The sequence below is a fragment of the Prochlorococcus sp. MIT2309 genome, assembly GCF_059772305.1.
Genome location: NZ_CM186282.1, coordinates 972,324 through 1,433,696, shown reverse-complemented (window position 1 = coordinate 1,433,696; position 461,373 = coordinate 972,324). Strand labels below are relative to the sequence as shown.

Here is a 461,373-nt window from a genome sequence, read left to right as displayed (position 1 = left end):
TCTCTTCATTAGAGTTCTAACTGCAGATTTGTAAGATTTGTTCTCAAGCCGATTGCGCTCAGAAATCTGTATTCGCTTCTTGGCTGATTTGTTATTTGCCACTGATGGTCGTTGATTTTTCGTTAGGACTATTACCTTAGCTTAATGCGCCAACATTAGATATTCATGAGACAATACAAGAAGATCTAAAATCATCAAACTAAAACTTAAATTTAAATCCCTCAGGCTTTTTAGGTTTATCAACAAGTTGAAAAGGTATGAGCACCAAAATTCGAAAAATTAATAATTTTCATGAGGCTTCCCAATCTCTAGAAAGCATTACAAATAGGACAAGCTCAGGTTCTCAAGAAACAGTAACAAAGATAGTCGAAGAGATTCTCGGCGAGATCCAAAAATCTGGAGATGAAGCATTATTCAAATTTACTGAAAAATATGATGGATTTCGTCCAGATCCTCTTGAAGTTCCTCAAGAAAAACTCAAAAAAGCCTGGGAAGAAACTCCATTCAATCTGCAAGACGCTTTAAAAACAGCGAAAGAGCGTATTGAAAAATTTCACTATTTACAAATCCCGAAGGATATCTCTTTCACCGGTGACACAGGAGAAAAATTGGGAAGAAGATGGGGACCAGTAGAAAAAGCAGGTATTTATATACCTGGGGGGAGAGCCTCATATCCCAGCACGGTAATAATGAATGCTATCCCTGCAAAGGTTGCTGGTGTTAAGGAATTAATAATGGTAACCCCTGCGGGGAAAGATGGGGAAATAAATTCAACAGTTATGGCTGCCGCCTACCTTCTTGGAATAGAGAGGGTTTTTCGCATTGGAGGTGCCCAGGCTATTGCAGCTTTAGCTTTTGGAACAGAAACTATCCCCAAAGTTGATGTTATTAGTGGGCCAGGAAATATTTTTGTAACTTTAGCCAAGAAATCTGTTTACGGTAAAGTTGGAATTGACTCCCTTGCTGGTCCAAGCGAGGTACTAATAATTGCAGACAAATCGGCAAAAATTGAGCAAATAGCTTCTGATTTATTGGCTCAAGCAGAGCACGATCCTCTAGCAGCAGCAATCCTAATAACAACAGAATTAAAAATAATTGATTCGTTACCAGAGGAAATAGACAAACAACTTAAGAATCATCCCCGGGCAGAAATATGCAAAAAATCTCTTGAGGATTGGGGCGTTTTAATTCATTGCGAAAGCCTTGATGAATGCATAAAACTTTCTGATGAGTTTGCTCCTGAACATCTAGAAATTCTCACGGAAGATCCTTGTGAAGTTTCCAAGAAAATAAACAATGCAGGAGCAATATTCATTGGTCCATGGACACCAGAGGCTGTTGGAGATTATTTGGCAGGACCTAATCACACACTCCCGACCTCCGGAACTGCAAGGTTTAGTGGCGCTTTAAGTGTTGAAACTTTCATGAAGAACACTTCAATAATTCAATTCAACTCAAAAGCTCTTACACGCAACAAAGAAGCAATTGTGGAGCTGGCCAAAAGCGAGGGCCTTTTTAGCCATGCGCAATCAATCAGAATCAGATCTGATTAGTTTTTTTACAGCAGCTTTTCCATTAATAATTTCGCCAACCAAAACATCATCAGTAAGGTTTACAAAAAGTCCATTTTCAAGTACCCCAGGGATATTATTAATTTCTTTTTCAAGCTTTTCTGGGGATTTTATTCCATTTTCGAATTGAATATCAATAATTAAATTACCTTGATCAGAAACCACTGGGCCTGCCTTCTTTGCTGCCATTCGCAAAGTTGTTTTTGCTCCCATTGTTTTGAGATTGTTCTGTACATGAATCCATGAGGAGGGAATAACCTCTACAGGGAGGAGAAATTCCTTATTGAGGCAATCAACCAATTTAGTTGAATCAACAACAACGATAAATTGACTGGCAAGGGTTGCAACAAGTTTCTCTTGTACATGACAGGCTCCTCCACCCTTAATTAACTGAAAGGAAGGATCCACCTCATCGGCGCCATCTATAGCTAAATCAATTTTTGAAACAGCTGAAAGTTGTTTCAAATTTATCCCGAGGCTAGAAGCTAAGACCTCTCCCTGAAATGAAGTGGTTACGCCAATGATTTTTTTTAGCTTACCCTCAGCAATCTTTTTACCTAGGGCTTCGATCATCAAAGCAGCAGTAGAACCGGATCCCAGTCCAACAACCATCCCATCATCAATTAAATCCACAGCTGCGTCTGCAACTGCTTGTTTCATTTGTTTTTGCAAATCAGACATCTCAAACAAAATTATTAGTAATTAGCCGAGACAGTAGCAGGTCCTAACTCAGTCCAGGAAGTGGGTCCGGTTTTATGGAAAGCTTAATTTCTCTACTTTCGCGCAGGATCTTTAAATCAAAAGGTCTACCAATCTCAGATTGCTCAACTTTTTCAAGAAGTGACTGCGGATCATCAATTTCATTACCTTGTGCATAAATGACTAAATCACCTCTCCTGAGCCCTGCTCGTTCTGCAGGACTATCAGGAATTACAGTTTGAACCAACGCACCTGATCTCTCAGGCAATTCCAGAAGAGAATTTGGGTCTTTATTGTGCTCTCTTGCAATCCTTGCAGTAAGTGATATCAATTGCACTCCCAAGTAAGGATGTATTACCTCACCATTTGACAACAGCTCATCCGAAACTCTACTGGCAAGGTTTATAGGTATTGCAAATCCCAAACCAGCCCCAGGACCAGATCTAACAAGAGTGTTTATTCCAATTACCTCGCCCCTTGCATTAACCAATGGCCCCCCAGAATTGCCAGGATTGATCGCTGCATCAGTTTGAATTAAATCTAGTCTTTTATCTGAGAAGCCAAGACTATTTATATCCCTATGCAGACTGCTAACTATTCCAAGAGTCACAGTACGCTCTAGACCAAAGGGGGTCCCAAGAGCTATGGCCCAATCACCAACCTCCAAATCTTCAGAGTCACCTAAGGGCGCTGATTTTAAATCAGGAAAATCTAGTAACTGAACTAGAGCAATATCAGTAACAGGATCACTACCAACAACTTTGCCATCACACTCTTGACCACTTGCAAGAGTCACATTAACTTCATCTACCTTCTCAACCACATGTGCATTAGTAAGAACTAGGCCCTCTGAGTTAATTAACACTCCTGAACCTTGTCCTCTCTCCCTTTCAGGACCCATTCCACCCTCTCCAAGAAGGTCCCTAAGTAGCGGATCGATCAAAGTGGGGTCATAAGGCTGTCTTTCAACTGTTCTTTCCGTATCGATACGAACAACAGCAGGCGCAACTCCTCTAACAGCGTCGGCAACGAAACTGTGATTTGATCTACTGGCTCCAAATTCTTCAAGAGCTAAGACAGGGTTTGAAAAAGTAAAAAGCCAGAGAAATACGAGACTAAAAATTTTTGCAATCGATTTATTTGCCTTACTTGTCTGATTTTTTTTTTCTTCGTTCATGCAATTTATGAATCTTTTGAGATCCTACTTAGTTTGAAATCGAAAGAGTAGCTTACAAAGCTCTATGTGAATCGGTTAGCCGATCAAGTATCATTGTCAGTAGCCTAACGGTACCCCTTTTATTGGGGCAGGTTAAATCTGACACCGATTGGGTCACTTCCCAATCTAAATCTTGGATTTTTCTTGAATTCACTAAACATTGAGCTTAGAGAGATTGCCTGCAAAACGGCTTCGGATGAAGGTTTTGAGGTGATTGGAATTGATTTTCATACACACTTAAACCCAATGACAATTAAGTTAGATATCCGTCCAAAAGGAGGAGGTTTTGTCTCTTTAGACGATTGTGCAAAGTTAAGCCCTTTTATAGGTGATGCCTTTGATAACTCCAAGCTCCTGAAAAATTCTTATCTTCTTGAGATAAGTAGTCCTGGTCTCTCTGATTTCTTAGAGACAGATAAAGAATTCAATACTTTCAAAGGTTTTCCCGTAGAAGTTCAATTCAAGGACAAAAATAAATGTGAAAACAAACAAAAAGGGCTACTTCATGAGAGAACAAAACAAGAATTGAAGCTTAATTGCAAAGGAAGGATTATCATCATTCCAACGACAAGTGTTATTAACGTTCGTCTTGTTAATTCAGAAGAATAGTTAAACCACCAAATCTGCTTTTCTCCCCCAACCACCTTTACTTAATCCATCATCGATGGCACTTGTTCTTCTTCCCGGACTAAATAATTTAATCGAAGACATAAGTGAGGAGAAGAAACTCCCCACTCAAGTCGTTGAAGCTGCTTTGCGAGAAGCCCTATTAAAGGGGTACGAAAGATATCGTCGGACTCTTTACCTTGGGATTAGCCAAGATCCATTCGAAGAAGAATATTTTAGTAATTTCGATGTTGGTCTAGACCTTGAGGAAGAAGGATATCGAGTTTTGGCAAGTAAAATCATTGTTGAAGAAATAGAAAGTGAAGATCATCAAATTTCCCTTTCAGAGGTTATGCAAGTCGCCGATGATGCACAAATTGGAGACACAGTTGTTCTAGATGTAACTCCTGAAAAAGAGGAGTTTGGAAGGATGGCTGCTACAACCACCAAACAAGTGTTGGCTCAAAAATTAAGGGATCAGCAAAGAAGAATGATCCAAGAAGAATTTGCTGATTTAGAGGACCCTGTACTTACTGCCAGAGTTATAAGATTTGAGAGGCAATCAGTAATTATGGCTGTAAGTTCAGGATTGGGAAGACCTGAAGTTGAAGCTGAATTACCAAGAAAAGATCAATTACCTAATGATAATTATCGGGCTAACGCAACTTTTAAAGTTTATCTCAAAGAAGTTAGTGAGGTCCCACGTAGAGGTCCTCAACTATTTGTTAGCAGATCAAACGCTGGGTTAGTTGTCTACTTATTCGAAAACGAAGTCCCTGAGATACAGGAAGGTTCAGTAAAAATAGTTGCAGTTGCTAGAGAGGCAAACCCACCCTCAAGGTCAGTTGGTCCAAGAACAAAAGTTGCAGTTGACAGCATCGAGAGAGAAGTCGACCCTGTTGGAGCATGCATAGGAGCCAGAGGTTCACGGATTCAGCAAGTTGTTAATGAACTTAGAGGCGAAAAGATTGATGTAATCCGATGGTCACCAGATCCTGTCGAATACATTTGCAACTCATTGAGTCCATCCAGAGTTGAAATGGTTAGGTTGGTTGATCCCGAGGGACAACACGCACATGTTCTTGTCCCGCCAGACCAGCTTAGTCTTGCAATTGGAAGAGAAGGGCAAAATGTTCGACTGGCAGCCAGACTTACTGGTTGGAAAATTGACATTAAAAATTCACAAGAATACGATCAAGCCGCTGAAGATTCAGTTGTTGCAGAATTGATCTCTCAAAGAGAAGAAGAAGAAGCACTTCAAAAACAAGCTGAGGATAGGTTTGCTGCGGAACAAGCTGCAAGAGCTGAAGAAGATGCAAGACTAAGAGAACTTTATCCCCTCCCAGAGGACGATGAGGACTTCAAAGAAGATTCCGAAGGAGTAAATGAAGAGGATATTTCAGGATCAGAAAGCATTGATAGTAAGCAAATTATTGATCAAGAGCCAAATAAAACAAATACAGAATCCCAAGGTATAGATGAACCCGAAGTAGAGTCGAAATACTCAGAGGATGGAACCCGGTGAACCAACAACCCGTCCTTCGTCGCTGCGTTGCATGTAGAGGAGTCTTTGATAGAAGAAGGCTTATCAAAGTAACAAGGGACTTCAAGGATGGTGTAGTCCTCGAAGGGGGAATGGGCAGATCTGCCTATATCTGTCTCAATCAATCTTGCCTAGATGAATCTTGGCGGCGAAAACGTCTTCAAAAAGCTTTGAGATGCAAGGTAGAGCAAAACATTATAGAAATTCTCAAAGATCGACTAAATCAGTGCAATGATCCATCAACTAGGGCAAGATAAATAATAAGCTGATAAATAGGCTAAAAATCAACAAATTGGACTAATCGGAAAACTTAATGACAAGCAGCGGCAAAATCAGGATCTATGAACTCTCCAAGGTTTTAAACCTTGAAAATAGAGATGTGCTTGAGGCCGCAAAAAAACTAAAAATTTCTGTAAAAAGTCACAGCAGTTCAATAAGTGATGAAGATGCAAAGCAAATAAGAAATTTTCTTAGACAAAACAAATCCCCTCTAATCGAACAAAAATCCAAGCAATCAAATTCAAAACAAATACTTTCTCTAAAAAAAGCAACCCCGCTACCATCAAAAAGCATTTCTCCCAAACAAGAAAAATCTCCCGATAAAGAAAAAACGCTCACAGCAAAACCTTCTATTCCCAAGAAACTGCATCCAAAAACAAAAGCAAGTGAAGAGATTTCCAAAAGTAACTCAGAAAATGATTCAAAAAATTTATCCAAAAAGGTCGATAAATCTCCATCCAAACCTGTTAGACAACTAATCAATAAAAAACCCACAGCGCCAAAACCTCTAGCTCCTAAACCCCGCGAAATTGGTAAACCTGCTTTAGATAGTAAAAACAATCTTCGTTCTCAAAAGCCACCCTTAGTACCAAAAAAAGATCAAAATATTAATCAAAAGCCAGTAATAAAATCAGCTAAATCACCCGACTTATCAAAGTCCTCATTATTGAGGAAATCCGACAGTCGAGATAAACCACTAACAAAGCCACAATTAATTAGTCCACCACAACCTAAACGGCCATCAGCCAATATTGTCAGTGACTTTAGGAAAAACCGTCCACTTAAGCCTCTTCAAAACGATGGCAATAGGCCAAGGGTTGATCAGGATCAGAAAAAGTTTGGTTCTCAAAGAGGTCCTGTAAGACTCGAAAAAAGGAATAATGACCAGAACAGGCCTCCTCAGAGGGCAGGTAGTAGTCAGTCTCCAAAGAAAAGCAACCCTCCCGAGCTTGTTGGAGCACCTATTCGCCGGGAAAGGCCCATAAGCAATAAAAATCAATCTCCAAAAAATCAGGGATCTCGACCAAATGCCCCTTTAAGGCCCTCAAATTCTTCTAGGAATTCAGTATCACCTCGTCCAAATAGACCTGGTGGACAAAATCGACAAGGCTCTCAATTAAGACAAGGCAATCCATCAAGACCTGGCGGATATCAACAACAAGGCAGACAAGGAGCTCCAAACAGAGCCAATCCACCCACAAGATCAGGTTCAGCTCAAGGCAGGCAAGGCATACCTACCGGCATGAGAAAACCGGTTGCACCTGGCGAATTGATGCAACTTCAAAAACCCTCTGGGCGTCCTGGCACTCCTCCTCCGAGGAAACCCAGTGGAAATACAACTGGAAATAAATCTCGCAAAGATTCTTCAGATTCAAACAAAGCAAAACCCCCAACAAATAGACCAACTCCTCCATCTGCACCAAAGAAGCCTTTCCATAGGCCAGGAGGTAATACTGGCGCTCCTAGAAAATCAAGACCTGATTGGGATGACAGTGCAAAATTAGAGGCATTAAGAAATAAATCCAATCAAAAGCAAAGGCAAAAGGTTCATATTATCGGTGAAAATGATGATGCATTAACCGCGGAAACAAGCGGTTTTGCTGGAGAACAGCAGACAACCCTTGCTTCTGCCAGTTTAGCCAGACCATCAAAGCCTAAATCTTCAAAGAAAAGTTCCAATAAGCCAACAGTTGCAATTCGAAAACGCAAGAAAGAAACAACTCGTCAGCGGCAAAGAAGAAGAGCCATGGAATTACGTGCATCTCGAGAAGCAAAACAGGTAAGACCGGAGATGATTATTGTGCCCGACGAAAATCTTACGGTTCAAGAACTTGCTGACATGCTAAGTGTTGAGAGTTCAGAAATAATCAAATCTCTTTTCTTCAAAGGAATTACAGCTACTGTCACTCAATCATTAGATTTACCAACTATTGAGACCGTTGCTGATGAGTTTGGTGTGCCAGTTTTACAAGATGATGTGGAAGAGGCTGCTAAAAAAACAGTCGAAATGATCGAAGACGCCGATCTTGCTCATCTGATAAGAAGACCTCCGGTTGTGACAGTGATGGGACATGTTGATCATGGCAAAACTAGTCTTTTAGATGCCATAAGAAAAGCCCGAGTTGCTGCAGGCGAAGCTGGCGGAATTACACAACATATTGGTGCCTATCAAATAGAAACTAAACATGAGAACCAACTCAAAAAACTAACTTTTCTAGATACGCCCGGCCATGAAGCATTTACTGCGATGAGAGCACGTGGCACAAAAGTTACAGACGTCGCAGTCTTAGTTGTTGCTGCAGATGATGGAGTTAGGCCTCAAACACTTGAAGCGATTAGTCATGCAAGAGCTGCTGAAGTGCCAATTGTTGTTGCAATCAATAAAATTGACAAAGAAGGTTCTTCTGCTGACAGAGTAAAACAAGAACTTTCTGAGCAGAACCTCATAGCTGAGGAATGGGGTGGCGATGTGGTGATGGTCCCTGTAAGTGCAATTAAGGGTGAAAATATTGACAAACTTCTCGAGATGATACATTTAGTAACCGACGTTGAAGATTTACAAGCCAATCCGGAACGTTTGGCAAAAGGAACAGTAATTGAAGCACATCTAGACAAAGCTAAAGGTCCAGTTGCCACTCTTCTAGTTCAGAACGGAACCCTTAAAGCTGGAGATGTAATTGCAGCAGGTCCTGTTCTTGGAAAAGTAAGAGCAATGGTTGATGAAAATGGGTTAAGACTCAAAAATGCGGGTCCTTCCTGTCCAGTGGAGGCTCTTGGTTTTAATGAAGTGCCTACAGCTGGTGATGAGTTTGAGGTTTATCCTGATGAAAAATCAGCCCGAGCTGTTGTTGGAGACAGAGCTTCAGACGCAAGAGCAACGCGACTTGCTCAGCAGATGGCAACTAGAAGAGTATCTTTATCAGGTTTGTCTAATCAAGCCAATGAGGGGGATCTCAAAGAACTTAATGTCATCCTTAAAGCAGATGTACAGGGAAGCATAGAAGCCATTCTTGGTTCACTTGAACAATTACCTAAAAATGAAGTTCAGGTAAGAGTTTTATTATCCGCTCCTGGAGAAATAACTGAAACTGATGTTGATTTAGCTGCCGCATCAGGAGCAGTAATAGTCGGATTCAATACGTCTATGGCCTCAGGAGCAAAAAGAGCAGCTGACTCAGCGGGAGTCGATGTAAGAGATTACGAGGTCATTTACAAACTGCTTGAAGATATTCAATTCGCAATGGAAGGACTGCTTGAACCAGAGTTAGTCGAAGAGTCACTTGGGCAAGCTGAAGTAAGAGCGATTTTCACAATTGGGCGAAGTGCAGTAGCAGGCTGTTACATAACTAACGGAAAACTACAAAGAAACTGCAAAATTAGAGTCAATCGTTCTGGGCAAATAATTTATACTGGAGATTTAGATTCATTGAGAAGAAATAAGGATGATGTAAAAGAAGTTGCCACGGGCTTCGAATGTGGAGTTGGGAGTGATCGTTTTTCAAATTGGAAAGAGGGAGATTTAATTGAAGGATTTAAAATGGTTACTCAAAAACGTAAGTTAAGTAGCTAGCTAGTAGTTGACCTTAAAGTTATTTTTGGGGGATTAAGGATCAATTAATCTTCAATATTTTCTTTTTTGCGATCAAACCAAATCAATGAAGCGAATAATAAAAATGCGCCTCCTTGAATTCCAAAATCATTTAACGACACAACATCTCCTCCCACTAAGCGGGAAATCATTATGAGTAGCCCCATCAAAGCAGCTCCACAAAACACAAACCAAAGAGCTCTCCGTGGGCCATAAAAAGGATTTTTAGTTTCCTTAAGTAATTTTTCGCGTAGTTGAGGATCTATTTTGGGATCTGGTTTTAGTGGTTGGTTCACGTTTTTCGTAAATACTTGTAAATAGTTAATGTTATCTTCAAATACACGCCGGTGTAGCTCAGTGGCAGAGCAACTGATTCGTAACCAGTAGGTCGTTGGTTCAACTCCAATCACCGGCATGTATTCGCAAGCCAAGCAATAACCTGATATTACTGGGCTTATTCAAGATTTAAAATTGGCAAATAAAAATTTTTGTACTTCAATTTTTGAGAAAATCGTTCATCAAAGTCTTAGACCTGATAATTTAATTAATACATTCTGCTCTGAAACTTTCTAGGGGGCTTTAATTGACGAATACTTCATACTTGCCAGTTTTAGGACTGATACTTATCTTGCTGGGTTTTGTAGTGAAATTTGAAATTAAAGTAATAAACGCTGAGGAGCAGCAAGAATTTGGAGATGGAAAGACTAAAAATTAAAATCCAATCTTCTTTCAGAAGGTAACTGAACTTGTTAGATTACCGTAACTTTATAAAAAACTTTTAAAGTCGTTTATCAAAACGCCGAGAGTTACTTGAAATATGGGATCTTCCTTCCAAGGAAAAAATGAAGAACGTGTCCTATTTATTAGGCTACCTTGTAATCCCATTTTCCCAATAGGACCAATATATCTGGCAGATTACTTACATAAATGTTTCCCCGAGATACCTCAAAAAATTCTTGATTTAGCCGCCCTCCCAAGCCTTGATGTTAAAAAAACACTTCTTCAAACAATTGGTCTGTTCAAGCCAACACTCTTAGTTTTCTCTTGGAGGGACATACAAATTTATGCTCCTGTCGATGGTAGGCAAGGTAACCCTCTTCAAAGTTCATTTGAGGTTTTCTATTCTCGAAACCCACTCAAAAGGATTCACGGGGCTTTGGGTGGATTAAGACTGATGAGCAGTCACTATGGTGAATTATGGCGAAATCAAAAGTTGATCAAAAAAGGATTAAAAAAAGCTAAATGTTTCCATAAAAAAGCAAGGGCTGTTGTGGGTGGTGGTGCAGTAAGCGTTTTTTACGAACAACTAGGAAAATCTCTCCCTAAAGACACTCTCATATCTGTTGGTGAGGGTGAACTTTTACTAGAAAAATTAATAAAAGGTGAATCCATAAATGATGAAAGAAGTTTTAACGCCGGCGAAGAACCACGAAATAATTTAATCCATGAAAAACCTAACAATTTAATTAAAACTGCATGCAACTATGAATATATAAGATCAATTTGGCCGCAATTAAATTGGTATCTTGAAGGTGGTGATTTTTATGTAGGTGTTCAAACTAAAAGGGGTTGCCCACACAATTGCTGTTATTGCATATACACAGTTATTGAAGGTAAGAAAGTTCGTATAAATCCAGTTGATGAGGTAGTTGCAGAAATGAGGCAACTTTATGATATGGGTGTTAGAGGTTTCTGGTTCACTGATGCACAATTTATTCCTGCAAGGGGTCATATTCAAAATGCAAAAGAACTTCTTAGAGCGATCATTAATGAAGGTTTAATCAATATAAAATGGGCTGCCTACATTCGGGCCGATAACATAGATGAAGAACTTGCAGAACTCATGGTAGAAACAGGCATGAGTTACTTTGAAATTGGAATAACTTCAGGATCTCAGGAGTTAGTTAGAAAAATGAATATGGGTTACAATTTAAGAACTGTTTTAAAAAACTGCGAATTACTATCAAAGGCGGGATTTAAAGACCATGTTTCAGTTAACTATTCATTTAATGTTATTGATGAACGTCCTGAAACAATAAGTCAAACTGTTGCTTACCATCGAGAACTTGAACGTATTTTTGGTGAAAAGAACGTAGAGCCTGCAATATTTTTTATTGGATTACAACCACACACACTTCTTGAGAAATATGGCTTTGAAAAAGGGCTGATAAAAAAAGGTTATAACCCAATGAGCATGATGCCATGGACTGCGAGAAAGTTACTCTGGAATCCCGAACCAATGGGTAAAACTTTTGGACGAATTTGTTTAGAGGCTTTTGATACCCATCCAAATGACTTTGGAAGAACTGTAATGAAACTCCTTGAGAGAGATTATGGATTAACTTCTTTAGAAGAATCACTAACAGTAAATTCTGGTAATCGCAAAAATCTCACTAAAGTTCTTCGCTGAGTAAAAATAAGTATCAAAAATGAAATTATCCCAACAGCACCGCCAATAGGATTTGGTGATACATTTGGCCCAATAATCACTTCAGGAGCTTTTGAAGAGAATTCAAAGATCGCCTGACTAACTAGGAACCAAAAGCCAACTAAACCACCATGCAACGAGATGGCTCCCCAAAGAGATCCATTATCTCTTAATCTTATTAAAGTCAAAGAAAATCCTAATAAAAACAATCCAAACAATAGAAATAGCATTTCCCAAAAAGACAAATCAAATCGAATATGAACTAAGCTAAAAATTAGTGGTTGAATAAATAACCCTTTTCTCGCGCCAAATAAATATTGAAACTCATTCATTAACCAGCCCCTAAAAATCAATTCCTCCGCAAACCCAACAAACAAACCAAGGAAAATTGCATTAATTAATTTCCCAAAATTAAAATCATTTACGTCCGTAACATACCCACCAAAAAACAAAAGGGAAAATGTTAAAAATACTAATATCAATGAGATAAGTAAGCCTTTGAATATTTTTATTATTTCCTGATTTAATATTGGATTGAATAGCCCTAATGAGTTTAGAGTTTTATTTTTGTTCCATCGTATAATAGACCATGATTTTAATGAAAAAATAAATAAAATAAAAGTTAAAATGGTTCCCAGCAAAGATATATTTACTTTCGATACTTCCCATACGAAAATATTATATAAATTTGCAATAACCCAACCCAAACAGTAAAGAATTGGTATGTGAGTTAATGTTGGAAGCCATTTTTTATCCTGGCTTAGCCAACATTGCCATTGATTAAGAAAAAAATAAATCAGTTTTCTTTCTCGATTGTGCTTGTTAAGCCTTTGGCTTTTAAAGATTCTGAATAAAATTCTGCTGGTTCTAAATCACACACTATTACCAATCCGATACCAGTATTGTGGGCTTCAAGCATTATGGCCAAGGCATCTTGCTCGCTTAAATGAGGAACCACCTGCCGAAGAGTATTCACAACAAATTCCATTGAATTTACTGGATCATTGTGAAGTAAAACCTTGTACCTAGGAGAGGTTTTTCTAACTTTTTCAGTTTGTTTCTCTAGAACAGCGGAACCTGCGGAATTTTTTCCAGGCATCTCAACCATTGGTCCTCCTCTTTCATCCAATTTATAAAACTGTAAAAGCTATTTTGAATAATTGGCGCTAAAGACTGGATATCCTTTGCATTGCCTCTTCAACATTACTCCTACTGTTAAAGGCAGAAAGCCTGAAATAGCCCTCACCAGCTGAACCAAATCCACTCCCTGGTGTCCCAACAACATTTGCTTTAGTTAATAAATAATCAAAAAATCCCCATGAATCTCTACCACTTGGAACTTTCAGCCAAACATAAGGTGCATGTTCACCACCAAAAACTTTGTAACCACATTTCATGAGTGTATTTCGAATAATCTCTGCATTTGCCATGTAGAAGCTTATTAATTTTTTTATTTGGGCTTGCCCCTGCTCCGAATAAACCGCCTCTGCACCTCTTTGAACAACATAATTTACACCGTTAAATTTAGTGCTCTGCCTTCTATTCCATAATTTCCATAACTCTATTTTTTCTCCGCTTGAAGATTGTCCTTTCAATGATTTTGGAATTACACAATATGCACAGCGGGTACCTGTAAAACCAGCATTTTTTGAAAAAGATCTAAATTCAATTGCACAATCTTTTGCCCCTTCTATCTCATAAATTGAATGTGGCAGATCATTATTTTGAATAAACGCCTCGTATGCTGCATCAAAAAGAATTAAGGATTGATGATCAAGTGCATAATCGACCCATTTTGCAAGTTGCTCTTTAGTCGCAACCGCTCCTGTTGGATTGTTTGGAAAACACAAATAAATCAAATCAACCTTTTCCTTAGGGATTTCCGCTTGAAAATTGTTGTATTCGGTTAAGGGAATGTATTTCAAACCTTCATACAACCCACTCTCATCGGCCAAACCAGTCTGACCAGCCATAACATTACTATCAACGTAAACAGGATAGACAGGGTCAGTTACGGCTATTTGGTTACCATCTCCGATGATGTCAAGAATATTACTGCTGTCACATTTTGAGCCGTCTGATACAAAAATTTCCTCGGGACTTATTTCGCAACCTCTTTTTAAATATTCCCAAGTGGCTATTTTTTCTCTAAGCCACAAATATCCCTGCTCAGGTCCGTAGCCATGAAATCCATCGTGAGTGGACATTTCATCAATAGCAAATTTCATTGCTTCACAACAAGCCGCTGGCAAAGGCTCAGTAACATCTCCAATTCCAAGTTTAATTAGGCTTACACCAGGGTTATTACTTACAAAGTTACCCACCCTCCTTGAAATTTCAGGGAATAAATAGCCAGCTTTTAATTTCAAATAATTAGCGTTTACTTTGACCACAGTGAGTTAAAAAGACAATTCAGTTAATTCTATTAAAGTCTTTGATTTGTTTTGAAATCCTCGAAAAGCATTTAGTTAAAAAACGTTCATTCTCAAATGTATGACTAAATGACAAAAATATTAGAAAAGGTTTCGCCACTACTCTCAAAAATTTAAAAAATAACAATGCATGGAGTGCTAATATAATCATGGAGCTCAAGGTTACCTAAAAGAGGTCTTGACTTAACCCAAGTTTTAAATGGAAAAGCCTTAAATTCAGGCAATTTCCCTCCAGTATCTTCTCTTCAGGCTCGATTAAAAGAAGAGCAATTAGTGACAAAATCTCCACCGTGAGGCCTAAGTAACCACAACACGCTGATTGAATCTTCTAGATAAATTTTTTGATTTTTTTCGAGTCAAGTTGAGTTAACAATTTTTTCAGATGCGCCAGCAAATCATCATCGCTGAGCAGATGCGCATAGCGGCACTGCTCAAAGAGGAAAATATCGAAGAACTTATAGTCGCAAAGGGTCGCTACCAAATTGGGGATGTTTACCTTGGCACCGTAGAGAATGTTCTTCCTGGTATCGATGCAGCTTTTGTAAATATCGGCGAAAGCGAGAAGAATGGTTTTATTCATGTAAGCGATCTTGGACCACTAAGACTAAAGAAAACATCTGCTGGCATTACGGAGTTACTTGAACCTAGGCAAAAAGTTTTAGTGCAAGTTATAAAAGAACCTACTGGAAATAAAGGTGCAAGATTAAGTGGAAACCTTGCTTTACCAGGAAGATATTTAGTACTTCAACCACATGGTCAAGGTGTAAATATATCCAGAAGAATTAACTCAGAGTCCGAGCGCAATAGACTCAAAGCAGTAGGTATTCTTATAAAACCACCCGGTACAGGATTATTGATAAGAACTGAAGCTGAAAAAGTTGATGAAGAGTTATTAATAGAAGACCTTGAATACCTGCTAAAGCAGTGGGAGATAATTCAACAAACCTCTGAACATTATTCACCACCAAGCTTAATTAAGAGAGATGAGGATTTTATTCAAAAGGTTCTAAGAGATCACATAAGTTCAGAAGTATCAAAAATAATTGTTGACAGTCAACAAGCCGTTGAGCGTGTTCAAGATTTTTTAAATAATCAAGTTTCAAATTTGTCCATAGAAGCCCACCAAGGGCCCTCTGATATTTTCCAACATTACAAAATTAATCTCGCGATTCAGAATGCCCTTCAACCCAGAGTTGATCTACCGTCTGGGGGATATATAATTATTGAACCAACAGAGGCACTAACAGTTATTGATGTAAATTCCGGATCATTTACTAGATCAGCAAATGCAAGAGAAACTGTGCTTTGGACAAATTGCGAGGCGGCAAAGGAAATTGCTCGCCAATTAAGGCTTAGGAATATTGGAGGAGTGATAATAATTGATTTTATTGATATGGACTCCAGGAAAGATCAATTGCAATTATTAGAGGATTTCTCATCTGCCATAAAAAATGATTCAGCAAGGCCTCAAATTGCTCAACTTACAGAATTAGGACTTGTGGAACTTACAAGAAAAAGACAAGGTCAAAATATTTATGAACTCTTTGGAAAAGTTTGTCCAGATTGTTTTGGTTTGGGGAATATACCAGAACTGCCTGATAGTGAGAATTATTTAGAAACCACATCTAAAGTGAATTCAGCATCTGATAAAACTGACCAAAATATAAAAATTACAAATGAGCCACAAATTAATTTAGATTTTTCAAATAAGAATAATGAAAAGATAAATTTAAATCATGATGATAATATTACTGATAACAATATACAAAATAATATAGTTTCAAGTGGCACAATTGATACAACTTCCGATTTACAAAAAAATAAACTAAAAACAGAATTAATAACAGTTAAACTTAATGAAGTAGAAGAAGAAGTTTATAGAAATCTGGGATTTAGTCCAAAACTTTTATTAGATGAAAGTCAAAGCAATGAAAATTCTATTATCTGCATTTTAAGGGAAGGTGATGATTCAGAAGAAGTTATAAAGCAAGCAAAGCAACTTATAAGTTCTAATACAAATAGGCATCGCAAAAAAAATCGATTTTCCATCAAAAATTCAAGTAAATCTAATCTTGCTACATCAACTTTAGATAATGAACAAATTGAAATTGAAGAAATAGATACTGAGCAAGAAATCAAGCCATTGGTTGAAAATATACCAATAAACGATGATAAAGAAGATTTAAAAAATGAAGAGGTTAGTTCTAGCATTGAAGATCAAGATGATCCAAGAAGAAAAAGGCGACGTTCATCAGCTGTTAATTAAATATTCCTATGAAAAACAGCAATTCCAAAATTGTCGGAGTTGATGAAGTTGGAAGGGGATGTCTTTTTGGTCCTGTATTTGCTGGTGCAGTTGTCTTAAACAAAGATAATGAAGAAATACTATTAAATGCTGGTCTAAAAGATAGTAAAACATTATCCAAAAAAAAAATTTCTGCGTTATCAGTGCTAATAAAGAATAATTGCTTGGATTGGTCTATTGGGGAGGCGACTGCTGAAGAAATAGATAACCAAGGCATCAGGGAAGCAACTGAATTTGCAATGATTAGAGCATTAAAAAAATTAAGGGAAAACCCAACTCTTATTTATGTAGACGGCTCATTACCAATAAGAGGCTGGGAGGGGCCTCAAAAGACTTTCATAAGAGGAGATAGCCGATATCCTGCTATTTCAGCAGCCAGCATTATTGCAAAAAAGTCTCGAGATATTTTCATTCAATGTCTTGCAGAAAATTACCCTAAATATGGGTTACATAGCAATGTTGGTTATGGAACAAAAGAACACATTGATGCAATAAAAAAATATGGAATAAGCGATTTACATCGAAAGACTTTTTTAAAAAAAATTAGTAATATTTAGGCATCTATTGCTAATAATTTACTCATTGCACCACTTATTGAAGTCCTCAATAAGCTGCTTCCCAACTCTCGCCTTGATGCCCAGAAGTATCCCATTAAGTACTGAATGCCCAGTTGACTCGAGTATTTTGGGTGGGATCAACCTTAAAAGGGGTGGCTGACTTACTGTAACTCCCAGTATGGCTTCTCCTTCCAGGCCTCTAGAGGTAGCTTCTAAAGTTGATTGTAGAGTTAGCTCAAAGTCATCAATAAAACCCAAGCCATCAAGCTGACTATCAGTAACATGCATACTTAATTTCCCAGGCGAGCTTACCACTCCAATAGTTACAACTGGGTTTACCTGCAATTGAAATACATTGAAACTAGTTACAACATATCTAAATTTTCCTGGTTCCAATGGAGTCAGCTTTCTAGAATCAAGCATTGCGCCAACAACTCTCTCCTCTTGTAAGAGATAATCAGGAAGGCGCTCAGAATTGCTTTTTACAGGCAGATCTAGTTTTTGTCGTGCGTCAAAGGCCAGAGGCATAGTCAATTGCTTGTGCGGCATGATTTTATCTTCCCTTACTCTTTTTTTTTACTAATGCGAACACGTGTAGCTTATTTAGGACCAAAAGGAACATATGCTGAGCAAGCAGCTTGTCTGCTTTCAAATCTTGAAAAGCTTGATGCACCTGAGTTCTTACCATGTAAAGGCCTCCGCAATGTCATCGAGCATATTGCCAATAAAGATTGTGAAGCTGCTGTAGTACCAATCGAAAATTCTGTAGAAGGTGGAGTGACTACAACTCTTGATTCTTTATGGGCACATCCACAATTATTTATTAGAAGAGCCATAGTGATGCCTATTCGCCACGCACTTTATAGCTGTGGGCAATTATCGAACATATCTGAGGTACTCTCTCACCCGCAAGCCTTAGCCCAATGCAGTGAATGGTTAAATCAGAATATTCCAAATGCGTTGCTACTTCCTACTAATTCAACTTCTGAAGCAATACGTATGGTTAAAGGTAGCAAGTTCAGAGCTGCTATTGGTTCAAATAATATTGAGGACCTAAATGATCTAATAAAATTAGCCTACCCAATTAATGACATTCAGGGTAACTGTACTAGATTTGTTTTACTACATAACCAGGAAGTTATAAGAGATAGTGAATATGCAAGTCTTGCATTTTCACTCAAATCAAATACTCCAGGAGCATTATTAGCAGCACTTAATTGTATTGCTAACTTTGGATTAAATATGAGTCGGATTGAATCCCGGCCATCAAAAAGAGAATTAGGTGAATATATATTTTTTATTGATATTGAACTTAACCAAAAAACATTTAATATCAAAGATGAACTTGAAAAGATACTATTTCCACTTTGCGAACATATTGTTTTCTTTGGCTCTTATCCTAACCATGAAATCAAGGAAATTTAAATTTTAGCCTCGGGTTTTAAATACGCCAAATTGCATAAGGCCTTTTGAAAAAGCCCATCTCATCATCAAAATTGTAGGTATTTCTCTAATACCCTTAAAAATACTTTGTATACCCAAAGATAAAATAGAACTTGGTCTTCTAAAACCCTCAATAATTGAATCATTCCAGGAAGGCAGGGTGAATTGAGTCCAATCATCAACTTCTACTTGACCTGCTGAATATGGGCTACTTAACATATTTTTTTTAAAACCATTAATACTCGAGAATTCTGGGTGAGCCCACTGATTTAATAGTTGTCGCAAAATAAACTTCTCAAAAATCGTTGTTTTACATGCCAGCGGATCTCTCCGGTTCCAATCAGCTACAACCAATACTCCTCCTGGCCTGAGGACTCTTAACATCTCATCCGCGTAACGTTGTTTATCTGGCATGTGAGGACCTGCTTCAACACTCCAAATCCCATCAAAAGATCCATTCTGGAAACTCAGATTTAGAGCATCCATAACCTCAAAACGACAGGTAACTTCATCACCGGTTAAATTTCTTGCCCTATCAACTTGCGCTGGACTAATAGTTACACCCACAACTTCGAAACCATACTCCTCAGCCAATATTCTCGAGCTACCACCAATGCCACATCCCACATCGAGAATTCTTGAACCTCTTGGCAAAAGATTTAATCCACTCCACTTAACAAGTTCATGAACAAAATCAACTTTTGCTTTCCTAAAATCTGGTTTTCTCTCACCCAATTTATAAAACCCCAAGTGAATATGTTCACCCCATAGCTTTTCCAATAAAGCATCCTTAGTCCAAGAATCATATGCCAGTGCAACACTCTCAGATGAGCTGTATGCACGAGCACGTTTAAACCAATAAATACTACCCAGGCAAAAAACTATACAAATTAAACTTAAAAGAAAAATCCAGCTAGGCATTAATTATTTCTCTGATCTGCATTGGAAAAAGTATCTTTTAAAGCTGTTCTGGCAGCAAGTTGTCTTCTTGTATGATCAAGCATTTCAAATTCTCGTTCCAACCGAATTGTAGTATCTCTCATTTCTAAGAGTTTTTGTTGCTCATCAGCTGCTGGGCCACCAAGATGAGCCGCGATCCAAAAGGATAGCTCCCTGGGAATTTCCGGTAATCCCTCGGGAAGTGTAGTTTCGGAATCAGTTAGTTTCCCACTAAGCGATACAACGTCTCTGAGTGCTCCTAAAACGGATTGAGAGAGTTTATTCAAACTATCCTGATTAATTGGTGGTTCATCATCTATCCAACTAACAAGAGCAGTGCAAAAAGGGGCCTCGCGAGTTATGTCCAATACTCTGAATCTTTGCTGACCCATGGTTACGATATTGCTTCTTCCATCATCAGAGGTCTGATGTTTAATAATTTGAGCACAACATCCAACTTCAGCAACTTTTTTTGTTTTTGTATCTAATCTAACTACCCCAAATTTACTATCTGATTCCAGAACGCTTTTAAGCATGATCCGATATCTAGATTCAAAGATATGCAAAGGGAGTACCTCTTGAGGGAAAAGGACAACCTCAGGCAATGGGAAAAGCGGTAACTCCCTGACTGATAGTTCGGTCACGGGACGCAAAAAAAACTTATCTTAATCCTAGATACATGATCAGGGATTTGAGGAAAAAAAAGCTTCAAAGTTTAACTTCTATATCAACACCGCTGGGTAAATCAAGTTTCATAAGAGCATCAATAGTTTTTGCTGAAGGGCTGTAAATGTCAATAATTCTTCTATGTGTTCTGGTTTCAAAATGCTCTCGTGAATCTTTATCTACATGAGGAGATCTCAAAACGCAATAAATTTTACGTTTAGTGGGCAATGGTATTGGTCCAATTGCACTTGCAGATGTATTGTCTGCTGTCTCAATTATTTTTTCACAGGAGAGATCGAGCATTCTTCTGTCAAAAGCTTTCAGTCGAATACGAATCTTTTGCTGTGCAATTACTGTTGACATAAGAAATACCCTGAAATTCCTTGGAAAGTGATAAACAAGTTGTCTAGATGCAAAAAAAACCTTTTTAGGCTTAGCTTGGAGACTATATGAGAATAATAGTTGATGGCCGGGATCAATTCCCAGCCATCAAGTTTTAATTATTCGATAATCTTAGATACAACACCAGCCCCTATTGTTCTGCCGCCCTCTCTAATAGCAAATCTCATACCTTGTTCAATAGCAACTGGACAGATGAGTTCACCAGTCATTTTAATGCGGTCACCAGGCATAACCATTTCAACATTACTTCCATCATCTGAGGTGAAAGCAGTAATTTGACCAGTCACATCAGTTGTTCTGATGTAAAACTGTGGCCTATAACCAGCAAAAAATGGTGTATGTCTGCCACCTTCTTCTTTTTTGAGTACGTAAACTTCTCCTTCAAATTTTGTATGAGGTGTAATTGAACCCTTCTTAACAAGAACCATTCCACGTTCGATGTCTTCTTTTTGAATCCCTCTAAGTAATAGGCCAACATTATCTCCCGCCATTCCTTCGTCAAGAAGTTTTCGGAACATTTCAACACCAGTAACGGTTGTTAAACGGGTATCTTTAATACCCACGATTTCAACTTCCTCTCCAACTGTTACTTTTCCTCTTTCGATTCTTCCGGTTGCAACTGTTCCTCTACCTGTTATGGAGAAAACATCTTCAATTGCCATCAAAAATGGTTTATCAACTTCTCTCTCTGGCTCTGGTATGGAATCATCGACAGCAGTCATAAGCTCTTCGATTTTTGTTTCCCATTCAGCACTTCCTTCCAGAGCCTTTAATCCAGAAACCTTAACGATAGGTACATCATTGAAACCATATCCCTCGAGAAGTTCACTGATCTCCATCTCAACAAGCTCGATGATTTCATCATCATCAACCATGTCACATTTGTTTAGAGCAACAACAAGAGCAGGAACACCAACCTGTTTCGCAAGGAGAATGTGCTCTTTTGTTTGAGCCATGGGTCCATCAGTAGCCGCGCAAACAAGAATTGCACCATCCATTTGTGCTGCTCCTGTGATCATGTTCTTCACATAATCAGCATGTCCAGGGCAATCAACATGAGCATAGTGACGGCCCTCCGTTTCATATTCAACATGAGCGGTATTGATGGTAATACCTCTCTCACGTTCCTCAGGGGCACCATCAATGTCCCCATAATCTTGGGCTTGTGCCTGTCCCTTTTTAGCCAGCACATTAGTTATTGCTGCAGTGAGGGTTGTTTTGCCATGGTCAACGTGGCCAATTGTTCCAATGTTGACGTGAGGCTTGTTTCTCTCGAACTTCTCGCGAGCCATTTTTTTTAAAGAATCGGGGTTTAGTTAGTTGTGGAGTTGAGTTTACAGATCAGGAATTGCCCTGATTCTTAGAGATGATGGCTTCAGCAACATTTCGAGGAACTTCCTCATAATTGCTGAACTCCATTGAGAATATACCTCGGCCTTGTGTCATTGAACGGAGTTGAGTGGCATAACCGAACATTTCAGCCAAGGGTACCTTGGATTGCACTTTAGATTGTCCATCATCAATCGACTGACCTTCAACCTGTCCTCTACGAGAAGACAGGTCTCCAATTATAGAACCTAGGAAATCCTCAGGGACTTCTACCTCAACTTTCATCATTGGCTCAAGAAGAACAGGGTTGCACTTCTTTACACCATCTTTGAAAGCCATCGATCCTGCAATCTTGAAGGCCATCTCAGAAGAATCCACATCGTGGAAGGAACCATCAATCATAGTGACTTTTACATCAATCAATGGGTACCCTGCAAGAACACCTGAATCACATGTCTCTTTCATTCCATTTGAGGCAGGACCAATATATTCTTTGGGTACGACTCCGCCAACAATTTTGTTTACGAATTCAAAACCTGATCCTGGTTCTCCAGGCTCCATTTCAATAACAACATGACCATATTGTCCCTTACCTCCTGTTTGACGAGCATATTTTCCTTCTCCTCTAGAACTTGAACGAATAGTTTCTCTATATGAAACTTGCGGGGCGCCTATATTTGCTTCAACCTTAAACTCTCTGAGCATCCTGTCTACAAGAATTTCTAAGTGAAGTTCACCCATCCCAGCTATGACTGTCTGATTAGTTTCTTGGTCTGTACTTACTCTAAAAGTAGGATCCTCTTCTGAGAGAGATAGAAGAGCCTTAGAAAGTTTCTCCATGTCACCCTTTGTTTTTGGCTCGACAGCAACAGAAATAACAGGCTCTGGAATGAAAAGAGTTTCTAAAACAATTGGCTCATCAGTTGTGCACAATGTATCTCCAGTAGAGGTACTTTTCAGTCCTAAAACCGCTCCCAGGTCTCCTGCTCTGAGTTGATCAACTTCTTCTCTTTCATCAGCTTTCAACACAACAAGTCTGGATATTCTTTCTTTAGAATCCTTTGTTGAGTTCATAACATAACTGCCCTTCTCAAGAACTCCTGAATACATTCGCACGAAAGTTAATTTGCCGTAAGGATCAGCCATAACCTTAAAAGCCAATGCACTGAAAGGTGCATTGTCATCAGATGGTCTAACTGCCTCCTTACCGTTTGGAAGTATGCCTTGAATAGGGGGTACATCAACTGGTGCAGGAAGATAGTCAACAACTGCATCTAATACCAACTGCACACCTTTATTCTTGAAAGCAGATCCGCAAAGCAAGGGCACCAAGCCATGCTTGAGAACTCCTTCCCTAATTCCTTTTTTCAACTGATCCTCATTTAATTCACCTGTGTCAAGGAATTGCTCGATAAGTTCTTCGTCAGTTTCAGCAATACTTTCCATGAGCTTTGCTCTCCATTCAGCTGCTTCATCAGCCATTTCCTCAGGGATTTCAGTCTCCTGAATATCAGTCCCAAGATCATTTTTGTATATGTAAGCTTTATTGCCTACAAGGTCGATTATTCCCTTCAGTTCTCCCTCAGCCCCTATGGGAAGCTGAATAGGAACAGCATTGGCTTTAAGCCTATCCTTTATTTGCTCATAAACTTTTAGAAAATCTGCACCAGTTCGATCCATTTTATTTACAAAAACCATCCTGGGGACGCTATACCGATCGGCCTGTCGCCAGACTGTCTCAGATTGAGGTTGAACTCCTCCAACCGCGCAGAAAACTGCTATTACTCCGTCAAGCACTCTCATTGAGCGCTCAACTTCGATCGTGAAATCAACGTGACCAGGAGTATCGATAATGTTTATTCGGTGGTCCTGCCAGCTTGTTGATATGGCTGCAGCAGTGATTGTGATGCCCCTTTCTCTCTCTTGGGCCATCCAATCTGTTACTGCTGCACCATCATGAACTTCACCGATTTTGTGAACAACACCGGAATAAAAAAGGATTCTTTCAGTTGTAGTGGTCTTACCTGCATCAATATGAGCAGCAATACCAATATTTCTGACCCGTTCCAGGGGAAAGTCGCGAGGCACAGGAAACTCTCCTTTAAATGGCTTAAAATTAAGTATGAGACTCTACAGGTCTGCAGGTAAAAAAGAAAGTATTTTAAAAAATTAATTATTCAATATCGATAATGAGCAAATGCTTTGTTTGCTTCAGCCATTTTATGCGTTTCTTCTCTTTTGCGAACCGCACTGCCAGCCTCGTTTGCTGCATCCATGAGTTCACCGGCAAGTTTGTGAGCCATGCTCCTGCCATTTCTGGCACGAGAAAAGTTAACTAGCCATCTAAGCGCCATTGCAGTGCCTCTCTCTTGGCGAACTTCCATTGGGACTTGATAAGTTGCACCACCAACTCTTCGAGCTCGGACTTCTACCAAAGGGGTAACATTTTTAATTGCCGTTTCAAAAAGTTCTATTGGGTTAGATCCCGTTCTTTCATTAATTAATCCAAAGGCATCAGAGAGGATTCTCTGAGCAGTTGATTTTTTTCCATGCTTCATAAGCCTGTGGACCATCATCGTTGCAAGACGGTTATTAAACTGAGGGTCCGGAAGTACCGGACGCTTTTCTGCTGCGTTGCGTCGTGACATAACTAATTTGAAAAATGCGATTTAGAGATTTTTAATCTTTGGGTGATTTGGCACCATATTTTGATCGACCTTGCTTGCGGTCTTTAACACCGGCAGTATCAAGAGTCCCTCTAATTATGTGATACCGAACACCTGGTAAATCCTTAACTCTTCCTCCTCTTAAAAGGACAACCGAGTGTTCTTGGAGATTGTGACCAATACCTGGAATGTAAGCAGTAACTTCAAAACCTGAAGTTAATCTAACCCTGGCAACTTTTCTAAGAGCAGAATTAGGCTTCTTAGGAGTTGAGGTATAGACACGAGTGCACACTCCTCTCCTTTCAGGGCAAGCTTTCAGAGCAGGGGACTTAGTCTTTCTCGTTAGACTATATCTCCCGGTTCTAATTAGTTGTTGAATGGTTGGCATTGAAATTGAGCTTTGGTTTCGGATTAGGACTAACTAGTAATTAATAGATTACTTGGTCATAAGGCATATTATGAATTCGAAGCTTCTAAATTCGCGAAGTAACAAGATTTGTGGAAATTTCTATGAAGCCTATTTCAATTGGATTAAAAAATTCAACTAGTAGCCTAATTGCATAAATTAGAGCTATAGAGGTATTAAGGCAATCACAAATTTCGATGGATTTCCAAAACATACGGCTTGGTTTTCCAGAATTATTAGCCTTTTTAAAGATCCTCAAATGCCCTTCGCACTGAATTCCTCTCGATTTGGCAGAAGAACCAGTACGGTTGAAGATCAATTATGCATGAACTGAAAGTTAAACCAAATTGGCCGTACTGCGATAGCAGCTCCCCAGGTGCATTATCTGGAGAGAGAGATGCTTGCGGAGTTGGATTCTTAGCGAACATTAAAGGTCAAAAAAGCAACTGGGTCCTTAAACAAGCATTAAGAGGTCTCAGCTGCATGGAACATCGTGGTGGTTGTGGTGGTGATAGTGACTCAGGCGATGGTGCAGGTATTTTGTGTGAAATACCTTGGGATTATCTAAAGACCATCTGGGAGAAATCAAAGAACATAGATCAGAAATCAACTGGGCTGGGAATGCTTTTCCTTCCTCAAGATTCTGAGATCAGGAAGAAAATTCAAACAATTTGTGTAGCTGAAGCTGAAAAACTCGGCCTCAAATCAATTGGATGGAGAGATGTACCAGTAAACCGCTCAGTTCTTGGACCTTTGGCCAAAGCAAATGTTCCTTTCATCTCTCAGTGGTTAGTTGCAAGTGAACAAAGTGAGCAGGATGTTGATGTAATTTTATTTCGTCTTAGAAGACTAATAATTAAAAAAGCCAAAGATTCAATTGGCAAAAAAGCTGAGGAATTATATTTCGCTTCCCTTAGCACAAAGACAGTTGTTTACAAAGGTATGGTCAGGTCTGAAGTACTTTCTGCCTTTTATTTAGACCTTCTCGATCCTAGATTCTCAATTTCCTATGCTGTCTACCATAGAAGATTCAGCACAAATACTCTTCCAAGATGGCCGTTAGCTCAACCAATGAGATTACTTGGGCACAATGGTGAAATTAACACTCTTCTTGGCAACCTTAATTGGGCTAAGGCATCCCAAGGGAATTTAGAAAATGTTTGGGGAGAATTTTCTGACGACATCAAACCCATTGTTAACGAGAACTTCAGTGACTCAGCAAATCTTGATGCCACTCTCGAACTTCTTGTTCGAAGCGGTCGCCCCATTACAGATAGTCTTTTAACTTTGGTCCCAGAAGCTTTCAGGGACCAACCTGAGTTATCTGACAAACCAGAAATTACTGCCTTTTATGAATATTCCGCTGGGATTCAAGAACCATGGGATGGTCCTGCGCTGTTGGTTTTTACAGATGGTCATAGTATTGGTGCAACGCTAGATAGGAATGGACTTCGTCCTGCAAGGTATTGCATAACAGATAATGATTTTGTAGTTATGGGTTCAGAAACCGGCGTTGTTGAATTAGATGAATCACAAATAATAGAAAAGGGAAGGCTTGGGCCAGGGCAGATGCTTGCAGTTGATCTTGAGAGGGGGAAACTTCTAAGGAATTGGGAAGTAAAAAAAGAAACAGCAAAAAGGCATCCCTATCAAAATTTATTAAAAAATAAACATACGTTTCTTTTGCCTAATATCTGGGAAGAGGAGACTTTACTTGAAAAAATTGATCTCCTTAAACAACAGACAGCATTTGGGTTCTCCGCAGAAGATTTTGATTTTATCATCGAATCTATGGCAGGTGTCGCAAAAGAACCAACCTACTGCATGGGAGATGATATTCCTCTCGCCATCCTCTCCGAGAAGCCTCACTTACTATACGACTACTTCAAACAAAGATTCGCTCAGGTTACCAACCCACCAATTGACCCCCTTAGAGAAAAATTAGTCATGAGCCTAGAAATGCATCTAGGCAAGAGAAGTTCACCACTGGCAATCGAACATAACTCAAATAAAATCATACATCTGCCAAGTCCCATACTCAATGAGTCGGAACTTGTACAAATTTCAAAAAAAGGATTAAACACAACTACACTTTCTACCTTGTTGAACATCTCAGATGGAGTAGATGGTTTAGAAAATAGCCTATACAAATTGTGTAATCAAGCAGAAGAACTTGTTAGACAAGGCAGTGAAGTACTAATTCTCTCAGATCGTGGAATAAACCCTCAGACAACTTACATTCCCCCTTTGCTTGCAGTAGGTGCAGTTCACCACCATTTATTAGCAAAAGGATTAAGACTCAATGCATCAATAATTGCTGATACTGCTCAATGCTGGAGCACTCATCATTTTGCTTGCCTAATTGGTTACGGAGCAAGCGCTGTATGCCCCTGGTTAACCTGGGAGACAACAAGACATTGGTGGAAACTACCAAAAACTCAAAAACTTTTTGAAACAGGAAAACTTTCCAACCTGAGCATTAAAGAAGCGCAAAGTAATTTAAAAAAAGCCCTTGAGGATGGCCTTAGAAAAATTCTCTCAAAAATAGGGATATCTCTTTTAGCGAGTTATCACGGTGCTCAAATATTTGAAGCAATTGGGATAGGAGCCGATTTAATTGACTTGGCTTTTAAAGGCACAACTAGCCGCATTGCAGGTCTAAGCATTAAGGAATTATCAAGTGAAACACTTACATTTCATTCAAAAGCCTATCCAGAACTTGATAGAAACAAATTGGAGTTTCTTGGCTTTGTTCAATACAGAAGTAGTGGAGAATATCATCTGAATAATCCCGAGATGTCTAAGCTATTACATTCAGCTGTAAAGGAAGGCCCTGGGTATGATCATTTCTCAACCTATCAAAACCTTTTAGAAAATAGACCGGCGACTGCGTTGCGTGATTTATTGACTTTTCAAAAAGCTGACTCACCCATACCTCTCGAAGACGTTGAAAGCGTTGAGAGTATCTGCAAAAGATTCTGCACTGGTGGAATGAGTCTTGGAGCTCTCTCTAGAGAAGCTCATGAAGTTCTTGCAGTAGCCATGAACCGAATTGGGGGCAAAAGTAATAGTGGAGAAGGGGGAGAAGATCCTGCACGCTTCAAGATTATCAATGACGTAGATGCTGATCACCGTTCGACAACATTCCCAAGTATCGGCGGTTTGAGGAATGGAGATACAGCTTGCTCTGCAATAAAACAAATTGCCTCAGGACGCTTTGGTGTTACCCCTGAATATCTTCGAAGTGGGAAGCAGCTTGAAATTAAAGTTGCTCAGGGAGCTAAACCCGGCGAAGGTGGTCAATTACCTGGACCAAAAGTAGATCCATACATTGCAAAACTCAGGAACAGTAAACCAGGAGTAGCTTTAATATCTCCCCCCCCTCATCACGATATTTACTCAATAGAAGATTTAGCACAACTTATTCATGATTTACATCAAATTCATCCCGTAGCCAAAGTAAGCGTGAAACTTGTTGCTGAAATAGGTATCGGCACAATTGCGGCTGGTGTGGCTAAAGCAAATGCAGATGTCATACAAATCTCAGGACATGATGGAGGTACTGGAGCATCCCCATTGAGTTCTATCAAACACGCAGGTTTACCTTGGGAATTAGGCCTAACAGAAGTACATAAATCGCTACTTCAAAACGGTCTACGTAATCGTGTCCTTCTACGAGCTGATGGAGGTTTGAAAACTGGTTGGGACGTATTAATTGCAGCATTACTTGGTGCTGAAGAATATGGATTCGGAACTATTGCCATGATTGCTGAGGGGTGCATCATGGCTAGGATTTGCCATACAAACAAATGTCCTGTGGGCGTTGCAACTCAACAAGAGGGATTGAGAAAAAGATTCCCAGGTCTACCAGAACATGTCGTCAATTTCTTCATTTTTATTGCAGAAGAGATCAGGCAGTTAATGAGTGTTATGGGTGTATACAAATTAGAGGACATTATAGGTCGGACAGAGCTTCTTAAAACACGAAATGTAAATCTTGCAAAAACAAACAAAATCGATATGTCTAGCCTGCTTAATATTCCTGAAAATTCTAAAGATAGATCATGGTTGAAACATGAACTTGATGCTCATAGTAACGGAGATGTTTTAGAGAATGAGCTATTAGAAAATCCCAAACTGATTGAGGCAATAAATTTTCAGAAAAAAATAAATTTAACCATACCAATAGTTAATACCGATAGAAGTGTCTGCGCAAGATTATCAGGAGAGATTGCAAGACTATATGGCAACAAAGGGTTTAAAGGTCAACTTAATCTTAAATTTTTAGGATCTGCTGGGCAAAGTTTCGGTGCCTTTCTAATCAAAGGTATGAATGTTCTTTTGATTGGCGAGGCTAATGACTATGTTGGGAAAGGCATAAATGGTGGGTGCATAACTGTAATTCCTAATCAACGAAAAATTAATTCCTCTTCGCAAGTAATACTCGGTAATACCTGTCTATATGGTGCTACTGGAGGACATCTTTTTGCATTGGGTAGAGCAGGAGAACGTTTTGCTGTTAGGAACAGTGGTGCTTGCGCAGTTATTGAAGGCACTGGAGATCATTGTTGCGAATATATGACCGGAGGAGTTGTTGTTGTAACTGGTCTCACGGGTAGAAACGTAGGAGCAGGAATGACTGGTGGCGTGGCCTTTTTATTAGACGAACATGAATTTATCGAAGAAAAAATCAATACAGAGATAGTAGATATTTATACGTTATCGACTCCGGAACAAGAATTGATAATTAAACCTCTTCTTGAGAAACACCTTGAGCAGACAGAAAGTCTAAAAACGAAAGAAATACTCTCTGACTGGGTGCGATGGAAAAAACTCTTTAAAGTGATTGTACCTCCAAGTGAAAAAAAGAAACTTGGCTTGGAGGTAATAGAAGAGGTATTAGTTTGAGATGGCTTTGTATGTAAAAATCGAAAATTTTATTGAACAAATTATTATTCAAAATCCAGAAAAACTTAAGGTCTCCATCTCTCAACACAAAAGATGGGTAAAGGAATTATCAATGAAAGGAGTTAAGATATGTAGCGGCTACATGGTTGACGACAACAAAAAACCTGGTGGTGGTGGGCTTCTCATTCTCGAGGTTAATAGTTATGAAGAGGCTCTGAAAATTATAAAAAAGGATCCAATGATTAAAAGTGAGCTTGTAAATTGGCGTCTTCAAGAATGGATACCTGTTTTTGGGAAGTTAGATATTGACAAACAAAATCATCTCGGATAATTAGCCATCAAACGCTGAACTTCACCAGCGTGATAACTACTTCTAGTTAAAGGTGAGCTAACAACTTGTAGAAAACCAAGTTTTTTTTCCCCCACAGATCTATATGCTTCAAACTGCTCAGGAGTTACAAATCGATGGACAGGAAGATGTTTTGGCCCAGGAGATAAATATTGACCGATAGTAACTATGTCAACTTTATTATGACGTAGATCGAACATCACCTCCTTTACTTCACGATCTTCTTCCCCAAGACCAACCATAAGACCTGATTTAGTATAAACTTTTGGCCAGCCATCTCGCACTCGTTGAAGAAGTTCGAGAGATCGTTCATATTTCCCCTGTGGTCTGACTCTCCGATAAAGCCTAGGTACAGTCTCTATGTTGTGGTTTAGGACATTTGGTGCACCATCAAGAACAACTTTCAATGCATCCCAATTACCGCAAAGATCAGGAATCAATAGCTCAATAGTTGTAAAAGGCGAAAGTTTTCGTATCGAATTAATGCACTCTCTAAATTGACTGGCCCCACCATCTTCAAGATCATCTCTATTCACCGAAGTAATAACTACATGCCTTAGACCCATTCTTGCGACTGCTTGGCCAAGACGAATTGGCTCTGTGGGATCAAGTGCTCTTTTACTCCTATCAAAAGCTATATCGCAATATGGACAAGCTCTCGTACAAGCTGGTCCCATAATTAAAAAAGTTGCGGTGCCTCCAGCAAAACATTCCCCAATATTTGGACAACTTGCTTCCTGACATACAGTATTAAGTTTCAAATCCACCAAAAGATCCGCTACTGCACCAATACGCTCGTGCTGTGGAGCCTTGACTCTCAACCATTCAGGCTTAAGCAATGCTTATAGTTCGTATTAAATAAATTCTAGGAAGTAAGAGTAAAAGATTTTTTTTTTTGCTATTTCTTAAAAATTCAAGTCGTTAAATATCCTCGAGGCGTGACAAAAAAGCCATCCTTCACATAACTCTGGCTGTTACCAACAATAAGAATACTTAGCATGTCAACATCTTTAATTGGAACTTCTCCAAGAGAAAAAATTTGCACTTTTTCTCCAGGTCTTCCCAATTGCCTCGATAAAACCACAGGCGTTGACTTGGACCTGTCTTGGAGCAAGGTACTAATAACTTCCTCAAGTTGCCAGTCTCTATCTTTTGACTTGGGATTGTAGATGGCAATTATAAAATCAGCCTTTGAGGCATGTTTTATTCGATCAATGATTTTTTGCCATGGAGTTAGAAGGTCACTTAGGCTCACTGCACAAAAATCACTCATTAATGGGGAGCCTGCTTTGGCTGCGGCCATTTGAAGAGCACTTATTCCTGGATGAACCTCAAATAAAGGCCTATTAGATTCATCAAATTCAAGCAAAAGTTCCAGAGCGAGACCTGCCATTCCATAAATACCGCTGTCACCTGATGAAATTAATGAAACTTTTATCCCTTGCATGGCTAGGTTAATAGCCTCCTGACAGCGCTCTTTCTCTTTTTTAATTTGACTATTAATCCTCACTTGATCTTTTCTGCGAAAAGGCTCCAAAAGATCAAGATACATCTCATAGCCTATCCAAACAGGACAATTTGATAGAGCTTGTCTTGATGCAAATGTGAGATAATTGATATTTCCTGGTCCCGCACCAATTAGATGAAGTTCTCCTAACTTGGGTGCATAAGGAGTTTTTGAGTTTGCAATTGCAACTGTTACTCCACCAGTCTCGTTTTCACCTGCAACAAAAATCTTTTTTTCTACCAATAATTTGCCTGACATTCCAGCAGCTAAAATTGCAGATGCTTCGGCCACTGAATTAGCCCCAATTTCTCTCTTGACAATCTCAGATGGATTTGGGGCAACAACTGAATTCAATTTATCTACGGGGAAAAATTTGACTTGATAATTATTTTCCTGAGCGAAAGCTATCAGACCCTTTTCATCAGATTTCAAACTAATCGAGCAAATACCAGCTATTGCCCCCATAGCCAAACCATTGCTCGAGAATGTTTCAAAAATTGCTCTCTCTATGAGGCTTTTGCTGGTATTCCTTTCGCAACCCACACCTACCCAGAGAGTATGAGGATGCCAATTACAGCCTCTTTCTGCTTTAAATCCAACATTTAATAAAGAGCTGGTTTGAAATGCTCCACCACTGTTTTGCTGAATGAACTCAAAGCCAGCATTAGATTTTTGCCAGAGTTTTGAACCTGAAGCTTGAAAAAATTTAATACTCTTGTTATTTGCATTTAATTTGACTAAATCGCTCCATTCAGAAATATTTCCAGACTTGGTCCACCCCCATGAAGTACCAAAATTGTCCAAAGACAATCGATTTTGAGTTTTACTCTCTGAAGTGAAAATTGCCTCACTATCAAGTTTCATTGCCAATTCGAGTGCTATTTCCTCCCCTCCTGCATTGTGCAATCCAACAATTGGGACAATGTGTTGAGCGAAAGAGTCCATTGCGATAACAGCAGGGTCTCTATCTTTTCCTTCCAAAAAAGGTGCTATCAAACGAACTACTGCACCAATCGCACCTATGAAAATCAAACAATTATTAGAAGACCAAAATAACCGGATAATTTCGATCGGAGATTCAACTACTTCAAGGAAGTCTGGAACATCAATTTCCGATGCAGCACAGCTAGTCAAAGCTATTTGATCAACTAAATCAAAATCTTTGAGTTTTTGCAGTAGAGGCCAACTACCAGATGACAGACCAATTGCAAGTCTGTTGGATGCGGAAGACGTAAATCCTTTTTTCAGCGAAGCTAAACATTAAGAGAAATTTAATTTTATCTCTGTTTGAGAAAATTGCTCGATGGTAATGCTTAAAACCAAACATTAATTAGTAACAAATTTACTTGAGAAAAAAAAACGAATTGTTTGAGGATGATCCATTGAAAAAAAAAATAGAAGTATAGAAATCCTCTCAGCGGCAATTAGAGAGAAATACTCAATAAGAACAAAGCTTTACAGGATTTATTTATTTGCATCTTATTGGCACTCAATTGTTTATCATAATTACAACAACTTTTTCAATTACTCTCTGTAATTCAACTAGGTAAAAATCCCAAGATGGACAATTTATTGCGAAAATCTAAAGATTTTTGCCTATCCAACATGAATTTCAAGTGTAGAACATTTGTTACATGCTCCCGTAGTAACTGCTTCTCGGCTTTATGCTTGCACCTACGGATCTATTAGTGGTGGCACCCCACCTCGATCACATTCCTCAAGGAATCACTCGATGACAATCAGCCCACCTGAAAGTGGAGAAAAAAGAAAGCCAGTCCTCGACAAAACTGTCGAGACTGACCCGAGGCCTATTGACTTCGGGAAACTAGATAAACCAGGTTTCTGGTCTAGCAAGCTTTCAAAAGGACCCAAAACCACAACCTGGATTTGGAACCTCCACGCAGACGCACATGACTTCGACACACATGTCGGAGATTTAGAAGAAACAAGCCGAAAGGTTTTTTCAGCACATTTCGGCCACCTGGCTGTAATTTTTATTTGGATGAGCGCGGCATTTTTTCATGGCGCACGATTTTCAAATTATTCTGGATGGCTTGCCGATCCAACCCACGTAAAACCAGGAGCACAAGTTGTTTGGCCAATTGTTGGTCAAGAAATGCTCAACGCAGATCTCGGAGGTAATTATCACGGGATTCAAATAACTTCTGGAATTTTTCAGATGTGGAGGGGTTGGGGAGTAACCAATGAAACGGAGCTTATGGCTCTTGCTATTGGAGCTCTGTTGATGGCGGCAATCATGCTTCATGGTGGTATTTATCACTACCACAAAGCTGCGCCAAAATTAGATTGGTTCAGGAATCTAGAGTCAATGCTTAATCACCACATAGCAGGCCTAGTTGGACTTGGATCAATAGCTTGGGCAGGCCACTGCATCCATATAGGAGCGCCTACTGCTGCACTTCTTGATGGGATTGATTCTGGAAATCCATTGATATTAAATGGAGTTCCAATTGCGTCTGTTGCGGATTTGCCATTACCTCATGAGCTATGTAACCCAGCTCTAGTAAGCCAAATTTTCCCAGGACTAGCAGGTAGAACTGTCGAGAATTTCTTCAGCCTTAATTGGTGGGCTTTTACAGATTTTCTCACTTTCAAAGGAGGATTAAGTCCAGTTACTGGAAGCTTATGGATGACAGATATTTCTCATCATCATCTTGCATTTGGGGTGTTAGCTGTTATTGGTGGTCATTTATATAGAACTAGTTACGGAATCGGGAGTACTTTAAAAGAGATTCTTGATAGTCATAACGGAGACCCAATTTTGTTTCCGGCTCCCAAAGGACACGAGGGTATTTATGAATTTCTTGCAAATAGTTGGCATGCTCAGTTAGGAATAAACCTTGCAATGATTGGCTCCTTGAGCATCATCATTTCGCATCATATGTATGCAATGCCTCCATATCCTTATTTAGGAATTGACTATCCAACTGTTCTTGGGCTATTCACTCATCACATGTGGATTGGTGGTTTATTCATTTGCGGAGCTGCAGCTCATTCAGCAATAGCCATGATCAGGGATTACGACCCTGCTAAACATATAGATAATGTTCTTGACAGAATTTTAAAGGCCAGAGATGCGCTGATTAGTCATTTAAATTGGGCATGTATGTTCCTAGGCTTTCATAGCTTCGGGTTATATATTCACAATGACACCATGCGGGCTTTAGGCAGACCGCAAGACATGTTCAGCGATAAAGCTATCCAACTTCAGCCTGTTTTTGCTCAGTGGATCCAAAATATCCATGCCTCAGCTGCTGGTGCTACAACACTCGCAGGTACTAAGGTTCAATTGCAGAGTGGAGCGGTAAGCGAAGTTTTCAATGGAAGCGTCGTTGAGATAGGTGGGAAAGTGGCAATCTCCCCAATACCTCTTGGTACTGCTGATTTTATGATTCACCATATTCACGCATTTTGTATTCATGTAACTCTTCTAATACTTCTTAAGGGAGTTTTATTTTCAAGAAGTTCTAGATTAATCCCAGATAAAGCTCAGTTAGGTTTTAGGTTCCCATGTGATGGACCAGGTAGGGGGGGGACTTGCCAAGTTTCATCTTGGGATCATGTCTTCTTGGGTCTATTTTGGATGTATAACGGTCTATCAATAGTAATTTTCCACTTCTCTTGGAAAATGCAAAGTGATGTTTGGGGACTTACTGGAGGTAACTTTGCTCAAAGTTCCATAACTATCAACGGATGGCTCCGGGACTTCTTGTGGGCTCAGGCATCGCAAGTCCTAACTAGCTACGGACAGCCAATAAGTATGTATGGACTAATGTTCTTAGGTGCACACTTTATTTGGGCATTCAGTCTCATGTTCCTATTTAGTGGCAGAGGATATTGGCAGGAGTTGTTTGAATCAATCATTTGGGCGCATAATAAGTTAAAGCTTGCGCCTACTATCCAGCCTAGAGCTCTTTCTATTACTCAAGGACGAGCAGTCGGCGTAACTCACTTCCTTGTTGGTGGTATAGCCACTACTTGGGCCTTCTTCCACGCCCGCCTAATCGGTCTGGGCTAACTCTAACTGACCTTTTTAATCAAAAATGGCAACGAAATTTCCCTCGTTCAGTCAGGGTCTAGCTCAGGACCCGACAACACGCAGAATCTGGTACGGAATAGCTACAGCTCATGACTTTGAAAGTCATGATGGGATGACAGAGGAAAGGCTTTATCAAAAGCTTTTTGCTACTCATTTCGGTCATCTGGCGATTATTGGCCTATGGGTTGCAGGCAACTTATTCCATATCGCTTGGCAAGGTAACTACCAACAATGGGTAACTGACCCAACACATGTAAGACCTATTGCTCATGCAATCTGGGATCCACATTTTGGACAAGGGCTTACAGATGCTTTAACTCAAGCTGGAGCTACTGGACCAGTTAACGTTGCTTATTCTGGCCTTTATCACTGGTGGTACACCATTGGTATGAGAACAAATGAGCAACTTTTTCAAGGTTCGATCTTTATGATCACTTTGTCATGCTGGATGCTTTTTGCAGGATGGCTTCATTTACAGCCTAAATTCCGTCCATCCCTGGCATGGTTTAAAAATGCTGAGGCCCAACTAAACCATCATTTAGCAGTTTTATTTGGTTTCAGCAGCATTGCTTGGACTGGTCACTTGGTTCATGTTGCAATTCCAGAATCCAGAGGACAACATGTTGGCTGGGATAATTGGTTAACAATCCTTCCTCATCCAGCAGGTTTAGCTCCATTTTTCACAGGTAACTGGGGTGCATATGCTCAGAATCCAGATTCAGTAGATGCTGTTTTTGGAACATCACAAGGTGCAGGAACTGCAATTTTTACTTTCTTGGGGGGTTTGCATCCTCAAAGTGAATCACTTTGGCTGACTGATATTGCTCATCATCACATTGCAATTGGAGTGGTTTTCATAATTGCAGGTCATATGTATAGAAATACATTTGGTATCGGCCATACTCTTAAAGAAATTACGGAAGCGCACAACACACGACATCCCAAAGATCCCCACAAAGGATATTTTGGAATTAACCATGATGGAATTTATGAAACAGTCAATAATTCTCTTCATTTTCAATTAGGTCTTGCTCTAGCCGCTTTGGGAGTTGCATGCAGCCTTGTTGCCCAACACATGGATGCTCTTCCAGCCTATGCGTTCTTATCTAGAGATTATTCAACACAGGCAGCTCTTTACACTCATCATCAATATATAGCTATGTTCTTGATGGTTGGAGCTTTCTCTCATGGTGCAATATTTTTTGTACGTGATTACGATCCTGAATTGAATAGAGATAATGTTCTTGCAAGAGTTCTTGGAACTAAGGAAGCTTTAATAAGCCACTTGAGTTGGGTAACAATGCTTTTGGGATTCCATACCCTAGGTATCTATGTTCACAATGATGTTGTAGTAGCTTTTGGTAACCCAGAGAAACAAATTCTTGTTGAGCCAGTATTTGCTCAATTTGCTCAAGCAGCAAGTGGAAAAGTGATGTATGGATTTAATGCGCTTCTTGCAAATTCTGCTAGCTCTGCAACTTTGGCATCTCAATCAATGCCTGGTAACCATTATTGGATGGATATGATAAATCGGCCAGATGTTCTGACTAATTTCTTACCCATTGGTCCTGCAGATTTCCTAGTGCATCATGCAATTGCTCTAGGTCTTCACACAACAGCCTTGATTCTCATCAAAGGCGCACTTGATGCAAGGGGCTCCAAACTAATTCCTGATAAAAAAGATTTTGGATATGCCTATCCATGTGATGGACCTGGAAGAGGAGGTACCTGTGACAGTTCTGCCTGGGATGCTACTTACCTAGCCATGTTTTGGGCTTTAAATACAATTGCATGGATAACCTTTTATTGGCATTGGAAACACTTAGCCATTTGGCAAGGTAACGTAGCTCAGTTCAATGAATCAGCAACTTATCTAATGGGATGGTTCAGAGATTATTTGTGGCTAAATAGTGCCCAACTAATAAATGGATATAACCCATTTGGAGTGAATGCTCTTTCTCCATGGGCTTGGATGTTCCTTTTTGGCCATCTAATCTGGGCAACTGGGTTTATGTTCTTAATCTCATGGAGAGGTTACTGGCAAGAGTTAATAGAAACACTTGTTTGGGCACATCAACGTACTCCAATTGCAAACTTAGTAGGATGGCGTGATAAGCCAGTTGCTCTATCAATTGTTCAAGCAAGGCTTGTTGGTTTATCTCATTTTACAGTTGGAAACTTCATAACTTTTGGTGCTTTCGTTGTTGCTTCTACCTCTGGTAAATTTGGATAAAATATTCAAATTAATTTAAAAAAAACCCGTCTCTAGAAGACGGGTTTTTTTTTGATAAAAAAGGTGCTAAAAATGACAATAAGATTAACTTGATTGTTTTCTTCAACTGATTAATTTTCAAACTATTGGACATTGCCTAAAAAAAATATTAATTATAATTCCTATCTATGAGACCTTGAAAAATAATATTATAAATAAGAAAATTGTTCTCTTACGAAGAACAACTTATCCAAGCGATGACTCAAAATAATTAAAGTAATTTATTCTAAATTCTATTATTGTTGAGGCAAAGAGGTATGATTTAACTTCTATAAAAAATAAATGCTTGTTAATTAAGCATTTATTTAAAAGATATTAAAGTCAATTTTTAAGGATTTTATTATTAGTATGCTGAGCAAGTTTTTATGCACCGAAAAGATGATATTCCCTTACGAGAGGAAGGAGCATATCAAGATGTAATGTCCCCATTAAAAGCCAAGCGAAAACTGCACCTCCGCAGCCACCTAACCAAAATCCACTTAGAAACTCTGACCACCCCTTTTTGGTAAATAAATCTTTAGGTGGATTATCAACCGTACAGTCAGGAGGCTGTACATTTGGATCTCTACCGGGGGAATTATATAAAACAAATAATGCCGTCATTATATGAACTGCACCAACAGACCCCAATAATCCTGCTGTAAGAGCAAAATCTGTACTTCTTAAAGGTCCAGTCATAAAGAATGGTCCATAGAGTAAATAACCAAAAGCTGCACCAACCTCAAGGCCTCGAAAGTTTGGAGAGATACCCTCTCTGTAAAAAGGTAAATTATTAATAAACCATTTGGTAAACCAACCTGAGTTAACTGGAGTGGCAAGATTTCCAACAAAAGGATCAGAAACTGTCTTTACCGCCCATTCCTCAGACATGGTTTTTTCTGTAGTTTCAGTCATTGAAATAAAAATTTTGTGAGAAAAAATGGTGAGAGAACTATTCAGCAGAGGCAGTTATGTACCTACCAATTAGGACAATAAAAACTGCAGGGCCCATTATCCCGATTAATGGAACAAAAATTTGTGGAAGAAAACTTGCCGCAAAATCACTAGTCATAAAACTTCTCACGGTATGGGAACCATCATAGGATTTAAAATCTAAAATTTTCATCTGTGACATAAAAGTTCAATCCTTTCTTAACTGGTAAGTTGAAATAATACCGATATTCATTAAAACTTTATGAATCAAATCATTTTTGGAGGATTGGCTTTCTGTCTGGCACTATTTCTGTGGGCCCTTGGGAAAAAGCCAAAACAAACATTTAGAGAATTTCAGAGCAAGGACTATGTTTCAGAAATTGCTCAAAGCCAAATATCGCTTGTTAATGACAAAAAAATAAACTCGCAATTTAGTGAAAATAACTTAGACAAATTCGAATGGACTTTGCCCTCATCAGAAAGAGAAAGGGTGAAATTAAGAAACAAGCTTTTTCAATTAATCTCTTCTAATCCTGGGGACAGATTATTGGCCGTATCTATTGCAAGTAGATGGGGACATTCTTCAATCCGCCCAATAATTAGGAGAGGGTTAAAAGACAGTGAAAGTAAAGTAATCAAAGCTGCAGCGGCAGGGATAAGAAAATTCAACTACACGTCAAAAAAAATAGATAAAAATCACTCCAAAGCACGTTTGCCTTTAAATGTATTTCTTATGCGATAGATCGGTCTATTTTGACTTTCATGATAAGTTCTTATTTGAAGTTCACCGAGAAGACCAAAGCAAAACAGCTGAACACCGGCTATTCCAAGAACTAATGAAAACGTTAGCAATGGTCTACTTCCAATATCTTCTCCTGAGATTTTAATAATAAGTAAATAAACACTGGCCAATAAACTAGCAAAGATTGCACAAATGCCCCCAAAGCCAAAAACATACATAGGCCTTGTCAAGAAGCGATTCATAAACCAAACAGTTAAAAGATCCATTAATACACGAAAAGTTCGGTCAATTCCATATTTACTTTTACCATGAATTCTAGGTCTATGATTTACTCTTATTTCCGTTATTTTTGCACCCTCTATATTTGCTAAGACTGGTAAGAATCTATGTAATTCCCCATATGGCCTAATATCATTTAGCACCTCTCTTCTGTATGCTTTCAGCGAGCATCCATAATCATTTAAATGCACACCAGTAACAGTACCGATTAATAAATTAGCTATTTTTGATGGTAATTTCCTAGAAATTTTTGAATCTTTTCTATCAAAACGCCATCCACTAACAAGATCAAAACCATCTCTTATTTTTTTAATTAAATTAGGAATATCACTTGGATCATTCTGCAAATCTCCATCAAGTGTTACTATAATTTCACCCTTTGCAGTATCAAATCCCGCTGCCATAGCGGCAGTTTGCCCGTAATTTTTTCTAAGTAATACACAAACTAGCTCTGGGATTTTCAAGCAAGATTGATATAAAACATCAGCGCTTTTATCGGTCGATCCATCATTAATAATAATTACCTCAAAAATTTCCCCTGTAGCATTCATAACTTCCAAAATTTGATCAATCAAGAAAGGGAGACTTTTCTCTTCATTATAAATTGGTACAACTATTGATATATCAAGAGTAAGATTCCTAGACATTGTATTATTTGAAAAAAAGTTTTTGGTAGGTTTCACTAAAAATAATTGGTTGATAAGAGTGAAACACTCTGCCTACAGACCTAAATATAGACCGATAATAGGAGGAAATTGAATCATCATCAAAAAGAGAGTTTATACCAATCCCATTTTTTCCATTAAGTTTCCCAGAGCTGTGATAGTAAAAACCATCATTTATATGAACTGCTACGTGACTACAGCAATTTTTTGTACCAAAAAAAAGTAAATCTCCCTTAAGTAATTGAAATTTTTTCTCGAAAGAATATTCGACCTTTTCACAAAATATCTCTTGTTGATATGAATCCCTTGGTAACCAAATGCCTTGACTTGCGAATGCACTCTGCACAAGCCCAGAACAATCAAAATGGGGTCCCACTGTCCCACCCCATAGATAATGATTAATGTTATTTTGCGCATGATCAATCCATTTCAATATATTTGGAATACTTTTGGATATTTCTTCTCTTTCGAAAGAAATATTGGTTGTTTTTTTTGAGGCTACAGCTTTAAAAATTAAATCTTTAATATCGAACCAACACTCATAACCATCTTCTAATAGACAAACTTTAATTCTTTCATTGAGTAAATATGATTTTGACAATTCCGATTCAGAGTTGATAACTATAAATCGTCTCCCAATATTTGCTTGAGTAGAAAGTTCTTTTTTATAATGATTTTTATATCCATTGACTGCAGCCTCGAGTTTCCATAAGCTTCCAGGAAAAAGCATTTCTTTTTTAATTAGGGCTTCATTCTTCATATCAAACAAAATATGAGTTTCTATAGATCAAATCAGGCCATGCATTTCTATTTAAAGGAGGTGATTGCAAAATTTTCTCTTGGAAATCACTATGACTTGGATTCAAATCTTTCATTAACTTGGGTATATTACGGTAAAAATGTTCCGAAATTTGGAAGCGGTTTGGGAGCAGGTATTAATGAAAATAAACTTTTTTATCCAGCAAGCGTGGTAAAACTTATATATGGCATAGCTGCAGAAATTTGGATCCAAAACGATTTTTTAGTTGAATCTGAAGAACTGCGAAGAGCTCTTAATGACATGATCACGTATTCGTCTAATGATGCAACAAGTTATGTTGTTGATCTTTTAACTGGTACCAATAGCGGTCCCTCACTGGATGGAGAAAATTTAAAAGCTTGGGAGAAACAACGTTATTTTATAAATAATTGGCTTAGAAGTTTAAATTGGATAGAATTAAATAACATTAATTGCTGCCAAAAAACATGGAGTGAAGGTCCATATGGAAGAGAAAAAGATTTTTATGGAGAAAATAATAAAAATAGAAATGCACTAACAAGCAAATCAGTTGCAAAATTAATGGAAGGCCTAATGACAGATTTTTTGATGCCTAATCAATCATCAAAAGATTTAAAAAAATATCTTTCAAGAACATTAAATAAAGAATTTAGAAAGAATGACCCCGAAAATCAAATTGATGGCTTTCTTGGCGAAGGATTATTGGAAAATACGAAATTTTGGAGTAAAGCAGGATGGATGAGTTCAGCAAGAAATGATGCTGCATGGTGGACTAATAAAGATAACATCACGATGCTTGTTGTAATCTTTACATCTGGAAAGGATCTGTCTAAAGACATAAATCTTTTACCAAGCATTGCTCATGAATTAAATAATTTCTATTTATAAATAAACAACTCTCGCTATCAAACCTGTTGCAAGCAAGTTGATAATTAATTTAAAAAGGGCACCCTGCTCACTAGGTGCCCTAAATATCAGAACTAATTGTGTGAGGAGCGTTCTGATTACTCTTTTCTAGTCACGGAAGCGGGAGCATGTCAATGGGGGTGGAAAAAGATTCTCGAAAATTACGTTTTTGCTTAATCCCATTAACGCACTACCAGCATAATTCCAGCAAAAAGGATTGCTCCCACAATGAATCCAACACCCAAAAGCACTGCTGCAATGGGAGTATTCAAATAAACGGATATGGTTGCCAACTCATTACCTTGTTTTTCAGCCACGACTAAATCCTTTAAAGAAACCACCATATTCAAGCATTGAAAGTTGCCATAAAGAGCTCTCATAAATTTCCTTGAAAAATTTGTACAAATTATGAAAAACCGCATGTTTTCCAAAAAGAGCAGATCAGCTACCTCTTAATTTCGGCGCAAGCATATTTCCTGAATTAATGATGGGGGATTTTGTATCAATCCAATCATCAGCTGATAACAGCTCTTGCTCACTCCCTTGAACCGGCTCCGACTCGATGAGCTCCTCCTCTAATTGATATCTTTGATTTTGATCTTGACTAAGTGAATCCTGATCAAAATTTTCAATATCTTCCATAATAATATCGGGATTTTTATTTATCTGGCTAATTATGTCAAAAGAGAATAATTTTTGATCAAAATTATTCTCTTTAAAAGATATGCTCATAAAAATGAAAAGGAAAGAGATTGCTATAGTTATAAATATAATTAATATGAGTTTTTGTAGTGGTTCTATGTATAAATTAATATCTAGTATATGCTCTTTTTCTGGGTTTTTATCATTACTTTCATTACCCCATTGCAAATAAATATCATCATTAATCCATCCTTTATTTGCATTTTGATAAGGAGATTTAGTCTGTGCAAAATCTATTAATTCTTTAAATCTATCTTTAACCACAATAAAAAAAACTCCTAAGTTTGATAATTTAAGCATTCAATGGGCTAAAAAAAAAGGGGTGAAAATCTTTTGAAAAATTCGTTAAGATTTAGAGGATTAGTTCGCTATCAAAGTAATAAGAGAAACTAAAAGAGCTGCAGCAAAAACTCCGGCGCCGACTATTAAGCCTATTTTTCCTGTATTCAAAGAAACTGAAATACTTAACAATTCATTTTTTGAAGCTTTTTTCTTTTGAGAGGCTGTCAACTTTTGATTTTTCGATTCTTGATTCCCCTTATTAGTAGAGATTCGCCTCACTTCTGATGCTTTCTTTGCCTCTGCAGCTCTCTTTGCCTCTGCTGCTTTCTTTGCCTCTGCTGCTCTCTTTACCTCTGCTGCTTTCTTTGCCTCTGCAGCTCTCTTTGCCTCTGCTGCTTTCTTTGCCTCTGCTGCTCTCTTTACCTCTGCTGCTTTCTTTGCCTCTGCAGCTCTCTTTGCCTCTGCTGCTTTCTTTGCCTCTGCTGCTTTCTTTGCCTCTGTAGCTCTCTTTACCTCTGCTGCTTTCTTTGCCTCTGCAGCTCTCTTTGCCTCTGCTGCTCTCTTTACCTCTGCTGCTTTCTTTGCCTCTGCAGCTCTCTTTGCCTCTGCTGCTTTCTTTGCCTCTGCTGCTTTCTTTGCCTCTGCTGCTTTCTTTGCCTCTGCTGCTTTCTTTGCCTCTGCTGCTCTCTTTGCCTCTGCTGCTTTCTTTGCCTCTGCTGCTCTCTTTGCCTCTGCAGCTTTCTTTGCCTCTGCTGCTCTCTTTGCCTCTGCTGCTTTCTTTGCCTCTGCTGCTTTCTTTACCTCTGCTGCTTTCTTTGCCTCTGCTGCTTTCTTTACCTCTGCTGCTTTCTTTGCCTCTGCTGCTTTCTTTGCCTCTGCTGCTCTCTTTGCCTCTGCTGCTCTCTTTGCCTCTGCTGCTCTCTTTGCCTCTGCTGCTCTCTTTGCCTCTGCTGCTCTCTTTGCCTCTGCTGCTTTCTTTGCCTCTGCTGCTTTCTTTGCCTCTGCTGCTTTCTTTGCCTCTGCTGCTCTCTTTGCCTCAGCAGCTTTCTTTGCCTCTGCTGCTTTCTTTGCCTCTGCTGCTTTCTTTGCCTCTGCTGCTCTCTTTGCCTCAGCAGCTTTCTTTGCCTCTGCTGCTTTCTTTGCCTCTGCTGCTTTCTTTACTTCTGCTGCTTGAATGGCTGACACGGATCTATTCAAAAAAAACAACTTATTCAAGCATCCCCTCGACGCATAAACTGGACAAAGAAATGCCTTGAAATCATGTTGGCCAGTTTGAAAATTGATACACTTAATCGAATACGTCTTAAAGGTAAGTATTCATTTATTAGTAAAAGACTTAAATATTGAAATTATGATTAAATTTTTTTCGTATTCAAATAAGTTTAAAGTTAAATAAGCAGAGCAAAAAATATAGATAAATCTTTTAAACAATAAAAGCACTATAAAGTTATTTCAGCTTTAGGATCAAGCAATGGGTTATATGTTAATTTATATATTTAACATTACTAACAAGATAAAACTATTTATCCAAATTAAAATAAATAAAATATATTAGTTAATCAAAGGTATACTTACAGAAAATCAACCTAAAGAATTATTAATGAAAATAGCAGTAATTGGCAGTGGCATAATTGGTTACATTGCAAGCTCGTACTTAGCAGATCAAGGACACGAAGTAGATTGCATTGCTCCTAAAATAACTCGCCTGAATAGAGCTACTAATAAAAAAATTAAAATTAGTGCAAAATATAAAAATCCAGTATCACTAAAATTCAAAATACCAGAATTCATTGAGCAAAAAAATATTAGTGATGAGTTCTACCCCAAGGAATTAAAGAATTTTGTGGGCCTTGAATTAGTTGATGAAATAGGGCTGGCAAGATTTTGGGGGGCTAATCTTGGATTGGGGGGTCTCAATCTAGATATTGAACAACTTGGATTGGATGAAGAAGAAAAAAAATTTATTGAAAGAAAAATACCTATTCTAGACGTCTATGATTTTTATGAAAAGAATTCATTAATTCAACATAAAACTAATCATTTTAGTAATTATAGTAATCAAACTGATGGAATATATTCCTCAAAGTTAGCCATCAACGCGGATCAATGCGACCTACAAAATCTTCCTGATGATAGATCTAATCCAGCTATATTTGGTAACAACTTTAAGAAACCAGACTCGTACACAAGAATTGACTCCAAAGTTAAAAGAATATTATTTAATGAAACTGGTGAAAATCCAATTTTGCTTCTAGAGAATAATCAACAAAAAGAATATGAATATATAATAGTTGCTTGCGGAGCAATAGGTTCTTATAGATTAATTTTAGATTCAATAAATAAAGACAACGAATCCCATGATTTTTCAAGAATCAAGCATCATCCACTGTTGACAACTATTTGTTTAGCTAAAAAACTTAAATATCCAAATAATTTTATTAGCATGAGTAATTTTGAGGCCTTAATTAAAACAAATGATGGAAATATTTTTTTAAATTTCTTCCCCATAATAGGGGCATTTAAGGCATCTTATAGGCATAAAAATAGTTTATTATGGAGATTTTTAAAATTCTCAATTTTTAAAATTTATAAAATAACTAATAGATTTCCAGACTTTCCTTTATTCCCAGGGTGGTGGCTTCATAGACTGTATGTTATCAATATCTACTATCCTTCTGAATTCTCATCGTCTTTTATTGGGAAAGAAAATGATAAGATTAAAATAATAGGTGGATTTAGATTTGATTTTGAAAAGACATGCTTTAGAAGGCTATATAAAGTTATTCGTAAAACATTAAAAAAACATAATATAAATATAATTTTAAATTCCCCTATAAGAGTAGAAACAGGTGGGGATTTACACTATTCAGGTACTTTAAATAACTATACAGATTCTAATGGAAAGCTCAAAGAATCTTACAAGCTAAGTAAAAAAATAAAGATAATAGATTCTTCAACAGCCACATACATACCAGTCCAGAATCCAACGTACTATTTTATATTACGAGCTATAAAATTAATAAGGGAATTTAAAAAATAAAATATGTTTTTACAACAATAAATTATCACTATCAGCTGGACAATTTTTTACAGATAGCTAGTATCAATAAAAAACTGCTAGGGTATTTAAATGTCTCAGGATAATTTAATTGAGACCTCATTTGTCATCCCGTGCCTAAATGAAGCCAGAACACTTAAAAGTGTATTAGATGTTTGTCACAATGCTGGCAAGTATTCATCTTCTTATGAAATCATTGTTGCAGACAACGGTAGCGATGATGGTTCGATAGAAATAGCTAAGTCCAATGACGCTAAGGTTATTAACGTAGAGACGCGTGGGTACGGAGCAGCATTAAAGGCTGGAATTGCAAACGCAAGAGGTAGGTTTGTTGTAATGGGAGATGCTGACTCAACATATGACTTTAGTGATTCTATTAAAATGATTGAAAATCTAAGAACTGATCAATACAGTTTAGTCATGGGTAATAGGTTTGGACGAATTGAAAAAAATGCGATGCCATTCCTCCATCGTTATTTAGGTAATCCAATTCTCACAGCTATTGGAAATACTCTTTTCGAAGCGAATGTCAATGACTTTTATTGTGGAATAAGAGCTTTCAAAAGAGAAGATATATTGAAGCTAAATCTTAAATCTAATGGAATGGAATATGCATGTGAAATGGTATTGAGATCATGCCTAGCTGGTTATAATATCTCTGAAGTTCCTGCAAAATTGAGAAAAGATCATCCAGATAGAAGCCCACACTTAAGAACATGGAGAGATGGATGGAGAACTGTCAAGTTTATGTTCTCATTTAGTCCCAAATACTCATACTTCCCACTTTCTCTTTTCTTTTGGTTTTCTTCTCTCCTACTTTTAGTTATTAACCTTTTACAAAAAGATCCATTCTCGGGAAGTAATACATTATCACTAAGTATTGTTTTATACGCCTGTGGACTTTGGACTTCATCGGAATATATAAGCTCTAGACTTTTATTAGCAACCAAAATAAGACATAGACATTCATTCTTCTCGGAACTCTTATTTCGATTTGTAAAATCTCGTTCATTTCTAGATAAGGCATTTCAACTATTTTTTATACTTTTAGTCATATCAATAAGCATAGTTATAATACTTCTCTCACAATCAGATGGTAACTTTGGTTTCTTAAATGAAAGGCCGTCTCAATTGAGCTTTTATTTTTCTATGTTTCTTGCAACTACCTCATTGTATATTTACTTAGTTGCCTCAAAAATATCTACTTTCTCATGGCTTCATGATTAATATGTTTTTGTCCAAAAATATGAATTAATCAATCAAAAGAAGATTTAAAAGCAATTTTTGGGGAATCACACAAAGAATTACCGCCAACATATGCTTCTAATCGTTTAGAAAAAATAGATAAAAATTTTAATAGAAAAAATGAAAGTACTGGAATTCTAAAGTGTTTTTTTAATGCAATATTTTGTAATTCGAAGAAGGTATGTCTTTTAATCCCGATATTAATAACCTGTCCTGAATATCTATCAATATTGCAAGCTATTTTAAATATTGATTTATAAATATCCTCAATTGTACAAGCCGTTGTCTTTGGAATATCCATAAAGAAAGTAAAAAGACTTTTAGAAGACTTATCCATTGAAGCGAGTGTATATCTAGATTTTTTTTGATCATAAATCATTCCTAGTCTTAAAATTGTATAGTTATTCGTATTGCTAGAAATTATTTTTTCTACCATAGCCTTAGCCTGACTGTAAAATGTTACGTTGGTAAGTTCGACAGTAATAGATGATATATAAATAAGATGCTCATTTGATTTAATACTCTTAGATAATTTATCATAATAATCAATTTCTTTAAGATAGCTCTCTTTAGAATCATCTCTCAAAGTCGGGCAATATGTAGCAACTTTATAAGAATTTATTTCTTCTTTGAATTGATTGCCTGAAAATATTTCCCCATCAAATTCAATTATATTATTTTGATTTTGCATTTCCATCAACCCCTTAGACAAGCCACCATACTTGCCAAGAAGTATTATCTTTTCATTTATTTTATGTAAATCTATGCTCATAAATGATTGATTTTTTGATGCCATAGATAAGCATGCCTAACAATGTCATCAATATGTTTAAATTTAGGTTCCCATCCCAAAACTTCTTGTGCTTTAGCAGAAGATGCTATTAAGACATCAGGGTCCCCTTGTCTTCTCCCACAACTTTTTGTAGATACTGATAGATTAGTAACTTTCTCAACTGATTCAATAATTTGTTTAACGGAAATTCCTGTGCCATTTCCTAAATTAAAATCTGAGCATATCTTTTTTCCGTCAATATTCTTTTCTTGTAAGTATTCCAAAGATAGAACATGTGCATCAGCGAGATCACATACATGTATATAGTCTCGAATACATGTTCCATCAGATGTATTATAGTCATTCCCAAATACATTTAATGTTTGCTTGTTATCTATTGCAGCCTTAATTGCTAAAGGAATTAAATGTGTTTCAGGTTGATGTATTTCACCTAATTTGGAATCTGGGGATGCACCTGCTGCATTGAAATAACGAAGAATAATACTTTCTAAACCATAAGCATTAGCTAAATCTCTTAGTACATTTTCAATGATCAATTTACTTTTGCCATATGGGTTTATAGGATTTTGAGGCGTGGATTCTGTAATTGGATTATCATTCGGTATTCCATAAGTAGCACAGGTACTCGAAAAAACAATTGGTATATTTATCTTTTTTTGTTTTGAATTAACAAGGTATTCATTACATAAAGTATCCAACATTTCTACAGTCTGATTAACATTATTCTTATAATATTTTAATGGGTTTCTGACCGACTCTCCAACATATGCATATGCCGCAAAATGCAAAATTCCTTCAATATAATTAGCTTCATGTATAGTTCCTTTTAAACAATTATGTGTCCCGTTAATAATACTTTTAAAAAGATCTGCATCTCCAACAGAACCAATTATCAAAGGTACTTTCAAAACATCTCTAACTATCCACTCATGTCCATAAACTAAGTTATCCAGAACTATTGGGGAGTGTCCCGCGATAAGAAGTGACCTTACAGCATGAGAGCCTATGTAACCAGCTCCCCCAGTAACTAAAACCCTCATTGCATTGATGCAGAACCAAGCACCCACACTTTCATACCTGCAGCGATAGCTGACTGAACATCAACACAACGCCGTGTATCAAAAACCCAACTTGGTTTTCTCATAACTTGAGATAATTGAATCCAATCTAAATCTTGGAATTCCGACCATTCAGTAAGAACAAGAATTGCATCCGCACCCTTTGCAGCCTCAAGGCATGATTCCGGAAAAAATATTTCCTCTCCACTTGAAGAATTCTCTTGATCATTATTGATATTATCTCGTTTCAAATCTTTTTTTATTTGAGTAGCACTTACTTTTGGATCATAAATAGCAAGCAAAGCCCCCTCATCCAAAAGGTCTTTGCAAATTCTAATTGAAGGAGACTCTCTAGTATCGTTTGTATTTGCTTTGAATGCAAAGCCAAAAATTGCTAATCGTTTCCCGTTAACTGTGCCAAACAAATTTTGCAAAACAGATCCCGCTATTCGATCTTGTTGCCAAGTATTGAGTTCAATTACTTGTTGCCAATAGTTAGCTATTTGATGCAATCCATAATGACCACAAAGATAAACTAAGTTGAGTATGTCTTTTTGGAAACAACTACCTCCAAAACCAGGTCCAGCATTCAAAAATTTGTTCCCAATACGAGAATCAGTTCCTATTGCAATTGAAACTTCTCCTATGTCAGCACCAGTGGCTTCACATATTGCCGCTATTGAATTAATTGAGGAAATTCTTTGAGCAAGAAATGCATTTGCAGTTAATTTTGATAACTCTGAACTCCATAAATTTGTGCGAATTATTTTTTCAGGTGCAACCCAGATTTCATATAAATCGGTTAAAGCTTGAATTGCTTCTGGATCATCTCCTCCGATTAGAACTCTATCTGGATTTTCTAAATCCTTTATGGCAGTTCCCTCCGATAAGAATTCTGGATTTGAAATGACTGAAAAAGTTTTTGGAGAATTTATACCTGGCAATTCTCCTTGTGAAGCAGAAAGTATTGTTTTAATAGTTTGAGCAGTTCGAACGGGTAATGTACTTTTTTCAATAACAATGGTGTGAGCCTTAGAGCATGCTGCTACTTGCCGAGCCGATGCTTCTATCCATTTCAGATCACTGGCTTGTCCAGCACCAAGTCCTTTGGTTTTAGTAGGTGTATTAACAGACAAAAATACAGCATCTGCATTAGCTATGCATTCATCTACCTTTATAGAAAAATGAAGATTTCTTCCCCTGCATCGCTGAATCACATGATCGAGACCTGGTTCATAAACTGGTAATTTTGAAAGGTCACTATCATTCCATGCAGCTATTTTTGCATTATCTAAATCAACAACATTGACTTGGATATTGGGGCACCTATCAGCTATCACTGCCATTGTTGGCCCCCCCACGTAACCCGCTCCTATGCAACAGATATTTCGTATTTGAATAGACATTACTTAATTAAAATCCCCTTAAAATAATTGATTGTAGAATCTAAACCTTTATCTAAATTAACCAGCGGTGACCAACCTAATTCTTTTTGGGCTAAATCAATCACTGGCTTACGTTGTAATGGATCGTCTTCGGGGAGAGGTCTAAAGATTAAATCAACTTGTTCATTGATTTTTGTACGAATCATTTCTGCTAATTCAACGATAGTAAACTCACCTGGATTACCTAAATTGATAGGCCCAGAATGATTACCATTCATTGCTAACATCATTCCTCGAACAAGATCATCAACGTAGCAAAAGGATCGAGTTTGAGATCCATCCCCAAAGATAGTTAAAGGTTCATTGCGTAATGCCTGAACAATAAAATTACTCACGACTCGGCCATCATCAGGGAGCATACGAGGACCATAGGTATTGAAAATTCTTATTACTCTGATATCGACATTATGCATTCTTTGATAGTCAAAACATAGGGTTTCAGCCACGCGCTTACCTTCGTCGTAACAACTTCTAATTCCCGTAGGATTTACGCACCCTCTATATGTCTCTGGCTGAGGATGAACTTGAGGATCGCCATAAACCTCACTTGTGCTAGCCAATAAAAGCCTAGCCTTAACTCTTCGGGCTAATCCCAACATATTGTACGTACCTATAAAACTTGTTTTGGCCGTTTTTATAGGGTTATTTTGATAATGAATAGGTGAAGCAGGACAAGCTAAATGCCAAATCCTATCTACTTCAAGAAGAATAGGCTGAGTTACATCATGACGAATAACCTCAAATCCAGGATGCCCAATCCATTTATTTATATTCGTTTTTCTGCCAGTGAAATAGTTATCTAGACAGATAACCTCCTCATTATTGTTTATTAATCTGTCAATTAGGTGTGAGCCTAAAAAACCTGCTCCACCAGTTACCAAGTTTCTTATAGGTTTTTTATGCATAATCTAATATTTATATAAACAGAATGGATAATATACATAGAATAATAGCACTAGATGTTTTTATTCAGTTAACTTAATAAGAATAATTTTTTAGAAAAGGTTAGCAATTAGTAAAAAGTGGCTTTTGAGATGAATTTCATGCACTTTCTTCATAAAGATCAATCAAAGAGCCCAAAGCCATTCTCAAATATTTCAATAGATAAAAATTATATATAAATTCTATTTATCCTTCATTAACTTGAATCCGACTAACTTTTGAGAGTTTCTTTTGTTATGTTTAGTAAAAAATCTTACATAAGTTTTTTTATTCAAAACAAAGCTATCTGAACTAAAATTATTTTTCTCCCAATCTGTCATTGCAGGCATACTATCGTGATTAAAATTACTGAGCAAAAAATAATCTATATCTCCATTGCATGATTTATTTGTAACTGTAATTGCTGGATAGATGGTATTTGTATTTTCTATTTCTTCGATTGCATTACAAAATACAAAATTAGTATTAATCAGAGAGCCAGACAAATCTCTTGACCATATTATTTGATTAGAGTCAGTTTTTTTGGATACTCTTGAAATTTGATCTAATCCTTTATAGTAAAAACTGGGACTGTTAGCCATAAAGTTCGAATAAAATAAAGGAACAGAAAGATTGAATAAAGAACAAAAGAGGATAACCAGAAAAATGGGAGAAAGATTTATGTTTTTAATCGAACCTAAAGTTATTTTTCTACTGTAATTAAAATATTTTCCATAGACTTCTGAGAGTAATATTAAAGTTAAAATTATCGAGGGAATAAAGCAATAGATAGAACGACTGTAAGGATCATTTTTTATATAAGCATATATTGCAAATGGTAATGGTCCTGAAAAAATAAATATATCTCTTAGATATTTCTGAATATAGGTTGTTTTAATTTGTAAGTTTTCAGTGAACAAGCCCAATAAGACAAAAGAAAATACAAGAAAAAACGAAATACCCAGGAAAAAAGGTGAAGTAAATACAATATCAAACAAGCTAATACTATTATTAAGATATCTTAGATAATTTATTGATGTTTTTATAGAATCTAGTTCTTCCCAATTAAGGCTCTTACCAGTTAAAGTAAATTTCCCTAATTCCTTATATAAAAAGAATATATATGGAGCTATTAATAGAAAAATTGGAATTATAAACGATGCTATTAATGCTATTAATTCACTTATCTTTTCTGCATAGGTTTTACTGAATCTTGAGTAAATTCGCTTTAGATGCAATAATGAAATAAAAATTGTAGAAGTATAAAATAATATTCCCTCAGGCCTTATTAAATAAGAAAAAGAGAAAAGTAAATTTGCTATTAGTAAAAATATAAATTTAAAATTTCTTGAATAAAAAAAACAAAAAAGTAAGCCTAAAAGAGAGACTGTGACAAACCAATTCTCAGATCCTATAGTAATAGTAGCAACACCAAAAATTAAAACAGGAGATAGAAAAGATAAAATAGCGGCAATATATTTTCGACTTCTAACAAGCTTGCATGATATAAATGTCAATAAAATACTATTAAAGCCTGACAAAAATATCCATTCAAATGATCTAATAATTTTAGGATATTTAAATATCAAAGATTCTAAACCAATTATCAAGGGATAGCCCGGTGGGAAATGAACATGAATTCCATCATGGACATTTTTCATTTGTGGCACTAAAACTCTAAAATCATAAATAAATCCTTTCCCAGAAAATAGATTTTGGGATAATTGAAAATAAACTATGTCATCATTATTAAAGAAGCCAAAATTAACAATGCTATATATTCTAAATAAAGTTGCAATGAAAAGCATCAAGCAGCAAAAATAAATAAATTTCTTATCGAATTTTTTATTTAAAGCCGATGACAATGCTTCCATCTTTTAAATAGATGATTTAATTTGCTTAGTATATAGTTGATTGTAATTTCAAAAAAGTAACGGGGTGTGGTTTTCCTATTATTTGAGTCAATTACTTAATATTTATGGAGAACTTTGAAATATAAATACTTCCTATCATATCAATAAATCCTATGAAAGAAAGGCAAAAAACGAGACTCACTTTTTTCATAGTGCTTAGATTTTCTAATGAAAGATAGAGATTTATCTACATGCTTTTGAAGTGATAAGGCTTTTAATTTGGTTTTGTTTCTGGTAGCAAAACCATCTACAAAAGATTTTTCCTAAGAAGCCTCCGGACACCACCCAGTTTCCAAAACTCTCTTCTTCATCCACTTCGCACACCTTTTTTTAAGATGGTTCCCTTGTGGGATTAAGCGTCTGTGGATTGATCATGAAAGCAATGTGATGCACTCAGTTGAAACATAATAATGAAAGTGCTCATAGGTCATACATACAGCGCTTCCTCTTGACCGGCTAAGTTCATCTTCGCTGAAAATTGACCATTTTTTATGGTTCTTCTGAAACTTTAGATTGGCAGTGCTTGCTTAAGATTCGCGACACAGTCAAACCCTTTACTATTAATACGATTGCACTATTAAGCTGTGCGTCCTCGCTTAGTAGGCTCGTGTCAAGCCTGTGAGCTTTATGCTCGTAAAATAAGCACCTTATCCCATGTGCTGACTTTGAGCTAACTAGTGCATTCAGACCTACAATAATGACGACATTGACTGCCATCATTATTGAGTTCATAAGATTTGAAAGATTATTGTTACTCTCGACAGACGACTTATAACTTTCACTTATTACCAACAAATTTCATGAAAAAATTATTTTCAAATGAGCGTTCAAAATGGATTTTTGCTATTGGTTTAATCGCAATAAGTACAGGTTTTATAGCTCGAAATGTGGTCTCATATCCATCGGAATGCAATACGCAAACAATGTCCTTTTTAAATCAATAGGAAACGGAGAGGGAGGGATTCGAACCCTCGACAGGAGTTACCTCCTGTAACTCCTTAGCAGGGAGCCGCTTTCAACCACTCAGCCACCTCTCCTTGGTTAGCCATTTACATACCTTATCAAGGTCTGATTTAATCCTCAAAAAAAATAATGCTTTATCAGTATCCTCAAACCACTAATCTAGGAAGCCTATTTTTAAATCCACAAAGAACTTCCCATGGTATGGAGCCTAAAAGATCACTCCAGTGCTTAGCGTTTATTGACTCTGTGCCACTTTCACCAATAAGAGTAACAGTGCTTCCAATAGAAATATTTTTGCAATCTGTTACGTCAATCACTAATTGATCCATAGCGATAGATCCCACTTGCGGAAAACGCTTGCCATCAAATAAAACTGAGATTTTGCCTGAGAGAGCTCTTGAGACACCATCGGCATAACCAATTCCTACTACCGCCAATCTTCTGTTAGTTGTAGTTCTATAAAAATGACCATATCCAACTCCTACATTTGATGGAACATCTCTGATGAGGGTAACTTTCGCCTTAACAGACATTGCCGGTTGTAGAGCATGAAAAGAATCATGGCTTCTGAAAGGGTCATAGCCATACAAACTAAGACCAACTCTGACCATGTCAAAGTGAAAATTTTCTCCCAACAAAGTGCCTGCGGAATTTGCTAAATGAAAAATCAGGGATTTACGGTCTTTAGATATTGTTCTCACAATAGTTTCGAATTTTTCACGCTGTGATTTGTTTGTAAATCCCAAAGGAGAAGAAGGATCACAATCAGCACATGCAAGATGACTATAAATTCCCTCCATGGATACATTTGGAAGCTCATCTACTCTCCCAACAAGATTCATAACCTCATTAAAATCACATCCCAATCTGGTCATGCCAGTGTCAACTTTAATATGAACAGAGAATTGTTTGTTCTCGGCTGCCGCAATATTTTGACAAAAGAGAGCTTCTCTAAACCCACTCAATGTAGGCATGAGGTCCCAATTCAGGCATATTTGTAGATCTTTTTGCTCAATTAAATTTCCTAAAACAAGAATTGGACAACTGATATTCAACGTCCGTAATTGGATACCCTCCCTAAGAGTCGCCACACCTAAACTTGTTGCGCCTCCTGATAGAGCAGCACGCGCAACAGCCTCAACTCCATGCCCGTAGCCATCAGCTTTAACGACTGCCATTAACAAACAGTCTTTCCCGATTAATTTTGTGATTATTTCTGTATTACTTTTAATTTTTTTTGAATCAACTTCAAGCCAAGCTCTTTGTTTTGGATTTATTACCTCTAACACAGGAATATCCTCTGTCAAGAAATTTTCAGCTGATCTTTCCATAGCAAATCTAATACAAGTTAATTAAAGCTCTAATTAAGAGAAGTGCACCCCCGACGAATCTCAATTAACATTGATTAGTTGAACGCGCTGGCATGGTCCAGGTTCTTGTTTTAAATGCATCATATGAACCTTTAAATATCACCAGTTGGCGTCGAGCAACTGTACTGATGTTAAAAGGAAAGGCTGTAAGTTTGGAAGAAAATCCCAACTGTAAAATCAGACCTGATACAAATTTGCCCACCGTCATTCGTTTACGGCAATTCATAAAAGTCCCATATCGAGATATTCCGTTAACTCGCAAAAACATCCTTCAACGCGACAATAATCGTTGTCAATATTGTGGATATGAAGGATCAAAGCTATCAATAGACCACGTGATGCCAAGAAGCAGAGGAGGGCCTGACTCTTGGGAAAATGTCACTACAGCTTGTCTAGCTTGTAATGTTCAAAAAGGCAATAGAACTCCTAAAGAGGCCAATATGCCCATAAAGAGAAAACCTCACAAGCCTCTTAGTAATTTGAGTTTTGAAGCAACAAAAATGATTAGTTCAGGAAAAAATAAAGAATGGGGAAAATACGTAATTGGATGGATAGCCTAATATTTAATCACTTTTCTCGGCCATTTCTTCCATTTTTTGGCTTTGTTCTTTAGCAACACAAGCATCTATCAAAAATTCCAATTGTCCAGACAAAATTGTTTCTAGCGGAAAGTTCGCACCCAACCTGTGGTCAGTCGCTCTATTGTCTTTATAGTTATAAGTTCGTATTTTTTCGCTTCTATCACCAGTACCAACTTGAGCTAATCGGGCATCCCTCTCTTTGGCATTAGCTTCAGCAATCTCTATCTCGAGTAATTTTGCTCTCAAAATCTCAAATGCTCTCTCTCGATTTTGGAGTTGTGATCTTTCTTGGGTACAAAAAACCCTAATACCAGTAGGCTTATGAAATAAATCAATTGCAGTCTCAACCTTATTTACATTTTGCCCTCCAGCTCCACCGGAACGTGCGGAACTGATTTCAATATCCGTAGGGTCAATTTGTATTTCCACTGGATCAGCTTCTGGCATAACTGCTACCGTAGCCGTGGAAGTATGAACTCTTCCTTGCGATTCAGTGGCTGGTACTCTTTGAACTCTATGAACTCCAGCTTCAAATTTCAGTTTACTGAAAACAGAATCTCCCTTAATAGAAATAATTAATTCACGAAATCCTCCTAAGTCGGCCTCAGTACAACTTATGGGTTTAACATTCCAACCAACTTTTTGCCCATAACGTTCATACATTCTGGCAAGATCACCAGCCCAAATGCATGCTTCATCTCCACCTGCTCCTGCTCGAATTTCAAGCATGACACTTTTTTGATCCCTGGGATCTTTTGGTAAAAGAGCAATTGTAATCCTATTGATTAATTCACATTTTAATTTTTCTAATCTGGCAACTTCTTCTTGGGCAAGTATCTCCATATCTTTATCATCTCTACTATCTTTACAAAGAATTTTTGCTTCATTTAGTTCCTTTTCAGAATTTTTTAAAGCTTCATAATCAAGTACCAATGGTTCAAGTCTAGAACGTTCTCTGGCAATATTTTCAAGTTTTTTCGGATCAGAAGCAACATCAGGATCTGCTAATTGCAATTCCAAATTTTTGAAACTTCTCTCTGCTGTTTCAAGTCTTGTATTGAGGGTCGAGGAATCAATACCCATCAAAATCGCTCATCATGAGTTTTGTGGTCTTTCGTATTTTATATATTCTATGATTCAGAGTCTTTAGATTTTTCAGGAGCATTCTTCTTAGTATTTTTTGAATTATCAGAACTAGATGACATGCCATATTTGCGCATGAATCTATCAACTCGCCCTTCTGTATCAAGAATTTTCTGGGTTCCTGTAAAGAAAGGATGGTTACCACTCCAGACATCAACATGTAGTTCCTTCTGAGTAGAACCGGTAGTCATTACGACTTCACCATTGCAAATAACTTTTGCATCGGGGAACCATTCAGGATGAATATTTGATTTAGGCATGTGAGTAAAAAATTAACTGAGGGTTAACGCTTGGAGAACTGAGGCGCCTTACGAGCCTTTTTCAATCCGTATTTACGGCGTTCTTTTGCTCTGGGATCTCTACTAAGATGACCTTCGATTTTTAGTGGTTTACGATTGTCAATTGAAAGTTCACACAGAGCTCGAGCAGCGCCTTGCTTAATAGCATCAGATTGTCCAGTTAATCCACCTCCATAAACATTGACCAAGAGATCGTAAGAATCAGCTAATCCAAGTGTTTCTAAAGGAGATTTTACAGCTGACAAATATGCAGGATTGAAATTTAGATAATGGTCACCGGGTCTACCATTTATAGTTATTGATCCTTTTCCAGGAACCAATCTTACTCTTGCCACTGAAGTTTTCCTTCTTCCAGTGCCCCAGTAGACGACTTGTTTTGTGAGAGAACTGTTCATTGATCGGATGCGGTATTAGCGAATTCAATAACCTGAGGTTGTTGAGCTGAGTGGGGATGGTCAGAACCCCTATATACCTTAAGTTTTCTAAACAACTGCCTACCAAGTGCGTTGTGAGGCAACATACCCTTGATGGCTGTCTCTAAAATTCTTTCAGGGATGCGTTTCTGAAGTGCATTAAACTTTTCTACTTTCATGCCACCTGGACGCCCTGAATGACGTCGATAAAGCTTCTGTTCGGATTTGTTGCCACTAACGTGTACTTTCTCCGCATTTATTATGACCACAAAATCACCCGTATCCATATGTGGAGTGAAGCTTGGTTTGTTTTTACCACGCAAAATGGAAGCGACCTCAGTGGCTAATCTGCCAAGTGTCTGATTCTCTGCATCAACAAGAAACCATTGTCGATCGATTGAATCTATTTTTGGAATTGTTGTCTTGTTCATCGTCCCCGGCAACCCGGTTATGTATCCCCACTATTAAATGTAGGGCTTGAATAGAAACTCCCAGACTCAATACTATCTGAAGAGACTCGAAATACTATTTTACACAAAGAATGACCAAATGAATAAATTTCCCTAAGGCATTTCAGGTGAATCAATTCCAGAAAGCTTGAATTTAGGGAAAGTATCAAACCAAGATGATTCTGAAAAAACAAAGTCACTGTAGCCAGCACGAATTAAACAAAGACCATGAGCTGGAGCAGACTCGCGAACTTGTGAACGAAGACAATTTCTCCAGCGATTTTCAAATTCATCTAAATCAAGCCTATGTTCCCCTATTGCTACTAATTGACCAACTAGGAGTCTTACCATCCCATAGAGAAATCCACTTGCTTGAACATCGATGCTTATTAAATCTCCTGTTCTCTCCAATTCAACCTCTTGAATAGTTGTCCAAGAATGAGACCTGTTACTTCCAGCTTTTTGAAAAGCAGCAAAATCATGAAATCCATGTAACTGACTCAATCCTATCTTCATAAGTTTTTCATCCAAACGATAACTATATCTGTGCCAACTCCATTTTTCCAGGAAAAGATTTGGTGACCTCCCATTAAAAATTGTGTATCTATACCTTCTATAAATTGCGGAATGGCATGCATGCCAATCTTGGGGCATTAAAACTGACTCCCTAACCCTTATGGAACTTGGCAACCTCCCATTAAGAGCTTTCGCCCACCTTTTTGGTGGGATATGTCCTGTGCTATCGAAATGGATCACTTGACCAGCGGCATGCACACCAGCATCAGTCCTGCCAGCTGCTATGGCTTTTACTGGCCTATGTGGATCAAGTTCAGCAATTACTCTTTCGATTATTTCTTGAACACTCTTTGATGATTTTTGTTTTTGCCAACCACTGTATTCACTTCCATCGTATTGAACACAAATAGCTATTCTTCTAAGTAGATTATTTTTCTTTTCTCCTGACAAAACAGACATTTTTTGACTGGAGAAAATTATTCAAAAATTTTATTTTTCTAAACGAGTTCAATAATTGCCATTTCTGCATTATCTCCGCGTCTGGGAACAGTACGAACAATTCTCGTATAGCCACCATTCCTTTCTCCATATCTCTCCTGAGCTTTATCAAAAAGAGCATGGACAAGTTGCTTGTCATATATGAAGCCAATTGCTTTTCTCCTTGCTGACAAACTTCCATCTTTGGCAAGGGTAATCATTTTCTCAGCTTCATCCCTTATGGCCTTAGCCTTGGCCTTTGTTGTTGTAACACGACCTTCTCTAATGAGTTGTGTAGTCAAACCACGCAGAAGAGCTTTTCTCTGATCTGCCGGCCTACCTAATTTTGGAACTCGAAGTTGATGTCTCATCGTTTTTAATATTCTTGAACTAAAAAGTAATTTAACCGGAGGTTCTGCTTTGAGGAATAGTAATGCCTATTCTCTCAAGAGCTTCAATTACTTCATCAGCAGACTTAGAGCCAAAGTTTTTAATCTCTAGCAAGTCTTCGTAACTAAAGCCCATCAAATCAGAAACAGAGTTGACTTGGGCTCTCTTCAAGCAATTGTATGCCCTGACAGAGAGGTTGAGCTCCTCTAGTGGAATTTGAGCTTCTGCCGAGGGCTCAGGCTCTTGGGGAACTTCCTCAACCATGGTAACTGTTGCCAATGGTTGAAATAGCTCAATCAACTGATTGGCAGCCTCTGCAAGTGCATCATCAGGAGTGGTTGATCCATCCGTAACAATTTCCATTCGCAACCTTTCTCTTGTTGATCCGCCCTCAGCAACAGCAGTTTCGTCAATTGTAAAATTCACTCTTTGTATTGGCATAAAAACTGCGTCGATCTGCAAAAGATCAATTGCGGTTGTTTCTTCATTAAATCTGTCTACGGGTCTATAACCAACTCCTCTCTCAACATGCAATTCAAGCTCTAAATTGTGCCCTTCATTAACAGTGGCTATTGGCCTTTCTCCATCGACAATATCAACTTGAGATGAGAATTGTATGTCCTGTGCTTTTACTTCAGCAGGACCTGAAACAACCAAACGTCCAATTTCAAGTTCCTCACTGCGACTATTCACAGAAAGTTGTTTGCAATTTAAGAGTATGTCGAGAACATCTTCTCTTACTCCTGGGATTGTTGCATATTCGTGATTTATGCCGGCAATGCGTACGGCAGTGACGGCACTACCTTCAAGTCCTCCCATAAGAACCCTTCTCAAAGAGTTTCCAAGGGTTGTGGCTTGACCTCTTTCAAGAGGTCCTATTAAAAAAACACCTGTCTGAGAGCGGTCATTTGAGACTTGGTGCTCGATTCGATCAATCTGGTATGGCAACGGTCTAAGAAGTAGAGAAAAAAAGAATAAGGATCCACAAAATGTGAATTAGTTCAAACGCGTCTGCGCTTAGGCCTCCTACAACCATTGTGTGGCAGTGGAGTGACATCACGAATTAAGGTGATTTCAAGTCCGGCTACTTGCAAAGCTCTAATAGCAGTTTCTCTGCCAGAGCCAGGTCCCCTTACGAGAACTTCTATCTGACGCATCCCCTGCTCAAGAGCCTTGCGCGCCGCCGCTTCTGCAGCCGTTTGGGCAGCGAACGGGGTACCTTTTCTAGCGCCTTTGAAACCACTTGCACCGGCTGAAGACCAAGAAATGACTTGCCCTGAAGTATCAGTGATGGAGACGATTGTGTTATTAAAGGTACTTTGAATATGCACTACGCCATTGGGGACGTTGCGCTTTACCTTTTTAGAACCAGTTTTCTTTGTTGTTGTGGCCATATTTTTGGGCCTTTTTTGTAAAGATCAGTAATGAATAGATAAGCAATTTATTTTGCTATTTCTTTCTGCCAGCGACAGTTTTGCGAGAGCCTCGACGAGTACGAGCATTAGTTCGTGTTCGTTGTCCACGAACAGGCAAGCTCATTCTGTGACGTCGGCCTCTAACGCAACCGATGTCCTGCAATCGCTTTAAAGCCATACCTTCCTGACGCCGAAGATCACCTTCAAGTGTGAAATCTTCGGTTGCCATTCTGAGCTTTTGCACATCACCATCATCAAGATCTTTCACACGGGTATCAGGATTTACTCCTGTATTCCCAAGGATGGTTTTGGCTCTTGTTAAGCCGATACCATAGATATATGTGAGGGCGACTTCAACTCGCTTGTCGCGAGGTATGTCGATGCCTGCAATCCGTGCCACTGAGCTATTAAAAAAAAGAATGAGAGTTTGATAACCACCTTTGTTGGATGTGGGTGGTGCTTAAACCTCATATATATTAGGGAACCCTGATATGTATGAGGTTTAGATTTGCATCTTGGGGAGTTAGCCCTGACGCTGTTTGTGCTTCTGAGTCGCAGTACAAATGACCATGACCTTGCCGTGGCGTCGAATAACCCGGCACTTTTCACACATTTTCTTGACTGATGCTCGCACCTTCATAATGGTGTGGCTCTAATAAATACCAAACATAAATACTACTACATCGTTCAATTTAAGACTTCTTTGATTTTTTGAGAAACTAATTTGATCTCTTGATCTCCATTAACAGACAATAGAAGATCCTTATCGTTGTAATAATCAATCAGGGGGGCCGTTTGGTTCCTATAAACTTTTAACCTATTTCTAATTGTTTCTTCAGTATCGTCATCTCTTCCTCGATCTAAGAGCCTACTAACAAGAATTTCATCATCAATTTCAATAAGAAGAACAGCTTCGATATCTTGATTAATATCACTAAGAAGAGGTTCTAATGATATTGCTTGATTCAAATTCCTTGGGAAGCCATCAAGAAGCCATCCACATGATTTACCTGTCAAATTTTTTTTGACCAGTTCCAAAACGATATCGTCACCAACTAATTCTCCTTTGTTCATTATTTTTTCTGCTTTTTGCCCAAGAGAGGTACCCGAAGAAACTTCTTTCCTTAAAAGGTCGCCTGTTGAAAGATGAAGAAAATTATTCTCATCACAAAGTATTGTCGCCTGAGTCCCTTTACCAGCGCCGGGAGGGCCAAGAAAAAGTATTCGATCTTTCATATCTCAAATTCAAAATTTCTTGAACTTTAGAATCCTCACTGTCTAACAAGACCCTCATATCTTTGGGAGATGACATAAGTTTGAACCTGTTTAGCTGTGTCTATAGCCACACCAACAAGTATTAACAGAGAAGTTGCTCCAAGCCCTTGAAAAGTTTGAACATTTGTAGCTCTCTCAACCGCAGCGGGAATGATTGCGACAGATCCCAAAAAAAGTCCTCCAAGAAGTGTCAATCTATTTTGAACACCTGATAAATAGTTAGCTGTAGCACTGCCAGGTCGAACACCAGGTATCGCAACTCCTCCTCTTTTGAGATTGGCTGAGATATCGACTGGATTAATGGTTAATGATGCATAAAAATAAGCAAATCCCAATATCAAAGCGAAAAAGGTTAGGGCATATGGCCAAGGATTAGAAGCACTTGGATTAAGAGATCCAGCAAAATTTATTAGTATTGGATTCTTAGTAATGTTGGCGATAGTAATTGGAAGAAATATAAGTGCAGAGGCAAAAATTATTGGCATAACACCACCAGCATTGAGTTTTAGGGGCAAGTAACTTTGTCTGCTTGGTAGCAATGCTGTTCCACCAATCTGTCTTTTAGCGCTAACTATGGGGATTCTTCGAGCACCCTCTTGTACAAAAATTATTCCAACAATTGTCAATAGAAAAACAACCAATAAAACAATAATTCCAACGACATCACCTCTATCGCCAGTCTGCGCTTTTTCAATTGTTGAACTTAAAGCCTTTGGAAGAGTTGCAACTATGTTTAAAAAAATAACCAAGGAAGCTCCTTGTCCAATCCCTTTATCAGTAATAATTTCACTAAGCCACATAACGACCATAGATCCTGTGACAAGAGCAAGAGAAGTTTGGATTACAAAAGTTGATTCACTCAAGCTTTCAATTGCATAATTTTTTAGAACAAGAGAAAAAACAATACTTTGAGCAAACCCCCATCCCAATGCAACATATCTAGTTATTTGAGAAATTTTTCTTCTTCCTGCTTCCCCTTCGTTTTTTTGTAAATCTTCAAGCTGAGGCAGTGCCGCAGTTAGTAACTGGATAATTATCGATGCATTGATAAAAGGGAGAATACCCAATGCAAAGACACCTAATGTTGATATTCCTCCACCAGTGAAAATATCCAAAAAACCAATTAATTGACCACCTTGCTCAATAAATGATTTGAATGCCTCTCTATCAATTCCCGGGAGAGGAATATATATTCCGAGCCTTACAAGAAGTAAAAGTGCAAGTGTTGTTAAGACTCTGCCTCTGAGTTCTTTATTTACTAAAAGCTGAGTAACAACCTCCCCAGCGCTTGGATTGCGGCCTCGACTTACTAGCATAAAGGGAGAATTGGGAAGGTTTAATTTTTAGCTAAAGAGCAGTGAATAAACACACAGCATGTCTATATAAAAGATATTAGTAAATTTCACAAGTTCCACCAGCAGATTCAATTTTATTTTTAGCTGATTGTGTAAAAGCTGCCGCTTGAACTGTTAATTTTACTTTTAAATCTCCTTCCCCAAGAACCTTTAATTGATGCTTAGGGTTGTTTAAGATTTTTTCTTTAACTAAATAATCCAAATTAACAACTGTACCTTCTTCAATTTCAGCTAATTGGGAGACGTTGATTATTGAAAAAAACTTTTGATTGATTATTTCAAAATGCTTTTGCTTAGGCACCCTTCTATAAAGAGGCATTTGCCCACCTTCAAAACCAGGTCTTGTAGGTCTTCCTGAACGTGATTTTTGACCTCTCATACCAAAACCACAGCTTGCTCCTTGGCCAGCAGCAATTCCTCTCCCTTTTCTTAATTTGCGTTTTCGTGCCCCTTTATTGGGCGCGAGAGATTCGAGTGTTGGTTTCATTGATTTCAGGAGTAAATCTGTTCAAGAGAAATTCCTCTCTCTTTGGCAGTTGCCTTGTGGGTTCTTAATTCTGATAAAGCTACCATTGCAGCCCTTGCATTATTCAAGGGAGTTTTACTCCCAAGGCGTTTTGCCAAGACATTTTTAATACCGGCTAATTCTAAAACAGTACGTATTGAACCACCAGCAATTACACCTGTTCCAGGCGCAGCAGGACGAATTAATACGCTTGCAGCACCATCACGCCCATTAGAGATCGTAGGTATTGAACTGTTTCTGGTCAGTGGAACTCTTACAAGGTGCTTTTTACCATCTGCGACTCCCTTTCTTACTGCACCTATAACATCACCAGCTTTACCGACACCAACACCAACTTGACCTCGTTCATTCCCAACAACAATAATTGCCCTGAAACTCATTTTTTTACCGCCTTTAACAGTTTTTGAGACTCTTCTTATTTGAACAACTCTCTCCTGCCACTCGGAGTCTCTTTCCTGCCCACGCCTATCGCCACGTCGGCCTCTTCGTTCACCTCCGCGTCCACCTCGGCGTTGCTCTTTTTGCCCCTCGGAGGAACCTTTGTTATTCCCTCCACCAGAGGTGTCACTATTCTTTGGTTGTGTTTTTGTTTCAGTCATAGTTTTTGTAAAAGAGTCAGAACTCGAGACCAGCTCCTCGGGCGGCTTCCGCTAGAGCTTTAACTCTACCGTGGTAAATGTTACCTCCTCGATCAAAAACGACTTGTTGAATCCCTTTTGCCAAGGCTCTCTGAGCTACTAATTCGCCAACAGCAGTTGATGCATCGCAATTACTGCCATTGGTTTTTTTTGATTTTATATCTTTATCAAGCGTAGATGCTGAACAAAGAGTGCTCTGTGATTCATCATCTATGACTTGAGCATAAATGTGGTTATTGGATCTAAAGACAGCCAAGCGAGGGCGAGCATTTGAACCTGCAAGATTTTTGCGGAGTCTTCTGTGTCTTTTTTGTGTTTGTTGTTTTCTGGAAAGATTTGTCATTTTTTAATATTGGAAGAGATTTGATTTATTATTATTTCTTGCCAGATTTACCGGCTTTTCTGATTATTCTCTCGCCCTCGAATTTTATACCCTTGCCCTTATATGGTTCGGGTGGGCGAATCGCTCTAATCTTTGCGGCTTCATTACCAACAAGTTCTTTGTCAACTCCCGAAACAGTAACGTTCGTGTTGTTTTCAACTTTAAAAGTTATTCCCTCAGGGGGAATAACTTCTACAGGATGACTATAGCCAGCACTAACTACAAGATTTTTCCCTTTAACTTGCGCTCTTGATCCGACTCCAACTATCTCTAATTTTCTTGAGTAACCATTGGTAACACCTTCCACCATATTTGAAACAAGACTTCTGCAAAGTCCATGTCTTTCTCTAGATGTTCTTTTGTCGTTTGATGGTGATATGAGGATTTGATTTTTCTCATGAGTGACAATCACTCCCTGAGGAAGAGTGCGGCTCAACTCCCCTTTAGGGCCCTTAACGGTCAAGGACAAGCCCTCAAGAGTCACAGCAACTTTGTCTGGAACAAGAATAGGTTTTTTACCAATGCGAGACATAATTAGAAATTGTTATTAATAGACGTAACAGAGGACTTCTCCTCCGACACCTTGTTTTCGAGCATCACGATCACTCATGACACCTTTTGAGGTGGAGACAATTGCAACACCTAAACCACCTAAAATTTTAGGAAGGCCTCTGGTATTTTTATATATTCTCAGACCTGGCTTACTAACCCTTTGCATTGATCTGATGATTGGGTGGCGATGTTTTCCACTGTATTTCAATTCAAGTATTAATTGTTTTTTAATACCTTCTCCTTCCTCACTTATATCTGCAATGAACCCCTCTTTTTGAAGGACCTTAGCGATACTATGAGACATCCTTGAAGCAGGAATACGAGTTTTTTGATGTCTTTTCTCACTTGCATTACGAATGCGGGTGAGCATGTCTGAGATTGGATCGTGATTAGCCATGTTTTACATTTATGGGTCAATTACTACGGAAGGGCATTCCCATCTCACTTAAGAGAGCTTTACCTTCTGCATCGGAGCGAGCACTGGTAACAATTGTTATGTCCATGCCTCTAATTGAGTCAACCTTATCGAAGGAAACTTCAGGGAAAATAAGCTGTTCCTTGACGCCTATGGTGTAATTACCTCGACCATCAAAACTTTTAGGACTGACCCCTCGGAAATCTCTTATCCGAGGCAAAGCTAAATTAATGAATCTCTCAAGGAAGGCATACATCCTGTCCCCCCTCAAAGTTACGGCGCAACCAATGGGCATTCCTTGTCGTATTTTAAATCCTGCAATTGCTTTCTTTGCTCTAGTGACAAGAGCTTTTTGTCCTGTGATTGTAGCCATCTCAGCCAAAGATGCCTCAAGCGCTTTTGAATTAGAAGCGGCTTCCCCAAGACCTCTATTGACGGTGACTTTGGTTACTTGAGGGACTTGATGAACATTTTTTAAACCAAGATCTTTTTGAAGCTTTGGTCTAATGGTTTCTCTAAAACGCTTTTTGAGGGACATAGTTTTGAGTGGAAGGCGGCTGAGATAGATCTAACAGGAATAAAATCGACGTTTTTTTCAGCAATGTGACCATTACTGATAGAACAGGGGAATTAATCAATCAATTCTCCTGTTCGTTTAAGTCGTCGTTTCTTGGTTCCATCTTTTTCAACAAAAATTTCTACCCGACTAGCTACTTTTTTAGCTGTTGAGTACACCATTACATTGGAAGCATGCAAAGAGGCTTCAACAGTCTCGATTTTTCCACTCTCTCCTTCTTGCTGAGGCTTAATGTGTTTTGTCCGAAGATTGATACCCTGAACTACAACTCGATTTTCAGTGGGAATTGTTTTTAGCACTTCCCCTGTTTTACCTTTATCTTTACCATTAATCACTTGTACGGTATCTCCCTTGCGGATCTTCATTTTGATCCGTTGGGATGATTTATTGGAATTGTATTTTTGAGGTGTATTTAACATCTAGATAACCTCCGGAGCAAGTGAGACAATTTTAGTGAAATTTTTATCTCTTAGTTCACGGGCAACAGGTCCAAAAACTCTTGTTCCCCTGGGATTTTTATCATCATTAATTAAAACCGCTGCGTTATCGTCGAATCGAATTGAATTACCAGTTTCACGTCGCATAGTTGCTTTTGTTCTAACAACTACGGCTCTTACTACATCGGATTTTTTGACTCCCATATTAGGCATTGCATCTTTAACAGCAGCTACTATGACATCCCCAACATGAGCATATCTTCGGTTAGAGCCCAGTACTCTTATACATTGAAGTCTTTTTGCACCACTGTTGTCTGCAACGGTCAAGTACGTTTCTTGTTGAATCATTTTGCTGCCTCCCTAGATTTCATCCCTTTTGAGAGAACGTCTGCAACTGCCCACCTTTTATGAGCACTCATTGGTCGAGTCTCCTTAATGCGAACTCGATCACCGACCATGCAGTTATTCTCTGCATCATGGGCTTTATATCGTGTTGTGCGACTAACAGTTTTCTGGTAAAGCGGGTGAGGGAAACGGTTCTCAACAGCCACTACAACTGTTTTATCCATCTTGTCGCTCACAACAGTGCCAATTCGTTCCTTTAGTGCCATTTTTTTAATTTAATCAAGATGAGGTTGAACTTTTTCGCTCTGACATAACAGTCAGAAGCTGCGCTAATTCAACGCGAGCTTCTTTAAAGCGATGGGTATTGTTGAGTTGTCGAGTTGCTTGCTTAAAACGAAGGTCAAAAAGCTCTCTACGGATCTCATCAATTTTTGTTGTGATGTCGGAATCGGTGAGTTTACGCACCTCTTCAGTTTTGGATTTAGCCATGGTCAAGACTCCTGGGTGGCTTTGGAGGCATCAGAAGCATCATTTCCCCTTGGGAGTTCAGGAGGATCCTCCAATGCGAGGAATGTGGTTTTTATTGGAAGCTTGTATTGAGCAAGTCGCATAGCCTCCCTCGCGATTGTTTCTGTAATCTCCTCTCCGCCCATCTCGAAAAGAATTCTTCCAGGCTTGACTACTGCCACCCAGAATTCAGGGTTACCTTTACCAGAACCCATCCTGGTCTCAGCTGCTCTCATAGTGACAGGCTTGTCAGGAAAAATTCTTATCCAGATTTGACCACCACGTTTTACATAGCGTGTCATAGCTCTTCTACTAGCCTCAATTTGCCTGGATGTGATCCACCCGCACTCTTGTGCTTGTAGAGCGAATTGGCCGAAAGCAATTTTATTGCCTCGTGTAGCAACGCCACGCATGCGGCCTCTTTGTTGCTTTCTGAACTTTGTGCGTTTTGGACTAAGCATGATTAGATCTCCTTATTTACCTTCATTGGAACGATCCTCAAATTGTTGAGGTCTTCGGTTGCCTCTTCGTCTGGGAGTAGAGCCAACCGGAAGAGGTTGTTCTTCTTTTGGAAGGACCTCTCCCTTAAAAACCCAAACTTTGATACCGAGAACTCCATAAGTTGTACTTGCAACTTTTGTGGCGTAATCGATTTCCGCTCGAAGAGTATGAAGAGGGACTCGACCTTCCCTTGTCCACTCTGAACGAGCGATCTCAGCCCCGTTCAATCTTCCCCCGACTTGTATTTTTAGCCCTAAAACACCTGCTCGCTGGGCTCTTTGTACCGCCATACGAATAGTTCTTCTGAAAGCAACTCTCTTTTCAAGTTGCTGAGCTATGTATTCAGCTAGAAGATGTGCATCCGCATCTACTCTGTCAACTTCAACTACATTGATTCTTACTTGTCTATTGCTGTCTCCTATTGTCTTTTGAATTCCTGCTCTAAGATCTTCGATGCCGCTACCCTGCCTACCAACAATCACACCAGGGCGAGCTGTTTTTAATTCAACTTCTAATTGATGAGCTTTCCTAGCGATTAATACTTCACTGATTCCTGCAGTTGAGTATTTTTTATTGATGAAACGCCTAATTCGATCATCTTCCTGTAAAAGAATTGGGTAAGTTTTACTTGGGGCGTACCACCTTGAGCGATGTTCCTGTGTTATTCCTAGCCTGATACCAGTGGGATGAATTTTATGGCCCATTAGTTTTTCTCCTCTTCTGGTGATGAGTTTGATGGTGAAGTTACAGCAATGCTTATATGACATGTCTGCTTCTTAATCGCAAAAGCTCGACCCTGCGCTCTTGGTCTAAATCTCTTCATAGTGGGTCCCATATCTGCATTTGCGCTGGTAATTATCAAACTGGAAGGATCGAGTCCTAAGTTATGTTCAGCATTTGCTACCGCAGATCTGAGAACCTTCGTAATTGGACCCGTTGATCGGTAAGGCATGAATTCAAGCATGATGAGAGCATCTCTATATGTTCTTCCCCTAATTTGATCTAATACTCTTCGTACTTTGGAAGCTGAACCCCTTACAAAACGTCCATGAGCTTTAGCAGAAGTTTGCGATGAAGTTGGAATTGTCATCTATCTACCCCCCTTTTTATCTCTTATGTGACCTTTGTAAGTTCTCGTAGGAGCAAATTCCCCTAACTTATGGCCAACCATTTGCTCAGTTATAAAGATTGGAATATGACTCCTCCCATTATGAACAGCGATTGTATGACCGATCATGATTGGCAAAATAGTTGAGGATCTTGACCATGTTTTGATGACGGATTTATCATCGTTTTCATTTTGTTTTTCAAGCTTTTTAAGCAAGCTGTCGGCTATGAAAGGGCCTTTTTTTAGTGAACGTCCCATAAGAAATTAGGTGAAAGTCTGTGAAATGATGTTCATTAGGAATCTCGTCCTCCTCGACTACGTTTAGAAATCCGTCGACGTTTTCTAAGAACAAATCGGTTACTTGGTTTGTTCTTCTTTCTTGTCTTGAGACCCAAGGCAGCCTTACCCCAAGGAGTCACAGGACCTGCTCTACCAATTGGTGCGCGGCCTTCTCCACCTCCATGTGGGTGATCACATGGATTCATAACACTTCCTCTTACTTGTGGTCTTCTTCCAAGCCATCTCCTTCTACCAGCTTTACCCAAACTTGTATTCCTTATTTCTGAGTTACCCACTTCACCAAGAGTAGCGAAGCACTCTTGACGAATTAATCGAACTTCTGTTGAGGGCAGCTTTACTGCAACATATTCGCCTTCTTTTGCAACAACTTGTGCACTTGCTCCTGCCGTCCTAACCATTTGCCCACCTCTACCAGGATATAGCTCTACGCAATGGACATTTGAACCAAGGGGAATAGAGGATAAAGGCAATGCATTCCCAGTTTCTATTGGTGCATCTGCCCCGGATACAACCTCTTGGCCGATTGTGATACCAGCGGGAGCAAGTATGTATCTTTTTTCTCCATCTGAATAGAAAAGAAGAGCCAATCGTGCATTGCGATGTGGGTCGTAATGAATAGCAGCTACTTTTGCGGTAACTCCATGCTTATTTCTACGAAAATCAACAATCCTGTAAAGCTTTTTATGCCCGCCTCCTCTGTGTCTACAAGTGATTACACCTCTGTTATTTCTTCCTTTCCTTCGATGTTTAGATACTACTAAAGATCTTTCAGGTTTACGAGAGGTGATCTCATTGAAATCTGTGACGACACGAGTTCTAGTGCCAGGAGTGTAGGGACGAAAAGTTCTGATAGCCATTGATTAATATCTCCTCATGATTCAGGGAAAAGTTGAATTGTGTCACCCTCAGCCAAGCGAACAACAGCTTTTTTTACTTGCGTTCGCTTACCTGCAAAGCGACCGACTCTGCGGCTCTTGCGAGGCGGATTCATAGTACTGATACCAATCACCTTTACATTAAACATAGATTCAACGGCAGCTTTGATGTCTGGTTTTGCCGCACGATGATCAACCTCAAAAGAATACTGATTAATCTCAATACCTCTTGTAGCTTTTTCGGTTATTAATGGGCGACGAATTACATCAGCCAATCTGTTTTTAAAATTTTCAGTCATTACCGTATACCTCCTGAATTGTTTTTAATGCATCTTGGCTAACGATGAGGTGATTAGCGTTCAACAAATCAAAAACATTAAGTTGATTAGCGTTGATTAACTTAACTCTCTCAAGATTTTTGATTGATTTGCTTATGACATCTGATGGACTATTCAAAACAATCAAAACTTTCTTGTCATTGGTAAATCCAAACCTTGCGAGAGCATCAACGATTTCCTTTGTTTTGGGGGTTTTGAGTTTAGAACCAAAATCTTTAACAATTAAAACATCACTAATTCGCGACATTAGTGCAGTTCTGAGGGCTAAACGACGTTCCTTCCGATTCATCGAAAGATTGTAAGTACGAGGTTTTGGGCCAAAAACAATACCGCCACCTGGTCTTAATGGTGTGCGAATTGAACCTTGGCGAGCTCGGCCAGTACCTTTTTGTTTGTAGGGTTTCCTACCTCCACCTCTAACTTCTGCTCTTGTAAGGGTGCTAGCAGTGCCTTGTCTTGAATGTGCCTGTTGGCGAAGTACAGCTCTATGAAGTAAATCCAACGCTGTGTTTTCCTTAGCTGCTTTTAAATCGAGAGTGGCATTTCCTGCTTCATTACCCTCCCAATCTTTTATGAGACAGTTGACCATTTATTTACCCCCTTGGTTTTGATAACCAACTCGATTAGCCGGCTTAATATTTAAGAGAGAACCTGGTTTACCAGGGACAGAACCCTTAACAACTAAGAGATTTTTATCACCATCAACTTTTATGATAGTTAGACCTTTTGTAGTGATTTTTTTCCCGCCATATCTCCCAGCCATCCTCTTGCCTGGATAAATTCGACCGGGAGTTGTACCTGCTCCGGTAGAACCTGGTAAGCGATGATTTTTAGATCCATGGCTCATTGGGCCACGACTAAAACCATGCCTTTTTTGATAACCAGCAAAACCACGCCCCATTGTGTCACCACTAACGTCGATTTTCTGACCAGCCTCAAAATTGATGACTGTTATTGCATCACCAAGCTGATAATTAGATAAATCTGGGACACGATACTCCTTGATGTGCCTCAGCAAGGATTCACCTGACTTTGCCAGATGACCTTTTTTGGGTTTGTTAACAAGTTTTTCTCGCACATCAGAAAAACCTATCTGAACAGCTGAGTAGCCGTCAGTTTCATCACTTTTAAGTTGAGTGATTCGACAGGGACCTGCCTCAATCAGTGTGACTGGGATAGCCTTGCCAGTGTCGTCAAAAAATTGGGACATGCCCAATTTTTTTCCAAGAATGCCAATTGACATGAGTTTAAATAACGCCAGCGAACTAATCTCAAAAAGAGACTTTAAGGGCTGATAACTCAAAATGCTGTTGAACCGAATAATCGCGATCCGTATTTAGAATCTGAAAATCAGTAGAGCTAGCGGGAATCAGCTGGCTGAGACTTAAAAAAAATCTTCGCGATTTTAGATAGTTTCTCGGCAAATAAATTCCTCAGAATTCATTGCTCGGGCCATTTTGATTTAACGCAAACGTTAAACCAGCCTTACTTTCTGGAGGCCCTGCTAGCGGGAGGGCACAGATAGCTTCAGCGAATAAATATTTTACACCACAGTGGCGACTTTGGTTATTCTCTATAGAGTTAAACCTGACTCTTATTGAGTTCATTGGATGCCTCTTTTACTTTCAGGTCAAAAATTTAAAAAAGATCTTGAATCATCTGGATGTCTTGCAATCTTCACTCCTCTTGAAGGTGGAGCTGAAACACGACTGTTACGCCGTCTAAGAAGTTCTGGATATAAAACCCAACTCATTTCAGCCAGAGGATTAGGAGACCCAGAGGTTTTTCTCTTCAACTTGCATGGGATAAGACCACCTCATCTTGGTCATCAAAACATAGGGAGAAACGGTGCGGTGGGAGAAGTCCAACAAGTAATTCCCCAGCTAAATGAATTTCTAGATAGCAACTGCAATTTAGTTCTGTGGCTTTTGGAAGGCCAGGTTTTATCAAACTCAGAACTTTTGAATTTAAATAATCTTTGTCAAAGAGAAACAAGATTAAAAATTGTCATTGAGATGGGAGGTTCAAGAAGCATTAAATGGCAATCTATTAAAAGTTTAATTGAAAGTTAAATATCAAATAAATCCCTTCCTGAAGAGAAATTCTCTGTTTAACGAGAATGCCCTTGAAAGTGGAAATTGGGTGAAACTTATTTGTGGAGCCAGTAATCAGGATTTATTGTCCATAACAGATTTGTGTTCAGTTTATGCAGCTGCTGGAGTGAACTGTATTGATGTGGCAGCTGATGTTGCTGTAGTGCAAGCCGCAAAAAAGGGATTAGACCAAATAGAAAAGAAATTTGACATCAGACCATGGCTAATGGTCAGCGTGAGTGATGGCAAAGATGTTCACTTTCGGAAAGCTTTTTTTGATCCAACTCACTGTCCTGAAGACTGTTCTCGCCCATGTGAGAGGGTATGTCCAGCAGATGCGATAAATAAAAATGATGGAATACTTAAAAATCTCTGCTATGGATGTGGACGCTGCTTACCTATTTGCCCTTTGGGGATTATTGAAGAAAAAGATCAATCTTTAAAGATTGAGGAATTCGGGGATTTAATTTCAACTGTTAAGCCAGATGCTGTGGAAATTCACACCGCACCCGGAAGAGATCAAGAATTTGAAAAAACAGTAGAAGCAATACTTACTTCAAACGTAAAACTAAATCGAATTGCAGTGAGTTGTGGATTACAAGGTCACTCAATAGATGAGTCGATACTCTCCAAAGAACTTTGGAAGCGCTATGAGTGCCTTAGAAAACACAACCAAAAACCAATCTGGCAACTTGACGGGCGTCCCATGAGTGGTGATCTAGGTAAAGGTACTGGAAAATTCGCTGTATCTCTATGGCAAAAAATAAAGCCTTTAGCTCCTCCTGGACCTCTTCAACTTGCTGGAGGGACAAACGCGGAGACCATAAACTATCTCTCTGGAGAAACTAGACCCTCAGGTATTGCATTTGGGGGTATGGCTCGTAAATTAATTCATCCTTTTTTAGTCGAGGCTCAGAAAAGAAATGTCAAACTTATTGATTGGCCCTACGGATGGGATCAAGCACTTAAGCTTGCAAAAGGACTCATAGACCCCTGGTCTACCAAATGAGAAATTCAAGAAAGCCTCACAAACGCAAACATGTAATGACGAAGTGATCATCTTGAAACTAATATGTTTACCCGTATGATTGAGAGAAGGAGAATTATTCTCTCTCTTTCCAATGGGGCGTCGCCAAGTGGTAAGGCAGCGGGTTTTGGTCTCGCCATTCGTGGGTTCGAATCCTACCGCCCCAGTTTTTGAAAATGTCGATTGCAAAAAATACCTTTATTAGTTTTAGATTTTGATGGAGTCGTTATTGATGGCATAAATGAATATTGGGAAAGTTCAAAAAAAGCTTGTTCAACAATCTTAAGATCTAACCCAACCTTCACTGAACACGATTTTGGAATATTTAAATCATTGAGACCTTGGGTTCACTATGGATGGGAAATGGTTCTTATATGTGCAGAGCTCTCAAAATCTGATAGTAATTTATCTTTAATAGGAGTTGAAAATTATAAAAAAAATTACAATGAAAACATAATTCAGGGACTTAATTTACTTAGTCTTAGCCCTCAACTTCTTCAAGCTTCACTTGATGATGCTAGAAAAAGGACTATTGATAAGGATATAAATTCATGGCTTGATAGTCACAAGACTTATCCAAATATTGCTGATCGACTCAATAAATTCAAAAATGAAAAAATTGAACTAGCAATCTTAACAACTAAACGAGCCGATTTCACTGCAAAGATTCTCCAATCACTGAGCATAAAAGTTAACTCTATCTATGGCCATAAGTCGGGATCAAAAACTGACTGTCTATTGAAAATATCCAAAGAATATGAACTAAAAGGTTTCGTCGAAGATAGGAGAACCACATTAGAAACAGTCATCAGAACACCTGGACTAGAGTCCCTACGATGTTTTCTTGCTAGTTGGGGATACCTGAAACCAGATGACAAAAATAATTTAAATTCAAAAATCCATCTTTTAGAAGCAGAAACTTTCTTAAACCCCTTGGCGAATTGGGTTTAATTAGCTAGCGTACGCTTGTACTAATCCAGGTTCAACAGTTGTCTGCTAGTAGCAACAAAGCTCGTTGAAAATTCCTTTAATTTCGAATATCACCATGGGAACTGAATCTAAAACAAATTTATCAACACATTCTGGCTATTCACAAAATACCGAAAAAGACAAGGCACTTAACCTAGTTCTTGGTCAAATAGAGCGCAATTTTGGGAAAGGCTCAATCATGCGCTTAGGTGATGCTTCGAAAATGAAAGTAGAAACTATTTCAACAGGAGCACTTACCTTAGATCTTGCTCTTGGAGGTGGTTATCCAAAAGGAAGAGTAGTTGAAGTTTACGGCCCAGAAAGTTCCGGAAAAACAACATTAACTTTGCATGCGATAGCAGAAGTACAAAGGAATGGGGGGATTGCAGCTTTTGTAGATGCAGAACATGCCTTAGACCCCGTTTATGCAGCTGCTCTTGGCGTAGATGTCGAAAACCTTCTGGTTTCTCAACCAGATACAGGAGAAATGGCACTAGAGATTGTTGATCAACTTGTACGTTCAGCAGCAGTCGACTTAGTAGTGGTTGATTCAGTTGCAGCACTAACTCCCAGGTCAGAGATTGAAGGAGAGATGGGAGATCATTCAGTCGGTAGTCAAGCCAGATTAATGAGTCAAGCTATGAGAAAAATTACTGGAAATATTGGAAAATCTGGATGCACAGTGATTTTTCTGAATCAATTACGTCTAAAAATTGGAATCACTTACGGTAATCCAGAAACCACAACAGGCGGAAATGCCTTGAAATTTTATGCATCGGTAAGACTCGATATACGGCGCATTCAAACTCTGAAACGAGGAACTGAAGAATATGGCATTCGGGCCAAAGTGAAAGTAGCAAAGAACAAAGTTGCGCCACCATTCCGAATTGCAGAATTCGACATACTTTTCGGGAAAGGGATTAGCACAACAGGTTGTTTACTTGATTTAGCAGAAGAGACAAATATTGTTTGTAGAAAGGGAGCCTGGTATAGCTATAAAGGTGACAATATTGGTCAAGGCCGTGATAATACGATTACATGGCTAGAAGATAATCTTGAAGCAAAGACTGAAATCGAAGCATTAGTGAGAACAAAGCTTACAGAAGGAACAGAAGTTAGCTCAAATTCAATGAAAGGAATAGGAACTACATCTAGAAGTTCACCTACACAAACAACAACTACAGATAGAGTCGTAAAGGCAGCATAGATTTATAAGTATTTATTTTATTTCAAATCAGCAGGGACCCACCAACCTGCCGCAGGGCCAATAACACGAACAATTACCCATAAAAGAATTAAAAATCCAATGCCAAACCATGCTCCTTTATTGGTGATCCGAATAAACAGCTCTTCTTGTTCTTCCGTGATGGGTAACCAAGTAAAGATTCTTTTTGATTCATCTTTTTTAATTGATTTGGATGATTTTTTCTGTTTAGACAAGCCTTTTTTTGCACGACGACGAGCTTCCCCCATGAATCTGCCAATGAGTGCTTCAATATTAAATCGGTAACAAGCGATCTAACGGAATCCACGGTTCAAGACTTCTTAAAACATGAGCGCCCCAACTTCTAGATCTTAAACGACCATCAAGTATTGCTATTCGACCTTGGTCGCATCGAATAGGTTCAATCAAATAAGGCAAAAAACCAAGAAGGTCTGGCAAAATTAATTCACGGAACCAATCGCGACCATGCATCTTGAATTGAGAAACACGAGCAGCAAGTAGAGGAGATTCAAGACTTGCAAGAGGTAGTACCCCCAAGATTAATTGTTTTGGGATGGGCAGTTTCTGATAATTTTCTAACCACCAACTACAACTACAACAAATTACACCGTTCTCTTTTATGGGAGGAGTTTCTTGAGTAACTCGATTACCAAATTGAGATGCTAGTTGGGCAGTCAACTTCTTTCTCATCTGTGCATCATCAAGCAAAACAATTGTGAGGCCCTGTTGTAGAAAAATTAATCTCAGGCATTGCTCTACAAGATATGTTTGAAAATATTTGGTATTAGGTAATGGTTGGCGTAAAGGTAAAAAAAGCTCAATAGGATTTTGATTGGGTATGGACCCCAGTTTGCATTTGAAATTGAATGAGCAATCAATTTCCCTCATTTCAGAGCAAAGCATCTCGTTTTCCCATGATCCAGAAAGCATTAAAAATGGGAACTTTTTTAATGTTTTCCCTAAATGATTAAGTGGCTCAAGGGGTTGAAGGTGCCAAATCCAATCAAGTTTCTCGTGATGTAAATGAGCCCAACTTGCCCAATTTCGGTCCAAGGCTTGCGCCACATCTACCCAAGGCTGAGGGTATTCCTTTAGTAATTTGAGAATATTATGAACCCCCAAAATATCTCGATCCTCCAGGGAAACCAGGGAGTTTTTGCTTGTGGATTGAACAAAAATTCTTTTTGTTATTCGTGAATGGGTTTCTAAAATTGAAGCAGAGAAAAGAGGAAATTGCAGCCTCAAGCTTTCCCATTCAGAGTAATCAATTTCGATCGCAAGAGCGGATCTTAATCTCTTCGAAAAAAGGTCAGCCTCGGGAATGATTAATTGTCTAGGCGAAATGTTATGACTTTTTAATGCGTATAAAAAATGTTTATAAGAAGTGATCCATATTTTGTTTTCCTGAGATGATGGGGGAATTATTGTATCTGCGATAGGCATCTCATAACCAGCATTTCTTAGTCTTGGTAATTCATACTTTAATAACCACAATCTTTGTGTCTCCGAGAGAATTAAAACAGCATTCGAATTTTTCAAACACAGTGGTATCAATAGACCTGGCCACCAAAAATTTTGGCTTCCAGATGGCAATTGAATTAATGAATTTTCAGCTCTTCTTAAACTTCTTGCAACAAGACGACTTAGCGTTAAATCATGTGGCCATACTGAATTCCCCTTGAGAAGGTTTTTTAGATGATGATGAGAGTGAGCCTCTAGCATCAAATTTGCCTAAAGTGAGAATGTTTCACTTTCATATTGATCGATAAAAAAATTTGGACAAAATCACAGCATGACTCAAGAACCAACCAAAAGAGAAAAAATTGGAATTGTTGGACTTGGGTTAATAGGAGGATCGCTTGGCTTAGCACTCCAATCAATAGGATATGAGGTTCATGGTTTAACTCATAAGAGAAATAGCGCAACCAAAGCAAAAAAAGGCAAACTTGCAAGCATAGTGAGTACTGAAGCTGACATTTTGAGAGACTGTGATTTAATTTTTCTAGCATTACCTATTAATCAATTACTTGATCCCAGTAAAAAATTGATAGCCTCTTTGCCCAAAGACTGTATTGTGACAGATGTAGGTTCCGTAAAAGTTCCAATAGTTAAAGTATGGGAAAAAATCCATCCTCTTTTTGTAGGTAGTCATCCAATGGCTGGATCAAATAATTCAGGAGTAGAGGCGGGAGATAAAAACCTTTTTAGACATAAAATATGGGTTACTACTCCCACACAAAATACAAGCACAGAAGCTTTAGGTTTTGTCAATCAATTAGTTTCATCTATTGGTTGTAAATTGTTATGCACTGATGCCAAAACCCATGATCAAGCCGTTTCACTTATTTCTCACTTACCTGTTTTGGTAAGCGCGGCTCTTCTTAAAACTGCTATGAGGGAAAAAAACTCGAGAGTTCTTGATTTAGCAAAGAAACTCGCATCTACTGGTTTTTCTGACACCAGTAGAGTCGGTGGTGGCAATCCAGAACTAGGGGTATCAATGGCAGCTAACAATACAACTGAAATACTTAAATCCCTTATTGGATATAGAGACTCTCTAAATCTGATAATTGACACTGTCTCTAAAAAAGATTGGATTAATCTAAAAAAAGAATTAGAATCAACCCAACAATCAAGAAATGATTTTATAGATGATTAATTTGGTAGCCGAATAGTTTCCATACCTCTATTTTTCATTAGCTGTTTGCAAACCATTAGTGCTGATTGACTTACTCCTGCCGTTCCCTCGCCTGGATAGATCGAATCTCCACAAAGCCATAAACCAGCCAAAGGAGTTCTACTTGGCAATCCAAAAGGTCCAAAATTTCTCAAATCTTGGCCTAATCCACCAACAATTCCTTTTGGACGATTAGTCCATTTTTGAAAGCTTTTTGGTGTAGCTAATTCATGGTGCAGCCAATCGTTTTTCGTTAACTTTAGATACTCATTTAGTTCGCTAATAATAAGTTTGGCAATATCCCGCTTTTGTTGATAATAATCAGAAGAACTAAGATCAAACCACTGATCAACATCGGTAAACACGCTCGCGATAATTGTAGCTTTTCCCACAGGAGCTCTTCCATCTCCTTCTCGACTGATTGAAATAAAAAGCGATTCAAAATTTTTGGAAGTTATTTGGACATGTCCGGGCAAGTTTTGGGGAAGACAAGAGCGAGTAATCCCCCCATAAAGAACTATTGCGCCTGAAGGCTTCGATAGACTAGTTAAACGACTTTCAAACCCAGGGTGGCTAATTGATAAATCGGAAACCAAACCTAAAAGAGATTGTGGTGGTGGAGTAAAAATCACATCTTTTGCCCTCAAATAATTGAGTTCACCAGAGCTATTTTTTAGTTCTAAAGTCCAAGAATCATCTGAGTCAATTTTTTTTAAATTAGTAAGTTTATTATTCAATAAAACTTTCCCACCTTTTTGAGTAAAGCATGAAACTAATTTTTTGCTCAAATTTTGCATGGATCCATCAATATGAAATAACCCCAAGGGATATTGAGCCATTTGCAAAACAGTCGCCCCGTAAAGTGCTGCAGTTCTGTCAGATTTCTCCTGCGAATATAGTTTTAGTTGCATGTCCAAAAATTTTTTAAGCCTAAGATCCCTCTGACAGCCGGTCAAAAATAGAAGATCTTTAATAGTTAACAAGGCAAAAAGCGTTGAGGGAATATTGTTAATTCTAAAAGATTTGATTAACTCGCTAAGATCCCAATGAGATCTAACTGGCATTATTGGATCTCTATTAGCTAAAGACCAATTACTTTGGTGTAAGTAGGAGCAAAGAGACCAAAATCTCTCACTCCCAGGAAACTGAGCTTCTCTTTCTTCTTTCCATTTAACTGGATCATGCCAAAGTGAAATTGGCTCAGATCCATCGCCAATATCAACTAAACATCCTGGGTCAAGAATTGAGGAAACTGGTTGGGAAGCATTTAGATATCTAAAAATCCTCTCGTGAATACCACCAAATTCAAGTCCAGCGACTTGGGTGGCACCAACATCAAAAATAAAATCACCACGTTTAAAGGTACCCGCGCATCCACCAATTTGAGAGTGTGATTCAACTAGAACAGCAGGGATTCCTTCTTTTACAAGAATTGATGCTGCTGTTAAACCAGCTATACCTCCACCAATAACGATGACTGTTTTAAATTCGTCCATTAATCTTGAATATAAATTAAAAAAATCAGAAATGCGAATAAAGACTTTTCGGGATTTAATTGTCGAATCTAATATTTTCCAAAAATCTGAATTAAAAAATATCTTTTCAGTTAGTGGTGGCTCAATACATAATTGTTGGAAAATCGAACTGATAAATAATGAATCTTATTTTCTTAAAACAACAACAAGTGAAAATCATTCGATGCTTCTTTTTGAAAGGGATTGCCTAATCGAAATTAATAATTACGTAAACCCTAACTATTTAACTTGCCCAAAACCAATCTCTATTGTTAATAAAGAAGGTCTTTCTTTATTAATACTGCCATGGTTGGACCTTAATAGTGGCAATCAAAGAAAGCTTGGTATTGGTTTAGCAAAACTTCACCAAAAATCTAGTAAAAAATATAAAGGTGAATTTGGATGGGCAAATGATGGTTTTATCGGAAGTAATATTCAAAAAGGAGGATTTGACTCAAGATGGGGAGATTTCTTTGTCAAATTTAGATTGATTCCGCAACTAGAAATGGCATTGAAAAATAGGTTAATAACTACAGATCAAAATGATTTATTAGAAGATATCAGGCAATTCTTAAATGAAGAATTTACAGAAGCCTCATTAGTTCATGGTGACTTATGGAGCGGTAATGCATCAACAAACAAGAACGAAATTGGTTTGATATTTGATCCTGCCTGTTATTGGGCTGATAAAGGCGTGGACATAGCGATGACAAAACTATTTGGTGGATACACAAAAAGTTTTTATGATGGCTATGAGGAAATATCCTCTCTAGGTCAATTGAGCCCATTAAAAGAGGACATTTACAATCTTTACCACATGCTTAACCATGCAAATTTGTTTCAAGGGCATTACATACAGCAAACATCTGATTTAATTACCAAAATCAGATGTTTACTTAATGGTTAACCTAAGTATTCTTGTCTTAAATTCTGGACTTTCTCAAGAACAGCTGAACGTTTCTCACTGGTGGTCAAATTCTGCCAACTCCACTGGCAAAGAACTATTACACCTAAAAGTTCTAAAAGACCAGGTAGTAATGGGAAGAAATTGATAGTGTCAATAACTATCTTGATAAGAACTTGAGCAAGAATGACAACTGCAATGATGCCAGCGGCCTTTCCGTATTTACCCATTTGAGTCCAATCAATTTTACTCAAAGTTTCATTAACCTTATTCATGAGCTCACTTGTGCGCTCAGAGAAACCAGCCGTTTCTGAATTATTTGAGCCTTCTTTAGACTCTGGGGGAGCATCAGACATGAACACAAGCTGCAAAGCAATTTCTTTTCTGACATTATCGAACTAATCTTTTAATTGCCAGGGTGAAAATACAGATACTTCCGAACCCAAATAGAGAGAATCCCGAACTTCGACAATTTATCGACCAAAAATTACCTGTTGAATTTTTTCACAACACAGAAAATTTACTCCAAAACCATTTTTCACAAAATCTACCCAATGAAAGTTGCGGACTATTAATCGGGAAAAAACAAATATCTGTTGAGAAAACAATAAAAATTCAAATTTTTTCTATCTGGCTTTGCAAAAACATTTGGGAGCCAGGAATATTTGAAGAAGTTGCGCACCCTAGAAAATGCAGTCCCAAGAGTGAAGGACTTTCCAAAAAAAATCGTTTTGCGATTGACCCCAAAGCAAAAATACTTGCACAAAAGTGGTCAAGATCATATGGATGGGAGATTATTGGAAGCGCGCACTCTCATCCTTACTCAAAGGCAATACCCTCACAAACCGATCTGTCTCTTGTAACTGAACCTAGCTTAATGGTTATCGGAGCTGCTTCAAGAGGTTTGTATGCGTGGTGGGTAGACCAAAAGAAAAATTTTATAGAATTGCCAATATCGATAAAATGAATTCAAATTAGAACATAGGGTTACCAAAGCTCTATTCTTTGTAATTAATGAACAAAAGAGTGAGTCAAATTAAGTTTAATGAAGAGGAGCTATCTAGGTACGAACGCCAAATCTGCCTTAATGAAATCGGTATTGAGGGGCAAAGGAAAATTAAAAGCAGTTCAGTGTTATGCGTTGGGAGTGGCGGACTTGGTTCACCAGTCCTTCAATATTTAGCCGCCGCAGGGATTGGGAGGCTGGGAGTAGTTGATTACGATAAGGTTGAAAGTTCAAATTTACATCGGCAATTAATTCATAAAAATAGTTCATTAGGTAAATTAAAAACTGATTCGGCAAAATCATCAATTCTTGATATTAATCCCTATTGTTCAGTCACAACCTTTGATGAAATTTTAAATAAAAAAAATATAATCAATATTATTAAATCTTTTGACATTATTTGTGATTGCTCTGATAACTTTCCAACAAAATTCTTAATTAATGATGCATGTGTTATACTTAAAAAAACTAATGTTTATGCTTCAATTGCATCATTTGAGGGTCAAGTATCTGTGTTTAATCAATTTGAAAATAGCCCTAATTTAAGAGATATAATTCCTGAACCTCCTCCAATAGAAATCGTTCCAAACTGTTCTGATACTGGTGTAATGGGAATATTACCTGGAATTATAGGTACTATTCAAGCTAGTGAAGTCATTAAAATAGTGACTGAAATAGGGGATTCACTCAATGGCAGGTTACTTGTCTTTAATGCACTTCAGATGAAATTTAAAGAACTCAAAGTAAATAAGATAAGCAAACATGAATTTAGAGAATTAAAGGAATATGAGGGTTTTTGTTTTGATAAGGAAAAATATAAGGAGATTGAATCAGTAGAGGAGATCTCAGTAAAAGAATTAAAAGGGATAATAACAAAAGGTGAAGCAAACTACATACTAATTGATGTTAGAAGCAAGAATGAGTACAGAGATTATTCTATTTCTTATTCAATTAATTATCCTAAGGAAGAAATTGAAAATAAAAAGATAGTGGAAGAAATAAAAACATTATCTGCTGGGAAGAAAATCTTTTTTCATTGTAAAAGGGGTAAAAGTTCAGTCAAAACGATTCTAAAATTAAAAAAATACGGGATCAATGGTATTAATGTAAAGGGTGGTATTGAAGCCTGGAAATTAATTGAATTAATAAATTAATAATCAACTCCTCGTTTTAAATCAACGCCTCTTTCAGCGTAATGTTTATGACAAACCATTTCTGAATGCACACTAGCCAAATCGAAATATGCGGGTTGATTTTTACACCTGCCTGTGATGATTACTTCGGTTTCAGTGGGCTTCCTTAATAGAGTTTGCACTATTGGCTCAACAGGTAAAAGCTCTAGATCGATAGTTGGATTCAATTCGTCAAGAATTACAGTTTTATAGAGTCCACTTGATATGGCAGCGCTTGCAATTTCCCAAGCTCTCTCAGCTTCAACATAATCAATAGCCTGCTGTTGGCCACGCCAAACAATTGCATCTCGCCCTGAACGCAAATGATCAACCAAATGTGGGTAAATCTCCCTTAGGGCAGCAATAGCTGCATCCTCTGTATACCCTTGCCCCCCCTTCAACCACTGAAGAATAAGAACTCTATGGCTTTTATCTTGGCTAATACCACGACCAATTGCCTGAAGTGCTTTACCAAGAGCACTTGTAGATTTACCTTTACCTTCACCAGTGTAAATTTCAATACCACTTAAATTCTGCGAAATGAAATTATTTTCATTAATTCCTGGAGCCCGATGAGCTTTCATTTCTGAATGCAGTTGAGCAATTTTTATTAATTCATCAGGCGCTGCTCTCCCAGTAACAATAATTTCCATGCCATCAGGTCTAGATTTGAGAGTTTTTACAACCTCCTTAACTTCAAGTAAGCCCAAATCTAGTACGGGATTCAACTCGTCAAGAACCACAACGGAATATAAAGAACTTGCTATTGCTCCTTTTGCAATATCCCAACCCCTCTCAGCTTCCTTGATATCTGATTTTGTGACCTCTGAAGCAGAGAAAAATTCTGCTCTACCAGTTCTGACTTGATCAATTAAATGAGGAAAACCCTGCTGTAGAGCATCTATTGCTGGATCCTCGTCATAGGATCTCTCAGGACCTTTTAGAAAACGAAGTAATAAAACCCTTGTTTGCTTCTTCTCACAAATTCCAAGACCAATTGTTCTTAAGACAACCCCTAAGGCGGCTTGGCTTTTCCCTTTACCATCACCATCATATATATGTAATTGACCTTGATTTCTCTCCTGACTATCACTTGCAGTAACAATACCAATACCCCTACTTGATGACGAGCGTTTTGTTTCGTCTCTACTTTGGGACTTATTATCTTCTTTTTTTAACTGCATGAAATACGCATTTACCTCTAAAGCTTAACCAGATCTTCAAAAGAGGATAGTCTTCTAATGAAAAACCCTACAAAAGTGGAATTCTCCCCCCTCGAAGAACTTAACGAGGATGATTCAAAAAAACTCACAAACCTTAGGAATTTCATAAAAGAAATTCAGGCTGCTCACATAGCTTATTCCGGAGGAGTTGATAGCACACTAATCGCAGCAATTTCATATGAGCAACTAGGGGAGCGTGCAGTAGCAGTTACTGGGATTTCTCCTGCACTGGCACCTCACCTACTAGATGAAGCAAGGCTGCAAGCTTCCTGGATTGGTATCAAACATGAAGAATATGAAACTAATGAATTAAAAAATAGTGCTTACACAAAAAATCCAGAGAATCGATGCTATGCATGCAAAAGTGAATTACATGCAACTTTGAGAAAAATTGCCTCTATTTCTCACAAAGGAGCAATATTAGACGGAGTTAACCATGATGATGAAAAAGATTTCAGGCCTGGTATTCAAGCTGCGAGAGAAGCTGGGGTCATATCACCACTTGCGGAACTTAAAATTTCAAAATCAACTGTTCGATCAATATCAAAATCTTTGGGATTTCCTTGGTGGGATAAACCAGCGCAGCCGTGTCTCGCCTCAAGATTTCCCTATGGAGAGCCAATTAGCTCAAAAAGATTGAAACAAACTGCACTTGCAGAGAAATGGATTATCGACAAAGGTTTTAGTCAGGTTAGAGTTAGAATTCATGGGCTATCTGCAAGGATTGAAATCCTCAATGAAGAAATAGATCAATTTCACTCACGCATTGAGAGAAAAGAAATCGTAAAGTATTTTCTATCAATAGGCTTCACTTCAGTAAGTCTTGATCTTGAGGGACTTTTAAGTGGGAAATTAAATCGAGATAGATTTATAAATTAGCGATTCTTCATTTAAGAATCTTAGATTGAAGTTTTTCTTGGGATCGATCTTTCCAAAGTCTTTAAAGATGAGTGCCCCGCATTAAATTCTCTGATCAAAACATCGCAAGCTCTCTCCGGCATTGCCTGATCTCCACAAGTAAAAACATCAACAGCTCCATAACCAATTTCTGGCCAAGTATGAATTGACATATGCGATTCAGCCAACAGAGCAAGAGCTGTTACTCCTTGAGGTGCAAATCGATGAGTAATAAGATTCACCAAAGTTGCTCCAGCCAGTTTTGCAGATAAAGCCATCGTAGTACTTATAAAGGACTCATCATTGAGCTTGATTTTATTGCAGTTATAAAGTTCAAGGATGCAATGCTTTCCTGTATTTATTTGACTTTTTGGCATGATCAAATTTTTTGTGGTACCTATTTTTGATTTAGATAAATCATTTTTGGCACACAAATAAGATTGAATATTTTCCATAATTTATAAATTTAGTTTATTACCTCAGCCAAGGTCTAGCTTTTACTTGAAAGATTTAAGCTCCATCACCTGGGAGTTCTTTTTCCACTCACCCTCAAAACCATCAAGATGAGTTGCACTTATGAGACATTGATAATTTTGCCCCACCATGTCCAAAAGCATTAGTTGTCTATGCGGATCCAACTCAGCCAAAACGTCATCAAGTAACAACAAAGGAGATTGATCAAAAATCTGACCAATCAATTCCAACTCAGCCATCTTCAAAGCGAGAACCAGTGTTCTCTGTTGACCAGCAGAACCAAAGCGCCTAGCAGGCAAACCATTAAGAAGTAAATTTATTTCATCTCTGTGTGGTCCAATTTTACAAGTACCCGTTTTCTCTTCAACTTCTCGCTGGGATAACAATTGTTTTTCTATAAGCATCATCAAAGTTCGCTCATCTTCATCGTCAGATAGCTGCGCACCAGGAAGATAATCAAGTTTCAAAATCTCAGTGTTACTACTTAAATTTTGCTGCCATTTGTTGGCCAGAGGTTGTAATCGACTCAAAGCTCTTTTTCTTCTTCTATGAATGCGTGTACTGACAAGAGCCATTTGAGTATCAAATGCATCTAATAAAGCCCCCATCTCATTTGGCGAAAAATATCTAAATTTTTGCCAAATCCTTGAACGCTGTTTGAGAAGTTTATTGAATCTCTGGATTAGCTCGGAATAAACAGGTTCAAGTTGCTGTACGACACGGTCAAGCCAAAATCGCCTCATCGCTGGTTCTCCCCTCACTAAAGTTAAATCAAGTGCACTAAAACAAACACACCTAAGAGGACCAATAAGATCGTTCTGCTTGGGGAGAAACTTATCGTTTCGAAAAACTCTCCGCCCCCCCTTACTTCTAAATTCGATCATTAGCTCATCTTGCTCCTCAGTAATTGCCTTAGCTCTTGCCTTCGATTGCCCCCAAAATACTAAATCTTGGTCTTTACTAGAGCGATGAGATCTCAATGAACCTATCAATTCAACAGCTTCAAGTAAATTAGATTTTCCTGTGCCATTACGACCAACAATTAAAAGCCTATTCTCTTCCAACCTGAGTTGAAAATTCTTGTAGTTCCTAAACCACATCAATTCCAGTTGTTGAAGTCTAATTTTCTTTCAGTTACTCTTTAGCTAGAGTTACTTTAGTGAGGTATTCAAAAAATAACCTCCCCCTCACTGTTTTAAAATTTGGGGCATGTAGCTCAGTTGGATAGAGCATCAGATTCCGGTTCTGAGAGTCGGGGGTTCGAGTCCCTCCATGCTCGTAAATGATTGTCTCCTAAAGTTTGAGGCCCATAGTTCTTATTCCACCTGGATCAAGAATAAATCCGCTCCTTTTAAGTGCTTTAAGTGAAATAGCCGGAGCTGCAACAGAAATACTGCAACCTGGCATATCTCTCCTAATGGTTTGCAAAATACGGTTTACGAGGACTGAAATAAATGCCTCCTGAAAATCACCAGGCTCAGCACAAAGATCCCAAATATTTGCGTTGAGACCTTTATCGCTAGTTACACGAACAAAACCAAAAAGTCTACCTGTTTTTTTTTCAATAATAGAAAGATGACAATCGCATTTTCTTAAAGCCTTTTCAAGAAGTCGTGGTGGATGTGTCTCTAAGTTACATCTCGCAAGCAGCCTATTAAGAGCTTGAGAAGATGGCAACTCTTTCGCGTTCAATAAAAATCCATCGGGGATTTTGGGGGATTTTGAATATTGATGAGGAAAACTTAGCAAAATTCAACCTGTATTACGCATACCTGCTGCGATGCCATTGATGGTCAACAGTGCTCCTCTAAGTAATTCACTTCTGCTGTAGGTCCTTTTGACTTCTCCATTTTGATAATCTAATTCACTTATGGGGGGCTGACGATTCTGATCTCTTAATCGCCTCAACAAAGCGACTTGTAAAAAGCCTAGGGGGATAATTGTTCTATTTCGTAAATCCACAGATAATTGAAGAGCTGGGTCAGCACTGAGTAGGCGTTTTTTACCAGTGATATCGAGAATAAGTGTTTTAGTAAGTTTATATTCTGTTGAAATAATCTCAAAAATATCGTCAAAGGCTTTTCTATTATCGTCACTGCCTAGACTTCTTACATAATGATAAGCTACCTCTAGGTCAACCTTAGAAAGTGTCATCTCAACTTTTGAAACCAACATCCTAAAGAAAGGCCATCTTTGATGAAGAAGTCTAAGAAGAGTTATTGCTTGTGGATCAGCTTTGAGTTCATGAGATAAAGCTGTACCTACTCCAAACCAACTCGGCAATAAAAAACGACTTTGAGTCCAACCAAAAACCCATGGAATAGCTCTTAAACTTGAGAGATCTTTTGCACCAGATTTTCTTCTAGCAGGACGACTTGAGATTTGTAACTTACTAATTTCCTCAATAGGTGTTACCTCTTGAAAAAACTGGACTAGATCCGGATTCTCATGCACTAATGCCCGATAGTGCTCTCTAGATCTTGCAGCAAGTCTTGTCATTAACTCATTCCAACTGGGAGTTGCATCTAATTCATTTGTAACCAAACTATTTTGTAACACAGCAGTTGTGACTGTTTCTAAGTTATAAAGAGCCAATTCAGGTAGGCTATATTTTGAAGCAAGAACCTCTCCTTGCTCTGTAATTTTTATCCTTCCTTGTAATGTTCCACTAGGTTGAGCAAGTATAGCTTGATAAGCAGGCCCCCCTCCTCTGCCAACAGAGCCTCCACGACCATGGAATAATCTAAACGCAACTCCTTGTTGGCTTGCAAGATTTTGAAGTGCTATTTGAGCTTTGTGTATTTCCCAGTTACTAGATAAAAAGCCAGAATCTTTATTACTATCTGAATAACCAAGCATGACCTCTTGAAGTGGCTGATCTTTCTCTCCAACAGTAGGTAAAAGCTTTCTATAGAGATCTGATGAAAGTATCTTCTCCATTACTGATGGTGCATGCTGCAAATCCTCAACCGTCTCAAACAGCGGGACAACTAATATATTTGCACTTCCTGTAGATGGCTCAACTAGGCCAGCTTCTTTTGCAAGAAGAAGGACTTCAAGTAAATCTGAAACAGTATGACTCATAGAAATGACATATGAGCGGCAAATACGACTACCAAATTCTTGCTGTAAACGATGAAGCATTCTAAATACAGAAAAAGTCTCTTCAGTAGTTTGGGACCATTGTACTGAAGGAGGGATTAGAGGGCGCCTAGTCTTCAATTCACCCATTAACCAATTCACTTTCTCCTCTTCATCCATATTTCCATAGGATTTTTCAAGCTTTAGATAATGTGTTAATTCATCCAAAGAATCACTATGTCGATTACTTTCTTGTCTAATATCTAAACTTGCCAGAGAAAAACCAAAGATATGCACCTGAGTAAGAAGAATATCTAATGATTCACAACTTAGATTTGTACTAACAAGACTATTTCTTATTAGTTCAAGATCGCTTTTAAACTCTGTAAAGGATTCATAGTGCAAGATCTCAGTTGGACTATTGATTGCTTTACTTGAGCTTTCTACATCAGAAGTAGTTTTCCATCCAGCATCAGCTAATTGATTATTTCTCTCATGGGTTAAACGAAGTTTTTCAATTGTATAACTAAGCTTTAATCGATAAGGTTCCAATCTATATCTAGCAGCTCTCTCCTCATATATTTCAGGAAATCGAACTCTATCAATTTCAAGTGACTCCAACAGAGGTGGGCTAACTTGGCTCCACTGCATTGAAATACTTAATTGATCTCTTAAATTTTGAACAGATTTTATGTATCTCTCAAGCATAAGTTTTCGTTGATAACATGCAGTCCTCCAGGTTATTTCAGGAGTCACAGATGGATTACCATCACGATCAGAACCCACCCAAGATCCAAAAGTACAGAATGCTTCTTGAGGAATCTCTACATCGGGGTAGTTAGTAGAAAGAGCAGAAAGTAAACGTCTACGTAACTGCGGCATTGCATCGAAAAGCACTTGCTGAAAATAATGCAATGCATAATCCACTTCATCTAAAACTGATGGTTTAAATTGATGGAGTTCATCAGTACGCCACCAAAGTCTAATTTCCTCCTCTAATTGAAGTCTTATACTTGCCTTCTCTGATGACGAAGAATTCACTTCGGATTGAATTTGCTGTAATAATGTTGCTACTTTTGTTTGTTTATGACGAACCGTATGCCGCACTATTTCTGTTGGATGAGCTGTAAAAACCAGTCGAATATCCATTTCTCTCAAAAGAGCCTCTAGCTTTCCTGGCGGGACATTAAGAGATCTGAGTCTCTGAAACAATTCACTAAAAGTTATCGGGGCTGTTTGGCTAGCAAGAGGTGGCGCAAATGGATCTAAATCTTCAGAAGAGCTGCTTTTAATTTTACTAATCGTTTCTAAGTAGCTATCTTCTTCAATCCTTTGTTCAAGAATATTAACCAACTGAAAATACAAAGAAAAAGCCCTGGCAGCAGAAATAGCCTCAGCTAAATCCATTTCACTGATGAGTTTGGCTATTTCATCACTGCAATTAGTTGAGTTCTCAACTTGTAACTCGAGCGGGTCACTCAATCTTTTGAGTCGTAATAATTTTTCAGTTTGATCAGCTGGACACTCACTACGAAGAACTGTTTGCCAAAGATCCTCAACAAGTTCAAGTCTTTGCTGCAAGAGACGGCCTGGATCGGAAATATTTTTTTTTATTATCTCCTTCATATGATTTTGATTTGAACTGGAGGACCTTGGAGAAGATTCTGATTTAAATTCATGTTTTATCATGTCAGAATAACGCTTTATGTGATGGGACATGTGCAATTTCTTCGGCTTCCATTGTCTTGATGCCTCTCTGAATTAGAGTTTTGATTGGTAAACCTTGCCTGTAATCATCAAGCCATTTTATAGCCTGATTACCATTAATCAAAACATCCTCAATCGGCCGAAGAATCTCTTTAAGTCCTAACTCTTGCGCCAAAGGTGAAACTTCATCTAAAAGCCTATAAATCCAATCTTTGCAATTAATAAAACTTCCATCTTTCCAATGTTTCAAATTAGCATTAAGACTATACTTGGCTGCCTGAATATCATTGGCATCACTCAATTCAGCAAGTTCTTTTGGTTCTAATTCACTTGCTTGGATTGGGTCGAATAAGTCGATTTTTCTCGATAGAAGAATTATTCGAAGCTCAATAAGGGCAGTAATAGCTAAAAGCAAATCGCAATCAGTGATCAAATCGCAAACACGTATTTCCAATCTATTAAGTTCATATGGTCTTTTGGGGCCATTGGGTCTTACTGAAGTCCAAAAATGCCTCTCGTTCCACATTTCACCGCTCGCCAACTGCTTCTCAACCCAAATTACATATTGTTCATGGCTCTCAAACATAGGTACATTTTTCGGTGTAATGGGGAATTGCAACCACCTTTGAGAATGTGAACCAGTAATCGAGCCATCCAAAAAAGGTGAGCTAGCGCTTAAAGAGAGAAATAAAGCTGTTTCGCATCTAACAAGTCTTAATGCAGAAAAAAGAGTTCTCAAATTATCTATGCCAATATTGATGTGAACACTTGTTGTTACGACATTTGTCCCATAATTTTTTTCAATTAATTCATGATAGGGATTGTGAGGGTCTGAGCGTTCAAATTTGTCACTGCTACCTAAACTCAGAGTACTTCCAGGCAATATTGTGAGATTTCTCTGCGTCAGCCATTTACGCAACTTAATACGCGGAGCAAGCAAAGCCTCTCGCAATTTTGAATATTTTTTTTCTGGGGATGTTATGAATTCAAGGTTTCTTTGATCAGGTTCTTTGACAAATTCTGGCAAATCTCTAGTAGCAGATCTGGCTATCCCGACATGCTCACCTGTTGACAACCCTGTAAAAAGCTCAACCTCAAAACCCTTTAAGAGTAAACCCATACTCATTTGTTCAGAGAATTCAAACAAGCCACGGCAGAAAGCATACCCCTGGCCTTATTAATTGTTTCTTGATATTCATTGGCGGGGATGGAATCAGCGACAATACCTGCCCCAGCTTGTACTTCAACTTTCCATTTTCCAGTTCCACCAGATGTGACGACCATAGTTCTGATTGTGATTGCAGTATTTAATGCTCCATTTAAATCCATGGAACCATAAACCCCGGAATAGGGTCCTCTTCTCTGAGTCTCAAGTTTATTAATCAATTGCATAGCTCGGATCTTAGGAGCTCCACTTACCGTCCCTGCAGGAAATGCTGCCATGAGTAAATCCCAAACATCATTACGCTCGTTGAGAAGTCCCTTAACTGAACTAACGATGTGCATGACATGTGAATACTTTTCAATAACCATTAACTCTTTTACTGAAACACTCCCTGATTTGCAGACCCGTCCAAGGTCATTCCTTCCAAGATCAACAAGCATGACATGCTCAGCTCTCTCCTTGGGATCGCATAAGAGCTCCTCGGCTAAAGAATGATCCTGATCACTGTCAGCACCCCTTGGGCGAGTCCCAGCTATCGGCCTAAGGCTCACAGAAACACCCTTAGAGCTAGGTTCTGCTTTAACCATTACTTCTGGACTTGATCCAATTAGATACCAATCACCAAAGTCAAAAAAGGCCATAAATGGTGAAGGGTTTACCATCCGTAAACTCCTGTAAAGATCGAAGGGATTGTGAGGAACTTTTGTTGAAAATTTTTGACTTAGGACTAATTGAAAAATATCTCCCTTTTCAATTCTTCTTTTTGCTTCAAGGACGGCATTTTCAAATCCAACTTTTGACCAATTTTTAGATATGTCTTTAATGTTTGGTTTTTCTGGATTCCATTGAAGTCTATTAACGCCATTCATGGGTTCAGACATGACTTTTTTAAAATCCTGTATGCCCTGCAAGGCAATTTCATAAGCCTTTTCCGGCACTGAATTACTTGTTAAATCTCCATAAGAGACAGCTATTATAAATCTTTTAACTTGATCAAATATCAATAGTTTGTCCATAAACATCCAAGTTGCATCAGGCAAATCATTACTCTCGACATCATGAATAGGTACTTTCGGCTCTATCCAATTGATAAGTTCATATCCCCAAGTACCAAATAATTGCCCAAGAGGTGGTAATCCATCAATTGGAATTGATTTATAAACAGAAAGCCAACCGCGAAGAATTTCAAAAGGATTGCCCTCGAAATTCTCTGAAATACCATTTCTCCATTCTCTTTGTAGTTTTTTCCCTCTCACTGTTGCAGACCAAACTGGATCAACAGCGACAACACTCCACCTACCAATGGTTTCTCCTCCTTCAACTGATTCGAGTAAAACCCCTTTGGATTTATTACTTTGCGAAATTTTCAACCAAGTTGAAAGTGGGGTCTCTAAGTCGGCAGGCCAACTCTCAACAAGAGGTATAAATGTAGCGCCATTGGCAGCTAACTCAAAAAACTTTTTTTTATTTAAAAGTTCCATGACTGCATCATCGCAGCCCAACAGATAAAAAGAGAAACTGCAGAAAAATTAAGTGTTTAAGTATCGTATGTTTTTTTTCCACTAAATTTGAGACTTGAGGGGTTTGGGTTCTCTCCAATCCTTCGGGGATTGTGATTTACTGAAACTCTCCCTTCTTTTACCTTCTCTGGAAAAACTCCATCTTTGGGATGAAGAAACTCAATATTTCCACCAGGAAATATCCTGTATATTTTGAAGTCCTCAATTCTTGGTTTGAAATTTCTTAGCTGAGTACCCAAAGCTAGACACTGCTCTTTACGGGCGAAATACATTAAATTCTCACCCTCGTTCATAATTGCAGCTCCGCCAGTCGGTAATTCAAAAGGTTGGTCTTTTTTACTTGACCATGTAATTGCATATTTTTCCTCTGTCTCTGCAGCATTTAAAAGACCACCAGTACTTCCGATGTTTTGGGGGAATTTCCCTTGGAGAATCTCAGACATAATTTTTGAAATGCGACTTCATCATTTATTACGTTGAAAGTAGCACTTGAATTTGTGACTTTTGACACTCAAGGGCAATAACCTTCACATGAGTCAACATTATTTATCCTAATCTACTTTGCCTCTGCAACCGGGAAAAAAATAATTAATCCCCTTTCCCTCCGATGAGTAAGTCTTCCTCCTAGGCTTGCTAAGAATCTTTGTGTTGCTGCTTGACTAAGTTGCAAGCTTCCAGTTACTGGATTCCAACTTAAAACATTCCCGAATTGAGCTTTTTGTTCGTCCTCAAAATCATTATTACTGAATTCATTTTGGCTATTGCTAAAAATTTGTAGTTTTAACCTTTGACCAGCAGGATTCAACTCCAAAACAAGAGTGCTCCCAGCTTGCAGTCCTCGTGTGTTTCTATCAATTAATCCTCCTAACATCAATTCAAGTTGCTCTGGATCGCTTAGAACTTGAGGAAGATCCTTAGCTATTATTAGTTTCAAAAGTAATCCTCGTCTATCAAGTTGCTGTTGCCACACTGGAAACATAGTTTCTAGCATGTTTCCCAAATCAGTTCTTGCTAATCCTGACTTACTTGACTGTTTTCTCTCAAATTCTGCAGCTTTAAAAATTAAACCAAATCTATCAATTTGTTCAGTGCATTCTGAATCAATTTGCCGTAGTCTTTTATTCACTGTCTCTGTAATATCATTTCTTTTGAGCAAGGAGCGAATTAAAGTCCTTATTGTTGCTAATGGAGTCCTAACCTCATGAGTTATCGCCTCCAGTAAAGATATTTGTATATTTCTTTCATCAAAAGAATCACTATTTTTAGCAACAGTGTTATGAGTCTGAATATTTAACGATGTGGAAAATCCAGCAAGCTTTTCTGATAATAATGGCCAAAAAATATTAGCAATATCGATAGTTTGGAAATTATTTTCATAAAAATATTTTATGGAATTCTGAAGTTTCTCAGATTCTGATATCTCTTGAAAGTTAAGTCTTTCTTGAATCATCAACAATACATCCTTTATTGATTCTTTATCACTTCGCATCAATAAGGTACGCTCTCCAGCCCTTCCATGCAGCGAAAGGGCGATTTGAATTTCTGAGGTAAGAATAATCAGAAGAGGATCATTACCATCCTCGGGGTAAAGAGGTAATCTATGAAATTCTTTTAATTCACTGTTTTCAATTGATCTTGCTTTTGAAGGGGGAAGTAAACCTGCCTTTGGAAGTTTTAGATTTTCTAATCCCTCAGGTGCCCAGACCCAGCCCCTCAAAGCATTAAGAATGTAAGGTTCATATAAAGCGGGTAGTGGGGAAGATAACCAAATGCCCCCTGAGAGATTTTGATTCAGCAAAATTTCATCTTGCAAGGTATCTAATGCAGCCCACCAAAGTTTCCTAGCAGTAGTCTCACTAACTCTTCCCAGAGGAACCCCTTTAGCCAATCGATTTTGAATGGAATTGATAGTGATGAAATTTTTCACAAATTCTTACTCAGAGACTTACTTCTTTTGGAAACTGAAATACATAATCCAATAGAAATAAAATTAACCATTAGAGCAGTTCTTCCATAACTTAAAAAAGGTAAGGGAATTCCTGTTACGGGACCAAGTCCAATCGTCATGAATATATTCACAATAACTTGGAATATAAACATGGATGCTATCCCAATTACAACAAGAGATTCAAAGTCAGTGCGAGCTTTTTGAGCAAGTTTAATTAATCTGATTATCAAGAAAAAAAACGCGCATACAACACAAACAGAACCTAAAAAGCCAGTTTCTTCTCCTAAAGCACTAAAAATAAAATCAGTGTGTTGTTCTGGTATGAAATTCAATTTTGTAAGTTGCCCGTTCAATAAACCCGTTCCAAAAAGTCCACCAGAGCCAATACCAATTGTGCTTTGTATTAAATGATAGCCACCCCCAAATGGATCTTGACCTGGATTAATAAAGAGCGTCAGTCTTTGTCTTTGATAGTCCTGAAGAACATTTAGCCAAAGCCAGGGAGTGAGGAAAGCTATTGCAATTTGTGATGCAATAACACCTAGGCTTATTATTTTTGTCTTTTTCCAAGGCAATGATTTATGTGAAACATAGCCCAAAAAAGGAATCCATACTAATAAAAACCATTTAAAAATACCTGCAAAAATTGCTGTAATAACACAAGAAATAACTATAAAAGCCCATTCAAATGGCATTCCAGCCCAATAGAGCATTGCAAATAATATAGCTCCAAATACCAAAGAAGTTCCCAAGTCAGGCTGAAGAAAAATTAAATACCATGGGACTAAAATTAAACTCAAAGGTTTAACAATTTGACTTGGAGTTGTAATGCTATTAGCTGACAATATTTCAGCTAAAATAAAGATTGAAGATAGCTTTGCGATTTCTGAAGGTTGAATGTTTAGTCCAGCAAAAGTGAGCCATCGCTGCGCTCCAAAAGCAGTTGTACCAAACAACAGAACTGAAATCAAACTAACAACTGTAAAGATATAAATTGGAATCAAGTAATTTCTAATTCTTTCAAGTGGAGATTGTGCAATGAATAGTGCACAAAAAAGTCCAATTAAACCTGTTGAAGCATGAGATACCCAAGAAGCATCAGTTAAATTTCTTTGAGTACTTGCAATCAAACAAGAACCCAATATTACTAAAAGGCTAGGGATAATCCAAAGTACTAAATCTAAATCTTTTAGTTTTTTTAATTTTCTGTTATGACTAGAAAAAAAGTCTTTTCTTCTGAGTAAATTATTCATTCAAATTATTAATTAGAATTCAATGCATAATTGATAACTTTATTCGCAAGCTCTATGAAAACATTTGCTGTTAGGGATTTAGGGGCAATTTTAACAATTGGCATCGATTTATTTTCCTGTGTTTGAGTTGTTATTTCAAGAGGAATTTGAGCAAGCAAAGGAACATTATTTTCATTTGCAAGTTGTGCTCCTCCTCCACATCCGAACAATTCATACTTTTTATCGGGTTGATCAGGAGGAGTGAAATAAGTCATATTTTCTACAACACCCAAAACAGGTACATTCATTTTTTTAAACATAGCTAACCCTCGACGAGAATCCTGGAGAGATACCTTTTGTGGTGTAGTAACAATTATGACTCCTGTCATTGGCACGGCTTGCGCTAAAGAAAGTTGTGCATCGCCAGTTCCTGGGGGAAGATCAACGACTAAAAAATCTTTTTGTCCCCAATTTGTTTGATAAAGAAACTGTCTAATAATCCCATTTAACATGGGCCCACGCCATATCACTGGTTGATCTTCATCAATCAAAAGTCCCATCGAAACCATTGATATTCCATAACTTTCTAATGGGGATATTTTTTGCTCAGCACCTTCACCTGAAACATCTGGCGAGATATTTTCCAGTCCAAGCATAGTCGGAGTGTTAGGGCCATATATGTCCGCGTCGAGCAATCCAACACTAAAACCCTTGCTTGCAAGGGAGCATGCAAGATTGACTGCCACAGTGCTCTTACCTACTCCACCTTTACCACTACTAACCGCAATGATTTTTCGTACACCCTGCACGGACTGGAGAGAATTGACATCACCATGACCGGCCTGTCCTATTGGAGCACTCTCATTGGTTTTATTTGCCAATTCAATTTGAACATCTTCAATATCATCAAAATCATTCACTAACCCTCTAAGTTGACTTGCAATTCTCTCTCTTTGTTTTTGAGCATAATCTGGGAGACTTAATCGAACAATTACCCTTGGCGGGCTAACTCGTACCTCTCCAAGCCATCCAAGTTCAAGAATTGATTTATCGCTAGATAAATCCTTAATGGCATTGAGGCTATTGATTACATCGTCTTTATTAGTCATAGTTATCAAAAGTTGGTCAAGATTCTAAGCAAGGAATGCATTGAGATAGCCTTATGGAAGTAATTATTCCATTTTGTCTAAAATAGCTGAAGGGATTGCAGCACCCCCAAAAAACTCAAGAGAAAGAGCCAAAGCTTTGGTTATCTCTCTTCAAGATGAAATTTGCTCTGGATTGGAAGCAATTGATGGTGAGGGCAGATTTGTGGAAGAGAGCTGGGATAGACCAGAGGGTGGTGGAGGTAAATCGAGAGTTATGCAAGCGGGAAAAATATTTGAACAAGGAGGTGTTAATTTCTCTGAAGTCCATGGAAGTGAATTACCCCCTTCGATTCTCAATCAAAGACCTGAAGCTAAGGGACATTCTTGGTTTGCCACAGGCACATCTATGGTTTTGCATCCGCGAAACCCATATTTGCCGACAGTGCACCTCAATTATCGTTACTTCGAGGCTGGTCCTGTCTGGTGGTTTGGTGGAGGAGCAGATTTAACTCCTTATTACCCATATTTAAAAGATGCAATTCACTTCCACAAAACTCATCAGAATGCCTGTAATTCCATTGATCCCTCTCTTCATTTAGTACTAAAACCTTGGTGCGATGAATACTTTTTCTTAAAACATCGAAATGAAACAAGAGGTATTGGAGGTATTTTTTATGATTATCAAGATGGCTCTGGAACAATTTATAAAGGACAGAATCCAGAGGGAATAGCTGCAAAAAAATCAAATGAGATTGGAAAAGTTAATCTATCTTGGGAAAACTTATTTTCACTAGCAGAAGTTTGCGGCAAATCATTTTTACCAGCTTATCAACCAATCATAGAAAAAAGAAAAAATAATACTTATGGCGAAAATGAGAGAAACTTTCAACTCTATAGAAGAGGAAGATACGTAGAGTTTAATTTAGTTTGGGACAGAGGCACAATTTTCGGATTACAAACAAATGGAAGAACCGAATCAATATTAATGTCACTACCTCCTCTTGCTAAATGGCAATATGGTTTCAAACCTCCAGAAAATTCAAGGGAAGAGTTACTTACACAGGTATTTACAAAACCTCAAGATTGGCTTAAAAATAAATCGCTGGAAGAAAAGTGTTATCCTTATGGGGCAGTGGATTAAATTCATCAGATCTATTTAATGTCCTTAAAAAAGAATAAATAAATCTTCTAGATATAATATTTAATGTCATATTTCTTGTTTCTGGATCCCTAAGATTATTCTCCAAGATTCCTTCGAGTTTACCAATTTCTAAAACTCTAATTCCTCTTTTTGGAGCACCTAACCCCCCCCTGTATAAAACGGGAAATCGACCAAAAGAAATTCCTAATTGTTCATCAATTTCATTTTTTAAAGAAGTTATTGGAGGGATAATACCAGACCCAATTCCATACATTCCATAAGCATCAAAATGTATTTCAATCACATACCAACCAAGAGAGGAATAAATTTCTCCTACCGACCAATTACTGTCTGGATGATTGGGGTTTACTATATTTCTATGTTGAGGAATATATGAGGAAATATTTAGACCCTTTCTTTTCCCAAGGCTTACAATTCTCTCCAATACTTTTAAATTCCAAAAAAGTTCATCAGAAATATCTAAGTTCATAGGATTAGAACCAAATAAACCAACTGCCTCTCCAGAAGTCCCTCTACCTTGACTATTCTGAGAATCAGCATGACCAGCCAAAATTAAAATTGGCAAATTTCTATAAACACTTTTTTGACCAAGCCACTTTGCATCAAGATTTACTTTAGGTCCAGTTAAGGAATGAAAGTCCTGAAGATATTCATAACCAAAAAGTAGTTTCGTTTCAGAAATTATTCTTATAAAAACAACAAAACTAGCAATCAATATTACATATAAATATATAAATTTGATATTCATTACTATCAAATAGGAGAGGATAATAATTTCCCATCACTCTTTAATTTCAAACTTTCAGAAAGATCTAATTCCATTGCTATTAACTCATCACGATGTGCTCTCAGCCTCAAGACACTTCCTGAGGCTTCACTAAAACTTACTAAACGTAGTTCTAATTGTTCCATTCGACTTGATTTAGCTTTATAAAGGATTCCCGCCAAGGGCCCACAAACAACTGAAAGTAAAAAAGGCCAGAAACCAAGCTTTGGATATATTTGAGAGAGAACTAAACCTAGGCATGAAGCACCCAATCCCCCCAAAATTGATAAGAAAAGTGCTAGCGAGTTGCTTGAGGATACACTCCCATTAAATCTAAGAACCTGTCTATCAGCGTCACCACCATTACTTTGCCAACCTCTATCCTCTAACCAGATAGTAATTCCTTTTAAAACTTGCAAAGGAGGCATTGGGGAGGTGACATCAACAATTGTTGTTCTATCTTTACTAGCAGCCCTGAGAAAAAACACCAACCCAATGGCCAGCAAAATAGTCAAAACTAAAACTGAAGGATAAGTATATTTCATCTCAATGAAATTTTTCATAATTCTAATTGATGAAGAAGTGGAAATAATCTTGTTATGAAATTTTTTATTATCCACAACCATTGATCAATTTCATAAAAGTTGCGGATGATAAAATTTAAAGATTATTTATTTAAATTCAAATTACAAATCAGAAGATACTATGAAAGAAACATCTATCAACCCTAAAACATTTGTCATTTTAGACAAAGACCTTGATGAAACAATATTTTTAAAACTTATAGGAAAATCAGAGTTAGCCATAGATACAGAAGCTATGGGTTTAATCCATGGCAGAGATCGTCTTTGTCTAGTACAAATTTGTGATCCAGATGATAATGTTATATGCATTAAAATTGAGTTGGGACAGAAATCTGCACCTCTCCTTAAAAAATTACTTGAAGAGAAAAAAATATTGAAGATATTTCATTTTGCTCGTTTTGATGTAGCAGCATTATTGGTTAATTTAGGTATAAAAACCAATCCTATTTTTTGTACAAAAATTGCAAGTAAACTTGCCAGGACTTATAGTCCCAAGCATGGGTTAAAAGAGGTCATATTTGAATTGTTAGGAATCGAATTAGATAAGCAAGCACAAAGTAGCGATTGGGGGAACACAAATAAACTATCTAAGAAACAATTAATTTATGCCGCTAATGATGTTAGATATCTAATAGCTGCGAAACAAAAACTTAAGGATATGCTTGTTAGAGAGGGCCGGTGGGAAATAGCGAATGACTGCTTTAATTGTATACAAACAATTTCTGATTTAGATATTAATAGATTTAATCATATCTTCGAACACTGATCAAAATAGAAAATCAATCTTCTGTCATAAAATTCTCCTCTTCTGCTAAAGCTTTTAATAAATCATCTAATTGACTTGTCGACTTACCATTTTTGTTAACATCGTCTAGGAGTTTTTGCGCTGCCGAAATATGCTCATCAACTCCTTTCTTTCCTCTTTTTGCAAGCACTAACTCTACTTTTCTCCTCGCTGAGGCTAAACTTATGCTTTCACATGATGCTATTTGAGCACAAATCTTCATATAGGCGTGATCATTAATTTTAGGCATTTCCAATAAACACTTTAACCAGTGGGAGAGTTTTTCAGACTCTAAATGAATTCCTAGGATTTATTTACAATCTCATCAATCAAAGACGCAATCCTATAACTAGCTCCAGGCAATCCCATTCTTCGTTGCCCTTGTAAAGCCAATTTATGTCGTTGGGATTTATGCAAAAGAAAGTATTCGACTTTTTTAGCCAAAATCTCAGGACATGAGCACGGGACTGCAGCCCCCCCCAGCAATCTACTTTGCCTATGCGCAAAGTCAAAAGTAAATTGAGGCCCACTCCCGGGTAACGAAAAACAAGGAATTCCCAGTCCAACTAATTGTTCAGTTGCAGTTCCTGCATTAGCAAGACCGATTTCTCCCCAAGTAGCCCATTTGTGGAACGCACCCACTCCAATAAAAAAAATTTTCGAACCGCTCTTCCAACAACTTTTGGCGTCAAAATTTGCATTAGAAACATTTGACTCTACATACCCATTCCGTTTCAAAAACACCTCAAGCAAGTGCATTGAAATTCCAGGACTTATTGGCACAAAAAAAATCATAGGGTCGTCGCTATCGATTCTTTCTGCAGCATTTACTAAACGTTTGAAATTGATATAAGCTTCAGGCATACGACTACCACACAGTAATATCAATCTCCTAGATTTAATAAATCGATCAGGACAGGGCTCTCTGTTAAAGCCATCCATCATTGGATTACCTAAAAAACAAGCATTGACTCCAAGCCTTTTAAGAGATCTTGCGGATAATTTATCTCTAACGGCTACCAAACGGCATAATGAAGAACGCATCAATAGGCACTCCCAAGGTTCCCATTCAGTTCCTTTCAAACGATGATAGGCATCATGAAGTAATCGTCTATTAGGAAATTGTGTTGTCCATGTGTAATCACTTTTTGGTGCTCCAAAAAAAACAAATGGAACACCACTTGACCAAGCAAAAAATAATGGGAGAAGATCTCCAACCGCAACAATTAATTTTTTATTCCTAGCTGCTTTACGCAGAACTAACCAATTCAACCAAGTTTGGCTTATAACTCCTGCGAACAAATCGGCAATTAATCCTCTGAGGCTTTGATTACTAAAACCACCACTTGGAAGAGTTTTATGAACACCGACCTTGATTAGCCAATTTTCCTTAGTCGCTCTATTAAAGGCATTTCCACTCCCAACAAGTGGCAGAACGTCAAAGACTGATTCAGGATAAATCTCATGAAATTCTTCCAACACTCTCATTGCAATCAAATCCTCACCATGTCCATTAGACAAAAAAAGAATTTCTGGACCTATCGAACTGATACGATCAATGAATAACGGTAGATCAGTTTCTACGGCGGCATGGCCAAGTGGTAAGGCAGAGGATTGCAAATCCTTTATCCCCAGTTCGAATCTGGGTGCCGCCTTCTTAAAAAAACGTTTAATTTTCTTTGCAAACCGTTCTAGGGCGAAAGACCAAGAGTAGCGAGTTGCAAGTCTCAAGCGTTCAAATCGGAAGGGTAGCGGTAGGCTAGTCAGTCTTTATCTGACTTATCCCATTATCGCAATTATTCCCTGCTAAGACTTTTTTTTAGGTAAACGCAATATCAAGATAAGTGTAGGCAAATCTATTCTTTAACCATTCAATCATTAATAGCTGAATATCTTCAGAACGAAAATAAAAAAGGCGCCCTCATCGAGCAGCGCCTATTGGACAAAACTTGTGTGAGGAGTGTCCATATATTTTATAGTTCAATTATGGCCATCACGTCACTGAGCAAAATCACTCACCTCAGTTGAGCTGAGAATGGCTTTCTTGAATAAGGCTTCCTTTATCCTGATGGAAATTAAATATTATCAAGAAAAAATATTGCTTTTTGCTAGTAAATTTGATTTAAAGTAAAATGATTAATGATTTTCTTAATAAGTTTTCGTGTCAGAAACCATTGAATTTAGTGGCTTTTTTAGGCTTCTTAATGAAATAAAAGAAGAAAAAGTAGAGCAAGACTCTATATTCGAGGAGAAATTATCTCAATTCAATAATGGTAATGAAGCAAAAAATTTTTTAGATGAGCTTGGGCAAAAGTTTATCAATATAGGCTTGAATAAACTTTTTGAATATACTGGCAACAAAAATCTTAAGGAGATTAGCCTAATTGAGAAAGAGCAATGGGATAACCTAGCAATTGAAAAAGAAGATAAATTACCTCAGTACCTAGCCAATAATATGATCACATATGCTAAAGATAATGATCTAGTTAAAACATTGTCAAATAAATGGAATGTGAATCCAAGGGAAATAAATAAACATTTGCGGCCAATGTCTCAATACATTACCGAGGGAATTATTGATTTCCTTGAGTAGTTTGTGAAATGATTACCTATTGTTAATTAATATTCAATAATCGTTGTCTGCCACGCAAATACCCATGCATCTAATTCCATTAGAGGCAGTTCTCTTACAATGAACACACAAGATTTTATTTTTAATATTTGATTGCTCATTGGTTGAAACAAGCAACGTATCCTGATCTTTCATAATTAATTACCTTTAAATAAAATAAAAAACGAAATTATTGATCTGGGCTGACAACTACAGGCATACCACTTTGAGATGATGACGGTAAATCAATAATTTTCTTTGGTATCGAACTCTTAGTTTGTTTCTCATTGACCATATCTTTTTCTATTTCCTTTTCATCTTTCGCACAAGCCTCTAAAGCTTCACGTAACAAGGAATCAAAAGTCGCCCCTGGCAATCTATGTCTTGCTACCTCGAGAAAAGTCAACGGCAATGATTCAGAGGCAGCATCTTTAAGGGCAGGATTATTTCTTCTGTGCTCTTGTTCGTCCTGAATTGCACTAATAAACCTTTGAGTTACCTCATGCTTTGTTGTTGCCTTGATAAGTGTATCGTTATCTCTATTTCCGTTACCGGCTTCTTGCTGAAGATCATTAATTCGTCTTTCTAGGCTGGATAAAACCTCTTCAACCTCTTTTGAGATGTGTGCAAGTTGTCCGTCAGAAAGATTGGGTAATTCAGCTACATAAACCTTTCCATGATCCCGTAATGTAAGAAAAGTAGGTCTAGGCCCTTGTCTCATCTGATCCATATCACCACCACCTAATGGCCTTCTAGGTGGTGTTGGGCCTGCAGAACTTCTCCTGCGGGTTAGCCGCTGTTGGTTTTCAAAAGGCATCGAAATAAATAAGATCTAACTTCGCAGCGTCCGAAAATTTATTCGGTTTGCTTTTGGGTTAATTTTAATATATTGATTGAATAATAAATGAATTTTTTGAATCTTGACTCACTCCGATGCAAAAATACAGATTCCCTAGTCTTCTAAGACTCAATATGCAGGAAGTCCAAGTAATTGACTTTGCTCTCCAGAGGATTGCTCAATATGTCCTATTTGCCAAGATTTGTAATTAAGTTTTTGACAAGTTTTAATTACAGAGTCAACAGCATCTCTTGGGACAATCAAACAAAAACCAATACCTAAATTGAATGTGTTCCATAAATCTTTTTCTGGTATTTTTCCTTCAATTTCAAGCCATTTAAAAACTGAAGGAATTTCCCATGCATTTGGATCAACCTCAGCAAGTACACCCTTGTGCAAACATCTTGGGAGATTTTCTGGAAGCCCACCCCCTGTAATATGAGACATCCCATTGATGGGGATACCTGTGCCTAATAATTGATCAACAACATCAGCATAGATAAAAGTAGGCCTTAAAAAGTCATCAATCAGATTTTTTTCATCATGATTTAGAAAAATTTCTTCAGGATTATTTTGAATAGATAAAACTTCTCGAACTAAACTAAATCCATTGCTATGGACTCCATTACTCTCAATACCAACAATACAATCTCCAGGTTTTATGCCAGAGCCATCAATTAATTTGGATTCCTCAACCACTGCAACACAAAAGCCTGCAAGATCATATTTTTCTTTTCCATAAAATCCGGGCATCTCAGCTGTTTCTCCTCCTAAAAGTGAGCAGTTTGATCTTTTACAGCCATCCGCAATACCAGAAACCACTTCAACTAAAGAAGCTGGTGACAATAAACCTGTTGCTATGTAATCAAGAAAAAATAACGGTTTTGCGCCACTAGTAATTACGTCATTGACACACATAGCCACAAGATCAATCCCAACACCGTGATGATGCTGATATTTCTGCGCCAACTCTAGTTTTGTACCAACACCATCAGTTCCTGCAACCAATATTGGGCTTTTATAGCCTTCCGGTATTTTAATAAAACCACCAAAACCTCCTATGCCTCCAATTACATCCCTTTGATGAGTTCCCTCGACTGTCGATTTTATTTGTTTGACAAAATCTCTCCCAGCTTCAACATCAACTCCTGAGGTTTTGTAATCCATTGCTTTAAACATCCAATAAATTCGATTCTTAAAACATTCGAAAATGAAGAGTTTTAAGCCAATATATAAATAAGCATATTTGTTTTCGAGAAAATCTCTACAGAAAAACCACTTATAAAATTTGTTTTGCAAACATGATCGATCAACCAATTTTAAAATCAAAATTAAATCTAGATTTATGGATTCAAGAGCAGAAATTTCCCATACATTTTGTTCCCACCATGGGAGCATTACATTCTGGACATAAAAGACTTATTGAAGCTGCGGCAACAATAGATAAATCAGGATCTTGCGTCGTGCTAGTGAGTATTTTTATAAATCCGTTGCAATTTAAAGAGGATGAGGACTTTAATCAATACCCTCGTGATTTGAGGAAAGATGCTCAAATTGCGTTCGAGTGTGGGGCTAATGCAATTTGGGCTCCTGCCTGTGAAGATGTTTTCCCTGATAGTAATAAAGCAAATTTTAAGATTAAAGCGCCACTGGATTTAAAATTTCAGTTGTGTGGGGCTTTCAGACCAAATCATTTTGATGGGGTTGCAACAGTTGTGACGCGCTTTTTAAAAATTATAAAACCGGACTTACTTGTCCTTGGTGAGAAAGATTGGCAACAATTAGTCATCATCAAAAGATTAATTAAAGATTTTAATTTTCATGTTAAAGTCCTGAATGTTCCAACTATTAGGGAAGAAGATGGTCTTGCATGTAGTTCAAGAAATAACTATCTAAGTAAATCAGAACGATCAAAAGCATTACTTTTAAATAGAGAACTTAAAAAAGCAAAGAATATTTTTAATAAGAGCAAAAAATTAGAACTTAAATTAATAAAAAAAGTTCTTGAGGATAATGACATAATAGTTGAGTATCTTGAAATTGTAAATCCTGAATCGCTTCAGCCAGTTGATAAAAAAACAAACATTTGTTTACTCGCAGCAGCAATTCGTATAGGTAAAACTCGTCTAATTGACCACACATTTCTTATGAATCGTTCTCCAATAGTAGCTATTGATGGGCCAGCCGGTGCAGGGAAAAGCACGGTAACAAAAACATTTGCGAAAAAAATGAACCTAATGTATCTCGATACAGGAGCAATGTATCGAGCGGTTACATGGCTTATTCAAAAAAATCAAATAGACCCAAATGATGAAAAAAATATATCGTCTTTACTTAAGATGATGAATCTCGAAATAATTACAACAAAAAACGATTCTCAGAAAATTTTTATCAATGAAATAGAAATAACCGAGGCAATTAGATCACCGGAAGTAACAAATGATGTATCAATTGTCGCCTCAAAAGGATGTGTAAGAGATGCTTTAACTTTACAGCAAAAAAAGTTTGGTGCTAGAGGAGGCCTGGTCGCAGAGGGCAGAGACATAGGAACAAGTGTTTTCCCAGACGCAGATATTAAAATCTTCCTAACTGCCTCTGCTAAAGAGAGAGCTATAAGAAGAGCAAAAGATCTTGCTGATAAAGGATTTAAAGTCCCTGAAATAACTTCTTTAGAGAAACAAATAGAATCACGAGATCATCTAGATCAAACTAGAGAATTATCACCTTTGAAGAAAGCAGCAGATGCCATAGAAATATGCACAGATGGACTAAATATAGAGGAAGTTGTCAATAAAATTTCAATTATATTTAGAGAGAAAGTTTCAGAAGAATTATGGCCTTAAAATGTGTTTACTCTATTGATAAAATAAGTTCCTCTACTGCATCCTCAATTAGGTCAAGTACTTCATCAAAACCATTTTCACCCCCATAATATGGATCAGGAACCTCAAGCAGTTGACTATTTTTAGAGTAACTTAGTAGAGGAATTATTTCTGAGATTCCATTTTCACCAACCTCCTCTAAAAGTGACTTTACATCTTTTAAGTTTGAATTATCCATAGTCAAAATCAAATCAAATATCTGAAAATCTTGTAAGTTTATTTGTCTAGCAATGCTTTTTATTTCTATACCTCTTTTATTAGCGGCTTCTCGCATTCTTGAATCAGCTTTATTCCCTATATGCCATCCTCCTGTCCCAGCAGAATCAACCCTAAATCTACCCTCTAATTTTTTTTCTTTCAACTTTTGTAAAAAAACAGCCTCTGCTGCAGGAGACCTACATATATTACCAAGACAAACAAACAATATACTTTTAACCATTTTTTCTTAAATAAGAATCTCAATTATAATATATTTAATTGGATTCTGTTAAATATAATTAAAAATTGAATGCTAAGAATAATGAACTTTACTAATTACTGAAAAGTACTTTTCTTATGTAGTCTTCTGTCCATTCCTGCCCAAAGAACTGACAAAGCATTTTTCTTGCGGGGTCCTTTTCAGTCCTGTAATCCATATAAGCTTGTTGGCCAATCTTAAGAGCCATTGATCTATCTTTAGTAACTAAATTAGCATTAGATAATAATTCAATATACAATTTAAGATATTCACAAAAAGCAGGTTTAATTATATTTCCTATGATTTGATCACTTCTATCAGTAAGAGATAATTTAGTCCAAAGAAAACCTGGCGAAAAAAATCTTTTTGCATCCTTTGGAATCTCCCCGCCATAAGGTAATTTAGCTTGCCATTTTTGATGCAAAGGAATAAGTTTTTTCCAAACTTTTCTTGTATGCAAATCATCTTTTTGAAGGGCTGGTTGCAAGTCCAAAGCAATAAGATGATAAGCAGGTAAGGTTACAAAATCTGCCCCAAAAAATGGTAAATCAAAATTAGAATTAGGTACAATAATAAAGTTTAACACTGATATATTATCAACATGTAAACATGCTGCTCTGGCATATTTTATTTTATCAGTTTTACATCCCCAAGTTTTTAAGAGACCATTTTTACGATTATTATTTCCTCCAAGAGAAATATCTTTTTGTAAAAATTTCTTAGGGAATAAATATGGTTCTAGAGGAAAACTGGCCAATTGAATTTCCAATTCATCAAAAAATGGTTGCCATCTCCAATTTGATATTTCTGGTTTGTTTAGACTATTTTCATACATAATTCTTATCTTAAAGCAAATATATATTTAGGCTTAAAATCAAGATAGTGGAAACAAAAATTCTTTAAGAAATTTATCAGACCATTCCTTCCCAAAGAAACTTGAGAATAAACCATGGGCGGGATCTCTTTCAGCACTATATTTATCATACTCAATTTGTAAATTTTTTACAATTTGAGAATCAATTAAATTAGGTAAATTATTTTTTTGAATTTTCCAATACGAATTTAAAAAAGAATTAAAAATTTCAGGCAATAAATCATTGAATTCATTTGATTTACTCTTACAAAAAATCACCCAAGGAGAGAAATATTTATTGGGATCATACTTACTCATCTTAGAATGATTATTAAACCCAGAAAAAGTATTATTCAATTTTTTTAATTCAGCATAATGGCGTTCAAAATATTTTTTTTCTTGTAACAGAGGTTGAAAATCCATTACTGAAACCAATTTTTTTCTCCCTCCAAACCACAGGAGATCAACACCCAAGATTGGCTGATCTTTAGTAAATTCAGGATATGCGACAGAATTTAGAACTTGTAATTTTTCTCCGGCATCCAATCGAGTAATTCTCCATCTACGGAATCCGGGAACATCCCAAAGCCAATTTCTAATAACAGAACCATTATTTAGAGAATATTCTTTAAAATCCTTGGATAAATCAATCTTAATGCCATCATGAGAAATGATGTTTGCATGCAAATTATCCAACAGAGCATCAAACATGAAATTTTCCCTTTAAATGCTCATACTCATACTCGGTGATATTTTATACAAAATAAATGATATAGATAAGTTAAGTAAAGTTAATTCAAAAAATTAATAGGATTCAGAGATTATTCTGTACTACCTCTCCGAACTTTTTTGGTTATATAATTAAATAAAACCTTGCCAATAGCAGATATCAAATTCCCCTCTAATTCTTTAAACATATCCATATTGTATTTGAATGCCATATTGGCTTCTTCAACTATTAAGTCAATCATTTCTTGATTCATCTCCAAAGAATCAAGCTCTTTACGATAAAAATCTTTAAACGCCTTTTCATCTTTTATATCATCGAAAATATAAAATTGAAGCCCATCATCTGAATTGAGATTCATAGCTTTTTGTGTAATTTTCTTTAACATCTGCCCGCCCGAAAGATCTCCTATGTATCTGCTGTAATGATGTCCAATTAATAACTCAGGAGTTTTGTCAGCAACTTCATTAATTCGATTTACATAGGCTTTCGCAGATGCAGAAATTTCAAGCCCATCACTCCAATTTGGCCCAAAATAAAATGCCAAATCTTTTTCCAGTGAATTTCGTCGATTAAGTTCCTTAAAATTTATTTTTTTTATTATCGGGTGGTCTTGACTGGACAGTCTCTCAATATGATTTTCCATTGCCGAATAAACAAAATATAAATCTTCCAACAATCTTCGATAAGAGTTTTTTTCCACAACTCCTTTTAAGAAACAACTTATAAATCCAGTATTTTCAGCCATTGTGTGGGATTTTTTAGTCCCTTCCCTAAGTTGGATAGCTAGATCTGTAGACATTAGCTTTAATTCATTCACCTGAAACTTACCACTAAGTCATAAGCTCATCTTGTGACTTATTAATCGTGAGAAAGAACTTTATGACTCAATTTACGAAACTCAAGCTCCCAAAACAAGGCGCTGCAATAGCTTTTAAGAATGGAAAGCCCATTGTTCCAGATAATCCCATTGTTCCTTTTATTAGGGGAGACGGAACTGGAATAGATATCTGGCCTGCAACACAAAAAGTAATTGACGCTGCTGTAAAAAAAGCTTATGGCCACTCAAAAAAAATTGAGTGGTTAAAAATTTACGCTGGCGATGAAGCCTGCGATCTTTATGGAACTTATGAATACCTACCAAATGACACAATCGAAGCGATAAAAAAATATGGTATTGCTATAAAAGGTCCTCTCACAACTCCAGTTGGCGGGGGTATCAGATCTCTCAATGTTGCACTAAGGCAAATTTTTGACCTCTATTCCTGTGTGAGGCCATGTCGATATTTTTCTGGCACTCCAAGCCCTCACAAAAACCCAGAAAATCTTGATGTAATCGTCTACAGAGAAAACACTGAGGATATTTATATGGGAATTGAGTGGGAGGATAATGATTCTATTGGGATTGAACTGATAGATCACATCAATTCGAGAGTTATTCCAGCAAGTAAAAAATTAAAGAACAGACAAATTTCCAAAGGTTCAGCAATTGGAATCAAACCAGTGAGTAAAAAAGGAAGCCAAAGACATATAAGACGAGCCATTGAACACGCATTGCGTCTTGAGGGAGACAAAAGACACGTAACGCTTGTTCATAAGGGGAACATAATGAAATTCACTGAAGGAGCATTTAGAGACTGGGGCTACGAACTTGCAACTTCAGAATTTAGAGATTGTTGCATTACGGAAAGAGAGAGTTGGATTATTGAAAATATTGATAAAAATCCAAGTTTAAGTATTGAAGACAATGCAAAAAAAATTGAGCCTGGTTATTCCTGCTTAACCGAAGAGAAAAAACAACAAATATGTTCTGAAGTGAAAGCTGTTATTGAATCGATAAAGGATACCCATGGTTCAAATAAGTGGAAGAAGATGGTCATGATTGACGACCGAATAGCGGATAGCATTTTTCAACAAATTCAAACCCGCCCCCAAGAATATTCAATATTGGCGACACTCAATTTAAATGGTGATTACATTTCTGACGCTGCTGCTGCAATTGTTGGGGGGCTAGGAATGGCACCTGGGGCAAATATTGGCGATAAAGCCGCAATATTTGAAGCAACCCACGGCACAGCCCCAAAACATGCTGGATTAGATCGAATTAACCCGGGATCAGTCATCCTAAGTGGAGTAATGATGTTGGATTTTTTAGGATGGGAAAAAGCGGGCGAGTTAATTACGCATGGATTGAGTCTCTCAATAAAAGACAAGCGAGTAACATATGACTTAGCAAGATTGCTCACCCCACCTGTGGAACCATTGAGCTGCAGCGGTTTTGCAGATGCAATTATTGAAAGATTTTAAAAAATATTTTTAATTATCCTCTATTAATTTCCAGGCATCATAAAGTGTTTTTTCATTCCCAAGATTGCCTGGGAAAGTAATAATGGGGATTGGCTTAATCTTATTGGATTGCGGACAAACAACGGAAAGGCCCGGCAAAATTTGGCCTTTGAGTTTTACGGACCCTAAATTCAATCCCGAGTTCAGCAGCATTTGGGTTGTTGTACCACCTTTACTTATAATATAACCAAGCTCTGGTAAAATTTTGGCAACAATATTAGCCATAATAATTGCTAAAAACTGGCCAAATCTGAGACTATTTTGAATAGACATAAATGTTATTTCCTTCCTACTTGTATAGAGAACGGGTGTTTTTAGATTTACAATAGCTTCTTTTATTTTTTTTACTATTAAATCCTGAAAATATTGAATATCATCTTTTAAGTAATCATTATTATAAAATCTAAGGATTGAATCAACTGGCAACTCTATACCTTCAAGTTTTGAATTTTTCAAAAGAAATCTTAACTGTTGATCAGCAAGATCAACATGAGAACCTACACTTATTAAACCGCTCTTATATGTATTATGGCAATCTTTTAATCTTAGAGAAATTAAATCTTTCTTATCATAACTATCCTTTGGAAGATCAGATAATGAACCGATAAGACTAGCTGCTGATCTAAAAATAAACTTCTTTGAGAGAAAAGCTTCTTTTATTATTTCAGCAAATAAATCTAATTGGGATTTATTAATTGAATCAACCACAACATTTTTATTTTCTTTTAAAGAAAGTAAATTCTGAAGTAATATCTTCTTTTCTTCCTCTGATTGAATTGCTAAATCCAGTTGATCATCATTTATTCTCATAACATCTTTAGAAAGTATTTCTCCTTGACTTTTCTCTTGAAGCCAGTCAGGGAGAAAGCTAGTTGAGTAAGGGAAATTCCTATCTTTGGCAAAATTTGTAAGGTGAACAGGAACACCATTTATTTGATGAACCCCTTTTGATGTGGTTCTATTACCCTCAATAAAAGCTGGAACATGAAAAGTTGCATCGAACGGTCCTAACTCTTCATTTAGAATTTTTGGTTCAAGAACACCGTGGCCGCGCAAAGTTGAATCTCCTCTACTAACAATTAAAAATTCACTACTTTTTAACCTCTCTTCGAGAACTATATCTTTTAAAATTTTACAAACTTTTCTAATCGTTCGTTCCGCTTTTAAAGCAGTCATCGCTCTTGTATTTACCAAAATAAAAAGAAGAGGGGAAGAATCTTTCAGAGAGTCTAAAATTATTTTTTTTTCTAACTTCAAAATTAAATTACAACCATAAACAGTTTGTGAGCCTGTTGGATCGTCATCCAAAACTATAATTTTCATTATTTTTAATTACATTAATATCTCTTAAAAGTTGTTGATCCTAATCCCATGACTTAGGAATTTTAACAAAAGAACTATTTAGTTTATCTATTGAATCGCATCCTAACAATTTCATTGTTCTAACAATATCTGATCGAAGAATGTCAATAGCTTTTGCAACACCTTCTCCGCCCGCTGCTGCCAACCCATATGCATATGCTCTTCCAATTAATACACCTTTAGCGCCTAGGCATAAAGCTTTCACTACATCACTTCCTCTTCGGATTCCACCATCAAGAAGAACATCTATTTCTGAATTTGCGGCTTTTATGATTTCTGGCAGAACACGAATTGTTGGAGAAACACTATCAAGTTGTCTTGCTCCATGATTTGAGACAACCACCGCATCAGCTCCGCATTCAATTGCTTTCCTTACATCTTCACCAACATGAACCCCCTTAATAATTATTTTCCCGCCCCAAGCTTCTTTGATCCACTCAAGGTCACTCCAAGTGACAACAGACTCCTCCAAAGCTGGGCCAATTTCGGTGTAGCCCATTGGCCCATCTTCAAGCTCAACATTTGGAAAATTCATTAATCCACCATCACCAAACCATTGAGTTAACCAGCAAGGCTTGATGAGCATTTGCGAAATGTAAGGGAGCATCGATATTGGATTCATTGAGAGCAACTGCTTGGTTCCGTTACGAACATCACGCTCCCGAAGCCCAGAAACAGGTGTATCTATAGTTACGACAAGTGCAGTAAATCCTGCTTTTTTTGCTCTTTCAATTGTCTTTAGAGCAACCTTTTTACCTCCAAGCAAATAAAGTTGATACCAAGCTGGTCCAATGGTTGCTTGTTTGACGTCCTCTAATCTGCACCCAGATAAAGTGGAAAGTGTGTAACCAGTTCCTGCTTTACCTGCTTCTCTAGCCGCAACCATCTCACCTTTTGGATAGAACATTCTACTGCTTCCAACTGGAGCAAGAATGAAAGGAAGATCAAATTTTTGATCCAAAACAGATATGGACAAATCGCAGGATGGGATAGATACAGCACACTTAGGCCTAAAGAATATCTCGTTGTAGGCACTACAGTTTTGAGAAAGAGTTTGCTCCCTATCAGCACCACTGTCTATATAGTCAAAAACCATTCGAGGTAATCTCCTCTCAGCCAGAACTCGCAAATCAGCTACATTAACAACATTTGTTGATGAAACATTAGCTTTCATATGAATAAAACTGCTTGGTTTATTTAGAGCAAAATACAATATCAGAAAGCTTCAACTCAACTATTTGAAGCAATCAATTAGAAACAAACTTACATTTGAGTTTGAGTTCATCTCCTGAATTTAAGTTTATTATTCTTTTGCCAGTATTTAATGCCCCTCGAGGGCTTGTCCATGGTTCCAGGCATAACATTTTTCGATGTGGTTCAGTCCAAATAACTGTCAAATCAAGAGGTGAATAATTTTGCATTTCCAACTTATGTCCAGATAACATGTCAGTAAAAGAGACAAAACCATTGGGGTGGCAAAGAAAATCAACACCCGTTGATAATTTACTTAGTTGCTTATTTGTTTTAATTGTAGAATTGTCAATTTGATTCTGACAGAAATCAGGTAATCCTTCAAAAATTAAATTATTTAAATCAGTTATTTTAAAGTAAGGATGAAGACCAAAGCAGAATTGCATTTTTTTCTTATCTAAGTTTTTTACATTTGCATTTATAGCAAGAGCATTTTCTAAAAGTTGAATTTGGATTTTTATTAAAAATTTAAAAGGATATATTCTCTCTGTTTGCAAGCTATTTTCAAGAGTTAAAGTTATAAATTTATCTATATTAATCGTCTCTAAGCTCCAGGGAGTATTTCGTGCAAAACCATGCTGTTTCATGGAAAATTGTTGATTTTGAAAATTAAAAGTATTATCAGGAAGGTCGCCACAGATAGGAAAAAGGATTGGTATGCCGCCTCTTACACTTAAATCTTTATTTTTAAACCTTTCTAAATCTAAATAAAGAATGTCTCTGTTATTGCAACACCATCCAGTAATAAGTCCACCTCTCTCTGGAACTATTCTTATAAAATTTCCATTTTCAAGATTCTTATATTCCCAGTGATCGTAAGGCGACGCTTTTTTAAGCAGCGAAAATAACATTAGCTATTGACTTGCTGCTAATTAAATTTTTGTAAGCCAAGAGAGCAAAGCCTCATTGACCTTTTCAGGTACTTCATCATGTGGGCAATGTCCTGCATCTAGAACAACCTCAGTAGTTTCTTTGGGTACATATTTTTGAAATACTGACCGTTTCCCAGGAGCATTCATCCATGGATCTCTATTTCCCCAAAGTAATAGAAGGGGTGATTGAAGTTCAGCGAACAATTCATCGAGTGGTTTCCCAGGGGGGCCACCAGGTTCAAAAACACTTCTAAAAACAGCAAAAGCCCCTGGATCCAGCGAAGGTCTTCTAATAGATTCAATTAAATCATCGTCAACATTTTTTTTATCAATGTAAACCTGATTTAATGTCTTTCTAATTGTTCCAGGTCTTCTAAGATTTTCAAATATCAACCTTTGAACTAATGGATCCTTAAGAAGTCTTCCACCCAAAAATCTAATCATTTTTGTTATTGAGCCTTGTTCTTTTTGCTTATCCTCACTAAAACGACCCGCTGCGTTTAATAAAACCACTCCAGCGGCTTCTTTGCCAAGTGATGATCCTGCTGCTAGAGCTGCGTAACCTCCAAGAGAATTACCAACAAGGACAGTTGGTTTTTTAATTTTTTCTTTAACGTAAGCTACTACTTGATCTCTCCAGAGATTGCCACCGTAATTAAGACCAGCTGGTTTGGAACTTCTTCCGAAACCTAGTAGGTCAATGGCATGAACCTCATGAGATTGACTGATTATGGGAATGTTATATCTCCAATGATCGGTAGACGCACCAAAACCATGTATCAGTAATATTGCAGGAGAATTGGCATTTTCACCCATTTGATTGGAATGATTTGGTTGAGAGCTTAATGAATGCACATCATGTCCCAAATATTTCCAAGCTTTAATTGATTGATGCGTGCTATTTATCATTCAATTTTTAATTTTATAAAACGATGATAATAAACTGAGTTGTTTTTTTGATTTCAATCAGGAAGGGATTCCCCCACACAAATCAACAATTAAATCAACCCAACAGGATTGGCTGCAATCTCATCGGGGATTTTATTACCCCCACTAGGTGGTTTATCTTTGAGAACCACTCGAAGCAGTATTGGTGCGAGAAAAGTTGTCCCTATAACCATTAAAAGAATTGCTGCCTCAAGCGATGGAGTCAATAATCCTGCACTTGTACCTAAGCCCAAGAAGATTAATCCCACTTCACCTCGAGGCATCATTCCAAGTCCTACAACTAACCTATCTGTCGGCTTATCACTTATGAATGACCACCCTGCAGCAATTTTTCCAATAATGGCAACTACAAGTAAGAATCCTGCAACGATTAAAGCCGATCTACTTGATGGGTCTAATGGATTTATCACTGACAAATCCATTCCCGCCCCAACCAGTACAAAGAAAATTGTCGCGAATAAAGACACCAAAGGAAGAACAGATTGTTGTATTGCATGATTGTTCTTCGAACTACTAAGAATCAATCCCGCTGCAAAAGCCCCTAAAGCAGCTTCGAGACCAATTGCAGTTGCAACAAAACAACTAAGAACCAAGATTACAAAAGATGCAACCACAACTGCACCAGGGGCCTTTAATTTTTCAAGGAGAGCATCAAATGCAGGAGCCGCTGTCCGACTTAAAGCAATAGCAGCAATTACAAAAACTGTCGCGGCAACAACTAATTTCACAATTGGTGCTATTTGCAAAGAACCACCTGCGGCAAGCGCCACAACAACTGCCAAAATTACAATTCCTAAAATGTCATCCAAAACAGCTGCACCAATTACGATTTGTCCCTCTCTAGTTTTTAAATATCCAAGCTCTCCAAAAACACTAGCTGTAATACCAATGCTTGTTGCAGTCATTGATGCTCCTGCAAAAACTGCGGGTATTACATCCACGTGAAAGATAAACATCAGCCCGATAGTTCCAAATGCAAATGGTAAAACAACTCCTGCCATTGCCACAGTGAAGGCTTGAGCTCCAACTGCAACTAACTCTTCAAGCTCACTCTCTAGACCAGTAAGAAATAAGAGAGCATATAAACCAAGCGTGGCAACGGCTTGCAAGGATGGGAAAGTCTCAAAATAAAGATCTGGGACAGCATCTGATGGGATAGAGGCAAGAGAACTTATTAAAGTCACAAAGCCTTCGTTTAATTCCGCATGAGCCGAGGGCGGTAAAAGTAAATGAAGTCCTGATGCGCCTATCAAAACCCCGGCCAAAAGTTCTCCAACTATTGTTGGCAAACTCAATCTGACCAAAATTTCAGCCAGAGTTCTAGCTGCAACAAAAATCAGTAGGAAATTAATAACTCCTATTAGGGTCTCAGCAACTTCAACATCATGAGTGCTGAGCACAGAAAAAAACAATTCCAAAACTACTTAAAGGCCATTTATATAGAAAAACATAAATTACCAACAACCCTCAAATATCATTTTGCAATCAATACGAAAACTTCCTTGACAGGTGTGGATCTGAAGTTACTGCGTTATTTATGCAAAAAGGGCGATTAACGTACAAGCCTCTAAAACTTCCCATATGAGCAGCTCACAGCCATTAGATCTGCGTCTGCCCACTCCAGGCTGCTATGCAGATCCTGAGAGGGCTGGCATAGATGCTGATGCCGTATTTGATGGCATGACAGAGCATCTATTTTTTACTTTGGGAAAACTCGCTACCACAGCAAGTCTTAGGGATTTATACATGGCACTTAGTTATGCAGTCAGAGACCGACTGATGACTAGGTATCTTGCAAGTCAAGAAGCAATAAGAGAGAGACCACAAAAAACAGTCGCTTACTTATCTGCTGAATTTTTAATCGGTCCTCAGCTAAACAATAACCTTTTAAACCTGGGAATTAGAAAAGAAGCAGAGGAAGCCTTAAAGCGTTTTGGTATTGAATCACTCTCACATATTCTTGAAGTTGAAGAAGAGCCTGGGTTAGGCAATGGTGGGCTAGGCAGACTAGCTGCCTGCTATATGGAATCTTTAGCAAGTCTTCAAATACCTGCTATTGGCTACGGGATTAGATATGAGTTTGGTATTTTCAATCAATTAATCAGAGATGGTTGGCAAGTAGAGGTTACAGATAAATGGTTGAAAGGAGGCTGGCCATGGGAGTTACCCCAACCGGATGAGTCCTGTTTTGTTGGATTTGGTGGTCATACAGACAACTATATTGATGAGAAAGGAAATTACCGTTCAAGATGGATTCCTTCAGAGCATGCCATAGGTGTGCCTCATGATGTTCCTGTTCTTGGTTATAAAGTAAATACATGCGACCGACTTCGTTTATGGAGAGCTGATGCTACTGAAAGTTTTGATTTTTATGCTTTCAACATTGGTGATTACTATGGCGCAGTAGAAGAAAAAGTAGCTTCAGAGACACTATCTAAAGTCCTTTATCCAAATGACGGAACCGATGAAGGTAGAAGATTAAGACTGAAACAGCAACATTTTTTCGTTAGCTGCTCCTTACAGGATATGTTGCGAAGTCTAGAAAAAAGAGGCATCCAAATTGAACACTTTTCTGATCATTGGACGGTCCAATTAAACGATACACATCCCGCAATTGCAGTGGCGGAGTTAATGAGGCTTTTAATTGACCATCATAATTTTGAATGGGAAAAGGCTTGGAGCATCACTACAAGAAGTGTTGCCTATACCAACCACACTTTGCTACCAGAAGCCCTAGAAAAATGGGACTTGAATTTATTTAAGGATTTACTTCCAAGACATTTAGAAATTATCTACGAAATCAACAAGAGATTTTTACAACAAGTACGACTGAAATACCCAGGTAATGATTTGATACTTAGAAAATTATCAATCATTGACGAAGATGGATGTAAAGCAGTCAGGATGGCTCATTTAGCGACTATTGGTGCTCACCATGTCAATGGTGTAGCCGCCTTGCACTCGGACCTAATAAAGCGTCAACTTCTTCCTGAATTTGCTGAGCTATGGCCTGAAAAGTTTACAAACGTCACTAACGGAGTAACTCCTCGTAGATGGGTTGCTCTGGCTAATCCTGAATTATCTTCTTTGCTTGAAAAAGAAATTGGTTCTAATTGGGTAACTAATATGGAACTTTTAAATAAACTTGAAGATAAAGTAAATGATGCAAATTTTATTGATCAATTCGCAGAAACAAAGCTATCAGCAAAAAGACAATTATCTGGATTTATCCATAGGCAAACAGGTGTTTTAGTCGATCCTGCAAGCTTATTTGATGTACAAGTAAAGCGAATCCATCAATATAAAAGGCAGCATCTTAATGCACTACAAATAATTGCTCAATACATCAGGATTAAAAATGGAAAAGCAAAAGACTTAGCTCCGAGAACAGTTATTTTTGGAGGGAAAGCTGCGCCGGGATATTTTATGGCAAAACTTATGATTCGCTTTATTAATGGAATAGCTGAAGTTGTCAACGCTGATCCAGATATGGAAGGTGCCCTCAGAGTAATATTTTTACCTGACTTCAATGTTAAATTAGGAGAACAAGTTTATCCAGCAACTGATCTATCTGAACAAATATCTACTGCAGGAAAAGAAGCATCTGGCACGGGAAATATGAAATTTGCGATGAATGGGGCATTAACTATTGGAACTTTAGATGGAGCAAACATAGAAATTAGAGAAAAAGTTGGTAAAGATAATTTCTTCCTCTTTGGAAATACTGAGAGTGAAATAATGGAACTTAGAAATAATGGCTACAACCCCCGCCAGTACATAAATGAATGCCCTGAATTGGCTGAGTCAATAAAATTAATAGAAGTTGGACATTTTAGTAACGGAGACAGTGAACTTTTCAAGCCAATACTTGATTCACTTACAGGTCAGGATCCATTTTTTGTAATGGCAGATTTTGCGGCTTACCTTGAAGAGCAGAGTAATGTCAATAAAGCATGGCACAATAAAAATCAATGGAATAAAATGGCCCTATTGAACACTGCCAGATCAGGTTTTTTCTCATCAGACAGATCAATTAAAGAATATTGTTCTTCAATTTGGAATGTCAGCCCACTCCCAGTTGAGATAACTTGTGACTCTAGTAATCGTGATTAAAATTAATTTTTGTCAGGCAAATCCGGAGTTTGATGGAGCAATCTATTCAATCTCAACCTATCTGCATTAAGCGGATCTGGTGCAAGTTCACCTGCAATTTCTCTAAATTTTGCTTCTACTGAATCTGGAACTTTTACGTCAAATATTCTTTCCATTAAAACTTCAATAGAAAACAAATGAGCATTTATATTGTCAAGATCTGAAATAGCCTGAGATATAGATTCGAGTTTTTCGTCGGGTACTGAACCTTTTTCTTTATCAATATTCTTCTCAGAAATTTTTGTCCCTTGTTGTTTCTGTAAATCTTCCAAAACTCGACTACACAAAGTTCTGAATGCTTGTAGAGCAGCCCAATTTAACTCTTGTTGCTGCCTTAAGGTCGGGCACTCACGAATTAATCGATCATGCTCTTTGTAAAACCTTAAACAATCAGGACATTGACAGGGCTCTTGTGGCACTGGCGTCCTTACGAATACTTACTAACTTACATCTTCTTATGCCACCATAGGTGGTTCACCAGTGAAATTACTGTCACCTTGATCGGTCTCATTATTGTCAGGGCCATCAGGCAAAGGGATTTCTACACTAGAGACAACTTTTATAACATCCCTCAATCGCATTGAATCAGCAAACCAACCCATAGCTTGTTCAGTATCACCTCTTTTTTCCGCATCTGTAGCTTGATCCTCATGAGCCTCTGCTAAAAGAGCAAGCCAACAAAGGCATCTAGCCTGAACAATGGAAAGATCAAGATCAGTGGGTTGTGTTTTTGAGATCTGTTCGCTCTCTTGCTGAACAAGTAAACGAAGACGTAGATCGTGAAGCTGTGTCATTCAGACTGATTCACTAAAACAACACTAGCGAGAGAGGGGCTGTTTTGCCCACCCACTATATGTAGAATTTCAGCTTTGCTTAAGCTAGAAATTTTGATCTTCAAATAACTGTCAAAATTATGATTGAACATCTTCGCTGCTTGGGCAAAAATCTTAGTAATGATGAACTTACTAAAGGTTGGAAGTAATTCGCTCCACAACTCGAGAGAGTTTTTAATTTTTACTAAAAAAATTAGTTTAAATTGACATTTCTTAATCTATGGATCAAAAAAAGCATTATTGATCAATTATTCAATCAGAAGGGGGGGGGGGAGAGAAGTAGCCACAATAACTTAAAAGAATTATCGATAAATCTCTCTGAGAGTCATGTCTATTTTTGGGATTAAACGGGGCTGGCGGGACTCGAACCCACGACCTACGGTTTAGGAAACCGTCGCTCTATCCTGCTGAGCTACAGCCCCACTGGAAGAAATCAACTCTTCAAGGCATTATGGTCAAAGGAAGCAGGAGAGGCGATCGCAATTGACCAGTGCTTAAGCATTATCAATTGAGGAAAGTCCGGGCTCCCCGATGGTCAGGCTTGCTGGGTAACTCCCAGTGCGGGTGACCGTGAGGATAGTGCCACAGAAACACACCGCCGATGTCATTTTGTTGGCAAAACATTATGCACAGGTAAGGGTGCAATGGTGCGGTAAGAGCGCACCAGCAGCATCGAGAGGTGCTGGCTAGGTAAACCCCGGCCAGGAGCAAGGCTGATGAACTTAATGGCTGACCATCTTGCCAAGTTCAGATTTAAACGCCGCTTGAGGTTGTTGGAAACAACAATCCCAGATAGATGATCACCCGTCTTTTTAATAAAGGCGAACAGAACCCGGCTTATGACCTGCTTTCTCTTTAATTTATCTCCACAGAGATATTTATGATAAACAAAAAACAGTTAACAGATTTAAGAATTAAAAATTTATATCTATTACTGGATAAATTAAAGATCACAGAGATGGCTCTGGAGATAATAAAGAAGAAACAAAAAGAGAACCTTGAGACAATTAATGAAGCCTTGACGCATACCTCACATGATGCAAATAAAAATCATGAACGACTTGAATTTTTAGGTGATGCTGTCCTGAGACTTGCAGCAACAGAATTTATCGAGAGAAATTTCCCAAAGATGCAAGTTGGTGAAAGATCTGAACTTAGATCTCAATTAGTCAGTGATGAATGGCTAATGAGAGTGGGAAAGGCAATTGAAATAGAAAAATATTGTTTAGTAGGGAAAAAAACCTTTAAAGATAGCTCTGCATTAGACACAATCCTTGCGGAAACAACAGAAGCACTCATTGGAGCTCTATTTGAATGTTTTAGAGATCTTGTCGCCATTGACCATTGGCTTTGTCCGTATTGGTTAGAGGAGAGTAAATCAGTTTTGCAAGATCCACACAAAAAAAATCCAAAGTCCGCTCTTCAGGAATGGACGCAAAGTAAGAGACTTCCTCTGCCCAATTATGAAACGCAAGAAATTTCAAAAGAACATGGAAGTATGAAAAGGTTTTGCTGCCATATCAAATTATCCGGAGAAATAATTTCTAAGGGTTGGGGCAAGTCAATAAAAGCTGCTGAAAAATCCGCCGCAAAATTTGCACTTGCTTCAATTACAAAATAAATATCAAGCCCAACTAACAGGATTCAATATCCTTTATGGGTATGGTTATTAATTTGTCCCAGTTACCTCCCTCAAAAAGAACAGCAGCCTTATCACCACTGATTCTTTGAACAAAACCCTTGTAACCCCTATAAATTGATCCAACATCTTTAACAACGACAGTACTTCCAGGTAAAATAGGCGTGGTTGAATTATTCACTTTGAATATAGTTTAGAAATTAAAGGCCAAACTCATTATCGCTCAAAATAAAATGTTTAGCACCGAAGAATGGTTAGAGGTTGGCAAAATTGTCTCTGCTCAAGGACTCAAAGGTGAACTAAGAGTTAACCCAGCAAGCGACTTTGCAGAGAGATTCACAAAACCAGGGAAACGTTGGTTGCAAAAATCTACTGAGCAACCAAAAGAGGTAAATCTAATTAGAGGGAGACAAATCCCTGGGAAGTCCCTTTTTGTGATTGCAATAGAAGGAATAAACAATAGAACAATGGCTAATACTTTGATTGGATATAAATTTTTAGTTCAATCAACTGACATTCCTAAGTTAAATTCAAATGAATTTCATTTCTTAGATTTATTAGATCTTCAGGTGAAATTGAATAAAGAAAGTAAACCAATAGGAAAAATTACCAATTTAATAAATGCAGGGAATGATCTTCTCGTAATGGAATCTAATGAGGGGAAGAAGATATTAATTCCTTTTGTAAAAACTATCGTGCCAACAATCGATCTTAAAAATCACTGGATAATAGTCAATCCCCCAAGTGGTTTACTTGACCTTGAAAATGTTGACTAGAAAATACTTTTTTACTCCCATATGAAACAAATAAACAAACCAAAAATAATTAACGTTATTCCAGTAATTCTTTGTGGCGGAACTGGTACAAGACTTTGGCCCCTTTCAAGAGCATCTTTCCCAAAGCAATATTTAAATCTAATTGGAGAATCCAACCAAAGTTTGCTTCAACAAACTCAACTAAGACTAAAAGGTCTTAAAAATTTATCTAAACCAATTTTAGTATGTAGCGAAAATCATAGGTTTCTTGTTGCTGAGCAAATGCGGCAAATTGATATCGAACCAAAATCAATAATTCTTGAACCTGTAGAAAAAAATACTGCGCCTGCAATAGCAATCTCAGCACTTGAAGCATTAAAGGTTCAGACAGATCCTATCTTGCTAATTCTTGCAGCAGATCACGCTATCAAAAATATTAAAAATTTTCATAAAACTATTGAAGCAGCAATCCCCATAGCTGAATCCGAAAGGCTTGTAACTTTTGGAATAGTTCCTACTTCTGCTGAAACAGGTTTTGGTTATATAAAAGCCTCTAAAAAACTTGATTTCGAAAAACAATCAGGGGAAACAATAGAAGAATTTATTGAAAAACCAGACATAATTTCTGCTAAAGAATTTATTAATGACAATCGATTTACCTGGAATAGTGGGATGTTTCTATTTAAAGCTACAACAATATTAAAAGAAATTGAAAAACTTGAGCCAAAGATAATTGCATGTTGCAAAGATGCAATTTCGAATGGAAAAAATGATCTTGATTTTTTCAGACTTGATAAGGAATCCTTTTCAAAATGTCCAAAATTAGCTGTAGATACTGCGGTGATGGAAAAAACAAAACTAGGGACTGTGCTTCCATTAAAAGCTGGATGGAGCGATGTTGGGAGTTGGAAATCATTATGGGAAATAAACCAAAAAGATAAAAATGGTAATTTTTTGCAAGGGAATATATTTATCGATGACACAAAAAATTGTTATTTACGAAGTGAAAATAGGTTAACAGTGGGGCTAGGAATAAAAGATCTCGTTGTAATTGAGACTGATGATGCTGTATTAATTTCTCATATAAGTAAGACACAAGAAGTTAAAAAAATTGTAAATATTCTTGATAAAAAAAATATTTATGAAGGGAAGAATCATAGAAAAGTTTATCGGCCTTGGGGCAATTACACATCAATTGAAGCTGGAGAAAATTGGCAAGTTAAAAAAATAGTCGTTAATCCTGGAGGAAGCTTATCACTTCAAAAGCATAATCATCGATCTGAGCATTGGATAGTTGTCAAAGGAAAAGCCTTAATTCAAAAAGATGGTCTAAAAGAATATCTTGATGTAAATGAAAGTACTTATATTCCTCAAGGTTGCATTCATAGATTATCAAATCCTTTCAAAAATAAAGTTGAGTTAATTGAAGTTCAAACTGGGGAATATCTAGGTGAGGATGATATCATTAGATATGAGGATATTTATGGAAGAATAGAAATTAAATAAATTGTTATTCTATTATTCAACTGTTACGCTTTTAGCTAAGTTTCTTGGCTGGTCTATATCCAAACCTCGATGGGAAGCAATGTGATAACTCAAAAGTTGTGTTGGTAGAACATTAATAATTGGACTTATCCATTCACTTACCTGTGGTGTAACAAATAAATTTTCAAAAATATCCATCTGTTGATCTTTAGGCCCTATTCCTATTAAGCGAGCATCTCTGGCTTTAGCTTCTTGTGCATTACTTATTACTTTTTCAAAAACAATTCCTTTCGAAGCAATTGCAATAACTGGTACTTGCTTATCTATTAGGGCAATTGGTCCATGTTTCATTTCTCCAGCAGGATATCCTTCAGCATGAATGTAACTTATCTCTTTCAATTTCAACGCTCCCTCAAGCGCAATTGGATAATTTATTCCTCTACCTAAAAAAATAGCATCATTTACATTTGAGAATTGATGCGCCAACAGTTTTGCTACTTCAGAGTGAGATTTTAAAAGTTCTTTAAGGTGTTCTGGAATCTTCTTTAACTCATCAATAAGTAGCAAAATTTCATTCAAAGAACGAGATTTTCGTTTAGAAGCAAAGCCAATGGTTAATGCATAAAAACTAAGCAATTGTGCCAAGAAAGTTTTTGTTGCAGCCACTCCCACCTCTATTCCAGCATCTATGTCCAAAATGAAATCCACTTGCCTTGACAATGAACTCTCTGGACGATTGGTTATACCCAGCTGCCTTGGTAAATAATCAAATTCCTTACTTTGTTTTCTTCTTTGAGCATCCATTGAAAGTGCTGCAAGTGTATCTGCAGTTTCTCCAGATTGAGTTACTCCAATAGTCAATGTTCTTGGTTTTAAAGGAGGTGGTGCATATCTAAACTCACTTGCATAAAAAACAGATGTAGGCACTCCCGCGAATTGCTCAAGAAGATATGCGCCAACCATTGAGGCGTGCCTACTAGTGCCACATGCAAGTATTTGGATATTGTCAGTTGATTTATAAAAAGAATCTTCGAAAGGAAGATCAATAGGATTTGTTTCTTCTAAACCATTCGGAAAATATCTATGAATCCAACATTCAGCAGTATATGGCTGCTCATGAATCTCCTTGAGCATGAAATGACGAAAGTTGGATTTACTTATCTCAACTTCATTTGATTTTATCAATGAAGGAGATCGTTTCTGTCGATTATTTTTTGAATCATATAGTTCAATACCAAGTGGACTGAGTAAAGCAATTTCTCCATCCTCCATTGGGAGAATAGTCCTTGTAAAACCTTCAAAGGCCGGGGTATCACTAGCACATATAAATTCACCTTCTCCAAAACCGATAATTAATGGGGCTTGATTCTTTGCAATAACTAATGCCTCAGGAGCTCTGGCCCAAATCACAGCAAGTGCATAAGAACCTTCTACTTGCAGTAAAACTTTTTGAACTGCTTTGAGCAAAACTTCAGATAAAACATCATTTTTCGTAGGTTTTCTCAAAGCTATTTCTCGAGCAATCAAATGAGGGATTACTTCCGTATCAGTCTCTGAAGAAAATTTAATACCATCGGCAGTTAACTGTTTCCTCAAAGAAGTGTGATTTTCAATTATGCCGTTTTGAACCACTGCGATTTCCCCTAAAGAATCGGTATGTGGATGTGCATTATTTTCGTTAGGTTTGCCATGGGTTGCCCATCTTGTATGGCCAATCCCAACTTTTCCTTTGGGGCGATCAAAATCAACCAATTTGGATAAGTTATTCAATTTTCCCTGTGATTTTTTGCAACATATTTCTCCATTTTCTCCATTTAAATTCTTGATGACTGCAAGACCAGCAGAATCATATCCTCGATATTCCAGTTTTCTTAATCCATGAAGAATCTGAGAAGCCGCCTCTCTATGACCAATAAGGGCAACAATTCCGCACATGATGGATTTTTATTAAAGCTATCAAAGACTAAATAATCTTATGAATCGAACAAGTCAAAGTTTTGGGCAAAACTTAATACGCGAGACCCATACTTCTAGTTGTCTCATCCCCGAGATATACACGAATACTTAAGAAATCAGTTGGGCAGGCCGTTTCACAACGTTTACAGCCGACACAATCTTCAGTTCTTGGAGATGAAGCTATTTGACCAGCTTTACAACCGTCCCATGGGACCATCTCAAGAACATCGAGAGGACATGCCCTTACGCACTGGGTACAGCCAATGCAGGTGTCGTAGATTTTGACAGCGTGTGACAAATTGCGTCGAAGAATCTTGGTGTATAAAACTATACCTCTTCTAGAGAAACATCTGAAGAATAATTTACTTTGCCTTCACTTTTGTTAACTCGACACATCAGCTCGTAAGATAAATGGTCTGGTACTAAGGGCTATGTCTCAGGAAGCAATTCTCGAAAAAGTTCGTTCTATCGTTTCAGAACAACTAAGTGTCGATTCTGGGGAAGTAAAACCCGAATCGAATTTTCAAAATGACCTCGGAGCCGACTCGCTCGACACAGTCGAACTTGTTATGGCTTTAGAAGAGGCTTTTGATATTGAAATCCCCGACGAGGCAGCTGAGGGCATTGCCACCGTTGGCGATGCTGTCAAATACATCGAAGACAAAAAATCTTGAGGACCCATGATGGATAACCTCCATCGAGTTGTTATCACTGGCTTGGGTGCAATCACTCCGATTGGTAACAATGTCGATCAGTACTTGACGGGACTTAAATCAGGTTCCAATGGTGTTGATTACATAACACTTTTTGACGCTTCAAAACACGCATGTTCTTTTGGAGCAGAAGTCAAAAGCTTCGATCCTCAAGGAATTCTTGAACCCAAGGAAACCAAACGTTGGGATAGATTCTCAAAATTTGGAGTCGTGGCAGCCAAAGAAGCACTTACCGATTCAGGGCTTGTAATTGATGAGTCAAACTCATCAAAAATAGGCGTGATAATCGGTTCAGGTGTTGGTGGTCTCTTAACAATGGAAACCCAAGCAGGTGTTCTTAATGCAAAAGGGCCTGGTCGAGTGAGTCCATTCACGGTTCCAATGATGATTCCCAACATGGCATCAGGCCTTGTTGCAATTGCCCTGGGAGCCAAAGGGCCAAGCTCTGCAGTAGCCACGGCATGTGCAGCTGGTTCGAATGCTATTGGCGACGCATTCAGACTCATCCAACTTGGCAAAGCTGATGCCATGATTTGTGGTGGAGCTGAGGCGAGTATTACGCCTTTAGGAGTCGCGGGCTTCGCAAGTGCTAAAGCCCTTTCGTTTAGGAACGATGATCCCAAAACTGCAAGCAGACCATTTGATGCAGATCGAAATGGCTTTGTTATTGGTGAAGGCTCTGGAGTTCTTATACTTGAGTCCCTCGATCATGCAAAAAAAAGGAATGCAAACATATACGCAGAATTATGCGGATATGGCACAACTTGTGATGCTCATCACATAACTTCCCCAATCCCAGGGGGTTTGGGAGGAGCTGAAGCGATTAAGTTGGCTCTAATCGATGGAAAAATTAATCCCGAAAATGTTGATTATGTGAATGCTCATGGAACTAGCACTCAAGCTAATGACAGTAACGAAAGTTCTGCAATCAAGCTCTCCTTAGGTGATAGAGCTAAGCACATTCCTGTAAGCTCCACAAAGTCCATGACTGGACACTTGCTTGGAGGATCTGGAGGTATCGAGGCAGTTGCATGCATTCTCGCAATGAAACATGGAATTGTCCCTCCTACAATCAACTATTCCACTCCAGACCCTGATTGTGATTTGGACTATGTCCCTAACACAGCCAGAGAAGGAAAACTTGGGGTTGTACTATCCAATTCATTTGGCTTTGGAGGGCACAATGTGTGCCTGGCTTTTAGCCAAATAAGATAAGGTCCCAATCAAACAGAATCTTCAAATCTAAAAAAAATGGTAGCTGCGCCTGCATCTCTTGATACTCTCTGCATTAACAGCATTAGAATGCTTGCAGTTGATGCTGTTAATAAGTCCAAAAGTGGTCACCCAGGACTCCCAATGGGATGTGCTCCGATGGGATATGCCTTATGGGATAAATTTCTCAATCACAATCCAAGAAATCCAAAATGGTTCAACAGAGATCGTTTTGTTTTATCTGCAGGCCACGGCTGCATGCTTTTGTATGCACTTTTGCACCTAACTGGTTACGACTCGGTGAGTATCGATGACATAAAAGAATTCAGACAATGGGGATCAAAAACACCTGGCCATCCAGAAACTTTTGAAACACCTGGAGTTGAGGTGACTGCAGGTCCTTTAGGGGCTGGCATATCAAATGCTGTAGGTCTAGCAATATCGGAGGCTCATCTAGCAGCAAAATTCAACAAACCTGATTCAAAAATTGTTGATCATTTTACCTATGTGATCATGGGTGATGGCTGTAATCAAGAGGGTATAGCTTCTGAGGCTTGCTCTCTGGCTGGGCACTTAAAACTTGGTAAACTTATCGCCCTTTACGATGATAATCACATCACAATTGACGGTAGGACTGATGTTTCTTTTACAGAGGACGTCTTAAAAAGATATGAAGCCTATGGATGGCATGTTCTTCATGTGAAGGAGGGAAATACAGATATAGAAAGTATTTCGAAAGCCATTGCTCAAGCGAAATCAGTTACTGATAAACCATCAATCATCAAAATAACAACAACCATCGGCTTCGGCTCTCCTAACAAAAGCGACACTGCCGGAGTGCATGGAGCTCCCCTTGGAGAGGAAGAGGCAGATCTAACCAGGAAAGAATTAGATTGGAACTTTGAACCTTTTGAAATACCAAACGAAGTCTACGACCACTATAGAAAAGCTATCGAAAGAGGCTCAAACATTGAATCTCGATGGAACGAGGAACTCGCAAAATACAGAACTAAATACCCAAATGAGGCAAATGAATTTGAAAGAATGCTTAGAGGAGAGCTTCCTCAAGGCTGGGATAAGGATTTACCTGTCTACACAACACAAGATAAAGGTTTGGCAACTCGAAAACATTCACAAATTTGCTTAGGATCTTTGGGCCCAAATCTTCCAGAACTAATAGGTGGATCAGCTGATCTAACCCACTCAAATTACACTGACATAAAAGGCGAGACTGGATCTTTTCAAGCTGATTCACGAGAAAAGAGATATCTCCATTTTGGAGTTAGAGAACATGCAATGGCCGCAATTCTCAACGGCATTGCATATCACGACAGTGGCTTAATACCCTATGGCGGAACTTTCCTTGTTTTTGCCGACTACATGAGAGGTTCAATGAGACTCTCTGCTTTGAGCGAACTTGGAGTTATCTATGTATTAACCCATGATTCAATCGGAGTGGGAGAAGATGGCCCTACTCACCAACCTGTAGAAACAATCCCTTCGCTCAGAGCAATGCCAAACATGTTGGTATTTAGACCTGGCGATGGCAATGAAACAAGTGGAGCATACAAAGTAGCCATACAAAATAGGAAGCGTCCAAGCTCTCTTTGCTTGAGTAGACAAGGAATGGTTAATCAAGCAAATTCTTCGGTTGAGAAAGTAGCGCTTGGTGGATACGTACTTGAGGATTGCAATGGTGATCCAGATCTTATTTTAATTGGCACTGGCACAGAGCTAGATCTTTGCGTAAAAGCGGCTGTGACGTTAACGCAAGATGGACATAAAGTTAGAGTTGTTTCAATGCCATGTGTCGAGCTTTTTGAAGAGCAAAGTGATTCTTACAAAGAAGAAGTTTTGCCTTCAAATATCAGAAAAAGAATCGTTGTAGAAGCTGCTGAGAGTTTTGGTTGGCATAAGTATGTTGGCCTAGATGGAGCTACCGTTACCATGAACAGCTTTGGAGCATCAGCGCCAGGAGGAACTTGTATGGAAAAATTTGGATTCACCGTTGAAAATGTTATATCCCAAGCAAAACAACTACTCGCCTAAATAGAACTCATTTGAAAAAAATCAATAAATTAACCAACTAATCCTTATCAGACTTCTTTATTAAGTTTGATAGGGCTTAGTTCAGAACAACCACTTTTTGATATTGCTTTATCGAGCTCATCAAGATCTTCATCAGTAATTTTATTATTCATTGGACAATGCTTGGGTCCACACATTGAGCAAAACTCTGCTTTTTTAAATATCTCCTCTGGCAATGTCTCATCGTGAAACTGACGGGCTCTTTCTGGATCAAGTGATAATTCAAATTGCTTATTCCAATCAAAAGCATATCTTGCCCTACTCAGCTCATCATCTCTATTTCTAGCTCCTGAGCGATGCCGGGCAATATCGGCCGCATGAGCTGCAATTTTATATGCTATGAGTCCCTCTCTTACGTCCTCAGGATTTGGTAAACCAAGGTGCTCTTTGGGTGTTACGTAACACAGCATGGCAGTTCCATACCAACCTGCCATTGCTGCTCCTATGGCACTTGATATGTGGTCATAACCTGGCGAAATATCTGTGACTAATGGACCTAAAACATAAAATGGGGCCTCAGAACACTCTTCCATTTGCTTCCTAACATTAAATTCAATTTGATCCATAGGCACATGACCAGGGCCCTCTACCATTACTTGAACATCGTGCTCCCAAGCACGCTTTGTTAATTCCCCAAGCGTTTTTAATTCCGCTAATTGAGCTTCATCAGAAGCATCATGCAGACAACCAGGCCGCAACGAATCACCTAAAGAAAATGTACAGTCGTAACGTTTGAAGATCTCACAAATATCATCAAAACGAGTATATAAAGGATTTTGTTTGTAGTGATGCAGCATCCACTGGGCAAGAATTCCTCCACCTCTACTCACAATTCCTGTAATTCTGCCTTTAACTTTTGGCAAATGCTCTATTAAAAGACCGGCATGAATTGTTTGATAATCTACCCCTTGCTGACATTGTTTCTCTATAATATGCAAAAAATCATCTTCAGATAACTTAGCAATTGATCCATTGACGCTTTCTAAAGCCTGATAGACAGGAACAGTTCCAATTGGAATAGGTGATGCATTAATAATTGCTGTTCTGACCTCATCAAGATTGACCCCCCCTGTGGAGAGATCCATAAGGGTGTCAGCTCCATATTTAACTGCAAGATCGAGTTTCTTAATTTCCTCATTAATATCACTAGCGTTTGGGGATGCACCAATGTTTGCATTTACCTTGCATTTTGATGCAATTCCTATTGCCATAGGTTCGAGATTCAAATGATTAATATTCGCAGGAATAATCATCCTTCCTCGAGCAACTTCCTCCATGACAAGTGATTGAGGAAGATTTTCTCTTTCCGCCACATAAGCCATTTCTTCAGTGACCAAACCTTGGCGGGCAAAATGCAATTGAGTTAAGTTCTGTCTTCCTCTGCGAGGAGCAACCCAAGCATTTCTCATATCAAAAACCTAAGAAAAATTTAGGGGTACCTATGGCAGTTGATCACACCTTTTCACTTCCCTACACCGGTACTAACCAGATCAGGTTCAGAGGGTGTGATCTCAGCTTTACAGCTTTAGCCATAAAGCACCCCTAGTGATATTTGCAAAGTAGCTTTTTTTTTTGATATTGGCTTTGATTGTGCAATTAAAAACAATTTTTTATTTTAGAAAATTCAACTTTTAAAGTTTTTTTTACTTTTAATTTCTCTTAGCAACATTCCTCTGCGACGTTGTCTTCTTAAAAAACTTTGAGATATCAAGCCAAGAGATACACAAACAGCTGGTATTACTTGAACTTTTTCAAAACCTTGTCTATGAAATAAACCAAGCATAGCTATCAGAATCAAAAAAGGAGCTGCAAAAGATAAAAAAGGGTATCCAGCTTTTTTCATAAACAACATCAAGAGGCTTGTTGGTCCATCCAGGCAAAAATGGTTGCAATGATAATTTGAACACCAATTTCAATACTCTTTTCCTCGGGGCAAAATTCACCATTATGAAGAGGAGCACAACCCTCAGTTCCTGCTACTCCCAGCCGAAACATTGCTCCAGGAACCTCTTGAAGAAAAACGGCAAAATCCTCTGCACCTAATGAAGGCTTAGGAAGTCTGTGAACATTATTTCTCCCTAACAAAGCAACACCCGCCTCTTCAATCAATGCATTTAACTTTGGATCATTTTGTACTGGTGGTGCAATACATCGATATTTAAAAAGTATATTTCCTCCAAAGGTAGTAGCAATTGATTTAGAAATATCTTCCAGCCAAGAGATGAGTTTTTTGTGAACCATATCATCCAAGCATCTAACTGTCCCAAGTAATTTCACTCGATCTGGCAAAACATTGAAAGCATTTCCTCCAGAAATTTTTCCAAAACTTATGACAATGGGATCAAGGGCATCAAAGCATCTAGTGACTCCTTCTTGGATGCCCGTCACAATTTTTGATGCAATGAATATTGAATCAACTGTTTCATGAGGTCTTGCACCATGACCACCATTACCTATTATCTCAATTTCCAACTCACCTGCTGCTGCAGTCAGGCTGCCGTCACGTAAGCCTATATGGCCAACGGAAAGTTCAGGAAAAGCATGGACTCCAAAAAGTGCGTCTAAATCTTTCGTGGCACCATCTTTCATCATCCAACTTGCTCCTTTGGCAATCTCCTCAGCAGGCTGAAAAATAAGCCGAACCCCCGTTTTCAAATTCGAAATAGAACTTAAATATTGCCCAACTCCTAGACCAATAGTTGTATGTACATCATGTCCACATGCATGCATAATACCTTGTGTTACTGAAGAGAATGGAAGATTAGTTCTCTCTTCAACTGGAAGAGCATCCATGTCTACTCTAATTCCTACAATTGGGCCATTTGTAGGACCCAAACTTGCAACAATTCCCGTACGGCCTACTCCCTCACTCACAATCCACCCACATTTTCTAAGTTCTCCAGAAACAAGTGCTGCAGTTTGAATTTCATGTCCACTTAACTCCGGGTGAGCATGCAAATGTCTACGAAAATCAATCAGTTCTGGTAGGAGATTATTAATCTCGATTTTTGTTTGCATATGATTTTTCATGAATTCTGCGATCTCAGAAAAATCATCAAGTCATCAGTAGGTAATGGAGGCCATCTGCGAATATCCAACAACCAATCTTTGTCTGAGTAACGCTTATCAAGTCCCTCTGCTGCAACCCAATTACTTTTAGCTTCGCCTACTAATTTATTACGAGATAGTATCGCACTCAAAGCTGCTCGAGAATCTGGGAACATTGGATATTTTCTAGTTAATGAGCGTAAATCTGCTTCAGCTTGTTTAAATTCTCCTAATTGATATTCAACTAGTGCCTTACTTGATTTAGCCATAGCAAAACCTGGCCTGATTCTAATTGCCTGGTCTAAAAGATCTTTTGCTTTTTTCCACTCTCCTTTAGTCCCCATTACATTAGAAAGATTGTAAAGAGCTGAAGTATCTTGGGGATTTTTGTTAAGTATCCACTTGTAATCATTTTCAGCCTGATCCCACATTTGAAGAGCTTCTTCAGCAATTCCTTTGTTTAAGTGAACCTCAATACTTAATGGATCTAATTGAAGGGCTCTTTTCTGCTCTTCAAGTGCTTCATCGAGGTTACCGAGAATTAAAAAACAATTTGCTCGATTACTTATTGCAGAAACTTCATTTGGTGAGAAGCTAAGAAATTCATCCCAATACTTAAGAGCATTTTCACAATCTCCGTTATTACTTTTTTCAAGAGCATTCTGAAAAATTACTTGTAGATTATTATCAGCGTAAGTGACAATAGGTTTAACAATGATAATTGTTAAACAAACAAAGATTAAACAATATGTAAGAAAAATTTTGGTTAAGTATTTTATCATGAACATTTGATATGCCTTAATCCTTGCTCAGTAATTACTCTTCCTCTATTTGTTCTTTTTAAAAAACCTTTTTGCATTAGGTAGGGCTCAATAACTGACTCAACAGTACCTGCATCTTCGCCAAGCGCAGCTGAAAGTGTCTCAAGACCAACTGGACCCCCTGAGAAAGATAAATAAAGTAAATTCAATAATTTTCTATCTACTTGATCAAGACCACAATTATCAACCAAATGAAGTTTCAATGCTTCATTAACTAAGTTCAAATTAATATTTCCCAATTGATTCTTAACGGTTGCAAAATCTCTTACACGCCGTAAAAGTCTGTTAGCAATTCGTGGAGTACCCCTACACCTCTTTGCAATTTCGAGGCTTGCATCATTAGCTAATTCAATATCCAACAATTGAGCACCTCTCATAACAATTTCAGTTAGATCTTGATCATTATAAAAATCTAATCTTTGACAGATTCCAAAGCGATCTCTTAATGGAGAGCTAACTGAGGCTGGTTTGGTAGTTGCTCCCAGCAATGTGAAATGAGACAAATTAATTTGTCTCATTCTGGATGTAGTCCCTTTACCTACAGTTAGATCAAGTCTTAAATCCTCCATTGCGGGATAAAGTAATTCCTCTGAGACTCTTGTCAGTCGGTGTATTTCATCAATAAACAAAATATCTTTTGGTTTTAAGCTTACAAGAAGACCAATTATGTCTCTTGGACGCTCTAACGCTGGCGCACTCGTAACCCTACATTGCACTCCTAGTTCTTCTGCCAAAACTAAAGCCATCGTGGTTTTGCCTAAGCCCGGTGGGCCATATAACAAGACATGATCAAGAGCTTCATTCCTTAAAAGAGCTGCCTTCACAGAAATAGAAAGGGCCTCTTTTAAATGAGTTTGACCAATAAAATCATGAAACTTTTGTGGCCTAAGTGAGTTACGCTCTAAACATCTAATATCCTCACGGCATTGCTCAGGGTTAACCAATCTGTTTTTTTCGATCAAATGCTTGGGAGCAGATTGATCAATATTTGAAGAAACGATTGCCATGATGCAAGGCTAACGTCGTGAAGATAAAGTTGAAACATTAATCAAAGGAGATGACTAAAAAAAGTAAAAAAAAATCAGCAAAAGCAGACCGACTTGCAGCTAATAGGCGTTTGGCAGAAAATAGACAGGCTAAACACAACTATCAAATCTTAGAAACTATTGAAACAGGAGTTGAACTAGTTGGTACAGAAGTTAAATCTATAAGAGCCGGCAAAGCAAATCTCAAAGATGGATTTTGTATGGTTAAAGATGGCGAACTTCAACTTCATAATGTTCATATATCTCCGCACAGTTATGCAAGTAATTTTTTCAATCATGATCCCCTGCGTGTCAAAAAACTTTTGGCCCATCGTAGAGAAATTAACAAATTAAAATCGCAAATAGAAAAAAAAGGGCTTGCACTAATACCCTTAAGTATTCAACTTAAGGGATCTTGGATAAAAATTACCGTAGGACTAGGTAAAGGTAGAAAGTTGCATGACAAAAGACAGTTAGAGAGAGACAAACAAAGCAATAAAGAGGCTAAAGCAGAACTTAAGAAATTTTGACTGATCCAAAATAATTTTTTTTTAATAGGTAACTATCAGGATTTTTAAAAATAATTTCTCATTCTCCCTCAGGAGAAAGGCTTACATTCTCTGGCGGAGCACTTGGATCTGGATCAGCAATCAACATATGTTGCAGAACAATTTCAGGTCGCTCACTATCACGCCACCTAATTCGATATGCAGGCATCTTTGTGCCTCGACTTGTTGTTTGCTCAACAGGTTCCATCACCCACCCCCGTCTAGAGCGACCCTGAGGGTTTCGCTTGACCACAGCATCTGCATGCTTGAAACGGAACCCAACTCTCTCTCCACTCATCTGAACATAAACTTACTACTCGCTCAATTATCCACTTTGATGGTTCAATTTGCAGATTAATGTTTTCATTATTCCGGCTTCAGTAGCGGAAAAGCTATTACATCACGTATCGAAGGGCTATTTGTTAAAAGCATGACAAGTCGATCAATACCTATCCCTAGTCCCCCAGTTGGAGGCATTCCCACCTCCAAAGCATTTAAAAAATCTTCATCAAGACTTTGAGCCTCTTGGTCACCAGAATCTCTTAGAGATTGTTGTATTAGTAATCTTTCTCGCTGATCAATTGGATCAATCAGCTCGCTAAAAGCATTTGCAGTTTCTCTACCAACAATGAAAAGTTCAAACCTCTCCACCATCCCTTTTTTATTTCTATGTTTTCTTGCTAAGGGTGAAATTTCAATTGGATAATCAGTAATAAAGGTTGGTTGAATCAAAGTTTCTTCAACTTCCTGCTCAAAAACACTATTAAGCAGCTTCCCAATTGTTACATCTTTTAAAGAAACTTCTAAACCTGCATCTTTTATTGAATCCAAAGCCTGGGAAGAATCTTTAAATTCAGAAAAATCTAGCCCTGTTTTTTCTTTGACAATATCTGTCATAGTTACTCGCCTCCATGGTGGTTTCAGGTCAACATCCATATCAAGATATTTAATCTTCAAAGAACCACAAATCTTTAAACATATCGTCGACAACAACTCCTCAGTCATATCCATCATGTCATGGTAATCCGCATAAGCTTGATAAATCTCTACTGAGGTAAATTCTGGGTTGTGTTTTGTACTAATTCCTTCATTCCTGAAGATTCTGCCTAATTCGTATACCTTTTCAAAGCCACCAACAACAAGCCTTTTAAGATGTAACTCAGTGGCTATTCTTAAGTACAAAGGGATATCAAGAGTGTTGTGATGTGTGATGAAGGGGCGAGCATCAGCTCCTCCAGGTGATGATTGCAAAACGGGTGTTTCAATCTCTAGGAATCCTTTTTCATCTAACCAACGTCTGATCGAACTTACTGTTAGGGCTCTATTTCTAAAGGTTTGTCTTGATTGAGGATTCACAACCAAATCAAGATATCTCTGCCTATAGCGCTTCTCAACATCGGACAAACCATGCCATTTATCCGGAAGAGGCTGTAAAGATTTTGAAAGCATTTGCCAATGTTTAACTTTTATAGAAAGTTCCCCTCTATCAGTTCTTTTGAGGCTTCCTTTTACGCCAATCCAGTCTCCAGAATCCACAAGTTCAGTAATTTGCTTGAAAGATCCACCTAAATCTTGATTTTTTGAAGATTGATCCAAAATTGCTTTTTCAAGATAGAGCTGAATTGTTGAAGACTCATCGGCAATTTTAAAAAAAGCTAATTTACCCATTACTCTTCTGGCAATAACCCTTCCAGCTAAAGAAACTTCTATATTTTTTTCCTCACCATTGGGTAAATCATAATGGTCACGTTTCAAATCTTCAGCAGTATGCGATTTAACAAAACGAATTGCATACGGCTGTTGGCCTATTGATTTTAATTTTTGACTCTTTTCAAGACGAGTCGCTTTGAGATCTGACAATTAACTAATCAAAAAAATCTATTCAATTCATACTTTAAAAACTTTTATTTTTAACGCTATGTTAGGAATAAATGTTTTTAAACTGCTACTGGAGCTGGGAAATCTCCCGTACGCTGCGAGGCATATCCTATTCCTCTTACAGTGAGAATTAGTTCAGGATTTCTTGGATCTGGCTCAAGCTTCCCTCGTAATCTTGCAACGTAAACATCTACAACTCTTAAGTCAGCAGCTCTTCTTGGTGGATAGCCCCAAAGTTGCTCCAATATCTCAGCTCTTGGTACAACTTTACCTGGATCCCTGAAGAGCAATTCAAGAAGACTGAACTCTGTATACGTAAGACAAATCCTCTGCCCGCCGCGACTAACCTGACGTCGATTGGTATCAACTACCAAATCACCAAGTTTCATGACACCTTGACCAGCAGGAACTTCCCTAGGCTCGGCAACAGTTGCAGTTGGGCCAACTCTTCTTAAGATCGTGGCAATTCTGGCTTCTAGCTCCTTTGGGCTAAATGGTTTAGACAAATAATCGTCAGCACCTAAATCTAGCCCTGCTACCCTCTCTGAGATGGCTTCTAGGGCCGTTAGGAATATTATTGGGACTACGGACTCAGCACGAATTCTTCTGCAAACCGCAAAACCATCAATCTTAGGAAGCATCACGTCTAAGACGACCAGATCCGGGGATTCCCTATGAAAAATTTCTAGAGCTTCCTCTCCGTCTTTTGCTTCAAGAACTTGATATCCAGCAAGCTTTAGTCGAGTAACTAAAACCTTCAGAACTGCTGGTTCATCATCAACAACCAAAATACTGGTCATATGATTTAGTGAGGCCTGATTAAATGGGCCTTCACCATGCTGTTGCAAAGATAGACCTCTTTCAACCATTAGCATTCAGACATTAAATGTAACGATAACCTTCCAACCCCTTCTAAAGAAAACGGAAATAGCTAGTAATCAATTTTTTTTTCATTTTTAAGTATAAATGCTCAAGTAAAATTACTTATTATTAGCCGTTCTTGCGCTAATCAGGTAAAACCAGGAGGTCGTAAGAGGTGCAATTAATCCAGTAAGAACTGATTGAGACAAAAGAGTTTGGAACGCCCAAGAATTAAGCCAGAAATCCGACTGATTCCATTTGAAAATTAAAATTTGCCCCCATGCAAATAGCCCAAAAATAAGTGACCCCAAAAGAGCCAATAATCCTAAATTAAAAATAAGCTCAATTGAGCCATCTTTCTCATCGAAAGCCCCCCACCATATCCCCAAAACAATTAATGCTGGAAGAACAGAGATATGGGTATCAATTCTCAAACCATCAGTTAATAAACCTAGGCAAATCCCAACAAAAGACCCCCACATAATTCCTTTTCCAAGAGAAAGGGGTAACAAAAAGAGGACATTCCAACAAGGGCCAACCGAACGAATATGGACCCATTCCAATGGAAATATTAACAAGAATGATATCAAAAGTGTAATCAAAAAATATTTTTTTAATAGATAATTAATTCTCATTATTTAAATAGACTTGGACCCAATCAATTGCCTCAAGTTTGGCCTTTAAATCAACAATTGCAAAGGGGGAAGCTGACTTATTGTCCTTAATTTCATAAATAATACCAACTGGTATATTTGGTGCCACAAGTGTGCTTGCGGGCGAAGTGCTAACTATATCGCCCTTCTTAGCCGATGAATTCTTATTAAAAAATTTTAATTTTACTTTATTAGTCCCCATACCTAATAAAATTCCATGATGTTCAAGTCTAGGTAACCAAACTCCAATTTTGCTACTTGGTGAAGTTAACAATTTAACTCTAGATGTTGTTGGTGTTACACTATTAATTAGACCTACTAAACCATTTTCTGATACAACTGAATCTCCAACTCTTATGCCTTTATTTTTTCCTTGACTTATATCAAATTGATGCCACCAACCTCCTAGTTTTCTTGAAATAACAATTGCATTTATTTTATCACTACTATTAAAAGAATTTAATGATAAAATATTGCGCAAGCGATTATTATCTTTTTGAAGCAATTTAATTTTAATGTCTTGATCTATTATTTTCCTATTATCACTTATCTCTTCTGAGATAGTTTCAGAGAAGATTGGTGTAATAATTTGAGAATAAAGATCAAGAATTAAAGAACCCTTAGAGATACGTATTAAAATAAAAAATATTAAAAAGCAAAATGATATCCAAAATCTTTTTTTATAGATAAACTTTTTAGTATATCTAGCTCTAAACTCAGACATTTAAACTAATCTCTCAAAGCATTTCTGACAAAATCAGGTGTATCCAAAACTCGTCTTAACCTTTTAAAATCATCTAAGACCAGTCCACAACCATTTACTACACATAAAAGTGGATCCTCGGCAACATGAGTAAAGATACCGGTCTCATGACTTAGTAAATCACTGATTCCACGAACAAGCGCGCCGCCACCAGCCAACATAATTCCTCTGTCAACAATATCAGCAGCTAACTCAGGTGGCGTACGCTCAAGAGTTCTTTTGACTGCATCGACAATTTTATTTAAAGGCTCTGCCATAGCCTCTCTTAAATCCCCAGCTTTAAGATTAATTGATCTTGGTAAACCAGAAAGTAAATGTAAACCTCGCACATCCATTGAATTCATATCAAAATCATCAATAGGGAATGCTGAGCCAATTCTTATTTTAATTTCCTCTGCTGTGCGCTCTCCAACCACCAAATTATGCACTTTTTTTAAATAGGTTGCTATTGAGTCATTCATCTCATCACCAGCGACTCTCACAGACTCACTAAGAACTGTTCCACCCAAGCTCAAAACAGCAACCTCTGTTGTTCCTCCACCGATATCAACAATCATTGTTCCAATTGGCTCAGTAACAGGTAAAGATGCTCCTATCGCAGCTGCAACTGGTTCATCAATTAAATGTACTTCTCTTGCACCTGCTAAACCTGCTTCTCGCACAGCTCTTCGTTCGACTCCAGTAACCCCGCTTGGTATCCCAATAACCAATCTGGGGGCAATTATACCCCTCCCCTCATTACATTTTTGAATAAAAGTTTTCAGCATCTGCTCCGCTGCATCAAAATCTGCGATTACTCCATCTCGCAGAGGCCTAACAGCACGAATATTTCCAGGGGTTCTTCCTAACATCAATTTGGCATCATCGCCCACAGCCAAAGGAGTACCTTCCTCGAAATCCAAAGCCACAACTGAAGGTTCTTGAAGAACAATTCCCTTGCCAGATACATATATCAAAGTATTAGCAGTACCTAAATCGATACCAATATCGCGAGAAAGTTTGAAGCGACTTAAAAACACTTAAAAAATTACATTTTGACGAATAATAGTTGGTTATCTCAAAACACAAAAAAACTTCTATAGAAGTATCTGGAACACCTTGCAATTCAGTACCCAAAAATCTGCTAGAGAATTAATGTATGAAAATCCACGATGAGATTTCATGGGCATTAATTCAGTAACCCTTGTAGGAAGAGCAGGAAGGGATCCTGACGTTCGTTATTTCGAATCAGGAAGCATGGTCGCTAATCTAACAATGGCAGTTAATCGAAGAAGTAAAAATGATGAGCCAGATTGGTTCAATCTAGAAATTTGGGGGAAACAAGCCCAAGTGGCTGCTGACTATGTAAAGAAAGGATCTCTAATTGGAATCACTGGGAGCTTTAAATTAGACAGCTGGAAAGATAAAAATACTGGCGAAGAAAAAACAAAACCAGTTGTTAGAGTTGATCGATTGGAACTACTAGGATCAAAAAGAGATTCAGAATCAATGAATAACAATTCCTCTAATAACTCCTTTAATAGCCCCTCTAATGATGAAATTCCATTCTAGAGCTTTAACTTTTTGTATTTTGGCGATTTATATTTCGGATATTTTTTAAAGATCTTTTCCCTAAAACAAACCCTAAAATTAGTACTATTAGAATTAATAAAATTTTTATAGCTTTCGAAAAAGGTTCTATCCAAATTTCAACATTGCTATAACTTTCACCAAGAAGATACCCCGCAGTAGTTAATAGTATTGTCCAAATTAAACTACCTGCTGTTGTCCAAATAATGAAAGGTAAAATGGGCATTAGTTCAATACCCGCAGGAACCGAAATAAGAGTTCTAATTCCTGGAACTAATCGGCCCCAAAAGACCAAGGAAGATCCATATTGATTGAACCATTTTCTGCTTCTTTGCAGATCTTTGGCACCAATTCCGATCCATCTCCCATGATTTTTTAACCAATTTTCTAGGCGCCTTTCATTTACTAGTCTTCCAAGTCCATACCAAGGGAAAGCACCTAATACGGTACCAATCAATCCAGACAAAACTACAGGTATAAGCTGCAATTGTCCTTGTTGCACATAAAACCCCCCCAAGGGCATTATCAATTCAGATGGAATTGGGGGAAATAAGTTTTCCAAAAACATCGAAAACATTATTGCCCCATAACCTATCCACTGGTTTGTCTCTACTGCATTGCCGATGAGATGAGGTATGGCAGTTACAAAATCTTGGAAGTTCATCTTCCTAAATTATTTCTAAAAAATTTATTAAGTGACTGTTGGAACTAATCTTAATAGCGATAGTGTTCAGACTTATACGGACCTTCAACTGGTACATTGATATATTTTGCTTGTTCACTTGTTAATTCAGTCAGATTTGCACCAATTTTTTCAAGATGAAGCCTTGCAACCATTTCATCAAGATTTTTTGGTAAAACATAAACTTCATTAGAATATTTTTCCTGATGATTAAAAAGTTCTATTTGAGCCAAGACCTGATTAGTAAATGAATTGCTCATGACAAAACTAGGATGACCAGTAGCACAACCTAGGTTCACTAATCTTCCTTCGGCCAAGAGGATTATCTTATTACCACTTGGAAGAGTTATGTGATCAACTTGGGGTTTAATATTTTCCCAGGGGTAATTTTTCAATGAGGCTACATCTATTTCATTATCGAAATGGCCAATATTGCAGACTATGGATTCATCTTTCATTCTAATTAAGTGCTCATGACTGATTACTTTAAAGTTTCCAGTAGCAGTGACAAAAATATCGACATCCTCAACTACATCATTTAGACGAACTACTCTAAAACCTTCCATGGCGGCTTGAAGCGCACAGATTGGATCAACTTCAGAAATCATAACTGTAGCTCCTAAACCCCTCAGTGATTGAGCGGACCCTTTACCTACGTCGCCATAGCCAATGACCAAAGCAACTTTTCCAGCAACCATTACATCAGTAGCTCTCTTGATACCATCTACAAGCGACTCTCTGCATCCATAGAGATTATCGAATTTACTCTTAGTTACTGAATCATTTACGTTAATAGCTGGGAATGGTAACTCCCCACTATTTTGCATCTGATAAAGTCTCGCTACACCTGTTGTTGTCTCCTCAGTAACGCCTTGTATGCACAATTTTGCTTTGCTGTAAAAGTCAGGACTTTCTTTTAATTTCAGACGAATTGATTCAAATAGGGCTTTCTCTTCTTCATTAGTTGGATGATCCAAAACAGAAATATCATTTTCTGCTTTACTTCCAAGCATTACTAGACCAGTAGCATCTCCACCATCATCAAGAATCATATTTGGCCCATCGTGATTTTCCCACTCAAGAATTTTGTGGGTATAAGCCCAATATTCATCAAGTGTTTCTCCCTTGATAGCAAAAACTGGTATGCCTTTTGCTGCAATCGCTGCCGCGGCATGATCTTGCGTTGAAAAAATGTTGCAAGAAGCCCATCTAACTTCCGCACCAAGCGCGACCAATGTTTCAATTAATACCGCGGTTTGTATAGTCATGTGGAGACTACCTGCTATGCGAGCACCTTTGAGAGGCTGTTCCGAATGATATTTCTTACGAAGTGCTACCAATCCTGGCATCTCTTTCTCCGCAATAGCAATTTCTTTTCTTCCAAAATCTGCCAAACTTATGTCGGCTATGAGAAAGTCACTATTGGAAACTTCTATATCTAAGTTCGCGGTGGATGCTACAACCATGAGTAAAATTTAATTGAGGATAAGGGAGGTAACCAAGAAAAGAATTTCGTGGATTTTGATTTATCAGACATTCAATCTAACAAGTATTCCCTTGAACTTAGGAACCTAGAGGAAACAATTTTATTTGGTGAAAAATTTATTACACAAATTCCTGAATTGAATTTGGTTTTTTTAAAAGGAAAATTGGGAGCTGGGAAAACCTCTCTTGTCAAAGGGATTGCACTTGGGCTGGAGATATATGAACCAATAACAAGTCCAACATTCCCTTTAGCGCAACATTATGAGAGCAACAAGAGACACTTAATTCATTTGGATCTTTACAGATTGGATAACCCGATGGAAGCGAATGAACTTTTCTTGCAGGAAGAAGAAGAAGCAATCGCAATTGATGCTGTGTTAGTAGTCGAATGGCCTGAGAGATTAAATCTTCTCATCAATGAGGCTTGGGAAATCAAATTCAATCACACCTCAAGGAACACAAGAATTGTCAAAATTCAAACTCCAGACTTGCATTTAAGAAACTCTCTCACTTGATTTAAATTTGGCTGAGGCTCAATTGCCCCCTTGCCTGAAGTAACTATCGCTCCACAAGCGGCAGCAAATAAACAAGCTTCTTTAGCTGATGATATGGATTCTCTCTTATCTAAAAGCTTGAAAATCAACCCTGCCATAAAAGCATCGCCGGCCCCAGTGGTATCTACGACTTCTTTGTAATTCATCGGATTAGTTTGACCCTTTAACCCACCTAAGAACCAGTTGATTGGCGATGGACCATCGGTAACTACAACATCAGGCTTTTGAGGTAAAGATAATGAAATTAAACTGGATTCAGTTTGCTCAAAAAACCAAATGGCCTCTTCTCTAGAGAGTTTTATGAGTGATGCCATTTCCAGCAGAGGCTTTATTAAATCTCTTTGTTTATTCGAAGGACCAATGTTGGGAGAAGAGTTAGCATCCCAAAAAGTTGGTCTCCAATTGACATCTAAGGCTATTTGGATTTTTTTGCGCAGAATCAGGTCGAGACATGAATATAGACTTTTTGCAGATTTTTTTGATGCTAAAGGAATCGTACCTAGGACAAACCAATTTAAATTACTTAAAAGCTTTGAAAAATCTTTGACTAATAATTCCATATCAATAGCTTGATCTGCGAAACCTTCTCCATTACCTCCCATAAAGCCTCCAAATGATCTCTCGCCAGTGATATCTCGATCTACTCGTACTATCCTTGTCGGAAAAGATTTATCTTTTTGAAGACAAAATACATTAATACCTTTTTCAATCATTAGATCTCGAAAACTTTTTCCTTTTTCATCACTACCTAATCTTCCAATAAAAGCCACATCTACTCCTAACATTGCAAGTGCACAGGCAACATTTGCTGGCGCACCACCAAAGTAATCATGATAATTATTTAAACTTTGATTGTTATTTATAGAGAAAAGCCTATCTATTATGGCTTCACCAAAACAAATAACTTTAGGATCATTTGTCGCTGCTGATTGAATAAATGACATTTTAATAAAGCAGAATACTAAAAAATATACAATCAAAGAATTTCATTATTTGTTTATATATTGAATCAGTGCCTCAATCATAAACTTATTTGCACTGGGGAATGGATATTGATTTAAATCATTAGGGGAGACCCAGAGTGTTTCTTGGCTTTCTAAAGGCTTTGCTGTTCCTCCTGTGTGATCACATATATAAACAACAAAATGTAATTTTTTATGGGTATATGAATGATCTATTTCAATAAGTTTCTTCTTAACAAAAACATCAATACTTGTTTCTTCCTTAATTTCTCTTGAAATCGTTGTAGTAATTAATTCATTTTCTTTTTGCTTCCCTCCTGGAAACTCCCACATTCCTCCCATTGATTTACCGAAAAGCCTCTGCGCAATTAAAACTTGATTATGCTGATTAAAAACTATTCCGATGCCAATACTTTCTTGGGGGAGGGTCTTTACCACAGGTTTTACAGGAAAATTCTTAGGGTCAAATGAAATATAGGCTGAGCAATAATGATTAATGGGGCAAATTAAACAATTAGGCTTTTTGGGTAAACAAATAGTTGCACCTAAGTCCATCAAGGCTTGATTAAATTTTCTAGGGGATTGATCATCAAGCAGTTGAGAACTTAGATCCCACAATTTTTTTGCGTTCTTATTGGGGTGAATTTCGCTGGCCAATAATCTCGTAAAAATTCTTTTTACATTTCCGTCCAGAAGAGGAGCAGGTAAATCAAAAGCCGAAGAAACTATACTCCCAGCAGTACTTCTTCCAATTCCAGGTAATTTAATCCAACTTTCTAAATCTCTTGGCCAAATAAATTCATCACCATTTTGACCTAGCTGTTTGGCATTAAATAATATTTTTGCAGTTTTATGCATGCGATTTGCTCGGCTGTAGTAACCCAATCCCTGCCAAATCATTAAGACGTCTTTTTGTGTTGCATTTACAAGATCTAAAAGAGTTGGGAAAACCTTCATCCACCTCTCCCAATAGGGCAAAACTACTTTGAGTTGAGTTTGTTGGAGCATAATTTCAGCAATCCAAATTCCATAAACAGAAATAGATTCTCCATTCTTGGGGATTTCATTATTAACATTCAATTTCCAAGGTATCCAGTGTCTTCCGTTATTTTCAAACCAAACAAGTAGTCTATTTTGGAAATCTGGTACATCATTGGGTGCGGAATTAATTTTTATGGAGTCAGCAAATTGACTAGATCTAGCTCGCATATTTGGAAGTGGAAAAATTTAGAAGTTTCATGGAATGTAGAAAAATCAAATCAAAAAAGTTCAATCTCCACTGTCTTAATTCATGGTTTTGGCGCCAGTAAAGGGCATTGGCGCTTCAATCAATCAACTATTGCCACTCTCTCAACTTGCTATGCCATTGATTTAATAGGATTTGGTGAAAGTAGCCAACCAAGATCAAGAATAAAATATGAGAGATTTAACGACAATGAATTTCAATATTGTTTTGATAATTGGGGAGAACAAATAGAAAAATTTTGCATTGAAAACATAAATGAACCGGTGGTTCTAATTGGGAATTCAATTGGTGGTGTTATTGCATTACGAGCAGCTCAATTGTTAGGTGAAAAATGTAGAAAAATAATATTAATTGATTGTGCGCAAAGAACAATGGATGATAAGAGATTGATGGAGCAGCCCTTAAGTATGCGTTTGTTAAGACCAGTAATAAAAACTCTGGTTAGGCAAAGATGGTTTAGTAAAAATATTTTCTCAACTGTGGCAAAACCCAATTTTATTGAAAAAATACTAAAAATAGCTTATCCATCTGGTAACAATGTTGATAAAAACCTTATAGATATTCTTTACCAACCAACTCAAAGGTCAGGATCTGCAGAAGCTTTTAGAGGATTTATCAATCTTTTTGATGATTATTTAGCTCCCGATTTAATTGCAGATCTAAATACTAATATCGATTTAATTTGGGGGGAAAAAGATCCCTGGGAGCCTATAAATGAAGCCGAGAAATGGCTTCAGGAATTTGATTGCGTTAAATCATTAGCGATTATTAAAAATGCTGGTCATTGTCCTCATGATGAAAATCCAGAAGAGATCAACAAAATAATTCTGGATAAAATTCAACAGGCAATATAAGCCTCTACAGTATCTCCCCCTCTGCGAAGACCCCTCAATCCATCGCGTTCAAGATTTCTCACTCTATCTCTACTAATTCCTAAAACTCTACCTATGCCAGTTAATGTCATTGGTTCGTCCCCATTCATTCCGTAGCGCATTCTCAATACTCTGTTCTGCAAATCAGGAAGTTTTGAAAGCAGCGTTTCTATATCTGATTTCATGCAATCCATTTCTATTTGCTCTCCGGGTAAATCACTTCCACCAGCAAGCAAATCTATTAAAGCAGTGTCTTCTCCGTCGCCTACTTTGGACTCTAGAGATAGTGGCTGACTCGCTCTTGAGATTAAGTCCTTTACCTCGGCTTCTGGGAGTTCTAAATGCTGCGACAATTCTTTTATGGAAGGTGTTCTAGAAAGTTGTTGGCTTAACTCTCTTTGGCCTTTTTTTAATTTATTCAACATCTCAGTGATATGAATGGGAAGCCTTATTGCTCGGCTTTTTTCGGCGATTGCTCTAGTAATTCCTTGTCTTATCCACCAATAAGCATATGTAGAAAATTTGTATCCTCTCTTTGGATCAAATTTCTCAACACCTCTAACAAGTCCAATAGTTCCTTCTTGAATTAAATCCAACAATTCCATATTTCTTTTTGTGTATTTCTTCGCAACACTTACTACCAGCCTTAGGTTTGCTGCAACCATTCGTTCTTTTGCTCTATGGCCATTTTTTAACCTTTTTTTGACTTGCGGCACTGTGAGTTCGGCTTTTGATGAAAGCAACTCGATAGAGGGCTTTTCCCCATTAACTTGCTCAAGTTCTTTCTCTAATCTCTCCAGAGACATAAGTTCCTGAACCTGCCTACCAAAGGTGATTTCTTGCTCATGTGAAAGAAGAGGAACCCTTCCAATGTCTCTTAAGTAAGAGCGAACCAAATCAACATCACCTGTTGACTTGCCAGGAGCCGTAACTGTTTTATTTGCTGATCCCACAGTCGCCACAACCATTTGAAAAAGTTTGTTGAGTTTTGTGAAGAATACTACTAAGAATTGTAAAGATCAAATAACAGGTCCTTTTTTGACCAAAATTGAGTAAAAATACTTATCAAAAAGATAGCGCTGTATTTGCGAAAAGCCAGGAAGCTGTTTTGAGGTAGATCAAAACACCCGCAACATCTGTTGCTGTAGTGATAAACGGGGCAGACATAAGTGCGGGGTCTAAGCCCATACGATCAAAAAGCAAAGGCAAAGAAGCGCCTGCCGTAGCAGCCAAAGTTGTTATTGCCAATAGACTTATCCCGACTGCTGTACCTACAAGAAGCCCATCCCCCTTCCACCAAGCGAATGGAACTACAACCAAAAGCATTATTAAACCAAGCAAAGCTCCTGCGATCGCCTCTCTAAAGACCACCTTTAATAAACCTAAAGCTTGAATACGTTGAGTACTTAACCCTCTAATGACAACAGTTGAACTCTGAGCACCAACATTTCCGCCTGCACCAATGAGAAGAGGAATGAACGCAGCAAGTAAAACAACTTTTTGAAGTACCTCATCATTTTGTGCAATCACCTGAGTAGTTAAACCATTTGCTAGAACAAGAACTGCTAACCAAACAACTCGCCTCCTAGCAACGGCGAATAAGCCACTCTGGAAATAATCATCCTCGTCACCAGCTTGAACTGCTCCAACTGCATAAATATCTCTCGTTGCCTCTTGTTCTATTACATCAATAACATCATCAACAGTGACAATCCCAACTAATCTTTTTTCAAGATCGACTACTGGTAAAGCCAAAAAATCATATCTTTGAATTGCTCTTGCCACCTCCTCCTGGTCAGTATCAGTGGCAACATTTACAACATCACGTGTCATAACATCCCCAACCAAAGCATCTGGATCTGCCGTCACCAAATCTCTTAATGACAAGATACCCGTGAGATGTCTCTCTTTATCAGTAACGTAAAGGCTATAAATAGTCTCGGTGAAGGCAGCTCTTCTTCTAACAATTGTTAATGCATCAGCTGCATTATAAAACTCTTTTAGATCAATAAATTCCGTTGTCATAAGCCTTCCAGCTGTTTCGGATTCGTAACCAAGCAATTGTGCTGTAATTCGTCTCTCAGATGGGCTTAATTCGGCAAGCAATCTCCTAACAACTTTCGCTGGCAATTCATCAAAAAGACGAACTCTTTCGTCCGGTGACATTTTTTCTACAATTTCAAGAACTTCTCCTGAACGAAGGCGGTCCAATAAGCTTTGCTGAACTTCAGTTTCTAAGTATTCATAAACTTCAATAGCTTCATTTTTATTGAGCAACCTAAAAGCAAGTGCCTGGAGAACCAATGGAAGGTTTCCAATTGCATCGGCAATATCAACTGGCTGAACCGGTTCAAGAAGTTTTTTTACCTCATCGTAGTTTCCTGCGGAAAGCATCTCCTCTAATTGATGTGAAACCTTCTCAGCCACAAATGAGCCAGCCAATAAGGAAGCAGATTTCAAAGTTCCCTCAGACGCCTCATTCATAAGAAATTCCCATGAGCAAAAATATTTTATGGCCTTATGATTAAATTTATGTGATTTCGTTTTATAAACTTGAATAATTTATGTCTTGAGATGTTTAATTTTCAAACCTATAAAAAAACCAAAGCAAACAAAACCCAAGCTCCAAATAATTGTTGTAAACAATAAAACAAAGGCTTTTATCAAATAGCCATCAATAATATATTGATAAACGCTGAATAACCAACTACTGAATGTTGTTAAAGAAGCACAAAATCCACTGCAAAAAAATATTTGTTGTTTTTTCTTTAAATCACTTGCTCCTAAAATTCCAACAAGAAAGGATCCAATAAAATTGCTTGCAAGTGTGCTTTCTATTTGAACTCGTAAAAAAGCTCCTAATAAGGAGGCAATAGAAAAAATAATAACTAAGTTATTTCTGGTTTTAGAATTCAATTTGAAAAATGATGTTTCCCAGCTTGAGGCCCAAATGAGCAAAAGCAATTCCAAGAAAAAGAGTAATAAGCAAAAGTAATAAAAAATCAACAATACTTTTAGTTTTTAGTAATTTGAATAGATCAAAAATAAAAGTCGAAAAAGTGCTCATACTTCCGAATACTCCTACGAAAAAAAATAATTTAAATCCTTGAAAATCTATAATTTTATTTGAATAAATTGAAAGGAAAAGACCAAACAAAAAAGTTGAAATTATATTGATCGTAGCCACTCCATAACTAGATCTGTTAATTCTTTTAGACCAAATTTCTAAAAATCTAAACCTAATATTCGCTCCAATAATTGCACCAATTGATATATTAAAAATACCTATAAAATTTTCAATTATATTAGACACTTATCCAACCTTTTCTTACCGTATCAATATCATCCAATAATTCAGAGGAAGTTATTCCTACTTGCATCCAGTTTTGATGATTATCACCAATCCATATTCTTAAAATTTTAAGAGGAGTTCCCACTTTTATAACTTTCAATAAGTGGGAATTTGATGATGGAAATCCTCTCAACTCGCACTTTTTACCCGCGTAAACAATATTTTGAAGTCTTGATCTGCGCGTTTGAAGTTCTTTTAGATTGACCCCAGCACCAGCTGGAAGGGTAATTGGGGCCAATAGAGCAAAAGATAAAAGGATAGACCAGCCAAGGATAGAATTAGTTGATCTCATTAGATATCTAGTGATGCCATATCCAGCTCAACGCTATGAGTTTCAATAAATTCTCTCCTTGGAGCGACTTTATCTCCCATGAGGATTGTAAAAATTCTATCTGCCTCTAAAGCATCTTCAATTTCAACTCTTTTCATGGTTCTTGTTGATGGATCCATAGTCGTTTCCCAGAGTTGTTTTGGCATCATTTCACCCAAACCTTTAAACCTTTGGATTGTATAGTTTGCTTTTTCACCAAAGCCAGCCAGAGTCTTTTGTAAATCTGACTCGTTGTAGCAATATTTATGTTTTTTGCCTCTTTCAACTTTGTAAAGAGGAGGACAGGCAATGTATATGTAACCACCTTCAACCAATTGCTTTTGATACCGATAAAAGAAAGTAAGAAGGAGAGTTCTAATATGAGCTCCGTCAACATCAGCATCAGTCATAATCACAACACGGTGATATCTAAGATTTTTTAATTCGAAATCCTCACCTTTAATTCCCAAGCCCAATGCAGTTATCAAAGCCTGTATTTCAGTATTTTTATATATTTTGGAATCATCTGTTTTTTCAATATTAAGTATTTTTCCCCTTAAAGGAAGAATTGCTTGAAAGCGTCTATCACGTCCTTGCTTAGCAGAACCTCCTGCTGAATCCCCCTCAACAATATAAATTTCAGATTCAGAGGGGTCTCTAGAGCTACAGTCAGCTAGCTTGCCAGGAAGAGTTGAGCTTTCTAATACACTTTTTCTTCTAACAAGTTCTCTTGCTCGTCTAGCTGCCTCTGCTGCATTAAAAGCTTGTATTGCCTTGTCAAGTATTAAATCAATCACAGCTGGATTGAATTCAAGATATTTACTTAAAGCTTCTCCCACTAAGCTGTCGACAATACCCCTAACCTCTGTGTTCCCTAATTTAGTTTTCGTTTGACCTTCAAATTCTGGATCGGGAACTTTAACTGACAAAACAACAGTCAATCCCTCTCTTATATTTTCCCCTGCTAAGTTATTGTCTCCGTCTTTTCTCTTACCTCTCTTGCGAGCAAAGGCATTCAGTGTTCGAGTTAATACTGTTTTGAGCCCCTCAATATGAGTTCCTCCATCAACAGTTCTTATATTATTTGCAAACCCCAAAATACTATCTGAGTAAGCATCGACGCACCATTGAAGTGCCGCTTCAACTTGAACTGAATCTTTTTCTGAATTTACATAAATAATCTCAGGGTGAAGAGAATCTTTTTCAGAATTCATATATTCGACATATTCTTTAATGCCCCCTTCATAAAAATAAATCTCCTCATGGAAAACATCTTCAGACTTATTCTCTAAGTTTCTTTCATCTCTAAATATAATTTTTACTCCACCATTTAAGTAAGCTAATTCTCTTAGTCTTGAAGATAAAGTTGCATAATCAAAAACAATCCCTCCAGTGAAGATCTCTTGATCTGGCTTAAAACAAACAGTAGTTCCTGTAGTTTGACCATCTTCTTTTGACTGACTTGTAGATTTAAGCTTCCCAATAGCATTACCTCTCTCGAATCTTTGAAAATGTAATTTCCCCTCTCTTTTTACAGTTACATCTACCCATTCACTCAATGCGTTCACCACGGATACACCAACACCATGAAGACCGCCAGAAACTTTGTATCCGCCGCTTCCGAATTTCCCCCCTGCATGAAGAACAGTCAGTACAGTTTCTAATGCGCTCTTACCTGTTCTTGGATGTACATCAGTTGGTATGCCTCGTCCATTATCGGTAATAGAAGCAGAGCCATCTTTACCTAAAATCACGATTATTTGATCACAATGACCAGCTAAAGCTTCATCTACAGCATTATCAACAACCTCATAAACAAGATGATGCAATCCCCTTGGCCCAGTCGAGCCTATATACATACCTGGACGTTTTCTTACAGGTTCCAAGCCTTCAAGAACCTGAATCTGCTCAGCACCATAAGCAGCATCTATTTTTGTGGCACCAGAATCCTTACTCATATGGGTAAGCAAAAGCCAAAATCAGTAGTTCTCCGAATACATGTAGAAGCTACCTTGAGAGCTCAACTTACCACCAGTGCTCCATAAAGTCTCGGATAAATCCTAAAACTAAATTAATAAAATTTTTATTGAGCAGAATTTTCAAAAAAAACCAAAATAAAATCATGGATCATAAAAAACCTCTAGTTATTTCAATTCTTGGACCAACAGCCAGTGGAAAAACAAACCTTGCAATTGAATTAGCTGAGTTTTTTGAATTAAACATCAATAACGTAGATTCCAGGCAAATGTATTTTGGAATGGATATTGGTACGGCAAAGCCAACAAAAGCCCAACAAAAAAGAATTAGGCATCATCTAGTTGATATTGCATATCCAAATAACCCGCTAACGATTCATGAATTTAGAGAAAAAGCAACCCAATCACTTTCACAAAGCTTTAGATCAAAAAACATGGGTTTGTTAGTTGGTGGAAGCGGACTTTATATAAAATCAATAACCCATGGCTTACAGCCGCCAGCAGTATCAGCACAAAATTTTTTAAGAAATCAATTTGAAAAAATTGAGCAATTTGAACGGCATCAAATCCTTTCATGTTGTGACCCAATTTCAGCTAAAAAAATTTCTCAATCTGACTCATCCAGAACTATAAGAGCTTTGGAGGTATTTTATACAACAGGATTACCAATCAGCTCGCAACAAACTCTTAAACCACCAAAATGGCATCTACTTGAACTTGGTTTAAATCCGAGTGATCTTGATCAAAGAATAATCAGTAGAACAAAAGATATGTATAAAAATGGTTTAGTAAAAGAAACAAAGAAATTGATCAATCGCTACGGAGAGTGTCTGCCTCTATTAAAAACTATCGGCTATGAAGAAGCATTGTGTATTATCAAAGGTACAATGAAAACGCCTGAAGCAATTGCCATAACAACACAGCGAACCAAGAAATTCGCTAAAAGACAACGCACTTGGTTCAAAAACCAACATTCGCCAATATGGTTGAATGACCAAAATCCTTTTGATGAATCAAAAAATTTGATTCAAAAAGCGATAAGGTTAATTAAATAGATTAATTTTTATTCTTTTTTCTCCCAAGGTTCTTAAACAAACTGAATGCCACCACGTCCTCGTTTTGATCGCCGCGCCCCTGAAAGGGAACTTCCAAACATAAACGATCGCATCAAGTATCCAAAACTTCGAGTGGTTGATGCTGATGGGTCACAACTCGGAGTAATTACTCGAGATGAAGCTCTTGAAGTTGCCATAGACAGAGAACTTGATCTTGTATTAGTTAGCGAAAAAGCAAATCCTCCAGTTTGTAGGATTATGAACTATGGCAAATTTAAATTTGAACAAGAAAAGAAAGCAAAAGAAGCAAAGAAAAAGTCGCACCAGACAGAAGTTAAGGAAGTAAAAATGAGATACAAAATTGACCAACATGATTATGAGGTCAGAATTGGTCAAGCAACTCGTTTTTTAAAGTCTGGAGATAAAGTTAAATGCACAGTTATATTCAGAGGCCGAGAAATTCAACACACAAACTTAGCTGAGACCCTACTAAAAAGAATGGCAAATGATCTTGAAGAACAAGCAGAGGTTCAGCAGTCACCAAAACGAGAAGGCAGAAATATGATTATGTTCCTATCTCCAAGAAAAACCCCATTGGTCAAAAAAGAAAATAAAGATCAAAGTCAATCTCGAGCAGTTAGAACAATTGACTAGCGAGATAATATTTTAAAAGATTTTTCTTTAGGACAAAGATCGAATTGTCACTTTTCAAAATTTAAATTATTGTAGCCTCAAGAAAGTGAAGCCTATTGAATTGAGATTCCATATACAACAAGAGAGCGAAATACCAGCGTCTAGTCAGCTGTATAACCAAATCTGTTTTGCAATAGCAGCTAGACATTATCCCCCTGGGCACAGACTTCCGAGTACGAGACAACTCGCTATGCAAACTGGTTTACACAGAAATACAGTCAGCAAGGTATATCGGCAACTGGAGACAGATGGAGTAGTTGAAGCAATTGCAGGATCAGGTATTTACGTAAGGGATCAACAAAAACAAAGAGATCTTAGAGCCTCAGGCGTAAATTTTAAGAATAGAGAGGTTAAAGATATTGACCAAGAGGTTAGAAAATATGTTGATTCACTTTTAAATGCAGGATGTACTCTTCAGCAAACAAGAGACCTTTTCATTCAGGAAATTAATTGGAGGTTAAGATGTGGCGCCAGAGTATTAGTTAGCACTCCCAGAGAGGATATTGGAGCATCAATGCTAATAGCGGAAGAATTGGCACCTCACTTGGAGGTACCAGTGGAAGTTGTCCCAATGGAGGAACTGGAAAATATTCTTGAAAATTCAAATAATGGCACTGTCGTAACTAGCCGTTACTTTCTTCAACCTCTTGAGGAACTTGCAAAAAGGTACAGTGTCAGAGCAATTGCGGTTGATTTAAGCGATTTTAAAAAAGAACTTACAATGCTTAAAGAACTTCGAGCCGGCAGTTGTGTAGGAATAGTAAGCATAAGCCCAGGAATTCTTAGAGCTGCACAAATAATTCTCCACAGCATGAGAGGGAATGATTTACTTCTTATGACAGCCAATCCAGATGTAGGAAGTAGACTAATTGCTTTATTAAGAGCAGCAAGTCACGTGCTTTGTGACAGTCCCAGTCTACCAGTAGTTGAACATACGCTTAGACAGAATCGATCTCAACTAATAAGAATGCCTCAAATTCATTGTGCTGAAAATTATCTAAGTGAATCAACTATTCAACATTTAAAGAAAGAAATTGGTCTTACAAATTAATCTCTTTTAAAAATGCTTAAATCTATTTCTTCCTACCTTGAAATTATTAAAGAAAGAGATCCTGCCGCAAGAGGTTTTTTTGAAATACTTTTATGTTACCCCGGCTTTCATGCATTAGTCATACACAGGATAAGTCATAAACTATGGAGATTAAAAGTTCCATTACTACCTCGTTTAATAAGTCAATTAACTAGAGCATTTACTGGAATCGAAATTCATCCAGGTGCCAAAATTGGTCGCGGAGTATTTATAGATCATGGAATGGGAGTAGTTATTGGAGAAACAACAGAAATTGGAAATAGATGCTTACTTTATCAAGGGGTGACACTTGGTGGAACTGGTAAAGAGCTTGGGAAAAGACATCCCACATTAGAAGAAAACGTGGTAATTGGAGCTGGTGCAAAAGTACTTGGTGCAATACAGATTGGACAAAATACTAGAATAGGAGCCGGTTCAGTGGTAGTAAAAGATGTTGAAGCCGAAAGCACTGTAGTAGGAATCCCTGGAAGAGTTGTTCATAAAAGTGGAGTGAGAATTAACCCATTGGCGCATTCTGCATTACCGGATACTGAAGCAGATGTGATACTTAACTTGATGGAGAGGATAGATTACCTGGAGAATCAACTTAATTCTTATCAAGAATATCTAGATGATGTTAAAGAAGGGAAAATACCAAAAGGTATTTCACCAGGCAAAGCGCAAAATCTCAAAGATAAAGAGATCATTGAGTTTTTTGGAGAAAATGATTACTCTATATAGATAAAATGGAATCTAGGATTTGGATTCTTTTGACACTGGCTGGAACATAAACATTGAATAGATAACATTTCTTCTCATGTTTGTCATCATATCAAGGAACATATCATAGCCTTCATTTTTATATTCAATTAAGGGATCTTTTTGTCCATAACCTCTTAGTCCTACAGACTCTCTAAGTGCATCCATCGCCTGAAGATGTTCACGCCACAAAGTATCAACTTGTTGTAGAACAAAGAATCTCTCTGCTTCTCTCATCATGCCAGGGTTTGTCTGCTCAATTTGTGCCTCTTTAAGGTCATAAGCATTGCGAAGTTGTTCTTGTAAAAATGCTTTCAACTCCTCAATATTCAGGCCAGTTAGTTGCTCAGGTCTTAAATCCTCAAGCAAATATACAAATTCTTTTGCCTTACTTAGAAGTTGATCAACATCCCATTCTTCCGGGGGAAGATCAGGATTAACATATGCTTCAACAACTTCGTCCATAGTCTTTTCTCCATAACCAATAACCTGTTTCTTTAACTCACTCCCTTTGAGAACTCTTCGTCTTTCAGAGTAAACAGCTTTTCTTTGATTATTCATAACCTCGTCATACTCGAAGACTTGCTTTCTTATGTCGTAATAATAAGTCTCAACCTTTTTTTGAGCACCTTCAAGTGAACGGGTAAGCATTCCAGATTCAATAGGCATATCTTCCTCTACTCGGAAGGCATTCATTAATGAGGCAACTCTCTCACCTCCAAAAATTCTCAAAAGATTATCTTCCAAAGATAAGAAAAATCTAGTACTACCTAGATCACCCTGCCTTCCAGACCTACCTCTCAATTGATTATCTACTCGTCTAGATTCATGTCGCTCGGTTCCAATTACATGAAGCCCTCCTGCTTCTCGAACTCTTGTATCCTCTTGCTTAACAACAACATCATATTCGCTTTTCACTTTCTCTATTGCTTCCCTTAAAGCCATTATTTCTAAATCATCTGTGGGGGCTTTCTCTCCAGCCGTTGCAATCCTATCTTCAAGTTCAATAACAGTTAAGGTTCTGTCGCCCCAACTTTTCACAAGCCTTTTTGCCAAATCTCTAAGGTGATCATCTGTTTCAGCTGTTAACTGACATGGGTAAAGGCTTTTTTGTGATTTGGGTTTTGTCTTTTTAGGAGTTTCTCTAATATCCCCAATTGAATTTTCAAAACCCTCCTTTTGTTCATTAATTCTTTGAAGAGGCTTGGGAGGTTGGTGTCCTTCCTCAGGTCTCACAAGTCGAGGGATGAGAACCTCCCTCAATTTAAGCCTAGCCATGTAGTCACTATTCCCACCAAGAATGATGTCAGTTCCTCTACCAGCCATATTTGTCGCAATAGTTACAGCACCAGCTCGGCCAGCTTGCGCAACTATTTCAGCTTCTCTCTCGACATTTTCTGGCTTAGCATTCAAAAGATTGTGGGGAATATTTTCCTCGGAGAGAAGTGAACTCAGTAATTCACTTTTTTCAACACTTGTTGTTCCAACAAGTACTGGTCGGCCCTCTCTATGGATACCAGCAGTCTCTTTGGCAACTGCCTTCCATTTACCAACTTCTGTTTTGTAAACCTGATCAACCCAATCTTGCCTTGCGACAACTCTGTTAGTTGGGATGACAGTAGTTTCTAGTTTATATGTTTTCTCAAATTCAACCTCCTCTGTTTTGGCAGTACCTGTCATGCCTGACAAACGTGGATATAACAAGAAAAAATTTTGATAGGTGATTGATGCCAGTGTCTGTGTCTCAGGTTGAATAGCAAGTGCCTCTTTGGCCTCAATGGCTTGATGCTGGCCATCACTCCATCTTCTCCCAGGCATTACTCGACCAGTAAATTCATCAACAATCACTGCCTCACCATCCCTTACGATGTAGTTGACATCCCTTGTAAAGAGTTCTTTTGCTTTTAGTGCATTTGTAATGTAATGAGCCCAAGGATCTTTTGGATCAAATAAATCATTGACCTTCAGGAGGTCTTCCGTTTTCGCAAAACCTTCATCAGTAAGGGTGCAACTTCGTTGTTTTTCATCAACTTCATAATCTCCTTCAGGATCAATCCCATCTTTTCCAATTTCTGCTGCTCTAGATAAAGCTGAAACTATTTCTGCAGCTTTTTCATATTTTTCCTGAGGCCTCTCAACTTGTCCTGAGATAATAAGCGGAGTTCTAGCCTCATCAATCAAAATTGAATCGACTTCATCAATTACGCAAAAATGAAAATCCTTTTGTACGACTTCCGAAATATCCGCTGCCATATTATCTCGTAAGTAATCAAAACCTAATTCAGAATTAGTTGCATAAGTTATGTCACATCCGTAATTACTCTTTCTTTGCTGGGGGCTCATCTCTTGTTGAATTAATCCAACAGTTAGTCCTAGAAAACGATGAACCTGGCCCATCCATTCAGCGTCTCTTCTAGCTAGATAATCATTAACAGTTACTACATGAACTCCCCTTCCTGTTAAAGCATTAAGGAAGCTTGGAAGTGTTGCAACTAAAGTTTTTCCCTCTCCGGTTTTCATCTCGGCGATTTGGCCTTCATGAAGAACCATTCCTCCTATTAACTGAACATCAAAATGTCTCATCCCTAGGACACGTTTTGAGGCCTCTCTGACTATTGCGAATGCCTCTGGCAAAAGCTTATCTAGAAGTTCTTGCTGCTCTCCGAAGGAATTGGTCTTCTCCAGACGCTGTCTAAAGTCTGCAGTTCTCATCCTCAATTCATCATCACTCAATGGTGAAATGTCATCCTCAAGGATATTTATGTCTGTTACCAAAGGAGAAAACCGCTTCAGCTTGCGGGCATTAGGGTCACCCAGCAGTTGCTTGAGCATCTAACAATTTATAAACGTTTGTACTTATAAGAATAACTTTTAATTAGCACGAAACTCTACCGAATTATCCGCCAAAACTGATCTAGGTTACTTAATTTAAAAAACCAAACCGCAAAACCCATTCCATTAAGAATTAATCTATTTCAAAAACTTGCCAAATTAGATCAAATGGCTGATATCTCTATTATCAAACATGCTCGAGGTGCTCCTGGGTTAAGACTTTTTGGTTTGGGGCCCTCTTTAATTCCATCAAGAGGCCTCAATCAACTACAGCAACTTTTAACTGAGCACACCTTTTGGGCGGCCGATAGAAAAAAAAATTCACTCAGATTAATGATAAAAAACAGTACAGTTGTTGTAAGTTTATGGGAAAACAAAAGACTGATTGGATTTGGTAGAGCTACTAGCGATAAGATTTTTAGAGCAGTCTTATGGGACGTAGTCATTGCTGATGATTGTCAAGGGATTGGGCTGGGTAAAATTCTCATAGAGGCTATTTTAAAAACTCCTGCAATTAAAAAGGCGGAGAGAGTATACTTAATGACTACTAATTGCTCAGATTTCTATAAGCAAATGGGCTTTAGAGTATCTAAAAATCAACAATTACTGGTAACATTAAATCCAAATAAATAAATTTAATCTACAAATGATCCTCAGATATTCAAAAAGTTGAAGTTAATAAATCAAGTTGAGTATTACTCTAAATTAGATAAACTATAAACGATAAACTTAATAGATTAATACAAATATAATTATCTAATTGATAAATCTACAAATTTTGAGAAAAGCGGATGAAGAGATTCGAACTCTCGACATTCTCCTTGGCAAGGAGATGCTCTACCACTGAGCTACATCCGCAAAAACTAACTTCAATGATCTACAGGATTAGCATGCCCTAGAACAGGTACAAAGGTCAATTACTTTTTAGATACAGTATCAACTGATTTCCCCCATCAACGATCCCATCTCAATAGCTTGAAGGGCATAACTCCAACCTAAATTATTTTTAATTCCTGCTCTTTCAAGAGCTTGTTGCATATTGTCGGTTGTTAGAACTCCAAAAACGATAGGTATCTCCGTCTCTCGAGCAACATTCGAAATTCCTTTACTGGCTTCAGCTACAACTACGTCAAAATGAGGAGTGTCACCTCTTATGACGGCACCCAAAGTGATTAAAACGTCATAACGATTTGTTTTTGCTAACTTTTGAGCAACTATTGGAAGTTCAAATGAGCCTGGGACCCAAGCGATATCGAGCTGAGAACTTTCTTCTGAGATATCAATGCCATGCCTTGAAAGGCAATCAAGACATCCTGAAAGCAGTTTACTTGTAACTAAATCATTAAATCGAGCAACTACAATACCCACCTTCAGAGCAGATGAGTTAGTGAAACGGCCTTCAAACTTAACCATATTTCGAAACTACTGATAGCTGACTAATACAACCTTCGCACAAGGTTTGCCTAAGTTCAAACTAAAGCAGCAATAGCTCCATTTGCTAGAACCAAATGGAACCAAACTCCTCCAATGATTTCAATTTTTCTAATCTCTCCATTTCTCCTATCAGATGGATCTGTCTGAGTCATGTAAAGAACTGGTACGCCCACTACCAATATTAGAGATGCGAAAAGGAGGGCATTTGCGAGGATGAAGCTAATGGCTTGCATGGCAATCGTGAATTTGGAGCTAAAACTCTGAATATCAGATATTTTCACATGTTACATGCATCTTTTGTTCTGGAAATCAAGAGTTGTCGCGAGGCTTCACATGCAAAATTAATTTTTGCCCTTACTATGCCTTAAATACTTTGGTAGAAAATTTAAATGGCTGCCCAGAATTCAATTCAAGGCAGCTTGTTTGGTGAACCTGTAGAAGAGTCATCTCAAAAGAGTTCTTGGAAGGGAAAAACGAATTCTCCAAGTGAAGAAATTTCTAATGAGGAGCTCCAGCTAGATGCTCTAAATAGACCAAGAGAATCAAAAAAATCAAAAAATAGCCTTAATTGGCAAATAAATGGTTTTGAAAGTCAAGATGCAAATCAAAAAGAAAACGATTGGTCTCATCATTCTCTTGTCAATATTGATGAGTTAACCCCGGTATTACGGCATTACGTTGAACTAAAAAAAAATGATCCTGAGAGAATTCTGCTTTACCGATTGGGTGATTTTTTCGAGTGCTTTTTTGAGGATGCTATTAAACTCTCAAAAAATCTTGAGATCACACTCACTGGAAAAGAAGCTGGAAAGAAAATTGGGAGAGTGCCAATGGCAGGTATTCCTCATCATGCAGCTGAAAAATATTGTGCAGAACTTGTTCAAAAAGGATTTTCAATCACAATTTGCGATCAACTTGAAAACGCCTTAAACAAAAGCTCATCACATATTAAAAGAGGCATAACAAGAATTATTACCCCAGGAACCATAATTGAAGAGGGGATGCTTCAAGCAAGAAAAAACAACTGGTTGAGCGCTGTATTAATTGAAAAATCAGTAAATGAGACTAATTTGCTTTGGGCAATAGCAAGCGTAGACGTCAGCACAGGAGAATTTATCGTTCAAGAGGGCAATAATAATGAATCACTTTTTCAAGAATTGATGAAAACAGAAGCATCAGAAATAATTTGTGCAGAAACTAAAGGCAAAGAAAATTTTCAATGGTGTCCAAAAAATATAAATTTAACCGAAGTTGAGAAAACACCTTTTAGTACTTTAGAAGCAGAATCATCGTTAAAAAAGCATTACAAATTAAGTACTCTAAATGGATTGGGTCTTCATGAATATCCCAGAGCTTTACGGGTTTCTGGTGGTTTAGTAAATTATATCAATCAAACAAATCCCTCTTTTGAAGATAATGCAGAGGAGAAACATATCCCACTTGAACCTCCTAAAATCCTCTCCAACAACGAAGTATTAATTATTGATGCACAAACAAGAAGGAATTTGGAAATTACATGTACTCAACGAGATGGGCAATTTCAAGGCTCATTATTATGGGCCATTGATAGAACACTTACATCAATGGGTGGGAGATGTCTCAGGAGATGGTTAGAGGCACCCTTAACAAATAAAAGCCAAATAATTTCTAGACAAAATATTGTCACAAAACTAGTTCAGGCAAGTTCGTTGAAAAATGACATTCGAAAATCATTAAGATCAATGGGCGACTTAGAGAGATTGGCGGGGCGAGCGGGAGCAGGCCATGCCAGTGGAAGAGATTTAGCTGCAATTTCAGATGGACTTCTTAGATTACCAAGCCTATCAAAACTGATAAAAAATATTTCGAATAATTCACCTAAATGGTTGATTTCTATTCAACAAATCAATCCAAAATTAATAAAAATTGGTGAAAAAATAGATAATTATTTGATTGATAATCAACCTTTAGGTTTAACAGAAGGGGGTATTATTAATGATGGAATAGATTCATTACTTGATGGGTTAAGAAATCAACTTGATGATCAAGATGATTGGCTGAAAAACCAAGAAATACTTGAAAGAAAACGAAGTAATATAAACAATCTAAAGATTCAGTATCACAGAACATTTGGTTACTTCTTATCAGTAACCAAATCTAAAGCCAATTCAGTACCAGATCACTGGATAAGAAGGCAAACATTGGCAAATGAGGAGCGTTTTATAACCCCGGATTTAAAAGCAAGAGAGGGTAAAATATTTCAACTTAAAGCTAGAGCAGCTCAAAGAGAATACGAGATATTTTGCGAATTAAGGCTAGAAGTTGGCAAACATGCCTTTGAAATACGCAAAGCAGCAAAAGCCATTGCAGGTATTGATTGTTTGGCTAGCTTGGCAGAAATCGCTGCCACTAATTCTTATTCAATGCCAGAAATACTTGAAGCAAATAAAAATGATACCAAAATAAATAATATCTCTAAATGTCGGCATCCAGTCGTCGAACAAATACTTTCCGAGAAAAAATTTCAACCAAACAACATTAATATCGGTCAAACATTTGATCTAATCGTTCTTACAGGACCAAATGCAAGTGGCAAAAGTTGCTATCTCAGACAAATAGGTTTAGTGCAATTACTTGCTCAAATTGGTAGTTGGATCCCCGCAGAAAAAGCCTCAATAACTATCGCAGATCGAATTTTTACAAGAGTGGGTGCTGTAGACGATCTTTCGGCCGGTCAATCAACTTTCATTGTTGAAATGTCTGAAACCGCATTTATTCTAAATCAAGCAACCGAACATTCTATTGTTTTGCTAGATGAGATAGGTAGGGGAACATCAACTTTTGATGGACTATCAATTGCCTGGGCGGTTAGTGAATACCTTGCGAAAACAATAAGAAGTAGAACAATATTTGCAACTCATTACCATGAGCTAAATCAATTATCAAAGACATTGTCTAACGTGAAAAATTTCCAAGTGCTGGTAGAAGAAACAGGAGATGAATTAATTTTCTTACATGAAGTTATTCCTGGCGGTTCCAACAAAAGCTATGGAATAGAGGCGGCAAGACTGGCAGGAGTCCCTATAAAAGTTGTAAATAGAGCAAAGAGTATTCTTGAAAACCTTCAAAAGAATGGATCAATGAAATAGTTTTATTTCCACTTATCTTTTGTAAACTGACGCTCTTAAAAGAGCATTCAAAGTAGCTCCTGCCAATGCAGACCCACCACGATTACCATCAATTCGAATTTGATTCAAATTAGTTTTAGCTAATCTCTCTTTACTTTGAATAACACCAACAAAACCCACAGGCATACCAATAATTAGACTTGGAACATTACAACCTGCCGAAACCAAATCAAGAAGGGTCTCCAATCCAGTTGGTGCACTTCCAATCAAGACAATTGGTGATTGGCTGCCGGAAAATTTACTTGAGAGCTCTATCCATGCATTTTTCATCCCATGTGAAGTCCTTGTTTCAGAAGCATTTAGAGTTTCTGGCGCCCAATCCAACACACAATTCACTTGAGAGCTAATTGTCCTGCTTGCCATTTGAGCAATCGAAGCCTTAGCCATATTTGTATCAGTCAGTATTGGTGCACCAGCTTTAATAGCCTTAAGAGCTGATTGACATGATCCAGGACTAAATTTCAAAAGAGATTGGATGGAAAAATCACCTGTTGTATGAATCAATCTCTCCAAAACATCTTGCTGCAATGGATTCAGCCCTGTCTCACCCAGTTTACCTTTGATAATTTCAATACTTTTAGTAAAAATTGGATGATCTAATGTCATTTATTTTGCGAATTGAATAAATTAGGTTGTCTAATGGTTCCAAAAGGTAGTTTTTTGTAAATGCCAATACATTTATTTTGGGGTGATAATTTGGCATCCAAAAATAGATCAATCGAGAATTTAATTAAAGATATTATTGATCCAAATTGGAGCAATATCAATCTTAGTAAATTCGATGGTAAAGAGATGCAGGAAATTAACCAAATTTTTTCTGAGGTAAGAACCCCCCCATTTGGAAGTGGTGGAAGAGTTGTATTTGTAAATAACAGCTCTTTTTGCAATGGGTGTTCTAACGAAATTGGGAAAAAATTTGAAGAAGTTCTAGATTTAATTCCTGAAAATACTCACCTTATTTTAAGCAATAGAAATAAACCGGATGGTCGATTAAAAACTACCAAAGCCCTTCAAAAATTAAAATCTAAAAAAATTGTTTATGAGAAAAGTTTCTCTCTTCCTGCTTTTTGGGATGAACGTGGAAAAATAAACCTCATTTACAACATCGCAAAAACTTTAGACGTTGAATTAGAGGAAAAAGCAGCAATTGCCATAGTAGAGGCTATAGGAATAGACACTGAGAGAATTGAATCAGAAATTGAAAAACTTCGATTATTTGAAGAAGCAAAAGAAAAAAAAGATTCACAAAAGAAAACGAAAGTAATTAAATTGGAAACTATAAAAACGTTAATCAGATCGACATCAACAAATTCACTTGAAGTTGGTACACATCTGATTGAAAACAATATTGGCGAAGCATTATCAAAAATAAGTGCTTTAATTGATTCTGGAGAACCACCACTAAAAATAGTTGCCTCACTAACCACCCAAATAAGAGCTTTTTTATGGGTCAGCCTATTAACCAAGCAAAATCAAAATGACATTGGATTTATCGCTAAAGCAGCAGGAATTGCGAATCCAAAAAGAATTTATTTTATGCAGAAGCAAATTAAAGATATACCGTCAAAGAATTTTTTGAATTTATTGAGTCAACTTCTTGAAATTGAAGTCTCATTAAAAAGAGGAACAAACCCTATGCATGCATTTCAAGACGGTCTTCTGACACATTTTTGATTTTTTTTCCTAGTAAATGAAATAATTAATATCATAAAAATAAAAAATTAATGAGTTTGTTAATACAAAAATTTGGTGGTACATCAGTAGGCTCAGTCGAGAGAATTCAATCAATCGCTAGAAAAATCTGTGCCACGAAAGAACTTGGTAATGATCTAGTAGTTGTTGTATCGGCCATGGGAAAAACAACAGACGACTTAAATAATATTGCTCTCTCAATTAATCAGAACCCACCCCCAAGAGAGATGGATATGCTCCTTGCTACTGGAGAGCAAGTAACAATTGCACTCCTAAGTATGGCACTGAATCATTTAGGAATTCCTGCAATATCAATGACTGGTAGCCAAGTTGGAATAATTACCGAATCGTCTCATGGGAAAGCGAGGATTCTAGAAATCAAAAAAGATCGCATCAAATCACTTTTAAATAAAGGCCTAATAGTGATTGTGGCAGGATTTCAAGGGACAAGCTTAAGTAGTGAAGGTACTCAAGAAATCACAACACTTGGGAGAGGTGGATCAGATACTTCCGCAGTCGCATTAGCAGCAGCTTTAGGAGCTGAAGTCTGTGAAATTTACACCGACGTCCCAGGTGTCCTTACTAGTGATCCGCGAAAAGTATCTAATGCACAACTGATGGCACAGATAAGTTGTGATGAAATGCTTGAACTTGCAAGCTTAGGAGCTGAGGTATTACATCCGAGAGCAGTTGAAATAGCGCGAAATTATGGGGTTAAGCTTAAGGTGAAGTCCAGTTGGGAGGATCTTCCAGGGACTACTCTCACAAGCAGAAAGAACCTATTTACTTCAAATAGCTTAGGTTTAGAGCACATTAAATCTGTTGATGGACTTGAGCTTGTTGATGGGCAAACAGTAATAGGACTTTCTCACATACCTGATAAGCCTGGTGTTGCAGCAAATTTATTTGAAGCTTTATCTGATGGAGGAGTAAATGTTGACTTAATTATTCAATCTCTTCCTGAAGAAAAAAGTAATGATATTACATTTACCGTGGCAAACAAAGAATCAAAAAAAGCTAAGGAAATATGTAACTTATTAGTGAATGAGCTTGGTGGAATACTTTCATTACAAACAAATATGTCAAAGATCAGCATTAGTGGGGCTGGAATTATGGGTAGGCCGGGAGTCGCTGCAAACTTATTTGAAACATTATCGAAAGTTGGAATCAATGTAAGAGTAATTGCAACAAGTGAAGTAAAAGTAAGCTGCGTAATTGATGCTGAATTTGGCAAAAAAGCGATAAGAGCTGTTAGTGAAACTTTTGAACTTAATGATAAACAAATAAAGATAAATCCTTCAATATTAGCAAATAATGACCCCGAAGTAAGAGGCGTTGCAATAGATCCAGATCAAGCACAAGTAAGTGTCAGAAAAGTTCCAGATAATCCAGGAAGTGCAGCAGCAATTTTTTCAGCATTAGCTGAATCTGGAATTACTCTTGATACTATTGTTCAATCAGAAAGAAAGCATCAAGACGGAAGTAAAGATATTAGTTTCACGCTAAAAAAACAAGATAGGAAAAAAGCTGGGGAAGCTTTAGAGTTTTTATTAAAAAAATGGGGTAATTCCGAAATTAAAGATGGTCCATCCATTGCAAAAGTTAGCGCCGTTGGATCTGGAATGCCACATACAGTTGGCACAGCAGGAAGAATGTTCAGGGCTTTAGCAGAATCAAAAATAAATATTGAAATGATAGCTACCAGTGAAATAAGAACCACATGCTTAGTAAAAGAAAGTGATGGTGTAGTTGCATTAAATGTTGTTCATGAATGTTTCAGGTTAGGAAAAAATGAAAGTCAATAGTTAATTCCCATTTAATAATTTTTTTCTTATTTTTTTTATTCGATCTCTTAGATTAGCAGCTTTTTCAAAGTCTAATTCTTCTGCTGCTAGTTTCATCTTTTTTTCTAAAGATACAATAATATCGGGCAATTCATCTAAACTTAGATTTGAGTTATCATTCTCATTGAGTTCATCAATTGTTTGATCTGCTATTTGTAAAATCTGATCATTTGAATTTTCGCTTTGTAATCTTCTTGATAATTCTAAAAAGGATAAAATTGAATTTTTAGGTTTTTTACCAGCAGGTTTAGGTGTAATAGAGTGATCTTGATTATATTTAATCTGAATTTCTCTTCTTCGTTGAGTTTCATCGATAGCAAATATCATAGATTCAGTCATATTATCTGCATATAAAATAGCCACTCCATTTACATGTCTTGCTGCTCTCCCTATGGTTTGTATTAAAGATCTTTTTGCACGCAAAAAACCTTCTTTATCAGCGTCAAGGATTATAACTAATGATACTTCCGGCAAATCCAATCCTTCTCTAAGAAGATTAACTCCAACCAATACATCATATTCTCCCACTCTTAAATCTTGTATGATTTCGATTCTTTCTATTGAATGAATTTCTGAATGAAGATATCGCACTCTTATGCCATTATCTGATAAAAAATCAGTAAGATCTTCGGCCATTCTTTTCGTCAAAGTTGTTATTAAAATTCTCTCTTGCTTCTTAACTCTCTTATTTATCTCGCCAAGGAGATCATCAATTTGACCTTTTGTGGGTCTAACTTCCACACGAGGGTCAAGAACTCCAGTTGGGCGAATCACTTGCTCCGCAATTGCTCCAGAACTTTTAGATAATTCCCAATCACCTGGAGTAGCGCTGATAAAAAGAGTTTGCTTTGCTTTTTCCCAAAACTCTTCACTTTTAAGAGGACGGTTATCTGCAGCGCTGGGTAATCTAAATCCATGATCAATTAAAACTTTTTTTCGCGACTGATCACCGTTATACATTGCTAAAAGTTGTGGGCAAGTTACATGACTCTCATCAACTACTAAAAGCCAATCATCGGGGAAATAATCAATTAAACATTCAGGAGGTGACCCTTGATTTCTGCCTGATAAATGTCGTGCATAATTCTCAACTCCATTACAATAGCCAACTTCTTGCAGCATTTCTAAATCATACTTTGTTCTCTGTTCTAATCTTTGCGCCTCAAGCAATTTTCCCTCTTCATTAAAAAAAGATAGCCTATCTTTAAGTTCTTTTTTTATATTTGAAAGAGCTAAATCAAGCCTCTCTTTGGGTGTAACAAAATGTTTGGCTGGATAAATATTTATCGTTTCAAGACTTTCTAAAATTTCACCTGTAGTTGGATCAACATATCTTATTGCCTCAATTTCATCACCGAAAAGTTCTATTCGAACTAACCTATCATCATATGCTGGGCCTATTTCCAAAACATCTCCTTTTAATCTAAATTTTCCGCGTGAAATCTCTATATCATTACGGCTATATTGATTATTAACCAAAGATCTCAAAGTGGATCTAATTTCAATTGTTTTTCCTAGGGCGAATTTTACAGATGCTTTAAGATACTCACTCGGTATCCCTAAACCATAAATACAACTTATTGAAGCAACAACAATAACATCCCTACGCTCAAATAATGATCTAGTGGCAGAGTGTCTCAGCATATCAATCTCTTCATTAATTGAAGATGTTTTTGCTATGTAGGTATCACTTACAGGTACGTAAGCCTCAGGCTGATAATAATCGTAGTAGGAGATAAAATATTCAACTGCATTTTTCGGAAAAAACTCCCTCAATTCATTACATAGTTGTGCAGCAAGAGTCTTATTGTGCGCTAGAACTAGTGCTGGCCGTCCAGTTTGAGCAATTACATTTGCTATTGTAAAGGTCTTACCAGTTCCGGTAGCTCCCAAAAGAGTTTGATACTGCTCTCCAGCATTAACGCCATTAACTAATTGTGTTATGGCTTTGGGTTGATCGCCTTTTGGACTATAAGGAGAGTGAAGTTTATAAAAAGACATTTAACTAATATCGCAGATTTCTCAGCCAATCGAGGATTCAATGCTAAAAACAAATCTTATGGAATTTTCTTGATTTTTGTACGTCTTAAGCTCTAATTGTTGTTTGTAAGGTTGATTCTTTCAAAGCTCTAACTGCCGCTATCATTTCAATTTCAGTACTTAATTTATTAACGGCAGAACCAACTCCAACGCCAGATGCACCCACGGCAAAAGCCATGGGGATAGTCACTGAGGACAATCCAGATGCACAAATAATTGGGACAAAACTATTACTTTTAGCAATTGCCTTTGAAATCACATGCGCTGCTGCCAAAGTTGGTGCAGCTTTTTGTATTAAACCTAATGATCCAGCTGTGTCGGGGATTGCACTAGTTCCACCCTCAGTCTGAATAATATCTGCACCTCTCTCAACAAGATTTATGGCTAATTGCTCTTGAACATCCAATGGGAGTGTATGAGGGACTGTTACGGACAATACGACGTCCGGCAGTAAAGAGCGTGACTGCTCAGTCAGAGCTAAAACTTCCTTCTGATCAAAATATCTTCCTTTTTTATAAAAAGAATCAAAATTACCAATTTCTATCATTGTTGCGCCAGCTTGTACTGCGGGAACAAAAGAATGTGGATCAACAGAGCTCACACATATGGGAAGTTCAGAACTTTTAATTGCTAGTCGCACTAAATCAGGATCGCATGCAACGTCCAACAAATTCGCTCCACCTATCGAGGAGGCTTTTGCAACCTTTTCAACCTTGGTTTTTTCAAAATTATCCAAACCTGAAATAACCTTTAGAAGTGAGCTTTGGCGAAGACTTCTTTCAAGTGAAATTGGCAAATTGGTTAAACGAGACATCAAATTACGAATCAATAATCTAATTTTGGCACTCTTTAAGGAGAAAAACTAACAAAATAAGAAAAGGGTCTCTACCTCAAGAAAAACAACTCAATATCTATCAATGAAATGTCCTTAAGTTCATGGCATCAACGTTTACAAAAGAAACTTACGAGATCTAGGCAATTTTTACCAAACAATTCGGGATTACTTGTCGCTGTATCAGGCGGACAAGATTCAATGGCGCTCATCAAACTTTTGATAGATCTTCAAAAAGTCCATCAATGGAAACTCTATGTTTGGCATGGCGATCACAAATGGCATGACCAGTCCAGTCAAATTGCAGATGAATTGAGAATATGGTTTTCAGATAAAAATCTAGAATTTTTTGTGAGCGAATCATCGAAGGGAGAAATCAAGACTGAAAACTCAGCTAGAAATTGGAGATATGAGAAACTAGTTGCTAAAGCCAGCTTAATCAGTAATCAAAACAGGGATATTGCATGCCTTAAAATACTTACAGCTCATACTGCTACTGACAAAGCAGAAACATTATTACTTAATCTTGCAAGAGGCTCCGATTTAAAGGGATTGGGAAGTTTGAAAGAGGAAAGACATCTTGAACAGAAATTTGACTTAGTAAGGCCTATGCTGTTGTTCAATAGAGAGGAGACTAAGCAAATTTGTGAAGATTTCAATATCCCTGTTTGGATAGATCCCACAAACTCAAATCTAGACCTTAAGAGAAACAAAATACGTCATGAGGTTTTACCCATACTTGAAAACCTGCATAAAGGCTGCACTAAAAGAATTTCTGATTTGTCTGAACGTATTTCCATTTATGACAAGGACATTAGAACCCTTGCAAAGATGGTTCTTGAGAGCATCTCAGACAAGAAAGGATTAAAACGAGAAAAATTCAACAATCTAAATTATTCATTAAAACTATTATTAGCGGCAAATTGGTTAAATAAACATCAAATAAAAAATTACACTACAGACTCTCTTAATGAGATGATTCATGACATTTCCAAACCAACAAAGAACGGGGAAAGAAATTTGAAAAATGATTTCTTTGTTGAATGGACCAAAGAATATATAAATATCAAAAAGAGGATATAACTTTAAGAGGTAACTGCCGATCTACGACGACGAGTTCTACCAGTAGGTGCTTCTGAGTCAGATTCTTTTTTAAGATTATCCGAATCTGTACCTGTTTTGATTGTCTGTGACGTTGCAGCAGCGCTGACAGATTGATCTTTAGTTGTGATTTGATTCTTTCTCTGTTCATTTACGCTACTTCTAGTTGTTGTCTTTGGACCATCAGTTGTCTTTTTACTTACAGGGATATCCTCTAGCGAAGGCTTATATGCCCGAGTACCTGCAGGAGCCGGTTGGACTAAGCACAAGATCAATGGTTCAACTTGTAGCTCACGCCTCATCCTACGTGCCAATCCAGATTCAATTTCTCTTTGAAGGCCTATCCAATCAACCTCTATTGATTTGGAGGCGCTCTGTACCGTTAGCTGTTTCCATCTGTTTTCAAGTACCCAATTAATTTCTCTTTCTGTCCAGAGAGACATTGTTTTTGCATCTAAATTAGTGATAATGCCTCGAAGATTTACTCTAGGAGGAGCAACCATGACACCATCAGTACTAACTGCTGCCAAAACTGTTGCCAATCCCTCCTCAGCCAGTTTTTGTCTTTCACCAAGGACTCTATCGTCGACAATCCCTGTTCTGGATCCATCAAGAAGTTCAACTCCTGATTTAACAGGTTGAGCCTGGATTAGAGAATCTGGCCTTAACTCAGCAACATCTCCATTCTGCATGACATGGACATTTTCAGGTGGGACTCCCATAGAAACAGCAGTTTTTCCATGCAATACTTGCATTCTGTACTCACCGTGAACAGGTATGAAAAATTTTGGTTTAATAAGGCCGAGCATCCACTTTTGATCTTCTTGGCAACCATGCCCTGAAACATGAATACCATGTTCTTTTCCATACACCACTTTTGCTCCAAGGCGAATTAACCTATCAATCGTATGACTTACTGAAATTGTGTTCCCAGGAATTGGGCTTGCAGAGAAAATTACAGTATCAGTTGTTTTTAATTGAACATGTTGATGCTCTCCTCGAGAAATCCTACTCAAAGCCGCCATATGCTCACCTTGACTTCCTGTCATTAATAATAGTGTTTCGCGATCGGGAAGATCTCTGATATGGCGAATTGGGAAGAAAAGATCATCTGGGCAACGCATGTAACCTAATTCTCTACATTTGCCTACAACATTGAGCATAGAGCGTCCAAGTAATCCAACCTTACGCCCATTTTTCATCGCCAATTCAATAATCATTGCTACGCGGTGAGTCGAACTTGCAAAAGTTGTAAGCATTACTCTCCCTTGTGCCGTTGCAATATATCTATCTAGATTTGGAAACACCGAGTACTCAGAGGGAGTAAAACCTGGTACCTCGGAGTTAGTAGAATCTGACAGTAGACATAAGACACCTTTATCTCCGTAATAAGCCATTCTCGACAAATCACTTGGCTCTCCATCAGGAGGCGTATGATCGAATTTAAAGTCGCCAGTAAAGAAGACAACCCCAACAGGAGTGGTAATTGCGAATGAGAAGCTATCAGATATTGAATGGGTATTTCGAACAAATTCAACAGAAAAGTGTTGGCCAACTTTAACAACGTCTCTTGGTCCCATAGCTTGAATGGTTGATCTATCAGCAACACCAGCTTCCTCCATTTTTCCTTTCAGCATTGCCATTGCTAAGGGAGGTCCATAAATAATTGGGATATTAAAGTTTTTGAGATGATGCGAGATGCCTCCTATATGATCCTCATGACCGTGAGTAACAACCATACCTCTAATTTTTTTTTGGTTTTCTCTTAGATAAGTGGTATCAGGCATTACTACATTGACGCCATGCATGCCATCTGTTGGGAAGGCCAGTCCAGCGTCGACAATCATGATGTCATCTCCATACTCAAAAACACAGGTGTTTTTCCCAATCTCTCCCAAGCCGCCAAGGGGGATAATTCTTAAGCAAGGCTTATTATTTTTGCCAGTTCCAGTTGATGAAACTTTTATGTTGGTTGAATTCATTGAACTTGATGTCATGAGAAAAATTACGCGAAAAACTAAATTTGGTTGAGAGGAAAGAGAAAGAAAATGAGAAAATTCAAAAGAACTTTTAAATCAAATTAAAGAGAGGGAAGCAAGAACTTTTTTTAAGTCTTTTTTCATTTCAAAGCTGAGTGGAGGTAAGGGACTTCGTGGAGAACCCACTGGCCAACCAGTTAATTCAAGAGCTGCTTTAACAGGTATTGGATTAGTAGTTGCAAATAAAGCCGAAAAAAGGGGCTGTAATTGCTCGTGATAACTAATAGCTAGCTTACATTGCCCGCTGAGATAAGCCTGAATCATTTGTTTTATTTTGGGTCCAACGATGTGACTGGCAACACTTACAACACCCTCAGCTCCTACTGAAAGCATGGGCAAAAGAAGTGCATCGTCACCGCTATAGATTGAAAGTTGTTGCCCACACTGCAATCTTAGATCTGTTATTTCAAGAACAGATCCACTTGCCGCTTTGAAAGCAACAATATTGGGACAATCCATCAATAACTTCATCGTATCGGGCTTTAGTGAACAACCTGTTCGTCCAGGGATGTTGTAAAGCATCAAAGGAAATTCTGGAGTAGATTCTGCAATTGCGCGAAAATGAGCTTCCAAACCCTCTTGAGGTGGCTTGTTGTAGTAGGGCACTACAACAAGGGCACCATCAGCACCTGCCGCATAAGCCTCCTTAGTAGCCTTTATTGCTTCAGCCGTACTGTTACTCCCTGTACCAGCCAAAACTTTCACATCAGAGGAAACCGCATCTTTTACAGTCTCCAGGATTAACAGTTGTTCTTTCCAACTTAGAGTGGGAGATTCACCCGTGGTTCCACATACCACAATCGAATCAGATCCCTCAAGAACAAGATGAGAAGCGAGCTTGGCAGTAAGCCTTAGGTCAACTTCACCATTAGCCCCAAAGGGGGTCACCATAGCGGTCAATAATCTACCAAAAAGTATCTCAGAAGAATTATTTAAATCAGTCATAATTTGGGAATTAAAAGTTCAGCAATTTGGATTGCGTTTAAAGCCGCTCCTTTTCGGATTTGATCTCCACACAACCAAAGTTCCATAGCATTTTGATTACTCAAGTCTTTTCTAATTCTTCCAACAGCAATATCGTCTTGACCAGTAACGTCAATTGGCATAGGAAATCTATTATCTTCGCTATCTTCAATTATTCGAACTCCAGGTGCATTATTTAATATTTTAATAGCTTCATTAATATCAAATTCATCTTCAAATTCAATATTAACAGACTCAGAATGGGCTCTAAGTACTGGTACTCGAACGCATGTAGCTGTTAACATTAATTCAGGATTATTAAGTATTTTCCTGGATTCATTAATCATTTTCATTTCTTCCTGACAATATTTATTCTTATCAATTGGAGAATTATGAAGGAACAAATTAAACGCAAGCGAATACGGGAGGACTTTGCTTGGGGTAATTTTTTCATTTAAAAGGTCTTGACTTAACGATTTCAATTCCTCCATTGCTCGTGCTCCTGCGCCACTAGCAGACTGATAGGTTGAGACAACAATTCGTTTTAAAGGAAATTTTTTTCCTAGTGGGCCTAAAACCAGAGAAAGCAAAATAGTTGTGCAATTAGGATTTGAGATCAGACCTTTGTGATTAAAAGCATCCTTTGGATTAATCTCCGGCACTACCAATGGAACATCGGGTGCCATTCTGAAGGCATTTGAATTGTCAATTATCAGAGCGCCTTTGTTATTTATTATGTTTCTCCAAAATTTTGAGACTGAACCACCTGCTGATGCAAAAACTAAGTCAATACCATCAAACTCACTCTCAGTAACTTCTCGGACAACAAGATCTTTTCCCATAAAAGATTGGATATTCCCTGCAGAACGAGAGGACGCCAATAGACGCAATTCATCAATTGGAAATGATCTTTCCTGAATTAAATCAAGCAATTCTTGTCCAACTGCACCACTTGAGCCAAGAACTGCAACTTTAAGAGGTCGATTTGGTAAGAAAGGTAGTTTTTCCAAGCTTTTTTGGCAAAAATTGTTTTAGGAAAATCCTCTTTGAACGGTGAGGGATCGTGATTCTTATGCTGATTTAAATTAATAAATAAAGACTTTAAAGTTTTTTTGATCACATTACCTTTATAAAGTTTAACTGACAGCTAGTTAGAGTAAAAGACTAGAAAATTAAATTATGACCATCTCAAAATTAAAAGTAACCACAAGTTCACTTCCCTCAAGTCGTATTGCTGTGGCTCTAGAAATCCCTGCAGACCAATGCAAAACAAGTTTCGATGACGCCCTTAAAAACCTTTGCAAGACAGCAAATTTGCCAGGTTTCAGGAAAGGGAAGGTTCCCAAAGCTGTCATATTGCAGCAAATTGGAGCTACGAGGATCCAAGCTTCAGCGCTTGAAAAATTATTGCAAAAGTCTTGGGAAGAGGCATTAGATCAAGAATCCATCGAGCCTCTTTGCGAACCTGAGTTAAAAGATGGTTTTGAGAAATTACTTGAAAATTTCGACCCAAATAAATCCCTCAAAATCACCTTAGAGACCGATATCGCTCCAGAACCAAAACTAAAAACAACGCATGGTTTGAAGGCCGAAGTTGAAAAAATAGTTTTCAACCCAGAAAAAGTTGATAAATTAATTGAACAATCAAGAAAGCAATTAGCAACATTAGTTCCTGTTGAAAATCGTCCGGCTGCAATGGGTGATATTGCAGTAGTTAGTTTTGAAGGGAAATTCAGTGACGATAATGAACCCATCAAAGGTGGAAAAGCAGAATCAATGGATCTTGAACTCGAAAAAGGGAAAATGATTCCTGGATTTATAGAGGGTATTGTTGGTATGTCTGTGGATGACGAAAAATCAGTAAATTGTGAGTTCCCAAAGGATTACCATGATGAAACCGCAAAAGGGAGAAAAGCAAACTTTTCAATTAAATTAAATGATTTAAAGTCTAGAGAGTTACCTGATTTAGATGATTCTTTCGCAAAACAGACAAGTGATAAGAATACAATGAAAGAATTGAGAGAGGAACTAGAAACTCGGCTAAAGGAAGAATGCAAACAAAATCAAAAAAAAGCAAGGCAAGAATCTCTTTTGAAAGAATTGGTTAAAGAACTTGAAGTTGAATTACCAAAAACTTTAATAGACATAGAAGTTAGAAATATAGTTGAACAAACAGCTAGAAATTTTGCTCAGCAAGGTATTGATGTTAAGTCAATATTTACCCCCGAACTTGTAGATTCTTTAATGCAATCATCAAGGCAGGAAGCTGAAGATAATTTACGAAAAAGTCTTGCACTTAATGCGCTTTCGAAAGCTGAAAAAATAGAAATCACAGAAAATGAAATTGATTCAAGATTCAAGGAAATTGAAAATGAGTTTAAATCACAGAAAAATTTTGATGCAGTGAAACTCAAACAAGCAATTGGAGACGACTTACTTCAAGAGAAACTAATAAATTGGCTGGAAGAAAACAATTCTGTAATCGAAAAGACTCCTAACAAAAATCAAAGCGAGCCTGATATAAAAAATTCACCCAAAAAAGTCAAAGAAAAATCAAAAACCTCAGAAAAAAAGACCAAAAAAATCACTAAAGAGAACTAAATTTTATTAATTTATAAATAGATAATCATTATGAACGTGCTCAACACAAGTCGAAATCATCCTATACAAAGCTTTTTTCGTAGTCCTCAGCTAGCTTCTCCAGGGATCTTGCCAACTGTTGTTGAGCAATCAGGTAGAGGAGATCGATCATTTGATATTTACTCTCGACTGCTAAGAGAGAGGATAATTTTTCTTGGTAGTGAAGTTAATGATCAAGTTGCGGATTCATTGGTAGCGCAGATGCTTTTCCTAGAAGCGGACGACCCAGAAAAAGATATTCAACTTTACATAAATTCTCCTGGTGGATCTGTTACTGCCGGACTTGCTATATACGACACAATTCAACAAGTAGAGCCAAATGTTGTAACTATCTGCTTCGGACTAGCCGCAAGCATGGGTGCCTTTCTTCTATCCGGCGGCACAAAAGGGAAGCGATTAGCTCTTCCTAATTCAAGAATTATGATTCACCAACCACTTGGTGGGGCTCAAGGTCAAGCTGTAGAAATTGAAATCCAAGCAAAAGAAATTCTTTTTTTGAAAGAAACTTTAAACTCATTGCTATCAGAGCATACTGGGCAACCGTTAGATAAAATTACCGAAGATACAGAAAGAGACCACTTTCTTTCTCCTCAAGAAGCGGTTGAATATGGCCTGATAGACAAAGTGGTTAATGCTCAACTGACATGAAATCATTAAGTATGGATGACTTAATCATCCATATCGGCGATCCTGTTAATTGAGGCTAAATACCTTAAGTCAATCCTTTACTAATCAATTGCTGAGAGCTCGATGGCAAAATTCGACGCCCATCTAAAGTGCTCCTTTTGTGGGAAAGCTCAAGATCAGGTAAGAAAATTAATTGCAGGACCAGGGGTATACATTTGTGATGAATGTATAGACCTCTGCAATGAAATCCTTGAAGATGAACTTATTGAAGCTCAGGGTAATAATCGTCAAAGCAAAGAGTTAATTAAAAAAAGTGCATCAAATGCTCAGGAGGGCCACAAAAAACCTGCTCCAACATTAGCTAGTATTCCAAAGCCAATTGAAATTAAAAAAGTACTTGATAATCAAGTTGTGGGCCAGGAGTCTGCAAAAAAAACTTTATCTGTTGCTGTTTACAATCATTACAAGAGACTTGCATGGTCCGGAGATGGAAACGGCGAAACTGAATTAACTGCAACTAAGCTCCACAAGTCGAATATTTTGTTAATTGGACCAACTGGCTGCGGGAAAACATTATTAGCACAATCACTTGCTGAGTTACTTGATGTCCCTTTTGCTGTCGCCGATGCAACCACGCTCACAGAAGCGGGATATGTAGGAGAGGATGTTGAGAATATCCTTCTAAGACTTCTCCAAAAAGCTGATATGGACGTTGACCTAGCTCAAAGAGGGATTATTTATATCGACGAAATCGATAAAATAGCCCGCAAAAGTGAAAACCCATCAATAACACGTGATGTCTCTGGAGAAGGAGTTCAGCAAGCACTTTTAAAAATGCTTGAGGGCACAGTCGCAAATGTTCCTCCACAAGGAGGGCGAAAACATCCTTACAGCGAATGTATTCAAATTGATACGAGTCAAATTCTTTTTATTTGTGGTGGTGCTTTTGTTGGACTACAAGAGGTTGTTCAAAAGCGATTAGGTAGAAACTCTATTGGTTTTATGCCAACAACTTCAGAAGGTGTTCAAAGACTTAATAGAGATTTAAAAGACCATGAGGTCCTAAACCAGCTTGAACCAGATGATTTAGTTAAGTATGGTCTCATACCAGAATTTATCGGGCGAATGCCCGTAGCAGCAGTTCTTGAACCGCTTGATATAGATGCACTTAAATCCATTCTGACAGAACCAAGAGATGCCATCGTGAAGCAATTTAAAACACTTCTAAGTATGGATAATGTAAAACTCGATTTCGATGACGAAGCAGTTAATGAAATTGCAAAAGAGGCCCACAAACGAAAAACAGGCGCAAGAGCATTACGTGGAATTGTCGAGGAACTAATGCTTGATCTCATGTATAAGCTTCCATCACAAACAAGTATTAATGAATTTATAGTCACTAAGAAGATGGTAAAGGAGCTTACAAAAGCGAAAATATTATCTCTACCTTCAAATGATGAAAGACAGAAAAAAGAATCCGCTTAAAAAATTTTTTAATCATGCATGAGTGAACAATACGAACCACTTCACCACAAATATCGCCCACAAAGCTTCGATAGCCTTGTAGGGCAAGATTGCATTTCTGAGACGCTCAAACAAGCAATTCGAACCAAGCGAATCGCACCAGCCTATATTTTTTGTGGTCCTAGGGGAACAGGAAAAACCTCTAGTGCAAGAATTCTTGCACGATCTTTAAACTGCACAAAAAATATTCAAGAAACAATCACACCTTGTGGTGAATGCGAATTATGTAAGTCAATCATTCAAGGCTCGGCTCTCGACGTTATAGAGATAGATGCAGCATCTAATACTGGGGTAGATAATATCCGTGAATTAATCGAAAAATCAAGATTTGCCCCGGTCATAGCAAAATGGAAAGTATATGTAATAGACGAATGTCATATGTTATCAACAGCGGCGTTCAACGCATTATTAAAGACTCTTGAGGAACCTCCTGAGAGAGTAGTATTCATTTTGGCTACAACTGATCCTCAAAGAGTCTTACCAACAATATTAAGTAGATGCCAAAGATTTGATTTTAGAAGAATACCTTTAAGAGAACTTTCAAAGCATCTGAAAATGATCTCGGCGAAAGAAGGCATCTCCATTGAGGATGAAGCTATTGAAGGCATAGCAAAACATTCTCAGGGTGGTCTTAGAGATGCCGAAAGCATGCTTGACCAATTAAGTCTTTTACCAAGTCCGATTAAATTAAATACAGTTTTAAATTTAATTGGTGTCATTCCTGACAATGAATTAATTGGATTAGTTGAATCGATAGCAGACTCTAACCCATTGGAAACGCTGAAAAGTTGCAATAATCTTCTTGAAAGTGGAAAAGAACCAATAGCAATTCTTCAGGGTTTTGCATCAGTTTTAAGAGACTTAATCATTAAAATTCTTGCCCCTGAACATGAAAACCTATGCAACTTATCTAATGAGTCATTAGATAAGATTGATAAATTAAAACAAAAATTAGATATTCAAGTTGTACTCAAGTGGCAATCTCAATTAAAAGGTACTGAATATCAATTAAGGCAGAGTCTTCAACCAAGACTTTGGCTTGAAGTTTTACTATTGGGATTAATAGATAAACCAAATAATAAGGGATTGCAAGAGAACATAGCAAAAGAAGATATAAAAGGGTTTAGTGATTCATCAACTGAAAATTTAATAGTTACAGACACACAAAAAATATTTAATAAAAAAGAGAGCTCTCCTAATTCTAAAATTAAAAAAATTGACTCTAATGAAGAAAATTCAAATGATCTCAGACAGATATGGGAACGAATTCTCTCTTCGCTAACTCTTCCCTCTACAAAAATGCTTTTATCTCAACAAGCTCAATTAACAAAGATAACTCAAGAGACTGCTGAGATATCAGTTGCATCAAACTGGATAGGTATGATACAAAGCAGAAGTTCATTGATAGAGGATGCAATCAAAAATACCTTAGGTAGTCCACGAAAGATTATTCTTAACAAAACTATAGAAAATAAAGATAGTCTGGGGAAACAAAAGATTGAAAAAAATATTGGAGAGAAATCAACTAAAAAAGTTTATGATTCCGAGCAAAATGCATATTTGAAATCTGAAATTAGAGTGGATAAGATAGAAAAAAATATTCCCAATGAATCATCAACTCCAAAAGAAACTGGTAGTAATGAAGCTGAGAAATTAGCAGAATTCTTTAATGGAGAAATTATTAATCTTGATTGATTGATTGACTATTTTCATGGCCTTTATGAATCGTTTTTACCCAAACAAGTCTTTTTGTAAATAATGCCATCTTTAAAGCCACATAGGGAATAACTACAAACCAGTGTAATAAATATAATAAAGCTAAAAAAATCCTTATAGGTGAAGGATTAGGGACTTCAGGCCCCTCACTGACTCTTGAACACCCCTTCCAATATGCTAAGCCTGATACTGCCAAAGCAATGAATGATAATGGCCAGTAAAGAGGTATTGATTTTGTGAGAAGAGAGATAAGTAAATCCCAAAAAGATACTAATGGAATAACATATTGAAGAATAAAAAAACATATTAAATCTGTTTTTAAATTAATTCTAATCGTGGAAGAAATAAATTTTTCGTAGTAATCAAAAAATCTCTGCAAACCTCCTTCAGCCCATCTTTGGCGTTGCTTAAAAAGATCAAGAAAATTAGATACTGCTTCTTCATGAATTGGTGGATCCCATAAAATTCCTACTGATGCTCTAGAAAAAAGTAATCGAAAGCTTAAATCCAGATCGTCAGTTACTGTTTCTTCATTAAAGCCGCCACATTCTTCTAGAACTTTACGTTTTATTAACTGACCATTACCTCTAAGTTCAACAACGCCCCCACCACGCAATCTTCCTCTCTGAATAACAGCGTCCATAGCCATTTCCATAGATTGAAAAACAGTTAAAATATTTTGATTGTTATTTACAACTGCTTTTCTTAATTGAAGTGCTGACCAATTTTTTCTTTTTGCTTGACGTATGACTCTTACAAGAATATCTGAATTAAATTGTGCATCTGCATCCAAAATAAAGACCCAATCTCCATTTAATTTACTTAAGGCAAAATTTAATGCTCCTGACTTTCCACCACCTGCTGACCTTGGTCTCTGAAGCAAATTAAAGTTTTCTTTTTTCTCTATCAAGCTTTTAATCAAAATATTTGTATTGTCTTGACTACCATCATCGATAATCCAAAAAGAGATTCGATCAGTTGGATAATTTATTTTCGAAAGTCTTTGAATTAATCCTTCAACAACATTCTCCTCGTCCCTAGCAGAAACCAAAACATCAATATTTGGAAAATAATTTTCATCAGATTTTTCTTCTATTTCAGATGAATCACTGAGCCTGTCGCGATCTCGTAAAACAACTCTTAGTCCGTATCCCCCCAATACTAATGCGAGAGAAAAAGCAGGTAAAAGATTCTTTGAAGGATCTATCCAGTGAGGAATAGATCCTATAATTCCGCAAAAAATGAAAAATATAGCCGCTTTTCGGCGTCTGTGATTTCCATTCGGACTCTCAAAGATCATTCTGTTTCCGAATTTAGATCTTAACTCTAGGGCAAAGATTCATATTCAGTACCCGGATAGTAATGGCTGAGAATTTTATCAACATTCCAACCTCTCTTAGAAAGTTCAATTGCGCCAGCCTGAGATAATCCAACTCCGTGGCCAAATCCCCCTCCTGAAAATTCCCATGAATTATCGCCTTTTTTACTTACCACAAAAAGAGTACTTGGCAATTCTATTAGGATCTTTCTAATTTCATCAGCCTTAAGTATTAAGGACTCTTTGCTATTTTTTGCGATTATTTTTAGCTGTAGAACCCTTCCACTTGCTCCTCTTCTCATAACTTTAATATCAGAAATTGAATCAAAATTAATACTATTATCCAATAACATATTAATTATATTTGTGTTTGTTATTAGTCGTTTCCATCTAAATCTTTTATGAAAACTACCGTAAATATTATCGGTTGTTGTTAAAAATAATGAAACTTGTGAATCTTCAACAAAAGGAAGCTTAAACCGTTCCTTTAGCTGGTAATTTGCATCTATTTTAGCGGTTAAATATGGAACAGGCGAAACAAGCCAAGCTTCATCTAAGCCAGCCATAACTCCACCATTTGTCGCATGATAAACAGCATTAATAGGTTTTCCTTCATAGACCAAATACTTCCCTGAAGTTGAATTGATCGCTCCTATGACAGATTCATGAGATTTTTCAGGGTCCTTATAAACCTGACATTGTGTATCACTGCAGAGATGGTAACCATCGACATTAAATCTTGAAATATTTGCTAGAGCCCATGTCCTTGCTAAAACAGCCTGTGCTTCCTTTGCGCTTTTTGGAGCGCTGGAACCTATTTCATGCTGGACTACGCCGCCAAGATATTTCTTTAATTTTACTTTCTCAATTAAAGTCCAAGTCCCATAAGCATCCTTCTGAAGAAGAAAAGGACCAAAATACAATCCGCCTTTCCAAAGTAGACCCGATGGTGCCTTGATTTCTATGGGTCCCTTCATTAGAAAACCAGATTCACCAATTTTTAGTAATGGTTGAACTTCAAATTTATTAATTTTTTCGATTACCTTAAATTTAAAATTTTTAGGAATTCTCTCTTTTTTTGAAACCCAGACCTCCCAGTCCCCTGGCCTAGCTATTAAAGAAGAAATATTTTTTTCACTAAGCTTTAATGCAATTTCTTTGGCTGATTCATAACTTGCAAAAGGACCTAACACCTTTCTGAAAATTTTAATTGGATTCTCTTTTGGAAGTAATTCCCAATCGATTTGAATTTGGGAGGATTTATGCAGAATCCCATTCATGTCTCTTAGGATTAATTTATCGCGATTACTAGAAAGAGTAAGAGTATCTCTAATTTTTGGATTACCACCAATATTTTTACCAAGATAGGTCTCCAGACTTACAAAAATATGGTCACTCTTGTTTTTTACAACTGGTGGGAGAGGAATAGTTTCGTGAGTTGGTATTGATTCTGAATTTGCGGGAAAATTATTTTCAGCCTTTAGCACCTGGTGAAAACTCCACAGCAAAAAGCAATAGATATAGAAAAAACAAAAATTTCTTTTCAATTGTGTTTTTACCATTTATTTTTTTAAAAGAATTCAGCTGCCTTTTGCTATTTCAGCATTTTTAATTTGCTTAAAAGGAGACAAGGCTCTATGCTCATTTGATTAAGCAGTTCGACAATAGAATGCCGAAACTAAAAACTCGTAAAGCCGCTGCTAAGCGTTTTAAAGCAACTAGTACTGGGAAGTTTATGCGCAGGAGAGCGTTTAGAAACCATCTTCTTGACCACAAAAGTCCTAAACTGAAACGACATCTTGCAACTAAGGCTGTTGTCAATGAGAGAGATGCTGACAATGTGAGTTTGATGCTTCCTTATTCATAAACTACCTATTTTCAAGTACAATTTCTCCCAGTAGAAAAAAATTTCTAACCAAGTAACTTATGGCAAGGGTAAAAAGAGGAAATGTCGCTAGAAAGCGTCGAAACAAGATACTTCACTTAGCTCGTGGATTTAGAGGAGGGAATGGGAAACTCTTCAGAACCGCCAATCAAAGAGTTATGAAGGCCCTATGCAATGCCTACAGGGATAGACGTAGACGCAAGCGTGATTTCAGACGTCTTTGGATTGCAAGAATTAATGCTGCTGCAAGAATCAACGGATGGACTTACAGCTCATTAATGGGAACTTTAAAAAAAGAAGATATAAAATTGAATAGAAAAATGCTCTCTCAACTTGCAGTTGTAGATCCTTCAAACTTTGAGAAAGTCGTTTCTTCAATTAAACGATAAAAAAGCAAGCCCTAATATTTAAAAAAAAATATACTGGTTGAGCTATAAGAATTTTAGATAAGTTTTCTTTTGTATTACTATAATATATATATAATAGAGTGAAGTATTTATAATTTTTATCCTGCCTTTTCTACATTTCGATTGAGCTTTACAAGGAAAAATCATTAAAAACTTTCATTTCTATTGAGTCTTTTGGATTTTTTGAATTATGAATTTATCTCTGCCTGAAACCTACCTAACTGGGCTAAGCATCCTTCTATTGTTTATTGCGATATTAGTCGGAAGGCAATTACTAAAAACCCGTGCGGATGAAAGCAAATTAATTCAACTAGAAAAAGGAAACGTAGACTCCTCTAATGATGCTGGTGAACTCTACGAACTTGCTTCAGTTCAAATCAAAAAAAGACTTTATCCTCAAGCAACTGCTACTTTAAAAAAAGCAATTAAAAAGCTTAAAGAGGAGCCTAATGAGGCCAGAGCGGTAATCGAAAATGCACTTGGATTCTCCTTAGCTGCTCAAAACGATTTTAAATCTGCAATTACTCATTACAAAACTGCAATCAAAGCCAAATCTGATTATCCAGTTGCATTGAATAATTTAGCTTTTGCGAAAAAAAAACTGCTTGAAACGGAAGAAGCTTGTGAAATCTATGAAGAAGTTTTGAAAATTGATCCCAAGAACAAAACAGCAAAAAAAGGATATGAAAGACTTCAAAAAAGAACTGGATCTAAAATAAAAAATAACAATTCCCTAGAAAAAGGCTTCTAAAATAAACATATAACTACTTACACAATCATGGAAGATTCACAAGACAATTTAAGGATAGGTAATAAACTTTTCAATAGCAGATTATTGACTGGAACAGGAAAATATCCTGATATTCGAACCATGCAAAAATGTCTTATAAACTCAAAATGTGAAATTATAACTGTGGCAATTAGGAGAGTACAAGCAGCTGAAAAGGGTCACAAAGGCTTAATAGAATCAATTGATTGGAAAAAGTTTTGGATGCTACCAAACACTGCTGGTTGCACTAATTCAGAGGATGCAATAAGGGTTGCCAAGTTGGGAAGAGAATTAGCAAAAGTAGTAGGTCAAGAAGACAACAATTTCGTGAAGTTAGAAGTAATACCTGATAAAAAATATTTATTGCCAGATCCAATTGGAACCCTAAAAGCTGCTGAGAAACTTGTTGAAGATAACTTTGTTGTCCTTCCTTATGTGAATGCTGATCCTTTATTAGCTAAGAAACTTGAGGAAGTTGGTTGTGCCACCGTAATGCCATTGGGGTCGCCAATAGGATCCGCACAAGGAATTAAAAATTCTGCAAATATTTCCATCATTATTGAAAATGCCACAATCCCAGTAATAGTTGATGCTGGAATAGGTGTGCCCAGTCAAGCATCATGTGCAATGGAAATGGGTGCAGATGCAGTTCTAATTAACAGCGCAATAGCGCTTGCAGGTAATCCTCCAAGAATGGCAAGGGCCATGGCAAAAGCCACCGAGGCAGGTAGAGATTCTTATCTTTCTGGCAGGCTGCTTGAGAGACTTCAGGCAAGCCCAAGCTCGCCAGAAAGCGGTGTCATCGCTAAGTAAATATACCTATTCAATAAGTAACGGTACGTAACGGAAAGATAAAGAAGGCAAATTTTATCCATAAGGTCAGCCAAATACACAGAAAAAATGATTGTTACAAAGGAGTCTGAGGGACGTCTTAATGCATTTGCTAAAGAACCCGAAATAGAAGTACTCTCAACCCAAGCAAGTGATAGCAACGGATCTCGGATATTCTTATCTTTTGGGATTTTACTTTTCATCGGACTTATTGCTTTTACATTCACAATCAGGTGAAACCTTCATAGGCTCTTGCGTATGATCAGTAGAAAGCTTTTTTCTGCTGGAGTTTGGGGTGAAAGTTCTTGTTCTTGGTGGTGATGGGTTCTGCGGATGGCCCTGTGCAGTGAACTTGGCAGACCAAGGTCACGATGTGATTATTATCGACAATTTAAGTCGAAGAAAAATTGATGTGGATCTAGAAGTAGATTCACTAACTCCAATATCAAGTATCGGAGATCGACTTAACGCTTGGAAAGAAATTGGTGGGAAACCAATCCGTTTTATCAATTTGGATATTTCCAAAGAATTTCAAAAGATGGTTGATCTTCTACTTGAAGAAAAACCTAATTCAGTAGTGCACTTTGCAGAGCAACGAGCTGCCCCTTACTCAATGAAATCAAGTGCCACTAAAAGATACACTGTTGATAACAATGTCAATGGCACTCACAACCTTTTAGCGGCGATTGTTGAAAGCGAATTAGATATTCATATCGTTCATCTTGGAACAATGGGAGTATATGGGTATGGATCCCACCGAGGAGCAACTATTCCAGAGGGTTATTTAAAAGTCGAGGTACCCCAACCTGATGGCAGTCGTTTTGAGGAGGAAATCCTTCATCCTGCGAGCCCTGGGAGTGTCTATCACATGACCAAAACACTCGACCAGTTGTTATTTTTGTACTACAACAAAAATGATCTAATAAGAATCACCGATCTCCATCAAGGAATAGTCTGGGGAACAAATACTGACGCATTAAATAGAGATCCGCGGCTAACAAATAGATTCGATTATGACGGTGATTATGGAACTGTACTAAATAGATTTCTTATGCAAGCAGCAATCGGATACCCACTAACAGTTCATGGGACTGGCGGTCAAACTCGCGCTTTCATTCACATAAGAGACTCAGTTAAGTGTGTGCAATTAGCGCTCGAAAATCCACCAGAGAAAGGAGAAAGGGTCAAGATATTTAATCAAATGACTGAAAGTCACCAAGTAGGCGAATTAGCCAAAAAAGTTGCTTCTCTTACAGGCGCCGAAATAAATTATTTACCTAATCCTAGAAATGAGGCAGTTGAGAACGATTTGATCGTTGATAACAGATGCTTTATTGAACTTGGGCTTAATCCCACTACACTTGATAATGGTTTATTAGAGGAGGTAGTTGATATAGCTAAACGTTGGTCAGAGCGCTGTGACAAGAATCGAATTCCATGCGTCTCTGCTTGGACAAATACCCAAGCCAAGGCAATCAAAGAGAGTAATTAATCCCTTAGCCAATTTTTCAGCAAAGTGAAAATAGCTTTTTTTACAGAAACTTTTCTACCAAAGGTTGATGGCATAGTCACAAGACTTACTAAAACCATTGAATATCTTGTTAAAGGTGGGGATGAAGTTGTTGTTTTTTGTCCCGAGGGTTGTCCAGAAAGTTATAAAGGTGCTCGAGTGATAGGGGTAGCAGCTATGCCTCTACCTTTGTACCCAGAATTAAAACTTGGCCTCCCAGGACCGGCAGTCTCAGAAGCGCTAGAGAGTTTTCAACCAGACATAGTTCATGTAGTCAATCCAGCCGTTCTTGGTCTTGGGGGTATTTGGTTGGCAAAAACAAATAACATTAGATTAGTAGCCAGCTATCACACTCATCTTCCGAAATATCTTGAACATTATGGGATGGGAATGCTTGAGCCCCTCCTTTGGGAACTTCTAAAGGCTGCCCATAATCAGGCTGTTCTTAATCTTTGCACTTCAACAGCTATGGTTCGAGAACTTAGTGATAAGGGGATACAACATACGGAACTCTGGCAAAGAGGAGTTGATACTGAAACTTTTAGACCAGAATTAAGAAATGAAAATATGCGTAAAAGACTGATAGGCAACTTTACTGATGAGGGTTCTTTATTGATTTATGTAGGAAGACTATCAGCAGAAAAACAAATTGAGCGTATAAAACCAGTGCTCGAATCTTTGCCAACTGCCAGATTGGCATTAGTTGGAGATGGTCCTCACCGGAATCAACTTGAAAAAACATTTCAAGGAACCGCAACTACGTTTGTGGGATATTTAGCAGGAGAAGAACTCGCAAGTGCATACGCGTGCGGAGATGCGTTTTTATTCCCTTCAAGCACAGAAACTCTGGGATTGGTTTTACTTGAAGCTATGGCCGCTGGATGCCCAGTGGTTGGAGCAAATCGAGGAGGTATCCCTGACATAATTTCTCATGGCGTGAATGGATGTCTTTACGATCCTGATGGCGAAAATGATGGATCTGAAAGTTTAATTAAAGCCACTAAAAAAATTCTAGGCAACGAGGCAGATCGCCAAACCATGAGACACTCTGCCAGAGAGGAGGCAGAAAAATGGGGTTGGGAAAGTGCTACTAAACAACTAAAAAAATATTATGTGAATGTTATGAATGAAGAATTAAAAAATTAAAAGACATTGGTGGTTGACACTAAGCTGCGTGAGGTGGAGGAGTTGGTGAACTAGATGAATGAAGAGGGATAACCAAAGTCGCCCAATTAGATTGCCTTGCTGGACGTTTTCTAACTGGGTGACGAATTCCAAAGGGTACTCTAATTACATTTGTACCATCAACTCTAAGAAGATCCCCATTGCTGAGAACTGACTCCAAACTATTAGAAAATTTTGGTAATTTTAAATCCTTCGGTGGATTTGCATTACTCAAAGTTTTAGCGGTGCTTGATCTCTCCATATTTCCCCATAAATTAAAGAGACAGTGAGAAGTGAAAATTTATTTGAAAAATTTGCCATTTTGGCAAATCGAAATAAAGATTTCTCATTCTTATAGAAAGATAACTATAAATGATCAATAACGCTAGGGGTAGTGTTTGATCAATCATCGTAATCATTAATACTTGTACATGTACAAATAAGATTTCTATCTCCGAAAGCGTTATCAATTCTTGAAACAGAAGGCCAGAACTTATTTTTGATCAGATCTGAAACAGGGAAAACTGCCTCAGCTCGAGAATAAGGCCTATCCCACTTATCTGCAGTGACACTAAATAAGGTATGGGGAGCTCTTTTGAGGGGGTTATTTTCCTTATCACTTTTACCTATCTCAATATTTTGAATCTCCTTGCGAATCGAAATCATTGCATCACAAAATCGATTGATCTCTTCCAGGCTTTCACTTTCAGTGGGTTCTACCATTAATGTCCCCGCAACTGGCCAGCTCACAGTTGGTGCGTGGAATCCATAGTCCATTAATCGCTTAGCAATATCGTCTACCTCTATGCCAGTATTCTTTTTAATATCTCTAACATCTAATATGCATTCATGAGCAACCATTCCATTAGGACCTTTAAATAAAATCGGATAGTAATCTTTAAGTCGATTAGCTATGTAATTTGCAGATAACATTGCCAAAGTTGAAGCATTCCTTAGTTCATCACCACCCATCATTCTTATATACATCCAGCTAATAGGAAGTATTGAAGCACTCCCAAAGGGTGCGGCAGATATGGCACCTACTTTATTTTTAAAATCTGCACAGAATTCAAAAGGGTGACTAGGCAAGAAAGGCTCTAAATGATCGGCCACTGCAATTGGCCCCACGCCAGGTCCACCACCCCCATGAGGAATGCAAAAGGTTTTGTGTAAATTAAGATGGCAAACATCTGCTCCGTAAACTCCAGGCCTACACAACCCAACTTGAGCATTTAAATTTGCTCCATCAAGATAAACCTGTCCACCATGAGAATGAATTATTTCACAAATTTTTCTTATTTTAGGTTCAAAAACACCATGAGTTGAAGGATAAGTAACCATCAATGAAGAAAGTTCATTGCTGTAATGTTGTGATTTTTTCTCCAAATCTGAAATATCAATATTTCCCGACTCATCACATAACACAGGAACAACTTTCATTCCAGCCATCACTGCACTCGCAGGATTAGTCCCATGGGCACTGGTGGGTATTAAGCAAATATTTCTCTGATTTTGCCCCTTGGACTTATGCCATTGCTGAATAACCAATAATCCTGCAAATTCCCCTTGAGAACCAGCATTTGGTTGCAGAGAAACTCCTTTAAATCCAGTTAATTCTGCAATCCATATTTCCAGATCTTTTATCAGATGTTTAAAACCTTGTGATTGCTCAATTGGAGAGAATGGGTGTATTGAGGAAAATTTCTTCCAGCTGATTGGTATTAATTCAGAAGTTGCATTTAACTTCATAGTGCAACTACCCAGTGGAATCATTCCATTAACTAGGGAAAAATCTTTAATGACTAAACTATTTATATAACGCAATAAATCAGTTTCACTTCTATATTTTTTAAATACATTTTGTTGCAACCATTGCTCATTTCTTAGCGGAATATCATCAGAAAAAGTTAATGTTTCTAAATTAGATATTTGAGTTTTTTCAAAGATTTTATTTTTTGCTTTTGAAATAATATCAATGAGATCGTTCAATTCTTTTTCATTACTTAACTCATCAAAAGTCACTCCGAATCCTTTCGCATTAGAGACTGATTCTCCAAAGGGTAATATTCTTAAATTAATATTTTTTTGTTCTGCAAGTTTAATTACTAAATCAGCTTCCTTACAAAAAACCTCAACCGTGTCAAAGCGATCATAAGAGTCAAGTTCATATCCCAGATTGATCAAGGCATATTCAAATTGTTTCCGTAGAGCTATGATTTTTTTTGCGATCGATTCAAGTCCCTCTGGACCATGATAAATCGCGTAAAAGACAGCTATGACAGCCAAAAGTACTTGTGCAGTACAAATATTACTTGTGGCTTTATCTCTTCGAATGTGTTGTTCTCTTGTCTGTAAAGCAAGTCTCAAAGCATGATTACCTTCATTATCAACAGATTGACCAACCAATCTTCCAGGAATTTGTCGTTTAAAACTTTCTTTGGTTGCAAAAAAAGCAGCATGTGGTCCACCAAATCCAATAGGCACTCCAAATCTTTGTGCACTACCAATTGCAATATCCGCTCCAAAAGTGGCTACAGGGGCCAAAAGAACCTGCGCTAATGGATCGATCGCGACTGTAACCAAAGCATTTACCTTGTGAGCTGAACTAATTACATCGGTTGGATTCCAAAGGCGGCCATCACTTCCGGGGAGTTGGAGCAACAGCCCAAAAACATCATCATCAAATGAAATTTGCTGAGGTTTAACCAATTCAATAATTATTCCCAAGGGATTTGCACGTGTTATCAGAACTGAAAGGGTTTGAGGGAGAACTTTTTCATCAACTAAAAATCGTTTTGATTGGATATTTTTATTAGCAGCAAAGCTCATGCTCATAGCTTCTGCAGCAGCTGTAGCCTCATCTAGCAGGGATGCATTTGCTATTTGCAAACCTGTAAGTTCTGATATGAGAGTCTGGAAATTAAATAGTGCCTCTAACCGACCTTGTGATATTTCCGCTTGATATGGGGTGTAAGCTGTGTACCATCCTGGGTTCTCAAGGATATGTCTCTGAATAGGAGCAGGTAATGTTGTTCGATGGTAACCAAGCCCAATAAATGATTTAAAAAGTTGATTTTTCTCTGCAATTAATTCAATTTCTTCAAGAGCTTCCCTTTCACCACAACCTCTTTTTACAGAAGGAAAAACTGGCTCAGTATCCAATATGTCTTTTGGCACAACTGAAGAGATAAAATCATCAAAATTGTCATGCCCAATTACTTTGAGCATATAGCTTTGATCTTCTTCATTTAGGCCAAAATGCCTGATAGCAAAACTCGATAAATCCATGCCGGGTGTTGTCAGTGCCGAACGAGGAAACTGACTTTTTTAATTTTTAAAGGCTAGTAAGTCTCTCGCAAAAGTGAGAAAATAATCAATAATAAAAATTTTTATTTAACAGCTACTTTATTTTTATAAGAATCTGCATCCATTAATTCATCAATCTGATCAGGATTCGTTGGGGCAATTCTTAATAGCCAACCATCACCATGCGGATCATTCTGAAGAGCTTCTGGATTCGCTATCACATCTTGATTTATAGAAATTACTTCTCCACTCACTGGTACATACATGTCCTCGACAGCTTTTACAGACTCAACTGAGCCAAAAACTGTTCCTTTTTCAACCATTACACCCTCCTCAGGTAAATCCACAAAAACGATGTCTCCCAACTGATCTACGGCAAATGCACTAATACCAACCTTAACTAATTCATCCTCAAGTACTGCATACTCGTGGCTATCAGCAAAACGAAATTGTTGTGGAAAATCAAAAGCCATGATATTGGCAACGAAAGCCTATATATTTTGGTCCAAATTGATCAAATCTGCCTTAATTAATTCATTAATTGCCTCAATAAGGGCAATTTTTACATGTGCTCTGTGAGTACCTCCTTGAACAAAAAGATTGTAAGGCGGTTTCACTGGAGCATCAGCGGAGAATTCACTAGTACTACCTTCAACAAAAGTGCCTCCCGACATTATTAAATTATTTTCGTAACCTGGCATTTCTCCTGGAACTGGGTCCAAGAAAGAGTCAACCGGAGATGATTTCTGAAAAGCGCGGCATACCAATTTCAATGCTTTATCTGAACCTAACTGAACTGCCTGTATCACATCACCTCTGGCTTCTGATATTCCAGGCATTACCTCAAAACCTATTTTATTAAAAACTGCTGCTACTAAATCCGAACCAATAAGAGCCTCAGAAACCATTTGAGGTGCAAGAAAAATACCTTGCAATATGAGTCTATTCATATTGAATGTTATGCCACCATTTGAACCTATTCCAGGAGCCGTTAACCTACAGCAGGCCTGTTCTACTAAATTCGATCTACCTGCAACATAACCTCCTGTGATAGGCAATGTACCTCCTGGATTTTTAATTAAAGAGCCAGCAATTAAATCAGCTCCGACAGAACAAGGTTCTCTACTCTCTATAAATTCTCCATAACAATTATCAACAAAACAAATACAATCAGGTTGTTTTTCATGCACTAAAGTACAGATCTCTTTTATGTCAGATATGGATAATGATTTTCTCCATGAATAACCACAACTTCTCTGAATAAATATCATATGTCGTCTCTTATTAAGTGCTTTTTCTAGTAAGGCTAAATCTACTGAAAATCTATCTAAAACTGAAATTTGATCATAAGATATACCGAAATCAATTAATGAACCCTGTCTAGAACCCCTTGTTCCTATTACTTCTTGCAAGGTTTCGTAAGGCTCACCTGTAACTGATAAGATATTATCTCCGGGACGCAAAACTCCAAACAAAGCGCTGGTTATTGCATGAGTACCACTAACAAATTGTGACCTAACAGCTGCTTTATCTGCATCAAAAATGTCAGCAAAAATATCATCTATAACATCTCTACCAATATCATTATGACCATAGCCTGAACTTGATGAAAAATGTTGAGAAGAAAGACGCCTTTTTGCAAATGCATTCAAAACTTTTTGCAAAAGAGGTAAAACCTCATCAGTCCGTTTTTGTATAGCTTGTGCTAGCTCAACCTCTGTTTCAAAGACTATTTTTTTTGCCCAACTTTTAGAATTCGAACAATTGAGATGTGAATTAAGAATTTCGTTCAAGTTAAATATCTGATTGAGATTTGTTCAACTGTAGATTTTTGGCTCTCTTTCTTAGATCTTCAAGAAAGTGATCAGGTCCTCTTTGAAGTGAGCCTTCAAGAGAGCAATTAGTTGCGTATAAATCTAAAAGTTCTCCATCAAGTTCCTCAGCAGTGTAATCCCTAATACCTGCCATAACCTCCGCAAAACGCTCTCTCCTACTTAACTTACTAACTGGATAAGCGCTCATTATCTTTTTCCTGCAATTTCTCCATGATCTTCCTCCAGATAATTGGTCTGAAAGAGCAGCGCTCAACATCACAGCCTCGTCTTCTTCTATAAACCAATCGAAGGATGAGGGTAATGGAGCAAGCCCCAAAAATATCTCAAATAAATCTCCCGCCCCCAAAGGTTCATTATTATTACCCTTGATAGGTACAGCAGAATCACAAAGTACTTTCAATAGCTCTGGATGCTGATCACCTAACTTTTCCTTGATTGAGTCAATTCCTTGATCAAGAACTTGATTAGCTTGAGCCAGAGCTAAAAAAACCTCTGGACCTGGTGAGGATAACTTCCCATTTCTGATGTTAGATATTTGTGAATTATGGACCTTTCCAAGTTCCAAAGACTCTACCAATGCTGGTAATACCTTATGCGACCAACCATTTCGCTCATGCCAAACATGAACTAAGTGAGCCATTGCTCTTCTTCCTTCAGCAAGTCGATCGCGAAAACTTTTAGTCACAAGATAAGCTGGCAGATCGATAAAAATTATCGATATGGATCGTTATCAGTTATTATAAACATTATGTATACGGATCACTAATGGTTTCCAGTGTGATCGAAGCGACTGCTCCATTGAGAAAGCCAGTGGCTGCAGATAAAGCAGTAGCAGCTTCAGAAAAACTTCAGATGCCCTTAAAAGCAACTGTCCTAAAGCCAGAGCGACTACATCGTCGTTGGGGAACAGTTATTTTTATGGCCACCATTCATGCACTTACATTGTATGCGTTGCTTCCTAAATTCTGGAGTTTCCAGGCTTTTTCAGCTTTTTTAATTCTTTATTGGATTACTGCCTGTCTTGGAGTAACACTTGGTTATCACAGACTTTTGTCACATAGATCTTTCCAATTACCCAAATGGCTAGAAAGATTTTTCGCAACTTGTGGTGCTTTAAGTTGTCAACATGGTCCAATTGATTGGGTAGGCCTCCACAGGCATCATCATACTTTTTCTGACACTGAGCCGGACCATCATGACAGCAATAAAGGATTTTGGTGGAGCCATATGGGCTGGATGTTTGAGCATGTTCCTGCAATGGATACAGTTCCTAGACTGGCAGGAGATTTGATAAAGGATCCCTACTACCGATGGCTTAATAAATATTTTTTAGCGCTTCAATTACCTTTGGGTCTTCTACTTTTTTGGATTGGAGAAGCAACTTCAGTGGGGGGATGGTCAATGGTGCTTTGGGGAATACCACTAAGATTAGTATTTGTTTACCACATAACTTGGTTAGTCAATTCCGCAACTCATTGTTGGGGTTCAGTTGAATACGATAGCGGTGATAATTCAAAAAATAATGGTTGGGTTGCCGCTCTGACATTTGGTGAAGGTTGGCATAACAACCATCATGCTTTTCCAAATTCAGCAAGGCATGGTCTAAAAAAACACCAAATTGATTTGACTTGGCAACATATTCGAATCCTCAATGCTATAGGATTGGCTCGAAAGATAAGGTTACCTATTTCTTCTTAATGTATTGAATAATGAACCGAATCAATACTGACACCTATTAAAAACCATGGCAAAAAGAGTAAAAGTTGTACTCAACGAAGACATCACCAACCTTGGGAAAGATGGTGATCTCATAGAAGTAGCACCTGGTTACGCAAGAAATTATCTTCTACCATTTCAAAAAGCTGTTGTAGTAACACCAGCTGTTCTCAAACAGGTAGAACATAGACGAGCTAAACAACAAAAACTTGAAGCCGAGAAAAAACAAGCTGCTTTGGATTTCAAAACCGCCTTAGTAACAATCGGACGATTTACAGTCAAAAAACAGGTTGGAGAAGATGGAGCCCTTTTTGGAACTGTAACTAATGGTGATATAGCTGAGTCAATCAAAGAAGCTACAAAAAAAGAGATAGACAGAAGGGATATATCCGTACCAGAAATTGATGGTATTGGTAAATACAAGGTACAAATTAAACTTCATTCAGAAGTGAATGCAGAGATCAACCTTGAAGTTATTAGTTACTAATACTTGCACCTTTAAAAATACTGACCAGAGTGTAAATCTAATTAATTCAAAAGGGTTTCATAAATGTTGACCCCAAAGCTTGAAAATACCAATGAAAACACTGATAGGAAAAAACCTATTCGAGCGAACAGAAATAAATCTGATGAACCAAATTTCGAAACTCAACCAGACCTAGTACCGCCACAAAATTTAGAAGCCGAAGAAGCAGTCCTTGGAGGCATACTTTTAGATCCTGATGCAATTAGTCGTATTGCAGATTTAATTCAACCAGAAGCTTTTTATCTAAAAGCCCATAGGGAAATATTCAGAACAGCCCTAATGCTGCATAGTCAAGGGAAGCCAACTGATCTAACCGCGATGAGTGCTTGGCTCTCGGATACTGGCTCGCTTGAAAAAATTGGCGGAAACAATCGACTTGTCGAATTAGTTGAGAGAGTCACATCAACTGCATCAATTGAACAAGTTGCACTACTGATTTCCGATAAATTTCTACGCAGACAATTAATCAGCTCAGGCAATGATGTCATCAAACTTGGGTTTGACCAAAGTCTTCCTATGGACGAAGCATTAGACCTAGCTGAACAAAAAATTTTTGCAATCAGTCAAGAAAAACCATCGAAAGGATTAACTCCGACCTCAGAAATATTAACTAGTACATTCAATGAAATTGAAAGCCGTTCTATAGGAACTTCTGTTGCTGGTATACCGGTAAATTTTTATGATCTTGATGCTATGACTCAGGGTTTACAACGAAGTGATCTAATTATTGTTGCTGGAAGACCAGCCATGGGGAAGACATCTATTGTTTTGAATCTAGCAAAAAATGTTGCTCAACTGCACAACTTACCTGTTTGTATTTTCAGCCTTGAAATGAGTAAAGAGCAACTTACTTATAGGCTCTTATCCATGGAAGTAGGCATTGAGAGTGGAAGACTCAGGACCGGTAGGCTTCACCAAGAAGAATGGCCTCTTCTTGGTCAAGGAATTAATACATTGGGACAATTGCCTATGTACATAGATGATAAACCAAATTCTAGTGTTCTTGACATGAGATCTTTATGCCGACGATTGATAGCTGAACAAGGTAAAGAATTAGGTTTAATTGTCATTGACTATCTCCAATTGATGGAGGGAACAACTCCTGACAATAGAGTGCAGGAGCTTTCTCGAATTACACGTGGTCTAAAAGGGATGGCAAGAGAGTTAAAAGTTCCTGTCATAGCACTATCACAATTAAGTAGAGGAGTTGAATCTCGAACAAACAAAAGACCTATGCTCAGTGATCTTCGTGAATCAGGTTCTATTGAACAAGATGCTGATTTAGTGCTAATGATATATAGAGACGAATACTACAATCCAGAAACTACAGATAAAGGTATTACAGAATTAATAGTGACCAAACACAGAAATGGCCCCATAGGAACAGTAAAATTATTATTTGAACCACAATTTACCCGATTTAGAAATCTCGCGGCGTAATTAAACACAATGGAAAGTTACGACTCATCTGGTGAATCTTTTGATGTAGTAGTTGTCGGTGGTGGCCATGCAGGATGTGAAGCTGCAATAGCCTCATCTAGGCTAGGCTTATCCACAGCTTTATTTACACTTAATCTTGATAGAATAGCTTGGCAACCCTGTAATCCCGCTGTTGGAGGGCCTGCAAAAAGTCAATTAGTTCATGAAGTTGATGCACTTGGCGGAGTCATTGGAAAATTAGCTGATCAAACAGCCATTCAAAAAAGAATTCTCAACCTTAGTAGAGGGCCTGCAGTAAGAGCACTAAGAGCTCAAACGGATAAGAAAGAATATTCTCGTAAAATGTTAGAAATTTTGCACGAAACCAAAAATCTCACGTTAAGAGAGGCAATGGTTGTTGACTTAGTGGTAGAGGAATTATCAAATTCTCGGGCGCCGATGGTTACAGAAAAAAGACATGCATCAAAAATTGTCAAAGGCATAAAAACATTTTTTGGCGCAATATATTATGCCAAAGCAGTAATTCTCACAACTGGTACATTTTTAGGTGGCAAAATTTGGGTAGGCAATCAATCAATGTCTGCCGGAAGAGCTGGTGAGCAGGCTTCACAAGGTCTAACAGAGGCACTTCAAGAACTTGGCTTCAAAACTGGTCGTCTTAAAACTGGGACTCCACCAAGAGTAGACAAGAGAAGTATTGATTTATCAATACTTGAAGAGCAACCTAGTAATGCACCTAATCGTTTTTTTTCATTCAATCCCTCCTATTGGATCAAGAAAGAACAGATAAGTTGTTACCTAACTCGGACAACAAAAACAACACATAAACTTATTAGAGATAATTTACATCTAACACCTATATATGGTGGTTTTATTGATAGTAAAGGTCCAAGATACTGCCCTTCAATTGAAGATAAAATTGTACGTTTTGCGGAGAAAGAATCACATCAAATTTTTCTTGAACCCGAGGGATTGGACACTCCAGAAATCTACATACAAGGCTTTTCCACAGGCTTGCCAGAAGGAATTCAACTGAAATTATTAAGGACTCTTCCAGGGCTGGAAAAATGCACGATGCTAAGACCGGCATATGCAGTTGAATACGACTACGTGCTCGCAACACAACTGATGCACTCATTAGAAACAAAAAAAGTTCAAAATCTTTTTTGTGCAGGACAACTCATTGGAACAACTGGGTATGAAGAAGCAGCCGCTCAAGGTCTTGTTGCTGGCGTGAACGCCTCAAGAAAAATCTCTAGCAAAAAATATATTGAATTTCCAAGAGAAGAGAGTTACATAGGGACAATGATTGATGATCTCGTCAGCAGTGATCTACATGAACCATATAGAGTATTAACTAGTCGAAGCGAATACAGACTTATTTTACGAGGAGATAATGCTGATAGAAGACTTACACCTATTGGTTACGAAATCGGATTAATTGAAGAGAAGCAATGGGATGTATTTCAAAATAAACTTTCAGCACTTAACCAAGAAAAGGAAAGATTGGAAACTCAGAGGCTCAAATCAAGTATTCCCAAAGCAAAAATTATTGAAAAAGAAACTAATGCTGCAATAAAAGGATCAATTACTCTTGCTGACTTATTACGAAGGCCTGGCGTTAATTCAGAATACTTAATTAAGCACGATCTAATGAGCAAATCATTACCTTTATCAATAAGAGAGGGCGCAGAAATTGATATCAAATATAGTGGTTATTTAGAAAGACAAAAACTTCAAATCAATCAAATAAAAAAACAAAGTAATCGTGAACTAACAGAGGATATCGACTATCTCACGATTAAAACTCTTTCTCAAGAAGCGCGCGAAAAACTAAATGCGATTAAACCTCGAAGTTTTGGTCACGCTGCAAAAATAGCCGGAGTGAGCAAGGCAGATTTGAGCGCTCTTTTGGTTTGGCTAAAAATAGAAAGCCTCAAAATAGAGAAATACGCGTTAGAACGTTATCAAGACGGTAATAAGAATTCAAAACAATCTGGTCAACTAACAGGAGGTCGCCCTGAGTAATCAACTTTTCGATTCCCCAAAATCTATTTGGGAATGCTCCGTAGAAAAAATCTTACAAACCAATGCGCAACAATTTCTGCCAGGTCCATGGCAATTGATGTTATTGGGGGATGGAAGTCCTACAAGACATCTTCAACTTTTAACGGGAAAGGAGGTAAGTGTAAAAGTTATTGCAATGCAACCAGAAATTGAATTGAGAAAAAATGCACCCCAGGAAATTAATGAATTACAAACACCATTACTCAAAAGACAAGTATGGTTGAAATGCGGTAACGAAACTCTAGCTTGGGCTGAAAGCTGGTGGAATCTCGTTCAAGCTGAGAGACACTTACAAAATAAAAATCAACCAATATGGTTAAGTCTTACAAATGATAGATCTGAGCTTTTCAGACAAGTTGATGGTTTAGCACTTGTTCAAGAAGATTGGCTAGATCAAAAGTTCAGAGAAACAGGACCTTTTTGGAGTCGGCACTATAGATTTTTTCGAAACCAAAAAGAATTAACAGTTATTCGAGAAGTTTTTAGTCCAAAAATTCAAAAATGGCTAGGATCCGTCACAAATAAACCACCATTAATCAAATCCTGAACGCCTTCTACTTGATCTTGGCAAGGGTCTCTGAGCTCTCGAAGTTTGATTTTTTGGTGTTTTAATTAATTTCTCCGTATCCCGAGATTCGACCGAGGATGTTCTTTCCCAACGATTTACTCTGAAAGAATCCTCATCTGGCCAATCATCTTCAAAGTGATTGGATTTGTTTGGAATAGCTGGTCCCAAAGCCTTTGTAGTTCTTAAAGATATAGCTTCAAGAGGTCTTTTTTGGGAGGGATAACCTGAAACGCTGTTTTCATCTTCAAAAGGCTCCATCCAATCTTCCTCATCCTCGAAGAACCAATCAATCTTATCTTCTACCCAACGTCCTAAATTATCAAGTCTTGATGAAACGGGTCTTCCTGATTTTCTTTGGCCTGGGCGATTACCCGAAACACCATCAACCAACTGTCTTCCAGTCTCTACCCATTGATCAACTTTGCGATCAATCAAATCTCTTGAACGCTGTCGATTGGGATTTTTGTGCCGATAAATGCTCATATCTCCATATTAATTATGCTTTTGATTAAGCCAGTATTCTCGTTGTAAACCTATGAAAACAATAAAAAAACCAGAGATCTGAAGAACCAAAAAGAAAGTTTTCATCTTATTGCTCACTCAAAGGTTCATAAGACAAAACGCAGTCAATATTCCATTTTCCACCATAAATATTAGTGCAACAATTTCTGCAAGCAGCCCCTTTAACTAATCGTTTATATGGAGAAGACATCCCACAAATGGGACATATAGCCAACCACTTATAACTTTTTCCTTTTACTGGAAAATTGTGGCGAATAGTTATCTGAAAATCATTTTGTACAGAATTTATTAAATTCATTTTTTTTTGAAAGATTGGACCATGTCCCTCTCTTACCTTGAGAATCAAATCAATCCAGGCATGGATCATTTCATGACAAAGTGTACTCTCAACTGCTGAGATTGGAAGATTACCCAAAACTGGCTTTGACAAAACAATCTGGCATCCTCTGGGCCCGTCAAAATTTGGATTGCGTTGATAGAAACCCGCGGTACTAGTCAATTTTCCATCGCTCCAGCGGGCCGATACTAGAGATTGTTGTTCTCTTACAAGCAATCCTTCAAAAAATCTACGATTGAATTTATGGAAAATTGGCAAAATAGGAATCAATGCCATATGGTTTTTGTCAGGTCACGCTCAATCAATCAGTGACATTCTGACTAAAACTCACCATTAATCCACCCTTTTTCTACAGTTTATAAGTCAGAATTACTAAAAATAGCATTCAGAAAATGGAAGGGACTCTAATTAGAGAAATTGGAACAAAAAGTTTGCTCGCAGGAGCAGGAGCTCTTTTGTTGTTTTGGACTGTTAACGCAATAAAGCTTGTAATAAACGCGAGAGGAATTAATCCATTAGTTAAGCAATTTTTCAATCAAATAGCTTCTGGACGAATCGATGGGGCATATTTGCTGACGACAAAGGCATATCGTCAGCATGTAAACAGGCAAGATTTCATAAAATTCTTAGCGAGTCTTCAACTGAATCGATACCGCAATCTGAAGTCAGGAAGACCACGCATCGAAGATGATCAAATAGTCCTGACTCTTAACCTGAAATCAGAGGATAAAAAAGCTGAATTACCCTTGGACTTCACTTTCGTAAAAGTTGAAAAAAACTGGAAAATTGACAGAATTTCTAAACAAAACAAATAATTTTTATAACGAGCTGAGGACAATTCATTGAACAAAAATATTAGACATCATGCTGCAGAATTAAAAAAAATATTAACCAAAGCTGCACATGCTTATTACGTATTAGATCAACCAATACTTGAAGACGCAATATACGATCAGCTTTACAGAGACCTTATTGAAATTGAAAAAAAAGATCCTAGCTTAATCACATCAGATAGTCCCACTCAGCGAATCGGTGGTGCACCATTAAGTCGTTTTACTAGCGCAAAACACAATATCCCTCTACTAAGTCTAGAAAATGCCTTAAACACAAAAGAACTTGAAGCATGGATATCTAAAACAAAAAAACTAATTAATAAACAGCCTTTAGAATCCGAACAAAAATATGGGATTTCATTTACCTGTGAATTGAAAATAGATGGAAACGCAGTTGCACTAAGCTACAGAAATGGAATTTTAGTGCGAGGTGCCACAAGAGGTGATGGTGAAGAGGGTGAAGACATAACTTCTAATATAAAAACGATAACCTCAATCCCTCTATTACTGAATCTAGATGCCCCCCCTGAATGGGTGGAAGTAAGAGGAGAAGCATTCATATCAAAGGAGAGATTTTCACAAATAAATCATGAACGAAAAAATAATAACGAATCATTATTTGCCAATCCAAGAAATGCATGTGCAGGAACATTAAGGCAGCTTGATCCCAAAAAAGTCGCATCAAGAAAATTAGATTTTTTCGCCTATTCAGTTCATTTACCGAAAAATTATATTCACTCAAAAAACAATTTAGCCCCACCGGATCATCAAGAGGCCGCGCTGTTGTGGCTCAAGACTGCTGGATTTAAGGTCAATCCTCATCATCAACTTATATCCAACACTAATGAAGTGATTGATTACACAAAAAGATGGGAGAGTAGTAGGCATAATTTGCCTTACGAAACAGATGGAGTAGTCGTTAAAGTTAATGAGTTCAATTTACAAAGCAAACTAGGATCCACCAATAGGGCACCTAAATGGTCAATTGCATTTAAATATCCCCCTGAAGAAGTATCAACTAAACTAATAAAATTAACATGTCAAGTGGGCCGAACGGGTGTTATCACCCCCGTTGCGGAGTTTGAACCAGTAAACCTCGCAAAAACAATTGTCAGTCGTGCAACCCTACATAATGCAAAAAGGCTTAAAACTTTAAATTTACATAAAGGTGACACAATCATAGTTAGAAAAGCTGGCGAAATAATTCCTGAAGTAGTCAAAGTAATCAATGAGCTAAGGCTCTTAAATGCAGAACCCGTAGAACTTCCTGACGAATGTCCTATTTGCAAATCGCAACTTATAAGTGAATTGAATGCAGCTGCAACACGTTGCATTAACAATAGTTGTCCAGCCATAGCACAAGGGAATATCCGTCACTGGGTAAGTAAAGGGGCTATGAATATAGAGGGTTTAGGTTCAAAATTGATCGAGCAATTGGTATCAAGAAATATAGTTTTTTCAATTGCAGATCTATACAAGCTTAATTTAGATTCATTAGAAAGCCTAGATAGATTAGGGCCAAAGTCCGCAACAAAACTTTTAAATGCTATTGAAAATTCCTTAGATAAACCATGGCATAAACAACTTTATGGCCTAGGTATTCAACACATTGGAGAAAGTAATGCAAAAACCATAGCAAAACGATTTAGGAGTCACACTGAATTATCAAATACCGCAAAGATTTCTCCTGAGAATTTCAAAGATACATTTGGTATTGGTGATGAAATAGCATTATCATTAAAAAACTGGTTTACAAATGACAAAAATCTAAAATTACTCGAGTCCTTAAAAGAAGCTGGCTTATCTTTGGAATATAAAGAACTGGACAAAACTTTTAACAAAGATAAGAAATTAGTAAATAAAATATTTGTTCTAACTGGGAAATTACCGTCACTCGAAAGAAATGACGCAAAGAATCTCATAGAAAGTTATGGAGGAAAAGTAACTTCCTCTATTAGTTCAAAGACTACTTTTCTCGTTGCTGGTGAAAATAGTGGCAACAAATTAGATAAAGCGAAAAAACTTGGTGTGAAAATTATTTATGAAGATGATTTGATAAATCTATTATCATAAAAATACTTACAAAATTTTTTGAAATGGATCAACCAAAGATTTTTAAATTTATTAAGACAGAATGTGGTCAAGCAAAATACCTAGAATTATCATCCAAAAAAGGTTTTTTTCACACTTTAAGACTATATTGGTTTATTATCTTCGCTTCAATTAAAGATTTTGGAGAAAACTAAATCAATCAATTGAAGAATCAATATCCTTGAATGATCTTTGTGCCGCTTGTGAAATAATCCAAACAATTAAAAATGTAGCAATCAAACCTAAAATACTCAAAAATAGAGAATCAGATGTACTCTTGTTGTTTAATAATTCACTAAACCCAGAAATCTGACTAGCAAATGAACCTAATTTACAATATAAAAAAGTGCCTGGAATGATAGCTAGCAAACCAAATGAAAAATCCTTAATAGTTACCTCACTAAGGCCGTATAAAAGATTAAGAATACTAAAAGGGAAAAGAGGCGAAAGTCTTGATAATACAATCAATTTAATCCCTTCCTTTGTGATTAAATTCTTTAACTTATTTAACTTTGGATAATTAGAAACCCTTTTTTGAGCGCGTTCTTGAAAAAACACTCTGGTCATAAAAAATGTAGCCTCGGCACCAAGAAAAGCACCGATAAAAACCAACATAGAGCCCAGAAATGGGCCATACAAAAAGCCCCCAAGCATTGTCAACCAAGAAGCTGGCAAAAGAAAAGCCACCCATATTCCATAACAAATCACAAAACTGACAGCACCTGCAGGCGTCAATAAAAAGGCTTGAGAATTTTCAATTAAAAAAACCAAATCAATCATTTATAAACTATCAATTAATTCAAGTTAGCAAGGCGATTGCGTACTAGCTCCGCTTGAGTAGTTGCTTCTTTTAATTTACTTTTACATTCAAGCACAACATTCTCTGGAGCTTTCTCAATAAAATTTTTGTTTGATAATCTTTTATTGAGACTACATTTTTCTTCTTCTGCTTTTAATAGGTCTTTTTTAAGACGATTAGTAAGAGCACTTAAATCTAAACCAGCAATAGGAAGCAAGACCTGCAAATCTCCATCAACTCCTGCAAGTGTTTTCATATTGGGTTTTTGGGAAAACTGATCAGGCGTTAAAACTTCAACTGATTGGGCACGAGTAAGAGACTTTATTTCTGGAGCACACTTTTTAAGAATTGCTTGTAAGGGCTCCTTTGAAGTAACGAATATAATCGGAACATTTTGAGCGGGTTTTAAACCTGCCTCAACACGGAGATTACGTACAATTTTCACAGCTAAAAATAATTGTGCAAAAGAGAGCTCCAAACTCTCATCAAGATAATCATCCTGCAAGGTTGGCCAAGTCTGTTGAGCGAGCAATTGTTGATCAGTGCCACTAGTAATTCCATGCCAAAGTTCTTCAGTCAAATGAGGCATCAAAGGATGCAACATAACTAAAAGATCTCTCAAAACCTTTAGAAGAACTTTCTGAGCATTTTTTTTATCAGAAACACTATCGGTATTACCTTGATCTTTAGAAGCCAAGCGGAGCTTAATAAACTCTAAATACCAATCACACAAATCATTCCAAGCAAATTCATATAAGCCTTTTGCCGCTTCACCTAAGCCATATTGATTAAAACGTTTTGAGATCTCACTATTTAATCGGGTTAAACGAGATAAAATCCATAAATCAGATAATCTTAAAGTTGATTTATCAATATCATCAATATCATTAATTATTAAATCCGGGTCAATATTCATTAATGTGAATCTGGTCGCATTCCAAAGCTTGTTCGCAAAATTTCTAGAGGCTTCAACAGTAGCTGATGTATCAGATTGTCTATCATAATCTAGTCGTATATCTTGCCCTGCTCCTGCGACTTCTCTTATTAGTGCAAATCTCAATGCATCAGCACCATATCTATCAATCAGCAAAAGTGGATCAATGCCGTTACCAGAACTTTTACTCATTTTTTTATTATTTTCATCTCTTACAAGACCATGAATATAGACATCTCTAAAAGGCATTTTATTTGTGAAAAAACTAGCCATCATAGTCATTCGAGCTACCCAGAAAAAAATTATATCGAAGCCGGTGACTAATGTTGAAGTGGGATACCAACGATGCAGATCATCACTACTATTATCCGGCCAGCCTAAAGTTGAAAAAGGCCACAGTCCACTAGAAAACCATGTATCTAAAACATCTTCGTCTCGCTCAAGCCTAGTATCTGCTCCATATTTTTGACATGCGAGTTTATATGCCTCTTCTTCTGAATTAGCAACAACATAAGGAGTGCTATCAATTAATTTATCTTGGGTTTCACTAATAACAAACCATGCTGGAATTTGATGGCCCCACCATAATTGTCTACTAATACACCAGTCCCTAATATTTTCTAGCCAATCAAGATATACCTTTCCCCAGCGCTCCGGGATAAACCTAGGCTCTCCCTCTACAAAATTTTCTTTACACTTAGTAGCCATTATTTCCATCCGGACAAACCACTGTGTAGATAAAAGAGGCTCTACTGGTACTTTTCCTCTATCTGAGTATGGAACGCTGTGCTTATAGGGTTCAGTTTTTACCAACAGTTTTTTCTCAGAGAGTGCCTTAATCACTGCACGACGGGCTTCGAAGCGATCTAATCCTTCAAACTCACCAGCACAAGAGTTCATAACACCTTTTTTATTCATTACCGTTATTAATGGCAAATTATGCCTCTGACCTATTGCAAAATCATTTGGATCATGTGCAGGAGTGACTTTTACACAACCGGTTCCAAAATTCTTATCAACATGTTGATCTGCAATAATTGGAATAGACCTATTTACAAAAGGCACTTGTACTTGCTTGCCAATAAGATCTTTATATCTATCATCAGTTGGATTTACGGCTACGGCTACATCACCTAGTAAGGTTTCGGGCCGGGTTGTTGCAACCTCAACAAATAATTGTTTTATATCATCAGAAGAATTTATAAGTGGATATCGAAAATGCCAAAGTGATCCATCAACCTCTTTCATCTCAACCTCAAGATCACTGACCGCAGATCCTGATTCAGGGCACCAATTTACTAAATATTCTCCTCTGTATATCAATCCTTCATCGTGAAGTTTTACGAAAGCCTCAGTAACAGCTTTACTAAGTTTTTCATCAAGTGTAAATCTCTCGCGTTCCCAATCCACAGAATATCCCAAACGCTTCAATTGTGAAATTATATGGCCACCACTTTTTTCTTTCCAATTCCATGCCATTTCAAGAAAAGACTTTCTACCAAGATCATCTTTACTTTTACCTTTAGCCTTAAGTTGTTTTTCGAGAATGGTTTGAACGGCGATTGAAGCATGGTCAGTACCTGGCAAACAAAGAACGTTCTTTCCTTTTAACCGATGAAATCGAACAACAGCATCAATAATAGCCGTGTTGAATGCATGCCCCATATGCAAACTACCTGTCACATTAGGAGGAGGTATCACAATGCAGAAGGGTTCGCCTGGATCGCTTGAATTTGGGTGGAATACACCATTTTGTTCCCAAGCTTTCTGCCACCTAATTTCTGTCCCTTGTGGGTCATAAATCTTTGGCAGTCTCTCAACTGAATCGATTAAGTTTTTATTAAAAGACTGTTCAGTCACAAGTTTTTTTGGATGAATTAGGTGAGCTGATTGATAAGACTAGGAAGCAAGGCCGTTTCTAGACAACTTTTTGGCTATTTCCATGGAATTGTAATTACCCCTTGATTTTCCGACCAAGTGGTTTGATCTTTATTTACCAGTTTAATTAGACCAAGTTCGACCAATGAAAAATTTACGGAATCAAAAGATATATGACTTTCTGAAGAGGAAGGATATATCAAAACCGAAGCTTCCGCAGGGTCACCCATCACACACAAAGAATCAAAATTTCTCTCAAAAAAAAGGCGTCTCATCCGATAAGTTAGTGGAGCTCCCAGTGCATCAGCAAATAACTCAAGACTCTGTTTATCCCCGCTCAAGCCGCAATTCAGAGCCAACCAAATTAAAAACTTTACCCAACTGTCAACTGTCCAAACAGGTTCAAATGTTTCTCTATTATTACGAACTAACTCACCTAATGCGAAATCAAAAGCTTTTGCTTGAATAGCCGTTTCCTGAGTTTTCATCGTAATTGGTATTTTCCCTCTTAGAGTCATAGCCAAATAGTGCGAGTTACGTAACTAAAATGACCATGGATTTAAACAACACTGAACTCGAATTTTCAGATTTAGTTTTTGCTTACCAAAGCTGGGTCATGGCTGTTATTAATGATGAAAAATCGGAAAGTCAAGAAAAATTTGTGACTGAAGAAGTCATAGATGACGCGATGACTTCAATGCGATTTCTTCCAGCAGAGGTTGTCAATGCGATAGAAACAACTCTTGCGAGAGTGTATGCAATTGATTCAGAGGAACTATCAAATCTCTTATTCCCTGAGGATTAATTTCCTCAAAATTTTTTATTTCAAAAATCTAAATCCACTACCGCATGCGCAGCCTTCTGCATTCTCAGGACTACTGATTAAGAATCCACCACCACTTAGATCCCCAAAATAATTTAGTTTCAGACCAGCTAAGATAGGTAAATGGTCTTCACTGGCAAATAAGGTAACTCCTTCACAACGTGCAACTGGCAAACCATCATTTGATCCTGGAACTAACTTGATATGAAGCCAACCCTCTAAACATTTATCGCTCTCAAGAGAAATACTCATATGACCAGGAGTACCAGCAAATGCAGATTGCCTCACCAGTTCTGCGGCTGCAGAGGGGGTGATACACAATTGAGGAATATTTTTTTTGAACACTTAAAGCAAAAACTAATTAATGGGCGATCCAGGGTTCGAACCAGGGACATCCTGCTTGTAAGGCAGGCGCTCTACCGCTGAGCTAATCGCCCTTGATAAAGCTGCATAATGCAACTGATCAAATACTAATCCATTCTGATAGCAATGGCCTCAGGTAAAGAACATGATTTTTCAATACAAGTATTAACAGTACCATTAGGCGTGATTTGTTTTATTGTTTTTGATTTAAGGAGTGCTATTTCGCTTGGCTTGGCCTTTCTTATAGGTGGTTTGTGGTTGTCTCCAGATCTAGATGTAATTTCTAAGCCAGCAAAGAGATGGGGTCTATTAGGAATTCTTTGGTTTCCATATCGTAAATTGATTCCGCATAGATCTTGGATATCACATGCTCCAATTATTGGTACTTTAATAAGATTAGTTTATCTATGTACATTATTAACTTTAATAATTCAGTTTTTCCCGCAACAAATTATTGGAATTCATTTGAGAATAAACATAAAAGAAGTACTAGAATTGAAAGATTTATATTATAAAGATGCTATTTTTTGCCTTGCAGGACTGGAAATGAGTGCATTAGTTCACATAATTTTAGATAAATTTCCTGTTTTCAAAAAAAGATGAGCAAATTAGAATAAACCGCATCAAGCAAATATAAACACATCTATGACTTTCACTAATCTTGTTGAAACAATTTCTAAATTGAGGCATCCAGATGATGGATGTCCCTGGAATATCGATCAAACTCATGAATCTCTTATACCCTATTTAGTAGAAGAAACTTATGAAGTTATAGATTCTATTCGTAAAAAGAATGACAAAGAAATCATTGAAGAACTTGGAGATTTATTACTACAAATACTACTGCACTCTCAAATAGCAAAAGAAAAAAATCGATTTTCTATTGATGATGTTATTAATTCATTAATAGAAAAAATAATAAGAAGGAATCCACATGTCTTTTTGGATAAAAAGATAAAAATAAGTTCTAAAAATAAAGAGGGATGGGAAAAGATAAAATCTCTTGAGCGGCCTTTGAGCAGCCAAAGAAGTCCGATAAGTAATCTGCTAAGACGAAAAATTCGTCCTCAGCCAGCTCAGAGTGCTACTCAAATTATTTCAAAAAAAGTAGCCGAAGAAGGATTTAAATGGGAAAGTGTTGATGATATATGGTTTAAATTGAATGAAGAAATTGTAGAATTTAAAGATGCAGTAAATAAAAATAATACTATTAATATGGAAGAGGAATTTGGTGACATGATTTTTACCCTCATTAATATTGCACAGTGGTATGAACTTAATCCAGAGGAATGCCTTAATAAAACTAACGAAAAATTTCTTTCAAGATTTAGTTTGCTTGAAGACTATCTTCAAAATAAAATACATGAAGCTAATCATAATGAAATTTTGGAAGCATGGAAAAAGGCAAAATCTAATTTCATTAATAATGATTTAGATTAGAAACTGTAATTAATAAAATTATGAAAAAATATTTTGATGAATTTCATAAAAACCAGAGATATGGGATTGAAGGTAAATTGCTAATAAGTGTTAAAAGTGAAATCCAAGAAATTTCCATAATTGAAACCACCAATTATGGCAGAGGTTTAATGCTTGATCACTGCTGGATGGTAACAGAATCCTCAGATAAATACTATCATGAAGCATTAGTACATCCTGCTTTGACAGGAGCTAAAAATATAGAGAAAATATTAATTATTGGGGGTGGAGATGGCTGTTCAGCAAGAGAATGCCTTAAATATAAAGAGGTTACTAAAATTGAATTAGTTGAGATTGATGAAAAGGTAATTTCTCTCTCTAAGAAATATTTACCTTATGTTAACGATAAAACATGGAAAGATAGAAGATTGGAAATAAAAATTGCTGATGGTACAGATTGGGTATCGAAATCTATTCCTAATAATTATGATGTAATAATAATTGATGGCTCCGATCCAAAAGGCCCAGCTGAAGGTTTATTCAACAGAAAATTTTTTAATGACTGTAAAATTGCTCTTAAAAATGAAGGGGTACTTGCTGTTCAAACTGAATCCCCTGAGGCATTCAGAGAATGTCACATAAATACTCTGAAAATAATAAGAAGTATTTTTAAATTTTCCAACACGTTGTATGGGTCAGTTCCAATCTATCCAAGTGGGTTGTGGAGTTGGACATTTGCTAGCCAAAACTCTCCAAGTTACATGTATCCTAAATCAAAAAGAAGTCATAAAATTATAGATAACTGCCAAATATGGAGTCCAAGATGGCAGATAGGTTCATTTAATACCATGCCTAATTTTGTAGAAAGAGCTCTAAAAAAATGAAAAAGATTGACAAAAAGAATGCATTAATTTTTGATTCTGATGGTCCTATTTTTATGGGAGCAAGTCGTGAGATTGAAAATTCAAAAATATGTATTTTTGGTGTTCCATATGATGGAACTACATCTTATAAACCTGGTTCTCGTTTTGGCCCAAACGCAATAAGAGAAGTAAGTAAATCACTCGAAACATATTGTCCTCAATTGAAAATCGACCTTGAAAGTATCAAGTTCTCCGATTTGGGTAATATCGAAATTTCTCACGGAGCACCCGAGCCGGTAATCAAGCTTGTAAAAGAAGCAACAAGTAAAATTGAGGGATTTGGATGCAAGCCTCTTTTACTTGGGGGAGAACATTCAGTTAGTTCCGGAGCAGTGGATGCAATCTCAAAAAAATTTAATGATCTAGTAATCATTCATATTGATGCACATGCTGATCTTCGAGATGAATGGATGGGCTCAAAACACAATCATGCTTGTGCAATGAGGAGATGTTTGGATGTTTTACCAAGTAAAAAGATCATTCACTTTGGGATAAGAAGCGGAACTAAGAAAGAATTTGACGAACTTGAACTTAGTAATAATTTTGTTTCATATCAAACAGATATTGCAATTGAAAAAATATATGAAGCTCTAAATCCTTTACGAAAAAAACCTATTTATATTTCTTTTGATCTCGACTGGTTTGATCCGAGCATTCTCTCTGCCACTGGTACACCTGAGCCCGGAGGTTATCAATGGAATGATTTTGCTGTTCTAATTGATATTTTTAAAGAATTTTATATTGTGGGAGCAGACATAGTAGAACTATCACCTCAAAATGACAATACAGGCGTTAGTAATATTTTAGCGGCGAAGGTTACTAGGAGTATATTAATGCTTTTAAGCCTATCAAACTAAATAAAAATCGAATAATATTTTTTAATTTAATGCGAATAGTTAATTACTATTCGGAATTAATAAGGCAACCTTCAAATTCTAATTGACGTTCATAAGTAATATTTTCTTCTGAATGTTTGATAGAGGTCTCAATGGATGCTTGAGTCCAATGATGACAAAAGACCAACGAAGCAATCTTGGAATGTACCCTGATTTTTCTTAAACGACACCACAACCCAGCCGAGGAGAATGAATCGACACAGTGCTGACATGACTTACAACATTCAATATTCGCCATAATTTCCTTGCTCAGAATCATAGGTTAGTAAAACTTTTCAATTCAAGCCACAAGAAATTCGATTATTGTTTGTTGAAGAATCAACCATTTGCTCACGACCGTATTAATTTACATGTCACTCAAGAAAACCCCTCTTAATGAAAGTTGTTTAAAAATCGGCTGTCGAATGGCTCCTTTTGCTGGATGGGAAATGCCAATCCAATACACAAGTTTAATTAATGAGCACCTTGCGGTCAGAAAATCAGCAGGAGTTTTTGACATATCCCATATGGGAGTTTTTTTTATAAAAGGATTTGGTGCAAAAGATAGCCTTCAAAAATTAGTACCAACCGATCTTTATCGAATTGGGCTTGGTGAGGCTTGTTATTCAGTTCTTCTTAATGAAAACGCGGGGATAATTGATGATTTAATTATTTATGACATGGGCAAAACGAATACTAATGAGGAAAAATTACTAATAATAATAAATGCAAATTGCACAGATAAAGATATTCTTTGGATAACAAATAATATGAAAAATCAATCAATTACAATAGAGGATTACAAAAAAGATGGCGTATTAATAGCATTACAAGGAAAAGAATCTTCAAAATTATTGAAGAACATACTAGGTATCTCTGTTGATAAGATCCCTAAATTTGGTCATAGAACTATAAATCTTTCTAATAATAAGCAAAAAGAAGAAAATGAGAATATATTCATAGCAAGAACTGGTTATACCGGCGAAGATGGTTTTGAAATTCTCGCTAACCCCATAAAAGGTAAAGAAATTTGGTCTGAGTTGATTAATGCAGGAGTAACACCATGTGGCCTTGGTGCAAGAGATACCCTAAGACAAGAGGCAGCTATGCATCTTTACGGCAATGAGATGAATACAGACGTAACACCCCTGGAAGCAGGCTTAGGATGGTTAGTTCACTTGGAAAACAGAAAAGAATTTATAGGAAGAGAAGCATTAGAAAATCAAGTCAAAGAGGGTGTTTCGAAAAAATTAGTTGGAATAAAATTATCTAAGCGTGCCATTGCTAGAAAAGGATACAAAGTCTTCAATGGAGATAGGCATATTGGAGAAATTACAAGTGGGACTTGGTCACCTTCTCTTCAAGAAGCAATTGCGATGGCATATGTGCCGACTGAGTTGTCCTCAGTTGGCACTAATATTCAAGTTGAAATAAGAGGTAAAATGCATCAAGCAACTGTCGTAAAAAAACCTTTTTATAAAATTGGAAAATGATCGTAAGGTTATTAAAAAAAAATAAGTGACCCCAGTATGGGAAACTCATAAATTATATGAAAAATTAAAAATGCGCAGCAACAGCTGTGGAGAACTTAATGATCAACTCATAGGGGCCTCTGTGGAACTATGTGGATGGGTAGACCGTTCAAGAGATCATGGTGGTGTTATTTTTATCGACCTTAGAGATAGCACTGGCACAGTACAAGTGACTGTCGATCCCGATAAGGGTAAAGAAATATTTGAGACAGCAGAGAATCTCAGGAATGAAACTGTCTTAAAAATAGAAGGTCTTATTCAACTTAGACCTAAAGAATCAATAAATGCAAAATTAAAAACTGGAAAAATAGAAGTCGTAGCAAGAAACATTTTAATTTTAAATAAAGTAAAAGAAATTCTTCCTTTTTCAGTCTCTGTACATGAAGATGAGCAAATTAAAGAAGAACTTAGACTGAAACATAGATACTTAGATATTCGCAGAGAGCGAATGAATAACAATTTACGTCTTCGTCATAATGTTGTAAAAGAAATAAGATTCTATCTTGAAGAGAAAGGTTTTATTGAAGTAGAAACGCCTATATTAACTAAATCAACACCTGAAGGTGCAAGAGATTACCTCGTCCCTTCAAGAGTTTGCGAAGGGAATTGGTTTGCACTTCCACAATCTCCACAACTTTTCAAACAGCTTTTAATGGTCGGTGGATTAGAAAAGTACTATCAAATCGCAAGATGTTTTAGAGATGAAGATTTAAGGGCAGATAGACAGCCAGAATTCACTCAAATAGATATAGAAATGAGTTTCATGTCAGAAGATCAAATAATTGAAATCAATGAAAAGTTAATTGCATCCATTTGGAAAAAAATAAAAAATATAGATCTTAAGCTTCCATTCCCTAAAATTACTTGGCATGAAGCAATGGATCGATTTGGAACAGATAGACCAGATATAAGATTTGATATGGAACTAAATAATGTTAATTCAATATTTGCAAACTCTTCGTTCAAGGTTTTTTCTAATGCTATTTCCTCAGGAGGGTCTGTTAAATGTATCAAGGTTCCATCAGGCAATACCTCAATAAGTAATGTTCGAATCAAGCCTGGCGGAGATATTTTCAGCGAAGCTCAAAAGGCTGGAGCAGGAGGACTTGCTTTTATAAGAGTCAGAGATGAAGGAACAATAGATTCAATTGGTGCGATTAAAGATAACCTTAGTAACGAAAAAAAAGCTGAATTACTAAAAAAAACAAAAGCAGCCCCAGGCGATTTAATACTTTTTGGAGCAGGTAAAACTGAAATAGTCAATAAAACCCTTGACAGAGTTAGACAATATCTAGCCAAAGAGCTAAATATGCTTCCCAAGGAAGGTAGCGATAATTTCTACAATTTTTTGTGGGTAGTAGATTTCCCTATGTTCGAATTCAATGAAGAAGAACATAGACTTGAAGCGATACATCACCCTTTTTGCTCACCAAAACCAGAAGATTTAGGGAACAACAGAAGTGAATGGCTGAATAAATTACCAACTTCAAGAGCCCAAGCTTACGATTTAGTCCTCAATGGACTGGAAATTGGGGGAGGATCATTGAGAATTCACGATCATGAACTACAACAAAAAGTTTTATCTGCTATTGGACTTTCAAAAGAACAAATAAAAAGTCAATTTGGTTTTCTTTTAAATGCTCTTCAAACAGGAGCACCTCCTCACGGCGGTCTGGCATTTGGTCTCGATAGACTCGTAATGCTCCTGGCAGGTGAGGAATCCATCAGAGAGACAATTGCATTCCCTAAAACTCAACAAGCTCGGTGCCTCATGACAGAAGCTCCTTCAGCTGTATCAAATAATCAGCTTGATGAATTATCAATTAAGTCAACAATTGAGGAAAAAATCAACTGAAATGAAATCTAATTCCTCAAAAAAACATGTAGCTTTCTTCACGAAGCGAAAGTTCGAGGTAATTTAAAGAGTAGCAAAAAAATAAATGGCAAAATTTGTATTCGTCACTGGTGGAGTTGTTTCCAGCATCGGGAAAGGGATTGTTGCAGCCAGTCTTGGAAGACTTTTGAAATCCAGAGGTTATAGCGTTTCAATTCTGAAATTAGATCCATATTTAAATGTTGACCCAGGCACAATGAGCCCTTTTCAGCATGGTGAAGTTTTTGTCACCGAGGATGGAGCAGAAACTGATTTAGATCTAGGACATTATGAAAGATTCACAGATACTGCTATGACTAGATTAAATAGTGTCACCACAGGCTCTATTTATCAATCTGTTATCAACAAGGAAAGACGTGGAGATTACAATGGAGGGACAGTTCAAGTTATTCCCCACATAACTGGAGAAATAAGGGAAAGAATTAAAAGAGTTGCCGCTAATAGTGCTGCAGATGTTGTGATCACAGAAATTGGCGGTACTGTCGGCGATATTGAATCCTTGCCATTTCTCGAGGCCATAAGGGAATTCAAAGGAGATGTGGGAAGAGATGATATTGCATATATACATGTCACCTTACTCCCATTCATTGGAACTTCAGGCGAGTTAAAAACCAAACCCACTCAACACTCAGTGAAAGAACTTCGATCAATTGGTATTCAACCAGATTTATTAGTTTGCCGAAGCGATAGATCGATAAATGACGAGCTAAAAAGAAAAATCAGTGGTTTTTGTGGAGTTAACCAACAGGCTGTAATACAGTCTCTTGATGCAGATAGTATTTACTCTGTTCCACTTGCTTTAAAAAAAGAAGGCCTGTGTAGAGAAGTCCTCGATGTTCTCAATTTAACGGATCACGAATGTGAGCTACAAGAATGGGAAGAACTTGTCCATAAATTGAGGCATCCAGGACCATCGGTAAAAGTTGCACTTGTTGGGAAATATGTTCAACTAAATGATGCCTATCTTTCAGTAGTCGAGGCTCTTAAACATGCTTGTATAGCTCAAGATGCTTCATTAGAATTACAGTGGGTTTCTGCTGAAAAGATCGAGACTGAAGGACCAAATGAGCTCCTCAAAGGAGTGGATGCACTTGTTGTGCCAGGTGGATTTGGGAATAGGGGTGTAGATGGAAAAATTGCTGCAATACAATGGGCAAGAAAACAACGTGTACCATTTCTTGGATTATGCCTTGGAATGCAATGTGCTGTTATCGAATGGGCTCGAAATATAGCTAATTTAGAGAATGCGTCTAGTTCAGAATTAGACCCATCCAGTACTGATGCTGTAATTCACCTACTTCCAGAACAGCAGGACGTAGTCGACCTGGGCGGAACAATGAGGCTAGGTGTTTACCCATGCAGATTACAACAAGGGACTCTTAGTCAAAATCTTTATGACGAAGAAGTTGTTTACGAGCGTCACCGCCATAGATATGAATTTAATAATTCTTACCGTAATCTTTTTATTGAATCAGGTTATGTCATAAGTGGATCATCTCCTGACGGGAGATTAGTTGAAGTAATTGAATTAAAAGATCATCCTTATTTTATTGCCTGCCAATATCACCCTGAGTTTCTATCCAGACCAGGAAAACCTCACCCTTTATTTAAGGGTCTCATTGCAGCAGCACAGCTACGTCTCCCTACTTCACCTAAAGAAGCAATTCAGCAATCATCTAAATTGATAGATAAAAAAAATTATCAGAACTCCTAATGGAGTACTATCTTCCGCTGGTTGAAACTTTTCATTCCTTACAGGGAGAAGGTGCCCATACTGGCAAAAGTGCGTACTTCATTAGAACTGCTGGTTGTAAGGTAGGCTGCAAGTGGTGCGATACAAAAGAATCTTGGGTTGAAGGAAACCACCAAAAACAAACAATCCAAAAAGTCATCCTTGGCATATCAGAAGCTATTAGTAATGGAGCTGGTTTTGTGGTTATTACTGGCGGAGAGCCTCTTCATCATGATTTAAATCCTCTATGTAATGCCATTCGAGAGTTTCTGTCTATTCCTATTCATCTTGAAACGAGTGGTGTGAATCAGCTAAGTGGAAATCCCGATTGGATTACATTATCTCCAAAAAGACATCTACCTCCAAATTTGCAAATACTAAAATCATGTCAAGAAATAAAATTTATAATTCAAGAAAAGGAAGATATATTTTTCGCTAAAAAATTAGCCGCTCAGGCGCAAAAAATTAATAATAAAAAACCCTTTCTGTTTATGCAGCCTGGCTGGGATAATGAAGAAGGCAAAAAACTTGTTGTTGAATTTATTTCAAAAAATCCAGAATGGAGAATGAGTGTTCAAACACATAAGTGGCTAAATATTAATTAAAGATGGAAAATCTTTCTAAATATAATTTTCCCTATCAATATTTACATCAATTAAATGGTTAAAAATATTTCAGTGGCTTTGATTTCAGGAGGAATTGATTCTGCGACTGCTGCCGCTTTGTCAATAGAAAGTGGATACAGTGTTATCGGTCTATCATTCGATTATGGGCAACGGCATAAAAAAGAGTTGAATGCTGCTCTCACAATCGGTAAACATTTAAAATTGAAAGAACATAAAATTCTCTCAATTGATCTATCTGCCTGGGGTGGATCGTCTTTAACCGACATTAATCAAATAATACCTACTAATGGAGTACAACCAGGGATCATACCAAGTACTTATGTCCCTGGGCGAAATACAATATTCATCGCAGTTGCTCTAAGCCTGGCCGAGGCAAGGGATGCTAATCAAATCGTTTTAGGAATTAATGCAATGGACTACTCTGGTTATCCAGATTGTAGACCGGATTATTTAGAGGCCTATCAAAAACTTGCTAATTTATCTAACAAAGTAGGACGTGAAAAAAAACCCATAAAACTCTGGGCTCCACTTATAAAAATGAATAAAGTAAATATCTTTCAAGAGGCAATCAGGTTAAAGATACCAATCGAAGCTACATGGAGTTGTTATACATCAAATTCGAAAGCATGTGGAAAATGTGATAGCTGTCGTATAAGAATTAAAGCTCTAGAGAAATTAGGAATATATTCATAGGAAATTTATGAGCAATGTCATTACTAAAAATTGTCCATGGGTTGAGCTCGATGTGTTAGCTCTTAAATTATCTAACTCATTAGGCGAAGATGGATTCACATGGCTCGATGGAGACAGTTCAGAGCTTGGGAGAACAAGTATTCTCGCCGCTCAACCAGTGGAACAAATATGTTGTCGTGGAACACCAGTTGAAAATAATAGTTCAAACCCATTCAAAAAGCTAAGAAACTTAGTTCCTGGTTATTGGATAGGTTGGCTTAGCTATGAAGCAGCAGCTTGGATTGAAGAGCAAAATCCCTGGAGAGAAGATGATTTAGCAACCCTATGGATCGCTCGATATGATCCCATAATTAAATGTGATCTCAAAAATAAAGAACTCAATATTGAGGGCACTAACATTAAAAAAATAGATGAATATTTTAAACTAATTAATTCCATAGGGACTCAAGAGGAGAAAGAAACCCTTCTTAAAACTCATCAAAAAAACAGCTCAAATAGAAAAATCCCAATTGAATCTTGGGAGTGGTCCTTAAACAAACTTGAATTCGAAAGTAGGGTCATGACACTAAAAAACTACATAAATAGAGGAGATATTTTTCAAGCCAATTTAACAACAGGATGCTTCAGTGAATTAGAACAAGACATTTCTCCTATCAGCCTATATTTAGATCTCAGAAAAAATTGTCCTGCACCATTTAGCGGAGTCGTCATTGCTGCAGGGCAAGCAAAAGGAGAGTCAATAATATCTACCTCACCTGAACGTTTTTTAAAAGTTAATAAAGAAGGCCTAGTTGAAACCAGACCCATAAAGGGTACACGACCCAGAAAGGAGAACAAATCAGAGGATGCCGATATAGCTGTAGATCTTATTACTAGTTCAAAAGATAGAGCTGAGAATATTATGGTGGTTGATATCCTAAGGAATGATTTAGGAAAAGTATGTATACCAGGCTCTATAAAAACCCCCAGAATACTCTCATTAGAAAGTTATCCACATGTGCACCACCTTACGTCGGTAATCAATGGTCACTTATATCCAAATAAGACATGGGTGAATTTACTTGAAGCATGCTGGCCAGGAGGTTCTATTACTGGTGCACCTAAACTAAGAGCATGCAAAAGATTGTATGAGTTGGAGTCATTACCTCGAGGACCATATTGTGGCGCACTTATCAAAATCGACTGGGATGAAAATTTCGACAGCTGCATACTTATACGCACACTAATCAAAAAGGATCTTGTTTTAAGGGTTAATGCAGGTTGTGGAATAGTCGCAGACTCAAATCCTCAGCAAGAAGCTGAGGAAATGAGTTGGAAGCTTGTTCCAATACTAAATTCTCTTAATAAAAAATAACACAATGAGAGTTGGCTGGATAAATGGTGAATGGGATTTTCTTGAAAACATCCATATACCTATAAATGATCGAGGTTTAAGCTACGGTGACGGAATTTTTGAGACAATTTTAATTAAGAATGGGAAACCACTTCTATTAAAAGAACACTTGACACGACTAAAAAAGAGTTCACTGCAACTTGGCTTGACCTCCCCTCCATCATATGATGAGATTAGTTCACTAATTAGCGAAGGAGTTAACAAATATAATTTAAGAACAAATTATTATGTTATTAGAATTAATTGGAGTCGTGGAGCAAGTGTTAATAGGGGTATCAACTACGTTGAATCAGACCAACAAGAACATCGCCTCTGGATAGAGTTAAATTCTGCAAATCCAAATTTTGAAGCAATTACAGCAAAGATAAGTACCCTCGAAAAAAGAAATGAAAAAAGTCAATTATTTTTACATAAAACATTTTCTTATGGGCAATCAATACAAGCATTGAGAGAAGCCAAAAGTGCAGGATTTGACGAAGCATTATTTGAGAATAATATTGGAGAGATTTGTTGTTCTACTACCTCAAATATTCTTGTTAAAAGAAATAATATATTTTTAACACCTCCGATTAAAAGTGGTTGTCTTCCAGGGATAATGCGACAAAAAGGAATTGATTCTGGGATTTTCTTAGAAGAAATAATATCCAATATTCCTTTTAAAAGTGATCAATGGATTCTGATTAATAGTCTTAATTGTAAGCCTATTCAAAAAGTTAATGAATACTATTTAGATGTGTTCAAAGATTGTCAAAAATTGTGGGAATTTTTATATCAATGTTAGTTAGTCAAGCTCAATAGAAATTGGCATTGTGACATCTGAAGACTTAGGAGCGCATGCTTCTACTTGAAAATTAACTACATTTCCTACAATTATTATTGAGGGAGACTCAAATTTATTGAATTTAACCTTTTTTACTATGTTTTTTAGTGAAGTCGTTAAAAATCGTTGACCTTTTACCGTAGCTTGTTGAATAACTGCTACTGGAGTGCTTAATGGCATCCCATGACTAATTAATTGCTTAACAATATGTTCTAAATTATGAATACCCATATAAATAACGAGACTATCACTGGCATTAACAAGATTCTTCCAATTCACATTTGGCGCTTTTTTCCCAAGTCCCTCATGCCCTGTCACGAAAGTGACAGAGCTGCCACCCATTCGATGAGTTAATGGAATACCCATATAAGCAGAGGCTGCAATACCAGAAGTGACTCCTGGAACAACTTCCACAATTACTCCCTTATTATGTAAATAAGCAGCCTCCTCGCCACCTCTGCCAAATACAAAAGGATCGCCACCTTTTAATCGAACAATCGATTGATATTTTTTTGTGAGATGAGAAAGTAAATCATTAGTCTCTAGCTGAGGCATCGAATGATGATTACGTCGTTTACCAACAAAAATGCAATCGCATGACGGTTTTACAAGGCTGAGGATTTCATTTGGTACTAACGAGTCATAGACCAAAGCATCGCATTGACTAATAAGTCGCTGAGCCTTCACAGTAAGTAAGTCAGGGTCACCAGGGCCTGCACCAACCAAATACACGATTCCATTCGGGGCGTCGTTCATGCAAAAAAAAACCAGTCAAGAACGGTTCAAAGACTACCTAAAAAAAATTGGCAGCGGCGAGCAAACCAGCCGCAGTCTGTCACGTGAAGAATCTGCAGATGCGCTCGAATTAATTCTGACAGGAATACCAAGTCCCGCACAAATCGGAGGATTTTTAATAGCTCATAGAATTCGCCGGCCCGAACCTCAAGAATTAGCGGGTATGTTAGATACATATAAAAAATTAGGACCTAATTTTGAAAATGAAAATAAGAAATCTAAACCTATTTGCTTTGGAATGCCATTTGATGGGCGAACAAAATATGCTCCTATTTATCCTTTAACAGTACTTGTATTACTTAGTGCTCATCAACCAATTGTATTGCACGGTGGCAATCGAATGCCAACCAAGTACGGGGTCAGTACAAAAGAACTATTTGAGTCCATTGAGATAAATTTGAATGGAATAAATTTTGATCAATTAGTAAACGGATTTAAGAAACATAATTTTGCTCTTATTCATCAACCAGATCACTTCCCCCTAGCAGAGAAACTTATTTATTTCCGCGAGGAACTTGGTAAAAGACCCACAATTGCGAGCATGGAATTACTTTGGTCAGCTCATAAAGGCAATCATTTGCTGGTAAGTGGCTATGTTCACCCTCCAACGCAACAAAGACATTGCAAAACTCTTGAACTCATTGGCGAAAAGCATTTCCTCTTGATAAATGGTCTTGAGGGGGGAGTTGATATTGCACTCAATCGAATTAATAGTTACGTACTTATGAATGAAAATAATATCTCTAAGGCTTCGATCAATTCAAAAGATTATCAGTTTTTTGAAAAAGATTGTAGATTTCGATCGTTAGAAGAATGGAAAAGTCAAGCCCTATTAGCTCTTGAAAATCAGGGTCCATTAATTAACGCATTGATATGGAATTCTGCCTTCTATTTATATTTAGTTGGAAAGTCTAATAGCATCAATGATGGAATTAAATATGCAAAATACTTAATTGATTCAAAAAGAGTTTTGGATGTTTATTATAAGATGAAATCATTTAAGTATAATTTAAATTAGTTCCTTCTCCATTAAAAACCTTTTAAAATCTATTCCACCTATTTTTATATGCTCAACTGATAAAGAAACCCAACCACATTTTAATAATAATGGATAACTATACAAACTTGCCTCAGTAAAGAGTTTTGATATGTTTTCTGTTTTTGCATCTTTTTCAATAAGCGATAGTAATAACTTTCCATAACCTCTTCTAGTGTATTTACCTCTGCTATATAGAAGTGCTAAACGATCAGAGGGGAATCTTACAGCAAAAGATTTAATCACTTTATTATGAAAGACAACCCATCCTTTCCCTTCTATAAGTGCCTGATCAAGTACGCCAGGCAAATAGGCTAAGGAGCTCCAAGCCCGGATCTGTTCTTCGTTGTAAAGCTCGCAACCCGCAGATTCAATCGCATCTTGATAAAGATCCCTTATCATTGGAATATCCCTCTTACAAAGCTTTCTTGTCTCATCAGTTCTGATCATTGAGCGTTAGTTATGGCTAAGAAAATGATCTGCCTTTGTGAGAAGCTAAGCATTGACTATATCTGAATTGTGCAAAGGCCAAAAATCCCGACACTTCTAAGTGCATTCATAACATTACTTAATGACAGATTAGGAGAAACGATTGTTTTTCCATTGCTACCATTTCTTCTAGGAAGATTTACGAACAGCGGAACAACGTTAGGTCTTCTAGCTGGAACATATGCAATCTCACAATTCGCAGTAGCTCCTCTTATCGGTGCCCTTAGTGATCGTTTTGGTAGAAAGCCAGTCATAACTACTTGCGTATGCGGATCTGTTATTGGGCTTGGACTATTCGCTATTACTGTAAGTATTAATTGGGAAAATACATTACCGATATGGGCTTCAAGCTTACCTCTTTTATTATTATTTCTCGCGAGGATAATTGATGGCATAAGTGGAGGGACAGCAGCAACAGCTACTGCAGTATTGGCTGATATCTCAACTCCAGAAAATCGCGCAAAAACATTTGGATTAATCGGCGTCGCCTTTGGCTTAGGGTTTGTCTTGGGTCCTGGATTCGGCACAGCACTTGCAAAATATAGTGTGACACTCCCAGTTTGGGCTGCAACAGCATTTGCAGTAACAAATTTACTTTTGGTGATTGGCTTCCTACCAGAAACATTAGACATAAAAAAAAGAAATGCTCTACCGAAAAAACGCGATTTAAACCCGTTCACTCAACTCAGTTTTGTATTCACAAATTCTTTATCAAGAACACTATGCTTTTCATTTTTTATCTTTTTTATGGCGTTTAATGGCTTTACTGCGATTTTAGTTCTTTATTTAAAAGAAGCTTTTCAATGGAGTCCACAACTATCAAGCCAAGCTTTCATTGTTGTTGGAGTCATAGCGATGATAGTTCAGGGTGGGTTAATAGGACCTTTAGTTAATACGTTCGGAGAAAAAAGACTTACATTAGCGGGTATTGGTTTTGTAATGGCTGGTTGCATAAACCTCACTTTAGCTAACGCGGATAACTCAATTCCGATGGTTTTTAGTTCAGTAGCTGTACTAGCATTAGGCACTGGCTTAGTGACGCCATGTCTAAGAGCATTGATTTCGAGAAAACTTAATGCAGCAGGTCAAGGCGCAGTTTTAGGAAGTTTACAAGGTTTGCAGAGTTTAGGGACTTTTATTGGGGCTTCATTTGCAGGCTTCAGTTATGATATTTTAGGAGTGAAGAGTCCATTTATTGTAACAACCTTGCTACTATCAATAGTTATCTTTTTAATTACTAAGAGTAGTTCATTTAAATATAATCAAATATAAATTTATAAATAATTCACTAATTCAATAGAGAAATGTCTGGATCAACAAAAGACAAACAAATATATATAAACAGAGAATTAAGTTGGATAAAGTTTAATGAAAGAGTGTTGGATCTTGCGATTGATGAAAATACACCTCTATTAGAACAAGCAAAATTCTCAGCGATTTTTAGTAATAACCTAGATGAATTTTTTATGGTGAGAGTTGCTTCACTCAAATCACAAGTTGAGGCTAATATCACAAAAAAAAGCATAGATGGTAGATCACCTAAACAACAACTTGCCGAGATAAGATCTAACTTACTTCCTATTCTTGAGAGACAACAGCATACATTTTTTAAACTAAAAAAAACATTTGCCAGAGAGAATATCCATATTCTTGACTACGTCATTCTAAATTCTAGGCAAAAAAATTGGGTCGATAACTATTTTAAGACAGCCATTTTTCCTGTACTCACACCATTGGGAGTTGATCCAGCTCATCCTTTTCCCTTTGTAAGCAACCTAAGTTTAAATTTAGCAGTTTTAGTAATTGATCCAGAAACAAATCAGGAGGAATTTGCAAGAGTCAAAATTCCTCAAAAAACGTTACCAAGATATATTCCCATTCCAAAAGAGTTAATGAATGATAGAAATAATGTTATTCATTCTGTCGTCTCTATTGAACAAGTCGTCGCTTCAAACCTACAGTTACTATTCCCAGGAATGGAAGTTCGGGAATACTCATTTTTCAGAGTGACAAGAGATGCTGATTTAGAACTTCGTGATCTTGAAGCTGATGATCTAATGATTGCGATTGAAGAAGGCCTTAGGAAAAGAAGAATGGGAGGAGAGGTTGTGCGATTAGAAGTCTCTGCAGACATGCCAAAAAAAATTCTTGCTTTATTGCAGGAGGGGATGAATGTTCAAGAAGAAGATCTTTACCGAATAAATGGATTACTTGGACTTGATGATTTGATAAAATTGAATGAAATTGATGCACCTAATCTTAAGTTTGAAAATCATCGAGGTCATACACATAAATCTCTTAAAAGTAGTCAATTAGGTCTATTAGAAGACGGCTCGATAAAGCATGAAGAATTTAAAAGTATTTTCTCGATCATTAGACGTAGAGATCTTTTAATTCATCATCCATTTGAATTATTTTCAACATCAATAGAAGAATTTATAAATCAAGCGGCAGAGGACAGCCAAGTAATGGGAATAAAAATGACGCTTTATAGAGTTTCTAAAGACTCGCCGGTAATCTCAGCCTTGATAAGGGCTGCTGAGAATGGCAAGCAAGTTATGGCCCTCGTTGAATTAAAAGCCCGTTTTGATGAAGATAATAATATTCAATGGGCAAAAAGACTTGAACAATGCGGAGTCCATGTTGTGTATGGGATTATTGGATTAAAAACTCATACAAAAATCGCCTTAGTAGTTCGAAAGGAAAAAGAAAGCCTAAGAACCTATTTCCATGTTGGCACTGGTAATTATAATTCAAAAACATCAACTTTATACACAGATTTAGGCTTACTTTCATCACAACCCGAATTAGGACAAGACTTAATCGAGCTATTTAATTACCTAACAGGTTTTTCGAAACAACAAGAATTTAGGAAATTACTTGTAGCCCCCGTAACACTTAGAAAAGGAATGGAAGAATTAATAAAAAGAGAAATAAGGCATGCTCAAAATGATCAACCAGCAGAAATCCGAGCAAAAATGAATTCTCTCGCTGATCCTGAAATTATCAAACTTTTATACAAAGCATCTCAAGTAGGTGTGAAAATCAAACTTGTTGTCAGAGGCATTTGTTGTCTATATCCGGGGGTAAAAGGATTAAGTGAAAATATTGAAGTCAAGAGTGTAATTGGAAGATTTCTAGAGCATTCAAGAATCTTTTGGTTCCTAAACAACAATAATTCGGAGGTTTATATTGGAAGTGCAGATTGGATGAGAAGAAATCTAGACAGAAGAGTAGAAGCCGTGAGTCCAATCGAAGACGTTAATCTTAAAAAAGAACTTAGCAATCTTCTTGAGCTATATCTTAGAGTTAATAGCGGGTCTTGGAAAATGAAAAGTAATGGAGAATTTATTCGTCTTAAGTCTGAAATTAATGAATTATCAGTTCAGGAACTACTAGCCAAAAACTGACAGAAAATTTCTCAATATTTCTCAAAGAATTTAAACATGCGATATAAAAAACAGGAAATTTTACCTATTTATGAAGTGATATTTGGAACATTTTTGAACTCTATCGAAAATTTTTTGTTTCTTTTCATCTAGTTGGCGTTTTAAGTGCTATTTTCAATCTAAATACAAATATAGGAGGCCAGGGTGATGGGGATCCCTCTGGAATCTGGGCAAGACTCTTCAAACGAGTCTTCACGATTTCCTGTTTTACCTAATGCTTCAAAAAAGCAATCAGGTATAAGACAAAATCGATCAAGCCTAGCGACCAAAGCTCAGCACAAATCCTCAGGAAGGATTGGAACCGATGCAATTGGTTTTTATTTGAGCAGTATTGGAAGAGTACCTTTACTAACTGCGGCTGAGGAAATTGAGCTGGCTCATCATGTTCAAAAAATGAAAAAGTTATTGGAACATGATGAAGAGAAAAGAACACCGCGCCAAAAGCACCAAATTCGAATGGGAAAACGCGCAAGAGACCGAATGATGGCAGCAAATTTAAGGTTGGTAGTAAGTGTTGCAAAAAAATATCAAAACCAAGGTCTTGAATTGCTAGATCTTGTACAAGAAGGTGCAATTGGACTTGAAAGAGCCGTTGATAAATTTGACCCTGCGATGGGATATAAATTTTCAACATACGCTTATTGGTGGATTAGGCAAGGAATGACTAGGGCTATTGATAACAGTGCAAGAACTATTCGACTGCCGATACATATAAGCGAGAAATTATCCAAAATGCGCCGGATAACTAAAGAACTTACTCACCGATTTGGGCGCCAACCAAATCGTCTAGAACTAGCCAGTGCTATGGGCATTGAGCCAAAAGATCTTGAAGACCTAATAGCTCAAAGTGCACCATGTGCATCGCTTGATGCGCACGCTAGAGGAGAAGAAGACAGAAGCACCCTTGGAGAATTAATTCCTGATCCAAATTGTGATGAACCTATGGAGGGTATGGATCGAAATCTTCAAAAAGAGCACCTTGGAGGATGGCTTTCACAATTAAATGAGCGAGAACAAAAAATTATGCGGCTCAGATTTGGCCTGGATGGCGAAGAGCCATTAACTCTTGCTGAGATAGGTAGGCAAATCAATGTCTCTCGTGAACGAGTGCGGCAATTAGAAGCGAAAGCGATTCTAAAACTTAGAGTTATGACAACTCATCAAAGAGCAGCTTAAAACTTGTTTTACATTAACTCAGTAATTTTTATATTTTTATGGATATTTATAGTTTTTTTAATTGCTCTTATTTGCAGAAAAAGATTTCCTGAAAAAAAAGAATTTATCAGAAAAATTATTCATATTGGTTCAGGACCTTTAATACCCCTAGTATATTGGCTTCAATTACCAAAATATTTAATTTTACCCATATCAATTACTATCACCTTTGCCTTAATAATTAATTATAGATTTAAGCTAATACCAGGTATAGAGGATATTAAAAGAAAAAGTTTTGGAACAATTGCATATGGCTTAAGTATAAGTTTACTATTACTTTTTTTATGGCCAAGTAATGGTATTGCTATTGTAGTAGCTGTTCTTGTTATGGCTTTCGGTGATGGATTAGCTGGATTAATTGGTAAAGAAATTAGATCGAAAACCTGGCAAATTTTTGGGCAAACTAAATCCCTAATAGGTACATCTACAATGTTAGTTGTTTCTGCTATTATTTTAATTGTTATCAATATACTCACCGAATATAGTCTAGGTTTTGACAAGATTATTCTATTAACATTGACAGCTACAGGTCTTGAACAAATAAGTGTATGGGGAATTGATAATTTTACAGTTCCTATCTCAACAGCTTTATTGTGGATTTATTTAAATTGATGCTGCTAATTCTTCCAATAATTCTTCTGTCTGAGCAATATCAATACAAGCATCCGTAATGCTTTTTCCATAGGTTAATTGAGATAAGTCTTCAGATAACTTTTGATTACCTTCTACAAGGTGACTTTCAACCATTACTCCCATGACTTCTTTATTTCCCTGAGATAACTGATTAGCCACAGACATTAAAACCTCGCCCTGTCGTCGATAATCTTTATTAGAATTTCCGTGGCTACAATCGACCATCAATCGTCCAGGTAAGCCAGCACTAACAAGTTCTTGCGAAGCTTTTTTTATAGCCTCTTCATGATAATTAGGTCCTGTGGTACCACCTCTCAAAACAAGATGGCCATCTGGATTACCCGTTGTACTTACAATTGATGCGCCTCCATCCTTATTAATCCCAAGAAAATGATGAGGCCTTGAGGCCGCTTTGATTGCGTCTGCAGCAACCTTAACCGTTCCATCCGTCCCATTTTTATATCCAATCGGCATTGATAATCCCGAAGCCATCTCTCTATGAGTCTGGCTCTCGGTAGTTCTAGCCCCAATAGCAGTCCAACTGATTAGATCAGCTATGTATTGAGGTACAACTGGATCTAATAATTCAGTCGCTGAAGGCATCCCAGTACGTGCCAGATCAAGCAGAAGTGATCTTGCTCGTCTGAGTCCAGTATTAATATCGTAAGAGCCATCTAGATGTGGATCGTTTATGAGACCTTTCCACCCAACTGTTGTTCTAGGTTTTTCAAAATAAACTCTCATTACAACCTCAAGTTTTTCTGTAAAACGCTCTCGTAATTGAAGTAATCGATTGGCGTATTCTTTAGCAGCCTCAACATCATGAACTGAGCAGGGGCCAACGATTACGAGAATCCTATTGTCATCACCATTTAAAATTGACTTAATCTTGGCTCTAGTTTTGGTAACAATTTCAACGACTTTATTATCAATAGGGAGATCTTGATGCAGCAGAATAGGAGGCACCAAAGGACGTGTCTCCACAACATGAAGATCGGCCGTGTTATCAGTCAGAGGAGGATCCGATGCGATACTCATTGAGCCATTTCCTTTTGCATAAGTCCCAGACTAAGAAAAAAACAATATGAATACACTCCTACCTGACAATTCCACATCTCACCACTCTCAATTTAAGATTGTAAAAAACAAAAATAGAAGTCTTTCTCATTTGAACAAAAAAGGAGCCTAGGTCATGTTGGAAAGTTATGGAAAATCTGCTTCAGAGAGAGAAAGCCTCGGTATCCCGGCTTTACCGTTAACACCCGAGCAAGTAAGTGATCTTACTCAGATATTAGAAAGCCCTGTTGATTTGAAGAATAAGGATTTTTTTCTTACTCTTTTAAAACAACGAATCCCACCTGGAGTTGATAAGGCTGCTTATGTAAAAGCAACTTGGCTTAATTCTGTAGCTCAAAGCATCATAAAAACAGATTACCTAAATCCGCATGAAGCAACAAATTTATTAGGGACGATGGTAGGAGGTTATAACGTTTCCGCTTTGATAGAGATCCTTCAAAACAAAGATGAAGCCCTTGCAAATTGTGCAGCACAAAATCTTAGTCATACCCTTTTGGTTTATGACGCTGTTCATGAAGTATTCGAGCTTTCTGAGAAAAATAATTTTGCAAAAAAAGTCATTCAAAGTTGGGCAAGGGCTGAGTGGTTCAATTCAAAAACGAAACTACAAAGTGAAATATCAGTAACTGTATTTAAAATTGATGGGGAAACAAACACTGATGATCTTTCTCCAGCTACCCACGCCACAACTAGGCCAGATATTCCCTTACATGCTCTAGCGATGCTGGAGAATCGAATTCCAAATGCACTTGAGCAAATAAAAAAACTTAAAAATCAAGGTTATCCATTGGCATATGTAGGTGATGTTGTTGGAACAGGAAGTTCCCGAAAGTCAGCAATAAATTCAGTTCTTTGGTACATAGGTAATGACATCCCTTACATTCCTAATAAAAGATCTGGGGGTGTAATTTTAGGAGGTAAAATTGCACCAATATTCTTTAATACGGCAGAGGATGCAGGTGCTTTACCCATTGAATGCGACGTCAGCCAGTTAAAGAATGGTGATGTAATAACCATCTATCCCTTTGAAGGAGTAATCAGAAGAAATGTAAAATCAAAAGATAAAGGAGAAGAGATAACTTCTTTTGACTTAAAGCCCTCCACTATTATCGATGAGGTGCAAGCTGGAGGGCGCATTCCGTTGATGATTGGTAGAGCCCTAACAGATAAAGTAAGAGACAAACTAAACCTTGAACCATCTACTATTTTTATTAGACCAGGGAAACCAGAAAAACCAACACATGGGTTCACACAAGCACAAAAAATTGTAGGGAAAGCCTGCGGACTTGATGGAGTTTTGCCAGGAACTAGTTGTGAACCTGTAATGTCAACCGTTGGTAGTCAAGATACCACTGGACCTATGACAAGAGATGAAATGAAAGAACTCGCCTGTCTGGGATTTTCAGCCGATCTTGTAATGCAAAGCTTTTGTCATACAGCGGCTTATCCAAAACCTGTTGATATCAAAACACAAAAAGAACTTCCTGATTTTTTCGCAGAGCGAGGAGGAGTAGCACTCAGACCTGGGGATGGAATAATACACAGCTGGCTAAATAGAATGCTCCTACCTGACACGGTTGGGACAGGAGGAGATAGCCATACAAGATTCCCATTAGGTATTTCTTTCCCTGGGGGCTCAGGTCTTGTAGCCTTTGCCGCTGCAATAGGTGCTATGCCTTTAGACATGCCAGAATCAGTACTCGTTAAATTTAGTGGCGATTTACAAAAAGGCATAACACTCAGAGACGTTGTTAATGTCATTCCCTGGATGGCCATCCAAAAAGGTCTATTAACCGTAGCTAAAGAAAACAAAATAAATATCTTTAATGGAAAAATTTTAGAAATTGAGGGGTTACCCAATCTTAAGCTTGAACAAGCTTTTGAACTAACAGATGCAAGTGCAGAAAGATCATGCTCAGGATGTAGTATCCAACTTTCAACAGATACAGTTTCTGAATACTTGAGAAGCAATGTATCACTTCTCAAAAACATGATCGCTAGAGGATATGAGGACAAAAAAACCCTTGAAAGACGAATTAAATCAATGGAGAGATGGCTAGGAAACCCAGAACTTCTCAAAGCCGATAATGATGCAGTTTACTCTGAAATTGTTGAAATTAATTTGAATGATCTTTTAGAACCAGTCCTAGCCTGTCCAAATGACCCAGATAATGTGAAACTTCTTACTGAGGTATCAGGAACAGACATTCAAGAAGTTTTTATTGGCTCATGTATGACTAACATTGGTCATTATCGTGCTGCGGCAAGAATACTTGAAGGTGAAGGTAAAATTCAGGCACGCTTATGGATATGCCCACCAACTCGTATGGATGAGGATATTCTTAAACAAGAAGGTTACTATGAAATTTTTGAGAAAGCTGGAAGTCGGCTAGAAATGCCAGGTTGCTCTTTATGTATGGGTAATCAAGCAAGAGTAGATGATAATACTACTGTTTTTTCAACGAGTACAAGGAACTTCAACAATAGATTAGGTAAAGGCGCACAAGTTTTTTTAGGAAGTGCTGAACTGGCAGCAGTCTGTGCATTACTTGGAAGAATTCCCACTTTAGATGAGTATTTAAATGTAGCTGCAAAGAAAATTGAACCAATATCAAAGGAACTTTATAAATACTTAAATTTCAATGAAATTCCTGGATTTGAAGAAGAAGGAAAAATTAGTAATGACCAAAATTTATCAAAATTGTCCAGATTAAATTAGTATAAGAGTAATCTTTTCTAGTATTAATCGAATAGCAGAAATCGCAATGCATTCCAGTTATAGCATTAGAAAATTACTCAATAAAAAATGGTTAATTGTAATTTTAGCGCTTATCCTCACTGGATTTGGTGCTGCCATTACGGGGGTACTTTTTAAAGCTGGTGTGCATGGACTTGATGATTGGAGATTACGGTTACTTAAAGAGTTCCCTGCATGGATAGTTCTACCTCTTCTAGGAGGCATTGGTGGATTTATATCTGCTACTTTGATATCCCGATTCGCTCCAGCTGCTAAAGGTTCGGGAATAAGTCAAATAATGGCTTTCATACGCCATCGCCCAGTTCCCATGGGTATAAGGGTTGGACTAGTAAAACTTTTGGCTGGCATAGTTGCCATTGGCAGTGGATTCCCATTAGGACCAGAAGGACCATCAGTACAAATGGGAGGATCAGTAGCATGGCAAATGGCCCAATGGTTGAAGGCACCAGTGGCATTTCGAAGAGTGATCGTTGCCGCAGGTGGTGGAGCGGGCATTGCTGCAATTTTTAGTGCACCTTTAGGTGGATTTATCTATGCAATTGAGGAGTTATTGAATTCTGCAAAACCAGTAGTTCTTCTATTGGTAGTCGTAACAACATTTTGGGCAGATACTTGGGCAGATGTACTTCAGGGTATTGGACTTGACCCGAAAGCAGGAGGTTTTGATAATATCCTTGGCTTTCAATTGCAGAGAGAATACATAACTAAGATTGATTTCTTACCAATTGATTTGTTTTATCTAGTTGGATTGGGAATTGGCATTGGCTTTCTTGCAGAGTTGTACTGTCAATACGTCCTTACAATGCAAATTCAAGGAAATAAATGGTTTGGGAATAAGCTTGCTACCCGCATGGTCTTAAGTGGTTTAACTCTCGGCCTAATATATTCTTTTTTACCAGAGACATTTCATCATTTAGGAGACTTACAAAAATCAATAGCTGAAGGAGAGGCAAGCATAGGTTTAGGCATAGGAACATTTTTTGTGCTTTTTTTTAGTACTGGTATAGCCGTTGCATCGGGCGCTCCAGGAGGTCTTTTCTATCCTATGCTCATCCTTGGAGGGTCGATAGGACTTGCATCTGGAAATTGGCTCGAAGCAATTACTGGTCATGTTCCCAGTACCTATATTTTTGCTGGAATGGGAGGCTTTGTATCAGCATGTTCCAGAACACCCCTAACAGCAATGTTTTTAGCCTTCGCTCTAACTAAAGATTTACTCATTTTAAAACCATTACTAATTACATGTATTGCTAGCTTTCTTGTTGCCAGGTCTTTTAATGAGCTATCAATTTACGAAAGACAAATAAGGATTGAAATAAATGAGGGCAATACTTAATTATCAACACGTTTACTTGATGGATTTACTCGAGAAAGTTGTTTTTGATCATAGGTCATGCATCGCAATCCTGAAAGAAGTATCCAACCAACTAAATTAATACGACTGTCAAAGAAAGTTATATCTGTTGAATGCATACAAACAAGAAGAAAAAAGGAAGTCCACCAAGCCCTTTCAAAGATTAAATTTTTATTCATAAAAATATTTTTTTTAAATGAGGTAATTAAAAGCATTATCACAAAGATATTTATTAGAAATGAAACTAATACGCCATGAGAAACCGCTAACTCCAAAGGTAAATTATGAGAGTGACCATGCCAAAATCCTTTTTTGAGTGGGTAAAGAACTGAAAAAGCTGCTGCACCCCAACCCAACCAAGGTTTGTCAATTATCAATAAATAAGCTTCTTTCCATTGGCTCATACGAGTAGTTTCAACTGGTCTAACATCTCCAAATCGGACGTCGTTTAAGCGAGTCCATAATGCCTCAGGTACTATTTTGCGTGAAATATCTTGGAGTCCTGAGTCTATACCTGGTAGAACCGCAAAAAGAATAGGAGAAATAGACAGCATGATCAGAGGCAAAAGCCAACGCCAAGAGGAGATTCCAATTACAGTAGGTAATGCAGCAATGAGGCCAGCCCAGCCGTTTCGTGAGTCAGTTAATACTATTGAAACAACAATTGCAATAGCAAATAACAAAGCAATTATGCGTCTCCAAATATGAAGTGATGGACGCAATAAAGAGGCCAGAGATAAAGGCCATATGACTACTAACCATGCTGCAGTAATATTTGCATAATCAAATAACCCTGATAATCGACCATCCGGATTACCACCTGCAGATACAAACCAAATTATTAGCCCATTCAAAATCTGCCAAGGACCACTCCAATCAAACCAAATTTGACCTAAACCTGTTACGAAAACTGGAAATGTACCTATCAAAAGACAATATGATGCACCTTGCCTCAGTTCTGCAGTCAATAAAAAAGGTTGAAAAGCCCAATAACACCAGAAAAAAGGGATCCAATTTGCTAAACCAACCCATGCAAGCCAACCAGAATATGCATTGAAACAACCAACTATCATCAAGATTGAAATTAGAACCAATAAATAATTTGATTTATCAAACCAATACTTATCTTTTCTTTTTGGAAGTTGATTAAATGAAGAGGTTAAAAAAAATATTGTCGATAATAAAGGTGAAGACGGAAGAATAATGAGACCTAAATGAAAGAGTTTTATGTTCAGTGAACCCGCTAACAAGGATTTTTTTACCTCTTTCAAATTTGAATATTTCATGCAAAGACAGCCGTCTTACCTCTGTAAACCATTACTTGGCGACGTAAATGCAATCTTAATGCTCTTGCTAAAGCAATTCTCTCTGAGTCTCGACCTTTTCGTATTAAATCCGTGACCTCATCACGATGGCTTATTTGGGATACAACTTGCTCAATAATGGGACCTCCATCAAGATCTTCAGTAACATAATGAGCAGTAGCACCGATCAGTTTTACCCCTCTTTCCCAAGCCTGATGATAAGGATGAGCTCCCTTAAAAGCAGGTAAAAAAGAGTGATGAATATTTATACAATTTGAAAACTTAGAAAGAAAATCTTTAGTTAAAATTTGCATATATTTAGCGAGAATTACTAAATCTATTTTGTGTTCATTTAAATTTTTTAAAATTAATTCCTCAGACCAAGCCTTTCCCTTTTCTGCAACAGGAATGTATTCAAAATGAACTCCAAATTCATGACATAATGAAGAAATATTTTGGTGATTAGAAATTACAAGCGGTACAACCATTTTTAATTCACCACTTCTTATTCGCAAAAGAATATCAAGTAAACAATGATTTTGCTTGCTAACAAATATTGCAGCCCTTGTTATTTCATCAGAAAAATTTAGCTGAGCTTTTCCCCCTAACTTCTCAGCTAATTGCTTAACCTCAGATGAAATTAAATGTCTTGATATTCCAAAATTCTCAAGATCCCATTCTATTCGGCTTAAAAATAATCCTGCGCCAGAATCAGTATGGTGGTCAGCGTGTCTTATGTTGCCCTTATTATCTGCAATCCAACTTGATAATTCGCTCACTAGACCAGGTCTATCAGGGCAAATAAGTTGCAATATTATAGTGGGTAAACTCAAATACTTTGGACATAATTCTTTATTCTTACGCTATAAAAGGTCCTTCGCAGGTAAATACTCCAAATTTGTATCTATTGAAAACAACTGAAACTAAGCTTGATGATTCTAAAAAAAAATAGTAGAAAGATTTTGATCATAGGGGCAGGAATAGCTGGCTTAACCACTGCTTTAAAGCTTGTAGAGGGCGAAAATGAAGTTTCAATCGCTGATCCAATACTGAGTTCATCTCAAGAGAGAGCTCATAAATTAAACGGATCTCAGGCCGCGTTGGGAATATTAATGGGAAACATATTTCATAGATCAAAGGGAAGAGGCTGGGATCTAAGAAAGCGCAGCATGGAATTATGGCCAGAACTCTTGAATAAAATAAGTACAACTGAGGAGCCCATTGAAATTCAAAAGCCATTAGTAAAAATCGCATCTTCAATAAAAGAAGCTGAATTATTACTTGACTTAGCAAAAAAGAAAAATAATTATGATATTAAATTTGTTGATGATCAAAACATCAATGATTTGTCAAAACAATTAGGTATAAAAAATTATGGTTCATTAATTTCTTTTGAAGATGGAAGAATAGATAATATACTTTTACTGAAATTAATTTTAAAAAAATTAGATAAATTCAATATCAATAAGATTCCACTTGAGGTAAAAGATATTGAAAAGAATCCAATAAATGATAAATTCAAATGGAAAGTTACATTAGAAAATGAAATAGTGAATCAATATGATTTACTCGTAATATGCTCAAGTCTGAGAACTAGATACTTATTAAATAAAATAGGATCAGACATCATACAAGAGCCCATACTAGGACAAGTTATGGAACTTGAATATGATGATTTAGAAATTAATAACAATAACTTTTCTTTAATAAATACTGATGGAGTTAATATAATTTTTCAGAAAAACAAGAAAATCATTATTGGAGCAACAATAGAACAAGGACTTCATGCGAGCAAACAAAAGCTCGAAGATCTAAAAAGAATATTTGTAGAAAAAGATAAATTTATAGAAAGAGCCAAAATAATAAGAACATGGAGTGGAATAAGAGCTAAACCAATTGGTAATCCCGCTCCCTTGCTAAGAGAATTAGGAGATGGCTTATTTATAAATACTGGTCATTACAGAAATGGAATATTACTTGCTCCAGCCTCTGCAGAAATTATGAGTAATATGATTAATCACTAAATGAAATTGATTTGATCACTTGGTTTCTGTGAATTCTGCATCAATAACATCATCTCCATCATTCGAATTCGAATCATCGGAACCAGGTGTTTCTGAGGCCTGGGAAGCAGCATTGGCTTGCTGATAAACAGAAGCTCCTAATGCATATAGTTCTTTTTGCAAGTCCTCTAAAGTTGTTTTCATACCTTCAAAGTCATCTTTTTCTACTGCTTCTTTAAGTTTTTGTCTTTTATCCTCTACCTTGGCTTTTGCATCCGCATCAACTTTATCTCCTAATTCTCCTAACTGCTTTTCTGCTTGATAAACCAAAGTTTCAGCTTGATTTTTAACGTCAATACGATCACGTTTATCTTTATCAGCAGATGCATTTACCTCAGCATCTTTTACCATTTTTTCGACTTCATTATCAGAAAGTGTAGAAGCACCTGTAATTGAAATACTCTGTTCTTTTCCGCTCCCTTTATCTTTTGCGTTGACACTCAAAATACCGTTCGCATCGATATCAAATGTAACTTCAATCTGAGGAACTCCTCTTGGCGCTGGAGGAATTCCATCAAGGCGGAAAGTACCCAAACTTTTATTGTCAGTGGCCATTTCACGCTCTCCCTGGAGAACATGGATTTCTACGTTCGTTTGCCCATCTACGGCGGTTGAATATGTTTCTGTTTTTTTTGTAGGGACCGTTGTATTACGAGTGATCATTTTTGTCATTACACCGCCAAGAGTTTCAACTCCCAGAGATAATGGTGTGACATCCAGAAGCAATATATCCTTTACTTCTCCAGCCAAAACCCCCCCTTGAATAGCAGCACCTACTGCAACAACTTCATCAGGATTGACTGTTTGGTTTGGATCTTTTCCGGTAATACGCTTAACAAGTTCTTTGATTGATGGCATACGAGTTGATCCGCCAACCATTACAATTTCATCAATTTCGCCAGTTGAGAGTTTTGCATCCTTAAGTGCTTGCTCAACAGGAACTCTGCAACGATCGATGAGATTCGACGCCAATTCCTCAAATTTCGCACGTGTGAGAGTGAGATCTAGATGTTTTGGCCCCTCAGGCGTGGCTGTTATGAAAGGAAGGTTAATTTCACTTTGAGTAGCATTAGAAAGCTCAATTTTCGCTTTCTCAGACGCTTCTGTAAGTCGCTGTAAAGCTTGCTTATCTTGCCTCAAGTCAATTCCTTCATTTGATTTAAAAGTTGCTGCCAAATGATCAACGATTACTTTGTCAAAATCATCTCCTCCGAGATGAGTATCTCCAGAAGTTGATAAAACTTCGAAAACACCGTCACCAACTTCTAAAACAGAAACATCAAAAGTTCCACCACCAAGGTCAAAAACTAAGATTCTCTCGTTACTTTTTTTATCCAAGCCATAAGCAAGGGCTGCTGCAGTAGGCTCATTAATGATTCGAAGCACTTCTAATCCCGCAATTTTGCCAGCATCTTTTGTTGCTTGGCGCTGAGAATCATTGAAATAAGCAGGAACTGTAATTACTGCCTGTGAAACATTTTCACCTAGATATTTTCCCGCATCCTCTGAAAGCTTTCTAAGAACCTGAGCACTAACTTCTTCAGGAGAGAATTGCTTATCTAAAATAGGGCATTTAAGTTTGACATTTGAACCAGATTTTTCTACACCGTAACTAACCTCTTTAGATTCTTCGTTAACTTCATCAACGCGACGACCCACAAACCTTTTTGAGGAATAAAATGTGTTCTCAGGGTTCATGACAGCTTGTCTTTTGGCAATTTGGCCGACAAGCTGATCTTGGTTTTTGGTGTAAGCGACGACTGAAGGAGTTGTCCTGAACCCTTCTGCGTTAGCGATGACTGTTGGCTTCCCACCTTCCATAACAGCAACGCAGCTATTCGTAGTCCCTAGATCGATTCCAACAACCTTCGCCATGAGTAACTAGCTCCTTGATGAATGCATACTTCTTTTACAGAGATATCCTCGTCAAATAGACCACTTAGAGGCGAGGCGTGGTTCCCGAACAGCTATGAATTTAGACTTGAAACCTTTAGTAAAAAATGAAAATTATTACAGGCAAAACATCACTTGTGGGTCTTCTAGGAAATCCAGTAGAGCACTCACTCTCTCCGATCATTCATAACAGTGCGTTAGAAGAATTGGGTCTAGATTGGACATATTTAGCAATGCCATGTGAACAAAAAAACTTAGCCAGGGTTACTGAAGCATTACTTAATTTGAATTGCAAAGGACTAAATATAACTATCCCGCACAAAACCAATGCATTGCATCTTTGTTCTCATCTAAGTGAAAGTTCGAAAAAAATTGGCGCAATTAATACTTTAATCCCAAAGAATGGGGAATCATGGCTGGGAGAAAATACTGATATACTTGGATTTACACAACCCCTTAAATTTCAAGATTGGTCTAATAAAAATGCATTAGTACTTGGGTACGGAGGAAGCGCTAGAGCCGTTATTGCTGGGCTTGAAAAACTAAAGTTTAGTGAAATAAATATTATTGGTCGTAATAAAGATAAACTAGAAAAGTTCTTAAATGACGCCTGCAAATATTCAGAACTTAAGAAAAATAATTTGAAAATTAACGGTTATCAAGTAAAAAATAAAATTACAAATAGTTTGATCAATGAATCAGATTTAATAATCAATACAACACCAGTAGGAATGTCATCATCAAGCAATCAAGATAATAATTTGGATCAATTACCATTTGGTAAAATAATTTGGGAGAATCTTAAATCAAATACTATTCTTTATGATTTAATCTATTCCCCACAAGAAACTCCTTGGCTAGCTTATGGAAAATATTTGGGGTGTAATTGCATCAATGGTCTTGAAATGCTAATAGAGCAGGGGGCGGAATCTCTTCGTCTTTGGAGCGGCTATGAAGATATTCCAGTTCATATAATGAGACAAGCTGCAAAAAATTATTTAACTTCATAACATTAAAATCATGAACTCAACCACAAAAAAATTTCTCTCATCTTTTTTATACATGATTCCATTTTGTGAATCATTTGTTTTTAGTAGATATTTATTATCAGATATACCTTTTCTCAAAGTACTTCTTATTCCTGCATTACCGATTTTTTATATTATAAATTATATTCCCTTTGGAAGTTTATTAATATTTTTACTTCTTTATTTTTTTGTGATTAGAAATATCAAAGTATCATATTTTATAAGATTTAATTCCCTGCAAGCTTTATTAATGAACATCGCATTGGTTATAATAAATTTTCTTTTTCAGTTAATTGCCAATCCATTCGATAATTTTCTATTAACTAAAACACTTTCAAGCACGATTTTCCTAGGTACCTTGATCAGTGTGATTTTTGCTATCTATAAATGTCTACAAGAGGTCGAGCCAGAATTACCAGGGATTAGCAACGCAGTAAGACTGCAGCTTTGAAAATTGACCATCAGAGGATAAGCTAATAAATCCGTCGCTCAAAATTCTTGAGCCTTTACGTCCCAGTCGGCTAAACCAATGTCTGATCCAATCTACTACGAGACAATGTACATTCTTCGTCCGGATATTCCTGAAGAAGATGTTGAAAGTCATCTAAAAAAATATAGTGATTTATTGACAAAAGCTGATGTAAAAGTACTAGACAGCCAAATGCGAGGAAAAAGAAGACTGGCATACCCAATTGCAAAGCACAAAGAGGGAATTTATGTTCAGTTGAGTCATCTTGGTGATGGCCAACAAGTTGCTATTCTCGAGAAGGCCATGAGAATCAGCGAAGATGTCATTAGATATTTAACAGTTAAGCAGGAAGGGCCCCTTCCTACACCTAAAGCCTCATCATCGAGTGATGAAAAGAAAGATAAAAAAGATGAAGATAAGAATAAAGCAGAGGATAAAAAAGATGAAGATAAGAATAAAGCAGAGGATAAAAAAGATGAAGAAATCAAGTCTGAATCAATAAGTGAGAGTAAAAATATAGACGAAAATAAAAATGAGAATAGTGCCTCTTGAGTAAGTTAATTCTAAGTAAGTTACTTTAAATAATTATTTTTCAAAGCCCATATCCGGCTGGGTAAACCCCAGACATAAATAAAACCCTCAGCTGAGTTGTGCTTAAATTTATCTTCCTCTCCATAAGTCGCCATATCAGGCATATACAAACTATTATCAGATTTTCTTCCAACTACAAACGCATTTCCTTTATGAAGCCGCATTCTTACTAGCCCTTTTACTTGTTTTTGAGTTTGATTGATAAATCCATCTAATGCATCTTTAAGGGGGCTAAACCATAACCCTTGATAAACCAAATTAGCCCACTCAATTTCTAATTGATGTTTTATACGTAAAACATCAGAAGCTAAAGTTAATTTTTCTAATTCTTGGTGCGCATTAATAAGTAGCAATAATCCTGGGGTCTCATATATTTCTCTACTTTTTATTCCAACAACTCTGTTTTCTATCATATCTATCCTCCCAAAACCATGAGCCCCTGCCAAGTCATTTGCTCTTGAAATTAGAGTTATTGGATCTAATAATTGACCATTTATAGATATCGGATTTCCATTTTCAAACCCAATATCAATATCTTCGTGATGTTCTGGAGAATCCTTAATTGATGCAGTCATGGAGAAAACTTCTTCAGGAGGTTCCGTAAAAGGATCTTCAAGCAGACCCGCTTCGACGCTCCTTCCAAGAAGGTTTAAGTCAATTGAATAAGGTGATTTTTTACTGACAGGAGCAGATATTCCAAATTGCTCTCCATAAGCAATTGTTTGCTCCCTACTCATCCCCCACTCTCTTGCAGGTGTCAAAACCTTTAAATCTGGAGCTAAGGATGCTATGGCCAAATCAAAACGAACCTGATCATTCCCTTTACCTGTGCAACCATGGGCGACAGCATCAGCACCCTCCTGTCTTGCAATTTGCACTAAATTTTTTGCGATCAGTGGTCTTGCCAAAGCAGTTGAGAGAGGATAACGACCCTCATAAAGAGCATTAGATCTAATTGCTTGAAATGCAAACTCCTCAATAAATGGTTTTATCAAATTTCCCACGATTGATTTTGCAGCACCAGCATCAAGTGCTTTTTGTTTAATTAAATTGAGCTCATCACCTTGACCTAGATCAGCAGCATAAGCAATAACATTATCAATCTTGTATTCATTTTTTAAATATGGAATACAAACACTTGTATCGACTCCACCTGAAAAAGCAAGCACTACCTTCTTAACCATAAGAATCAATAATTTTCTATTTAGAAAGTTTAAACTTTAAGAGTGCAAAAAACTCTTATAAACAAAATAAAACATGAAATTACTAATCCCATGGTTGTTTTATTGATTTTCCTGATTTCATTTCTTTGACCATGCCTCTTCCCCATACAATCAAATATGCAATGGACATAGACCCCAAAAGAACGAGAGTATAAATCAACCAAGTTTCTATATCCTTACCAAAAACAAGCCCATTAGCTGCATCAGCATTCGTTGTAAAAGCAAGGGTAAATGAATATCTCACTAAAAATTTGATAAGGAAATACAAAGTTGCATGACTAACTTATTCAAGAATTTTGTTCTTATCAGAGCTAATTCTAAAAAAAGCAATAGATATATATATTGCTAGGAATAAAGAAGGTCCAAAAAGTAGGCTATATAAAACTGCTGGTCTCACAAGAAAAGGTTCCAAATGAACTGATCCCCATAAACGCAACACGAAGCTAATTATTAGTGCCAAGCCCCAAACGATAAGAATTAATGAGGTCTTTAGAAGCAAAATAATGTAATATGGATCTATTACTACCTACTTTACTAGATTGGAATTAGATAACAAAAAAAGTGCTCTTGAGAAAGTTGACACCAGTATCCTTGACAACATAAACCCTGCTCTTACACGGTATGGAAGAAATGACCCAGCTCCGGTTCTTCCCCTCAGAGAAGAACCTGATCTATTAACTTGGCTTGAGTCAACTGGAAGACTTGTAGCTGACGAAGATTCTTCGGAACAAGAAATCAGCACAATAGAAGAAGAAGAACTCTCAGCTCTGATGGGAGAGAAAGAGGACTATAAAACAGAGGAGGAGGAAACATCAGATGATGATTGGGAAGATTAATTTTTTAGATCGAAAAGAAAAGATCTATCTTGTTTAAGTTATAGATGATATATTTTTTGTACTCAATAATATTAATATCTTCAATATTTTTTGAATCTTCCGATAATTATCATGGCCTAACTAATTCATTTATTATTTCCTCTATAATTGCATATTTATCTTTAAAATATACAATACCTCTTTTTAAAAAATTTAAATTAGAGCAAATAATTAGAAGTGATGGGCCAAACTCTCACAAGAATAAAAAAGGAACCCCTACAATGGGTGGGATTATTGTAGTTCCAATATCAGTTTTTATAGGTATTTTAATAAATATAAATTCTCCAGATTTAAATAGGATTCTCTCTATTAGCATTCTTGGAATAGCATTTATGTTCATTGGGTTAATAGACGACTGGAAAATTCTGATTAATAAGAATAGTGTTGGTTTAACGCCCAAAAATAAGTTAATCATCCAAATATTGGTAAGTTCATTATTTATTTTTTGGAGTTATCACAATAACTGGATCAATTCAGATATATCATTTTTTAGCTTCAACGATTTGAAAACCGGCTGGTTAATCTGGCCAATTTCATTATTTGTTCTTGTTGCTGAGAGTAATTCGACAAATCTTACTGATGGGCTTGATGGATTAGCCGCTGGATGTGGATCACTTATTTTTGCAGGATTAGGAATACATATCTGTAGAGACATAAATTCTGATATTGCGTTGGCAAACCTTTGTTTTGCTATGTCTGGATCTTGGATTGGATTTTTGAAGCATAATATTAAACCAGCAAAAATATTCATGGGCGATACTGGTTCCCTGTCAATGGGGGCAACTCTTGGTGGTATAGCTTTAATTTCAGACAATCTGTTACCTCTTTTAATTATGGGAGGAGTTTTTCTAGCTGAATCAGTGTCAGTAATTATCCAAGTAGGAACCTACAAATTATCGAAAAAACTCTATGGATATGGAAAAAGAGTCTTCAAAATGGCCCCAATACACCATCATTTTGAAATGCTGGGGACAAATGAGGCTGTGATTGTAAAAAACTTTTGGCTTGTCACTGTATTCTTAATTTGCACAGCATTGTTTTTTACACTAATTACTTAATCAAAGCAATGAGCTATTTCACCTGGCAAGAAACTGGTCTGACAAGCGATTGTTCCTCTCTTGAAGCAATGGCGTCTAGATTTGAAGAATCCGCAAGACTGATGAGAAAGCTTTCTGGAGATGGCTTTAAATTAAAGACTGATAATAATAGACAATTAATAATTCATTCTGATCCACAAATATTTAAACAGTGGGGTTTTGTTAATGAAGAACCTATCTTCAAACAACTTCTTCTTATTCCAGAAGATTATGATTAGCTTTTTGAAAAATTTTGCAGCAATCTTATGAGGCTAACTAAATGAATTACTTTCCAAAAAAAATCATGATTCTTGGTAGTGGGGAGCTAGGCAAAGAATTTACTATTGCCGCAAAAAGATTAGGTTGTTATGTTATTGCCTGCGATAAATATGAGAAGGCACCTGCAATGCAATTAGCCGATGAATATTTGGTTTTTGATATGGCCAATGAAGACATTTTATTAGAAAATATAATTAAAATACATCCCGACTTTGTAGTACCAGAAATAGAAGCATTAGCTGTTGACACTCTGCTAAAAGTCGAACAAAAAGGTATTAAAGTCATACCTAATGCCAAAGCTACCGCAATAACAATGAATAGGGATAGAATTAGAGATTTAGCAGCGAATGAACTTAATTTAAATACTGCTAGATTTGCTTATGCAAATGATAAATATGAGCTAATAGATAAGGCAAAATGTTTTAAATTTCCTTTAATAGTTAAACCCATAATGAGTTCATCTGGGAAAGGCCAAAGTTTAGTTAAATCCACGGAACAACTTCAGGATTCGTGGGAAAATGCTATAAAATATTCTCGTGGAAAATCTCAAAAAGTAATAATTGAGGAATTTATAAATTTCGATTTTGAAATAACACTTTTAACAATAAAACAAAGACATGGAAGAACCCTTTTTTGCGAGCCAATTGGACATCATCAAGAAAATGGTGACTATCAATCAAGTTGGCACCCTGCTGAGATGGTAAAAAAACAACTTGACGAAGCTCAATTAATGGCAAAAAAAATTACTGACTCACTTGATGGTGAAGGAATTTTTGGAGTTGAATTTTTTATTAAGGGTAAAGAAGTCATTTTTTCTGAATTATCTCCTCGTCCGCATGACACAGGATTAGTGACAATGATAAGTCAAAATTTAAATGAGTTCGAGCTCCATTTACGGGCAATTTTAGGGATTCCTATACCAGAAATAAAAAGACATTCCTTTAGTGCCAGCAGAGTAATTCTTTCAAAAAAGAAATTGAGTAAAGTTAATTTTAGAGGTATTGAAGATGCTCTAAAAGAGCCAAATACGGAAATATTACTTTTTGGAAAACCTACAGCTAGATCAGGAAGAAGAATGGGAGTTGCGCTTGCTTCAGATAAAAATGTTGAAAAAGCAAAAGCAAAAGCATTTAGAGCTGCGAATTCAATTGAGGTTTTTTAAAGTTTTGCCTTAGAAAAAACGATAATAATTCAGTCCTTTTATCAATCCTCCTTTCGAACTAGATGCAAAAAATACTCTTTTTTGAGATTTAAATTTATCAAGTGAAGGATCATGATCAGCAGCAACCACAACACTTGTCAAACCACCAATTAACTCTGCATCACCTTGCTGACTAGCGACAACATAAATTTGCTCTAGAGGCAATCCTGCACGAAGTGCTAAATATCGTATTGCCTCAGAGCGCGATGCCCTTAAAGGCAGAATATCAAGATACCAATGACAACGCAAAAAAGGCATGGCAGCTACGCCACTTTGACGTAGTCGTTTTCTTACCAATGGCAATATTTTTTCGCCAGGTTCATTTAAAAGAAAACTAACTTTATAAGGACCCTGTTGGTCATCTGATTGTAGTGATAACTGATCAGAAAAATCCCCAAGAACTCGGCACACCTCTTCTCTATCCCAATCAATACCAATTGAAGATTTCCACAATGAATCCTCTGTTTCTTCATTTCGATAGTAAATTTCTGTACCAGCTCTACAAACCCAAACAACAGGGTCAGGCATATGGAGTTCAGAAAATCTATATCTTGCTGCTTTAATTGACCTACCAGTGAGAATTCCAAGTTTATTAGATTCTGAATGCGAGGACTCAGCTAGATTTTCCCTCAATATGGACAATCCTTTCTTTTCTATTTCCTCCAAATTACAATCTAAGTCCAAAACTAATAAACGTTTTCCAAAATCACTTTTTTGATCTTTTAGGTTCAAAGGTAAATCCCTCTGACTTGACAAATGAATGCGATTTTTCATTGCACCTACATATTTGCAAACATGTGCATCCCAACTGAAATATCGTGAAATGGCTTCAATGCCATTTGAACTCCATTTTTGCCATTGAGATGATTTTGAACCAGCAATTTCTAATGTATTTTGCAATTCCTCTAAATCAGTTACATCAGCCAATAAACCATTTTTACAACTTGCCAAAATATCTCGGGGGCCACCATCATCAGTAGAAACAATTGGAAGCCCGCATGCTGCTGCTTCAAGCAAAGTTAGACCAAATGGTTCAGTCAAAGCAGGATTAACAAATAATCCTTTTTTTTGCATAGACCATCTATATATTGATGGGATATTCTCTCTTCGATGATGTTTAGGGTAAGCCACTTTTCCATAGAGATCATATCGATCAACCAACTCAAAAATTTGATTAAAAACATCACGTTGTGCTTTATCCAATTGACGAGAATCCTCTCTACATCCCAAAACTAAAACTAAATTATGCCTCTGGCGTAGAATAGTCGATCGCCCATATACCTCTACTAAAGCGGGTATATTTTTTCTTTGAACAGCTCGAGATATTGCAAGAAGGGGTGGAAGGCTTGGCTCTCGGAGAAATGGCCGAAATAAATCGTCAACATGTTTATTTTCTTTTTCAAGTTGTATTGGATGAAAACGCTTCGAGTCGACACCTGGAGGAATAACCTCAATATGATTTAAATTTGATTTACCGTATCTTGCGTATTGATGATCAGCTTCCTGCTTGGTGCTTGTTATTATTAAACTCGAATGAGACAAAGTTAATTCTTCTGCCTCTATTCGACGACTTATAGAAAAATTTTGCTCAATTTGAACATGATCCACTCCAGCGGCAAGCATTCTTCGCTGTTTCTCTCTACCTAGAGAATGAGCAGTAAAAACTAAAGGGATGCCAAGTCGGCGATTTATTAGAGAACCTACATAACCAGCATCTGCATAATGGGCATGAATCCAATCAGGCAATCTCTCTTGCTGAGAGAGATACGTTACTAGGGAATCTGCTAATTCATCAAGATATGGCCATAAAAGCTCTTTTCGGATATATCTTTTTGGACCAAAAGGAACTCTAAGAATTTTTGCTCCAGGACAAATAACTTCAGTTGATTGAGCATAATCAGATGAAATTCGACGATCATCAATTAAACGAGTAACTAGATCTACTTTTTCAATCTCGGGACGTAAAGCTAAACCCTTGATCAATTCCAAAACATATAATGTCTGGCCTCCTGTATCTGCATCTCTACCCAATTCAAGATCATGGGAACGTATTAACCCATGAAGATTTAAATGTAGGAGTTGCAAGCCCATGTCACATCTCCAATTACTGGAAGTTACATAGCTGATTTTTGAGTGAACAAAACTTAAGAAAAGATAACAATTAGGAGATGATTTACTATGAAAATCATAAATACAATGGTGAACTAGTTTTTAAGGAAACCATTTGTCATTTAAAAACAGAAAAAAAAAGATTACTAAGTTATGTATACAAGATTAAGTCGTTTTTTTCTTGACTTTTTTGGGAGGGTGCAATGCAAGCACATCTTTTAAATATCTTGCTGTATGACTTTTAGTATTCGTGGAAATTTGCTCAGGTGTACCTGAAATAATCACTTCCCCACCTTTATCTCCACCATCAGGTCCCAGATCAATAACCCAGTCAGAACATCGAATAACATCGAGATTATGTTCGATAACTATTACTGAATTTCCCTTGTCCACTAGTCTTTGAATAACATCCATCAATTTATGAACATCATAAAAACTCAATCCAGTTGTTGGTTCATCAATTAAATAAAGTGTTTTTCCCGTTGCTCTTCTTGACAATTCAGTCGCGAGTTTTACTCTTTGAGCTTCACCGCCGGATAAAGTAGGAGCAGATTGGCCTAGTTTGATATAACCTAATCCAACATCTAGCAATGTTCGAAGTTTATCAGCGGCTTGCGGTATCGCAGAAAAAACGTCAACTGCCTGTTCAACTGTCATCTCTAAAACATCGGATATGGTATGCCCTTTAAAACGAACTTGGAGTGTTTCCCTATTAAATCTTGCACCTTTACAAATATCGCATTGTACGTAAACATCTGGGAGAAAATTCATTTCTATAACATTTACACCTTGACCCCGACAGGCTTCACATCGACCGCCTTTAACATTAAAGCTAAATTGACCAACCTGATACCCCCTAGCTTTTGCCTCGACAGATGCAGCAAAAACTTGTCTAATTGGATCAAAAGCTCCCGTATAAGTTGCTGGATTTGAACGGGGTGTCCGCCCTATTGGTGATTGGTCTATTACTATTACTTTATCAATAGAATGTGCGCCTTTCAATTCACCTAAACCCTTCGGGAAAGGAACTTTTAAACCAAGGTGATTAGAAAGAGCTGGATGTAATAATTCATTAACTAAAGTACTTTTACCACTTCCACTTACACCAGTAACTGAAACAAGTTTACCGAGGGGGAAGTCTACAGAGATGTTTTTAAGATTATTTTTATCACAATTTACGAGACGTACGTTTCTATTGCCAGTTTCTCTTCTTTGTGACGGAGTAGGTATTGAAGACCTGCCGCTTAAATAAGCACCTGTGAGTGAGTCCTTAGCCTCTAAGAGATTTTGAAGTGAACCTTGAGCAATTATCTCCCCGCCATGTACTCCGGCACCAGGACCTATATCAACCACATAATCAGCTGATTTAATTGTATCTTCGTCATGCTCGACTACAATTAATGTATTACCTAAGTCTCGAAGTCTCTTAAGAGTTGCCAAAAGTCTATCATTATCTCTTTGATGAAGTCCAATACTAGGTTCATCAAGAACATATAGAACCCCCGTTAAACCTGCTCCTATTTGGGTGGCTAATCTTATTCTTTGAGCCTCTCCACCAGACAATGTCATCGCAGGTCTATCCAAGCTTAAATAGTCCAAACCAACATCAAGAAGAAATTGGAGACGTAAACGTATTTCTTTCAAAACAAGCTCACCAATTTGGATTTGCCGAGAAGATAACAAGGGTGCTTTTGAGTGAGCCTTACCTACTCCCATCAATTTTTCAACATTTTCAAGAGTTTCTAAAACACTGGTAGAGGTAAGATCAGTAATAGCAAAAGAACCAACTGTTACAGCCAATGCCTCAGGGCAAAGCCTTTTACCCGAACAAGATTGGCAGGGTACTAAATCCAAATATTTTTCTAATTTTTGTCTAACTGATTCACCACTCGCATCTTTTAATTGTCTTTCAAGTATTGGTAAAATTCCCTCAAAAGGTCTTTTAAAACCCGAGCTTTTACTGTAGCGACTATCAACTTTAATTAAGATAGATTTTTTACTTCCATGAAGTAATATCTCTCTTTGTTCATCAGTTAAATCTTTCCAACAAGATTTAATTTCAAAACCAAATGCCTCACCAACTGAAAATAACAATGAAAAATAATAAGAATTATCTTTATCACTCCAGGGTGCAACAGCAGCATAAACAGGTAATGAAGGATCTGGAATAACTCTATCTACTGTAAATTTTTTTAAAAAGCCAATTCCATGACATTCCGAGCATGCACCATATGGGCTGTTGAAAGAAAATAATCTAGGAGATAATTCTTCAATAACTGCTCCATGAACTGGACAAGCAAAATTCTCAGAATACAATCTTTCTCTTTCTAAATCTTCAGGGAGCTCCTCATTCTTTTTAGGAACAACTTCAACTATTGCCAGGCCGTCACCCCTTTTGAGAGTGGTAGTCAAGGAATCATTTAATCTTTCCTGAATTCCATCTCTAGCTATTAAACGATCAACTACAACTTCTATTGAATGCGTTAAATTTTTATCTAACTCAATATTGTCAGATAACTCGATTACCTCTTTATTTATCCTTACTCTGGCAAACCCCTCAGCAGCCAAACCAGAAAGTAACTTTGCATGAGTCCCTTTTTTACCTCTAACTACTGGTGCTAACAATTGATAACGAGTCCCTTCGGGCAAAGTTAAAATTTGATCAACCATCTCATCAATTGTTTGAGGTTTTATAGGTCTAGAGCATTGCGGGCAATGAGGTTCTCCAGCTCGTCCAAAAAGCAGTCTTAGATAGTCTTGAATTTCCGTGACTGTTCCAACAGTCGATCTGGGATTGTGACTCGTGGATTTCTGATCTATGGAAATTGCTGGAGAGAGACCTTCAATTGCATCTACATCTGGTTTATCAACTTGTCCTAAAAATTGCCTTGCATAAGCAGATAAACTCTCGACGTAACGACGTTGCCCCTCAGCAAAAATAGTATCGAATGCCAAGGAACTCTTACCACTTCCACTAACACCAGTAAAAACAACTAGTTGATTTCGTGGAACTGTGAGGTCAACATTCTTAAGATTGTGCTGTCGTGCTCCTCGGATACGAATAACATCATCCAAAGAGGATTGCTCTAGGAATGTATTTTTTTTTGCTTTGGATTTAGAGGTTCCCATCTGGGAAGATATATAAGCTAATCATTCTAATGACATATCAATAAATTATGCAGCTTGTTGTTCCAGCAGACTAGCTGCATAAATCTTTGCCTCAGCAATATTTCCACCAGCCAGCTCTGCAAGTTCTGTTTGTCTGTCCTTAAAATCGTTAAGCTGTTTAACAATTGAAAAAGCTGATCCATTTTTTATGGTTTTCACAACAGTTAAATGATTTTGTGCAAAAGATGCAACTAGCGGTTGATGAGTAACACATAAAACTTGTCCATGCTTTGAAAGTTTTTTTAAAACTTCAGCTATTGCTTCACTAATTTTGCCACTTACGCCTGAATCAATTTCATCAAAAATAAAAACGCTGGGACTTTGATTTTTATAAATAACACTCTTAAGTGCCAGTACAAACCGGGACATTTCTCCACCAGAGGCAATATCTTGCAATGGCTTCAAAGGCTGTCCAGGATTTGCAGAGAACAAAAAGTTTACATAATCGAATCCATTTTGATCTGGATCTTTTTTAGAAAACTGTATAGAAAAACGTACGTCTTTTAACCCTAATGCTTGTAATGCTTTACACAGGGACTTTTCTAAATTTGTTGCAACTAATTGCCTGGCAAGGCTAAGCTCAGACGCTTTATCATTGTATTCTTTTTGCCGAAGTTCTAGTTTACTTTTCAAAGTATTATAAGTATCTTGAATATTGTTTGAAAAAATCTCATCTCTAAGTCTATCTCTCATTTTAATTAGTTCATTGATATTTAAACCAAATTTTCGAGTTAATTTTTTAAGGTCATTAATCCTAGATTGAATTTCTTCAAGTTTATCTGGATGACTTTCAAGTATTTGCAAATAATCTTCAATTTGATTTGATGAATCTTTAATATTTTGTGCAATATCAGATATATCTTCAAAAACTTTTTTTAGCGAATTATCAAATTGTAGTAGCTTTTTAAATTCATAAATAGTTGTAGATACTTGGTCATACAAAGAAGGTAATTGATCATTACCATGACTAAATATGTAAACTATTTTTTGTAAAGAATTAGTTAATTCTAAAGAATTTGACAATTTATTTTCTTCTATTTCTAATTTTTCTAATTCATTTGAATCAACCAAATTATACATATCTAATTCATGTAAAATCTCTTGCGATTCCTTCTCCTTCAAAAGACTTTGATCAAGTTCGTTTTTTGATTTAGTAAATTCTATTGATGTTGATTTAAATAATTCCCAATGAGATTTAACACTTGACTTAATCTTATTAAGATTAATAGAACCAATATCATCTAGACTTTGTAATTGTTTAGTTGTATTACTCAGCTCTAGAGAATAACCTTGAAAAGTAAAATCAACTAGGATTGATCTAAGTTCTTTAATTTGATTCCTATTCACACAAATTCCATTTACTTTGGTTCGGCTTTTTAGGTGTCCATCTTTAAGCTTCCATTCTTTGCTAATAAGAATTTCATTTTGCTCAATCTCAATACTATGTCGAAGACCCCAACTTCGAACAAAAGAATTAGAAAGAAAAGTACCCTCAATAAAAAATTTATTTTTACCTGGACTAAGTAACCTTGAGGAGGTTATTTTTTCTCCACCTAATAATGCATCAATTACATCTAGAAGAATTGACTTGCCTGAACCTGTTTCGCCTGTAATGACGGTCAAACCAGGATTAACCTCTATTTCTTGCGCTTCCAGAAGTGCAATATTTTCAAATCTTAGATTTACAAGCACTTTTAACTCAATAACCACATGAACAGTAGCTAGACTCTCTATGAAATAGAAGGGGTAAATTAAACCGCCGTAAAATATGACCCAAGAACTAAATGATTTTATTGAAGCGTCAGGGCTTCTTGAATATGACCCGGAGGCTATTAGAAGAATTTATCAAAAAAACCCTGTTAGATTAATAAATAGATTATGGCAAACGCTGGTACCAATAATTCTTTTATTGATTGGGGTCTTGTGGGACAAATTTAGAGGTGCTCTGAAGAAAGAGGAAATAGCAAAAAAGAGAGCTAATGAAACCACTAATTTACTTGTTGAGTTAGGACCAGCTTTTATAAAAGCTGGTCAAGCACTATCTACACGTCCTGATATTGTTCCGCAGGTTTTATTAGAAGAACTGGCACAGCTACAAGATCAACTACCAGGTTTTGATGGAAAACTTGCCATGGCTTGCATTGAGGACGACTTAGGCGAACAGATATCGGATATTTTTGAGCAAATCGATGAGCAACCGATTTCTGCAGCATCATTGGGTCAAGTTCATAAAGGTAAGTTAAAAAACGGCAAATTAGTAGCTGTGAAAGTACAAAGGCCTGGATTAAGGGAACAAATAACTTTGGATCTTTACATAGTCCGAAATATTGCAAATTGGTTGAAATCAAATATAGGACTTATAAGGAGCGATTTAGTAGCGTTGATCGATGAATTAGGCAAAAGAGTGTTTGAAGAGATGGATTATTTAAACGAAGCTTCAAATGCAGAAAAATTCAAACTTTTGCACAAAAACAACAAAAGGATATGCGTTCCTGAGATCTATAGAAATGCAACGAGTAGAAGAGTATTAACAATGGAATGGATTGATGGAACAAAACTTACAAATATAGAGGATGTAAAAAAGCTGGGAATTGACCCTCAAGAAATGATAGATATCGGAGTAAATTGTAGTCTTCAGCAACTTTTAGAGCATGGTTTTTTTCATGCTGATCCCCATCCAGGAAATATCCTGGCTCTTAAAGACGGCAAACTTTGCTATTTAGATTTTGGAATGATGAGTGAAGTTACAAAAGAATCTAGGACAGGATTGATTAAAGCAGTAGTTCATCTAGTAAATAAAAAATTCGATAAATTATCAAAGGATTTTGTTCAACTGGGATTTTTATCAGAAGAAGTAAATCTTGAACCAATTGTGCCAGCCTTTGAGACAGTATTTACAAGTGCCCTTGAAGTAGGCGTTAATAAGATGGATTTCAAAAGCGTCACGGATGATTTATCAGGAGTAATGTATAAATTCCCTTTTCAATTGCCTCCATATTACGCACTAATAATTAGATCTCTCATAACACTTGAAGGAATAGCCCTAAGTGTGGATTCTAATTTTAAGATACTTGGAGCCGCGTATCCTTACTTTGCAAAAAGATTAATAGAAGACTCAGATCCACAACTTAGAGATAGTTTAAAAGAAATGCTTTTTGACGGTAATATATTTATGTGGGATAGACTAGAAGAATTGGTTGACAGTGCAACTAAACAAACGGATCTGAATCTGGAAGAATTAGTTGAGCAAGTAATAAGTTTCATATATTCAAAGAATGGACAAATTCTTAGAAATGAAATAACTGAAAACATTGTAAAAAATATTGATAATGCAAGTTGGAGAACTATAAAGAAAATAAATATGAAGTTGCCAAAACAAATTAGATCTGATACTATTTACAATTCGAGTATCAAAAAAAATAGTACAGTTTCTAAAGATAAAATAAATCCTATAAAAAAAGTATTTTCTGTGATTAATAGCTTACCAGGTTATAATAGAAATCTATTTATAAAAAAATTACCAAGGATTTTAAAAGAACCACTTACAAGAAAAATGAGTTTATCAATTGTAAAAAAAGCTGGTGAGAAAAGTATGGTTCGTTTAATAAAGGTTACAGCAGGAGTTGTTCAATAAATGAGAAATTTTTTATATATCTATTTAATATTTATTAGCTTGCACATAACAGAAACAAATACAAAAGCAGCAGAAAATATAATGATATATAAAGGAACTTTGAGCAGAACAATACCTGTCAAAGAATTAGAAATTCTTGCCGAGCAAAGAAAAGCTACAGGAACTTTAAAAAATCTGATGCGTATCACTAATCAAAATCAAGATGAAGTGTCAGATTTATTAAGCCAGGAATTTGATTTACCCATAGTTCTTACAAGCAAATTATTAAATAGCAAAATAGGAAATGTCATAATATCGAGAATAGGAAAAATTATTTACCCAAATAAATATCCGGGTAGCAAAATGAGTAATCCTGCTATTAAAGCGGGTGTAATAAATGCCATTGTCCAGGGAAATGGAAAATTAAATATGATTAATTTTTTTAAATCATATCCAAATAAAAACATGGCAATTAACTACACAGCCTTAAGTAAAGTTATAAACAAAGTTGAATCAATGACAGATCTTGTAGAATTTTTCACTGGTTCTCCTTTAGAAAAACTAAAGAGCAGCAATTTTAATTAAAATGTCATTATTCAAATCCATAAAACGAAAATTTAGTAAAAATCAATATTCCAATGATTGGCCAGGTTTAATTCATGCATATAAAAACTTCTTACCGGTAAGTGATAAAACTCCAATAATAACTCTTCACGAAGGATCAACTCCACTTATTTATATTCGGTCAGTTTCTGAGCTAATAGGAAATGGGTCAAAAGTTTTTGTCAAATACGATGGACTAAATCCAACAGGATCTTTCAAGGATAGAGGTATGACTATGGCAATAAGTAAGGCTAAAGAAAAAAATTGCGAAGCAGTTATTTGTGCAAGTACTGGTAATACATCTGCCTCTGCTGCCGCATATGCTAGCAAAGGAAAAATGAAATCTTTTGTACTAATTCCAGAGGGTTATGTTGCCCAAGGAAAACTAGCTCAAGCTTTAGTATATGGGGCTGAAATTCTATCTATTAAAGGTAATTTTGATAAAGCACTAGATATAGTTCGAGAACTTTCAGAAAAATATCCAATTACACTAGTTAACTCGGTAAATCCTTATAGATTGGAAGGACAAAAAACGGCAGCTTTTGAAATTATTGAATATTTAGGAAATGCTCCAGACATTTTATGTATTCCTATGGGAAATGCAGGAAACATAAGTGCTTATTGGATGGGATTTAAAGAATATTTAAAATACAAAAAATCAACTTTCCTTCCGAAGATGTATGGTTTTCAAGCTAGAGGTTCAGCTCCTTTAGTATTTGATAATGTAGTTGAATCGCCTGAAACTATTGCCACGGCAATAAGAATAGGAAACCCTGTAAATAGAGAGAAGGCTCTAATAGTAAAAAAAGAAAGTAAAGGAAACTTTTTCGATGTTAATGATAAAGAAATAGTAGAAGCTTACAAAATACTTGGTAAAGAAGAAGGTATTTTTTGTGAGCCAGCAAGTGCAGCATCAGTAGCAGGACTTTTAAAAATCAAAAATAAAATCCCAAAAAATTCAAAAATTGTTTGCGTACTTACAGGTAACGGATTAAAAGATCCGGATTGTGCAATCACGAATAACGATGCTGTATTCCAAAGAAATCTTGACCCGGATATCAAGACAATTGTAAAAGCGATGGGCTTTTAAAAATAAATTAAAGTTTTTAACTGGGGATTTCTTAAAAAGAAACAACAGTTAGCTGTGGAAAAGCAAAAAAAGAAATCAACTTATGTGCAATATTTGAAGGTCAATAAAAAAAATTCTTATAAATCAAAGTTTTTTCAACATTAAGAAAAAATTTTTCACAACAATTTTTTTATTTTTTGTAGATATGCATTGCTTTTGAAATGTTTTCCACATTTTCCTCAAGACCTACTACTACTGTATTTATAAATTAATTAGAGAGATATAGAATAGAAAAGAACAAAAAGTTTCAATTTTTTTTTTAATATTCCTAATTATAAAATCCCACTAAAATTTAGAGCAAGAAAATCAACCCTTTCATTTATTTCAATTTTCAATGAGACTCACTTGTTCTCAATCAGATTTAAATTCAGCTCTTCAACTTGTTAGTAGAGCTGTAGCTGTTAAACCAACTCTTCCTGTTTTGGCGAATGTATTACTAACAGCTGATCAAAGTACTGGGAGATTGAGTTTTACGGGCTTTGATCTTAGCCTTGGTATTCAAACTTTTATAAATGCATCTGTAGAATCAAGTGGAGCAATAACTTTACCAGCAAAGCTTTTAGGCGAAATAGTCTCAAAATTATCCAGCAAATCTCCTGTAATTTTTGAAGTTGATGAAAGTGGAGACCTAGTTGAACTTAAAAGTAAAAATGGATCATATCAAGTAAGAGGCTTAGCAGCTGATGACTTTCCTGAATTACCTTTGGTAGAGAGTGGAAAACCTATTAAATTAAAATCAGTTGATTTTGTTAATTCGCTTAGATCAACCTTATTTGCTAGTAGTTCAGATGAAGCAAAACAATTACTTACCGGCGTAAATTTAAATTTTGAAGGTTCAGCGTTGGAAACAGCTGCTACTGATGGTCATAGATTGTCTGTTTATAATTTAAAAAACGTTTTAGATTCATCTAATAGCGAAATAGATACTGATGATAAGTTCTCTGTTACTCTTCCATCAAGATCTCTAAGAGAAGTAGAACGATTTATTTCTTCCTGTAAAGACTCAGAGACTATTAGTTTTTTCTTAGATAAAAATCAAGTTGTTTTCATGGCCTCTGATCAGATAGTTACTACTCGAACTTTAGATGGTAACTATCCGAATTATTTGCAATTAATTCCTGACAATTTTTCTAGTGAACTGAAATTTAATAGAGAAGATTTTATAGATTCATTAGAGCGAGTAGCAGTCTTAGCCGATCAGCATAATAATATTGTTAAATTAACAACTGAAAGTTCGTCTAAAACAGTTTCCATCAGTGCTGATGCACAGGATGTTGGAAATTGTACCGAATCATTACCTGTTGATATTAGTGGTAATATTGATCAAATTGCTTTCAATGTTCGATACCTTTTGGAGGGTTTAAAAGTTATTAATTCTGAAGAAATTATTTTAAAATGTAATACTTCCACTACGCCTGCTATTTTTATACCCTCAGGCGATAATACTAGTTATATTTATTTAGTTATGCCGGTACAAATGAGAAGTTAAATTGACAATTCCAAAAAACATCTTATTAACAGATTTTTTTAGCCTAAATGTCAGGTGTAATCAAGGGTTAGAGCATGGTAAAGGTTTACTTGTATGGATGCATCCCCCTGTTCACAGAGTTTTGGGTTGGGTAACTGGATCTTCTCTTTTAAATATGACAAGAAGTGTTTGGAGATTAGATCAAGTAAAGAAATTAAATAATTCAGAAATATTTGTTAAAGGTACTCCCTCTATTTCTGATCAAATAACATTAGATCGTCTCCCAACACTAATTAATGCAAATCTTTTAAATAATAAAGGGGAACGTTTAGCTTCTATAGTTGATATTGTTTTTGAATTGTCTACTGGAAGTATTCTTTATTACGTTGTTTCTAGAAGTAATCCTAAAATACCTGGGACAAGCAGATGGTCTCTAAAAATTACTCAAATCAAAGACCAGCAACCCGGAGCAGTTTTATCTAATTTAGATAATTTGGGAGAGTTGCCATTGCTTAGGGCTAGTGTTAGAGAAGATTTTATGAATAAAAGTCGTGAATTTAGAAGTCAATTAAAAGAGATGACTGATATTGCCTCAACAAAAATAGAGGGTTGGTTAGACGAATCTCCTTGGGAAGAAAATACATACGAAACTAATCATAAAAATTTAGATAATTGGGTAGATAATCCATATAATGAAAACTCAAAAACTCTTAGTGATTATGATGAGATTCCATCAAAGAGAGATAATGATCCTTGGATATAAACATGAAATCAATTGATTCTGTTGAGTTTGATAAATTAATTTCATCAGACAAATTCAAAGTCGAATATGACGTCAAGTCTTCGTTAAAAAAAGAAGGTTTAAAATATAAAGATTTCGTTGAAATTTGTAAACGACTTGATAGGCCTCCTAATAGAACAGAATTAGGAATGTTTGGTGTTATGTGGTCAGAACACTGTTGTTATAGAAACTCCAGAAGCCTTTTAAGAAATTTTCCAACTGAAGGACCAAGAATTCTTGTTGGACCAGGAGAAAATGCAGGAGTTGTGGATATAGGTGATGGACAGAAACTTGTTTTCAAAATTGAGAGCCACAATCATCCTTCAGCTATTGAACCTTTTCAGGGAGCTGCTACAGGTGTTGGAGGAATTCTTAGGGATATTTTTACCATGGGAGCTAGGCCTATTGCGATATTAAATGCTCTTAGATTTGGTCCTTTAGATTCTAAAAAGAATACTTCCTTGCTTTCAGGAGTTGTCTCTGGAATAGCTCACTATGGTAACTGCGTTGGAGTTCCCACTGTTGGAGGAGAAGTTTCCTTTGATGAGAGTTACTCAGGAAACCCTCTTGTTAACGCAATGGCCCTTGGATTAATGGAAACTGATCATATAGTCAAATCTGGTGCAGAAGGAATTGGATATTCAGTTGTTTACGTAGGAAATACAACAGGAAGAGATGGTATGGGAGGTGCTAGTTTTGCTAGTTCCGAATTAACAGATTCTTCTTTTGAAGATAGGCCAGCTGTTCAAGTTGGAGATCCTTTTTTTGAAAAGGGACTCATAGAAGCATGTTTGGAATCTTTTAAAGAAGGGGATGTTATTGCTGCTCAGGATATGGGCGCAGCTGGCTTGACATGTAGTTCATCTGAAATGGCAGCAAATGGCGGAGTAGGTATTGAATTGAATCTTGATTTAGTACCAGCTAGAGAAAAAAACATGACTGCTTATGAATTCTTATTATCTGAATCTCAAGAAAGGATGTTGTTTGTAGTTAAACCTGGATACGAAGAAACCTTAATGAAAAGATTTCAAAAATGGGGGTTATATGCATCAGTAGTTGGAAAAGTAGTAAAAGAAAAAGTAGTAAGAATTTTGCATAAAAACTCTATTGTTGCAAATATACCAGCCTCTGCTTTAGCTGATGATACTCCTATTGAAAATCATACTCTTTTAAAAGAACCGCCAGATTTCATTAAATCTCATTGGCTTTGGAATGAAAAACAATTAAATGAATCAAATTCTTATGGGATTATTGATAAAGATAATCATCAAATAAGTTGGAATGAAGCATTGATTAGATTATTAGATAATCCTTCAATTGCTTCAAAAAAATGGATTTATAATCAATATGATTATCAAGTGCAAGCAAATACTTTACATGGTCCAGGTGTATCTGATGCTGCAATAATAAGGTTAAGACCTCAACAAGGTAATGACTCTACAAAAAAAACTCTTAAAGGTATTGCAGCAGTAGTTGATTGTCCCAATAGATGGGTTTATTTAGACCCTGAAAGGGGAAGTATTTTGGCTGTTTCTGAAGCAGCTCGAAACTTATCTGCAGTTGGCGCCTTACCAATTGCAATAACAGATAATCTAAATTTTTCATCACCTGAAAATGACATTGGTTATTGGCAACTTGCATCATCATGTAGAGGAATATCAACTGCTTGTAAAGCTTTTAAAACTCCAGTAACAGGAGGAAATGTTTCTCTTTATAATGAGACAAAAATAAATAATAACAATACACTTCCAATTCAACCAACACCGATTATTGGAATGGTCGGAATTTTAGAAGATATAAGTAATATACCTACAATTAGTTGGAAACATAATAATGACGTTATCGCTCTTGTAGGACTTCCTTTAGAAAGTAATAATAAACTTGATGAAAGATTAACACTTTCTGGTACTTCTTATCTTGAATATATTCATGGAAAGATAACAGGTAGACCACCTATTGTTGATTTTGATTTCGAGATCCATGTTCAAAAATTTATGCAGGCATTGGTAAGTAAATCTTTACTATCTTCTTCTCATGATGTCTCTAAGGGTGGAATTGCTTTAGCTTTGTCTGAGTGCTCAATCGGAACTAATTTTGGAGCTCAAATCTGTCTTAATTATTGCGAGAGTATTAGAATTGATCGAACGCTGTTTGCTGAGGGTGGGCCTAGATTTCTGATAAGTACATCAAATCAAAAATATAAAAATATTATCGATAATTTACAATCTTTTAATGAATCTAATAAAGAAAAAATTTATATAACTAAATTAGGTAAAGTTGTCAATGAAAAAAGATTAATTATTGGAAATGAAAATAAGAAATTGATAGATTTATCAATTTCAGATTTACAATCTTGTTATGAGAATGCTATCCCACGTAGAATGGAAAAATAGTTCAAAAAATAGATTAAGGAATTTTTAATATGTGCGGAATAGTAGGTGTTGTAGCTTCAGATCAAGTAAATCAACAAATATACGACAGCTTATTACTATTACAGCATAGAGGCCAAGATTCTACGGGAATAGTCACTATGGATCAAAGTGTCTTTCATATGCATAAAGCAAAAGGGCAAGTTAGAGAAGCATATCGAACCAGAGATATGAGATCCCTTTTAGGCAGCACAGGAATTGGTCATGTTCGTTATGCGACAAAAGGTGCTGCAGACAGAGAAGAAGAAGCTCAACCTTTTTATGTAAACGCCCCTTATGGAATAGTTTTAGTTCATAATGGAAATCTCACAAATACCAGGAAATTAGAAAACGAATTATTCAAAGATGATAGGAGACATACAAATTCTTCAAGTGATACAGAAATGTTATTAAATGTTTTTGCGACAGAGTTACAATCATCAACAGTTGGAAAAGAATTTACTCCTGAAAATATATTTAACGCAGTCAGTTCTTTACATAAAAGGGTAGAAGGATCATATGCTTCCATAGCAATAATTGCAGGACATGGTCTTGTTGCTTTTAGGGATCCTTATGGTATTAGACCTCTTGTAATTGGACGTAGAATTGATAAAATTAGCTCTAAAAATGAATGGATGGTTGCAAGTGAGTCATTAGTTTTAGAAAATAATGACTACGAAATTATTCGAGATATAAACCCAGGCGAGTCAATATTTATTTCTATTAATGGTGAATTTTTTTCACATCAATGCTCCAATAGCTCCAAATTATATCCTTGTTCATTTGAATATGTTTATCTTGCAAGACCAGATTCAATAATGAACGGTATTTCCGTTTACGAGACTAGGTTAAGGATGGGAAACCTACTTGCTGAAACAATAAAAAAGGAAGTTTCATTGGGTGAAATAGACGTTGTTATGCCGATTCCAGACTCATCCCGACCTGCTGCTATGCAGGTAGCAAAGCAGTTGGGGATAGAATACAGAGAAGGATTTTTTAAAAACAGATATATTGGCAGGACTTTTATAATGCCTGGTCAATCTCTAAGAAAAAAATCAGTGCGGCAAAAACTAAATGCCATGAGTACTGAATTTAAAGGTAAGAATGTATTAATAGTCGATGATTCAATTGTTAGGGGAACTACCTCACAACAATTTGTTCAAATGGCAAAAAGTGCTGGAGCTAATAAGGTTATTTTTACTTCTGCTGCTCCGCCAATAAGATACGCTCATGTTTACGGAATCAATATGCCATCCAGAAAAGAATTAATAGCTCATAATAGATCAATTGATGAAATCGCTAACTATCTTTCTATTGATCAACTTGTTTATCAAGATGTTGATAATCTTAAAAAAGCCATTATTTCAGATTCAAAAGTAAATCATTTAGATCTTTCATGTTTTACGGGAGAATATATTACAGGTAACATCACAAAAGATTACTTAGATTGGGTTGAAAAAGAGTATTTGTCTTAATCAAAATTTTTAGTAAAAGGAGTAATTTTTATTATCTCTTCATCTTCATCTAAATTAAATTGTTTAAAATATTTCTTGTTATAATCTAATTTATCAATCTTTGATTTAGATATTTGCCCTAATTTCCCTCTATTTGTATTAATTATTCCTTTAGTATTACCTGAATACATATAAATTAGTTCATCATCAAAGTTTTTTATTTTAAATTTTAGATCACCTAGATCTCCTTTTTTGCATATCCTTAAAGATTTACTATTCAATTTCAAAAGGCTTCCTTTTTTGCTTATAAGCAAAATATTTTTATCTGTTTCTTTTTCTAAACAGAAAGCAGCTATTATATTTTCATTTGGAAATAGAGGAAGGATAATTGGACCTTGAGCAAGTTTACCCATTAATGGAAAATCATTTTTGTTTATTCTCATCCTTAAAATTCTTCCAATATTTGTAGAGATGATAATATCTTTATTTTCCTCACAGATAAATGTTGCTTTTACAAATACTTGATCTTTTAATTTTAAAACGGTAGTTGCCCTATTAGAAATATCTAGAATTTCTTCAATCTTCAATCTTTTAAAACGACCATCACTGGTTAATAAACCAATACTTTTATTTCTATTATCGGAAATAGTTATGAAATCTACAATTTCTTCTCCTCTAAATCCGCTGGGCAAATATTTTTCTAGTGAATCAAGTTTTTGTCTTGCAAATTCCCACCTTAATATGCCTACTTTACCACTTCTTGAAATAGCTAGAATTTTGGGAGTTTTTCCAACTTTGCAAATTAATTTGGGCAAAGTCGTTTCCTTCGTTAGGTTCAAATCTTCATCAGTTTTTAAACGATTTAAAACCTTATTATTAGCTATTCTTATTAAATCATCTGTCTGAATAACAATTATTCCATCTTTAGGTAGAGACTCTATTGCTTGTTTTCTAAGGAATTCTTTATTTGGTCTTTGATTTGCATTTTTAATAGCTAAAAGTTCATCTCCCCCTTCAATAAGTTTACTTCGTCTTTCTGATCCAAATTTTTTCTTTAGGCTTTTAAATTCACTACTCATCAACCTTAACAATACCTTTCTGTCTTTTAGTATTAAACTTAATTTCTCTTTGGACTCTTTTAATTCATTGAGTTCTTGATGCAATGCTTGCTTTTCTAATCCTGTTAATTTTTTTAATGGCATTGCTAACACTCCATCGGATTGTTTTTCATTTATGTTTAGCGCAGATTTTAATTTTGTTCTTGCCTCACTGACATTTTTTGCTTCTTCAATTAAACTTATAACTAGCCTAAGATTTTTAAGTGCTTTTATTAACCCCTCAATAGTTTCTAAACGATTTATAATTTTTCTCAAAGAGTTTTGAGTTCTTTTTGTAATTGTTTCTTCTCTAAAATTTAGAAAATTATTTAGTAATTTCTTTAGTGTTAATTGGACAGGCTGTCCATTAACTAAAGCAAGAAGAATCGCCCCATAGTTACATTGAAGATTTGTTTTTCTATACAGACTCTCAAGGATTTTTTCTGGATCAGAATCTCTTCTTATTTCAATAAGTACTCTCATCCCATTCCTATCACTTTCATCGCGTATGTCTGCGATGCCGTTTAATTTCCCATCATTAACCTGCTCCGCTAATTTCTCTATCCATCCCGATTTACTTACTTGATACGGTAATTCAGTTATTACTATTCCAGTTCTTTTGTGTTTTCCTTTACCAGGATTCACGTCTTCTATGTGAGCTATTCCTCTCATAGGGATGCTTCCTTTTCCTTTTAGGTAGGTGTCTCTAATACCACCGCTTAATAATATTTCTCCTCCTGTTGGAAAGTCTGGACCCGGAATAAGCTCAATAAGTTTTTCGTCATCTAACTCAGGCGTTTTAATAAGAGCTAATAATCCATCAATAACTTCGTTCAGATTATGAGGAGGAATGCTAGTGGCCATTCCTACAGCAATACCTGTACAACCGTTCAAAATTAAAAATGGAAGTTGTGCTGGTAGAACATTTGGCTCCTGCTGAGAACCATCAAAGTTTGGGGAGAATTCCACAGTATCGGAATCAATTTCTTTCAGAACTGCGTCATTTGATATCTCAGCTAATCTTGTTTCTGTGTATCTCATTGCCGCGGGTGGATCATCATCAATTGATCCAAAATTTCCGTGTCCTGATAGAACTGGGTATCTGCATGAAAAATCCTGAACTAGACGTACAAGGGCGTCGTAAACAGCTTGATCTCCATGCGGATGATATTTACCAAGTACATCGCCGACAACTCGAGCACATTTTTTAAATGGTCTGTCAGGAGTCAAACCAAGCTCATGCATAGCAAATAATATGCGCCTTTGAACTGGTTTAAATCCATCCCTTGCGTCAGGTAACGCCCTCCCTACGATTACGCTCATTGCGTACTCGAGGTAAGAGCGTTGCATCTCTTGATGCAGCGAAATTGAATTTAGGCGCTCTCGTTTCATCTAGATTTCAGAAAAAGAGGCCTTGCGGCTTTAGGTTAGTAATTATTTTCCTTTACTACCATTTTTTTTCATTCTGAGCCATTTTTTATCGTTGAGTTAACAAATGCTTTATTTACAGTATCAACAAGAGCCTCGTCTTTTAAAAGTTTTTTTGTCGCATTTCGAAGTTTTTTCCCCCATAATTGTTCTTTTTGATATTTTTCTGAAACATAATTGGGATTTTGAGATAAAGCTTTTATGGCAAATTTGATTGATTCAGAATTTTCTTTACCAGTTGAATATCTTGCAGCAGCTAATGCAAGTATAGGCTCTGCATCTGATTCTATCGACAAAACTTTTTCCCATAAACTTATAGCTTGTTCTTTATTATTAAGTTCATATAGTACTAGCGCTTTATTGTTAATTGCTTGCCAAAAATCAGGTTTCAATTCAATTGCTTTATTAAATGCAGGTAAAGCACTTTTTATATTATTTTCTAAGATTTTTGCATTTCCTAATTGGAAATACCCATCTTCGCTTTGTGGATCTATTTCGAGACCTTTTCGTATTTTTCTTATAGAATTTTTTATATCATTAGTAAGAAAACATACAGTAGCTTCTTTAAAATAATAATTTGCTTTATTTGGCTTGATTTTTTGGGCTTGTTGTAATGAAAATCTTGCTTTATCATATTTTTTTAAAAGTATTTCTGTTTCAGCTAAAATAGCCCATATTTGATCATTATCTTTATTTAATTTAATTGCCATATTTGCAACTTGGTTTGCTGTTTCTGTTTGTCCAAAATATAAAAGCTGAGCAGCAGTTCTTGCTAAATTTATCCCTTGAGACTTTAGTTCATTTACGTTTGGTTCATATACTTGGGGTGTGAAACCATTTGAATAACTATTTATAAGGAAAAAACTTGTTATAAGTCCAATTGAAATAAACTTTAATTTATTAAAAGAGATGATTTTTTTTTTCATTTATTAATCCTTTACCAAGTCATTTATTTTATAGCATTAGCATTTCTTCTCCACATCCAGGGTTTCATTCTTTTCAATGTCGATTTCTGTAAATTTCTTTTCCATTGATCATCACTCCAACTAAGAATATTTTCTTTTGAAATGTTTGTAATCCATTCCTTAGGTTGTACATCAATATCTGTACTGCTTTTAAATTCACTTTGATTCCAGGGGCATACTTCCTGGCAGATGTCGCAACCTGCAACCCATTTTCCCATCAATTGCGATATGTGATCTGGTATGGTTTCGCTCCTGTTTTCCAAAGTGTGGTAGGCCAAGCACTTGTTTGAATCAACCACAAAAGGTTCTGTTATTGCTTTCGTTGGACAAGCATCTAGACATTTTTGGCATTGCCCGCAGTTTGCCCTACTAGGTTTATCAGCTGCTAATTCCTCAGTGGTTAGTAAATATCCCAATACGAACCAAGAACCTTTTTCAGAATTTATCAATGTCGAATTTTTACCAATCCAACCAATTCCAGCTTCTTCTGCCCAAGCTTTTTCAAGTAATGCACTGGAATCTACACAAATACGATTTTTTGAATTAGGGCATTCTTCCGATAACCAATTCTTAATTTTTTTTAGTCTTTTTTCTATGACTTTGTGATAATCATTGCCCCATGCGTAACGTGCAACAGATAACGAATTACTCTTTTTTTCAGACTTAACGTAATAGTTTAAAGCTACAACTAGAACACTTTTTACTCCCTCTAGAAGAGTTTGTATATTTAATCTTCTCTCTGCTTTCATCCAATTCATATCTGCTTGATGACCTGCATCAAGCCATCTTTCGAGAGCAGCTGTTCGTAATTTTATTCTCGAGCTACCAGGTATTGATGCTATTCCAACTGGTCCGAACCCTTCCGCTATGGCCATTTGTTTTAAATTTTCACTAAGTTTTTGTTGATTAAGAGGTTTCTTCACTATTTCAATAATTAGGTTTTTAAAATTTAATTGCAAATTTGGAGGGTTTTTAAGGCTTTCAGAGAGGTAAATCCATACTCAAATACTTCATCATTATAAATTTGCCATCAAACTTCAGTGTTTACATTGAAATTGGTCATTTGTTTAAATAACCTATAGAAAACGCATCAGACACCTATTGGTGCAATCCTCTCAAAGACAAGATCTCTCTTTAGCCTCTCGGTTACAACAAGATCTAAAAAATGACCTTATTGCTGGTCTATTGGTTGTCATCCCTTTGGCCACCACCATTTGGCTGTCAACGATTTTCAGTCGTTTTGTTTTGGCGTTTTTAACGTCCATCCCAAAACAATTAAATCCATTCATAACACTTAACCCCCTTTTGCAAGACTTAATAAATCTTGCTCTGGGATTGTCGGTCCCTCTTTTGGGAATTTTATTAATTGGATTAATGGCTAGAAATTTTGTTGGTAGATGGTTACTTGAATTTGGTGAAGGAACTCTTTCAAGAATCCCTTTGGCGGGTTCAATTTATAAAACACTAAAGCAGCTTCTCGAAACTTTCTTGAAAGATAATTCAACACGTTTTCGTCGGGTTGTCTTAGTTGAATATCCCCGAGAGGGTTTATTTAGTGTGGGATTTGTTACTGGAGTAGTTGGTCCCTCATTGCAACCAGAATTAGATCAGACTTTGTTGAGTGTTTTTATTCCTACTGCACCAAATCCCACCACAGGTTGGTATACATTGGTGCCCGAAAGCTCAGTTAAGGATTTAAATATCTCAGTTGAGGATGCTTTTCGTACAATTATTTCAGCTGGTATTGTTAATCCTGATGAAAGAAATAATTCAGCAAATCCCAGTTTTTCCAGCTTATTTTCTCAATTAAAGTCAGCTTCAACTCCTCCATCAACATCTACACAAACTTAAAAATAAACCATAATTATGCAAACTAAATCAATATCTAGAGAATTGGCTTTGTTATTATTAGAACAAGTGACTGACAATCAAGTTGATTCTAATAATATAAAGTCTTTGACAATAGAAAAAATATTAAATAAAGCTCTTGATACATTAATAAATCATTGGAAAGAGGAATTAGAATTTTGTGCTAATCAACTTGAAATTGCATACGATCAATTAAGAGATAGTGAATTAAAAGAGTTTGATAAAAAATCAAATAAGGTTGTAAGAATTCATTTAGAGAATTGTTTAAATAAAGGTCAAGGAATTATTAACAGTCTTTCTGAGTCGATCGACCTTACCCGTTTACTATCCTTATGTGATCAAAGTGAGATTAGGAAAGAGGCCCTTGATAGAATTATTTTAGTTTTGAAAAATGTTAATAAAATCGATGAGATCCTTGATAATGCGATGGAAGGATGGAGATTAAAAAGATTGCCAAGGATTGATCGAAATATTTTAAGGTTAGCCTACGTTGATTTTAACTTTTTAGATATTCCCATAGCTGTTGCTTGTAATGAGGCTGTTAATTTGGCTAATAGATATAGTGATGAGCAAGGAAGAAAAATGATTAATGGAATTCTTCGCAGAGTTCAGAAACATAAGCTCATAAAGATCTAACATGACAACTGACGAGATAAATCCAATAAATTCTTCACCTGAATTGCTCAGTAATAATTCAAATGCAGAGGAAATAGATTGGGCAAGGCAAGCTTATGAACGCCTAAAAAAACAGCAAGAAGAAAAAAAAGCTGAGCTTAAGAAAAAAAATGAAAAAGAAAGCTTAATGCCACAGGAAATTGAGCCTGATAAAAATAAAGATCAAACAAATATCTCTACTTCTGATACAGATTCATTCTCTGCCGAATCTAATGATAGAAAATCAGCTTTAGAAATAGACAGTGCGGAACCTGAATTAGGTGACTTCGATTCCACCTTTACTTGGTCCGCTGATGTGCTAGCGGCCCAGGGTAAGAAGTCTTCTGATATTTCTCTGGATGAAATCGATTGGCTCGCGCGACTGCGCCAAGGACTAGAAAAATCCCGTAAGGACTTTGTTACCGATTTGCTTGATAAGTTCGGAGACGATCCCCTAACACCAGAGGTAGTTGATGATTTGGAGACGCTTCTTTTAAGAGCGGATGCAGGTGTAACAGCAACAGATAAAATTCTTGATGCACTTCGTAATCGTCTCAATGAGGATGTTTTGGGAGCTGAGGAGGGTCTTCGCTTTTTGAAGGAAAAATTGCGCGAGATTCTTGATGAGCCAATAAAACAAACCAAAACGAATATTCTTGCGCCACAAAAAGGGAAATTTAATATCTGGCTATTTGTAGGAGTTAATGGCGTTGGCAAAACAACAACTCTTGGTAAAGTGGCAAATCTCTCAGTAAGAAGCGGATTCTCCACACTGATAGCTGCTGCGGATACATTTAGAGCCGCAGCAGTTGAACAATTAAGAATATGGGCGCAGCGAAGTGGGGTTGCTTTGATTTCAAATGAAAGCTCTAATGCAGATCCTGCTGCTATTGTTTTTGATTCTATTGGTGCCGCTAAAGCAAAAAATATTGATTTGCTTCTTGTGGACACCGCAGGACGTTTACAAACAAAAAATAACCTAATGGAAGAATTAAAAAAAGTTCGAAAAATAATTGACAGGCTCACACCAGACGCCAAAGTAGAGTCTTTGCTTGTTCTTGATGCTTCCCAGGGTCAAAATGGCTTAAGACAGGCGCTCGCTTTCGCTACTGCTGCTCAATTGACTGGAGTTGTAATTACTAAACTTGATGGTTCATCAAGAGGTGGAGTTGCAATGGCGGTGGCGTCAGAAGCAAAATTGCCAATTAGATTTATTGGTGCTGGGGAGGGAATTCGAGATTTAAGGCCTTTTAATAGCTTTGAGTTTGTTGAGGCTTTGCTTGCCAAAAGTTGATTTTGCTTTTCATCGTTATTAATTTAATATTCTTGATATGAAGCAAGTGTGACTAAAGAAAAGTTACCATCTCATAGTAAGAAACTCTTTTTAAATAAAAAGTTATCGGCATCAGAATCATTAAGAGATTTATTAAATAGTCTTTATAAAGAGCAAAAACAAAATCAAGAGATTTTGCAGTCTTTATCTTTTTCCTTGAGAAGCTTTACAAATATAACTCGTTTTCTAGAATTGATACCTATATTTATTACTCAACTCATAGATATTTCAGGTGTTTTATTAATTCCCTTTCATGAAGATGGAAGAATATGGATAGAACAAATTCATACAAGCTCTGATAAAGTTTTAAATGAAATTATCAGTAAAATTGCTTTATTCAAAAAAGGTAAAAAAAATGGTTTTGCCCACAATAATCAAACTCTTGAATTGTTAGATAAGCTTATTAAAGATCATCTTTATCAATCTGATGTCTGTATAAGGCCTTTAAAAGTTAGAGGAAAAAATCGGGGTAGAATTTATCTATTTAACTCGAAAAATAATTTTTTTTGGAATGATACAAACCGGAATAACTTGCAAGTTGTGGTTGATTTGGCTTCGGTTGCTTTAGAAAATAACTCCATAAATCAAGCCATCAGATTGCATGAAAATGTAGACAGGCAGATCAGTATTGGTGCTGAAATTCAGTCTCAATTATTACCTAATCGATGTCCAGTTATAAAAGGAATAGACCTTGCTGCACGTTGTAGGACGGCATTTCATGTTGGTGGAGATTATTATGATTTTATGCCTACTCGACCTGAATTGATTGGAGAGGAACGAGAAAAAGGTAGGTGGTCTCTGGTAATTGGAGATGTTATGGGTAAGGGTATTCCAGCCGGTTTGTTGATGACGATGCTTAGAGGAATGCTTAGAGCTGAAGTTATTAGTTGCCTTCCACCTGACAAAATTTTGCATGACTTAAATCAACTTGCTTTGGACGATTTAGTCCAATCTCATCGATTTATGACTTTATTTTACTCAGATTTTGATCCTATTTCAATGAAATTAAGATATGCAAATGCAGCGCATAATCCACCAATTCTTTGGAGTTTTGAATCGAAAAAGATATCTAGACTTGATGTTCCCGGTGTTTTAATTGGTCTGCAATATGATGCAGAGTTTATCTGTGGAGAAGTAGAGCTTAATCCTGGCGATGTACTACTTTATTACACGGATGGAGTAACTGAGGCTCTTGGAATGGGTGGAGATCGTTTTGAGGAAATTCGTTTAATCGACAATTTCAAACAATTTTCTAGCAATGGATTTAGTGCTAAAGAAATACTTGATAAGCTTTTCAAAAAACTTGATGGCTTCATTGGCCCAAACAATCATCTAGAGGATGATGCTTCTATGATTGTTTTGAAGGTAAATGAAAATACAAATTTTACTTCTTAAATATTATTTAATATCTCCCTAATATATTCTATAGTTATTTACTATCGAAAATTTATTTAGGAACAATATGAGTAAAACATGGAGCGAGAGATTTGACGAGGGATTAAATCCTTTTATAGAAAACTTTAATGCTTCAATTCATTTTGACATTGAATTACTTCAAGAGGATATAACGGGTTCTATTTGTCACGCCAAAATGCTTTCTAAGACAGGAGTTCTTTCCCTTGATGAGGCGAATCAGATAGAGCGTGCACTTCAGGAAATAAGACAAGAAGTTAAGGAAAATAAAATTAGCTTTGACTTAGAAGATGAGGATATTCATTTTGCTGTTGAGAAAAAACTCATACAGAAACTTGGTAGTCTTGGAAAAAAACTGCACACGGGTAGAAGCCGTAATGATCAAGTCGCGACTGATTTGCGGCTTTGGCTGCGAAAACGTATTGAGTTAATAGACAGAGAACTAAAAAATCTTCAGTTGTCTTTACTCTCTCACTCTGAAGATAATTTAGAGACTCTCATCCCTGGTTATACCCATCTACAAAGGGCACAGCCATTATCGCTCGCGCATCATTTACTTGCTTATGTAGAGATGTTTCAAAGAGATAGAGATCGTCTCATGGATGTACAAAAAAGAGTAAATATCTCCCCATTAGGCTCTGCTGCCTTAGCGGGTACGGGCGTGCCAATAGATAGAGATTTTTCAGCGAACGAATTGGGTTTTTCTTGTTTAGCTAACAATAGCTTAGATGCAGTTAGTGATAGAGATTATGTTGTTGAATTCTCTTCTTCAGCTTCATTAATTATGGTTCATCTAAGTAGGTTATCTGAGGAGGTAATATTATGGGCTACTGATGAGTTTTCTTTTATTAGACTAACCGATAGGTGTTCTACTGGTAGTAGTTTAATGCCTCAAAAAAAGAATCCCGATGTACCTGAATTGATTAGAGGTAAATCTGGAAGAGTCTTTGGAAATCTAATTAGCATTCTGACAGTAATGAAGGGTTTACCTTTGGCTTATAATAAGGATCTTCAAGAGGATAAAGAGGGACTTTTTGATACAGTAAAAACGGTTATGGATTGTTTAATTTCTATGTCTATTCTTTTTAATGAAGGACTAGAATTTAATAAAAAAAATCTATCTAAAGCAGTAGATTCTGACTATTCAAATGCTACTGATGTTGCTGATTATTTAGTAATGAAAGGGGTCCCTTTTCGGGAAGCTTATCAATTAGTAGGGGGGGTAGTTAAGTACTCTTTAGATAAAAATGTATTGTTGAGTCAATTAGATATGGATGAGTGGAAAAAATTTCATCAATCTTTTTCCCAAGATATTTTCGAATATATTCGTCCAAAAAATGTCGTCGCTGCACGAAAAAGTCAAGGTGGAACTGGATTTCAGAGAGTTCAAGAGCAATTATTACTTTGGCGGCAAAAACTTGACAATTAAATTTTTAGCCTTTTTGAGGTATTTAAGTATTAGAATTGTGTTTGAGGTATCTAAACAGATTTCCTCTTCATTCGGCTTTTACAAGCCGATCAGGTACATTTATTTTTTTGGTCCAAGATTCAAGTGAGTATTTTTGTTGGTAACTTGCCTTTCCGCGCTGAGCAGGAAGATGTAGTTGAGTTGTTTACCCCCTTTGGGGAAGTAACTAATTGTTCTTTACCTTTAGAACGAGATACCGGACGCAAGAGAGGTTTCGCATTCATTGAGATGGCTGACGAAACTGTCGAAGCATCTGCTATTGAGGCTCTTCAAGGTGCTGAGTTAATGGGTAGACCCCTGCGCATTAACAAAGCAGAGCCTAGAGGTAGTGGTGGCCCAAGACGCGGCGGCGGCGGTTACGGCGGTGGCGGTGGCGGCTACGGTGGCGGCGGCGGTTACGGTGGCGGCGGCGGTTACGGTGGCGGCGGCGGTGGCGGCTACGGTGGCGGCGGCGGTTACGGCGGCGGTGGCTACAACAACTCCGGTGGCGGTGGCTACAACAATTCCGGTGGCGGTGGCTACAACAACTCCGGTGGCGGTGGCTACAACAATTCTGGTGGCGGTGGCTACAACAACTCTGGTGGCGGTGGTTATGGCGGCGGCTACAACAACTCTGGTGGCTATGGTGGTGGCTACAATAACTCCGGTGGTGGTGGTTATGGCGGTGGTTACAACAACTCTCCAGAACCACAAGTAGATAGAACCTCCGGTGCAAAGGGTTGGGAAGATAGAAGTTTTGGTGGAGCTTCTCAGGATTCTGCTGATGAACAAGATGCTGGTAGAAGCAGAAGAAGAAGAGGTGCTCCTAGCAGTGACTCCACTAGTGACTACGGCGGTGCTGAGGTTTGACCTGACGAGAAAATTTACAAATCATTTTCTTTTAGCTCATCAATAGCTTTTTCAATAACTTCTAGATCTGCATTTCTTTTGCATGATCTGGAAGTTAATTTGTTTCTCCAAATTTTTGCGCCGGATACGTTTTGGACAAGATTAGGGAAATGCTTTGCCACATCCCAAACTTTTCCACCTTTCGAGAGATGGTCTTGGATGTAGGGCATCATTTGAGTTAATACCTGAGAAGCTTTTAATTTTCTCTTAGATTGCCCAAAAATTTCTTCATCTACACTTTGCCACAAGAGTGGATTTTTATAAGCAGCCCTTCCAACCATAGTTCCATCGATTTCCTCTAAAGCTTTTAAGCAATCTTCAGTAGTTTGAAGGCCTCCATTTAATTCAATAGTGAGGTTTGGTCTATCTTTTTTGAGACTGATCACTTTGTCATGGCGTAATTCAGGTATTTCTCTATTTTGTTTTGGATTTAGGCCTTTTAGCCAAGCTTTTCTTGCATGAATTGCGAATCTTTTTGCACCAGCATTGGAAACTTCATCGACAAAATTTCTTAAAAAGGCATCACTTTCAAAATTGTCTATGCCAATTCTATTTTTTACAGTTACGGGTAAAGAGCTTGCATTAACCATCGCTTCCACGCACTTAGCTACTTTTGTAGGCTCTTTCATTAGACATGCTCCAAAATTCCCCGATTGGACTCTTTTACTAGGACAGCCAACATTTAAATTAATTTCGTCGTAACCGTAATTCTCTGCGATTAATGCTGCTTCGGCTAGAAGGCTTGGATTGTCCCCACCTATTTGTAGAGAGATAGGATGTTCGATTTCATTAAATTCAAGAAGAAGATCTTTTGTTTTACTGTGATGAATCGCCTGAGCCACAATCATTTCTGTATGTAGAAGTGCTCGTGAGGAAATTTGTCTCATTAAGACCCTAAAATGTTTATCCGTGTAGTCCAGCATTGGAGCTACGCTAAAACGAAAGGAATTTTCTATTATTGGTGGGTCCGAATTAACCATTCTGCGATTTTCTCTTATTGTGCAGCTGGTTTTCTCTTTATTTGAGAATTTTTACTATGACTCATTTCAAAACTTATTTTTGGAGTCGTAGAACTTTTAACCTTTTTATTTTTGCAAGCATCATGGGATTATTCTCAAGTAAATCAAGAGCAAGTGAAAATCAAGATAATATTGATAAGTTTAATTTACTTACTGAAGAGGAATGGAAAGCCAGGCTTACTCCTGAAGCGTTTTCAGTTTTAAGAAAAGAGGGAACTGAAAGACCATTTACCAGCCCTCTCAATAATGAAAAAAGTGAAGGAACCTTTTATTGCGTTGGTTGTGATCAAGCCCTTTTTTCATCAAAAACAAAATTTGATAGCGGTACTGGCTGGCCAAGTTTTTGGGATCACTTACCAGGTTCAGTAGAAACAAAAGTTGATTTTAAATTGATTGTTCCAAGAACTGAATATCACTGCAGCAGATGTGGCGGTCATCAGGGACATGTTTTTAATGATGGCCCCAAGCCAACAGGGAAAAGGTACTGCAATAACGGAGTAGCTATCTTCTTTAAGCCCAAAAATTGAATTTTAGGTGTGGGCTTCCGTAGCTTGTGCATAGAACCTATTTCGTATCAACATAGTTATTATTGTTGTCCTGATTTAAATCAATGAGTTCTGAACCGGTTTCTAAAAATGAAGAATCATTGAATGACCACCAGCAAAGTGAGGCTGCACCTGAATCTCAAGAACAAAATCAGAACCTTTCAGATATCGAAGAGCTTTCCAACAAACTTGATGAAACATCAGGAGGAATTGATAATTCATCTTCACAAAAAAGTCAATCAACTCAAATTGCCGAAAACGAAGCAAGATTAGAACAGTTAGAAAAAGAGCATGAAACACTAAAGAGTCAATACATGCGAATAGCAGCTGATTTTGATAATTTCCGTAAAAGACAATCAAGAGATAATGATGATCTTCGTATTCAACTCACATGTAATACCTTGAGCGAGATTCTTCCTGTTGTTGATAATTTTGAAAGAGCAAGACAACAGTTATCTCCTGAGGGAGAAGAAGCACAAAATTTGCACAGGAGTTATCAAGGTCTTTACAAACAACTTGTAGAAGTTCTTAAAAAACTTGGTGTTGCACCGATGAAAGTTGTTGGTCAAAGCTTTGATCCAAACTTACATGAAGCAGTTTTAAGAGAACCAAGTCAAACATATTCAGAAGATATCGTGACTGAGGAGCTTCAACGTGGTTACCATCTTGATGGAAAAGTAATCAGACATGCTCTTGTAAAGGTATCAATGGGACCTGGGCCAGGAACTTCAGATAAAAGTTCTGATAATCAACCCGTCAATCATGATGAAAATCAACCTTCTTCTTCTGATGAGGCCATTCAAAATGAGGTCTAACCAAATGTTTTGTTCAGAAGTAAATTACACTTTAAAAAATGGCTGATTTTTACGAAATACTCGGTGTAAACAGAAATGTTGATTCCGATTCATTAAAAAGTGCTTATAGAAAAAAAGCACGCCAATATCATCCTGACATTAATAAAGAAGCAGGAGCTGAAGAGCGTTTCAAAGAGATTGGTAGAGCCTATGAAGTTTTAAGTGATCCTCAGCAAAGAGCTAGATATGATCAATTCGGTGAAGCTGGTGTAAGTGGATCATCTGGCATGCCAGATATGGGTGATATGGGTGGTTTTGCTGATTTGTTTGAAACTTTTTTTAGTGGTTTTGGTGGAGCTGGTGGTCCAAGCTCATCTTCTAGATCCCAGAGGCGTGGACCTCAACAAGGCGATGATCTAAGGTACGATTTAAATATTGAATTCCAAAATGCTGTTTTCGGACAGGAGAAGGAAATAAAAATCCCTCATTTAGAAACCTGTGATACTTGTAGAGGAAACGGAGCCAAACCAGGGAAAGGTCCTGTAAGTTGCTCGACTTGTGCAGGAGCTGGTCAAGTAAGAAGAGCAACAAGAACACCTTTTGGAAGTTTTACACAAGTAGCTGAATGCCCATCTTGTTCAGGTTCTGGACAAACTATTACTGATCCTTGCAATTCATGTGCTGGCCAAGGAGTTCGACAAGTAAGAAAGAAATTACGTATCAATATTCCAGCAGGAGTTGATACTGGTACACGTCTTCGCGTCTCTGGAGAAGGCAATGCAGGACAAAGGGGCGGTCCCTCGGGTGATTTATATGTATTTATTAAAGTTAAAAATCATCCAAAACTTAAAAGAGACGGTTTAACAATTTATTCTGAAATTAATGTGAGCTATTTACAAGCAATTTTGGGAGATACTATTGAAGTCGATACAGTTGATGGACCTACAAAGCTTGAAATTCCATCAGGAACACAACCAAATGCAACTCTAATCCTTGAGAATAAAGGAATACCAAAACTTGGGAATCCAGTCGCAAGAGGAAATCATTCCATATCAGTAAAAGTACAACTACCTACTCGTTTTTCAGAAGAGGAAAAAACTCTTTTAGAAAAACTTGCCTCTTACCATTCTGCAAGAGGTCCTCAACATCATCATCACAATAGTGGACTATTTGGCAGGCTATTTGGAAAATGAATGAAGATAGTTTTTTGTATTTAGATCTCAGAGGAACACCCTGCCCCTTAAATTTTGTTCGTTGTAACCTTGCTATTGAAAAATTATCGATTAACCAATCATTAAAAGTAGATATTGATAAAGGAGAGCCATTTGATTCAATAATTCCAGGTTTAAAAAAAGCTGGACATCATTTTCAAATAGAAAATGATGAATTTAATTTCGTAACTTTAATAGTGAAACGTTTTGATAGCTACTCTTAATAAACTTACTGGTTTCGTTGTTTCAGCAAAAGCAAATTTTTTTGAAGTATTAATAAATAATTTAGATAACCCCCATCTGAATGGGAAAAGATTGCTTTGTACAAGTCGAAATAATTTAAAATACCGTGGGTTTTCAGTTAACGTTGGAGATTATGTTTTAGTTGAGAGTATAGATAGTAAAGTAAATAGAGGTGTAATTTCCAAAGTAAATCCTAGAAAAAGTTTACTCGAAAGACCGGCAATTTCAAATCTTAGCGATATTTTTATTGTGCTTTCTTTAGTTGAGCCTAAGTTTGATCCCGATCAAGCTAGTCGTTTTCTCTTGACTGCAGAAAAAACTAATGTAAATGTTTCATTAATTCTAAATAAGAGTGACTTGATTGATAAAAACGAATTGAGTTTATTAAAAAATTTCATAAATGATTGGGGATATGAAACATACATTATTTCTCTTAAAAAAAGATTTGGATTGGAAAAATTAATCAATAAAGTTCATTCTTCCCATATATCTGTCCTTTGTGGACCCTCAGGTGTTGGTAAAAGTAGCTTAATAAATTTATTGATACCAGGGCAAAAAATAACGACATCTGGGGTTTCAAAAAAAATACGAAGAGGTAAAAATACCACTCGAAATATTGAACTTTTTTCTTTATCAAATAATTCTTATATTGCAGATACCCCTGGTTTTAATAGGCCAGAAATTAATATAAAACCTAACGATTTACCTTCTTTATTTCCTGAGATAAGGTCCCAATTAAAAAATAAAACATGTAAGTTTCGGGATTGTTTGCATCTCGTTGAACCTGATTGTGCTTTGACGAAAGACTGGTCTAGATATTCTTTTTATAAAGAATGCCTAGAGGAGATGATTAAGGTTCACCACCTATCCCAGGTAGATTGAGATTAAGCCCCCCAGTTATTTCCTCCATTCTTGTTTTCATAGTTTCAGATGACAATTCATGAGCGGATTTAAGTGCTTGTAAAACCGATGCTTCAATTGCCTCCCTGCCTTCTTTAATAATCTCCTCGTTTATTTCGATTTTTATTGGTTGTTGATTTCCAGACAACCAAACGCTAGTTCTGCCATCTTCACTTTGGCCTTCAATTTCCATCGCTTCAAGTTCCTCTTGAAGCTTCTGTGCATTTTGTTGAATTTGTTGGGCTTTTCTAAAAGCCTCAGTTAGTTGACCAAAATTTGGTAGTCCGAATCCAGCCATGATTTTTTAGTGCGAGCCTCTAGGTTAACCGTTATTTAAAAACCAATCTCTTTTACTTCCGTATGAAGTAAAAAACCATGCTTTTCTTTTACTTTTTTTTGAATCAGCATTATTAATTTTTTTATGTCTGTTGCGGTTGCATTTTTTGTGTTGACTATGAAATTCGCATGCATTGTTGATATTTCAGCCCCACCGACTTTTTGCCCTTTCAGACCAAGTTGATCAATAAGTTCTGCTGCTTTTGAATCTTTTGGATTCTTAAAAATACTTCCGCAGCTAGGAAGATGGTATGGCTGGCTATTTTTTCTTCTCAATAATCGACGGCTGGTATCTTCGTTGATGTCTTTTTGATTAAATCCAGTCATTAACTGAAAATTGGCGGCAAGAACAATTAGTTCTGATGATTGAAAAATACTTGATCTGTATTTGAAATTAATTTCATTTTTTTCAAGAACAAAGGTTTTACCTTCTTTTGGCGAAATAACCTCAATGCTAATAGTTCTATCAGCAATGCAACCTCCTTGGGCTCCTGCATTCATCACTACAGCGCCACCCACAGTAGCTGGAATTCCTATTGCCCACTCAAAACCATGAAGCCCTGCGTTAGCTGCTTTTCTTGAGAGAGATGGTAGAGACTCTCCGCAAACCGCTCTTATTGAACCAGTTTCGGAATTTATTTTGTTTCCTTTTAATTTTCTTGTGCAGATGGTTAGACCTTCTACTTCAGTATCATTAATAAGTAGATTTGATCCTGCCCCAATGGCTCTACAGGGAATTTTATATCTTTTAGACCATTTAATTAAATGAATAAGTTCACTTATATTTCTTGGCTGCGAAAAATATTCTGCTGTTCCTCCTACCTTTAATGTAGTAAAATTTGCAAGTGAAATGTTCGTGCTAATGTTTAAATTTTTAATATTTATCAAGCCACTTTATCCTTCATGATTTTATTTGAGAAATTATTTAGAAGCCCCCAAACTTTGTTAATATCTCCCGCGCCCATATTTAATATAATATCTCCTTTTTGAGAATTTGCTATTAGTATTTCTACTAAATCTTGAAAATCTGCTGCAATTATGATTTTTATTGAAGGATTAAGAGATTTAATTTCACTAGCCAGCATTTTACTGCTTATGCCAGCGATAGGTTTTTCCCCAGCTCCATAAATAGGAGTTAGAATTACCTTACTTGAGCTTGCTAAGGCTTGAGCGAACTCTTTGCAAAAATCTTTTGTTCTTGTATATCTGTGTGGCTGAAAAACTGGGATTATACTTTTTAAATTTTTTTTATTAGGGTCAATATTTGAGTCAATCATTAATTTTGCCATAGATAATGTGGCTTTTATTTCAGTTGGGTGATGAGCATAATCATCTACTATATATCTTCCATTCCACATTCCCCTAAATTCAAATCTTCTTTGAGGAGTCTTGATTTTGTTTATACATGTATAAATTTCTCTAAACTCTAGACCAGCTAATCTACATGCTGCAATTGAACCTAATAGATTACTTAAATTATGAAGGCCAGGTATAGGTATTGTTATTTGATCTATTAGTTTTTCATTTTCATAGTAATTTGCGATTGTCATATTTCCATTGCATTTGATAGGAATTGCAGCATAGTTTATTCCATTAGTTTCACGAATAGAAAATGATATTTTATTTGAAAAGTATTCTCTTAAGATCTTGCAGTCAAAATTAACTATTAATTTACTACAATTGTTTCCAAATGTTTTCATAGTAGTTATTAATTGATTAGTGTCTGAGTAAAAATTTGTATGATCTAGTTCTAGATTAGTTATTAAACCTATTTGTGCATTTAATTTAGTTATTGTACCATCAGATTCATCTGCTTCAGCAACAATATATTTTCCTTTTCCTGAATATGAGTTGCTTTTATAATGTTCAACTATTCCCCCGATTACGGCCGAAGGGTCATAATTAGCTAGTGATAAAATTGTTGCTATAAAAGATGAAGTTGTAGTTTTTCCATGACTTCCACCAATAACTATTGATAATTTTTCATTGCACAAGTATGAGAGGATTTCTGATCGATGGAGGATTTTTAAGTTTTTTCTTGTGGCTTCTGATAACTCCTTATTTGTATTGGAGATTGCTGAGCTGATAACAATCCTTACAGGTAAGAAAATCTTTTTGCAAAGCTCTGTAATGTTTCTCTCTTCTTGACTTGAGTAGATTTTTATTCCTTTGCTTGATAACTCTCGTGTTATGTCCGATTGAGAGTTATCCGAGCCAGATACTGAAAAACCTTTTTCTGACAAAATCCTTGCCAGAGCAGACATACCAATGCCTCCAATGCCAATGAAGTGGTAGTGGGCATTAATAAATTGAATGATTTTCGTGTGGTTTTGATAGTCGATTGAAAGATACCGTTTACCAGTTCTAAAGGCTCACAATTCATCGAATTTGGCAGTATTTTGTGTTTTTTCTTTTAAAACAACCTGAATCTTTCTTACTGATTAGCAAAAAACGATCACAAGTCTGTATGATCATCGGCCTACCGTATCGCGGTTAATCCGCTTTTTATATGACCTTGCGTGTTGCGATAAATGGATTTGGCCGAATTGGTCGTAATTTCATGCGTTGTTGGTTGAGCCGCGGCTCTAATACCAATCTCGAAGTGGTTGGCATTAACGTCACCTCAGATCCAAAAACAAACGCTCATCTTCTTAAGTATGACTCCATACTCGGGCAAATAAAGGATGCTGAAATCGATTACACAGACGATACATTCGTCATTAATGGCAAGACCATAAAGTGTTTTTCTGACAGAAATCCTCTTAATTTACCCTGGAAAGAATGGGGAATTGATCTTGTTATTGAGTCAACTGGTGTTTTCAATACCGATGTGGGTGCAAGCAAGCATCTCGAAGTAGGAGCCAAAAAAGTAATTTTGACCGCTCCTGGTAAGGGAGATGGTGTTGGGACCTATGTTGTTGGTGTAAATGCTGATCAATATAGGCATCAAGATTTCAAGATCCTTAGTAACGCGAGTTGTACGACTAATTGCTTGGCTCCAATAGTCAAAGTATTGGATCAATCTTTTGGAATTAACAAAGGCTTGATGACTACGATTCACAGTTACACAGGCGATCAAAGGATATTGGACAACAGTCATAGAGATTTAAGAAGAGCTAGAGCTGCTGCAATGAATATTGTGCCAACATCAACGGGCGCAGCAAAGGCTGTAGCTTTGGTTTATCCAGAGATGAAGGGAAAGCTGACCGGTATTGCAATGAGAATTCCAACTCCTAATGTTTCTGCTGTTGATTTAGTTTTTGAATCTTCAAAACCCACTACTGCCCAAGAAGTAAACGCTGTTTTAAAAGCTGCCTCAGAGGGTTCCATGAAAGGAATAATTAAGTATGGAGATCTACCTTTAGTTTCAAGTGATTATGCTGGTACCGATGAATCAACCATTGTTGACACAGCTTTGACTATGGCCATAGGGGATAATTTGATCAAAGTTGTAGCTTGGTATGACAATGAGTGGGGGTATAGCCAAAGGGTTGTAGATTTAGCTGAAATTGTTGCCAAGAACTGGCAATGAAATTAAAAATGATTGAATTTTTTTTCTACAGAAATTAATTCACCATTTTCCCAGGTGATTTTGGGTTCACCTTTCTTTACATAACCAATATTTCTGGCTGATGGGTAATTTTTTATCCACTCATCAGCCCATTTTTTTGGTAAGGAGAGAACAAGCTCATAATCTTCACCGCCGTTTAAGCACCAATTTTCAAAAAGAGGATTTTTTGATAATTCTTTTTCCATTGGTATTTGATCACGGTAAAGAACTGCTTGACACTGACTACTTCTGCAGATTCCATAAATTGCTTCGAGCAAACCATCGCTACTGTCTGTTCCTGCAGCTCTATCTGAAGGAATTGTTTTTGGCTTAGATTTAATTAGGGCTCTGAGAGCTTCTAGCGGCGCCTCAGGACGCTGATGAGCTCTTATCGCTCTCGATTTGAGAGAGGATGATATTTCATTAGAAATTTTGTGAGAGTCTTCCTGAAGCAATGAGAGCCCTATGCGACTGAGTCCATGAATTCCGCTTGTTACTAAACAGTCACCGGTTAATGCATTTGCTCGATGAAGTTTTAATTCTCCGATTGCTCCAAGAGCAGTAATTGATAATATTTTTTCATTTCCTCTTACGCAGTCGCCTCCGTATATTTCTCCCCCATAGCTAAAAAGCGCCTCCTCTATGCCTTTGTAAACATCATCGACCCATTGCCATTTTGTGTTTTGAGGAAGAACAAGTCCAATTGTTATGCCAAGTAATTCAGATGTTCCACTTGAAACTAAATCTGAAATATTTGCTACTACCGCTTTCCATCCAACATCAATTGGATGCATAGTTGATTCACTGAAGTGAATGTTTTCTACCAATACATCTGTGTTAATGATTACACGCTCATTAATTATTTTTATAGTTGCCGTATCGTCGTCTAATTGGCCAGGAGCAACATAACTTTTTAATCTATTAATTAACTCTAACTCGCCAATATCAGATATCGACTCTGTCAAATTTTTTCCTCAAGCTCTCTTTTTTAATCTATCTGATCCATCAATAACTTTTATGTAATTGATCTGATCATTAATTTCAAGGGTACTTAGAATTTCTTCTCCTTCAACCACATATCCAAAAGCAGCATATCTTCCATCAATTAAGTTTCGCCCGGCTGGGTTAAGTTCTGCCTCGTAAAGAAAGAAAAAGAATTGAGAAGAACCGTCATTTAAATCTTTATCTGAATGAGCCCAACCTAGTGTGCCAACAGTAGCGAATGGCATTGTGGGTGTTTCTGTGTAAAGTCCTAGCTCTTCAAAACTGCTTTCGTAAATTGTATCTGATCGGTCTGGAACTCTTATTTCAAGTGGTACATGACGTTCTTCGTTTGTTTCTGGGTCCACATAGCCAATCTGATCTCCTTTTGGATCTCCTGTTTGTAAAACAAAAAACTCCTCAGCTCTGTTTATGGGCAATTTGTCGTAAAACCCTTTTTCAGCAAGATCAATAAAAGCACCAGCTGTTAGTGGTGCATTAAAACCATCAATTATTGCTGTCATATCACCTTTTGAAGTTGATATTTCCACTGTTGCTCTGCCTAAAAGTCTTGGAAGAGAATCATATTTTGATGGAATCGTGTAGGGAAATTCATCTTTAACTATCAATCTTTCAAGATTACCGATTTCCGAAAGACTAGCTCTCCTTAAGTTTAAAAATTCATTTTTATTTTTTTGATTTGCACTCTCAGCAAGTTTTTCAATCTTTATTTTTATTGATGAAATAATTTTTTCACCTTCTTCTTTTTTGTTGATTGGTATTGATTCAATTATTTTAGTTTTTTTGTTATTAATCAAGAATTTACTTTTGGAAATGGCTTTTACAATCGTTGGCCATCTGCTTCCTCTGAGAGCATCAGTTGTATCCTCAATTTGATTTTGAATTTCTCGAAGTTCTTTTTGTTCAATTGGTAATGAGTTCCTAAGAATTGTGTAGGGATCTTTTACACGATTACCGGGTGGTAAATTCGCAAAAACTGGTTCAATCGGCCAAAAGCCAATAGGCAACAGGGTTGCTGCTATTAAAAGGAGAAAAATTCGTTTAGCCATTGCACATCAAGTTTTGCACGACTTTGGCACAGTCTTATGATCCGTTGGTAGCTTTTGCGGAAATGATTTCAAGTAACGACTTCCGCACCGGTACCACTATCGAATTAGACGGTGCTGTTTGGCGAGTTGTTGAGTTTCTACATGTTAAGCCCGGGAAGGGCTCTGCTTTTGTTCGTACAAAATTAAAATCTGTACAAACGGGAAGTGTTGTAGATAAAACCTTTAGAGCAGGAGAGATGGTTCCTCAAGCAATGCTAGAGAAATCAACTCTTCAACACACCTACATGGATTCTGGTGATTATGTATTCATGGATATGGCTAGTTATGAAGAAACTCGTCTGACTGCGGCCCAAATTGGTGAAAGTAGAAAGTATCTCAAAGAGGGTATGGAAGTAAATGTCTTGACGTGGAATGAAAAACCCCTTGAAGTTGAATTACCAAATTCTGTCGTATTAGAAATAAAAGAAACTGATCCTGGTGTTAAGGGAGATACTGCTACAGGGGGTACTAAACCTGCAATACTTGAAACTGGCGCCCAAGTTATGGTTCCATTGTTCATTTCTGTGGGTGAAAAAATTAAAGTTGATACTCGTAATGACAGTTATCTTGGTCGTGAAACCCAATGACTATGAATCTTGATCATGATGAATTACATCGTATATTGGCAACCTTGGCCGATAGTGATGTACAAGAATTTCTCCTGGAGGGAGAAGATTTTCGTCTTGAAATAAAACGAAATCTTCAACCCAGCCAGACGGTTTATCCCGTTCAACAATCAATTACCTATGCTGATCAACCACCAGCAATCTCTCAGCCTGTTAATGAACCTTCATTAACAGTATCTACCCCATCAAGTGATCCTCCCGCTTCTCCAGGCTCAAGGACTGATTTGATAGATGTCACAGCCCCCATGGTTGGAACTTTTTATAGGGCCCCCTCTCCAGAGGATTCTCCGTTTGTTGAGGTTGGAACGCGAGTGGCTGTTGGTCAAACAGTTTGTATTCTTGAGGCTATGAAATTGATGAATGAGCTGGAATGCGAAGTCTCTGGCGAAATCGTTGAGATTTTGGTTGAGAATGGAACCCCAGTTGAATTTGGACAACCTTTAATGAGAGTTAAACCTTAATAATTTACTTAGAAAGTATCCAAGCTGTTTTTAGAGCCGCAAGCATACTTTCATGATTAGCTATCCATTTACCTGCAATATCAAAAGCTGTTCCATGATCCGGTGATGTTCTTACAATTGGCAGGCCAAGAGTCGTATTAACAGCTGAATCAAATGCTATTAATTTCACGGCTATTAATCCCTGATCGTGATACATAGCTAAATATCCATCAGGCGCATCTGATTTTTTCCCACCCTCCCAAGCTCTTGCAGCAGAAAGCCAGCATGTATCTGGTGCAATTGGTCCTTGTAAGAACACATCTGGGTTTTTAGAGCGCCAAGTTTTTAGCGTTTGCAATAACCAATTTTTTTCTTCTTTTCCCAGATTACCGTTTTCACCTGCATGTGGATTTATTCCAGCAACTGCAATATGAGGCTTATCCTTGAATTTTTTGCAAAATTTTTTCAAATCATCAAGTTTATTCAAAATTAACTCTTTGGAAAGTGTTTTTGGAATTTGTTCTAATGGTATGTGTGTTGTTGCTAGAAGAGTATTCATTCGCCAACCATTATTCGGAGAGATAGCAGTAAAAAGCATTGATGGATTTTTGGTATTTGTAAGTTCTCCCAATCTCTCAGTTTGGCCGCTGTAAAAGTGTCCAGCCTCATGCCATGCAAATTTTGCAATTGGTGCAGTAACAATTGCCCTTGCCTTTCTCTCAATTACTAAATTTGTAGCTTTTGTAAGCCACTCAAAACTGGCTTTTCCACTTTTAGCACTTGGTTTTCCAAGAACGATTTCTTCTTGTAGAGGAATATCTAAAATTTCAATATTAGAGGGGTCTACTAAATGCAACTCACCACTTTTTTTTAGATTCTGAAAAGTATTTTCTATATATTTTTTACATCCAATCAGTATGGCTTCCATTGAATCAGGTAGAGAATCAGATGCTAAGGCTTTTAAAATTATTTCTGTTCCGACGCCAGCTGGGTCTCCAATAGGAATGGAGACTTTTTTAGATTTACTTGAAAAGTCTTGAGGAAAAATCATTTTGGATAATTTTTTGGCAGTTATTTTTTCATATTTATTAAACAATCTTTTAGTCCGGATTTATAATCTGGGTGTATTAGTTTATAACTCAGATTATTACATAATAAATTATTATTTACCCTTCTATTTTCCTGCCAAAAAGATAGTGCCATAGGGCTCATGTCTTTAGAAGCAATTTCAAATGACTCTACTTCTGGTAACGAAAAATTGATTAATTGAGAAGCAAATTTTAGAACCTCTATGTTAGTACATGGAAAATTATCAGAGATGTTAATTACATCTGGTTTAATTCCTTTATTGGATAATTCTATTAGATGCATTATTGATCCTGCTATGTCATCAACATGTATTCTCGAAAATACCTGGCCGGGTTTATGAATTAGTCTGCATTTGCCTCGCAGTATTGTCTCAATTGCTGAGCGACCAGTCCCATAAATCCCTGGGAGCCGAAGGATCTGTGCTTCTATTCCTTCTTGTCTCCAGGCCAATTCGCAATTGAGTCTGTTCTTGCTTCTTTGTTGCTTTGGCTTAGGAATATCATGTTCATCAACCCATTCCCCATGAGAATCACCATAAACCCCAGTCGTAGAGAGATAACCCGTCCAATTTAGTTTCAGATTTATTATCTGATCTTTTAAGTGCTTTAATACAGGGTCACTTCCATCAGGGTCAGGTGGGATACAGCTAAGAAGATGCGTGGTACCCTCAAATATTTTTTCTGAAATACTTAAGTTCTTAGAACTATCAAAAATGAAATCTGCTCCGGGTTTATTGTTACTTCTTCTACTGCACAAGACTTTTGCACCAAGGCATCTTGCTACTTCGGCAATGTATTGCCCACTAAAACCTCCCCCAAAAATTAGTAATTTTGAGTTTTTATCAAGCGGATTACATTTCTTGACAACTTCATTAAGCATTGGTACAAATGTATTAGTTGCTGAATTGTGATGGCTGATTCATGTCTGAAGCAAAGAAATTTTTATTCCCCACTTCAAAAAAAGAGATTCGTACCAAAGAATAAACATTTTATAGGAAATGTAAGTTTTTTCTATTTAATTCCTTGTATTTTAATTTCTATCGTCGCTTACGCTGTTCCTGATAACCCTTCTGAAATGGGATCTATTTGTGAGAGGTATCACACAAGCTCTGCTTGTAGAGTTTGGTGAAGAAAGTTATGCAGCAAGTAGAGTGAAATCTTGATTGGTATTTTTTTGAGAAAAACCTTTTTCTTTTGGCGTTGCCCATTCCAATAATCTGATTGCTAATCGAACATCTCCTTCAATCCATGCTTTGATTGCCATAGCTCTTCTGGGATCGTAAAATTTTTGTTTGCGATACCAGTTAAAAATTTCTTGATCAGATTTATGTCCATTGCATGAAAGGCATGCAGGAACACAATTTTCAGTAATACTCAACCCGCCTTTACTTCTTGGAAGAACATGATCAATTGATTCTGATGAACTTCCACAGTAAATACAACAATTACCAGTTATGTCATGTAGAGATCTTCTCCACTGACGATCTCTATGTTTCGGGCAGAAGTCTTCTAGGAAAACAGCATCCCTATTTTGCATAGATTTTGGATGAGAGTTTATTATTCGAAGTTTGCCTTGATTCTTTTACAAGTCAATATGTAATGTATAATTTGAATTTTATTAATACATCTCATTTTCAACTATTAATTTATTATTTTAAATTGTTTTATTTTTGCTAATAACTATATCTATCTTCATAATTACCTTTTGAATTTGGTCTTATAGCTTCCTCTGGATCTTGATTTAAATCCTGGCTGGGGTCGAAATCATCAACAGGTGGGTTTTTAGGTACATAAAGGTCGCCCAGATATTTTATGCACTCTTCAAATTTTTCTGCCTCAGATACGACTTCTTCAACAATTATCGACGCAGCTTGCCTTGGCGAGGTTTTAAATAATCCTGCTTTTTGTTTTTTAATACTTTGATAAGCAGCTTCCCAACTTGCCTCATGGTCATTGCCACCATCTCTCATAACGCAATATATGTCTGCTCCAGTTGTAATACCTGCCTTTGCTGAGGGGTTTAAGGCAATTAGACCACCACATATGAGTGATATTGGTAAAAATATAAATTTGGTCTTTCCTTCCATGATTACAGATTGATCCTTTAATTAAGCGTATCTACGATTTTTATTTCGGCCAGTACTTTATTGACAAATTAATTTCTAAATTTTGAGTTTCCTCATTGTTTTGATCATCTATCAAATAAGGCCATGCTTTTAATGAGGACTTGAGCCTCATTGAAGTATGTGTTGTTATTTATCTAGGCTCTGTTTTTTTTATGGCTTCAAATTGTTCTTTCAGAATTACACGAACTACTGAGGATCTTGCACAGACAATTACAGCTCTGTCTCAACGCTTAGTAAAACTCGAGCAACGTTTCGAGGCGCTTGAATTAAGTCAAAAACAAAATCCGACTGAATTGCCAGTAAAAGAAATAGAAATGCTTGATGGCATTGATCAACAAATTCAAGTTTGCAAAGCATTATTAGATTCTTCTGCTGATGAGAAGCCAGAATTGATAAATTCATCGGAGGACGAACAAAGTGAACTTCAGACTGATATTGGTGAGGTTTTGTCTAATTTAGAAGAGAGTGAGTCAGAACAAATGTGGATGGAGGAGGAAAAACCAGATGAACTTGCCGCATAAGTGCCAATTAAGTTGCCATAATATGTGAAATTAAGGCGACCATGGCTTTAACTATCTCTGCGGCTGGCAAAATAAAAAAGCTCAAATCTCAGAAATCCTCAAAAAAACGCAAAGCGTTTTTTGAGGGTGAGCATCAGCTTGAAAAATTAGAATTTGCTCTAGCAATTTCAGAATCCAAGGGGGACAAGACAAGATCCAGTTCATTACGTAAACAAATAGCTAACTTGGGAAATAACAAACAGGAACCAGGTACATAAAAATATTTTTGAAAATTTATTTGAGTACTGATAGAGCAGCATTTGTACCAGTTCCTACAGGGGCAAAATTTTTCCCGAGTTCTTGCACACACGCCTCAATTGCTGCAACCGCTCCTAAAATATCTCTGTCATTAACAAAACCAAGATGTCCGACTCTAAATACTTTACCTTTCAGATGATCTTGTCCTCCTGCTAGCTGGATATCAAATCTATTTTTTACTTTTTTACGAAGTTCTTCTGCATCAATATCATTATGATACAAAGCTGTGATTGCTGGACTTCCAAAATTTTCATTTGCAAATAAGTGAAGACCAATTGCTTTCATTGATTTTTGGACTGCTTTTTTATGCTTTTCATGTCTATTAAAAATATTTACCAAGCCTTCATCTTGCATCATCTCTAGTGATGCTTTTAAAGAAAAATATAAGTTTACAGAGGGAGTATAAGGAGTATTATTTTTACTTAAAGATTTGCGATAGGAATTTAAATCTAAATAAAATTTTGGCAGATCAGATTTACTTGATGCTGCTAAAGCTTTTTCACTCATTGCTACAAAACTCAATCCAGGGGGCATCATGTAACCCTTTTGAGAGCCTGAGGCAATAACGTCAATACCCCATTCGTCCATGGGAACATTACAGGCTCCAAGACTAGTAACGCAATCTGCAATTGTTATTGCTCTCTGATGATTATTAACATGTTTGGCAATTGTTTCTAAATCATTCAAAACTCCTGTTGATGTCTCTGAGTGAGTAACTATTACTGCTCGAATGGTTTTGTCTTTATCGGCTTCTAATATTTCACGGAATTTTTCTGTATCGAGAGGTTCACCCCAGTTTGCCTCAATTTTTATTACTTCCAGACCATAGGCTTTAGCAACCTTGATCCATCGATCACCAAATTTTCCATTTGAACCACAAATAACTTTGTCCCCAAAGCTCAGCGTGTTTATGATTGCTGCTTCCATAGCAGCGGTTCCACTTCCTGTGATTGTCAGGACGTCTTGCTTTGTTTGATGCAACCACTTGAGAAGTTGATGGCATATATTTATTATTTCCTGAAATTCCTGACTTCGATGCCCAATAGGGTGCTGACCTAATGCTTTTAGCACTCTCTCAGGTACTGGAGTTGGCCCAGGAATCATTAGGCTTAATTTGTCCTTCATATCCAGAGGGTGCAAAATTAGACATATTAAGAATGAATTTAGAGGTTTTTCCAGTTATTAATCATTTTTCTACAGTTACGTCAGGATTTACTCTCCCGGTTTGGGTCACTGCTGCAGCAAAAGCAGCGACAACCATTTTATTGGGCAATAGCTTTGTTTCTGGCCAAAAAATTCGAATTAGGGGATCAACTCAATTTGTGGAGATTCCTGTTCGCTCAGCGACTTTGTTTTCCAATGGCCAACAGGCTCTAGCAATAACTTTTTGTGACTCAGGGTACGTACTGGATATCACAAGAGATATGGAGCTTATCGTAATAGTTCAGATTCAAAAAATAAATACAATTAAAAATCAAAAAAAAATGAACTTAAGAAATGGTTGGTTAAATCTTGTTGCTGGAGAAGGGGTCGGCATAATTCAATCGACAAATCAACCATCAGTTTCGCAATTTTGTTTTGAACTTTTTGAAGAAAACCTTAAACCTTTGTTACCTGAAAAATCTTTTTTAAGTCTTGAGGTAATCATTCCCAAAGGGAAATATCTCGCAACAAAAACTAGTAATAGTTCTTTTGGCATAGTTGATGGCCTTTCTTTGATAGGGACGCAGGCTGAAGTACAAATAAGTGCCTCTCCAGATCAATTAAAAAATACTATTGAGAATTTGCGCCTGAAAGTAAAGCAATCTTTTTTTTCAGGAGATTTAGTTTTAGTTTTAGGAGAAAACGGTTTAAGCCTTGCTCAAGAACTTGGAGTAAAAAAAGAAATTATATTAAAAGTTGGTAATTGGATTGGTCCACTACTTGTTGCAGCCTCAGAGGAGGGTGTAAAGAATCTGCTCCTTTTTGGTTACCATGGGAAGTTGATAAAATTAGCTGGTGGAATTTTTCATACGCATAATCATTTAGCCGATGGACGATTAGAGATTCTTACTTACTTTGCATTACTTGAGAAAATTCCACTACCGGTTATCCAAGATATAGTAACAGCAACCTCAGTAGAGGATGCATTTCTCAAACTCTCATCTTTTGATCTTGAGCTTACCCAAAGACTTTGGAATAGCCTCTCGTTGCACATTGAGAAAAAAAGTTCAGAATATGTGAATCGATATCATGACTCTTCTATAAGAATAGGTGCGGCACTCTTTGATAGGAGGAGAAATCTAAACTGGTTAGGACCCAATGCTCGAAAACAAGTTCGGCATTTAAAATTAATTACTAATATTTAGTTTAATTTGTATATAGGCTTACGGATAAGGATATTTTGACTTTCTATAAATATGTCTGATCCAATCCAGAATAAAACAGAGCGGAAACCTGGAATAGTGATACTTGATTTTGGTTCCCAATATTCGGAGCTAATAGCAAGGCGTGTTCGTGAAACAGAAGTTTACTCACTCGTCATGAGTTACTCGACCTCTGCTTCTGAATTAAAAGAGATAGCTCCAAAAGGAATAATTTTAAGTGGTGGGCCAAAATCCGTTTATGACGAGAACGCTCCTCAGGTTGATCCACTGATATGGGATTTGAATATTCCAATTCTTGGGGTTTGCTATGGAATGCAATTAATGGTGCATCAGTTGGGAGGTGCTGTTCAAGTGGCAGATGGTAAAGCTGAATATGGTAAAGCACCTTTGAAAGTTGATGATCCAACCGCCCTGTTAACAAATGTCCAAAATGGATCAACAATGTGGATGAGTCATGGGGATTATGTATCCAAGTTGCCAACCGGTTTTATTCCCTTAGCGCACACTCTTAATACTTCCAATGCCGCTATTGGACTCCATGCTAGAAATTTTTATGGTGTTCAATTTCATCCTGAGGTGGTTCACTCGGAATATGGGATGGTTCTCATCAGAAATTTTGTGTATCACATATGCGGTTGTGAACCAGATTGGACGGCAAACAAATTTATTGATGAAGCAATAGCGCTTGTGCGAAATCAAGTAAGCGATAAGAAAGTTTTACTCGCGTTATCGGGCGGAGTGGATTCTTCTACTCTAGCTTTTTTACTTCATAAAGCTATTGGCAACCAGTTGACCTGCATGTTTATTGATCAGGGCTTTATGAGAAAAGGTGAACCAGAATTCCTTATGGAATTTTTTGATAAAAAGTTTCACATAAATGTTCAATACATTAACGCCCGAGAAAGGTTTATCTCAAAATTGAAGGGAGTTACTGATCCTGAGCAAAAAAGAAAAATTATTGGAACCGAATTTATTAGAGTTTTTGAAGAAGAGAGTCTTCGATTGGGACCCTTTGACTATCTGGCGCAAGGGACTTTATATCCTGATGTTATCGAAAGTTCAGGCACAAATGTTGACCCTAAAACTGGAGAACGTATAGCAGTAAAAATTAAAAGCCATCATAATGTTGGAGGTTTACCTAAAGATCTTCAGTTCAAGTTGGTAGAACCCTTACGAAAATTATTTAAGGACGAAGTTAGAAAAGTTGGAAAATTATTAGGCTTACCAAATGAGATAGTTCGTAGACATCCCTTCCCGGGACCAGGATTAGCAATAAGAATTCTTGGAGAGGTAAGTTATGAAAAACTTAATTGTCTTAGAGACGCAGATTTAATTGTTAGAGAGGAGATAACTAAAGCAGGTTTGTATCATGAAATTTGGCAGGCGTTTGCCGTTCTTTTGCCTGTTTGTTCTGTTGGTGTTATGGGAGATCAGCGGACATATGCTTGGCCTATTGTCGTTAGGTGCGTATCAAGTGAGGATGGTATGACTGCTGATTGGTCAAGGGTTCCTTATGAAATCCTTGAGAAAATTTCTAATCGAATTGTGAATGAAGTTGATGGAGTCAATAGAGTTGTATTAGATATAACTAGTAAGCCGCCAGGAACAATTGAGTGGGAATAATATCGACTACTAAAACGTAGTTATAGATTAAAAACAGATGTTCCCCGTTAGTTCCCCTGTCACCTTCTCTGTATATACATCGTAGAAAGTTTGTTTTCTTTACACTCGTGGTTGTTTTTGATGGAACAGTTTCTAAGAATATTTTTACGACTTATCTACGCAATGAGAAATTCTTAGTATCCAAAAAGTTCATTTTTTTCTATTACTAAATCGACTAATTGTTTTTTATTGAGTTTGGAAATTTTTTCTATGCCAACCAGCATTGTCCTCAATTCGCTATTGGTCTTTTGCATCAGCACCGATTTCTGATTAACAAATATTCCTTTCTTTAAAATCGAAAGAAGAGTTGAGAGGGCATAAAAAATTGCCATTGAAGCAATGATGCACGACATCATCACAGAGTCTGCAGTGGTAGTTAAATTTATTGGTTTTGAGGAAATAATTTTTGTTTTTTTTAGGCAACTTCTGGACACCATCCAATTTGTAATACCCTCTTCTTTTGCCAATTCAGGCAACGCTTTGTGAGATGTTCACCTTGAGGGATCAGACGTTGGTGAAGAGGACAAGTCAAAAGAGTGACGCATGATTTATCGCACGTATAAGTGAAGTATTCACATGTAAGACAAACTGAACTTCCTCTGGACTTTACCAATTCCAGATTAGTGAAATAACTCCACTCTTCTGGATGCTCAAGTGCTTCAATGGCAGCAACAACTTTTGGTGTTTTAATTCGACCCATCTTGGCTCTCCTTGTGAGAAGAGGCAAAGAGCACGATGCTCACCTCGTGCTTCCTTTGCCGTTTCAGTGATGGGGATAAGACTAATACAAGCGTACTATATTTGTCCACTAGGTCAAGCCACCTATTTTTTCCATTAAAGAAGGGAGCGAGATTTTGGTCGCTCCCTTTGAGTCAAGCACTCAACTGACTGAACTAAATTCCCATTCTTTATTTAACTTTAACCCACAGAAGGTGCTGTGACTCCTAATTCATTAATAACAAACCAAGATCAGATGAACATGAGAAAAAACTCCTGTTTAACCAACCACCCAATAATCTTTGTGCTTTCTTAGAGTGAGTTTGAGAAGATCGAGGATCATCCTTTTTCCCTCAATATTTCAACTGAAAGTAATAAGGAACAAGGTGTGGAAGTGTTCCAAGTGAGATTAAAAGTACAGAAAACCAAAGAAAGATCGATGAGAGAGTATTCGACCCATTGGATCTGAAACTACGTGTTGCTTGCATAATTTAGACCTTCTGTTAGTTCAGTGTTTTTTAATATTCAATTGAGCAGTTGCCAAACTGCAAACATTCATTCTCGTAATCAACCTCATCAAAATCAGTTTCATAATTCGAAACCAGATCGCACCAATCGTTCCCTTGCATAGGAACTCCACAAGATTTAGAGAATGTTTCCTTTACGTCTTCGATTGCATGTTTAAAAGGGTTACCGCATGACATGGTTTGACCTCCTAATAGTGCCTTGATTTATATCTACTCCTCCTAATCTAAAAAATCTATAGGACAAAAACCCTAAAGTATTAACTCTGATTACCGCACAAAGAAAGACCCCTGAAACCAATCAGGGGTTTGGGTTTTTCCGACCATTGCAGAGACCGCACGAAAGGTGACTCTGTTCACATCAGGAGGTGTGAGATGCCTCCTAAGAGTCAATGCACATTTTCCTTTTTTAATATCTTCGAGAGTGCGATGACTCTTGATTTATGTCTACTCTCTTTATTAGAAAATATCTATACAGAGAACCCAAATGTAGAAATACTTTGGTGTTCTTACCCATAGCAATTCCCATTCAGTAGTAGTAATACAGTCTAAGGAGTCAACGCACTTCCTTAGGTCTGGAGTGATGGACTCAAAGGGGGCGACCAAAATCTCGCCCCCTTACTACTTTTGAGGTATATCTACGACCAGAAAAAGAGACAAGATTTGGACAGTAATTATTGCAACTAAGCAATGGTTCACTAAATTTTTACAAGTGAGGCAGATGCTTTAGTTGATGACTTCGGAAATAATCCACCACCACAGATAGGACCTCAATCTTATTCAGGAGATTTTCACGATAAAGGAGATTGATTTCATTCATTTAAATTGCATTAAGAAAGGGACCCTGCTGCTTCAGCGACCTTGAGTCCCTCTCTTCATTTACAGAACGTTTTTTGGTAAGGAGTTGTTCTGCTGTACCTTTTCTAATCAATTCCACAAAGGGTCTGCATCCGAAAAAATTCCTAATTAAATGTCGTCTTCACTGTTTCCGAATGGGTTGTATTTGATATCAAAAATGAAAACTAATGCTGTGCTTAAAAGCAGTAATCCAAAAATAATTTGTGGAGGTGGAAATATCATTAGACCACTCTGGAAAAGGCACAAAAATAACTGCCCAGTTCTTTGCCTACTTTACTTTTTCTGCATCTCTTCAATAATTGCCATCAAATGTTCTTCTTTTTTCTTTTGAGTAGCAAACCCAGTTCTTCTACCTTGTTCTTTTAGATTTGATGCTATTCCAGACGAAGGCGTACCAATGTTATTCAATGAATATTGCTTGCTAGTCAGATCAATAACTTCACCTTTTTTAGTTTCACACCACCAATGGAACTGCCTGTTCTGATCTTTCACTTTCCATAAAATTACCTTTCCTGCTACTAGATTTTTCAGAACCACACTTGCGACGTAGGACATTCCTTCATAAGGGTTTTTAGTGCTCTTTTCACCTTGTTCATAAAACTCTTGAAGAGCAGCATTTACTAATGAACTTGCTGCCTCTATTTCAGGGTCTTGAGAATAATTCATTAAAATCGCATTAACCTATTAGTTTATTTTTTCACAACGGCATTTTTTTACTACGGATTTTTTGCTCTCGTCTTCAAAGGTTATAGATTAGGGAAGTTGGTCGTTTTTTATACGAGGGATAAAGATTGATCTTTCAATTAAATAACGGAACATCCTTTAGCCAAGAAGAGGTAATAGATCTAATGGTCTCATTGAGTACAACTGACGCAAATTCAGAAAAGAAATGGAGAGGTTTCTATTACTCTTTATCGCAGTCAGAATTGCACATTGAGTGGGACGTTTATTGGAAAATCTAAAGACATAAAAAAGGGTGAGACCTAATTCACCCCTTTTATGTTGATAAGTTAATTAGTTTAATAAACTTTTAGACCTAACCACTAGTTTCCACCATTGCAGAAGCGAACTGCATCGGAAGAACTTTTACCAGTCGCTTGAACCTCTTCAACACATTCGTTGAATACTTTTGATTCTTGTTTCACAGAACAAAAACTCAAGGCGATTGCAGCAAGTGCGACAGCAGAAACAACACTAGAACCTAGTTGAATAAGTCCATAAGCAAACATCGCTTTGCCTTTTCCACCGCATTTTGTTTTGCTTTTTTTATTTTCTTCAGTCATTAAAAAAAAATTAGTTACTCCTTCAACCTAATTGATTGATTGGTTAAACACTCTCAAAAATTTGTGGAGAATACCGTTCTATTGATTTATTTAGGTTTTTGCTTTTTGAAATCTAAATGGACACAAAAAAACCTGCCCTAAAGCAGGTCTTTTAGAAGATCATTCGCAAGTGTTTCCTTGTTTCCACTGCGGAGGATCTCAACTCCTCACTAATCAAAGATAATCAAGGTTACGACAAGAGGAATGTTGAGTATTTGAGTTCTTCAACTGTCACATGTGCCAATTCTCTCAAGCCAACCATTAAAAAAGCACCCTACTTACGCCAAGTCGAGTGCTTTTTACAACAGAACTATTGTGTGAGGGGTTGTTCTGTTATTTTTTTCTACTCCTGTCTGCACCTTTTGTCACTAGGGAAAGACAAACTGATGAGAAGCTGCAACATAGGAACAAGAATTAAGTATCCAAGAATAAGTGGACAGTTAAATAAAAATCTCACTTTTTAGATAGAAACTTATATGCCCAATAACCACCTAAACCAATAATTGCTAATAGAAGCAATTCACTCACGGTTCCTATCAAAAAGATCATTGCTAGTGCAGATAATCCAATTTTCTTGCCCATCGAATTAGATTTATCAGTAATGTGCCACCTGGGAAGAAAAGGTATGAATTGATCATGTTTCTATATCTCTTTTAGCGAACTTTATTCATTCCAGGAAGTCATTTATTATTGAATTGATTCCACCTCCAATCCAATGCTTCTTTGCTTGGGGAATATTTAAGTTGTCGAATATTTGATTTCATTACCCGTAGAGAACGTAAATTAAAATCCGATTGAGGAATTATTTCTAAGGAATTGAGATCAATAGTCCACTTATCTTCATCCAATAGTGCTTTGATTTATACCTGCTCCTTCTATTCAAAAATATCTATAGGAAAAAAATCCTAAATTCTTTCTGCCAAAAAATTTTCTGCTTGTAGCAGTAAAAGGTATCTTTCTCTACCTTAGAACTCTTTTTTAAAGTGTCGTTCTGCTCATTATTTTCTAATCAATTCCTAAAATATCTAAAAAGAAAAAAATTTTATGAATCAATTCACATAACTATACTAATCACTGCAATTTCCAAAGTTTCTATCAATTTATTAAAGCAAGAATTTTCTTGCCCTTTTGTAATCAGACCTTCTTTCAAATTCACTTATACATAACGTCTTTATGATTAATTTTTCATAAAATATTGTCAATTATCCAACCTTCAATTGGGTTATATCATCTATGGTAGAAACTTTTGACTAGTAATAGCATCAACTTCTTAATTAAATATTTTTACAAAATAGATACTTGATCATAGAGTTTTTTTCTGCCTTAAGTGTTAATGTGCCTTTGGTTTTAATTCTATACTGAGATATTTTGAATGTTTTTATAGAGAAAATATTCATAACTTATTTGCTCTAAGCATTAGATACTTTGTAATATTAAAAAAGCACATTTCATGAAGAAGGGGGCGAGATTTTGGTCGCCCCCTTTGAGTCCATCACTCCAGACCTAAGGAAGTGCGTTGACTCCTAATTCTTTTATAACTTATTTTAGTGCCTAAAACTAGGGGTAAAAATACCAGAGTATTTTTACTAAATATGGATCTCGATGATAACTAATCCATCAATAATGTAGTTATTTTAGAAGTAATATGTTTTACTTTAGCTGTAAAGAGATTAAATAACCAAAAACTACTGAGGTCAATCAGAGGTAGTGTTGTTCCGACAGTTTCAGAGAGACTGCGCAAAAGGTGTTTTCTCTGTCTAATTTTCATTAATAGAGTTATTGAAATGATATTTAGCATTACTTCTTCCACTTTTCAAAAAGCATCGAGCAATACTGAGAAGTTAATTGGTTTTAATAAGTTTTTTCTTAAGAGTCAATAAAAGTAGTACTATTCAAACACAATAGCAATATTTTTATGACTAGGAAAAGAGACAAAATTTGGACCGCGATCATCTCAACCAAGCAGTGGTTCAGTAAACTATTCACAAGTGAGGCAGATGCTTTAGTGGATGATTTTGAAAATAATCCACCACCAGAAATTGGTACTCAACCCTTTTCTGGAGATATTCACGACAAAGATGATTGATTAATTTTCTGAGATAATAAATTTGTAGAGTAAAAATTATATTAGTAGGGTGATATAGATTCTAAATATTTCCAATAATTTTTTCTTCCCATAAGTGCCTTAATAGCCTTTTGTAAAATCTCATTGATTTCTCTTTCGAGTTGCAGGAGGTTTTAGACAATAAAAAACCGCCTTTCTTGGAAAAGGCGGTTTTTTGGATCTGGCGCAAGTGTTTCCTTGTTTCCACTGCAGAGGATCCATACTCCTCACGGTAGTATTTTTACTCATCGGAGTCTTTTTTGCAACCCCTTTGTTGATTGATTTGTCTGAACTGGTTAATTCATGAAATTTTTGAAGAAAAAGCCATTATTGCAAATCAAACTTTTACTTCAATAATTCACTTTTTAACAAGTCCACTCGCTTTTGATTGACCCCAAAATCTCCATCACCAACTCTAGATTCTGATCTAACTATCAATCGTTTAGTATTTGGGCTATAACTAATTTCTAAGTCATCTACATACTTCATAATTCGACTAGTAATCTCAGCATGTAGATAATTTTCCTTAATTTCAACTAATTCTGTTCTTGGAGTGTTTGAAAGAATTTTTTGAGTTTTATTCAAAGGTTCATTTATATTTTCAACATTCCATTCTTCTTTTACACAATGATTAATCTCGACACAAGGGGTTAACTCTGCAAAAGAGGCTTGTGATGGTAAGGGGGATACAAGAGCCAAATAAATTGAAATAAAGATAAAAAAAACTTTCATAATTTTGGGATAATGAAGTGTCAAGGAGAAAATCTTGGTTTGAGTGGAATGACTTTTTTCTCTAATAAGCCCCCTAAGTCGAAAGGGTATTTAATTATGGCGTGTAGAATAGGTAAGTGCGATTGTGCCTTTTGATTGACCTAATAATTTATGGTGATATTGTGGAATTATTCATCATATGAATTTTTAGATATTCATGTTTTTAGTAGAGAGTTATTTATTTCGTATATAGTAAATTTATAGGGTATCAAGTTGAATATAAATATGTATAAGTCAATCAAGCATCTTTCATATTTAAAATTGAACTCAGGATCAGGTAGCAATTAAACTATTTAAATTAAAAATTTTTTTATAAACTATCATTTAGTAGAAATTAATTTGACTTTATAAATTTTATGAAAACTTTAAATGCTCAACTACTTGTTTATTCATAAATTATTGTTAAAGTTTATTATATAGATTTAATTCAATAATTATGCATGCTTTTAAACAGCTCATCAAGCTATCCTTCTTTTCGATTTTAATTTTTTGTCCTCATGTTCATGTTCTTTCAAAGGATCATGTGCTTCAAAGTTTTCATGCAAAGGCAGTTGAAAATTATAAAAATAAGGACTATAAAAACGCTATTTTGTATTTTAATAAGATTATCCAGTCCAGGCCAAATAATGTTAATTCTTACTATAATAGAGCAGTCACATATGAAAAGTTAGGTGACTATGATAGTTCTTTCTCTGATTATACTAAAGTTATTAAATTGAGAGCTAAAGAGCCACTTGCTTACCTCAATAGAGCTAATTTAAGTATGAAGCTTAGAAATTATAAGTCAGCGTCCAAAGATTATAATAAAGCAATAGAAATTAGTGATATGGATCCTAATTTATACTTAAAAAGAGGTGAATTAAGAATAATTTTAAAAGATTATAATGGTGCCATTAGTGACTTCAATAAATCATTTCAACTGAATCCTAAAAATTTTACAATATTGCTTAAAAGAGGGTATGCAAAAAATAAAATTAATGATTTATATGGTGCATTGAATGACTACTCAAAATTTATCAAAAATGATGACCAACAATTTGAAGCTTACTTTAATCGTGGTAATTTATTTAAGAAAATTAAAAATTATGATTCTGCAATTAGGGATTATAATACTGCCCTTAATTTACGTCCCAATTCTATTTCGATCTTGAGTAATAGAGCGTATTCGAAGTGGAAAAATGGCGATCTTACTGGTAGCTGTAGCGACAAAAATCAATTAATAAAGTTAGGAGATGAATCCTCAATTAATTGGATTAAGACATTACCAGGAGCATGGTGTCGTGAAATTTTGAATCTCGCGGAATTAAATTATTTTTAAAAAGCTTTAATTTTTCCTACAGGCATAAAAAATCACGGAACCTTGCTTGTGTCCATATTTAATAGTTAACTTAAAATGCTGATTTTTTTCTAAATTTGGACTGGTTTATTTTTCTAACTTAGATAATCTGGCTTAATAGCATAAATCAAATTGACGGTAGTTCAACAAGCTGATTTACAGCTTAATCGACGTCTTCAAAATGACAGTATAAAAATCGCAGATAAAGTCATATACATAAACCCTTTTTTATATTGGCGTAGATTTGATAGTAATACAGACAGGTGGCTTCGAGAGCCTGGTCAACTCACTGAAGAGCAAATAGCAATGAATAGAGGGAGGTTTTATCCTGAGCTGGATTGGAATTATTTAGAAGATGATCAAGCAGCAGTGAAGGATGGAGCAGTTGAAATGTTTCTAAAAACCCTTGATTTGATAAGTACATATCATCCTGAATTGAATGCTAGTCATATGCTTGAAATAGAGAGAAAAATGGCTGTCACTAAGAAACTAGCATTTGAGCGTTGGGTTGATAAGACCTTTCGACGAAGGTCTAGTCAACTTCGAAGAGAGAGGCAAAGATTTGCTCGAGAGAGATTTATCAGGTCATGGAGAGAATGGGTAGGTTTAGAGACAACGCAACAAGCTTTTGTTCCATTCATGGCAAGTTTGATCTTTGCGGGTTGCTTGGGTTGGTCTATAGGAATTTCAAATAATAGTTGCACCCCATTTTTCGCGCCCAACCAACAAAATGTTATTAAATAGTTATGTGATTCATTTTATTTATGCCCGAAGACTTGATAGAAGAAGCTCGTTTTACTTTTATGCAGGAGGTGCTCCCAGTAGGCTTGGCAATTTTTGATAAGCTTAAAAAAGGCGGTCCAAGGGATCTACTTGATGTTTTAACCTCTGAGGAGCAATTTCTAAAAGTCTTGAAAGATGAGGGCGAGGATGCTGCAAAATCCTTTCGTGATCAGCTTGATTTGATCATTCCTGGTCTTGGTAATCCAGTTGTTTCTGTTGAGGTCAAAGTTGATACATCCTTTGATGATGATTCTGATAGTATTGATCTTGAATCTTTGTTGTCTGTGCTTGATAGAATTGATAAACGTTTAAATACCTTAGATAATTTGTTAGAAGATAAGTCAAATATTGAATCATTAGATTAATCAAGTCATATGAAAAGTGCATTTTCTTCAAAGCAAGTAAATAAAAAAAAAATTAAAACTCGCAGTCAGCCAAAAGTTTTTCTGATTTTATTGACATCTACATTTGTATTAATAATAGCCAGATTATTTTTTTTACAGATTTTGCAAGGTCGTTACTACAGCAAGTTGTCAGACGAAAATCGAATTAGATTAATTGCATCTCCTCCGCGAAGAGGCAGATTTTTGGATAATTCAGGAAAAATATTAGTTGATAATAGATTATCTTATTCTCTTCTTTTAGATCCTTCAATTGTTCCTCCTAAATTATGGCCCTCCTATAGGGACAAAATATCAAATCTGTTAAATATTGATGCTAGAAATTTAGATATTTCTTATTCAAAAGGAGTACAAAAGAGTGATTTAAGAATTACATTAATTCGTGATTTGTCTGACCAAAATATTATAAAAATCAAAGAGCAGCAAAATCATCTTACTGGGATAAGTTTGAATCAAGAATTTGTAAGAAGTTATCCCTATGGATCTTTGGCAGCCCATACATTTGGATATACTCAATTAATCACAAATAGTGAATACAATAAATTATCTAAAAAAGGATATTTATTAAATGATCGAATAGGAAGAGCTGGCCTGGAAGCAGCCTATGAAACACATTTAAGAGGGCAGTGGGGTGGTGAGATGTTGGAAGTTGATTCAGAGGGAGCTTTTCAAAGAAGTTTGGGTTTTAAGTCACCAGAGGCAGGTAAAGATCTGAAACTAACTATTGATTTAGCACTTCAAAAGGCTGCTGAAAAGGCATTAGAAAATATCTCTGCGGGTGCCATTGTGGCATTAAATCCTAATACCGGAGCTTTACTGGCTGTTGCAAGTAAACCAACTTATCCTCCAGATTTTTTTGTTAGAAAACATACTTCCCAAAAGGAGTATGACGAGACTTTTTCCACTAAAAATTTGCCTTTTTTGAGTCGAGCTTTAAATGCATATGACCCTGGTAGCACATGGAAGATAGTTACAGGTGCTGCAGGACTTGAGAGTGGCAAATTCCCCCCCGAAGTGACACTGAACACGTTTCCATGTATTCCCTATGGCAGTCATTGTTTTCCTGAACATAATAAAAAGGGTTTTGGCCTTCTTGGTTATGAGGATGCTTATAGAGTTTCAAGTAATACTTTTTTCTATCAAGTTGGTTTTGGTTCTGGTTCTGATGAATTGTATAAAGCTGCTAAAAAATTGGGATTTGATCAATTTACAGGAGTAGAACTTAAAGCTGAGGAAAGTAAAGGATTAGTAGGTAATTCTGTCTGGGCTGAAAATGGTAGAGGGTGGGCAGAACCCGGAACAACTCCATGGATACCTGAGGATATTGCTAGTGCTTCAATAGGACAATCTGTCGTACAAGTGACCCCATTACAATTGGCGAGAGCTTATGCGGTTTTTGCTAACGGTGGATATCTAGTAACACCTCATTTTGTTGATGGTAATAAAGATTGGGAAAAAGCCCCATATCGACAAAAAGTTGAATTTGCATCTTCGACCATTGAGACAATTAGAAATGGATTACGACAAGTTGTGGCTAGAGGTACAGGTATGATGATTAATTTCAATATTCCTGACTTACCTCCGGTTGCAGGAAAGACTGGCACCGCTGAAGATAGTAGTGGTGGAGAAGATCATGCTTGGTTTGCGTGCTTTGCCCCCTTTGAAGCCAGCGAGATAGTGGTTATTGCTTTTGCTCAGAATACTCCTGGGGGTGGTTCGGTACATGCTTTGCCTTTAGCTCGTCAGGTACTTGAGGTATGGAATCTAATTAGATAAAATTATGATCAAACATTGATAGAAATTTATAGTCAATACGAATAGAATAAAAACTAATATTGTAATAGTCTTGAAATAATATCTTCAATCGTATCGTCTGTCGGCATTTTATTTTTATTGCTTGTAAGCTGCCGACCAATCACTTCAGAACCTAAGTGAGACAACTGGATTCTTAATGAAATCATTAATTCCATACACCCTCCTCCAGAGTGGCTGGCTATGGCTACACGACGACCGTTAAATAATTTTCTAAAATCTGAATCTTGAACAGATAGCCATGCAATTGCATTACTTAGTAATGGTGGGATGGAGCCATTGTACTCAGGTGCACAAAACACCCATACTCTTGAGTTATGCATTTGTTTACTCAATTTTTCTAAACTGATAGCAGAATTTCCAAGCTCTACTTTTCTTGGGTTATAAATAGGAAGATCAATAGTTGTTAAATCAACTATGTCTGAATTGATATCTTTTTTTTCTGCGACCTCAAAAAATCTTTGAGCGAGTTTCAGATTTTCACCGCTACTGGCAGTGATGATTAAAAGATCTTGTTGATTGCTCATTGGCTCATTTGATTAATTAAATCAAGGTTAAAAGTTAGTAGTTAGTACCCGTCCGTCGATGATGGACAGCTGTAACTTCATCAGCTTTTAGAACCTTACCATTGTTGATTTCACAGTATATTACCCAGTGATCGCCACATTCCATTCGATCTTTTACAGAGCCCTCTAACCAGGCGATTGCATCAGGTATTATAGGTTGTCCTTCTGGACTTTCGTCAAGAATTAGACCAGATAATCTGTTTTGACCTGGTTCAAATGATCGAAGGAATTGCCCCATGATTTTTTTGTGGTTTTCTATCCCCAGGATATTTAAAACAAACATGTCTCCTTTATGTAGAAGACTTTCTACAGCACGATCTTTCGCTACAGATATACTTAGACCAGGTGGAGAAAAACTAGCTTGACTTACCCAACTTGCTACCATTGCTCCAGTAATTGCTTTATCGTCATTACCCTTTTTGGCTGTGAGGATACAAAGCGAACCTACGATTCTTCCAAGAGCTAATAAAGCTGGATCGCTTTTACTTGAAATCAACCCGCTTCGCGTTTTTGGTTTCTTTTTGCGAAATTTTTGAAGTAATTTTCTGCCAAATAGTGTTCCTGTTTCTTCAATTGTCTTTACCATCAACCCATCTGGCTTGAATTTTATTTTTATTGGTTTAAATCCAAAAGTAAAGCCGCCATCTCTAAGTTTATTCTCTAATAAGTCAAGTGCTTCTCCACTCCATCCATAGCTACCAAAAATGCCAATAGGATGCTTCCTGTCTCCATCACTAAGAAGTGCTCCTAAGGCAGAAACAATAGGTGTTGGGGCATGGCCACCAAGCGTTGGAGAGCCGATTAAATAACCATCAGCTTTTTGTATTTTTTTGATGAGTTGATTTGAGTCCATAAACTCACAATTAATGCTCTCAACTTTTATTCCTGTCTTTGATACACCTCTTCCTAAAGCATCGGCAATAGCGGCTGTATTGCCATAAGCACTAGCAAAAAGGAGGATGACATGTAGATCTGTGTCTTCTTTTATTTCACACCACCTCTGATAATCTTTTAGTAGACATCTCCAACTACTTTCAATTGCTGGTCCGTGGCAAGGCACAATACTTCTAATATCTAAAAGCTCTAATTTTTCTACTATTGAGTTTACTTGACTACTCATTGGTGCCATGAGGCATTCGTAAAAGTATCTTCGATCCTCTTCAGTGCTTGCTGGTGTATTCTCACACCATTCTTTTGTGTATATATGTGCACTGAAAAATTTGTCACTCATTAACATACCTGTCTTTTTTTCGAGCACCATCACCTCACCAGGCCATCGAGCATTTGGAGTAGAAATTAACTGGAGTTCGTAATTATCGATATGGATGTTTATTTGGTCTTTGACTAATACAATGCTTGGAAAGTTAGGGATCTTTTCAACTTTTTCTTGGTTAGGTTTTATTTGATTCCATAACTCTTTGAGTATTTTTGCTCCTGGAGCAGAGCAATATAAAGTCATATTTCGGTAACGTTTTAAAAGTTGTTTTAAAAGATCAACTCTTTTAGGATTGATTTGCCCAACAACAATATAAATTTTTTCTATATTAGAGTCGATATGTCTTTCAAGTCGTTCAAGAAAAAGTTCTGAATACGCAAAACTTGGTGGATGAATGAGTATCGGTGTTGAATTTTTGTCTTTAGGTGTAAACAAAAAAGAGTTAACGGTACTACCACGCTCCATCCCATATTCAATTTCAAACCTAACTTTTTTTGGGCTGAGTCCTCTAATGCAAGTGATATTTTGATCAACTTCAAAATCGATAACAGACCTTTCTTGTCCTTCCATTCTTAATAATTACTTCCAACTCTTCTGTGATGTACAGCTGTTTTGGCTTCATTATTGGCTACGTTTCCTTCTTCTACTGTTGCATAAATAATCCAGTGGTCTGGAGTCTCAAGTCTTTGCTTCACATTGCAATCTAAATAAGCAAGTGAATCTGCAAATACAGGCCCACCTTTAGCGATATTGAGAACTTCTATTCCTTCAAATCTGTCGACACCAGGAGGGAATCGTTTAAGGAAATGTCTAAATAAATGCAGGTAATTATCTTCTTGGAGAATATTGACAACAAAATTATCTCCAACTTGCATGAGTGTTTCTATTGCTCTATCTTTCGCAACTGCAACTGTAAGACCTGGAGGCTGAAAACTTGCTTGACTAACCCAACTAGCGACCATTGCGCTACTTCGAATACTTCCTTCATCAATCTGTTTAGCTGTGACGATATAAAGCCCGCCACTTAATCTTCCCATGGCTTTTGATAGATCGCCATCTAAGTTTTTGATTGCTGCTATATTTTTCTTGCGATTCAAAAGCTGTCCAAGATCAGTTCCTGCTTCTTCAAATTTTTGATAGGTTCCACTATCAGGAGTTTCGCGAACTCTTAATGGAGAGAATGCTTCTCTTTGCCCAAGATCTTTTAAATTACTTGTTATGACGTCTATAGGTTCATCGTTTCCGCCAAAGGCGTCATAAACAGCTACGAATTGTTTTTGTTTCAGAGATGCAAAAAGCGTGCCAATTGAGCTTTGTAATTCAATATTTGGCTCGGTAGGCCAGGTTGGTAAAATTACCGCTGATGCTTCGCTTACTAGAGCGCTTAATTCCTGCTGATCTGTAGCAATCAGATCAACTAATTGTACTTGTGATTCTGTCTTACTGATTCCATGAGCAACGGCTTGACTCAACCTGTCACAATATCCGTATTGGCTTAAATAACATACGGCAACATAATTTTCTCCTTTATTTATGTCACGACTCCATTCTCGGTAATTGTTGATCCAGGTATTTAAATTAAGCTTGAGTAGTGGGCCATGACCAACTGCAATCATATTAATTGTCGGAAGCTTATCGATTTTCTTCAAAGCTTGTATTACACTTCTCGCGTTAGGTCCCATAAGACAATCATAGTAAAATCTAAAATCTTGTGAAATTTTTTCTGGATTGGAGTCATATAAATCATCAGAGCAATAATGCAATCCAAATGCGTCGCATGTGTAGAGTATTCCAGTGCCGTGATCGAATGAAAAAATCGTATCAGGCCAATGTAAATTCGGAGCGCTAATAAACTCTATTTCGTGATTAGTTTTGCTAATCACATTAATTCCAAGCTCAAGTTTTTCACCTGTTTTTACCGCATGTGAATTGAACGGCTTATGAACTTGATCTTTTAGAAATTTTATAGCTACTTGTGATCCGACAATTACTATATTTGGGTTTAAATCGACTAAGAAACTTATCAATCCTGAGTGGTCTGGTTCAGTGTGACTCACTATTAGGTAATCAATGCTTTTTGGATCAGTGTTTTTACTGAGTTCATCGAACCAAGTACTTTTGAATTTTAGATGACTTGTATCAATAATTGCTGTTTTTTCGCCTTTTATCAGAAAACTATTGTAAGTGGTTCCATTTCTTAAACCAAATTCAATATCGAATCTGCTTCTATTCCAATCTAGTGAGCGAATGGTGTGCGAGTCGCTAGCAATTTTTTCCGATTGCAAGGATAACTTCTGAGATGCTTCTGCGGGTATCTCGGCTGCTGTTGGTTTGGATGTAGCAGTTACGGCCATGATTTTGGTGGGTGGTAAACGCCTAAGTGCTCAATAAAAGATTCTGAGTTAGTGGTTATAAATACCTATTATTACATTTTAGAACAACTTCAGGCTAAAAGTGGTTTTCGCTTTAATTAATTGAACTTTTATTCAGATGCTTTCATTGCTTGCATCATTGCTCGCTCAGCGAATGATTTCCCTTGCTCTGTCAAGTGCATCATAAAATTTTGCCCAGCATTTGGAAATTTTGGATCTTCAGCAATAGGTAAATCTCCGGCATCTGCAATGCTTGTTCCTCCATCGACAGGGGGAGTTATTACAACTAAATCGCTCTTGAGATTGCTGTTGTATTGCCACCATTTAGAAGGATCTTTTATTCCAGAGACTTGTGTGACTGAAATTTTATTTTTTTTGAAATTTTTTTGTTCAAGTTGATGAGAAGCTTTTTTTGAAAGAGCTTGTCTTCTGTGCTCAGCTAATTCAGCGAGAAGTTTGTTTCTACTTCTTCCTCTTAATTGAAATAGAACGAAAGGATCTTCTCGAAACCTTTCTCCCATCAAAAAATAAACTGCACTGACATGCTTGCAAGGATTGGCTTTATCTGGACAGTTACATTCACTTCGTACTTCTTGTAGCTTAAAAGGAAATAGCCTTTTACCACTAGCGGCAAAAGCTCTTTCGATGTCACGAGGCATTAAACCTGCCAGTAATTGAGCTGACCAACTTGCTTTTTCAGTCATTGCTTCAAGTATGTATTGCCAGTCTTCATCACTGAGTACTTCAAGCCACAATTTGACTTTATAGGGATCTTCCCCAGTTCCTTGCACTCTGGCATGGACTCTTCTGCCTTCAAATCTGATTGAAGTGACGTTGCCAGCTCTTGCATAACTCCATGCTCTTTCAAGTCTTTTTTTGAACCTATATGAATTAATCAACTCCATCCATTGTTCAACCCACCAAGGTTGAACTTTTAACCCTTGGGTATCAAGTGATGAATCAATTTTTAGATATTTTTCATTCATTCAATTTCTTCTAGTTTTAAAAGTTCTTCAAGCTCATCAGTGTGAAGCTTACCTAACCAATTTTCTCCAGATCCGATAATTTCGTCAGCAAGCTTAGATTTTGACTGAATCATCTTGTCAATTTTTTCCTCAAGTGAGCCATTGGTTATGAACTTGTGAACCATTACACGTTTTTTTTGTCCTATTCGATATGCACGATCCGTAGCCTGGTTTTCTACTGCTGGATTCCACCAACGGTCAATATGCAAAACATGATTAGCTTTCGTGAGATTTAATCCAGTGCCACCAGCTTTAAGTGACAAGATAAATATTTGAGGTCCTCTAGGATCTTCCTGAAAACGATCTATCATTTCTTGTCTATCACTTTTTGTTGTTCCACCATGTAAAAAAGGAACTTCTCTTTCCCATTTGTTTTCGAAATATCTTTTTAAGAGATGTCCCCATTCTGCAAATTGAGTAAAAATGATTGATCTATCTCCTCTATCAAGAATTTCATCAAGAATTTCATCAAGTCTTTGCAGTTTTCCTGATCGACAATGAAAATTTGAGTCTGTTTCTACTTCTTTTAGAAAAAGAGCAGGATGATTACAAATTTGTTTGAGTTTAGTTAACAAGCCTAATATTTTCCCTTGTCGTCTACCAGGTGAAGAAGAGTTGATTTCATTCAAAGTTCTATCAGTAGTTTTTTGATAAAGGTCTTTTTGCTCATCGCTTAGGGATACCCATTCAGTTAATTCTATTTTTTCGGGCAGGTCTGAAATAACATTTTTGTCTGTTTTTAATCTTCTAAGTATAAATGGTTTAACTCTTGTTTTAAGATCCACTAATGAGGCGTTATCTCCAAATTGTTCAATTGGAAGTTTATACCTTTGATTAAAGAAGTTTTCTTCTCCCAGCACCTTTGGATTCAAGAAGTTCATAAGGGCCCAAAGTTCACTTACTCTATTTTCTACCGGCGTACCAGTTAAAGCTATTTTAAGAGAATTATTTTTTAATTCATTAGCAAGTTTTCTAACGGTTAAACTTTGTTTTGCTTTTGGATTTTTTATAGCCTGGGCTTCATCAATGACAATTCCTTGCCAATTTATTGCTTCTAATAAATTATTATTTCTATGAGCAAGCCCATAGCTAGTAATAACAATGTGTATTCCCTTAAGCGATTGGGTTATTGATTTTCTAGTTAAAGGACGTTTTGGGCCATAATATTCAAAAACTTTTAAATTAGGAGTGAATGTTTTTGCTTCTCTTTTCCAATTTGTAATCACTGATGTAGGTGCAATCAATAAGATTGGATTTTTTAATTCTTGCTCAATAAGTAAATGTTGAATAAAAGCCAAAAGTTGAATCGTTTTTCCTAGGCCCATATCATCAGCAAGACATGCCCCTTGGTCAAATCTACTTAAGAAAGCTAGCCATCCTAATCCTTTTTCTTGGTAAGGTCTTAGTTGACCATTAAACCCGGGGGGAGCAGCTAAAGGGTCCGGTGATTTTTTTTGATGGTAGTGAATTAAAACGTTTTTTAATTTCTTACCAGGGGAGAATTCATGCACGGGTAATTTATGAAAAGTATTCCCATCTGTTGCAGTAATTCTTAGTGCATCATCTAAACTCAAATGATGATTACATTCACAAAATTTCTCTGCATTTTTCAAGTCATTTGGTCTTAATTCAATCCATACATTTTTATGTTGAACAAGAGGACTTTGTTTATTAGCTAAATTTTTGAGTTGATTTAATGTAAGAGTAACGCCTCCAATCATTAGTTCCCAAATCCAGTCAAGTTTTTCACCAAGAATGTATCCTGCGGAAGTTGTTGATATCTCTGCTTTAATTGATAAACCAAGTCTGCTAGCTAAACCCCCAGATAAACTTTTTGGTAGTTCTACTCCAATACCTATATCTCTTAACTTATGAGAGGCAACTCTTACAAAAATAAATGCCTCGGCTGGACTTAACTCCATTGATGTCGGTGTGGCAATATCAAGACCTCTCTCAATAGTATCGAAGACTGTTATTGCTCTCCCTAAGCCTTCTAGAAAAATTTCGCTCGCTTGACATATACGAATGTCGCCAATTTGGAGTGCATCTGATCCCGCAGCCCATACATCTTTTGCTGTTACTTTTAGGCTATGATCTGCCTCTGCTTGAAGACAGAAATTTAATATCCAGTTCTCTTTGCCGTCCTCCGGAATGAATAGCTCTAAGCAGGTTCTTGCAGGGGCCACGCCACCTGATATACCTTCTTTCCAATGATGGCTTGCATTTGCTAATCGTAAAACATCATCCTCTGGTAAAGATATAACTCCAGAATCTGAGCAAAGTGCCTCTTCCCATGCATAAAGTAAGTTGTCAAGGCCCTTTTCTTCAGATTGAAATTGTCTTCGTAGTTGAGCATCCACAAAATCCTGCAAGAGACTTGCAACTCTTATGCGGCTGTTTCTTGGCCTACATGATGCAATTGGATTTGCTTCTCTCAAAGCTTCGGGACGTAATCTGGTCGCGCGATTGGATCTTCTGCCAGCTGGCTCTCTCCATGGCAAAGCACAAGTTGCAACCAAGGGTAAGCTTGAAGCAAATTCTTCTAGTTTTCTTCTATCATCTTCACGGTTGAGAATAGGTACCCATCTAGCTCGATGTGGATAGCCTTCACCTTTACTTAGCTCTACTTGGGGTAGCCATCTACCCCTTGCAATCAAGCTAAGTGCCCATCTTTGAAGATGAGTCCACCATAGAATCTCATCTCCGAAATCTGATGATTTTTTAGTTAGGGGTAAATTAGATAACCACTCTGTTGAAGCAGCAGGTTCTATTGCAAATCCTTGCACTTGCCAAGGCCACCACATGCAATTATTTGGTATTGGTTCTCCAGCAAGTAAAGGTAATCCCATCCATAATCTTGAGTTATTACTTTCTTTAATCGTTTTGCTTGGAAGTGTTAAGCATGCGCTTGCTTGAATTATTTCGTTGGGAACTAAGTCTTTTTTTATTAACCATTCACGTAGTTCATCTGCTGTCAGAGCAAAAGGATGAGTAGCTGGACTTACTGTTGGCCCAGTTGCTTCTGCTACTTGCCACGTATCAGCCCAAATGAGCATCGCAGGTCTTCCAGAACTTGTGGAGGAACGTATTGCTGGGAGCCAAGTGGCGTGAAGGAGACTCATAGAAGCTACGAAGAAATCGTGTCTAAGGTCTATGCAATTTGCAAGAAACTCAATTGTGAAACTCTCGGCAAGAGTTTCATTTACAATGATGACAGGTAAAGTGTTAACTCGTCATCTGTTTGATTCAATTCAAAGTTAATTTATTTAGTTCCATTGATGTCTAAAATACAAAATCATTGGATTGTCTCACGCATGATAAATTCAAGGGAATTAATGCGATTCCATATATTTTGGTCTAAAAGATCAATATGGTCTTCATAAATTCTTAAAATGATCTTCAAATTACAAAAACACACTTAGATAATGTTTCTTTTCTTTGTCCAAGGGTAATTAAGCTATGAATAATAAACACACTCAATCACATGCTCCCGCTAGACCAATAAGTGGGGATCAAATTAGAAGTGCTTTTCTAGACTTTTACCAGAAAAAAAACCATAAAGTTCTACCAAGTTCGTCTTTAGTCCCTGAAGATCCAACTGTTTTGCTAACTATTGCAGGAATGTTGCCTTTTAAGCCAGTTTTTTTAGGTCAACGTGCACCACAGGCAAACCGGGTTGTCACCAGTCAAAAATGTATTCGTACAAACGATATTGAAAATGTTGGGAAAACAGCAAGGCATCATACTTTTTTTGAGATGCTAGGTAATTTCTCTTTTGGTAATTATTTCAAAAAGGAGGCGATTGCTTGGGCATGGGAGTTGTGTATCGAGGTCTTTAAGTTTTCACCTGAAAATTTAGTTGTTAGTGTTTTTCGAGATGACCATGAGGCTGAATTAATATGGCGAGATGAAGTAGGTGTTAATCCAGATAGGATAATTCCTATGGGTGAAAAGGACAATTTTTGGTCTTCAGGAGCTACAGGTCCATGTGGACCTTGTTCAGAAATTTATTATGATTTTAATCCAGAATTAGGCACTAACGGAATTGATTTAGAAAATGATGAGAGGTTTATTGAATTTTATAACCTAGTATTTATGCAATACAATAAAGATAATGACGGCAATTTACTTCCACTAGATAATTGTAATATTGATACTGGTATGGGTCTTGAACGAATGGCCCAAATTCTTCAATGTAAACCTAACAATTATGAAACCGATTTAATTTTCCCATTAATCCAAAAGATTTCTCAGATTTCAAATCTCGACTATTTCAAAGTAGGTAATAAGACGCAAACCTCTTTTAAAATAATTGGTGATCATATTAGGGCAGTCATTCAGCTTATTTCAGATGGGGTTAATGTAAGTAATATTGGAAGAGGATATATTTTAAGAAGATTAATTCGTAGAATGGTTCGTCATGGACGTTTGCTAGGCGTTAGTGAACCATTCCTAGGGGAATTAGCTAGAGAAGGGATTGAATTAATGAAAAATTCTTATCCACAATTAATTAACGATAGAAATATGGTCATTTCAGAATTAGAAAAAGAAGAAATTAGATTTTTGGAAACTCTTGAACGTGGTGAGAAGATTCTTGATCAAATTATATTAAATGGTTCTGGAAAGGTAACAGGTCAGCAAGCTTTTGAGCTGTATGATACTTATGGTTTTCCACTTGAACTTACTCAAGAAATAGCAGACGAAAATAAAATAGTAGTTGATATTGAAGAATTTAATTCTGCTATGGAAGAACAACGTAAGAGAGCTAAAGAGGCAGCATTAACTTTTGATTTAACTGTTCAGGATGCTGTTTCGCTCGGGGCTAGAAATGTTACAGATACAGTATTTCGTGGTTATGTTGATTTGGTTATGGAGAGCAAAATCATAGCTATTTTTTCTGATGGTAAACCTACTTCCAGAGCAGTAGAGGGAGATAAAGTCCAATTAATATTAGATCAGACACCTTTTTACGGTGAAGCTGGTGGTCAACTTGGCGATAGAGGTATTTTGTTTGGAGATCAATTGATCATTGATATTCAAGAGGTAACTAGAATCAATAAGGTCTTTGTTCATAGTGGTTTTGTAAGAGAGGGGATTGTAAAAAAAGGTATGCGTTTAACCTCAAAGGTAGATTTTTATTCTAGAAATTGTCTTCGATCTAATCATACGGCTACGCATTTGTTGCAGTCAGCTCTAAAATTAGTTATTGATGATTCAATCGGACAACGTGGTTCGTTAGTTGCCTTCGATCACTTACGCTTTGATTTTAATGCCTCTTCTGCTCTTTCATCTGATGAACTGAGAGATATAGAAATACAAGTCAATAAATGGATACTTCAAAATCATTCTATTGTTGTAAAAACTATGCCAATAAAGCAAGCTCTTGACGCTGGTGCTCTAGCTATGTTTGGTGAAAAATATGGTGATGTAGTAAGAGTGGTAGATGTCCCGGGTGTTTCAATGGAGCTTTGCGGTGGAACACACGTTACTAAAACATCAGAGCTTGGGGTTTTTAAGATTATTTCTGAGGTTGGAGTTGCCTCAGGAATTCGTCGTATTGAAGCTGTTTCTGGACCATCAGTGCTAGAGTTTTTGAATCAGCGAGATGTAATTGTCAAACAATTATGTGATTTATTTAAAACACCCACAGCAGAAATTGTTGATAGAGTTCAAACTTTGCAGAAAGAAGCTAAGGAACTTTCTAAAGAATTAAAAGACGTCAAGAAAAACTTGGCATTGGCTAAAGTCTTAGCTTTAGCATCTCAAGCAACTCATATCAATGGATGTAAATTTTTAGTTGAGAGACTCGATGGCGTTGATTCTTCTTCTCTGCAGTCCGCAGCATTACAGCTATTGACTCAGTTAGGGCCTAATTCTGCAATTTTATTAGGCGGAGTTCCCAGTAGTGAGTCCCAAAATAAACTTGTGTTTATTGCTGCTTTTGGCGATAAACTTGTTGAGGATGGTTTAAACGCTGGTAAATTTGTAGCTATTATCGCAAAGTTGTGTGGCGGCGGCGGCGGCGGCAAGGCTAATATTGCGCAAGCTGGTGGACGTGATGCCAAAGCCTTAAACACTGCCTTAGAATTTGCTCGGAATAAATTCGAAGAATTTTTACAGTAACAGTTATTCCTGTAAATAAGTACTTTCTCTGAGACTTTTTTCAACATATTCTATAAGCCTTTGAGCATCACTAATTTTAAGTTTTCCTTTTTGAATTGCCACCTCACTTGATACCCGCAGTTTCTCTAGTACTATCTGAGGATCATGTTCCATTGCCTCAAGTACGTCAGCTTTTGTATCACCTCGGATAACATGTTTAACACTGTATTTCCCTTGACTTGTCAGACGTATATGTGCCGTATTAGTACTTCCAAAAAGATTATGAATATTCCCCAAAACTTCCTGGTATGAACCTCCCAAAAACATGCCAAGAATATAGTCATCCTTTTTATTCAATTCATGTAGCTCTAACAGATTTTTTCTGTTTCCATTATTTATAAATTTGGATAATTTTCCATCAGAGTCACATGTAAGGTCTGCGATATCACCGAGTAATTCAGGTTTTTCATTAAGTCTGTGAATTGGCATGACAGGGAATAATTGCTGGATAGCCCATGTGTCAGGAGCAGATCTGAATATTGATAAATTTGCATAATATGTTTGTGCTAAAAAACTCTTTAAATTTGTAATTTCTTTTGGAATGTGACTTTTGTTAGATGATGGTATTTTATTAACTACTGCATCTGCACAAGCCCATGTAAGTTTTTCTGCAATTCCTCTCTCAATGAGATTTATATAGCCAAGTCGAAAGCCAGCCAAAGCATCCTCCTTAAATTTTAACGCATCATTCCATGATTCTTGTAATTTAGAAATTTGACTACTGTCATTTTTGGGTATCGATTTTATTATTTTTAAAGTAGTTCTCAAATTTTTTATTATTTGACATTCTTCTTTTTCCAGCTTTGGTATATCTGCTGATATTTTTGTTTTCCCAAGAATATTGAAGACGAGTATAGAAAAATGACTCGATAAAGCTCTTCCACTTTCACTTATTAAACATGGACTTTTAATATTGTTAGATGCACAACATTCTTGAATAGTAGCAACAACGTCATTTGCATAATTTTGTAATGAGTAATTAGTCGATATTGATGTTGCAGTTTTGCTGCCATCGTAGTCAACGCCAAGCCCTCCACCTACATCAAGATAGCCCATAGGAGCACCAAGTCTCTTTAATTCTGTATATATTTGACCCGCTTCTTGTAATGCGTTCTTTAATATCCCAATATCGTTAATTTGACTGCCTACATGAAAATGCAAAAGTTTCAATTCCTGCAGTAAATCCGACTCTTTAAGTAAATTAACGGTCTTAAGGATTTCTGGGACTGATAAGCCAAATTTAGATTTTTCTCCAATAGAACTTCCCCATCTACTTTTATTTTCTGTCGATAATTTTGCTCTGATGCCTATAAGAGGAGCAGCCCCTAATTTTTTGCTTGCAATCAAAATTCTATCTACTTCATCTGCCTGCTCAATTACGAGAATTGGTTTAAGGCCCAATTGTCTAGCTAAGATAGTCGTTTCTATATAACTGTTGTCTTTGTATCCATTGCATATTAAAAGTGAATTTGCATTTGTTATTAAAGACAAAGAAATAAGTAACTCAGCTTTGCTTCCTGCCTCTAATCCAAGGTTCCATTTATCACCTGATCTAAGTAATTCCTCAATAACATGTTTTTGCTGATTGCACTTAATTGGGTAAACCCCTTTATATTCTCCATCGTATTTATATGTTTTAATAGCTTTTTTAAAAGATTCATTTATTTGTCTAACTCGATCTTCAAGGATGTCGTCGATTCTTATTATTAGTGGTAATTTCAAATTTCTACCTTCTAACTCTTTGACTAAATTAAAAAGATCAATTTCCCTACTATCTTCATTATTTGGGTTAATGCTTATGTTTCCCTTTGAGTTGATGGAAAAGTATGGTTTACCCCATCTTTCAAGCCCATAAAGAGCAGCGCTGTCGTTAACCGACCATTTTTTTTCATTGTAGTTGGGCTTTTTGTTTTCCAATTGATCGGATTTTGTTTCGTCTGTTGAATTCACTTTTAGCTGAAAAATTACTTTAATGAAGTTGAAATTGTTTTACTTCTCATTTTTGGCGAGTTGATTGTGTAACCTTTTTAGAACATTATTTTTATTCTGACTCTTATTTTCATGTCTGTCGAAAGAACTTTTATTGCAATCAAGCCTGATGGCGTTCAAAGGGGTCTTATTAGTGAAATCTTGGGAAGATTTGAGAAAAAGGGATTCAAATTGGTTGGGTTGAAGCAGCTTGTACCAGATAAGCAACTTGCAGAGGCGCATTATGGCGTGCACAAAGAGCGGCCTTTCTTTAGTAGTCTCGTAGGTTTCATTACGAGTGGGCCCGTTGTTGCAATGGTCTGGGAAGGCGATGGGGTAATTGCGAGCGCCAGAAAGTTAATTGGTACTACTAAACCTCTTGAGGCTGAACCTGGAACTATTAGAGGAGATCTCGCAATAAATATTGGTCGAAATGTAATACATGGTTCTGATGGGCCTGAAACCGCAGAATTTGAGATTAATCTTTGGTTTAATCAATCTGAATTGAGTGAATGGTCTCCTAGTGATCAGAGTTGGCGTGTAGAATAAATTGATTTATTTTGACTTCAATGTAGTTTAGAAAATTTATATTACTTGAGGGGGATTTAATTAAATCTATTCCACAAAAACGATTTTTTGAGCTCTGAAAGTTGATCATCAAGTTTTTTGCCCAAGATGGACTTGCTTAATAGTTCAGCAGTTATGGCAGCCAATAAAACTCCATTTCTGTAGTGCCCCGTAGCCACCCAAAGTTGTTTAAGGGGGGAATTGCCTAGTATTGGTTTTTCATCTGGAGTGCATGGTCTGAAGCCCCACCAGCGTTCCATATGCGGCCAGTCTTTTGCTGCTGGAACTATGGATTCAAAACCTCGACGAAGCTGAGATTGTCCAAATGGAGTAAGTCCTTTTTCAAACCCTGCTTCCCTTTCGCTAGTTGCTCCCACAATTATTAATCCATCTTCGCGAGGTACAAGGTAAGTTCCAGGGCCAAACACTATTCTGCTTAAAGCGTCTCTAGGTCCTTGAATAGATAACATTTGTCCTTTAACTGGGAACACAGGAATCTCTTTTAATAATTGAGTAGTCCACGCTCCAGAACAAAGAACCCCAGCGTTTGAATTTATTGATTTGATTGTTCCTTCCGCATCTTTTACCCGCACACCTTTGAAAGTATCAAAACTTGTAATTATCTCAAAAACTTCAACACCCTCCTCAAATTCCACTCCCAATTCATAACAGGCTTTTTCAAGGGCACGCATTAACAAACGTCGGTTGTCTATTTGACCATCTTGCTTGAACAAGATTCCCCCACGCCAATTTTTTGAAATCTCTGGTAATTCCAGAAAAAGTTCTTTTTCATCAAGAAGTTCCCCATAATTGCAGGTTGGATATGAGTCTCTTTTGGAGAGATTTTCAAAAGGAACAACTATTCCACATTTTCTAAGGCCACAAGATAATCCGCTGTTTTTTTCGATTTTTTCTACCCATTGGGCTTGTTTTGTAAGACTTAATTGACCTAGTTCAAGCATTTCTGCTTCAAGTCCCTCTGCGTGTGGTGCGAGCATTCCTGCTGCTACAAATCCTGCTGCTTCACTTCTTCTTCGACTGAGGACAATCACACTTTCTCCTGCGGCTGCAAGCTCATGTGCAATTGATAGTCCAATCAACCCTCCGCCAATTATTAGGAATGGTTCTGTGCTACGAGCAGCCATTGATAAGTTTAAGAGTTGGTAATTTGTGTGTTTTCAAAAGAAGCATATAACTCTATTGCTACTCTTAATTAAATAAAACCTCAATTACTTAATTCAAAAGTATGGTTGTTTCAAATAATTCTTGGGAGGCTGTGATTGGCCTTGAAACTCACGTTCAGTTAGGAACTAATAGCAAAATATTTACATCAGCATCTACAAATTTTGGCGATGCCCCTAATACGCATATAGATCCTGTGGTTTGCGGTTTACCTGGGACTCTCCCTGTTTTAAATCAAAAAGTTTTGGAGTATGCCGTTAAAGCATCTCTTGCATTAAATTTAGGCGTGTCTAAGCATTGCAAATTTGATAGAAAGCAATATTTTTATCCGGATCTTCCAAAAAATTATCAAATTTCTCAATTTGATGAACCTCTTGCAGAGAATGGCTGGATTGAGGTCGAGGTAGCTGAAAAAGGGAAAGAGACTTATCTAAAAAAAATTGGGATCGAAAGACTGCACATGGAAGAAGACGCAGGAAAGCTTGTTCATGGAGGAAGTGATCGTCTTGCTGGATCTTCTTATTCTCTGGTTGATTACAATAGAGCTGGTGTAGCACTTGCTGAGATAGTTAGTAAACCCGATTTGAGGACAGGCAGAGAGGCTGCAGAGTATGCATCTGAAATCAGACGAATAGTAAGGTATCTCGGAGTCTCAGATGGAAATATGCAAGAAGGATCCTTACGTTGTGATGTCAATATATCTGTTAGGCCCTCATCAGATGCACCGTTTGGTACAAAGGTTGAAATCAAAAATATGAATTCTTTTTCCGCTATTCAAAAAGCTTGTGAATTTGAGATAAGAAGACAAATTAAAGCATATGAATCAGGTGAGGCTGTTGTTCAGGAAACTCGATTATGGGATGAGTCTAAGCAGCTAACTAAGAGCATGAGAACTAAAGAAGGTAGTAGTGACTATAGATATTTCCCAGACCCCGATTTGGGCCCTGTGGAAGTAACAATCGAGCAACGTAATAAGTGGCAATCTGAATTACCCGAACTTCCATCAGCAAAACGTCATCGATATGCGAAGGATTTTGAACTTTCTACTTACGACGCAAGGGTTCTTACCGACGAGCTGTCAATGGCAGAATTTTTCGAGCAAACTGTTGCATCTGGTGCTGATCCAAAGGCGGCTTGTAATTGGATCACTGGTGATATTGCAGCATATTTAAAATCTTCAAAAAAATCAGTAGAAACGATTCCTTTCAAAGCTGGAGATCTAGCAGAGATGATCTCACTAATTTTGGAAGGAAAAATAAGTGGAAAAATAGCCAAAGAAATATTACCGGATCTTTTAAATCAAGGGGGTTCTCCAAAAAAGATTGTTGAGAAGAAGGGCCTTGGGATGATAAGTGATCCAATGATTATTTCTGAATTAATAGACAAAATTTTAACTGATTTCCCTAATGAGGTTAATGCTTATAAAGGAGGGAAGAAAAAATTGCTAGGTTTTTTTGTAGGCCAATTGATGAAACAAACTAGTGGCAAAGCTGATCCCAAGTTGGTTAATCGGATCTTGAGTGAGAAACTTAATTCATGACTTGATCTGATCATTTTTTAGCAGTATTTCTATTTGCTTTTGCCATATCAGAGGTTCTTGATCATTATTAAGAATATGATCAGCTAGTTTCTTTTTTTTATTCATTGGTAACTGAGAATTAATTCTTTTTTTGGCTTCAGAAAAACTTATATCATCTCTCTCTGAAAGTCTAATAATTTGGTTCTTTAAACTACAATATACAAGCCAGATTTCGCTGCATAAATATGTTAGATTTGCTTCAAAAAGAAGAGGAACTATTAATATTATTGTATGCTGATTTTGTAGCAATTGTATTTTATTAATTAATTGATTTTTGATAATTGGATGCAGTAAATTTTCAATCCATAATCTATTCTCTTTTGAATTAAAAACTAATTTAGCTAGTTTTTTGCGATCAATTAAATTGTCTTTTAATATAGAGTTCCCGAAATAATTAACTACTTGTTTTGAAAATATTGTTCCAGGTTTAAGCAGATCGTGGGAAATTTTGTCAGCATCAATGGTTGGCAGTTGGTAATTTTTTTCTATGTATTTTCCTAGGCTACTTTTTCCACTAGCAATTCCACCTGTTAATCCAATTCGTCGCTGGTTTTGATTCCACATTGTATTGCTCTGTGTGGCTTGAATATCATCTTTCATGAATCAATATAGAAATGAGCTTTTTAAGGGAAAGTATTGAGCCCTTCAAGTAAATCGTCGTGGACTCCCATTAATGGTGGGATAACTAGACCTACTGGGTTTAGGGCATCTGCAATTAGTGCAGGTCTTAAACCATCAGGTGCACCTGACCTTGCATTATTGATAGCTCCAGAAAAGGCAGTTTGCGCAGGTACCTTTACACAATCTACTTTTAGATCTGGCAGCGTAATTTTATCAAGTGAACGGATTAAAAATAATAAGGCGAATGTTAGAGCAGTTTTAATTAACTCTGGCCAAGCTAATGCTGGCCTGGGAGATAGAGAGTTTTCTGATAGTTATAGAGCTACTGAATACGCAGCAGCTTTGCTTAATCTTCACAAACAAGATGTTTTAATTTGTTCTACTGGAGTAATTGGCAAACCAATTCTTATCGAAAGCCTAATAGAAGCTATGCCATTATTAGTAAATAGGTTATCTACTAAGGGTGGGGAAGAGGCGTCAAAAGCTATATTGACTACTGATTTAGTCAATAAGCAAATTGCCATTTGCTCGAATTTAGGAAATCAAAAGGTGCATATAGGAGGTATGGCTAAAGGGTCGGGTATGATTCATCCGAATATGGCAACTATGCTTGGATTTATAACCTGTGATGCAGCTGTACCTGATAAAGAATGGTCACGCATCATAAAGAAAGCAGTAGATGTCTCTTTTAATTTGATATCAGTTGATGGCGATACAAGTACAAACGATGCTTTTATTGGGTTTGCAGCAGGTGAATTACTTGAAGAGCAATATTTTAATGAGTTGGAAAAAGGAGTAATTCAAGTAGCGCAATTCCTGGCCAAGTCAATAGCGCGTGATGGCGAGGGTGCTACTTGCCTGATAGAGGTTCAAGTGCAGGGTGCGGAGTCAAATTATGACGCAGGCAAAATTGCTAGAAACATAAGTAGTTCTTCCCTTGTTAAAACAGCAATACATGGCTCAGACCCTAATTGGGGAAGAATTATTGCCGCGATGGGAAAATCTGGCATATCTTCCAATTGGAAAGATCTATCACTTTGGATTGGAACTTATCAACTAATCTCAAGAGGAGATATTCTTGCTTTTGATGAAACAAATATCTCTGAGTACATACAACAAAAAAAGAGGGGAAAATATTTAATTGACGACACTGTACTTATTAAACTAGTCATTGGTAATGGTATGGGCCAAGCATTAGCCTGGGGTTGCGATTTATCCAGTGACTATATTCGGATCAATTCCGAGTATACGACTTAGTCCAAATTCATTGTGCTGCAGTTGATCTTGGTGAATACAATTTTTATTAAAACACTAATAAAACAGTAATAAAGTTATAGTATCTAATCTCAATACAAAGTCACTATTTAATATTGAATTTGTTCCTTAACATTTATAATATGTAATGCTTTTAATAAGAGAAATTTATGATTCAATCCTTTTTATCAGCATGGAAAAATGCTTTTGTTTTTAAAGGGAAAACATCAAGAAAAGATTTTTGGTTTTATCAATTAGCAATTATCATTCTATCCACAATATTGAATATTACTCAAAGTTTGGTTGTTAATTTACAGTATGCTTTTCTTTCTAGTGAATCTGTAGTTTATGATGCTTCTCTTCTCAGCGGAATATTTGCAATTATTAGTCAATTAATCACGATTATTTCTGTCTTCTTCGGCTTAGGGGTTCTTATCGTGAGTGTATCAATTCAAGTGAGACGATTGAATGATATTGCGAAAAAGTGGATATGGATTTTTATTCCAATTGTTCCAATTTTTGGATTGATTTATTTTATTTACCTAATGTGCCAACCTTCTGTTGATGCAAATTCACAAGAATAATAAAATAGTGATTTTTTCATAGTAATCGATTTCAGTAAGATAAATTAAAATAAAAGACTAACCCTTTCATTTAGAAGTGTTGCTGTAACTACTATCTACCTTAAATGTTTTTATCAATAGCAATTATACAACTTAGAAATTGTGGTAAAAGATGATGCCTAAATTGTCTTTATAGCAGGCTTTTAGGAATATAGATTATGAATATATAGGAATTAGAGAAGTAAAATTTACTTTTATTATATTGTCACGATTGATTCTTCATCAATCAAATTCTTGTTTATACTTGCTGCCTCTTTATAGCCATAGAATAAAAGGGAATTTATGACTACATATGCTAGCCATGATGTTGTCAAATATACGATAAGTCCTCCAAAACTAGCCATATTACTTGAAGTTGTGCTCACTAGCATGATAGTGACTAAAAGAAAAAATTCGTAAAATAATACTTTCCACCCATTTTTCATCGATATCTCCTTACTTTTTTTCATTGCCTCCAGTGGGCCCATATTCTCCTTCTCACATATAACACCCACATAGAGATATCTTTTTCTGAAAATTATACCCGGTATAATAAAAATTATCAGACCCAAAAATGTTATAAGTCCAACTATGAGATTTACTAAAAAAACGCGCCAAGCTTTATTTAATAAAATATCTATTTTTGGAATGGTAAACAACGATTGATTTTCATAACTTCTTAAGGAAGCCATAAATATTGGGAAGAAAATCAATCCCCCCAATAACTCAATCACAATGAAAGCTGAATTAGAATAACTAAATACAGCAGGTAAAATAATTAATAAAAGGAAAGAAGATCCCATCATCTTGAATATTTCTGAGTCATATGAACTGGTAAAAACCTTTGATAGTAAATTATTTTTTATGGGATTCATCAATCTTTTTTTATAGTACGCTTAACATACTTTAAATCTGATTGAATATATTTTTTGGTCACATTTTGCTAGATACCAATAGTATTGATATCAATAATAAAGAAATTTAGATTGTAGGAGTACGTGGAAAACCATTTGCTCTCGACATAATTCCTTACCCCTTGGCTTGATTTTATCAAGAATGGTTGCTAAGCAATTCATCTTAAAAGATTCACGTCTTAAGCCTAAAAAGTCACAAATAGAATTGCTTGCTATTGGAGGACGTGCGTTTGATAGTCTTGCTTCATTAATTAAAATAATCAATTTATCCTCTAAAAAATTTAATTCAGCTTCATTAAGTACTTCTCCGCGTATATATTTAAGCATTAAGTCATCTTCTTTCATTATATTGTGCTTTTTGATAATTGATTGGTTTTGATTAAAATAGATCATTTTATTAATTTTATCAATCATCTTTATCTTTTATCCTTGCAAAATTTCCTTATTCAAGGGTGTATAGACTCTATGAAGTATGGTAACTAGGTGATATATTTCATAGACTATAATTCATAGACTAAAAAATCCGCCAGCAGGCGGTTTTTTGATTAGTCATTATTGGTTGTTATCATGCATACTGCCAAAAATTTACTATCGTTAAATAAAATTTAGTGATCAAAATGACGAAAGAAATCAAAAAAGATTCTAAAAGATGTACGAACAATAAAAAAATAATACTTGCGTATCAATTAATTCAAATTGGATCCTCCTCTATTGCCTCAATAGCTCTTGTTTTTATCGCATTCGGATTTTTTTCAATTAATTATGAATCTAGGCTTTTCAATCAATGTGTTGAGGAAATAATAATGGGTGGTTCAGATATCTCTAAAGCTGTTCATTTTTGCAATGGAGGTAATTAAAAAGTCAACTTAATTGGATGGATCTCAATAGAAAATGTCAATTTTTCATTTCAATTATCAATTAAAAATAAATCCTAGGATCCTTTTAAATCAAAATTTTTTAAATTTTATGCCAGTGTTTGTATCTTTAATTAGTATTGTATAGATAAAAACTCATACTCGTAAACTTTGAAAATTAATTTTTCAAGTTTCTTTTTATATCTTGGCAACAACTAATCTTCGCTTTGTAAGCTGGAAGGAGTTCGATTTATGTATAAAAAAAATTGCCTTTTCTTCCAATAAAAAAAGTTTTAATGGAGTTTATGGTTTCCCAAGAGGTGGCTTATGTCTTGCAGTAGCCTTAAGCCATTATTTGGATATAAAACTGCTTGAGACTCCTCAAAATGGTTCGTTAATAGTTGATGATGTTTATGAAACAGGAAAGACTCTCAATAAAGTTCGTGATCTTAAGGATTCAAAAGTTTTTGTGTGGTTTAGTAAAGTTCGGCCACAATGGTGGGAAGCCGTTCAAATAGTTGAGCCTAGAGAGTGGTTGGTATTTCCTTGGGAAAATCCTACACTTGCAATTAACGACAAAAGAAATTATGAATGTTCTCGCTTTAGATTGAATGAATAAAAAGATTATTTATCTCGCTTCGCCATATGGATTTTCCCATCAATGGCGAAAACGTCTCCTTCCTGAATTTGTAGAGAAACTTCAAGAACTTGGAGCAGAAGTTTGGGAGCCTTTTTCAAGAAATTCACAAGTTGATTTTTCAAAATCAGGATTGGCTCACAGTGTGGCAATCTCGGATCTTCAAGATGTCAAAAATTCTGATGGAATATTTGCCATTGTTAATGGAACTCCACCGGATGAAGGTGTAATGATTGAGCTTGGTTTTGCAATAGCGCTTAAAAAAAACATTTTTTTGTTTCGCGATGATATTCGAAGATGCACTGATTCAGAGGACTATCCACTTAATTTAATGGTTTTTTCGGGACTCCCTTCAGATGGATGGCAGGATTATTTTTATACGTCAGTTGATGAAATCACGAATTCTAAGAAAGGACTTTACCGATGGTTAAAAGCCATTTAATCATTTTTCAATTTCTAAAAAGTCTTCAATCCAATCTTGCTTAATATAAAATTATTAGTATAATTGCATTCAATCTGATTATGACTTTCTCTCTAATCCTGTTGTTATTTCAAGCTATAACTATCATCACAAGTTAATTCTGTAATTAAATTTTGCGAATTATAATTTTGAAATTGATTCAATTAGCTCGTCAACTTTGTTCCAATCAGTAAGTTCATAAACTTGAGAAATATCTTTTGGTCCATTAGTTATAACCATAATAAACAATATAGCTAACTTATTTGCGCAGTCTAAACTTGGGTAATCTAATCGTCCTGCAAAAACACCTTTCAAATTAGGTTCCCAATCCACTTGTTTAAGAAACTTTATAATATAGGGGTTTGTTTCCGGAGTGTTTTTTTCTTCTTTTCTGGCTGTTAAATTTAAAGAGAAAAATGTTGTTTTTTTTGTATTTAAGATTTCTTTGTTTTGATTGATAAACTCATATACGTTTTTTCTGTGGTAACCATATCTAACACTTGCTCCCATCACAATTTCATCAAAATCATTTAAATTCTCCTTATAAACTTCTTCAAATGAGGATAGATTAATTTCTTTGCTATTTATTAATTTCTTTTTTATGTATTCACATATGCTTTTTGTATGTCCATCAACAGTAGAATAAATAACTAAGAGTTTCGTTTTTTTCTGCACCTAATAAAGCCTTGTACTCTTTTTAGTTTAGTTAATTGATTGCCAGTGGTTCAGAATTTATAACTTCTATGAATTATTGTTAAATTTTAGTATTAGCCAAAATTAATTTTTTTAATTACATCAATATCAAATTATAAAAATTTTATAGTCTCACAATATATCAAAATTAGTACTTTCCTCGGCTGCGTTTATCATTTCTTGAAAGCTTTGAGAGTTTTTAGATAACTGTTGATAGGCCCCTGATGATTTGATTAGTCCATCTTCAAATTCATAAATGTAATCGCATCTCTTAACTGTAGAAAGTCGGTGAGCAATTATCACTATCGTGCAACCCCTTCCGATTAGATCTATTGAGTCCATTATCTCTGATTCGGTTTTATTATCTAATGAACTAGTTGCTTCATCTAAGACAAGAAAAATTGATTTTCTATAAAATGCGCGTGCAATAGCTAGTCTTTGCCTCTGTCCACCAGAGAGAGTGATTCCATTTTCTCCAATATTTGTGTGGAGTCCATTTGGTAATTCAGAGACCACATTTTCGAGTTTTGCAGCTTGAATAGCTTCCCATACTCTTTCAGTATTTATTCTCTTTTCTTCTATTCCATATGCCACATTCTCTAAAATAGTGCTGTTTAGTAGATTTATATATTGTGGAACATACGAACAACATGCTTGCCAGGCAGGTACCTCAGAGTCAGTAATATCGACCCCGTCAAGTTGAAGTGAACCTGAAGTTGGTCTTAAGAGACAAAGTAGCTGATTTGCTGTTGTTGTTTTACCACTTCCTGTTTTACCCACAAAAGCGATCCTTGCTCCTGTTGGTATTGTCATACTTACATTATTAAGTACAAATTTTTGTTGTTTAGGATATCGATATCTTATTTTATTCAGACTTATATAGTTCCTTGGTTCAATACCTTTAGGTGATGGTACATTCTGAGAATTAATAGTTAATCTCTCGCTAGAGAGTTCAATAAGTTTAAGAGTCTCTTTAATATCTGGTATGCTTGATCTTATTGAAGTAACTGCCCTAAATGAATCTTGCAAGGGCGGAGTTAATTTTAGAGAGGCAACTGCAATTGTTGCTACAAAAGGAACAATATTCGCTAAGTTAGAGGGCTGGTTATTAGAAAGTAATGGAAAAAGTCCAATAGAAAAAATTAATGTTATTCCAAAAGGTTCTATTAAAGCTCTAGGAAATTCAGGCAAAACTTCTGCTTTCCAAATAAATGGAAAGGCATTTGCTCCGGCCGCTGAATATTTTTTTTCAAAATATTCTTCAGAGCCTGTTAAATGTACATCTACTATTGTTTTCACAGATTCATTTAAGACCCTGTTAGTTTCTGTCTCTAATTGAATCCTTTTGCGTCCTGCAAATCTAATGAAAGGTGTGACTATGAATGAAATTAATGTATAACATATAAGTAAACTAATAATAAGATATAATGCTATTGATTTCGCTATTGAAAGTACGGCTAAGCATATTAAAAATATAATTACAAAACCACTTGTTACTTCTAACAATGGCTTTACTAAAAATTCTGATACCCTCGATATATTTAATAGAACTTTGTTAGACAAATTAGCATTGCGCTCGCTAATAAAAAATTCATAAGGTTGAGCAAGTATGTTTCTTTGAGCTAACTCAGATAGATCTCTCCATATTGATGCTCTCAACCTCTCTTGACATGCTCTTAAAAATAGTTTTAAGAATGAGGCTATCCAATTCATGCTGATGTAGATAACTACTAGCCATATGACTTTTAACTTGGGATCCTCTGGGACCCAGTTCCCAAGAGGTAAGGAGGGCCTATTTGGCTCGCCAATTACTATTGTGAAAACTCTTGATACTAGCGCTACAACTAATACATCAGCCAGTCCTGTAAGAGCGGCTATGGGAATCAATGATATGAGGGAATACTTTCTTTGCTTAGGCAGTCCTTTAAAAAGCCTGCCAAGGAGCTCTATTGTTTCGCTATTTATGACCATCATGTGAAATTACACAGGCTTGCCAATATCTGCCGAAGAAGTCAGCCAGTTTTTTGGGTGTTTATTTTTATGTTTTCTAATCTCTCTAAGGATTTCAATTGAGAAATTTTTTTTTGAAAACAGTCTTATTAGAATATCTTCATATCGGTTTCAAGTACTAATAATTCATTTGCAATGACAGACATCCTTATTATTTCAACAGCTGATTGGGATCACCCTATTTGGACTAATAAACAACATGTTTCATGTTCACTAGCTGATTTAGGTTTTCGAATTTTATATGTGGAATCCCTTGGACTCAGAGGAGCAAACAAGACTGGCAAAGATCGAGCAAGAATCTTTAAAAGATTAAAAAAAGGACTTTCTGGCCCCCAAAAGGTGAGATCAAATATTTGGGTAGTTTCCCCGCTCGTAATTCCCGGAGGGTCTCGAGGTTTTTTCCGACAGTTCAATCGTCTAATACTTCAAATCACGCTCAAATTAACTAGTTTTTTAATTGGTTTTAGGTACCAGTGGCTTTGGACTTATAACCCTTTAACATTACGATTTCTGAATTTAAAGCTCTTCAAGAAATCTATTTACCATGCAGTAGATGCAATACACGAACAACCAGATATGCCAAGAGATTTGATTATCCAGGAAGAACAAAAACTTTGCAAACAAACTGATTTGGTTTTTGTAACATCACCACAAATCAAACGAGATTTGAAAAAATACACAAAGCAAGTCTTTTATGAACCAAATTGCTGTGATTATTCCCATTTCTCCAGAGCAATGGACATAAAAAAAGAACATATACCATCTGATATTAAAGATATTAATACACCTATAGTTGGATTTATGGGTGCTATAAGTAATTACAAGCTAGACTTTGAATTGATATATTCTGTTTCCTTACTGCTCCCTAAATTAAGCTTTGTCTTTATTGGACCTTCTGCTGAGGGAGAGAGAATTACAGATATATCTTTACTTGAAAAGCGAAGAAATATATATCTCATTGGTCATCGTGAATATAAGTATCTACCAATGTATTGTGCTGCTTTTGATGTTGCTTGGTTGCCTTTAAAAAAGAACAAATATACTCAATCGATGTTTCCAATGAAATTTTTTGAATATTTGGCTTCTGGGCTCCCCGTCGTAGCTAGTTCAATTGATAGCCTGAAAAGTTTTGATCAACAAGTATTTTTATGTGATAATGATGCAAAGTGTTTCTCAATTGCAATTATGAATGCTTTAAAGTCTAAGAATTCAAATCTTGAAAATAGGCTAGCTCTTGCAAAATATTATGACTATAAAAGTAGAACTAAAAGAATGCTAGACCTTATAAAAAATAATGAAAAGTTATCAATTTAATTTATCGTGGAATCAATAAAATTAGTAAGTTGGGTTATCCCTTGCTTTAATGAGCAGCAAGTAATTGAGGAGACTATCTTTAGAATAAAAAAAATTTCCGATCAATTTCCAAAATATAATTGGGAATTTATTTTTGTTGATGATGGAAGTAATGATAACACTAGAAACATAATTAAGAATCAAATTGATCAAGATAAAAGAATAAAATTGATTGGATTTTCAAGAAACTTTGGGCATCAATATGCTGTTCAAGCAGGCTTAGACAATAGTTATGGCAATGCTGTAATTGTTATTGATGCTGATTTACAAGATCCACCAGAAATATGCAAAGAAATGTTATTTAAGTGGGAGCAGGGTTACGATGTTGTTTATGGGAAAAGAGTAAATAGAGCATCCGAGAGTATTTTTAAGAAATTAACTGCAGCGATTTTTTATAGAGTATTGAATCTACTTTCTGAGATAAAAATACCACTTGATACCGGCGACTTTAGATTGATTGATAGGAAGGTAATCGACGTTTTGAAGACAATGCCTGAAAGGGGAAGGTTTATGAGAGGTTTGATTTCTTGGGCAGGCTTCAAACAATGCCCTCTTGAATATCGCAGGGATTCAAGATTTGCAGGTGACACCAAATATCCTTTAAAAAGAATGGTAGTTTTTGCTGTTGAGGGAATAACAGCTTTTTCAAGAAGGCCTCTAAGATTAGCAACTATTTTTGGATTGATTTGTGCGGTATTAGCTTTTTTTGGAATTATTTATGTGTTTTATGTTCGTTTATTTACTAACACTTGGGTTGATGGTTGGGCAGCTTTAGCTGTCGCCATTTTATTCGCTACTGGTGTTCAATTAATTTGTTTGGGAATTCTTGGAGAGTATGTTGGAAGAATATTTGATGAAAGTAAGGGGAGACCAATGTACATTATTGATGAAAATATTAGTAACTAATATATGTGTAAGATTTATTCAAAGATTTTTGTTTAATTTATCTATAATATAGTAGACAAAATACAGACAAGAAAAATGAAATCATATAATAATAAAGAGGTGTTCTCGAAAAATATCGATCTTTTGCTTAAGATATCTTTTGGAATAAGTTTAATTTTTTGGTTTCTTTCTTTTTTACGACATTACTTACTTCAAAGTAATGCTTTTGATCTTGGTCTTTTTGATCAGTGGATATGGCTAGAAAGTGTTAATCAACCAGCTTACTCTTCTATGACTGGATTACATTTACTAGCAGATCATGGCGCCTGGATACTTTATCTACCAGTTCTTTTTTATAAAATTTATCCGTCAGTACATTGGCTGTTTGTTTTTCAATCTACAGCATTAGTATTTACCTCATTACCTATCTGGCTTTTGTCAAAACAGAGGGATTTGAGTAATAAAGAATGTTGGCTGATTTGCTCGTTATGGTGGCTTCAGCCTGTTGTGTTTAATGTGAATTTATTTGATTTTCATCCCGAGGTAATGGCTATGCCATTACTTGCACTTTCCTATTATTTTTTAAGGCAGAATAATAGAATTATATGGCTGTTTCTTCTTTTTGTTGTTCTAGGTACAAGAGATGGTTTGGTTTTATTAACTATTGGTATAAGTTTAGAACAATTACTAAGGGGTAATGTTAAAAATTTTGCTTTATGCATGCTACTTTCTATCACTTGGCTTGGATTTTTAAATAATTTTCTTTACCCTTATTTGAACGCAGATCAAGGAACAATAATGGCAATTTCAAGATATGCATATTTAGGAAACTCACTTAAAGAAATCCTATTGCAGCTTATATCTAATCCCTTGATAATCCTTTCAAAATTAGAGTGGAGTGAATCTATATTTTATTTATTTATTTTGTTCATACCATTTGTACTTTTTATTAATAAAGATTCTCTAATTACATCATCTGCAATCGTACCTTTACTTCTTACTAATATTTTATCTACTTCTTTTTCTCAAAGAACTTTGATCCACCATTATAGTCTCCCTATTGTATTAGTTTTAGTAATTGCTTCAATAGATGCTTTTAGTTTTCATAGGAGTCACAAAAATATATTTAAGTTTAAATATTTATTTTTACTTTTTACTTGGGCAGCTCTATCCAAACCATGGTTTTTTCTTGGTCCTTATCTAAGCCGCACTAATTCCATTAAACCTGCCAGAGAAGCATTTAGTATGATTCCTAAAAATGCAGCAGTATTGACAACTAGTTATCTAGCACCCCACTTAACTCAAAGAAAAACTATTAACTTCCCTAAGGAAAACTTTGATAAAAAAAATATCTCCAATTACGATGTTCTTCTTCTCAACCCTTTAGATCCAGGATGGGAATCAAATAAAAATGTACAAAATAGATTGCTTTCAGAAGCAAAAAATCAGAATTGGGTCTGTGAAAGCTGGGATAATGGACTTGAATTATGTCAAAGAAATTAGTTAGTTTTCCTCTAACCAAGCTTGCCACATTAATATTGGCCAAAGTTTCTTACTGTTGTCCTTTTTGCCTGAAATATGTTCCATCCATAATTGATTAACTAAATTTGTTGACAGGAAATTTTGTTTGTTGAGTACACTTTGATCTAATAAATCATTTCCCCATTCCTTTAGAGGCCCCCTTAGCCATTCTTTTATGGGGGTTGCAAAACCAGACTTACTTCTATCAAACATTTCTTTTGGAATGTAATTGCTCAAAAGATTTTTTAGAATTAATTTCCCCGTTTTCCCTTTAACCTTCATATCTATAGGTAACTTCCATGAGAATTCCGTAAGATTTTTATCAAGAAAAGGTGATCTAGTCTCAAGGCTAGAAGCCATAGAGGCTCTATCTAATTTCACCTGATTATTATCTGTTAGATAAGATAAGCTATCTAAAGCCATCATTTTTGACACGGGGTCAATATCAAATCTATTTAAGTTTCTATTTACTCCTAATAACTCATCATATTTAATATTCTCAATTGAATTTGTATTTATTAGTGATCTTATATCATGCCATTCTGTTATTAAAAGTTTATACAGTTCATCAAATGAATTTGCATAATTCAAACGGTATGTAAGTTTTTTTAATCTGTCATTAAACTGAGGTATTCCTGAGAATCTTCCAAAAATATCGAAAACAATATCAGGACAAATTTCTACAAATGTTGATATTAATCTTCTACTTTTTGGACTAAATATTGATATCTTTTTCCATATTGAAGGTGACAAAGTATATCTATTATATCCGCCAAAAATTTCGTCAGCGCCGTCACCGCTGAGAGCAACTTTAAAACCTGACTGGCGAGCTGCCTGACACATGAGGTAGGTGGGTATACATGCGGGATCACCAAAAGGCTCAGAGAAAAAATTTGGTATTCTTGGCACAATCTCCAGAGCATCCTGGGCTGTAAATTTTAACTCGTTGTGTTCGGTCCCAATGAAATCGGATATTGCTTTTGCAAATGGAGCTTCGTTATATTTATTATTTTCAAATCCAACTGTAAAAGTATTAATTTTTTCTGACCTAATAGACTGTAAAATACAAGTAACTAAACTTGAATCTATTCCTCCAGATAAAAAAGAAGTCACATTTACGTCTGATTTACTTTGATAATTTATTGCATTAGTCAAATGTTGTTTAAATTCCTCCGAAGCTTCTTCTTTATCATTTATTTGATTACTCAATCCTCTATCAATTACTTCCTCTAAGCTCCACCAAGATTTTGGTATGAAATCTGTGTTATTAGATATTGGAAGATTAATTGTTAGAAGTTTTCCTGCTTCCAATTTCCATATTTTTTTATAAATTGAAAATGGAGAGGGAATATATGAATAATTTAAAAACTTGGCTAATGCATATCTATTTATCTCATTATTAAAACCAGGATAAACCTTGAAAATACTCAAGTCTGAGCCAAATATAAAGTCTTCATCTTTCCCAGCAAAACCCCAGTACAGTGGCTTTTCCCCAAATCTATCCCTAACAAGGTGTAATTTATTATCTTTTTTATCTAATAGTGCGAACGCAAACATCCCAATGAAATTTTCTAAGCTTTTTTGCAATCCCCAATTTGTTATGCAGGCTAAGAGTGTTTCAGTATCAGATGTTCCTTTCCATTTATAATTAAGTTTCTTTCTTAGCTCTTTATGGTTATATATTTCACCATTAAATATAATTATAAATCTATCGTTATTTGAAGCCATTGGCTGATTACCAGTGGGAGTAAGATCATTAATAGAAAGCCTTGTATGATTTAGTAATATCCCCTCTTTTTCATAAATATAAAGATCATTATTGTCAGGCCCTCGCCTTAATAAACTGCTATTCATTAATTTTGATATTTCCCCTAAAAAATTTAAACTCTTATTTCTGGAAATAATACCGGAAATACCGCACATTTATTATTCCGTAAAGATGATTTATCTTATATCATTGAATACGCATTGTTTTGTAGTTTTCTTTTGAAATTATCCAGAACCCTAATTCAATATTCAAATTATTTTAAGTTGTTTGAAAAAAATTTGTTAGGAATATTTTCAAGCGTGGTTTATTTATAAATTGGGAGGTCTTCCAACCTCCCCGAATCAATTTGGTTGATAAGGCTTGACTTTACCCCATCTCCTTAAAGATCAGGCAGCAACGAGTGCTTTCTGACGGGAGAAACTAACGATGTTGTTAGCGTTTATGTGTTTGCTCAAGCCGAGCAGGCTTCAGTCACCCTCCTCATATCCCGTCGAAACCATTGCAGCCCCAAATGAGAGTGGAGCTGAGCGGAATCGAACCGCTGTCCGAGCTACTGGTGTGGATCACCTAGTTCGTAATTCAACGAACAACTATATTTTTGCAGTTGTTGTATTTTTTGGGCAATGGGTAAATACTAGAAACCTGAAACGGGCTATAAGTAATCTCCATCTCAAATGAAAGTTTTTGCTGTTTTCCCAGAGGGTTTGGTATCTGAGGGTGAAGATGAATTGAAATCAAACGGAGCAAGAAATGTGCAAGGTACCCGCGGGGGTGTTTTTTTTGAGGCTGATTTACAAACCTTTTATAGAATTCATCTTTATTCAAGATTGTCATTTCGGTTTCTTCGCCAGATGGCTGTTTTTAAATGCAGTAGTCCAAAATCTTTATATTCAGCTGTTCAAAGATCAATTGATTGGGGTGAATGGCTCACTCCTGACAAAACTTTTCGTGTGAATGTTTCTGGTTTTTCTAGTGAGTTAAATCACAGTCACTTTTCTGCTTTGCAAGTAAAAAATGCAATAGTTGATTTCCAGAGAAATTTTTTTGGTGCAAGATCAAATGTTGAATTAAAAGATCCAGATTTATGTATTCATCTTCATATTTCAAGGGGTGCCGCCACCTTGAGCTTTGAAAGTTCGGCTAAAAGTCTACATAAAAGAGGTTACAGAGTTGCTATGGGTTTTGCTCCATTAAAGGAAAATCTGGCTGCAGGATTGATCAAATATTCTAAATGGGATTTCAGCACAAGTTTGATAGATCCATTGTGCGGATCAGGTACTTTTTTAATAGAAGCTGCCAGTATGGCAATGGGCTTTGCTCCGGGTTTAAATAGAAAATTTTTATTCGAAAATTGGATTGATCATGATGAAAATCTTTGGATAAAAGAAAAAAAACTAGCTCAAAAAATTAGCATTGAAAATAAAGTTATTCTTCCCAAAATAATTGGTTGTGAGATAAATTCCGATATTGCAGATCAGGCAAGATCAAATATTAAAGGGGCTTCTTTAGAAAAATATATAGAAGTGAAGAATATTCATTTTGATGAACTATCAATGCCAAAAGAAAAAGGTCTTCTGATATGCAACCCACCTTATGGAAAAAGGATAGAAAGCGAAAATAATCTACAAAAGTTATATAAAGACCTTGGAAAATTTTGTAAATTAAATGCATCTGGATGGGAATTATGGATATTAAGTGGTAACCCTAAATTAACTCAATTTCTTGGCATGAAATCTAGCAAGCGTCTTTCAATAAGTAATGGCGGTATTGATTGCAAATGGCTTAATTATAAGGTTAATTGACTTTGCCAAGAACAGCTCTTGTTGTTTTATTAAGCCCCTCAATTGTCTCTGGTAAGTATGGACCTTTAGCTAAAAGACCACCAATTCTGAGACTAATTCCCGCAAGTACTATATTAAATATTGCAATGCATAATACAGTAGTTTCTATTGACAAATCGAATCTGTTTATCATTTCAAAACTCAAAAGTATTTCAAATAATATCATCGCTAATATCATTAGAATTCCACCAGTTGCAAGAAAAATTCCCCCACTAATTAGTCTTCTTTTTTCTCTATCCATTTCTTGCAATGCTATACGCACATGCAAATCCATTACTGATCCAGCTAGTGCTGTTATTCGAGCTGCAGCGCCCAACCCTTTTTTTGATTGATTAGTAGTCATTAGCCTTTTCTACCTCCAGATAAAAGTATGCCAAGGATCACCCCAACACTTGCTGCAATACCAATTGCAAGTAGCGGTCTTTGTCTCACCGGTGTTTCAATTCGAGGCCTAAGAGTAGTGTTTAATTCATCAAGAAGATTTTCTAATTGCTTTTCAAGTGGCTCAAGATTTTCTGCTAAATCTTTTGTTTTATCACTCGCAGAATTGAAAAGTTCCTCAAGTTGTTCTTTGACTCCGTAGCTATTTTTCCCCGAATGGGAAGAAATCACTTTTGCTAGTTCATCAAGGCTCCCTTTAGTTGCCTCAAGAGTCTGCTTAGCCATGTCCGGCCATTTTTCTTGAATCTGAGGAAGTAAGGCTTCAAATCGGTCGCTAAACCACTGCTCAGACTGATTTTCAATAAATTCAGTCGATGACTCTACTTTGGGTTCGCTCGAGGCGGAATTCATTGATTCCATAAATCCCACAATGATGCACCAAGCCTAGAGAGAAATTTGATTAATAGAAACCCTCAAATCTGAGGATCCATTTAAATATATTCATCAATATCTAACAAAAAAATACCTTTTTTAGACCTTTTTTAAGCAATATCCCAAACTTCTCAGTCGTCTTTGCTTACATTTATTGCTATCCGAGGGGTTCTAGTGCTAAAGGTCATGTGTAACTTCGTTAGTATTTTTGACCATGGACGTTGGTTTTTCATCAATGTTGTTTGCGTCCAGCACACTGCCAACAAGTTTTGGCTTAATTGCAGCCGCTTTTGCTGGGGCCGGTGGAATCCTTTTAATTGCTCTTCGTTTTGTTCCACAAGACAATTAGTTATAAAATTTCCACTCTTCAGTGCAACTTGAATATTTTTCCTGATTCCATTTCCTTAATGGCACAGAGTAAATTTTGTTGATTCGACTGGGTTAATGTTGTGAATATGATGTTCAAATACCAATCTATAGCTAGTTTTTTTGTCCCTCTAAGAAGTTATGACAATTTCTAAGAGATGGATAATACTTATTCATTTTGATGCACCTGATGATTTAGCAAGATTACATTTTGATCTACTTTTGGAAGACAAAACTTTTTGTAGAACTTGGAGATTGAGTCAAATACCTGTTTTGGACGGCCCATCTGTTTGCGCAAAACCATCAGCTCACCATAAGTTGAGGTGGCTTGATGCAATAAATGAACCTGTTTCTGGTAATAGAGGATGGGCTAAACGTTACAAAAATGGCGATTATTCGGGAAGTTTACCAATTTCATTTGAAGATCCCGTGAAAGTGTTTTTGAGTAACGGGAAATTTTTTGGGAAGCTTTTAATCAAAGATGGTTTGTGCAACCTGTATAGCTAAAATCTAAATTTGCAAACTCTGCTTGAGCTTTTTCTAAGTTTCGCTAATCTAATATTTATTTAGGAGCTCTTCCTGTTGGTTTACATCAATCAGGTTGAGCTAACAAATTTTAAGTCCTTTGGCGGGACTATGAAAATCCCTCTTGAGGAGGGATTTACAGTTGTTACAGGTCCAAATGGATCTGGAAAGAGTAATATTCTTGATGGTGTTCTCTTTTGCCTTGGGCTAGCTACGAGTAGAGGCATGAGAGCAGATAGATTGCCTGATTTGGTAAACAGCGCGGTTTTGAAAGCTGGTAAAGCAGCTGAAACTATTGTCAGCGTGAGATTTGATCTATCAGATTGGTCTCCTGACATCGCTGAAGCTGGACTTGAAAAGCCTGAAGAAGGACCGTGGATAATGCCCAACCAAGAAAATTGGACTGTAACTCGCAAATTAAGAGTGATGCCAGGTGGTTCATATAGTTCATCTTATTTATCTGATGGAGAACCATGTAATCTTCAGCAACTTCAGACTCAACTAAGGCGTCTGCGAGTTGACCCTGAAGGGAGCAATGTAGTCATGCAGGGAGATGTTACTCGTGTTGTTTCAATGAGCAATAAGGATCGTCGATCTTTGATAGATGAATTGGCAGGAGTTGCTCTTTTTGATTCGAGAATTGAACAAACTCGTAATAAGTTAAATGATGTACATGATAGACAGGAGCGCTGTAGGATTGTTGAACAGGAGTTAAATGTCAGTAGGCAAAAATTACAGAAGGATTGTGAAAAAGCGAAAATATATAAACAATTAAAAGAAGATTTTCAATTAGGAAAGAAGCAAGAAATAGTTCTTAATTATGAAAATATTCAAAATAATATTTCTAGACTGAATATTCATCAAAAGAAGTTAGAAATAAAAGATGTAGAAGAATCAAAAACAATTCAAGACTTGGAAGAAAAACTCTCTGAAGATTTAAACAAATTAGACAACCTACAAATATTAGTCAAAGAGTTAGGAGAGGATAAGTTATTAGCAATTCAAGCCACAATAGCAGGCCTTGAAAGCCAAATTAGGGAATTAGATAGACAAGCAAATTCTCATAAAATTGAAGGTGAAAAGCTCAAAGATAAAAAAAATAGTTTATTTGAAAAACGTAAACAAATAGAGAGTGAGAGAAAAGTTTTATTGTCTAAGAATCAAGATACAAATTTAAAAGATATAGAAGAAGATCACCATAATTTAGAGTCTGCTGTTGAGATTGCTAGACGAAGAATTGCCGAAGTTGCTGGTAAATCAGGGGAGTGGGTCGAGGGCCAAAAAGAAAGGACAATTCGTAGGCAGAAATTGCAAAATTCGTTGAAGCCGTTAAAAGAAGAACATCAGATATTAGAGGAAAATTTGTTGCAAATTGAGGTAAGAATTGATGAACTTGAATCAAATCAAAAAAAAGATGTTATTGAGAATCAGAAAGTTCATAGCCTGCTTAAAGACTTAGATAATAGTTTTGATAATATTTCTAGTAATGTTGTAGTTAACCAAAAGAGTGTTAAGAGGTTAAGTGAAAACCTTTCTATTCAGCAAAGAACTCGTCAAAGAGTTGAGCAAGAGCAAATAAAAATTGAAAGACAAATAGCCCGCGCTGAGAGTAGAAAAGAAACTATTCAAGAAAGTAGGGGGGCTGCAGCATTAAACCTTCTTCTTGAATCAGGGCTTGATGGAATACATGGTTTGGTTGCTCAATTAGGTGAGGTAAAGGATACCTACCGTTTAGCTTTGGAGGTTGCTGCTGGTGGAAGATTGGGACAAGTTGTTGTTGATAATGATCAAATAGCCTCGCAAGCTATTGAATTATTAAAACGGAAAAAAGCTGGAAGGTTAACTTTTCTTCCTTTGAATAAAATCAAAAGTTCAAAAAATCTTTCTAATCCTGCATTACAAAGGAACATTGCAACTAATGGACTAGTTGGTAAAGCATTTGACCTTGTTAAATTTGAGCCAATTTATTCAAATGTTTTTGCATATATTTTTGGAGAGACATTAGTTTTTGAAAATTTGAGTTCAGCAAGATCTCAACTCGGAATTTCAAGAGCAGTAACACTTGAAGGTGAATTGATTGAAAAAAGTGGAGCTATGACTGGCGGAAGTTTTTTGAATAAAAGTTTGGGTCTATCTTTTGGTTCTTCCTCAGAAAATGATGATTTGAATCCTTTACGTCAGAGATTAAGTGAATTGGGAGTCATTCTTCAGAAATCGATAAAAGAAGAAAGTGATTTAAAAATTAGTCTTGCAGATTCAAGACAAACATTAGTGGATTTAGAGCAAAGAAAAGTTGCCATAGAAACTGAGAGAAGTTCTGCAAATCGTTCTCATGAACCTTTGATTAATGAACAAAATGAACGATTAAATAGGTTAGAGGTTTTAAAAAAAGAAATAGAAAATATTAATTCAAAAATCCATTCATTAAATAATATGATAAATCCAATCACTATTGAAATAGAAAAACTCGAAGGTTTTGATCTTAAACAGGGGTCTGAGATGGATATGGAAAATTGGAAAAAACTCCAAATAGATTTAGATGAGGCAGAAAAAGCGTTAGATGAATCACGCTTATTAAAAGAACAGCTTTTAAATAAACGGCGTAACTGTGAATTTTCTTTAGGAAGGCTCGATGATCAAATGGATATTTTGTCTGAGGAGGAAAATAATTTAAAGTCGGCAGTAAATTCTTTAACTAAGGCTCATCAGGAATGGAGAGGTCAGCATCAAAAATTAGTTGATAGAAGACAAAAATTAGAAATTGAACAAAAAAGCCTTGAGACCAAATTTGGGGAACAACGCCGTCTTAGAGATAGAGCAGAGGCAGAAGTTTCTCACAAAAGACAGTCAATTCAAGAAGCAAAGTGGAATTTGGAAAAACTCAGAGATGAGAAAACTGCTCTTTTAGAGGAACTCAGAGTTGGTCAAATTCGCCTTCTAGAAATAAAACAAAAATTGCCTGAGCCCCTACCAGAAATTCCAGAATCAATTAGAAATGATGGGCTAGATGCTCTTCAGTCCCATCTTGAGAAACTTCAAGGCAAGATGGAATCTCTTGAACCTGTAAATATGTTGGCGCTTGAGGAGCTAGGAAAACTTGAGGAAAGACTTGAAAGTCTTATTCAAAGATTAGATGTTCTATCTGAGGAAAGGTCTGAACTACTCCTAAGAATTGAAACAGTTGCGACTCTTCGTCAGGAAGCTTTCATGGAAGCTTTTGAGGCGGTAAATACTTATTTCAAGGAGATTTTTGCAAGTCTCTCTGAGGGAGACGGTCACTTGCAACTTGAGAATCCAGATGACCCTCTTGAAGGGGGCTTGACTTTAGTAGCACATCCAAAAGGTAAGTCAGTAAGAAGACTTGCAGCTATGTCTGGTGGAGAAAAATCGCTTACGGCCTTAAGTTTTCTATTTGCTTTGCAAAGATTTAGACCTTCTCCTTTTTATGCGCTTGATGAAGTTGATAGCTTTTTAGATGGGGTAAATGTTGATAGACTGTCATCTTTGATTGCAAAGCAATCAATTGAGGCACAGTTTTTAGTTGTCAGTCACAGGCGACCTATGATTGGAGCCTCCTCTCGTACCATTGGGGTAACTCAAGCAAGAGGAGCACACACTCAAGTGGTTGGTTTACCTATCGCCGCTTGAGGTATTGCAACTATTATTATTTAGAGCTAATTAATCCCTCAACCACTAAAGAGTTTGACAAACACTCAATCTCCAATTGATTCGATAGACACAGTCCCAAGTGATAGGCTCTGGCTAAGATCAGAGCTCATGGGGACTCAAGTTATCACACGTGATAGCGGCAGAAGACTTGGAGTCGTTGGTGAGGTTGTTGTAGATATTGATCGAAGAGAGGTTGTTGCTTTGGGTTTGAGAGATAACCCTTTAACTAGGTTTTTACCAGGACTTCCTCGTTGGATGACGTTAGAGAGAATTTGCCAGGTTGGTGATGTAATACTTGTTGATTCAGTTGATTCTTTGAGTGAAAATTTTGCACCCGATAGGTACAGCAAAGTAATCAATTGTCAGGTAATTACTGAGTCTGGGCAGCAACTTGGTAGGGTTTTGGGATTTTCATTTGATATAGAAACAGGAGAGTTGATTACCTTAGTTATGGGAGCAGTAGGGGTACCTTTGTTAGGTGAGGGTGTTTTAAGTACTTGGGAAATAAAAGTTGATGAGATAGTTAGTAGTGGTTCCGATAGGATTATTGTCTATGAAGGTGCAGAGGATAATCTCAAACAGCTTAATAGTGGAGTATTAGAAAAATTAGGCGTTGGAGGAACTAGCTGGGAAGAGCGTGAACGTGAGAGATATCGAGTTAACCTTGTCCCAGTTGAGAATCAACTGGGTTCTGGTGAAGAATTGGATCAATCTAAAAAAATTCTTGAATCAGCAAAAGAAGAAGCTTTTGAAGATGAAGACTTTGAATATGTCGAAATTGAACAAAATAAAAATCAAGAATTCCAGAATGTTCGCTATTTAGATGAGCCAGATCAAATTTTGGAAAATAATTTTGAAGGCAATTCGAATGATTTTGATCCATTAACTCAAGAAAATTCATTTCTAGAAAAAGAAGTTCCTAAGAAACCAAATAGTTTGAGAAGAAAAAATGCTTTAAGGGAAGATCCTCTTGATATTGAACCCATTAAAATAAATAGTTTTAATGAAGTTAAAGATAAGGAATCATTTCCCTCATTAGATGAGGACCCAATTGAAGATCCCTGGTAAATTAATTACCGCAATTGCTTAATAGTATTGATTAATTCCTTTACTATTTTTTTTATTGCTCCGTGTTCTCCCCTTAACAATTGAAGTTCTTTTTTTTGCTTGTCTAAAAAAACAGGATTTTTAAGATATTTAACAGCTTCATCAGCAATTTCTTTAGGATAAATTGTTCCAATTCTCTCAGGTACAATCATTCTACCCGCTGAAATATTTGGCCAAGCCATAAAACGTTTTTTTCTTAATCTCCATAAGCTAATGATAATTCCAAATAATCTTTTAAAGAAAGGAACTCGTCCAACTATGCCAAGTAAACCATCCCAAGCTTCCATAACATTTAGATGTTGAGTTGGTATTACTACAATCATTGGAGTAGTCAAAGCAGCTAATTCAGCTGTGTTTGCACCAACAGTTGTAATTGCAAGATTACATTGACTCAAATAATCATGAGCTGGGTAAGATGTAAATAAACAAATTTCAGTGTCATTTGTTGTAATTAATTTATATCTCAGTTGCTTCTCTTCCTCTAATTTTATTTCTTTTATTCCAGATTTATATTTCTTTGAAATTGGATTATTTTTACCACTTAAATTAATCAATTCATTTATGTTTGTGGTGGGAGCCAGTGGAATTAAAAATTTTATAGTTGGCATTATTTTTGAAATCTTATCTGCAAGTTCAAGAAAAAAAGGAATTCCAATTACAAGTTTTGCTTTTTTTGAACCAGGAAGTAAAGCTATCCATTGACCTGGAGATAAAGGCCCTACCTTTTTTGCATCATTGCCAATATCAGCCATGAGATCCCCAACAACAGTACATCGGCTTCTTAAATATTTTGGGATTTGTTTTTTTACATTTTTTGACATTGCAAAAGTTTTATCATTCCATTGTGGCCATCGTGCAATCCATTCGGCATATGTCATATTTAAATATCTCAACCTCGCAGAAAGTAATACACTCCAAAATTGATCACCACCTAAAAAAATTACTATCCCTTTTTTTGGCCAAAATCCATACTTTTGAGGATAAATTAATAACTTCCAGAAAATTTTTGCGGTTGTAATTTTATCAAAATATCCCCATTTTTCTGCAGCATATTTTTCTTTACCTGTTGCATTTGGGCAAGGTACAAGTACTAGCCTCAAGCTTATTTGAGCTTCATCATCAATTGGTTTTAATCTAATTTCTTTATGTAGTTCTTCTGCTAAAGGCTTAACCCATGTAGATAGTTCACCTGGACCATTAGACAACATCACTATCATTACGGATTTGTCTTCTTTATCTTTTGCAGTGCTTGGTGGACTTTTCATAAAGGGTTTATGCGGATGGCGAGACTCGAACTCGCAAGGCCGAAGCCACACGCCCCTCAAGCGTGCGCGTATACCAATTCCGCCACATCCGCGTACTTAAGGAGTTTACGACTTTGCGTGCATATCTTTAAGAATCAATCTTGTTAATCTTTTGTGTGGCGATGGGCAGTAGCGCTGATACGATCAACGTTGGCTTTCAATAACTGGATGCCGATAGAAAAACTTTTAATAGCCAATCGTGGCGAGATCGCTCTGAGAATTCTGCGAAGTTGCAGAGAACTCGGAATTGGCACTGTCGCTGTCTACAGCACTGTTGACAGGAATGCATTGCATGTTCAACTTGCAGATGAAGCCGTTTGCATTGGTGATGGGCCCAGTAACAAAAGCTATTTGAACATTCCAAATATCCTTGCTGCTGCTACTTCAAGAGGAGTTGATGCTATTCATCCTGGATATGGATTTTTAGCAGAAAATGATCGATTTGCAGAGATTTGCAGAGATCATGGAATCGTTTTTGTTGGACCATCACCAGGATCAATTCGTTCCATGGGGGATAAATCCACCGCAAAATCTACTATGGAAAAAGTAGGAGTGCCTACTGTTCCAGGTAGTGATGGGCTTCTACAAGATTCCGATGAGGCGGCAATTTTAGCAAAAGATATGGGATATCCAGTCATGATCAAGGCAACAGCTGGAGGAGGAGGAAGAGGCATGAGATTGGTCGAGAGTCCAGAAGAACTAGACAATCTTTTCAAGGCAGCTCAAGGTGAAGCTGAGGCTGCTTTCGGTAATTCAGGCCTTTACATGGAAAAATTTATCGACAGGCCAAGACATGTAGAGGTTCAAATTTTGGCAGATAAATTCGGCAATGTTGTCCACCTCGGAGAACGTGATTGCTCTATTCAGCGTAGGCATCAGAAATTGCTAGAGGAATCTCCAAGTCCAGCATTAAATGAATCTCTTAGGCTTCGAATGGGAGAGGCTGCAGTATCTGCAGCAAAAAGCATTAACTATGAGGGCGCTGGTACTGTTGAATTTCTCCTTGATCGTCTTGGTAATTTCTATTTCATGGAAATGAATACTCGCATTCAAGTCGAGCATCCAGTCACAGAAATGGTTACAGGCATAGATTTAATTTCACAACAGCTTCACATTGCTGGAGGTATGGAATTGGAAATTAATCAAAACGATATCAATTTAAATGGCCATGCAATTGAATGTAGGATTAATGCCGAGGATCCTGCCCATAATTTCAGACCATGCCCAGGTCGAATTACTGGTTGGTTACCTCCAGGAGGGCCGGGAGTCAGAGTTGATAGCCATGTTTACACCGGATATGAAATACCACCTTTTTATGATTCACTTATTGGAAAACTTATTGTTTGGGGAACTGATAGAAAATCAGCTTTAAAAAGAATGGAACGAGCTTTAAATGAGTGTGCAGTAACAGGTATTCCTACAACGATTGATTTTCATTTGGAACTTTTAAACAGAAATGAGTTTCTTGATGGTGATGTTCACACTAAATTTGTCGAAAAAGAGATGATTTGATTTCTGGGATGACCAAAGTTATCAAATCAAATGTTGTGTTTTGTTGACAATTTGGGAAAGAATGCCTTGCTGACCATTTAGAAGCTCTCGTAATAAGCTCAGGAGCCCCACCCAGATAACAGGGGTTATGTCTACTCCTCCAATTGGGCCCACGAACTTTCTTGTGAAAACTAAAAAAGGCTCAGTAGGCCAAGAGATTATTGGCCAAAATCCCTTATTAAGATTGATTTTTGGATACCAAGTAAGGATTATCCTCATTAGGAAAGCAAGAGTAAAAATTGAAAAGAATATTCCTAAGGTCACGTTCAAAGCAGGTAAAAGTTTTAGTAAAAAGGACATTTGCTTTTTGAAAACCATCAACAAATACGAATACATCGTATAAATAACCCGTTAATCCGTAAGATTACCCCCAGTATTGCTCAAGAAACTGCTGTAATGGCCTTTGCTTCGTTGAATATCTTCCTCAGTTCAGGAGTCTCCGCTGAGGTTGCCACAAGTTCCGCCATTGGAATGGTCGGAAGTTTTCTTGCTGCTGGTGCCTTGATAGTTGTACCTGCTGCATTTGCTCTAATTGCGGTAAGCCAAAATGACGCGTTGAATCGCGGACGATAGTTAAAGTCTTGCGCATTTCCTAGACTGTTAACACTGAAAGTAATTTTTCGCTTTCAGGTCATATTTTGGAGGGCGCGCAACTTTGGTCAATGCCAGTCTGAATTGGGCCAGCATTGTTGGCATTGTCCTTGCTATTTGCGGGGCAGGCTTATATTTCATGCGGTCTTTTAAGCCAGCTCTTGCTCGTGATTACGATGTATTCTTCGCTGCAATTGGTTTACTTTGTGGTGGAATTCTTTTTTTTCAGGGTTGGAGATTAGATCCAATTCTTCAGTTCGGACAATTTCTTTTAGCTGGAACAACAGTATTTTTTGCCTATGAAAGTGTTCGATTAAGAGGTGTTGCGACTGACCAAGCTAGAAGATCTTCATATTTTGAAGAATCAGATTCACCTAGATCGCCCGGAGGGGGATTGCGAGGGAGGCAATGGGATGATGATCCCTATGACAGATTTGATGAGCCACAGCCCATCAATAGACGCTTCAGTAGTCGAGATGAATTAGGAGAAGATGACTCTCAATCTGATCCATATCAACCTAGAAGGGCCTCCAGAGCGGCAATACCTGAGGAAGCAGCTAGTAGAAGATTTCGACCTAGAAATCAGATGGACAATTTTGAAGATAATCCAAGAAGAAGAGTTCGTGCTAATAGATCTTCTAGTTCAGAGTATTCATCAGAGAACCGCTCAAATTTTGGAGAGAGAAGGAATACTCGACAAGAATTAAGAAGAGGAACTCGTCCATCAGCTTCCCAGAGAACATCTAAAAGAGCTCAATCACAAGTTAATGATCCTTTGGACATGAAATTACCTTCACGAAGGCCATCTTCATCTAATAGTCCAAGAGGAACTCGTATCGAAGACGCCGCTTTTTCTTCAAGAGATTCTAGAAAATTAGATCCAAGAAAAAATAATGTAGATAAAAATTCTAAAAATTCCTCAATTAGAGGAGGTCAATATGGAAACTCCAGAGCATCTAAAAATTTTAAAGACAAAAATAATAATTCAAGATTTGATGACTAATTTAAATTTTTAATTAATTAATCCCGCCCAGTGAAGAAAACCTTTATCACTGATTATCTCAATTAAAATCAACGAAATAAATCCAATCATTGCAAATCGTCCATTCATTCTCTCTGCGTAAGAGCTCCAGCCAAAATCTGGTACATCATTCGTTGTTGCACTGGAATTTGATATTGGGGAATTATCAATCTCTATAGTCGCAGAGTTGATGTCAGTCTTTTTAATTTCGAGGTTATCGGAGTCAGTAGACATAAATTTTTTTTTAAGGTTGATCAAATTTGTAACTGGATGAAGGTAACAACCTCCATGATCCATTACCAATGAGTTCCAGTACTGATGAGTGGAAGTCTATAAGCGTAGGTCTATGACCAACACTTATGACCGCCAGTTCCCTATTTTTTAAAAGTCCATAAAGTTTTTTTTCGGTTTTAACATCTAAAGCGCTGGTTGCTTCATCCAGAATTGCAAAACGAGGTGAATTTAGTAACAAACGACCGAAAGCAAGCCTCTGTTGTTCCCCCAATGAGAGGATTCTTGTCCAGTCTTGCTTGATATCTAAATCTGGATATCTTTTGATTAAAGATTCAAGATTAACTTCAGCTAGAACAGACCTTAATTGATCCTCACTGAACTTATTTTCTTCAGCTGGGTAACAAAGTTGTTCTCTGAGTGATCCTAGTATCAGATAAGGTTTCTGTGGAATAAATAAAAGATCCTCTTTTTTAGGTCTTTCAATATCTCCAATGGTTGGTTTCCATAGACCACTAATCATTCTTAACAGGGAAGTTTTACCACATCCAGATGGACCTACTACTAGTAAACTTTCTGAATTAGAAATGCTTAGATTTAAATCAGAAATGATCGGTTGTTTTCCGCCAGGGGGATAAAGATTTGCATTATTAATTAATATTATTTCACTAGGCTTAAATTTAGCTTCCTCATCAATATTGCTGTACTTACTTACATTTTCAATTTTTGATTGGAAACCTTCTAAACGGCTAATTCCAGCAGTGAACTTAGCCAATTCTTCTATTTGGTTTACTACGAAAAAAAGAGATCCTTCTACCATTCCAAATGCGAAACTGGCTTGGATAAATCTTCCATAATCTATTTCTCCAGCAAAGTATGGAATTGCCATAATTAAATATGGGAAAAAATTACCTGCATAATTTATTGATCTTCTCATCACATCTATGATTACTCTCCAAATAATTAATAAATTAAAATTCCTAACTACTTCTCCAAGTCTTCTCTGAGTTTCAGCTTTTTCGGGAGCTTCACCAGAATAGAAAGCTATTGATTCAGCATTATCTCTTATATGAACTAAACCATATCTGAAATCTGCTTCATAGCGAAGTTGATCATAGTCAATTCTTACAAGATTTTTTCCAGCGATAATTAAGATTGATGTTGCAAATGCTGCATATCCAAATAGAGAAAATGTCAAAGTTGTACTTATACTCCAAAGGATTAATATATTCAGAGAAAATGTTAATAAAGCATCAAATACACCCAAAGTAAACGTTAAACTTTGACCTGTAAAAGCCCTTGTATCATCTGTTATTCTTTGGTCAGGGTTATCAACATCGGTAGCAAGCTCGTCATTAGGATTTAGTTTGTAGTAGGCTTTATTGCCCATGTAGTCTGTGATTAAACTTTTTGAAAGCCATTCTCTCCAAATGATTCCAAGTTTGTAAGTAAAGAAAATCTGTGAAACTCTTATAGGTAAAGCGACGATAAAACAACATGCATATATTCCGAGAATTCTATAAAAACCAGACTCTTGTTTAGCTACTAATGCGTTAGTTAAATCTCTAGCTATAAAACCTATGCCAGCATTTATTCCATTTACAGCGAGCAACATCAACACGATTATTCCAAGAAGAACCCAATGAATCCATCTTTTGCTTCTAAGTTGGTGACGGAAACTAAAAAAGCTTATGGTTCCTATTAGAAATAAAGTTGAAAAGAACCATCCCCACCAACTTGACCATATGCTCTCAATTGTATTAACAACACCACCAAAATATTTCTCTATTAATACAGGTTGTATGTTGTCTAAAGTCTCAATCAATCCAGTCAACAGAACTAGTACAATTCCTCCAACACAGAAAAGTAATGATATTAAAAGCCAAATGAACTGCAATCCTGTACTTTGATCAAGAGGGAGAAAGAATGGCTGAGAAAGTCTTCTGAGTTGCCCCAAAGTGATATTTATATTTTTTTTACTCAAATCTTTTGTAAAACTCATTTTATTGAAATTAATAGCGGTTAGTATTTAAAATATAAGTTTTCATTTTTCGAGTAATTAATTAAATTAATACTAAATTGTCTAAATGATTATATATGAGTTCAAAATTATGTCTAATTGTTTTTAATGATTAAATTAAAAATTTCCTATCATTGCATGTAACCACTCAGGTATAGGAAGGCTTTGAAGCAATTTCATATCAAATTCATGAACTGCCGGTACACTTTTGTCAAGTATCCAGATCAGCATAAAAGGTGCATTTAATACGATCTGCCATTGCCATTTATAACTAATGAGACCCCATACTTTTTTTAGTGCATTTCTTTGCCAATCCGATAAGTTTTCCCATCTGGAGTTTAGGGCTTGTGACAGTGGAAAGGAAGATTTTTGATTTTCTACCCCAGTTTGGGATTGCATAATTTTTAATTTAATCTTTATTTATAGCGCATCCCCGACCGATTTCGAGAGAATTTATTTTTGCTTGTTTTAAAAATTCTGATTTTTATGTTTTTTTATCCGGGAGGCCACGACATATCGCGTCCTCCAATTACGTGAATGTGTAGATGAAAAACTGTTTGTCCAGACTCTGCGCCAGTATTTATGACCGTTCTCCAGTTGGATAAACCACATTTTTCTGCAATTTTCTTACTTACTTGAAGAAGGTGTCCTAAGAGCTCAGTATCGGAGTCATCAATTTCATTAAGACTGGGAATTGTTTTTCTAGGAATTATTAGGACGTGAACAGGTGCTTGAGGATTGACATCCTTGAATGCTAGACATCTTTCATCACTGTAAATTTCATCACAAGGTATTTCACCTTTAAGAATTTTTCCAAAAATAGTTTCATTTTCCATGGAATAAAGGTGTGTAAAAAAACTTCATAAAAGTATATTTGCGAGCATCCTTGAATCGATCTAACCAATAAAAGTTTTTATAAACTTATCAGCAATGTAATTAAACTTTTGTGAATACAGGGTAATGAAAAACTTCTCTAAGCTGATTTATGGCCCAAAGCTCACTTTCTTCTCTGTCTTAATCTCTGCTGCAGTTTCCTTTTATATTTTTCAACAGGTGTTTCATGATGACGCAATCTCTTTAACTCTGCGAAAATACCAGCTTTAGAGACTTGACGCTTAAACCTGCGAAGACCAGATTCAATTCCTTCGTTTTCGCCGATTGTTACTTGTGACATTCAATAATTTTTTTAATAGATGAATGATAGCAAGCTACATAGCCTATCAAGAATATTGGGAGAATCTATTTATCCTTTTATTGAATTGACATCTTCAAAAGAAAATCCATTCTCTATTAACTCTTTTTTTAGTTTTTCAGTATCGCTTACATGGTCAATAAAGAGTACCCCATTGAGATGGTCGATTTCATGTTGAATACATCTGGCTAAAAGACCATCCGCATTCATTTTTTTTGGTCTTCCCATTTCATCTCTAAAACTCACTTTGATGGATGAAGGTCTCACTACATCGAGATATACCCCAGGAATACTTAGACATCCTTCTTCATATGTATCCAAACTTGAACTAGAAGTCATTATTTCAGGATTTATAAAAACGTGTGGAGGTGTTGTTGGGTTTTCCAAATCCAAATCGATTACCACAATCCTTTTGTGGATTCCCACTTGAGGACCAGCAAGGCCAATTCCCTTGGCTGAATACATGCTTATAAGCATTTCTTTTGCTGTTTTCCTCATTGAACTATCAACTTTGCTAACTCGAGTTGCTTTATCGCGAAGAACTTTATTGCCAAGCTTATAAATCTCCAGAGAAGGATGTTCCACTGGTTGCTTGGGGACAGTTATAAAAGCCTTTTCTTTTTCTGCTTTTTTTGCAAGTTGGGCAAAGCTTCCAGCCAATTTGTTTGAATGTATTGGAATATATTTTATTTTACTCGGTCCGATCAGCCTAAAGTCTTAAAAATCAATGGAATCATTAATCAACAAAAATACTTGCAATAAAAATATCTGCCACCCTCTTAGTGCGGAAATTGCTGTGGCCAGTTTTCCCACATTAAAAGAACCAAAAATAATTGGTGAATTTATTTTCTGGTTGGAACAAAGACCTGAAGAAAGTGGGCGAGTAACTGCTTTTTTGAGACCATGGAAACAAATCTCCCTAGAGCCTCAAGAGTTAACTCCCTATCCTTGCAGTCTTAAAACTGATTTTCATGGCTACGGAGGAGGAGTTATTGCTGTAGCCCAAAAAAATAATCTGATAATTACTACCTGGATTGATTCATCAAAGAAGAGTTTAGTGAATCAAACCTGGAAGATTTTAAGCAAAATAAATAAAGAAAAAAGTTTATATATTGAAGCTATTGATGATGAAAAAAAATTAATAATAACAGATAATTTTTCACTTGGTGATGGTGTAATAGATCTAAAAAGAAATCGATGGATAGGTGTGATGGAAAAGAATAATATAGATTATATTATTCAAGTTAACTTAGATAAAATTTATCAAAAACCCAAAATTTTGTATCAAGGAAAATCATTTATTGCCTATATCTCTATAGATAGTTCCTTTTCTAAAATAGCTTGGGTTGAATGGGAAAATATTCAAATGCCTTGGGAAAAAAGTGAACTTTATGCAGCGCAATTTGACCTACATGGAAGTATTGATAGTCCAAAAGTAATCGCTGGAAAAAGTAATTTAAATGATAAGAAAATATCAGTATTTCAACCTATATGGCTTGAGAATGGGGAAATTTCTATTTCTGAAGATCAGTCAGGTTGGTGGAATCCGATTGTGGGTAAAGTTGATTTTGATTCAGAGCACCCTGTTTCTTGGAAAAGATTATGGGAAATTAGGGCAGAAACTGCAATCCCCCAATGGGTTTCTGGCATAACAACGATAGCGTTTTCATCGGTAGGTGTTATTGCAGCGGCTTGTAAAAATGGCAACTGGAAATTATTAAAGCTGTCAATGGATGGAGCAGTACAAGAGATTAGCCAGCCGTATAACGATATTTCTTACGTTTGCGCTAGTGGTAGAAAAGTTGCTTTTATTGCAGCCAACTCATCTCATCATGCCAGCATTATAGAAATAGATATTCAGGATCCTTATCAGAGTTTTTTGCAACGCCCATTTTCAATAGATAATGAAGAAATAATGCTCTCTATTCCAAGAGAAATTTGGTTTGAAGGCTTTAAATCAAAGAAAACACAGGCTCTATTCTATCCCCCTTTACAAAATATTTTTCAAAATCCACCTCTATTAGTAAGAAGCCACAGTGGCCCAACAGCAATGGCTTCAAAAGGTTTGAATTTGGAAATACAGTATTGGAGCTCTCGGGGGTGGAGCGTCATTGATGTTAATTATGGAGGGTCAACTGGATTTGGTAGAGCCTATCGAGACAGGATAAAGGAGAATTGGGGAGAGGTTGATGTTTATGATTGCACTGCTGCAGCCTCTTATTGTATCGATAAGGGTTTTGTAAATAAGGATTTAATTGCAATTCAGGGAGGAAGTGCAGGAGGATTTACTGCTCTGAGAGCTATTTCTAACTCAAATATTTTTAAAGTTGCTATGTGTAAATATGCAGTAGCTGATCTATTAGATATGAGAGAGAGCACGCATAGATTCGAAAAATATTATCTTAATTATTTATTGGGTAATTTTGAATCAAAAAAGAAGTTGTATCGAAGTAAATCACCTTTAAATAACTATAAAGAAATAAAATGTCCAGTTATTTTTTTTCAGGGTTTAAAAGATAAAGTGGTTAAGCCATCCCAAACAAGGGTCCTTTTTGAACAACTTACTAAAAATAAAGTCAATGTTGAATTACATGAATTTTCGAACGAAGGGCATGGTTTTAAAGATTTAAAGAATAGGGTTTCTGTATTACAGCTTTCGGAAAAATTTTTTAAAAAACATTTAAATATTTAATAGTTATCTTTAAGAAATTTAATTTGGTTTTTTAATTCACTCACAAAAATATCAATTTCTTCAATAGTAGATGTGAAGCTTAAGCTTGCTCTTGCCGTTGAATTTAAATTTAGGTAACGGTGAAGAGGTTGACAGCAATGATGCCCACTTCTAATACAAATTCCACGGGAATCTAATAGTTCTGCAATATCGTTGGAATGGATACCTTCAATTAAAAAAGTGGCTAGCGCCCCCCTAAATTCGCAATCCGAGGGCTTTGGTCCCAGTATAAATATCTCCTCAATCTCACAAAGTCTTTCAAAAAGATATTCAGTTATATCTTTTTCATATTTTTGAATATTTTTGAGTCCAATAGAATTTAAATAATTAAGTGCTTCACCTAGACCAATTGCTTCACCTATTGCTGGTGTACCAGCTTCAAATTTGTGGGGTAATTCTGCCCAAGTGCTTTCATTTAAAAAAACATCTTCAATCATTTCTCCGCCTCCCAAAAATGGTGGCATCTTTTCTAATATTGATTCCTTTGCCCATAAAAATCCCATTCCAGTTGGACCACAGAGCTTATGAGAAGAACCCGCTAGAAAATCTATATTCAGAGAGTTAACATCTATCTCTTGATGAGCAAGGCTCTGGCAAGCATCAAGGCAAACAAGAGAGCCATAATTATGAGCAATTTCTGATATGTATTTTATTGGATTACAGCAACCAAGGGTATTACTTATATGAACTAAACTTATAATTTTGGTCTTCTTAGTAATTTTATTTTTAAAATCTATTAAATCAAGTTCACCTTTATCAGTAATGTTTATATATTTAATTTTGCAGCCAATTTTTTTTGAAATTAATTGCCAAGGGACAAGATTACTATGATGTTCCATAATTGTTAAAAGTATTTCGTCGTCTTCTTGGAGTAAAGACTCACCCCAGGATCTGGCAACCAAGTTTATTGCCTCGGTAGCATTACGCGTAAAAACTATTTCTTTTGAGCTTTTTGCTTTAATGAAATTAGCCACAATTTCTCTTGACTTTTCAAATGCTTCAGTTGCTTTAGCACTAAGTTGATGAGCGCCTCTATGAACATTTGCATTGGAGTATTTATAATAATTACTAACAGCCTCAATCACTTTTAAGGGTTTTTGACTTGTTGCCGCATGATCTAAATATATTAGGGAATCATCTTTTTCTAAGTCAGAATTGAAAAGTGGAAAGTCTTTTTTCGCTCTGATAGCAATTTCTTTATCGATGTATTTCATTCAGCTAATTTAGAAAGTAGATTGTTCAAAAAAGTCCATCTTTTGGAATATGAAGGTATGTTAGTAAGAATATCTTTAAAATAGCCCTCTAAAAGCAATGAGTTTGCTTCTTTTAGAGAAATCCCCCTACTTCTTAAGTAAAAAAGTTCATCCTCAAGCAGTTGGCTCACCGTTGCACCGTGTGTGCATCTAACGTCATCAGCTACTATTTCTAATTCAGGCTTTGTATCAATTTTTGCTCGTTTTGATAAGATTAAATTTCTGCTTAATTGAGAAGCTTGGGTTTTTTGAGCAATCCTAGGCACCGAAACTGCTCCGTTAAACATTGCGTGTGAGGAATCATTTGCGGCAGATTTATTTAATTGGTCTAATTCCCCTTCTGGTCCATTGAATTTTACAGATGTGAGTGTACTTATTTGTTCACTATCTTTGGAAACTTGCAGACCTTTAAGTGTGGTTTTTGCTTTTCCATGTTTCTGGATAATACGAGGTTCAAAACGACTAAATTCCCAATTTGCTTGCAACGAAATTGATGAATAACTGCTATTTTCTGCTTGATCTATTGCGAAATTAGTAAGTAAATTAGATTTAACACAACCAAGTGCTATGTATCCATGATTAATTACAGCTCCTTCTTCAAGAATTATTTCTACAAGAATATTTTGTGCAGAGTTAGTAGACCCTAAAATAACATGATTAAAATTAAGATAAGAATTTTTCGTAATTTTAAGAAGTATTCTTATTGAACTAGAGGAATTAGAAAAACCTGGGGAGATAATTTCAAGAGTAGGATTGTTTTTACCACTAACCTCGATACCAATAAAATGATTAGAGGTTGATTCATTAATAATAATTGGCCAATAATTATTGCAATTAAATTGATCAAGTGCTTTACCTAAATATTTTTCTCTTTCACTTTCTCTAAGCATATAAAACCCTTTATGATTCTCAAGTTTTTTTAAAGAATTCTCTTTACCATTAATTAATTGAATAATCTCAGGGTTGGGTTGAGTAAGACTCGGATATTTTTCTATCAATTGATCTTCCGTTTCTGACGTTAAGGGCAGTTCTATAAATTTTTTTAGGTGTTTAAAATTCGTTAATCTCCAAACTTCTTCATTGCTGTTGGGGTAGCTAATTTTTAAGAGTGATTCTCTTCCTTTTTTTTGTATGTTTTTTAATAAGCCATTTGGATTGTCTAAAGATTTCAGCCAATTAACGCATGATTCACCAGAAATCATGACTTTATAACCTCTTTGATTTCGCCGGGATTACCACTATCTATCCAATCATATCCAGTTTCTTCAAGCATTATTGCTAATTCCTTATCGCCTGTTTTGAGAATTTTTCCATCCGACATCACATGTACAAAATCCGGCGTTATTTCGTTCAGTAACCTTTGATAGTGAGTAATCAATATGGTTGAAGTATTAGGTTTTGAAAGTCTATTAACACCAGATGCAACTACTCGAAGAGCATCAATATCTAACCCTGAGTCGGTTTCGTCTAAAATTGCTATTGCTGGCTCAAGTAATGCCATTTGAAGAATCTCATTGCGTTTTTTCTCTCCTCCAGAGAATCCCTCGTTAACACTTCTTTCAAGAAAAGAGGGATTCATTTGTACAAATTCCAGGCGCTCTTTAACCAAATCCTCAAAATCAAAGATATCTAATTCTTCTTGTTTAAGTTCTTTTCTTCTAGAATTTGTTGCAACTCTAAGAAATTCAAGATTGCTAACTCCTGGAATTTCTATTGGGTATTGAAAACCTAGGAATATTCCTATTCGTGCTCGTTCTTCTGGTTCGAGTTCAAGAAGATTAGCTCCCTTGAAATTAATAGTTCCTGAAGTTACCTCATATGCTGGATGCCCTGCAACAACTTTAGATAATGTGCTTTTACCACTACCGTTACGACCCATAATGGCATGGATTTCTCCAGATCTAACAGAGAGATTGACCCCATTAAGAATTGGTTGATCCTCAACAGAAGCATGAAGATCAACAATTTCAAGCATGGGAGTGGAATCTGGGCAAATCACTTATTAAAGGTGTCAAAGATAATTAAAAAAGAACAAATTAGGTTAACAAATTTTGTTAGCCAACAGATCCCTCCAACTTTAGTGCCAGTAATTTATCAGCTTCAGCTGCAAATTCCATTGGCAATTGACTGAAGACGTCTTGACAGAAACCACTAACCATCATGGAAATTGATTCTTCAAAACTTATTCCTCTGCTTTGCAGATAAAATAGTTGATCTTCTGAGATTCTGCAGGTACTTGCTTCGTGTTCAATATTAGATTGAGGTTGTTGAGAATGAATATAGGGGTAAGTATTTGCAGCAGCCTTATCCCCGATCAACATTGAATCGCATTGGCTGTAATTTCTTGCACCTTTTGCATTTGGTCCCATATGCACGAGACCTCTGTAACTGTTAGAGGAAAATCCTGCACTGATACCCTTACTGACTATGGTAGATCTTGTTTTTGCCCCAATATGAATCATTTTTGTTCCAGTATCAGCTTTCTGATGATTGTTTGTTAAGGCTACCGAGTAAAACTCTCCGACTGATTCTTCTCCTTGAAGAACACAGCTTGGATATTTCCATGTAATTGCAGAACCAGTCTCAACTTGTGACCAACTAATTTTGCTTCTTTTTCCTCTACATTGCCCTCTCTTGGTGACAAAATTGTAAATCCCCCCAACACCTTCTTCATTACCTGCATACCAATTTTGAACTGTCGAATATTTAATTGAAGCGTCGTCGAGTGTAATAAGTTCAACAACAGCTGCGTGAAGAGTATTGGTATCAAACATTGGGGCTGTACAACCCTCTAGATAACTTACAGATGCGCTTTCTTCTGCAATTATTAATGTTCTTTCAAATTGCCCCGTATCGCCAGAATTAATTCTGAAATATGAGGATAATTCCATTGGGCACTTAACACCTTTAGGAATGTAAACAAACGATCCATCACTAAAAACAGCTGAATTTAATGCTGCGAAAAAATTATCAGTAATCGGTACAACAGTACCTAAATATTTCTCTATTAGATTTGGATATTCATTTACTGCCTCACTAATTGAGCAAAAAATTACTCCATGTTCCGCAAGCTTTTCTTTGTATGTAGTGGCGATAGATACGCTATCAAAAACTGCGTCAACGGCAACATTAGCAAGTCTCTTTTGTTCACTGATTGGTATTCCTAACTTCTCAAATGTCTCTAAAAGCTTTGGATCAACTTCATCTAGACTTGCTTTTTTTGTATCTTTTTTTGGAGCCGCGTAATAAATAATATCTTGGTAATTTATTTCTGGATATTTTAAAGTTGCCCAATCTGGTTCCTTCATTTTTAACCATTCTTTATATGCTCTTAGTCTAAAATCAAGTAAAAACTTTGGCTCTTCTTTTTTTTTAGATATCAGCCTAATAATATTTTCATTTATTCCTTTTTCAAATTTTTCTGTTTCTATATCGGTAACGAAACCATATTTATATGGTTCAGAAACTAGTTGATCAACAGTTTTGGTATTTGTCATGGTTTACTTAATTCAAAAATTCTTGTTCGAATAAAAGTGGATAGATTCAAAAAAAAATTTTCTGCGTTATCAAGCAGGTCAACATTGATTACACTCCTTTTACTCTACCTGTAACTAGATGATATCTACTTTTTTACCCTTTGTTGAAGTGTTTTCTAAGATTGTTTTGTTGTTGGGAAATTTTGAATAATATTGAAATCTTAGAAACAGTGTTTTTTTGAGTATGACAATTCAGAATCCTAGCGACCCAAGCCCGCTTTCACAGGCTGAAATCCAAAAAATTGATAGAACCAATCTCTCGGTTTTGCAGAAACATCACATTCGTTTACTGGCACATTGTCTTGAATCTTTCAAAGTTATGAAAGGCGACAGTCCTAAAGAAAATATTCTCCCGGACTATCAACAACAAAGAGCATGGTGTCTGAAAAATCCCAAGCTCTCCAAAGATAAAGAATTTATGGATATTCTCCTGAACCAGTTTGCCGCTGCAGCTGTTCATTTGGACCAGGTGGCAATTGCTTACGAAATTTCGCCATTGGAATTGACTTTGGATGATTTGATTGATGATGCTTTGAAGAACCAATGATTTGACAAAAGGACATCGTTCATTGATCCCAAAGGAAAAAGATTGATAGATCAAAATTTTCTTATTTAAAACTCACATAAAACTAAAAATCATTCAAGAAGATTTTTTTTTTTACTTCTCACAAACCCTTTTACCGCAACTACTTTCATTTCTCGTTGCTCCATTTCTTAAAGCTTGGTAGTCAGTAGATCCTGACCGCAGCCACGAGATTCTCTTAAATCAGGAGATACTGATCCCAAACAAAACATAAGGAGCTTTTTCAGGCGTGAGTCAAGATAAAGAGTCACTTTCTACCCTAACTCTTCGTCAATTGCGCCAGAAGGCGAGTTCAGTTGGTGTGCCTTTGTACAGCAGAAAAACAAAAGCATCTTTGATTGATGAGATTATTACTTATGCAAATAAAAAAGATCTTGAGGCAAAAGTTGCTGTACGCGATTCTAAAAAAGATAATTTTCTTGCAAATGTTTTAAATTCAACGAGCAATGCCGCTCAATATAATTCCCTAACAAAGGTAGTATTTCTCCCCAGAGATCCAGAATGGGCTTTTGTTTTTTGGGAAATTTCTGAAGAAGACCGTAATCAAGCTCTTGATAGAGGAGCCACAAGACTCTCTCTACGGCTTCTTGACGTTACTGGTAAAGAATCTGGTGATGTCAATAAAGGTGCTTTAAGAGAAGTTACTGTTGATAGCCACAGCACAGAATGGTATCTTCCAATTCCACTTGGGGATAGAGATTATCAGGTTGAATTAGGTTACAGGTTTAGAGGTAAATGGATTTCTTTAGCATTTTCCTCTTCTGCAAAAGTACCAAGTCAACATCCAAGTGAATTGATACTTGATCAATTTGTTCCCTTTAGTTTGGAAACCCCAAAAAATATACCTTTGGAAAGTCTTGTTGTAGAAGAACCTGCTGACCAAGGGTTACATCAGCGCTTATATCAATCGGCCACGGACACGTTCAGGAAGACTAGAGTTGGATCTGAGGAATTTCAGGAAAAAAATGCCATAAATTCCGATAATCAAGGCCTTTCAGATTCAGGTGCGGGTTTGTGGGCTAGTGGAAGAAACGAATCTGGAATAGGCTTATCTTCTAATGATCAATCTTTCTGGTTAGTTGCTGATGCTGAATTGATTGTTTACGGTGCTACTGATCCATCTGCAAAATTAACAATAGGTGGAGAAAATGTGCCTCTTGACTCTGATGGTACTTTTCGCCTGCAGGTACCTTTCCGTGACGGTATTCAAAATTATCCTATTCAAGCTATAGATTCAAAAGGCCAAGAAAAAAGAAATATCACGATGAAGTTTGAACGTGTAACTCCTGAAGACAATACCAACCCAAGAGATAAAGCTGCACCAGAATGGTTCTAGTTATATTCTTCTAATTTTGATATGTTGCGTTTCATTGTTGCAGCCACTCCCGTAATAGGAGTGATTCTTTTATCTCTGTTAGTTCCATTAATAATTGCCAAGGCTGGAATAGGTGCAGGAGTTTTATGTGCTTTAATTCTTTCCTCATTGTGGTTTGTAGCAATGTTACGCACCTCTGAAATGCCTCATTAGGTTTTAACCCACAAAATTTATTCCTAGCTCAAACTATCAAGTGAATCTCTCAAATTTAAAAAAAGTAATTGTCACTCTCGATAAACCATTTCTTGATCAAAGACCTGGCACATCTGGGCTGAGAAAAAGTTCAAAAAGATTTGCTGAAGAACATTATCTTGAGAGTTTTGTTGAGGCAATTCTCAGAACTCTTCCTGGAGTTAATGGAGGGGTTCTTGTAGTTGGTGGTGATGGTAGATATGGAAATCTGCAAGCGATTGAAACAATAATTGCTATGTCAGTTGCCCATGGAATTAAAAAAGTAATTACTACTGTTGATGGGATTTTATCAACTCCTGCTGCATCTCACCTAATCCGCAAATCTAGCGCTATTGGGGCAATTATTCTCTCAGCCAGCCATAATCCAGGTGGTGTCGATGCAGATTTTGGTGTCAAAGTCAATGGGCAAAATGGTGGCCCAGCCCCCGAATCTCTGACAAATGAAATTTATTTATGCACTAAGACACTTAAAGACTATAAGACAATATCTAATTTGCAAAAAATAGATTTGGGTATACCTAATTCAACAATATTAGGCTCTATGGAGGTTGAAGTAGTCGATGGAGTAGAAGAATATTCTCTATTAATGCAACAAATATTTGACTTTGATCAAATAAGTTCATTTTTGCAAAATGATTTCCTATTCGCTTTTGATGCACTCAATGCAGTTACTGGCCCATATGCAAAAAAAATCCTGGAAGATATATTAGGTGCTCCTAAAGGAACAGTTCGAAATGGCTCCCCTCTAGAGGATTTTGGAGGGTTACATCCAGATCCAAATTTGACATATGCAAAAGATTTGGCAGATGATTTGTTGTTAGGAAATACTTTGAGTTTCGGAGCTGCTTGCGATGGCGATGGTGATAGAAATATGATTTTAGGGAAAGGTTGTTTTGTCAATCCAAGTGATAGCCTCGCGATTTTGACAGCTAACTCTGATTGCATACCGGCCTATTCTGATGGACTTTTGGGTGTCGCTCGTTCAATGCCCACAAGCTCAGCTGTAGATTTAGTGGCAAAATCCTTAAACATAAATTTCTTTGAAACTCCCACTGGCTGGAAATTTTTTGGTAATCTTCTTGATCAAGAAAAAATAACCCTTTGCGGAGAAGAAAGTTTCGGAACAGGCAGTAGTCACATCCGTGAAAAAGATGGCCTCTGGGCTGTCCTTTATTGGCTACAAATATTAGCTAAAAAGAAAGTTTCAGTTTCTGAAATTCTAAATATTCATTGGAATACCTTCGGCAGACATTATTATTCGAGGCATGATTACGAATCTATTCCAACTGAAGTGGCAACAAAAATATTCTCAAGAGCGGAATCATTAATACCAAAATTGGTTGGGCAAAGTTTTGCAGGTCAAGTTGTCCAAAAAGCTGATAATTTCAGTTATTTAGACCCAGTAGATAATTCATTAACTCATAACCAAGGTTTGAGATTAATACTTAATGATGATAGTAGAGTGATTTTGAGAATGTCTGGAACTGGTACACAAGGAGCTACATTAAGAATTTATTTTGAAAAATATGTTTCTACAACCGAAGACTTAAATCAAGACCCTCAAAATGCCCTTTCAAACTTGATAAAAACAATGGATGAATTTGCTGAAGTTTCCCAACGAACTCGTATGGAAAAGCCTACAGTTATAACTTAAGATTGAATTTTTTCATTACTACAAACATTCACAGTTTTGAATAACGATTTATTTGCCTATCAGGGTGAAAAAATATTGCGAGAATCGGCACCACTTGCCGAAAGATTAAGACCAAATAATTTAGATGAATTTTTCGGCCAAGATGAGATTCTTTCCGAGGGACGTCTATTACGAAGAGCTATTGCTGCCGATAGAGTTGGAAATCTTCTCTTATATGGCCCCCCAGGTGTAGGGAAAACGACATTGGCAAGAATTATTGCTGAAAATACTAGATCAAATTTTGTAATTTTAAATGCCGTTTTAGCTGGAATAAAGGAATTAAGAAAAGAAATTTTTGAGGCGAAACAGCGGCTTAATGACTATGGACTTAAGACTATTTTATTTATTGATGAGGTGCATAGATTTAACACAGCACAACAGGATGCTCTTTTGCCCTGGGTTGAAAACGGTATTTTGACTTTGATAGGTGCTACAACTGAGAACCCTTATTTTGAGGTTAATAAAGCCCTTGTTAGTCGGTCAAGGGTGTTTCGTTTACGGCACCTGCAAAAAAAAGATTTGCATAAATTGTTAAAAAGAGCTCTGTCTGATTGTGATAGAGGATTTGGGAATAAAAAAATAGAAATCACGCCCGAGGGAGAAAACCATTTAGTTGATATAGCTAATGGAGATGCCAGAAAGCTATTGAATTCTTTAGAATTAGCTGTTGAAACAACAAAACCAAATGAAAAAGATCTAATTACCATAGATCTCAGGATAGCTGAAGAGTCTATTCAAGAAAGGGCGGTTTTATATGACAAGGATGGAGATGCTCATTACGACACCATTAGTGCTTTCATAAAATCCCTCAGAGGATCGGATCCTGATGGAGCGCTTTACTGGCTAGCCCGAATGGTTGCTGCTGGAGAAAATCCAAGGTTCTTATTTCGCAGAATGCTAATTTCTGCTGGTGAAGATGTAGGTCTTGCTGACCCTCAAGCAATAGTTGTTGTTGAAGCTTGCGCAGCGGCTTTTGAACGAGTGGGCTTACCTGAAGGGTTATATCAACTTGCCCAAGCAGCCTTATATCTATCAACTACAGAAAAAAGTAATAGTGTAAAAGGTTTTTTTGATGCACTAAAGGCTGTAAATAATTCTGCATCAGATGATGTCCCCACACATTTACGCGATGCACATAGAGATAAGGATAAATTTGGAGATGGGAAAGGATATCTTTATCCACATTCTTACGTAGATAATTGGGTCGTACAGCAATACATGCCCGATGCAATGCAAGGTGAGATCTTTTGGAAGCCCTCCAAGCATGGTTGGGAGGGTGTAAGAAGATTAAAGATTCTTGAGAGAAGGGCTGCTCAGTTCGCAGCCACTGAAGAGTCAAAAAATACTTTCCCTCTTTTTCTTTCCAGTTCTCCCAACTCAGGAGAACTGGAGAAATGGATTCAACGACAACTTTTTGATGATGGGGTAAGACTTCAGGGTCTACTTAAACACCTTTGGACAGATATTTCTTGGAATCGAACGGATAGAGTCCTTATTTTTGGTAATAAACCTCTATTTTGGTCTATCCCACCACTTTTGAAGACACCAGAGGGAGGTGTTGTTATTTTGTCAGATAGTTCTGAGATTTCCCGTATTTCAAATCAATTGGACGTTCTTGATCCTTTACTTAGGCCAACATTGTTAATACAGGACTTAAAATTTGAAAATTTATTAAATTCTAAATTTAATTATGAATGGATTGGAGGAAGACTCACAAATGAGATTTTAAGTAATTGCATTACTAATCAATTTGTTAAAGTAATTACTTCAAAATGCTCTTTTAATTGTCGAATGCGTCTTTTAATTACTACACCAGTATTTGGACCATTAAAAACATGTTTTAAATCTCTTAAGAGTGATATTATGAAATCTATCGATATTAAATTAATTGAGGAAATTATAACTCTGGAGGATAATATATTGATGAATGATAGTATTCATGAGGAATTAAATAAATCTTTTAAAAATCATGGTTGGCATTTAAAATTTGAGGAGTATGAAGAAGAATTATTACTAAAACTTGATCATAATCTCCAAAAGAGATGGTTCAGTAAAGATTCTGCATATAACAAGCTGATATTGAACAATTTTGATGATAAATATAAGAGAAAATTATATAATTTGTTGCAATTAAATATAGATAGAAAAATTCAATATAAACTCCGCCATAGAAAAATAATAGGCCAATTAATTGACTAACTAGCTCATACAAATAATAGGATTTTTTATTTGAGCCTCCTCATCTAAGGCAACACCAATTTTCCAACTAAAAATTTGTTGCATGATTAAATGGGACCTTAGACCTAATTGTTTGTTCTTCGCTTCACCTTTTTCTATATTAATTTCCCAATTTTTAATGTCTTTAAATATGCTACCCCTTTGCCATTTTACAACTGCTTCCTTTGCTACCCATCTAGTCAGCAAATCTTCATTGGATAACTTAATCTTTGATGTGTTTAGTTTTTTCTTTTCTTCAATATGTAAAATTCGATGAGAAATATCCTTAACGTTAAGAATCCTGTCAAGTCTTTCAATATCCACACCAATTTTATTATTACTCCAACCAATAAGTAGCGCATCCTTGCAATGACTAATATTTAAATAACCCCATCCTTGTGGGAGTAAAGTCGGCTTGCCCGGGGGTGCAATTAATGGAACTTGTAATGCATCCATCTTAAAAACAGTAGATAACACATGTCTTATTTGCCCTCTTGAAAACAAATATTCCATTTTTCTTTGTTCGTAGAGCCTCTCTGCCCATTTTTTTTCAATTTGGGTTGTTTTTTTTAATGATGAAGTCTTGGGAAAAAGCCAAAGGCCTAGTACGCTTGCAGTCTGATTGATATTGAATGGTAATGTCCCTAGCAATTGGAGATTTAGCACCTGATTTCACTCTCCTTGATCAAAATGGTCAAATAGTTACACTCTCATCAATGAGAGGACAAAATGTCGTTATTTATTTTTACCCCAAAGACGACACTCCAGGATGTACAAAAGAGGCTTGTAATTTTCGAGATCAATGGAAGCTATTCAAAAAGCATAACATTAAAGTATTAGGAATAAGTAAAGATAGCTCTGCTTCTCATATCAAATTTATAAATAAATATAATCTACCATTTACACTTTTAACTGATGCAGAACCATGCCCTATTGCAAGTTCTTATGAAAGCTATGGTTTAAAAAAATTTATGGGCCGTGAATATATGGGTATGATGCGGCATACATTTGTAATTGATTCTGAAGGTAAAATAAAACTCATCTATAGAAAAGTTAAGGCGGCAATTATGGCCAATCAAATCATTGAAGACCTTGGTTTAATTTAGCTTTTTTAAATTTATTAAGGTTTCTAATAATAAGTTTGGCTTGTGAAATATTTTTAAATTATCTTTTTTGATATTATCGAAAATAGTATTCGAGTCGCCACCACAAATAAAAATTAAAGCTCTATTTTCTTCTTGTATTTGATTTATCATAGAAACTATAGAATTTAATGTACCTTTTAACATCGCCTCATCAGTTGAACTTGGAAAATTAGAAAAATTAAATAATTTTTTTGATGGATATTTAAGGTTCTTTGTCATATTTGACATTGCATGTAATTGAAGGTTAATACCTGCAGCCAGTTGTCCCCCCTCAAATTCACAACGACTATTGATCTTTGTCAAGCTAAAAACAGTACCTGCATCAGCGACTATTAAGCCGTCAGCTGTTAAATCTGATGAGTTTTTTATTAATTCATAAGCTCCATACCCAACGATTGCTCTATCTATTCCCAGCCATGGAGGTGCATTCTTTAGTGGGATGTCTTTTAAACAAATTTCTTTTTTAGGGTCAAAATTTACATTCTTGGGTACTTTCCCTACTGCTCCCCAGGCAGAGAGAGTATGTTGATTTAAAAAAAAATTATTTTCAGATTCTGATGATGAACTTATGAATTTCCACTTTTGTTTTTTTTCTTTGAAGGCCCAATGCCACCTACTATTGCCTACGAACAGATAAACTAATTCAGGTTTAATTAGGGGTAAATTATTCATTTTTTTCAGACAAATGTATCCCACATTCTTCTTTTAGTCCCCCAAATCTTGTTGATCTTCCAATACCTTTTTCTGAATCGGGACCACTAGAGTGCCAGTCTCCAACAGTAGAATAACCCTTAGCAAAGAGTGGGTGTTGAGGTAATTGATTATTTTCAATGTAGTAATAAGTATCCTTATTACTCCAATCAAGAATTGGTCTTAAAGATAGGCGGCCTCTGATTTTATCCAAATAATTCATGTTATTTCTATTTTTAGTTTGATTCGATCTCACGCCACTTGCCCAACAAACAATTTCTGATTTTGAAAAAGCGTTTTCAAGAGGTATGACTTTGCGAATCTGATGATATTTGTCAATATCGCTAACTGAATTTGTTTCCCAAAGTTTTCCGTAAATTGCTTCCATTCGAGCGGGAGATATTTCACTTTGAGCAATTGTTATGTCTAAATTCAATGTTTTTTGCATTTCTTCTGCGTAAATATATGTCTCTGGGGGAAGATAGCCAGTATCAACCCAGATTATTTTTGCGGTCTTCTCAAGCTTTAATTCGCTCAGCATATTTAACAAAACGGCTGATTGGAGTCCAAAGCTGGTTGTAAGAGCAAAGGAAGTCCCAAATTCTCTGCAGGCCCACAAGATTCGTTCCTCTGCTGTTCGCTCTTTAAGTTCTTTATTTATTTCGCTAATTGAGTAATTGCTTAAAGCCTTATGATTACTGGTGTCTTTGGCATGGCGATTACTTTCTTGTTCGGGAATTTTTTTGTTATCCATAACGGCTTAGTGAGAATTTTTACTAGGGTCTTAAGTATTACCTAGTAGTTAACCATGAACATCAATGATCCTAAGTGTGAGACAGTTGTTTTTGTTGGTGGAGGCTTTGGAGGCTTAACAGCAGCTTTATCTTTAAGTCGTTTGCCAAATTGTCCAAAAATTTTTTTGATAGAGCCAAAAACGAATTTTGTTTTTTTACCCTTACTATACGAATTTCTTAGTGAAGAAATAAAATTTTGGGAAGTTGCGTCTGATTATAGATCACTAATAAATAATAAAGGAATAGTATTAATTAATGAATTTGCTAAAAGCATAAATACAGAATTAATGCATGTGATAACTGAATCTGGCTTGAAAATAGAATATTCAAAACTTGTTATCTCTACAGGATCAAAACCTGCTTTTTTTGGAGTATCAGGCGCTAAAGAAAATTCTCATAAGTTTAATTCAATAGATGATGTAAAAGAGATACGTAAATTAATAAGAAATGCAATGCTTTCTGATCAAGAAAATAAAGAGCTTATCATAGTAGGGGCTGGTTCTGCAGGCGTGGAGTTGGCTTGTAAAATTGCAGATATGTCAAATAATAAAATAAAAATTAATTTAATAGAAAAGGGCTCAAGAATTCTGCCAAACAACAAATCTTTTAACAGAGAACAGTCATTAATATCTTTAAAGAAAAGGAATATTCGCATATATTTAGAAACAGAAGTTTGTAATATTTACGATACGCATATCGTCTTAACTTCCAAAAGTAATTTAGAGAATATAGAATTTGAATTGCCACATCTTGGGTGCATATGGACAGCGGGACAGCAACCAATGCTTCCTGAAATATATCCTTCTATTGAGTTGATCAAAGGAAGGCTACCGGTTGACCAAAATTTGAATGTGGTTGAAGTTGATAATGTTATGGCTATCGGGGATGTGGCAATTTATGAAGCTATGCCCTATCCAAGCACTGCTCAAGTTGCTATGCAGCAGGGCCATTTCATCGCCAAAAATTTCTACTCCTCCCTAAGAGGCCATGAAAATGAACCATTTGTATTCAATGATTTAGGTGAGATGATGAGTCTGGGTATCGGGGGTTCTACTATTACTGCATTAGGCTTAACACTTTCAGGACCACTAGCCTTCCAAATTCGAAGGTTGGCATATCTTATGAGAATGCCCAATTTCTCAATAGCCCTCAAGTCTGCAATTTCTTTATTTGTGCAAATTGGTAAATTAGAAAAAAATGAAATCTAACCAATCAATAATATAAACAAATGCCTTTTCTCATTTTGGTTATGAGTTATAAGCCTTTGTTAGGAGAAAATTTATAGACATGATAATAATCAATCTTTTATATGAAAATCAACATGCAGTTATAACTTTGGCAGTATTAATTTTGGCTGTCATTTTATTTATATCAGGTTCTTTGGCACCTGAATTGACGGGACTTTTAAGTGTTGCACTACTTATGGCTTTTGGAGTACTGACTCCTCAGAAAGCTCTGGCAGGATTTGGAAGTCCTGCATTGATAACATTAATGGGATTGTTTGCAGTATCTGCAGCACTATTCAAAAGTGGCGCCCTAGATAGATTGAGGGAATTAATTGCCTCTGAGAGTATAAGGACTCCAAGGAGATTGATAGCACTATTAGGTTTTGTAGTTGCTCCCATTTCAGGCATTGTTCCAAACACACCAGTTGTTGCATCATTGTTGCCTGTTATTGAAGCTTGGTGCATTAAACGAAGACTTTCTCCTTCAAGAGTTTTATTACCTTTATCTTTCGCTACTGTTCTGGGCGGTACCCTTACTTTATTAGGTAGTTCTGTCAATTTACTTGTAAGTGATATCAGTGATCAATTGGGATATGGATCTTTTGATTTATTTACTTTTACTTCAATCGGAATTCCTATTTGGTTGATTGGTACTGCTTATTTGCTTTTAGCGCCGCGCTTTCTTTTGCCAGATAGAGGTGTCAACAATAACGAATTTAGTGGTAGCAGTGATCAAACGGGATATTTCACTGAAGTAACAATACCCAAAGACTCTGAATTGGTTGGTCAATCAGTTCGAAACAGCAGATTGCAAAGGCGCTTTGATGTAGATGTACTTGAATTACAACGAGGGAAGGAGAGTTTTGTCCCGCCTTTAGCTGATAAAACTATTCAACCAGGAGATCGTCTTTTGTTGCGAGTTGCTCGATCTGATTTACTGCGATTACAGCAAGAACACACAATTCAACTTGCAAAAGGTAATTTGAGTGTCAAAAATAATTTCCTCTCTTCAGGATTATCTGGTCAAAAAACTGTTGAGGCTCTTCTACCTGCTGGATCAACTTTAGCTGGAGCAAGTTTAAGGGAATTGCGATTTCGTCAACGACATAATGCAACTGTTTTAGCCCTTAGACGTGGACAGCAAACAGTGAGGGAGCGTCTCGGGCAAGCAATTCTAAGAGAAGGTGACGTGTTGTTGCTTCAAGCCCCAAAAGATTCAATCAGAGGCCTACAAGCTAGTAATGATCTGCTTGTTCTTGATCAATTTGAGAATGATCTGCCAATTGTTAGAAGAAAACCTATCGCAATAGCAATAGCAGTTTGTATGTTAGTTGTTCCATCCATAACAACTATCCCTCTTGTCTCTGCTGTTCTTATGGCGGTAATTGCAATGGTTATTGGTGGTTGTATTAGACCTGCTGAAGTTCAAAGGTCAATCAGACTTGATGTGATTTTGCTACTTGGATCATTGTCAAGTTTCAGTGTGGCAATGAATGACACTGGATTAGCTGATGTTTTTGCTGAAAGTCTTGATTATTGGTTGGAAGATTTACCAGTTTATTTTGCTTTGTTAGTTATTGTTTTCTCAACGACCATATTTACACAAGTGATTAGTAATGCAGCTTCAGTCGCCTTTTTGGCGCCTGTCGCTGTGCAATTGGCTCCTGGTCTGGACTTACCTCCTGTTGCCCTCTTAGTAACAGTCTTGTTTGGGGCCAGCCAGTCTTTTCTAACTCCCATGGGTTACCAAACAAACCTAATGGTGTTTGGTCCTGGGCGATATCATTTTCTTGACGTAACTAAGTATGGTGCGGGTTTGACTGTATTAATGACAATTATTATTCCGGCTTTGATTTTAGTTCAATACGGTTAGAGTAGACTCCTATATCTACCAAAGTGTTTTTTTAACTAGGATTAAATCAATTACAAAATTAAACCCAAATTTATTCATGAAGCTATGGAGGTGTGATCAGTAAAAGTGAAAATTAGTAATCATAAGTATGAAAGATATAAAAAGTTGACAGTTCCTCAATTTACTGTGTTAACGGGCTTGTTAATAATTTGCTTTGGGACATTAATATTAGCATCTCCAGTATGTTCCACTTCGAGTGTGGGGTTGTGGGAGGCTTTTTTTACTTCAACCTCTGCTATCACTGTTACTGGATTATCGATAATAGATATTAGTAAGGAGCTGACAATAACCGGTCAAGTTGTTTTGGCAGTGATGCTGCTCAGTGGGGGATTGGGATTGATGGCCATAACAACGTTCCTTCAGGGATTTGTTGTCACTGGGACAGAGCTTCGATGCAGACTTGATAGGGGAAAAACTTTGGATGAATTTGGAGTGGGAGGCGTTGGAAGGACTTTTCGTGGGATTGCTTTGACGGCAACTGTTCTTATAATTATTGGTTCTATTGTTCTTTATTATTTTGGATTTAATGATATTCAAAATTTTGGAGAAAGATTTTGGACATCAATTTTTCACAGCATCTCGGCTTATAACAACGCCGGTTTTGGATTGTGGTCCAATAGCTTGGAAAACTACAGAAACAATTGGGTGGTGAATTTAGTAATCATATGTTTGATTGTTTTGGGTGGATTGGGGTGGAGAGTTACAAGTGATATTTGGGAGAATCGTAAATCTTTGAAAATTAGAAATCTGAGTTTACATACTAGATTAGTTATTAGAACTTCTTTGATTTTGATAGCAGTCGGGGCATTTGGCCTTTTTTTGACTGAATCTGTTTCAGGGGATAAATTATTTTCTGATATTAATTTAGGAGAGAGATTTATAGTCGCTTTTTTTGAATCAGTCAGCTCAAGAACAGCTGGTTTTACAACTATTCCAATATCGACAGATACAATCTCCGATTCAGGTTTATTGCTTTTAATGACTTTGATGTTTATTGGAGCTAGTCCTGGGGGTACTGGTGGAGGAATAAAAACAACAACAATTGCGGCATTAATGGCAGCGACAAGGGCAACTTTAAGAGGTCAGAGTGATGTTGTTATTAGAAATAGGCAAATTTCTGACAAAGTTGTTCTCAGAGCTGTTGGAATTACAGTTGCTTCACTTCTTTTTGTTTTATTTATGGCTTTGATATTGAGTATGACCTCTAACAATAATGTTAATGGAGATAATTTTTCTTTTCTAGAAATGCTTTTCACCTGTGTCTCCGCTTTTGCAACAGTTGGCTTTGATCTTGGCGTAACCGAGCAATTAACTCACTTTGGTCAATTTGTTTTAATTGTTGGAATGTTTGTAGGGAGATTGGGGATTTTGTTATTGTTAAGTTCTGTATGGCATATTGCAAATTCAAATAGATTAAAATATCAATCTCGTGTTGGATTCCCTCACGAAGATTTGTATGTTTAAAAGTTTAACTTAGGGGAATGTTATGAGTGATTGGTGGCAATGGACTAAGAAAAAGTCTGGAGATGATCTTGGATTTGCTGTTGTGGGGGTAGGTCGTTTTGGTACGGCTGTTTGTCGTGAGCTTTTGAGAAATGGAGCAGAAGTTCTTGCTGTTGACTTTTCAGCAAAAGCAATTGAGGAGTTGCGTCAAATTGAGCCATCTATTGAAGCAAGAGTGGTTGATTCAACTGATGAAGAGTCAATGCGAGAAGCAGGAGTTTTAGAAATGGGCACTGTGGTTGTTGGTATTAGTGAACCCATTGAGGCGAGCATTACTACAACTCTGATAGCAAAAGATACAACTGGCAGCAAAGTAACCCAGGTGATTGCAAGGGCAACAAGTGATCTTCATGAAAAAATGTTGAAACGCGTTGGAGCAGATCGTGTCGTATTTCCATCAAGGATGCAGGGAGAACGCCTTGGCTTAGAGCTGGTTCGACCCAATATGATCGAGAGATTGGAGCTGGATGATCAAACTGGAATTGATGAAATTAAAGTCCCTGAATCTTTTGTAGGGCGCTCATTGAGGGAATTGAATTTAAGAAAAAATTATTTAGTGAATGTACTTGCGGCAGGCCCTGCCAAAGGTTTAAAAATAAATCCTCCTGCCAAATATATTCTTGAGGAGGACCACGTTCTTGTCGTAATGGGATCTATGGAGGATCTCCAAAAATTGCCACAAGAGTGAAATTTTATCCTCTGAGAAATTTAATTTTTTTTGGAGCACCCTTAAGTCTTTTGGGTTCTTGTGCCTCTAAAGCAGAGAGAAACTTTTGTGTTGTGTTTTCATTTTGTTTGTTCAAATTGCTATTTGATGGCGTTTCTTCAATTCTTTTTAAACCCTGTTGAATAAGAACTTTCGCCATATTACTGACAGTACGAGATTCTTGTTCAGCTAGTTCTGAAAGTTTGCGACACATTTCCTCAGGTAAAACAACCTGAATTCTTGGAGATTTAGGATTCCCGTTTGATGAGTTTTGACGGGTAGCCATGCCCTTAGAAAAGTAACGGGTACTTATTAGTGTACACTTATGTGCAAGGATAGTATCTCACACTATGATTGTGTTGGGTTTCGATAATCCTCTTGATCATTTCCAATTCTGGAACAATGATTTTTCATTGGTTTTCTCTAGTTTCTCCAAAGGATTGAACAATGTCTGAACCAACTCTTCCTAACGCATCGTTTTCAAGGGATCATTACAAATCAGAAAATGCTGCCGGAACAGCAATGCGATTAAAAAAAATGAGAAAAACATCAGAAAAAAGTGATGTTTTAATCTCTGCAGTTATAAGCCCATATTTATTGACACATCTGCATCATGTGCTTCAAAAAGCTGAATATGGAGCCACCTGTGAGGGTAGGACCTCACAAGCATCAAATTTTGCTCAATTGAGAAAAGTTCTATGCATGGATGCCAGAAGTATGGAAGATGCCTCTGCAAAGGGAACTACTGAGGAAATAATAGAAAGTAGCAATGATGAAAAAATCGAGCGAAAAGCTGCCTAGGGATATATCGTTTGTTTAATTGTCATGATTAAACATGGTAGGAAATGCACCCGATCTCTATAAAAAAATCGAAAATGATAAGGCTTATGCAAAAATTCTTTTTAGGCAAGCACTCCAAGACCCTGAAGGAGCCATAAAGTCGATTTGTGAAATTGGTGAGAGTGTGGGACTTCCAGTGACCCCGGAAGAAGTGAAAAAATATATCTCCTCATTAGATGATGACCTTACCAAGCAATGGTTAATTAAAGCTAGAGGTGGGCTTTAAAAGTGACTCGTTTTTAATCTCAGAGGAAGGAATAACTTTTTCTATTACTCGTCGATCGTAACCTCCACCCCCAGCTAAGGTCCAAAAAAACCAGTAGCTTGGTATTGCTAGTCCTGCAGCTAAAAATATAGCTGCTATTTGTTCTAATCTCACCATGATTTGAAATCAGTCAGATGAGTAATTTTCATTTTCTGTCATATCAGGCGAGATGATATAAAAAGTTAGCTTTTGATAAGTGCTTCGTCTTGAGAGTATTTGCAAAATTTATCCAACAGGAGAAGTCCTGAAAGATGTTACCTGGGAGGTTAAAAAGGGAGATCGTATAGGCTTAGTTGGATTAAATGGGGCTGGGAAATCAACTCAGCTTAGAATTATATCTGGATTAGAGGACCCTACCTCTGGAAGGTTGGTTGTCCAGGGGAATCCAAAAATAGCCTATTTAAAACAAGAATTCGACGTAAATCCCTCAAGAAACGTTAAAGATGAATTGTTTCAGGCTTTTAAAGAAGCAGCTAAATTACTAAACAAGAAAAATGAAATTGAGGATGAAATGTCCTCCATTCGTGCTCAGACAGAAGAGGATTATCTTCATAGATTGATAAATCAACTAGGTTCCACCCAGGTCGATTTTGAGAGTCTCAATGGGTATGAATTAGAGGCACAAGTTGAGAAAATATTACCAAAAATAGGATTCAGTAAAGAAGATGCTGAACGAAAAGTTGGAGATTTTTCTGGTGGATGGCAAATGCGAGTAGCACTTGGTAAAATTTTGCTTCAAAATCCTGATTTAATTCTCCTAGATGAGCCTACTAATCATTTAGATTTAGCGACAATTGAATGGCTTGAACAATATTTAATAAGTCAAAAATCAGCATTAGTAATTGTTAGTCATGACAGATTATTTTTAGATAGGGTATGCACTCAAATAATTAATATAGAACGTGGTTTTTCAAAGATATATCTTGGGAATTACACTCAATTTATTGAACAAAAAAAATTAGAGAAAAGCTCTGCACAAAGTGCATTTATTCGACAACAAAAAGATATGGCATCCCAACAAGCTTATATTGATAGATTTAGAGCAAGTGCAACGAGGAGCACTCAGGCTAAAAGCCGAGAGAAGTTACTTAGTAAAATTGAATTAATTGAGTCTCCAGAGGATGAAATTAGTGGACCTTATTTCTCATTTAATAACGTTCCTAGATCAGGTAAAGAAGTTATAAATATCGATGACTTATCTCATAGTTATGATCAGAAAATCCTTTTTTTAGGCGCCTCACTTAATGTTTTTGCAGGAGATCGCATAGCTTTTATAGGCCCAAATGGCTCTGGGAAGTCCACTTTGCTTAGATTAATTATGGGTTTAGAAAAAGCTCAAGATGGCCATGTAAGTATTGGCTCACATAATGTTATTCCAGGATATTTTGAGCAAAATCAAGCTGATGCGTTGGATCTATCAAAAACAGTTATTGAAACTCTTTTTGGTGAAGTTCCAGACTGGACTCAAACAAAAGTTCGTTCTCTATTAGGAAGTTTTGGCATACAAAATGATTCTGTATTCAAAAAAGTTGAGGAAATTAGTGGAGGTGAAAAAGCGAGACTTGCACTTGCTTTACTTATTGTTAAGCCTGTCAATTTATTAATTCTAGATGAACCAACTAATCATTTAGACATCCCATCAAAACAGATGCTTGAGGATGCAATAAAAAATTTTTCTGGATCGGCTTTAATAGTTTCTCATGATAGATATTTTATTTCTCAAGTTGCAAATCGAATTGTCGAATTAAAGGACGGAGAATTAATATTATATCAAGGTAATTATCAATACTATCTTGAGAAAAAAGAACAAGAAAAGTTAATCATGAAAGAGCAATTAGCTTTAGCCGCTAGAGAATCTAAACGCCTTGCTAACCGACATGCTAAGAAAAGGAAAAAGAAAAAATAAGTCCGAGAATTATAAATCATTGATGTCGATAGGCACTATATCAATTTCTTTAATAAACTCTCCTCTTTTTATAGTAAATTTTAAGGGGATGTTCACGCTATATTCATTTATCTTATTAACGACATCTGCCGGTTCTTTTATAGATTGATTTCCCATTTTAATTATTATATCGTTAATTTTTAAGCCACCTTTTTCAGCAGGACCTCCTGGAATTAAGTATCTAACTAATGCTCCTTTACCAATTTGTGATCTACCTTTTCTATCTGAAAGTGGCAAACTAGATAAACTCACTCCAATCATTGGATGAACAGCTTTCCCTGTTTTGGTTAATTGCGAGGCGACTTTCTTTGCTTTATTTATTGGGATTGCAAATCCAAGACCAGCTCCAGGACCAGATCTTACAAGGGTATTGATACCAATCACTTCGCCTGATGAATTTAATAGTGGACCTCCAGAATTTCCGGGGTTGATAGCAGCGTCAGTTTGAATAAGATTTATTCTTTTATCTGAGATACCCAATTGTGAAACGTTTCGATTTAAATTGCTTATTATCCCTAATGTAACTGTATTTTCTAATCCAAATGGATTGCCAACCGCAATAGCCCAGTCTCCAACTTCGATTTTGTCAGAATTTCCTAGTGTTGCTGTGGGCCATGGCCCTTGACCAATCAGTCGTATGACGGCCAAATCAGTTATTGAATCTTGGCCAATAACTCTCCCTTCAACTCTTCTGCCGTCAGATAGTCCCACTAAAAGTTTTTCTGTTCTATCAACCACGTGGGCGTTTGTCAAAACCAATCCCTCGGAAGAAAAAATAACCCCGCTGCCCTGACTGCTTTCTATTCTTGATTTTTGAATCTGGGGACCAGAAAAATTAAAGAATTTGTCAAGATAAGGATCTAGCATTATTCCACTGGGACCAACCCTGCTGGAATAAACCCTTCTTTGAGTTTCAATTGTTACTACCGCACCACCACTCTTAGCAACAGCTTTATAGACGAAAGATTTTTGTGAGTTCGATGATGAGTTATCAGAATTGTTTGCGAATGCTCCCGAATAGCGCTTGGTTTCAAGGCTATGACTGAGTAGAAGAAGAATCGCCGGAATGTATCTTATAAATTTCAAAAAAAATTTTTTTTTCTTGTGCATGTCCTTTAGAGAAGCTTTTGAAAATGTTTAGATGTCATAAATAATAAAAAGCAAATTGTTTGATGCTTAACAAACAAATCAAAAGGGTCTAGTCTTTATAAGTTGAAAACTGATATTAAACGGGAATAGTAAAAATTTGCGATAATCGCTTATGGATGCATTTTTTGTTTTATTCCTTCTTTGATTTGTGACATGTTGAACAATTTGCTCCCATTTGTTTATGCGATATCACTGGTTTTTTTGCTATGGCAAGCAATCAGGGTTATGTCACGAGGATTATTTACTACTGAATCCTCGCTAAATAAAGTTCGAGATTCCACAAAAAATCCTAATCAGGATCGAACAGGTCAAGTTACTATTCATCCAGAAATTTTGAATCAAGACGGGAACATTACAGATGAAGACTTGCTCACAGTTCGTTTTTCAAAAGATATTGACCCGCCTCAATCCTCAGATAAAACTGCTCAGTAGTACATGAAAATTTTTACTATTTTCGCTATATATAATTTATTGGAGAAATAAATTTTGGATCAAAGAACACGCATAGTTGCTGCAGTTTTAAAAACTGTGAAATTGCCTCCTCGCTTCAGACTGAAGCTACTTAAAGAAGATCCAGTGCGCCTTGAATTAAGTCTTACCCCTTCATACGGGAAGGATCCTGTGCAAGTCGGTCTAGTGGAATCCCTGGATCTTGTCGCAAGACGAGATCGCGAAGGTCGTATCCCTAGGGATTTACAAGGAACTTGGGACTGGACTGTTAGGCATGGGGATGTCAGTACAGGTGGTTGGAATCCTTTTTTAAAAGAAGCTCTACAGACAATGTTCGAGACTGGTTTGCCTGCAATTCTTTATGAGGAGTTAACTGGGGAGGATTATCATCCTGTTGATGGAGCTAAGCACGTTAGATGATCGATAGGTCTTAGAAAATGATTTAAACCTTCTCAATACTCTCCAACCGCTTGTATGTAAAATAGTTAGAATGATATTCAAATATCAAAGTACTAATGGGGGACAAATTGGAACCACGTTTTGGATTTGTGAATTATGCCGAAATATGGAATGGTCGTCTTGCAATGATGGGAATTTTAATCGGCTTAAGTACTGAACTTCTCACTGGCAGAGGCATTCTCACTCAGATAGGCCTTGGCTGACTAGAGTAATTTCATTTCTCCTATTAAATTTATAAATTGTCTGACGAGTCTTTACCGACTTTCTCTGTTAAAGAGCTCAATAACGCTATTAGCACTCTAATTGACAGGGGTTTCCCACCTCTTTTTTTCTTAGATGCAACTGTCTCCAGAAGCCAATTGAAAAAAGGGCACCTTTGGCTAACTCTTACAGATGGAGAAGCCAAAATTAATGCTGTAGTTTGGGCATCCAGATTACCTTCGATTAAGTTTCAACCAACAGAAACTGATGGCGTTATCTTGCTTGGCAAGCTAAATTTTTGGAAAAATCAAGCCACTCTCAACATTAATGTCCTAGATATTAAACCAAGTGTTTCAACAGTTTTAAAAAAATTTGAAACTGTTAGTAAGAGATTAATAGAAGCAGGCGTAATTAATGATGCAAGACGTAGGAAGTTACCCTCTTATCCAACTGCAATTGCAATAATGACTAGCTCCCCAAGTTCCGCTTTGGCTGATATTTTAAAAACTGCTAGGGATAGATGGCCTTTAACAAAATTGTTTGTTATTCCTATTCCAGTTCAAGGGACGAATGCTTCTAAAATTATTTCTAAAGCTTTAGAAAATTTATCTAGAACAATTCAAAATAGAAAAATTGAGGCATTAATAATCGCTAGGGGAGGGGGTGCAAGAGAAGATTTGATTGTTTTCGATGATGAAATGATGTGCATAAAGATTGCAAGTTTTCCGATACCAGTAGTCACTGGTATCGGGCATGAAGATGATCTCACAGTTGCAGATTTAGTCGCAGACTTTCGATCGGCTACTCCAACGGCTGCTGTTGTTGATTTATTGCCATGTAAACGGATCTGTTTAAATACTCAATTGCAAAAAAAATCTAGATTTAATGATTATTTTAATTGGTATATCAAGAATCAAAAAAAAATATTAATAGAGAAAAAAACTTATTTAAGTCAACAATCATTTTTAGAAAATATTTCGCAATATAGACGCAAATTAATTCATAAAAAACAAATTCTTGATGCTTTTTCCCCCGAAAAGCTTCTTAGAAAAGGTTTTTGTTTAGTGAGGGATGAATCCAATAATATTATTAGCAAATTAAAGTATTTGTCAAAAGGTTCTTTAGTAAATATTGAATTTCAAGATGGAAGAGTTGACGCTATAATAGATAAAAAATTAAATTTTAATGATGATAATGAATGATTCCAATTCTGGCTCTCTTAAAAGAAAGAAAAAAACTTTATCTAAAAAAAACATGTTTAACAAAAAGGATTATATTAAATTAATTTCAGAAAAAAGCTATGAGCAGGCTATGGAAGAAATTGATTGTATTTTAAATAATCTACAAAATGAAGATATACCTTTGGACAAAATGAGTGATAATTTTATTAAAGGAAATATTCTATTTGAGCACTGTCAATCTCTATTATCAAAAATAGAAAACGATGTTATTGAAATAACTTATGAAAATCTTTGATTAACTTTTATTTTTAGGTGTTATGTCTATTACAACCGAACTCGCAGGTTGTGTGTCGATATTGAAATCATTTGCTTGCTCTCCACATATAGGACAAACTTGCATTGAGTTTAAAAAATTTGCATTACAATTTTCACACGTACGTAATTTCGATTTAAAGATTCTCCACCCAATCCATCCAACGCCACCAAGTATAATTGGAGTAATTAGGATTAATAAAATAATTCCTCCAGCAAAATCTAAGAGATACTTTCCAGCTGCTGGTGGTAGCAGCAAAAAAAATAAAATAGCCAACCATATTAAAGGTGAAGGCTTGTTCATTTACTAATTTTTACTAAAAATATACATAACTAATATAATTTAATTCACGAATTACTGATCTTTTGTTTGGATCGTTTTCTTAAGTCTTTACAAGCTAGAACGACACTCCAACATTGACCAAAATAAATTATTACACCAACCATCCATACCCATAATGTTAAAACTAAAACCCCACCAATAAATCCATATGCCTGAAACCGAGCACCTAATGAAAGAATACTTCTACTGACTGCCAAGTTCAACAAAGTCAAAAGTGTTCCTATTAGAAGCGATCCTGGTAAAAGCGGCTGTATCGGGACCCTTCTACTGGGAAGTAAGGCTTGTAGTAGTAAAGCCATCACAGAAAAACCAAAAAGAGGGAGAACAAATTGCCCAACTTGGAGTACGGGTAGTTTTTCTAGTGTCAATTTGATCCAAGGACTTGTTGTTGTTAAATCTTCAAGCACTGCTCCAGGAATCATTCTTAAGTTCGCACTGATTTGATCCAGGACCATCAACAGCCCTACAACAAAAACTAGTAAAAATGCCTCTACTCTATTTCTTATAAATCGAAAAGCTTGGGTCCTTAGTGGAGAATTTGTCTGTTTAGTTGGAAGTGCATCTTCCCAAAGTCGGTCAGTTCCTCTTTGAAGGGTTAGATAAGCATTACCTGCGGTGACAAGAAGAAACATAGCTCCAAGTAGACCTGCTCCGAATCCTTGATTTACAAGTTTTACTAATGTTGTGTCAACTAGACCAACAACAGATGGCGGCAAAATCTGCGCAGCAAGACCAATAATTTGTTCATTGAGTCCTTGTTGCTTCCCTAAAAACCATGAAGCTACTGAAAGTGAAATTAATAAAATTGGAAAAAATGATTGGAGGGTGTAATAAGCAAAAGCGGCACTTAAATCAACACAATCGCATCTGCTCCATCTTTCATAGGCTCCCCATAACGAGCTAACTAGCCATCTTATTTTTTTTATAAAGCTATCTAGCACTTTTCAGTTATCGCAATCTCTGCAATATTAATTGCAAAGTAGAAGTTTTTCCTAAAAGAATTCAAAAATAATTCTCCCAAGTAAAAGCAAATTATTTATAAATTTTTTATTAGAATTTCAGCCCAAGGATTTAAATCCTTCATGGTTTTCTCTGAGGAGGCGGTTAATAAGGGGAAATTTTTTGACCCAAGATCTTCACCTGGCTTTATTTGACTTGGATTGGCCTCAAGCCACTTGATATGGCAACCCAATTCTTCGAGAATCAACCAAGCAGCTGCTAGATCCCATATTTTAGGAGTCGCTTCCAATGCTCCTATTGTTTGTCCAAGCCCGACGCTAGTCATATTCAAACTAGAAACACCTAAAAGTCTAATTTTCCCAGGGAAAGATTCATTGGGTTGAAGTTGAAGTATTTTTATTGATCTGCTGCAAAGAGAAATGCAATTGTTATTAATTAATGAAAAACTTTTTTTTGTTAAGGGCTTTTCATTTAGCCATACTCCTTGACCTCTTATCGCGATAAGCCTTTTTTTTAAGGCTGGTACATCTAGAAAAGCTACATCAGGTTTTCCGCATACAAAGCGAGCAATAGAGATTCCCCAGTACGGAATTCCAGCAGCAAAATTTGTTGTTCCGTCGAGCGGGTCGACTACCCAAAAGGCAGAGGAGTTTGGAACAGTTTTATCACCCTCCTCACTAAGTACACCCTCTTTATTTCTGGTAATCGAAGAAATTCCTCTGACAATTTGTTTATCACTCCATTGGTCACAGTCAGTAATTAGGGTGCCATCTTCTTTTAAATTTGCACTGATCTTACCGAAGTCTTGTAATTGCCTTGAAGCAATATGATCAATCAATTGATTCATAGAATTCAATTGATCGTTAGAAAGATGATTTGCAAGGTTTTGTTTATTCATTATTTTAAATCCTTGATTTTGCAGATTTCATGTTGGTTAGATTTTTTTTCTTGTGACATTTCATTATAATTTTTTATAATAGTAGATTCTTGTAAAATGTCTTTGCAGGGTATAACATTATTCAATCCAGTTTTTCTTTGTAATTCGGCAAGATAAATCTCATAGTCAGTTATTGATTTTATATAGTTTACTTCAGCATCTTTTAAATCTCTTTGCTGATTAACAATCTCTCTCTGAGTTGCAATTCCAGCGTCGTATTTTAGCTTAGTTAACCTCAGTGATTCTTTTGCTGTTTTTACTTCTTGCTTTGTAGTTAAGATGTTTCTTTCAGATGTTCTTAATTTATAAAAACTTGTCTCTACTTCCTTTCTAATATTAAGAAGTTCTTCTTCATACTGATTTTGTGATTGATTAGCTTTTAGTTGATTGATTTTTGATAAATATTTAGATTTACCTGAATCAATAATATTCCAAGTAGCGCTTAATCCCACAGTATTATTTAAAATAGTAGAATTCTTATTCATATCTGGTGAAGTGACTAAAACCTGACCACTATTCCATGTTGAGGTTAGGGTGTTATAAATACTGATTACAGGTTTTTTTGAGGCAGAAGCAGATTTAGCATTACCTTTATTTATTGCAATGTCATATTTAATCCTTTTTAAATTTTTGTTGTAATTGTATGATGACTGTACACTATCATCTAATTTATTTGGCCATATTCCCGAAACTTTGGATTTTGATTTTATAATTGCTAATGCATTTGATGGTAAATTTAATATATTTGTAAAGGATCTTTGTCTTATTTTTTTCTCTGAAATTTTATTTGAAAGTATTTTGGAATCTCTAGATAGTTGAGTTTTAGCTTCCAGAACTTCTAATTTTGTACCAATTCCTGAATCTAATCTTAGTTCAGCTTCTTTGAGAGAAATTTTAGAATATTCAACTGACTTATTTGCAATTTTTAGATCCTCAATAGATTTTTGAAAAAGATAAAACTCCTTAAGTGCTTTGAGTTTAATATCTCTTAGGGTGATCATATAGTTTAGCTTTGCTTGATCAAACTTATCCTTGGCTATTTTGATTTCGGCGTCTTTTTTCGGATTTATAATATCCCATCTAATCTCTGCAGAGATAGATGTGCTTATTTGTTGGCTAAGTGTGTTACTAGATGAATCTGGCTTATTAAATGTATATCCATCTAGATATTTAGGTAAACCATTTGAGGAAAGATTTAGGTTTGGGTATTTTTCTGAAATAGTACTTTTTAACAAGTATTTACTTTGTTCAACTTTTAATCTCTCATTTGCCAAGGTGAGATTATTATCTTCTATAATAGATTTAATATTTTCAAGACTAATTACAATTTCTTTTGTAACTTTTATATTATTGTACTCTTTAAAAGCTGTATTCTGCTGACTCAATTCAGCAGATAATATCTGTGATGATGATAATAAAATTACACTTGATGCGGTTAAAAAACTATTTTTAATGTTTTTCGTTTTAGTATTAAACATAGAATTTTGAATTAGTAATTCGTTGTTAACCAAGTGCAGCCTTCACAATTTCTTGTGCATCATGAACGACCGTTATATTTACTTTAAGTGATTTGCTCACATCTTGTATTGTCATATCGTCAAGAAAAACTGATTGATCATGTTTTAACATTACTGAAGGGATTAGAAGCTCATCACCAAGTGACTTATCAGTTAAGCCTTCAACTAAATCTTTACCAGTTAACAGTCCGGTCACAACCTGATCTTGTCCCCAGTATGGGCTAGGTAAACCGTAAAGATCAACATACAGATTTTCAATGTCATTCAGTTTTTGGCTTATTGGAAGTAAAGCATTTTTCACCATTTTCCCAACTACCCAGGTCACTCTGCGAGGATTGCTGATTTGCTTAGGCAAATTTTTCGTAGCCTCATCAAGTTTCTCTAGAAATGACCTAATGCTTCCAACTCCATTTTCCTCTTGAGGCATGTCTTCATAAGAGTCACGAATTGGCAAGTTTTTTTGAGCGATTAGGTACCATTCATCAGATAACCAGGCAAATCGAGACCCGATTTTTTTCTTGAAATTCTTTTGAAGTTTTTCAACTTCAGCAATAATTTTTAAAGCACATTCCTTATCAACGGGAATTAAACCATCATCGTCAGGTCTAAAACGTGTTAATCCAACTGGTACCACAGCAGTAGATAGAACTGTTGGCCACTCTCCATCTGCATAATTGAACAGATCAATTAAAGTTTTTCTCAGAATTTTGCCGTCATTTAATCCAGGGCAAACAACTACTTGAGCATGTATTTGCAACTTTTTGCTTGAGAACCAATCAATTTGCTTGATTATTGATCCAGCCTTTGGATTTTTTAATAATCTTGCCCTCGTATCAGGATCAGTAGCATGGACTGAAACAAATAAGGGGGAAAGATTTTGTGAGTAAATTCTTTCCCAATCATCATCTGAAAGATTTGTGAGAGTGAGATAAGAACCATATAAAAAACTCATTCTATAGTCATCGTCTTTGAGATAAAGACTTCTTCTTTTGCCAGGAGGCTGTTGGTCAATAAAGCAGAAAGAACAGTTATTGTTGCATTGTTTTAACCCATCAAAGAGTGCTTCAGAAAAAACTATACCTAAGTTATCGTCTGTATTTTTTTCAAATTGTATTAGATGAGTTTTATCGTTTTTATCAAGGACCTCAATCTCAATCTCTTCTTCGCTTATCAAAAATTTATAGTCAATAAGATCTCTTGGTTTTATGCCATTTATACTAATAACCTTATCTCCTGGTTCGAAACCTAACTCACAAGCTATTGAACCAGCCTCAATGGATTCGATCAATGCAGGGGATGGGGATTTTTTGTGAGAGAGTTGATTAGGCACGTAAATCTTGAGCCAAATTTTTTTGAGAAATGATTTTATTAACTTTTCTTCTTTAACCGATAGGCATTCTTTTTACATGCAATATCAACATAAATACAGTGAAGAAAAGAGAAAAGCATTTTTGCTGATAACTTCAGAAATTAATTTTAGTTACTGACCAGTACATTTTAAAACAGATTTTAAGTGTTTCTTGAATTATTCACGAGGATCTTTTTGATAAGGTTTCTTATGCTGTCAATTTTTAAAGCGATTTTTTATCGTACTTATTGCATTAAATTTTTGTATCATTTCAGTTCTTTTAAAATTTTGTTCCGATCACATCACAAATAACTACAAAGACCTCAGAACTTTCAGAGTCATATCTCTCTAACTCCAGAACGCTTCGGTTTTGGTCCAGTACATGTGTGATTTTGCCCGTTTTCATACAGGCACCATGGGTTCATTTGTATCCAATTTGGGCTTTTCTATTTAGTTTTGTTCTTTTGTCAATTGGGTTTGGGTTTATCCAATTCTTGCCCAAAAGATTTCTAAATATAGGTGCTCTATTAATTGGCGTGAGTGGAAGTTGGCTTGGTGGATGCTTATTTTGGGGCTGGTTAAGGGCATATCCAATTTGGCATCTTCCTGTCGAATCAATTGCTCTTCCCATTGCTCTAGCAGGATTAAATACTCGTTGGAGAATCGGAGCAGGATTTTACTTGGCTTCACTCTTGGGAACTGCAGTTACTGATTTAATGATTGTTTGCACAGGTGTAATGAAATATTGGCCGCAAGTAATAAATGCTGATTTTCAGAATGCATCTGAGCTTCTATTTGAGACTTCTCAACTGCTTCTTAGTAAGGACAAGATTACACTTTTAATTTTTGCGGCTTTATTAGTTTCTGTTGTTGCTTATCTGATGGATAAGAAAGCTAGAGTGGATTCTCAATTTTCTACAACCTGGTTTGTGGCTAGTGCCGCGTTGTTTACGACACTTTGGGTTGATGGTCTTTTTTTGATTACGACTTTAATTCAACCTCAACTAAGTGGATTGATCTAAAAGAGAACACATATGACTGTTTTGATTAAAAGAAGATCAGTACCCTCAATCAATTGGGATGTAATAGTCATTGGATCAGGAGCGGCTGGATTAATGACTGCTCTTGAATTACCAGATCATTTAAATATTTTGCTTTTGAATAGAAATACTAGTAAGCGTAGTGCGAGTAGATGGGCGCAAGGTGGCATAGCAGCTGTGACAAGTAATCAGGATAATATTTATTGTCATGCTCAGGATACTCTCAAAGCAGGAGACGGTATTTGTGATGCAGATGCCGTTGAACTCTTCGTTAAAAATGCGCCTAAATGTGTGGAGCGTCTTCAAAATCTTGGGATGGATTTTGATCAAATTGATGGAAAACTATCAACAACATTAGAAGCGGCACACAGTCATAGAAGAGTTTTGCATGTTCAGGATAGAACTGGAAGAGCTTTGGTTGATGTACTGCAGGAAAGAGTTGAAGAGAGTCAAAACATCTATCACTATCGGGGAATTCGAGTTACGAAACTTTTGGTGGAAAACAATCACTGTTGTGGTGTTCAGGTTCTTGACGGATTATTTTTGTATTGGATAAAGGCTCGAGGAGTTGTCCTCGCATCTGGAGGGGGTGGCCATCTTTTTGCAAATACTACTAATCCTGCTCAGGCTAGTGGTGAAGGGATTGCATTAGCTTGGCAAGCAGGCGCTTCAATAGAAGATCTTGAATTTGTTCAATTTCATCCCACTGCGCTCAAGCTAAACCATGCTCCTTGTTTTTTATTAACCGAAGCATTAAGAGGAGAAGGGGCTGTTTTAGTTGATAAATATGGTGAGAGTGCCGTAAAAAAATTATTGGGAAAAGATCTAGCCCCTAGGGATCAAGTAAGTAGAGCACTTTTACAAATTATGAGTGAACAAGATATCGATAATGTTTGGCTCAATCTAAAGCCAATCGGCGCAGCAAAAATTGAAACCCGTTTCCCAAACATTTTAAAAAGATGCAGAGATTTTGGTTTGGATCCTATTAAAGAGCTTATTCCTGTTGCGCCTGCTGCTCACTATTGGATGGGTGGAGTTGCAACGAATCTATTTGCTGAAACTGATCTTCCTGGTTTATTTGCTGTCGGAGAGGTCGCATGTACTGGATTACACGGAGCCAACAGATTGGCTAGTAATTCCCTGATGGAGTGTGTTGTCTTTGCAGGACAATTATCTAAAATTCAACTTAATACAAAAGAGATAGAAAAAAACTGCTTCGATAATAAAAATATTGAATCATGCCCATATTTTTTGAGCGATAATTTTTCATCGAAAGATCTAAAAATTAAGATTGATAATCTCAGGGTTTTGATGTGGAGAGAAGCTGGTGTTGATCGGTCCTATTTTGGATTAAATAAAGCATTAAAAATAATTCAAAAAGAAATGCAGATTTCGTCTGGAGAGCCACTTATCGAGTTTATTCATACTAATAATATTGGATCTATTTATGAACTTAGTGAAAAACAAAGAAGTGATTTGAACTTACTTTTAGATCTATATCATAGACAAATAACTAGTTCACTTATGTTGAAGGCTTGTTTATTTAGGAGCGAAAGTAGAGGAGGTCATTTTCGAAAAGATTTCAAAAAAAGTTCACCTTACTGGCATTGTCATTCTCAACAGAAAATAGGTAATGAAATATCGACTAGACCAGTAAATAACTAATTATTATCTAAAATCTCTCGTTCCATTATATCCACTAATATTTGCAAGTTCCTCAAGAGGAAGAGCCCCAGATGTTATTTCGCCATTAATTTCCCAGGAAGGATATGAGTCAATACCTTTCTCTTTACATAGATTACTTTGACTATTTTTCCCATCTTCAGCACACTCTACTAAGTTTAACTTTGAAACAGCTTCTTTCCCAAATAATTCTTTTTGTAAGGCACAATATTTGCACCAATAAGCAAAATACATCACAGCGCCTTCTTCACTAAGATGCTCTGCTAGTGCAATTGCTGATAACGAGCTATTTCTTTTTACAAGAGGCGCACTATTTGATGATAAGAGATTTTTTTCTTTCTTCTCAGGATTCACAGCAGAAGCCCAAATAAGGCTTAGAAGAGTGACGATAAGAAAAGTAATAGAACCTTTGAAAATTAAATCACCAGGATCATTCCAATTACCACCTTTTAATGTAAGTAGAAAAATTAGTATGGAAATTACAGCTGAAAATATACAAAATAAGCAAATACTCTGAATTTTAAAAATCATTATTCCCATGAGAATAATACTAAATACACTCATTGATCCTGATAGGAAAAATAAAAACCACCAAGTTCTGGAAGCAACTTTATTTTTATTTTCACTAAATAAAGGAATGTATGGAGCTATCGATAAAACAACAATTAAGAAATAGGAAAATAATCCGAGGAAAGATAAAGGAATTGAAAAGTTACTATTGGCAAAAATAGTTCCCCAAGAACTATTTAAAACTTTTTCGCACCCCCCAAATGAACCTGGGCAGGAAAGGGAACCGATAATACCCCACCTGCTAAGAGTTATTGAACCAGTATCAATAACACCTATTGTGGATAGTATCACTATCGAAATTCTTGCCCATTTGAAACCTTGATCTTGGCGAGACCGACTTGAAAGTCGAGATGAAGCCATTTGTTAGATAAACCATCTTTCATTAGTGATTTTAGTCACTTTTAGTGATAAGAGGTTTAATTATCGGTTTTCTGTCTTTGGATGGTGGGCCATGCTTCAAATTAACTTGATGGCTCTGAGAGCTTTGTTAATAAGAAATGCTGTAGCTAAGCCGGCACCTACCAGACCAAAATAGAAAATGATACCAAGCAAAATTAATAGACTCAGAAGTTCATTTATTCTAAAGCATACTGAATAAATTAATTGTCTTGAAAGATTTAATCTTGTACATACTTCGTTTTTCCTATTAAGGCATCCTCTGCTCTTTGAAGTTCACGACCGATATATAGAGCGTGATCTAATTTAGATATTGGTGGGGTTTCGCTTTGCTCGGTAATTTTTATACCAACTTCTTTGGCGCTTCTGCCTCTGTAGATATTTATTGGTTTTCGGGTATTTGCCTGATTACAACTAATGGGTAACCCTGTTTCTGGATCAATTGCAATTCCTTTATCGTCAATATCATTTGAATAATGTTCAATAATAATTTCGCTACATTCATAGTCAACTTTGATTATTACATAACCGAGGGGATCAAGATCAATAGATCTCTTTGATAAAAACTGATCAAGTGAATAAATTTTAGAGGCAATCTTTTCGTCGCAAATTTTTTGATCCATTTTGAATTTTAAGCACTTAGTATGATTGAGTTAATACCTTGTTGATTATACTGCGCAGGTAGCTTATGGATGAGTTTGAATCCATTCTTTGATAAGTGAAACAGAAATTTTAAGGATTTTAAACTGGAATCCTTATGTAAGAAATTTAAAAAATATTTTTAATAATAAGATAAAGTACTTGAAATTTTATTTTTTTGCGGAAGAATTTAAATATCAGATTCATAATAAGAGATTAGAAATCATGGTTCTTCCAGTTTTGCATTCTTTTCAAGAGATTAATATGATAAATGCAATGGTGAAGAAGGAATTAGGAAAACAAAGGAAGAACTCTAAAATAAAGTCTTCAAAATCATTGAATCAATTATTATTGTCAGATACTAAAAAGAGAGTTATTAAAAGGAATATAAAAATTTTTAAGAATGATGATTATCAAATAGCCTCTTAATAAGCTACCTAAGCCTCAATAAATCAATTGGCTATGAAGCTCTTTAGAACAAAAAATATTAAAATATTTATAAAAATGAAAGATATATAGACTGTCCCTGGATTTTTTAAGCCTGCAGGTGCAGTTAACTCAAGGCCAAAAATTTTTAGAACAGTCTGCGAGCCACTATCTTCATAACTCAATATTCCAGATTTATACCATGGGTTTTTTTCAGTTCCCTTTTTTTCTGACATGTTTTTTAGAATTACTTTTCTTAAGATAGTTTTGGTTGAATCGATTTGAAAGGCACTTCATTATTTGTTGCCATTATTTCGTCAAGCATTAACTTGTTTACTTTATTTAGCCATTCTCTTATTAATTTATTCATGCTTGGGTCATACCATCTATGAAGACTAATATTGGGTTTTGCAAGAAACCCTCGCCTTCTTTTTTGACTCCCTCCAGCACCAGGATCAAAATATTTAATATTATTTTTAATTGCCCACGATATTGGGCTGTAATAACACAATTCAAAATGAAGGAAGTTTAGTTCTTTTTGCGATCCCCAATATCTACCCCAAAGCGTATCATCATTTCTTATGCACAATGACATTGCTATTGGATTTGGATCTTTTTTTTCATGTGCACAAAACAGTATGACGTTATTTTTCAGTTGAGGAGAACTAAGTTCTTTGAAAAATTCTTTTGATAAATATTTACTTCCCCAAGACCCCCATCTTGCACAATGTTGCTCATAAAAATCATGCATTAATTTCATATTTTCTTCGTCGATTTGATTAGCTTCTCTAATAAAGATATTTATACCTTCTTCTTTTAAGAATTTTCTTTCTTTGCGTATATTTTTTCTTTGGTTCGCGTTAAATCTTGATAAGTATCCACCAAAATCTTTTTCTCCATATGATTCCCATAAACTACTTTGATTAATCCACGACGCACAATCAGCTTTCTTTGCCATAATACTCCAACTTGAATCACAATACAAAAAGTTGCAACTAAGTATTTTATTATTCTTACAAAAATTATCTATTTCCTCCATTAGAATATTTGTCAGGGCTTGTTTATTCTCATTTTCAGCATACAAAAATTTGTAACCTATAACTGGACTTACTGGACTCATCCCAATTAGTTTTGGATAATAATTTAGGCCAAGATTATAAGCTAATTCAGCAAATTGATTATCAAATATAAATTCTCCATAACTATGGCCTTTGAGAAATAGTGGTGCTATTCCAATAATATTTTCATCTCTCCAAATTGACAAATATAGTGGTTGCCATCCATTTCTTGGAACAATGCTATTCGATTGTTCTAGAGCACATAACCAGCTCCAACTATAAAATGGTATTTGATTATTTTTATTTAATTTATTCCATTTTATTTCTGTTATTTCAGAAATTGAACTGTGCCATTTTGGTATTATATTATTCATTGTTATATATCTATTTTATGAATATGATCTTAAATATCTTAAAAGAAGTTCGTTATTAGGCATTAATCTAGATTCATTTAAATTCCATGTACTTTCTATAAATCTATTTTTATTTTTTAATATACTAGTAATCCAATTATGTTCTCCAGAAATTATTTTTGGGACTAGTGTTATTTGTAACTCATTTATTAAATCTTCAAGGATTAATGAGCTTATTACTTGAGAGCCGCCAAGAATAACTAAGCGCGAAATACCAAGACTTCCAATAACTTTTAATGTATTTGACCAGTTTTGTTCGAAATTTAATTCCTTGGTGAACCCATTATTTGGATTTATTTTACAGTGCTTTTCGCTAGTGTTTATCAGCCATCTTTCCACTGATTGATTAAAGTAAAAAGTATCATAGTTAATATTTTCTTCTTTACTTATCACGATGGAAATCGGTTGTGGAGATTGACCATTCTTAATTCTTTTTTCTATTAATTCATTGTTCTTAATTAAACAAGTAGATTGAATGATTCTTAAAGTATTACCTCCAAGAAGAGCGGCATCTGCCCACGTTAAAGCATCTTCCAATACCTTTCTGTCCCCAACACTACCCAAGGACTTATTTTCTGAACCTTGAATTGCTATTCTCCCATCAAGACTTGAGGCAATAACTACTTTTGTCCAAATTGAGCTCACTAGAAATTACGTACTTACATATGATTCGAGGGATAGTGAGTTAGAACCCGATTGGGTTGATTCTGCATAAACTTCTGCTGCATTATTGGGACTTTCTTGGAGTCTGATTTTATGTAATTTAGCCCCAATAGCTTTTATGGGTGATTTGAGCTGATCACTAATGTGGAGGGCAATATTTTCTGCGGTGGGAACGCAAGTTGAAAAGTGCGGTATGTCTTTATTTAGAAAGGTATGGTCAAAGGGTTCTACCACTAAATCATCTATTAATCTTTGCAGAGCTGATAAATCACAAATCATTCCTGTTCTGGGATCAATTTGACCTTTGACCGTTATGTCTACAAGGTAGTTGTGGCCATGACCATTGGGTCTAGCGCATTTCCCAAATATTTTTTCATTCTCTACTTGCGATAAGTCCTCTCTTGCCAAGCGGTGCGCCGCTGCGAAGTGTGTTTGGACTGTTAAAAAAGCATTCATGGCATCACCGTTGTAATCGGCCCAAAGGGTAGGACTTTCGTATAAACGTAAATCAATAATAGGCAAATGTGGTATTAAACGTTTCCAGATTATTCGAAGTAGTGATTCTGTAGTAGGTAAACAGCCCTCAGGCTTTGTAATGTCAAATTCAGGCCAAGCATTGTTAAGGAAACGAAAATCAAGTTGACTGGTAACTTCTTTTTTAATGGCATGTTTCACGTCTGAAAGGTTAAGAACCATTCCAAATTGATCAAGTTTGCCGGCCATCGAGACTATTAATTCATAGTTGTGACCATGACCAGGGGCCAATGCGCAAGGTCCAAAACATGCTGAATTGTCATCCTCGGAGAGTTCAGGTAACCAATATCTGTGACTTGCACTAAAGCAAGCTCTTCTGGTTATCACGCAATCTCTTCCCTCTCCGTGAGATTTTTGAATTAATTTCTGATCCATTGTTTCTCACGTAGATTCATATTTTAATAAACTCATACATGTTTCGTAGTGGGTAAAGACCTTTTGAATACTTCTTCATTAAAACAAATTTTAGGCGGCCGGAATATTTATTTGGTTGGAATGATGGGATCTGGCAAAACCACGACAGGTCCCTACTTAGCTAAAGCTCTTGATTATGGATTTGTTGACTCAGATACAACCGTTGAAAAAGTTGCCAAGATGTCAATTAGTCAGATATTCGAAATCGATGGGGAGGCAACTTTTAGAGATATAGAAACTCAAGTTCTGAAAGAGATTGGAAAAAGATATTCCCTTGTGGTATCAACTGGAGGAGGAATCGTCACCTCCTCTCAAAATTGGGGTACTTTGCATCAAGGGATTGTTGTTTGGATAGATCCTGATAAGGAAATAATATTAGAGCGACTTTCTAAAGAGTCTGAAAAAAGACCTCTTTTGCGAGGTAAATCCTCTAGTGATATTTTAGATTTTTGTGAAATGAGAAACAATTTTTATAAGGAAGCGGATTTGCATATAAGGTCTCATAACCAGTCGCCTAAGGAATTGGCATCGCTCATTATTGAAAAACTATCGTCTATTGTAATTAGTGAGGAGAATCAAGACGGATAGCAAACCATTGCAATTTAAATCCAGGTTGAATTTCTAAGTCACATGCTGTGTCCATTAAGTATTGAGCAGCCTCCTCTTTTGTTTTTTTGATTAAATCTTCAGGTAATGTTTCAAGTTTTTCGAGCCAATAGCATAACCAAGAAAGAGTTTCGTCGTAGCTTAGAAATTGTTCTTTTTTACCTGGCTCCAGCACAACAAAGTTATCCATTTCACGAATTAAGGGATCAGACATGAGGAGAAGTTTTTTAATGCTGCTTTTAATTTTTTTTGTGGTGATTTTTCCGCCAGAGGCCTCTTTTGGATACCAATTTAATAATTTACATCAAGATGCATTAGAAATCCGCAACTCTCAATGGCCTAATTGGAATTTGCCAGGCCCATTTAAAATATCAGGATTAAAAAAAGACATATATTATCCCAGTGCATTTCAAGGGGAATGGCAAGTTGTTAATGTTGACTTAATCAATTCAAAAAATAAAGTTTTCAAATATAAGGCTAGGTTCAAAGATAATTCTGAAAATAAATTGATTGCAGACAGAGAATTCAATTCCAGATCTATAGGTAAATCTTTGCTGGGGAATCAATTTATAAATATTCAAAATGACCCTAAAAATATTAATAGACAATTAGCAATTTTTAAGAATAGGGAATATCTTGAAAGTAAAGTAATTGGCAGAAATCAAAGTAATCTAAGCGAAGATACATTTATTGCTGATGAACTTGTTTTACAAATATATCATTCGCAAACAAAATCAAGAATAAATCAAGTAGAGACATTAAGTAAATATTTTAAATGTAAAAATATTGGAATTGAATTTTCAAATTTAAAGAATGAACCAATATGTGGGCAACAACTTCAAGCAAAGTATGCTGCCCCAGGGGAAAGCTTTAGTTCAAAACCATTAAATCTAAATAAATATCAGATTTTTCTTTTTTCTAATGAAGATTATCCTCCTTCAGATGATTTTCTAGTTGATCTCGCCACTCAAAAAGAACAGATAATTCAGGATCATCAATAAATCCTGAACAACCTTTACCAGCAAGTTCTTGTCCTGCAGAGTTTGGAAATTTCAACAAAGATAATTGAGCTCCAACAGCTATATCTGCAATAGTAAGCTGATCGCAAACTAAGTATTTTTGGTTTTTAAGTAATTCTGATAGATTTTTGAGGTTTTTTAAAAGATTTGCTCCTTCTCCTTGATTAACGAATTCTGACAACTCACTTACTACATCTGTGGGGAAATTGCCTACTAGATTTCTCAACTGAACAGGTAATTCATCAGGTAATAAAGCATCACGTAGTTGTGAGTCTGTTGAAGCCGCTTTAATAAGCGCCGATCTTGCTGCTTTTGCCATTGTGTTATCTGCCCAGTCTTCGATAATGCTTGCAATAGCAAGTTTTTGTGGGTCTGATGGTATCAGACTTGGATCGGGCTCAATTTTCTCAAGGTGTCTAACGATTGCTTTTGAATCATGTATCACTTCATCACCATCAACTAAAACAGGAACTTTTCTTTGTCCTGAGAGTTTAAAGATTTTCAATTGGCCAATCCCTGGTGTTATGTCAAAAGTTTTGTAATCTAATTTTTTTGCATCTAGAACCATTCTTATTTTTAGACAAAATGCTGATTGACGGAATTGATTGAGTTCTAACATGATGAAATTTTATTAGGATCAAAAAATGGGAGATATAGTTACTTAAGATAGGTGTGAATTTAAGAGATGGGAGAATTTTTTGCCAATGTTTCTCGCTACCCTAAATATCTAATCACAATTGTATTGGGTGTTTTTGCTGCAGTTTTAAATCCTTTGCTTAAGCGCAGTAAAAATCCGGTTACTGCTGTAGCTTTAATAGGGGCATTTGTAAGTGGCCTTATTACAATTGGTTTTCTGCTAAGGGAAATGGTTTATCCAGTTTCTTATTCATAAAATGGCAAATCCCAGAAGAGTAGAAAAATTTGCAGCTTTAATAAGACGAGAAATCAGTCAGCTGCTTATGCGTGATGTTCATAACGAAAAAATAAAAAAAAGTCTATTAACTATTACGGAGGTTGAGGTCTCTAATGATCTGCAGCATTGCAAGATATTTGTGAGTCTTTTTGGGAATGATTCTCTAAAAGAAGAGGTCTTCTCTGAGCTTGCTGAATCTACTGGTTTCTTGAAAGGGGAATTGGCTAGAAGACTCGACATGAGAAGGGCTCCTGAGATTGTTTTCAAGCTTGATAAAGGGATGAAGAAAGGGATATCGGTATTAAATTTATTGGGTAAATTAGAGCGAGAGAGAGAACAAAAAACTAATAAATCAATAGATTAAAGAAAATCAATATGATTAATAATTCATCTCTTCAAGGAAAAATAATAGTAATAACTAGGGCAAGTGAAAAAATTTCTGAATCACAAAAACTTTTTTCATCACTTGGGGCAAATATTCTAGAATTGCCAGCGCTAATAATTGGCCCACCAAGTAGTTGGGGCCCTCTTGATCAAGCTCTCATTGAAATAAACACTTTTGATTGGATTATTTTTTCAAGTTCAAACGGTGTAATTTCAATAGAAGAAAGATTAAATCTTATAGGGTTGAGTCTCTCAAATAAACAAAATATTCCAAAAATCGCTTGTGTTGGCAAAAAAACAGCAAGTACCTTGATTAATCTGAATTGTAAAGTTGATTTTATTCCACCTGAGTATATTGCTGACAGTCTGATTGATAATTTTCCTTGTTCAGTGAGGGATTCAAAAATTTTAATACCAAGAGTAGAAACTGGGGGAAGGCCAATTTTACGAAATTCTTTTCTACAATTAGGAGCAAATGTTGTTGAGATTGCAGCATATGAATCAAAATGTCCTAAAGAAATACCACCTCAAACCCACTGTGCATTTAGAGATAAATTGGTTGATGCAATTACTTTTACAAGCAGCAAGACAGTTCAAAATACTTGTAAATTATTAAATGAAAATTTTGATGAGGAATTAATTAATAAGGCAAAGTTTGCAAAATTGATTTCAATAGGACCACAAACTTCTTTAAGTTGTAAAAAATATTTTAATAGAGTTGATATTGAGGCTAAGGATCATGATCTTGATGGATTAGTAAGGGCATGTATTAAGGTTTTTTCATAGATTATTTAAATAGAATCTTTAACGATACTTTTATCAGAAAATCTCTTTTCGACAAGTTTTTTAAAGCGATTTATATTAGTTTGAAGTTCATTAGTTACCATTTTCCCTAAAATATTTTCAGCCATAAATCTCGCTAGAACTTGTGGTAGTTCATAAGAAATAGTTAGCTTAACCATTGTTCTTTTATCTGGCTGTTCGTAAAATCTTACGCAACCTTTTGTAGGGAGGCCTCCTATTGATTCCCATTTGAGTTTTTGAGCTTCTACCCTTTCATTGATTTTGGCCTTCCATTTAAATCGGAATCCGTTTGCGGCAAGAGTCCATTCGGTTAAATCAGGAAGAGTGGATGTCTCTTGATCAACAGTTTTCACAGATTCGATCCATGTCATCCACAAAGGCATGGATTCTAAATCGCTCCAAACTTTCCAAACATCTTCTTTTGGTGCTTCTATTTCACTAATTACTGTATGTTCGAGCCATTTTCCCATTAAGCCACCTCGGAGTTTTTGGCTAATTTCGCTTCTTTTTTAAGCATCACTGATGCCGCAAGATGGCCACTCATAGTAGCCCCCTCCATTGAATCAATGTAATCTTGCTTTGTATAGCTTCCGGCCAGAAAGAAATTATCTAAGGGAGTTGATTGACTAGGCCTGAAAGGTTCCATTCCAGGCGCTTCTCTGTAGAGAGAATGCGAAACTTTTACTACATTGCCCCAGACGAGTTGCAAATCTCTTGATGAAGGGAATAGTTTTCTTACTTGCTCATCTGTATGTTTGATAATCTTCTCTACTGGAGCTGTTATCCATCTGTCTCCAGGGGTTAATACGCATTGAAGTAATGAGCCAAGGCCATCTTTTTTATAATCTTCAGGGCTCGCAAGTGCTAGATCAGCAAAGCAGCTAAAATCGGCGTCGGCTGTGTACAAAAGGTTGTCAAGTCCTGTTGGGTTTTTTAAGTTTCTTTTGGCTGTCTTATTATCTATTTCTGTTACCCAGCCATCGTAACGCAATTGAACTGTTGCGACTGGTACGGCATCTAAATTAAAAATCTTCTCGAAAATTGGATAAATTTTCCATTCTGAAGGTATTAATCTTTTAATTCCAGGGACATCACAGGCAGCTAAGTATTGATCAGCAAAGATAGTTTTGTCGCCCTCTGGAGTTGATAGTTCTATTGATGTAACTCTGTGAGTATCTTGTGTTTCAAAATTGATTTTTTTTACACTGTTACTTAGATGCAGTTTCCCTCCTCTTGCTTCTACATATTCCCATATTGGCTTTGTTAACCATTTATGGGGGGATCCTTTGAGGAGATTGAGCTTGGAGGCTTCTGTTTTGGATGCAAACATCATGAATATTGTCAGCATGCATCTTGCGGATATGTTCTCACAATCAATAAATCCCAATGCGTATGCAATTGGATTCCACATTCTTTTTATGCTATTGATGCTTCCGCCATGGTTTGTGAACCATTCTTGAAAACTCATTGAATCTAGTTCTCTTATAGTTTTCATTGCACCTTCGTAATCAACTAAACCTCTGACGATTGGGCTCGTGCCCAATGCAAGGGCGTTTCGAAGTTTATCAATCCAATCAAGTTGTGGAGTTGTAAAAAAAGCTTTCAAGCCATTAAAAGGGGCTCCTAAAGCAAATCGAAAATCAAGTGACTTGATATTCTCTCCTTCGTTTACAAAGAGGTGTGTGTGCTCCTTAGGAAGTAAGTTTTCAATTGCCCCAACCTTTTTCATGAGTGCAAAAAGATTTGCATAGTTGAAAAAGAAAACATGTAACCCCATCTCTATGTGGTTACCGTCCTGGTCTTCCCAGCTACCAACTTTGCCTCCCATGAAAGGCTTGGCCTCGTATAGATCAACTTCGTGACCTGCCTCGACCAAATCAACTGCTGCGGTCAGGCCTGCAAGACCAGCCCCAATTATTGCAATCCTCAATGTTTTAATAAAAAATGTCCTCTAACTCTATAAAAATAGATACCCATTTGCTTAAGACAAAAATGTTACTTATTTCGTAAAATAGTAAAAGATTTTTTTTATGGTCAAGTGACTAGCTCTCCGCAGGCTCCGAGTACCGCAAAAAATGGGAAAGGAATCCTAATTACTCCAACGGCAATGGATCAACTAGGACGCCTTTGCAAAGATCAAGGCAAAAACAGTTTATTGCGAGTGGGTGTTAGATCAGGTGGCTGCAGTGGGATGAGTTACACAATGGATTTTGTCTCTTCTTCGGAAATTAAAGAAAATGATGAGGTATATGAATATTCGATATCAGATGGAAATACTTTCAAAGTTATTTGCGACCCCAAAAGCTTGCTTTATATTTATGGGCTTCAGCTTGATTTCAGTACCGATTTAATTGGTGGAGGGTTCAATTTTACTAACCCTAATGCCACACAAACCTGTGGATGCGGAAGTTCTTTTGCAGTCTAAATAATTATGATTCAATTCAGAATAATATTTTTTTGATATGGAAACCACCGATAAAAGCCTTTTCGATTTATCTATGGATAGGTACAAAGAAGGCGCAAAACCAGAGGATTTATTAGAAGATTTTCAGAGCATTGTTGACGCTTATCCAAATAATTCTGCAGGTTGGACATGCCTAGCTTGGCTTCAATTGCTTTTGAATAAACCTAATGAGGGACTTAAATCTGCAAAACTTGCCGTAAAATTAAATGCTCAAGATCCTCAAGCGAGAATAAATCTCAGTTTAGCTTTGCTCGAAACTAAATCAAAAGGTGTAAGGGAACATATTGATTTAGTTAAGAGGGCTTTGATGGTTATGCCAGAACTTGAAAAAGAATTAAAAGATTCCATAGATGATGGACTAAAAAGAAAACCTGAATGGGAAGCACTCCTTAAGATTAAAAATTGGCTTGATTTTTAAAATTTATCTTTTGAATTTGCTATGTCATTAAGGGCTTCTGCTAGTGATGGAAATTTAAAGTTGTAGTTTAATTTACTTAGTTTTTTTGATTCAACTTTTTGTCCCTCGAGAACAACTCTGGCGCCGTCACCTAGGAGAATTTTTAGTAGAGGTCCTGGGACTGGCAAAATCGTTGGTCTTCCAAGTGTTTTCCCAAGAGATTCAGAGAATTTAGCCATGCTGACAGGATTGGGCGAAACTGCATTAATGGAGCCATTCCAATTTTTTTCCTTCATAGCTTTTTCTATCATTGAACATAGATCTTTTCTGTGAATCCAACTCATCCATTGTTTCCCATCACCTATTGGCCCCCCAAAACCAGAACGAAAAACTGGCAACATTTTCCCAAGTGCTCCACCATCAGCTCCTAAGACAATTCCTATTCTGAAAATAACTAATCTTGTTTGCTTAGGTTTTTCCATCGCTGCAGCTTCCCATTCTCTGCAGAGTGAGGATAAGAAATCTTTCCCTGATGAATTATCCTCCGAATAAATTTTATTTTGACTTGTTCCATAAAAACCAATTGCAGATGCATTAATCAGAGTCTTGGGTGGTTTTTTTAATTCCTTCATTGCATTGACTAAAGATTTAGTTGTTTGAAGCCGACTTGATCTAAGTACTTCTAAATGGTTTTCAGTCCACCGCTTCTCAGCAATTGGCTCGCCTGCAAGGTTTATCACACAATCGGCGTTATCAAGAGCGTTGATTAATTCATCTTTTTGCCAATTTTGAGTTTTGGATGGGTCAATCTGAAGAAGTTCAAAATTTTTCGAAGTAAGAAAATTTGAATATTTTTGCGCTGACTTCCTGCTGATAACAGTCAAGTTGTGACCGGCTTCTAGTAAGTTTGGGATTAATTCTCGCCCAATAAAACCAGAGCAGCCGATAAGAAGCAGTTGCATCCAAGAAATTAATAACCATTTAAAGGTTAAATTGTTTTTTGGTCATACCGCTGACATTTAAATTGAAAGCATGATTTATTGTTAGGTAGGGTTCTACAAAAATGTCTAATTCAGAAGTATCAGAAAAAAAAATCCCAAAAAAATTTCGCAAGGGGGATTTGATAAAAGTCAATAGAGATCTTTATTTAGGCAGTCTTGAGGCTGACGCTAGTGATGAACTGCCACCTGAATATATTTTTGAAGGGCCTGGTGAAATTTTGCAGCTAAATGGAGATTATTGCCAAGTTAGATGGCGCAGACCTGTACCTGATGTTTGGCTTAGAGCTGATCAACTGGTGATTTGGTCTTAGGCTAAGGGAAGATTTCGTCTCTTTTTTTTCATTTCAGATCTGTTTTTTTTAGCCAATCGCATCATCTCAATTCCATCATGCAGGTAATTATCAACATAACCAAGTGTGTAAATCCTTAACTCATTTATGGCGTCCTCAACTTGAGAAAAGCAGTGATATAGAGAAAGTGATAGGTTTTTGCATGAATTTGGAGCCATCAGTTTTTGATACGTGAGGTTAATTTTTTTTATTTTTGATTGACTGAGCTCAATATATTCACAGAAACTATCCATGATACTTTCATCATATGGATCTGCTGAAAGATCTTTAATTTGTGATGGAAAACGATTTATTATTTCCCCGATTAATTTATCAATGGGTGTGTAAATAGTTTTGAGCCAAAAGCGAATTTGCGTTTCTTCTATATTTGATTCTGCTTGAACCTTGTTAACAAGTTCTTCCTGAGTATTATAATTATCATTATATTTTTTTGAATTAATTAGATCATATTTACTTCTCTTTTCTTGATCACTAAGTATTTCCCAAGCAGCATTAAGTAAAAGTATTTTTGTTTCATCACCTCCTGCATCTGGATGATGTTTTTTTACTAATTTCCTATAGGCAAATTTAATTTCTGCTTTGCTGGCATCATTTTTTATTCCTAATATTTTATATGGATCCATAGTAAAAATATAACTTTGAACCGCATTCAGAGATAGCCATCTCTTCTTTTTGGCATTGATGAAATTGAGCTAAACATAGATGTTGATAAATATCTCTCTCCAAAGCTAGGAAGTACTACAACCAAACGTTTTTTATTCATTTCGTCTCTGCAACCAATTTTTAGAGCCGCTGCTACTGCGGCCCCACTGCTGATACCGCTCAGCAACCCCTCTTCTCTCGCTAGTAGCCTTCCGATTTCCATAGCTTCTTCATCAGTTATTTGAATGATTTCGTTTAAAAGACTTGAATCCAACACGCTTGGAATAAAACCCGCACCTATTCCTTGAATATTATGTTCACCAGCTTCACCCCCAGAAAGCACAGGACTAGCAGCTGGTTCAATAGCATAAACAATCAATTTTGGATTCCTTGATTTAAGTATGCGTGCACATCCTGTGATTGTTCCTCCTGTGCCAACGCCGCAAATAATTCCATCAATTCTGCCATCACAATCTGTCCATATTTCCTCAGCGGTGGTTTTCTCATGAATTTCAGGGTTGTAAGGATTATTAAATTGTTGAAGTAAATATGCATTTGGAATCGAAGCGACTAGTTCCTTAGCTAATTCAATTGCTCCCTGAATTCCATCTCTACCTGGGGTTAGTTGTAATTCTGCTCCATAAGCTCTAAGAATAGAGCGGCGCTCTGTACTCATGGTGTCTGGCATTGTGAGAATCAATCTGTAACCTTTTGCCGCAGCTACCATTGCCAAAGCTATGCCGGTGTTACCACTTGTAGGCTCTACTAAAACAGTTTGGCCTGGTTTGATTGTTAAAGATTCCTCTGCAGCCCTCACCATTGCCTCAGCAATTCGATCCTTAACAGACGCAGTTGGGTTGAAACTCTCAAGTTTTGCGAGAATTTCAGACTTGCAGTTAAATTTTTTCGGTAACCTGTTAAGCCGTACTAATGGTGTTCGGCCAACTAATGAGGTTATGTTAGGAGCAATAGGCATAGATGATCGTGAGAAGTTGACCGTATGACTATCTATTTGAATAGAGTAGTAAGAATGGAAATACCTCTCAGGAAAAAAAACTGTGTATGTTATTGAGTTGGCTCTGAAGCTGAGCCCCTTCCCATTATCCGTTCAACGAAAAGAACTAGCTAATGCGGAATCGCTTTATAGTCTAATCCGAGAGAGTATTGAAAAAGCGGAACCCAAAATGCTTGAACTAACTTGTGAGCAAGTTGATGAAAAGAAATTAACAGTTCTTGTTAGTGAAATTCAGGCTGTTCAAATATATGAGAAAACGGCTATGGGGGCAGGATCCAAACGACCAGGCTTTTCATTTGAAACTTAAATTCCTTGTCAGAAATTGGTCTTGGCATGAACTTTTCTAAACCATCTCTTGTTGTTGAGGAGTTAAGTTTTACCTGGCCAGATGGAACTGCTGCATTGAGTAAATGCTCATTTTCAATTTCAGAATCAGGTTTATGGATGTTAGTGGGAAAAAACGGTAGCGGAAAAAGTACTCTTTTTAGGCTAATAAATGGGATGCTAAAGAGTCAAAGCGGCAAAATTACCTGTTCATTAAATCCTTACTTAGTTTCTCAAAACCCAGACCACCACATTCTTTTACCAACTTGCAAGAGTGATCTTCTTCTTAGTGTAAAAAAAGATTTGAATTCATTTCAAAGAACTCAATTAATTCACTCCACATTAAAAAAAATCGGTATGGAAAGAATGGAAAACAGGCCGATTCATACTCTTAGCGGTGGGCAGAAGCAAAGACTAGCCATTGCGGGAGCACTTTTAAGTGGATCAAATCTTCTGCTGTTAGATGAGCCCACAGCTCTTCTGGACCCAATAAGTCAAAAATCTATTCTTGAATTGGTTAAAAAGCTCTGCTCAGATAGTAAAAACCCAATGATTGCTCTTTGGATTACGCATCGTTTGGATGAATTAAAATATTGCAGTGGGGCGGCAATGGTTGAAAATGGCCGAGTGGGAGATTGGATTTCCGGAAATGATATTCATAAACGGTTCAAAACACTTGCCCTCAGGTAGCAATTAAGGGTATGTTCTTTTTGTTTGATCCTCGGTAGCTCAGCGGTAGAGCGGTCGACTGTTAATCGATTGGTCGCAGGTTCGAATCCCGCCCGGGGAGTATTTCTCAAAAAGATCCCACTAACAGGGATCTTTTTGAGTTTTTCATCAAAAATCCCATAAATTTCTATTCCTTTTGATTGGTCTGGCATATTTATGAAAAATATTGACAGTTTTTTCTGAGATCCTTAACAGAAATGAGCTTAAATTGGAAGACTTTCTAAAGACACGGATACTAGTTTTTTATAGAGAGTATGCACAAAACTCAGTACATGATTGACTTTTTCTACTTTTTTGGTGGCTCAGTGTGTTTTTTTTAATTCTGCATAAAAAACAAAATCTTGAGAGAATCGTAAGCAATCTAATCTTTTGGCATTTCTGTCAATAAGACAATTATCTAACGTCCGGTCTAATGAAACCCTGTATTTTACTAATAGAAGATGACCAGGACATGCGTGAGCTGGTTGCAGGCCATTTGTCCCATACTGGCTTTGATGTTCAAAAAGCTGAGGATGGCATAAAAGGTCAAGCTCTGGCCCTTCAGTATGAGCCGGATCTAATTCTTCTTGATTTGATGCTACCAAAAGTAGATGGATTGACTCTTTGTCAGCGCCTTAGAAGAGATGAAAGGACATCAAACATACCAATACTCATGATCACTGCTTTAGGGGGCACTAAAGACAAGGTCACTGGTTTTAATTCTGGTGCTGATGATTACGTGACAAAACCTTTTGACCTTGAAGAGCTTCAGGTTCGCATTAAAGCTTTATTGAGGAGGACCAATCGAGCACCTGTAGGAGCAATCAGTCAACAAGAAATCTTGAGTTATGGACCCTTAACTCTTGTGCCAGAGAGGTTTGAGGCGATATGGTTCGAGCTGCCAGTTCGACTAACTCATTTAGAATTTGAATTGCTACATTGTCTTCTTCAAAGACATGGACAAACGGTCGCACCATCTTTGATTTTAAAGGAAGTATGGGGGTATGAACCCGATGATGATATTGAGACTATTAGGGTTCACGTAAGACATCTCAGGACAAAGCTGGAGCCTGATCCAAGAAAACCAAAATTCATCAAGACTGTTTATGGGGCTGGATATTGCCTTGAATTGCCTAAAGATGAAAAATTGAGTGAATTTACGGACTTAATAACTAATTCTAGAAAAGAAAAGGGAGTTATAGAAAGCTAAAATTATCAAGTAATATGTATGTCAATCAATGCAATCTCCCATGCAAGTCTTGAATTAGCATGCGACTGAATCTGTCCCCTCAGTTTCTCAAGCCTCCTAAAGCTTTCTATATTTTTTCTCAAATCCCATAAATATTGTTGATACCAACCAATCAGCCATAATTGTTCTTTAGGGCTCAATTCTTCAGAGATTGATTTTGCAATTGATAGTGCTTTTGTAAGATCATTACTTTTAAGATCTTTTATAGTTGATATCAGATCTTCTGGTAAACTCTCCCATATTTCTATATTTTTCTTAATTGCTCCTGGAGATCCATGCGAAATTTTTAATAGTTCCTTTTCTTTTTTTAAGTAGAAATTGTCATAACTATTTTCTTCATTTTTATTTCTAAAAATATTTTCAACGGATTTGGAGTTAAGCCTGTTAAAGAGAACATTTTGACACCGTGATCTTATTGTACTAAGTAATCTCTCAGGTCTCTCAGATATTAAAATGAAAACGCCATGATTTGGTTCTTCTAGTGTTTTTAACAATGCATTTGCCGCTGATTCATTTATTTCATCAATATCCTCTATTACTACCATACCAAAAGAAGATTCAACAGGATTCTTTCCTAAAAATTCTCGAATTTTTTTTATCTGCTCAAGTCTAATTTGAGAGGTTGAACGTATATTAATATTTTCCAATTCAGCTATTGATTTTTCTATTAGTTTTCCTTGATATGCGAATGTTGGTTCAACCCAAAGTAAATCAGGATGATTCCTACTTTCTAGTTTTCTTCTAAGATCTTTTTTTTTTGAGTTTTTTGATAATAAACCTTCAAGAAATCTCATTGCTGCAAGCTTTTTACCTACTCCGAAGGGACCAGAAAATAAATATGCATTTCCCAGTCTTTTTTTTTCAATAACTGCTTTTAAAAATTCAATAGCATTTTCTTGGCCAATTAAATCTTCAAAATCACATTTATTGAATGAATCTGATGACATTAATTTCATTATGACAACAAATTTAAAATATGTTTCTGAATAGAAATATTTACCTCGTTAGGCATTTTATTCCCATCAATCCTGATCCAATTTCTCTCTTTTGATAGTGATGAGAAACCAGAAGAAACTTTTTTTAGGAAAATCATACCTTCTTTTTCTATTCTGTCTTTTGTCTTTTCCGCTCTTCTTTGAATACTTTTATTTAAATCAATATCTATCCAGAAAGTAATGTCTGGAGAAATTCCTTGTGTAGCAATTTCTTCTAATTGGTTAATTATTTTAAATTCCAGACCTCTCCCATATCCTTGATAAGCAATCGTTGAACCACTGAATCTATCACTAATAACCAAATTTCCTTTTTCTAAATTTGGCATAATCAATTGGCTAATATGTTGAGCCCTATCTGCGGCATAAAGAAGAAGTTCGGTTGAGGGATAGGGGCAATTATCTCCATTAGTATCTAATAGTAATGATCTGATATTTTTTCCAAGATTGGTTCCACCTGGTTCTCGAGTAATTTTAAGTTCCCTTCCTTTTAGAATTAATTCATTTTCCTCCAACCATCTTTTAATTAGTTGGATTTGTGTTGTTTTTCCGCAACCATCAATACCCTCTAAAACTATAAACTTCCCTTTCATTTTGACTTTAGTGATAAGGCATTCATAACTACTGTGATTGAACTTGTTGCCATGAGAAAAGCTGCTAGGGGTGGTGATAAAAGAATTCCAAAACTTGGAAGAAGAGCCCCTGCTGCCAATGGCAGAGCAAGCATGTTGTACCCAAATGCCCAAAAAAGATTTTGCCTTATTTTTCCCATTGTTTTTTTAGCAAGGAGAAGTGCTTCTGGTAGTGCCTCCAGCCTGTCGCCCAAAAGAACTAAATCAGCTGAGTCTTTTGCTATTTGCGTTCCAGTGCCTACAGCAATTCCAATATCAGCAGCAGCTAATGCTGGGGCATCATTAATGCCATCCCCAACCATTCCAACTTTGTTTAAAGATTGAAAAAATTTAATCTTTTCTAATTTCTCTTCCGGAAGTAACTGCCATCCAAGATGCTTGGCTTCAAACCCCAATTTTTCTCCAAGTTGCAAAACTGACTTTTGTCTATCGCCACTGAGAATATCTAACTGAAGCCCAAGCTTTCTTAATCTTGCAATTGCAGTGTTTGCATCGGCCCTTATTCGATCATCAATACAAATTAAACCTAGTAATTTTTCCTGCAAGGAAACTGCAACAATTGAGTTGCCTTGATTATTTATCTGATCGAGAACTATCTCAATGTCCTCATCAAAAATTACTCCATGTTCTTTTAACCACTCAGGCTTTCCCACACGTATAATTCCTTCAAAATTTTCTATTTCACCTTTTATTCCCATACCTGGGGTTGTGATTGTGTTTGTTGTATTTAATAGTTCCAAATTAAGTTGCTCAGTTTTTTGAAGGATTGCATATGCAATTGGATGTCTACTATTTTGTTCAAGACTTCCAGCTATTTGAAGCATTTCAAGTTCGTTTTCGCAGCGCAGACATTGGACAACAAGGGGTCTCCCTATTGTGAGAGTTCCGGTTTTATCGAAAATAATTTGAGTTATTGATGAGGCAGTTTCAATGACATCGCCACCTTTAAATAACCAGCCGTGCTTTGCTGCTAATCCTGATGAGACAGTTATTACCGTTGGTGTTGCAAGACCCAAAGCACATGGGCAAGCGACTACGAGTACTGCTATGGCAAGTTGAAGTGCCAAACCAATAGGAGTTTGAGCTTGACTTCCCAGAGCAGTATGTAAACCATGCTGATGCATTAAGCCCTGACCAGAGGCGTTTAATACATTTGGCCAAATTTTGGTACCTATTTGCCACCAAAAAATAAAAGTACTCAAAGAAAGGATGAGAACCAAGTAACAAAAATTTCCTGCAACTTGATCGACCAATCCTTGTATGGGAGCTTTTCTAGCTTGAGCCTCTTCGACTAGACCAACTATCCTTGCTAAAGAAGACTCTGCGCCAATTCGCTGGACTTGAAAAATCAGTGTTCCCTCTAAATTTAGGCTCCCTGAAGCAAGTTCAGTCCCTTTGGATGCATTAATAGGCATTGGTTCCCCAGTGAGACTGGATACATCAACACTGGAATTACCATGCTTGACTATTCCATCAACAGGTATTCGATCACCGGCCAATAATTGAATATTCTCTCCTGGTTTTAAAGACCCAACTTTAACCTCACGAATTTCATTTTCACTTACAAATAGGCGAGCGTTTTCGGGCTGTAATTGGGCTAGATCTTGGAGAGCCTTGTTTGTTCGGAATCTTGCGCGCTCTTCAAGAAATCTTCCAACGAGAACAAAACCAAGCAACATAACTGGTTCATTGAAAAAACAAGGCCACGAAACATTTGGCCAAATTAATGCAACTAAACTGGCTGCGTAAGCGCTTGAAACTCCAAGGCCAACAAGGCTATCCATCGTTGGGGAGAGATTGATTGCTGATTTGGCTCCACGTTTGAGTATTTGTAAGCCAGGTCCAAAAACAGCGTATGTTGCGAGAGTTGCATGAAATGGGAGTGTGCCAATAAGAGGTAGATTTATTTTCCCAATCTCAGATAAATGTCCAAGAATTGATAAAACTACCAATATCAAAGCAACCATAAGTTGTTTCCATTGGCTCCACCATGACTGGTCTCCTGATTTATTAGCAGAGCTTCTTTTACTGAAATCTTTCTCTCTCCTTTGCTTCGATGGAAAACCTCTCTCGCTAAGCAGTAATAAGATTTTTTCGATCACTTCCTCTGAACTTGAGCTTTTAAAATCAATCCAAGCTGTTCCAGTTACTAAATTTACGCTCGCTTGTTGGACGTTAGGTTGATCAGATAATAGTTTTTCTACGGATCTCACACAACCTCCGCACTTCATTCCCTCGATATCAATTAGAAGAGAAAGGTTTTTTGATTTGACTTCTTTTCGCCTCACGATTTTATAAGAGCAATAAATTAATCTAAATTTGAAATTAACTGTGCATAAAAGTTTAGTTAATTAATCGAGTCGATAAATGTGGATGCAAAACACGATAATGTAGTTACACACAATTTAGTTTGTTGTGCCACGCAGTCAAAACAAAGACAATTTTATTGACAAGGCGTTCACCGTTCTTGCCGAGACGATTATCAAAATGATGCCAATAGCGTCAAAAGAGAAGCAAGCATACATTTATTATCGAGCTGGTTTATCTGCCCAGAACGATGGAGATTACTCTGAGGCGCTCGAGAATTATGAAGAGAGCCTAAAATTAGAAGATAATGCAATTGATAGAAGCGAAACACTTAAAAATATGGCAATAATTTACATGAGCAATGGGGATGAGGAACTTGCTCTTGAAACATACATGAAGGCGTTGGTAGAAAATCCTAAGCAACCATCTTGTCTAAAGAACATGGGTTTGATTTATGAAAAACGAGGACGTATTGCTGAGCAAAATGGTAATAAAGATGAAAGTGATATCTGGTTTGATAGAGCAGCGGATGTTTGGGGTAAAGCTGTTAGGCTTTACCCAGGGGGATATTTGGATATTGAGAATTGGTTAAAGACAACAGGTAGAAAAAACATAGACATTATCCTCTAATTTTTTTTTAAATATTTAAGATTTCTATTAAGGCAGCTTTAATATTTAAAACTTCAATGATTTTTAATTCGTAATCTTCTGGGTTTTTTTTTCTATTTTGCTCTTTAGGTATCACTGCGGTTCTAAAACCAAGTCTTTGTGCTTCTTGCAGGCGTTGTGATGTTTGCTTAACGGCTCTAAGTTGGCCACCCAAACCAATTTCTCCAAGAAAAATTGTTTTATCAGGAATCTGCAAGTTTTTAAAACTTGAGACAATCGCACAAGCTATTCCCAAGTCAGCGGCCGGTTCGTTTATGTCTAATCCCCCCGCAACTGCTAAATAACAATCATATCGGGATAACGCAAAATTCATATGTTTCTCAAGCACAGCAAGTATCTGATGAAGTCTGTTACTTTCTATTCCTGTGGCAGTTCTTCTGGGGCTAGCGTATGAAGTTGGATTGATAAGTGCTTGAATATCTACAGCAATTGGTCTAGATCCTTCGCAGGCTACCGTTGTTGAGACTCCCGCTGCACTCTCGTTGCTTAAAAAAAGAGCGCTCGGATTATTTACTTCGACCAAGCCATCTCCTTGCATATCAAAAACACCAAGCTCATTTGTTGCTCCATACCTATTTTTTACCGCTCTAAGTAATCTGTGACTTCCAAAGCGATCGCCTTCGAAAGTCAGGACTGAATCAACTAGATGTTCAAGAACTTTTGGCCCTGCAAGAGCCCCTTCTTTTGTTACGTGACCAACAATGAGTAAAGCTATATTTTCTTGCTTTGCAATTTTTTGCAGCGCTGCCGAGCATTCTCTTACCTGCGCGACTGAACCAGGAGCACTTGAAAGAGATTCATTATTGATAGCTTGGATGCTATCCATGACAACTACATCAGGATGAAATCCAATGATTTCATCAATAATTTGATCAAGATCTGTTTCTGCAAGGAGATGAAGTTCTGAATCTATTTCTTCAATTCTTTGCCATCTGAGTCGAACTTGATGAGCTGATTCCTCTGCAGTGACATATAAAGCGCGATTTTTTCTTGAGATGTTGGTCGCACTCTTTAACAATAATGTGCTTTTACCAATACCTGGATCGCCGCCAACTAAGACAAGAGAGCCTGGGACAATTCCGCCACCTAAAACTCGATCAAACTCAACGTAACCTGTTGAAATTCTCTCATATTTTTTTTCATTGATCAGAGCAATTGGTTCTGAACGGTGACTTAATGATGAATTATTTTTATTACTATTTTTTTTTCTTTTTTTACCTTTTGATGATGATGTGATTTCCTCAACTATTGAGTTCCACTCTCCACAATTTGAGCATCGACCAAAGAATTGCCTGGTTTCAGCACCACAGCTTTGGCATACATAAATAGAAACAGATCTGTTCACGAAGTTGTGTAAAGGAAGTTTTCTGTAGTTGAATAACAAACAGTCATCTTTCAAAAACCTTGATTTTAAAGATCGACTTTTGTAGCCGCCGAAGCTGATTATCAAATGACGGCAATCAGTCCATCAAAAGAAACCATCCTCGTTGCCGATGATGAGGCCAGTATCAGAAGGATTCTGGAAACTCGATTATCGATGATTGGTTATCAAGTTGTCACAGCATGTGATGGGAAAGAGGCGCTTGAGCTTTTTAGAAATTGTGAACCAGATTTGGTCGTTATTGATGTAATGATGCCAAAGCTTGACGGATATGGCTTATGTCAGGAGCTCCGAAAAGAATCTGATGTTCCAATTGTGATGCTCACAGCATTAGGAGATGTGGCTGACCGAATCACTGGGCTTGAGCTTGGTGCAGATGACTATGTGGTAAAGCCATTCAGCCCTAAAGAGTTAGAAGCTAGGATTAGATGTGTTCTTCGTAGAGTTGAGAAAGAACATATAGCTGGGTTGCCAAATTCGGGCGTTATTGCTGTAACTGATCTAAGGATAGATACAAATAAGCGACAAGTTTTTAAGGCTGATGAGAGAATTCGCCTTACTGGAATGGAATTTAGTTTATTGGAATTGCTTGTGAGTCGCTCTGGTGAGCCTTTCAGTCGTGGTGAAATATTGAAAGAGGTATGGGGCTATACCCCAGAAAGGCATGTAGATACTAGGGTTGTAGATGTTCATATTTCTAGGCTTCGTTCTAAATTAGAGGCTGATCCAGCTAATCCCGAATTAATTTTGACAGCAAGGGGTACAGGCTATCTTTTTCAGAGGATTGTTGACTCTTTAACAGTTGATAGCAATTAGGCAAATCAGTGCAAAAAGAATCTCGCAATAAACTAAACAATCGCTCAAGGGCTATCAGAAGATTGGTTATCTGGTATAGGCGCAATTCAGCTGTTACAACTCTTGTTGATACAGCAACAACATCTGCATCTGCTGCAGGATCTGTTGCAGGTTCAGTTGTCTCAAACGCTGGATCGGTTGTAACTAATGCTGGTTCGATAGCAAAAAATACACTTCAACCTTTTGTTTTTGATCCGTTGAGAAGACTTCAAGGAGGAGATAGTGAAACTGAAAAAAAATCTATTAAAGACAAAGAGAGGCTTTGGATAGCTGTGGATGGTATGGGAGGAGACTATGCTCCAGGACCAATATTGGAAGGCTGCCTGGAAGCAATATCACGTTTGCCTTTAAAAATTAAATTTGTTGGTGATATTTCAAAAATCATCTCATCAGCGAAAGAATCTGGTGTGGATCAAAATCTTGAAGAAGCGATCTCTTTGGGTTATTTGGAGCTTGTCCCATCTGAGGAAATTATTGGTATGGATGAAGAGGCAACAGCAGTTAGAAGAAAACGTGGTGCAAGTGTAAATGTTGCTATGGATTTGGTGAAAAAGGGTCAAGCGCTGGCAGTTTATTCAGCAGGAAATTCGGGAGCTCTGATGGCCTCTGCAATTTTTAGATTAGGGCGCTTAAAAGGCATCGATCGTCCAGCAATTGGTGCATTATTTCCTACTAAAGATCCAGCTCAACCTGTTCTTGTATTGGATGTTGGCGCAAATATGGACTGCAAGCCAACTTATCTTTATCAGTTTGCTTTGCTTGGCAACATATACTCCAGAGATGTATTGCAAGTTGAAAAACCAAGGATAGGTTTATTGAATATTGGGGAAGAGTCATGCAAGGGGAATGAACTTTCTTTAAACGCTTTTCAATTGCTCAATAATCAAAGCTACTTTGATTTCAAAGGCAATTGCGAAGGGAGAGATGTTTTATCGGGAAAATTTGATGTGGTTGTATGCGATGGATTCTCTGGGAATGTTTTACTCAAATTTTTAGAATCAGTAGGAAGTGTGCTTTTGGATGTTCTACGTGCAGAATTGCCCCGAGGCAGAAGAGGCAAAGTGGGATCAGCTTTTCTAAGAAGTAACCTGAAAAGGATAAAAAAACGCCTTGACCATGCGGAACACGGTGGAGCATTACTTTTAGGAGTTAATGGTATTTGTGTTATTGGACATGGAAGCAGTAAGTCTTTATCAGTGGTGAGTGCTTTAAGGCTTGCTCATTCTGCCGCTAGTCATGGCGTGATGGATGATTTGGCTCAACTATCCACTCCTGTTCCTGTGAGTTAGTCAAAATTAATTTTTTAATTCTAATTTTGTGGCTCATGAACCCATTAATTCCACCGATTTTACCTTGACCAATACGAAAGAAAAAACTTTTGGTGTGAACTTTGTTGGCGTTGGAAGTTCAGTGCCCAAGCAAAGCATCTCTAATGATGAACTAAGTTTAAGAGTTGAAACTAGCGATAACTGGATTAAAAGTCGAACGGGAATTTCCAAAAGACGAATCATTGGGAAGAATGAATCTCTATCAAACTTGAGTGCTCAAGCCGCTCATAAAGCCATCAATATGGCCGGCTGGGATCCTGAGAGTGTTGATTTGATAATTATGTCAACATCTACCCCTGATGACCTTTTTGGAAGTGCTCCGAGGGTACAAGCACAGCTTCAAGCTTCAAATGCTGTGGCATTTGATTTGACAGCAGCTTGCAGTGGATTTTTGTTTGCTCTTGTAACTGCCTCAAAATTTTTATTTGATGGTTCAATGAGACGCGCAATTGTATTAGGGGCTGATCAACTCTCAAGATGGGTAGATTGGGATGATCGAAAAAGTTGCGTACTTTTTGGCGATGGAGCAGGAGCGCTAGCAATCGAAATTGGATCCGATAAAACTAATGGCCTAATTAATTTCAGTCTTCAGACAGATGGCTCAAGGGGTGATTGCTTAAATTTGCCTGCCTCGAATAACTACGAACCTCTCGTTTGTGAAAATTTTCACCATCAGGGAGGTTATTCACCAATAAAAATGAATGGTAAGGAGGTTTATAAATTTGCAGTAAAAGAGGTACCTTTGATTCTTGATAAAGTTCTCAAGGCAAGTGATTGCTCCCCGGAAGATATTGATTGGTTACTACTTCACCAAGCAAATCAACGAATACTTGATGCAGTTGCAGATAGGTTTAAGATTCCTTACGAGAAAGTTTTGAGTAATCTTTCTGAATATGGAAATACATCTGCTGCAACCATCCCTCTAATGCTTGATGAGGCTGTGAGGTCAGGACTTATTCAGCCTGGACATCTCATAGCAACCTCTGGCTTTGGTGCTGGTTTGAGTTGGGGATCAGCTTTAATTAAATGGCATGGGCCCATATAGGCTTCACTTGTTTATTAGAATCTGATGTCGATTGCATGGCTCTTCCCTGGTCAAGGTTCCCAAAAAATTGGAATGGCTCAGGATGTTATTGATTTACCGGAGGCGAAAAGTCGCTTTGCGTTAGCTTCTGAGATTCTCGGAAGAGATTTGTTGGCAATTTGTTCAGACCATGAAACAGTTAAAGGTGAAATTTTTGATTTAAACGACACTCGAAATACTCAACCAGCACTTTTTCTTATTGAATCAATTCTTGCAGATGATATGAAACGACAAGGCAGAGAGCCGAGCTTTCTTGCTGGACATAGTTTGGGAGAGATGGTTGCTCTTTATGTTGGGGAGGTTATTGATTTTGAAACTGCTCTTCGATTAATAAAAAAGAGATCAGAGTTAATGGCAGGAACATCAAATGGCTCAATGACAGCAATAATTGGCTTTGATCGAGAGCAACTTGAGGAGGTTGTCAATTTAACAGACGGTGTTGTCATAGCAAACGACAATAGTGCGAACCAGGTTGTAATTTCTGGAGACAAGAAAGCGGTACAGATAGTCTCTGAGAAAGTTTCCTGTAAGCGAGTTATTCCTTTAAACGTTTCTGGGGCTTTTCATTCACCATTAATGGAAGAGGCGTCAAATGTATTTTCAATGGAACTATCGCAAGTGGAATTTAGTGATGCAAAAACACCAATTTTAAGCAACGCAGATCCATCGCCAACAACATCTGGGTCTTTGATTAAGGATAAACTTTTAATGCAAATGACAAACGGAGTGAGATGGAGAGAAACAATGGATTGCTTGTTGGATAAGAAAGTTGAGACAATTGTTGAGATTGGTCCAGGCAATGTTTTATCTGGATTAGCAAAGCGATCAATGAAAGGAGTTGGGGTTAACCAAATCTCTTCCTTGAGTGATTTAGGTCATTAAGTAATAAAGTTTATTCGAGAGTGCATCAACCCTATTTAAATGAAAGCAAGAAATTTAATTTACTATTTTGTTAGTTACTTTATTGTCTTCCCCTTATTTAGAATATTTTTTCGAGGAAAAACCTATGGAAACTTCCAAGTGCCTATGAAAGGACCAATTGTAGTAGTTGCCAATCATGGATCTGATTTGGATCCTCCTATTTTAGGACATGCGCTTGGTAGGCAAGTCTTTTTTATGGCTAAAGCGGAATTGTTTTCAATACCTTTTCTTAGTCAAATAATACGGGGATGTGGCGCATACCCCGTAAGCAGAGGTTCTAGTGATCGAAAAGCTATAAGAAGTGCGGAAAATTTGCTTAAGCAAGATAAAGCGATTGGAATTTTTTTAGATGGCACAAGGCAAGGCAACGGTAGAGTAAATAATCCTCTTCAAGGGGCTGCTTTGCTTGCAGCCAGAAATAATGCTCAATTATTGCCAGTTGCAATTGTAAATAGTCATAGAGCTTTTGGAAAAGAAAATAAATGGCCAAGATTTATTCCAATTCATATGCGTATTGGCGAAACAGTTCCACCACCAGAAACCAGGAGAAAAAAAGATTTAGAAACGACAACAGAGATTCTTAAAATAAAAATAAATAATATGCTTGACCAAGGTTTATTGGAGAATTAATTTTAACTTAATATCTCAATAAATAATTAATTTTCATTTAACTTACAGGTGATATTGGATAGATAGGTAAGACTTTCTCCCAAGAGTTAAAAATATTCTCAGATTGATATGAATGTGAGATTTTGCTAAGTTCAATCGTATCAAGATCAATTTCATATTTTGCTTCGAATGAATTCTTTGGTATTAAAGAATCTTTTAAAAGATGAGGAGCTTTGATTTCATGCACTTGCTGGTAATAAGGTAAATTATAAGAATTATTGACTTTGTATTTGCCCCCTATTATTCCTCTTCTGTTAAGTTTACTTATGATCCAAAAAGGTTCATCATATTCAATATTGTTTTGTTCCTTAAATAATCTTTTTGCAATAAGTTGAAAGCTGCTTATTCCATCTAATGAAACTGATAATTGTTGAGCAATTATTCTTGACATGGAAATAGTAATTCTTGTCCCTGTGAATCCACCTGGTCCAGTTGCGACTGCAATTCGTTTTATGTTTTTCCAGGTTTTAAGGGGAAGTACCGAGTTTATATTTGAAAATAAATCATTGGATAGTTTTCTTCCTGTAAAAAACGTTTTTTGTCTAAGATTTTTAAGTTTATAATCACCACATTCAACGACTGCTACACCAAAGTATTCAGTAGTGCTGTGCAATGCTAATAGGATGTTTTTATTGTTTGATTCAACTTGGGAGTTCATATCCTGGGCGCAATCTTGACCATCTTCCCTGATCTTCAAGAAAACTTCCGCAACCCCTCACGTCCCATTCGGTTTCAATTGTTTGATTTTGTAAATTACGAACGATTATGTGAATGCGAGGATTATTACCTTGGAAATCGGGCGCCTGAGTCAAATGTTCAGCACCATGTTGCCTTTCCACGGCATGGTAGGTCTTGCAACGATCTACCCATTGACAGTTCACGCAGATACACATGTCCTTGAACCAATCAGACAATAAAACGTCATTAGATTTATCCAGGATAACCACTAATGAGCTGATAAAGCGTTTAAACGTAAATAAATGGCCTTTTAAGTTAGAAAATCTTCCCCTTGGCAGCGCACTAGTTGGTGGTGCAATTAGGGATAGTTTATTTGGTTTGATTCAAGAAAAACCAGATTTGGATTTTATTGTTCCTCACAATGCATATGAAACTGCAAAATCTTTATCAGACTTTTATGGCGGAAGATGTGTGCTCTTAGATAAAAAAAGAGATATTGCCAGGCTTGTTATTGATAAATGGTCGATTGATTTTGCTAAACAAGTCGGATCAACTATTGAAGAGGATTTAAAAAAAAGGGATTTCACTATAAATTCAATAGCTCTATTGGTTTCTAAATACCCTCAAATATTTGATCCTAATCAAGGAATTGAACATATAAAGTTAAAAAAACTTGTGATAATAAGTGAGGAAAATATTATTAAAGATCCATTGCGGATACTAAGAGGTTTAAGGTTAATTAGTCAACATAATTTGAGTTTCGATATTGATACAATGCAGACTTTTCAAAAGCATACACAATTACTGCGGAATTCAGCTCCTGAGAGAATAAAGAGCGAGATTCAGAAATTTGTTATTGGCCCATGGGCTCACAAGATAATGCCCATTCTTAAGGAGATGGATTTACTCTCACCATGGAGCAACAAAAGTAAAGTTTTTATAAGCCATAATGGAAATCCTGAAGCTTTACATAATTTTTCTCAACTTGAATTGAAGTTGGCACTACCAATTTCACGTTTAGTAAATCTTTTAAGTGATGAAGGATTAATTGCACTTAATTTCAGTAAAAAAGAGATTAACCTTTGCAAAACTTTGAGGAAATGGCAAAGTAAAAATGATGGAATAGGTTACAAAACTTTAAACGAAACAGATTTACTTAAATTACATTTGGAACTCAAGAGTCATTTGCCAGCCTTGATTCTTGATCTTTCAAAAGATAATCAAAAGGTATGGTTGAAAAGATGGCGAGATCAAAATGATCCTTTATTTCACCCCTCATCACCTCTTAATGGAATTGAACTAAAAAAAATTTTAAATATCCAAGATGGTCCAATAATAGGTGAGATCATTTACGAGCTTTGTAAGGAAAAAGCCTTTTCTCGCTTGCATACTTACCAGGACGCAGTTGAATTAGCTCGTAACTTGTGGAAACAAAAGCAACCCCTTTTGTGATTAACTACACACAATTGAAATTAGGTTTTTGCCTAATCATGCTTTTTATCCATTGATTCCCTCTTTTCCATGAGCGTTCGCCTTTACATCGGTAATTTGCCGCAAAATTTCAAAGTCAAAGAACTTGAAGAACTTCTTTCATCAGTTGGAGAGGGGATTCGTTTCAAAGCAGTCTTTGATCGCGAAACAAAAGCTTGCAGAGGATTTGGTTTTGCGAGTGTCAACGATGTAAAAGTTGCCAACGAAGTAATTGAAAAATTTAACGGTTTTGACTTCAATGGCAGTAATCTGCGAGTTGAGCGCTCCGAAAGGAAAGAATCAAACAATAGTGGGAGAAGAAATAATCACTCTTCTCATGGATCACCCCAAGGCAACAGAAAGGAAGTGAAGAAAGTTGTGCACAGTGATGCACCAAACACTGAAGCCCCAGACCCAAGATGGGCTGGTGAATTGGCTCAACTTAAAGAACTTTTGGCGAATCAAAAAACACCCGTTTAAAATTATTTTTTTAGTAGATATTCAATTTTGAATCTTTCGTCGCCTACGGAATTCAAAAATGAAACTGGGAGATCCAGAGCTTTTGTAAATTTATTTACAAAAGCTCTTTTATTGAAAACGTCATAATCGAGCTCCTCAATGACGTCTAGAATGCCTCTGTAAAGCCTTAAAGATGTCCAAATGGGCCATCTTGAGTCTATTGAAAGCCATTTGATGCCTTCTTCAGATTTTGCAAACCATTCTCTTGCTCTTTTTAATTGAAAGGCCATAAGTTCTCTCCAAGCTTGATTGATAACTCCTGCCATCAAATCCTCTTCTGAGTATCCAAAATTATTCAAGTCTTCTTGTGGGAGATATATCCTTCCCCTTCCTCTATCTTCACCAACATCTCTGAGTATGTTAGTAAGTTGATTTGCTATCCCCAGTGCGATTGCAGCCTCTGAGGTGTCTGGGGGAGTCGCGGATTTTTTGGATCTGTAAACTGGATCTACACCAATTACCCCCTGTGTCATTAACCCAACAGTTCCAGCAACTCGGTAGCAATAAAGTTTTAAGTCTTCAAAAGTTTTATACCTAGTAAACTTCAAATCCATTCTCTGTCCCTCGATCATGTCCAAATACGGCTGAATTGACTGCGGAAAAAATTCAAGACTATTTACCATTACAGCGTCTAGTTCATCATTGACATTGCCTTCAAAAAGAGCTTTTGTTTTCTTTTCCCATCTATCAAGTCTTTCAGATAATTCACCAGTTGAGAGATTTTGAGCTTCCTCACTATCCATCAGTTCATCAGTTCTCCGACACCAAACATAAATAGCCCATATTGCTTTTCTTTTCCTGAGAGGGAGCAGCATGGTCCCCAGGTAGAAAGTTTTCGCCCAGTAGGCAGTTTCTCTCCTACAAGACTCATACGCCTCTTCTAGATTGAAATCAGACTTTGCCAAGGGTCAAGATAAATGGGTTTTTCAACGACAAGAAATCAAAATCTCTTTCTCTATTTATTATCGTTGATAATTGTTTGTGCACAAAGCTTTCCACTAAGAACTGCGCCCTCCATTGATGCCAAATATTTTTGCATTGTGTAATCGCCTGTCAGATAAAAATTGTTTATGGGTGTTTTTTGATTCGGTCTGAGTTTTTGGCAACCTGGTACAGATTTATAAACTGATTGAGGAGTTTTCACAACTTTATATTTACGCAATAAAGCAGGGTTTTCACCCTCAAAATGCATAGGAAAGAGCTTTTTTAACTCACCCATAGTTGCCTCAATTATGTCTTCGTCTTTTCTTTTTATCCAATCTTTAGCTGGGGCAAATACAAGCTCTAACATTGATTTATCGGGATCTTCGTATTCTTTGCATGTAATGCTCATATCGGCATACACGCTAAGTAAAGGAGATCTACTGAAAAGCAAATGATCAATATCTGTTAGTTTTCGATCAAACCATAAGTGAATATTGATTACAGGGACTCCCTTGAGCCCCTCAAGTTTTTTAAAAATATCCATTGATTTCCATTCTCCAGGTATCAACAATTTGAATACATCTACGGGCATTGCACTTACATATGCATCGGCTTTAATTTCTTGTAAACTTTGAGAACCATCAATTTCAAAATTCGATATCTGTCCATCTGCATCAAGATTTATTTTTTTTAAGGGACTGTTTAAAATAACGTCTCCACCGAGACTTTTTACATAGTCGACAATGGGTTGGCAAAGTCTTTCTGGCGGTGCGCCATCTAGAAAAGCCATTTTGGATCCATTTTTTTCTTGAAGAAATCTATTCAGAGCAGTCAATATTACCGTAGATGAAATCTCATCAGGATCTATAAAATTCAATGCCTTGCTCATCGCAATAAACACCTCTTTATTGACTCTTTCTGGAATATTTTGTTTTTTCAACCAATCAGACCAGGAGTATTCATCACATTCCTCTACATAATCCTGGCCGCGAAGCATTGCTGGGATTAAACCCAATCCAAACGAAATCTTTTCTGGCCATGTGAGCATGTCGTTGTTTCCTAGAATTGCTGCTACTCCATTAACTGGTGCTGGTAAATCTGGGAAGTCAAACCTACTGTAAGTGCCTGGTTCATCAGGCTGATTAAAAATCATTGAGTGGCTTTTCCATTGAAGTCTGTCTTCAATTTTTAATTCTTTGAAAAGCTGCAGCATGTTTGGATAAGCCCCAAAAAAAATGTGAAGACCCGTTTCATACCAATCTCCGTCTTCATCTTGCCAAGCAGCAACTTTTCCACCCAGTACATTCCTGGCCTCGTAGATGATGGGAGTGTGCCCAGCATCAGAAAGGTATTTTGCACATGACAATCCAGCAAGCCCAGCTCCAGCGATAGCAATTCTCATACTTTTTTTTTATCTATTTCCAACTTTAATAAGTTGTTTGGATTAAAATCGAGTTGCTTATAAAGATCTTTTATTTGACCACTGCCTCTCGTGGAAAAAACGTATGTCCGATACCCTTCTGAAAAGCACAACCAGACACGTGAGATTGTTTACGGCGAAAGTAGTTGACAAAGATCTTGTGTTCGATTCGAATCATTTGACAATGGATCTTGATCCTGATAACGAGTTTGTATGGACGGATAGCACAATTGAAAAAGTCCAAAATAAATTTCAAGAAATTGTTGAGAGTAATGCGGGAAAAGAATTGAGCGATTACACCCTTAGGAGAATTGGTTCAGAATTAGAAGGAATCATTCGTTCACTTCTTCAGAAAGGAGAATTAAGTTACAACCCAGAATCCAGAGTAATGAATTATTCAATGGGGCTTCCAAGAACCCCTGATTTGCTATGAGACGTCCCCCTAATGCCGGCAACTATGGCAGACGAGCTACTGGAGGAAGAGGAGGTGTTGATAAACGTTATCCATCCTCTGGTGGATATCGCGGTAGGGATCCCTATGAAGATCCATCATTTGAGTCGAGAAATCGAAGATTAAATCCTTCATCAAGTGGATCAACTAGTGGTGGGCCAGAAATAAAGCTAAATACTGGAACCATTGCAGTTCTTGCTGGGGTTTTGATTTTGGGTGTTGGAATAGGAAGTGCCGTGACAAGCACGACACAAGGTGGTCAAGGAAATATTGCAAGTCAGCAACAGCTAGATATGGCTGTGCCTGATCCCGAATTTTGCAGGCAGTGGGGAGCAAGCGCTTTTGTAATTGATGTTGAGATGTATACCACCCTTAACCCATCAACCAGTTTTGTTACGCAACCAGCATTACAACCTGGATGTGTTATTAGAAGAGAGAATTGGACTGTGCTTCAGAAGCAAGGAGCAATTACAAATGAGGATGTAAGAGAATGCAAGCAGAGGATGAATACTTTTGCTTACATTGGATCGATACGTGACAATCCAATAGTTCGATGCGTCTATCAGGCAGATGTTAATGAGAATAAATTTATAATCAAAGGTGCCTCTGAAGATGCAATAGGAATCAACCAAGAAGCAATTCAATTCTAGGATGATTTTTTTATCGGGGAATCCTTGCTTGCAAAATCAGGAAGTACATTCTCAATAAATGCATCAGCAGCTCTTGAGCTATATCTGCCTGGGTTAGTTATCAATTTAAGCTCTCTTTTCACCTCAAGTCCAACAACGGTTTGCTTGTGGATAGTACCTGCAAGCAGTTCTCTCTCAATTGAAACCACAGGAAGAAATGCTGCACCTAGACCTGACTGGACTGCATTCTTTATGGCTTCAAGCGAATTGAGCTCCATTTCAATCCTAAGCCTTGTTACGTCAAGTCCAGAACTGGCTAGTAGTTGATCAACAACTTTGCGGGTTGTGGACTGTGAATCAAGTGTTACGAAGGAAATTTTATAGAGATCCTCTTTAGATAATTCCTCTTTTTTGGCTAACTGATGATCAATAGGAAGTACCAGGGCTACTTCATCATTGGCATATGGAATTACATCAAGTGTTTCATTAAGATCTGTTGGCAGCTGACCACCGATAATTGCTAAGTCAATTTCTCCATTGGCAACACTCCATCCTGTTCTTCTAGTGCTGTGGATTTGAAGCTGAACTGCAACTAGGGGATATTTTTGCCTAAACAAGCCAATCATTCTTGGCATTAAGTATGTTCCCGTTGTTTGACTTGCACCCACTATGAGTGATCCTCCTTGCAGATTATTTAAATCCTCAATTGCCTTACATGCCTCTTGGCATTGATTCAAAATACGTTCGCAATAATTTATCAATAATTTTCCTGCCTCTGTTAATTGAGCTTTTCTGCCCCCCCTATCAAAAATTGTTATTTCTAGTTGTTTCTCTAAATTCTGAATCTGAAGGCTAACAGCTGGCTGTGTGACATAGAGACTATCGGCTGCTTTTTTGAAGCTTCCTTCGGCAACAATTGCTTTAAGAATCCTAAGTTGATCTAATGTGAAGGGCAATTCGGCCATATTTGCAGCCACGCAGCCAGTAATTAGATTTAAAACTTTACGCTGTCGTAGCTCAAAGATCAGAATTTTTAGACTTGTAGAGGAGATCTTTTAAATATGAATCCAAGTGATATTCATCACACGAGTTTTATAATGTTCGGTTTGACTATTTGTTTCGCAGTTATTCACAGCGGGGGAGCTGCTATTAGATCTAAAGCTGAGCAAATCATTGGCCCCAGAGCTTGGAGAGTTATTTTTGCCATGGCAAGCATTCCTTCCGCAGTTGTTTTGGTTGGTTACTTTCTGGCGCACCGATATGACGGAATTAGGTTATGGAATGTGCAAGGTATGCCTGGAGTAATCCCGTTGGTATGGATATTGACTGCAATCAGCTTTGTTTTTTTGTATCCAGCTACTTACAACCTGTTAGAGATTCCTGCTGTTGTGAAGCCTCAAGTCCGAATTTATGGAGATGGAATTATAAGAATAAGTAGACATCCACAAGCTGTTGGTCAAATTATCTGGTGCTTTGCTCATGGTTTGTGGATAGGTACAAGCTTCACTTTGGTGACATGTTTGGGACTAATTGGCCATCATTTGTTTGCTATTTGGCATGGAGATCGGAGATTGAGAGCAAAATTTGGTCCTCAATTTGAGGAATTGAGAAAAAATACATCAGTAATTCCTTTTATTGCTGTTTTAGATGGGCGTCAAAAATTAGACATAAAAGAATTTTTGCGACCTTCACAACTAGGAATTTGCATTGCCATTGGCTTCTTATGGTGGTCACATCGTTTTATTTCATCCGGTAGTGAAGCGTTTTTAAATTTTCTTTCTCTGAAGTATTGATACATTTGTCTAAAATTAAAAAAAGAAAAACAAAAAATGCCCTCTGCTGCAGAATTGGCTTGGCTTATTCCTGTGCTTCCTTTAATTGGTGGAGTAATTACTGGACTTGGATTAATCAGTTTCAATAAACGGATAAATCAACTAAGAGAAAATACTGCTGTTTTTTTAATTTCATTTGTTGGCGCTTCAGCAGTTCTCTCTTATGCAGTATTGATTGAGCAACTAAGAGGATCCCCAACTGTGGAGCACCTTTTCATATGGGCTAGTGCTGGAAGTTTCTCATTGCCTATGGGATATGTCATTGACCCACTTGCATCAATCATGCTTGCTTTAGTTACCACCATTGCTCTGCTTGTAATGGTTTATTCACATGGCTACATGGCTCATGACAAAGGTTATGTGAGATTTTTTACTTACCTAGCTCTTTTTAGTAGCTCAATGTTGGGCTTAATAGTTAGTCCAAATCTTCTTGAAATCTATGTTTTTTGGGAATTAGTTGGTATGTGCTCATATCTTCTGGTTGGTTTTTGGTACGAAAGAGAGGGTGCAGCACATGCTGCACAAAAAGCATTTGTTGTAAATAGGGTTGGTGATTTTGGCCTTTTGCTTGGAATATTGGGTCTGTTTTGGGCTACTGGAAGTTTTGATTTCCAAGATATTGCCACAGGGATAGCTCAATCGGTAGAAACTGGCGCAGTTCCTGTTTGGGCTGCTCTAACAATTTGTCTCCTGGTTTTTATGGGCCCTATGGCAAAGTCCGCTCAGTTCCCTCTTCATGTTTGGTTGCCTGATGCGATGGAGGGACCGACTCCTATCTCCGCACTCATTCATGCGGCGACTATGGTTGCGGCTGGAGTTTTTTTGGTTGCGAGGTTAGATCCACTCTTCAGTCAATTTCCTTTCATTGGTCTTTTTATTGCAATTATTGGATCAATTACTTGTTTTTTGGGCGCTTCAATTGCCCTGACACAAATGGATTTGAAAAAGGGCCTTGCTTACAGCACAGTTTCTCAACTTGGATACATGATGCTTGCAATGGGTTGTGGAGCCCCAATCGCCGGGATGTTTCATTTAGTTACTCATGCTTTTTTCAAGGCGATGCTTTTTCTGGGATCCGGTTCAGTTATTCATGCAATGGAAGAGGTGGTTGGTCATGAGCCAATCCTTGCTCAAGATATGAGATTGATGGGTGGATTAAGAAAGAAAATGCCAATAACATCAGCGACATTTTTTATTGGTTGTATTGCCATAAGTGGAATTCCTCCTTTGGCAGGATTTTGGAGCAAAGATGAGATTTTGGGACAAGCATTTAACACTTATCCATTACTTTGGATGGTTGGATTTTTGACAGCAGGCATGACAGCTTTTTACATGTTTCGGCTGTATTTTTTAACTTTTGAAGGCGATTTTAGAGGGGATGATGAGGTTCTTCAAAAACAGCTTTTAGTTAATGCAGGAAGGGAGTTAGAGGATGAGTTGGAACATCATGAAAAAGGAGCCCTTCACGAATCGCCATGGCCTATGAGTTATCCGCTGATAGTTTTAGCTGTACCCTCAATTTTGATTGGATTTCTTGGCACCCCTTGGAAAAGTCTTTTTGCGAATTTACTCGATCATGAAGAAGCAATTGAGATGGCAAAAAATTTTTCATGGGGCGAATTTTTACCTTTAGCAATTGCCTCGGTCGCTATATCCTCTGCAGGAATTTCGCTAGCAGTTCTCGCCTATTATTTGCGAAAAATTAGCTTAGAAAAACTCATAGCAGCTAGATTTCCCTTAATCAATGATTTCCTAGCAAATAAATGGTACTTGGATCAATTTAATGAAAAGGTATTTGTAAAAGGGAGCAGAAAACTTGCCAGGGAAGTGCTTGAGGTAGATGCAAAAGTTGTTGATGGAGTTGTCAACCTTACTGGCCTACTGACTTTAGGGAGCGGGGAGGGTTTGAAATATTTTGAGACTGGAAGAGCACAATTTTATGCTTTGATTGTATTTGGGGGTGTTATTGCTCTGGTAGCTCTTTTTGGGGTTTTAGGTCCCTCTCCTATTTGATATCTAACAATTGTGTGTGTCATCCACTATCAAAATGATGTCATATCTCTAGGGATTTCTACACTCCAACAAGCGAGACTGGTTTTTAATTGTTCAAGTTGGTTCTCGATAAGATTTTTCTAACTTCCTCATTCTTGGAATTTGGTAATTTTGACAACCATTTCCCTTGGTTGAGCCTCTCAATACTCTTTCCAATTGTTGGTGCTTTCATAGTTCCCTTTTTCCCTGATGATGGAGATGGGAAAAAAGTTAGGTGGTTTGCATTGGCAATCTCTCTAACTACCTTCCTAATAACTGTTGCCGCCTATTTAAGAGGCTACGACACTTCACTCGAAGGGCTTCAATTATCCGAACGAGTCAGTTGGCTCCCTGATTTGGGATTGACATGGGCAGTAGGTGCTGATGGTTTGTCGATGCCGCTGATCTTGTTAAGCAGTTTTATAACCTCTTTAGCTGTCTTGGCCGCTTGGCCCGTAACTTTTAAACCTAAATTATTTTTCTTTCTCATCCTTGCTATGGATGGCGGCCAGATAGCGGTTTTTGCTGTTCAAGATATGCTTCTTTTTTTCTTGGCATGGGAACTGGAGTTGTTGCCTGTTTATCTTTTGCTGGCAATTTGGGGAGGGAAAAAAAGACAATATGCAGCTACTAAATTTATAATTTATACGGCAGGCAGCTCTTTATTTATTCTTTTAGCTGCGCTAGCAATGGGATTCTTCGGAGGTGGAACTCCAAACTTTGAATATACTCATTTAGCTGAACAAGGATATGAAAAAGGATTCCAGCTTCTTTGCTATGGGGGGCTTTTAATAGCCTTCGGAGTAAAACTCCCCGTTGTCCCACTTCATACTTGGCTGCCTGATGCACACGGTGAGGCAACAGCTCCTGTCCATATGCTCCTCGCTGGAATTCTTCTAAAAATGGGTGGATATGCCCTTTTGAGATTTAATGCTCAGTTATTACCTGAGGCTCACGCACAATTTGCACCTCTCCTGATTGTCTTAGGAGTTGTCAACATAATATATGCAGCTTTGACATCATTTGCTCAAAGAAATCTAAAAAGAAAAATTGCCTATAGCTCCATAAGTCATATGGGTTTTGTTCTAATAGGAATTGGAAGTTTTAGCTCTCTTGGGACTAGCGGAGCAATGCTTCAAATGATCAGTCATGGATTGATTGGAGCAAGCTTATTTTTTCTCGTCGGTGCTACGTATGACAGAACAAAAACTCTTCAGTTGAATGAAATGGGTGGGGTTGGCCAGAAAATGAAAATAATGTTCGCTCTTTGGACAGTTTGTTCTTTAGCTTCACTTGCTTTGCCTGGTATGAGTGGTTTCGTATCTGAGTTGATGGTATTTGCAGGGTTCGTAACAGATGAGGTTTACACGTTGCCTTTTAGGGTTGTGATGGCAGGTTTTGCTGCAATAGGTGTGATTCTTACACCAATCTATTTGTTATCCATGCTCAGAGAAATTTTCTTTGGTAAAGAAAATTCAGATTTAGTCACCAATACAAATTTAGTTGATGCTGAGCCAAGGGAGATTTACATAATTGGGTCTTTGTTAGTACCAATTATTGGCATTGGTCTTTATCCAAGAATAATGACTGATTCATATATCGCTTCAATAGATGGCTTAGTACGTAGAGATTTGAATGTAATTGAGAGGATTAAAAATAAAGAAAATAGAGAGATTATTGCTCAAAATACTTTTCACCCTGCATTGATTACTACTGATAAATTTGTAGCCCCAAATTTATAAATAAATTGATTCATTAATTCATAAAATTCTCTATTTACTGGCATTTGTTTTTTTTATAGATAAGTTTTTATTAGCTTCTTCATTGTTTTGTCTGATTTCCAGGGGAAAATTGAAATTGACTCTGGTGCACGATTCGCCATCAGACTTTTAAGAGATGCTGCTGAGAGAGGCGATATTGACCCATGGGATGTTGATGTAATACCAGTAGTTGATGGCTTCCTTGATCAATTGCGTCAAAGGATTGATGTTCCCAAAAAGATCGCAAAGCAAATAAGTTCAACTGGAGGCAGTTTTGAAATTGACCTTGCGGAAAGTAGCGAGGCTTTTTTGGCTGCTTCTGTGTTGGTTTCTCTGAAAGCTGAGATTTTGGAGTCCGAAATTTTCCCTCAAGAATTACCTGAAGAGGAGTTTATGGATATTTCTCAGCAAGGATGGCTTGATCAAAATTTTGATATGCCTAAAAGACCAGAAAGTTTGCTTTCAAGACGACCTGTAGCTCCTCCACCTTTAAGAAGGCCTGTAACTCTTGGGGAATTAATACAGCAGTTGGAGTCTATTGCCGAATCAATTGAGTCTGAAAAACTTAACAATAGACGAAAAAATCGAAATAAACGGTTCAGTGATAAGCAAGTAATAGATCAAATAAGTTCTCTTGCTCATAAGGAAAACTTACCAGAGACAACCGCGGCTCTTGGAACATATTTAAGCGAATGGGAAGACGCTTTACATTGGATAGATTTTGATCTTTTGGTAAATCACTGGGGTAATAAAGCTAGTGAGGGTCTAGACACTGATCGGGTAGGAGTGTTTTGGGCTTTGCTTTTTTTAAGTTCGCAAGGCAAAGTCGAATTACAACAAAAAGGCACTTTATTCTCGAGACTTCAACTTAAGAGGATTTTAGGCCCGGGAATGGTTGCTCAATTGCCAATAAATAGTTTAGAAGTATCAGATAATGCTCTTGCTGCAGCTTAAGGGCAGTTGAGGTGTCATTATAGTCAGGCTTAATTAGCTGAGGCCTACAACGCCAATGAAGGCGATGATTTTGGCGGCAGGGAAAGGAACACGGGTTCAACCGATCACGCATGTGATCCCAAAACCAATGATTCCCATCCTTCAAAAGCCCGTAATGGAGTTTTTATTGGAGCTCCTCAAAGAACATGATTTTAAAGAAATCATGGTCAACGTATCCCATCTGGCGGAGGAAATTGAGAATTATTTTCGAGACGGACAAAGGTTCGGTGTAGAAATTGCATACAGTTTTGAAGGAAGAATAGAAGACGGAGAATTAATAGGCGATGCATTGGGTTCTGCTGGAGGGTTAAAAAAAATCCAAGACTTCCAAGAATTTTTTGATGATACTTTTGTTGTTCTTTGTGGCGATGCATTAATTGATCTGGATTTAACTGAGGCAGTTAAAAAGCACAAAGAGAAAGGTGCTTTAGCAAGTTTGATAACCAAAAGAGTTCCAAAAGATTTGGTAAGTAGCTATGGAGTAGTAGTTACTGATGATGACGATAGGGTCAAAGCTTTTCAGGAGAAACCAAGAATTGAGGAAGCTTTAGGAGACATGATCAATACTGGGATTTATTTATTTGAACCTGAAATATTTGAGCATATTCCATCATCAAAACCGTTTGATATTGGCTCTGATTTATTTCCTAAACTGGTTGAAATAGGAGCCCCTTTTTATGCATTGCCAATGGATTTTGAGTGGGTAGATATTGGAAAGGTACCTGATTATTGGAGGGCTATCCGAAGTGTTCTTCTTGGAGAAGTACGCCAAGTTGATATACCCGGTAAAGAAGTGATGCCAGGCGTTTATACTGGACTAAATGTTGCTGCGAATTGGGATAAGATTAATGTAAAGGGGCCAGTTTATGTTGGTGGAATGACAAGAATTGAGGATGGAGCGACCATAATAGGTCCGTCTATGATCGGTCCAAGTTGTTGTATTTGCGAGGGAGCTACTATTGATAATTCAATTATTTTTGATTATTCAAGAATAGGCCCTGGAGTTCAACTGGTAGAGAAATTGGTTTTTGGTAGGTATTGTGTTGGAAAAAATGGAGATCATTTTGATCTTCAAGAGGCAGCTTTGGATTGGTTAATAACAGATGCTAGAAGGCAGGACCTAGGTGAACCATCCCCTCAGCAAAAGGCTATGGCTGAGCTGCTGGGCACAGACTTAATTAGTGCAACGAATTGATATTTGCGTTCTCAATAATCTCTGGAATTAATTTCTCTGCTTTTACTGCCATAATGTGAACTCCCTGAGATATTTCCGAAAATTGTTTAACCTGCTCTGAGGCTATTTTCATACCTTCAATAAGCGGATCATTAGCTTTATCTAATCTATCAATGATTGATGCTGGGATGTCAGCTCCAGGAACCACTCTATTAATGAAATTTGCATTTTTTGCCGACTTTAATAAAAAAATCCCAGTCAAAACTCTTATGCCAAGGGGGTCTGCAATTTTTTTGCAAAAACGTTCTAAAACACCTGCATCCATTACCATTTGAGTCTGAAGAAATTTAGCCCCCGCATTTTGTTTTTTCTCTACTCTCCTTCTCAAACTATCGAAGCCTCTGCAGTTTGGATCTGCTGCCGCACCAGCAAATATTTGAGTTGGTCCGTCGGGTAAATTTCCTGAAACAGGGTCTTCACCACTATTGAATAATGAAATTTGTTTGAGAAGTTTTATTGAGTCAAATTCGTTTACAGGTTTCGCCTCGGGCTGATCTCCAATTCTTACTGGATCTCCGGTAAGACAAAGAATATTTTTTACGCCTAGAGCGTCTGCACCAAGAAGATCTGTTTGCAGACCAATTCTATTTCTATCTCGACAAGACATCTGCAGAATTGGTTCGATACCTTTGTCTTTTAGTAACTTGCAAAGAGCAAGACTGCTCATACGCATGATTGCTCTGCTGCTATCTGTAACGTTTATTGCATGAACGTAGTCATTAAGTTTCTCTCCGCGTTGTAAAGCTGAAGAGGTGTCAGAACCTCTTGGCGGCATTATTTCAGCTGTGATAGTGGTTTTCCCGGATTCCAACCTTTTTTGTAGTAAAGATTTCATCTTTCTTGTTTCATTTGAAAATTACGTTGAGTGTTTAAATCCTGAAGTTTGCGTAATATGAATCAATAGAGTTGATTGTGGAGGAAATTTTGTTCACAGGAGAAATCTCCAATCCAGCTCACATGGGCCTCTCCGCTAGAGAGATGGAGATCATTGAGCTTGTCGCAGATGGATTGACAAATCAGGAGATTGCGGAAAAACTCACAATCAGTAAAAGGACTGTTGATAATCATGTCAGCAACATGTTTACAAAAACCGGATCTAAAAACAGAGTAGCCCTTCTTAATTGGGCTATGGACCATGGCAAGATATGTCGTGATGGATTTAATTGTTGCTCATTGCCTGATTCGCCCTCGGAGCAACTTTAGGATGATTTTTTGTTCTCTTTCTATTTGGCTTAATTTGAGTTGGGTCAGATAGTGTTAGGAGAGAATATTCAACTGACTCCAATTCAAACAGCTCTGCATATGCGACGCAAGCCTCTCTGTCTGCGCAGAGAAACCTTAGAATCCCGTCTGTATCGTATAAGCCGTACAAGCTTAATTCTCCCGCAGATTAACTGCTTTTAGCCAGCCCTGGAAGGAGCTAGAGAATATAAAGAGAATCTAAAGGATTGAGTGCCTTTTTGCTAGCTCCCAAGAAGATAAAGGTTTTTTTGATAAGGAGGCGTTGCTGAATTCAGGATTATTGGAAATTTCTTCGCCACACCAACTTGGAATAAAAATCTCCTGATTTATTGATGACAGCTCAATTTCAGCAATCACCAATGGAAAGTTTTTTTCTGAGAAGCAATCCACGATCCATAATTGATTCCTGAAAATAATCTCATGACGAATTTTTGAAATATTTGAAATTGATTTTTTTAAGATCTCTTCAGCATCTTTTCTTGGAATGGGGTACTCGTATTCATATCTTTCAATTCCTTTTTTCGGGTACTTTAAGGTCAGCATGCTTTCCTCAGTGCCAATTACGCGCACTCTTGCTGTCCATTTGTTTTTTTCAGAAAATAAGTAACCTTGACGAATTGATAGGCTTTTTTTAACGTGATTTTCCCAACCATTCTCTCTTACTAGAAAACGTCTTTCGATTTCAAGGCTCATTTAGCTAATGTTCTTGAATTTTTTGTTTTGATATGGCTTCCACCCCAGTTCAATTTTTGCGAAAGGGTTCTGTAATAGGTTGGGTTGCCATTCAATATGATCATCGAAGCCTTATGGTCAGCCTTTTGAATGACGCAATTATCAGAAGAATCTAATAACGCCCCGCTAACTCCATCTTGCCAGAGTTTGACTCGACTACTTACATCCCCAAGGCTTTTTATAGTTAGTTGCGAGCCACCTGGAATGACAATGGGCCTGCTTGATAGGCTCATTGGGCAAATAGGGCTAACTACAAAAGCATCTATTTCAGGATGAATTATTGGCCCTCCTGTAGCTAAAGAATAGGCCGTTGATCCTGTTGGAGTGGAAATAATTAATCCATCACCTCTATATTCATCAACTTTTTCACCATTTATTTCAAGCTCTAAAATACATGTTGGTGAAATCTCATCTCTATATGATCGGAAATAAAAGTCATTTAAAGCCCAAAAAGATTTGATTTGTTTTAACTTATTTTTTATCTTTACATTCAACATCATTCTTATTTCTAATTTTATTTGGTCATTTATTATTTGCTCCCATATTTTTTCATCATTTAACATAACAGGATCATGGGTCAAAAATCCTAAATTTCCTCCTACATTAAAATTTAGTATTGGAATATTTTTTGACGAAAAAAATCTTGCTGCTCTTAATACAGTTCCATCACCACCAAGCACAACTGCAATATCAGGATATTTTATTTTCTCAGCTAACTCAACTAATGAATGAATATTTTTACCAAGTATTGATAGAGAAACATTGATACCAAGTTTTTTTAATTTTTCTGAGCAAACTATCGCTTCTTTCTTAGCAAGTTGACTGTCTGATCGATAAATAACCCAGACACTATCTAAAATCATTTTTTTGTGAATCTACCATTTCAAGAGATTGAAGCTTTCCATATCAACGGTAACTCTATTTCTATATAGTGATAATAAAATAGCTAAACCAACGGCAGCTTCAGCAGCAGCAACTGTGATTACAAAAACCGTAAAGACTTGCCCTCTGATTAAATCACCATCAAGGTAAGAAGAAAATGCCATCAAATTTATATTGACTGAATTAAGCATTAACTCAATACTCATTAAAACTCTTACAGCATTTCTACTATTAATTAACCCCCAGACCCCAATGCAAAAAAGAATAGATGCGAGAGTTAAATAAGCTTGAAGTGGAACTAGTCCTGTCGTGGTTTCCATGTTTTATTGAGTTGATTTCTCAACTAATAGAGGTTTTGCAGATTTTTCGATAAGGCTTTGATCTACATTTTTACCAGTACCTACATCACTAATAAGTACATCTCTTCTAGCTAAAACTATTGCACCAATCATAGCCATTAAGAGTAGTACTGAAGCCAACTCGAAGGGTAGAAGATAATCTGTAAATAAATGTTCGCCTATTCTTTCAGTTGAAAACTCACCAATAGCTTTTGGCCCTGGTAATTTCCATTCAGTTATTAAATCAACTCTTATTAAAAGTGCCAATAAACCAGAACATACGATTGCAGATAAAAATTTTCTTAATTTTAAACCCTCTACAGGATTTAAATCTTCTTTTTTATTAACCAACATTATTGCAAAAAGTATTAGTACATTTACTGCCCCTACATAAACAAGGATTTGAGCAGCAGCAACAAAACTTGCGTTGAGGAGTAAATATAAACCCGCAACAGCCATAAATACTCCTCCTAGAAGAAAAGCAGAGTAAACAATATTATTTAAAAAAACAACACCAAGAGCACCTGAAATTACAATGAAGCTCAGAATTCCAAAACAAATCAGTTCAGTTGAATTTGCAATATTCATTCTTTTGCAATTTTGTTTTTCAAAACAACTGACTCATCTTTAGGATTTAAAGAATCATCCATATTCATCCAATCAAGTACTTCTAGAGGAAGCTTTCCCACTCTTTGATCTGTCCTAGAAACTTCGTGCGGATCCATTTCTCCTTTGGGTAAATAAGCCAGCTCTCTTAGAGCTTTTACTGATGGATCGGTAGTAACGCTAGTAGGAAGTCTTCCTAATGCAACATTGTCAAAATTTAGACTATGCCTGTCAAATGCAGCTAATTCATATTCTTCGGTCATTGACAAACAATTTGTTGGGCAATATTCGACACAGTTACCGCAAAAAATACATGCACCAAAATCAATTGAGTAATTACGAAGTTCTTTCTTTTTAGTTTCTTTATTCATTACCCAGTCAACTACTGGAAGATTGATAGGGCATACTCTTACGCAAACTTCGCAGGCAATACATTTATCGAATTCATAATGAATTCTTCCGCGATATCTTTCAGATGGTATTAATTTCTCATAGGGATACTGGACGGTAACTGGCCGCCTTTTCATATGATCAAAGGTGACTGCTAACCCTTGAGTTAGGTAGCTCGCAGCGTCAACTGCGTCCTTTGCATATTCGGAAACTTTTTTGAAAAAACCAAGCATACGATCAATTGCAATTGCCGCATAGCCATAAGTAGCTTAATCAAGCTAATGCTTTTTTCAAGTGAGTGTGGGTAAAACTACTCATTGATTTTGGCTATTTGGGGTTTTTTAGCCACCAAAAGCTACTGGAAATGCCAGTTTTAATGATGCTGTAAATAAAAGATTAACCAATGATATTGGTAATAAGAATTTCCAACCAAGATCAAGTAGTTGGTCTATTCGAACACGAGGAGTGGTCCATCTTAACAATATTGCCAAGAATACAAGTAAATATGCCTTTAAAACAGTCATTATTATTCCTAAAGAACCTGTAAAGATCTGAATTAAGGGAGCGTCTATTGGTTGATTGAGAAAACCAGCCAACCATTCAACAGGAATAGGAAAACCCCATCCCCCCAGATAAAGTACTGATACCAGAAGAGCTGATAGAACAAGATTGATGTAACTTCCCAGGTAAAAGAGAGCAAATTTCATTCCTGCATACTCAGTCTGATATCCCGCAACTAATTCTTCTTCTGCTTCTGGGAGGTCAAAAGGGAGCCTCTCGCACTCAGCTAATGCACAAATCCAAAAAATCACGAAACCCACAGGCTGTCTCCATACATTCCAACTAAGAACACCTAAATTATTTTGCTGCTCAACAATATCAACTGTGCTAAGTGAGTTGCTCATCATGACAACAGCCAAGACTGCCAAAGCAAGAGGAATTTCATAACTTATTGATTGAGCAGCAGCTCTTAATCCTCCTAAAAGAGAATATTTATTATTTGATGCATACCCGCTCATCAGGAGTCCTATGGGCTGGATACTGCTTAATGCAATCCAGAGAAAAATGCCAATACCAACATTACTTACAAGTAAATTTTGACCAAAGGGAACTATTAACCAAGATAGAATTACTGGAACTAAAACTAGTATTGGACCAAGTGTGAATAAGATGCTGTCAGCTCTTGCTGGAATGATGTCTTCTTTTACTAATAACTTCAATCCGTCCGCCATTGGTTGAAGAATTCCAAGCGCACCAGCATATTCCGGGCCAATTCTTTGTTGAGCAGCAGCAGAAATTTTTCTTTCCAGCCAAACAGTTACCAATACACCCACAATTGCCCCAATAAGAACAAGGCCCATGGGAAAAGGTATCCATAAAATATGTGCTATTTCAGGAGAAATCCCTAATCCTTTGAGGGCTTCATTGAAGCTAAGTTCGATATCAATGCCTGTACTCACTTTTGAAGGATGATTTTTTCTAATTTAGTTCAATTCTAGTGAGAATATTTTTCTGTCAGAGGAGATCGTTGATTTATCTTTCCTCTAAAGGAATCCAATTTCTATTTTTTGCTCCTGTATAGATCTGTGAAGGGCGAAAAATTCTATTTGCCCCAAGCTGCTCTCTCCAATGAGCAAGCCATCCTGAAACTCTTGAAATTGCAAAAATGGGGGTAAACAAATCACGCGGTATTCCAAGTTTCCTATAGATCAGCCCAGAGTAAAAATCTACATTAGGAAAAATACCCTTAGGGCCAAGGCGGCTTATGGCTTCATGTTCTAGGGCTTTTGCTACCTCATACATTTCATCTTTGCCAAACCTGGCAAAGAGTTCTTCTCCAAATTCTTGCAAAATGGATGCTCGAGGATCTTTTACTCGGTATTCACGATGACCAAAACCCATTATTTTTTGTTTATTTTTTATGGCTTTTTCCAAATACTTTCCCGCTTTGTCAGGTGTCCCGATTTCCTCAAGCATTGCAATAACATCTTCATTCGCTCCTCCGTGTAAAGGCCCAGCCAAAGTCCCTACAGCGGATGCAACTACGGCATAAGGATCTGTCAAAGTGCTTGCAGTAACTCTTGCACTGAAGGTGCTTGCATTCAAGCTATGCTCTGCATGCAGGGTCAAGCACCGATCAAATACCTTTGCTGCAAGAGGGTCAGGCTCTCTTTCAGTAAGCATGTAGAGGAAATTTGATGAGTATTGAAGGTCATCTCTAGGTTGTATGGGATCATGACCCTTACGAATTAGCTGAAAAGCAGCAACCATTGAAGGGATTTTTGCTATTAATCTGACAACTGCGTCATAAACGTATTGGGGATCATCAATCGCTCTTCTTGAATAAAAAAGTCCCAAAGCAGCAGCACTTGATTGGAGTGCATCCATTGGATGACCAGATTCTGGGAAGCACTTCAGCATGTCTCTGACTCTGAAACTCAATCTTCGGTGCATTTGGACTTCTTTTTCAAAATCATCTAACTCTCTCTTATTGGGTAATTCGCCCCAAATTAAGAGAAAGGTTGTTTCAAGGAAACTGCTCTGAGTGGCTAGCTGAGATATTGGGTAGCCCCGATATTTAAGAATGCCTTTCTCTCCATCAATATCACAAATTGATGATTGAGTGACAGGGACCCCCTCAAGTCCTGGTTTTAAAGGAATCGTATTATTTTCTTGTCTCTCTGTATTTTTCACTTTGATTTTTTTGATGTGATTGAAGTTGAAGAATTCCCACTTAAATCAATGTGGCTAATGATCTTCAAAAAACTTTTAACTAACAATAGTCATTTAAGACTTCTTAATCAGTAATACAAAGTTTTTGAATAGATAACAACTTGTTCTAACTTAGTTATCCATTCATTTTTTTTTTGATGAGTTTGTTGCGACCAAGGGAAATTTCGGCTTCACAGCTGGATTCTTGGATTAAAACTAATACCAATAATCCATTTTTTATCGATGTGCGTGAAGAACAAGAATTAGCAATTGCTAAATTTCCTTTCCAGTATCTACATCTACCTTTGAGCAAGATGCAGGAATGGGAGGAAAAATTATTTACTCACCTTCCAACTGAAAGACCAATAGTGGTGATTTGCCACTCGGGAATTAGAAGTGAGAATTTTGGTATTTGGCTTCTTGGGCAGAGAGAAAATTTAGAAGTTTGGAATCTTGTTGGAGGTATTGACTCATGGAGCCTGAACGTTGATCCCTCGATCACAAGGTATTGATTCCTTTTTTTAGCAGTTTGAACCTAATTTTTCAGCAACTGTATTCACGTCTTTGTCTCCACGGCCAGAGCAATTTATAACAATCTCGATGTTTGATTTGAGCGTTGGACAAAGCTTATCAAGCCAAGCAAATGCATGGGCTGTTTCTAATGCAGGAATAATCCCCTCAAGTTCACTAACTAATTGAAGAGCTTTTAAAGCTTCATTGTCTGTCACCGCTACATATTCAGCCCGCCCAATTTCTTTTAAGTAACTATGCTCTGGGCCAACTCCTGGGTAATCCAATCCTGCACTAATAGAGTGTGCTTCTTTGACTTGTCCATCTTTATTTTGTAGGAGTAAACTCATTGCTCCGTGTAAAACCCCAATTCGACCTTCTGTAATTGTTGCTGCATGTTTATCAGTTTCAACTCCATCACCAGCAGCTTCTACTCCAATCATTCGTACAGAGATATCTTCTACAAAAGGATGAAAAAGTCCCATCGCATTAGATCCTCCTCCAACGCATGCGAGCAAAATATCAGGGGACCTGCCAAAGGCTTTTTGTGATTGTTCTTTAGTTTCCAGTCCAATAACGGCATGAAAATCTCTAACTAATTTTGGGTAGGGATGAGGACCTGCAACCGACCCAAGAATGTAGTGAGTTGACTCCACATTAGTCACCCAATCTCTAATTGCTTCACTTGTGGCATCTTTAAGAGTTGCTGTTCCCGTTTCAACCGATCTCACCTCTGCCCCTAAAAGTTTCATTCGGAACACGTTAAGAGATTGTCTTTTCATGTCTTCTTTCCCCATATAAATTACACATTGCAAGCCAAAGCGAGCACAAACTGTTGCTGTTGCAACTCCATGTTGGCCAGCACCAGTCTCTGCAATGATTCTATTTTTTCCCATTCTTATAGCCAAGAGTGCTTGACCTAGGGCGTTGTTAATTTTATGAGCACCTGTGTGATTTAGATCCTCTCTCTTCAGCCAAATTCTTGGACCTCCATCACTACGTTGATAATGTTCAGTAAGCCTTTTGGCTTCATAGAGAGGGGTTGATCTTCCAACATAAGTTTTCAAAAGGTTGTTTAATTCCGATATGAATGCTTTATCATTCCACGCTTCACTGGCGGCATTTTCTAGTTCAGCAAGAGCTGGCATAAGTGTTTCGGGAACATATTGACCTCCGTACTTGCCAAAACGACCTGATTGAGACGGGCGAGAATTTACCGACAAATTGTTTGTGCTTTCTTTGGAGTGTGAAGTGCTAGTCACCTAAAATAAGCATTGATATCTCTTAGCTTAAGTAAAAGAGCTATGTCAAAAGGAAGTTGGCAGGAATTTCATGATCCCTTAACAAAGGATAAGTCTCTTGATCATTTGAGTCAGGATATAACCTCTTTGGAAAATATTTCAGTAATTAAAACAAAAGCCCCACGCGGTGGAAAAATACTCACAGTTATTAGCGGTTTACAGATAAATCAAGAAGGTCAAAAAAAACTGCTAAAGCGTCTAAAAACCCATTGCGGTACTGGAGGGTCATTTAAGAACAAAAAGATTTATCTACAGGGTGATCAAATTAACAAAGTCATGGCTTTTTTGGAGATCAATTCCTTTCTTTAGATCCAAAGCTTTTTGACTCATTGCTTGAGTATTCTTTAAGAGTCTTGAGCAAAACTATCAGTATGAGTAATCCTCTCGCAGAGGGAGATACCTCCGCTAACAAGAATATTGTTTGGCATGAAGCTTCAGTTGATCGAGCTGTTCGATCAAAAAGTAGGGGCCATAAAAGCGCAGTTTTATGGTTTACGGGCTTATCCGGATCAGGTAAAAGCACTCTCGCCAATGCAGTGAATTCATCATTATTTGAATCAGGTTTCTCAACATACGTACTTGACGGCGACAATATTCGTCATGGACTTTGCAAGGATTTGGGATTCACAGATATTGATAGAGAAGAAAACATTAGGCGTATTGGCGAGGTGTCCAAGCTTTTCGTGGATGCAGGTATTATTGTTTTGACAGCATTTGTGTCACCTTTTAAAAAAGATCGTCTAAAAGCAAGGGAAATGGTTGATAAAGGCGATTTTGTGGAAGTCTTTTGTTCTGCTGATTTACAAATATGCGAGGAGAGAGATACTAAAGGTCTTTATGCAAAAGCAAGAGCTGGAAAAATTGATCACTTTACTGGGATTTCAAGTCCATATGAGGAACCTGAGTCTCCTGAAATTAATATTGATACAGGAAAAGAAAATCTTGAGGATTGTGTATCCAAAGTGATTCAAAGCCTGGAGAAATTTGGGATATTAAATATTTAAAAATTTAATTGGACTTTTTGGATTGCATTTTTTTAAGATAATTTTTACTCCCAATCTCCTTAAGAGAATGATTTTTATCCAGAATTTTTTTATGTAAATCACTTTTATATTTTTGGACTTTTTTTTGTATCGTTTGGTCACATAAACCAATTATTTCTGCAGATAGAAGCCCCGCGTTTAATCCTCCACCAATTGCAACTGTTGCCACTGGAACACCTCCTGGCATTTGGAGAATCGATAGAGCCGAGTCAATTCCCAGGAGTGACTTACTAAAAATTGGCACTCCAATCACAGGTAAAGGAGTAAGAGATGCGATCATCCCTGGTAAATGTGCTGCGCCGCCAGCTCCTGCAATAATTGTTTTGATTCCTTTTAAGTGAGCATTTTTTGCAAAATCAATCATTTCAAGAGGAGTACGGTGAGCTGAAAGTATCTGAACTTCAGTTTCAATATCAAAACTCTTTAAGATTTCAATGGCATCGTTCATAGTTGGCAAATCTGAATCACTTCCCATGACAACTGCTACCGCCAAGTCTTTACCATTTGCAGTTGGGTACACTTTGATTTATTAAATGCTTTACCAATAATGACCATTTATTTTGTGTCTGCATAGGTAACTGAATTTTCTTATTTGATAGAGGTCTGTTTAATATCAAATAACATCAAGAATAACCCCAATGCCTGAAAATGATCTAAACGAGCAAAAAAAGGTCGAAAAAGCAGAAGTTGAGAAATATTTTAATGGTACGGGTTTTGAGAGATGGAACAGGATATATAGCCAAAGTAAAGAGGTGAATGAGGTGCAGAAAAATATACGAATTGGCCATCAAAAAACCGTTGATGTAGTTCTTAAATGGATCAATGAAACTAAAGATTTAAAAAATATTAGTTTTTGTGATGCGGGATGCGGTGTAGGAAGCTTATCTCTGCCGTTAGCTCAGCAAGGGATTAAATCTCTATTGGCAAGCGATATTTCTAAATCAATGATAGAGGAGACTAAAAAACGAGCTTTATCAGAGGGCATAATCAATGAAAATATCAAATTTGTAGTTTCAGATTTGGAAAGTTTGGGTGGATCTTTTCATACAGTGATCTGCCTTGATGTTTTTATACATTATCCACAAGAAGCAGCAGAAGAAATGGTCAAACATCTCTGCTCGTTAAGTCAAGAAAGATTGATTGTAAGTTTTGCACCATATACTCCTTTCTTGGCCTTATTAAAAAAAATAGGTCAGTTATTTCCAGGCCCTAGCAAGACAACTAGAGCTTATACACTTAAAGAAAAAGGAATCATACAAGCAGCAAAAGAATGCGGGTTCGAAATGATTAGAGATAATTTCAATCAAGCACCTTTTTATTTTTCTAAGTTAATTGAGTTTAGGAAAGTATAAATATTAAGTCACTAAATGATTCTCTAATGCATATCTGACTAATTCTGTTCTACTAGACGTACCGGTTTTAATAAATAAACGGCTAACATATTTCTCAACATTTCGGATTGAGGTTTCAAGTTGCCTAGCTATTTCTTTGTTCATCAAGCCCTCAGCAACTAACTGGAGAACACTTGCCTCGCGTGGCGTGAAATTCGGTAAAGATGCATTTTTTTTAGAAGGCGCTGCTTCTCCCTGGGTAAGCATTGATCTGATTTCAGTAATCTGTCGTGCCATTTGGCTTACATCGATGTCTGCGAATCTTGCTGCTTCAGTCAGTAAACGATCTTGTCTTTTGACTACATTTCTCACTCGTGCAACGAGTTCATCAGGGTCAAAAGGCTTAGGAATATAATCATCGACCCCTGCTTGATATCCCTGCGTTCTATCTATGGTCATCCCCTTAGCAGTCAAAAAGATCACAGGAGTTCCACCTAACCTTTCGTCTTCTCTGAGTCGTTTTAGAAGTGCATACCCATCACATCTGGGCATCATCACATCACTAATTACTACGTCAGGACTAATTTGTTGAGCTTTTTCCCATCCTTCTTCTCCATCAATAGCAGTTGTTACATCAAAGCCCTCATCACTCAAGTATGTTTGGACAGCAGTTCTTAATCCAGGCTCATCATCCACAAGTAGCACTCGAGGTTGTTGCGTAACTTCTATATTTGAGGTTGTAGTTTCAGACATAAATAAAATGAGATTTTTAAAAATTTAATTCGATTCTCTAAGGATATTCAAATTACATCGATTTTTCCCATTAATTGAATGAAAAATTCCCCTTTATTCTTTGATTTTCAATCAAGCACGCCATGCTTAGAAGAGGTGATTGCAGTCATGCAGCCGTATCTAGGGGAATTTTGGGGGAATCCCTCAAGCAAACATAATCGTTTAAGTATCACTTCAGCAGCGGCAGTTGAGCTTGCAAGAGAGCAAATCTCCTCTTGTCTAAGTATCGAGGCTGAAAAATTAATTTTTACAAGCGGAGCGACTGAATCCAATAATTTGGCTTTATTAGGTCATGCAAGAGCTCATGCAATAAGTAAAGGCAAAAAAGGCCATTTAATAACAATGACTACAGAGCATCACGCAATTTTAGATCCAATTGAACAGCTTAAAGCTGAAGGTTTTAAAGTCACAAAATTAAGGCCTAAACCTGATGGTTTATTGTCCATTGATGAATTTAAATCCTCCATACATGAAGATACTTTTCTAGTAAGCATAATGTTTGCTAATAATGAAATTGGTGTGGTTCAGCCAATTAATGAAATTGCGAAAATATGCAGACTTAATAATATTGTCTTTCATTCAGATGCTGCTCAGGGATTTTGTTTTTTGCCATTAAATATTAAAGAAATTGGTCTTGACTTGGTTAGCATTAGTGCGCATAAATTATATGGTCCTAAAGGAATAGGTGCTTTAATCATCAATAAAAGCCTGCCAATAATCCCTCTTCAATTTGGTGGGGGGCAAGAAAAAGGATTGAGATCTGGAACATTACCAGTTCATCTCATAGTTGGCTTCGCTAAAGCAGTTGAGATCGCACAAAGAGACTATAAGCAACGAGTAAATACTCTAATTAATTTAAGAGATGAACTTTTATATGGCCTGAAAAATTATATTCCAAAATTAATAATTAATGGATCAATGAAACAAAGACTTCCTCACAATATAAATATTTCAATCCCTGATATTAATGGGAATAGACTACATCAAAAATTAAGATCCTCTATTTCTTGTAGTAGTGGATCTGCATGCAGCCAAGGTCAAATTTCACATGTTTTATTAGAGTTAGGACGTTCTAAATCTGAAGCGGAAGCCTCTGTAAGATTGAGTTTGGGGATAAATACAACTCAAGATGATATTAAAAACGCTATTAGAGTTATCACAGAAGCTGTAAGAAGCTTGGAGAAATACAATTAAATTGCCATGGCTAATCTCATCTTTGCACTTCGGCTCCTGGGGTTATTATGAATTTCTTCTAAGGTTGGTATGATTGGTTTTTTTGTTAATATCTTTAATCTATTATCTGATTTGAAGGAAACTTTTACTTTTCTATCTTCAAGAGAATGAAAACTAATTACAACAAAAATTCCCCCAGATAATAGCCAATCTGGGGCATTATTTAAAAGCGATTCTAGAGCTTTCATTTCATTATTAACTCTAATTCTTAATGCCTGGAATGTTTTTGTTGCAGGGTGTATTCTTCCATATCTAAGTTTTGCTGGATAACAACCCGCAATTGCATAGGCTAAATGTTTTGTATCTTTATAATTTCCTTTTAAGGAAATATCAGCTTTAATTTTCTTTGCGATTCTCCTTGAGAATCTCTCTTCTCCAAATTCATAAATTAGATTTGCTAATTCTTTCTCATTTAGCTTCACAAGTAAATCTGCTGCAGTAGTTGAAGTTTCTGGATTCATTCTCATATCAATCAATCCATTAGATTTAAAACTAAACCCACGTTTAGCATCATCTAATTGATTACTATTTACTCCTAAATCTGCAAGTACAATATCAAATTTATCTTTTGGTTGAAAATCAGCAAAGTTCTTACCATAAATCTTTATCTTTGATGCAAAACTTTTAAGGTTCTCTGCAGCAGCTTCCCTTGCGATTGGATCTTGATCAATTCCGACTATTTGAACATTCGGATAGTTTTTTAAAAATAAAGCTGAGTGACCGCCACCTCCTAAAGTAGCGTCTAAAATGTTTAGCTTTTTAGATTCCTGAGAAGTGAATTGTGAAACCAAATTCAACACTTCATTTCCCATCACGGGAATGTGTTTAAAAGTCAAAGATGCAAAAAAGATCGAAGTAGTAGAACTTTTGACTAAAATCTCTACATAGTGCAGTTCATTTAGCCCATATGGCGCAATTGGAAACTAGAACAGAACCCATGGTGGTCAATTTTGGCCCACACCATCCTTCAATGCATGGAGTTTTGCGATTGGTGGTAACACTTGATGGAGAAGATGTGGTTGATTGTGAACCAGTTATTGGGTATTTGCATCGAGGGATGGAAAAAATTGCTGAAAACAGAACAAATGTCATGTTTGTCCCCTACGTTAGTCGGATGGATTACGCGGCTGGTATGTTTTATGAAGCCATTGTCGTAAATGCTCCAGAGCGATTAGCAAATATTTCCGTACCAAAAAGAGCTAGTTACATAAGGGTATTAATGCTCGAACTTAACCGCATAGCTAACCACCTTTTATGGTTAGGCCCATTTCTTGCTGATGTAGGTGCTCAAACACCATTTTTCTACATCTTTAGAGAAAGAGAAATGATTTATGACTTGTGGGAGGCTGCGACAGGTCAAAGATTAATCAATAATAATTATTTTCGTATTGGAGGAGTTGCCTCTGATTTGCCTTGGGGATGGCTTGAAAAATGTAAGGATTTTTGTAATTGGTTTGGCCCTAAAATTGATGAATATGAAAAATTGATCACTAATAATCCAATTTTTAGAAGAAGAATTGAGGGATTGGGAACAATAGAAAAGGAGCAAGCGATTAATTGGAGTTTGTCCGGACCCATGTTAAGAGCATCTGGAGTTGCTTGGGATTTGAGAAAAGTTGATAATTATGAATGTTACGACGATTTTGATTGGAAAGTCGCCTGCGAAAAAGAAGGTGATTGTTATGCGCGTTATCGAGTCAGAATTGAAGAGATGAGACAGTCTCTTAAAATTTTGAATCAAGCTTGCGATATGATTCCAGGGGGACCAACTGAAAATCTTGAGGCCTTAAAGATTAAAGAAGGAAAAGGTAGTGATTTTGCCGGCTTTGATTACCAATATGTTGCTAAAAAAGTCGCGCCAACTTTTAAAATTCCCAATGGAGAACTTTATACAAGACTCGAATCAGGTAAAGGAGAAATAGGAATTTTTATACAAGGTAAAAATGATGTAACACCATGGCGATTTAAAATTAGGGCAGCTGATTTAAATAACCTACAAATACTTCCACATATTCTAAAAGGCGCAAAAGTAGCTGACATCATGGCAATACTTGGATCAATTGATGTCATCATGGGGTCAGTTGACCGATGAGATTTCTTTTTAAATATGGAACCTGATAAATGGCTTAATTTCGAGAAAATAGTTCGATTTGGCGATACAGATGCTGCAGGTGTTATTCATTTTTATCAGATTTTTCGTTGGTGTCATGAAGCTTGGGAGGAAAGTTTAGGTATTTATGGCCTACAAATAAAAAATATATTTCCTAATTCAGGAGGTGACTACAATACTGATCATGTACACCTACCAATTGTTAGGTGTAGTGCAAATTTTTACGCTCCTATCCAAGCTGGAGATACTTTATTAGTTCAATTAAATCCTCAAAAAATTGATGCAAAGAGTTTTTCAGTAGAAACTTCATTTAATGCCAAAACAAAAAAATTAGCGGTTGGGAAGACATATCACACAGCTATTTCAGCTCAAACAAGACTAGGAGTTTGCTTACCTGATGAAATCGATAAATGGATAGAGGCTTCATCTTTACATGGCGGAGTGGAACCTTTATAGTTTCAAATTATTGGAGAATTTCTCTCTGCCCATAAAGTCCATTTTTTAATATCCCATTTACCTAAATAATTTTTTGATAGAGGGTCACATTTGTACCATGAAAGAGGTCTCTCAGGAGCAGGTAAACGATTAGATATTAGTTTGATTTTCTCCAAAAGATATTCCTTTTCGTAGTGTGCTTTTTTGTCTAGTAGAAAAAGTGCAATTAGTCTTTCTCCCCAATGACTATCATTTATTGGAATTAAAAGTAATCTTTTAATAGGTAATTGATATTGAAAAGCAATTTTTAATAGTTTTTCCTGCACTTGATCAGGAAAGATTGTCTCTCCTCCAGAATTGATAGCATTATCAACTCTTCCATTGATAAAAATTGATAAGTTTTTTCCTTCCTGAAAAATTGTTGCATAATCACCGCTTTTCCACCATCCTTCATTGTCTTTAACCGTAATCATTTTTTGACCCGTCCATATGAATTTTGCAGTCCGCGAAGTTTTAATTTCAAGTAAATTCTCTTTGTCAAGACGTATGTCTACATCCATTAGAGGATTACCAGAATTAAAATCACCGGCTAAAAATTTTTTCGGTGGCAATGCTGAAATCATTGCCATAGTTTCTGTTGTTCCATAGCAAAGAGATAGATTAAGTTGGTGTTTTCTTGAAAGTATCAGAAGTTCCATAGATACTGAGGACCCGCCAAGCCAGATGACATCAAATTGTTTTAACCAATTTCTTCCGATTGAACTTTTGATTAGTTTATTTAATTGGGTAGGCACTAATGATAGTAATAAGTAATTCTCATTATTTTTTTTCTTTAGATTATGACTACTTTGTAGAGCTTCTGGGTTTTTAATAAACTTTGGATGGATCCAATGATGATTAATCTTCCAGCATTTACTTCTCCACCAGGGCATTAATCCACTGACATGATTGAGAGGAAGTGGATTGTATATTGCGCATTTGTTTGGATCCACTCCTTGACTGCTAAGCCAATTACCTGTAGCTAAGGCAGACTTATTCAGATTTTCATATGGATGAAGGCATAATTTAGGGCCTCCCGTACTACCACCACTAGTAATAATTACACCAGGTTCTTTTGGCAGTAACTCATCAGGTATGTTTGGCTTTTCAGAATATTTTGTACAAAGAATAACCCACCTTCCTTGATTTAAATTTTGGATTAATTTTTCAAAATTCTTCTCAGTATTTTCAGCAATGCAATCTAAAAAAACTAATTTTTGCATGCTGCCTCCCAAACAACAAAAGGATCATTACTAAAAAGTGGATCTTCAGGAAGCCAACCTGGAGCAAGACCAGCAGCTGCAGGAGTCAATGTTTTTTGTTGCATCGAGGCAAGATGATGAATACATCTACTACCAATACCTGTCTCAAAATTTGTGCTTATGGCAATGCGTGGTTTGTGATTTTCTAGTTCTCGCAAAAGTAATCTGGGATCACCATCGATAGCAGGTCGTCTTATTTGCCAATACTTCCAACTTTTTTTCAATGATGGATATTTGGTTAGAGATTCATCAAGAGCCACAGGCACTTTTTGAGTTAATTTCATAGTCCCTTCAATATCGTCAATATTTAAAGGTTGTTCAAGCCATTCTAATCTTGGATCATCATAAAATTTGTCTGCCCAATAATTTGCTATTTTTCTATTCCAACCGGAGTTTGCATCTAATCTGAGCAGACATTTTTTTGGAAGATATTTAAGACACTTTTGGATAAAAATTTTTTCCTCATCAAAGTTTTGAAGACCAACTTTAATTTTTAACGTTAAGTAGGAGTTATTGTTATGAAATTTCTCTCTTAAGAAACTTATATGCGAGAATATTTTTTCATTATTTGGTAATAAATATGCCATATTTTTAGTTCTTAAATACCATTTTTCATTACCCGATAATATACGCTCATCGATCTCTGCTAATGCAGAGCCAATTGCAAAGGCAATTGTACCTTTGCAACTATGGCAATAATCCTCAAGTTTTTTCCGGCTATTTAAAGATTCAATTGAGTTAATAAAAATTTTACATTTTTGAATATCAATTTTTTTTAAGGGGCTTATTTCTCCCCAACCAATATTCCCAGATTCGTCAGTGATTTTAATTAACCAGCCTTCTTTTATAATTATTTCTCCACTTGAGGTTTTTAGTGGTTGCTTTAAGTTAAATGAGAAACTTTTTACTTGTATGGAGAGCTTCATGTAAAAAGAAACTTTATAAATGGTGGAAAAGCAAGGCCAAGAGCTATACCAAGCCCATTAAGTGTTTGAAAATTTAATGCAATAAATTTACTCTCAGATATTAGGTTGGGTGTATTGTGGTGTTTCTTAAGTAATTTGATTAATTTAAACCCTGAGGGTAAACAAATCAGTCCAAAGATTATGCTTGCGGGAAGATAACCTGTGAAAACAGGTACGTATTCAATTATAAAAATAAGTGCAATAATCCATGGAATTAATGAGGATGCTTTTTTTGTTCCGAGTTTAACTAGCGGGGTATTTTTTCCTTTTATTGCATCTTGAACTGTTTGATGAAAGTGGGAGCAAAATAAAACCAGAGTTGTTGCTAGAGCAGGACCTGAACCAATTAATAGTGATGTTGACCATGGGATTGAACCAACATAAGTATTAGTCGGTGCAATGGCTAATAATGCTGCTGTTGTAGCCAAAGGTCCAAATGCTAACCAACAAAGAGGTTCTCCTAATCCTTTATAGCCTAATCTAAATGGAGGCCCTTGATATAAATAACCTAAGAAACAACTAGCCACGACAATTGGTAAAACAAATATGTTACTTCTTTGAGATAAAATTACCACAAGAAATAAACCAAATCCCAATGCTATATTGGCTAATTTTTCTACTGGTTGACGTTTACCTATTAAAGCAACAACTGAGTGTAATTTAAATTCATCAACACCGGTCTCTGCATCGAAAAGATCATTAGTTAGGTTTTCCCATATCAATAGAGAAATCCCAGCCCCCGAAAATAATATTAGCTGCTCCCATCTAAATGGAATACCTTGATTTATGCTCCAACCAGCAGCAATTAAAATCGGCATTACGGCAACAGAATATAAAGGCCATTTAATTGCTGCTTTCCATAAAAGCCTTTTTTCAGCTTTAGATGTATTGTTTTGGGTGTCTATTCCATTGTTTTTCATAAAAGTACTTTCCTCTACTGTTTCAAGGTAATAGGGATTTGCTTGCTTTTTTTATTGAGATTGTTTGAATATGATTCATAGTTCAAAATTTCTTGATCTTTTTGCGGCTGCTCAAAGATGCTGGCATGAAAGAAAAGAAGATAGGTTTTTGCTTAGCTTAGCGATCCCAATACATGGAATTGATCCAATTCACAAATTACCAATCATTCAAGGAGAGGAGCGCTTTGGTTTTTTGTGGGATCGACATCCAGGACTTTGTATTGCAGCAGCAGGTATCTCAGAGGAGTACGAGACTCATGGACCTGCAAGATTTGATTTGAGTGAAAGCTTTTCTGAAAAAATATTTGAAAATTTAATTGATCTTACTCCTGAGGCCCCAGTTCATGCATCGGCAAAAATTTTGTTTTCATTTTCATTTTTTGATGAATTATCAGACAAAATTGCTCTAACAAGTATTAAATCAACTGCGAGAGTGGTTTTACCAAAATGGCAAATTTCTAGTTTGGATTGTTCAGTATGGCTACGTTTAAGTTCATATATAAGTAGTGAATGTGATGTAAAAAAAAGTGTTGAAAATCTTTTCGATATGAGTGAAAAATTATCTCCTTCAACTGAGAATAAGAATCTTCAAAAGGAAAAAATTATTGTAAAATCGAAAATTATCGATTGGAAAGATACCTGTCTTGATGTATTAAAGAGAGGAATAGAACTAGTGAAGATAGGAGAATTAGATAAATTGGTAGTAGCTGTGAAGCAATCGATATCTCTTAAAAAATCTTTTCAACCATTGAGTATGTTACATAAGCTTCGTTTTCAACAAGCTTCAAGCTGTCGTTTTCTCTGGCAAACATCTGAAGAGTCAACTTTTTTTGGTGCTTCGCCTGAAAGGCTTCTTACAATAAATTCTGGCCAAATTAGAAGTGATGCTTTGGCAGGTACAGCTAGAAAAAAAGAAAGAGAAATTAATTTACTTCAATCTGAGAAAAATCTTCGAGAACATGATCTTGTAGTGGCTTCAATTACAAATAAATTTTTTGAATTGGGACTTACTCCAGTAACTCCAAAAGGCCCTCAAATAGTTGATCAGGGAAATATCTTGCATTTACATACTCCAATTTTTGCAGTTTCTAATGAGAAGTCACCTTTGCAACTTTTACGTTCGTTGCATCCAACTCCTGCTGTTGCTGGGTTGCCTCAAGCTAAAGCCCTTGAGTGGTTGAGAAAGTTAGAACCCTTTGAAAGAGGAAATTATGCAGCTCCAATTGGATGGATTGATAATTATAGAAATGCGGAATTTAGAGTTGCTATTAGATGTGGTGATGCAAGATTTGATAAGTTAGATCTTTATGCAGGAGCTGGGCTTGTTATTGGTTCTGATATAAATGAGGAGTTAAGAGAAATCGAACTTAAATTAGCCGTTTTGGAAGATCAGCTTGATTTGCTTCCCTAGACTGCATCTTCAATTTAATTTTTTAAGTAGACATTTTATTATATCGTCTGCTAGGGGAATAGACATTAAATTCTCTACCTCTCGAATTCCTGTCGGGCTAGTAACATTGATTTCGCTCAACATGCCACCAATTACATCAATACCTACAAAAAATAAACCTTCTCTTTTAAGATGAGGCGCTAATTTTTTGCAAATGTCGATTTCATTATTTGATAATTTTGTCTCTACTGCTTTTCCCCCCAATGCAAGATTGCTTCTGAAATCACCATTTTTTGGAATTCGGTTAATTGCACCCAATGGCTCTCCATCTACAAGCAAGATTCGTTTATCACCTTGTGTCACTGCAGGCAAAAATTTTTGCATCATTACTGGTAAATTTTCCTGGGATGTAATTAATTCAAGTAATGCCTCTAATCCAGGTGCTTCATTTGTGACTCTTATAACTCCTTGGCCACCTTTGCCTCCAAGAGGTTTAAGGACTACCTCCTCGTGCTCTTTCGCGAAGCAAACTAACTCCTTTACTTTACTAGCCACAAGTGTTGGCGCCATTAAATTACTAAACCGAAGCGCTCCTAATTTCTCATTCCATGCTCTCAGGGAAGCTGCCTTGTTGAGAACTAACACTCCGTCTCTCTCTGCCACCTCGAGTAGATGAGTCGCATATAGAAAGGCCTCATCAACAGGTGGATCTTTTCTCATCCAAATACAATCAAAATCAGAGAGAGGCTTGCTTAGTGATTGACTGACTTTTATCCAGGGAGATGTTTCAACCGGGCAAGATTCCACCCATGCTTTATTACCTCGTGCTTGTAAATCTGCTGGGGTACATATCCAAACTTCAATATTATGTCTCTCTGCAGCTTGCATTAGGGCTGCTGATGAATCCTTATTAGGATTAATCTGCTTAATAGGGTCAAGAACGAAAAGTTGCTTCATAGGATTCTTTCTAATTTCAATTGAGAAGTGAATCAAGTTGATTGGACGCTTCAAGTTCGTACAACTCATCACAACCTCCTATCCCATTATCACCAATAAATATTTGAGGGACGGTTCTTCGGCCATTTGCTCTTTTTGTCATTTTTTCTCTTTCAGCATCATTTCCATCTATTTGATATTCAAGAAATTTGATACCTTTTTTGTTTAGTAAAGCTTTTGCTTTGATGCAAAAAGGGCAAAAACGCCATGTGTAGATTTCAACTTTTGACATTTGTTATTAACAGAACAAATACCATTTTATTCAGATTCCTAAGCTTATTCGCTATAAATGAATTAGGTGAATTAATTTTTGTGATTGATCTGAGCGATTTCAAGAGAGATTTATCAATTCTTACTTCTCGCCTGGGCAATGCCCAGGACTGTCTTTGACATACCCTCACTGAAGGCTAGGCAACAAGATCTTGAACAACTGGCTGCACAGCCGCATTTTTGGGATGACCAGGAAAATGCTCAAAACAAAATGCAATTACTTGACGAAGTAAAGGCCCAGTTGCTTCAGGTTTCTCAATGGAATCAAAACATAGAGGACGCAGAGGCCTCACTAGAACTTTGTGAGATTGAATTTGATAATGAGATGCTGTTGGAAGCTGATCAAGGTTTAAAAAACTTATCTGCAGAGTTAGATCGCTGGGAACTTGAGAGACTTTTGAGTGGAACTTATGATATCGAAGGCGCTGTTTTATCTATTAACGCAGGTGCGGGTGGAACAGATGCTCAAGACTGGGCTCAGATGCTCTTACGAATGTATACACGATGGGCTGAGGATCATGGAATGAAAGTAATAATTGATGAAATCTCAGAGGGAGAGGAAGCCGGTATTAAAAGTGCAACCATTGAAGTAGACGGAAAATATGCTTATGGATATCTCCAAAATGAAAAAGGCACCCATCGATTGGTAAGAATTTCTCCTTTTAATGCCAATGGTAAACGTCAAACAAGTTTTGCGGGCATTGAAGTGATGCCAAAATTAGAGAAAGAAATTCACTTGGAAATCCCTGATAAAGATCTTGAAATTACCACTAGTCGTTCCGGTGGAGCAGGTGGCCAAAATGTAAATAAAGTTGAGACTGCCGTCCGAATACTTCATTTACCAACAGGCTTGTCAGTTAGATGTACACAAGAGCGGTCGCAATTACAAAATAAAGAAAAAGCTATGGCCCTTCTTAAGGCTAAATTGATGGTTATTGCGCAAGAACAGAGAGCAGATGAAATAGCTGATATTCGTGGAGATATCGTCGAGGCCGCATGGGGGAATCAAATCAGAAATTATGTTTTCCATCCATATCAAATGGTTAAAGATTTGCGTACATCTCATGAGACTACTGATATTGAAGCTGTAATGGATGGTGAATTAGATGAATTTATTCATGCACTTTTGAGACAATCTGTTGAACGTAATGACACCGAATCTTAATTAGAAATGAATAAAGAGAAAATTTCTGAGAATAGCTCATTAAAAAAAACGCGTTCTCCAACTTTTGTAAAATTAGCTATGAGGAATATGGTACGAAAAGGTAACAAAAGTTTATATCATTTGATAATTACAGCTTTTGGTTTCATTGGTTTTATTGTTTTATTAGCATCTCTTATTAAGCCTAATATACCAATCTAAGTTTTCATGTTCTGTACATTTAAAGACGACAAAATGAATACTCAGAAAAACCACTTCCAGCTTGACTTGACATTCGATTCTTACCCTAATGACCAGTCATTTTCTTTTTTAGAAATATCAAAAATGAATAATTACAATGAGTTTGAATTTTGGAAAAATGAAATAGAAACTTGGTTTAAATATATTCAAAAAGATAGTGACTCAATATGCCCTTCTTCTTTACGTAATGCTCAAAATTTAAGTGTTGGCTTGAGGTTTACAGATGATATTCAAATATGTGAGTTAAATAAAAAATGGAGAAATATTCAAAAAAAAACAGATGTTTTGTCTTTTCCTGTTTTTGATGATGTGATGGTTGGTCCCAATGGGAGTTGCATTGAATTAGGAGATATAGTTGTTTCAGTACAAACCGCAGTAAAACAAGCTTCTGATCATGGCAATAATCTGGGAGATGAGCTTAGATGGCTGGTAAGTCACGGTCTCTTGCACCTTATAGGGTGGGATCACCCAGATGAACATTCTCTGGAGACAATGTTGGCATTTCAGGAGTACTTGACCAGTATTACTAGTGAATCAAAAAGTGGATCGAAAAAGATTTAAACAAATGAAATATAAAAAATATTATCTCAAAGAAAATAAAATTACAAAAATTTCGCGACGATCTAAACCCCCTTTTAGAAAAAATTCATGGAAAATATCTAAAAATTTATTAACGAGCTTTTACTACGCGTATAGGGGAATTATTTATGGCTATTCCACTCAACGCAATTTTAGAATTCAATTATGGGTTGGTATTTTTGCCGCATTACTAGCATTTTTGTTGAAATTAAGTCCCGAGAGATTCACGATTATTATTCTTGCAATTATTTTCGTGCTAATCCTTGAATTGATTAATACCTCAATAGAGGCTGTTGTCGATTTAACGATTGGTCGAAAGTTTCATCCTTTGGCTCAAATAGCTAAAGACTGCTCTGCTGGAGCTGTCTTAATAATGTCGATCGGTTCATTAATAACAGCTATTCTTATATTTGGCTCACAAATTCTAAATCTATTAGATTTATAATCGTAAAATGAAAATGCTTCTTGTCATAGATAACTACGATAGCTTCACCTATAATCTTGTTCAATATTTAGGGGAGTTATCTTCAGATTTTTCTTTAGCTAAAACTATTAAAGTTATTCGAAATGACGAAATTTCTATTGAGGGAATAAGACAATTAAAACCTTCTGCGATTTTATTATCTCCAGGTCCTGGAAATCCGGATGAATCCGGAGTTTGCTTAGAGGCGATATCAAAATTTTCCGGTGAAATACCAATTCTGGGTGTTTGTTTAGGTCATCAGGCAATTGCCCAATCTTATGGGGGGAAAATTATTCCTGCTAATGAGTTAATGCATGGAAAGACGTCTCAAATATTTCATAAAGGCAAGGGTATTTTTAAAGGATTACCAAATCCATTGATTGCTACTAGATATCACAGTTTAATTGCTGAGAGAAAAAGCCTCCCTGATTGTTTAGAGGTGACTGCTTGGCTTGAGGATGGAACCATCATGGGAATTAAACACAATCATTTTCAGAACTTACAGGGAGTGCAGTTCCACCCCGAAAGTGTATTAACTGAGTCAGGCCATGAACTTTTAGCTAATTTTTTAGAACTTACTCAAGATCAGCCAGGAGACTGCTAGTTTGCTATGAAGTTCTTTGAGTTAATGACTTTTAAGTACAAGTTTTCGAAATTTCTGATCAAAAGCTTACTTTCTGCAGCTGCTTTTTCATTTATTTCAATTTCTTCTACCTCAGCTGAAGGAGTTGCCATAAAGAATTATGGGCATAGTTCTCTACTAATCAAAGGTGAAAGTAAATCGATTTTATTAAATCCTTTCCGAGCAGTTGGTTGTGCTCAAGGGTTATCTGAGCCAAAAATAACTGTTGATATTATTCTTGCAAGTTCTGAGCTTGCTGATGAGGGTGCTAAAGTGGCCAAAGGGATTTTCTTTGTTGAGCCAGGTTCATATGATGTTGATGGATTAAAAATAGAGGGTTTTAGTCTTCCCCATGATCGTTTAGGAGGAAGACGTTTTGGACAATCAACAGTATGGGTATGGGAACTGGGAGGATTAAATTTTGCACATATGGGTGGAAGTGTAGCTCCACTTAATTTGGAAAATAAATTACTTTTGGGCTCGCCAGACATCTTGATTATTCCCGTGGGAGGTGGCGCAAAAGTTTATAATGCCGTAGAGGCTAAAGAGCTAATAGAGGGTTTAAAACCAAAAGTAGTCATTCCTGTTCAATATACTCGTAAGAAGAGCTATGATAATTGTGATCAAGATACTATTGAGCCATTTTTAAAAGAAATGGAGCTATATAAAGTTAAAAAAGTTGGTAAATCTCTAAGAATTTCTAATAAATTCAGGAAAGATGATACGACTATATATATAATGGGGATTAATTAATAATTGCATCAAGGAATTTTCTCATTTGAGATTTTGTTCCAATACTTACTCTGAGAGAGCCATCTATTAATGCTTTTCCCCTCATGTTTCTAACAAGAATTCCTTTATTTCTTAATGACTCTTCTACAAATTCCGGTGTATTTTTTGGCCACATAAGAAAATAGTTACCCCCTTCAATATGATGTTTGATTTTATGAGAAATAAGCTCCTTCTTTATCCAATCCTTAGCCTTTAAAACTTCTTTAACGTAGTTATCTATATATAGCTGGTCGCCAAGTGCAGCAAAGGCAGCTGTTACCGCAAAACTATTGACATCATATGGTCCTGTTACTCGACATATTTTTTTTATAAGATCTTTATGGCCAATAGCAAATCCAATTCTTAACCCCGCTAACCCTGCAGTTTTTGATAGAGATCTAAGAATAATAATGTTTTGACACTCTTGTAAATCAATTAAAGGTACAACACTATCACCAGTAAATGCTTCATATAGCTCATCAATTACTACTAGAGTCTCGGGAGATATTTTTGCCATCTCTAAAATTAATTCTGCGTCTATCCTTGTACCAGTTGGATTATTTGGATTGCATAATAAGAGTATTTTCGTCTTTTGATTTTCGAGTATTCTTTTTATTTTTGAAAATGGAAATTTAAAACTTTCTCCTTCGTAAAATATCGTTTCTTTTTTCATTCCTTGCATATCGGCACATGGACCGTAGTAACCAAAGGTTGGATTAGTTGTTAAAAATAAATCTCCTCGGTTCCCAAATGCATGAAATATTGAATTTAGAGCGGCATCAACACCATTGAATATACCAATATGACTAGTATTACAACTTTTAAGATCTGCGGTAGAAATTAAATTTTTAATAATTGCTTCTTTTAGACCATTGTATTCAGGATAAATAGATATACTTTCGGATTTAATATTTTTGAGTGATTCAATAACAACTGGACTTGGTCCTATTGTATTTTCGTTGAAATCTAATCTTAAAAAGTCTCTTCTCCCTTCCAAAGGAGCAGAGTAAACATTTAAATTTTCAACTTCATCACGAGCTTTAGGGAATTTTAAGTTTTTCATTGAATTATTTTTGTTCATCACATTCTCTCTAATGTTTCTATGCCAAGTAAATCTAGACCTAACTCAAGGGTGTCAGCTGTAAGTCTACAAAGTGCTAGACGACTTGTTTTATAAGGCTCATCTGATTTTAAGATTGGGATTTGGTCGTAAAATCGATTGAATTGCTGACTTAGTTCAAATAGATAAGTACAAAGTCTATTGGGTAAAAGCTCTTGTTCGACTTTTTGTACAATTTCATCAAATTTTAATAATTCTCTTAGAAGCCTCTGTTCAGGTGATTGATTAAAAATAAGTTTATTTAAATCGATTTTGAAAGAACCACCTTTTCTTGCGATTCCTCTAATTCTAACAATTGCATAAAGGAGATAAGGAGCTGTATTCCCTTGTAGCGCCAGCATGCGGTCATAACTAAATTGGTAGTCTGTGGTTCTATTCTGACTCAAATCTGCATATTTGATTGCTCCCAATCCAATAACAGAAGCAACATGTTGAATAAACATTTCACTTTCCGTACGCTCTTCCTCTATTAAGCGTTTCTCTAAATCATTACGTGCTCGTTTTACAGATTCATCTAAGAGGTCTTTTAATTTTATCGTTTTACCAGATCTTGTCTTAAGTTTTTTCCCATCTTCCCCCTGAACCAGACCAAAAGGCACATGCCTAACCTGACAGTGCCCAGGTATCCACTTGGCCCTTCTGGCTACTTGAAATACACTTTCGAAATGATTGGATTGCCCAGCATCCGTTACATACAAGATATCTTCAACACCGTCTCCATTGGGCGGAGTTCCGAACCTAAACTTTAGTGCAGCTAAATCTGTTGTTGCGTAATTATAACCGCCATCACTCTTTTGGATTATTAATGGAAGTTGATTTCCAGATTTGCCTCTCATACCCTCAAGAAATACGCATTTTGCACCATTATCTGTAACGCATAATCCTAAATCTTTAAGTTCATTAACTATATTTTTTAGATGTTTATTATAAAAAGACTCTCCACGTTCGGTTATTTTTACATTTAATCTTTTATATATTTTTTCGAATTCTTTTCTAGATTGATTACACAATAATTGCCAAGCAATTAAGCTTTGCTCTTCTCCATTTTGAAGGTTGACCACCTCTAATCGAGAATTTTCTTGAAATATGGGATCTTCATCGAACTTTATTTTTGCTTCACGGTAGAAATTCACAAGGTCACCCAAGTCGATTTGGTCTGGGATTTCTAAAGCTTCTGGAGCTATTTCTTTGAGATAAGTGATTAGCATTCCAAATTGTGTTCCCCAATCACCTACATGATTTAGTCGTAAGACCTTATGGCCTCGAAATTCAAATATTCTTGCTAAAGAATCACCAATTATTGTCGACCTTAAATGCCCAACGTGCATTTCTTTTGCAATATTTGGACTTGAGAAATCAATGACTGTTGTATATTCGCCTTTTTTTATATTTTTCTGAGGGATTAATTTGACACCTAATCTTTTGCTTTGTAACCTAATTTTTAGCTCTGAGATTAAGAAATCTTCTGTTAAGGTTAAATTTATAAATCCTGGACCAGCGATCACTGGTTTTTTAAACATTTTAGAATATTCTTCATCATTTTCTAAGTAATTAATAATTTTTTGTGAAATTTCTAGTGGTGGTTTTTTTAAAACTTTAGAGAAAGAGAGTGCGGCATTAATTTGGTAATCTCCAAATTCTGGCCTACTTGATGATTTGATTTGCGGATCAAATTGTTTTTGATCTTTGAACTCGGTTGGATATATTGAGCAAAAAGCGTTTTCGATTATATTTTCTAAAAAATTTAATGCTTTTAACATTATACTTTCCCCCTTGAACTGTCATAACGCATACTCAAATCTATCCACGTGCTTTTTGTAATTGGTGCACTTGTTGAAATTATGTCTATATCTGTATTGGTATAGTCATTAATTTTTGAAATATCTATTCCAGAAACTTCAATAATGATATCTGATGTTTTTCTAAAGCTATTATTTACTTTTGCTAATTCTCGTAATTTTGGAACTAACTCTTTAATAAATTTTGGATCCATTTCATCAAGTAATACTCCATCAGCTCCTCCACTTACGGCAGCTTTAGCTTGTTCAGCCGTTTCAGCTTCAACTATTATTTTTGTTGTCCACGGACTTGATTTTCTTATTTTTTTGATTGACTCTTCAACGCCATTGCTCCAAGCGATGTGGTTCTCTTTAAGCATTGCAGCATCATCAAGTCCCATTCTATGGTTAATTCCACCACCACATCTCACCGCATATTTTTCTAGGGTTCTCAATCCTGGGGTTGTTTTTCTCGTATCAGCTAACTTTATTTGGGTTGACTTAAGTTTAGATACTAAAGATGAAGTTTTTGTTGCTATTCCTGATAAATGCATTGCTATATTCAAACTTATTCTTTCCCCTGCAACTAATGCCGAGGCCGGACCTTGTAATCTAAGGATTTTGTCGCCTAATTTAAAAGTTTCACCTTCGCCTATTAGTAACTCAATAACTATGGTGCTGTCAATTTTGTTGAAGATTTTTTTTACGATTTCTCCACCACAAAAGACACCATCATTTTTTGCAAGCCAATGTGCAGATACAAGCTGATTTTTCAATGCACTTTTCGTGAGATCCCCCCTACCTATGTCCTCATTTATCCAGAGATCAATTATGTTATTAATTTGTGGGGTGCGTAAGTCCAAAGTGCAATATTGAATAAGGTTAGTAAAAGTTGATAGTTGTAAAAGTGCTACTTACCGATACAAAATCTAGAGAAGATACGATCGAGCAAGGTTTCTGTAATTTCCTCTCCGGATAGTTCTCCCAATTTATGAATTGCATCTCTTAAGTCAATAGTCCAAAAATCCCAAGGTAATTCTTGCAGAGCAACATTTTTGGTTTTGTGTAAAGCGCTTCTGGCTGACATAGCAAGGTCTAATTGTCTTTCATTTAAGGTAACCCCTAAACCCTCAAGATTACTTGTCCCACATGTTTCTAATAAGATTTTAATTAATTGATCCTCCCCTTTTCCATTCACAGTGTTAAATATTACATCTCCCATTTTTTCAGTATAATTACTACTGCAAAGGTCTGATTTGTTACCAACTATGCACCGTGGAATCTCAATTGGGATTTTATTGAGAAGATCTTGATCAGATTTTGACCACCCCATACTCATATCAAAAACAAATAAAACTACGTCTGAAAATTTTATCGATTCAAAACTTTTCTTGATGCCGATTTCCTCAACTTGATCAGTTGCAGAGCGGATCCCGGCTGTATCAATTAAGGTCACAGGAACCCCATTTAATATCAATGAGATTTCAACTAAGTCTCTTGTTGTTCCAGGTGTGTCAGTAACTATTGCTCGGTTAGTTTTACTTAAAAAATTTAAAATAGAGCTCTTACCAACATTTGGCAGACCGATGATAGATACTTTTATTCCTTTACGTATAAATCTACTCCTTTCTGAATCTGCAATGAGTTTATCAAGAGAGTTGAATACACTTGAAATCTCATCTAGTAATTTTTCTTGATTAAGAGGGGGTAAATCTTCTTCGAAGTCAACCCGAGCCTCTAGCTCACAGAGTTGATCTAGTAAACGATTTCTAAGTGAAGTTATTGTTTTATTTGTCTCACCACAAACGCCAGCCATTGCTAGTTTAGCGCCTCTCTCACTTCGAGCTGCGATTAGATCACTAATCGCTTCTGCTTGAGTGAGTGTAAGTCGGCCATTTATGACAGCCCTCTCGCTAAATTCCCCTGGCATAGCTCGCCTTACATGCGGCTGTAAAAGAATTTTATTTAGTATTCTTTGTACAGAAATTAGACCTGCGTGACAGTGAATTTCAACGACATCCTCGCCAGTGAAACTTCTTGGAGCTTTCATTGGGAGTACTAAAACTTCGTCAATTGTTTCTTTACTGACTTGATCTCTTACAAACCCATACAGAACCTTATGAGATTCCCACTGTTGTTTTCCAGGTAAATCAATAATGTTTTTCGCGATAACCTCAGAGTTTTGGCCAGAAATACGTACAATTGCCACCCCGCCTTGACCAGCTGAAACGGCTGTTGCGATTGCTGCAATAGTTTCTTCGCAATGATTAGGAATGCTCATTAATCTATAGTTTTTTTTTTAGAGTCTTCTGAGTTTCTTGTATTCTCTTTTTCATGAAAGGTGGAATGGCAAAAAAAAATTTTGATATTCGGCGAAAAAGCCGATCTTTCTTTGTGTGGCTGTGGAATCAGGAAGGTACGCCTGCAATGAGAGCAAGAGGATTAGCTCTGGGTGTGTTTAGTGGTTGTTTCCCTTTTTTTGGATTACAGACTTTTATAGGTGTGATTTTAGCAAGTTTATTCAAGGGGAACCGTCTGCTTGCTGCCTCAGGAACTTGGATAAGCAATCCTTTTACATATCTTCCACTTTATTTGTTCAATTTCAGAATTGGTTCTTATTTTTTTGGGAATACTCCTGAGATTACAAATTTAGTTCAGTTCAATAGCTCAGAGTTTTGGTCACAGGGATGGATTGTCACAAGCAGATTACTTTTAGGCTGCACAATAGTAGGTACTTTGCTAGGGGTAATTGTTGGAATATTTTTTTATATAGCTCTGAAGTATTTTAAGATTTCTAATAATTAAACTAATTTTCATTAGACATTAATATCGGTTTAGTTAGCGGTACCTTTTTAAACTGGAGTTATATTTTCGATTTCAATAAATAGTTAAAATATAAAAAGAATAACTCAATCAACTCAGACCCTATTT

Annotated in this window: 469 protein-coding genes, 10 tRNA genes, 1 other RNA gene and 1 riboswitch (2 of these 481 running past the window's edge); of the genes, 219 read left to right on the top strand and 261 right to left on the bottom strand. The window is 36.7% G+C overall.

Translation table 11 applies throughout. The features are described 5' to 3' along the window. A protein-coding gene (gene rpsT, locus AC6EJA_RS07785) for a 30S ribosomal protein S20 (RefSeq protein ID WP_498502089.1) crosses the window boundary here: on the bottom strand, nt 1-102 show its start. 201 nt of this gene lie to the left of the window's left edge; only the first 102 of its 303 coding nucleotides appear in the window; its start codon is at nt 100-102; its stop codon lies beyond the left edge, outside the window. Nucleotides 103-257: 155 nt separating this feature from the next. Here rpsT and hisD point away from each other — a divergent pair, with 155 nt between their 5' ends. Further along, entirely contained in the window at nt 258-1,553 is a 1,296-nt protein-coding gene (gene hisD / locus AC6EJA_RS07780) for a histidinol dehydrogenase (RefSeq protein ID WP_498502088.1), read from the top strand. Here the strand turns inward: hisD and rpiA are convergent. Together rpiA and AC6EJA_RS07770 are read right to left on the bottom strand one after the other, a co-directional pair. Beyond that, a complete protein-coding gene (rpiA, locus tag AC6EJA_RS07775) occupies nt 1,530-2,252 on the bottom strand; it encodes a ribose-5-phosphate isomerase RpiA (protein WP_498502087.1) in 723 nt (240 codons plus the stop codon). The two genes, hisD and rpiA, sit on opposite strands and share 24 nt — an antisense overlap. 43 nt (nt 2,253-2,295) lie before the next feature. Beyond that, nucleotides 2,296-3,447: a trypsin-like peptidase domain-containing protein gene (locus AC6EJA_RS07770; protein WP_498502086.1), complete on the bottom strand. Its 1,152-nt coding sequence runs from the start codon at nt 3,445-3,447 to the stop codon at nt 2,296-2,298. 183 nt (nt 3,448-3,630) lie between these two features. Between AC6EJA_RS07770 and AC6EJA_RS07765 the strand changes: the two genes are divergently transcribed. The 4 genes from AC6EJA_RS07765 to infB are packed head-to-tail and all read left to right on the top strand — an operon-like array spanning nt 3,631 to nt 9,485. Continuing rightward, nucleotides 3,631-4,095 carry an LSm family protein gene (locus AC6EJA_RS07765; protein WP_498502085.1) on the top strand — a complete coding sequence of 155 codons (465 nt, stop codon included), beginning with the start codon at nt 3,631-3,633 and terminating at the stop codon, nt 4,093-4,095. Nucleotides 4,096-4,150: 55 nt separating this feature from the next. Continuing rightward, a complete protein-coding gene (gene nusA, locus AC6EJA_RS07760) occupies nt 4,151-5,617 on the top strand; it encodes a transcription termination factor NusA (protein WP_498502084.1) in 1,467 nt (488 codons plus the stop codon). Beyond that, on the top strand, nt 5,614-5,892 hold the full coding sequence (locus AC6EJA_RS07755; protein WP_498502083.1) for a YlxR family protein: 279 nt from the start codon (nt 5,614-5,616) through the stop codon (nt 5,890-5,892). The genes nusA and AC6EJA_RS07755 overlap by 4 nt, the downstream gene beginning before the upstream one ends. A gap of 56 nt (nt 5,893-5,948) precedes the next feature. After that, nucleotides 5,949-9,485, top strand: coding sequence for a translation initiation factor IF-2 (infB, locus tag AC6EJA_RS07750; RefSeq protein ID WP_498502082.1), 3,537 nt, complete (start codon nt 5,949-5,951; stop codon nt 9,483-9,485). A 44-nt stretch (nt 9,486-9,529) separates the two neighbouring features. On the opposite strand, the gene AC6EJA_RS07745 is transcribed toward infB, so the two are convergent. Further along, entirely contained in the window at nt 9,530-9,799 is a 270-nt protein-coding gene (locus AC6EJA_RS07745; RefSeq protein ID WP_498502081.1) for a photosystem II assembly family protein, read from the bottom strand. A 47-nt stretch (nt 9,800-9,846) separates the two neighbouring features. On the opposite strand from AC6EJA_RS07745, the gene AC6EJA_RS07740 reads away from it, so the two are divergent. The 3 genes from AC6EJA_RS07740 to AC6EJA_RS07730 all read left to right on the top strand — a co-directional run bounded on the left by AC6EJA_RS07740 (nt 9,847) and on the right by AC6EJA_RS07730 (nt 11,913). After that, a tRNA-Thr gene (locus tag AC6EJA_RS07740) sits at nt 9,847-9,918 on the top strand. Nucleotides 9,919-10,086: 168 nt separating this feature from the next. Beyond that, a complete protein-coding gene (locus AC6EJA_RS07735) occupies nt 10,087-10,218 on the top strand; it encodes a hypothetical protein (RefSeq protein ID WP_498502080.1) in 132 nt (43 codons plus the stop codon). Nucleotides 10,219-10,320: 102 nt separating this feature from the next. Beyond that, the gene (locus AC6EJA_RS07730; RefSeq protein ID WP_498502079.1) at nt 10,321-11,913 is read left to right on the top strand and encodes a photosystem II high light acclimation radical SAM protein; all 1,593 of its coding nucleotides are present in this window, start codon (nt 10,321-10,323) and stop codon (nt 11,911-11,913) included. On the opposite strand, the gene AC6EJA_RS07725 is transcribed toward AC6EJA_RS07730, so the two are convergent. From AC6EJA_RS07725 to AC6EJA_RS07715, 3 genes are all read right to left on the bottom strand, one after another. Further along, nucleotides 11,835-12,638 carry a CPBP family intramembrane glutamic endopeptidase gene (locus tag AC6EJA_RS07725; protein ID WP_498502078.1) on the bottom strand — a complete coding sequence of 268 codons (804 nt, stop codon included), beginning with the start codon at nt 12,636-12,638 and terminating at the stop codon, nt 11,835-11,837. The two genes, AC6EJA_RS07730 and AC6EJA_RS07725, sit on opposite strands and share 79 nt — an antisense overlap. 89 nt (nt 12,639-12,727) lie before the next feature. Continuing rightward, complete coding sequence (clpS, locus tag AC6EJA_RS07720) at nt 12,728-13,039, bottom strand: ATP-dependent Clp protease adapter ClpS (protein ID WP_498503578.1); 312 nt, start codon at nt 13,037-13,039, stop codon at nt 12,728-12,730. 58 nt (nt 13,040-13,097) lie between these two features. Next, nucleotides 13,098-14,324: an LL-diaminopimelate aminotransferase gene (locus AC6EJA_RS07715; RefSeq protein WP_498502077.1), complete on the bottom strand. Its 1,227-nt coding sequence runs from the start codon at nt 14,322-14,324 to the stop codon at nt 13,098-13,100. Nucleotides 14,325-14,745: 421 nt separating this feature from the next. On the opposite strand from AC6EJA_RS07715, the gene AC6EJA_RS07710 reads away from it, so the two are divergent. After that, a complete protein-coding gene (locus AC6EJA_RS07710) occupies nt 14,746-16,629 on the top strand; it encodes an Rne/Rng family ribonuclease (RefSeq protein WP_498502076.1) in 1,884 nt (627 codons plus the stop codon). Between the two features lie 8 nt (nt 16,630-16,637). Next, on the top strand, nt 16,638-17,225 hold the full coding sequence (locus tag AC6EJA_RS07705) for a ribonuclease HII (RefSeq protein ID WP_498502075.1): 588 nt from the start codon (nt 16,638-16,640) through the stop codon (nt 17,223-17,225). 18 nt (nt 17,226-17,243) lie between these two features. Here AC6EJA_RS07705 and AC6EJA_RS07700 read toward each other — a convergent pair whose 3' ends face one another. Further along, entirely contained in the window at nt 17,244-17,753 is a 510-nt protein-coding gene (locus AC6EJA_RS07700) for a DUF1997 domain-containing protein (RefSeq protein ID WP_498503577.1), read from the bottom strand. 54 nt (nt 17,754-17,807) lie between these two features. On the opposite strand from AC6EJA_RS07700, the gene pheA reads away from it, so the two are divergent. After that, nucleotides 17,808-18,650, top strand: coding sequence for a prephenate dehydratase (pheA, locus tag AC6EJA_RS07695; protein ID WP_498502074.1), 843 nt, complete (start codon nt 17,808-17,810; stop codon nt 18,648-18,650). Nucleotides 18,651-18,653: 3 nt separating this feature from the next. Here the strand turns inward: pheA and AC6EJA_RS07690 are convergent, their stop codons facing one another. From AC6EJA_RS07690 to rpsL, 7 genes are all read right to left on the bottom strand, one after another. After that, nucleotides 18,654-19,589: a methyltransferase domain-containing protein gene (locus AC6EJA_RS07690; RefSeq protein WP_498502073.1), complete on the bottom strand. Its 936-nt coding sequence runs from the start codon at nt 19,587-19,589 to the stop codon at nt 18,654-18,656. Further along, entirely contained in the window at nt 19,589-20,251 is a 663-nt protein-coding gene (locus AC6EJA_RS07685; RefSeq protein WP_498502072.1) for an LON peptidase substrate-binding domain-containing protein, read from the bottom strand. The genes AC6EJA_RS07690 and AC6EJA_RS07685 overlap by 1 nt, the downstream gene beginning before the upstream one ends. Before the next feature lie 64 nt (nt 20,252-20,315). Beyond that, nucleotides 20,316-20,636 carry a 30S ribosomal protein S10 gene (gene rpsJ, locus AC6EJA_RS07680; RefSeq protein WP_498502071.1) on the bottom strand — a complete coding sequence of 107 codons (321 nt, stop codon included), beginning with the start codon at nt 20,634-20,636 and terminating at the stop codon, nt 20,316-20,318. 137 nt (nt 20,637-20,773) lie between these two features. Beyond that, nucleotides 20,774-21,967, bottom strand: coding sequence for an elongation factor Tu (gene tuf, locus AC6EJA_RS07675; RefSeq protein WP_498502070.1), 1,194 nt, complete (start codon nt 21,965-21,967; stop codon nt 20,774-20,776). A 49-nt stretch (nt 21,968-22,016) separates the two neighbouring features. Beyond that, a complete protein-coding gene (fusA, locus tag AC6EJA_RS07670) occupies nt 22,017-24,092 on the bottom strand; it encodes an elongation factor G (protein WP_498502069.1) in 2,076 nt (691 codons plus the stop codon). Between the two features lie 89 nt (nt 24,093-24,181). After that, nucleotides 24,182-24,652 carry a 30S ribosomal protein S7 gene (gene rpsG, locus AC6EJA_RS07665; protein ID WP_498502068.1) on the bottom strand — a complete coding sequence of 157 codons (471 nt, stop codon included), beginning with the start codon at nt 24,650-24,652 and terminating at the stop codon, nt 24,182-24,184. Nucleotides 24,653-24,683: 31 nt separating this feature from the next. Then, complete coding sequence (gene rpsL, locus AC6EJA_RS07660; protein ID WP_498502067.1) at nt 24,684-25,058, bottom strand: 30S ribosomal protein S12; 375 nt, start codon at nt 25,056-25,058, stop codon at nt 24,684-24,686. A gap of 339 nt (nt 25,059-25,397) precedes the next feature. Here rpsL and gltB point away from each other — a divergent pair, with 339 nt between their 5' ends. Next, nucleotides 25,398-29,984 carry a glutamate synthase large subunit gene (gene gltB, locus AC6EJA_RS07655; protein ID WP_498502066.1) on the top strand — a complete coding sequence of 1,529 codons (4,587 nt, stop codon included), beginning with the start codon at nt 25,398-25,400 and terminating at the stop codon, nt 29,982-29,984. 1 nt (nt 29,985) lies between these two features. Beyond that, nucleotides 29,986-30,315 (top strand): YciI family protein, encoded by a 330-nt coding sequence (locus AC6EJA_RS07650; RefSeq protein WP_498502065.1) that lies wholly within the window; start codon nt 29,986-29,988, stop codon nt 30,313-30,315. On the opposite strand, the gene lipA is transcribed toward AC6EJA_RS07650, so the two are convergent. Both lipA and cobJ read right to left on the bottom strand, forming a co-directional pair. Further along, nucleotides 30,303-31,172: a lipoyl synthase gene (lipA, locus tag AC6EJA_RS07645; protein ID WP_498502064.1), complete on the bottom strand. Its 870-nt coding sequence runs from the start codon at nt 31,170-31,172 to the stop codon at nt 30,303-30,305. The two genes, AC6EJA_RS07650 and lipA, sit on opposite strands and share 13 nt — an antisense overlap. Nucleotides 31,173-31,246: 74 nt before the next feature. Further along, nucleotides 31,247-32,974, bottom strand: coding sequence for a precorrin-3B C(17)-methyltransferase (gene cobJ / locus AC6EJA_RS07640; RefSeq protein WP_498502063.1), 1,728 nt, complete (start codon nt 32,972-32,974; stop codon nt 31,247-31,249). A 598-nt stretch (nt 32,975-33,572) separates the two neighbouring features. Between cobJ and psaA the strand changes: the two genes are divergently transcribed. Together psaA and psaB are read left to right on the top strand one after the other, a co-directional pair. Continuing rightward, complete coding sequence (gene psaA / locus AC6EJA_RS07635) at nt 33,573-35,879, top strand: photosystem I core protein PsaA (RefSeq protein WP_498502062.1); 2,307 nt, start codon at nt 33,573-33,575, stop codon at nt 35,877-35,879. 25 nt (nt 35,880-35,904) lie between these two features. Then, nucleotides 35,905-38,133 (top strand): photosystem I core protein PsaB, encoded by a 2,229-nt coding sequence (gene psaB, locus AC6EJA_RS07630; protein WP_498502061.1) that lies wholly within the window; start codon nt 35,905-35,907, stop codon nt 38,131-38,133. A gap of 402 nt (nt 38,134-38,535) precedes the next feature. On the opposite strand, the gene AC6EJA_RS07625 is transcribed toward psaB, so the two are convergent. After that, entirely contained in the window at nt 38,536-39,066 is a 531-nt protein-coding gene (locus AC6EJA_RS07625; RefSeq protein WP_498502060.1) for a photosystem I reaction center protein subunit XI, read from the bottom strand. Nucleotides 39,067-39,103: 37 nt separating this feature from the next. Continuing rightward, entirely contained in the window at nt 39,104-39,223 is a 120-nt protein-coding gene (locus AC6EJA_RS07620) for a photosystem I reaction center subunit VIII (RefSeq protein WP_498502059.1), read from the bottom strand. 123 nt (nt 39,224-39,346) lie between these two features. On the opposite strand from AC6EJA_RS07620, the gene AC6EJA_RS07615 reads away from it, so the two are divergent. Continuing rightward, nucleotides 39,347-39,826 (top strand): hypothetical protein, encoded by a 480-nt coding sequence (locus AC6EJA_RS07615; RefSeq protein ID WP_498502058.1) that lies wholly within the window; start codon nt 39,347-39,349, stop codon nt 39,824-39,826. On the opposite strand, the gene AC6EJA_RS07610 is transcribed toward AC6EJA_RS07615, so the two are convergent. Both AC6EJA_RS07610 and AC6EJA_RS07605 read right to left on the bottom strand, forming a co-directional pair. Further along, on the bottom strand, nt 39,781-40,752 hold the full coding sequence (locus AC6EJA_RS07610; RefSeq protein ID WP_498502057.1) for a glycosyltransferase family 2 protein: 972 nt from the start codon (nt 40,750-40,752) through the stop codon (nt 39,781-39,783). The two genes, AC6EJA_RS07615 and AC6EJA_RS07610, sit on opposite strands and share 46 nt — an antisense overlap. Nucleotides 40,753-40,756: 4 nt before the next feature. Further along, on the bottom strand, nt 40,757-41,530 hold the full coding sequence (locus AC6EJA_RS07605; RefSeq protein WP_498502056.1) for a C40 family peptidase: 774 nt from the start codon (nt 41,528-41,530) through the stop codon (nt 40,757-40,759). A gap of 39 nt (nt 41,531-41,569) precedes the next feature. Between AC6EJA_RS07605 and AC6EJA_RS07600 the strand changes: the two genes are divergently transcribed. Then, nucleotides 41,570-42,436 (top strand): serine hydrolase, encoded by an 867-nt coding sequence (locus AC6EJA_RS07600; RefSeq protein ID WP_498502055.1) that lies wholly within the window; start codon nt 41,570-41,572, stop codon nt 42,434-42,436. Nucleotides 42,437-42,636: 200 nt separating this feature from the next. Here AC6EJA_RS07600 and AC6EJA_RS07595 read toward each other — a convergent pair whose 3' ends face one another. The 3 genes from AC6EJA_RS07595 to AC6EJA_RS07585 all read right to left on the bottom strand — a co-directional run bounded on the left by AC6EJA_RS07595 (nt 42,637) and on the right by AC6EJA_RS07585 (nt 44,635). After that, entirely contained in the window at nt 42,637-42,771 is a 135-nt protein-coding gene (locus tag AC6EJA_RS07595) for a hypothetical protein (protein ID WP_498502054.1), read from the bottom strand. Nucleotides 42,772-42,895: 124 nt separating this feature from the next. Continuing rightward, a complete protein-coding gene (locus AC6EJA_RS07590) occupies nt 42,896-43,420 on the bottom strand; it encodes a hypothetical protein (RefSeq protein ID WP_498502053.1) in 525 nt (174 codons plus the stop codon). 96 nt (nt 43,421-43,516) lie between these two features. Then, nucleotides 43,517-44,635, bottom strand: coding sequence for a hypothetical protein (locus tag AC6EJA_RS07585; RefSeq protein ID WP_498502052.1), 1,119 nt, complete (start codon nt 44,633-44,635; stop codon nt 43,517-43,519). A 403-nt stretch (nt 44,636-45,038) separates the two neighbouring features. On the opposite strand from AC6EJA_RS07585, the gene AC6EJA_RS07580 reads away from it, so the two are divergent. Both AC6EJA_RS07580 and AC6EJA_RS07575 read left to right on the top strand, forming a co-directional pair. Next, entirely contained in the window at nt 45,039-46,478 is a 1,440-nt protein-coding gene (locus AC6EJA_RS07580; RefSeq protein WP_498502051.1) for a hypothetical protein, read from the top strand. A 90-nt stretch (nt 46,479-46,568) separates the two neighbouring features. After that, nucleotides 46,569-47,723, top strand: a complete 1,155-nt coding sequence (locus AC6EJA_RS07575) for a glycosyltransferase family 2 protein (RefSeq protein ID WP_498502050.1) — start codon at nt 46,569-46,571, stop codon at nt 47,721-47,723. Nucleotides 47,724-47,751: 28 nt separating this feature from the next. Here the strand turns inward: AC6EJA_RS07575 and AC6EJA_RS07570 are convergent, their stop codons facing one another. From AC6EJA_RS07570 to alr, 7 genes are all read right to left on the bottom strand, one after another. Continuing rightward, entirely contained in the window at nt 47,752-48,537 is a 786-nt protein-coding gene (locus tag AC6EJA_RS07570; RefSeq protein WP_498502049.1) for a Rossmann-fold NAD(P)-binding domain-containing protein, read from the bottom strand. Further along, nucleotides 48,510-49,574, bottom strand: a complete 1,065-nt coding sequence (gene galE / locus AC6EJA_RS07565) for a UDP-glucose 4-epimerase GalE (protein WP_498502048.1) — start codon at nt 49,572-49,574, stop codon at nt 48,510-48,512. The genes AC6EJA_RS07570 and galE overlap by 28 nt, the downstream gene beginning before the upstream one ends. After that, nucleotides 49,571-50,998, bottom strand: coding sequence for a nucleotide sugar dehydrogenase (locus AC6EJA_RS07560; RefSeq protein ID WP_498502047.1), 1,428 nt, complete (start codon nt 50,996-50,998; stop codon nt 49,571-49,573). Before AC6EJA_RS07560 ends, galE begins: the two co-directional genes overlap by 4 nt. Continuing rightward, the gene (locus tag AC6EJA_RS07555) at nt 50,998-51,942 is read right to left on the bottom strand and encodes a UDP-glucuronic acid decarboxylase family protein (RefSeq protein WP_498502046.1); all 945 of its coding nucleotides are present in this window, start codon (nt 51,940-51,942) and stop codon (nt 50,998-51,000) included. Before AC6EJA_RS07555 ends, AC6EJA_RS07560 begins: the two co-directional genes overlap by 1 nt. Before the next feature lie 219 nt (nt 51,943-52,161). Continuing rightward, a complete protein-coding gene (locus AC6EJA_RS07550) occupies nt 52,162-53,619 on the bottom strand; it encodes a hypothetical protein (protein ID WP_498502045.1) in 1,458 nt (485 codons plus the stop codon). A 1,200-nt stretch (nt 53,620-54,819) separates the two neighbouring features. After that, nucleotides 54,820-54,908 (bottom strand) — tRNA-Ser (locus AC6EJA_RS07545). A gap of 72 nt (nt 54,909-54,980) precedes the next feature. Beyond that, nucleotides 54,981-56,165, bottom strand: a complete 1,185-nt coding sequence (alr, locus tag AC6EJA_RS07540; protein WP_498502044.1) for an alanine racemase — start codon at nt 56,163-56,165, stop codon at nt 54,981-54,983. A 92-nt stretch (nt 56,166-56,257) separates the two neighbouring features. Here alr and AC6EJA_RS07535 point away from each other — a divergent pair, with 92 nt between their 5' ends. Further along, nucleotides 56,258-56,764, top strand: coding sequence for an HNH endonuclease (locus AC6EJA_RS07535; protein WP_498502043.1), 507 nt, complete (start codon nt 56,258-56,260; stop codon nt 56,762-56,764). A 3-nt stretch (nt 56,765-56,767) separates the two neighbouring features. Here the strand turns inward: AC6EJA_RS07535 and prfA are convergent, their stop codons facing one another. The 31 genes from prfA to AC6EJA_RS07380 form a co-directional block, all read right to left on the bottom strand. Beyond that, a complete protein-coding gene (gene prfA, locus AC6EJA_RS07530; protein WP_498502042.1) occupies nt 56,768-57,868 on the bottom strand; it encodes a peptide chain release factor 1 in 1,101 nt (366 codons plus the stop codon). A 47-nt stretch (nt 57,869-57,915) separates the two neighbouring features. After that, a complete protein-coding gene (gene rpmE, locus AC6EJA_RS07525; protein ID WP_498502041.1) occupies nt 57,916-58,188 on the bottom strand; it encodes a 50S ribosomal protein L31 in 273 nt (90 codons plus the stop codon). A 23-nt stretch (nt 58,189-58,211) separates the two neighbouring features. Next, complete coding sequence (gene rpsI / locus AC6EJA_RS07520; protein ID WP_498502040.1) at nt 58,212-58,622, bottom strand: 30S ribosomal protein S9; 411 nt, start codon at nt 58,620-58,622, stop codon at nt 58,212-58,214. Next, nucleotides 58,619-59,071, bottom strand: coding sequence for a 50S ribosomal protein L13 (gene rplM / locus AC6EJA_RS07515; RefSeq protein WP_498502039.1), 453 nt, complete (start codon nt 59,069-59,071; stop codon nt 58,619-58,621). Before rplM ends, rpsI begins: the two co-directional genes overlap by 4 nt. 132 nt (nt 59,072-59,203) lie before the next feature. Beyond that, nucleotides 59,204-60,064 carry a tRNA pseudouridine(38-40) synthase TruA gene (gene truA / locus AC6EJA_RS07510; protein ID WP_498502038.1) on the bottom strand — a complete coding sequence of 287 codons (861 nt, stop codon included), beginning with the start codon at nt 60,062-60,064 and terminating at the stop codon, nt 59,204-59,206. Nucleotides 60,065-60,102: 38 nt separating this feature from the next. Then, entirely contained in the window at nt 60,103-60,453 is a 351-nt protein-coding gene (gene rplQ / locus AC6EJA_RS07505; protein WP_498502037.1) for a 50S ribosomal protein L17, read from the bottom strand. Nucleotides 60,454-60,484: 31 nt separating this feature from the next. After that, complete coding sequence (locus AC6EJA_RS07500; RefSeq protein WP_498502036.1) at nt 60,485-61,420, bottom strand: DNA-directed RNA polymerase subunit alpha; 936 nt, start codon at nt 61,418-61,420, stop codon at nt 60,485-60,487. Between the two features lie 53 nt (nt 61,421-61,473). Beyond that, complete coding sequence (gene rpsK, locus AC6EJA_RS07495) at nt 61,474-61,866, bottom strand: 30S ribosomal protein S11 (protein WP_498502035.1); 393 nt, start codon at nt 61,864-61,866, stop codon at nt 61,474-61,476. Between the two features lie 55 nt (nt 61,867-61,921). After that, complete coding sequence (gene rpsM, locus AC6EJA_RS07490) at nt 61,922-62,287, bottom strand: 30S ribosomal protein S13 (RefSeq protein ID WP_498502034.1); 366 nt, start codon at nt 62,285-62,287, stop codon at nt 61,922-61,924. A 123-nt stretch (nt 62,288-62,410) separates the two neighbouring features. Beyond that, nucleotides 62,411-62,527: a 50S ribosomal protein L36 gene (gene rpmJ / locus AC6EJA_RS07485; RefSeq protein ID WP_072013244.1), complete on the bottom strand. Its 117-nt coding sequence runs from the start codon at nt 62,525-62,527 to the stop codon at nt 62,411-62,413. A gap of 47 nt (nt 62,528-62,574) precedes the next feature. Next, a complete protein-coding gene (locus AC6EJA_RS07480; RefSeq protein WP_498502033.1) occupies nt 62,575-63,123 on the bottom strand; it encodes an adenylate kinase in 549 nt (182 codons plus the stop codon). A gap of 35 nt (nt 63,124-63,158) precedes the next feature. Then, a complete protein-coding gene (gene secY / locus AC6EJA_RS07475; RefSeq protein WP_498502032.1) occupies nt 63,159-64,478 on the bottom strand; it encodes a preprotein translocase subunit SecY in 1,320 nt (439 codons plus the stop codon). A gap of 76 nt (nt 64,479-64,554) precedes the next feature. Continuing rightward, complete coding sequence (rplO, locus tag AC6EJA_RS07470) at nt 64,555-65,004, bottom strand: 50S ribosomal protein L15 (protein WP_498502031.1); 450 nt, start codon at nt 65,002-65,004, stop codon at nt 64,555-64,557. Nucleotides 65,005-65,009: 5 nt separating this feature from the next. Further along, nucleotides 65,010-65,642: a 30S ribosomal protein S5 gene (gene rpsE, locus AC6EJA_RS07465; protein ID WP_498502030.1), complete on the bottom strand. Its 633-nt coding sequence runs from the start codon at nt 65,640-65,642 to the stop codon at nt 65,010-65,012. Nucleotides 65,643-65,658: 16 nt separating this feature from the next. Continuing rightward, complete coding sequence (gene rplR / locus AC6EJA_RS07460) at nt 65,659-66,024, bottom strand: 50S ribosomal protein L18 (protein WP_498502029.1); 366 nt, start codon at nt 66,022-66,024, stop codon at nt 65,659-65,661. 31 nt (nt 66,025-66,055) lie between these two features. Beyond that, nucleotides 66,056-66,595, bottom strand: coding sequence for a 50S ribosomal protein L6 (gene rplF / locus AC6EJA_RS07455; RefSeq protein WP_498502028.1), 540 nt, complete (start codon nt 66,593-66,595; stop codon nt 66,056-66,058). A gap of 15 nt (nt 66,596-66,610) precedes the next feature. Continuing rightward, nucleotides 66,611-67,012, bottom strand: coding sequence for a 30S ribosomal protein S8 (gene rpsH / locus AC6EJA_RS07450; protein WP_498502027.1), 402 nt, complete (start codon nt 67,010-67,012; stop codon nt 66,611-66,613). A gap of 16 nt (nt 67,013-67,028) precedes the next feature. Next, nucleotides 67,029-67,568, bottom strand: coding sequence for a 50S ribosomal protein L5 (rplE, locus tag AC6EJA_RS07445; RefSeq protein ID WP_498502026.1), 540 nt, complete (start codon nt 67,566-67,568; stop codon nt 67,029-67,031). A 92-nt stretch (nt 67,569-67,660) separates the two neighbouring features. Continuing rightward, nucleotides 67,661-67,972, bottom strand: coding sequence for a 50S ribosomal protein L24 (gene rplX / locus AC6EJA_RS07440; protein ID WP_498502025.1), 312 nt, complete (start codon nt 67,970-67,972; stop codon nt 67,661-67,663). A 54-nt stretch (nt 67,973-68,026) separates the two neighbouring features. Continuing rightward, nucleotides 68,027-68,392, bottom strand: a complete 366-nt coding sequence (gene rplN / locus AC6EJA_RS07435; protein WP_498502024.1) for a 50S ribosomal protein L14 — start codon at nt 68,390-68,392, stop codon at nt 68,027-68,029. Continuing rightward, the gene (gene rpsQ / locus AC6EJA_RS07430) at nt 68,389-68,655 is read right to left on the bottom strand and encodes a 30S ribosomal protein S17 (protein WP_498502023.1); all 267 of its coding nucleotides are present in this window, start codon (nt 68,653-68,655) and stop codon (nt 68,389-68,391) included. The genes rplN and rpsQ overlap by 4 nt, the downstream gene beginning before the upstream one ends. A 13-nt stretch (nt 68,656-68,668) precedes the next feature. After that, entirely contained in the window at nt 68,669-68,878 is a 210-nt protein-coding gene (gene rpmC / locus AC6EJA_RS07425) for a 50S ribosomal protein L29 (RefSeq protein WP_498502022.1), read from the bottom strand. A gap of 2 nt (nt 68,879-68,880) precedes the next feature. Beyond that, nucleotides 68,881-69,357 (bottom strand): 50S ribosomal protein L16, encoded by a 477-nt coding sequence (gene rplP, locus AC6EJA_RS07420; protein WP_498502021.1) that lies wholly within the window; start codon nt 69,355-69,357, stop codon nt 68,881-68,883. A 12-nt stretch (nt 69,358-69,369) separates the two neighbouring features. Next, nucleotides 69,370-70,101: a 30S ribosomal protein S3 gene (rpsC, locus tag AC6EJA_RS07415; RefSeq protein WP_498502020.1), complete on the bottom strand. Its 732-nt coding sequence runs from the start codon at nt 70,099-70,101 to the stop codon at nt 69,370-69,372. Next, nucleotides 70,101-70,487 (bottom strand): 50S ribosomal protein L22, encoded by a 387-nt coding sequence (gene rplV / locus AC6EJA_RS07410; RefSeq protein WP_498502019.1) that lies wholly within the window; start codon nt 70,485-70,487, stop codon nt 70,101-70,103. The genes rpsC and rplV overlap by 1 nt, the downstream gene beginning before the upstream one ends. After that, nucleotides 70,488-70,763, bottom strand: coding sequence for a 30S ribosomal protein S19 (rpsS, locus tag AC6EJA_RS07405; protein WP_498502018.1), 276 nt, complete (start codon nt 70,761-70,763; stop codon nt 70,488-70,490). Between the two features lie 35 nt (nt 70,764-70,798). Beyond that, nucleotides 70,799-71,662 carry a 50S ribosomal protein L2 gene (rplB, locus tag AC6EJA_RS07400; RefSeq protein ID WP_498502017.1) on the bottom strand — a complete coding sequence of 288 codons (864 nt, stop codon included), beginning with the start codon at nt 71,660-71,662 and terminating at the stop codon, nt 70,799-70,801. 14 nt (nt 71,663-71,676) lie between these two features. Beyond that, nucleotides 71,677-71,979 carry a 50S ribosomal protein L23 gene (locus AC6EJA_RS07395; protein WP_498502016.1) on the bottom strand — a complete coding sequence of 101 codons (303 nt, stop codon included), beginning with the start codon at nt 71,977-71,979 and terminating at the stop codon, nt 71,677-71,679. Then, on the bottom strand, nt 71,972-72,607 hold the full coding sequence (gene rplD, locus AC6EJA_RS07390; protein WP_498502015.1) for a 50S ribosomal protein L4: 636 nt from the start codon (nt 72,605-72,607) through the stop codon (nt 71,972-71,974). Before rplD ends, AC6EJA_RS07395 begins: the two co-directional genes overlap by 8 nt. Beyond that, a complete protein-coding gene (gene rplC / locus AC6EJA_RS07385; protein WP_498502014.1) occupies nt 72,608-73,261 on the bottom strand; it encodes a 50S ribosomal protein L3 in 654 nt (217 codons plus the stop codon). 190 nt (nt 73,262-73,451) lie between these two features. Then, a complete protein-coding gene (locus AC6EJA_RS07380; RefSeq protein WP_498502013.1) occupies nt 73,452-73,625 on the bottom strand; it encodes a hypothetical protein in 174 nt (57 codons plus the stop codon). 3 nt (nt 73,626-73,628) lie between these two features. Here AC6EJA_RS07380 and ndhN point away from each other — a divergent pair, with 3 nt between their 5' ends. The 5 genes from ndhN to recA all read left to right on the top strand — a co-directional run bounded on the left by ndhN (nt 73,629) and on the right by recA (nt 77,314). Continuing rightward, on the top strand, nt 73,629-74,090 hold the full coding sequence (ndhN, locus tag AC6EJA_RS07375) for an NAD(P)H-quinone oxidoreductase subunit N (RefSeq protein ID WP_498502012.1): 462 nt from the start codon (nt 73,629-73,631) through the stop codon (nt 74,088-74,090). A 70-nt stretch (nt 74,091-74,160) separates the two neighbouring features. Further along, nucleotides 74,161-75,120: a Light dependent period protein LdpA domain-containing protein gene (locus AC6EJA_RS07370; RefSeq protein WP_498503576.1), complete on the top strand. Its 960-nt coding sequence runs from the start codon at nt 74,161-74,163 to the stop codon at nt 75,118-75,120. Nucleotides 75,121-75,233: 113 nt separating this feature from the next. Then, a tRNA-Gln gene (locus tag AC6EJA_RS07365) sits at nt 75,234-75,305 on the top strand. Between the two features lie 16 nt (nt 75,306-75,321). Further along, a complete protein-coding gene (locus AC6EJA_RS07360) occupies nt 75,322-76,089 on the top strand; it encodes an HAD family hydrolase (RefSeq protein ID WP_498502011.1) in 768 nt (255 codons plus the stop codon). 94 nt (nt 76,090-76,183) lie between these two features. Next, nucleotides 76,184-77,314, top strand: coding sequence for a recombinase RecA (gene recA / locus AC6EJA_RS07355; RefSeq protein WP_498503575.1), 1,131 nt, complete (start codon nt 76,184-76,186; stop codon nt 77,312-77,314). Between the two features lie 17 nt (nt 77,315-77,331). Here recA and AC6EJA_RS07350 read toward each other — a convergent pair whose 3' ends face one another. Continuing rightward, on the bottom strand, nt 77,332-77,580 hold the full coding sequence (locus AC6EJA_RS07350; protein ID WP_498502010.1) for a DUF2839 domain-containing protein: 249 nt from the start codon (nt 77,578-77,580) through the stop codon (nt 77,332-77,334). A 25-nt stretch (nt 77,581-77,605) separates the two neighbouring features. Further along, nucleotides 77,606-79,054: a helicase gene (locus AC6EJA_RS07345; protein ID WP_498502009.1), complete on the bottom strand. Its 1,449-nt coding sequence runs from the start codon at nt 79,052-79,054 to the stop codon at nt 77,606-77,608. A 70-nt stretch (nt 79,055-79,124) separates the two neighbouring features. Between AC6EJA_RS07345 and AC6EJA_RS07340 the strand changes: the two genes are divergently transcribed. Further along, nucleotides 79,125-79,991 (top strand): prephenate/arogenate dehydrogenase, encoded by an 867-nt coding sequence (locus AC6EJA_RS07340; protein WP_498502008.1) that lies wholly within the window; start codon nt 79,125-79,127, stop codon nt 79,989-79,991. Here AC6EJA_RS07340 and crtD read toward each other — a convergent pair. After that, on the bottom strand, nt 79,988-81,505 hold the full coding sequence (crtD, locus tag AC6EJA_RS07335; protein ID WP_498502007.1) for a C-3',4' desaturase CrtD: 1,518 nt from the start codon (nt 81,503-81,505) through the stop codon (nt 79,988-79,990). The genes AC6EJA_RS07340 and crtD overlap by 4 nt on opposite strands. Between crtD and AC6EJA_RS07330 the strand changes: the two genes are divergently transcribed. Then, nucleotides 81,483-82,430 (top strand): fructosamine kinase family protein, encoded by a 948-nt coding sequence (locus tag AC6EJA_RS07330; RefSeq protein ID WP_498502006.1) that lies wholly within the window; start codon nt 81,483-81,485, stop codon nt 82,428-82,430. The genes crtD and AC6EJA_RS07330 overlap by 23 nt on opposite strands. On the opposite strand, the gene AC6EJA_RS07325 is transcribed toward AC6EJA_RS07330, so the two are convergent. Further along, nucleotides 82,427-82,783 carry a CAAD domain-containing protein gene (locus AC6EJA_RS07325; protein ID WP_498502005.1) on the bottom strand — a complete coding sequence of 119 codons (357 nt, stop codon included), beginning with the start codon at nt 82,781-82,783 and terminating at the stop codon, nt 82,427-82,429. The two genes, AC6EJA_RS07330 and AC6EJA_RS07325, sit on opposite strands and share 4 nt — an antisense overlap. Before the next feature lie 62 nt (nt 82,784-82,845). On the opposite strand from AC6EJA_RS07325, the gene AC6EJA_RS07320 reads away from it, so the two are divergent. Both AC6EJA_RS07320 and moeB read left to right on the top strand, forming a co-directional pair. Continuing rightward, the gene (locus AC6EJA_RS07320) at nt 82,846-83,394 is read left to right on the top strand and encodes a M67 family metallopeptidase (RefSeq protein ID WP_498502004.1); all 549 of its coding nucleotides are present in this window, start codon (nt 82,846-82,848) and stop codon (nt 83,392-83,394) included. A 47-nt stretch (nt 83,395-83,441) separates the two neighbouring features. Continuing rightward, nucleotides 83,442-84,587, top strand: a complete 1,146-nt coding sequence (moeB, locus tag AC6EJA_RS07315; RefSeq protein ID WP_498502003.1) for a molybdopterin-synthase adenylyltransferase MoeB — start codon at nt 83,442-83,444, stop codon at nt 84,585-84,587. Here the strand turns inward: moeB and AC6EJA_RS07310 are convergent. Then, nucleotides 84,584-85,789 carry a cob(I)yrinic acid a,c-diamide adenosyltransferase gene (locus AC6EJA_RS07310; protein ID WP_498502002.1) on the bottom strand — a complete coding sequence of 402 codons (1,206 nt, stop codon included), beginning with the start codon at nt 85,787-85,789 and terminating at the stop codon, nt 84,584-84,586. The genes moeB and AC6EJA_RS07310 overlap by 4 nt on opposite strands. Before the next feature lie 57 nt (nt 85,790-85,846). Here AC6EJA_RS07310 and larE point away from each other — a divergent pair, with 57 nt between their 5' ends. Next, on the top strand, nt 85,847-86,707 hold the full coding sequence (gene larE / locus AC6EJA_RS07305) for an ATP-dependent sacrificial sulfur transferase LarE (RefSeq protein ID WP_498502001.1): 861 nt from the start codon (nt 85,847-85,849) through the stop codon (nt 86,705-86,707). Between the two features lie 20 nt (nt 86,708-86,727). Here larE and speD read toward each other — a convergent pair whose 3' ends face one another. Together speD and recF are read right to left on the bottom strand one after the other, a co-directional pair. Next, nucleotides 86,728-87,180: an adenosylmethionine decarboxylase gene (gene speD, locus AC6EJA_RS07300; RefSeq protein WP_498502000.1), complete on the bottom strand. Its 453-nt coding sequence runs from the start codon at nt 87,178-87,180 to the stop codon at nt 86,728-86,730. A gap of 42 nt (nt 87,181-87,222) precedes the next feature. Then, the gene (recF, locus tag AC6EJA_RS07295; RefSeq protein ID WP_498501999.1) at nt 87,223-88,299 is read right to left on the bottom strand and encodes a DNA replication/repair protein RecF; all 1,077 of its coding nucleotides are present in this window, start codon (nt 88,297-88,299) and stop codon (nt 87,223-87,225) included. Between the two features lie 105 nt (nt 88,300-88,404). Between recF and AC6EJA_RS07290 the strand changes: the two genes are divergently transcribed. After that, nucleotides 88,405-88,478 (top strand) — tRNA-Arg (locus AC6EJA_RS07290). 14 nt (nt 88,479-88,492) lie between these two features. Here the strand turns inward: AC6EJA_RS07290 and AC6EJA_RS07285 are convergent. From AC6EJA_RS07285 to AC6EJA_RS07250, 8 genes are all read right to left on the bottom strand, one after another. Continuing rightward, nucleotides 88,493-88,948, bottom strand: a complete 456-nt coding sequence (locus AC6EJA_RS07285; protein ID WP_498501998.1) for an N-acetyltransferase — start codon at nt 88,946-88,948, stop codon at nt 88,493-88,495. A gap of 3 nt (nt 88,949-88,951) precedes the next feature. Next, on the bottom strand, nt 88,952-91,906 hold the full coding sequence (gene ppc / locus AC6EJA_RS07280) for a phosphoenolpyruvate carboxylase (protein WP_498503574.1): 2,955 nt from the start codon (nt 91,904-91,906) through the stop codon (nt 88,952-88,954). Nucleotides 91,907-91,970: 64 nt separating this feature from the next. Then, nucleotides 91,971-93,113: a glutamate--cysteine ligase gene (gene gshA, locus AC6EJA_RS07275; RefSeq protein WP_498503573.1), complete on the bottom strand. Its 1,143-nt coding sequence runs from the start codon at nt 93,111-93,113 to the stop codon at nt 91,971-91,973. Further along, the gene (locus tag AC6EJA_RS07270) at nt 93,110-94,633 is read right to left on the bottom strand and encodes an anthranilate synthase component I family protein (RefSeq protein WP_498501997.1); all 1,524 of its coding nucleotides are present in this window, start codon (nt 94,631-94,633) and stop codon (nt 93,110-93,112) included. The genes gshA and AC6EJA_RS07270 overlap by 4 nt, the downstream gene beginning before the upstream one ends. Before the next feature lie 56 nt (nt 94,634-94,689). Then, nucleotides 94,690-95,115 carry a photosystem I reaction center subunit II PsaD gene (locus tag AC6EJA_RS07265; protein WP_498501996.1) on the bottom strand — a complete coding sequence of 142 codons (426 nt, stop codon included), beginning with the start codon at nt 95,113-95,115 and terminating at the stop codon, nt 94,690-94,692. Nucleotides 95,116-95,228: 113 nt separating this feature from the next. Continuing rightward, entirely contained in the window at nt 95,229-96,599 is a 1,371-nt protein-coding gene (locus AC6EJA_RS07260; protein ID WP_498501995.1) for a sensor histidine kinase, read from the bottom strand. Continuing rightward, nucleotides 96,596-97,873: a rod shape-determining protein RodA gene (rodA, locus tag AC6EJA_RS07255; protein ID WP_498501994.1), complete on the bottom strand. Its 1,278-nt coding sequence runs from the start codon at nt 97,871-97,873 to the stop codon at nt 96,596-96,598. The genes AC6EJA_RS07260 and rodA overlap by 4 nt, the downstream gene beginning before the upstream one ends. 8 nt (nt 97,874-97,881) lie before the next feature. Then, nucleotides 97,882-98,961, bottom strand: a complete 1,080-nt coding sequence (locus AC6EJA_RS07250; protein ID WP_498501993.1) for an Mrp/NBP35 family ATP-binding protein — start codon at nt 98,959-98,961, stop codon at nt 97,882-97,884. Nucleotides 98,962-99,034: 73 nt separating this feature from the next. On the opposite strand from AC6EJA_RS07250, the gene hemF reads away from it, so the two are divergent. After that, nucleotides 99,035-100,081, top strand: coding sequence for an oxygen-dependent coproporphyrinogen oxidase (hemF, locus tag AC6EJA_RS07245; RefSeq protein WP_498501992.1), 1,047 nt, complete (start codon nt 99,035-99,037; stop codon nt 100,079-100,081). On the opposite strand, the gene AC6EJA_RS07240 is transcribed toward hemF, so the two are convergent. Both AC6EJA_RS07240 and AC6EJA_RS07235 read right to left on the bottom strand, forming a co-directional pair. Then, on the bottom strand, nt 100,029-100,850 hold the full coding sequence (locus tag AC6EJA_RS07240) for an N-acetylmuramoyl-L-alanine amidase (RefSeq protein ID WP_498501991.1): 822 nt from the start codon (nt 100,848-100,850) through the stop codon (nt 100,029-100,031). The genes hemF and AC6EJA_RS07240 overlap by 53 nt on opposite strands. A gap of 5 nt (nt 100,851-100,855) precedes the next feature. After that, complete coding sequence (locus tag AC6EJA_RS07235; protein ID WP_498503572.1) at nt 100,856-101,413, bottom strand: cofactor assembly of complex C subunit B; 558 nt, start codon at nt 101,411-101,413, stop codon at nt 100,856-100,858. A 160-nt stretch (nt 101,414-101,573) separates the two neighbouring features. On the opposite strand from AC6EJA_RS07235, the gene AC6EJA_RS07230 reads away from it, so the two are divergent. Next, nucleotides 101,574-102,218: a ribonuclease D gene (locus AC6EJA_RS07230; protein WP_498501990.1), complete on the top strand. Its 645-nt coding sequence runs from the start codon at nt 101,574-101,576 to the stop codon at nt 102,216-102,218. A gap of 13 nt (nt 102,219-102,231) precedes the next feature. Here AC6EJA_RS07230 and AC6EJA_RS07225 read toward each other — a convergent pair whose 3' ends face one another. Continuing rightward, on the bottom strand, nt 102,232-102,486 hold the full coding sequence (locus AC6EJA_RS07225) for a DUF8658 family protein (RefSeq protein WP_498501989.1): 255 nt from the start codon (nt 102,484-102,486) through the stop codon (nt 102,232-102,234). A gap of 53 nt (nt 102,487-102,539) precedes the next feature. Next, nucleotides 102,540-103,757, bottom strand: a complete 1,218-nt coding sequence (locus tag AC6EJA_RS07220) for a lipid-A-disaccharide synthase-related protein (RefSeq protein ID WP_498501988.1) — start codon at nt 103,755-103,757, stop codon at nt 102,540-102,542. A gap of 63 nt (nt 103,758-103,820) precedes the next feature. Here AC6EJA_RS07220 and AC6EJA_RS07215 point away from each other — a divergent pair. Further along, nucleotides 103,821-103,891 (top strand) — tRNA-Cys (locus tag AC6EJA_RS07215). 506 nt (nt 103,892-104,397) lie between these two features. Next, on the top strand, nt 104,398-104,829 hold the full coding sequence (locus AC6EJA_RS07210) for a hypothetical protein (protein ID WP_498501987.1): 432 nt from the start codon (nt 104,398-104,400) through the stop codon (nt 104,827-104,829). A gap of 33 nt (nt 104,830-104,862) precedes the next feature. On the opposite strand, the gene AC6EJA_RS07205 is transcribed toward AC6EJA_RS07210, so the two are convergent. From AC6EJA_RS07205 to purM, 3 genes are all read right to left on the bottom strand, one after another. After that, nucleotides 104,863-105,003 (bottom strand): DUF8639 family protein, encoded by a 141-nt coding sequence (locus AC6EJA_RS07205; protein ID WP_498501986.1) that lies wholly within the window; start codon nt 105,001-105,003, stop codon nt 104,863-104,865. 34 nt (nt 105,004-105,037) lie between these two features. Beyond that, a complete protein-coding gene (locus tag AC6EJA_RS07200) occupies nt 105,038-105,664 on the bottom strand; it encodes a DUF8655 family protein (RefSeq protein ID WP_498501985.1) in 627 nt (208 codons plus the stop codon). 150 nt (nt 105,665-105,814) lie between these two features. Next, a complete protein-coding gene (purM, locus tag AC6EJA_RS07195) occupies nt 105,815-106,852 on the bottom strand; it encodes a phosphoribosylformylglycinamidine cyclo-ligase (protein WP_498501984.1) in 1,038 nt (345 codons plus the stop codon). A 137-nt stretch (nt 106,853-106,989) separates the two neighbouring features. Between purM and AC6EJA_RS07190 the strand changes: the two genes are divergently transcribed. Then, nucleotides 106,990-108,528, top strand: coding sequence for a bifunctional pantoate--beta-alanine ligase/(d)CMP kinase (locus tag AC6EJA_RS07190; protein ID WP_498503571.1), 1,539 nt, complete (start codon nt 106,990-106,992; stop codon nt 108,526-108,528). A gap of 7 nt (nt 108,529-108,535) precedes the next feature. On the opposite strand, the gene AC6EJA_RS07185 is transcribed toward AC6EJA_RS07190, so the two are convergent. The 4 genes from AC6EJA_RS07185 to AC6EJA_RS07170 all read right to left on the bottom strand — a co-directional run bounded on the left by AC6EJA_RS07185 (nt 108,536) and on the right by AC6EJA_RS07170 (nt 111,406). Beyond that, nucleotides 108,536-109,006 (bottom strand): low molecular weight protein-tyrosine-phosphatase, encoded by a 471-nt coding sequence (locus tag AC6EJA_RS07185; protein WP_498501983.1) that lies wholly within the window; start codon nt 109,004-109,006, stop codon nt 108,536-108,538. 91 nt (nt 109,007-109,097) lie between these two features. Continuing rightward, nucleotides 109,098-109,868, bottom strand: coding sequence for a phycoerythrobilin:ferredoxin oxidoreductase (locus AC6EJA_RS07180; RefSeq protein WP_498503570.1), 771 nt, complete (start codon nt 109,866-109,868; stop codon nt 109,098-109,100). 30 nt (nt 109,869-109,898) lie between these two features. Next, entirely contained in the window at nt 109,899-110,588 is a 690-nt protein-coding gene (locus tag AC6EJA_RS07175) for a 15,16-dihydrobiliverdin:ferredoxin oxidoreductase (RefSeq protein ID WP_498501982.1), read from the bottom strand. Nucleotides 110,589-110,698: 110 nt separating this feature from the next. Continuing rightward, nucleotides 110,699-111,406: a biliverdin-producing heme oxygenase gene (locus AC6EJA_RS07170; protein ID WP_498501981.1), complete on the bottom strand. Its 708-nt coding sequence runs from the start codon at nt 111,404-111,406 to the stop codon at nt 110,699-110,701. An 80-nt stretch (nt 111,407-111,486) separates the two neighbouring features. Between AC6EJA_RS07170 and AC6EJA_RS07165 the strand changes: the two genes are divergently transcribed. Further along, nucleotides 111,487-112,911, top strand: a complete 1,425-nt coding sequence (locus AC6EJA_RS07165) for an NADP-dependent isocitrate dehydrogenase (protein WP_498501980.1) — start codon at nt 111,487-111,489, stop codon at nt 112,909-112,911. A 9-nt stretch (nt 112,912-112,920) separates the two neighbouring features. Here the strand turns inward: AC6EJA_RS07165 and AC6EJA_RS07160 are convergent, their stop codons facing one another. The 5 genes from AC6EJA_RS07160 to AC6EJA_RS07140 all read right to left on the bottom strand — a co-directional run bounded on the left by AC6EJA_RS07160 (nt 112,921) and on the right by AC6EJA_RS07140 (nt 118,801). Continuing rightward, complete coding sequence (locus AC6EJA_RS07160) at nt 112,921-114,273, bottom strand: four-carbon acid sugar kinase family protein (RefSeq protein WP_498501979.1); 1,353 nt, start codon at nt 114,271-114,273, stop codon at nt 112,921-112,923. A 40-nt stretch (nt 114,274-114,313) separates the two neighbouring features. Beyond that, complete coding sequence (locus AC6EJA_RS07155; protein WP_498501978.1) at nt 114,314-115,486, bottom strand: alpha-hydroxy acid oxidase; 1,173 nt, start codon at nt 115,484-115,486, stop codon at nt 114,314-114,316. Between the two features lie 73 nt (nt 115,487-115,559). After that, complete coding sequence (locus AC6EJA_RS07150; protein WP_498501977.1) at nt 115,560-116,414, bottom strand: aldose epimerase family protein; 855 nt, start codon at nt 116,412-116,414, stop codon at nt 115,560-115,562. A 21-nt stretch (nt 116,415-116,435) separates the two neighbouring features. Next, nucleotides 116,436-117,344, bottom strand: a complete 909-nt coding sequence (locus tag AC6EJA_RS07145; RefSeq protein ID WP_498501976.1) for an alpha/beta fold hydrolase — start codon at nt 117,342-117,344, stop codon at nt 116,436-116,438. An 89-nt stretch (nt 117,345-117,433) separates the two neighbouring features. Beyond that, the gene (locus AC6EJA_RS07140; protein WP_498501975.1) at nt 117,434-118,801 is read right to left on the bottom strand and encodes a cation:proton antiporter; all 1,368 of its coding nucleotides are present in this window, start codon (nt 118,799-118,801) and stop codon (nt 117,434-117,436) included. A gap of 163 nt (nt 118,802-118,964) precedes the next feature. Between AC6EJA_RS07140 and AC6EJA_RS07135 the strand changes: the two genes are divergently transcribed. Beyond that, nucleotides 118,965-121,496 (top strand): glycogen/starch/alpha-glucan phosphorylase, encoded by a 2,532-nt coding sequence (locus AC6EJA_RS07135; RefSeq protein WP_498501974.1) that lies wholly within the window; start codon nt 118,965-118,967, stop codon nt 121,494-121,496. Nucleotides 121,497-121,498: 2 nt separating this feature from the next. Here the strand turns inward: AC6EJA_RS07135 and AC6EJA_RS07130 are convergent, their stop codons facing one another. The 3 genes from AC6EJA_RS07130 to AC6EJA_RS07120 form a co-directional block, all read right to left on the bottom strand. Continuing rightward, nucleotides 121,499-121,954 (bottom strand): DUF8661 family protein, encoded by a 456-nt coding sequence (locus AC6EJA_RS07130; RefSeq protein ID WP_498501973.1) that lies wholly within the window; start codon nt 121,952-121,954, stop codon nt 121,499-121,501. Between the two features lie 36 nt (nt 121,955-121,990). After that, nucleotides 121,991-122,329: a DUF8670 family protein gene (locus AC6EJA_RS07125; protein ID WP_498501972.1), complete on the bottom strand. Its 339-nt coding sequence runs from the start codon at nt 122,327-122,329 to the stop codon at nt 121,991-121,993. A 387-nt stretch (nt 122,330-122,716) separates the two neighbouring features. Continuing rightward, a tRNA-Arg gene (locus AC6EJA_RS07120) sits at nt 122,717-122,790 on the bottom strand. A 38-nt stretch (nt 122,791-122,828) separates the two neighbouring features. Here AC6EJA_RS07120 and rnpB point away from each other — a divergent pair. Both rnpB and rnc read left to right on the top strand, forming a co-directional pair. After that, nucleotides 122,829-123,224, top strand: an RNA gene (gene rnpB / locus AC6EJA_RS07115) — RNase P RNA component class A. 24 nt (nt 123,225-123,248) lie between these two features. Next, nucleotides 123,249-123,989: a ribonuclease III gene (rnc, locus tag AC6EJA_RS07110; RefSeq protein ID WP_498501971.1), complete on the top strand. Its 741-nt coding sequence runs from the start codon at nt 123,249-123,251 to the stop codon at nt 123,987-123,989. Between the two features lie 13 nt (nt 123,990-124,002). Here rnc and AC6EJA_RS07105 read toward each other — a convergent pair whose 3' ends face one another. Beyond that, nucleotides 124,003-124,188 carry an NAD(P)H dehydrogenase subunit NdhS gene (locus tag AC6EJA_RS07105; protein ID WP_498501970.1) on the bottom strand — a complete coding sequence of 62 codons (186 nt, stop codon included), beginning with the start codon at nt 124,186-124,188 and terminating at the stop codon, nt 124,003-124,005. A 52-nt stretch (nt 124,189-124,240) separates the two neighbouring features. On the opposite strand from AC6EJA_RS07105, the gene rimM reads away from it, so the two are divergent. Then, nucleotides 124,241-124,783 carry a ribosome maturation factor RimM gene (rimM, locus tag AC6EJA_RS07100; protein ID WP_498501969.1) on the top strand — a complete coding sequence of 181 codons (543 nt, stop codon included), beginning with the start codon at nt 124,241-124,243 and terminating at the stop codon, nt 124,781-124,783. Nucleotides 124,784-124,804: 21 nt separating this feature from the next. Next, entirely contained in the window at nt 124,805-126,268 is a 1,464-nt protein-coding gene (locus AC6EJA_RS07095; RefSeq protein WP_498501968.1) for a mannose-1-phosphate guanylyltransferase/mannose-6-phosphate isomerase, read from the top strand. A gap of 12 nt (nt 126,269-126,280) precedes the next feature. Here the strand turns inward: AC6EJA_RS07095 and glmS are convergent, their stop codons facing one another. Both glmS and psaC read right to left on the bottom strand, forming a co-directional pair. Beyond that, nucleotides 126,281-128,182 carry a glutamine--fructose-6-phosphate transaminase (isomerizing) gene (gene glmS / locus AC6EJA_RS07090; RefSeq protein ID WP_498501967.1) on the bottom strand — a complete coding sequence of 634 codons (1,902 nt, stop codon included), beginning with the start codon at nt 128,180-128,182 and terminating at the stop codon, nt 126,281-126,283. Between the two features lie 73 nt (nt 128,183-128,255). Next, on the bottom strand, nt 128,256-128,501 hold the full coding sequence (gene psaC, locus AC6EJA_RS07085; protein WP_006850103.1) for a photosystem I iron-sulfur center protein PsaC: 246 nt from the start codon (nt 128,499-128,501) through the stop codon (nt 128,256-128,258). A 133-nt stretch (nt 128,502-128,634) separates the two neighbouring features. On the opposite strand from psaC, the gene acpP reads away from it, so the two are divergent. From acpP to tkt, 3 genes are read left to right on the top strand one after another with little or no spacing between them, the layout of a single operon-like run. Continuing rightward, nucleotides 128,635-128,877 (top strand): acyl carrier protein, encoded by a 243-nt coding sequence (gene acpP, locus AC6EJA_RS07080; RefSeq protein ID WP_498501966.1) that lies wholly within the window; start codon nt 128,635-128,637, stop codon nt 128,875-128,877. A gap of 6 nt (nt 128,878-128,883) precedes the next feature. Beyond that, nucleotides 128,884-130,131, top strand: a complete 1,248-nt coding sequence (gene fabF, locus AC6EJA_RS07075) for a beta-ketoacyl-ACP synthase II (RefSeq protein ID WP_498501965.1) — start codon at nt 128,884-128,886, stop codon at nt 130,129-130,131. 36 nt (nt 130,132-130,167) lie between these two features. Beyond that, nucleotides 130,168-132,177: a transketolase gene (tkt, locus tag AC6EJA_RS07070; protein ID WP_498501964.1), complete on the top strand. Its 2,010-nt coding sequence runs from the start codon at nt 130,168-130,170 to the stop codon at nt 132,175-132,177. 47 nt (nt 132,178-132,224) lie between these two features. Here the strand turns inward: tkt and thiC are convergent, their stop codons facing one another. The 5 genes from thiC to ruvB all read right to left on the bottom strand — a co-directional run bounded on the left by thiC (nt 132,225) and on the right by ruvB (nt 137,092). Then, on the bottom strand, nt 132,225-133,625 hold the full coding sequence (gene thiC / locus AC6EJA_RS07065) for a phosphomethylpyrimidine synthase ThiC (protein WP_498501963.1): 1,401 nt from the start codon (nt 133,623-133,625) through the stop codon (nt 132,225-132,227). Between the two features lie 41 nt (nt 133,626-133,666). Next, nucleotides 133,667-133,770: riboswitch (TPP riboswitch) on the bottom strand. A gap of 70 nt (nt 133,771-133,840) precedes the next feature. Next, nucleotides 133,841-134,059: a DUF3188 domain-containing protein gene (locus AC6EJA_RS07060; RefSeq protein WP_498501962.1), complete on the bottom strand. Its 219-nt coding sequence runs from the start codon at nt 134,057-134,059 to the stop codon at nt 133,841-133,843. Nucleotides 134,060-134,067: 8 nt separating this feature from the next. After that, nucleotides 134,068-135,234: an amidohydrolase gene (locus AC6EJA_RS07055; RefSeq protein ID WP_498501961.1), complete on the bottom strand. Its 1,167-nt coding sequence runs from the start codon at nt 135,232-135,234 to the stop codon at nt 134,068-134,070. Nucleotides 135,235-135,242: 8 nt separating this feature from the next. Next, nucleotides 135,243-136,046 carry a tetratricopeptide repeat protein gene (locus tag AC6EJA_RS07050; protein WP_498501960.1) on the bottom strand — a complete coding sequence of 268 codons (804 nt, stop codon included), beginning with the start codon at nt 136,044-136,046 and terminating at the stop codon, nt 135,243-135,245. Beyond that, nucleotides 136,043-137,092, bottom strand: a complete 1,050-nt coding sequence (ruvB, locus tag AC6EJA_RS07045; protein ID WP_498501959.1) for a Holliday junction branch migration DNA helicase RuvB — start codon at nt 137,090-137,092, stop codon at nt 136,043-136,045. Before ruvB ends, AC6EJA_RS07050 begins: the two co-directional genes overlap by 4 nt. 50 nt (nt 137,093-137,142) lie before the next feature. On the opposite strand from ruvB, the gene smpB reads away from it, so the two are divergent. Then, the gene (gene smpB, locus AC6EJA_RS07040; RefSeq protein WP_498501958.1) at nt 137,143-137,640 is read left to right on the top strand and encodes an SsrA-binding protein SmpB; all 498 of its coding nucleotides are present in this window, start codon (nt 137,143-137,145) and stop codon (nt 137,638-137,640) included. A 58-nt stretch (nt 137,641-137,698) separates the two neighbouring features. Here smpB and AC6EJA_RS07035 read toward each other — a convergent pair whose 3' ends face one another. The 6 genes from AC6EJA_RS07035 to AC6EJA_RS07010 form a co-directional block, all read right to left on the bottom strand. Further along, on the bottom strand, nt 137,699-137,956 hold the full coding sequence (locus AC6EJA_RS07035) for a DUF8660 family protein (RefSeq protein ID WP_498501957.1): 258 nt from the start codon (nt 137,954-137,956) through the stop codon (nt 137,699-137,701). Nucleotides 137,957-138,024: 68 nt separating this feature from the next. After that, nucleotides 138,025-139,518, bottom strand: coding sequence for a lysine--tRNA ligase (lysS, locus tag AC6EJA_RS07030; RefSeq protein ID WP_498501956.1), 1,494 nt, complete (start codon nt 139,516-139,518; stop codon nt 138,025-138,027). A 77-nt stretch (nt 139,519-139,595) separates the two neighbouring features. Next, nucleotides 139,596-140,336: a response regulator transcription factor RpaB gene (rpaB, locus tag AC6EJA_RS07025; protein ID WP_498503569.1), complete on the bottom strand. Its 741-nt coding sequence runs from the start codon at nt 140,334-140,336 to the stop codon at nt 139,596-139,598. Between the two features lie 180 nt (nt 140,337-140,516). Further along, entirely contained in the window at nt 140,517-140,909 is a 393-nt protein-coding gene (locus AC6EJA_RS07020) for a rod shape-determining protein MreD (protein WP_498501955.1), read from the bottom strand. Nucleotides 140,910-141,021: 112 nt separating this feature from the next. Beyond that, nucleotides 141,022-141,774 (bottom strand): rod shape-determining protein MreC, encoded by a 753-nt coding sequence (locus tag AC6EJA_RS07015; protein WP_498501954.1) that lies wholly within the window; start codon nt 141,772-141,774, stop codon nt 141,022-141,024. A 5-nt stretch (nt 141,775-141,779) separates the two neighbouring features. Continuing rightward, a complete protein-coding gene (locus AC6EJA_RS07010) occupies nt 141,780-142,832 on the bottom strand; it encodes a rod shape-determining protein (RefSeq protein WP_498501953.1) in 1,053 nt (350 codons plus the stop codon). Between the two features lie 142 nt (nt 142,833-142,974). Between AC6EJA_RS07010 and AC6EJA_RS07005 the strand changes: the two genes are divergently transcribed. Beyond that, on the top strand, nt 142,975-143,364 hold the full coding sequence (locus AC6EJA_RS07005) for a single-stranded DNA-binding protein (protein ID WP_498501952.1): 390 nt from the start codon (nt 142,975-142,977) through the stop codon (nt 143,362-143,364). Nucleotides 143,365-143,368: 4 nt separating this feature from the next. On the opposite strand, the gene AC6EJA_RS07000 is transcribed toward AC6EJA_RS07005, so the two are convergent. Both AC6EJA_RS07000 and ahcY read right to left on the bottom strand, forming a co-directional pair. After that, nucleotides 143,369-144,046: a DedA family protein gene (locus tag AC6EJA_RS07000; protein ID WP_498501951.1), complete on the bottom strand. Its 678-nt coding sequence runs from the start codon at nt 144,044-144,046 to the stop codon at nt 143,369-143,371. 50 nt (nt 144,047-144,096) lie between these two features. After that, nucleotides 144,097-145,530, bottom strand: a complete 1,434-nt coding sequence (gene ahcY, locus AC6EJA_RS06995; protein ID WP_498501950.1) for an adenosylhomocysteinase — start codon at nt 145,528-145,530, stop codon at nt 144,097-144,099. A 48-nt stretch (nt 145,531-145,578) separates the two neighbouring features. On the opposite strand from ahcY, the gene tsaE reads away from it, so the two are divergent. Beyond that, complete coding sequence (tsaE, locus tag AC6EJA_RS06990; RefSeq protein ID WP_498501949.1) at nt 145,579-146,064, top strand: tRNA (adenosine(37)-N6)-threonylcarbamoyltransferase complex ATPase subunit type 1 TsaE; 486 nt, start codon at nt 145,579-145,581, stop codon at nt 146,062-146,064. Here tsaE and AC6EJA_RS06985 read toward each other — a convergent pair. Continuing rightward, the gene (locus tag AC6EJA_RS06985; RefSeq protein WP_498501948.1) at nt 146,025-147,047 is read right to left on the bottom strand and encodes a carbohydrate kinase family protein; all 1,023 of its coding nucleotides are present in this window, start codon (nt 147,045-147,047) and stop codon (nt 146,025-146,027) included. The two genes, tsaE and AC6EJA_RS06985, sit on opposite strands and share 40 nt — an antisense overlap. Nucleotides 147,048-147,092: 45 nt before the next feature. Next, nucleotides 147,093-148,274: an A/G-specific adenine glycosylase gene (locus AC6EJA_RS06980; protein WP_498501947.1), complete on the bottom strand. Its 1,182-nt coding sequence runs from the start codon at nt 148,272-148,274 to the stop codon at nt 147,093-147,095. Here AC6EJA_RS06980 and AC6EJA_RS06975 point away from each other — a divergent pair. Then, nucleotides 148,254-149,165 (top strand): alpha/beta fold hydrolase, encoded by a 912-nt coding sequence (locus AC6EJA_RS06975; protein WP_498501946.1) that lies wholly within the window; start codon nt 148,254-148,256, stop codon nt 149,163-149,165. The genes AC6EJA_RS06980 and AC6EJA_RS06975 overlap by 21 nt on opposite strands. Here AC6EJA_RS06975 and AC6EJA_RS06970 read toward each other — a convergent pair. The 6 genes from AC6EJA_RS06970 to gyrB form a co-directional block, all read right to left on the bottom strand. Continuing rightward, nucleotides 149,150-150,151, bottom strand: a complete 1,002-nt coding sequence (locus AC6EJA_RS06970; protein ID WP_498501945.1) for an RpoD/SigA family RNA polymerase sigma factor — start codon at nt 150,149-150,151, stop codon at nt 149,150-149,152. The two genes, AC6EJA_RS06975 and AC6EJA_RS06970, sit on opposite strands and share 16 nt — an antisense overlap. A gap of 97 nt (nt 150,152-150,248) precedes the next feature. Further along, nucleotides 150,249-151,667, bottom strand: a complete 1,419-nt coding sequence (mgtE, locus tag AC6EJA_RS06965; protein ID WP_498501944.1) for a magnesium transporter — start codon at nt 151,665-151,667, stop codon at nt 150,249-150,251. 78 nt (nt 151,668-151,745) lie between these two features. After that, the gene (locus AC6EJA_RS06960) at nt 151,746-152,099 is read right to left on the bottom strand and encodes a fluoride efflux transporter FluC (RefSeq protein ID WP_498501943.1); all 354 of its coding nucleotides are present in this window, start codon (nt 152,097-152,099) and stop codon (nt 151,746-151,748) included. Next, entirely contained in the window at nt 152,089-152,496 is a 408-nt protein-coding gene (locus tag AC6EJA_RS06955; RefSeq protein WP_498501942.1) for a fluoride efflux transporter FluC, read from the bottom strand. Before AC6EJA_RS06955 ends, AC6EJA_RS06960 begins: the two co-directional genes overlap by 11 nt. Then, nucleotides 152,489-152,827, bottom strand: coding sequence for an SH3 domain-containing protein (locus AC6EJA_RS06950; RefSeq protein ID WP_498501941.1), 339 nt, complete (start codon nt 152,825-152,827; stop codon nt 152,489-152,491). Before AC6EJA_RS06950 ends, AC6EJA_RS06955 begins: the two co-directional genes overlap by 8 nt. Continuing rightward, nucleotides 152,827-154,803, bottom strand: a complete 1,977-nt coding sequence (gene gyrB / locus AC6EJA_RS06945) for a DNA topoisomerase (ATP-hydrolyzing) subunit B (RefSeq protein WP_498501940.1) — start codon at nt 154,801-154,803, stop codon at nt 152,827-152,829. Before gyrB ends, AC6EJA_RS06950 begins: the two co-directional genes overlap by 1 nt. 164 nt (nt 154,804-154,967) lie before the next feature. Between gyrB and miaA the strand changes: the two genes are divergently transcribed. The 4 genes from miaA to cysE all read left to right on the top strand — a co-directional run bounded on the left by miaA (nt 154,968) and on the right by cysE (nt 158,379). Next, nucleotides 154,968-155,876 carry a tRNA (adenosine(37)-N6)-dimethylallyltransferase MiaA gene (gene miaA / locus AC6EJA_RS06940; RefSeq protein ID WP_498501939.1) on the top strand — a complete coding sequence of 303 codons (909 nt, stop codon included), beginning with the start codon at nt 154,968-154,970 and terminating at the stop codon, nt 155,874-155,876. 45 nt (nt 155,877-155,921) lie between these two features. Then, the gene (gene infC, locus AC6EJA_RS06935; RefSeq protein ID WP_498501938.1) at nt 155,922-156,530 is read left to right on the top strand and encodes a translation initiation factor IF-3; all 609 of its coding nucleotides are present in this window, start codon (nt 155,922-155,924) and stop codon (nt 156,528-156,530) included. 100 nt (nt 156,531-156,630) lie between these two features. Next, entirely contained in the window at nt 156,631-157,620 is a 990-nt protein-coding gene (locus tag AC6EJA_RS06930; protein ID WP_498501937.1) for a GntR family transcriptional regulator, read from the top strand. A 12-nt stretch (nt 157,621-157,632) separates the two neighbouring features. Next, nucleotides 157,633-158,379 carry a serine O-acetyltransferase gene (gene cysE / locus AC6EJA_RS06925; protein WP_498501936.1) on the top strand — a complete coding sequence of 249 codons (747 nt, stop codon included), beginning with the start codon at nt 157,633-157,635 and terminating at the stop codon, nt 158,377-158,379. 12 nt (nt 158,380-158,391) lie between these two features. Here the strand turns inward: cysE and secA are convergent, their stop codons facing one another. Then, the gene (gene secA / locus AC6EJA_RS06920; protein WP_498501935.1) at nt 158,392-161,229 is read right to left on the bottom strand and encodes a preprotein translocase subunit SecA; all 2,838 of its coding nucleotides are present in this window, start codon (nt 161,227-161,229) and stop codon (nt 158,392-158,394) included. A gap of 168 nt (nt 161,230-161,397) precedes the next feature. Between secA and AC6EJA_RS06915 the strand changes: the two genes are divergently transcribed. Continuing rightward, nucleotides 161,398-161,862, top strand: coding sequence for a GNAT family N-acetyltransferase (locus AC6EJA_RS06915; protein ID WP_498501934.1), 465 nt, complete (start codon nt 161,398-161,400; stop codon nt 161,860-161,862). Nucleotides 161,863-162,015: 153 nt separating this feature from the next. On the opposite strand, the gene AC6EJA_RS06910 is transcribed toward AC6EJA_RS06915, so the two are convergent. The 3 genes from AC6EJA_RS06910 to psbZ form a co-directional block, all read right to left on the bottom strand. Further along, nucleotides 162,016-162,087 (bottom strand) — tRNA-Gly (locus tag AC6EJA_RS06910). A gap of 78 nt (nt 162,088-162,165) precedes the next feature. After that, nucleotides 162,166-162,642 (bottom strand): 6,7-dimethyl-8-ribityllumazine synthase, encoded by a 477-nt coding sequence (gene ribH, locus AC6EJA_RS06905; protein ID WP_498501933.1) that lies wholly within the window; start codon nt 162,640-162,642, stop codon nt 162,166-162,168. 56 nt (nt 162,643-162,698) lie between these two features. Continuing rightward, nucleotides 162,699-162,896, bottom strand: coding sequence for a photosystem II reaction center protein PsbZ (gene psbZ / locus AC6EJA_RS06900; RefSeq protein ID WP_498501932.1), 198 nt, complete (start codon nt 162,894-162,896; stop codon nt 162,699-162,701). A gap of 156 nt (nt 162,897-163,052) precedes the next feature. Here psbZ and mutS point away from each other — a divergent pair, with 156 nt between their 5' ends. Continuing rightward, complete coding sequence (mutS, locus tag AC6EJA_RS06895) at nt 163,053-165,791, top strand: DNA mismatch repair protein MutS (RefSeq protein ID WP_498501931.1); 2,739 nt, start codon at nt 163,053-163,055, stop codon at nt 165,789-165,791. A gap of 12 nt (nt 165,792-165,803) precedes the next feature. Here mutS and AC6EJA_RS06890 read toward each other — a convergent pair whose 3' ends face one another. After that, on the bottom strand, nt 165,804-166,436 hold the full coding sequence (locus AC6EJA_RS06890) for a precorrin-8X methylmutase (RefSeq protein WP_498501930.1): 633 nt from the start codon (nt 166,434-166,436) through the stop codon (nt 165,804-165,806). 90 nt (nt 166,437-166,526) lie between these two features. On the opposite strand from AC6EJA_RS06890, the gene holA reads away from it, so the two are divergent. Next, nucleotides 166,527-167,504 (top strand): DNA polymerase III subunit delta, encoded by a 978-nt coding sequence (gene holA / locus AC6EJA_RS06885; protein WP_498501929.1) that lies wholly within the window; start codon nt 166,527-166,529, stop codon nt 167,502-167,504. Nucleotides 167,505-167,554: 50 nt separating this feature from the next. Further along, complete coding sequence (locus AC6EJA_RS06880) at nt 167,555-169,327, top strand: aspartate kinase (RefSeq protein ID WP_498501928.1); 1,773 nt, start codon at nt 167,555-167,557, stop codon at nt 169,325-169,327. On the opposite strand, the gene uvrB is transcribed toward AC6EJA_RS06880, so the two are convergent. Next, the gene (gene uvrB, locus AC6EJA_RS06875; RefSeq protein ID WP_498501927.1) at nt 169,328-171,367 is read right to left on the bottom strand and encodes an excinuclease ABC subunit UvrB; all 2,040 of its coding nucleotides are present in this window, start codon (nt 171,365-171,367) and stop codon (nt 169,328-169,330) included. It lies immediately after the preceding gene. 85 nt (nt 171,368-171,452) lie between these two features. After that, nucleotides 171,453-172,220, bottom strand: a complete 768-nt coding sequence (locus tag AC6EJA_RS06870; RefSeq protein ID WP_498501926.1) for a DUF561 domain-containing protein — start codon at nt 172,218-172,220, stop codon at nt 171,453-171,455. 108 nt (nt 172,221-172,328) lie between these two features. Here AC6EJA_RS06870 and tilS point away from each other — a divergent pair, with 108 nt between their 5' ends. Next, entirely contained in the window at nt 172,329-173,321 is a 993-nt protein-coding gene (gene tilS, locus AC6EJA_RS06865; RefSeq protein WP_498501925.1) for a tRNA lysidine(34) synthetase TilS, read from the top strand. Between the two features lie 2 nt (nt 173,322-173,323). Here tilS and AC6EJA_RS06860 read toward each other — a convergent pair whose 3' ends face one another. The 3 genes from AC6EJA_RS06860 to AC6EJA_RS06850 form a co-directional block, all read right to left on the bottom strand. Next, complete coding sequence (locus AC6EJA_RS06860; protein WP_498501924.1) at nt 173,324-175,336, bottom strand: ribonuclease J; 2,013 nt, start codon at nt 175,334-175,336, stop codon at nt 173,324-173,326. 78 nt (nt 175,337-175,414) lie between these two features. Continuing rightward, nucleotides 175,415-176,323, bottom strand: coding sequence for a 4-hydroxy-tetrahydrodipicolinate synthase (dapA, locus tag AC6EJA_RS06855; protein WP_498501923.1), 909 nt, complete (start codon nt 176,321-176,323; stop codon nt 175,415-175,417). Beyond that, nucleotides 176,320-177,351, bottom strand: coding sequence for an aspartate-semialdehyde dehydrogenase (locus AC6EJA_RS06850; RefSeq protein WP_498501922.1), 1,032 nt, complete (start codon nt 177,349-177,351; stop codon nt 176,320-176,322). Before AC6EJA_RS06850 ends, dapA begins: the two co-directional genes overlap by 4 nt. Nucleotides 177,352-177,520: 169 nt before the next feature. Here AC6EJA_RS06850 and tig point away from each other — a divergent pair, with 169 nt between their 5' ends. From tig to AC6EJA_RS06830, 4 genes are all read left to right on the top strand, one after another. Next, the gene (gene tig / locus AC6EJA_RS06845) at nt 177,521-178,942 is read left to right on the top strand and encodes a trigger factor (RefSeq protein WP_498501921.1); all 1,422 of its coding nucleotides are present in this window, start codon (nt 177,521-177,523) and stop codon (nt 178,940-178,942) included. Between the two features lie 30 nt (nt 178,943-178,972). Continuing rightward, nucleotides 178,973-179,629 carry an ATP-dependent Clp endopeptidase proteolytic subunit ClpP gene (gene clpP / locus AC6EJA_RS06840; RefSeq protein WP_498501920.1) on the top strand — a complete coding sequence of 219 codons (657 nt, stop codon included), beginning with the start codon at nt 178,973-178,975 and terminating at the stop codon, nt 179,627-179,629. A 102-nt stretch (nt 179,630-179,731) separates the two neighbouring features. Beyond that, a complete protein-coding gene (gene clpX, locus AC6EJA_RS06835) occupies nt 179,732-181,093 on the top strand; it encodes an ATP-dependent protease ATP-binding subunit ClpX (protein WP_498501919.1) in 1,362 nt (453 codons plus the stop codon). 18 nt (nt 181,094-181,111) lie between these two features. Further along, a complete protein-coding gene (locus AC6EJA_RS06830) occupies nt 181,112-182,827 on the top strand; it encodes a DNA polymerase III subunit gamma/tau (protein WP_498501918.1) in 1,716 nt (571 codons plus the stop codon). On the opposite strand, the gene AC6EJA_RS06825 is transcribed toward AC6EJA_RS06830, so the two are convergent. Continuing rightward, nucleotides 182,814-184,148 carry a glycosyltransferase family 2 protein gene (locus AC6EJA_RS06825; protein ID WP_498501917.1) on the bottom strand — a complete coding sequence of 445 codons (1,335 nt, stop codon included), beginning with the start codon at nt 184,146-184,148 and terminating at the stop codon, nt 182,814-182,816. The two genes, AC6EJA_RS06830 and AC6EJA_RS06825, sit on opposite strands and share 14 nt — an antisense overlap. 26 nt (nt 184,149-184,174) lie before the next feature. Further along, complete coding sequence (locus AC6EJA_RS06820; RefSeq protein ID WP_498501916.1) at nt 184,175-185,653, bottom strand: SpoIID/LytB domain-containing protein; 1,479 nt, start codon at nt 185,651-185,653, stop codon at nt 184,175-184,177. 182 nt (nt 185,654-185,835) lie between these two features. Here AC6EJA_RS06820 and rpmI point away from each other — a divergent pair, with 182 nt between their 5' ends. The 7 genes from rpmI (at nt 185,836) to AC6EJA_RS06785 (ending at nt 190,714) form a co-directional block, all read left to right on the top strand. Next, nucleotides 185,836-186,033 carry a 50S ribosomal protein L35 gene (gene rpmI, locus AC6EJA_RS06815; protein ID WP_498501915.1) on the top strand — a complete coding sequence of 66 codons (198 nt, stop codon included), beginning with the start codon at nt 185,836-185,838 and terminating at the stop codon, nt 186,031-186,033. A 59-nt stretch (nt 186,034-186,092) separates the two neighbouring features. Then, complete coding sequence (gene rplT / locus AC6EJA_RS06810) at nt 186,093-186,440, top strand: 50S ribosomal protein L20 (protein ID WP_498501914.1); 348 nt, start codon at nt 186,093-186,095, stop codon at nt 186,438-186,440. 208 nt (nt 186,441-186,648) lie between these two features. Then, nucleotides 186,649-187,209 carry a tetratricopeptide repeat protein gene (locus AC6EJA_RS06805; RefSeq protein ID WP_498501913.1) on the top strand — a complete coding sequence of 187 codons (561 nt, stop codon included), beginning with the start codon at nt 186,649-186,651 and terminating at the stop codon, nt 187,207-187,209. 27 nt (nt 187,210-187,236) lie between these two features. Further along, on the top strand, nt 187,237-188,040 hold the full coding sequence (locus tag AC6EJA_RS06800) for a thiazole synthase (RefSeq protein ID WP_498501912.1): 804 nt from the start codon (nt 187,237-187,239) through the stop codon (nt 188,038-188,040). Between the two features lie 87 nt (nt 188,041-188,127). Beyond that, entirely contained in the window at nt 188,128-188,295 is a 168-nt protein-coding gene (locus AC6EJA_RS06795) for a photosystem II assembly protein Psb34 (protein ID WP_498501911.1), read from the top strand. 58 nt (nt 188,296-188,353) lie between these two features. Then, nucleotides 188,354-189,550, top strand: coding sequence for an NAD-dependent epimerase/dehydratase family protein (locus tag AC6EJA_RS06790; protein WP_498501910.1), 1,197 nt, complete (start codon nt 188,354-188,356; stop codon nt 189,548-189,550). 24 nt (nt 189,551-189,574) lie between these two features. Then, the gene (locus AC6EJA_RS06785; RefSeq protein WP_498501909.1) at nt 189,575-190,714 is read left to right on the top strand and encodes a glycosyltransferase family 4 protein; all 1,140 of its coding nucleotides are present in this window, start codon (nt 189,575-189,577) and stop codon (nt 190,712-190,714) included. 19 nt (nt 190,715-190,733) lie between these two features. Here the strand turns inward: AC6EJA_RS06785 and AC6EJA_RS06780 are convergent, their stop codons facing one another. From AC6EJA_RS06780 to AC6EJA_RS06760, 5 genes are all read right to left on the bottom strand, one after another. Continuing rightward, complete coding sequence (locus AC6EJA_RS06780) at nt 190,734-190,994, bottom strand: hypothetical protein (protein WP_498501908.1); 261 nt, start codon at nt 190,992-190,994, stop codon at nt 190,734-190,736. A gap of 140 nt (nt 190,995-191,134) precedes the next feature. Further along, the gene (gene gcvP / locus AC6EJA_RS06775; RefSeq protein WP_498501907.1) at nt 191,135-194,020 is read right to left on the bottom strand and encodes an aminomethyl-transferring glycine dehydrogenase; all 2,886 of its coding nucleotides are present in this window, start codon (nt 194,018-194,020) and stop codon (nt 191,135-191,137) included. A 101-nt stretch (nt 194,021-194,121) separates the two neighbouring features. After that, nucleotides 194,122-194,511 (bottom strand): glycine cleavage system protein GcvH, encoded by a 390-nt coding sequence (gene gcvH / locus AC6EJA_RS06770; RefSeq protein WP_498501906.1) that lies wholly within the window; start codon nt 194,509-194,511, stop codon nt 194,122-194,124. An 18-nt stretch (nt 194,512-194,529) separates the two neighbouring features. Continuing rightward, entirely contained in the window at nt 194,530-195,831 is a 1,302-nt protein-coding gene (locus AC6EJA_RS06765; RefSeq protein WP_498501905.1) for a methionine gamma-lyase family protein, read from the bottom strand. A gap of 1 nt (nt 195,832) precedes the next feature. Then, nucleotides 195,833-196,558 carry a DUF8644 domain-containing protein gene (locus AC6EJA_RS06760; RefSeq protein ID WP_498501904.1) on the bottom strand — a complete coding sequence of 242 codons (726 nt, stop codon included), beginning with the start codon at nt 196,556-196,558 and terminating at the stop codon, nt 195,833-195,835. Between the two features lie 80 nt (nt 196,559-196,638). On the opposite strand from AC6EJA_RS06760, the gene AC6EJA_RS06755 reads away from it, so the two are divergent. From AC6EJA_RS06755 to AC6EJA_RS06735, 5 genes are all read left to right on the top strand, one after another. Then, a complete protein-coding gene (locus tag AC6EJA_RS06755; protein WP_498501903.1) occupies nt 196,639-197,571 on the top strand; it encodes an acyl-CoA desaturase in 933 nt (310 codons plus the stop codon). A 46-nt stretch (nt 197,572-197,617) separates the two neighbouring features. After that, nucleotides 197,618-198,076, top strand: a complete 459-nt coding sequence (gene rplI / locus AC6EJA_RS06750) for a 50S ribosomal protein L9 (protein ID WP_498501902.1) — start codon at nt 197,618-197,620, stop codon at nt 198,074-198,076. Between the two features lie 63 nt (nt 198,077-198,139). Next, nucleotides 198,140-199,555: a replicative DNA helicase gene (dnaB, locus tag AC6EJA_RS06745; protein WP_498501901.1), complete on the top strand. Its 1,416-nt coding sequence runs from the start codon at nt 198,140-198,142 to the stop codon at nt 199,553-199,555. Between the two features lie 9 nt (nt 199,556-199,564). Next, nucleotides 199,565-201,583 (top strand): tRNA uridine-5-carboxymethylaminomethyl(34) synthesis enzyme MnmG, encoded by a 2,019-nt coding sequence (mnmG, locus tag AC6EJA_RS06740; RefSeq protein ID WP_498501900.1) that lies wholly within the window; start codon nt 199,565-199,567, stop codon nt 201,581-201,583. 25 nt (nt 201,584-201,608) lie between these two features. Further along, entirely contained in the window at nt 201,609-202,169 is a 561-nt protein-coding gene (locus AC6EJA_RS06735) for a chorismate lyase (RefSeq protein WP_498503568.1), read from the top strand. Here the strand turns inward: AC6EJA_RS06735 and AC6EJA_RS06730 are convergent. Then, nucleotides 202,155-202,673: an RNA helicase gene (locus AC6EJA_RS06730; RefSeq protein ID WP_498501899.1), complete on the bottom strand. Its 519-nt coding sequence runs from the start codon at nt 202,671-202,673 to the stop codon at nt 202,155-202,157. The genes AC6EJA_RS06735 and AC6EJA_RS06730 overlap by 15 nt on opposite strands. 106 nt (nt 202,674-202,779) lie before the next feature. Further along, nucleotides 202,780-203,325, bottom strand: coding sequence for a SprT family zinc-dependent metalloprotease (locus AC6EJA_RS06725; protein WP_498501898.1), 546 nt, complete (start codon nt 203,323-203,325; stop codon nt 202,780-202,782). 116 nt (nt 203,326-203,441) lie between these two features. Between AC6EJA_RS06725 and AC6EJA_RS06720 the strand changes: the two genes are divergently transcribed. After that, nucleotides 203,442-203,864, top strand: a complete 423-nt coding sequence (locus tag AC6EJA_RS06720) for a hypothetical protein (RefSeq protein ID WP_498501897.1) — start codon at nt 203,442-203,444, stop codon at nt 203,862-203,864. Between the two features lie 27 nt (nt 203,865-203,891). Then, nucleotides 203,892-205,955, top strand: a complete 2,064-nt coding sequence (gene ligA / locus AC6EJA_RS06715; protein WP_498501896.1) for an NAD-dependent DNA ligase LigA — start codon at nt 203,892-203,894, stop codon at nt 205,953-205,955. 174 nt (nt 205,956-206,129) lie between these two features. Here the strand turns inward: ligA and AC6EJA_RS06710 are convergent, their stop codons facing one another. From AC6EJA_RS06710 to AC6EJA_RS06700, 3 genes are all read right to left on the bottom strand, one after another. Next, entirely contained in the window at nt 206,130-206,753 is a 624-nt protein-coding gene (locus tag AC6EJA_RS06710; protein WP_498501895.1) for a TVP38/TMEM64 family protein, read from the bottom strand. Nucleotides 206,754-206,767: 14 nt separating this feature from the next. After that, a complete protein-coding gene (locus tag AC6EJA_RS06705; protein ID WP_498501894.1) occupies nt 206,768-209,566 on the bottom strand; it encodes a valine--tRNA ligase in 2,799 nt (932 codons plus the stop codon). A gap of 74 nt (nt 209,567-209,640) precedes the next feature. Continuing rightward, nucleotides 209,641-210,072 (bottom strand): protein phosphatase, encoded by a 432-nt coding sequence (locus AC6EJA_RS06700; protein WP_498501893.1) that lies wholly within the window; start codon nt 210,070-210,072, stop codon nt 209,641-209,643. Nucleotides 210,073-210,131: 59 nt separating this feature from the next. Between AC6EJA_RS06700 and AC6EJA_RS06695 the strand changes: the two genes are divergently transcribed. Then, nucleotides 210,132-210,389, top strand: a complete 258-nt coding sequence (locus AC6EJA_RS06695; protein WP_498501892.1) for a hypothetical protein — start codon at nt 210,132-210,134, stop codon at nt 210,387-210,389. 15 nt (nt 210,390-210,404) lie between these two features. On the opposite strand, the gene AC6EJA_RS06690 is transcribed toward AC6EJA_RS06695, so the two are convergent. Both AC6EJA_RS06690 and AC6EJA_RS06685 read right to left on the bottom strand, forming a co-directional pair. After that, on the bottom strand, nt 210,405-210,752 hold the full coding sequence (locus AC6EJA_RS06690) for an AIR synthase (protein WP_498501891.1): 348 nt from the start codon (nt 210,750-210,752) through the stop codon (nt 210,405-210,407). 20 nt (nt 210,753-210,772) lie between these two features. Next, nucleotides 210,773-210,844: transfer RNA gene (locus tag AC6EJA_RS06685), tRNA-Val, on the bottom strand. A gap of 52 nt (nt 210,845-210,896) precedes the next feature. On the opposite strand from AC6EJA_RS06685, the gene AC6EJA_RS06680 reads away from it, so the two are divergent. The 11 genes from AC6EJA_RS06680 (at nt 210,897) to AC6EJA_RS06630 (ending at nt 222,638) form a co-directional block, all read left to right on the top strand. Further along, nucleotides 210,897-211,373: a metal-binding protein gene (locus AC6EJA_RS06680; RefSeq protein WP_498501890.1), complete on the top strand. Its 477-nt coding sequence runs from the start codon at nt 210,897-210,899 to the stop codon at nt 211,371-211,373. A gap of 42 nt (nt 211,374-211,415) precedes the next feature. Then, entirely contained in the window at nt 211,416-212,210 is a 795-nt protein-coding gene (gene mazG / locus AC6EJA_RS06675; protein WP_498501889.1) for a nucleoside triphosphate pyrophosphohydrolase, read from the top strand. 20 nt (nt 212,211-212,230) lie between these two features. Further along, entirely contained in the window at nt 212,231-213,073 is an 843-nt protein-coding gene (gene speE, locus AC6EJA_RS06670) for a polyamine aminopropyltransferase (protein WP_498501888.1), read from the top strand. Continuing rightward, nucleotides 213,070-213,969 (top strand): agmatinase, encoded by a 900-nt coding sequence (gene speB / locus AC6EJA_RS06665; RefSeq protein WP_498501887.1) that lies wholly within the window; start codon nt 213,070-213,072, stop codon nt 213,967-213,969. Before speE ends, speB begins: the two co-directional genes overlap by 4 nt. A 389-nt stretch (nt 213,970-214,358) precedes the next feature. Continuing rightward, nucleotides 214,359-215,480: a glycine cleavage system aminomethyltransferase GcvT gene (gene gcvT / locus AC6EJA_RS06660; protein WP_498501886.1), complete on the top strand. Its 1,122-nt coding sequence runs from the start codon at nt 214,359-214,361 to the stop codon at nt 215,478-215,480. A 70-nt stretch (nt 215,481-215,550) separates the two neighbouring features. Further along, nucleotides 215,551-217,374 carry an aspartate--tRNA ligase gene (aspS, locus tag AC6EJA_RS06655; RefSeq protein ID WP_498501885.1) on the top strand — a complete coding sequence of 608 codons (1,824 nt, stop codon included), beginning with the start codon at nt 215,551-215,553 and terminating at the stop codon, nt 217,372-217,374. Nucleotides 217,375-217,459: 85 nt separating this feature from the next. Continuing rightward, nucleotides 217,460-219,127, top strand: coding sequence for a CTP synthase (gene pyrG / locus AC6EJA_RS06650; protein ID WP_498501884.1), 1,668 nt, complete (start codon nt 217,460-217,462; stop codon nt 219,125-219,127). After that, on the top strand, nt 219,127-219,750 hold the full coding sequence (locus tag AC6EJA_RS06645) for a 7-carboxy-7-deazaguanine synthase QueE (RefSeq protein ID WP_498501883.1): 624 nt from the start codon (nt 219,127-219,129) through the stop codon (nt 219,748-219,750). Before pyrG ends, AC6EJA_RS06645 begins: the two co-directional genes overlap by 1 nt. Nucleotides 219,751-219,804: 54 nt before the next feature. After that, nucleotides 219,805-220,464, top strand: a complete 660-nt coding sequence (gene queC / locus AC6EJA_RS06640) for a 7-cyano-7-deazaguanine synthase QueC (RefSeq protein ID WP_498501882.1) — start codon at nt 219,805-219,807, stop codon at nt 220,462-220,464. A gap of 7 nt (nt 220,465-220,471) precedes the next feature. Further along, nucleotides 220,472-221,818, top strand: a complete 1,347-nt coding sequence (locus AC6EJA_RS06635) for an anthranilate synthase component I family protein (protein ID WP_498501881.1) — start codon at nt 220,472-220,474, stop codon at nt 221,816-221,818. Between the two features lie 4 nt (nt 221,819-221,822). Next, nucleotides 221,823-222,638, top strand: a complete 816-nt coding sequence (locus AC6EJA_RS06630; protein ID WP_498501880.1) for an aminotransferase class IV — start codon at nt 221,823-221,825, stop codon at nt 222,636-222,638. On the opposite strand, the gene cobA is transcribed toward AC6EJA_RS06630, so the two are convergent. After that, a complete protein-coding gene (gene cobA / locus AC6EJA_RS06625; protein WP_498501879.1) occupies nt 222,639-223,433 on the bottom strand; it encodes a uroporphyrinogen-III C-methyltransferase in 795 nt (264 codons plus the stop codon). It lies immediately after the preceding gene. Between cobA and AC6EJA_RS06620 the strand changes: the two genes are divergently transcribed. After that, nucleotides 223,432-224,490: an anthranilate phosphoribosyltransferase family protein gene (locus AC6EJA_RS06620; protein ID WP_498501878.1), complete on the top strand. Its 1,059-nt coding sequence runs from the start codon at nt 223,432-223,434 to the stop codon at nt 224,488-224,490. The two genes, cobA and AC6EJA_RS06620, sit on opposite strands and share 2 nt — an antisense overlap. Here AC6EJA_RS06620 and AC6EJA_RS06615 read toward each other — a convergent pair. Further along, entirely contained in the window at nt 224,482-224,910 is a 429-nt protein-coding gene (locus AC6EJA_RS06615; protein WP_498501877.1) for a GNAT family N-acetyltransferase, read from the bottom strand. The two genes, AC6EJA_RS06620 and AC6EJA_RS06615, sit on opposite strands and share 9 nt — an antisense overlap. 117 nt (nt 224,911-225,027) lie before the next feature. Here AC6EJA_RS06615 and AC6EJA_RS06610 point away from each other — a divergent pair, with 117 nt between their 5' ends. From AC6EJA_RS06610 to AC6EJA_RS06595, 4 genes are all read left to right on the top strand, one after another. Then, a complete protein-coding gene (locus AC6EJA_RS06610; protein WP_498501876.1) occupies nt 225,028-226,269 on the top strand; it encodes an MFS transporter in 1,242 nt (413 codons plus the stop codon). Between the two features lie 32 nt (nt 226,270-226,301). Continuing rightward, nucleotides 226,302-228,407: a polyphosphate kinase 1 gene (ppk1, locus tag AC6EJA_RS06605; protein ID WP_498501875.1), complete on the top strand. Its 2,106-nt coding sequence runs from the start codon at nt 226,302-226,304 to the stop codon at nt 228,405-228,407. 186 nt (nt 228,408-228,593) lie between these two features. Next, nucleotides 228,594-229,622, top strand: coding sequence for an RpoD/SigA family RNA polymerase sigma factor (locus tag AC6EJA_RS06600; protein WP_498501874.1), 1,029 nt, complete (start codon nt 228,594-228,596; stop codon nt 229,620-229,622). Nucleotides 229,623-229,625: 3 nt separating this feature from the next. Continuing rightward, nucleotides 229,626-230,273 (top strand): diacylglycerol/polyprenol kinase family protein, encoded by a 648-nt coding sequence (locus tag AC6EJA_RS06595; RefSeq protein WP_498501873.1) that lies wholly within the window; start codon nt 229,626-229,628, stop codon nt 230,271-230,273. Here AC6EJA_RS06595 and AC6EJA_RS06590 read toward each other — a convergent pair. Next, nucleotides 230,265-231,332, bottom strand: a complete 1,068-nt coding sequence (locus tag AC6EJA_RS06590; protein ID WP_498501872.1) for a 3-deoxy-7-phosphoheptulonate synthase — start codon at nt 231,330-231,332, stop codon at nt 230,265-230,267. The genes AC6EJA_RS06595 and AC6EJA_RS06590 overlap by 9 nt on opposite strands. A gap of 154 nt (nt 231,333-231,486) precedes the next feature. On the opposite strand from AC6EJA_RS06590, the gene acnB reads away from it, so the two are divergent. Together acnB and AC6EJA_RS06580 are read left to right on the top strand one after the other, a co-directional pair. Continuing rightward, a complete protein-coding gene (acnB, locus tag AC6EJA_RS06585; RefSeq protein ID WP_498501871.1) occupies nt 231,487-234,090 on the top strand; it encodes a bifunctional aconitate hydratase 2/2-methylisocitrate dehydratase in 2,604 nt (867 codons plus the stop codon). A 46-nt stretch (nt 234,091-234,136) separates the two neighbouring features. Next, nucleotides 234,137-235,465, top strand: coding sequence for a ClC family H(+)/Cl(-) exchange transporter (locus AC6EJA_RS06580; protein WP_498501870.1), 1,329 nt, complete (start codon nt 234,137-234,139; stop codon nt 235,463-235,465). Here the strand turns inward: AC6EJA_RS06580 and AC6EJA_RS06575 are convergent. Together AC6EJA_RS06575 and purU are read right to left on the bottom strand one after the other, a co-directional pair. Beyond that, the gene (locus tag AC6EJA_RS06575) at nt 235,462-236,769 is read right to left on the bottom strand and encodes an O-antigen ligase family protein (RefSeq protein WP_498501869.1); all 1,308 of its coding nucleotides are present in this window, start codon (nt 236,767-236,769) and stop codon (nt 235,462-235,464) included. The genes AC6EJA_RS06580 and AC6EJA_RS06575 overlap by 4 nt on opposite strands. Next, the gene (gene purU, locus AC6EJA_RS06570) at nt 236,766-237,605 is read right to left on the bottom strand and encodes a formyltetrahydrofolate deformylase (RefSeq protein ID WP_498503567.1); all 840 of its coding nucleotides are present in this window, start codon (nt 237,603-237,605) and stop codon (nt 236,766-236,768) included. Before purU ends, AC6EJA_RS06575 begins: the two co-directional genes overlap by 4 nt. Nucleotides 237,606-237,719: 114 nt before the next feature. Here purU and AC6EJA_RS06565 point away from each other — a divergent pair, with 114 nt between their 5' ends. After that, entirely contained in the window at nt 237,720-238,811 is a 1,092-nt protein-coding gene (locus AC6EJA_RS06565) for an NAD(P)/FAD-dependent oxidoreductase (protein ID WP_498501868.1), read from the top strand. A 15-nt stretch (nt 238,812-238,826) separates the two neighbouring features. On the opposite strand, the gene dnaK is transcribed toward AC6EJA_RS06565, so the two are convergent. Continuing rightward, complete coding sequence (gene dnaK, locus AC6EJA_RS06560) at nt 238,827-240,725, bottom strand: molecular chaperone DnaK (RefSeq protein ID WP_498501867.1); 1,899 nt, start codon at nt 240,723-240,725, stop codon at nt 238,827-238,829. Nucleotides 240,726-240,850: 125 nt separating this feature from the next. Between dnaK and AC6EJA_RS06555 the strand changes: the two genes are divergently transcribed. The 3 genes from AC6EJA_RS06555 to rpsF all read left to right on the top strand — a co-directional run bounded on the left by AC6EJA_RS06555 (nt 240,851) and on the right by rpsF (nt 242,792). Continuing rightward, nucleotides 240,851-241,753 (top strand): shikimate dehydrogenase, encoded by a 903-nt coding sequence (locus AC6EJA_RS06555; protein ID WP_498501866.1) that lies wholly within the window; start codon nt 240,851-240,853, stop codon nt 241,751-241,753. 10 nt (nt 241,754-241,763) lie between these two features. Continuing rightward, nucleotides 241,764-242,222: a Tic20 family protein gene (locus AC6EJA_RS06550; RefSeq protein ID WP_498501865.1), complete on the top strand. Its 459-nt coding sequence runs from the start codon at nt 241,764-241,766 to the stop codon at nt 242,220-242,222. A 78-nt stretch (nt 242,223-242,300) separates the two neighbouring features. After that, nucleotides 242,301-242,792 (top strand): 30S ribosomal protein S6, encoded by a 492-nt coding sequence (rpsF, locus tag AC6EJA_RS06545; protein WP_498501864.1) that lies wholly within the window; start codon nt 242,301-242,303, stop codon nt 242,790-242,792. Nucleotides 242,793-242,812: 20 nt separating this feature from the next. Here the strand turns inward: rpsF and AC6EJA_RS06540 are convergent, their stop codons facing one another. Together AC6EJA_RS06540 and AC6EJA_RS06535 are read right to left on the bottom strand one after the other, a co-directional pair. Beyond that, nucleotides 242,813-244,015, bottom strand: a complete 1,203-nt coding sequence (locus AC6EJA_RS06540; RefSeq protein WP_498501863.1) for an argininosuccinate synthase — start codon at nt 244,013-244,015, stop codon at nt 242,813-242,815. 82 nt (nt 244,016-244,097) lie between these two features. After that, entirely contained in the window at nt 244,098-244,298 is a 201-nt protein-coding gene (locus AC6EJA_RS06535) for a cytochrome B6 (protein WP_498501862.1), read from the bottom strand. Nucleotides 244,299-244,593: 295 nt separating this feature from the next. On the opposite strand from AC6EJA_RS06535, the gene AC6EJA_RS06530 reads away from it, so the two are divergent. From AC6EJA_RS06530 to purT, 4 genes are read left to right on the top strand one after another with little or no spacing between them, the layout of a single operon-like run. Next, entirely contained in the window at nt 244,594-244,890 is a 297-nt protein-coding gene (locus AC6EJA_RS06530) for a DUF3134 domain-containing protein (RefSeq protein ID WP_498501861.1), read from the top strand. A 56-nt stretch (nt 244,891-244,946) separates the two neighbouring features. After that, nucleotides 244,947-245,987, top strand: coding sequence for a phospho-N-acetylmuramoyl-pentapeptide-transferase (mraY, locus tag AC6EJA_RS06525; RefSeq protein WP_498501860.1), 1,041 nt, complete (start codon nt 244,947-244,949; stop codon nt 245,985-245,987). An 8-nt stretch (nt 245,988-245,995) separates the two neighbouring features. Further along, complete coding sequence (locus AC6EJA_RS06520; RefSeq protein ID WP_498501859.1) at nt 245,996-246,244, top strand: hypothetical protein; 249 nt, start codon at nt 245,996-245,998, stop codon at nt 246,242-246,244. Nucleotides 246,245-246,285: 41 nt separating this feature from the next. After that, the gene (purT, locus tag AC6EJA_RS06515) at nt 246,286-247,446 is read left to right on the top strand and encodes a formate-dependent phosphoribosylglycinamide formyltransferase (RefSeq protein ID WP_498501858.1); all 1,161 of its coding nucleotides are present in this window, start codon (nt 246,286-246,288) and stop codon (nt 247,444-247,446) included. A 9-nt stretch (nt 247,447-247,455) separates the two neighbouring features. On the opposite strand, the gene AC6EJA_RS06510 is transcribed toward purT, so the two are convergent. The 3 genes from AC6EJA_RS06510 to AC6EJA_RS06500 all read right to left on the bottom strand — a co-directional run bounded on the left by AC6EJA_RS06510 (nt 247,456) and on the right by AC6EJA_RS06500 (nt 254,454). Next, nucleotides 247,456-249,576 carry an HAD family hydrolase gene (locus tag AC6EJA_RS06510; RefSeq protein WP_498501857.1) on the bottom strand — a complete coding sequence of 707 codons (2,121 nt, stop codon included), beginning with the start codon at nt 249,574-249,576 and terminating at the stop codon, nt 247,456-247,458. A gap of 183 nt (nt 249,577-249,759) precedes the next feature. Beyond that, the gene (gene uvrA / locus AC6EJA_RS06505) at nt 249,760-252,723 is read right to left on the bottom strand and encodes an excinuclease ABC subunit UvrA (protein ID WP_498501856.1); all 2,964 of its coding nucleotides are present in this window, start codon (nt 252,721-252,723) and stop codon (nt 249,760-249,762) included. Nucleotides 252,724-252,768: 45 nt separating this feature from the next. After that, nucleotides 252,769-254,454 carry a DNA repair protein RecN gene (locus AC6EJA_RS06500; protein WP_498501855.1) on the bottom strand — a complete coding sequence of 562 codons (1,686 nt, stop codon included), beginning with the start codon at nt 254,452-254,454 and terminating at the stop codon, nt 252,769-252,771. A gap of 76 nt (nt 254,455-254,530) precedes the next feature. On the opposite strand from AC6EJA_RS06500, the gene AC6EJA_RS06495 reads away from it, so the two are divergent. From AC6EJA_RS06495 to purF, 7 genes are all read left to right on the top strand, one after another. Continuing rightward, a complete protein-coding gene (locus AC6EJA_RS06495) occupies nt 254,531-256,396 on the top strand; it encodes an ABC1 kinase family protein (protein ID WP_498501854.1) in 1,866 nt (621 codons plus the stop codon). Then, on the top strand, nt 256,397-256,960 hold the full coding sequence (locus AC6EJA_RS06490) for an alpha/beta hydrolase (RefSeq protein WP_498501853.1): 564 nt from the start codon (nt 256,397-256,399) through the stop codon (nt 256,958-256,960). Nucleotide 256,961: 1 nt separating this feature from the next. Beyond that, nucleotides 256,962-258,068 carry a threonine synthase gene (gene thrC, locus AC6EJA_RS06485; RefSeq protein ID WP_498501852.1) on the top strand — a complete coding sequence of 369 codons (1,107 nt, stop codon included), beginning with the start codon at nt 256,962-256,964 and terminating at the stop codon, nt 258,066-258,068. Between the two features lie 373 nt (nt 258,069-258,441). Then, the gene (gene dnaN / locus AC6EJA_RS06480) at nt 258,442-259,596 is read left to right on the top strand and encodes a DNA polymerase III subunit beta (protein WP_498501851.1); all 1,155 of its coding nucleotides are present in this window, start codon (nt 258,442-258,444) and stop codon (nt 259,594-259,596) included. Nucleotide 259,597: 1 nt separating this feature from the next. Beyond that, a complete protein-coding gene (locus AC6EJA_RS06475) occupies nt 259,598-260,338 on the top strand; it encodes a PRC-barrel domain-containing protein (RefSeq protein WP_498501850.1) in 741 nt (246 codons plus the stop codon). A gap of 2 nt (nt 260,339-260,340) precedes the next feature. Continuing rightward, entirely contained in the window at nt 260,341-262,749 is a 2,409-nt protein-coding gene (purL, locus tag AC6EJA_RS06470) for a phosphoribosylformylglycinamidine synthase subunit PurL (RefSeq protein WP_498501849.1), read from the top strand. A 29-nt stretch (nt 262,750-262,778) separates the two neighbouring features. Continuing rightward, nucleotides 262,779-264,239: an amidophosphoribosyltransferase gene (gene purF, locus AC6EJA_RS06465; RefSeq protein ID WP_498501848.1), complete on the top strand. Its 1,461-nt coding sequence runs from the start codon at nt 262,779-262,781 to the stop codon at nt 264,237-264,239. Here the strand turns inward: purF and AC6EJA_RS06460 are convergent. From AC6EJA_RS06460 to queG, 3 genes are all read right to left on the bottom strand, one after another. Continuing rightward, on the bottom strand, nt 264,236-266,707 hold the full coding sequence (locus AC6EJA_RS06460; RefSeq protein WP_498501847.1) for a DNA gyrase/topoisomerase IV subunit A: 2,472 nt from the start codon (nt 266,705-266,707) through the stop codon (nt 264,236-264,238). The two genes, purF and AC6EJA_RS06460, sit on opposite strands and share 4 nt — an antisense overlap. Before the next feature lie 68 nt (nt 266,708-266,775). Next, the gene (locus tag AC6EJA_RS06455; protein WP_498501846.1) at nt 266,776-267,669 is read right to left on the bottom strand and encodes a tetratricopeptide repeat protein; all 894 of its coding nucleotides are present in this window, start codon (nt 267,667-267,669) and stop codon (nt 266,776-266,778) included. Nucleotides 267,670-267,692: 23 nt separating this feature from the next. Continuing rightward, the gene (queG, locus tag AC6EJA_RS06450; RefSeq protein ID WP_498503566.1) at nt 267,693-268,583 is read right to left on the bottom strand and encodes a tRNA epoxyqueuosine(34) reductase QueG; all 891 of its coding nucleotides are present in this window, start codon (nt 268,581-268,583) and stop codon (nt 267,693-267,695) included. Between the two features lie 226 nt (nt 268,584-268,809). Between queG and AC6EJA_RS06445 the strand changes: the two genes are divergently transcribed. From AC6EJA_RS06445 to AC6EJA_RS06420, 6 genes are all read left to right on the top strand, one after another. Continuing rightward, nucleotides 268,810-269,559, top strand: a complete 750-nt coding sequence (locus AC6EJA_RS06445; protein ID WP_498501845.1) for a DUF502 domain-containing protein — start codon at nt 268,810-268,812, stop codon at nt 269,557-269,559. Between the two features lie 15 nt (nt 269,560-269,574). Further along, complete coding sequence (gene nusB, locus AC6EJA_RS06440; RefSeq protein WP_498501844.1) at nt 269,575-270,213, top strand: transcription antitermination factor NusB; 639 nt, start codon at nt 269,575-269,577, stop codon at nt 270,211-270,213. A 1-nt stretch (nt 270,214) separates the two neighbouring features. Further along, the gene (ftsY, locus tag AC6EJA_RS06435; protein WP_498501843.1) at nt 270,215-271,525 is read left to right on the top strand and encodes a signal recognition particle-docking protein FtsY; all 1,311 of its coding nucleotides are present in this window, start codon (nt 270,215-270,217) and stop codon (nt 271,523-271,525) included. Nucleotides 271,526-271,573: 48 nt separating this feature from the next. Continuing rightward, nucleotides 271,574-272,959 carry a PP2C family protein-serine/threonine phosphatase gene (locus AC6EJA_RS06430; protein ID WP_498501842.1) on the top strand — a complete coding sequence of 462 codons (1,386 nt, stop codon included), beginning with the start codon at nt 271,574-271,576 and terminating at the stop codon, nt 272,957-272,959. Nucleotides 272,960-273,026: 67 nt separating this feature from the next. After that, nucleotides 273,027-274,406 carry an argininosuccinate lyase gene (gene argH / locus AC6EJA_RS06425; RefSeq protein ID WP_498501841.1) on the top strand — a complete coding sequence of 460 codons (1,380 nt, stop codon included), beginning with the start codon at nt 273,027-273,029 and terminating at the stop codon, nt 274,404-274,406. A gap of 123 nt (nt 274,407-274,529) precedes the next feature. Next, on the top strand, nt 274,530-275,294 hold the full coding sequence (locus AC6EJA_RS06420; RefSeq protein ID WP_498501840.1) for an RNA recognition motif domain-containing protein: 765 nt from the start codon (nt 274,530-274,532) through the stop codon (nt 275,292-275,294). Nucleotides 275,295-275,308: 14 nt separating this feature from the next. Here AC6EJA_RS06420 and dusA read toward each other — a convergent pair whose 3' ends face one another. Next, nucleotides 275,309-276,313 (bottom strand): tRNA dihydrouridine(20/20a) synthase DusA, encoded by a 1,005-nt coding sequence (dusA, locus tag AC6EJA_RS06415; RefSeq protein WP_498501839.1) that lies wholly within the window; start codon nt 276,311-276,313, stop codon nt 275,309-275,311. A 56-nt stretch (nt 276,314-276,369) separates the two neighbouring features. On the opposite strand from dusA, the gene msrB reads away from it, so the two are divergent. The 5 genes from msrB to rsgA all read left to right on the top strand — a co-directional run bounded on the left by msrB (nt 276,370) and on the right by rsgA (nt 280,027). Then, complete coding sequence (gene msrB / locus AC6EJA_RS06410) at nt 276,370-276,879, top strand: peptide-methionine (R)-S-oxide reductase MsrB (protein WP_498501838.1); 510 nt, start codon at nt 276,370-276,372, stop codon at nt 276,877-276,879. 83 nt (nt 276,880-276,962) lie between these two features. Further along, nucleotides 276,963-277,712, top strand: a complete 750-nt coding sequence (gene grpE, locus AC6EJA_RS06405) for a nucleotide exchange factor GrpE (RefSeq protein ID WP_498501837.1) — start codon at nt 276,963-276,965, stop codon at nt 277,710-277,712. 38 nt (nt 277,713-277,750) lie between these two features. After that, the gene (gene dnaJ / locus AC6EJA_RS06400; protein WP_498501836.1) at nt 277,751-278,884 is read left to right on the top strand and encodes a molecular chaperone DnaJ; all 1,134 of its coding nucleotides are present in this window, start codon (nt 277,751-277,753) and stop codon (nt 278,882-278,884) included. Then, on the top strand, nt 278,881-279,126 hold the full coding sequence (locus tag AC6EJA_RS06395) for a sulfurtransferase TusA family protein (RefSeq protein WP_498501835.1): 246 nt from the start codon (nt 278,881-278,883) through the stop codon (nt 279,124-279,126). The genes dnaJ and AC6EJA_RS06395 overlap by 4 nt, the downstream gene beginning before the upstream one ends. Further along, complete coding sequence (rsgA, locus tag AC6EJA_RS06390) at nt 279,110-280,027, top strand: ribosome small subunit-dependent GTPase A (protein WP_498501834.1); 918 nt, start codon at nt 279,110-279,112, stop codon at nt 280,025-280,027. Before AC6EJA_RS06395 ends, rsgA begins: the two co-directional genes overlap by 17 nt. Here the strand turns inward: rsgA and AC6EJA_RS06385 are convergent. Genes AC6EJA_RS06385 through murC form a run of 3 tightly spaced genes read right to left on the bottom strand, consistent with a single transcriptional unit; the run spans nt 279,996 to nt 282,645 of the window. Continuing rightward, the gene (locus tag AC6EJA_RS06385) at nt 279,996-280,343 is read right to left on the bottom strand and encodes a YbaB/EbfC family nucleoid-associated protein (protein ID WP_498501833.1); all 348 of its coding nucleotides are present in this window, start codon (nt 280,341-280,343) and stop codon (nt 279,996-279,998) included. The two genes, rsgA and AC6EJA_RS06385, sit on opposite strands and share 32 nt — an antisense overlap. Before the next feature lie 35 nt (nt 280,344-280,378). Next, entirely contained in the window at nt 280,379-281,260 is an 882-nt protein-coding gene (murB, locus tag AC6EJA_RS06380; protein WP_498503565.1) for a UDP-N-acetylmuramate dehydrogenase, read from the bottom strand. Between the two features lie 5 nt (nt 281,261-281,265). Continuing rightward, on the bottom strand, nt 281,266-282,645 hold the full coding sequence (murC, locus tag AC6EJA_RS06375; RefSeq protein ID WP_498501832.1) for a UDP-N-acetylmuramate--L-alanine ligase: 1,380 nt from the start codon (nt 282,643-282,645) through the stop codon (nt 281,266-281,268). A 245-nt stretch (nt 282,646-282,890) separates the two neighbouring features. On the opposite strand from murC, the gene gap reads away from it, so the two are divergent. Next, on the top strand, nt 282,891-283,913 hold the full coding sequence (gap, locus tag AC6EJA_RS06370; RefSeq protein ID WP_498501831.1) for a type I glyceraldehyde-3-phosphate dehydrogenase: 1,023 nt from the start codon (nt 282,891-282,893) through the stop codon (nt 283,911-283,913). A 2-nt stretch (nt 283,914-283,915) separates the two neighbouring features. Here the strand turns inward: gap and thiL are convergent, their stop codons facing one another. Further along, nucleotides 283,916-284,896, bottom strand: a complete 981-nt coding sequence (thiL, locus tag AC6EJA_RS06365) for a thiamine-phosphate kinase (protein WP_498501830.1) — start codon at nt 284,894-284,896, stop codon at nt 283,916-283,918. Between the two features lie 9 nt (nt 284,897-284,905). Beyond that, nucleotides 284,906-285,982 (bottom strand): peptidylprolyl isomerase, encoded by a 1,077-nt coding sequence (locus tag AC6EJA_RS06360; protein WP_498501829.1) that lies wholly within the window; start codon nt 285,980-285,982, stop codon nt 284,906-284,908. Nucleotides 285,983-286,044: 62 nt separating this feature from the next. Between AC6EJA_RS06360 and efp the strand changes: the two genes are divergently transcribed. Together efp and accB are read left to right on the top strand one after the other, a co-directional pair. Then, the gene (efp, locus tag AC6EJA_RS06355) at nt 286,045-286,608 is read left to right on the top strand and encodes an elongation factor P (protein ID WP_498503564.1); all 564 of its coding nucleotides are present in this window, start codon (nt 286,045-286,047) and stop codon (nt 286,606-286,608) included. Then, nucleotides 286,605-287,108, top strand: a complete 504-nt coding sequence (accB, locus tag AC6EJA_RS06350; RefSeq protein ID WP_498501828.1) for an acetyl-CoA carboxylase biotin carboxyl carrier protein — start codon at nt 286,605-286,607, stop codon at nt 287,106-287,108. The genes efp and accB overlap by 4 nt, the downstream gene beginning before the upstream one ends. 4 nt (nt 287,109-287,112) lie before the next feature. Here accB and pdxA read toward each other — a convergent pair whose 3' ends face one another. Together pdxA and AC6EJA_RS06340 are read right to left on the bottom strand one after the other, a co-directional pair. Next, nucleotides 287,113-288,138, bottom strand: a complete 1,026-nt coding sequence (gene pdxA / locus AC6EJA_RS06345; RefSeq protein ID WP_498501827.1) for a 4-hydroxythreonine-4-phosphate dehydrogenase PdxA — start codon at nt 288,136-288,138, stop codon at nt 287,113-287,115. Nucleotides 288,139-288,158: 20 nt separating this feature from the next. Then, the gene (locus AC6EJA_RS06340) at nt 288,159-289,055 is read right to left on the bottom strand and encodes a Rossmann-fold NAD(P)-binding domain-containing protein (RefSeq protein WP_498501826.1); all 897 of its coding nucleotides are present in this window, start codon (nt 289,053-289,055) and stop codon (nt 288,159-288,161) included. Nucleotides 289,056-289,085: 30 nt separating this feature from the next. Between AC6EJA_RS06340 and AC6EJA_RS06335 the strand changes: the two genes are divergently transcribed. Continuing rightward, complete coding sequence (locus AC6EJA_RS06335) at nt 289,086-289,304, top strand: hypothetical protein (protein ID WP_498501825.1); 219 nt, start codon at nt 289,086-289,088, stop codon at nt 289,302-289,304. 6 nt (nt 289,305-289,310) lie between these two features. Here the strand turns inward: AC6EJA_RS06335 and AC6EJA_RS06330 are convergent, their stop codons facing one another. Then, nucleotides 289,311-289,712 (bottom strand): HNH endonuclease, encoded by a 402-nt coding sequence (locus AC6EJA_RS06330; protein ID WP_498501824.1) that lies wholly within the window; start codon nt 289,710-289,712, stop codon nt 289,311-289,313. Between the two features lie 136 nt (nt 289,713-289,848). Continuing rightward, nucleotides 289,849-290,262: a DUF6554 family protein gene (locus tag AC6EJA_RS06325; RefSeq protein WP_498501823.1), complete on the bottom strand. Its 414-nt coding sequence runs from the start codon at nt 290,260-290,262 to the stop codon at nt 289,849-289,851. A gap of 140 nt (nt 290,263-290,402) precedes the next feature. Between AC6EJA_RS06325 and AC6EJA_RS06320 the strand changes: the two genes are divergently transcribed. Together AC6EJA_RS06320 and AC6EJA_RS06315 are read left to right on the top strand one after the other, a co-directional pair. Beyond that, entirely contained in the window at nt 290,403-290,822 is a 420-nt protein-coding gene (locus AC6EJA_RS06320) for a LysR family transcriptional regulator (RefSeq protein ID WP_498501822.1), read from the top strand. Between the two features lie 41 nt (nt 290,823-290,863). After that, nucleotides 290,864-291,079, top strand: a complete 216-nt coding sequence (locus AC6EJA_RS06315) for a DUF8683 family protein (RefSeq protein ID WP_498501821.1) — start codon at nt 290,864-290,866, stop codon at nt 291,077-291,079. Between the two features lie 16 nt (nt 291,080-291,095). On the opposite strand, the gene AC6EJA_RS06310 is transcribed toward AC6EJA_RS06315, so the two are convergent. Continuing rightward, complete coding sequence (locus tag AC6EJA_RS06310) at nt 291,096-292,244, bottom strand: pyridoxal-phosphate-dependent aminotransferase family protein (protein ID WP_498501820.1); 1,149 nt, start codon at nt 292,242-292,244, stop codon at nt 291,096-291,098. Between the two features lie 32 nt (nt 292,245-292,276). Here AC6EJA_RS06310 and cbiD point away from each other — a divergent pair, with 32 nt between their 5' ends. Together cbiD and guaA are read left to right on the top strand one after the other, a co-directional pair. Further along, on the top strand, nt 292,277-293,467 hold the full coding sequence (gene cbiD / locus AC6EJA_RS06305) for a cobalt-precorrin-5B (C(1))-methyltransferase CbiD (protein ID WP_498503563.1): 1,191 nt from the start codon (nt 292,277-292,279) through the stop codon (nt 293,465-293,467). A gap of 51 nt (nt 293,468-293,518) precedes the next feature. Next, nucleotides 293,519-295,108, top strand: a complete 1,590-nt coding sequence (gene guaA / locus AC6EJA_RS06300; protein ID WP_498501819.1) for a glutamine-hydrolyzing GMP synthase — start codon at nt 293,519-293,521, stop codon at nt 295,106-295,108. Nucleotides 295,109-295,281: 173 nt separating this feature from the next. On the opposite strand, the gene AC6EJA_RS06295 is transcribed toward guaA, so the two are convergent. The 4 genes from AC6EJA_RS06295 to AC6EJA_RS06280 all read right to left on the bottom strand — a co-directional run bounded on the left by AC6EJA_RS06295 (nt 295,282) and on the right by AC6EJA_RS06280 (nt 297,912). Then, nucleotides 295,282-295,614 carry a hypothetical protein gene (locus AC6EJA_RS06295; RefSeq protein WP_498501818.1) on the bottom strand — a complete coding sequence of 111 codons (333 nt, stop codon included), beginning with the start codon at nt 295,612-295,614 and terminating at the stop codon, nt 295,282-295,284. After that, the gene (locus tag AC6EJA_RS06290) at nt 295,563-295,847 is read right to left on the bottom strand and encodes a galactose oxidase (protein ID WP_498501817.1); all 285 of its coding nucleotides are present in this window, start codon (nt 295,845-295,847) and stop codon (nt 295,563-295,565) included. The genes AC6EJA_RS06295 and AC6EJA_RS06290 overlap by 52 nt, the downstream gene beginning before the upstream one ends. A 535-nt stretch (nt 295,848-296,382) precedes the next feature. Then, entirely contained in the window at nt 296,383-296,568 is a 186-nt protein-coding gene (locus tag AC6EJA_RS06285) for a hypothetical protein (protein ID WP_498501816.1), read from the bottom strand. Between the two features lie 951 nt (nt 296,569-297,519). Then, nucleotides 297,520-297,912, bottom strand: a complete 393-nt coding sequence (locus tag AC6EJA_RS06280; protein WP_498501815.1) for a YunG family protein — start codon at nt 297,910-297,912, stop codon at nt 297,520-297,522. 125 nt (nt 297,913-298,037) lie between these two features. Here AC6EJA_RS06280 and AC6EJA_RS06275 point away from each other — a divergent pair, with 125 nt between their 5' ends. Continuing rightward, a complete protein-coding gene (locus tag AC6EJA_RS06275) occupies nt 298,038-298,208 on the top strand; it encodes a hypothetical protein (RefSeq protein WP_498501814.1) in 171 nt (56 codons plus the stop codon). An 81-nt stretch (nt 298,209-298,289) separates the two neighbouring features. Here AC6EJA_RS06275 and AC6EJA_RS06270 read toward each other — a convergent pair whose 3' ends face one another. The 3 genes from AC6EJA_RS06270 to AC6EJA_RS06260 all read right to left on the bottom strand — a co-directional run bounded on the left by AC6EJA_RS06270 (nt 298,290) and on the right by AC6EJA_RS06260 (nt 299,416). Beyond that, a complete protein-coding gene (locus tag AC6EJA_RS06270; protein WP_498501813.1) occupies nt 298,290-298,529 on the bottom strand; it encodes a hypothetical protein in 240 nt (79 codons plus the stop codon). A 492-nt stretch (nt 298,530-299,021) separates the two neighbouring features. Beyond that, the gene (locus AC6EJA_RS06265; protein WP_498501812.1) at nt 299,022-299,150 is read right to left on the bottom strand and encodes a hypothetical protein; all 129 of its coding nucleotides are present in this window, start codon (nt 299,148-299,150) and stop codon (nt 299,022-299,024) included. A gap of 98 nt (nt 299,151-299,248) precedes the next feature. Continuing rightward, entirely contained in the window at nt 299,249-299,416 is a 168-nt protein-coding gene (locus AC6EJA_RS06260; protein WP_498501811.1) for a hypothetical protein, read from the bottom strand. A gap of 1,067 nt (nt 299,417-300,483) precedes the next feature. Between AC6EJA_RS06260 and AC6EJA_RS06255 the strand changes: the two genes are divergently transcribed. Next, nucleotides 300,484-300,654 (top strand): hypothetical protein, encoded by a 171-nt coding sequence (locus AC6EJA_RS06255; protein WP_498501810.1) that lies wholly within the window; start codon nt 300,484-300,486, stop codon nt 300,652-300,654. A gap of 363 nt (nt 300,655-301,017) precedes the next feature. Here the strand turns inward: AC6EJA_RS06255 and AC6EJA_RS06250 are convergent, their stop codons facing one another. After that, nucleotides 301,018-301,404, bottom strand: a complete 387-nt coding sequence (locus AC6EJA_RS06250) for a DUF1499 domain-containing protein (protein WP_498501808.1) — start codon at nt 301,402-301,404, stop codon at nt 301,018-301,020. 475 nt (nt 301,405-301,879) lie between these two features. Between AC6EJA_RS06250 and AC6EJA_RS06245 the strand changes: the two genes are divergently transcribed. The 4 genes from AC6EJA_RS06245 to mrdA all read left to right on the top strand — a co-directional run bounded on the left by AC6EJA_RS06245 (nt 301,880) and on the right by mrdA (nt 305,739). Continuing rightward, entirely contained in the window at nt 301,880-302,761 is an 882-nt protein-coding gene (locus tag AC6EJA_RS06245; RefSeq protein WP_498501807.1) for a tetratricopeptide repeat protein, read from the top strand. A 150-nt stretch (nt 302,762-302,911) separates the two neighbouring features. Then, the gene (locus tag AC6EJA_RS06240; RefSeq protein ID WP_498501806.1) at nt 302,912-303,523 is read left to right on the top strand and encodes a DUF8672 family protein; all 612 of its coding nucleotides are present in this window, start codon (nt 302,912-302,914) and stop codon (nt 303,521-303,523) included. Between the two features lie 20 nt (nt 303,524-303,543). Continuing rightward, nucleotides 303,544-303,927 (top strand): hypothetical protein, encoded by a 384-nt coding sequence (locus tag AC6EJA_RS06235; protein ID WP_498501805.1) that lies wholly within the window; start codon nt 303,544-303,546, stop codon nt 303,925-303,927. A gap of 9 nt (nt 303,928-303,936) precedes the next feature. Continuing rightward, complete coding sequence (gene mrdA / locus AC6EJA_RS06230; protein ID WP_498501804.1) at nt 303,937-305,739, top strand: penicillin-binding protein 2; 1,803 nt, start codon at nt 303,937-303,939, stop codon at nt 305,737-305,739. A 53-nt stretch (nt 305,740-305,792) separates the two neighbouring features. On the opposite strand, the gene AC6EJA_RS06225 is transcribed toward mrdA, so the two are convergent. The 5 genes from AC6EJA_RS06225 to AC6EJA_RS06205 form a co-directional block, all read right to left on the bottom strand. After that, nucleotides 305,793-306,302 carry an NAD(P)H-dependent oxidoreductase gene (locus AC6EJA_RS06225; RefSeq protein ID WP_498501803.1) on the bottom strand — a complete coding sequence of 170 codons (510 nt, stop codon included), beginning with the start codon at nt 306,300-306,302 and terminating at the stop codon, nt 305,793-305,795. A 34-nt stretch (nt 306,303-306,336) separates the two neighbouring features. Beyond that, entirely contained in the window at nt 306,337-308,127 is a 1,791-nt protein-coding gene (locus tag AC6EJA_RS06220) for a flavin reductase (RefSeq protein ID WP_498501802.1), read from the bottom strand. A 2-nt stretch (nt 308,128-308,129) separates the two neighbouring features. Then, the gene (locus tag AC6EJA_RS06215; protein WP_498501801.1) at nt 308,130-309,911 is read right to left on the bottom strand and encodes a flavin reductase; all 1,782 of its coding nucleotides are present in this window, start codon (nt 309,909-309,911) and stop codon (nt 308,130-308,132) included. Between the two features lie 128 nt (nt 309,912-310,039). After that, nucleotides 310,040-310,915, bottom strand: a complete 876-nt coding sequence (locus AC6EJA_RS06210) for an SWIM zinc finger family protein (RefSeq protein ID WP_498501800.1) — start codon at nt 310,913-310,915, stop codon at nt 310,040-310,042. Beyond that, nucleotides 310,912-314,076: a DEAD/DEAH box helicase gene (locus AC6EJA_RS06205; RefSeq protein WP_498501799.1), complete on the bottom strand. Its 3,165-nt coding sequence runs from the start codon at nt 314,074-314,076 to the stop codon at nt 310,912-310,914. Before AC6EJA_RS06205 ends, AC6EJA_RS06210 begins: the two co-directional genes overlap by 4 nt. 337 nt (nt 314,077-314,413) lie before the next feature. On the opposite strand from AC6EJA_RS06205, the gene alaS reads away from it, so the two are divergent. Next, nucleotides 314,414-317,077 carry an alanine--tRNA ligase gene (alaS, locus tag AC6EJA_RS06200; RefSeq protein WP_498501798.1) on the top strand — a complete coding sequence of 888 codons (2,664 nt, stop codon included), beginning with the start codon at nt 314,414-314,416 and terminating at the stop codon, nt 317,075-317,077. Between the two features lie 3 nt (nt 317,078-317,080). Here the strand turns inward: alaS and speA are convergent, their stop codons facing one another. Next, nucleotides 317,081-319,033, bottom strand: a complete 1,953-nt coding sequence (gene speA / locus AC6EJA_RS06195) for a biosynthetic arginine decarboxylase (RefSeq protein WP_498503562.1) — start codon at nt 319,031-319,033, stop codon at nt 317,081-317,083. Nucleotides 319,034-319,177: 144 nt separating this feature from the next. Between speA and ndk the strand changes: the two genes are divergently transcribed. Then, nucleotides 319,178-319,633 carry a nucleoside-diphosphate kinase gene (gene ndk, locus AC6EJA_RS06190; RefSeq protein ID WP_498501797.1) on the top strand — a complete coding sequence of 152 codons (456 nt, stop codon included), beginning with the start codon at nt 319,178-319,180 and terminating at the stop codon, nt 319,631-319,633. A 56-nt stretch (nt 319,634-319,689) separates the two neighbouring features. Here the strand turns inward: ndk and thiO are convergent, their stop codons facing one another. Next, nucleotides 319,690-320,796: a glycine oxidase ThiO gene (thiO, locus tag AC6EJA_RS06185; protein WP_498501796.1), complete on the bottom strand. Its 1,107-nt coding sequence runs from the start codon at nt 320,794-320,796 to the stop codon at nt 319,690-319,692. A 101-nt stretch (nt 320,797-320,897) separates the two neighbouring features. On the opposite strand from thiO, the gene gatB reads away from it, so the two are divergent. Beyond that, nucleotides 320,898-322,373 (top strand): Asp-tRNA(Asn)/Glu-tRNA(Gln) amidotransferase subunit GatB, encoded by a 1,476-nt coding sequence (gene gatB, locus AC6EJA_RS06180; protein WP_498501795.1) that lies wholly within the window; start codon nt 320,898-320,900, stop codon nt 322,371-322,373. Here the strand turns inward: gatB and coaE are convergent. Then, the gene (gene coaE / locus AC6EJA_RS06175; protein WP_498501794.1) at nt 322,368-322,976 is read right to left on the bottom strand and encodes a dephospho-CoA kinase; all 609 of its coding nucleotides are present in this window, start codon (nt 322,974-322,976) and stop codon (nt 322,368-322,370) included. The two genes, gatB and coaE, sit on opposite strands and share 6 nt — an antisense overlap. Before the next feature lie 72 nt (nt 322,977-323,048). Here coaE and argJ point away from each other — a divergent pair, with 72 nt between their 5' ends. Together argJ and AC6EJA_RS06165 are read left to right on the top strand one after the other, a co-directional pair. Then, entirely contained in the window at nt 323,049-324,290 is a 1,242-nt protein-coding gene (gene argJ / locus AC6EJA_RS06170) for a bifunctional glutamate N-acetyltransferase/amino-acid acetyltransferase ArgJ (protein ID WP_498501793.1), read from the top strand. A gap of 167 nt (nt 324,291-324,457) precedes the next feature. After that, nucleotides 324,458-324,871 carry a DUF805 domain-containing protein gene (locus tag AC6EJA_RS06165; RefSeq protein ID WP_498501792.1) on the top strand — a complete coding sequence of 138 codons (414 nt, stop codon included), beginning with the start codon at nt 324,458-324,460 and terminating at the stop codon, nt 324,869-324,871. A gap of 236 nt (nt 324,872-325,107) precedes the next feature. Here the strand turns inward: AC6EJA_RS06165 and AC6EJA_RS06160 are convergent, their stop codons facing one another. Then, a complete protein-coding gene (locus AC6EJA_RS06160; protein ID WP_498501791.1) occupies nt 325,108-325,764 on the bottom strand; it encodes a hypothetical protein in 657 nt (218 codons plus the stop codon). A gap of 90 nt (nt 325,765-325,854) precedes the next feature. Beyond that, nucleotides 325,855-326,148 carry a hypothetical protein gene (locus tag AC6EJA_RS06155; protein WP_498501790.1) on the bottom strand — a complete coding sequence of 98 codons (294 nt, stop codon included), beginning with the start codon at nt 326,146-326,148 and terminating at the stop codon, nt 325,855-325,857. Between the two features lie 272 nt (nt 326,149-326,420). Here AC6EJA_RS06155 and AC6EJA_RS06150 point away from each other — a divergent pair, with 272 nt between their 5' ends. The 3 genes from AC6EJA_RS06150 (at nt 326,421) to AC6EJA_RS06140 (ending at nt 327,736) form a co-directional block, all read left to right on the top strand. After that, a complete protein-coding gene (locus tag AC6EJA_RS06150) occupies nt 326,421-326,660 on the top strand; it encodes a hypothetical protein (RefSeq protein ID WP_498501789.1) in 240 nt (79 codons plus the stop codon). Nucleotides 326,661-326,862: 202 nt separating this feature from the next. After that, the gene (locus AC6EJA_RS06145) at nt 326,863-327,276 is read left to right on the top strand and encodes a phosphoribosyltransferase (RefSeq protein ID WP_498501788.1); all 414 of its coding nucleotides are present in this window, start codon (nt 326,863-326,865) and stop codon (nt 327,274-327,276) included. Next, the gene (locus AC6EJA_RS06140; protein ID WP_498501787.1) at nt 327,269-327,736 is read left to right on the top strand and encodes a nucleoside 2-deoxyribosyltransferase; all 468 of its coding nucleotides are present in this window, start codon (nt 327,269-327,271) and stop codon (nt 327,734-327,736) included. The genes AC6EJA_RS06145 and AC6EJA_RS06140 overlap by 8 nt, the downstream gene beginning before the upstream one ends. A gap of 159 nt (nt 327,737-327,895) precedes the next feature. On the opposite strand, the gene hemG is transcribed toward AC6EJA_RS06140, so the two are convergent. Together hemG and AC6EJA_RS06130 are read right to left on the bottom strand one after the other, a co-directional pair. Further along, the gene (gene hemG, locus AC6EJA_RS06135) at nt 327,896-328,429 is read right to left on the bottom strand and encodes a menaquinone-dependent protoporphyrinogen IX dehydrogenase (protein WP_498501786.1); all 534 of its coding nucleotides are present in this window, start codon (nt 328,427-328,429) and stop codon (nt 327,896-327,898) included. 150 nt (nt 328,430-328,579) lie between these two features. Then, nucleotides 328,580-330,421, bottom strand: coding sequence for an ABC transporter ATP-binding protein (locus AC6EJA_RS06130; protein WP_498501785.1), 1,842 nt, complete (start codon nt 330,419-330,421; stop codon nt 328,580-328,582). Nucleotides 330,422-330,592: 171 nt separating this feature from the next. Between AC6EJA_RS06130 and AC6EJA_RS06125 the strand changes: the two genes are divergently transcribed. The 3 genes from AC6EJA_RS06125 to AC6EJA_RS06115 all read left to right on the top strand — a co-directional run bounded on the left by AC6EJA_RS06125 (nt 330,593) and on the right by AC6EJA_RS06115 (nt 334,198). Beyond that, nucleotides 330,593-331,771 (top strand): glycosyltransferase, encoded by a 1,179-nt coding sequence (locus tag AC6EJA_RS06125; RefSeq protein WP_498501784.1) that lies wholly within the window; start codon nt 330,593-330,595, stop codon nt 331,769-331,771. 6 nt (nt 331,772-331,777) lie between these two features. Next, nucleotides 331,778-332,716 carry a glycosyltransferase family 2 protein gene (locus tag AC6EJA_RS06120; protein ID WP_498501783.1) on the top strand — a complete coding sequence of 313 codons (939 nt, stop codon included), beginning with the start codon at nt 331,778-331,780 and terminating at the stop codon, nt 332,714-332,716. A gap of 75 nt (nt 332,717-332,791) precedes the next feature. Then, nucleotides 332,792-334,198, top strand: coding sequence for a DUF2079 domain-containing protein (locus AC6EJA_RS06115; RefSeq protein WP_498501782.1), 1,407 nt, complete (start codon nt 332,792-332,794; stop codon nt 334,196-334,198). Here AC6EJA_RS06115 and asnB read toward each other — a convergent pair whose 3' ends face one another. Further along, nucleotides 334,199-336,139 (bottom strand): asparagine synthase (glutamine-hydrolyzing), encoded by a 1,941-nt coding sequence (gene asnB, locus AC6EJA_RS06110; RefSeq protein ID WP_498501781.1) that lies wholly within the window; start codon nt 336,137-336,139, stop codon nt 334,199-334,201. 271 nt (nt 336,140-336,410) lie between these two features. On the opposite strand from asnB, the gene AC6EJA_RS06105 reads away from it, so the two are divergent. Both AC6EJA_RS06105 and AC6EJA_RS06100 read left to right on the top strand, forming a co-directional pair. Beyond that, the gene (locus tag AC6EJA_RS06105; protein WP_498501780.1) at nt 336,411-336,662 is read left to right on the top strand and encodes a hypothetical protein; all 252 of its coding nucleotides are present in this window, start codon (nt 336,411-336,413) and stop codon (nt 336,660-336,662) included. Continuing rightward, nucleotides 336,659-337,786: a THUMP domain-containing class I SAM-dependent RNA methyltransferase gene (locus AC6EJA_RS06100; protein WP_498501779.1), complete on the top strand. Its 1,128-nt coding sequence runs from the start codon at nt 336,659-336,661 to the stop codon at nt 337,784-337,786. Before AC6EJA_RS06105 ends, AC6EJA_RS06100 begins: the two co-directional genes overlap by 4 nt. Here AC6EJA_RS06100 and AC6EJA_RS06095 read toward each other — a convergent pair. Both AC6EJA_RS06095 and AC6EJA_RS06090 read right to left on the bottom strand, forming a co-directional pair. After that, complete coding sequence (locus AC6EJA_RS06095; protein ID WP_498501778.1) at nt 337,779-338,168, bottom strand: phage holin family protein; 390 nt, start codon at nt 338,166-338,168, stop codon at nt 337,779-337,781. The genes AC6EJA_RS06100 and AC6EJA_RS06095 overlap by 8 nt on opposite strands. Then, nucleotides 338,168-338,617: an ElaB/YgaM/YqjD family protein gene (locus tag AC6EJA_RS06090; RefSeq protein WP_498501777.1), complete on the bottom strand. Its 450-nt coding sequence runs from the start codon at nt 338,615-338,617 to the stop codon at nt 338,168-338,170. Before AC6EJA_RS06090 ends, AC6EJA_RS06095 begins: the two co-directional genes overlap by 1 nt. Before the next feature lie 235 nt (nt 338,618-338,852). Here AC6EJA_RS06090 and AC6EJA_RS06085 point away from each other — a divergent pair, with 235 nt between their 5' ends. The 4 genes from AC6EJA_RS06085 to AC6EJA_RS06070 all read left to right on the top strand — a co-directional run bounded on the left by AC6EJA_RS06085 (nt 338,853) and on the right by AC6EJA_RS06070 (nt 344,266). Further along, nucleotides 338,853-338,987, top strand: a complete 135-nt coding sequence (locus tag AC6EJA_RS06085; protein WP_498501776.1) for a hypothetical protein — start codon at nt 338,853-338,855, stop codon at nt 338,985-338,987. 158 nt (nt 338,988-339,145) lie between these two features. Then, the gene (locus tag AC6EJA_RS06080; protein ID WP_498501775.1) at nt 339,146-339,511 is read left to right on the top strand and encodes a hypothetical protein; all 366 of its coding nucleotides are present in this window, start codon (nt 339,146-339,148) and stop codon (nt 339,509-339,511) included. Between the two features lie 75 nt (nt 339,512-339,586). Beyond that, a complete protein-coding gene (smc, locus tag AC6EJA_RS06075) occupies nt 339,587-343,177 on the top strand; it encodes a chromosome segregation protein SMC (RefSeq protein WP_498501774.1) in 3,591 nt (1,196 codons plus the stop codon). Between the two features lie 54 nt (nt 343,178-343,231). Beyond that, entirely contained in the window at nt 343,232-344,266 is a 1,035-nt protein-coding gene (locus tag AC6EJA_RS06070; RefSeq protein ID WP_498501773.1) for a PRC-barrel domain-containing protein, read from the top strand. A gap of 5 nt (nt 344,267-344,271) precedes the next feature. Here the strand turns inward: AC6EJA_RS06070 and AC6EJA_RS06065 are convergent, their stop codons facing one another. Together AC6EJA_RS06065 and AC6EJA_RS06060 are read right to left on the bottom strand one after the other, a co-directional pair. Beyond that, nucleotides 344,272-345,570 (bottom strand): glycosyltransferase family protein, encoded by a 1,299-nt coding sequence (locus tag AC6EJA_RS06065; RefSeq protein ID WP_498501772.1) that lies wholly within the window; start codon nt 345,568-345,570, stop codon nt 344,272-344,274. A 10-nt stretch (nt 345,571-345,580) separates the two neighbouring features. Continuing rightward, nucleotides 345,581-345,662 (bottom strand) — tRNA-Leu (locus AC6EJA_RS06060). 115 nt (nt 345,663-345,777) lie between these two features. Between AC6EJA_RS06060 and accC the strand changes: the two genes are divergently transcribed. Further along, nucleotides 345,778-347,121, top strand: a complete 1,344-nt coding sequence (gene accC / locus AC6EJA_RS06055) for an acetyl-CoA carboxylase biotin carboxylase subunit (RefSeq protein ID WP_498503561.1) — start codon at nt 345,778-345,780, stop codon at nt 347,119-347,121. Between the two features lie 21 nt (nt 347,122-347,142). Here the strand turns inward: accC and AC6EJA_RS06050 are convergent, their stop codons facing one another. Beyond that, nucleotides 347,143-347,460, bottom strand: a complete 318-nt coding sequence (locus AC6EJA_RS06050; RefSeq protein WP_498501771.1) for a YggT family protein — start codon at nt 347,458-347,460, stop codon at nt 347,143-347,145. Between the two features lie 96 nt (nt 347,461-347,556). Here AC6EJA_RS06050 and psbX point away from each other — a divergent pair, with 96 nt between their 5' ends. Next, a complete protein-coding gene (gene psbX, locus AC6EJA_RS06045; protein WP_498501770.1) occupies nt 347,557-347,733 on the top strand; it encodes a photosystem II reaction center protein PsbX in 177 nt (58 codons plus the stop codon). A gap of 82 nt (nt 347,734-347,815) precedes the next feature. Next, the gene (locus tag AC6EJA_RS06040) at nt 347,816-348,754 is read left to right on the top strand and encodes a Ycf66 family protein (RefSeq protein ID WP_498501769.1); all 939 of its coding nucleotides are present in this window, start codon (nt 347,816-347,818) and stop codon (nt 348,752-348,754) included. A 9-nt stretch (nt 348,755-348,763) separates the two neighbouring features. On the opposite strand, the gene AC6EJA_RS06035 is transcribed toward AC6EJA_RS06040, so the two are convergent. The 6 genes from AC6EJA_RS06035 to def form a co-directional block, all read right to left on the bottom strand. Continuing rightward, nucleotides 348,764-349,006 (bottom strand): CAB/ELIP/HLIP family chlorophyll-binding protein, encoded by a 243-nt coding sequence (locus AC6EJA_RS06035; protein ID WP_498501767.1) that lies wholly within the window; start codon nt 349,004-349,006, stop codon nt 348,764-348,766. A gap of 10 nt (nt 349,007-349,016) precedes the next feature. Continuing rightward, a complete protein-coding gene (locus AC6EJA_RS06030; protein WP_498501766.1) occupies nt 349,017-351,005 on the bottom strand; it encodes an ABC transporter ATP-binding protein/permease in 1,989 nt (662 codons plus the stop codon). Between the two features lie 135 nt (nt 351,006-351,140). Beyond that, nucleotides 351,141-351,422: a hypothetical protein gene (locus AC6EJA_RS06025; RefSeq protein ID WP_498501765.1), complete on the bottom strand. Its 282-nt coding sequence runs from the start codon at nt 351,420-351,422 to the stop codon at nt 351,141-351,143. A gap of 95 nt (nt 351,423-351,517) precedes the next feature. Next, the gene (locus AC6EJA_RS06020) at nt 351,518-351,859 is read right to left on the bottom strand and encodes a histidine triad nucleotide-binding protein (protein ID WP_498501764.1); all 342 of its coding nucleotides are present in this window, start codon (nt 351,857-351,859) and stop codon (nt 351,518-351,520) included. 161 nt (nt 351,860-352,020) lie between these two features. Beyond that, nucleotides 352,021-352,197, bottom strand: coding sequence for a 30S ribosomal protein S21 (gene rpsU, locus AC6EJA_RS06015; protein WP_320663492.1), 177 nt, complete (start codon nt 352,195-352,197; stop codon nt 352,021-352,023). 69 nt (nt 352,198-352,266) lie between these two features. Further along, nucleotides 352,267-352,875, bottom strand: a complete 609-nt coding sequence (gene def / locus AC6EJA_RS06010) for a peptide deformylase (protein ID WP_498501763.1) — start codon at nt 352,873-352,875, stop codon at nt 352,267-352,269. A 67-nt stretch (nt 352,876-352,942) separates the two neighbouring features. On the opposite strand from def, the gene AC6EJA_RS06005 reads away from it, so the two are divergent. Further along, nucleotides 352,943-354,907: a S9 family peptidase gene (locus tag AC6EJA_RS06005; RefSeq protein WP_498501762.1), complete on the top strand. Its 1,965-nt coding sequence runs from the start codon at nt 352,943-352,945 to the stop codon at nt 354,905-354,907. On the opposite strand, the gene AC6EJA_RS06000 is transcribed toward AC6EJA_RS06005, so the two are convergent. From AC6EJA_RS06000 to sufB, 4 genes are all read right to left on the bottom strand, one after another. Then, nucleotides 354,904-356,160, bottom strand: coding sequence for a SufS family cysteine desulfurase (locus AC6EJA_RS06000; RefSeq protein WP_498501761.1), 1,257 nt, complete (start codon nt 356,158-356,160; stop codon nt 354,904-354,906). The two genes, AC6EJA_RS06005 and AC6EJA_RS06000, sit on opposite strands and share 4 nt — an antisense overlap. After that, nucleotides 356,157-357,401, bottom strand: a complete 1,245-nt coding sequence (locus AC6EJA_RS05995) for a SufD family Fe-S cluster assembly protein (protein ID WP_498501760.1) — start codon at nt 357,399-357,401, stop codon at nt 356,157-356,159. The genes AC6EJA_RS06000 and AC6EJA_RS05995 overlap by 4 nt, the downstream gene beginning before the upstream one ends. Then, nucleotides 357,398-358,174 (bottom strand): Fe-S cluster assembly ATPase SufC, encoded by a 777-nt coding sequence (gene sufC / locus AC6EJA_RS05990; RefSeq protein ID WP_498501759.1) that lies wholly within the window; start codon nt 358,172-358,174, stop codon nt 357,398-357,400. Before sufC ends, AC6EJA_RS05995 begins: the two co-directional genes overlap by 4 nt. Before the next feature lie 79 nt (nt 358,175-358,253). Continuing rightward, complete coding sequence (gene sufB, locus AC6EJA_RS05985; RefSeq protein ID WP_498501758.1) at nt 358,254-359,696, bottom strand: Fe-S cluster assembly protein SufB; 1,443 nt, start codon at nt 359,694-359,696, stop codon at nt 358,254-358,256. A gap of 223 nt (nt 359,697-359,919) precedes the next feature. Here sufB and AC6EJA_RS05980 point away from each other — a divergent pair, with 223 nt between their 5' ends. The 5 genes from AC6EJA_RS05980 (at nt 359,920) to AC6EJA_RS05960 (ending at nt 365,777) form a co-directional block, all read left to right on the top strand. After that, complete coding sequence (locus AC6EJA_RS05980; protein ID WP_498501757.1) at nt 359,920-360,282, top strand: NDH complex assembly factor CRR9; 363 nt, start codon at nt 359,920-359,922, stop codon at nt 360,280-360,282. Between the two features lie 265 nt (nt 360,283-360,547). Continuing rightward, the gene (locus AC6EJA_RS05975; protein WP_498501756.1) at nt 360,548-361,654 is read left to right on the top strand and encodes a DUF4912 domain-containing protein; all 1,107 of its coding nucleotides are present in this window, start codon (nt 360,548-360,550) and stop codon (nt 361,652-361,654) included. Nucleotides 361,655-361,675: 21 nt separating this feature from the next. Then, entirely contained in the window at nt 361,676-361,846 is a 171-nt protein-coding gene (locus AC6EJA_RS05970) for a DUF8677 family protein (RefSeq protein WP_498501755.1), read from the top strand. A 40-nt stretch (nt 361,847-361,886) separates the two neighbouring features. Further along, nucleotides 361,887-363,539 carry an alpha-D-glucose phosphate-specific phosphoglucomutase gene (locus AC6EJA_RS05965; protein WP_498501754.1) on the top strand — a complete coding sequence of 551 codons (1,653 nt, stop codon included), beginning with the start codon at nt 361,887-361,889 and terminating at the stop codon, nt 363,537-363,539. Between the two features lie 36 nt (nt 363,540-363,575). Continuing rightward, nucleotides 363,576-365,777, top strand: a complete 2,202-nt coding sequence (locus AC6EJA_RS05960) for an AAA family ATPase (protein WP_498501752.1) — start codon at nt 363,576-363,578, stop codon at nt 365,775-365,777. Here AC6EJA_RS05960 and AC6EJA_RS05955 read toward each other — a convergent pair whose 3' ends face one another. Beyond that, nucleotides 365,778-366,461, bottom strand: a complete 684-nt coding sequence (locus AC6EJA_RS05955) for a 4'-phosphopantetheinyl transferase family protein (protein WP_498501751.1) — start codon at nt 366,459-366,461, stop codon at nt 365,778-365,780. Between AC6EJA_RS05955 and bcp the strand changes: the two genes are divergently transcribed. Further along, on the top strand, nt 366,434-366,901 hold the full coding sequence (bcp, locus tag AC6EJA_RS05950; protein ID WP_498501750.1) for a thioredoxin-dependent thiol peroxidase: 468 nt from the start codon (nt 366,434-366,436) through the stop codon (nt 366,899-366,901). The genes AC6EJA_RS05955 and bcp overlap by 28 nt on opposite strands. Here bcp and AC6EJA_RS05945 read toward each other — a convergent pair. Together AC6EJA_RS05945 and AC6EJA_RS05940 are read right to left on the bottom strand one after the other, a co-directional pair. After that, entirely contained in the window at nt 366,893-367,612 is a 720-nt protein-coding gene (locus AC6EJA_RS05945) for a type III pantothenate kinase (protein WP_498501749.1), read from the bottom strand. The two genes, bcp and AC6EJA_RS05945, sit on opposite strands and share 9 nt — an antisense overlap. Then, complete coding sequence (locus tag AC6EJA_RS05940; protein WP_498501748.1) at nt 367,605-368,384, bottom strand: phosphoadenylyl-sulfate reductase; 780 nt, start codon at nt 368,382-368,384, stop codon at nt 367,605-367,607. Before AC6EJA_RS05940 ends, AC6EJA_RS05945 begins: the two co-directional genes overlap by 8 nt. Nucleotides 368,385-368,438: 54 nt before the next feature. Between AC6EJA_RS05940 and AC6EJA_RS05935 the strand changes: the two genes are divergently transcribed. The 4 genes from AC6EJA_RS05935 (at nt 368,439) to AC6EJA_RS05920 (ending at nt 373,753) form a co-directional block, all read left to right on the top strand. After that, on the top strand, nt 368,439-369,632 hold the full coding sequence (locus AC6EJA_RS05935) for an NAD(P)/FAD-dependent oxidoreductase (protein WP_498501747.1): 1,194 nt from the start codon (nt 368,439-368,441) through the stop codon (nt 369,630-369,632). Between the two features lie 79 nt (nt 369,633-369,711). Beyond that, nucleotides 369,712-371,523 carry an SLC13 family permease gene (locus AC6EJA_RS05930; RefSeq protein ID WP_498501745.1) on the top strand — a complete coding sequence of 604 codons (1,812 nt, stop codon included), beginning with the start codon at nt 369,712-369,714 and terminating at the stop codon, nt 371,521-371,523. Nucleotides 371,524-371,628: 105 nt separating this feature from the next. Beyond that, nucleotides 371,629-373,026, top strand: a complete 1,398-nt coding sequence (locus AC6EJA_RS05925) for a TrkH family potassium uptake protein (protein ID WP_498501744.1) — start codon at nt 371,629-371,631, stop codon at nt 373,024-373,026. A 22-nt stretch (nt 373,027-373,048) separates the two neighbouring features. Next, nucleotides 373,049-373,753, top strand: a complete 705-nt coding sequence (locus AC6EJA_RS05920) for a potassium channel family protein (RefSeq protein ID WP_498501743.1) — start codon at nt 373,049-373,051, stop codon at nt 373,751-373,753. 4 nt (nt 373,754-373,757) lie between these two features. Here the strand turns inward: AC6EJA_RS05920 and AC6EJA_RS05915 are convergent, their stop codons facing one another. Next, the gene (locus tag AC6EJA_RS05915; protein ID WP_498501742.1) at nt 373,758-374,057 is read right to left on the bottom strand and encodes a ribbon-helix-helix domain-containing protein; all 300 of its coding nucleotides are present in this window, start codon (nt 374,055-374,057) and stop codon (nt 373,758-373,760) included. A 236-nt stretch (nt 374,058-374,293) separates the two neighbouring features. On the opposite strand from AC6EJA_RS05915, the gene AC6EJA_RS05910 reads away from it, so the two are divergent. Together AC6EJA_RS05910 and AC6EJA_RS05905 are read left to right on the top strand one after the other, a co-directional pair. Beyond that, nucleotides 374,294-374,572 carry a DUF8682 family protein gene (locus tag AC6EJA_RS05910; protein ID WP_498503560.1) on the top strand — a complete coding sequence of 93 codons (279 nt, stop codon included), beginning with the start codon at nt 374,294-374,296 and terminating at the stop codon, nt 374,570-374,572. A 34-nt stretch (nt 374,573-374,606) separates the two neighbouring features. Beyond that, on the top strand, nt 374,607-374,837 hold the full coding sequence (locus AC6EJA_RS05905; RefSeq protein ID WP_498501741.1) for a DUF8665 family protein: 231 nt from the start codon (nt 374,607-374,609) through the stop codon (nt 374,835-374,837). Here the strand turns inward: AC6EJA_RS05905 and AC6EJA_RS05900 are convergent. Continuing rightward, the gene (locus AC6EJA_RS05900; RefSeq protein WP_498501740.1) at nt 374,811-374,993 is read right to left on the bottom strand and encodes a hypothetical protein; all 183 of its coding nucleotides are present in this window, start codon (nt 374,991-374,993) and stop codon (nt 374,811-374,813) included. The two genes, AC6EJA_RS05905 and AC6EJA_RS05900, sit on opposite strands and share 27 nt — an antisense overlap. 79 nt (nt 374,994-375,072) lie before the next feature. Here AC6EJA_RS05900 and AC6EJA_RS05895 point away from each other — a divergent pair, with 79 nt between their 5' ends. Beyond that, nucleotides 375,073-376,782: an ABC transporter ATP-binding protein gene (locus AC6EJA_RS05895; RefSeq protein ID WP_498501739.1), complete on the top strand. Its 1,710-nt coding sequence runs from the start codon at nt 375,073-375,075 to the stop codon at nt 376,780-376,782. A 9-nt stretch (nt 376,783-376,791) separates the two neighbouring features. Here the strand turns inward: AC6EJA_RS05895 and AC6EJA_RS05890 are convergent, their stop codons facing one another. Further along, a complete protein-coding gene (locus tag AC6EJA_RS05890) occupies nt 376,792-377,907 on the bottom strand; it encodes a trypsin-like peptidase domain-containing protein (RefSeq protein ID WP_498501738.1) in 1,116 nt (371 codons plus the stop codon). Nucleotides 377,908-378,195: 288 nt separating this feature from the next. On the opposite strand from AC6EJA_RS05890, the gene AC6EJA_RS05885 reads away from it, so the two are divergent. The 5 genes from AC6EJA_RS05885 (at nt 378,196) to xseB (ending at nt 380,556) form a co-directional block, all read left to right on the top strand. Further along, complete coding sequence (locus tag AC6EJA_RS05885) at nt 378,196-378,402, top strand: DUF2973 domain-containing protein (RefSeq protein ID WP_498501737.1); 207 nt, start codon at nt 378,196-378,198, stop codon at nt 378,400-378,402. Nucleotides 378,403-378,456: 54 nt separating this feature from the next. Next, nucleotides 378,457-378,840, top strand: a complete 384-nt coding sequence (locus tag AC6EJA_RS05880; protein ID WP_498501736.1) for a DUF8663 family protein — start codon at nt 378,457-378,459, stop codon at nt 378,838-378,840. 95 nt (nt 378,841-378,935) lie between these two features. Next, the gene (locus AC6EJA_RS05875) at nt 378,936-379,082 is read left to right on the top strand and encodes a CAB/ELIP/HLIP family chlorophyll-binding protein (protein WP_498501735.1); all 147 of its coding nucleotides are present in this window, start codon (nt 378,936-378,938) and stop codon (nt 379,080-379,082) included. Nucleotides 379,083-379,118: 36 nt separating this feature from the next. Continuing rightward, complete coding sequence (gene xseA / locus AC6EJA_RS05870; protein ID WP_498501734.1) at nt 379,119-380,282, top strand: exodeoxyribonuclease VII large subunit; 1,164 nt, start codon at nt 379,119-379,121, stop codon at nt 380,280-380,282. After that, complete coding sequence (gene xseB, locus AC6EJA_RS05865; RefSeq protein WP_498501733.1) at nt 380,275-380,556, top strand: exodeoxyribonuclease VII small subunit; 282 nt, start codon at nt 380,275-380,277, stop codon at nt 380,554-380,556. Before xseA ends, xseB begins: the two co-directional genes overlap by 8 nt. On the opposite strand, the gene AC6EJA_RS05860 is transcribed toward xseB, so the two are convergent. The 5 genes from AC6EJA_RS05860 to AC6EJA_RS05840 all read right to left on the bottom strand — a co-directional run bounded on the left by AC6EJA_RS05860 (nt 380,557) and on the right by AC6EJA_RS05840 (nt 385,660). Continuing rightward, entirely contained in the window at nt 380,557-380,877 is a 321-nt protein-coding gene (locus AC6EJA_RS05860) for a hypothetical protein (protein ID WP_498501732.1), read from the bottom strand. A 44-nt stretch (nt 380,878-380,921) separates the two neighbouring features. Next, entirely contained in the window at nt 380,922-381,857 is a 936-nt protein-coding gene (locus tag AC6EJA_RS05855; protein WP_498501731.1) for a YihY/virulence factor BrkB family protein, read from the bottom strand. Between the two features lie 95 nt (nt 381,858-381,952). Then, nucleotides 381,953-382,774, bottom strand: coding sequence for an inositol monophosphatase family protein (locus AC6EJA_RS05850; protein WP_498501730.1), 822 nt, complete (start codon nt 382,772-382,774; stop codon nt 381,953-381,955). After that, entirely contained in the window at nt 382,774-384,324 is a 1,551-nt protein-coding gene (locus tag AC6EJA_RS05845; RefSeq protein ID WP_498501729.1) for a TolC family protein, read from the bottom strand. The genes AC6EJA_RS05850 and AC6EJA_RS05845 overlap by 1 nt, the downstream gene beginning before the upstream one ends. Next, nucleotides 384,317-385,660 (bottom strand): TIGR03279 family radical SAM protein, encoded by a 1,344-nt coding sequence (locus AC6EJA_RS05840; protein WP_498501727.1) that lies wholly within the window; start codon nt 385,658-385,660, stop codon nt 384,317-384,319. Before AC6EJA_RS05840 ends, AC6EJA_RS05845 begins: the two co-directional genes overlap by 8 nt. Nucleotides 385,661-386,064: 404 nt before the next feature. Here AC6EJA_RS05840 and AC6EJA_RS05835 point away from each other — a divergent pair, with 404 nt between their 5' ends. Continuing rightward, nucleotides 386,065-386,700 (top strand): DUF3120 domain-containing protein, encoded by a 636-nt coding sequence (locus AC6EJA_RS05835; RefSeq protein WP_498501726.1) that lies wholly within the window; start codon nt 386,065-386,067, stop codon nt 386,698-386,700. Between the two features lie 12 nt (nt 386,701-386,712). Continuing rightward, nucleotides 386,713-388,383 carry an L-aspartate oxidase gene (gene nadB, locus AC6EJA_RS05830; RefSeq protein ID WP_498501725.1) on the top strand — a complete coding sequence of 557 codons (1,671 nt, stop codon included), beginning with the start codon at nt 386,713-386,715 and terminating at the stop codon, nt 388,381-388,383. A gap of 3 nt (nt 388,384-388,386) precedes the next feature. On the opposite strand, the gene AC6EJA_RS05825 is transcribed toward nadB, so the two are convergent. From AC6EJA_RS05825 to AC6EJA_RS05795, 7 genes are all read right to left on the bottom strand, one after another. After that, on the bottom strand, nt 388,387-389,331 hold the full coding sequence (locus AC6EJA_RS05825; protein ID WP_498501724.1) for a vitamin K epoxide reductase family protein: 945 nt from the start codon (nt 389,329-389,331) through the stop codon (nt 388,387-388,389). A gap of 96 nt (nt 389,332-389,427) precedes the next feature. Next, nucleotides 389,428-389,523, bottom strand: a complete 96-nt coding sequence (gene petL, locus AC6EJA_RS05820) for a cytochrome b6-f complex subunit PetL (RefSeq protein ID WP_498501723.1) — start codon at nt 389,521-389,523, stop codon at nt 389,428-389,430. Nucleotides 389,524-389,588: 65 nt separating this feature from the next. Continuing rightward, entirely contained in the window at nt 389,589-389,990 is a 402-nt protein-coding gene (locus tag AC6EJA_RS05815; protein ID WP_498501722.1) for a DUF4346 domain-containing protein, read from the bottom strand. 468 nt (nt 389,991-390,458) lie between these two features. Beyond that, on the bottom strand, nt 390,459-390,668 hold the full coding sequence (locus AC6EJA_RS05810) for a hypothetical protein (RefSeq protein ID WP_498501721.1): 210 nt from the start codon (nt 390,666-390,668) through the stop codon (nt 390,459-390,461). 20 nt (nt 390,669-390,688) lie between these two features. After that, nucleotides 390,689-391,864: a GNAT family N-acetyltransferase gene (locus AC6EJA_RS05805; RefSeq protein WP_498501720.1), complete on the bottom strand. Its 1,176-nt coding sequence runs from the start codon at nt 391,862-391,864 to the stop codon at nt 390,689-390,691. A gap of 15 nt (nt 391,865-391,879) precedes the next feature. Continuing rightward, a complete protein-coding gene (locus AC6EJA_RS05800) occupies nt 391,880-392,548 on the bottom strand; it encodes a RibD family protein (protein WP_498501719.1) in 669 nt (222 codons plus the stop codon). 6 nt (nt 392,549-392,554) lie between these two features. Further along, nucleotides 392,555-393,475 carry a 6-pyruvoyl trahydropterin synthase family protein gene (locus AC6EJA_RS05795; RefSeq protein WP_498501718.1) on the bottom strand — a complete coding sequence of 307 codons (921 nt, stop codon included), beginning with the start codon at nt 393,473-393,475 and terminating at the stop codon, nt 392,555-392,557. A gap of 120 nt (nt 393,476-393,595) precedes the next feature. On the opposite strand from AC6EJA_RS05795, the gene AC6EJA_RS05790 reads away from it, so the two are divergent. Then, the gene (locus AC6EJA_RS05790) at nt 393,596-394,102 is read left to right on the top strand and encodes a shikimate kinase (protein WP_498503559.1); all 507 of its coding nucleotides are present in this window, start codon (nt 393,596-393,598) and stop codon (nt 394,100-394,102) included. On the opposite strand, the gene AC6EJA_RS05785 is transcribed toward AC6EJA_RS05790, so the two are convergent. Next, complete coding sequence (locus AC6EJA_RS05785; protein WP_498501717.1) at nt 394,077-394,334, bottom strand: CRR7 family NDH-1 assembly protein; 258 nt, start codon at nt 394,332-394,334, stop codon at nt 394,077-394,079. The two genes, AC6EJA_RS05790 and AC6EJA_RS05785, sit on opposite strands and share 26 nt — an antisense overlap. A 16-nt stretch (nt 394,335-394,350) precedes the next feature. Between AC6EJA_RS05785 and AC6EJA_RS05780 the strand changes: the two genes are divergently transcribed. Then, entirely contained in the window at nt 394,351-395,121 is a 771-nt protein-coding gene (locus tag AC6EJA_RS05780) for a DUF6816 family protein (protein WP_498501716.1), read from the top strand. Here AC6EJA_RS05780 and AC6EJA_RS05775 read toward each other — a convergent pair. After that, nucleotides 395,039-395,758, bottom strand: a complete 720-nt coding sequence (locus tag AC6EJA_RS05775) for a glutathione S-transferase family protein (RefSeq protein ID WP_498501715.1) — start codon at nt 395,756-395,758, stop codon at nt 395,039-395,041. The two genes, AC6EJA_RS05780 and AC6EJA_RS05775, sit on opposite strands and share 83 nt — an antisense overlap. A gap of 66 nt (nt 395,759-395,824) precedes the next feature. Here AC6EJA_RS05775 and AC6EJA_RS05770 point away from each other — a divergent pair, with 66 nt between their 5' ends. From AC6EJA_RS05770 to AC6EJA_RS05760, 3 genes are read left to right on the top strand one after another with little or no spacing between them, the layout of a single operon-like run. Then, nucleotides 395,825-396,031, top strand: a complete 207-nt coding sequence (locus AC6EJA_RS05770; protein WP_498501714.1) for a DUF751 family protein — start codon at nt 395,825-395,827, stop codon at nt 396,029-396,031. A gap of 1 nt (nt 396,032) precedes the next feature. Then, nucleotides 396,033-396,416, top strand: coding sequence for a 30S ribosome-binding factor RbfA (gene rbfA, locus AC6EJA_RS05765; protein ID WP_498501713.1), 384 nt, complete (start codon nt 396,033-396,035; stop codon nt 396,414-396,416). An 11-nt stretch (nt 396,417-396,427) separates the two neighbouring features. Beyond that, nucleotides 396,428-397,222, top strand: a complete 795-nt coding sequence (locus AC6EJA_RS05760; protein WP_498501712.1) for a uroporphyrinogen-III synthase — start codon at nt 396,428-396,430, stop codon at nt 397,220-397,222. A gap of 5 nt (nt 397,223-397,227) precedes the next feature. Here the strand turns inward: AC6EJA_RS05760 and AC6EJA_RS05755 are convergent, their stop codons facing one another. Then, nucleotides 397,228-397,710: an SRPBCC family protein gene (locus tag AC6EJA_RS05755; RefSeq protein WP_498501711.1), complete on the bottom strand. Its 483-nt coding sequence runs from the start codon at nt 397,708-397,710 to the stop codon at nt 397,228-397,230. Next, a complete protein-coding gene (gene zds, locus AC6EJA_RS05750) occupies nt 397,710-399,170 on the bottom strand; it encodes a 9,9'-di-cis-zeta-carotene desaturase (protein ID WP_498501709.1) in 1,461 nt (486 codons plus the stop codon). Before zds ends, AC6EJA_RS05755 begins: the two co-directional genes overlap by 1 nt. A 108-nt stretch (nt 399,171-399,278) precedes the next feature. On the opposite strand from zds, the gene AC6EJA_RS05745 reads away from it, so the two are divergent. Together AC6EJA_RS05745 and AC6EJA_RS05740 are read left to right on the top strand one after the other, a co-directional pair. After that, nucleotides 399,279-399,665 carry a HesB/IscA family protein gene (locus AC6EJA_RS05745; RefSeq protein WP_498501708.1) on the top strand — a complete coding sequence of 129 codons (387 nt, stop codon included), beginning with the start codon at nt 399,279-399,281 and terminating at the stop codon, nt 399,663-399,665. Between the two features lie 37 nt (nt 399,666-399,702). After that, a complete protein-coding gene (locus AC6EJA_RS05740) occupies nt 399,703-400,122 on the top strand; it encodes a tetratricopeptide repeat protein (RefSeq protein ID WP_498501707.1) in 420 nt (139 codons plus the stop codon). On the opposite strand, the gene AC6EJA_RS05735 is transcribed toward AC6EJA_RS05740, so the two are convergent. Further along, the gene (locus AC6EJA_RS05735; protein ID WP_498501706.1) at nt 400,119-401,063 is read right to left on the bottom strand and encodes a TIGR01777 family oxidoreductase; all 945 of its coding nucleotides are present in this window, start codon (nt 401,061-401,063) and stop codon (nt 400,119-400,121) included. The genes AC6EJA_RS05740 and AC6EJA_RS05735 overlap by 4 nt on opposite strands. Nucleotides 401,064-401,164: 101 nt before the next feature. On the opposite strand from AC6EJA_RS05735, the gene AC6EJA_RS05730 reads away from it, so the two are divergent. Further along, complete coding sequence (locus AC6EJA_RS05730; RefSeq protein WP_498501705.1) at nt 401,165-401,413, top strand: NAD(P)H-quinone oxidoreductase subunit O; 249 nt, start codon at nt 401,165-401,167, stop codon at nt 401,411-401,413. Here the strand turns inward: AC6EJA_RS05730 and AC6EJA_RS05725 are convergent. Beyond that, the gene (locus tag AC6EJA_RS05725; protein ID WP_498501704.1) at nt 401,410-402,075 is read right to left on the bottom strand and encodes a J domain-containing protein; all 666 of its coding nucleotides are present in this window, start codon (nt 402,073-402,075) and stop codon (nt 401,410-401,412) included. The two genes, AC6EJA_RS05730 and AC6EJA_RS05725, sit on opposite strands and share 4 nt — an antisense overlap. 26 nt (nt 402,076-402,101) lie before the next feature. After that, nucleotides 402,102-403,070 carry a cysteine synthase A gene (gene cysK, locus AC6EJA_RS05720; protein WP_498501703.1) on the bottom strand — a complete coding sequence of 323 codons (969 nt, stop codon included), beginning with the start codon at nt 403,068-403,070 and terminating at the stop codon, nt 402,102-402,104. A gap of 82 nt (nt 403,071-403,152) precedes the next feature. Between cysK and AC6EJA_RS05715 the strand changes: the two genes are divergently transcribed. The 4 genes from AC6EJA_RS05715 to rpaA all read left to right on the top strand — a co-directional run bounded on the left by AC6EJA_RS05715 (nt 403,153) and on the right by rpaA (nt 405,351). After that, the gene (locus tag AC6EJA_RS05715) at nt 403,153-403,416 is read left to right on the top strand and encodes a UPF0367 protein family (RefSeq protein ID WP_498501701.1); all 264 of its coding nucleotides are present in this window, start codon (nt 403,153-403,155) and stop codon (nt 403,414-403,416) included. Between the two features lie 26 nt (nt 403,417-403,442). Next, nucleotides 403,443-404,123: an ABC transporter ATP-binding protein gene (locus AC6EJA_RS05710; RefSeq protein ID WP_498501700.1), complete on the top strand. Its 681-nt coding sequence runs from the start codon at nt 403,443-403,445 to the stop codon at nt 404,121-404,123. Nucleotides 404,124-404,151: 28 nt separating this feature from the next. After that, a tRNA-Asn gene (locus AC6EJA_RS05705) sits at nt 404,152-404,223 on the top strand. Nucleotides 404,224-404,574: 351 nt separating this feature from the next. Then, a complete protein-coding gene (rpaA, locus tag AC6EJA_RS05700; RefSeq protein ID WP_498501699.1) occupies nt 404,575-405,351 on the top strand; it encodes a two component system response regulator RpaA in 777 nt (258 codons plus the stop codon). 5 nt (nt 405,352-405,356) lie between these two features. Here rpaA and AC6EJA_RS05695 read toward each other — a convergent pair whose 3' ends face one another. From AC6EJA_RS05695 to AC6EJA_RS05685, 3 genes are read right to left on the bottom strand one after another with little or no spacing between them, the layout of a single operon-like run. After that, nucleotides 405,357-406,337, bottom strand: coding sequence for a DNA polymerase III subunit delta' (locus AC6EJA_RS05695; protein ID WP_498501698.1), 981 nt, complete (start codon nt 406,335-406,337; stop codon nt 405,357-405,359). 8 nt (nt 406,338-406,345) lie between these two features. Further along, the gene (gene tmk, locus AC6EJA_RS05690) at nt 406,346-406,975 is read right to left on the bottom strand and encodes a dTMP kinase (protein ID WP_498501697.1); all 630 of its coding nucleotides are present in this window, start codon (nt 406,973-406,975) and stop codon (nt 406,346-406,348) included. After that, nucleotides 406,972-409,302, bottom strand: coding sequence for a heavy metal translocating P-type ATPase (locus AC6EJA_RS05685; protein ID WP_498501696.1), 2,331 nt, complete (start codon nt 409,300-409,302; stop codon nt 406,972-406,974). The genes tmk and AC6EJA_RS05685 overlap by 4 nt, the downstream gene beginning before the upstream one ends. 127 nt (nt 409,303-409,429) lie before the next feature. Between AC6EJA_RS05685 and AC6EJA_RS05680 the strand changes: the two genes are divergently transcribed. Continuing rightward, nucleotides 409,430-409,951, top strand: a complete 522-nt coding sequence (locus AC6EJA_RS05680; RefSeq protein WP_498501695.1) for a photosystem I assembly protein Ycf3 — start codon at nt 409,430-409,432, stop codon at nt 409,949-409,951. A 7-nt stretch (nt 409,952-409,958) separates the two neighbouring features. Here AC6EJA_RS05680 and radA read toward each other — a convergent pair whose 3' ends face one another. Then, nucleotides 409,959-411,335 (bottom strand): DNA repair protein RadA, encoded by a 1,377-nt coding sequence (gene radA / locus AC6EJA_RS05675; protein WP_498501694.1) that lies wholly within the window; start codon nt 411,333-411,335, stop codon nt 409,959-409,961. A 105-nt stretch (nt 411,336-411,440) separates the two neighbouring features. On the opposite strand from radA, the gene rpaB (AC6EJA_RS05670) reads away from it, so the two are divergent. The 5 genes from rpaB (AC6EJA_RS05670) to AC6EJA_RS05650 all read left to right on the top strand — a co-directional run bounded on the left by rpaB (AC6EJA_RS05670) (nt 411,441) and on the right by AC6EJA_RS05650 (nt 416,189). Beyond that, nucleotides 411,441-412,187, top strand: a complete 747-nt coding sequence (rpaB, locus tag AC6EJA_RS05670) for a response regulator transcription factor RpaB (RefSeq protein ID WP_498501693.1) — start codon at nt 411,441-411,443, stop codon at nt 412,185-412,187. A gap of 8 nt (nt 412,188-412,195) precedes the next feature. Continuing rightward, nucleotides 412,196-413,515, top strand: coding sequence for a phosphate acyltransferase PlsX (gene plsX, locus AC6EJA_RS05665; protein ID WP_498501692.1), 1,320 nt, complete (start codon nt 412,196-412,198; stop codon nt 413,513-413,515). Between the two features lie 64 nt (nt 413,516-413,579). Next, nucleotides 413,580-414,599, top strand: a complete 1,020-nt coding sequence (locus tag AC6EJA_RS05660; protein ID WP_498501691.1) for a beta-ketoacyl-ACP synthase III — start codon at nt 413,580-413,582, stop codon at nt 414,597-414,599. A gap of 24 nt (nt 414,600-414,623) precedes the next feature. Then, nucleotides 414,624-415,520: an ACP S-malonyltransferase gene (gene fabD / locus AC6EJA_RS05655; protein ID WP_498501690.1), complete on the top strand. Its 897-nt coding sequence runs from the start codon at nt 414,624-414,626 to the stop codon at nt 415,518-415,520. 39 nt (nt 415,521-415,559) lie between these two features. Continuing rightward, entirely contained in the window at nt 415,560-416,189 is a 630-nt protein-coding gene (locus AC6EJA_RS05650; protein ID WP_498501689.1) for a lysophospholipid acyltransferase family protein, read from the top strand. Nucleotides 416,190-416,226: 37 nt separating this feature from the next. Here AC6EJA_RS05650 and tsaB read toward each other — a convergent pair whose 3' ends face one another. Continuing rightward, the gene (gene tsaB / locus AC6EJA_RS05645) at nt 416,227-416,886 is read right to left on the bottom strand and encodes a tRNA (adenosine(37)-N6)-threonylcarbamoyltransferase complex dimerization subunit type 1 TsaB (protein ID WP_498501688.1); all 660 of its coding nucleotides are present in this window, start codon (nt 416,884-416,886) and stop codon (nt 416,227-416,229) included. Further along, entirely contained in the window at nt 416,870-417,121 is a 252-nt protein-coding gene (locus AC6EJA_RS05640; protein ID WP_498501687.1) for a Ycf34 family protein, read from the bottom strand. Before AC6EJA_RS05640 ends, tsaB begins: the two co-directional genes overlap by 17 nt. A 4-nt stretch (nt 417,122-417,125) precedes the next feature. Between AC6EJA_RS05640 and AC6EJA_RS05635 the strand changes: the two genes are divergently transcribed. Together AC6EJA_RS05635 and AC6EJA_RS05630 are read left to right on the top strand one after the other, a co-directional pair. After that, nucleotides 417,126-418,358, top strand: a complete 1,233-nt coding sequence (locus tag AC6EJA_RS05635) for a tRNA nucleotidyltransferase/poly(A) polymerase-related protein (protein WP_498501686.1) — start codon at nt 417,126-417,128, stop codon at nt 418,356-418,358. 69 nt (nt 418,359-418,427) lie between these two features. Next, entirely contained in the window at nt 418,428-418,856 is a 429-nt protein-coding gene (locus AC6EJA_RS05630) for an RNA recognition motif domain-containing protein (RefSeq protein ID WP_498501685.1), read from the top strand. A 2-nt stretch (nt 418,857-418,858) separates the two neighbouring features. Here the strand turns inward: AC6EJA_RS05630 and AC6EJA_RS05625 are convergent, their stop codons facing one another. Together AC6EJA_RS05625 and pds are read right to left on the bottom strand one after the other, a co-directional pair. After that, nucleotides 418,859-419,800 carry a phytoene synthase gene (locus AC6EJA_RS05625; protein ID WP_498501683.1) on the bottom strand — a complete coding sequence of 314 codons (942 nt, stop codon included), beginning with the start codon at nt 419,798-419,800 and terminating at the stop codon, nt 418,859-418,861. A 50-nt stretch (nt 419,801-419,850) separates the two neighbouring features. Beyond that, nucleotides 419,851-421,221 (bottom strand): 15-cis-phytoene desaturase, encoded by a 1,371-nt coding sequence (gene pds / locus AC6EJA_RS05620; RefSeq protein ID WP_498501682.1) that lies wholly within the window; start codon nt 421,219-421,221, stop codon nt 419,851-419,853. Nucleotides 421,222-421,324: 103 nt separating this feature from the next. Between pds and AC6EJA_RS05615 the strand changes: the two genes are divergently transcribed. Further along, nucleotides 421,325-421,672, top strand: coding sequence for an NAD(P)H-quinone oxidoreductase subunit M (locus AC6EJA_RS05615; protein WP_498501681.1), 348 nt, complete (start codon nt 421,325-421,327; stop codon nt 421,670-421,672). Then, nucleotides 421,669-422,340 carry a DUF3172 domain-containing protein gene (locus AC6EJA_RS05610; protein WP_498501680.1) on the top strand — a complete coding sequence of 224 codons (672 nt, stop codon included), beginning with the start codon at nt 421,669-421,671 and terminating at the stop codon, nt 422,338-422,340. Before AC6EJA_RS05615 ends, AC6EJA_RS05610 begins: the two co-directional genes overlap by 4 nt. Here AC6EJA_RS05610 and AC6EJA_RS05605 read toward each other — a convergent pair. Then, nucleotides 422,337-423,284: a LysR family transcriptional regulator gene (locus AC6EJA_RS05605; protein ID WP_498501679.1), complete on the bottom strand. Its 948-nt coding sequence runs from the start codon at nt 423,282-423,284 to the stop codon at nt 422,337-422,339. The two genes, AC6EJA_RS05610 and AC6EJA_RS05605, sit on opposite strands and share 4 nt — an antisense overlap. Before the next feature lie 96 nt (nt 423,285-423,380). On the opposite strand from AC6EJA_RS05605, the gene AC6EJA_RS05600 reads away from it, so the two are divergent. The 5 genes from AC6EJA_RS05600 (at nt 423,381) to AC6EJA_RS05580 (ending at nt 430,130) form a co-directional block, all read left to right on the top strand. After that, entirely contained in the window at nt 423,381-424,112 is a 732-nt protein-coding gene (locus AC6EJA_RS05600; protein ID WP_498501678.1) for an NnrU family protein, read from the top strand. A 36-nt stretch (nt 424,113-424,148) separates the two neighbouring features. Continuing rightward, the gene (locus AC6EJA_RS05595; protein WP_498501677.1) at nt 424,149-426,164 is read left to right on the top strand and encodes an NAD(P)H-quinone oxidoreductase subunit 5; all 2,016 of its coding nucleotides are present in this window, start codon (nt 424,149-424,151) and stop codon (nt 426,162-426,164) included. 113 nt (nt 426,165-426,277) lie between these two features. Beyond that, nucleotides 426,278-427,924: an NAD(P)H-quinone oxidoreductase subunit 4 gene (locus AC6EJA_RS05590; protein ID WP_498503558.1), complete on the top strand. Its 1,647-nt coding sequence runs from the start codon at nt 426,278-426,280 to the stop codon at nt 427,922-427,924. Between the two features lie 87 nt (nt 427,925-428,011). Further along, nucleotides 428,012-428,896, top strand: a complete 885-nt coding sequence (locus AC6EJA_RS05585; RefSeq protein ID WP_498501676.1) for a segregation/condensation protein A — start codon at nt 428,012-428,014, stop codon at nt 428,894-428,896. Between the two features lie 55 nt (nt 428,897-428,951). Further along, nucleotides 428,952-430,130 carry a sugar phosphate nucleotidyltransferase gene (locus AC6EJA_RS05580; RefSeq protein WP_498501675.1) on the top strand — a complete coding sequence of 393 codons (1,179 nt, stop codon included), beginning with the start codon at nt 428,952-428,954 and terminating at the stop codon, nt 430,128-430,130. Here the strand turns inward: AC6EJA_RS05580 and AC6EJA_RS05575 are convergent. Then, nucleotides 430,114-431,004 carry a methylenetetrahydrofolate reductase gene (locus AC6EJA_RS05575; protein WP_498501674.1) on the bottom strand — a complete coding sequence of 297 codons (891 nt, stop codon included), beginning with the start codon at nt 431,002-431,004 and terminating at the stop codon, nt 430,114-430,116. The two genes, AC6EJA_RS05580 and AC6EJA_RS05575, sit on opposite strands and share 17 nt — an antisense overlap. 122 nt (nt 431,005-431,126) lie before the next feature. Between AC6EJA_RS05575 and pedR the strand changes: the two genes are divergently transcribed. Continuing rightward, a complete protein-coding gene (gene pedR, locus AC6EJA_RS05570; protein ID WP_498503557.1) occupies nt 431,127-431,372 on the top strand; it encodes a photosynthetic electron transport-dependent transcriptional regulator PedR in 246 nt (81 codons plus the stop codon). Between the two features lie 237 nt (nt 431,373-431,609). Here the strand turns inward: pedR and AC6EJA_RS05565 are convergent, their stop codons facing one another. From AC6EJA_RS05565 to AC6EJA_RS05535, 7 genes are all read right to left on the bottom strand, one after another. Continuing rightward, nucleotides 431,610-432,104, bottom strand: coding sequence for a CYTH domain-containing protein (locus AC6EJA_RS05565; RefSeq protein WP_498501673.1), 495 nt, complete (start codon nt 432,102-432,104; stop codon nt 431,610-431,612). After that, nucleotides 432,101-433,006, bottom strand: coding sequence for an NAD(+) kinase (locus tag AC6EJA_RS05560; RefSeq protein ID WP_498501672.1), 906 nt, complete (start codon nt 433,004-433,006; stop codon nt 432,101-432,103). Before AC6EJA_RS05560 ends, AC6EJA_RS05565 begins: the two co-directional genes overlap by 4 nt. Nucleotides 433,007-433,018: 12 nt before the next feature. Then, complete coding sequence (nuoK, locus tag AC6EJA_RS05555) at nt 433,019-433,345, bottom strand: NADH-quinone oxidoreductase subunit NuoK (RefSeq protein ID WP_498501671.1); 327 nt, start codon at nt 433,343-433,345, stop codon at nt 433,019-433,021. Nucleotides 433,346-433,348: 3 nt separating this feature from the next. Next, nucleotides 433,349-433,951, bottom strand: a complete 603-nt coding sequence (locus AC6EJA_RS05550) for an NADH-quinone oxidoreductase subunit J (protein WP_498501670.1) — start codon at nt 433,949-433,951, stop codon at nt 433,349-433,351. Continuing rightward, nucleotides 433,948-434,592 (bottom strand): NAD(P)H-quinone oxidoreductase subunit I, encoded by a 645-nt coding sequence (gene ndhI, locus AC6EJA_RS05545; protein ID WP_498501669.1) that lies wholly within the window; start codon nt 434,590-434,592, stop codon nt 433,948-433,950. The genes AC6EJA_RS05550 and ndhI overlap by 4 nt, the downstream gene beginning before the upstream one ends. 108 nt (nt 434,593-434,700) lie before the next feature. After that, entirely contained in the window at nt 434,701-435,819 is a 1,119-nt protein-coding gene (gene nuoH / locus AC6EJA_RS05540) for an NADH-quinone oxidoreductase subunit NuoH (protein WP_498501668.1), read from the bottom strand. Nucleotides 435,820-435,892: 73 nt separating this feature from the next. Continuing rightward, nucleotides 435,893-437,020 (bottom strand): citrate synthase, encoded by a 1,128-nt coding sequence (locus AC6EJA_RS05535; protein WP_498503556.1) that lies wholly within the window; start codon nt 437,018-437,020, stop codon nt 435,893-435,895. 209 nt (nt 437,021-437,229) lie between these two features. Here AC6EJA_RS05535 and AC6EJA_RS05530 point away from each other — a divergent pair, with 209 nt between their 5' ends. Further along, nucleotides 437,230-437,583, top strand: coding sequence for a rhodanese-like domain-containing protein (locus AC6EJA_RS05530; protein ID WP_498501667.1), 354 nt, complete (start codon nt 437,230-437,232; stop codon nt 437,581-437,583). A gap of 9 nt (nt 437,584-437,592) precedes the next feature. Here the strand turns inward: AC6EJA_RS05530 and trpB are convergent, their stop codons facing one another. Then, on the bottom strand, nt 437,593-438,843 hold the full coding sequence (gene trpB / locus AC6EJA_RS05525; RefSeq protein ID WP_498501666.1) for a tryptophan synthase subunit beta: 1,251 nt from the start codon (nt 438,841-438,843) through the stop codon (nt 437,593-437,595). A gap of 42 nt (nt 438,844-438,885) precedes the next feature. Between trpB and AC6EJA_RS05520 the strand changes: the two genes are divergently transcribed. Both AC6EJA_RS05520 and cysC read left to right on the top strand, forming a co-directional pair. Beyond that, nucleotides 438,886-439,191 (top strand): translation initiation factor, encoded by a 306-nt coding sequence (locus tag AC6EJA_RS05520; RefSeq protein ID WP_498501665.1) that lies wholly within the window; start codon nt 438,886-438,888, stop codon nt 439,189-439,191. Between the two features lie 62 nt (nt 439,192-439,253). Continuing rightward, entirely contained in the window at nt 439,254-439,886 is a 633-nt protein-coding gene (gene cysC, locus AC6EJA_RS05515; RefSeq protein WP_498501664.1) for an adenylyl-sulfate kinase, read from the top strand. Between the two features lie 4 nt (nt 439,887-439,890). Here the strand turns inward: cysC and purE are convergent, their stop codons facing one another. After that, nucleotides 439,891-440,400, bottom strand: coding sequence for a 5-(carboxyamino)imidazole ribonucleotide mutase (gene purE, locus AC6EJA_RS05510; protein WP_498503555.1), 510 nt, complete (start codon nt 440,398-440,400; stop codon nt 439,891-439,893). 163 nt (nt 440,401-440,563) lie between these two features. Here purE and bchM point away from each other — a divergent pair, with 163 nt between their 5' ends. After that, on the top strand, nt 440,564-441,277 hold the full coding sequence (bchM, locus tag AC6EJA_RS05505) for a magnesium protoporphyrin IX methyltransferase (RefSeq protein ID WP_498501663.1): 714 nt from the start codon (nt 440,564-440,566) through the stop codon (nt 441,275-441,277). Between the two features lie 3 nt (nt 441,278-441,280). Here the strand turns inward: bchM and AC6EJA_RS05500 are convergent, their stop codons facing one another. Then, nucleotides 441,281-442,009 (bottom strand): response regulator, encoded by a 729-nt coding sequence (locus tag AC6EJA_RS05500; protein WP_498501662.1) that lies wholly within the window; start codon nt 442,007-442,009, stop codon nt 441,281-441,283. Between the two features lie 78 nt (nt 442,010-442,087). Here AC6EJA_RS05500 and AC6EJA_RS05495 point away from each other — a divergent pair, with 78 nt between their 5' ends. Then, complete coding sequence (locus AC6EJA_RS05495; RefSeq protein WP_498501661.1) at nt 442,088-443,242, top strand: cysteine desulfurase family protein; 1,155 nt, start codon at nt 442,088-442,090, stop codon at nt 443,240-443,242. Here AC6EJA_RS05495 and rsmH read toward each other — a convergent pair. Beyond that, nucleotides 443,239-444,093: a 16S rRNA (cytosine(1402)-N(4))-methyltransferase RsmH gene (gene rsmH / locus AC6EJA_RS05490; RefSeq protein ID WP_498503554.1), complete on the bottom strand. Its 855-nt coding sequence runs from the start codon at nt 444,091-444,093 to the stop codon at nt 443,239-443,241. The two genes, AC6EJA_RS05495 and rsmH, sit on opposite strands and share 4 nt — an antisense overlap. Nucleotides 444,094-444,188: 95 nt before the next feature. On the opposite strand from rsmH, the gene AC6EJA_RS05485 reads away from it, so the two are divergent. Both AC6EJA_RS05485 and AC6EJA_RS05480 read left to right on the top strand, forming a co-directional pair. Further along, complete coding sequence (locus AC6EJA_RS05485) at nt 444,189-445,373, top strand: NAD(P)H-quinone oxidoreductase subunit H (protein ID WP_498501660.1); 1,185 nt, start codon at nt 444,189-444,191, stop codon at nt 445,371-445,373. 15 nt (nt 445,374-445,388) lie between these two features. Beyond that, entirely contained in the window at nt 445,389-445,847 is a 459-nt protein-coding gene (locus tag AC6EJA_RS05480; protein ID WP_498501659.1) for an acyl-CoA thioesterase, read from the top strand. Nucleotides 445,848-445,849: 2 nt separating this feature from the next. Here the strand turns inward: AC6EJA_RS05480 and AC6EJA_RS05475 are convergent, their stop codons facing one another. Genes AC6EJA_RS05475 through menA form a run of 3 tightly spaced genes read right to left on the bottom strand, consistent with a single transcriptional unit; the run spans nt 445,850 to nt 449,012 of the window. Beyond that, complete coding sequence (locus tag AC6EJA_RS05475; protein ID WP_498501658.1) at nt 445,850-447,088, bottom strand: AMP-binding protein; 1,239 nt, start codon at nt 447,086-447,088, stop codon at nt 445,850-445,852. Beyond that, nucleotides 447,076-448,053 carry an o-succinylbenzoate synthase gene (locus AC6EJA_RS05470; RefSeq protein WP_498501657.1) on the bottom strand — a complete coding sequence of 326 codons (978 nt, stop codon included), beginning with the start codon at nt 448,051-448,053 and terminating at the stop codon, nt 447,076-447,078. Before AC6EJA_RS05470 ends, AC6EJA_RS05475 begins: the two co-directional genes overlap by 13 nt. Then, nucleotides 448,050-449,012, bottom strand: coding sequence for a 2-carboxy-1,4-naphthoquinone phytyltransferase (menA, locus tag AC6EJA_RS05465; RefSeq protein WP_498501656.1), 963 nt, complete (start codon nt 449,010-449,012; stop codon nt 448,050-448,052). The genes AC6EJA_RS05470 and menA overlap by 4 nt, the downstream gene beginning before the upstream one ends. A gap of 70 nt (nt 449,013-449,082) precedes the next feature. On the opposite strand from menA, the gene AC6EJA_RS05460 reads away from it, so the two are divergent. Continuing rightward, nucleotides 449,083-450,462: an isochorismate synthase gene (locus tag AC6EJA_RS05460; protein WP_498501655.1), complete on the top strand. Its 1,380-nt coding sequence runs from the start codon at nt 449,083-449,085 to the stop codon at nt 450,460-450,462. A 9-nt stretch (nt 450,463-450,471) separates the two neighbouring features. On the opposite strand, the gene gshB is transcribed toward AC6EJA_RS05460, so the two are convergent. Together gshB and grxC are read right to left on the bottom strand one after the other, a co-directional pair. Beyond that, nucleotides 450,472-451,398, bottom strand: a complete 927-nt coding sequence (gene gshB, locus AC6EJA_RS05455) for a glutathione synthase (protein ID WP_498501654.1) — start codon at nt 451,396-451,398, stop codon at nt 450,472-450,474. 16 nt (nt 451,399-451,414) lie between these two features. Continuing rightward, the gene (gene grxC, locus AC6EJA_RS05450) at nt 451,415-451,669 is read right to left on the bottom strand and encodes a glutaredoxin 3 (RefSeq protein WP_498501653.1); all 255 of its coding nucleotides are present in this window, start codon (nt 451,667-451,669) and stop codon (nt 451,415-451,417) included. 80 nt (nt 451,670-451,749) lie between these two features. Between grxC and prfB the strand changes: the two genes are divergently transcribed. The 6 genes from prfB to AC6EJA_RS05420 all read left to right on the top strand — a co-directional run bounded on the left by prfB (nt 451,750) and on the right by AC6EJA_RS05420 (nt 455,526). Continuing rightward, nucleotides 451,750-452,872, top strand: a protein-coding gene (gene prfB / locus AC6EJA_RS05445; protein ID WP_498501652.1) for a peptide chain release factor 2 whose coding sequence is annotated in 2 segments (ribosomal slippage) — nt 451,750-451,824 and nt 451,826-452,872 — 1,122 coding nt in all. Because the reading frame shifts where the segments join, the coding sequence is not laid out codon by codon here. A gap of 6 nt (nt 452,873-452,878) precedes the next feature. Further along, the gene (locus AC6EJA_RS05440) at nt 452,879-453,070 is read left to right on the top strand and encodes a DUF3285 domain-containing protein (protein ID WP_498501651.1); all 192 of its coding nucleotides are present in this window, start codon (nt 452,879-452,881) and stop codon (nt 453,068-453,070) included. A gap of 33 nt (nt 453,071-453,103) precedes the next feature. Next, on the top strand, nt 453,104-453,670 hold the full coding sequence (ybeY, locus tag AC6EJA_RS05435) for an rRNA maturation RNase YbeY (RefSeq protein WP_498501650.1): 567 nt from the start codon (nt 453,104-453,106) through the stop codon (nt 453,668-453,670). A gap of 4 nt (nt 453,671-453,674) precedes the next feature. After that, nucleotides 453,675-454,133 (top strand): diacylglycerol kinase family protein, encoded by a 459-nt coding sequence (locus tag AC6EJA_RS05430; RefSeq protein ID WP_498501649.1) that lies wholly within the window; start codon nt 453,675-453,677, stop codon nt 454,131-454,133. A gap of 13 nt (nt 454,134-454,146) precedes the next feature. Then, nucleotides 454,147-454,755 carry an anthranilate synthase component II gene (locus AC6EJA_RS05425; protein WP_498503553.1) on the top strand — a complete coding sequence of 203 codons (609 nt, stop codon included), beginning with the start codon at nt 454,147-454,149 and terminating at the stop codon, nt 454,753-454,755. 24 nt (nt 454,756-454,779) lie between these two features. After that, a complete protein-coding gene (locus tag AC6EJA_RS05420) occupies nt 454,780-455,526 on the top strand; it encodes an MBL fold metallo-hydrolase (protein ID WP_498501648.1) in 747 nt (248 codons plus the stop codon). Here AC6EJA_RS05420 and AC6EJA_RS05415 read toward each other — a convergent pair. From AC6EJA_RS05415 to mnmE, 4 genes are read right to left on the bottom strand one after another with little or no spacing between them, the layout of a single operon-like run. Continuing rightward, nucleotides 455,519-456,625, bottom strand: a complete 1,107-nt coding sequence (locus AC6EJA_RS05415; RefSeq protein ID WP_498501647.1) for a pyridoxal phosphate-dependent aminotransferase — start codon at nt 456,623-456,625, stop codon at nt 455,519-455,521. The genes AC6EJA_RS05420 and AC6EJA_RS05415 overlap by 8 nt on opposite strands. Beyond that, nucleotides 456,625-458,424 (bottom strand): arginine--tRNA ligase, encoded by a 1,800-nt coding sequence (gene argS / locus AC6EJA_RS05410; RefSeq protein WP_498501646.1) that lies wholly within the window; start codon nt 458,422-458,424, stop codon nt 456,625-456,627. The genes AC6EJA_RS05415 and argS overlap by 1 nt, the downstream gene beginning before the upstream one ends. Beyond that, entirely contained in the window at nt 458,424-459,305 is an 882-nt protein-coding gene (nadC, locus tag AC6EJA_RS05405) for a carboxylating nicotinate-nucleotide diphosphorylase (protein WP_498501645.1), read from the bottom strand. Before nadC ends, argS begins: the two co-directional genes overlap by 1 nt. 47 nt (nt 459,306-459,352) lie before the next feature. Beyond that, a complete protein-coding gene (mnmE, locus tag AC6EJA_RS05400; protein WP_498501644.1) occupies nt 459,353-460,723 on the bottom strand; it encodes a tRNA uridine-5-carboxymethylaminomethyl(34) synthesis GTPase MnmE in 1,371 nt (456 codons plus the stop codon). A gap of 65 nt (nt 460,724-460,788) precedes the next feature. Here mnmE and AC6EJA_RS05395 point away from each other — a divergent pair, with 65 nt between their 5' ends. Beyond that, entirely contained in the window at nt 460,789-461,247 is a 459-nt protein-coding gene (locus AC6EJA_RS05395) for a DUF2062 domain-containing protein (protein ID WP_498501643.1), read from the top strand. A gap of 113 nt (nt 461,248-461,360) precedes the next feature. Here AC6EJA_RS05395 and AC6EJA_RS05390 read toward each other — a convergent pair whose 3' ends face one another. Next, nucleotides 461,361-461,373: the 3' portion of a RelA/SpoT family protein gene (locus AC6EJA_RS05390; protein ID WP_498501642.1), read on the bottom strand. It continues 2,318 nt past the right edge of the window; the window shows 13 of its 2,331 coding nt (coding positions 2,319-2,331); its start codon lies off the right edge, out of view; it ends in the stop codon at nt 461,361-461,363.

Bases quoted from the DNA above. Each gene is read 5' to 3' on its own strand.
- hisD (WP_498502088.1), top strand. From the start codon at position 258: ATGAGCACCAAAATTCGAAAAATTAATAATTTTCATGAGGCTTCCCAA.
- rpiA (WP_498502087.1), bottom strand. From the start codon at position 2,252: ATGTCTGATTTGCAAAAACAAATGAAACAAGCAGTTGCAGACGCAGCT.
- AC6EJA_RS07770 (WP_498502086.1), bottom strand. From the start codon at position 3,447: ATGAACGAAGAAAAAAAAAATCAGACAAGTAAGGCAAATAAATCGATT.
- nusA (WP_498502084.1), top strand. From the start codon at position 4,151: ATGGCACTTGTTCTTCTTCCCGGACTAAATAATTTAATCGAAGACATA.
- infB (WP_498502082.1), top strand. From the start codon at position 5,949: ATGACAAGCAGCGGCAAAATCAGGATCTATGAACTCTCCAAGGTTTTA.
- AC6EJA_RS07730 (WP_498502079.1), top strand. From the start codon at position 10,321: ATGGGATCTTCCTTCCAAGGAAAAAATGAAGAACGTGTCCTATTTATT.
- clpS (WP_498503578.1), bottom strand. From the start codon at position 13,039: ATGGTTGAGATGCCTGGAAAAAATTCCGCAGGTTCCGCTGTTCTAGAG.
- AC6EJA_RS07710 (WP_498502076.1), top strand. From the start codon at position 14,746: ATGCGCCAGCAAATCATCATCGCTGAGCAGATGCGCATAGCGGCACTG.
- AC6EJA_RS07705 (WP_498502075.1), top strand. From the start codon at position 16,638: ATGAAAAACAGCAATTCCAAAATTGTCGGAGTTGATGAAGTTGGAAGG.
- AC6EJA_RS07700 (WP_498503577.1), bottom strand. From the start codon at position 17,753: ATGCCTCTGGCCTTTGACGCACGACAAAAACTAGATCTGCCTGTAAAA.
- pheA (WP_498502074.1), top strand. From the start codon at position 17,808: ATGCGAACACGTGTAGCTTATTTAGGACCAAAAGGAACATATGCTGAG.
- AC6EJA_RS07690 (WP_498502073.1), bottom strand. From the start codon at position 19,589: ATGCCTAGCTGGATTTTTCTTTTAAGTTTAATTTGTATAGTTTTTTGC.
- rpsJ (WP_498502071.1), bottom strand. From the start codon at position 20,636: ATGTCAACAGTAATTGCACAGCAAAAGATTCGTATTCGACTGAAAGCT.
- tuf (WP_498502070.1), bottom strand. From the start codon at position 21,967: ATGGCTCGCGAGAAGTTCGAGAGAAACAAGCCTCACGTCAACATTGGA.
- rpsG (WP_498502068.1), bottom strand. From the start codon at position 24,652: ATGTCACGACGCAACGCAGCAGAAAAGCGTCCGGTACTTCCGGACCCT.
- rpsL (WP_498502067.1), bottom strand. From the start codon at position 25,058: ATGCCAACCATTCAACAACTAATTAGAACCGGGAGATATAGTCTAACG.
- gltB (WP_498502066.1), top strand. From the start codon at position 25,398: ATGCATGAACTGAAAGTTAAACCAAATTGGCCGTACTGCGATAGCAGC.
- AC6EJA_RS07650 (WP_498502065.1), top strand. From the start codon at position 29,986: ATGGCTTTGTATGTAAAAATCGAAAATTTTATTGAACAAATTATTATT.
- psaA (WP_498502062.1), top strand. From the start codon at position 33,573: ATGACAATCAGCCCACCTGAAAGTGGAGAAAAAAGAAAGCCAGTCCTC.
- psaB (WP_498502061.1), top strand. From the start codon at position 35,905: ATGGCAACGAAATTTCCCTCGTTCAGTCAGGGTCTAGCTCAGGACCCG.
- AC6EJA_RS07625 (WP_498502060.1), bottom strand. From the start codon at position 39,066: ATGACTGAAACTACAGAAAAAACCATGTCTGAGGAATGGGCGGTAAAG.
- AC6EJA_RS07620 (WP_498502059.1), bottom strand. From the start codon at position 39,223: ATGACTAGTGATTTTGCGGCAAGTTTTCTTCCACAAATTTTTGTTCCA.
- AC6EJA_RS07615 (WP_498502058.1), top strand. From the start codon at position 39,347: ATGAATCAAATCATTTTTGGAGGATTGGCTTTCTGTCTGGCACTATTT.
- AC6EJA_RS07610 (WP_498502057.1), bottom strand. From the start codon at position 40,752: ATGTCTAGGAATCTTACTCTTGATATATCAATAGTTGTACCAATTTAT.
- AC6EJA_RS07605 (WP_498502056.1), bottom strand. From the start codon at position 41,530: ATGAAGAATGAAGCCCTAATTAAAAAAGAAATGCTTTTTCCTGGAAGC.
- AC6EJA_RS07600 (WP_498502055.1), top strand. From the start codon at position 41,570: ATGCATTTCTATTTAAAGGAGGTGATTGCAAAATTTTCTCTTGGAAAT.
- AC6EJA_RS07580 (WP_498502051.1), top strand. From the start codon at position 45,039: ATGAAAATAGCAGTAATTGGCAGTGGCATAATTGGTTACATTGCAAGC.
- AC6EJA_RS07575 (WP_498502050.1), top strand. From the start codon at position 46,569: ATGTCTCAGGATAATTTAATTGAGACCTCATTTGTCATCCCGTGCCTA.
- AC6EJA_RS07570 (WP_498502049.1), bottom strand. From the start codon at position 48,537: ATGGCATCAAAAAATCAATCATTTATGAGCATAGATTTACATAAAATA.
- galE (WP_498502048.1), bottom strand. From the start codon at position 49,574: ATGAGGGTTTTAGTTACTGGGGGAGCTGGTTACATAGGCTCTCATGCT.
- AC6EJA_RS07560 (WP_498502047.1), bottom strand. From the start codon at position 50,998: ATGTCTATTCAAATACGAAATATCTGTTGCATAGGAGCGGGTTACGTG.
- AC6EJA_RS07555 (WP_498502046.1), bottom strand. From the start codon at position 51,942: ATGCATAAAAAACCTATAAGAAACTTGGTAACTGGTGGAGCAGGTTTT.
- AC6EJA_RS07550 (WP_498502045.1), bottom strand. From the start codon at position 53,619: ATGAAAAATGTCCATGATGGAATTCATGTTCATTTCCCACCGGGCTAT.
- alr (WP_498502044.1), bottom strand. From the start codon at position 56,165: ATGGAAAGATCAGCTGAAAATTTCTTGACAGAGGATATTCCTGTGTTA.
- AC6EJA_RS07535 (WP_498502043.1), top strand. From the start codon at position 56,258: ATGGTCCAGGTTCTTGTTTTAAATGCATCATATGAACCTTTAAATATC.
- prfA (WP_498502042.1), bottom strand. From the start codon at position 57,868: ATGGGTATTGATTCCTCGACCCTCAATACAAGACTTGAAACAGCAGAG.
- rpmE (WP_498502041.1), bottom strand. From the start codon at position 58,188: ATGCCTAAATCAAATATTCATCCTGAATGGTTCCCCGATGCAAAAGTT.
- rpsI (WP_498502040.1), bottom strand. From the start codon at position 58,622: ATGAACAGTTCTCTCACAAAACAAGTCGTCTACTGGGGCACTGGAAGA.
- rplM (WP_498502039.1), bottom strand. From the start codon at position 59,071: ATGAACAAGACAACAATTCCAAAAATAGATTCAATCGATCGACAATGG.
- truA (WP_498502038.1), bottom strand. From the start codon at position 60,064: ATGTCTGTTTTGTCAGGAGAAAAGAAAAATAATCTACTTAGAAGAATA.
- rplQ (WP_498502037.1), bottom strand. From the start codon at position 60,453: ATGAGACATCAACTTCGAGTTCCAAAATTAGGTAGGCCGGCAGATCAG.
- rpsK (WP_498502035.1), bottom strand. From the start codon at position 61,866: ATGGCCACAACAACAAAGAAAACTGGTTCTAAAAAGGTAAAGCGCAAC.
- rpmJ (WP_072013244.1), bottom strand. From the start codon at position 62,527: ATGAAGGTGCGAGCATCAGTCAAGAAAATGTGTGAAAAGTGCCGGGTT.
- AC6EJA_RS07480 (WP_498502033.1), bottom strand. From the start codon at position 63,123: ATGAAAGATCGAATACTTTTTCTTGGCCCTCCCGGCGCTGGTAAAGGG.
- secY (WP_498502032.1), bottom strand. From the start codon at position 64,478: ATGCTAGTAAGTCGAGGCCGCAATCCAAGCGCTGGGGAGGTTGTTACT.
- rplO (WP_498502031.1), bottom strand. From the start codon at position 65,004: ATGAAACCAACACTCGAATCTCTCGCGCCCAATAAAGGGGCACGAAAA.
- rpsE (WP_498502030.1), bottom strand. From the start codon at position 65,642: ATGACTGAAACAAAAACACAACCAAAGAATAGTGACACCTCTGGTGGA.
- rplR (WP_498502029.1), bottom strand. From the start codon at position 66,024: ATGACAAATCTTTCCAGAAAACAACAAACACAAAAAAGACACAGAAGA.
- rplF (WP_498502028.1), bottom strand. From the start codon at position 66,595: ATGTCTCGCATTGGTAAAAAACCTATTCTTGTTCCAGACAAAGTTGCT.
- rpsH (WP_498502027.1), bottom strand. From the start codon at position 67,012: ATGGCTAATCACGATCCAATCTCAGACATGCTCACCCGCATTCGTAAT.
- rplE (WP_498502026.1), bottom strand. From the start codon at position 67,568: ATGTCCCTCAAAAAGCGTTTTAGAGAAACCATTAGACCAAAGCTTCAA.
- rplX (WP_498502025.1), bottom strand. From the start codon at position 67,972: ATGAAGATCCGCAAGGGAGATACCGTACAAGTGATTAATGGTAAAGAT.
- rplN (WP_498502024.1), bottom strand. From the start codon at position 68,392: ATGATTCAACAAGAAACGTACTTGACCGTTGCAGACAACAGTGGTGCA.
- rpsQ (WP_498502023.1), bottom strand. From the start codon at position 68,655: ATGGCACTAAAGGAACGAATTGGCACTGTTGTGAGCGACAAGATGGAT.
- rpmC (WP_498502022.1), bottom strand. From the start codon at position 68,878: ATGGCTAAATCCAAAACTGAAGAGGTGCGTAAACTCACCGATTCCGAC.
- rplP (WP_498502021.1), bottom strand. From the start codon at position 69,357: ATGCTTAGTCCAAAACGCACAAAGTTCAGAAAGCAACAAAGAGGCCGC.
- rpsC (WP_498502020.1), bottom strand. From the start codon at position 70,101: ATGGGCCATAAAATTCATCCCACTGGTATCAGGCTAGGAATAACACAG.
- rplV (WP_498502019.1), bottom strand. From the start codon at position 70,487: ATGACAATTCCAACTTCATCGCAAACTTCTGCTAAAGCTCATGGACGT.
- rpsS (WP_498502018.1), bottom strand. From the start codon at position 70,763: ATGGGACGTTCACTAAAAAAAGGCCCTTTCATAGCCGACAGCTTGCTT.
- rplB (WP_498502017.1), bottom strand. From the start codon at position 71,662: ATGGCTATCAGAACTTTTCGTCCCTACACTCCTGGCACTAGAACTCGT.
- AC6EJA_RS07395 (WP_498502016.1), bottom strand. From the start codon at position 71,979: ATGACTGAAAATTTTAAAAACAGATTGGCTGATGTAATTCGTCGCCCA.
- rplD (WP_498502015.1), bottom strand. From the start codon at position 72,607: ATGGTCAACTGTCTCATAAAAGATTGGGAGGGTAATGAAGCAGGAAAT.
- rplC (WP_498502014.1), bottom strand. From the start codon at position 73,261: ATGTCAATTGGCATTCTTGGAAAAAAATTGGGCATGTCCCAATTTTTT.
- AC6EJA_RS07380 (WP_498502013.1), bottom strand. From the start codon at position 73,625: ATGAACTCAATAAGAGTCAGGTTTAACTCTATAGAGAATAACCAAAGT.
- ndhN (WP_498502012.1), top strand. From the start codon at position 73,629: ATGCCTCTTTTACTTTCAGGTCAAAAATTTAAAAAAGATCTTGAATCA.
- recA (WP_498503575.1), top strand. From the start codon at position 76,184: ATGGGAACTGAATCTAAAACAAATTTATCAACACATTCTGGCTATTCA.
- AC6EJA_RS07350 (WP_498502010.1), bottom strand. From the start codon at position 77,580: ATGGGGGAAGCTCGTCGTCGTGCAAAAAAAGGCTTGTCTAAACAGAAA.
- AC6EJA_RS07345 (WP_498502009.1), bottom strand. From the start codon at position 79,054: ATGCTAGAGGCTCACTCTCATCATCATCTAAAAAACCTTCTCAAGGGG.
- AC6EJA_RS07340 (WP_498502008.1), top strand. From the start codon at position 79,125: ATGACTCAAGAACCAACCAAAAGAGAAAAAATTGGAATTGTTGGACTT.
- AC6EJA_RS07330 (WP_498502006.1), top strand. From the start codon at position 81,483: ATGACTGTTTTAAATTCGTCCATTAATCTTGAATATAAATTAAAAAAA.
- crtD (WP_498502007.1), bottom strand. From the start codon at position 81,505: ATGGACGAATTTAAAACAGTCATCGTTATTGGTGGAGGTATAGCTGGT.
- AC6EJA_RS07325 (WP_498502005.1), bottom strand. From the start codon at position 82,783: ATGTCTGATGCTCCCCCAGAGTCTAAAGAAGGCTCAAATAATTCAGAA.
- moeB (WP_498502003.1), top strand. From the start codon at position 83,442: ATGAACAAAAGAGTGAGTCAAATTAAGTTTAATGAAGAGGAGCTATCT.
- AC6EJA_RS07310 (WP_498502002.1), bottom strand. From the start codon at position 85,789: ATGCAGTTAAAAAAAGAAGATAATAAGTCCCAAAGTAGAGACGAAACA.
- larE (WP_498502001.1), top strand. From the start codon at position 85,847: ATGAAAAACCCTACAAAAGTGGAATTCTCCCCCCTCGAAGAACTTAAC.
- speD (WP_498502000.1), bottom strand. From the start codon at position 87,180: ATGGAAAATATTCAATCTTATTTGTGTGCCAAAAATGATTTATCTAAA.
- recF (WP_498501999.1), bottom strand. From the start codon at position 88,299: ATGTGGTTTAGGAACTACAAGAATTTTCAACTCAGGTTGGAAGAGAAT.
- ppc (WP_498503574.1), bottom strand. From the start codon at position 91,906: ATGAAGGAGATAATAAAAAAAAATATTTCCGATCCAGGCCGTCTCTTG.
- gshA (WP_498503573.1), bottom strand. From the start codon at position 93,113: ATGAGTATGGGTTTACTCTTAAAGGGTTTTGAGGTTGAGCTTTTTACA.
- AC6EJA_RS07270 (WP_498501997.1), bottom strand. From the start codon at position 94,633: ATGGAACTTTTAAATAAAAAAAAGTTTTTTGAGTTAGCTGCCAATGGC.
- AC6EJA_RS07265 (WP_498501996.1), bottom strand. From the start codon at position 95,115: ATGTCTGAGATTCTCCAAGGGAAATTCCCCCAAAACATCGGAAGTACT.
- rodA (WP_498501994.1), bottom strand. From the start codon at position 97,873: ATGAATAATTTACTCAGAAGAAAAGACTTTTTTTCTAGTCATAACAGA.
- AC6EJA_RS07250 (WP_498501993.1), bottom strand. From the start codon at position 98,961: ATGACTAATAAAGACGATGTAATCAATAGCCTCAATGCCATTAAGGAT.
- AC6EJA_RS07240 (WP_498501991.1), bottom strand. From the start codon at position 100,850: ATGAATATCAAATTTATATATTTATATGTAATATTGATTGCTAGTTTT.
- AC6EJA_RS07235 (WP_498503572.1), bottom strand. From the start codon at position 101,413: ATGAAATATACTTATCCTTCAGTTTTAGTTTTGACTATTTTGCTGGCC.
- AC6EJA_RS07230 (WP_498501990.1), top strand. From the start codon at position 101,574: ATGAAAGAAACATCTATCAACCCTAAAACATTTGTCATTTTAGACAAA.
- AC6EJA_RS07225 (WP_498501989.1), bottom strand. From the start codon at position 102,486: ATGCCTAAAATTAATGATCACGCCTATATGAAGATTTGTGCTCAAATA.
- AC6EJA_RS07205 (WP_498501986.1), bottom strand. From the start codon at position 105,003: ATGAAAGATCAGGATACGTTGCTTGTTTCAACCAATGAGCAATCAAAT.
- AC6EJA_RS07200 (WP_498501985.1), bottom strand. From the start codon at position 105,664: ATGCCTTTTGAAAACCAACAGCGGCTAACCCGCAGGAGAAGTTCTGCA.
- purM (WP_498501984.1), bottom strand. From the start codon at position 106,852: ATGGATTACAAAACCTCAGGAGTTGATGTTGAAGCTGGGAGAGATTTT.
- AC6EJA_RS07185 (WP_498501983.1), bottom strand. From the start codon at position 109,006: ATGGTTAAAAGTATATTGTTTGTTTGTCTTGGTAATATATGTAGGTCT.
- AC6EJA_RS07175 (WP_498501982.1), bottom strand. From the start codon at position 110,588: ATGTTTGATGCTCTGTTGGATAATTTGCATGCAAACATCATTTCTCAT.
- AC6EJA_RS07170 (WP_498501981.1), bottom strand. From the start codon at position 111,406: ATGTCTACAGATCTAGCTATCCAACTTAGGGAAGGGACTAAAAAATCC.
- AC6EJA_RS07165 (WP_498501980.1), top strand. From the start codon at position 111,487: ATGACTCAATTTACGAAACTCAAGCTCCCAAAACAAGGCGCTGCAATA.
- AC6EJA_RS07160 (WP_498501979.1), bottom strand. From the start codon at position 114,273: ATGAAAATTATAGTTTTGGATGACGATCCAACAGGCTCACAAACTGTT.
- AC6EJA_RS07155 (WP_498501978.1), bottom strand. From the start codon at position 115,486: ATGAAAGCTAATGTTTCATCAACAAATGTTGTTAATGTAGCTGATTTG.
- AC6EJA_RS07150 (WP_498501977.1), bottom strand. From the start codon at position 116,414: ATGTTATTTTCGCTGCTTAAAAAAGCGTCGCCTTACGATCACTGGGAA.
- AC6EJA_RS07145 (WP_498501976.1), bottom strand. From the start codon at position 117,344: ATGATAAATAGCACGCATCAATCAATTAAAGCTTGGAAATATTTGGGA.
- AC6EJA_RS07135 (WP_498501974.1), top strand. From the start codon at position 118,965: ATGAGCAGCTCACAGCCATTAGATCTGCGTCTGCCCACTCCAGGCTGC.
- AC6EJA_RS07125 (WP_498501972.1), bottom strand. From the start codon at position 122,329: ATGACACAGCTTCACGATCTACGTCTTCGTTTACTTGTTCAGCAAGAG.
- rnc (WP_498501971.1), top strand. From the start codon at position 123,249: ATGATAAACAAAAAACAGTTAACAGATTTAAGAATTAAAAATTTATAT.
- rimM (WP_498501969.1), top strand. From the start codon at position 124,241: ATGTTTAGCACCGAAGAATGGTTAGAGGTTGGCAAAATTGTCTCTGCT.
- AC6EJA_RS07095 (WP_498501968.1), top strand. From the start codon at position 124,805: ATGAAACAAATAAACAAACCAAAAATAATTAACGTTATTCCAGTAATT.
- glmS (WP_498501967.1), bottom strand. From the start codon at position 128,182: ATGTGCGGAATTGTTGCCCTTATTGGTCATAGAGAGGCGGCTTCTCAG.
- acpP (WP_498501966.1), top strand. From the start codon at position 128,635: ATGTCTCAGGAAGCAATTCTCGAAAAAGTTCGTTCTATCGTTTCAGAA.
- fabF (WP_498501965.1), top strand. From the start codon at position 128,884: ATGATGGATAACCTCCATCGAGTTGTTATCACTGGCTTGGGTGCAATC.
- tkt (WP_498501964.1), top strand. From the start codon at position 130,168: ATGGTAGCTGCGCCTGCATCTCTTGATACTCTCTGCATTAACAGCATT.
- thiC (WP_498501963.1), bottom strand. From the start codon at position 133,625: ATGAGAAATGCTTGGGTTGCTCCTCGCAGAGGAAGACAGAACTTAACT.
- AC6EJA_RS07060 (WP_498501962.1), bottom strand. From the start codon at position 134,059: ATGAAAAAAGCTGGATACCCTTTTTTATCTTTTGCAGCTCCTTTTTTG.
- AC6EJA_RS07055 (WP_498501961.1), bottom strand. From the start codon at position 135,234: ATGCAAACAAAAATCGAGATTAATAATCTCCTACCAGAACTGATTGAT.
- AC6EJA_RS07050 (WP_498501960.1), bottom strand. From the start codon at position 136,046: ATGATAAAATACTTAACCAAAATTTTTCTTACATATTGTTTAATCTTT.
- ruvB (WP_498501959.1), bottom strand. From the start codon at position 137,092: ATGGCAATCGTTTCTTCAAATATTGATCAATCTGCTCCCAAGCATTTG.
- smpB (WP_498501958.1), top strand. From the start codon at position 137,143: ATGACTAAAAAAAGTAAAAAAAAATCAGCAAAAGCAGACCGACTTGCA.
- AC6EJA_RS07035 (WP_498501957.1), bottom strand. From the start codon at position 137,956: ATGAGTGGAGAGAGAGTTGGGTTCCGTTTCAAGCATGCAGATGCTGTG.
- rpaB (WP_498503569.1), bottom strand. From the start codon at position 140,336: ATGACCAGTATTTTGGTTGTTGATGATGAACCAGCAGTTCTGAAGGTT.
- AC6EJA_RS07015 (WP_498501954.1), bottom strand. From the start codon at position 141,774: ATGTCTGAGTTTAGAGCTAGATATACTAAAAAGTTTATCTATAAAAAA.
- AC6EJA_RS07005 (WP_498501952.1), top strand. From the start codon at position 142,975: ATGGGCATTAATTCAGTAACCCTTGTAGGAAGAGCAGGAAGGGATCCT.
- AC6EJA_RS07000 (WP_498501951.1), bottom strand. From the start codon at position 144,046: ATGAACTTCCAAGATTTTGTAACTGCCATACCTCATCTCATCGGCAAT.
- ahcY (WP_498501950.1), bottom strand. From the start codon at position 145,530: ATGGTTGTAGCATCCACCGCGAACTTAGATATAGAAGTTTCCAATAGT.
- AC6EJA_RS06985 (WP_498501948.1), bottom strand. From the start codon at position 147,047: ATGTCATTTATTCAATCAGCAGCGACAAATGATCCTAAAGTTATTTGT.
- AC6EJA_RS06980 (WP_498501947.1), bottom strand. From the start codon at position 148,274: ATGCGAGCTAGATCTAGTCAATTTGCTGACTCCATAAAAATTAATTCC.
- AC6EJA_RS06970 (WP_498501945.1), bottom strand. From the start codon at position 150,151: ATGGTTGTGGCGACTGTGGGATCAGCAAATAAAACAGTTACGGCTCCT.
- mgtE (WP_498501944.1), bottom strand. From the start codon at position 151,667: ATGAATGAGGCGTCTGAGGGAACTTTGAAATCTGCTTCCTTATTGGCT.
- AC6EJA_RS06950 (WP_498501941.1), bottom strand. From the start codon at position 152,827: ATGAGATCAACTAATTCTATCCTTGGCTGGTCTATCCTTTTATCTTTT.
- gyrB (WP_498501940.1), bottom strand. From the start codon at position 154,803: ATGAGTAAGGATTCTGGTGCCACAAAAATAGATGCTGCTTATGGTGCT.
- miaA (WP_498501939.1), top strand. From the start codon at position 154,968: ATGGATCATAAAAAACCTCTAGTTATTTCAATTCTTGGACCAACAGCC.
- infC (WP_498501938.1), top strand. From the start codon at position 155,922: ATGCCACCACGTCCTCGTTTTGATCGCCGCGCCCCTGAAAGGGAACTT.
- cysE (WP_498501936.1), top strand. From the start codon at position 157,633: ATGCTTAAATCTATTTCTTCCTACCTTGAAATTATTAAAGAAAGAGAT.
- secA (WP_498501935.1), bottom strand. From the start codon at position 161,229: ATGCTCAAGCAACTGCTGGGTGACCCTAATGCCCGCAAGCTGAAGCGG.
- AC6EJA_RS06915 (WP_498501934.1), top strand. From the start codon at position 161,398: ATGGCTGATATCTCTATTATCAAACATGCTCGAGGTGCTCCTGGGTTA.
- ribH (WP_498501933.1), bottom strand. From the start codon at position 162,642: ATGGTTAAGTTTGAAGGCCGTTTCACTAACTCATCTGCTCTGAAGGTG.
- psbZ (WP_498501932.1), bottom strand. From the start codon at position 162,896: ATGCAAGCCATTAGCTTCATCCTCGCAAATGCCCTCCTTTTCGCATCT.
- mutS (WP_498501931.1), top strand. From the start codon at position 163,053: ATGGCTGCCCAGAATTCAATTCAAGGCAGCTTGTTTGGTGAACCTGTA.
- AC6EJA_RS06890 (WP_498501930.1), bottom strand. From the start codon at position 166,436: ATGACATTAGATCATCCAATTTTTACTAAAAGTATTGAAATTATCAAA.
- AC6EJA_RS06880 (WP_498501928.1), top strand. From the start codon at position 167,555: ATGAGTTTGTTAATACAAAAATTTGGTGGTACATCAGTAGGCTCAGTC.
- uvrB (WP_498501927.1), bottom strand. From the start codon at position 171,367: ATGTCTTTTTATAAACTTCACTCTCCTTATAGTCCAAAAGGCGATCAA.
- AC6EJA_RS06870 (WP_498501926.1), bottom strand. From the start codon at position 172,220: ATGTCTCGTTTAACCAATTTGCCAATTTCACTTGAAAGAAGTCTTCGC.
- tilS (WP_498501925.1), top strand. From the start codon at position 172,329: ATGTCCTTAAGTTCATGGCATCAACGTTTACAAAAGAAACTTACGAGA.
- AC6EJA_RS06860 (WP_498501924.1), bottom strand. From the start codon at position 175,336: ATGACATCAAGTTCAATGAATTCAACCAACATAAAAGTTTCATCAACT.
- dapA (WP_498501923.1), bottom strand. From the start codon at position 176,323: ATGACTGATTTAAATAATTCTTCTGAGATACTTTTTGGTAGATTATTG.
- tig (WP_498501921.1), top strand. From the start codon at position 177,521: ATGACCATCTCAAAATTAAAAGTAACCACAAGTTCACTTCCCTCAAGT.
- clpP (WP_498501920.1), top strand. From the start codon at position 178,973: ATGAACGTGCTCAACACAAGTCGAAATCATCCTATACAAAGCTTTTTT.
- clpX (WP_498501919.1), top strand. From the start codon at position 179,732: ATGGCAAAATTCGACGCCCATCTAAAGTGCTCCTTTTGTGGGAAAGCT.
- AC6EJA_RS06830 (WP_498501918.1), top strand. From the start codon at position 181,112: ATGAGTGAACAATACGAACCACTTCACCACAAATATCGCCCACAAAGC.
- AC6EJA_RS06825 (WP_498501917.1), bottom strand. From the start codon at position 184,148: ATGATCTTTGAGAGTCCGAATGGAAATCACAGACGCCGAAAAGCGGCT.
- rpmI (WP_498501915.1), top strand. From the start codon at position 185,836: ATGCCGAAACTAAAAACTCGTAAAGCCGCTGCTAAGCGTTTTAAAGCA.
- rplT (WP_498501914.1), top strand. From the start codon at position 186,093: ATGGCAAGGGTAAAAAGAGGAAATGTCGCTAGAAAGCGTCGAAACAAG.
- AC6EJA_RS06805 (WP_498501913.1), top strand. From the start codon at position 186,649: ATGAATTTATCTCTGCCTGAAACCTACCTAACTGGGCTAAGCATCCTT.
- AC6EJA_RS06800 (WP_498501912.1), top strand. From the start codon at position 187,237: ATGGAAGATTCACAAGACAATTTAAGGATAGGTAATAAACTTTTCAAT.
- AC6EJA_RS06795 (WP_498501911.1), top strand. From the start codon at position 188,128: ATGATTGTTACAAAGGAGTCTGAGGGACGTCTTAATGCATTTGCTAAA.
- AC6EJA_RS06780 (WP_498501908.1), bottom strand. From the start codon at position 190,994: ATGGAGAGATCAAGCACCGCTAAAACTTTGAGTAATGCAAATCCACCG.
- gcvP (WP_498501907.1), bottom strand. From the start codon at position 194,020: ATGGATTTATCGAGTTTTGCTATCAGGCATTTTGGCCTAAATGAAGAA.
- gcvH (WP_498501906.1), bottom strand. From the start codon at position 194,511: ATGGCTTTTGATTTTCCACAACAATTTCGTTTTGCTGATAGCCACGAG.
- AC6EJA_RS06755 (WP_498501903.1), top strand. From the start codon at position 196,639: ATGGTTTCCAGTGTGATCGAAGCGACTGCTCCATTGAGAAAGCCAGTG.
- rplI (WP_498501902.1), top strand. From the start codon at position 197,618: ATGGCAAAAAGAGTAAAAGTTGTACTCAACGAAGACATCACCAACCTT.
- dnaB (WP_498501901.1), top strand. From the start codon at position 198,140: ATGTTGACCCCAAAGCTTGAAAATACCAATGAAAACACTGATAGGAAA.
- mnmG (WP_498501900.1), top strand. From the start codon at position 199,565: ATGGAAAGTTACGACTCATCTGGTGAATCTTTTGATGTAGTAGTTGTC.
- AC6EJA_RS06730 (WP_498501899.1), bottom strand. From the start codon at position 202,673: ATGAGCATTTATCGGCACAAAAATCCCAATCGACAGCGTTCAAGAGAT.
- AC6EJA_RS06725 (WP_498501898.1), bottom strand. From the start codon at position 203,325: ATGGCATTGATTCCTATTTTGCCAATTTTCCATAAATTCAATCGTAGA.
- AC6EJA_RS06720 (WP_498501897.1), top strand. From the start codon at position 203,442: ATGGAAGGGACTCTAATTAGAGAAATTGGAACAAAAAGTTTGCTCGCA.
- AC6EJA_RS06710 (WP_498501895.1), bottom strand. From the start codon at position 206,753: ATGATTGATTTGGTTTTTTTAATTGAAAATTCTCAAGCCTTTTTATTG.
- AC6EJA_RS06700 (WP_498501893.1), bottom strand. From the start codon at position 210,072: ATGAAAACTCAGGAAACGGCTATTCAAGCAAAAGCTTTTGATTTCGCA.
- AC6EJA_RS06695 (WP_498501892.1), top strand. From the start codon at position 210,132: ATGACCATGGATTTAAACAACACTGAACTCGAATTTTCAGATTTAGTT.
- AC6EJA_RS06680 (WP_498501890.1), top strand. From the start codon at position 210,897: ATGGCCTCAGGTAAAGAACATGATTTTTCAATACAAGTATTAACAGTA.
- mazG (WP_498501889.1), top strand. From the start codon at position 211,416: ATGACTTTCACTAATCTTGTTGAAACAATTTCTAAATTGAGGCATCCA.
- speE (WP_498501888.1), top strand. From the start codon at position 212,231: ATGAAAAAATATTTTGATGAATTTCATAAAAACCAGAGATATGGGATT.
- speB (WP_498501887.1), top strand. From the start codon at position 213,070: ATGAAAAAGATTGACAAAAAGAATGCATTAATTTTTGATTCTGATGGT.
- gcvT (WP_498501886.1), top strand. From the start codon at position 214,359: ATGTCACTCAAGAAAACCCCTCTTAATGAAAGTTGTTTAAAAATCGGC.
- aspS (WP_498501885.1), top strand. From the start codon at position 215,551: ATGCGCAGCAACAGCTGTGGAGAACTTAATGATCAACTCATAGGGGCC.
- pyrG (WP_498501884.1), top strand. From the start codon at position 217,460: ATGGCAAAATTTGTATTCGTCACTGGTGGAGTTGTTTCCAGCATCGGG.
- AC6EJA_RS06645 (WP_498501883.1), top strand. From the start codon at position 219,127: ATGGAGTACTATCTTCCGCTGGTTGAAACTTTTCATTCCTTACAGGGA.
- queC (WP_498501882.1), top strand. From the start codon at position 219,805: ATGGTTAAAAATATTTCAGTGGCTTTGATTTCAGGAGGAATTGATTCT.
- AC6EJA_RS06635 (WP_498501881.1), top strand. From the start codon at position 220,472: ATGAGCAATGTCATTACTAAAAATTGTCCATGGGTTGAGCTCGATGTG.
- AC6EJA_RS06630 (WP_498501880.1), top strand. From the start codon at position 221,823: ATGAGAGTTGGCTGGATAAATGGTGAATGGGATTTTCTTGAAAACATC.
- AC6EJA_RS06620 (WP_498501878.1), top strand. From the start codon at position 223,432: ATGCAAAAAAAAACCAGTCAAGAACGGTTCAAAGACTACCTAAAAAAA.
- cobA (WP_498501879.1), bottom strand. From the start codon at position 223,433: ATGAACGACGCCCCGAATGGAATCGTGTATTTGGTTGGTGCAGGCCCT.
- AC6EJA_RS06615 (WP_498501877.1), bottom strand. From the start codon at position 224,910: ATGATAAGGGATCTTTATCAAGATGCGATTGAATCTGCGGGTTGCGAG.
- ppk1 (WP_498501875.1), top strand. From the start codon at position 226,302: ATGTCTGGATCAACAAAAGACAAACAAATATATATAAACAGAGAATTA.
- AC6EJA_RS06600 (WP_498501874.1), top strand. From the start codon at position 228,594: ATGGGGATCCCTCTGGAATCTGGGCAAGACTCTTCAAACGAGTCTTCA.
- AC6EJA_RS06590 (WP_498501872.1), bottom strand. From the start codon at position 231,332: ATGAGTATCGCATCGGATCCTCCTCTGACTGATAACACGGCCGATCTT.
- acnB (WP_498501871.1), top strand. From the start codon at position 231,487: ATGTTGGAAAGTTATGGAAAATCTGCTTCAGAGAGAGAAAGCCTCGGT.
- AC6EJA_RS06580 (WP_498501870.1), top strand. From the start codon at position 234,137: ATGCATTCCAGTTATAGCATTAGAAAATTACTCAATAAAAAATGGTTA.
- AC6EJA_RS06575 (WP_498501869.1), bottom strand. From the start codon at position 236,769: ATGAAATATTCAAATTTGAAAGAGGTAAAAAAATCCTTGTTAGCGGGT.
- AC6EJA_RS06565 (WP_498501868.1), top strand. From the start codon at position 237,720: ATGATTCTAAAAAAAAATAGTAGAAAGATTTTGATCATAGGGGCAGGA.
- dnaK (WP_498501867.1), bottom strand. From the start codon at position 240,725: ATGGCGAAGGTTGTTGGAATCGATCTAGGGACTACGAATAGCTGCGTT.
- AC6EJA_RS06555 (WP_498501866.1), top strand. From the start codon at position 240,851: ATGAAAATTATTACAGGCAAAACATCACTTGTGGGTCTTCTAGGAAAT.
- AC6EJA_RS06550 (WP_498501865.1), top strand. From the start codon at position 241,764: ATGAACTCAACCACAAAAAAATTTCTCTCATCTTTTTTATACATGATT.
- rpsF (WP_498501864.1), top strand. From the start codon at position 242,301: ATGTCTGATCCAATCTACTACGAGACAATGTACATTCTTCGTCCGGAT.
- AC6EJA_RS06540 (WP_498501863.1), bottom strand. From the start codon at position 244,015: ATGGTTAAGAAGGTAGTGCTTGCTTTTTCAGGTGGAGTCGATACAAGT.
- AC6EJA_RS06520 (WP_498501859.1), top strand. From the start codon at position 245,996: ATGAGCTATTTCACCTGGCAAGAAACTGGTCTGACAAGCGATTGTTCC.
- purT (WP_498501858.1), top strand. From the start codon at position 246,286: ATGAATTACTTTCCAAAAAAAATCATGATTCTTGGTAGTGGGGAGCTA.
- AC6EJA_RS06510 (WP_498501857.1), bottom strand. From the start codon at position 249,576: ATGGGCTTGCAACTCCTACATTTAAATCTTCATGGGTTAATACGTTCC.
- uvrA (WP_498501856.1), bottom strand. From the start codon at position 252,723: ATGGGAACCTCTAAATCCAAAGCAAAAAAAAATACATTCCTAGAGCAA.
- AC6EJA_RS06495 (WP_498501854.1), top strand. From the start codon at position 254,531: ATGACCCAAGAACTAAATGATTTTATTGAAGCGTCAGGGCTTCTTGAA.
- AC6EJA_RS06490 (WP_498501853.1), top strand. From the start codon at position 256,397: ATGAGAAATTTTTTATATATCTATTTAATATTTATTAGCTTGCACATA.
- thrC (WP_498501852.1), top strand. From the start codon at position 256,962: ATGTCATTATTCAAATCCATAAAACGAAAATTTAGTAAAAATCAATAT.
- dnaN (WP_498501851.1), top strand. From the start codon at position 258,442: ATGAGACTCACTTGTTCTCAATCAGATTTAAATTCAGCTCTTCAACTT.
- purL (WP_498501849.1), top strand. From the start codon at position 260,341: ATGAAATCAATTGATTCTGTTGAGTTTGATAAATTAATTTCATCAGAC.
- purF (WP_498501848.1), top strand. From the start codon at position 262,779: ATGTGCGGAATAGTAGGTGTTGTAGCTTCAGATCAAGTAAATCAACAA.
- AC6EJA_RS06460 (WP_498501847.1), bottom strand. From the start codon at position 266,707: ATGAAACGAGAGCGCCTAAATTCAATTTCGCTGCATCAAGAGATGCAA.
- AC6EJA_RS06455 (WP_498501846.1), bottom strand. From the start codon at position 267,669: ATGAAAAAAAAAATCATCTCTTTTAATAAATTAAAGTTTATTTCAATT.
- queG (WP_498503566.1), bottom strand. From the start codon at position 268,583: ATGGCCATAGCGGAAGGGTTCGGACCAGTTGGAATAGCATCAATACCT.
- nusB (WP_498501844.1), top strand. From the start codon at position 269,575: ATGCAAACTAAATCAATATCTAGAGAATTGGCTTTGTTATTATTAGAA.
- ftsY (WP_498501843.1), top strand. From the start codon at position 270,215: ATGACAACTGACGAGATAAATCCAATAAATTCTTCACCTGAATTGCTC.
- argH (WP_498501841.1), top strand. From the start codon at position 273,027: ATGAGTAAAACATGGAGCGAGAGATTTGACGAGGGATTAAATCCTTTT.
- dusA (WP_498501839.1), bottom strand. From the start codon at position 276,313: ATGGTTAATTCGGACCCACCAATAATAGAAAATTCCTTTCGTTTTAGC.
- msrB (WP_498501838.1), top strand. From the start codon at position 276,370: ATGACTCATTTCAAAACTTATTTTTGGAGTCGTAGAACTTTTAACCTT.
- grpE (WP_498501837.1), top strand. From the start codon at position 276,963: ATGAGTTCTGAACCGGTTTCTAAAAATGAAGAATCATTGAATGACCAC.
- dnaJ (WP_498501836.1), top strand. From the start codon at position 277,751: ATGGCTGATTTTTACGAAATACTCGGTGTAAACAGAAATGTTGATTCC.
- AC6EJA_RS06395 (WP_498501835.1), top strand. From the start codon at position 278,881: ATGAATGAAGATAGTTTTTTGTATTTAGATCTCAGAGGAACACCCTGC.
- AC6EJA_RS06385 (WP_498501833.1), bottom strand. From the start codon at position 280,343: ATGGCTGGATTCGGACTACCAAATTTTGGTCAACTAACTGAGGCTTTT.
- murC (WP_498501832.1), bottom strand. From the start codon at position 282,645: ATGTCTGCTCTGGCAAGGATTTTGTCAGAAAAAGGTTTTTCAGTATCT.
- gap (WP_498501831.1), top strand. From the start codon at position 282,891: ATGACCTTGCGTGTTGCGATAAATGGATTTGGCCGAATTGGTCGTAAT.
- AC6EJA_RS06360 (WP_498501829.1), bottom strand. From the start codon at position 285,982: ATGGCTAAACGAATTTTTCTCCTTTTAATAGCAGCAACCCTGTTGCCT.
- efp (WP_498503564.1), top strand. From the start codon at position 286,045: ATGATTTCAAGTAACGACTTCCGCACCGGTACCACTATCGAATTAGAC.
- accB (WP_498501828.1), top strand. From the start codon at position 286,605: ATGACTATGAATCTTGATCATGATGAATTACATCGTATATTGGCAACC.
- pdxA (WP_498501827.1), bottom strand. From the start codon at position 288,138: ATGATTTTTCCTCAAGACTTTTCAAGTAAATCTAAAAAAGTCTCCATT.
- AC6EJA_RS06340 (WP_498501826.1), bottom strand. From the start codon at position 289,055: ATGCTTAATGAAGTTGTCAAGAAATGTAATCCGCTTGATAAAAACTCA.
- AC6EJA_RS06335 (WP_498501825.1), top strand. From the start codon at position 289,086: ATGGCTGATTCATGTCTGAAGCAAAGAAATTTTTATTCCCCACTTCAA.
- AC6EJA_RS06330 (WP_498501824.1), bottom strand. From the start codon at position 289,712: ATGCAAAATAGGGATGCTGTTTTCCTAGAAGACTTCTGCCCGAAACAT.
- AC6EJA_RS06325 (WP_498501823.1), bottom strand. From the start codon at position 290,262: ATGGAAGGAAAGACCAAATTTATATTTTTACCAATATCACTCATATGT.
- AC6EJA_RS06315 (WP_498501821.1), top strand. From the start codon at position 290,864: ATGGCTTTAACTATCTCTGCGGCTGGCAAAATAAAAAAGCTCAAATCT.
- AC6EJA_RS06310 (WP_498501820.1), bottom strand. From the start codon at position 292,244: ATGAAGGACAAATTAAGCCTAATGATTCCTGGGCCAACTCCAGTACCT.
- cbiD (WP_498503563.1), top strand. From the start codon at position 292,277: ATGAATTTAGAGGTTTTTCCAGTTATTAATCATTTTTCTACAGTTACG.
- guaA (WP_498501819.1), top strand. From the start codon at position 293,519: ATGTCTGATCCAATCCAGAATAAAACAGAGCGGAAACCTGGAATAGTG.
- AC6EJA_RS06290 (WP_498501817.1), bottom strand. From the start codon at position 295,847: ATGGGTCGAATTAAAACACCAAAAGTTGTTGCTGCCATTGAAGCACTT.
- AC6EJA_RS06285 (WP_498501816.1), bottom strand. From the start codon at position 296,568: ATGTCATGCGGTAACCCTTTTAAACATGCAATCGAAGACGTAAAGGAA.
- AC6EJA_RS06280 (WP_498501815.1), bottom strand. From the start codon at position 297,912: ATGAATTATTCTCAAGACCCTGAAATAGAGGCAGCAAGTTCATTAGTA.
- AC6EJA_RS06270 (WP_498501813.1), bottom strand. From the start codon at position 298,529: ATGACTGAAGAAAATAAAAAAAGCAAAACAAAATGCGGTGGAAAAGGC.
- AC6EJA_RS06265 (WP_498501812.1), bottom strand. From the start codon at position 299,150: ATGGGCAAGAAAATTGGATTATCTGCACTAGCAATGATCTTTTTGATA.
- AC6EJA_RS06255 (WP_498501810.1), top strand. From the start codon at position 300,484: ATGACTAGGAAAAGAGACAAAATTTGGACCGCGATCATCTCAACCAAG.
- AC6EJA_RS06250 (WP_498501808.1), bottom strand. From the start codon at position 301,404: ATGAAAGTTTTTTTTATCTTTATTTCAATTTATTTGGCTCTTGTATCC.
- AC6EJA_RS06245 (WP_498501807.1), top strand. From the start codon at position 301,880: ATGCATGCTTTTAAACAGCTCATCAAGCTATCCTTCTTTTCGATTTTA.
- AC6EJA_RS06235 (WP_498501805.1), top strand. From the start codon at position 303,544: ATGCCCGAAGACTTGATAGAAGAAGCTCGTTTTACTTTTATGCAGGAG.
- mrdA (WP_498501804.1), top strand. From the start codon at position 303,937: ATGAAAAGTGCATTTTCTTCAAAGCAAGTAAATAAAAAAAAAATTAAA.
- AC6EJA_RS06225 (WP_498501803.1), bottom strand. From the start codon at position 306,302: ATGAGCAATCAACAAGATCTTTTAATCATCACTGCCAGTAGCGGTGAA.
- AC6EJA_RS06220 (WP_498501802.1), bottom strand. From the start codon at position 308,127: ATGGAAGGACAAGAAAGGTCTGTTATCGATTTTGAAGTTGATCAAAAT.
- AC6EJA_RS06215 (WP_498501801.1), bottom strand. From the start codon at position 309,911: ATGGCCGTAACTGCTACATCCAAACCAACAGCAGCCGAGATACCCGCA.
- AC6EJA_RS06210 (WP_498501800.1), bottom strand. From the start codon at position 310,915: ATGAATGAAAAATATCTAAAAATTGATTCATCACTTGATACCCAAGGG.
- AC6EJA_RS06205 (WP_498501799.1), bottom strand. From the start codon at position 314,076: ATGAGTCTCCTTCACGCCACTTGGCTCCCAGCAATACGTTCCTCCACA.
- alaS (WP_498501798.1), top strand. From the start codon at position 314,414: ATGAATAATAAACACACTCAATCACATGCTCCCGCTAGACCAATAAGT.
- ndk (WP_498501797.1), top strand. From the start codon at position 319,178: ATGTCTGTCGAAAGAACTTTTATTGCAATCAAGCCTGATGGCGTTCAA.
- thiO (WP_498501796.1), bottom strand. From the start codon at position 320,796: ATGGCTGCTCGTAGCACAGAACCATTCCTAATAATTGGCGGAGGGTTG.
- gatB (WP_498501795.1), top strand. From the start codon at position 320,898: ATGGTTGTTTCAAATAATTCTTGGGAGGCTGTGATTGGCCTTGAAACT.
- coaE (WP_498501794.1), bottom strand. From the start codon at position 322,976: ATGTGGAATCAAAACCAGCGACGAATTGGATTAACAGGTGGAATTGCT.
- AC6EJA_RS06165 (WP_498501792.1), top strand. From the start codon at position 324,458: ATGATTCAATCCTTTTTATCAGCATGGAAAAATGCTTTTGTTTTTAAA.
- AC6EJA_RS06160 (WP_498501791.1), bottom strand. From the start codon at position 325,764: ATGAATCCCATAAAAAATAATTTACTATCAAAGGTTTTTACCAGTTCA.
- AC6EJA_RS06155 (WP_498501790.1), bottom strand. From the start codon at position 326,148: ATGAAAGAAGATGACTTAATGCTTAAATATATACGCGGAGAAGTACTT.
- AC6EJA_RS06150 (WP_498501789.1), top strand. From the start codon at position 326,421: ATGACGAAAGAAATCAAAAAAGATTCTAAAAGATGTACGAACAATAAA.
- AC6EJA_RS06140 (WP_498501787.1), top strand. From the start codon at position 327,269: ATGAATAAAAAGATTATTTATCTCGCTTCGCCATATGGATTTTCCCAT.
- AC6EJA_RS06130 (WP_498501785.1), bottom strand. From the start codon at position 330,421: ATGATGGTCATAAATAGCGAAACAATAGAGCTCCTTGGCAGGCTTTTT.
- AC6EJA_RS06125 (WP_498501784.1), top strand. From the start codon at position 330,593: ATGACAGACATCCTTATTATTTCAACAGCTGATTGGGATCACCCTATT.
- AC6EJA_RS06115 (WP_498501782.1), top strand. From the start codon at position 332,792: ATGAAATCATATAATAATAAAGAGGTGTTCTCGAAAAATATCGATCTT.
- asnB (WP_498501781.1), bottom strand. From the start codon at position 336,139: ATGTGCGGTATTTCCGGTATTATTTCCAGAAATAAGAGTTTAAATTTT.
- AC6EJA_RS06105 (WP_498501780.1), top strand. From the start codon at position 336,411: ATGTTGTTAGCGTTTATGTGTTTGCTCAAGCCGAGCAGGCTTCAGTCA.
- AC6EJA_RS06100 (WP_498501779.1), top strand. From the start codon at position 336,659: ATGAAAGTTTTTGCTGTTTTCCCAGAGGGTTTGGTATCTGAGGGTGAA.
- AC6EJA_RS06095 (WP_498501778.1), bottom strand. From the start codon at position 338,168: ATGACTACTAATCAATCAAAAAAAGGGTTGGGCGCTGCAGCTCGAATA.
- AC6EJA_RS06090 (WP_498501777.1), bottom strand. From the start codon at position 338,617: ATGAATTCCGCCTCGAGCGAACCCAAAGTAGAGTCATCGACTGAATTT.
- AC6EJA_RS06085 (WP_498501776.1), top strand. From the start codon at position 338,853: ATGGACGTTGGTTTTTCATCAATGTTGTTTGCGTCCAGCACACTGCCA.
- AC6EJA_RS06080 (WP_498501775.1), top strand. From the start codon at position 339,146: ATGACAATTTCTAAGAGATGGATAATACTTATTCATTTTGATGCACCT.
- AC6EJA_RS06065 (WP_498501772.1), bottom strand. From the start codon at position 345,570: ATGAAAAGTCCACCAAGCACTGCAAAAGATAAAGAAGACAAATCCGTA.
- accC (WP_498503561.1), top strand. From the start codon at position 345,778: ATGCCGATAGAAAAACTTTTAATAGCCAATCGTGGCGAGATCGCTCTG.
- AC6EJA_RS06050 (WP_498501771.1), bottom strand. From the start codon at position 347,460: ATGTCCTTTTTACTAAAACTTTTACCTGCTTTGAACGTGACCTTAGGA.
- psbX (WP_498501770.1), top strand. From the start codon at position 347,557: ATGGCCTTTGCTTCGTTGAATATCTTCCTCAGTTCAGGAGTCTCCGCT.
- AC6EJA_RS06035 (WP_498501767.1), bottom strand. From the start codon at position 349,006: ATGTCTACTGACTCCGATAACCTCGAAATTAAAAAGACTGACATCAAC.
- AC6EJA_RS06030 (WP_498501766.1), bottom strand. From the start codon at position 351,005: ATGAGTTTTACAAAAGATTTGAGTAAAAAAAATATAAATATCACTTTG.
- AC6EJA_RS06025 (WP_498501765.1), bottom strand. From the start codon at position 351,422: ATGCAATCCCAAACTGGGGTAGAAAATCAAAAATCTTCCTTTCCACTG.
- AC6EJA_RS06020 (WP_498501764.1), bottom strand. From the start codon at position 351,859: ATGGAAAATGAAACTATTTTTGGAAAAATTCTTAAAGGTGAAATACCT.
- rpsU (WP_320663492.1), bottom strand. From the start codon at position 352,197: ATGTCACAAGTAACAATCGGCGAAAACGAAGGAATTGAATCTGGTCTT.
- AC6EJA_RS06005 (WP_498501762.1), top strand. From the start codon at position 352,943: ATGGAATCATTAATCAACAAAAATACTTGCAATAAAAATATCTGCCAC.
- AC6EJA_RS06000 (WP_498501761.1), bottom strand. From the start codon at position 356,160: ATGAAATACATCGATAAAGAAATTGCTATCAGAGCGAAAAAAGACTTT.
- AC6EJA_RS05995 (WP_498501760.1), bottom strand. From the start codon at position 357,401: ATGATTTCTGGTGAATCATGCGTTAATTGGCTGAAATCTTTAGACAAT.
- sufC (WP_498501759.1), bottom strand. From the start codon at position 358,174: ATGCTTGAAATTGTTGATCTTCATGCTTCTGTTGAGGATCAACCAATT.
- sufB (WP_498501758.1), bottom strand. From the start codon at position 359,696: ATGACAAATACCAAAACTGTTGATCAACTAGTTTCTGAACCATATAAA.
- AC6EJA_RS05980 (WP_498501757.1), top strand. From the start codon at position 359,920: ATGACAATTCAGAATCCTAGCGACCCAAGCCCGCTTTCACAGGCTGAA.
- AC6EJA_RS05970 (WP_498501755.1), top strand. From the start codon at position 361,676: ATGTTGCGTTTCATTGTTGCAGCCACTCCCGTAATAGGAGTGATTCTT.
- bcp (WP_498501750.1), top strand. From the start codon at position 366,434: ATGTCCCTAGCAATTGGAGATTTAGCACCTGATTTCACTCTCCTTGAT.
- AC6EJA_RS05945 (WP_498501749.1), bottom strand. From the start codon at position 367,612: ATGAATAATTTACCCCTAATTAAACCTGAATTAGTTTATCTGTTCGTA.
- AC6EJA_RS05940 (WP_498501748.1), bottom strand. From the start codon at position 368,384: ATGGATAACAAAAAAATTCCCGAACAAGAAAGTAATCGCCATGCCAAA.
- AC6EJA_RS05935 (WP_498501747.1), top strand. From the start codon at position 368,439: ATGAACATCAATGATCCTAAGTGTGAGACAGTTGTTTTTGTTGGTGGA.
- AC6EJA_RS05930 (WP_498501745.1), top strand. From the start codon at position 369,712: ATGATAATAATCAATCTTTTATATGAAAATCAACATGCAGTTATAACT.
- AC6EJA_RS05920 (WP_498501743.1), top strand. From the start codon at position 373,049: ATGAGTGATTGGTGGCAATGGACTAAGAAAAAGTCTGGAGATGATCTT.
- AC6EJA_RS05915 (WP_498501742.1), bottom strand. From the start codon at position 374,057: ATGGCTACCCGTCAAAACTCATCAAACGGGAATCCTAAATCTCCAAGA.
- AC6EJA_RS05910 (WP_498503560.1), top strand. From the start codon at position 374,294: ATGCGATTAAAAAAAATGAGAAAAACATCAGAAAAAAGTGATGTTTTA.
- AC6EJA_RS05905 (WP_498501741.1), top strand. From the start codon at position 374,607: ATGGTAGGAAATGCACCCGATCTCTATAAAAAAATCGAAAATGATAAG.
- AC6EJA_RS05900 (WP_498501740.1), bottom strand. From the start codon at position 374,993: ATGGTGAGATTAGAACAAATAGCAGCTATATTTTTAGCTGCAGGACTA.
- AC6EJA_RS05885 (WP_498501737.1), top strand. From the start codon at position 378,196: ATGTCACGAGGATTATTTACTACTGAATCCTCGCTAAATAAAGTTCGA.
- AC6EJA_RS05875 (WP_498501735.1), top strand. From the start codon at position 378,936: ATGGGGGACAAATTGGAACCACGTTTTGGATTTGTGAATTATGCCGAA.
- xseB (WP_498501733.1), top strand. From the start codon at position 380,275: ATGAATGATTCCAATTCTGGCTCTCTTAAAAGAAAGAAAAAAACTTTA.
- AC6EJA_RS05860 (WP_498501732.1), bottom strand. From the start codon at position 380,877: ATGAACAAGCCTTCACCTTTAATATGGTTGGCTATTTTATTTTTTTTG.
- AC6EJA_RS05850 (WP_498501730.1), bottom strand. From the start codon at position 382,774: ATGAATAAACAAAACCTTGCAAATCATCTTTCTAACGATCAATTGAAT.
- nadB (WP_498501725.1), top strand. From the start codon at position 386,713: ATGACTGTTTTGATTAAAAGAAGATCAGTACCCTCAATCAATTGGGAT.
- AC6EJA_RS05825 (WP_498501724.1), bottom strand. From the start codon at position 389,331: ATGGCTTCATCTCGACTTTCAAGTCGGTCTCGCCAAGATCAAGGTTTC.
- AC6EJA_RS05815 (WP_498501722.1), bottom strand. From the start codon at position 389,990: ATGGATCAAAAAATTTGCGACGAAAAGATTGCCTCTAAAATTTATTCA.
- AC6EJA_RS05810 (WP_498501721.1), bottom strand. From the start codon at position 390,668: ATGTCAGAAAAAAAGGGAACTGAAAAAAACCCATGGTATAAATCTGGA.
- AC6EJA_RS05805 (WP_498501720.1), bottom strand. From the start codon at position 391,864: ATGAATAATATAATACCAAAATGGCACAGTTCAATTTCTGAAATAACA.
- AC6EJA_RS05795 (WP_498501718.1), bottom strand. From the start codon at position 393,475: ATGGATCAGAAATTAATTCAAAAATCTCACGGAGAGGGAAGAGATTGC.
- AC6EJA_RS05790 (WP_498503559.1), top strand. From the start codon at position 393,596: ATGATGGGATCTGGCAAAACCACGACAGGTCCCTACTTAGCTAAAGCT.
- AC6EJA_RS05785 (WP_498501717.1), bottom strand. From the start codon at position 394,334: ATGTCTGATCCCTTAATTCGTGAAATGGATAACTTTGTTGTGCTGGAG.
- AC6EJA_RS05780 (WP_498501716.1), top strand. From the start codon at position 394,351: ATGCTGCTTTTAATTTTTTTTGTGGTGATTTTTCCGCCAGAGGCCTCT.
- AC6EJA_RS05775 (WP_498501715.1), bottom strand. From the start codon at position 395,758: ATGTTAGAACTCAATCAATTCCGTCAATCAGCATTTTGTCTAAAAATA.
- AC6EJA_RS05770 (WP_498501714.1), top strand. From the start codon at position 395,825: ATGGGAGAATTTTTTGCCAATGTTTCTCGCTACCCTAAATATCTAATC.
- rbfA (WP_498501713.1), top strand. From the start codon at position 396,033: ATGGCAAATCCCAGAAGAGTAGAAAAATTTGCAGCTTTAATAAGACGA.
- AC6EJA_RS05760 (WP_498501712.1), top strand. From the start codon at position 396,428: ATGATTAATAATTCATCTCTTCAAGGAAAAATAATAGTAATAACTAGG.
- AC6EJA_RS05755 (WP_498501711.1), bottom strand. From the start codon at position 397,710: ATGGGAAAATGGCTCGAACATACAGTAATTAGTGAAATAGAAGCACCA.
- AC6EJA_RS05740 (WP_498501707.1), top strand. From the start codon at position 399,703: ATGGAAACCACCGATAAAAGCCTTTTCGATTTATCTATGGATAGGTAC.
- AC6EJA_RS05735 (WP_498501706.1), bottom strand. From the start codon at position 401,063: ATGCAACTGCTTCTTATCGGCTGCTCTGGTTTTATTGGGCGAGAATTA.
- AC6EJA_RS05730 (WP_498501705.1), top strand. From the start codon at position 401,165: ATGTCTAATTCAGAAGTATCAGAAAAAAAAATCCCAAAAAAATTTCGC.
- AC6EJA_RS05725 (WP_498501704.1), bottom strand. From the start codon at position 402,075: ATGGATCCATATAAAATATTAGGAATAAAAAATGATGCCAGCAAAGCA.
- cysK (WP_498501703.1), bottom strand. From the start codon at position 403,070: ATGCCTATTGCTCCTAACATAACCTCATTAGTTGGCCGAACACCATTA.
- AC6EJA_RS05710 (WP_498501700.1), top strand. From the start codon at position 403,443: ATGAACTTTTCTAAACCATCTCTTGTTGTTGAGGAGTTAAGTTTTACC.
- rpaA (WP_498501699.1), top strand. From the start codon at position 404,575: ATGAAACCCTGTATTTTACTAATAGAAGATGACCAGGACATGCGTGAG.
- AC6EJA_RS05695 (WP_498501698.1), bottom strand. From the start codon at position 406,337: ATGTCATCAGATTCATTCAATAAATGTGATTTTGAAGATTTAATTGGC.
- tmk (WP_498501697.1), bottom strand. From the start codon at position 406,975: ATGAAAGGGAAGTTTATAGTTTTAGAGGGTATTGATGGTTGCGGAAAA.
- rpaB (WP_498501693.1), top strand. From the start codon at position 411,441: ATGACGGCAATCAGTCCATCAAAAGAAACCATCCTCGTTGCCGATGAT.
- fabD (WP_498501690.1), top strand. From the start codon at position 414,624: ATGTCGATTGCATGGCTCTTCCCTGGTCAAGGTTCCCAAAAAATTGGA.
- AC6EJA_RS05650 (WP_498501689.1), top strand. From the start codon at position 415,560: ATGAAAGCAAGAAATTTAATTTACTATTTTGTTAGTTACTTTATTGTC.
- tsaB (WP_498501688.1), bottom strand. From the start codon at position 416,886: ATGAACTCCCAAGTTGAATCAAACAATAAAAACATCCTATTAGCATTG.
- AC6EJA_RS05640 (WP_498501687.1), bottom strand. From the start codon at position 417,121: ATGTGTATCTGCGTGAACTGTCAATGGGTAGATCGTTGCAAGACCTAC.
- AC6EJA_RS05630 (WP_498501685.1), top strand. From the start codon at position 418,428: ATGAGCGTTCGCCTTTACATCGGTAATTTGCCGCAAAATTTCAAAGTC.
- pds (WP_498501682.1), bottom strand. From the start codon at position 421,221: ATGAGAATTGCTATCGCTGGAGCTGGGCTTGCTGGATTGTCATGTGCA.
- AC6EJA_RS05615 (WP_498501681.1), top strand. From the start codon at position 421,325: ATGTCCGATACCCTTCTGAAAAGCACAACCAGACACGTGAGATTGTTT.
- AC6EJA_RS05610 (WP_498501680.1), top strand. From the start codon at position 421,669: ATGAGACGTCCCCCTAATGCCGGCAACTATGGCAGACGAGCTACTGGA.
- AC6EJA_RS05605 (WP_498501679.1), bottom strand. From the start codon at position 423,284: ATGGCCGAATTGCCCTTCACATTAGATCAACTTAGGATTCTTAAAGCA.
- AC6EJA_RS05600 (WP_498501678.1), top strand. From the start codon at position 423,381: ATGAATCCAAGTGATATTCATCACACGAGTTTTATAATGTTCGGTTTG.
- AC6EJA_RS05595 (WP_498501677.1), top strand. From the start codon at position 424,149: ATGCCCTCTGCTGCAGAATTGGCTTGGCTTATTCCTGTGCTTCCTTTA.
- AC6EJA_RS05580 (WP_498501675.1), top strand. From the start codon at position 428,952: ATGAAGGCGATGATTTTGGCGGCAGGGAAAGGAACACGGGTTCAACCG.
- AC6EJA_RS05575 (WP_498501674.1), bottom strand. From the start codon at position 431,004: ATGAAATCTTTACTACAAAAAAGGTTGGAATCCGGGAAAACCACTATC.
- pedR (WP_498503557.1), top strand. From the start codon at position 431,127: ATGGGCCTCTCCGCTAGAGAGATGGAGATCATTGAGCTTGTCGCAGAT.
- AC6EJA_RS05565 (WP_498501673.1), bottom strand. From the start codon at position 432,104: ATGAGCCTTGAAATCGAAAGACGTTTTCTAGTAAGAGAGAATGGTTGG.
- AC6EJA_RS05560 (WP_498501672.1), bottom strand. From the start codon at position 433,006: ATGATTTTAGATAGTGTCTGGGTTATTTATCGATCAGACAGTCAACTT.
- nuoK (WP_498501671.1), bottom strand. From the start codon at position 433,345: ATGGAAACCACGACAGGACTAGTTCCACTTCAAGCTTATTTAACTCTC.
- AC6EJA_RS05550 (WP_498501670.1), bottom strand. From the start codon at position 433,951: ATGAATATTGCAAATTCAACTGAACTGATTTGTTTTGGAATTCTGAGC.
- ndhI (WP_498501669.1), bottom strand. From the start codon at position 434,592: ATGCTTGGTTTTTTCAAAAAAGTTTCCGAATATGCAAAGGACGCAGTT.
- AC6EJA_RS05530 (WP_498501667.1), top strand. From the start codon at position 437,230: ATGAGTTTGTTGCGACCAAGGGAAATTTCGGCTTCACAGCTGGATTCT.
- AC6EJA_RS05520 (WP_498501665.1), top strand. From the start codon at position 438,886: ATGTCAAAAGGAAGTTGGCAGGAATTTCATGATCCCTTAACAAAGGAT.
- cysC (WP_498501664.1), top strand. From the start codon at position 439,254: ATGAGTAATCCTCTCGCAGAGGGAGATACCTCCGCTAACAAGAATATT.
- purE (WP_498503555.1), bottom strand. From the start codon at position 440,400: ATGGGAAGTGATTCAGATTTGCCAACTATGAACGATGCCATTGAAATC.
- bchM (WP_498501663.1), top strand. From the start codon at position 440,564: ATGCCTGAAAATGATCTAAACGAGCAAAAAAAGGTCGAAAAAGCAGAA.
- AC6EJA_RS05500 (WP_498501662.1), bottom strand. From the start codon at position 442,009: ATGTCTGAAACTACAACCTCAAATATAGAAGTTACGCAACAACCTCGA.
- AC6EJA_RS05495 (WP_498501661.1), top strand. From the start codon at position 442,088: ATGAAAAATTCCCCTTTATTCTTTGATTTTCAATCAAGCACGCCATGC.
- rsmH (WP_498503554.1), bottom strand. From the start codon at position 444,093: ATGGGAAATGAAGTGTTGAATTTGGTTTCACAATTCACTTCTCAGGAA.
- AC6EJA_RS05485 (WP_498501660.1), top strand. From the start codon at position 444,189: ATGGCGCAATTGGAAACTAGAACAGAACCCATGGTGGTCAATTTTGGC.
- AC6EJA_RS05480 (WP_498501659.1), top strand. From the start codon at position 445,389: ATGGAACCTGATAAATGGCTTAATTTCGAGAAAATAGTTCGATTTGGC.
- AC6EJA_RS05475 (WP_498501658.1), bottom strand. From the start codon at position 447,088: ATGCAAAAATTAGTTTTTTTAGATTGCATTGCTGAAAATACTGAGAAG.
- AC6EJA_RS05470 (WP_498501657.1), bottom strand. From the start codon at position 448,053: ATGAAGCTCTCCATACAAGTAAAAAGTTTCTCATTTAACTTAAAGCAA.
- menA (WP_498501656.1), bottom strand. From the start codon at position 449,012: ATGAAAAACAATGGAATAGACACCCAAAACAATACATCTAAAGCTGAA.
- AC6EJA_RS05460 (WP_498501655.1), top strand. From the start codon at position 449,083: ATGATTCATAGTTCAAAATTTCTTGATCTTTTTGCGGCTGCTCAAAGA.
- gshB (WP_498501654.1), bottom strand. From the start codon at position 451,398: ATGAAGCAACTTTTCGTTCTTGACCCTATTAAGCAGATTAATCCTAAT.
- grxC (WP_498501653.1), bottom strand. From the start codon at position 451,669: ATGTCAAAAGTTGAAATCTACACATGGCGTTTTTGCCCTTTTTGCATC.
- AC6EJA_RS05440 (WP_498501651.1), top strand. From the start codon at position 452,879: ATGAATAAAGAGAAAATTTCTGAGAATAGCTCATTAAAAAAAACGCGT.
- ybeY (WP_498501650.1), top strand. From the start codon at position 453,104: ATGAATACTCAGAAAAACCACTTCCAGCTTGACTTGACATTCGATTCT.
- AC6EJA_RS05430 (WP_498501649.1), top strand. From the start codon at position 453,675: ATGAAATATAAAAAATATTATCTCAAAGAAAATAAAATTACAAAAATT.
- AC6EJA_RS05425 (WP_498503553.1), top strand. From the start codon at position 454,147: ATGCTTCTTGTCATAGATAACTACGATAGCTTCACCTATAATCTTGTT.
- AC6EJA_RS05420 (WP_498501648.1), top strand. From the start codon at position 454,780: ATGACTTTTAAGTACAAGTTTTCGAAATTTCTGATCAAAAGCTTACTT.
- AC6EJA_RS05415 (WP_498501647.1), bottom strand. From the start codon at position 456,625: ATGAACAAAAATAATTCAATGAAAAACTTAAAATTCCCTAAAGCTCGT.
- argS (WP_498501646.1), bottom strand. From the start codon at position 458,424: ATGTTAAAAGCATTAAATTTTTTAGAAAATATAATCGAAAACGCTTTT.
- mnmE (WP_498501644.1), bottom strand. From the start codon at position 460,723: ATGAGCATTCCTAATCATTGCGAAGAAACTATTGCAGCAATCGCAACA.
- AC6EJA_RS05395 (WP_498501643.1), top strand. From the start codon at position 460,789: ATGGCAAAAAAAAATTTTGATATTCGGCGAAAAAGCCGATCTTTCTTT.